Here is a 461,373-nt window from a genome sequence, read left to right on the forward strand (position 1 = left end):
GCCCAAGGATTACGATGGTAATAAAGAGTACCCCTTAGTGGTAAACCTGCATCATGGGGGTGGAATGGGGAGCGACAATCTAATTCAATTGGACGCAGCCGATCCGTCCAAGCTATTATCGACCCCTGAAAACAGGGAAAAATATCCGGCTTTTATTTTAGTGCCCCAATGTCCCAAGAACTCTAGTTTTAGGGTGCTTCCAGAGCATCAGGGCATTGCTGGGCCAATTTTTGAGGCTATGGAGTCCTTGGAGGAGGAGTATAATATAGACGAAAAGCGCCGCTACGTTATGGGGGTTTCCCTTGGAGGTTATGGTACCTGGCATTTTATTGGTTCCCGACCAGACCTGTTTGCAGCGGCCATACCCATCTGCGGGGGAGGTGATGCGGATATGGCCGGTAATATGGTCAATGTACCTATTTGGGCATTTCATGGTGAAAATGACAAAACTGTTCCTGTACACTTGACAAGGGACGTGATCAAGGCTGTTAGGGCTGCTGGGGGAAGTCCCAAGTACACCGAGTATTCCGCGGGCCATGATATTTGGAACAGGGTGCATACCACTCCTGGATTGCTGGAGTGGCTTTTTGCGCAAAAAAAGGATTGAGGACTTATGTCCCTTAGTGAAAGTGTTTAGAATAAATGGTTAACAAACAGGTATAAATAAAATTAAGATAAACGCATAATTCTTATAATCTCTTTAATTTTATATTAGCCTATAGATAGTCAAACCTGTGTTGATTTACTTCTTGGACAAATATCCCAGATTTAGGATCCAACTTTTACCTCAGCTACAGGATGGTTCAATAAAAAAGCCAATCCACTGCCTCCTTTTCCCCTTCTTCAATAAATCCAACATCGCGGGAGGTAATAATTTGTCCTGCATCGATAAAGCCCAATAGTAAGACCCTTCCTTTTTCCAAAGAGAACAAATGCTCCCCAATACCGAATTCGTAGGTATGGATATTGACCCTTGGTAAGTTTGTCAATTTCATGGCATTGGCCAATACTACTTCGGCTTCACCCTGCATATTACCCGCGGCATTGGTTTCAAGGCTTGGGGGCAATAAAAATCGCTTCAGATCAGTGTTAAAATAGCCGACCACGAGTTTGACAGGCTTGGTGGTTTTGAAACGGAGTTGTGTTCCGTTTTCGATCTGTTCCTTGGCCATGAACCCCAAACCTGTTAAATTCTTGAGTTCAGGAGCCAATTTATGTATTTGGGAAATTTCGTCAACATAGGCACTTTTACCGGACTGTACCTTAAATGATTTGGGTTTTGTTCCCAAAAATTCAACAGTGGCAGTCTGCCACGGGGTAACGATTTCTTTTTTTACCTGTCCATTATCAGAGGCCTTCAGACGATTTAAATTGCGTTTAAAATTTGATAGCTCACGCTGGTAATGGGGCAACATTTCTTCCCACGTTTTGTTCTTGCCATTATCCCCTCCTATAGGGATCCTTCGCTGGGCGGTCTGCATACTGTTCGCATATAGGTAATGGTCTTTTGTCAACTCTACAAGTTCTTCGTAATGTTCTATACTTTTTATTAAATGGGGTAAGGCAGTGTCCAGGTCGGTAAGTTTATTTGAATAACTATAGCGCAACACCGAAATAGCTGCTTTTACTTTTTCCGAGAAGAAATTTGCAAATGCGCGGTAGGCGTAAATATCATTTTTTAAGCGCTCGAATTCCTTTAGGTTCAAAGATACATGGGATGAGGCCTTTTCGATGGCTTGGACAGCAATTTCCCCATGCTTCGTGATTTCGTTGATTATTTGTAGAGGAGTTTCTCCTTCATGGGGTAGACCCTTCCATTCTTTTTCGGCATACTGCAAGAGGATTTCCCCTACAGGTCCACAGGACTCATAAAACCCAGGATAAACCCTCCATTTATATGGATTTACCAATTGACTTTCGAACATGCCCAATAAGAGGGTTTGTCTATTGCCCTCGGTGATTCCGAATCGCCGTAGGGTTTTTGGTGCTATCTCTCCCGATTCCTCGTAGGCAGTGACTATCTGGCCCCCCGCATCCAAGTCGCTTCCATATTTATATGCCAATTGTTGGGCCCAATATTCGGTCTCCTTTTGTTTGTCCCTATCGGCTTTCCAGGCGTACCGTGCCCAAGCCTTGTACCAAATCCAATCCCGATCTATCTGTAAAAGTCGGGGTTCTGTTTTATCTGCCGTATAAGGCCAGTCCCAATATGATGCCTGAGGATACAAGTGTAAAGCGTTGGCACCATGAACGTTGTGCATGGCCTGAACACTTTTCTGTATAAAATCGGGAGAACCATATCTAAAAGGCTCCAAATTGGCCAGAATATGCACATTTGAAATATGAATGGATCCCAAAGAACTTAAATTTTTATGTATTTCAGACCAAGGGCCTCTTGGTTCATAAGTTGTTAACGATTCCCCATTGTATTTATGTGTGGTATATAGATTTTTATATATTGGAAGAGCATGCTCCATGACCAAAGGGGCATCTGTATCATGGGCACGTAAAATAATAGGGGGTTCGTCCGTTCTTCCCGAAGCCTTTAACCCGTCTTTGACTCCAGGTATAATGGTCTGGGTGAACCATTCTATGTCGTTTTCCTTACCGCTCATTGCCTCTCCCAAAGCTACCAAGAGACCTACATTTGGATATTTCTCAATAAAAGCTGCTACAGATTTCCGGGTATAATCTGCTATAACTGGAATTATTGGCCGTTGCCTATCTTGTGTCTTAATTTGATGATGTTCCGCAAAGGGCTTGGAAACAATAATATTATAAAACATCTGAATGACCCATATACCCCTTTTGTCAGCCTCTTCGGACAGGAATCGAAATATCTCTTCGTTCTTTTTAAAGGTTTCGTCACTTACTTCCACGGCATAGGGATAATCTTCCAGTTTTACCAGTGATGCAAAAGGATGTCCATTCCATAAATAAAGGGAATTTAGGCGGTTTTCTACCATCATATCCAAATAGTCCACCCATAATTCCTTGTCATAAAACCAAGGAAAATTTTCAGGTGTATAGGGATATTCGTAGACCGTCCTACCAGGTAGGTATTCGGGTTTTTGAAGACCTATACAGGTACCCCTTAGTACCATTTCTGGCCTGTCCGAAAAATCAATGCCAGTGGGAATTGTTTCTTCCTCTTCTATACGGGAAATTAGTTCTAGAATACCGTACAAGGCGCCAGACGAATCAGTACCTTCAATATAAATTCTATTATCTTTTGAGCTTATCCTGAAACCTTCCTTTATCGATTTTTTTTCGGGAGCTTCTTCGTTCCGTGGATTGTTGCCATTTCTTTCCTCCTTGATAATAATGACCTGGTTGGTTACGTCATCCGCTATAGACTTTGATTCGGTAACGATGTAATCGTTTGCCTTTAGGAATGTTACAAGTTTGGTGGTTCCCCAAACAATTCGAGGAGAGGTTGACTCGCTAACCACTGTTATTCTCTTTTCGTTTGAACAGGACGCTAAAAGACAAAGCGCCGATAAAATAAGGTATCTCATATTTTTATTCATTTTCTGTAATCTCCATTTTTTCATTTATCATTCCAAGCTTATATTATAAATGGGCCTCCCTTAAATACCTCATCAAGTTAGTTTTAAAGGGCTATTTTTTTGCACGTTCCCAACATTCCTGTACTATTTCCTTATACAGCAAAGCCTGTTGCCAACGATCTCCTTCCTCTATTAATTTCCCATGGTGTTCAACGGTTCTGGCATAAAAAATATCGGAACGAAGTAATTCCACGGCAAAACATAAATAGTCTCCCGGGCCAGCCGATTTTAGAAAACCTTGAAAAGAACGCATCCACATTTCCTTAAAATGAGCTACAAAACTTTGGTTTTTATAAGGATCAATATTTACTTGTATACTACCGGGATTTCCTATCCGACCATGAAGAAATCTGACGCGTTCAAATACAGGTGATATAAATGATAGCTTCTCCTCGAAATTGCCATAAACCATTTCTTGACCGGTATACCAATGTGAAAAATCGCCATTAAACCTGATTTCGGGAAAACGCTTTACCAACTCAACAGTTCTGAACATATCTTGGGTAACTGTTGCCCGATGTGTTTCAATATAAATAGGAAAATTGAACTTTTGGGAACTATTTAAAATATACTCTACCAATAAATCAGTCTGTTTGTCCGACTCCAATCCCCAACCTAAATGTATAGTCGCACAATTATAGTCCTGACTTTTCCATTGTGGTATTAAATGATCTAGACCCCCAACCTCATTTACCCTTGCGTGGGCGGTTAAACCCAGGCCAAGTTCTTGGCAAAGTTCGGGTACACCATCTTGAATGCCCTGGAAGCCAGCTTTGGCAATGGCTTCATGTTTCTGCCGGTCTCCACCCCGAGGTCCTGTTGAAAATTCTGGGAGACCATCACAGTTCCCATAGTTAATATCTATTCGTAAGGCCGGAGCATTTGCAGTACCGTCATTGGTATTCATTATCATATATAGGTTCGTTTTAAATTTAAAATAAATACTAATCTGTTGTATTAATTTTAGTCGCTTGGACTATGATTAAATTCCTTAATAAACTATGGTGCATTGTTTCTAAATGAAAAGTATATGTTCTATTTTTTTCAACAATTCAATTTGCCATTACTTTACCGAAAAATCAAAATACAGCACCATATGTTTACTACGAAGGCGCCAGTCATCAAAAGTTCCATAGTCAAAGAAAATGTTTTTCTGGCCTGATGGGCCCAAGCGTTCCGGTTGGTTTGTTTTGCTGCCAATGGCCGGAATAGCCTGCATGAATGAAATATCTCCCTCTGGAAATGAAGGTGATGTACGGGCTTCATATACGCTTTGCGGGTATTGGGGTGTAAACAAACGTAGAAAAACGTCTTCTGTGGATGTGGCAACTAAAAAGTCCTGTTCTTTAGTTTTGATTTTTGCCCAATATAAATTTGAATGATACCCTTTAAACTCAGGATAGATTAGAGGCGAAACTCCTGTTATGGTATTATTGTAGTCTTTTTGATGCCAGCCAAAAGATGCACCCTGCAATCGGTTTTTCCAAACTCTATAGGGCCCTTTACCTACCCACTCTACACCCGTCACTAGATTTTCAGGGTAATCGAAATCAACACCCATGAAATCGAAATCAACATCATATTCTTCAGGTTTGTAATATAGCTCAAGCTTTGCCCAACCTGATGGAAAGAAGGTCCATGTAAATTCTTTCATTCTGGATCCTTTTTCAAAAGAAGCGACCAATTTTATATTCCCATCTTGTTTTATTGTTTCCAAGGACTTAAAAATCACTTTTCCAGCACTTAGATGAGGTCCATTATTAAAAGGGATTTCCCCTATTGTATTCCTTACTTCCCTGAGTAATCCGTCTTTCTTTCCAATTTGATATTTAATACCTCCGGCTTCGATAGTGATAATTTCTTCAGTTTCAGATAAGGCCATCGTTCCGGTCTTCCCAGGATTGGCCATCAATTCGGCAATGGTTTCCTCCGGAATTTTAATTGGCCAACTCCAAGTATAAACTTCTGTGCCAAATTTATCTTTTGCCGTGATATACAAAGCGTCATTTTGAAACCAATTAGGAGGAAGTTCCAGCTGTAATTCTCCAATGCGCCCTGGTTCTATATCTGGAGAAACGGCCGTTCCGGTGATAGTATTCAAGCCTGTATTCTTATTGGGCAGGGGTAATTGGACTAGTTTCCAGGAAAAAGTTAATTCGTTCAAGTTGGTATAAAAATATTGGTTTTCAACCTGAAAGCTTCCATTGAAAGTTTCGGTTATATCCAGATCCTGAAATTGAATAGGTGCCCAAATCTCCTTTATGGCAAAATAACTGCCTTCCTTCTCATGAAACGGTCCTAGAATTCCATCGGCAGCCGAACCCTTGTATGTGTCAAGTTCCCCGGTATCGGTACGTTTAACACCTTCGTCTGCAAACACCCAAAGAAATCCCCCTGAAGCCTGTGGTTTTTCCCAGATCAAATCCCAGAAATCACGTAATCCAGCTCCGCTTCCACCATCGTACATTCCATGTAGAAATTCTGTGGGAAAAACTACTTCATGGCCTTGCCAGTATGTTCCCACGCCATAATTATAAGGACGGTAGTGTTCATTGGACATCCCGTTGAAGGTTTGCCAAGGGTGCACCACCTTGCGTTTTTGGATATCGTATTTGGGAAAAATTGTGTCCAACTCGTAATTATGACCGCCTTCGTTACCATTGTTCCATAATATTATAGATGGATGGTTTACATCTCGAGTGACCATGGCCTTGACCAATTTATGTCCTATGTCCGTATCATAGGAATTGTGCCAGCCGGCCAATTCATTTAGCACAAACAAGCCAAGGGAATCAGCAACATCCAAAAAGTGGGTATCTGGAGGGTAATGCGACATTCGAACCGCATTCATATTCATACTTTTAATTAATTTTACATCTTCAATACTTCGTTTTTTGCTCGAGGTCCTGCCTGCCGTAGGCCAAAAGGTATGTCTATTGACCCCTTTGAACTTAATTTTTACCCCATTTACATATATGCCGTCGCGCTCACGAAGTTCAACAGTTCGGAAGCCGAACCGTTCGAAGACTTCATGGACTACTTTTTTGTTCGATAATAGTTGAAATCTTACTTTATACAATTGCGGTTGCTCTGGATTCCAAGGCTTGATTTCAGTAAAGGTTGAATGGACCTGTACTTTGTTTTTCCCTTTGTTAATTTTTGCAGAAAACGGTTTCCCAATTTTCTTATTGGATAACGTAAACACTTGTGCCTCAACACTTAGTTGGGGTTTTGGCCCGTCTAAATAAATTTCCGCGGTAAAACTACCATTTGCCTTTGCATTAACGGAGGTTCTGTTTATGTTGGTCACCGGCTTCATTTGCAAATAAACTGGTCGGAAAATCCCTCCAAAAATCCAAAAGTCGGCATATCGTTCTGCACGGTTAACAGATTCATTTTCGGAATGCTTTGCTACCTTAACTTCCAGTAAATTATATTCTTCCCCAAAATTCAGCTGATCCGAAATATCATATGAAAACCTATAAAAAGCACCTTGATGAATTGGACCGGCGAGTTTGTTGTTAATTTTAACCTGGGTATCGGTCATGGAACCTTCAAAGACAATTTCTACTTTTTGATTTTGCCATGAGGAAGGAACTTTAAATTCATATTTGTAAAAGCCAATTTCCTTACCTCTTTCCTCGTCCTTGGCATGACCATAATTATAGCTACCAAATCCAAATTGCTCCCAATTGGAAGGGACAGGTATTGTAGTCCATTCCCCACTATTTCTTCCCTCGGAGACTTGAAACTGCCAGGTCTTTTCGTCCTGGTAGCCTTTTCCAGATAGGTATATTCTTTCTGTTTCTGCGGTTTGGCAGAAAACAATTGAATTGAAAAAAACTAAAATAATAGTTAAGTAAATGGTAATACGCATATTATTTAAATGCTTTATACTTGATTTGATAATCATAACCCGGATCTATATCTATTTGATATTTATACTTATCCAAATACTTTATTTTACCGCGGTTAGTTGATGGTGTGACCCTACTGCGAAATATCAAATTTCCCCGACCTTCAACTGAGCTTACCCTAATCTCCCGCTCGGTACAGCTTACAGAAATTTCTCCTTTTGGAGTTGGCACCTTGCCCTCTATCCACTTTAAACCACCCAAGTGTGGTTCTATCACATACTTATTGTATCCGGGAGCGGTGGGTTTCACACCGAGATAGTATTTTCCAAAAAGATAGATGGGACTTGCGCCCCAGGCATGACAAAGGCTCTTACCATAAGGTCTGCCGTACATCGCCAGATGTTCGGAACCTTGTTCCGAGGGATCATATTTTTCCCAAAATGAAGTGGCCCCTAATTTAAGCATATCGCCCCAATAGGAACGAACCTCATCGAGCACCAATTTATGTTCGCCCATGGCACAAAGAGCCTCCAGTTCATAAAACCGCATATATGGGGTAGTTATTTGCTGAATATCGTCATTTAACAACACCTCTTCCTTTACACCCTTTTTTTGGGCCTCCGTAAAATAATCGAAGAAAATTCCGAACATATTGGCGTAGCGTGTAACATTGTCCAAAACTTTGCCGGCTACCCTTTGGTGCATCAGGGCTTTTTTTTCGTCCGACCAAAAAACATCAAAAAGTTTCGTTCGTAATTCTTCGGCCAAGGCAGTATACTCTTTTTCACCAGCTTGGTCACCTGCAATTCCTGCACATAGGGCTATGGCTTCCAAACTTCTGGCGAAGAGCAATTGCTCAAAACTTACCTCGCCAGTTTTGCCCAGGCCATCGGCCCAATCAATAAAGACCCAATCCCCGGGAAGTGGTGACAGCATACCATTTTCATTGCGGCGTTCAAGGCAGAAATCCATGAGGCTTTGCATTCGTGGATAAAAATTCTTAATAAAATCCTCATCACCTGTGTAGAGGTAATAATCGTAGATTCCCACAAACCAATAAAGGGAATAATCCATAATGGTATTAATGTGGGCCGTAACGGGTTCCTTCCCACGAAGGGCCAAAAGAGTTCTCCGTACAGTTGGGGAATCGAAGAATAAATAATAGTTCATAAGATAACTTTGGTGAGCGTCCCCTGACCAGACCCAACGGTCACGCTTAATGCCATCCAAAAAAAATTCACGAGTATTCAAATGCAGGGTATATGCCGAAACTTCCCATATTTTATTCAGCAGTGTGTCCGATGATTTGAATTCTCCCCTATAGTCAACGGGTAAATATTCGTAAAGCATTGAAATGGAATCGTACCGTACGGTGGCATCGGACTGTACTTGTACATAGCGAAAGGCCTTTGAACCCTCAACGGTGTATTCGGAGGTTTGTCTACCATCAAGTTTTAGATAATCGAGCGTTTCACATTTTAAGGAATCTATGGCCTCTTCTTTGGATTCACCATAATACAAAGCTACTTTTCCTTTTCCCTGTAGTCCATGAAATCTTATATAACCAAAGGTTTCCTTGCCAAAATCGAACAAATGTCCTGTTCCTACGGATTCCGATTTTTTGGCATACCAAGGTTCTGTAGGAAGTTTAAATTCCGACGGTTTGTTAGGGGGAGCATTAAAGTTCCAAATTCCTACCGGAATCCAAGGTGTTCCCGATTGGTGGGGCATTCCATTTTCGTCGATCCATAGTTTGTCTTCGTGGGTGGCCATCCAAGTGTTGTCCGATTTTAAATAAGTACCGTTGACAAAAATGGACGGAACCGTTTCTTGATTAAATACCCTAAAGACAATTTTGTGTTTACCTGCAGCAAGGGTGAACCTTTGTGGTTGGCCTTGTACTAGAACATCATCTATCAATAGCATAAATGAACCTTCTGTATAAACACTTACCTCATCGGCCTCTGGCAATTCCAATTCTTTTTGAAAGGTGACCAAGGGGTATGGACTGTAATATTGCCATAGGGGTGGGAGTACAGCTTCACGTTCGGTACGTCTGGCCTGCATTTTATTGCTTAGCCATATTTCATAATCACCAGGATACCATATCCAAGTAGCCTCATGTTTTTTTTCTTGGGCAACCAAATTGTAAGAACCCAAAAATCCAGAGCTGATCAATGAAATTAAAAGGATGATATAAATTTTATAATGCATTGGGTGCCACATTTATATGGGGTATTTTCCAGTATGTTTAAGACATGTTTTTAATTTCCTCATTCTTTCAGAGGCTGTTTTATAACTAAATTTTTGTTTTATTCAATAATCTAATGACCATTGAAAATAATGTACATCGCAACCATCACGATAATCAACATGATCCATAGAATTTTAACTTTTCTCTTCATTTTGGGCAAAACCCCATAATCCAAGGTATTCGATTTTAAAGAACTTGATTTATCAAGAAGGGAAATAACTACGATAAGTATGGATAGGAACACAAAAATATAAAAAGACAGTAGTAGGAAATGTGGCCAAAAACCGTACACTTCGTTGGGGAATACCCAAAGGTACAACCCACCTATTCCTAGACTTAATATTGTTCCGAACAATAATATGGCATTGGCTGCACGGGTGGTCGTCTTTGGCCATAATACCCCAAACAGGAATACTACGGACATTGGTGGGGCTATAAACCCAAGGACCGATTGAAAAACATCGAACAGGTTGAGGCCCTTGATACTGTTGATTGCCATGGTAATACCAATAGCTATTACGGCTCCTGAAATCGTTGCTAGTCGGCCAATTGAAACAATCTTCTTTTGTGTGGCCTGTGGCCTGAATTTTTTCACATAAATATCCATAGTAAATACGGTACTCAGTGCATTAAGGGCCGAATCTATAGTACTCACCAAGGCGGCTATAAGTATGGCCATGACCAGACCGATCATCCCGGTTGGGAACAAATTGGTGACCATGGTCATATAGGCCTCATCGGGGTCAGTCAAATCAGGGAAAAGAATCAGGCACATGATTCCGGGCAAAATGAAAAGTACGACATCCAATATTTTTAACCATCCCGTGAAATTAGCTCCCAATTGGCCTTCACTAATATTTTTTGCGCCCAAGACGGATTGAACCATTGATTGATCCGTACACCAAAACCAAACGCCCATGACGGGATATCCCAATACAATGGCTATCCAAGGATAATTGGCATCATCAGCGGGTAGCAATAGGTTCCAAAACCCGGCTGGTGTTTTGTCTATTAAAACTCCTACTCCACCAACAGCGTTAAGACCTACCAAAGTTAGGGCAAGTGATACTGCAATTAGCAATACCATTTGAAATACATTGGTATAAGCTATAGCTTTTAGCCCCCCAGCAATGGTAAAAAAGCTTGCGATAATCAGGAGGACAATTACAGAGAAGACCATGGGCAGATCCAAAATCTGTTGGATCAATATACCTCCTGCAAATAATGTAAGGGACAACCAACTTATTAGAATAGTTACTATAGTGTACCACGCCAGAATGTTTTGTGTACTGTCACCAAATCGCTTTCCCATGAACTCAGGTAAGGTCTGTACCTTTGACCCCATATACCTTGGAGCAAAAACCACTGCCAACAAGAAAATAAAGATAAAGGCATACCATGCAAAATTGCCGGCCACAATCCCTGTTGTATAACCAATACTGGCGGAGGCAATCAACATGGAAGGGCCAACATTGGTTCCCCACATTGTAAATCCTATGCTGGGCCAACCCAATGAATTACCCGCTAAAAACAAGTTTTCATCAACAGCCCTTTTTTTTCTAAAACTTACCCAATATCCAATACCAATTAAAGTAAATAGATAAAGTCCTACAACCATAAAATCTAATGGCTTGAGTAATTCGTGAATCTCCATGTAATTTGCATTTTTTAATAGCCGTAGGGGACGAAAGATTTAAAAATTGTACCCTGCCAATAAATTAAACCGATAATTCCTTATTTCTTTCACCATCTTCCACAAAAGGTTCTGCCCAATATAAGGGTGATCCGTCTTTCTTTAAAATAGGTTCGGGAGAATATTGTAGCAACAAAACCCGTCTTGCCTTGTTGGTACGGTTTGGACCGCTTTTATGAAAACAAGTGCTTGAAAATAGTGCCACATCTCCTGCATTTAGAATGGCCGGCACCCCTGGATTATCCCCAAAGTAACCTACTTTGTCGTTCGTTTCCGTATCGAGTTTATGATCTATACGGTCTTTAACTCCAGCGTCTTTGTATGGTAACAGGTATACCGTACCATTCTCTTCGGTTACATCGTCTAAGGGACACCAAATGGAAAGGTATTGACAATGGTCGAAATCAAGGTAGCCTGAATCTTGGTGCCAGGAGAATCTAGTTCTCTTGTCCGCACCCTTAACTACAAATTGCTCCAAGAAGAGATATACATTATCACCTAATATTTTTCTTGTAATTTCCTCTAATGTCTCACTAAATATGAGGTCTTGCATGGCCTGACTTTCCTTATACCGAAGGGCGATGAAATACCGCCTACCTTTGTGGTTTATCTCATCCATTTCAACCCCCTTGCGTCCCATTTCTTCATCTTTTTCGAGCATGAATTTTTGGCAATCTTTTCGCAAACGTTCAATTAGTGCCTGAGGAATTATATTCTTTAAGATACAGAACCCATCTTCCTTGTAATTTTTTAATTGTTCCTCTGATAATATTGTTTTCATTTTTTTGAATTTTAATAATTGATTTAATGTTTGATTATTTAATTTATGCTACTTTACTTATTTCCGAATTTCAGGATTCCAAATGTCCCATATCCCATTAAAACCATCATTTATGGTAATCTTAATGGACTTGGCCATATCCATTTCCCCAGTGTGGGCTATGGAGAATGGATACCATGGTAGTACTGTCCCCTTTTTGACCCATACCGGCATTTCTTCCAAGGGAATTTGGATATCTTTTAACCAACACGGACCTGTTTTGTTTTCACCAGTGAAAAAATTGACCCAATCCCCATCGGGTAAGTAAATATCCCTCTGGTTGCTGGATGCCATAACCGGGGCGACCAGGAAACTGTCTCCAAAATAGTATTGGTCATCTATATGCCAACACATTTTATCCTGTGGATGGTGTAAGGTCAGGGCCCGCAAAACTGGAAATCCGGTCGAGGTTGTTTTTTTGCTTTGTTCCCATATATAGGGTATTAAGGCATATCTCAATTTCCACCATTTCTTAATGGCGCCCGCGATATTTGGGTAGTGGTATGGTTCGCGTTTAGAGGTGCCATGATATCTTATATGGGAGGTAAAAACACCAAATTGTGTCCATCGTAAATATAAGTCGTCCGGCACTATAGAGTTCATGAAGTTGGGCACCCCATGAAAACCTGGCACATCATGGCTCCAAAAACCAAATCCTGAAAGTCCAAGATGGAGCCCCCCCTTCAAAGACCCGGCCATACCGTCCCATGAGGCTGCAGCATCACCACCCCAGTGTATAGGATAGCGCTGGCAACCCGCCCAACCTGCTCTGGCCCAAATTAGGGCCTCGCCTGTCATTTCTTCTGTTACTTCAAAAGCAGCCCTTTGATACAAAAGAGCGTAAAGATTGACCAAATTCTCTGAGGACAGCCCCTTATACTTTGCTTCCATGTGGATTTCTTCCCCAAAATCAGTCTTTATGCATGCAACCCCTAATTTCAAGAGGTCTCTCAATAGATTTTTGTACCATTCAACTGCTTCGGGATTGGTGAAATCGATAGTGCCAGCATAATCCAATGTGCTGAAATTGGAACCACTCTGTCGCTCGGACTTTGGCATGACGGCCATAAATAGATTATCCTTGGCTTCCTTGAACTGTTCGGCTTCGGCACCGATGTAGGGCATTTGCCACAGGCTTAACTTGAACCCCTTATCTGCAAGATTTTTAACGAATCTTTTTGGATTTGGAAAACGTTCTTGATTGAATTTCCATTCGCAAAGCCAGTCGGTTTTGAACCATCCCGTATCTAGATGTATTACATCACAGGGATAATCTTCGGTCCTTAATCGATCTGTTATACTGGTTACCTCTTCCTCTGAAAAATAAGTCATCCGGCTCATCCATACACCAAAGCTCCATAGCGGAGGCAGACTAGGAAAGCCTGTAAGACAACGATATTGATATAAAATTCGTTCGGGACTTTTGTCGGCCATTAGGAAAAGATCTAAGGTGTCTGACTTTATACAACCCATTACCGATCTACTGGAGAAGTCGGCAACCGAAAGTTTAGTATGGGAAGAGGTGTGCATGAATAAGCCGTAACCCTTACTGGAAAGGTAAAAGGGGACATTTTTGTAGGCTCTTCTATTGTTCACACCTTGTCCATCCCGATTTCTTAATTCAATGGTTTGTCCGGCAAGATCCAATTTCCGGAAGCGCTCCCCTGTACCGGTAAACTTTTCATCGGCCGCAGCCTGAACAGAGAATACTACCTTTTCGGGACGTTCCTGTTTCTCTATTAGAGCAAGACCCAACGCATCCATTCTACCTGGAAAGAACTGATCAAAGGCACTAAGTTCAATTTTCGTTTCACCATCTGGATAAAAAAGAATCTGAAAACTATTTTGGGGTGGTGGAAGTAGGTCGCTCCAATAATCTATTTCGGGATCCTGTAGCAAAATCACAGCTCTAACGCTATCTTGACTATCGCGTATTATCCAACGATCTGTTAACACTTCGTATTTCAAAGAGGAAGCTGTGACTGAATCGTCAAAATACAGCATTGGGGAATTCAAAAATACACCTTCTCCAAAATCGAGCCCCATTCTTAAAATACCGCTATTATAGCATCTGAGAATCAGTTTGTGGTTTTTGAGGCTTACGTTCATTTCCGGTTCCATTTCCATTATTGGCTTTTGAAGCCTAAATGGAAGTGTTAAGACAATGTCCGTTCCTGATTGTTCAATATGTACAGGTCGCTCTGCCCTCCATAGTCTTTGAGCATTATCGGAACTCCCGTTTGTTGGATCGAAATCCAAGAAATCATAAAGATGAAAATCAGTTCTATTCATAATATTCGGATGCATTATATATCTTGAAAGGGTTTAGCTCTTATAAGCGCTCTTCTTGCTTTTCGGTTATTTTATTGAAAAACACCCATGTTTCGTTACGTTTGGTACCTTTAATCCCTGTCTGATATTTAGCCATCAACGCATTCCATTCGTCCATCCTTGGATTATTCTCACTTGTTTTGGGGTTCAATTCTTTCAGGTTTTTTCCCTTGGGAATACTGATTGCCAAAAGCAATTGTTTTCCATTTCTAAATACCAGAAGTTGTTGAAAATCGGCATTACAAAAACCATTGGCTACTTCTGGCCATTTTTCAAATTGTGTGCTGTGGTACTTCATATATTCTTCTTGTAATATAGGATCCTGCACCAATTGTGCAGTGAGTAGAATATGCTCCCATTCCGTGGCCAACACAGTGTCCGGACAGTTTTTAGATTTCATGAAACTGTAGAAAGGAGTTTCATAAACTTTTAATCGAGCTTTTGGATAGGCCTGGAACAACTGTGCTTTTAGATCTTCCACATTACTAATTTGGCCATATATTACCCAATGTTTTTTCCATTTGTAAACCTCTACCTTATTGGTACCGGTCTTATTTATAATAAATTGAATTTTTTCGATATCGAAGGAGCGACCCATTAATTCGATAGCAGAAAATTTGGCGGCATTCTTCTGTATATTGTTTATAATGTTCTGATCTTTAAATATGGAACCCACGGTGTTTTGTAAATATATTTGGGAAGGTTTGTTTTTTTCATGTGCACCAAAAAGGGACATTGACCATATGATTAAGTAGGCGGATAAAAGCAATTTTATTTTAACAATATGTTTTTTCATATGGGATTTTGGTAATTAACTAGAAAATAGACAGTTGTGTACTTTTCTTTTCTGTTATACTAATTTTTTCTTATAAGTTTAAACTTTAGCTTTGGCGCATATTTGTACTGTGACCGATTTTGTCATTTCCGATCTCTATAATCAGAGTATAAGATTGAATATTGGGAATAATTTTTGTATCAATGAAATATATCCCTCTCTTTAAATTCTTTAGGGTGAATGTAGATTCTTTCAGGTTCCGTAATTGGAATAATATCTGCAAATTCCTTCTCAATGCCTGAATTATTGATAATCTCCAATGCTTCTCCCGAGAAATCATCTTCTCTAAAGGAGTGGGTGGCTTCAATGATATTATTGGTACCATTATTCATTAGCAAATTATTTTTTACATAGTTCTGCCGGGCAATAATGTCATGGCACCTTTTTGTCCAAAGATGCAACCACATCCATTTGTAGCTAGGATTGCTCACCACGTTTCGGGTAATGGTCCAATAGGCAGATCCATCATCAGGGTAAATACTGCGGGGCCCGTTGAAAATGTAATTGCCTTCAATGGTCGAATTTGGTTGTTCCCCTAGTACATAAATAATGCCTCCATCGTCCAATACCTGATGCGTGTTTCCAGCTTTATTGAACCTTATGTGATTGTTTCCGGCAACGGTAGAGGGAGGAATTTCTGCATTGCCCCACCACCAACCACAAGTAATGGCGCCATATGGGGTAAAGGCAATGTCATTATGCTCAATGTTCACATTAGAAACGAAAAATGAGGTAATGCTCTCAACTTGCCTAAAATCTAGACTAACGTTTCTGATGTAATTATTGGAAACTGAAATCTTTTCACAAAGTCCCTCTATCCCTGGCCCATAGAGGTCTCCATCCCCTATCTTATAATGTTGTGGATGACCAATGTTAACAGCATTTCCCAACATATTATTAAAGTAGTTCCCTATCACTTCACTGTTTTTCACATCGTTGACCAGGTTAATGGCTATGGCAGAACCAATATTTTCAAATCTATTTCGAAAGAATCCGATATGCTCGGCATTTTTAACTTCCACGGCCCCAGTGGGCACGTCGGTGCTATTGTATTCGGTAGGATGCCAGTTGCCTCCGGGAACATATTTTACGGCCAGCCCTAGACTTTGGATTCCGGCAAAACCATGGGAACCTGCTACCGTCATCAATGGCCAGTCGTCATGCGAAAAGGTAATTCCTTCGAACCTAATATTTTTGGCTTTAGATTTTGTAGAAGACCCCTTTATTTTTATTAGCCCTTCCGATGTCGGTGCAATTACCTCAACTTTTGACATGTCTTCGCCAGAGTTGTAATAGTATAGTGTTTTGGAAGTCTTGTCAAAGTAAAATTCCCCAGGGTTATCCAATAACTCCATGGCATTTCTGATGATAAAATTCTTTTTATAGTTGATTTTTCCGGCCCAGGCCATATTAGTGGCAATGGCTCCATATGGTTGTTGTAATTTGATTACCGTGGTATCTCCAAATTTTTCTATTTCCCTTGCACAGAGTATTTTCTCTGTCCATATATTAAATTGTACAAGTTCAATGTCATCGGGATTATTATAGTTGCCCACGGCGGAGGAAGCAAATTTTATACCGTCTATGCCCAATCCGGAACCAAAGGTCCAATCCTCATTTCCGGTTATCCCAAAAGTTCCCCAATCACCTAAGCCAGGAAGTGGAACCTCTGTTCCGGCCATTCGCATACGTACTCCGTTAACAAAAAGGGAGCGTAATTTGGTTGTGCGATCTAAAGGGGCTTTATATAAATTTCCATCTACTTTTTCCCAGCCCGTCACCTTGGTTCCCCCGCTTAATAGGGGTGTGGTATTCTTATAAGCCCTGAAAATAACGTTGAATCCATTTTTCCCTGAATGTTTTTCAGTCAAAAGGATTGGATCCGAAATTCGATGGGTACCGTTATGTAGATACACTATAATATCAGACTTCATCTTTTTACTGATTTTGGTCACCGCATCAACTCCTTGCTGCAGTGTTTTAAAAGGTTTTTCAAGGGAACCATCACCCTTATCGGTAACTGACGGATTTACGTGTATTTCCTGTTGTGATCGCACTGTGAAAACAACGGAAATCAGTAATAAAGTCAATAAAAGAGTGTTTTTCATTTCTTACATTTTAAATGTTCCTATTCCTATTTTTTTATTTACAGCAGGCATTGGGATTATTGAGCAACGCCCAATAATCGAACAAAATCATTGTTAGCAGCTATCAAAAGGCCTTTCTTGGGGTTTTTGTTTTTTCCTATGATAATCGATTTCATTTTTTTTACATCACCGGGAATATGTAATCCTGAAGTATAATTCTTTATGGGTTCGAAATTCCCAGATCCATCTCCTTTCAAAAACAAGCCAGTTCCTGCATCATTGCGCGGAGTTTCCACTTCGGAATTAAATAGGTTTCCTGCTATCACCAGGTCATTTAATCCATCTCCATCAAAGTCGTCATAAAGGGAGCCAAAAACTGAAGACACCTGAGCCTCCAAGGGCATTTTTTTAAGTTCAAAACCATCACTTTTGTTTATAAGAATACTGTTTGAAAATGTATGGGCAAGGTAATGTGTTGCTTTCTCCAACGATTGTCTATCGTATACGTCTTCTAAGGTCGCCGCGGCAAAGGAAGTGTAATCTTTGAATTTTTTCTTTAAGGAAGGTATTTGCTGGGTAGAACATTCCTTGCCCCTTAAAGGGAAAAGTGTATCATTTTGATAAAAACTTAGCACTATGTCAAGCTCCCCATTGTTATCGAAATCACTGGAATATAGATTGAATGGAGCCCTTGGCTTTGCTTTGTATTTATAATTTTCCCCTAGGTTGCCCAAAACATAGTCCAATACCCCATCATTGTTTATATCGGCCTCTGAAATGGAAAACCACCAACCATTGCTTTTTTCCAGAATTGGGTCACCTTCTACTTTAACAAGTTTGCCCGCCTTGTTCTGAAATACAGTAATAGGCATCCATTCTCCTACGAGAATCAAATCCTGCGTTCCGTCATTATTCTGATCGGACCACAAAGCGTCTGTAACCATACCTGGATATTCCAGCTCAGGTCCATGGGTAGATGTTATATCCTTAAAATTACCATTTACATTTTCGAGCAAGTAACTACGTCCAGACCGTGGATATTGCCCTGGTAGCAAACGGCCTCCAACAAATAGGTCCAAATCGCCATCTTTATCAAAATCATTGGCTTTTACGACACCTCCACTGGAAGTCATAATGGGCAATGCCGTTTTTGACCTACTTAACTGGCCCTTCCCGTCATTGAGATACAACCGATCTTGGTAATACATATCGCCTATGGGCATTTCATTGCCACCACTTACCACATAGAGATCTTGGTCGCCATCGTTGTCGGCATCAAAAAAAAGGGCATCTATATCCTCTTGAAATTTGTCATCAACCATTGCTTTTTGGTACAACTTGCTAAAGGTCTCATCGTTGTTTTGAAGATATATGGCCCCTTCATAACCCTTGGCACCGCCTATAAAGAAATCTTGTAATCCATCATTATTAATATCACCTACGGCTAGGGCGGGTCCAAAAGTGGACATTTTGTGCGGTAGAAGAACTTCTCTTTCAAAATCATCAAATCCGTTTTCCATATGCTCATGTACTATTCCGCTTTCCACAGTTCTATCAAAAAAGATAGTATTGTTATCTGTTGTTTGTTTGGGAGTGGGCATTATTGCATCTTGGTAATCCAAAACTACCAACTGGTCTGATTCAAGGTTCCTTAGTTCTGATATTTTGCCATCTGGCCAATTCACCTGTAAAAGATCTATTTTGGCATTTTTGCCCAGTCCAAAATGTAGATTGTGATCAATACTCGATTGATAGCCACGAGTAACCTGTTGCTCCAAGAATTGTTTACCGTCAGCCGATTGTAGCATTACTTTTGCACCAATAGCATTTAGATTTTGGTGTTTGCCTTTCAATTGGACCGTTAAATATCGATTATCGGTCAATTTAGAAGCATTATTTTTGTAAATATGAGCCACCTCGTCAATATTATTGACAATTAAATCCATATCGCCGTCATTGTCCAAATCGGCATAGGCGGCCCCATTGGAATAGGAGGGTAACTGTACGCCCCACAGGTCGTTCATCTTTTCAAAATGTAGACCATTGGTATTTTTATAAACTGGGTTTACCGCTATTTCCGGTGGTATGAAGCCAAGGATTTCCTTGACCAAGGTTGGTATGTCTGGCTGAATTTTATTCATTTCAGTTTGAATCCTTTCCCTTCTATAGTTGTCGTAATCCTTATTGTTTGTATTTTTTCTTATACCGTTGGTTACAAATAAGTCCTTATATCCATCATTATCGAGATCAACAAATAGGGGTGCCCAACTCCAATCGGTACTTGACAAACCTGCCATTGGTGCAATATCCGAAAAGGTTCCGTTGCCATTGTTGAGCTGAAGTGTATTGCGCATGTACTGATAATGTCCTCCTACCCTGGTCAATACTTCAAAGGCTTTTGGGTTCATGGAGGCCATATTCGTTTTGCTACCAAAATTGGTTGAAGATTTCATATCTACCACAAAAAGGTCTTGCCACCCGTCATTGTCTATATCAGCCATATCCACGCCCATTGAAGAGGAGGAGATATGGTTCATGGCTTGTAATGCATCTTCTTTTAACTTGCCATCGCCCAAATTTCGATATAAAAAATCGCGACCCAAAAAATCGTTGCATACGTAAATATCGGGTATTCCATTATTGCTCAAATCACCAATGGCAATACCAAGGCCATCTCCCAACACGGACTGATCGATGCCTAGGGATGCTCCTATCTCCGTATAATATCCATCATCATTTCTATACAGCTTGTCCGCAGTGTCAGTATCGTTTTCATACGCAGCTATCGGTTTGGAAAGTTCCCTAACAGGGTCCACTGCATGATTAAGCAAGTACATATCAAGGTCACCATCCTGATCGTAATCAAAAAATGAGGACTGAATGGAGTTGGCACTATCATTTAATCCATATTCCTTGGCTTTCTCTGTAAATGTATGGTCACCATTGTTTACATATAAAAGGTTGGTTCTAAGTTGCGGTTGCAACCTTCCCGATCGGCATAGGTAGATATCTAAAAATCCATCTTGATTTATATCAACCATGGTAACACCCGTTTTCCAACCTGGAATAGAATCCAATCCTGAGCCATTGGTGATGTCCTTAAATTTAAAATTCCCTTGATTTAAATATAATTTGCCAGATTTTTGATTCGAACTTAAATAGATATCAATAAGTCCATCGTTATCAATATCACCAACTGCCACTCCACCACCATTATAAAAATTAGTATAAGTAAGAACATTATCGTGATCGCTATACCCTTCTTTTATATCGTTTGAAAAGAAAATGCCCGTTTCGTTCGCATCAATCAGTTCAAGTAAAGTAGTTGCACCTTGATTAGGGCCACTGCAGGCATTGATTAATAATATGCTTGGCACCAAAAGGTAAAGAACTAAATTTTTATTTGATCTAATTATCATAGCAATCATTCAATTTTACTAGTCGTTACAAGCGGAAAACTAAGTGTGGATTTTTAATAATCCATTAGTGTTTTACGCTTTTCTTGTAAAAGGAGGGCATACAACTTTATTAGGGCATCCCCTCCAACTAAAACCAAATAGACTGTTTAATTATCCGGATATCCAGGGTTTTGCTCTAAATTTGGATTAAGCGCAACTTGCAAAGCTGGAATTGGATACACCCATCTATAGTCTTCGGACACAGCTTTTTTCTCGGTCCAAGTCCCGCTTAGGAACGTACCAAAACGTATTTGGTCTGTTCTTCTAATGGCATCCCATTGCATTTCACGTCCCCTTTCAGCTAAAATATCATCTAAAGTTATCGATACTAGTGGCGTGGCATTTCGCTTATCCCTTAATTCGTTGATAATATCCAAAGCCGAATCGCTACTGGACCCTCCCCTTAAGATAGCTTCTGCTTTCATTAAGACAACATCGCCTAGACGCAGAAAAACAAACTTGGTGTCCGCATCAGGGGAATTTTTCATCATTTTAAAGCCTTCGTTGGGGTCTGCACCAAGCAATTTTACATTTTTCTGGTAATCGATCCCTGATAGTTCTTCTCCATTTTTTTTGTACTGTTTTCCAACTAAAATACCCTGAGGAATTAGAACCGACTCATCCGCGGGGTCAAAGTCTGCCTCATTGAATACATATCCACTGGTACCAGGACCTTTACCCAATCTATCATCATCCGACTCATATAAATCGTACAATTCAGGGGTAATGGAAAACCCGTTCCAGCCACCTTGGTTAGATGACAAATAGGGTTGCCACAATTTTGACATATTATCTATTGAAACGAAAATATTCTCCGTACCCTCTCCACGCCAATTGACAAAGTAATCATCGTCTAGTGCATAACCTGAGTTTATAATTTTATCGGCATTGGCTATTACGTTGTTCATATCTTCAACATTGAACGAAAAAGTACCAGGTCCTTCAGACTCATAGACCGCTTTGTTTAAAGCAATTCGTGCCTGCAACGCATATACGGCTTCTTTAGTTGCGAAGTCGTGATTTGATGGTCCCAAACTTGGCAAATCGGCAACAGCTTCGTTCAAGTCTTGGATTACGAATTGCAAGGCTTCTTTTCTTGTATAAACTTTTGGGTCAATGGTAACGGGTTCATCAACCTGTCTTACGGGCACCACTCCAAAAAAGTCTAACAATTGCCACATGGCGAAAGCCCTAAGAAATTTTGCTTCCGCTACCTGAAGGTTGGAACCGCCATAAAAAATTACTTCAGAGGCGTTGAAAATATTTCGGTTCAGGCGTGACCAAACCGAATTTAGGTCTTCTTGGTTTGGAGTCCATTCATGTGTGTGAATTTGAATAAACCTACCGCCATTTGCCCAGTCGCCAGTGGTTCTTATGGGAGTAATCATCAAATCGGATGGCATATTCTGCAAACCGCTAGATTGCTCATAGGTATTGTAGTTCCCGGCAAAGCTCCTATATAGGGCATTTAATATTTCTGTAGGATTGCCACCTTCCTCTTCGGGTATAATGGAATCAACATTATCAATCTCTAGATTGGTACAGCCAATAAAAAAGATACTGGCCACTATAGATGTGCTTAAAAATAATCCTGTTTTTATATTTAGAATTTTCATACAATTTTTGTTTGGGTTAGAAACTTACATTAACACCTAAAAGAAAGGTCCTGGCTCTGGGATAAGAAGTATAGTCGATGCCCGCAGATGGCACCCCGTTATCGCTTCTGTTTGTATTTACTTCAGGATCTTGTCCGCTATAACCGGTAATTACGAATAAATTCTGTCCGGTGAGCGATAATCTTACGGCCGAGAACGGTGAATTCTCATTGATATTAACTTTATAACCTAAGGTAACATCCTGTAATCGGACAAAATCGGCCTTTTCCAAGTATCTTGTAGAGACATTTACGGAACTAGTATTTCGTTCTTCACCAGTAAGTACTTCCAGAGGGGCGTTTCTACCACTTGATACGGCCGGGGCATGAAAGAAACTATTGGCTGTATTGCTATAAATAGAATGTCCAAATTGTCCGGCAAAAAAGATGTTAAGGTCAAAGTTTTTATAACGCAAAGTATTTGTCAGGGCCGCCGTGGCAGTGGGTAAGGGTTTATCACCCGTGAAACCGGTATCTCCATAAATAGCATTGCCATCTGAGTCGAAGCCTTCAAAACTTGGTAGGTAAAAGGCATAGAGCGGATGTCCGTTCTGGATTCTTTCTACATTTATCCCTGATAAACCTTGACCTTTAATGCTGCCGGTCTCTAAAAATCCAAAATCAAAGTTTTCAACGGTATTTTCGTTAAAGGAGGCGTTACCGGCAATGGTCCAACCAAAATCATCATTCTGGATAGCGTCATAGGTCAAATCAAATTCAATTCCCTTATTTATAACATCGGCGTCGAGATTTCTCCAAACAAATGCTTGAGGGGCCGGTTCGGCAGCACTCAACTGGACAAGCATATCCGTTGTGGTCTTATTGTAATAATCAATACTCCCTCTCAGGCGGTTGTCCAGAAATCCAAATTCCAAACCAATGCTTGTTTGTTGGGTCTCCTCCCATTTAAGACCTTGGTTCTCAAAAGTTACTGTGGCCAAGCCGCCAGGGATAACTACTCCGTCTTGAACATTAAACGAAGGGGAACCATACCTTTGTCGCCTTGTGTAAAGGTCATGGGCAATATCTTGGTTTCCAGTATTTCCCCATCCTGCCCTTAGGCTCAGATTTGAGAAAAAATCCGGGATAAAATCCTCTTGTGAAAGTTTCCATTTAAAAGCTAGGGAAGGAAAAGTACCATAGGCATAATCGCTACCAAATCTTGTGGACCCATCAATTCTTACTGTAGAAGTAAGGTAGTATTTTTGTTTATATGTTAAATTAATTCTTGTGAAATAGGATTGAAGTTCGTCAATCGTTTTGAAAGTGTTGGAAACCGCGGTTAAATTGGCAGCTGTCATATTGTTAAGCATTAAATCTAGATCTGTTACCCTGAAATCTGCAGCGGCCATTGAATTTCCGGATGATTGAAACTTCTGATAGGAATATCCCAATACTGCATTAAGGTCAAGACCTATATCTTTAAAATCATGTTTTACCGTAAAGTAGTTTTCCCATAATAGGTTGTCTATTTCAATACTATTTATCGCAGCTCTACCATTATCTTCCTCCGCATTGACAACCGCAGCCACCAATTCACTTGAAAAGGCCGACTTTCTTGTGGACATGGACCTATCGATACCATATACGGTTTTGAATGAAAGCCACTCAAATAATTCTGCATCCGCACTAAAACTTCCCAAGAACTTTAAAGTATTGGAGAAATCTCTGGATAATTCAAGAAAAGCAACAGGATTTGGATTGTCCCGGGAAGGTTGATAAAGGGTGCCATCGGGATTATAAACCGGTCTGGTCGGATTGGTTTTCAAAGCACCCGCCAATAAGTCTCCTTGGTGATCTGCACTATCGGTTATTGGCACATTATCGTCATGAATGTTGGAAATAGTCAGCTGTGTGGATATTTCCAAGCGATCGTTCAAAATCTTTTTATTGCCATTAAACCTTCCTGTCATTCTTTCAAGGCCATTTTCTTTAATTATGCCTTGCTGATCCGAATGACTAAAAGAAAAACGATAGTTGCCAGATTGGTTGCCTCCACCATAGGACAATTCATGGTTCTGTGATATGGCCGTTCTTAAGATTTCATCTTGCCAATCGGTTTCGGCACCTTGATCAATATTTGGATCCGAACCACCTACCAATGAATAACCGGTTAAAAATTCTTGTGCATTTCCCACATCATATTTCTTGGTAATTTCACTCATTCCGATCGAATAGGCATAGTTCAAACTACCTTTTCCACTTCCCTTTTTCGTGGTTATTATTACAACTCCGTTTGCACCCCTAGATCCATATATAGCCGTAGCCGAGGCATCTTTCAAAATATCGATACTCGCAATATCATTCGGATTCATAAAATTCAAAGGGTTTTTTGGAGCCGTGCCCCCGGTACCTGGTACGTTTCCTCCATCAGATATATTGTCCCCTGAAATGGGAACCCCATCTATAACGAATAAAGGTTGGTTACCACTTCTTATAGAACCTGTACCCCTTACCCGTATATTTATACCGCTGCCGGGTTCACCACTACTACTGGTAATTTGCACACCGGCCGATTTACCTTGAATTAATTGTTCCGGGGAGGAAATTACCCCCCCATTAAAGTCTTCTGCCTTAATAGAGGAAACCGCTCCAGTTGCATCACTTGCCTTAACTCCGCCATAACCAATGAGCACTACCTCGTCCAATCCGGTAGCATTTTCTTGAAGTACTACGTTTATGGTACTTTGCCCATTAAGTGGCACTTCCTTACTGTCGAAGCCAATATAGGAAATTGCTAAAATTGCATTTTTATCCAAAATGGTAATAGAAAAGTTACCGTTAAAATCGGAGGTTACTCCGTTGGTGCTACCTTTTTCAATAATACTGGCTCCAGGGAGGGGAACTCCGGTTTCGTCCACAATTGTACCAGTAACGGTAAATCCTTGTTCAAAAACCGATTCTTTGAGATCGAATTTAGGGTGTGCGGCCGAAATCGATTGGATGGCAAGCACTGTGCCCATGAAAAGACTGTAAAGGAATTTCATTTTCATCTAGTTTGTTATTTGGTTAATTGGTTATTATTTTTACCGATTCGTGACGGCTTTCCGCAGACAATTACATGATGTAAGTGTTACGGTTTAAACATATGGTTAAAATTACGAACTCAGCAAAATAAAGGTTGTATTTTTAAACATTGGTCGATTCTATAAACATTTTTTTGACTATTTTTAGCTTTGGCAATGACTTTGGTAACTCAAGGCATGCGATTTCAAACGTACTCATTATGGAAAAAGCAGAATTGCAAAGGACAGTGAATACCAAAAGTAAAACTGGAAATTTTGGAGTTTGGTGGCACAAGGCCAATCCTGGCCCATTAAAAAATATTCCATATATAAATCAATTTGGAAGCATGAGATTCACCAAGGTTCAAATGGATGAAAATATGAAACCCCATTTGAACGATGGTATCGAAATACATTATGTAACAAGTGGAAAATACGATTGGGTAGTAGAGAGAAACAATATTGAACTATTACCTGACGATTTATCGATTACGGCACCTTGGCATTGGAATGGTAGTCCTACTGGAAAAATGGTTATTGGACACTTCAATTGGCTTATCATAAAACCTTTGGAGTTTAGTCCGGACAAACAATTGAATTTGGGCTCATGGACAAAATTGTCCAAGAGTTTTCAGAAAAGCCTAGGTAAGTTGATAGCGGACGAACACAACGTTGTTCTTCACAAGGCAAAGGACTTTAGGAAATATTTCGAGGCCCTTAACGCTGAGCTTTCCACCCAAAAGGAAGGATATACAATTATGGTTGGAAATATTGTTGAGAACCTGCTAATTGACCTGCATCGTCATTTGTCCCTAAGAAGTCAGAAAATTGAGGAAGATGATAATTTTATATCACAGCTGATACAAAAGGTAATGGATGATCTAAACAAAAAGTGGATAATTGAAGACCTTGCCCATCATTTTGGTATGGGTAAAACTAAATTTACCTATAAGGTCAAGCGCCTTACCGGATATCCCCCAAACAGCTTTATAATCAATCTGAAAATAGAGAAGGCCATTAAACTTATTACGGAGGCAAATGGTATGTCTCTTACCAATATTGCTTATACCTGTGGTTTCTCCTCGCTGCAACATTTCACTTCTTCTTTTACCCAGCGTACAGGAATGTGTCCAAGCAAATTTAACGACTATGAATTTACCTAAAATTTCATTGGAATGAAATGCTACTAGTTCAAAATTCCACCTATACTTGTACCCAAGGATTACGATGGTAATAAAGAGTACCCCTTAGTGGTAAACCTGCATCATGGGGGTGGAATGGGGAGCGACAATCTAATTCAATTGGACGCAGCCGATCCGTCCAAGCTATTATCGACCCCTGAAAACAGGGAAAAATATCCGGCTTTTATTTTAGAGCCCGAATATCCCCAGAACTCTAGTTTTAGGGTACTTCCAGAGCATCAGGGCATTGCTGGGCTAATTTCTAGTTGCGCTGTTGTAAAAGGGAGATGAAAATAAAAATGATGAAAGGCCAATTCACTCTAAGAATATACAGGGAATTGCAATTAAAGGATAATCCTCCCTAGGTTAATCTTCCCATCGATATTAGGTTGGCACTGCTCGCCAAAAAGGAAACCCCAATTAAGGATGAGGTTGCAAAAGGCTCCATGCGAGATGAAGTAATTGCATAAAAATAATATACTTGAAGTTCATTTAAGTTTTGCACTTGGTTGTAAAAACGATAACTGTAATAAGCTTACAAACAAAAAAAAGTAGATTTGAGTTTTGGCCTAAGATGAAAATAGGTGAGGTTTGTATGAATAAATACTATTATAAAGTTAATATGGGCAATTTAATAATAGGTGGTTTAAAGGTGGGCAGCATTAAACATGCGCAAAAAAACCAATATCCCCTTTCCATAAATCTTGAAATGTATGAGGACGGTTCGGTATCTCCAGTGTCGAGGTTATTATTGCGAAAAATTCGTTAGCGTATTCGTGGCAAATAGATTTTATAAAATTTAATTTAATAGAGAGTATGCATTTATTCAAACAGATCCTTAGTGTTTTATTGCTATTGTTTTCAATACCAACTTGGTCACAAAATTTACAGAATCCAAATATAATCATCATTTACACCGATGACCAAGGTTATGGTGATGTGGGGGCACTTAACCCTAATGCTAAATTTAGAACTCCCAATATGGATAAATTGGCCAATGGGGGAATTGTTTTTACAGACGGACATAGTAGTGATGCGGTCTGTACCCCCTCCAGATATTCCTTGTTAACAGGGCGATACAGTTGGAGGACATCTCTAAAAAAAGGCGTTCTTGGTGCTGACGGCCCTTGTTTGATAGAAAAGAATAGGATGACCATTGCCTCCTTATTAAGGGATAATGGATATAAGACCGCTATGATAGGAAAGTGGCATCTACAGATGGAATTTCAAGGCAGTTTGGGCAAGGATCGTGATTGGTCGGAACCCTTCACGGATGGACCCATTGATAAGGGGTTTGATTATTTTTTCGGGATTCCCGCTTCCATGAATTACGGTATTCTTACCTATTTGGAAAATGACAGGGTTTTGGATCCTCCGGTGTTATGGACTAAAAAGAAAGATGATGATAAGCCAAGGTCTTACGGGAACCGGATAAAACCGGCAGCCTACAGAATGACGCCCCCTTATGAAAAAGAGGGAGGTAAGGGCTGGGTAGAGGTAGCACCATCCTTCAATGATGAGTTGGTACTTGAAACTCTGGCCAACAAGGCCGTGGAGTATATTGACGAATCCTCCAAGGAAGCAAAAAACGGGAAGCCTTTCTTTTTATATCTGCCATTGACCAGTCCACATTTACCACACAGTACCCACCCCGATTTTCAAGGTCGTAGTAACTGTGGTAATTATGGAGATTTTATGGAGGAAACGGATTTTCGGGTTGGACAAGTATTGTCAGCCTTAAAAAGCAATGGTATTGAAGACAATACTTTGGTTATCTTTTCTTCGGATAATGGCGCGGAAACCAATTACGTTATTCAACGGGATGACTATGACCACTTTAGTAGCCTAAATTTTAAGGGCGGAAAACGCGACATTTATGAAGGTGGTCATCGCGTACCTTTCCTAATGCGTTGGCCCAATGTAATCAAAGCAGGGATAAAGGTAGGTGTGCCAGTGTGCCAGACCGATTATTTGGCTACTATTGCCGATATCATTGGTGTAAATCTGCCGGAGAATGCAGGTGAGGATAGTTATAGCCTGTTGCCGATTTTAAAAGGGGAGACGTATAATGAAAAAGTTAGAGGGCCGGTAATCCATCATTCCGTAACGGGCGACTTTGCCATTCGGGATGGAAAATGGAAATTGAACATGCTACTTGGTTCAGGAGGATCCTTGGAACCTAGATTTATTCAACCCAAAGTTGGTGAGGCTGTATTTGAACTTTATAATATGGAGGAAGATGAGGGTGAAACCACCAACCTCTATTTTGAACATCCCGATGTGGTGAAAAGACTTAGCAAGAAAATAATAAAGATCATTGAGGCCGGAAGAACAACTGCCGGGAAACCCCAGGCTTATGTTAAAGAGAATTGGGAGCTGCCCATTTGGATCAAATCGTAGGTCTAATCCAAACGGAATACTGCGAAAACCCAATCCCCTTCAATATTGATCGATATGAGCGGAAAAAGGGCAAACTGATTAATCACAGAACCATTTAGTATTGGTTTGGATTGGGAGGAGTAGAACGATATCTCTGTAGAAAATCCGGGGAAGCTATAGGAACCATTGAAAAAACTTGAGGCTTTTCAGGAAACCCTTCCCATATACCCCTAGCGGAAAATAGTTTTTCAAAAGAGAGAAAAATTGCCTGATTTTTGAAATTAGGGAAAAATTGAAAGAAGCAGTTGACCTGTAGGATTTCTCTATGATGAGTTCTTTTTGGTGGAATAAATGAATGTAAGCCTTAACCGCTCCCTTTTGTTGTTATCTCCTGAAATTGGAAGAATGAATATCCGTATAGGAATTCGAAGAAACCTCTATTCTGGAATACCCTGGAAGGATTGAAAATGGTGGCAAATCTATATTTTCACATTTTTTAACTTTTAGTATTTTCTTCGAATTTTTATTTTTATTCAAAATTTGAAATAGCAATATCATGCAATTTATTAAACGAGATGAGGATTTTTCGCCTACGTTTTCTGTTTGGTCAATTGAAAGAACAACCAAAAATCTATTGTCAAATTACACAAAAAGTTGGCATCTTTTGGAAACGTTCCCATCGGGAATGTTGTTCCAATATCTACTCCCTATTTTTCCTTTGGGGAATGGGCTTTTTGAATACAAGTTTTACAGATGAGGGCATAGTGGCCCTGGTTTCCCATGGAGACCGCTCCGAATACCTTTTAGCCCATATAGGCTAATTGGAAATTCTTTTTAAAGCTTAAAAAATCATTTTTCGTTCTGTTTCTTTAGACGGGTACTTATTAACAATAAAGTATAATTTAAAAAAATAGTTATGGAAGCAATAAAGACAATTAAGAAAAAAAATTATCGACAAAGACTAAATTCCCTACCTCCATTGAAATTCAAGAAATTCCGAATGAATATGGACCAAACTGGGGTCAATATCCTGATTTCGGCAAGTTTTCTGAAAAAGGGCAACCATTCCTTACGGATACAAAATGGGATTCTACATCTAAAAATAAAACAATCCACAGGTCCGTTTGGGCATGCCAACGGTTCCACGTCCCATGAGGCCCATAAAAAGGATATGGATTTTCAGATTAGGTTGCCCCACAAAAAGTACAGGCATATAAACTCCGTTCGTTTTCAAAACGGTTCCCTGCAAATTCGTCTTAGTGAGCGGCAAGTAACAGGACGTGGTTTCAGTTATTTGGAACCATCTAGAATGCCCAATCAAATAACCTCAACTATACGGCATTAAGGGTTTATGGGCCGTCTTGGGATATAAAGGGCCCATGCCTCCGTACGACTTTAAATTGTTGTTTAACCAAATTAAATAGTGATGTATCGTATATGGATATACAAATTGAAAAACTGACCAAAACGTATGGCCCCCAAACGGCAGTAAACAACATCAGCTTTGATGTTAAGACCGGGGAGGTACTGGGATTTCTTGGGCCCAACGGGGCCGGGAAATCCACTACCATGAAAATGCTTACAGGGTATATCGGCATTGAAAAAGGCGATATCAGAATAGGTGGTAAAAGTGTAAGGGATACCGATGGTGCTTTTAAGCAGCACATTGGTTATCTACCGGAAAACAATCCTCTGTATTTGGATATGCCCGTTATGGATTACTTGGAGTTCTGTGCTTCGCTTCAGGGGGTGGAGAAGGCCAAGATCGGTTCCAGGATCAGGGAGATGATCGGGATTTGCGGCCTAAATCGGGAAAAGCATAAAAAGATAGGGGAATTGTCCAAAGGGTACAGGCAGCGCGTAGGTTTGGCCCAGGCCATGATCCATGACCCGGAGATATTGGTGCTGGATGAGCCTACCACAGGCCTCGACCCCAACCAGATTATAGAGATCAGAAAACTGATCCGCGACCTGGGGAAGGAAAAGACGGTTATTCTCAGCACTCATATTCTACCGGAGGTGGAGGCCACCTGCGATAGAATACTTATCATCAATAGAGGCAGTATTGTAGCCAATGGAACGCCAGAAACCCTTAGAAAACAAGCCCAGGGCAATGAAGTGCTGAAGCTGCGCATCGAGGATGGGGACGCACAGACTATTTTAAAAGCCTTGAACGCCTTGGATACGGTGCGGGAGGTAGATTTGATACAGCAGGACACAAACCTTTTTGAAGTCCAAAGTATGGCCAATACCTCTTCCAAGCGAAACATCTTTCAGCTTTGCGTGGAGCACAAATGGGTGTTGACGGAACTGACCCCCTTGGAAACCAAACTAGAGGACATTTTTAGAAACTTAACGGTAAATTAAATATGCATACAATTTTTACTATTGCAAAGCGGGAACTGGCCACTTTTTTCGATTCGCTCATCGCTTATATAATTCTGGGCCTTTTTTTGGGATTCAGTGGTTTCTTTACCTGGCTATATGGCAACGATATCTTTTTGGTGGGCCAAGCCAATCTTAGGGTATTTTTTAATATTGCCTCTTGGAGCCTCTTTTTCTTTATTCCGGCCATTACCATGAAAATGTTGGCCGAGGAGCGTAAGACCGGTACTTTGGAACTGCTGCTCACCAAATCGGTTTCGGACCGCCAACTTATACTGGGCAAGTTTTTGGGATCTATCCTTTTGGTCTGCATTGCGCTGCTGGCCACCTTGCCTTATGTGCTTACCGTTGCCAATATTGGTAATTTGGACAATGGCGGTACCCTATGTGGATATCTAGGCCTTTTACTTCTAAGTCTTGCTTATACGGCCATAGGCATTTTTGCCAGTAGCATTACAACGAACCAGATCGTTGCATTCATGACCGCCCTGTTTATAGGGTTGTTTTTTCAGATAATTTTTGGGGTACTGGCCCAGAACTTTACGGGTAATATGGGGCGCATCTTTGATGCCCTGGACCTTCAATCGCATTTTGAATCCATTTCCAGGGGGGTCATCGACTCCAAGGACCTGGTTTATTTCCTATCCATAACAGTCTTGGGACTATACCTAGGAGAATGGTTCCTATCCAAAAGACATATATCTTAAACGCTTGTATATCAGATGAAAAAGACGAACATTACCATTCTATTGATTGTCGGAATTTTGGTGTTTGCCAATTTGGTGTCGGAACAGTACTTTTTTCGGCTAGACCTTACCGAAGACAACCAATATACCTTAAGTGAGGCCACTGAAAAAATTATGGAATCCCTGGAGGATCCCATTACGGTGAAGGCCTATTTTTCCGAGAATCTTCCACCGCACATAGCAAAGACCAAGAACGATTTTGAAGAATATTTAATTGAGTATGCCAGACATTCCGATGACAATTTGGTCTATACCTTTATCAATCCCAATGAAAGTGAGGACTTGGAACGCGAAGCCATGGAAGCGGGGATCAACCCGGTGATGATCAACGTTCGCGAAAAGGATCAGATGAAACAGCAAAAGGCATTTTTAGGGGCTGTTTTCCAACTACAGGATCGGAAGGAAATTATACCGTTCATGCAACCGGGAGCACCTATGGAATACCTATTGTCCTCTTCCATAAAAAAGTTAGCGGTAACCCATAAACCAGAGGTGGGCCTTATGCAAGGACATGGACAGCCATCCATTGCGGAGCTATCACAGGTGAAATCGGCGCTGGATGTATTGTACAATTTTAGGGCGGCCCAAGTCAACGATAGCCTACCCGTTCCGGAAGGAATAAAGACTTTGGCCTTGGTGCGTCCTACCGATACCATCGCGGAAGCCACCCTAGGGCAACTGGACAGCTTTTTGGAAAATGGTGGCAACCTATTTGTTGCCCTGAACCGGGTAGAGGGAGACCTGAATAGCTCTTACGGTAGCGGCATAAGTACCGGGGTGGAAAAATGGTTGGGGAAAAAGGGGTTGGAAATCCGGGAGGATTTCGTAATCGATGCACAATGTGCCACTATTTCCGTACAACAGCGTCAAGGGTTTTTTAATTTCACCTCCAATGTGGCCTTTCCATATGCCCCAATCATAAGTAAATTTGCGGACCATCCGGTAACCAAAGGCTTAGAAGCCGTAGTGATGCAGTTTGCCAGTTCCCTAAATTTTACGCCCAAAGATTCCTTGACCACTTTTACCCCATTGGCTTTTTCTTCCGAAACGTCGGCCCGTAAGCAGGCCCCACAGTTTTTCGACATTCAGAAGGAGTGGACGGAAAGCGATTTTACTTCGGCACATCAGGTTATTGCAGGTGTTTTGGAACAAAGGCACCCCAACGGCAACAGATCCAGAATTTTTGTAGTGGCCGATGGGGATTTCCCGATCAGTGCCGGACAACAACCTGTACAGGGCGACAATGTTAACCTGATGGTAAATGCCATTGATTGGTTGAGCGATGATACCGGTTTGATAGAACTTAGGACCAAGGGAATACACTATAGACCAATAGCCAAATTGGAGGAGGGTACCAAAACAACATTGAAATACGCCAACTTCCTAGTGCCCATTCTTCTGGTGTTGGTTTACGGTATAGTGCGCATGCAGATAAATAAAAATAAGCGCATCCGTAGAATGGAAGAAAATTACGAATGATAGCAACACACCATAAACGATAAACCATGAAGAAAAATACTTTTTTGATCGCCGTATTGGTCATATTGGTACTATTATACCTGTCTACCAATTATTTTAAAAAGAACAGCAGTACTAGTTTTGATCCCGAAATCGTAAAATTGGATTCTTCCCGGATAGGGAAAATTACGATATATCCTCCTGCCAAAGAAAAGCAAGAGCCCATTATTCTGGACAGGTCCTCTGGTCAATGGGAAGCGGCACAAGGCGGGATTGTGTCCAAGGCCGACCCTTCCAAATTACGATCGGCATTGGGGCAATTGTTAGGTTTGGAGGCCCAACGCCTGGTGGCCAAAACCAAGGACAAGTGGGCAACCTATGAACTTGGGGATTCTTTGGCGAGAAAAGTGGTCATCGAGGAGAAAGGCAGTGGAGCAACAACAGTACTGTATTTTGGTAAAACATCCTATGGTCTAGCTGCAACCACATCATATGGTAGGGGTGCACCATCCGGGTCTACTTATTTCCGGGTAAATGAAGATCCCCAAACCTATGCATTGGACATAGGACTTCCCAATACGTTTAGTAGCCCTTTCAACAGTTGGAGAAATCCACAATTCCTCAAAGTAGATAAGGATCAGGTAATGGAATTGGAATTTGAATACGAAGATCGGCCAGGCTTTGTGCTCAAAAAAGTAGATTCCCTTTGGTCTATTTCCGGTTCTGAACCCGATGCATCAAAAGTATCCCAATATCTCAATTCTTTGGGGAGTCAGAGGAGTTCACAGTTTGTGGATGGTTTTAACCCAACGGATAAATCCCTACATACCCTCACTATTAAGGGCCAACCTATGGAGGAGGTAGTACTTAGGGCCTATGCCCAGCCGGAAGAAAATAAATTCGTCCTTAATTCTTCCCAACATCCAGAGGTTTTTGTGGAGAGCGATTCCGTAGGACTGTTTAAACGCCTTTTCGTGGACAGGGAATATTTTCAACCCGATAAAGATGAATAATTTAACGTACCGGCCATTGGATGGTCTAAACTTTTTAACCTTTTATAAATTATAAACCATTTTTTATGAAATCCAATAACCCTTATTTAAAAAGCGTATTCTTTTTGTTTGCCTTGTTATTCTTTTATAGTCAGGGCGCCGTGGCCGGCAATGGCATAATACTGTATACCCCCTATACCCACATTACCGTACCCCCGGGAGAATCCATTGACTATTCCATTGAGGTCAAGAATTATGGAGGTCAATTGAAGGATGTGGAAATTGACGTGGCCGGGCTACCAGACGGTTGGGATTCTACCTTAATGGCCGGGGGTTACTCCATTAAGAGGATAGCAGTGCTGCCCGGAGAGAAAAAAACAGTATCCCTGACCCTAAATGTACCCTTGAAGGTTGAAAAGGGAAAATATAATATTAGGCTCGTCGCCAAGAATTATGATGTGTTGCCCATTGTGGTAAACGTATCGGAAGAGGGAAGTTTTAAGACAGAATTTAGCTCGGACCAGATCAATATGGAAGGGCATTCAAAATCCAACTTCAACTTTTCCACAAAATTAAAGAATCATACAGGTGAAAAGCAGTTGTATTCTTTGTTGGCACTGCCTCCACGGGGTTGGAACGTAGCGTTTAAGCCCAATGGCAGGCAGGCTACAGCGGTGGAGATCGAAGCGGGCAAAACTACCAACATTACTGTTGATGTTCAGCCTTCCCCACAAGTAAAATCCGGATCTTTTAAAATTCCGGTAAAAGCTACCAACAAGTATAGCACAGCGGAATTGGAATTGGAAGTGGTGATTAAAGGATCCTATGATTTGGAGCTCACCACGCCAACAGGACTATTGAGTACCAATATTACCGCGGGAAGGGAAAAGAAATTGGAATTGTTGCTGAGAAATACCGGATCTAGCGAATTGAGAAATGTCAACTTTAGCTCTTCAAAACCTAAAGATTGGGAGATTTCTATTGAACCGGATACGGTTCCCGTTATTGAGGCCGGTGCCAGTACAAAGGTGCAGGCCATTATTAAGTCGGCCGATAAAGCTATTCCAGGCGACTACCTTCCCAAAATTACGGCCAAGACCCCAGAGGCCTCATCTACAGCTTCCATTAGGATCCAGGTAAAGACGCCCTTATTGTGGGGTTGGCTTGGAATCCTTATCATCTTGGGAACCTTAGGGGGAATTTATTATCTGTTTAGAAAATACGGCAGGAGGTAATGGAGGAAAAGAGTATAGAGATAAAGGGATTGACCAAAAAGTACGGTGGGCGTATAGCGGTGGACAATTTAAACCTGACTATAGATAAGGGTGAAATTTTTGGGCTATTGGGACCCAACGGTGCGGGGAAATCAACAACAATTCTTATGATCCTAGGACTGACCGAGGTAGATTCCGGGAGTGTAAAGGTATGTAGAATAGATAGTAGCAGGTATCCGCTTGAAGTGAAGAAAAAGGTAGGGTACTTACCGGAAGATGTTGGTTTTTACAATGATTATTCCGGCTTACAGAACCTTATGTATATTGCTCGCTTAAACGACATCCCGGAAGAAGGAGCCAAGAAGGCTGCCTTGGACATATTGGCAGAGGTGGGCTTGGACGATGTTATGCATAATAAGGTAGCCAGTTATTCCCGTGGAATGCGTCAACGCCTTGGTCTGGCAGATGTACTTATAAAAAATCCGGAAGTTATTATTTTGGACGAGCCAACCCTGGGCTTGGACCCGGAAGGTGTAAAAAAGTTTCTTCAACTTATTGTTCGCCTTAGCAGAAAAAAAGGAATCACGGTTTTGTTCTCTTCCCATCATTTGCATCAAATTCAACAGGTATGTGATCGGGTTGGGATATTCGTTAAAGGTAAAATGTTGGCTGAGGGGAAGATAAGTTCCTTGGCCCAACAGTTGTTTTCCAAAAATGCCTTTACCCTAGAGGGGGTGGTATCCACTGTAGGACAGGAAGACAATTCTACACTGTCATTAAAGGAGTTGGTCCAAAAAATGAACTCGATACCGGAAGTAGTACATGTAGAAATGAAGGATAGTCGCTTTGTAGTGGAATCACATAAGGATGTAAGCGCTGAATTGTCCAGAATGGTGGTGCAGTCGGGATACGGCCTAAATTTTCTGAGCAAAAAGGAATATGGTTTGGACGATATTTATCATCAATATTTTCAAGAAGACAACAACACATGAAAAATAAAGTTTTAAGAACGGAGATATTAAAATTAAAGGAATTAAAACTTCGCGATTGGGCCAGGCAGCTGCATTCCTTTGTCTTTACGGGGGAAGACGCGAAAACTGATAAGGGCACCTTTCCTTGGGCTCCTTTTAAAGCGATGGTGCAAAAGGAAATTTCCGACCATTTTAGGAACTGGCGTTTTATAATTCTGTTTGTCATTATTTCATTGGCTTGTATGGGTACATTATTTGCCACTTTATCCGATGGTATGAAGGCCATTGCTGTTGATAGCTCAGGAAATAACTTTTTTTTCCTGAACTTATTTACAAAGTCAAATGGTACCCTGCCGCCTTTTTTTGGATTTGTGGGATTCCTTGGTCCTTTGTTCGGAATAAGTTTGGGCTTCGATGCCATTAGTTCGGAACAGCACAGGGGAACCTTGAGCAGGGTTATGGCCCAGCCTGTCCCTAGGGATAGTATACTTAATGCTAAATTCCTTGCTGGTATTATTGTGATCAGTGTGATGTTTTTTACATTGAGTTTTCTAGTTTTGGGTGCCGGGCTTATAGCCATAGGAATACCGCCCACTGCGGAAGAATTTATGCGGATAATGGTGTATACCGTTCTAAGTATTGTCTATGTCTCCTTTTGGTTGAACCTTGCCATATTGTTTTCGGTCCGTTTTAAACAATCTGCCACTTCCGCATTATTGGGCATAGCGGTATGGTTGTTTTTTACCATTTTTTATCCTCTGATCGCCAACATAATCATAAAGGCCTATGAACCATCAAAATTTGCTTCTCCCAGAGCTATTTACTTTTATGAAAAATTGAAATTTTATTTGGTACAGCTTATGCCCAATGAGCTTTTTGATGGGATTACCTCCGCCATTTTAGTACCCTCCGTACGTAGTTTGGGACCACTAAGTATGGAGCAGTTGCAAGGGGCCATTCCCAGTTCCCTGCCGTTGGGGCAGAGTATTTTGTTGGTTTGGCCACAGTTTACGGGATTATTGGCGCTTACGCTACTTTGTTTTCTGCTTTCATATGTAGTTTTTATGAGGAGGGAAATACGTTCTAGGGGCTAGGTTCCCTAACCTAGCACTAATACATATGCTTATGATCAATGCTTTCCCTAGGTGTTATTAAAACTATTGTAGAGCCTATAATTTCGTAAAATTTACATTGATATAACTTGGAAGTTGCCATAAGATTTTTTGTATATCGACTAAGCCCGGAAAAATAAATTTTACATGAATCAGATCCTTTGTTATTTAGGCATAGGGGATTGTCTATGCAGTGGCAAAAAACTGCCCATTATAATATTTGAATGCTATAAGCGGTTTCCTTCCGATGTCCATAGTTTTGGGTTGAGGTCATTGACTATTTTTTAACGTTTTTTATTGGCATACCAGTTTTGAACGGATTTTTTGTGATTCGCATTCTGAACCTGTTCTTAAAGAGGGTCTGCTTGGTAAGCAAGCAGTATCTATATATTAGGTTTTTCGGAATGGATTTTGCCCAAAGAAAAATTCCACTTTCGCTTTGTTACTTTAATATGTATATTTAAAAGTAAAATTTCCCATGGTCATCGTTGGCCTGGCTTTCCCGTCGTTGGATGACCAAAGTTTGTCGCTACATCAGCACTATATCCATATGAAGGAGGATTTGGTGTCCGGGAATAATTAATTAATAACAGTCATCCTTTGTCCACATGAAAATGAATAATAAGTTAAGTTCTTTAATAAAATGTCAACTAGTCGCCTTTTGTTTGGTATTGTTCCTTGTAGGGTGTAAAGAAAAACGGGAAAACCCTGTAAAAAAGGTATCCGGGGATATTGCTGTTGAGCAAAAACGGAAATTGTACCAAAGTAGCGAATTTACCAAACCCTCCCTATTTCCGTCGGGAATAGAAGGCCCTGCAGTGGATGCCAATGGAATCTTATATGCCGTTAATTTTGAAAGTACGGGAACCATAGGACAGGTAGATCCCAATGGTAAAGCCTCTCTATTTGTTGAGCTTCCCGAAGGCAGTATTGGGAATGGAATTCGTTTTAACAGCAAGGGCCAAATGTTTATCGCGGATTATACCAAGCACAATATCCTAAAGGTGGACATGGGGACCAAAGAGATTACTGTTTTTGCCCATAATGATGCCATGAACCAGCCCAATGATATTGCAATTATGGACAACGATATACTTTTTGCTAGTGATCCCGACTGGAAAAATTCAAAGGGGCAAATATGGAAAATAGATCCCGATGGAACTGTGACCCTGCTGGAAGGGGATATGGGAACAACCAATGGCATAGAGGTTAGCCCGGACAATAAAATACTTTATGTAAACGAATCCGTTCAGCGTAATGTTTGGGCATATGACCTCTCCCCAAGTGGGGAAATAAGCAATAAACGTCTGCTTATTAAATTTGAAGATTTTGGAATGGACGGCATGCGTACCGATATTAAGGGAAACCTTTATATCACCCGTCATGGTAAGGGTACTGTAGTGATAGTTTCGCCCGATGGTAAAATGCTAAAGGAAATAGATTTAAAGGGAAAAACCCCGTCCAATATAGCCTTTGGAGGTAATGATGGCACTAAGGCCTTTGTAACGCTGCAGGACAACGGTAATTTTGAAACCTTTGAAACGGAACATCCTGGAAGGGAATTTGTAATGAAATAGTAGTTGTATCTATCCAACCCCAAGAATATGGTACCTATGTATTGTTGTGTTCTAAGTAGTACTTGGCAATTGTAAAACCAAACAGCCCATAAAACAATATTACGGGAGAATATTTCAAGATGGAGAATATTTCATATATTCATAATGTGAACAATAGCAGGTTCAAAGACAGGGATTTATAGGTTTTAGGGTGTTAAGGCCCAATCAATTTTTTCACATAATACAATTAAACATAATTCAATGGGTATGGAAAACAAAACAACAAGAAGGGCATCATTTAAGAAACTTGGAATGGGGTTGGCGGCCGTGTTTGGTATAGGTGCCGCTGCCAAGGCAATGGACGGTGGGTCAAAACCCAAAAAAGAAGTTGTAGGAGACATTGTCATGGACCAGGATATTCCATTATTTTCAGGGGGTGTGAAACATGGGAATACCCTTTATATTGCAGGAAAGGGGGCTCATGTGGAACCTTACGAGATCAAGGCACATACCGAAATTGTTTTGCAAGAGCTGGAGAAGGAGTTGAAAAGGCATGGTTCCTCTATGGAAAAGGTGCTCAAGGTAAATGTTTATTTGGCCGATTTGGCGGATTACAAAGGTATGAACGAAGTGTTCAGGGGCCGTTTTGGTCCTAACCCTCCCGTAAGGACTACTGTAGCTACTTATGGGGGTGTTCCTGGGAATTCGCTGGTGGAAATGGACTGTATAGCCGCTTTGGACTAGATAACCGATCAACATCTTATAAACCCTTTTGCACAATGAAGTTTAATATAATCGTACTATTTCTTTTCTCAATTTTATCCACTTTCAATGTATTGGGACAGACGATTCCCAAGGAGGAACTTATTTTTTTAACTTCCGAATGGAAAGGGGAAAGGTTTGATAATGGGCGACCAAAAGTTCCGGACGATCTGTTGGAACGTGCAAAAAAAATTGGCATCGATGATGCTTGGACGGTCCTTGAAAATGAAGGATATAAGAATCAATTTGAAGGCAATTGGAAAATGGTACATCAGGACGTTCCTGTTGTGGGGAGGGCTCTTACGGCATTGTTTATGCCCAGTCGGCCTGATGTGGAGAGCAACATCAAAGCAAGGGGCATAAATTCGCAGGGCAGGAAGGGCAATACCAATTCTTGGCCCATTGAGGTGCTCACTACGGGGGACGTATATGTGGCGGATAGTTTCGGCAAGATCGATGCCGGCACCCTCATGGGAGCCACCCTGGCCACTTCTATTTACAGTAAATCCGGGAACGGGGTAGTTTTTAATGGCAGTGCAAGGGATCTGGAAAGTATAAGCAAGATAAAAGGATTTAATGCCTTTGTAAGGGATTTTCACCCGTCCTTTCTGGAGGAAGAAGTACTAATGGGGCTCAACACCCCAATACGGATAGGCCAAGTAATGGTGTTACCCGGAGATCTTGTACTTGCCAAACGGGAAGGGGTGCTTTTTATTCCTCCACATTTGGCCGAAAAAGTAGTGGGCACTGCAGAGTTTGTAGCGCTTAAGGATCAGTTTGGTTTTGAAATGGTAAAGACCAAGAAATATTCTACGGGAGAAATAGACAGTCAGTGGACCGAACCGTTAAAAAAGGAATTTATGGTTTGGTTGGACATGCATCCGGAACTGATAAAGATGTCCAAAGAGACTTTGGATACGCTTTTAAGCAAAAGAACATGGTAGTTGAACAACAGGAACTAATGAAAATTAAGGATCAAAAAGATGATTTCAAAATAAAAAGCAGATGGGTCAGTGTTTTGTTAGTCCTGTTCATATTGATAGGGTGTAAGCAAAATACAGATCATAGCCAGTCTGAAACTTCCACAAATACTACCCTGGTAGCGCAAGATCCACCTACAATCGATGAAGTTCAAGAGGTAGTGGCAGCTTTCAATAATGTTATGGTAAATCCCACCGCGGAACTCATGGAAACTCTTTGTGCAGAGGAACTTACCTATGGACATTCGAGCGGACATGTTCAGGACAAAGACGAGTTTATAGATGATTTGGTGAACGGCCCCTTCAATTTTTTGTCTTTGGAAGCTGATGACCAAACGATCCATATTTCAGGGAATACAGCAATTGTTAGACACATTTTTTTGGCCAAGGGCACTAATGCCGGGGAAGCAGTGGACGTACGTATCGGGAATATGCAGGTATACCAAAAAGGGAAGGACGGCAAGCTCAGACTTTTGGCCAGACAGGCCTATAAATTGCCCAACTAAAACCAAAATAACCTAAACCAAACTATTTTGAAAAAATTGAATGTTTACTCCATTGGTCTTGGCGTGGCCGCCATATTGCTGTTGGTAATTATGGGCATGATCTTTACCAAGAATATTGAACAGGCCGGACTTCTGATAATGGTCTTTTTTGCCCTTTTGGCTTTTGGATTCAGTGGCTATAAGTCCCTAAACAGTTATGTTTTTACAGCCTCCATATTTGCGGGGGTAGCCTTGGCGCTATATTACCCCCAGTACTTTTTACAGATTGGCGATTTTAAACTTACCGCATTGATCATTCCCTTGATACAACTGATAATGTTCGGCATGGGAACTTCCATGAAACTTGGCGATTTCGCGGAAGTTATCAAGTCGCCCAAAGGGGTTGTGGTCGGGGTCACGGCACAGTTGGGCATAATGCCCATCATGGGCTTTGTTCTGGCTAAGTATAGCAATTTTCCGCCAGAGATTGCGGCAGGAATTGTGCTGATAGGATGTTCTCCGAGCGGGGTGGCATCCAATGTTATGGCTTATTTGGCGAAGGCCAATCTGGCACTTTCCATTACCATTACTTCCATCTCCACGATCCTTGCACCCTTTGTAACACCAATCCTTATGAAGTTTTTGGCTGGGGAATTTATAGAGATTGATGTATTGGATATGATGTGGAGTATTGTAAAGATGATTATTTTACCCCTGGGCGTTGGTCTGCTCTTTAACCGTTTGAGAGGAGATAGGGCAAAATGGATGGACAAGGCGTTGCCGGTAATTTCTATGTTGGGCATTGGTCTAATAATTGTTGTTATAACGGCAGCCGGAAGGGATAGTCTATTGGATATTGGAGGAATACTTATGTTGTTGGTACTTGTCCATAACTTATTTGGGTACATGCTGGGCTATTGGTATGCCCGTTTATTGCGATTAAATGAACAGGATGCCCGTACCATTGCCTTGGAGGTCGGGATGCAGAACGGTGGCCTCGCCTCGGGGATAGCCAATTCATTGGGCAAGATAGCCACTATGGGTCTGGCACCGGCCGTTTTTGGACCTTTGATGAACATAACGGGTTCTATTCTCGCTTCTTATTGGCATAAAAGACCTCCAAAAGACGGTAATTAATGCATATTAAAAGTTAAATTTGACCAAACCGAAATACCAAAACATTAATATGTTGATTATAAGTAGATTAAAGATGGCCCTGCTTCTACTGGTCGTTGCAAGTTGTGGAAAAAAGGAATACAAGGATAAAATTTATGAAAAACCGGAAATTGTAAGGGAAGCGCCGTCGGATTTTCTTTCACCCGAAGAAAGTCTTAAAAAGTTTTATTTGCCCGAAGGATACAAAATAGAATTGGTTGCAAGTGAACCCATGGTCAACGAGCCGGTTGCCATAGCATGGGACGGCAATGGCAAGATGTATGTAGCGCAAATGGAGACCTATATGCAAAATGTGGATGCAGTAGGGGAAGACGAACCTCTTAGTCAGATTAAACTCTTGGTAGATTTGGATGGGGATGGAAAAATGGACAAGAGTACCGTGTTTATTGATAGCCTTCTACTTCCTAGGATGATTCTGCCCTTGGATGACCGACTTATTGTGAATGAAACCTATTCCTACGACCTATGGAGTTATAGGGATACCGATAACGATGGTGTGGCCGATGAAAAGATTAGGATTTATGAAAATCCGAAAAGGAGGGGTGGTAACCTGGAGCACCAACAGAGTGGTCTAATTTGGAACTTGGATAATTGGGTATATACCACCTACAATCCTTTACGGTTTAGGTTTAATAAGGACGGAATACAAGTAGATTCCCTGATAGATGGTTCCAGCGGACAATGGGGACTAACCCAGGACGATTTAGGCAATATGTATTATTCATCTGCCGGAGGGGAAACCGCGGCCTATGGTTTTCAAGTTCCTGCAATATATGGGGAAGTAGATCTGGAAGGACAGATCTCGGAAGGTTTTATGGAACCCTGGCCTATAGTTGGCACCCCTGATGTGCAGGGAGGTGCGGAATTAAGATTAAAGGCAGATGGTACCCTGAATAAATTTACCGGGGTAGCCGGACAAGAGATATTTAGGGGCGATAAATTGCCCCCATCCACCTATGGGGACCTTTTTATTCCGGAACCTGTGGGCCGATTGATACGTAGGGCGAAAATAAAAAATGAGAACGGAAAAAAAGTGCTGTACAATGCCTATGATCAAGCTGAGTTTTTAGCGTCCACGGATTTGAACTTTAGACCTGTGCAGGCAAAAACAGGACCAGATGGAAGTCTTTATATCGTGGATATGTACCGGGGTATAATCCAGGAGGGTAATTGGACCAGGGAAGGAAGTCATTTAAGACCGGTTATTCTCCGTAAAGATTTGGACAAGAATATTGGTAGAGGTAGGATATATCGTATAGTCCATGAAGAGATTAAACCGGGAGGAAAACCCAACCTTTTGGATAAGTCGGCCAAGGAACTCGTGGATTATTTGGGACACCCCAACGGTTGGTACAGGAATACGGCCCAAAAACTGATCATCTTAAAAGGGGATATGGGAATTGTTCCTAAACTCAAGGAAATTGCCATCGACAATGAGTCCTTTTGGACAGATAACTTTGGGGAAAAGGATTATGCCCGTGAAAGAGTTCATGCCCTTTGGACCTTGGAGGGTCTAGGCGTTGTGGATAAATCACTACTTCAAGAAAAGCTAAATGATGAAGATCCCAGGGTTCGTATTACAGCCATAAGGTTAAGTGAGGAATTTTTAAAGAAGGAAGATCAGGATATCATACAGGCCTTGGTGAAATTGCAAAACGATACTGATATTAATGTGGTAAATCAATTGGTACTGAGTCTACGTTATTCCAAAAGTGAAGAAAGCTCGGACCTTTTAGCCTCCATCTCGGAACAATATGGGGACAATGATCTGGTAGCAGCTTCCGTTGAACTGGGCTTAAAGGCAAAGGATTCAGATTTGCAACAATTAAAGCATAGGCTGGCCAATAAAAGCAATGGTCATAAATGGAGGGCTTTGGACGGTTATGATATTTACAAACAGACGTGTGTTACCTGTCATGGCCCAGATTTAAAAGGGGTTCCCAATGGAGAAAATTCCTTGATAGCACCTTCATTAATTGGTTCCCCACGGGTTATGGGCGATAAGGAAGTGCTTGTGAAAATCCTACTAAATGGACTTACCGGACCAATAGACGGAAAGGAGTATGGTATTATGTTGCCCATGGGCTCCAATGATGATGAATGGATTGGTCATGTGGCTACTTACATCCGATCCATGAACGATACTACCATGGTCCATGAAAATGAGGTTAGGGATATCCGAGCTAAAAACCCGGATAGGAAAAGCTACTGGACTTTAAAGGAATTATTGAAATAGTATATAAAGGGATAACAGGATAATTACAGTTGTATACGTTGTCCCTTTAAATTACTTTCCTCCAATTTTTCAATAACGATCATGTTTTTTACGGCATCCTCCAGGGGTGTAGGTACAGGGGTATTATTCTTTATGGCCATGGCAAAAAGATCTGCCTGTATGGTATATTGATTACAGATATCAAATTCTAAGGTTTGGCACTCATCGTCTATAGTGACCCATATTTTTGCATGTCTATCTATAGGTGGGTTGAAGGGCAATTCAAATTTTATGTTTCCTTTGGTCCCAAAAATTTGTGCCTGTTGATTGTCCGCTAATTGTGTTGAGCTGAAGAACACCGAAGTTCCGGTTTCAAACTCCAATATTCCTGAGGCCAAAATATCCACTTTAAAATCTGGGTGATATTCTATGACAGCGGAAATACTTTTAGGTTCCGAATTGAATAAAAACCGGGAGAGGGAAATAGGATAGCAGCCTATATCCATTAAACTTCCACCACCAAAATCTTTTTTATTTACAATACTGTTGGAATCATCTTCATAAAATGAGAAGGAAGATTGAATGGTTTTGATATCTCCAATTACTTTCTGGTCTACCAATTCCTTGGCCTTGATCCATTGAGGGTGATGCCTGTACATAAAGGCTTCCATCACTTTTAAATGGGGATATTTTTGGGAGGCCATCAACAACTTTTCGGCTTCCTTACTGGATAGTCCTACCGGTTTTTCAACCAAAACATGTTTGTCCGCTTCCAAGGCCTTTATGGCCCATGCTACGTGAAGATGGTTGGGAAGCGGTATATAGACAGCTTCTACTTCCTTATCGGCCAGTAATTCCTCGTAGGAACCATAAAATTTCGGAATATTAAATTGCTGGGATATATTCTTTGCCTTGTCCAAATTTCTTGAGGCAATAGCGTTAACATTACCATGTAGGCAGTTGAGCATAGCTGGAATTACATGTTCCGTAGCAATATGGGCAGTGCCCAAAATACCCCAATTTAGTTTTTTATCCATGGTTATATTTAAATGACTTTTGAACCTTCGAACTGGTCTAAAAATTGTTTTACCCTTTCCCGTTCCGTATTTTCAAATTTTCGCAAAGGTAATGCCATATGGTCCTCACAAATTTCCATTACGGATAAGGCACATTTGATACCCTTTGTTATTCTGGAGGCATTTTTACCAACGCAATAAATTGTATTGTTTACAAAAGCAACCTTGCTACGCAATATTTTAATATCTTCTATATTATTTGCCACCGAGGCGTTGTAAAGATCGACAAATAATTCTGGCAAGAAATTTGCTCCACCGGCAACTGCCCCATGTCCACCATACAACATGGTCTCTGGTAAAAACATTTCGGTTCCCACAATAATGGAGAATTCCGGAGACTCTTTAAACGCTTCAATTAGCGAATACAAATAGGACATATCCCCTGAACTGTCCTTTATGCCTATGGCGCCTAATTCCTTGGCTTTTATTACGGTCTCCAGGGAAAGGTGTAGTTTGGTACAGCTGGGCATATTGTACATCATTACCGGTAAGGGCAATTGTGGAATTAAGCGCTCCAAATAGTCTGTCATTTCCTCTTGGGAAATTGGAAGATAATATGGAGGGGCAACCACTACGGCATCTGCACCGGCTTCTTTGGAATGGGCTGCCATGTCCAATGAACCGTTAAAGGAGGTATCGGTTATCCCGACTAGTACGGGAACCCTTCCATTTATAAACTTACAAGCTTTTGTAATAAGCTCCTTTCGCAATGCATAGCTAAGACTTGGGGCTTCCCCATTGGTGCCTAAAAGGAAAATTCCGTGTACGCCACCTATAATGAGATGTTCAATCAGTTTTTCCAATCCTTTTTCATCCAGACCACCGTCTGCGGTTAGAGGGGTGACCATTGGGGGGATAATCCCCTTTAATTCTAATGCCATATATTTTCTTTAGTTAGGGCAAAGTAAATTTAAAAGGCAAGGGCGTACCACAACTATATTATTTAAAATAGATAATATATTGACCATTGCAACCTCAGATTCCATTGGACCTCTCCTCCTTTAATTCGTTTTCAAGCTGTAGTATCCTGTCTATGTGTCTGTCTGCCAATTTTTGATGCAAGGCATCAAAGGGCATAATAGGCCTACGGACCTTGGGGGTGTTATAAATTCCTTGGCGATACAATAATCGCTTAAAAAAATGTATGGAGATGTCTAAATGTTGATTGGAAAACGCCAATACGGGTACTATTTTCTCGAACAGGGCTTCTGCCTCAACCATCCTCCCTTCTTCAAATAGTCGATATATGGTGGTGTAAATAAAATGCATCCCTGTTGGCATAAAGGCGTGTATGCCCCTTTGCAGCCCTTCCATCATTTGGGTAACGGCCCAACCTCCACTGAGGTTCAATTTGCCTTGGGTCAGCTTTAAAATACGTGAATATTTTGGGCCGGCCGGAACGGTTTCGATTTTTAAACATTTGAATGCAGCCACTTTTTCAAATAAATCAACTATAAGTTCATCCGATAGACCATAACCAGTAGCATCCCAATCCTGTAACATGATCATTTCCGGATCAAGTGCGGCCAGTTCCATAAAGTGATTGCGAAATTGGCTATCGTTGGCAAAGGGGATTTGAAACAATGTGTTCTTACAACCAATATCCAAATAGGCCTTTAGGAGCTCTTTACTTTTGGATAGGTCCTGTTCCCCTGCACCACCTATAACAGGAACCTTATCGCCTACGGTTTCCAAGACTAAACTTAGCATTCTAAGTCGCTCCGTTTGCGATAGTTTATAAACTTCCGCAGCCATAGCGGGTACCAAAATACCAGCAACCCCAGCCTCTACCGCCTGCAACACATTATTTTTTAATGCTATTGGGTCTATGGTGTCCAATGCTGTAAAAGGAGTGTTAAGTACGGTAACAATTCCTTTTAGGGGGTAAAGTTCTTTTTCGGCCAACATATTATTGTTGTTTAATAAGCCAAACATCGGTTACCCTGGATTGCTTTCTCCAGTTCAGGTGTTCTTCATCGGGTTTGTCAAAGCTAATCTTTAGATTGCCGTCCTTGATCAAATTTTTAGGTAGGGGAAATTCTTTAAATTCTTCAAAATCTTTTTCGTATTTGGTAGGTTTTAACCTTTTACCGTTTGCTCTTAAAAGTGCTTCGCCATAACCGGAAACTCGGAGAAGGTAATTGGAGTCCGTATCCAGTTCATGGTACTCCAAGGTGGGGGTAAATTGGAATAGTTGGGTAGAGAGTCGCTTTCTGCTTAAACCATCATTTTCCCACAGAAAGTCTATGGCATCATCGGTTTTGGAGGTTACATGTTGTGCATCGGCACTGGAAATATTGTCGTAAAAGCTTCCTGCACCTGGTGTTTCGTAATTTCTGATAAATTCCAGCCGTTCCAATTTTTGTTTTTCAGACTTGTAAGCGCCAATTTTTTTAAATTCGTCGACCAACCACCATCTATTGTTCAGGGGGTAATCTATAAAATCCAATATTGCACCTCTTTCCGCACTCCTTGCCTGATATTTTTCTACGCTGGTCTGTGCGCCAATGGATTGAAATAGCTTCTCGCCATATTCAAAAACCTTTTCCTTCAGGTCTTGGGAAACCAATTCGGTATCTGCCTTATTAATGTGTTGAAGCGCAGCGTTCATCGCCTTATCCGCCCCAATGGTATTGGCCTTGGCCAAAATTTCATAAGCTTCTTCTTCCAAGCCTTTTTCGTAGGCAAGACGGTCTTGAATATAGGCGTCATAATAGGCGCGCATTATTAATTGTTGCCATCTCCAATTATTTGCCAGATCGGGGTTGTTTTCTTCCAAGCCTTTCCACAATGCCAAAGTTTCTTTTATTCCATTGTTTTCCAAAATGGGTCCATCCCAATTCTCTTCTAGGGCGAATATGCCTTTGGCCGCTTTATCCGCCACCTCTGGCCCAAAGAAAAACTGCGTGTATTCATGGATTATAGTTTTGGGGTCTTTCTTGGAATCCCAACCCAATTGGCTCCAAAGAACTTTGTTTACATCATCATGGGAACCATCGGAATAGGTAATAAAGCCATCCGTATATGGGGTATCCCTATTGAAAAGTTGGGTGTACATGAGGGGCTGTGGATTGATAGGCTCCCTTCCCAGGGTCAATGCATATGCCTGATCCCAATTCTCCACGGGATAATGACATCTAACGGTGTGGGTTATATCGGGATAAAATCGGTGCAAATATTTTTTCGGTAACATTTCCCGTTCCAAATCTATAGGTGGACTGCTGGGACCATAGACAATGCCTTTTAGCCAATCGGGACTGTCGGTTTCCAGGTAATCAAAGAAGTATTCCACTTTTTCCTTGTTAAAACCTTGTAAGGAAACCCATATTCCTGCATTGGGGTGGTATTGGTGCAATATCTTGGACAGGTCATTTAGATAGGGTATAAGCTGGGCAGGATGGTTTTCACCGGGGTCGCCCCCCGGAACGAATACACCATCCAATCTAGGACATTTTGCGTAAAATGCCTCTTGCTCCTCAAGTCCATCCTCATGGGCATTTTTAATGCTCAGGTCATGCGGTGCTGGGGTCCAGACCCAATACTCGGCATCGTATTTTTCACATATCTTGCTTAGTTCCACTTCCATGATTTGCGGATCTACCTTAAAGTGGGGACTTGAACTGGCTTCCTGAAATGGAATGTTTTCAAAACTATTTGCCCCAAAAAGAACCTGTTCCCTAAAATGTTGATCAAACTGTTCTACGGTCCAAGCGTCCCAGGAGTTGGCGGTATTCCGATACCCAAATTGATGTCCGCGAAGGGGGTATTCCGGTGCTTCTGAAAAATCAATATTGGGGCTCAATGTTATTCGGTTTTTACCCATTTTAGCGGTTCTCAGTAGTTTGCCAAGGCCATAAAGAATACCCCGTTCATCTGCCCCAATGACCCAAAGCGTATTCTTATCGCCATTATATTGGTGGAAAATGCGATATCCTTCCTTTTTTAATTCTGGGGTATTTTCATTATCCCGGGCCGGAACTTTTGTTCCGAACAATTCGTTTTCATTAGCCAAGGCCAAGGCAATGGTCGTCTTGGAATTCCAATTATTGTTTGATCCGAGTCTTAGATCGGTTCTTTTATTGATTTCCTCCACTAGAATGTTAACGGCCGTTTCCTGGATAGGCGCTTTAATCTTGGCCGATATTACAATGTTTGCCTGGGAAAGGTCCAAGGTTTTTTGTTGTTCCTTTTCACAAGACAGTATACACGAAATACTAAGAAATACCAGCCAAAATTTTAATTGTCTTTTCATTATGTTGGACATTTTTATTAATATTTTTTTATGAGCACTATGTTCTAATCTATGTCCTTTACACATCGGATTCCAACAGGGTAAACGTGTATTTTTTCCGGCAACACATAATATCGTTGTGAGGTACGGATAAAGGAGTGGTTGTTAAAATTGGATCCGCCCCGCATTACTTTATAGGTTTCGCCATATTGTTCCATTGGAACGGTATTGCCAGGGTAGGGTTTATACCAGTCCGATGTCCATTCCCATACACTCCCGGCCATATCATAACAACCATAAGGACTTGCTGGTTTGGCAATGGAAGTACCGCGGGTTTTTTTCTGGTCCCAGACTACATAGGTGTTGTCATAGGTATTTCCCCAGGGGAAAACACGGCCATCTATACCCCTTGCCGCTTTTTCCCATTCTTTCTCGCTGGGCAAACGTTTACCGGCCCATTGAGCATAAGCATTGGCCTTTGACCAGGTGACAATTACGGCATTGTTCTTTTTTTCAGGAGGGAACTTAAAAGTTGGGTCATATTTGGCAAATTCGGCATTACTAACTTCGTATTTATCTATAAAGAATGCTTTGGTGCTCGCAATTTGTTGAGGTTTCTCATCCGGATCGCCATAGGTACTTCCCATGATAAACTCTCCAGCGGGAACATAAACCATTCCTTCGGGAGGAGTTGGCGTTTCTTGCCCTACCAGATAAAGTATAGGTACTAAGAAAGTTAGGAGTGTTAAACAAGATTTCATACGTTTCCTATTATTTGTGATTACCATTTTTCATCAATTATACCGTAATACCTGCCAAACCAATAATTACGGATCATGGCAGCTGCGGTGCGTTCTTCCTCCGAACGTACCATTTTAAAACTACCATCTTTTTGTGGAATTTTAAATTCTTTTGTGTTCCGGTCAAATCCCCACATATCCTTTATGCCCTGCTTTTTCTCTTCGGTAAAAACATCCTCCCCTGTAAGTACTTTATAGACCATTAAAAACCAGATGTTGCTTTCCCAAGTAAATTCCAAATCCTTCCAATCGTACCAATGTCGGTTTAAATTCATTCGGTATTTATTGAGTAGATTGGGATCGGTCTCTAAACGCATAATCATATAGAGGGAACGGGCTGCGTGGTAGTCGTCCCCTACATTTCGCCATTCTTCAGGGAATAATATTTTGGAATTAATTTGGTGGTCGTCATAATGGTAGCGATCTATAAGCATGTGGTAAGCGGCATTGTAGCGTTCCTTTCCGGTAATATGATAGGTTACCTTAAGGGCAGCCAACATTTCCAAGGAGTTGAGTTCTTGGTGCGGAAGATTGGGACAAAAGTTGCCCCACAAGGTCATTTTTCCGTCTAGATCCGTAAGTTTAAAATTGTTGTCCACTACCCGTCCTATAAATCGGTCCAGCAATCCTGCCGCTTTCTTTTTGTACACGTCATCGGCACATAGTTCCCAGAAAGTTCCCACACCATAGAAAATCGAAGTGAATTTATCGGCACTTAAATCGCCCAACCATCTATAACCTGGCAGGGAGGTTGACTGGTGCCATTCGTGATACCACATAACTTCTTCGTGCCAAAGGGGTTCGTTGGTCCTATTGAAACTACGCGCAACCAATCCTTCTACACCTGTTACTTTTTCGAGTTTTAATACGGCTTCGAATATGTCATTGGCTATTTTCCGGTCTTTAGGGTCTTTTGTAATGGCATATTTATGTGAATATGCGGCCAACATTTCGGAGGTGGGATCAAGACAATCGGCTTGGGAACCCACAATGGGACGATCCAGTCCGGCCGGAGGAAAGATGACATGTTGCATTATGGCCCCTTCGTTCCAATGATTGCCCAGCATTAATTTATCAAACATTTCAACCTTTTTATAAAGGGGGTCCGTTCTTTTGGGGAACTCATTCACTTTTTGGGCGAATATGCTATGGGTTCCAAAAAGGATGCAAACCGTAACCAAGGGCAATAAAGGATATTTAAACATGACTATTTCCTATTTGTGGGCATTTGAAGTTTTGGTCGAAATGATTTTATCTTTAATTCCAGATTACATTCTATATTAGGTTGTTCTATAACATGGATTATTAAGCGCGTTTATTCTTCCTTCATTTCATTAATGAAATAATATTAACTCATTTTAATCAATAAAACCAATTAAATATTAGTTTGGGGCAATATATAATGTACAATAAGTAATATATATTATATGGTCATTGTAAAGTGTACGTCTTATTGAGCTAGAATTAGGTGACAAAAGCAATTTCGACTCCTATATGGAGTTTACATTTTATATCCTATTGTTGGTTACAGGGGCTTATTTGCTATACTCTGGAATCCTATCTATTCTATTGGGAAGTGTAAATTTTTTTATGTGATAAAGACGGAGTGTAACAAAAGTTGCTGTGGACAATATATGTCCGTACTATCTTTACAGTATAAATGTTTTGGTTGGTTGTTTAAGGAAACGGTCATTGTAAAAGGTGGCGGTTTCCTTTTTTAAACAACTGTGGTATAACTCATTAAAGGAAAAAATATGTCTATTTTTGGTACACTTTTCGGAACAAGCAAAGAGAAATCGGATAAAATTGAAATATTGGATCAGGCTGAATTTTCAGCGGCCATAGCGGGTAAAAAAGTACAACTTATAGATGTTCGTACGCCCAATGAATATGGTAGCGGACACATTAAGAATGCCGTAAATGTTGATCTATTCAATGCCACAGGCTTTGAAAAGTACTGTAAAAAAATGTCCAAGGACGAACCTGTTTATCTGTATTGCCGTTCGGGTGCCAGGAGTCAGAGAGCTGCACATAAGTTGGTAGGCATGGGTTTTGAAAAAATATATGACCTGAAGGGTGGATATATGAGATGGAGGTAATATCCACTTTGCCTATATAATTAGAAAAAATTGGTTAAATTGAATATATGAAATTGTCACTCAGTGTTCAAAATATAAAATGTGGCGGTTGTGCTAAAACGATAACCACCAAATTGTCGCAATTGGACGATATTTCAGAGGTTATGGTGGATGTTAATTCCGGCACTGTATCTTTTGAATCCAACAACGTTATGGCTACCCAAGAACTAAGGGATGTACTTAAGGCTTTGGGCTATCCCTCTGTTGGTGTCAAAAATGGCTTGGGAGATAAGGCCAAATCCTTACTTAGTTGTGCCTCCGGAAGGATGATGAAGGAATAAATCCAAAAATATTAGCTTTATGAAGTATCTATCTTTCTTTACAATCCTTTTAATGACCCTGGTAAGCTGTAAGGAGGCTAAAAAAACGGAAAACAAACTTTTAGAAAGCAAGGTAGCGAGCTCATCGGCCGACCAGGAAAAGATACATCCAGGTAAAAAGATTATTGAAACAGAGTGCTATTTATGCCACAATCCTAAAGCATCCGAAGTCAGCATGATTGCGCCTCCCATGGTGGCCATTAAGAAGCACTATATTGATTCAACAACGACCAAGGAACAGTTTATAGAAGCTATTGTGGGCTGGATTAATGATCCACAGGAGGAAAAATCCAAAATGCCCGGTGCACTAAATCGATTTGGGATAATGCCCTATCAACCCTATCCTGAAGAAACCATTAGCCTGATTGCTGAATACATGTATGACTATGAAATTGCACAACCTGAATGGTTCGATGACCATTTTCAGAGGGAGCATGGTAGAAGAATGGGCAAAGGCAAAGGTATGGGAAATGGAATGGGCCCAGGTTCCAAACATGGGTTACAAACGGACTATGGCGATATAGGACTTGGTTATGCCCTGGCCACAAAAGCTGCGCTGGGAAAAAATCTAATGAAGGCCATACAGGAAAAAGGTACGGAGGGGGCGGTAGCATTTTGTAACCTTAGGGCCATAGAATTAACAGATAGTATTTCTGTTATGAACAATGCCCAGATAAAAAGGGTTTCCGATAAACCTAGAAATCCACTTAACAAGGCCAACAAAGAGGAGCTGGGGTATATCGCTACTTTTAAAGAGCAGGTTGCCGCTGGTATCGAAGTAGATCCGGTAGTAGTTCCTGGAAACGAAGAAGTAACGGTCTATTATCCCATAACTACCAATACCATGTGTCTCCAATGCCATGGAAAACCCAACGAACAGGTGAAGCCTGCTACTATGGCCACTTTAAGAAAATTATACCCGGAAGATATGGCCGTTGGCTATAATGTAAATGAGGTCCGCGGAATATGGAGTGTGGTTTTTGACAAAAATAAGTAGACCTATTCGGTTCTGAAGTTCTATAGGTTGTAAGTCCCTATTCCTGGAAAAGGAAATTTACCAATAGTGATATCGGGCAGAGAAATCTTTAGGAATATATGCAATTTGATGCCCAAAAATCTTTTTAAAATAGATTTCATAAATGTATGAATTTGAGCTAAACAACTAAAATTTGGAGGCCCTGTCCTTGTGGGGTCAAAAAAATTTGTACATTTGTTAACCATTTGGTTAAACTATTTAGTTAATGAAAGATCAAAGTACAGAAGAAAATATATTAAAGGCCGCTATTAGCATCTTCCAAAAGAAAGGTATGGCAGGTGCGCGTATGCAGGAAATTGCGGATGAGGCAAAAATTAACAAGGCCATGCTGCACTACTATTACAAGAGCAAGCAAAAATTGTTCGAGGCGGTTTTTAGGCAGGCCTTTGAAAAGTTTGCTCCCCATATCAATCAGGTCTTCAATTCCGATAAAACTGTTTTTGAAAAAATCAGGGATTTTACGGATAGCTATATCTCCTTCGTATTGGAAAATCCATACCTACCCAACTTTCTTATCCAGGAAATAAACAATAACCCGGAGTTTACCAACTTATTTTTTGGCTCCGAGATAGCCCCCAACCCTATACTCTTTGAAAAGCAGATAGCGGAGGAAGTTGAAAAGGGAATAATAAAGCCTATAGATCCCAAACAATTGTTGTTAAACCTTTTTTCCTTGACCGCCTTTTCATTTGTAGGGACAGGCCTGGTCCGTGGAATATTGAACTTGGATGAAGAAAAATTCAAGTCCATGATGCAGGAACGTAAGATTTTGATTCCAGAGCTTTTAATTAATTCTATTAAAAAATGAAACATTCATACTCAATTTTAAACGAACGGGGAAAATGACTATTTGAATGTTGCATGTGACCACTGAAAATTAATAAACAAAAACACATGAAAAGACTTTTTTTAATATATATATTCACTATACCTCTTGTTGTTGAGGCCCAGCAGACCCTTAGGTTGGAGGAGTGTTTTGAACTTGTTGCCGAGAGCTATCCGTTGGCCAAACAATCTGGCTTATTGGAAAAGCAGGTACAACTGGATATTGACGCCCTTAGAACGGGGTTTTTGCCCAAACTTGATTTAAATGCCCAGGCCACATACCAGTCCGACGTAACAAGTTTGCCGATACAGCTTCCGAATGTATCGGTGGAACCTCCCAATAAGGACCAATATCGCGCCACTTTGGATGTAAACCAAATGATTTACAATGGGGGTTTGATCAATGCCTCCTCCAAGGTTAAGGTGGCTGCCTCTAAAGTAAACCAACAACAGTTGGAGGTGAGTCTGTACGGTTTAAAAAGCCAGGTGAATTCTATCTACCTTTCGGTCTTATTGCTTCAGGAAAACCAGGCTTTACTCCAAGCCAAAGAAGAGCAATTAAAAGCTCGAATAGCCGATGTGAGAGCCGGTGTAAAGTACGGCACCTTGTTGACGTCTTCAGAAAAGACACTTGAAGCAGAACTCCTTAAATTAAAACAACAATACATAGAGTTGAGCTATAATAAATCGGATTTGTTACAACGGCTGTCCTTGCTAATTGGCAGGGAATTATCTTCCGCTGTGAACCTTTTACGTCCGGAGGTTTTTATGTCGGAGGATAAACCTAAACGACCCGAGATTCAGCTTTTCGACCTTCAAAAGGAACAGATCGATTACTCCTTAAAACTGATTTCAAAATCAAACCTTCCAAAGGTAAATGCCTTTGCACAAGGAGGTTATGGAAATCCTGGGTTAAATATGTTGGATAATTCTTTTAATACTTTCTATATGGCAGGTCTAAAACTCAATATGAACATTTTTGATTGGAACAAGACCAAGACCGAGAAACAATCCCTTGAAATAAACAAGGAAATAATAGATACCCAAAAAGAGACCTTTGAATTGAACAACAATTTGGAATTGGTAACACTCAAGTCCGAAATTGATAAGATCGATGCTCTGATTTCCACGGATAATGAGATTATAGCGTTACGAGAAGATATTTTGAAAACGGCGGAATCACAATTGAACAACGGTGTAATTACGGCATCGGCCTATATTATCGAATTCACGAATTTATATGAGGCAAAAAGCAATCTAAACCTACATGAAACTCAATTGCTATTGCACCAAATTCAATATGAAATTACTAAAGGAAGCTATTACAATAACTGATATATAACAATACCTGAATAAAATGAAACATCCATATTTAATATTGACAAGCCTTCTCATAAGCCTTTTGGGTTCATGCTCCGGCAACGGGGACAAGGCAGATGGTTACGGTAATTTTGAAGCTACGGAAATAACTATTTCCGCCGAGGCCAATGGAAAAATTTTGTTCCTGGATGCGGAGGAAGGCACTGTGCTGGGCCAAAATAAGGTTGTTGGGGTTATAGACACCGTTCAGCTCTCCCTAAAGCGCGACCAATTGTTGGCTTTCAAAAACACTATTTTTTCAAAATCCAGAAACGTGCTATCACAACGCGAAGTTCTTAAGGAGCAATTAAAAGTGGCCCAAAATGATAAATCTAGGATAGAGAACCTATTGCAGGCAAAAGCCGCAACTACCAAACAATTGGATGATATCAATGGACAGATGAACATTATAAAAGAGCAGATCAAAAGTGTGGAGACTCAAAATTCGCCCATTATTAATGAGGTAAAAAGTATTGAAATACAAATACGTCAAATTGAGGATCAGATCTATAAAAGCATCATTCAAAACCCTGTAAAGGGCACGGTCCTGGTAAAATATGCCGAACCTAATGAAATTACTGCCTTTGGAAAGCCCTTATATAAAATTGCCAATCTGGAAGATATGATCTTAAGGGTGTATATCAGTGAAAACCAGTTGGCAAACCTACATATTGGGCAGGAGGTAAGCGTAAAAATCGATGCAGGAGAGGAGATGAAATCATACCCCGGTGAGATTAGCTGGATTTCGGAATCAGCAGAATTTACCCCCAAGATCATACAGACCAAGGAAGAGCGTGTAAACCTAGTGTATGCGGTAAAGGTCAAGGTTAAAAATGACGGTAGTCTGAAAATAGGGATGCCTGCGGAAATGTGGATTTCCAGTACGGAACAATAAAATAAGCAAGCTAAAACAAGGCCTAAACAATTTTTGAATATCGCAAGATACAATGGGGATCATACTAAACAATATCAGTAAATCTTACGCCAATGTACCAGCTTTGGACGATATTTCCTTTGAGGTTGCACCTGGGGAACTGTTTGGTTTGATCGGTCCGGATGGTGCCGGAAAGACCACCCTCTTTCGAATCTTGACCACCTTACTGATCCAAGATAGGGGAAATGCTGCCGTTGCCGGGTATGATGTGCTAAAACAGTACAAGGATATTAGAAATCATGTGGGCTATATGCCGGGTAGGTTTTCTTTGTATCAAGATCTTACTGTTGAGGAAAATCTTACTTTTTTCGCTACTATTTTTGGAACTACTATAGAGGAGAATTATGATTTGATCAAGGACATTTATATCCAAATAGAACCTTTTAAAGACCGTAGGGCAGGAAAATTATCGGGCGGCATGAAACAAAAACTGGCCCTTTGCTGCGCTTTGATCCATAAACCCAAGGTGTTGTTCTTGGATGAACCTACCACAGGGGTAGATCCCGTTTCCCGTAAAGAGTTTTGGGAGATGTTAAAACGCCTACAGCAAAAAAACATCACTATTTTGGTATCTACGCCCTATATGGACGAAGCCGAACTTTGTGATAGGATTGCTCTGATTACCAATGGAAAAATACTGCAGATCAACACACCCGAGGCAATTATTGCTTCGTTCCCAAAGAAAATTTATAAGGTACGTAGTTCCAACACCTATCAATTAATACAAGACTTAAGAATTTATCCAGACACCCATAGCGCCTATCCCTTTGGAGAATACCTACATTTTACGCCTAAGTCCGAAGCTTTTGGGCCAATGGATCTAAGCAAGTATTTGGAGGAAAGACATCATAAGGGGATTGAGGTTAAAGAGACCGTTGCAACTATTGAGGATACTTTTATGGATCTATCAAAAGCACAAGAATAGATGGCAAAAGATAATATGATACAGGTTGAGAACTTGACCAAAATGTTTGGGGATTTCACCGCAGTCAATAACATCTCTTTTGAGGTGGGAAAAGGAGAGGTTTTTGGGTTTTTGGGAGCCAATGGTGCAGGAAAGACAACGGCTATGAAAATGTTGATCGGTATTTCCAAACCTACACATGGTGCCGCCACCGTGGCCGGATATAACGTGCTTACAGAGGCCGAACTGGTAAAAAGGAATATTGGGTATATGAGCCAACGTTTCTCCCTGTACAATGATTTGACCATCAAGGAAAATATAGTCTTCTTTGGCGGTATTTATGGCTTGTCATCTAAGGATATCAAAGAAAAATCCCAGACTATGATAAATGAATTGGGATTGCACGATATGACCAACTCCCTAGTAGGTTCCCTCCCCTTGGGATGGAAGCAAAAAGTAGCCTTTTCAGTTGCCCTGCTCCACAATCCAAAAATTGTTTTTCTGGATGAACCCACGGGCGGAGTCGATCCCATTACCAGGCGCCAATTTTGGGAAATGATCTATAGGGAGGCCAATAGGGGGGTGACCATCTTTGTAACTACCCATTATATGGACGAGGCCGAATATTGTGATCGGGTATCCATTATGGTGGCGGGGAAAATTGAAGCTTTGGACACACCAAAGAATCTTAAAAGTCAATTTCGAGTGGATTCCATGAACCAGGTATTCCTAAAATTGGCGAGGAACATAGAATAATAAGGGTGAAATGAACAGATTTATAGGATTCATCAAAAAGGAATTTTACCATATTTTAAGGGACAGGCGTTCCCTGTTTATCTTGTTCGGCATGCCCATAGTGCAGGTGATGCTTTTTGGTTTTGCCATAACCAACGAGATCAATAATGTGGATATCGCCATTTTGGATCATTCCAAAGATGTAAATACCAAAGAGATCATAAATAAAATAGCGACTTCAAAATATTTTAGCATTAAGGGGTTTATAGACCATGAAGATGAGATTGAATCTACCTTTAAAAAAGGAAAGATAAAAGCGGTACTCAATTTTGAAAAGGATTTTAGCAAGAACCTGGTCACCCAAAAAAAAGCTACCGTTCAAATTGTTACCGATGCTACGGACCCCAATACGGCGAATACCATTAGCAATTATGTAGGGTCTATTTTAAAGAATTACCAACAGGAATTAAATCAAGGTCTAAATCTTCCTTACCAAATAGTGCCACAAACAAGAATGGTGTTTAATCCAGAACTAAAAAGTGTATATATGTTTGTGCCGGGGGTTATGACTATAATATTAATGTTGGTATCGGCCATGATGACCTCAATATCCATTACCAAGGAGAAAGAATTGGGAACTATGGAGATTTTGTTGGTGTCTCCATTAAACCCAATTCAAGTTATTGTGGGAAAGGTGGTTCCCTATATTTTGCTTTCCATCATAAACGCTGCAGTTATTATTCTTTTGAGCATTTTTGTTTTTAAAATGCCAGTGCAGGGCAGTCTGTTTTTATTGGGGGCGGAGAGTACCTTATTTATAGTAAATGCCCTGTCGCTCGGGATTTTGATTTCCACAATATCCTCCACACAACAAACGGCCATGATGATTTCTTTAATGGGTCTCATGCTGCCGGTAATATTATTGTCGGGATTTATTTTTCCTATCTCCAGTATGCCCTTGCCTTTGCAATTGATCAGTAATATAATTCCTGCCAAATGGTTTATAATGATTTTAAAAGGAATTATGCTTAAAGGAGTGGGGCTGGCCTATGTCTGGAAAGAAACCTTAATATTGATTGGGATGACCATATTTTTTATTGTCTTGAGCGTAAAAAAATATAAAATAAGATTGGAGTGAAAGAAATTTGGCCGGTAGTTAAGGCCTTAAACAACCCACTTTTTTAAATACGTATTACACAACAGAATATGAACATCATCCGCTATATCATCCAAAAGGAATTTAAACAGATCTTTAGAAATAAGGCGATGCTCCCTATTATTTTTGTTTTGCCATTGATCCAACTGATCATTCTATCCAATGCGGCAACTTTTGAAGTGAAAAATATAAAGTTTGCCTATGTTGATAATGATAATACTTCTTTTTCTAGGGGGTTGGTGGAAAAATTTGAAGCCTCCTCCTATTTCAATGTGGTGTCCCAATTTCCATCGGAAAAACTAGCGAGTAAGGCAATGTTGCAAGGGAAGGTGGATGTGATTTTAGAGATTCCGTCCTATTTTGAAAAGCAATTGCTTAAGAATAAAAAAGCGGATCTGTCCGTTATAATCAATGCCATAGATGGTGCCGCTGCCGGAGTAGAAAATGTATATATCAATCAAATTGTACAACAGTTCAATAAAAAGGCACAAGTGGAATTATTCCTGTTTAACAATTTGGGAAACCAGCCGCAGGATATTGAAACCATTCCTTCCTTTTGGTATAATGAGACCTTAAATTATAAAACTTTTATGGTGCCCGGAATACTGGTTCTCTTGGTGACCATGATTACCCTCTTCCTATCTGGAATGAACATTGTTCGGGAGAAGGAAATAGGTACTTTGGAGCAAATTAATGTTACCCCGATAAAAAAACACCAGTTTATTATTGGTAAATTATTTCCTTTTTTGGTTTTGGGTATGGTCTTGTTGACGGTGGGCCTGATTATCTCCAAACTGTTGTTCCACATTCCAATAGTTGGAAGCCTAAGCTTAATGTATCTCTATACCATTATTTACATTTTGGTGATTTTGGGGATGGGCCTCTTTATTTCCAATTTTACCGATACCCAACAGCAGGCCATGTTTATAGCTTGGTTCTTTATGGTTATTTTTATCCTTATGAGCGGGTTGTTTACCCCTATAGAAAGTATGCCGCAATGGGCACAACTCTTAACGGAATTCAACCCTATAAAATATTTTGTACAGGTAATGAGAATGGTGATGTTAAAAGGTGCCGGACTTTCAGATATTTACCCGCAAGTTATCAAAACATTCGTATTTGCCATTGCCATGAATACTTTGGCGGTAATCAGTTATAAAAAAACAAGTTAATGGAAAACAACCACAACAACCGTTTACAACCAGAAGAATCACGCTTTTTATCCGGACCACGCTCCAGGTTTAAAGAATTGCTTTTCACCTTTAGGGTTCAATACAGCTTTATCAGGGCTTTTAGGAAAATGCACTTTATAGGCCCCTGTGTAACGGTTTTTGGATCTGCCAGGTTTGACAATACCAATCCTTTCTACAAAAAGGCAGAAGAGGTGGGTGCCGCTTTGGCCAATATGGGATTTACGGTAATGACCGGAGGGGGGCCTGGTATTATGGAAGCTGCAAACAAAGGGGCCTATGAAGCGGGAGGATATTCCGTAGGCTGTAATATAATTTTGCCCTTTGAACAGAAACCGAACCCCTATCTACACAAATGGATCAACATTAGGTATTTTTTTGTACGGAAGTTTTTGTTGATCAAGTATTCCTATGCCTTTGTAGTTATGCCTGGGGGCATGGGGACATTGGACGAACTCTTCGAATCCATAACCCTGATCCAAACCAAGATGATCCAAAATTTCCCCGTGGTCATTTTTGGATCCGAATATCATAAAGAACTCTGCGAACATATACGGATCATGGCCGAGAATGAAAGTATAAGTCCAAAGGATATGGAGTTGTTGTTCGTAACCGACTCGGTGGAGGAAATGGCAGAACACATTAAGATCCACGCTATTGAAAGGTTTAAATTAGTTAAAAAACCGCAAAGACCTAAATGGTGGTTTGGAGAGGAATAAGCATTGTAGGGATTGATTTTTTTCAGAAACCATTTGTTGAAATGGAGTGCTAATTTCTCTGTAACAAATGTTGCTGTGGAAATCATATTAAAGTCTCAAATTTATATTCGTAATAATATTTAATATGCTGATAATAATCATGTTAAGTATTTGAGCGAAGTATTAAATTTATCTTTAATAAATCCAATCGCAATGTCGAAAATAGTCATTTTGGGTGCTGGAATCTCTGGCCATGTGGCCGCAGCGCACCTCCGTAGAAAACTTCCCAAAGAACACGAAGTTTTAGTGGTCTCTCCCAATAGCAATTACCAATGGATCCCTTCCAATATTTGGATAGGAATTGGAAGAATGGAACCGAAGGATATTATCTTTCCCTTGGCCCCTCTTTACAAAAAGAAAAAAATAGGATTTAAACAGGCAAAGGTGGTCACCTTTCATCCCGAAGGGGATACCGAAGTGGAAAGACCTTTTGTTATGGTGGAATATGTTACGGAAGATCAAAAAGGGATACAGGAAAAAGTTACCTATGATTATTTGATCAATGCAACAGGACCCAAACTGGCCTTCGATATGACGGAGGGTCTAGTGCCCGGCACCAACAAGGCCTATTCCGTTTGTACCTACCATCACGCCAACCAGGCTTGGAAGGCTCTTGACGATTTAATACAACAGATGAAGCAGGGTAAAAGGGCCAAAATACTGATTGGAACCGGCCATGCAAAGTCTACTTGCCAAGGTGCTGCCTTTGAGTATATTTTAAATGTAGAGCAGGAACTAAGGCGACATAAAGTTCGGGAAAATGCAGAATTGATCTGGATTGCCAACGAGCCACAACTGGGAGACTTTGGAATGGATGGGATGCTTTTGAGCTATGGCAACAATATTATGAAGTCGAGCGAAATGGTAGAAATGGTTTTTGAAGATCGCGGCATAAAATGGATCATTGGTGCCGGGGTAAATAAAATTGAAGATGGGGTGGCACATTATGAAACCTTGGATGGTGAGTATCACACGGAAACTTACGATTTTGCCATGCTCATCCCGGCTTTTGCGGGCCATGGTTTTAAGGCCTATGATAAGGGCAACCAAGATATTACGGAAAAATTGTTTAGAGGTTTTATGATCGTAGATGCCGATTACAGCCCTAAACCTTATGAGGAATGGTCTGTTCAGGATTGGCCCGAGACCTATCAGAATCCTTCCTATCCCAATATTTTTGCCCCGGGCATCGCTTTTGCTCCTCCACATGCTATATCAAAACCCAGACTAAGTAAAAATGGTACGGCTATTTCCCCATCACCTCCGCGGACTGGGATGCCGTCTGGCATAACCGCAAAGTTGGTAGCCGATAATATTATAGATACCATAAGGAATGGCAAGCCCTCCCTGCATCATCGGGGATCTATGGGTAATATGGGTGCCGCATGTATAGCCTCTGCAGGTTATGGAATGACCAAGGGCAGTGGTATAAGTATAACTACTTTCCCAATAGTTCCCGATTATAATAAGTATCCGGATACCCAAGGTCGGCAATTGGGGAAAACATTTGGAGAAATTGGTTTGGCCGGCCATTGGCTTAAATTGGCCTTGCACTATGCCTTTTTGTACAAGGCCAAGATGAAACCTTTCTGGTGGTTGATCCCGGAATAAAGGTTATTGCCAATCAACGATAGGGACGCCTTAGGGCAATTACAAATACCCATTAACCCAAAAATTTTAAAGATGACACGTAGAATATCAAAATCCAAGCGCTTTTATATGATGAACCCAATAATCCAATTCTTTAAATTCATTTGGTTGGGCATAAAAATTATGTTGATCGTAGCAGGGGGGCATGGAGGCACCAGAAAGGTGAATTGAATTATCCCGGACCAAAAAAAATTTTTCACAGAACAGTAAAAAGCAATCTAACCTGGGCAAAGGAAAATTGTCACCTTGTAATTTATCTTTTCCCCTGTTGAAATTTAGAACCTTCTCCAAATAAATTTGGACTTTCTATAAGTTTTATAATACATGGCCTGTGTAACTTAAGTAGCTGTGCATCTGTTTAATATGTTGGATATTGCTTATGAACGTAAAACTGGGGCAATGAAACTTTTTAAACAAATAGGAACCTATCTATCCATTTTTGGTTTGCCGTTCCTTTTGGTGCTGTTCTCTTGTAACAATGATGATACCTTGGCAGGAGATCTGGAAAATACAGAATTCACTAATGCAGATAGCGCTGCATTACTGTTTATGTTGGAAGAGGAAAAGTTGGCAAGGGATACCTACACCTATTTGGAGAATTTATGGGAAATAAATCAATTCTCGAATATCAAGAAAAGTGAACAAAGCCATATGAATGCCGTTAGAGGCCTTTTGGACCAAAACAATATTTCCTATACCCTTTTGGCATATGGGGAATTTAATAACCCGGACATTCAAGAACTTTATGATCAGTTTGTTGATTACGGCAGTGAAAATAGGGAAAATGCCTTGGAGGTGGGTGCCAACATCGAAGATTTGGACATTGTGGATTTGGCCAACTTTATCGATGCCACAACCAACAGTGCCATGATAAAAGTATTTGAAAGTCTGCAATGCGGTTCCCGTAACCATCTCTGGAGTTTTGTCAACGCCATTGAACTTTCGGGGAATACTTATGAGCCCAAGTATTTAACCCAGGCAGACTATACTCTAATAATCAATGATAGTCTGGAACAATGTGGTAGATAAACCTCGTGTTTTGAATTATAGTAGCCTTTTTTCTCGGTAACATTAGTTACTGTGCAATCCTTTTACTCCGCCTAATTTTGTCCTAAATAAATTGAAACATGAAGAATATCATATACATACTATCATTTTTGGGAACCTTGTCCTTTATGCATGCTCAGGAAAGTGTGTTGATCAGCAAGGAGGAAGTGTTGACCAGAGTGAGGGAAAACAACAATACCCTAAGAATATCCCAACAGGATGTGTTGGCCGCCAAAGGAGATTTTAATCAGTCCAATGCGGTGATTTTGCCCAATATAAGTGTTTCCCATACGGCTATTGCCACCACTAATCCTTTGATGGCATTTGGTTCTAAATTGAATCAGGAAATTTTGACCCAGGCCGATTTTAACCCACTTTTATTGAATAATCCGAATCAGATCGAGGATTATGCAACCCGTATCCAAGTACAGCAGCCTTTGATAAACCTAGATGGCATTTTTCAGCGGAAGGCCGCCAAGGCCAAATTGAATGCTGTTGAGCTAAAAGCCGATAGGACCAATGATTATATAGACTTGGAGGTTGAAAAGGCGTATATGCAGTTACAATTGGCCTACAAGTCCGTAAAGGTTTTGGAAGAGGCGAAAAAAGCAGCTTTGGAAAATAAACGTTTGGCCGATAATAGTTTTAAGCAGGGATACCTTCAAAAATCCGATGTTTTGGCAGTTGAAGTTAGGGTTACCGAAATAGAAAATCAGTTGCAGTATGCCAAGAGCAATGTCCATAATGTCTCCAATTACCTATCCGTCTTGATGAACGATGACAGTTATGCTGTTTTGCAACCAACGGATTCCTTGACCCTAATGGTCAGTGATATTTACACGGAAGGATTGCCCGAGAATAGAAAAGACCTACAAGCCATGTCCTTATCCAGTGAGGCATACCAACAAATGTACAGGGCAGATAAAATGAGTTTCCTTCCTAGCTTAAATGCCTTTGGAACCTATGAATTGCACGATGATCAAGTCTTTCAGGGCGATGCGAACGGCTATCTTATCGGGGCAGAATTAAAATGGAATCTTTTTGAAGGGAGCAAACGTTTTGGAAAGGTTCAAAAAAGTAGGGCCCAATTTGAAAAATCCAAATTGGAACTACATCAATATAAGGCAGAGAGTCAGGTAGAGTTGAATAAAGCCATGCGAATGCTTCAAGATGCCAAAAACAATTTGGAGCTTACATCCTTGGCATTGCAACAGTCGGAAGAATCCCTCCGCATACGTACCAATAGGTTTAAACAAGGCTTGGAGAAAACGACCGACCTATTAAATACCGAAACCCAATTTTCCCAGAAGAAATTGGAATATTACACCACTATTTTCAATTATAATTACGCCTTGGCCTATGTAAAGTTTTTAACCAAGGAATAATAGCCTACAGTTCAGCAATAGAAGAAACCATAAACCAGGAATACTTGCATTCAACATTAAATAATTAAAGGAAAATCATGAAATGGGCATAACCAAAAACTGGTCGCAAAGACGATTGAAGGTATGCGAATTACATATGACCGTTCAAAAACAATAAATAACTACATATGAAAACAAAATTATACATAGTAGCACTCTTCATCCTCTCCATAACGATTGGTAGTTGTGGGAGCGATGATAAAAAAAATGAGGTAGACAATTCTCCTGCCGTGGCCGTTAAAGTGAGCACAGTTTCCGAAGGGAATGGCAGTCCGTTCCTATCTGTTAGCGGAAAGATAGAGGCGGTGAACAGTGCCAATATCAGTACCCGAATGATGGGGTATGTAGATAAAATTTACGTGCAGGTTGGGGATAAAGTTAAGAAGGGGCAGCAATTGATAAGTATTAACAATGCAGATATATCCGCCAAATTGGCCCAGGTAAATGCCGGTATTACTGAAGCGACCGCTGCTTTTAACAATGCTGAAAAGGATTATAAAAGGTATACAGCCTTGTTTAGCGAAAACAGTGCTTCCCAAAAGGAACTGGACGATATTACGGCCAACTATAACATGGCCAAGGCCAGATTGGAAGGGGCCAAACAAATGAAAAACGAGGTGAACGCCCAATTTTCCTATAGCAATATACGTGCCCCCTTTAACGGAGTGGTCACCAACAAATTTATAAAGGTTGGGGATATGGCAAATCCAGGGATGCCTTTGGTAGAAGTAGAAAGCCCGGGCAATTTTCAGGTATTGGCAATGGTACCGGAATCGGAAATCCTACAGATCAAATCGGGTTCGGAAGTGGACGTATTGATAAAGACCCTGAACGAATCCATTAAGGGAACAGTAGCGGAAGTGAGTACATCAGCCAAAAACACCGGTGGTCAATATATGGTCAAGGTAATGTTGAAAGAGTCCACCTCCAATTTACTTTCTGGAATGTACGCTACTGTACAATTTCCAACAGCTAAAAAAGCGAACACCAATAGAGTGCTTATTCCTTTAGAGGCAGTAGTGCAAAACGGACAATTATCCGGGGTGTATACGGTAAGTGAAAGCAAAACGGCACTTTTACGCTGGTTGCGGTTGGGGAGGACTTATGGCGATAACGTAGAGGTTTTGTCGGGACTTTCCGCCGAGGAAGATTACATAATATCGGCAGAGGGGAAGTTGTACAATGGAGCCAAAATAAGTATCCAATAACTGAAGATTGATAAAAATAGGTATGCGTTAGGGATTGCAGCGTTTACCCCAGGCCTTTTGTGGATTTGCGCAATCAAGGACTGGAGTAAAAGCGAAAAGCCCGGCCTGAGCATTCCTGCGAGGTCTCCAAGACCTTGTAGGCATATGAAAGGACCATGCTGGCATGAACTTCATGCGAAGGTAACGCCCAAATAAAAAACAAAAGATAAAGATGAAAGAAGGATTAGCAGGCAAAATTGCCAAAGCATTTATAGGATCCAAGTTAACGGTCCTTCTAATGATCGTGTTCATGGTCATTGGGGTATACAGTTCGTTCTTGATACCAAGGGAGGAGGAGCCACAGATAGATGTGCCCATGGCCGATATTTTTGTGGGCTACCCAGGTGCGAGTCCCACCGAAGTGGAGAGCAGGGTAACAAAACCCCTTGAAAAGTTAATTTCCAATATTAAGGGGGTAGAATACGTGTATTCCACTTCCATGGAAGAGCAGGGGATGGTCATAGTACAGTTTTATGTAGGAGAGGATATTGAGCGTTCGTTTGTTAAACTCCAGAATGAGATCAACAAACATATGGATGAAATGCCGCAAGGCGTTACCTTCCCTTTAATTAAAACCAGGGCTATTGATGATGTTCCCATGTTGGGACTTACCTTATGGAGTGAAAATTACGACGATTATCAACTTAAGCAAATTGCCCAGGAGCTTACGGATGAAATTGAAAAAGTAAACGATGTGTCCGCCACCCAGAGAATTGGTGGGCGAAACCGTCAATTAAGGGTGGTACTGGACAAGGATAAATTGGCGCAGAGCGGATTGGATTTTTTGTCCGTAGCCCAAATGATCAAAGCCAATAACCAACAAATTAGCGGAGGTACTTTTGATAAGAATGATACCGAATTTATGGTAACCACTGGTAAATTCCTTGAAACTGCTACCGATGTGGAAAATTTGGTGGTAGGCGTACAACAAAACCGTCCCATTTATTTGAAGCAAATTGCCAGTATACAGGATGGCCCCGAAATTCCCAAGGAATACGTTTCATTAGGTTTTGGCAAGGGAAGTGAAAAAGGGGAAACCTATAAGTCCGAATATCCTGCCGTTACCATTTCCATAGCGAAGCGCAAAGGTGCTGACGCAATGAATATTTCGGATATTATTTTGGAGAAAGTAGATCATTTAAAAAAGAATCTAATTCCAGATGATGTGCATGTGGAGGTGACCCGAAACTATGGGGAAACGGCTTCCCATAAGGTATCTGAATTGTTGATGCACCTTATTGGTGCCATAATAGCGGTAACTTTTGTAGTAATGTTGGCCATGGGGTGGCGTGGTGGATTGGTGGTTTTTCTTTCGGTACCCATCACCTTTGCCTTGACCTTGTTGAGCTATTATTTGTTGGACTATACCCTGAACCGTATCACCTTGTTCGCATTAGTTTTTGTAACAGGTATTGTGGTGGACGACTCCATTATTATTGCGGAAAACATGCACCGGCATTTTAAAATGAAACGCTTGCCGTTTAAACAGGCTGCGTTGTATGCCATTAATGAAGTGGGCAACCCAACTATATTGGCCACTTTTACAGTTATTGCTTCCGTATTGCCCATGGCTTTTGTCTCCGGCCTCATGGGGCCCTATATGTCGCCGATGCCCATTGGCGCTTCCATTGCCATGTTGTTGTCCCTTTTTGTGGCCTTGACGATTACGCCATACCTAGGGTATATATTTCTTAGGGAGAAGGATAAAAAAGGTGAGGAAAAGGTAGAGAAACCTTTGGAGGAAACTTTTATCTATAGGATGTACCATAAATTTGAAAATCCTTTGATAGAAAACAAAAAGAAACGCTGGTTGTTTTTGGGAATTACCTTCTTGTTGCTATTGGGTTCCATAGGCATGTTCTTTACCAAATCGGTGGCGGTAAAAATGTTGCCGTTCGACAATAAGAACGAATTTCAGGTGGTCATAGACATGCCCGAAGGTACTACTTTGGAACGTACCGGAGTGGTGGCCAGGGAGATTGCCCAATATTTGAACACCCGTCCGGAAGTGGTAAATTACCAAAGTTATGTTGGTACTTCCGCACCAATAACCTTCAACGGTCTTGTACGTCATTACGATATCCGGGGAGGAAGTAATATGGCCGATATTCAGGTGAATTTATTGGATAAGGGAGACCGAACAGCCCAAAGTCATGAGATAGCCAGTTTATTACGTCCAGAGATTCAACGTATTGGGGAGAAGTTCAATGCCAATGTCAAGATTGTTGAGGTACCGCCTGGACCTCCGGTTTTATCTACCATTGTTGGGGAAATATATGGCCCTGATTACGATACACAGATCGATATTGCGGATCAAGTTCAGCAAATTTTGAAAAATACCCCGGATGTAGTGGATGTAGATTGGATGGTAGAAGCCGACCAGGTGGAATATGAGCTTATCATAGACAAGGAAAAGGCAATGTTATATGGGGTGGCACCCGCGCAAATTGCCCAAACTATGAATATGGCCCTATCAGAGAGGGCGGTGACCAATCTATATGATGAAAATGCTTCCAACCAAATAGGCCTGATATTGGCCTTGGAGGAAAAGGAAAAATCCACTATCCAGGATATTGCCCAACTGAAGGTGAAATCCCAACAAGGAAATGGCAATATGGTGCCAATTGCAGATTTGGTAACTATAGAGCAAACTACCAGGGCCAAGAGCATTTATAGAAAAAACCAAAAGAGGGTGGTCTATGTCCTTGCCGATATGGCCGGGGAACTGGAAAGTCCGGTGTATGCTATTCTAGGGATGACCGATAAATTAAAGGCCATGAATTTGCCAAAGGGATACTCCGTTGATGAACTCTACATAAAGCAACCCGATTTTGAGGATAATTACACCGTAAAATGGGATGGGGAATGGCAGATTACCCTGGAGGTATTCCGGGATCTTGGATTGGCCTTTCTAGGAGTAATTTTCATCATTTATATATTGATTGTGGGGTGGTTCCAGAATTTTAAGGCCCCGGTAGTCATGATGGTGGCCATTCCGCTTTCCTTGATCGGGATTGTATTGGGGCATTGGTTGTTGGATGCATTTTTTACAGCAACTTCCTTTATAGGAATGATTGCCTTGGCGGGAATTATGGTCCGGAATTCGGTGTTGTTGATCGACTTTATCAATCTTAGATTGGCGGAGGGTATTCCCTTAAAGTTGGCGGTAATAGAAGCTGGTGCCGTGAGGACCACTCCTATTTTGTTAACAGCAGGAACCGTGGTAATCGGGGCGTTCGTAATTTTATTCGACCCTATTTTCCAAGGCTTGGCCATTTCTTTGATGGGAGGTACCATTGTCTCCACGGTACTCACATTGTTGGTAGTGCCTTTGGTGTATTATATGATAGAAAGGAAGAACTATAAATAAGGAGGGTTCTTAGAATGTAGCCGAAGAGGTTCCTGTTAAGGAATAAGGGAAACTATGGCTCAACGGGGTATAAAGGGAAAATTACAATTGAAACTAAAAATATAGAGTTATGAAATTACTCATAGTAACTGTTGTGGAGGAGTACGATAAGGAAATTCTACAACTCTTTAAAAAAGCCAATATTGAAAGCTTCAGTGGTTCTGATATTGATGGGTATAAAAACCCTGCTTCGATGTTAATGGCGTCAAATTGGTTCCCAAGCGAAAAAGGAGGCGTGGGGTCAACCATGTTTTTCTCCTTTACTACAGAAGAAAATATTGAAACGCTTTTTCAACTTATCTCTGAATTCAACAATGGTTTGGAAACCAACAACCCCATAAGGGCTGCAGTGGTTCCCATAGAAAAGTATATTTAATAACCTTTAAAAATAGTATTATGATCAACAGATATATTAGGGCAATTGCCGGGGCTTTTATAGTTATTAGTGTTGTATTGGCCGTTTACGTAAACATCAACTGGTTGTGGTTTACCGTCTTTGTTGGGGTAAACCTTTTTCAATCCGCATTTACCCAATGGTGCCTTATGGAAAAGATTTTGTTCAAATTGGGGGTAAAAAAAGAAGGGGATAGCTGTACCGTTTAATGGCCCAAATTCCAGGCATTTGGTTGGTGTCCAGGAGGGGAGTGTTGTTGTATGTTTTTGGAATTGTAATTGATGGATGACCTTGGTATCAAGTATCGTTTCTTGTAAAATTTTTGATAGGCAAGGGATATAACAAAAAATGCCCCGGTTTTCCCAGGGCATTTTAAACTAACTCTAAACTCAATAAAAAAACTCAATTCTATTTGTAATTCCCTCTACAAAGGCAATTGCCTTTGTAGAGGCCTGGGTTTACCAAGGTTTTGTAACTCCCTGTAGAATCCATGGTTTGGACCAAGGTGTATCATTTTCGAATTTTCCGGGCACATCGTTTGTGTGGCTGGTTGTTTCCAATGAAGATAGTGCTGCCTTGTAATTAGCTTCATTAATATTTCTTTCTTCATCAGGATACTGAAAACGAACCGGGATTACGGACGACAGGGCAAAAGGTCCTGTCTGAAGATTGGGAAGGCCAGTACGTCTCCAATCCAAATAGGATTCAGAAGCGGTAGCAAAGTTGGCAATCCATTTTTGTTCCATGATTTGCTCCAAAGTACCATTAAAGGCTACATCGGGATTGGTTATATAAGTATCATATTCTCCACCAATTCCCCATGTCTCCATAGATGCTTGTACTCCTTTGTTGTAATTTCCTTCCGCATCCGAGCCCCAGCCTTTTAGAGCAGCTTCAGCTTTTAAGAAACAAACTTCTGCATAGGACAAAACCCTAGCTTTTAAGAATTCACCACTAGCTTCTCTAAACTGATCGTTCATTAAGGAAACATGTACGTTGCCTCCACCTTGTACCGGGTTGGGGTTCAAGTTATAAGTATATGGCTCTGATCCTTGATATGATACCGGGATACCCACATAGGTACTACTGGTATCTACCAAACTTAATCCGGCCAAACGATCGGCTTTCCAGGTAGTTTTATCATATATTTTTAAACCATTTTCTGCAAGGGTTTCTTCATTGATATATCGCACTCCATCTACAACTACATCATCTTCTCCACCAGGTACTTCTGCGGCAGGTACAACTTTAATTGGAATTGCAACAGGTGCAAACCAAATGCTGGCCCTTGGGTCATTAAGTTCCTGTAATCTATCGGTAAAAGTAGTACAAGGCTTAACACGATTGAAGCTCGATGCACCTCCTGTTGAGCTGTTACTTGGCTGAGCAGTTGAACCAGATGTACCGGTATAGGCCAATGCACACTCTTCATCCACACTGCTGATCAAGGGTTTCGCCAATGTGGCCGTTACGCCTGCTTGCGCATAAGATGGGTCTTTCTCTGATAATCGCATGTAATATCGTAGGGCCAAAGAGTTGGCATATTTCATCCATTTTTCGGCATCGCCTCCAAAGAAAATATCTTGGCTGGCACCAAAGGCCTCCAGGTTACCCATATTGCTGGATATTGAAGCTGCAGCAGCCACAAAATCAGCAATAGCTCCTTTATAAACTGCTTCTTGGGAATCGTAAGTTGGTAAAATAACATCCTCGTCAGCTTGTACCGCATCAGAATAAGGTACGTCTCCGTAGTAATCTGCCAAAGTAACAAAGTTCTGCGCCATTAAAATTTGGGCAATGGCCGTATGTAAGGTATAACCTAATTCTTGAGACCGCTGAAGCGCTAATTTGGCACTACGCAAGTTATCATAGTAGGTGTTCCATCCACTACCATCCCAATCGTAATTGTTGTTGCCCCAAGAATCTTTTTGAGTGTATTGCACAAAGGCAGATAGTTCTCCACTATAACCTTTATTACCAACGTCCAGAGCAGTATTCACCATCACTTGCGTTAAAAGAAAACTTGGATTGCCTTGGCTGGGATCTACCCCGTTAGGGTTTTGGTTAATTTCTGTAAGGTCATTGTCACATGAAGTAACGGACAGTAGACTAACTACGAGAAATAGTTTAAATATCTTATTTATTATACTCATGATTTTTTGTTTTTTGTTTAAAGTGCCTATTTAGAAACTTACGTTAAGTTTGAAACCTATTGGAATGGTAAATGGACTTACGTTAAAGCGCTCAATACCTTGCTTAAATTGAATACCACTACTTCCTTGTGTGCTTGATTCGTGCTGGAAAGCCATCTCGGGGTCGATTCCTATATCGGCCTTGGTCCAAAGGATAATATTTCGGCTAAATAAAGATACATTTAGATTTTGAAGTCCAACTTGCTTAATAAGTTTATTGGGCACAGAATAAGTAAGTGAAATTTCTCTCAATTTTAGGAAATCAGAATCAAAAGTTGCATTTCTAGTAAAATCCCATCCGTAGTGATCTTGGTATCTTGTAATTACAGTTCCAGGGCCACCTAGGTTTTCCGCTGTTGCCACAAAATTTCCATTTGAATCGTAATCCCCCTGAACACCCGGCATAAATACACCATCGTTCAATGTAATGCCACCTTCAGTTAATGGATATCCACCATCACTTGCTGTAGGGCCACCTACCAATACATAGAATTCACCATCTTCTGATAAGAATTGGTCTGCATTGTCTCTTAAATAGGCAGGTACATCGGTAATGTCATTAAAATTGTGAAGTTTATCAATCCATCGTTGGGTATGTAAATCAGATTCACCGTACCTGTGAGTTTGCGATACAAACTGTCCGCCCTTTCTCCAGTCAAAATTCATGGAGATGCTCCAGTTCTTGTAGGAGGCCGATGTGGTCATCCCTAAGGTGAAATCTGGGTTAAAGTTTCCAATAATTGGAGCAACCCTGTTTCCGTCTGCATCCTCCCTAGTACGGTCACTGTTTTCAAAACCGGAATCGTCAATAATAGGCCAACCATGGTAGGGAGAGTTAGGATCATCAACACGCACTAGGGCAGCGTCAAAAATATTTCCTATTTCTTCACCAACCCAGGTTATGGCACCACCACGGGCATCGGTCCAAAACGTAATGGAATTCATACCTTCAGCCAATTCAATTACTTTGGTTCGGTTCCTGTTAAATACGAAGCCCATATCCCAACGCCAATCATTAGAGTTTATAATGTTGGCATTTAAACCAGCCTCTACACCAGTACTTCTCAATAGACCGGCATTGGTGTTTTTGGAGCTATATCCTGAGGAGATAGGAAGAGCAATTCCAAAAATTTGATTTTCGTTATCGGCAGTGTAATAGGTAAAATCCATACTTAGCCTATTGTTAAAGAAGGCCAAATCAGCCCCTGCTTCCCACGATTTAATACTTTCTGGTTTTAAATCTGGGTTAAGTAGCGTAGAACCTACGGATAACAGAGATCCTGATCCCCATGAGGTACCACCACTTAAGGTAGGTTGTAGTCTGTATGGATCAGTGTCGTTACCTACTTCAGCATAACCTGCACGAAGCTTAAATAAGGATACCCCATTGCCAAAACCAAGAAGCCTATTTACCAATAAACTAGTAGATACGGAGGGGTAAAAATAGGAGTTGTTATTATCTGGCAAGGTACTGGACCAATCATTTCTTGCGGTAACGTCTATGTAGAACATATCTTTAATACCAATACTGGCCAATCCATAGACACTGTTCACTTGTTTTTCGTAACTCCTATAAGAGTATACTAAATTGTCGTTGGCAATATTGGATAAGGTGAACAAACCTGGTGTTAAAAGTCCAGATCCTTCTTCTATTGTGGAATTTAGCAAATCGTTTCCTTTTACTACCCTTTTGTTACCACCTCCGGATATTGAGAAATCCCATCCTTCCAGTCTTTTGGCATAAGTTAATAAGAAATCGATATTGGTTTCATTAGTGAAAATTTTGTTGATACCGTAGGCCCCATTCATGTCTCCAGTATATCCTTTAGACAATTTGGTTTCTCGTACTTCGTTAATCTCATCCATGTTGTAACGAACCATCCCCGTTAGATCATCGGTGATTTTCCAATCTCCCTTTACATTGCCATAAAACCTGTTTCTTTCAAAACCGTTGTTATTCTCATAGGCTAAGAAATAAGGATTGTTCCATTCAGTTTCCGTTGGATCGTCCCCAAAATTATAAGGTGAATTTTGGTAGATGCCTTCGTATCCTGGCAACCAATAGTCCTTCATTTGGCGCACATCAATATGTGGGTTCAATTCGTAAACTGCCTGCATTGCGTTGGCACCACGGTTACCAACAGGTCTGTTGTCTGCACCGGATTTTGTATAGTTAAGACTAGTACTAACCGTAAATTTATCGTTTAATTTTAATGATGAATTTAAACTGATGCTATGTTTGCTTAAATCGGTATTAGGGATATTTCCCTTGTTCTTTAAATCCGAATAGGACAACCTATAACTAATTCTTTCCGTATTGTCCTGGATAGATATGTTATTGGTTGTTGTAATGGCCGTTTGAAAGAAATTCTTTGGATTGTTGTACGACTTCAATTCCCTTGGAATAGGGACTCCACTAGCAATTTCAGAAGCACTGTAAGGCCATTGAATTGCCATGATGCCTTTGTCCAGTTCAGGACCGGCCCAGGCTGAAGAAGTTTCGCCAATGACAATTGCACCATAGGAATTTGCCGGGAAATTATCTTCGGTATAAGGTCTGGAACCTGTCGCAAACCTAGTATGGGTATCTAAGAAACGACTAGGAATATCAAAAACAGTACTGGAATTAATAGTTACTCCCAATCCTTTTTTTGATTTCCCAGACTTGGTTGTAATTAATATAACCCCGTTTCCTGCCCTAGAACCATAAAGTGCCGCTGCACTGGCACCTTTTAGAACAGTAACACTGGCAATATCGTCTGCATTGATATCAGAAATAGCATTACCGTAATCCACTTTGTTATCATTACCTATCTCAGTAATGTTGTTAGCTGTATTAATTACAGGAGAACCATCAATAACAAATAATGGTTGGTTGTCACTGGATAATGAAGCAGCACCCCTAACATTTATGTTTACAGTAGAACCTGCACCACCGGTAGAGTTGATATTCACCCCGGACACTTTGCCCGAAAGAGCGTTTAAAACATTCTCTTGTGGCACATTGTCCAAAGCATCACCACCTACTTCGCTAACGGAATACCCCAGTGATTTCTTTTCCCTGGTAATACCAAGTGCCGTTACGACTACTTCATCCAATTGTTCTGATGAAGTTGCCAAAGTAACATTGAGGGTCGTTTGGTTACCTACTATTACTTCCTTTGTTTCCATTCCCAAATAGGAGAATACCAAAACAGCGCTACTGTTAGGTACTGTAATATTGTAAATACCATCAAAATCAGAGGTAACACCATTGGTAGTTCCTTTAACCACCACGGATACCCCTGGGAGCAATTCGCCATCATCACTGCTGACGACTCCGGTTACACCTTGTTGTGCCAACATGATTCCAGAAATCATGCTGAACATAAGGAAAGTCAAAAATTTCAAGCTGCTTTTTTTCATATTCATTTGTATTAATTGGTTGAGTAATTAGCATTTCGTTAACAAAACTATTGTAAAATAATCGACAAAAAGCATAGTATATTATTAGATACCTATGGAATTTTAACTCTATTAGTGTCAATATTATGATATTGAAAATTTTAGGTTAAGATATGTTTGATTTTGAGCAAGAATATTTCTTTAACGTAAACGGTACCATTTTGGAGAGTTGATATGGCAGACCGTTTTATAGGTATAATTGGTAGCAATATTCTATAGCAGTATTATTACATATAAGATAGGGACAAGTTATATCAATATTGATGGAGGGATATATCATTACTTGCAGAAACTGCTATAATTTTAACTTAATTATCAATAAATAAGTCAAAAAACTAGGTCTTATGTCAATATACCATGCAAATGCAATAAGATTTACTTATTCAATCATCTCTATTTGAATTTAATTTGTAGGTAATTAACCAAAATGCCAAACAATGTTAGCAGGGATAGATTATTTTATAGTAATAGCTTATATAATAGGAATGTTATTGTTAGGGCTATATTTCAAAAAATTTGTCAATAGTTCCGAAGACTATTTTCTTGGAGGTAAAAGCTTGCCTTTTTGGGCTATTGGTATGTCTATCGTTGTATCGGACATAGGGGCATTGGATTTTGTTGGGGTGTCCGGTCAGGCATATAGATATGGTATTTCCGTTGGCAACTTCGATTGGGTAGGTTCTGTTCCGGCCATGTTATTGGCGGCATTTATTTTTATTCCTTATTTCTGGCGGGGGGGCATGTACACTATACCGGAATACCTGGGAAGAAGGTATAACCAAAAGGTAAGGACTATAGCCTCGGTAACCTGGATCCTGTTTTTTGCCTTGGATTTGGGAGTTCTTTTTTGGGCTAGTGCGGTGCTATTAAATGTTCTTATGGGGTGGCCCATTTGGATTTCAATCGTGGCTACCGCGGGGGTGGTTGGTCTATATACTTATTTTGGAGGGATTACCGCTGTAATTATGACCGATGTAGTACAGTTCGTTATAATGTTCATAGGAGGTTTTGCCCTAGTTTTTCTTAGTCTTTACGAAGTTGGTGGTTGGGATAATATGGTAGATAAAATCGCAACAATGGGACCAGAGTATCGCAATCACTTCGATATTATTCAACCGCAGGATACAAAATCGCCCTTTCCCTGGACGGGTATATTGTTCGGCCTAACCTTTGTAATGGCCAATGCATACATGATTGGAAACCAGTCTATTGTACAGCGATGTCTTACTGCCAAGAATGAATGGCACGCAAAGGCCAGTATGATCTTTGGATCTGCCCTTAAAATGTTCATCCCCATTTTGGTTTTGTTTCCAGGGCTTATGGCAGTCGTAGTCCATCCCGGATTGGCCGATGGGGACCAAGCACTTCCAATGATGATCAAATCCATTCTGCCACCTGGTTTGGTAGGACTAATGTTCGCCGCATTTTTTGCGGGGCTTATGTCCAGCGTGGATTCGTTGCTGAATTCAACGGCCACTTTGTTTACAAAAGATATATACGAGCCGTTTATCAAAAAAGGGGCGGATGACAAACATTATTTAAAGGTAGGGCAGATCACGACCTTGGTGCTGTTACTTATTGGAGTGGCAACCTCACCAATTAGCAGTGATTTCCCTGGAATTTACGTGGCCATTCAAACCTTTATGTCTTATTTCCAAGGACCAATATTCGCCATTCTCCTATTGGGTATATTCTGGAAACGAACAACAGAATGGGGAGGACTTTCGGCATTGGTCATAGGTATTGGATTTGCCATTTACCTAAATGTATTTAAGGAGCAATTCTTCACCATTGAAGATCCTTTTCTATATATTTCCTGGTGGTCCTTTCTGTTAGGGTTTATAATTAATGTAGTAGTTAGTTTGCTTACCAAGAAGCATTCCGAGGAACGACTTAAAGGCTTGGTGTTTAGTTCTAAAATTTTAGTGGAAAATAAAAAACTGTAATATGTTCAATTTTGACTGGCTTTCCGGTGTTTCGCAAGAAACTGCAAAAATGATATTTCTTTCTTTGTATGCGCTAATAGGTCTATTGGTGTTGTTATTGCCTACAGAGTATGTTTACCAGGGCGTTGCCAAGGAAGATCGTCACTGGTGGAACAATTTAAAACTATGGTCTATTGCCGTACTTTGTATTTTGGCATCGATCTATAATCATTTTTAACCCCTTAATAATAAAAATATGGAGACAAATGAAATCAATGCGGGATTAAAGGCCGCTCAAATTAACAATGCTCTTGGATTTTTCATTATGGCTTTTGGGGTTATTGTGCTTTTTGCAATGATCTATACGGAAACCTTTATAGAACATATGACCGATATGGTTGCTGGTTTAATACTAATATCTATTGGCGGAGGAATGATGTGGAAGGCAAAAAGTACCATAAAAAAATTAAAATCCAAGAAGGAACAATAAAATATAGATAATGCAAAAGTCCTTCCAGATAAAGTTATCGGACAATTGGAGAATCCAAAGTTCAAAAAAAGTTTCGGAAAAGGGGAGTGAAATCTCGACCAAAGCCATAATTTCTGAAAAATGGTTTCCGGCCGTAGTTCCTTCAACGGTTTTGAGCACTTTGGTGGCCAATAAGGTTTACGAGAATCCCTATTTTGGGGAGAATTTAAAGACCATCCCAACAGACTTGTTTAAAGTATCCTGGTGGTACACTACCAGTTTTGAACTTACAAAGGAGCAATCCGATGGGTTTGCCAGCTTAAAATTTGATGGGATAAACTATAAGGCCAATGTTTGGCTAAACGGACAACTCATTGCCGATGCCACTGCTATAGATGGGGCATTCCGCATTACCTCTTTTGATGTAAGTACACATATCAAAGGTGGGTCCAATATTTTGGCCATTGAGGTAATTCCACCCCAACCCGGCGATTTTAGCATAGGCTTTGTGGATTGGAATCCTGCCCCGCCAGATGGCGATATGGGAGTTTTTAGGCCTGTGACCCTGCATCTACATGGCGGGGTACAAATTGAAAAACCCTTTGTGCAGACCAAGGTTGACTTGGAAACCTTGAAAGAGGCCGATATTACCGTTTCGGCAGAACTGATGAACCATTCCAATACTGAAATTTCCGGGAAATTGGTAGGGACCATTGGCGCTTTGGTATTCCAGAAAAATATAAGCTTGGCTCCAAAGAATAAAGAGCTGATCATTTTTGACAGTGAGGAGTTTGTAGGACTTAATCTTAAGGAACCAAAACTTTGGTGGCCTATTAATTTGGGGAATCCTGATCTCTACGATTTGGATTTAAAATTTGTTGCCAAGGAGGAGGTTTTGGATGAAACCAATCTGAGGTTTGGTATTCGCGATATACAGGACTACTGGTTAAATGATATACACCGCGGTTATAAGGTTAATGGACAAAAGGTCTTGATCAAAGGCGGTGGATGGACAGATGATATGCTTTTGATGGATACGGATGAAAGCATCGAGGCACAAGTGAAGTACGTAAAACAAATGAATCTAAACTGCATTCGTTTGGAAGGATTCTGGGGCAAGGACCACAAATTATACGACCTCTGCGATGAACATGGTTTATTGTTAATGGTAGGTTGGAGCTGTCATTGGGAGCATGAGATCCATATGGGGGTGCCCGTCAATGAGCGTTTTGGAGGCGTTTATAAGCCAGAGCATATATCCCATGTTGCCCAGGCCTGGGAGGATCAGGTGATATGGCTGAGAAACCATCCCAGTATCTTTGTGTGGACTGTTGCCAGTGACAAGGTACCGATTACGGAATTGGAACAAAGATATATAGACACTTTCGCCAAATATGACCCCACGAGGCCATATTTAAATTCTACAGGTGGAGTGGGAAGCGACCAACATGTTATTGGTAGTGAAGATGTTATTAGTGAGATCAGTGGCTCGTCTGGAGTAAAAATGTTGGGCCCCTATGCCTATACAGCTCCGGTATACTGGTTTACGGACACCAAGTTTGGTGGCGCTTATGGATTTAATACTGAAACGGGTCCAGGAGCCCAAATACCCCAATTGGAAAGTCTAAAAAAAATGATTCCCTCGGAGCAATTATGGCCCATAGGGGAGGCTTGGAATTTCCATTGTGGACGCTATGAGTTTGCCGATCTCAGTAGGTTTACAAAGGCTATTGAAGAAAAATATGGGGCTCCAAGCTCCTTGGAGGAGTTCGACAAAAAGGCCCAAGCCATGAATTATGAGCTTATGCGGCCTATGTTCGAGGCCTTTCAGGTACATAAAAAGAAATCCACAGGGATAATCCAATGGATGCTCAATGCGGCCTGGCCTAAGATGTATTGGCAATTGTACGACTACTACCTGAACCCAACAGCTGCGTTTTACGCAACCCAAAAGGCATGTTTGCCCTTAGGACTTATATATAATTATGGGGATAAACAAATTTATGCCGTTAATGATCACCTTAGGCCGGTAGAAAATTTATCAGCCCATGTTAGAGTATATTCCATTGGGTCGGAAATTTTGTTTGAAAATAAGGTCCAATTTACAATGGATCCAGATTCCTCAAAATCCATTTTGGCATTAGGAGATCTGAAAGGGCTTACAACTACTTATTTTGTAGATCTTCGTTTGTTGGATGAACAAGGTTCAGAAATTGGAAATAATTTTTATTGGCTCTCCAAAAAAGAAGAGGTCTTGGACTATGAGGCCGATTTGGGTCCCTTTGCGTTTCATACTCCCAGTAAGGTATATGCAGACTTTACACCTTTGAATGGGCTGCCAGAAGTACAGTTGGAGCAGTTACATTATTTTGAGCAGGACGGAGATCAACAAAATATTAAGGTAGAACTTAAGAACAACAGTGATCATATTGCATTTTTGGTCAATCTAAAAGTATTGGATAAAAAGAGTGGGGAACTTATACTGCCCATTTTCTGGGAAGATAATTTTATAAACCTATTACCAGGGGAAGAGCGTACGGTTTGTGCCAATTTTATAGGGACGGCCGAAGCAACCTTGAAGGTGGAGGGGTGGAATTTAAAATAATCGCAAGAACTATATCCCTTACTAATTTTGATTTGCTGAGGTTTAATAACTGTTATGATGTCAATTTGTACGAAATATTTGCTTGCCCTAGTACTTCTTATAACCACTGTATCCTGTAAGGAAAAGGGGAGGGAAAATGTACCGGATACCCCCGGAAAGCATCCTGCCATTACCTTGGAAGAGTACATTTACCCCATTGGCCAAGGGCTAACCCCCCAATGTCACGCCCCAACCATCGACATCAGCAATGGAACACTCGTGGCCTCCTGGTTCGGGGGAACAGAAGAAAAAAACAATGACGTAGGTATTTGGGTTTCTAGAAAAATTAAGGATAAATGGACCACCCCGGTTGAAGTGGCCAATGGCGAGGAGGAAGATGGGATTAGATATCCTTGTTGGAACCCTGTTCTCTTTAAACCCCAAAATAAGCCTTTGATACTCTTTTACAAAGTAGGTCCAGACCCCTTATATTGGTGGGGAATGTATAAAACATCCGGGGACGACGGTCTTAGTTGGTCTGCCCCTATTAAATTGGCCGAAGGTATTTTGGGACCTATAAAGAATAGACCTGTTACCATGTCCAATGGGGATATTTTATCTCCGTCAAGTACAGAAAGTGAAACAGAAGGGCATAAAATTTATTTGGAAAGGAGTACTGATTTTGGGAAAACATGGACTAAATCGGCCCCTTTAAACGATGGGAAAACATTTAAGGCCATACAACCGGCAATCCTTGATCACGGTAACGATACCATCCAATTATTAAGTAGAACATACCAGGGGGCAATAGGGCAAAACTGGTCCTATGACGGGGGATTTGGCTGGACAGAAATGACTGCTACGGATCTTCCCAATCCTGACTCAGGAATTGATGCCATAACATTAAGGGATGGACGGCATATTTTGATCTACAATCCTACCACCATAGAATCCGAGGATAGGGTTCCCTTGAGTGTAGGCATTTCCAAAGACGGGAAAAGCTGGGAAAGGGTGTTGGATTTGGAACCATTAACGGCAACAACCGATAAAAAGGGAGAGGAATATTCCTATCCTACCCTGATTCAAACTCCCGATGGAATGGTACATGTAGTGTACACATGGAATAGGAAGACAGTGAAACACCTAGTATTGGACCCTAAAAAATTATAAACGAAAACATTCAATAACAACCATTGACTATGAAAAAACTAGCAATAAATGGCGGTAACCCGTGTCGTGATACCAATAAAAGTCCTTGGCCTAAATGGCCCGTTTGGGGGAAAGAAGAGGAAGTTGCCCTAATAGAGGTCCTGAATAGTGGAGTTTGGTCCTATAATGGGCCAAAGGAAATGGAGTTCAATAGACTTTTTGCAGAATATACAGGGGTAAAACATGCTATTTGTACTGTAAACGGTACTGTAACCATGCAAATTGCGCTGGAAGCCTTGGGTGTCGGCGTGGGTGATGAGGTAATTGTACCGGGCCTAACGTGGCAAGCTACTGCTGCCACCGTAATAGACGTAAATGCCACTCCCATATTGGTCGATATTTGTGAGGATACCTGGTGTATAGATCCAAAAGAAATTGAAAAGGCCATTACCCCTAGAACAAAGGCCATTATTCCAGTACACCTGTATGGTGCCTTTGCGGATATGGATGCGATAATGGCCATTGCCAAAAAACATAATCTTTATGTTATTGAGGATTGTGCCCATAAACATGGAGGTGAATGGAAAGGTAAAAAGGCTGGAAGTATTGGGAACGTAGGTAGTTTCAGCTTTCAATTATCGAAACATTTAACCGCTGGTGAAGGAGGATCCGTTACCACGGATGATACTGATTTAGCTGAAAAATTGGATGCCCTAAGAAATGTTGGCCGTAGACCGGAGGGAGATTCGCTTATTGGGGCAGATAAAGGGATAGGGGATTATGGTGATGACGGTAATTTTATACAGTCCGGTAACTACAGGATTACCGAATTTCAAGCAGCTATTCTAGTGGAAGGCTTAAAAAGATTGCCAGAACAAAATGCCAATAGAGACGCGAATGGGGCATATTTAAATACGCTTCTAAAAGAAATAGAAGGGGTGACACCCTTAAAAAGAGATGAAAGGGAATCCAAAAAGGCTTATTTCAATTTTGCTTTTCGGTACAATACCAGCAAGTTCAAGAATTTGCCTGTAGAGAAGTTTAGATCTGCTTTGGAGGCGGAATTGGGTATAGTAGTGGATGCCTGTTATGAGCCTTTAAATAATTGTTCACTATACGTGCCGCATACAAAACCTTCCAGACATAAATTGAATGAAGCCTATTGGAAGGCTATTGATCCCAAAAGGTTTTCGTTACCGGTCTGTGAACGTATTTTTAAGGAGGAATCGGTTTGTCTGCACCATAAGGTGTTAATGGGAACAAAGGCTGATATGGATTTGGTGGCTAGGGCTATAAAAAAGATTTATACCCATGCCGAGGAATTGATGGGTTAAGGAAATAGGCTTGTCGTCCGAAAGACAATTTCCTATAATATGAAATATATTACATCGATGAAATTAGTAATGGGTCTTTTTCTTCTGTGTTCTTGGGCAACCCCTGTTTTTTCTCAGGATGCACTGTTTGTTCCAGAAAATATTAGCATGCCGCAAAAGGGTATTTGTGCCCACAGGGGTGCCAATGAAACGCATCCCGAGAATACCCTGGCAGCATTTGCGGAAGCAATTCGATTGGGCGCGCAGATGATAGAATTGGATGTTCAAATGACCAAGGACGATCAATTGGTTATTATGCACGATGATAAGGTAAACAGGACCACCAATGGTCGTGGTCTGGTAAGGAAACTTAGGCTGAGAAAAATAAAAAAACTCGATGCGGGCAAGTGGAAATCCAAAGAGTTTAAGAATGAAAGGGTTCCTACCTTAAAAGAGGCCTTGGAAATAATGCCAAGGAATATTTGGCTTAATATCCATCTAAAAGGGGATGAACGCTTAGGTGCGGCAACAGCGGAGGCCGTGATTGCTGCAGACAGAATCCATCAGGCTGTCATTGCCTGTGGAAAGGAGGCGGCAAGAGGGGTAAGGCGGATAAATCCAAATATTATGATATGCAATATGGAACGCTTGTCCACTCGTGCCGAATATATTGAAGAAACCATAGAGCAAGGCTTCACATTTCTCCAAATAAAAAGTAGTAGGGACGATGAAAATATATTGGCGGATATTAAAAGGCTGAAGGAAAATGGGATACGCATCAATTATTTTCATTCGGAAGAGAAAGGTCGTGTTAAGGAATTGTTGGATGCCGGGGTAGATTTTATTTTGACAGATCATTTGGCCATCATGCTGGATGCTTTATCAAAAGCGAACTAGTCACCAAGTTAAATATCATAAACACTGATCAATTAATATTGAAGAATCCAAATAAATATTGTAATCCAATGAGAAGATATTTAATTCTGTCCGCTATTTTTTTATGTTTTTCCTGCTCCGAAACCAAAAAGGAAGAACAACAGAGCCAGACCTCTGTAAAAGACGTAATGGATAAGGTAATCACCAGATTGTATGAAAATGTGGACCCCAAGGACTACGATGCCATTGACGATACTTTTATGCTTAAATTTTTGACCGATAGCGAGAAAACAACATTGGCTTCCCGTTACCAATATTTTAAGGTAAACGTACCGGTAACGGTTTCCTTGATGAGACATCTTGATCATGAAGCACCTTTTTGGCTTAAGGAAAGCGGTTTTGTAAAGACCGATGAAATCGTAAAAAATGAGGTCTACGATTATGAAGTATGGCAAAAGGATTTTGACGCAGGTTGGGTTAATTTGGGAATCCCAGGGTTCGACATGGATAGGGTCGTCTATTTTATTTCCGTAGGGCCAAGGAATGGCAATGAGGAACTTGTAATTAGTGAACGCTATCCAGAAGAATATTCTTTGGAAATCTTTAAAAAGGGAGCATTTACCTACCATGACTGGTCCGACCTTAAAATTACTGCCCTGCCCAAAGAACTGGAAGGTCAGGTATTGTTCACTACGGTTAGGGGAAGAGCCCGGGAAGCACATGTAGAAGGAGCATTTCGAAAAACAATTTTCCCATCTTCGAAACAGCCAGATCAGATCACGCTTACCTGGAGCGGGGACCCTAGCAACTCTATTGATGTGCAATGGAGAACCAATACCAATGTGGAAGATGGCAGTGTACAGTATTGGAAGAAAAATACATCCGACACCCTTTCCTTAAAGGCTTCGGTAGCGGGTATGGAAGATAGAATGTTGTTCAATGATCGATATATAAATCGATTTACAGCCAATATGAATAATTTGGAAGCTGGAGCTACCTATGAATATCGTGTAGGTTCAGTAGAAGCGCAGTCATGGTCTTCCGTTAGAAACTTTAAGACGGAAGCCAAGGATGCGGGGGAGTTTTCATTTATATGGTTTGGTGATACCCATAGGGATCCCAAATGGGCACAAATGCTCAATGATGCGGACCTCCGACATCCGAAAACGGCATTTTATTCAATTGCAGGCGATATTGTGACTACCGGACTTTACCGTAGTGAATGGGACATGTTTTTTGGATATTCCAAAGAAGTGTTCTCCAATAAGCCCTTAATGCCCGTTCCCGGGAATCACGACAGGCAGGATGGTTTGGGAGCCTGGATGTATTATGAATTATTTAGTTTGCCCAAAAATGGACCTGAAAAAGTGGATCCTGAAAGCACTTACGCTTTTGAATATGGCAATGCTTTATTTTTGATGATCGATTCAACCCAGCCTAATGAGGTCCAAACCCAATGGATAGAGGAACAATTGAAGAATTCCAATGCCATTTGGAAATTCGTCATGTTTCATTTCCCCCCCTTTAATTTTGAAGAACCTTATTTGGATATTCAACAAGAATGGGGAGGTCTTTTTGATACCTACCATGTTGACATGGTAATGGGTGGCCATATCCATTATTATATGCGTTCAAAGCCAATAAATAATGGCAAGGTTGTGGATTCGTTTAAAGATGGAACCGTATATGCCGTATCTATCGGGACCAATGGTAATCATGATGATATTGGGGAAGAGCCTTATGCTGAAAAGAGGTTCAAGGAAGGCCAATTTTATCAATATATGACATTGACCGATAAAACTTTGAAATACACGACCTATAACCAGAACGGAGAGATTGTTGATGAACTTTTAATAAAAAAGTAATAATGCAATGGGCATAAACTTTTTTAAACATATCATACCGATATTATTTAAATAAGCTTATGTGAAACCGAAGTAGTTACAGCTGTTAGTGTATTTTGTAATTACTTCTTATTTAATCAATTATAAAATTTTATACAGATGAAAACCAGAATAGCCCTTATTGGTGCAGGATTTATATCGGATTATCACGCTCGTGGACTACAAACCTTAGCCGATGTTGAAATTGTGGCAGTAGTGTCCAAAAATCTTGAAAATGCCCAAAAGTTCGCCCTGAAGTACAATATAGAAGAGGCGTTTAATGATATTTCATCCCTTGTGAAAAGGGATGATCTGGATGCTGTAATTATAAGCACTCCCAATCAATTTCATGCACCCTATGCCATAGATTTTTTACAAAATGGCAAGGATGTGTTTTTAGAAAAACCTATGGGGATTAGTGGGGATGAAGGCAGGAAAATAGCGGAGGTGGCCAAAAAACATAACCAATTGGTGATGGTAGGGCATATGTGGCGTTTTGATACCGATACCCGTTATATCAGGGATACCGTGGATTCGGGAACCATAGGAAGAGTGTTTAAGACCAAAGGCTATGGAATACATGAAAATTGGGGCCCTTCCGGCTGGTTTACCAAAAAAGAATTGGCAGGGGGCGGTGCCTTGGCAGACATGGGGGTACATGCCATTGATGCCGTCAGGTATATTTTGGGCGATCCCAAACCAGCTAAGGTCTATGCCAGAATTTCAACGGAATTTGGAGATTACGATGTGGACGATACGGGTATTTTGGTCATTACTTGGGACAATGGTACTGAAAGTATAATAGAAAGTGGATGGTGGCATCCCCATATGGACGGACCGGAAGCAAGTACCAGCCTGTTCGGTACCAAGGGATATGCCAATCTGTTTCCCACATTTTTAAAAATGAAGGATGGGGAAGGTACGGTAACAACAGTGCCAGAGCTTCCTAAAAGGGAAGATCACTGCGACCAAATTATCTATACCCGTCAAATGGAGTATTTTGTGGATTGTATAAAAACTAGGCAACAACCGGTTCCTGGACTTGTGGAAGGACAAATGGTGCTGGACATTGTGGATGCGGCCTATAAATCGGCCAAGACGGGCCAGGTAGTTAATTTAATCTAGTACCCATAGTATTCAAAACTTTTAAAAATGGCGCTGAGTGAATTAAGGGATAATATTGAAAACATCATTTTTGACCTGGATGGTACCCTTTGGGACCCTATGCCAATGAGTATCAAGGCATGGCATACGGCCCTGAATGGTTTCGATTGTATTAAAAATCCTATTTCAGAGGAAGATATACAAGGAATTCTTGGAATGCAGCACGACTTGGTAGGAAAGAAACTGTTTCCATACCTTTCCAAAGAACAGCAAGACGAGGTCATGAACAGCTGTTATATACAGGAGGTGAACGACATAAAGAAATCTGGAGGAGTCCTGTACCAAGGATTGGAAGAAATTTTGAAGGTCTTGGAGAGTAAGTACGAACTGTATATTGTGAGTAATTGCCAGGCTGGATATATCGAGGCATTTTATGAATTCCATGGACTAGGGGACTATTTTAAGGATTTTGAATGTTCGGGCAATACAGGTTTGTCCAAGGCCGAAAATATAAAAATGGTCATTGAAAGAAATACACTGGCCAAACCCATATATATTGGGGACACTTTGGGGGATTATACCGCTGCCGAAGGGAACCGAATACCTTTTGTTTTTGCCACATACGGATTTGGCGATGTACCCAATCCCGATCATAGTATTAATAAAATTACAGATTTAAAGGATTTGCTTTAATCCAAATATGGTTGGATGTACCTGTTGAATCCGCTTTAACCTTCCAACGTGTAAGGTGCGGTCACCATGATGGAACCCTCTATTGGGAGGGGTTGGGCAGGCAACGTTTTTATATAAGTTTCATCAGTTTTATTATGAGCAAGGACGTTGTATGCCCAATTAATGTATTGGCTTAGCTAGTTGTGTGATTTCTCCCTATCGGTCGAAATGACTAGCTTAGTCACTTGGACAGAGTCCCTTTTCAGGGACGAGGAGAAGTAGCTCAAAGGCACAGGGGAAAAGAGATAATCCAGTAGCTATAATGGGCGGACAATGACGACAGCAGGGGCTCCTTCCCTTGGATAAGGGAAGGTGGATCTTCCGCTGGCTGCGCAGGATACGGAAGGGATTGATAGCCCAGGTCTTTGGGAGGGGACAATAGATAAGGTATGGGTTTACGGCTCGAGATTTCAAACTCCCCTTTCTTTCCCCTCTTCGTTCCAAGAGGGGAGCCATTAGCCTTTTTAGGGTACATTTAATATCTGCCCCTGCAATTTAAATAGTTGATTCTAATACTTTGGATCCGTATATTTGAATTTCCCTCTAAAATTTTGACAATGTTTTTTAGCAGAATAACGGTTCTGGTTTTAATTTGTACGCTGGGCAACTTATGTATTTCCTGTGACAGATCGCAACAGGTCTCCGAACCTCTGCCTAAAGTGGTGGATTTTAATTTTCATGTAAAGCCTATATTGGTGCAGAATTGTTATTTGTGCCATGGTCCCGACCCAAGTAGCAGAAAGGCGGAATTGCGATTGGATACTTATGAGGGAGCCACCGCAGCCTTAAAAGAAGGAGGTCATGCCATTGTGCCAGGAAAGACGTCCAAAAGCCAATTGGTACAGCGGATTTATAATGAAGACCCAGCCATAGTAATGCCGCCACCGGAGACCAATCTAAAACTTACCGACAGGGAGAAGGCTCTTTTGAACAAGTGGATAGATCAGGGGGCCGAATGGAAAGATCATTGGTCTTTCATTAGACCTGAGACGAAAATTGCCTTATCGGATTCTAAGGCCATTGATTTTTAAATAGAAAAGAAACTGGATGAAAAAGGGTTGGAAAAAGTACCCCCTGCTACTAAAAACTCACTTATAAGAAGGGTATCCTATTTACTTACCGGCTTACCCCCTAACCCTAAAGAGGTTAAAAATTTTCTTTTGGATACGAGTAGTGTGTCATACGAAAAAATGGTGGATCGTTATTTAAATTCACCGGCCTATGGGGAAAGATGGGCAAGACATTGGATGGATTTGGTGAGGTATGCAGAAACAAAGGGTCACGAGTTTGATTATGCCATAACAGGTGCGTGGAAATATAGGGACTACTTGATCAGGGCTTTTAATGAAGATGTGCCCTACGATCAATTTTTAAAGGAACACATAGCAGGGGATTTATTGCAAACGACTAGGGAAAATAAGGAAACTGGAGTTTCGGAATCTAGGCTGGGCACTACCTTTTATGTTATGGGTGAAGGCACCCATAGTCCAGTGGATGTACGCCAGGATGAGGCAGATCGTATTGATAATATGATCGACGTTACTACCAAGACTTTTCAGGGGTTGACGGTTTCCTGTGCAAAATGTCACGACCATAAATTTGACCCCATAACTGCGGCGGATTATTATGCCCTATATGGGGTAATGGAAAGTACCAGGTTTTCCCCCGTCCCTGCCGATCTAAGTAAAGATAAAAAGTTGGCCGCCCAGGAAATAGAAAATCTGAATTCCTACATGCGGAAGTTGGTGGCCGGAAAATGGGACAGGGCCAAAAACAGCTATATTAATACTGAATATGCCCAGAACACAACGATAAATACCAGTGCAATGTCCTATACTGTCATTGGCGATTTTAGAGGCCGGGACTTTGATGGTTGGACGAGTGATGGCTTTGCTTTTGGGCAGAAGTCGACCCTAGGGAATCCCATCGTGGATCCGGCCACAGGAAAATTGCTTGGCTTGGACGAAGGTAAAGCTTCTAGCAGGTCAATGGGGATGGGTATTTTTGGGGCTTTACGATCCCCCAATTTTATTTTGGAAAAAGACTTTATAGGAGTTAGGGCACTTGGTAAAAACAGTAGTATCAGAATTATAATAGACAATTTTCAATTGATCCAGAATCCAATTTATGGTGGAATGGACCAAAGGGTGAATACAGAGGAATGGAATAATTTTATATTTAATGTACGGGCTTGGAAGGGTAGAAAAGCATACATTGAAATTTTACCCGGAACCCATGACCGCCACAGGTATAATTTGACGGAGGATGCTTTTATTGAAGCTCAATACGCAGTGACTTATGACGGGGAATGGCCGTTGGATTTGGAAAAGAATATTACAAAACAACCATCACAGGATAATTGGGCGTCCCTGGAGATATCTCCCTTCAAGGTAATAAGGATTAATGATGATTTGAAGAAGGGAAAGTTGACTTCTAATTTTCCTGAACTGAAAGCGGTTGTAGATAGTAGCCGGCTATTGGCCAAAAGTCTAAAAAACGTATCCTTTGTTAATGGGATATACGATGGTTACGGGATAAATAGTCCTATTTTTAATAGAGGTAACTATAAGGAGCCCTCGGAAGAACATGTTCCAAGAAGATTTTTATCGGTATTGTCTTTGGGCGATTCTGTGTTTAAATCCGAAGGAAGTGGCCGTTTGGAGCTGGCAGAGGTAATGTTGGACAAGGATAATCCATTGACTTCCCGCGTAATGGTGAACCGGATTTGGCACCATCTGTTCGGTAAGGGTATTGTAGAGACCGTTGATAATTTTGGTCTACAGGGAAAATTACCTTCACACCCGGAACTGTTGGATTACCTTGCTGTTAAGTTTCAACAAGAAGGATGGTCCGTTAAAAAATTGATTAGGGCTATTGTTACCTCAGAGACTTTTAAGAGAAGTGATGCGCTTGCAAATACGGATCCCAACAATATTTATTTGGCCTCTTTTCCGGTAAGAAGATTGGAGGCAGAAGCCATTCGAGATGGAATATTGGCTGTTTCCGAAAGCTTGGATTCCACTATGTACGGAACTCCTGTGCCCACCCATTTAACGGCCTTTATGCAGGGACGGGGTAGGCCGGGGAAATCGGGGCCCATAGATGGGGAAGGGAGAAGGAGCATATATTTGGAGGTAAGGAGAAATTTCTTGGAGCCTATGATGACGACCTTCGATCGACCTATTCCCTTTAGTACTTTTGGCAGAAGGAACGTCACCAATGTGCCTTCGCAATCCTTGATTTTAATGAACGATCCATTGGTTGCACAACAGGCCGAAATTATGGCGGGGAAATTGATGGAAAAGGGGCTGGCCAATTTTGAGGAAAAAGTACAGTGGATCTATATGCAGGCTTTTTCTCGACTGGCAAGCAGGGAGGAGTTAAAAAAAGCCTCCAATTTTTTTGGGATGTTGCAGGAGATGGAAGAAAAAATGGATGGTAAGGAAAAACCAGAAATGGAACTATGGAAAGAGTATTGCCATAGCATTTTTAATTTAAAAGAATTTATATATCTTATTTAATGGGCCATCATCACAATACTAAACCAAGAGTTATTTCCCGTCGGGAAATGTTGGGACTATCAGCTGGGGGCTTCGGTTCATTGGCATTAATGAGTTTATTCGGCACTATGTCATTGGGCTGCAAAAGATCCGGATCTCATGAAACAACTTCCAATCTTTATTTGGGACCACATTATTTGCCCAAGGCGAAAAATGTTATCTTTCTCTATATGGATGGGGGTGTATCACAAGTAGATTCCTTTGACCCCAAACCCCGATTAGCCAAGGAGAATGGGGAGGATCCAAGAAAGAAATTTAAGGTAGATGCCACCCAGTTCGACAATGTGGGCAAGATATTAAAAAGCCCTTGGGATTTTAAACAATATGGAGAATGTGGTATGCCTGTGAGCGATCTGTTTCCACATATTGCTACCTGCGTAGACGACATTGCTTTAATTAGATCTATGGTTTCCAATTTCCCTGAACATACCAATGCCAATTATTTCTTACATACCGGCAGTGGTTTGCAGGGACGTCCAAGTATGGGAGCTTGGATGAACTATGGCCTGGGAAGTGAGAACAAGAATATTCCAGGTTACGTGGTCTTGGACGGAGGTCTAATTCCCCCAGGTGGATTGGATAATTTTAAGAATGGATTCTTACCTGCTTCGTACCAAGCCTCTGTTTTTAAGGCAGGTCCGGAACCTGTGGCAAATATCAATCCTAGGGAAAGCATCAATAACCTTCAAGAGGAAAAACTACAGTTTATAAAGCAAATGGACGATAGCTTGATTGGAAAGATAGGAGAAGCCGATGCAGTGGAATCTGCTATTTCCAATTATGAACTAGCCTATAAAATGCAATCTTCCATTCCTGAGCTCACCGAGTTCAAAGAGGAGACGGAAGCTACCAAAAAATTATATGGCATGGATTCGGATGACCCACATCTTAGGGGATATGCCTCCCAATGTATTTTGGCCCGTAGGTTGATAGAACGTGGCGTTAGATTTGTAGAACTTACATGCCCCAATGTTGGAGCCGATAGGTGGGATCAGCACAGCAACTTAAAAGTAGGCCATGAAAGAAATGCCCATGCGGTAGACCAGCCCATAGCCGGACTTCTTAAAGATCTTAAATCAAGAGGATTGTTAGAGGAAACATTGGTAGTCTGGACGGGAGAGTTTGGCCGTACCCCTTTTGCACAGGGGTCTGATGGGCGCGACCATAATCCGTCCGCTTTCAGTATGTGGATGGCTGGAGCAGGAGTAAAGGGAGGAACTATTTTTGGCAAGACCGATGAATATGGTTATCGGGTAATAGAAAACGCAGTTACAGTGCATGACCTACATGCTACCATTATGCATTTGCTGGGATTGGACCACAAACAATTGACCTTTCGTTTTGGTGGCCGTGATATGAGGTTGACCGATGTTCACGGTAACGTAGTAAAGGATATATTGACCTAAATGAAGTTTTAATTGGATTTGTACATATGAATATTTTTAGCAAGGGAATACTGTGTTTAATGATTTCGCCACTATTTTTGGCAGGTCAGGCTACTGTACATACACCCCAACACCAGTCAATAAATGAAAATGAAATTAAGCATTCATTTTTTATAGCGGGACCAAATTTTACTGGGATTATCGGTGAAAATGGAGAGGAAATCTGGGATTCCGGGAAAAAGAGTGCTAGGGATGGCTATGTCTTAGGCAATGGCAATATCCTTATTTGTTGGGCAGATGAAGTACGTGAGTACAACAAGAAAAAAAAGGTGATCTTTACCTATACCAGAGCGGAGAAATCCATGGAATTGGGAACCGCGCTGCGTTTATCCAATGGCAATACCATGATTACCGAATCCGGATCGGATCCAAGAATAATAGAGGTTAATAAAAAGGGTAAAGTGGTAAATAGCGTACCACTTAAACCCGAAACGGATAATGTACATATGCAGACTAGAATGGCCAGGAAATTATCCAATGGCAATTATTTAGTGCCTCATTTATTGGCCTTTGCCGTTAAGGAATACCAACCTGATGGGAAAGTGGTAAATGTCTTTAATACAGATTTGGAAGATTTGGGCGGAAGGGAAGCTGAAAATTGGCCTTTTACAGCCATTCGCTTGGATAATGGAAATACCCTGGTTACATTGACCCATGGGAACAAGGTGGTGGAGTTTGATTCCAATGGCAAGGTAGTCTGGAAAGTAACCAATTCCGATTTACAAGAAGCACCTTTTGTTGACCCTTGCGGGGCACAAAGATTACCCAATGGCAATACAGTGATTGCGAGTTATGGGGCTCAAAAAGGAATTAAATTATTTGAGTTGGCACCGGATAAGTCTATGGTTTGGAATTACAAAGGACATAGGGTACATCATTTTCAAATATTGACCACTAATGGAAGGCCCATAAATGGTACTCCACTTAAATAGTATAAATGGGATTTATCTTCTTGCTGAATGGGGGTATTTTGGATAGCCCACCAGATGTTGTTTTGTTTTTTGGACGGTTTCATCCTGTAGTTGTGCATCTCCCCATAGGTTTTCTAATCATGGCCATTATGGCGCAACTGGCTACATACTGGCCTAAATTCAGGCCTTTGGGAATTTATCTTCCGTTGATGTGGCTTATGGGAGCATTTAGTGCATTCTTAGCTGTGATTTTTGGTTATTTCCTGTCCCTAAGTGGTGGTTATGATGAGGATACCCTTTTATGGCATCAGTGGGGGGGATTGCCGTAATGTTATTGTCCTTTGGATGTTACTTTATCAATAAGAAATGGAGTAATTCACTCGCCATTCCAAAATGGATAATGGTCTCTATGGTTGGGCTTTTACTATTGTTAACTGGGCACTTGGGTGGGAACCTGACCCATGGTTCTACCTATTTATTGGAATATGCACCCAACCCAGTTAGGAATCTGGCCGGATTGCCTTCAAAGGTGGAGCCTCGTGAAAAAGTCACGGTATTGGATTCTTCAGATGTGTTTCTTGATTTGGTGCTGCCAATGATGCAATCTAAATGTGTTGGCTGCCATAACGAGGGAAAAAATAAGGGAGGTCTTGTGCTTACCTCTTATGTGAAAATGATGGTGGGAGGTGAAAGTGAAAATACCATTGTCCCAGGTGATGCCTTGGAGAGTGAACTGGTTAGAAGAATTACCCTCCCATCGGAACACGACGATTTTATGCCATCTGAAGGAAAGTTACCGCTTACGGATCAGGAAGTAGTACTCATAAAATGGTGGATTAAAATAGGAGCCCCGCAGAATGGTTTTGTAACCGAATTGGATACGGAAAACGCAGTAAGTTCTTTGGTGAGTAATTATTTAGGGTTGGATAAGAACAATCTTTTCAATAAAAAGGTTTCCCCGCCCAATCGCTCTATCGTTGATTCTTTGGTTCGTCATGGTTTTGTAATCAATCCTTTGATGAAGGACAATTATTTTTTGGAGGCCAATTTTAGTTTAAGTGAATATGATCTTAAAGCTTCCGATATGGACAGCCTATTGGAATTGAAGGAGCATTTGGTTTGGCTTAACCTAGGCAATTCGCAGGTGAAAGACGCATACCTGGAAAAAATAGGATTGTTGCAAAATCTGGTAAAGTTGGACCTTAGGGGTAATGAAATAACCGATAAGGGGATAAAACACTTATCTAAATTGGAGAATTTGGAATCGCTTAACCTTTATGGGACAAAAGTTTCCAAAGGTGTCCTGGACCTTGTGCCTAAATTATCCAGATTAAAGAAATTATACCTCTGGCAGTCCGAAGTATCCAATGAAACCATAACGCTATTAAAAGATCAAAATCCCGGTCTCACCGTAATTTTTGAGCGGGAGTGAATTTTAATAATAATTATATATTGTTATCATAAGGGTAATAATGGGGAAGTGAACAAATTACGTCTGGTAAAGTAGTTGGGAAATACCATATTTTCATCAGTTATACATAATGATATTGGTATGGGGCCATGTTAAAAATAAGATGAGGTCGTTACCGTTTTTGGCCTCCCTTATTTTTATGAAGGCTATGCGCATTTGTGATTCTACAGTTTTAATGGATATTCCTTTGATTGATGCTATTTCCTTGTATTTAAACCCGTACATTTTATTCAGAATGATGATTTCCCTGCACTTAGGGGGTAAGGATTCAATTATTTTTTTCATTCTTTTGACACGTCTTTCCATAGCTTCGGAATCTTCTTCAATGCAGTTTGTTAGTGCTTGCTCCCAAACATCCCTTAGAATTTTTTCCTGTTTTTTAGTCTTCTTAACAGTATCAATATATCGATTATAAGCTATGGCATATAGGTAGTTTTTTGGGCATTTGGTTTCATCCAATTTGCTTTTGTTGTTCCAAAAATCAATAAATGCCTCTTGTACAATGTCTTCAGACTGTATCCTGTTCTGTGTGTAAGTGGTAATATAGGCCAAAAGGCGATCGTAGTAGGCATTAAAGAGATACCTAAATGCGCCCCTGTCCCCATTTTTTAAAGCAATTACCGCATTATTTTCGTTCATTTCGCCCTGTGGTAAAATATTAGTATTTAGCCTATTTCGGTGCGAATATCAAAAAAAAAAACATTTTTTTTAAGGGTTTTGTAAATATTGATAGTATTAATTGGGTAAAGCATACCTCGGCCTAACTGAACCGTTTTATTATGTGCCAAAAAATTGGAGGAATTAAATGAAGAAAAAAATTTCCAAACTTCTTGTCGGAACTATTACTGAAAAGGAGGTTGATCAACTTCGGGATTGGGTGAATGATCCCAACAATAAATCCATTCTGGAGGCCTACGTTCGCGATTATCACGATTTAAACCTTATTTCACTCAAAAGTAATATTGACGAGGCTTATAACAAGGTGATCAAGGAAATCGAAACTAGGGAGAAGCCCACAAGAAAGCTTGGGGTCATTTGGATGAAGTACGCTGCCGTAATCGCTATAATACTTGGTGTTGGATATTTATTCGAGTATAATTCTTTTTTCTTGACAAAGGAAGCTGTAGTTGTGCCCAAGAACGAATCTATAACCCTTGAAATAGGGAATGGCACTGTTCAATCTATAGATATTAATGCTACAGCAGAGGTAAAAACTGTGGATGGCAATGTTGTGGGAATCCAAAAGCAGGATCAAATTAGTTATACCAATTTGGACCACGCCAAAAATTTAGTGTACAACACAATCAATATTCCCAATGGGAAATCCTTTAAATTATTACTTGCTGATGGAACTTTGGTGTTCCTAAATGCCGGTAGTTCCCTGAGGTATCCTGTAAATTTCTCCACTGATGGTGATAGGGAGGTCTTTTTAACAGGAGAGGCCTATTTTAATGTTAAAAGCGATATGGAAAGACCGTTTATTGTTAATGTCGATGGGCTGGATGTAAAAGTATTGGGAACGGAATTTAATATCTCTGCCTATCATGAGGACCTGAATATTGAGGTAGTCCTTGTCCATGGACAGGTAAGCCTAAAGAAGGAGGAGAGACCCGATCACGGTGCTGTGGACCTCACCCCGGGCCAAAAAGGGTCCTTCCATTTTGCTTCCGAGAATATAAGTGTTGAAGAGGTAAATACGTCCTTGTACACCTATTGGATGCAGGGCCATTTGGTCTTTAGGGAGCTCACTTTCGATAAAATATTAAAAAAACTGGAACGCCATTATAATGTGGAAATCATCAATTTGAACAAAGAATTGGGGAATGAGGTATTCAATGCAAGTTTTGAGAAGGTAGATATAGGAGAAGTTCTTGGATACTTTAATGAAACCCACAAGATTGAATATAGTATAGTAGATAATAAAGTAATTATAAAATAGTAACAATAGAGAATCAACCTAAAATCAAATATCAATGCCTATGAAGTAAAATTATAAATCCCGGCACTTTTATATAAAACAAAAAACCGGAAAATGTTAGAGCATTTCCCGGCATTCATATGTGATCGTGCCATTATTAGCCAACCACTATAAAAACAATTAAAATTATGAAAAAACTTTTTAACCGACTTAGGTTGGGATTGACTTTGTTGAAATTCGACTTAAGAATGAAACTCACCGCATTATTATTAATTACTACATTCTTGGGATTACACGCTAATGATAGCTATGCCCAAAAGACCAAAGTAAGTTTGGATGTAGAGAATACAGCTATCAAAGAGGTTATAGATAATATTGAGTTTAGTACGAAGTTCAAGTTTGTATATAAAACCAGACATGTGGACCTTCAACGAAAAGTGTCTTTGAAAATTACCAAAGGCCATATAGATCGAGTGCTAAAATTAATGTTTGGGAATACAAACACTTCTTACAAACTTCGGGGGACACAAATTATATTGTGGCAAGATTCCACGAAAAGTGTTCCCGAGGAACAACCGAAAGCAAATACTATTGTTCCATTACAAGAACAACTTACAGGACAGATTTCAGATTTGGATGGGAATGTTCTGCCTGGAGCCACCGTTATTATAGAAGGAACATCTGCAGGGGTTATAGCGGATTTTGACGGAAGATATTCCATTGCCGTAAAGCCAGATCAAATGCTCGCTTTCTCCTATATTGGAATGGAAACGCAATTGATTAAATATGTAGGGCAAAAAACATTGGATGTTTTTTTGGAATCTAAGTTGGATGAATTGGAAGAGGTAACCGTAGTGGCTTTTGGCAAGCAAAAGAAAGAAAGTGTTATTGCTTCGGTTTCCACAATAAATCCAAGCGAATTAAAAATACCGAGTAGCAATTTAACTACCGCCTTGGCGGGTCGTATGGCCGGTATAATCTCTTACCAGAGAAGTGGGGAGCCCGGTCGTGACAATGCCGAATTTTTTATCCGGGGGGTTACTACATTTGGATATAAAAAGTCGCCCCTAATACTAATCGATGGGATTGAACTGACCGCCACGGATTTGGCGCGATTGCAACCAGATGATATTGCCAGTTTTTCCATTATGAAGGATGCCACGGCCACGGCCCTATATGGAGCAAGGGGTGCCAATGGTGTTATTTTGGTAAATACCAAAGAAGGAAAAGAAGGCCCTGCCAAGTTGAATTTTAGGTATGAGAGGACCTTGTCCACCCCCACAAGGGCCTTGGAATTGGCAGACCCGGTTACTTATATGAAACTGCACAACGAAGCCATTAGGACAAGGGATCCATTGGGGGGGCGTGCCTATTCCTTGGAAAAAATAAGACAAACGGAGCAGCTAAACAGAAATGAAATGGTATATCCTGCCGTAGATTGGTTCGATGAAATGTTCGAGGAAAGTACGTTTAATGATCGCTTTAATTTTAACGTTAGTGGTGGAGGTAAGATAGCTCGTTACTATCTGGCCGCAACATTAAATACGGACAATGGAATTCTTAAGGTCGATAAGCGAAACAACTTTAATAATAATGTCAATGTTAAAAATGTTTCACTACGCTCCAATGTAAATATAGATATTACCAAGACCACGGAGGTAGGGGTTCGGTTCAGTGCAAATTTTGATGATTATAACGGTCCGATCGATGGGGGCGAAACCTTATTTAGAAAGGCTTTGCAAACCAATCCGGTACTTTATCCAAAGTACTACGAACCGGATGCGCAATATGCCAATACACAACATATTCTTTTTGGTAATGACGGACAAAATGGTGATTACCTGAATGCCTATGCCGATATGGTTAGGGGCTACAAAGAAGAGAATAGAAGTAAAATACTGGCTTCAGTGGAAATCAAACAGGATTTGGAATTTATAACCGAGGGCCTGTCCGCCCGCGCTATGGGGAATACTACCCGCGAATCCTTCTTCAATGTTAGTCGTGGCTATAGGCCTTTTTATTACAGTCTAGCGAGTTATGATGCACAAATAGACGAATATTCATTATTTGCCTTGAACCCAAATGACGGATCGGAATTCTTGGAATACGATGAAGGTAATAAGGACGTAGCTACTGCCTTCTATGCGGAAGCAGCCATAAACTATAACCGGACCTTTAATCAGAAACACACCACAACAGCAATGTTGGTAGGGATTATGAGGGAACAAAAAATTGCCAACGCAGGAAATCTACAAAAATCTTTGCCCTATAGAAATATGGGTGTTTCCGGAAGGCTTACCTATGCTTATGATAGTCGGTTGTTTACGGAATTTAATTTCGGATATAATGGTTCCGAACGTTTTGCAAAGCAAGAACGATATGGGTTTTTCCCATCAATGGGTCTAGGATGGGTCGTCTCCAATGAAAAGGCATGGAAATCTGTCAAAGAGGTGGTCAATAAACTAAAACTAAAGGCTACCTATGGCCTAGTGGGGAACGATGCCATAGGAAATGAAAATGACAGGTTCTTCTATATCTCACAAGTGAATATGAACGATGGAGGTAGGGGCGTAAGTTTTGGTCAGGACTATTTTTACCAACGAAATGGGATAAGCATAAATAGATATAGCAATAACCAGATTTCTTGGGAAACAGCCAAAATGACAAATATTGGATTTGAATTGGGATTGTTCAACAAGTTGGATTTTCAATGGGATTATTTTAGGGAAAAGAGGACCAATGTACTTATGGACCGTTCCCAAGTGCCATCCTCTATGGGTCTCCAAGCACCCTTAAGGGCCAACATTGGGGAAGCCTCTTCGGATGGTTTTGAAGGAACCCTGGATTATCAGGAAAGCTTTGCAAATGGGCTTTGGCTTTCCGCAAGGGGCAATTTCACCTATGCTACCAGTAAGTTCGATGTTTATGAAGAACTTGATTATGTTGGGGCCGGCCTTCCTTGGAAATCGAGGATAGGAAACTCCCTAAATCAACCATATGGGTATATAGCGGAAAGATTATTCGTAGATGAGGCGGATATAGTAAATTCTCCTTTTCAAACTTTTGGCGAATATATGCCAGGCGACATTAAATATAAGGATATTAATGAAGATGGGGTGATAGATAGCAATGATGAGGTGCCAATTGGATTTCCCGATTCACCTGAAATTATTTATGGTTTTGGAGCATCTGTAGGATATAAGAATGTGGATTTTTCTTTCTTCTTTCAGGGTTCTGCGCGTTCTTCCTTCTTTATAGACGGTTACAAAACAGCACCTTTTATAGATATAAACGATTCCAATAACCAAGATTCCAATTGGAACTCCAAAAATGGAAACAATGCCTTGTTGCAGGTTTGGGCAGACGACCATTGGTCGGAAGACGATAGGGATATTTATGCAGCATGGCCAAGATTGTCAGATCAGGTGGTGGACAACAATAATAGAAGAAGTACCTGGTTTCTTAAAAATGGCGATTTTTTAAGGTTGAAGTCGGTAGAACTGGGTTATACCTTTAATAAGGACACCTTTATTTCGAAAGCTAAAATTGCATCCATGAGGATATATTTAAGTGGGACCAACTTGTTGACCTTTAGCCATTTTAAACTTTGGGATGTGGAAATGGGCGGAAATGGATTGGGATATCCCATTCAAAAAGTATTTAACCTAGGGGTCAATTTAAATTTCTAAACAAATATTATGACATCTGCCGCAACTGTTTGGAGATTATCACCAATGGATTTGGCAAACTTCGCCTGTGTCAACACAGGAAGATATGACCATAAAAACAAATAAAAAGAAACAAATGAAAAAATATATAGTATTGATATGGGTTTTCCTATCATTAAGCTGTGACGATTATTTAGATATAGTCCCAGACAATTTGGCTACCATAGAGATAGCCTTCAATAATAGAATTTCAGCAGAACAGTTTTTGTTCACTTGCTATAGTTATGTTCCCAATCATGCAGATACCCAACAAAATTTTGCTTTGTTGGCAGGGGATGAAGTGTGGTATTACGGAGAACAGGATTTTTATGTTAACAATGTTACCAGTGCACGTTTGGCAAAAGGGCTGCAAAACGGAACGGAGCCTTACCTCAATTATTGGGAAGGAGGAAGAGGTGGGTACAACATGTTTGTGGCCATTCGCGATTGCAATATATTTTTGGAGAACTTGAAGGACGTCCCTGGTTTAAATGTGGCGGAAAAAAACAGGTGGATAGCAGAAGCCAAAACCTTAAAGGCATTTTTCCATTTCTGGCTAATGCGAATGTATGGGCCTATTCCCATTGTTGATGAAAATATACCGGTAGATGCCACAACGGAAGAAACCCAGGTAAAACGTAATTCGGTAGACGAAGTAACCGCCTATATTGTGGGACTTTTGGATGAGGTCATTGAAAGTGGGGACCTGCTTGAAAAAATCACACAAATACATACCGAAAACGGCAGACTTACCAATCCAGCTGCAAGGGCTATTAAGGCCAAGGTATTAATGCTGGCGGCAAGTCCGTTGTTCAATGGCAATTCTGACTTTAGCGGTTTTGTGGATGAAAATGGAAATAATTTGGTCAACCCGGTTTATGATGAACAAAAATGGGTAGCGGCAAAAGAAGCCTGTTTAGAGGCCATTGAATCGGCAGAAGCCGCAGGACATGCATTATATGAATTTACCGATTTGCTGCCTATTGGGCAGATCAGTCCGGAATTAAGGGAAGAGCTAACCTTAAGGACCACTATAACCGATAGATTTAATTCAGAATTGATTTGGGGAGTGGATAAACATTCAATTGGTTCCTTACAAAGGTGGTGCCAACCGCGTTGGACCGGGGATCATAATGCAAAATTTGGGGACACCAAAAAATCCCATGCTCCTACACTAAATATGGTTGAGGATTTTTATACGGTAAACGGTGTGCCCATAGAAGAGGACAATGATTGGGATTTTGCCGATAGGTACAACACTATTACTATTCAGGATCAACTGGTGGAAGACCATAAATATACCTTACAGGACAATTATACTACAGCAAAATTGCATACCTACAGGGAACCTAGGTTTTATGCTTATGTGGGCTTTGATGGGGGTAAATGGTTTTCAATGGAGACGGAGGATCCTGAAGATTTACCGCACCTGAACGCCAAGTTAGGGCAGTTTTCTGGGAAAAATGGTTTTGAAATCTATTCCATTACCGGGTATTTTACAAAGAAACTAGTTGGTTATGAGACTATTGTAACCAAAAATGTAACCACTTTTGTAGATTATACATTTCCCATAATCCGTTTAGCCGATTTATATCTAATGTATGCAGAAGCAGCCAATGAAGTTAAGCCAGCTCCGGATGGGGAGGTATATGAATATATACAAAGGGTAAGGACCAAGGCGGGCTTGGACAAAGGTTCAGATCTTGTGACTACGTGGGCACAACACTCCAATAAACCCAATAAGCCAACAACAAAGGACGGTATGCGGGAAATCATTCAACAAGAAAGAAGAATAGAACTAGCATTTGAAGGTCAACGCTATTGGGATTTACGTCGATGGAAACTTGCAGAAGATTATTTTGCCAAGCCAATTAGGGGATGGAATATTAATTCTGCGAGTATTGATGGATTTTATCAAGTAAAGAACATCTTTTTCAGAGATTTCTTAACAAAGGACTATTTATGGCCAATTAGCCAAAGCGAATTACTTAGAAATCCAAACTTGGTTCAAAGTCCAGGCTGGTAAAAAAATAATTATAAAGGTTAAAAATAATTTAAAGGACATGAAAAAGTATATAGATTTAATGATTTGCTTTATAGGGGTTGTACTATTTTTTGGGTGTCAGGAAGAAGATAAACAACACCCTTACGGAACAGACACCAAAGCGCCGGATAAGGTTGTAATAGATAATGTTATAAACCACCCAGGTGGGGCGGTTGTTTATTTTACTGCGCCAAGCGATGAGGATGTGTTGTATGTACGGGCCAATTTTAAGGACGATAGGGGCAATAAAAGGGAAGTAAAGGTTTCAGCTGTAATGGATTCCTTGGTAATCCAGGGCTTCGGAAAGGTTGGAAATTATGATGTAGATGTTTTTGCCGTAGACAGGAGTGAAAATTTATCCGAAGTTGTCAATATTAGTATTGCTCCTTTAGACCCACCTGTCCAGTCTATTTTGCCCTCCCTTGTTGGAGAAGTGGATTACGGCGGTGTAAAGGTGAGCTATGAAAACCCTACCAGGGCTGAGGTTTCCTTGAATGTCGTAAAATTCAATGAACAATTGGGCGATTATGAATACAGGGAATCCTTTTTTACCAGTCAACCCGAAGGACAATATAGCTTTAGGGGGTACGAAAGTGTAAAATCGAAATTTGGGGTTTATGTTGAGGATAAGTGGGGAAACATATCGGATACCGTTTATTTTGAAGTAACCCCCATTCCCGATGAATTCTTGGACAAGGAAAAGTTTTCAATATTTAAAATCCAGGGCGATAAAAGTTTTAGTGAGTATGGCTTTAATGCAAGCCAAATGTGGGACAAGCGTTGGAGCGATCAATGGAATTGCGGGCATACCAACTTTGAACCCTTGCCCCATTACCTTACCATCGATCTTGGGACTACGGTTAAATTAAGTAGGTTTAAACTATACCAACGAGGCGGTAGTGAACTTTATAAGCATGGTAACCCCAAGCATTTTAAAATCTACGGGACTAAGGATATCAATAATTTGCCTCCATATGATGCAGCCGATCCAACCGCAGGTTGGACATTGCTTAAAGAATGTTTTTCCTTTAAACCATCCGGTCTGCCCATTGGGCAAGTTACCTCCGAAGATATAGAATTTCAGAACAAAGGGGAGGATTTCGAATTTGACGTGGAAAATTTAGTGGAGGTGCGCTATATACGAATAGAGAATATTGCTACTTGGGGCGATCAAATAGTATCAGTAATTGGTGAACTCTCTTTTTGGGGAGAAATTACTGAATAATACATATAATTTTAAAAGATAAACGTTATGCGGACAAAATTAATAAAATTAGGGTCTTTAGTGTTTTTACTGGGACTTACGTTAATGGCATGTGGAGGGGATATGGAGTCTATTCACGAGGAATATCTTCAGGGCGAAAAAATATATGCTGGTAAATTGGATTCTTTACGTACGGAAATAGGCTATAAGCGTATTAAAATAATTGGTGACACTAGATTTTTGGGAAATTCCAAAGAGGTTACCGTACAATGGGAAGATCAATCCAGGGTATTTAAAATTGAAGGGGATCTTAAAGAGGAGTTTGAAATAATTGTGGATGGTCTTGCCGAACATAGTTATGAGTTTAAAGTCTTTACCAAGGATCCCTTGGGAAATAAATCTGTTGACCAAATCATAAAGGGGTCCACGGTAGGTGATTTATTTAGGTCCAGCCAAATACCCAGAAGGTTGACCGGGTTTGATGTTGCCGAGGAAACCTATGCCAATTGGGCGAGCAAGGCAGAATCCGAATTCGTTATTTTCACCCAAATAGCCTATGATAATAATGCTGGTGGAATAACTAAGGATACTGTTTATCCAGACGATTCTTCAATATTATTAACAGATTGGAAGCCTTTGGGAAAATTTGAAATAATTTCCGCGGTCTCTTCCGGGCTTATGGGATTTGATACCATTTATTTGGACAAAATAGAAAAGACCTTGCCCGAACCTCCATATGACCAATTGGAAAGTAGTTATTTTTCCATGGTAGGAATGCCCAGCGATAATCCGGGGACCTCCTATGGAGGAAACCCTAAACAATACTTGTTCGATGGGGATGGTAGCTGGAGTGGAAGTGATTCCCACGGCTATCATTCAGGGGAAAATGCAATACCCCATCATTTTACGGTAGACTTAGGGGTAACTACTAGGGTGCGAAAGGCTAGGTTAGATCTTAGGGACCCCAATAATTATGCAGGAAACAACCCTACGCATGTTGAAATTTGGGGGATAGACGATATTACTGGAGCGGAAACCGCCTCTAGTGATGCCGCAGAATTTGAGGCCAAAGGATGGCAATTGCTACATAGTACTCCTGTAGATGGCCAGAACCAACAAAGTGTAGAGTTCAACATTCCTTTCGGGCCAATGGTGCGCTATATAAGATATAGGGTTACCAGTACGGTCGGAGGCAGTGGGGCTCAATTGACCGAACTAACTTTTTGGGGACAGGATACACAGGCCCTGGAGTTGGATAAAAGTTCCATAATTATGGTCGGGATGCCCAGCGATAATCCAGGAACATCCTATGGCGGCAATCCCGTTCAATACTTATTTGATGGGGATGAGAGCTGGAGCGGTAGCGATTCTCAAGGATATCATTCCGGTGAAAATTCGATACCACATCATTTTACCTTGGATCTTGGGGTAACCGCAGAGATTAGAAAATGTAGGTTAGGATTACGTGACCCCAACAATTATGCAGGTAACAATCCTACCATGGTAGAGCTTTGGGGCATTAACGATATCTCAGGTGCGGAAACGGCTTCTAGCGATGCTGCGGAATTTGAGGCCAAAGGATGGCAATTGATGTATAGGGGAGCAATTGATGGAGAGAACAATCAAATTGTTGAATTTGATGTGGCATCAGGACCCTCTTTTCGCTATGTGAGATATAGGGTTACAGGTACTGTGGCCGGTTCTGGAGCACAATTAACGGAAATGACCTTTTTCGGGGTAGGAATAAAGCCTTTGCCTTAGATTTTTAAGAGATTGATGTTAAGTTAGTTAGTAGTGTTAGAGGTAAGGGGTATTAAACTCCTTACCTCTTTTTTTTGTCCATGAATGGAAATAAATACCCATTAATGTGGTATTTATGGAAAGGGAACCAATTGTTGGAAAAGAAATGGTAAAGAGCTCTTCACCTAAAATAATTAGGTTGAACCAAGCTTTGATAAATGGTAAGTGGCTAAAAGACAATTATGATATGAAACTAAAGACATTGAAATTCACCCAATAATTGGTGGGCTAGGTTCAAAATAACGCCCTTGGAAATTAGGTAGGGGCACTTGATTTTTAATCGTTTATACAATAGTTGGCCCCACAAATTTATTTTACTTTAAGTTATTCTATTGTTTTTCGACTAATACTCTTACTATCTCAATACAAGACAGACGGAATGGAAGGGAAAATAGATACAGATTTAGGCAATATAAAATTTTCAGTTTTGGACTTGGTACCCGTAGCTCAAGGTGCAACACCCTTACAGTCTATTCACAAGAGCCTGGAATTGGCTCAACATGCGGAAACTTTAGGCTTTGAGCGGTTTTGGATATCCGAACACCACAATATGGAAAGTTTGGTGAGTTCCGCCACGCCAATTTTAATAGGACATATTGCCCAGGGAACCAAAACCATCAGGGTAGGCTCCGGTGGAGTTATGTTACCCAATCACGCACCCCTAATTGTAGCGGAACAATTTGGTACCTTGGAGACACTTTATCCAGGAAGAATTGATCTAGGCTTGGGAAGGGCGCCAGGAACAGATCAACTAACGGCTAAAGCTTTAAGAAGAAATAGAACAGAGAACGTGCACGATTTTCCAAATGATATAGCCGAATTACAGACTTATTTTTCCAAGGAGAATAAAAATGCTGCGGTGAGGGCCATTCCCGGGGAGGGATTAAATGTGCCCTTGTATTTACTGGGCTCTAGTACTTTTAGTGCTCAATTGGCCGGATCCAAAGGGTTGCCATATGCTTTTGCGAGTCATTTTGCCCCTACACATTTACATGAGGCCTTAAGATTATACCATTACAATTTTGAACCTTCGGCACAATGTATTGCACCCTACACTATTGCCTGTGTTAACGTTATTGCCGCAGAAACCGATGAAAAGGCCAAACATTTGGAGACAAGCCTTCAGCAATTGGCTTTGGGAATTATTAGGAATACCAGAAAACCATTGCCGCCACCGGTAAGGAGTATGGATGGTTTATGGCATGAGGTAGAAAAGGCCCAAATACAAATGATGATGTACTATAGTTTTGTAGGATCCAAGAAAACCATAAAAGCACAACTTTCAGATTTTATAGCAAATACCCAGGTCAATGAAATAATGGCGGTATCCCATATTTTTGATCATCAGGACCGCCTAAGGTCCTATGAAATTTTGAGTAGCCTTCTTAAAGATGAGTGAATTTGGTTTTGTAAAAGCCATATTTTTGGTATCATGAAGTCTGGATGACAAATTTTAACTAATTTGTGGTTCTATTACATAAGTTATAAATGTGGAAGAGGTTACATTTAATAATATGGTTGATGGGGCTTATATTGGCCTGCAAATCTGAAATACACAGTCAGGACAAAGTGCTCAAGGTCAAGGAAATTGAATATAACGGACAAGTTGGTTTGGAAAAGGTGTCCCAACTCTTGGAACAGTATGCCGCGTTGGAGCATGTGGATTTAATTAACTGGGATAAGTTTTCATACCACCCCGATGTAGATTTTAGGATAGCCCATAGCAATAATGCCATTTGGCTAAAATACTATGTTAGGGAAAAAAACATTTTGGCCAATGTTGAAGAGACCAATGGTCCTGTGGCCCGTGACAGTTGTGTGGAATTTTTCTTTGACCCCTTAGGGAATGGAAATTACTACAATTTTGAGTTTAATTGTATAGGTACGGTTCATCTGGCTTATGGTCCCGGTAGAGGAAAGCGTCAATTTGTGGACCCCAAGACCATTGGGAATCTAATCCAAGTAGAAAGTTCTTTGGGAACCCAAACCTTTGCAGAAAAAACGGGCGACTTCACTTGGGAAATGACCATTATCATACCTGCTGAGATCCTGAACCATAATCCTGAAATTAAATTAAAGGGCTTACAGAGTACTGCAAATTTTTATAAGTGTGGCGATGCTACTTCCCAACGCCATTATTTAACATGGAATCCGGTTGGAACTGAAAAGCCGGATTATCACAGGCCAGAATTTTTTGGCCAATTAATTTTTCAATAAGCAATATCCGGGTGATTGTAGGTCACTTTGGGGAACAGCATATTTTGGAGAGATATTTTTTAAACTTTCAACAGAAACCGCACTTTTTTTTGATTTAGGCAATATAATTGTTAAATATTGGAAATAAAAAGGGAAATTTATCCAAAGTATTATTAAATTTAAGATGTGTACGAACACATCCTAAAGAGTTAACGGCAGGATCTACATGCAGGCCGAGGATGTTATTATAGGGTAAAACAAGAGTTCCCGTCCATACATAGGGATTAATAGGGATTTTGCAAAATTGCCCATTTTGGAGAGTCAATCACTGGTTTATAAATTACATAATCAATGCCCATTTCCCCGCGAATCAAAAAATTAATTTTTTGTGTTGTGCCTATTTTGACTTTGGTGCAATGTGAATTACAACCATCCCGTGGGGGCCTTTTTTTACCTGAAGGCTTTAAAGCGGTTGTGGTCGTAGACAGTATAGAGGAAAGGGTGAGGCATATTGCGGTATCAGATGAGGGGCTACTATATGGTAAACTAAGAAATTCCAATGAAAAGGGAGGTATAGTTGTAATTCAGGATAAAAATAATGATGGCAGGGCAGATGTGATAGAAAAATTTGGGGCATATCGTTCGCTACAAAAACGGAGTTATTCCACGGCTATGAGGATTTATAATGGCTACCTATATTTTAGTTCGGAATTGGTCATTTATCGCTATAAATTAAAACCGGGAACATTAATACCTGAAGGGGAAATGGAAATTGTAATGACCGATGATCATGGACATGGCAAGCACGAGCATATAGGAAAGCCCATTGCTTTTGATAATGAGGGCCATATGTATGTGCCTTTTGGAGCTCCATCCAACGCTTGTCAAAACCCTAAAAGAACCCCTAGGGCTCCAGGTATGGACCCATGCCCACAACTGGAGGATCATGGAGGTGTTTGGCGTTTCGATGCCAACAAGTTGGGCCAGACCCAAAAGGATGGATACAAATATGCCACAGGGATACGCAGTGTAGTGGCAATGGATTGGAATTCGGAGGATGGTAACCTATATATAGTGATGCACGGTCGGGACGATTTAAATAGACTGTTTTCAAATATTTATTCCGGTTGGGATAGCGCCATGCTCCCTTCCGAAGAATTTATAAGAGTAACGGAAGGTTCAGACTTTGGCTGGCCTTATTGTTATTATGATCAAATACAGGAAAAGAAAGTACTGTCGCCCGAATATGGAGGCGATGGCAAAATAGTTGGAAGATGTAAGGACTTTGATGATCCCATAATGGGCTTTCCAGGGCACTGGGCACCCAACGATTTGGTTTTTTATGATGGGGATAAGTTGCCAAACCGGTATAAAAATGGAGCTTTTATAGCCTTTCATGGATCTACCAATAGGGCGCCTTACCCCCAATCTGGATATTTTGTTGGATTTGTTCCGTTCAAAGACGGTAAGCCTTCAGGCGATTGGGAAGTTTTTGCGGATGGTTTCGCCGTAGTTGATACCATCGCCAGCGTTAACGATGCCAAATACAGGCCTATGGGTATTGCTTTTGGGGAAGACGGTAGTATGTATATTTCAGATTCGGTTAAAGGTAAGATATGGAAGATCGTTTTTGAGGGTGATAAAGATAATTTCGGTCAGGAGCAATTAGCGGAAATGGAAAAAAGAAAATTATTATCCCACATTAGAACACCGGATGAAATTAAGGATAACCTTATGCCCAAACAATTCACTGGTGCACAAAAGACCTATTACACCTATTGCAGTCCCTGCCATCAAAAGGATGGTAAAGGGGCAACAGGTAGGTTTCCAACACTCAACGGAACAGATTGGGTAACCGGGGATAAGGAAAGGCTAATAAATATTGTTTTAAAAGGTATGGAAGGTTCCATTGTAGTAAATGATGAGGTCTTTAATGGGGTAATGCCACAGCATAGTTTTTTGAGTGATGCGGAGATAGCGGATCTGCTTACTTATTTAAGATCAAATTTTGGAAATGATGCCGATGCGGTTACCGAAAAAGAAGTCTCAAACTTAAGAATGGGCTTATAGGATTTCGCACCATTAATATCAAAGATTAAATAATAATTGAAAAAATGAAAAATATGCTAAAAAAACAGATTTGGGCCATTGTTTTATTGTTGTTGACAACTATTTCGCTTAGGGCGCAGGATTACGACATCTTGGTTAAAGGTGGGCATGTGGTAGACACAAAGAACAATTTGGACCACGTAATGGATGTAGCCATAAAAGATGGAAAAATTGCAAAAGTCCATTCCAAAATTCCCGAAAACCAAGCCAGATCGGTGATTGATGCCCAAGGGTTAATTGTTGCTCCCGGACTCTTGGATATTCACGGACACAATTTTTTTGGGACCGAGGAGGATGCGTACTTGAGCAATAGTTTTAGTGCTTTGCCCCCTGATGGATTTACCTTTAGGAGTGGCGTTACCACTATTGTTGATGTAGGTGGTGCCGGTTGGAAGAATTTTAAAACTTTTAAGGCACAGACGATAGATAACTCAAAAACACGGGTATTGTCTTTCTTAAATATTATAGGATCGGGCATGAAGGGAGGTGCCATTGAGCAAAATATAGAGGATATGAATCCTAAAATGACGGCCTTTGTTGCCTCCCAGCACAAGGGGACCATAGTGGGGGTAAAATTGGCCCATTATAGTGGTTTTGATTGGGAACCTGTACATAGGGTGGTGGCAGCGGGTACCATGGCCGATATCCCGGTTATGATCGATTTTGGAGGTAGTGAACCGGAGTTGTCCTTGGAAACATTGCTCATGGAAAAACTTCGCCCAGGAGATATTTTTACCCATGCCTATGCCCATGTACAAGGTAGGACCCCTGTGGTGGATGAAAATGGCAAGGTAAGGAAGTATGTCTTTGAGGCTCAAAAACGAGGGGTCATATTTGATGTTGGCCATGGTGGTGGCAGCTTTGTGTTTGAGCAAGCCGTACCAGCCGTTAAGCAAGGTTTTTTACCTAATTCGATAAGCACGGACCTTCATACCGGAAGTATGAACGGGGGAATGAAGGATATCCTCAATATAATGTCGAAATTTCTCAATATGGGCATGCCGGTAAAGCAGGTAATTGAATGTGCAACCTGGAATCCGGCACAGTATATTAAACGCACGGATTTGGGACATTTGACAGTTGGGGCCGTGGCAGACCTAACAATTCTAAACCTGCGAAAAGGGAATTTTGGGTTTATTGATACACAGGGGAAAAAAATAATGGGCAATCAAAAATTGGAATGTGAGCTGACCCTAAGGGAGGGGGATGTGGTTTGGGATCTTAATGGTATTTCCAGACCAATGTGGAATGCGAAGTAAGCCCAGATATGGGAAATGCATTTAATTGGATTAATCTATAAAAAAATAAGTTATGCTTAGTAGGAGAAAATTATTAAAAACGCTATCCAGTGTTCCTGTGATGGGAGGATTGGTAGGTACTGGAATGTTAACACCACAATTGCTCGGCGCCTCAGTTACCCAACCGGCGAAACGGAATTTTTTCAAGGAGCTGGGGATACGTACATTTATCAATGCAGCCGGAACCTATACTTCCATGACCGGATCCCTAATGTCCGAAGAGGTTACATCGGCCATCGTATTTGGCGCAACGGAATATGTAGATTTGGATGAGCTACAGGACAAGGTGGGTGAAAGAATAGCGGAATTGTTACAGTGCGAATATGCCACGGTATCCTCTGGAGCCTTCGGTGCCATGTCCATTGGGCTGGCAGGGGTAATCTCTGGAACGGACTCCGAAATCGCCGCCCAACTCCCGGATACTACAGGACTAAAACACGAGGTAATAATACAGGAAGGCCATAATATTGGTTATACCCATGCCCTTTTAAACGTTGGCGCCAAAATAGTCGTTGTTAAATCGAAAAAGGAAATGGAGAAGGCCATTAACAAAAATACGGCAATGCTCTGGTTTTTGAATGCCAATACCGACAATGGGGAAATTAAGTATGAGGAGTTCATAGCTATTGGAAAAAGGCACAACATTCCAACCTTTATTGATTGTGCCGCAGACGTACCCCCAGTGGAGAACTTATTCAAGTTTACCAAGATGGGGTTCGATTTAGTGGCATTTTCAGGAGGAAAAGGAATTAGAGGGCCTCAGAGTGCCGGATTATTGTTGGGAAAAAGAGATCTCATTAAAGCGGCAAGAATACATACCCCTCCACGTGGAAGTACTATTGGCAGGGGGATGAAAGTAAATAAGGAAGAAGTTCTAGGGATGCTGGTAGCCTTGGAAATGTATTTGGCCAAGGATCATCAAAAGGAATGGGAACTTTGGGAAAATCAAATTAGATTAATTAGCGACAGCGCCCTATCCGTAAAAGGTGTGCAGACAGAAATACACGTGCCACCTTATGCGAATCATGTTCCTTCCCTACGAATTAAATGGGATAGCAATTTAGTTAAGATTAGTCCGGAGGAAGCCCGAAAAAAGCTAATGGAAGGGCACCCTGCCATAGCAACGGTGGGCGACAAGGAAACTATAGGCATAACTACCTGGATGATGGATCCGGGCCAGGAAAGAATAGTAGCCAAGCGCCTTAAGGAGGTGTTGGTAAAAGTATAATAAATAGAAATTATTTTTAAGGAAAGCGTATGAATTACAAGTATTTTTTAGTCCCATTAATGGCTCTAATGTGCCTTTCGTGTAACACAAAAAATGAAAATGAAGTGACATCGGTTGAAGTGGAAACACCAGCAATTCCAGTGGACTATAACCCAGAGGAGAAACTTAAGGAACTGGGTATAACCTTAATGGAGGCCAGTGCACCAGTAGCCAATTATGTAAATGCCGTTCGCTCTGGAAATCTAATTTTTCTTTCGGGAAAGGGGCCCTTGCAAAGTAATGGGGAAAATATTCAGGGCAAGGTAGGGACAGACTTGACCATAGAGGAAGGTTATGAGGCCGCTCGTATTACGGGGATTAATCAATTGTCCGTGTTAAAATCAGAATTGGGAAACTTAAATAAGGTAGTTAGGGTGGTCAAGGTCTTAGGTATGGTAAATGCAGGGCCGGATTTTGCAGACCATCCCAAAGTCATCAATGGATATTCAGATTTAATGGTGGCTGTATTTGGAGATAAGGGAAAGCACGCCCGTGCCGCTGTAGGTATGGGATCCCTTCCCGGGAATATTGCCGTGGAGATCGAAATGATCGTAGAGGTAATGCCCGACTGACAATGATACCAAAATTCAGTATTTCTTGTTTTCAATCATCACAATGCAATCTGCCTTGGATGCCTATTGAGATATTTAGGAACCGGAAGTAACTACCTTTTGTAGCAAAAACTCTAGGAATGCTTGTGAATTCCCCTTTTCAGCTGTGGAAGGGGAAAATTGTTATATTTATATATGATAGTTTTGTGGTAAAGTCAGCAACCAAAAGGTTGTGCTAAACCCAAATTTCAAATCTTTGACAGATGAAAAAACTTCTAATCAAAAATATGGTTTGCGATAGATGTAAAACCCTTTTGGCACAGGAGTTCTCCAAGGTAGGGATTACCATTTTATCTATAAAATTAGTAGAGATCGTTTATGAGGAAAACGCAAATATTAATGATGCCTTAATAGAAGGTATACTAAATAACAATGGCTTCGAATTGGTTAAGGATACATCGGATATGATCCTTGAAAACATTAAAATCGAATTAATTAATACGATCAATAACGGAGAAAATGATATAGCAGAAAACATGTCCACCTACTTGTCCAAAAAATTAAACAAGGATTACTCTATCCTTAGTAAAATGTTCAGTAAAAAGGAAGGTGTAACCATTGAGAAATATTATATCGATCTAAAAATTGAAAGGGCAAAGGAACTCATCCAAATGAATGAACTCAATTTTTCAGAAATAGGGTACACCTTGAATTATAGGAACAGTAGCCATTTGGCCTCACAGTTTAAGTCGGTCACCGGCATGTCTATGGGAGCGTATAAAAAATTACAACAATGGGATAGAAAACCGCTGGACAAAATTATGTAAGGAATCTCCATAATTCTAAAAAGTGTTCCGTGTCAATATGACTATTTTTACTTAAGAATTAAAATGTATGGAGATGAGACACACCTATAAGATACATGGGATGACTTGCAATGGTTGCAGGTCGCATGTAGAGAACACCTTAAATACAGTGAATGGCGTTACTCGGGCAACTGTAGATTTGGAAAAGGCCGAAGCTGTAATTGAAATGGACGGGCATATACCCTTGTCTACCTTTAAAAAGGCTCTGGAAGATGATGGTGGTGCCTATGGTATCTCTATGCCCAGGGAGGAACATGAACATCATGGGTCCACAAAAAAAACACCTAATGTTAAGGGTACTGGGACCTTTTATTGCCCTATGCATTGTGAGGGCGATAAGACCTATGACCAGCCGGGGGATTGCTCCGTTTGTGGAATGGATCTGGTGGAAGAGTTAAAGACGAGTATTGGGGCCGTTACCCAATATACCTGTCCAATGCATCCTGAGATAATCGAGGATGAACCAGGTTCCTGTCCGATTTGTGGAATGGACTTGGTGCCCCTAAAGGCAGATGTTTCGGCAGAGGAGAAAAACTATAAAAAATTATTGAAGAAATTTTGGATAGCCCTTGCTTTTACCTTGCCCATATTTCTTATTGCCATGTCCGAGATGGTCCCCAATAACCCATTGTATGCTTATGTGGACATGAAAATTTGGAATTGGATACAGTTCGGACTTTCCCTTCCTGTCGTATTCTACGCCACTTGGATGTTTTTTGAAAGAGCGTACCGATCAATAAAGACATGGAATTTAAATATGTTTACCCTTATTGGCATCGGATCGGGGGTTGCTTGGTTATTTAGTGTGTTTGGGATGCTTTTTCCCGATATTTTCCCTTCCCAATTTAAAACCCATCATGGCACGGTACATGTATATTTTGAGGCTGCCACGGTAATTTTGACTTTGGTATTGTTAGGGCAACTTTTGGAGGCAAGGGCCCATAGTAAGACCAACAATGCAGTAAAAGAGTTATTAAAATTGGCACCTAACAAAGCCATCAAGGTAGTAGATGGAAAAGAAGAAGTCATTGCTATTGATAAAATTAATATAGGTGATTTTCTCAGGGTTAAACCAGGAGATAAAATTCCTGTAGATGGCGTCATACATGAGGGTATGGGCTCAGTGGACGAATCCATGATTACCGGAGAACCCATTCCAGCAGATAAAAAGGAAGGTGATCCAGTTAGTTCCGGAACTATAAATGGAAATCAATCCTTTGTTATGAAGGCAGAGAAAGTAGGTTCGGACACTTTATTGGCACAAATTATAGACATGGTCAATAAGGCCAGTCGTAGTCAGGCTCCCATTCAAAAATTGGCAGATAGGATATCGGGATATTTTGTTCCCGTGGTGGTATTGGTTTCTGTAATTACTTTTATTATTTGGGCAATTTTTGGTCCTGAACCCAAATATGTCTATGCCTTGGTAAATGCCATTGCCGTATTGATCATAGCCTGTCCCTGTGCTTTGGGCTTGGCCACCCCCATGTCTGTCATGGTGGGAATAGGTAAAGGGGCTCAATCCGGGGTATTGGTCAAAAATGCAGAGGCTCTGGAGAAGATGAACAAAATTGATACGCTAATAGTTGATAAGACAGGAACAATTACAGCTGGAAAGCCATCCGTGGAAAGTGTAGTGGTCACTTCCAAGGAATACAAAGAGGGGGAAGTGCTGCAATATGTTATATCACTCAATCAAATGAGCAAACATCCCTTGGCAGAAGCAACGGTTGCATACGGGAAGGAACAAGGAGCGGAAATATTGAAGGTGTCAGAATTTAATTCGGTCACAGGGAAAGGTGTCACCGGAATAATCAATGCCAAGAAGGTGGCATTGGGGAACGAAAAAATGATGGAAGAGGTCAATGCCACAATGTCTGAAGAGCTAATGAATAAGGTGAAAATGCAGCAGCGGCTTGGCAAAACGGTTTCCATGATTTCTGTGGATAATAGTACGGTTGGATTTATTGTGATTAGAGATAGAATTAAAGAAACCAGTAAAAGGGCCATTTCTGAATTGCAATCCCTAGGAATATCCGTATTGATGTTGACAGGGGATAATTATGATACAGCCAAGGCTGTAGCAGAGGAACTTGATCTTTCCGATTTTAAAGCAGGGATGCTACCTCAAGACAAGCTTAATGAGGTGGAACGCTTACAACATCAAGGTAGAAAAGTGGCCATGGCCGGCGATGGTATAAACGATGCTCCTGCCTTGGCGAAGAGCGAAGTTGGTATTGCCATGGGAACCGGTACCGATGTGGCCATTGAAAGTGCCTCCATTACTTTGGTTAAAGGAGATTTACAGGGAATTGTAAAAGCTAGGAACCTGAGTGCAAAAGTGATGGGGAATATTAAGCAAAACCTATTTTTTGCCTTGGTATATAATACACTTGGCGTACCTATTGCGGCGGGGGTGCTATATCCATTTTTCGGGCTACTTTTATCTCCCATGATCGCAGCTTTGGCCATGAGTTTTAGTTCGGTTTCCGTAATCGCCAATGCCCTTAGATTGAGAAATGCCGATATTTCTTGATCCGGCCTATTGCTAAAAATGGATAAAATATACCGCGGTTTATTATTTTAATCATGGCATAAGCTTCCAATAACCATAAAAAATTCATTTAAACTTAAAAAGAGGGAAAAATTGCCTTTTAATATTTATCTTTTGAAAAATTTTACAACCAACCGCCAACATTTTTGAAGCTAGTAAAAAAAGATATTTCGTTTTTACTTTATGGGGCCTTTGCCTCCTTTGGTACATATTTCTGCATGTATGCTTTTCGCAAGCCATTTACCGTGGCCACCTTTGAAGACCTGTCCTTTGCCGGAGTGGATTACAAGATAATTTTGATCATTGCCCAAGTGTTGGGATACATGCTTTCCAAATTTATCGGGATCAAAGTAATTTCTGAGCTACAGGCCAATAAGAGAATATACTATCTTTTGGGCCTTATTCTTGCAGCTGAGGCAAGTCTTTTATTGTTCGCCATAACTCCGCCCCCTTATAATTTTATATTTATGTTATTGAATGGTCTTCCCTTGGGAATGGTATGGGGAATTGTATTTTCATATCTGGAAGGCAGAAAGTTTACTGAATTTTTGGGAGTGATTTTATGTTCCAGTTTTATAGTATCCAGCGGAGCGGTAAAGTCGGTTGGTCTTTTGGTTATGGAAAATTGGCAGGTTTCCCAATTTTGGATGCCATTTGTTACAGGGGGCATTTTTTTGGCTCCATTTGTATTTTTTGCATGGTTGTTGAATAAAATCCCCCAACCTACAGAGGAGGATAAGGAACTTAGAACAGAACGTAAACCTATGACAGGAAAGGACAGAAGGAAAGTTTTTCTTGCGTTCCTGTTCCCGATTATAATTTTGGTATTTTTCTACACTTTTTTAACGGCATTGCGCGATTTTAGGGATAATTTTTCAAGGGAGATCTGGGATGCTTTGGGGTATGAGGGAGACGCAGCCATATATACCATATCCGAACTGCCCATTGCCATATTGGTCTTGGTAATCATAGGTTCTTTGGGCGTTATCAAAAACAATTATAAGGCCTTTGTTTCCTATCATTACTTATTGCTTTTTGGTACTATAGCCATTGGTCTTTCAGCCTTATTGTTTCAAATGGCCTTAATTTCACCTATTCTTTGGATGATCAGTGTAGGCTTTGGGCTCTATATATGTTATGTACCTTTTAACTGTATCTTTTTCGATCGTATGATTGCCACTTTTCGGATAAAGGGCAATGCGGGTTATCTTATATATATTGCGGATGCCTTTGGTTATTTAGGTAGCATGGGGGTACTACTGTACAAGAATTTTGGTCAAAGTAAGCTTTCTTGGCTCAATTTTTTCATGACCAGCACTTATCTAATCGCCGTTTTGGGGACTATTATTACCCTGGTTTCACTTTTCTACTTTAAAAGGAAATACAAGAATAATTTATTGGTGGAAAAGTCGGAAGTTCTATTGGCAGAAGTATAAGTTTACTCCTGTTAATTTACCATCAGTCTTTTTGTTATCGCTACGGATCAATTTCTCTAGACCCATCCTAAGTACTTTTTCATTCATTTTCTTGTCCTAAGTTATACGGTTAACATTCATTTAACAATTAGTGGTATTTCATTGCAATCTTTTAATATTTATTGAGGGTTTAGTTAACCTACGCCTAGGATATTTGCGCTCACTAAATAATTAAAAATCACAAACTAAAAAGAATGAACAAAACAAGTATTGTTATGGTATTTGCCTTTTTTGCATGTATCATAGGCCATTCCCAAGGAATATTTACGGGAAAGGTTTTGGATGAAAACAGTGCGCCTTTACCAGGGGCATCGGTAGTCATTAAAGGTAGTTCCAAAGGTGTAGCTACAGATTTTGATGGAAATTTTCAAATTGGATTAAATTCGGAAAATGATGTTCTGCTGGTTTCCTATATAGGATATATTCCAACTGAATTCCCCACTTCTGGAAAAACATCGGCGGAAATAGTACTTCTTCCCGATTCTGAAAAATTGAATGAGGTGGTTGTAACGGCATTGGGGATTACCAGGGCAGAGAAGAAGATTGGTTATGCCACCCAAAAAATGGATGTGGAGATTATAGAGGAAATAAATGCTCCCAATGTGGGGAATTTGTTTACTGGCCAGGTAGCAGGACTAAGCGTAAGCAATCCCACAGGGTTATTTCAAAAGCCATCATTTTCCTTAAGGGGTAAATCGCCCTTGATCGTAATTGATGGGATACCGGTTGAAACCGACTTTTACGATGTTTCCGCCAATAACATAGCCAATGTAAATGTGCTCAAGGGAACAACAGCTTCTGCACTTTATGGATCAAGGGGTAGAAATGGCGCTATTTTGATCACTACCAAAAATGCCAAGGTAGACGGATTGGAAATAACTGTTTCACATAATACCATGATATCTGCCGGCTTCACTGTTTTTCCGGAAACCCAAACAGAGTATGGGAATGGGTCTAACGGTAAATATGAATTCTGGGATGGTAAGGACGGAGGTATTTCGGATGGGGATATGATCTGGGGACCTAAATTTGAACCTGGAGTTTTGGTCTCCCAATGGAACAGTCCTATATTGGATAATGTTACTGGGGAAACCATTCCTTGGTGGGGTGATGTTTATGGTACCCAATATGACGATAAATCCCGTTATTCCAGAGTGCCAACCCCTTGGGAATATCACGATAACTTAAAGGATTTTATGGGAACCGGTTATATTTCCAGTACGGATTTTGCAATCGCGAGCAAATCCGAAAAGGGGTCGTTCCGCTTGTCCGGTAATTACTCGGATCAAAAGGATAGGGTTCCCAACTCCGGTCTTAAAACGGGAGGGCTGACTTTTAAATCTACCACCAACCTTTCCAAATCACTTACCTTGGACAGTAAGTTGTCCTATAATAAGGTGTATTCCCCCAACTATCCAAGACATGGGTATGGACCAAAGAACCATATGTATACCATTCTTATTTGGATGGGCGATGATGTCAACGGTCAAGAATTAAAGGAGCATATGTATGTTCCCGGGCAGGAAGGCTATAGACAGGCCAACTTTAACTATGCCTGGTACAATAACGTGTATTTCGCGGCCAATGAACTGAACCAGAAATACGATGCCGATCTGATCAATGCACAGATGGTGCTGAAGTACAATATAGCCGAAGGCTTAAACCTGCAAGGAAGAGGTTCAGCTGTAATACAGGATATTTTTGAGGACAGACAAAGTCCCAAGACCTATTTAAATTATGGTGATGCCAGGGAAGGTGACTATAAGACGTGGAACTCCAAAAGACTTACCGTAGACTATGATGTTTTGGCTTCCTACAACAAATCTTTGACCGAGGATATCTCCTTCGACGTCAACGCAGGTGCTTCTACCTTTTATAGAAAATATCAACAGGAATATAACTCAACCGATGGCCTTGTAGTTCCTTTTGTTTATAGCCTCAACAATACCAGTGGCAATGTGGCGGCGACTACTTACGTAGAGGAAAGGGCGACCAATAGTGTCTATGCCACTTTGGGACTGGATCTTTACAATGCAGTGTTTTTAACAGCTGCGGCAAGAAACGACTGGTCTTCTACCCTACCTAAGGAAAATCGCTCTTACTTCTATCCATCCGTGTCCTTAAGTACGGTGGTGTCCAATTTTGTCAGCATGCCCAAGGCCGTGGATTATTTAAAGCTCTATGGCTCATGGGCACAGGTTTCCAGTGACTTGGATCCTTATAGTACAGAATCATATTATACCAATAGTGGTGTTTTTGGAGGAAATATAAAATTGCAATACCCTAATGGTTTGGTGAATTCCAATATAGAGCCCGAAAGTTCAAACTCCTTCGAACTTGGTCTAAGTGCTGCTTTTTTAAAGAACAGGCTGGCATTGGATCTTACCTATTATAACGTGGTGGACACCAACCAGATCATAGACTTGCCAATTTCAAACACATCGGGTTTTGAAAACAGAAAGGTAAATGGCAATGAATATACTACCAATGGTCTGGAAGTGGTGCTTAATGCCAAACCAATCCTTACGGATAACTTTAGTTGGAATATAACCGCGAACTGGAGTAGAAAGGTTCAGAAAATCACGGAAATATACGGGGATAATACCACGTATAATAATCTAAGACTGAACGATAGGGCGGACAGCTATTACGCAACCGTGTGGCAGAAGTCAGCGGATGGGGATTTGATTTTGGGCGCCAATGGATTGCCGGTCAAGGATAATTTTCCACAACTGTTGGGACATAACGATCAGGATTGGACCCTAGGGCTTCAGAATAGTTTTAAGTACAAGAACCTGACCGTTAATGTTGGTATAGACGGTGGATGGGGAGGTTTAATCCGTTCCTTGACCGTAGAAAAGATGTGGTGGGGCGGCAAGCACCCCAATTCTACCGAATATAGGGATGCAGAATACGCGGCCGGAGTACCGGTTTATGTTCCGAACGGGGTACAGGTTACAGGAGGGGACTTGGTGCAGGACGTAAATGGGGATGTTATTTCCGATACTAGGACCTATGCCCAGAATACCACTGCGGTGAGCTGGCAGACCTGGTCACAGAACTATCCGTATAGGGCAGCTGTGACCTACAAGGAAAACGAAAAATTTGCCAATATTTTCGATCGGAGCTTTTTTAAACTAAGAACCCTTTCCTTTAAATATGATATCACGGAATTGGCCAATATACACGGCGTAAAAAATCTTGATGTAACCCTTAGCGGCTATAACTTATTGGTATGGAAGAAGGCAGATATCATTGATCCGGATTTTGGGAACGACAACAATCTACAGGATCCTTCCACTAGATATATTGGTATAGGCGTTAATGTTAAATTTTAGTAAAAGACACACAATGAAAAAAATAGGAATTTTATTCGGATTAACAGTATTGATGTCTCTGGGCGGATGTCAGGACCTTACGGACTTAAACGACAACCCAAATAATGTTAGTGAAACACACCCACAATTGTTATTGACCAATATTGCAAGTAATGCATTTGAGGTTGATGGTACCGGAGCTTTATATGCCTCCCGTATTTTGGTGCAGACCGATGGTGAAAACAACAACCAATACTATAACTGGGACCGCGCTGGTTTTGATGATTATAATATGTTGGGGGAGGCTACCAAAATGATGCAGGAGGCAGAGCGTATTGAAAGCGACGAGTATATAGCCTTGTCCAAATTTTTTAGGGCATATTACTTCTATAACCTAACCCTTACATTTGGCGATATTCCCTATAGCGAAGCCCTTAAAGGAGAAATCGAAGAGCAGTATTTGCCCAAGTATGACACCCAAAAAGAAGTTTTTGTGGGGATATTAAAGGAATTGTCGGAAGCCAATGATCTTTTGGAAGGAAATACCAACATTATTGCGGGTGATATTATTTTTGGCGGAAATACTACCAAATGGCAAAAATTGGTCAATTCCTTTAGATTAAAGGTACTTATGACCCTTTCCAAAAAGGTGGGCGACGCAGACTTGAACATAATAAGTTCCTTTGCCAGTATCTACAATAATGAGCCTATAATGATGTCTAATGAGGACAACGGCCAGTTGGTGTTTTTGGACGAGGAAGGGAGTAGGTATACAGAATTTAACTCTAGTGGTTATGGATCGGGTATGTACATGTCCGCTACCTTTATCGAAAGGCTTCAGGACAGACAGGACCCAAGGTTGTTCATTTATTGCGGACAGACCAAAAATGCCAAGGAGGCAGGATTGGCCATTGATGATTTTATGGCCTATGAAGGCGGCGATCCCTTAGCTCCCTATGCAGAAGTAAACGACAAGGCGGCTGCAGGAGACGTCTCCAAGGTAAACTTGAGATACACCACAGACCCCACCACTGAGCCGCATAACCTTATGGGGTATTGGGAATTGGAATTTATATTGGCAGAAGCATCCGTGCGTGGTTGGATCGCTACCGATGCCAAGGAACATTATGAAAATGGGGTAAAATCATCTTTCGATTTTTATAATACCTATGCCAAGAATTTTGAAACTTATGTGGAGCCAACGGATGCCGACACCTATCTTATGGGGGCTGAGGTAGCATTTGACAATGGACTTACCACTGACGAAAAGTTGGAACTTATCTTGACCCAGAAGTATTTTACGTCATTTTTGCAAACGGGCTGGAGAGCTTATTTTGATCATTTAAGAACAGGATTCCCTGCCTTTGCACAACTGCCGGGAGCCACGCCTCCAACCCGATGGATCTACCCTAATTCTGAGTACAACAATAATACGGCAAATGTTGCTGCTGCCATTGAAAGACAGTTTGGGGCTGGGAACGATAAGATTCGTGAAATTACTTGGTGGTTGAAATAATTTCAGAAACCAAATGGATTTTATGGCTTTCTGCGGATAATGATCAGCATTACAACAGCTTAGTCCATGTATAACTGGTTCAAGGCCATAGCGGATTTTCGCTATGGCCTTGACTCTTATGTGGACCAGGAACCGGCATTTATGACGAGAAGAAAATGTATTTGGTATGGGATCGAGAATTTTATGTTTTATATAAAAATTGTAGTTATAGTTACAAAAATTTAATATTATTAACTTTTTGACTTAACTTAGTCACATGATATTTACACTTTTTCATTAATCAAAATCTAAAACCAATCAAAATGAGCGAAGCCAGTATTGTACTAAAAAGCACCTTGTTTTCGGCTATTTCGGGCAACTTGCATAGCGTTTTTACCAAGGAATTATTGCTTAAAACAATAGTATTTGTGATCATATCGGGTTCATTTTGGTCCTGTGCCAAAAAAGACCGTGAAAATTCCCCCTTAGTAAAGCATGTTGTAGTTATTGGTTTTGACGGACTAAGTCCCGATGGATTGAATAAAGCAACTACTCCAACCTTTGATGGGATAATAAGTGAAGGGGCATCCAGCATGCACGCCAGGGCGGTGTTGCCAACCAGCTCCAGCACCAACTGGGCTTCCATGATTATGGGTGCGGGTCCGGAGCAGCATGGGATTACTTCCAATAGCTGGGAGAAAAACAATTTTATACTGCCGGCAATTACCCAAAGTGAAGACTTCCTTTTCCCTACTATTTTTCAATTGATCAACGACAATCGGGAAGATGCAGAAATTGGAGCTATTTATCATTGGACCGGATTTGGGCGCTTATTTGAAAAAGGGGCTGTGGATTATGACATAAACCCTGAAAATGAAGATAAAACTGCAGCCTTGGCCAGTGCCTATATTAAGGATAAAAAACCAACCTTCACATTTATCCACTTTGATCATGTGGATCATGGTGGACACGAATATGGCCATGGAAGTCCTGAATATTACAAATCCGTGGAAAAAGCGGATGAATTGCTTGCTGAAGTAATGGAAGCTATAAAGGCATCTGGAATGGCAGATGAAACCTTGGTTATCATAAGTGCAGATCACGGAGGATTAGGGAAAGGCCATGGAGGCGAATCTTTGGGGGAAATAGAAATCCCTTTTATCCTATGGGGGAAATCGGTCAAGAAGAACCATGTACTTAAATACCCGGTCTACCAATATGACAATGCTGCAACGGTCGCATTTGCTTTGGGGATAAAAAGGCCTATGGCCTGGATAGGCAAACCCGTAAAGAATGCTTTTGAGGGATATGATCTTAGAGATGATTATCCAATTACGGAAAGGATCATGAAACCAACGATACTACCTCCTGCCGATTTCTATAAACGGGCTGGGGGTTTGTTTGATGATTCTACAAGTATTATTATGAAAAATCCAAATACCATAGGAGAAATAAGGTACACTTTAGATGGTTCCATGCCCAACCTTAATTCCGCCTTATATACCGAGCCTGTCAAGACTTCTGAAAATGTGGTGGTTAAAAGCGCTATTTTTATGAATGGGAAAATTGTCAGTACCGTTTCTGAAGCCTTTTTTAGAATAAAAAATAGGACAAGGGCAGCACCCATTTCCTATGAGGTGTTTTATTTGGAAAACTTAACGAGTATCCCCACTTTGGAAAATAAAAAACCGGATGCCAGAGGAAGCTGTTTTGAAATTACCTCGGATGAGGTAAAGGAGGAAATCCGTGACAACACTGTAGTGAGATTCACTACAAATATTCAAATTGAAAAAGAAGACACTTATGTGTTCTACACCAATTCCGATGATGGTAGTAAATTATGGGTAAATAATCAATTGATCGTGGACAATGATGGGGATCATGGGGTGATCGAAAAGAATGGCAGTATTTCCTTAAAGCCTGGAAACTACCCCCTACAAGTGGTATGGTTTAATGGAGGCGGTAGTGGATGGTTGAACGTGGATTATCAAACTAAGACCATTCCTAAACAAGTGCTATCAACATCAATACTAAAGTAATTGGAAATAACGGTAAAAGGTTTATCAATGAAGGTCATATTCCTTCTTTTGCCCATGATACTGGTAACGGCCCAAGACAAAGGAGGGCAATTACCCGCGTGGGAAGAGGGGATGATGGATATTCATCATATAAATACAGGTAGGGGGGATGCCGCTTTTTTTGTTTTTCCAGATGCGACCACGCTCTTAGTGGATGCAGGCGACATGTCCGAAACCCATGCTAGAACTTTATCTGCCAGAAATGCGGTACAAAAACCCGATAATTCCAAAACTGCACCACAATGGATTGTGGATTATATTCATCAGTTTTTTCCAAAAAATAAAACCTTGCAACTGGATTACGGACTAATAACACATTACCATGACGATCATTTCGGGGAGATGGATGTTAAAAGGAAACGGCACCCGAAAGGAAAGTATGGCTTAACAGGAATGATGGAAGTAGGGAGTTTATTGCCTATTAAAACCCATTTGGACCGCGGAAGTAATTATCCAATCGATTTAAAGAATACAGCGGTACAAAAGAAAATAAAAGCGAACGATTCTTATAGTATTATAGAAACATTGCAGGAGTATTGGAATTATATGGATTATCACATCAAGGAAGATGGGATGATTTACGAAGCCTTAAAGCCTGGGGCTATCAATCAAATCCATCTAAAACAATCCCCCAATAAATATCCCCATTTTGAAATTCGTAATATTGCCGTTAATGGCGATATATGGACTGGTGAAAATGAGGATTATTATTCTTTGTTTACCAAAGGGGATTATCCCGGTGAAAATCCTTTAAGCACATGTCTAAAAATTACCTATGGCCGGTTCAATTATTTTACCGGGGGAGATATTAGCGGTATCGATGCCTTGGGACAAACGGACTTAAATTCCTTGGAATCGCACGTGGCACCAGTGATTGGTCCTGTGGATGTTGCTACCTTGAACCATCATGGCAACAGGGATTCCCAAAATGTATTCTTTGTAAGAACACTTAGACCAAGGGTATGGATCCAACAAAATTGGTCATCGGACCATCCGGGAGAGGAGGTGCTAAGAAGAATAACTTCCAAGGCCTTATATCCTGGAGAGCGGGATTTGTTTTCAACGGTTATGTTACAACCTCTTAAAGATGTGATAGGAGATAAGTTGGATCAATATAAAAGTCAGAACGGTCATATTGTGGTCCGGGTGTATAACCAAGGAAGACAATATGATATCTATATCCTGAACGACAATACAAAAGAACGAGAAATAATAGCAAAATACGGACCTTATGAAGCAAGATAATTCGGGAATGGTTGCCCAGAACAAAAAAACAGAAGGGGATATCAATTTTACTCCGGCACGTGCCGCCTGGATGGACTCCCAGATAAGTGTGGAGACCAAGGAAATTTTGGAACGGGATGCCCGATATTTTTTGCACCAATCCATGTCCACTCCATGTTTGGATGTCTTACAAAGTTGTGAGGGGCCCTATATTGAGAATATCTCGGGAAAAAAATATCTCGATTTTCATGGCAATAATGTGCATCAAGTGGGCTACGCCAATCCACAACTCATTGAAAAAATAGTTGATCAATTAAGGGTTTTGCCTTTTTCCCCAAGACGTTATACGAATATTCCTGCCATTGATTTTGCCGAGAAATTGGCCTCTCTTATGCCCTCCGATCTTAACAGGGTGCTTCTAACACCTAATGGAAGTTCCTCTATTGGGATAGCGTTAAAATTGGCGAGGGCCGTCACTGGCAGGTTTAAGGTGGTGTCTTTTTGGGATTCTTTTCATGGGGCTTCCTTAGACGCTATCAGCGTTGGAGGGGAAGCGGTCTTCAGGGAATCTATGGGGCCTTTAATGCCAGGAGTGGAACGTATTCCACCACCTGTTACTTACCGTGGAATTTTTGAGGACAACGAGGATAAATGTTTGGAATATTTGGAATATGTGTTTTCCAAGGAAGGCGATATTGGCGCTTTTATTGCCGAAACTATAAGGAACACGGATGTTCAATTGCCATCCAAAGCATTTTGGAAGAAGGCTAGGGAGCTATGCACCAAATATGGGGTATTACTTATTTTGGATGAAATTCCAATAGCACTTGGCAGAACTGGTAAAATGTTTGTTTTTGAACATTATGAAATTGAACCTGATATATTGTGTATTGGCAAAGGATTGGGAGGAGGTATTTTTCCACAGGCCGCTATTATCACTAGGGACGAATACAACAAGTTTGGCGATATATCCCTAGGGCACTATACCCATGAAAAAAGTCCGTTGGGTGCTGTGGCAGCCCTTGGTACCATTACCTTTTTGGAAAATGAAAAAATATTGGACAAGGTCAAGGCAGATGAGAACTACCTTAAAACATCCCTAGCAGCATTACAATTAAAATATCCCCTTATCGGTGATATCAGAGGTATGGGATTGTTGTGGGGGGTAGAATTGGTGAAGGACAAGAAAACCAAGGAAAAGGCAATAAATGAGGCCGAAGTGGTCATGTACGAATGTTTAAAACGAGGTTTAAGCTTTAAGGTTTCTGCCGGCAATGTTTTACAATTGTCACCGGCACTTACCATAAGTAGAAAAGAACTGGATGCTGCTTTAAATATTCTCGACGAAAGCTTGGCGTTGGTGCATGCGTAATAGAAATAACCGCTCTACTACGTCTTTTGAATACGATTGTTTTAGTTATTAACTATTGGAATATAAATTAACAAATGAACATTAAGAGTACTGCAATACTGTTTTTTGCCATGGCATTTCATTTCTTTGGAGATGCCCAAAATGTAAATGGAGAATTTTTGGTTCAACCTTACTTGCAGGATGCCGAGCCCAATTCCATTAAAATTATGTGGGAAACTTCCATGGACGAAGAAAGTGTGGTTGAATGGGGTTTAACACCCAAGCTGGGCAAAAAGACCAAAGGTATAGCCTACGATATCAATTTTAGTGAATCCCGTATTCATGAGGTCAAATTGGAGGGACTGCAACGCTTTACAGAATACTACTACCGTGTAAAAACAGCTAAAATGGTTTCGGATATTTTTCAATTTAAAACCCCTCCCTTTGCCAGTGACCATGAATCCTTCAAAATCGTAGCTATGAGCGATATGCAAATAGACCATAACAACCCCAATAAATTTTCCGAGGTCGTAAATGATGGCATATTGCAATATTTTCAAAAGGAGTATGGGGGCAAGCTTCCCAATAATTTGGCCATGGTGATGATACCTGGCGATTTGGTGGAGAATGGCACCAAATATTACCAATGGAAGGAGCATTTTTTTAATCCAGCCGAAAAGTTGTTTTCAGAAGTTCCAGTGTATCCAGTTTTGGGGAATCATGAAAAAAATTCGGTATTCTATTTTAAATACTTCAGCTTGCCTGAAAACGGTACGCCTGCCTATGCGGAGCATTGGTGGTTTAAGGACTATGGCAATACCAGGATTATTGGGCTCAATTCCAATGACGGTTACAACAATAGTAGGGATCAGTATGAGTGGTTGCAGAAGTTGTTGGACGAAACGGCTAAGAACGAAGAGGTGGATTTCGTTTTTGCTCAGTTGCACCATCCCCATAAATCGGAACTGTGGATTCCGGGAGAAGAAGATTTTACAGGAAAAGTAATTGCACTTTTGGAGGCGTTTACCACCAAGACAGGGAAGCCCAGTATCCACTTTTTTGGGCATACCCACGGTTATTCAAGAGGACAGTCCAAAGATCATAAACACTTATGGATCAACGTTGCTTCCGCAGGTGGCGCCATTGATAATTGGGGAGAATTTGAAGGAAGGGATTACGATGAATTTACAGTAACCCAGGACGAGTATGGTTTTGTGATGGTGGAAGTTGATGCCAGTCAGGAAGACCCTAAGTTTACCATAAAGAGAATTAGCCAGGGGAATGAAGAGTTGGAGCGTAAAAATGAACTTAGGGATAGCCTAGTCATTTATAAAAAAGAAAGAAAGCCTGGGGCGCCCAGTGTTATCTCGCCCAATAACGAAACGGTTAATTTTACCGGAACCACCCTGAAAGCCGGAGATTTCACTAGCAGCTTCGGCAATGCATTCCATGCAGCCTCACATTGGCAGGTTGCAGAGAGCAATGACTTTGAAAAGCCCATTTTTGACAGCTGGAAGCAATTTGAAAATTGGTACTACAAGGAAAATAGGCAAAAGGATGACGACCTTACCGATGAAAAAACTAATAGGTTAAAACCGAACACCACCTATTATTGGAGGGTCCGTTACCGGGACCAAAATTTAAATTGGAGCGACTGGTCCCAAACAGCTACTTTTAAGACCAATAAATAATTTATCTAGGGTTCATAGACTACAAAGGCACCCTATGAAGTTCAAGTTATAACTAGAACCGATTAGGATTGAAGGAGCTATTTAGGGCGCCGATTTCATTTTGTCGACAAATAATGCTAGGATTGTTACACCTCCGATAAAGAAAGAGCCTCAATCTCCATTTTAAAACCTTCCAGTGTTTTTAATCCCTGGGCCAATGCCGCTTGAACCCCATCTTTTTCATTTTCAAATGTTCCTTTTAAGCTTTCAAATAGTTCTTGGTAATAGGTGATGCCCTCATATAAATTTTGGGTAAATGTCAATAGGTATTTCTCTTGTTTCTTATTCATGGATTCTCGGGATTCCTCGATTTTATTTTTAAGATAATCAAGGTAAATCCCCAATTCCTTAATAAACATATGGGGCCTATCAGTTCTGGAAATAACATTGTCACGGCCGTAAATGTGATCCACCATTTCCTTTAAAGTCATTATTTTGGAATAATAGGCCATATTGGGTCCTGGGCAGATAGATACGCCCGGTCCTTCGGTTTTGGTATCCAAACCATAGGCCAAAAGGGCAGAAGTGCCAAGGCCTACACAGGTACATGATTTCTCTGTTATTTTATTAAATTTTTCAGTGTATTCCTTTTCGGACAAACCTAGTTCGTCCAGTTCCTTAATTTTGATATGTTGGTACTGTCGTGAGGCGGTACAGAGACCCTTGTCGGAGTAATCCTTGTTCAAGGCTACAAATTTTTTGGGACAGGAACTTCCTGGTCTATTCTTATCTATGTTTTTAAACTTTTCCAAATCCTTGGTATTTCCACGTAGGTTGTGGAAGGGTATTCCCAATGGGGAAATATCACTTAAGTACAAATCTTCCTCTTTGGCAACAACCAATTTATCTAGGGTCACCTTGTCTACTGTTGTGGCCTCCGGAACCAATAAAAAGGGGGTCCCCCAACCTACGGAATCAACCTTGTAATGATCCAGTAGAAATTGGTGTTCCTCAGCGGTACCTACACCTCCTTGGGCGGTTATTTTTAAGGATAGATTCTGTTTGGGTACTTCACGGCCCTTGCTGCTAAGTGCAGAAATTAAAATGACATGTATTTCGTCTATATAAGCCTGTTTGTTATCCCTGAACTGGGCCATAATAGGCCCCATTAGATAACCATCCGTTGCAAAGGCATGTCCACCACAATTTAAACCGGATTCTATCCTAAACTCCGACACCCAAATTCCTTTTTTGGCCAAGAACTTACCCTGGATCAAGGCAGACCTATAATCGCTTACCTTTAAGACTATTTTCTTTTTAATATTACCGTTTTCATCAGGAAAAAAATCATCAAAATTTTCTAAATAACTGTATAATCGAGGGTTCATCCCTGCAGAAAGAATTACGGACGAATTTAGTTTGCTGCAGGCATATCCGCGTAACGCTGCATGGGCATCATTATATTCTGTGGACAGTTTGTCATTTTTAATAAAGTTGTCCTTGTCCACCTTGGTCATAATATTTACATCGACGCTACCCATGGTTAAATTCTCTTTCAACCATTTTTTAATCTCAGCGGCATTGAATTCGTTGGAAGTAAGCTTTTCAAACTCTTCCTTTAGTTGGGAAGCATTTGGCAGAAGAGCTACGTATTCTTTTATTTCTTTACCAGTGCTATGGGCCGAATTAATTAGGTCTGCAAATTTTTTATGCGCCGCATCATTGATCAAGTTGAGATAACTGGTGATTCTCTTGGCTCTAAAATCTTCCAATTTATCTGAAATTTCCTGATAAGAGAGTTCAAATTTTTCACAGTACATTTTCCTTAATTTCTCTATCAGGATGTCATCTACCAAAGAAATAACCGAATCTATACCAAGGTGGGAAACTTTTAGAGGTGTGTCTATGGTAAACCCAATTCCCATAACTGGAATATGAAAGTTATGTTTTATCATACGTTTAAATGTTTTTTATTTTCTGTTGCACCGTTCCTATGTCAGCAATGATAACGCGTCAGAGGTTTTACACATGGGGTGCCTTCCCGTAGCAGTGCAGTCCAAATGTGAATCGACAAATTTTATACGAAATAGGTTCTTAGAATATGATAATTATCAGGAAATGGATAAAATATACAACGGGTACTAAGGGTGTTGGATAATACTCTTATAGTCGGGATGGTGGAGGCTTTTATTTTTAGTAATGTTAGCTTGAAGTTTAGTTAACTTCTAGATGGGTTTTTAATACGAATTTTGTCTTGAAAAGTTTGAGTTAGTATTAGTTTGAGTTAGTCTAGTTGAGGAGCTGGTGCACTGCACCAGCTTTTTTCTTTACCGGAAGAGAATGAGAAATGCGCCGATTGCGGTAAGGATCAAAATCATCTTGCGATAGAATTGTTCTTTAATAATTTTTACCAATCGTACCCCTACTATAATTCCGAGAACAATTCCAGGAACCAATTTAAGATTAATTAATAGGGTCTCAGGGGTAATGGTTTTCCAGATAAAAATATGAAAGGGCAGTTTAAAAATATTTACTATAAAAAAGAGCCAGGCCGCGGTTCCAATGAATTCGTTCTTTGGTAGCCTCATGGCCAAAAAATAAATGTTGGAAAAGGCTCCTGCCAAATTGCCTATCATGGTCGTAATGCCCGCCATGGTTCCTATAAATCCTGCAAATGCCCAATGGGTTGGAACGTTTTTGGATTTTTTTCTATCCCACCAATACATCATTATAACCGTTCCCAATATAATAACGGACATGCTGATCTTAAAGGTGGTTTCCGGCAAATCCTTTCCTACGACCGTGCCAATAAGGATGCCCAAAATCATCCAAGGCAAAAAGGCTACAATATACTTCCACTGTGCATGCCTGTTGTAGTACATAACGGCAAAGGCATCTCCCAAAACTAGTAAAGGCACAATTAATCCAGTAGATTCCTTGGCTCCGAAGGCCAATGCCATTAGAGTAACATTAATGATAGCGATTCCCTTGATACCGGCTTTCGAAATTCCTATCACAAATGCGGCGGTTAAGGCAAGTACCCATGCTGTTGTGGTTATATCTGATGTTGTTAAGAGAATCATATGTGACATTTGGCGAACAAAGGGCAAAAGTATCCCAAAAAAATTTATCTTTAGATCTTAATTCTCAAACCTAAGCCAAACCGATGGAATTAAGTACCCTAGATTACACTTTTATTGTTGTTTTTTTCTCAATTGTTTTATTTATCGGAATCTATGTCTCCAAGAAATCGGGGGCCAGTTCTTCGGAATATTTTCTTTCCGGTAGAACCATGCCTTGGTGGCTGTTGGGCCTCTCTATGGTGGCCACAACCTTTTCTACGGATACGCCCAACTTGGTGACCGATATTGTTCGTACCAACGGAGTTTCCGGAAACTGGGTTTGGTGGGCTTTTCTGCTGACCGGCCTACTCACCGTTTTTGTCTACGCCAAACTTTGGAGGAAATCCAATGTAAATACGGATTTGGAATTTTATGAATTGCGTTATGGTGGTAAACCGGCAAGCTTTTTAAGAAAATTCAGGGCGGTTTATTTAGGAGTTATATTTAATGTGATTACCATGTCTGCCGTTACCTTGGCAGCAATTAAGATAGGGGGTATTATGTTGGGCTTGGAGCCTTGGGTAACCGTGGTGAGCGCAGGGTTGATAACCGTGACTTTTAGTGCCTTAGGTGGCTTTAAAGGGGTGGTGTATACCGATTTTCTATTGTTCTTTGTAGCTATGGGCGGTGCAATTGGAGCAGCCTATTATTTGGTGAACATCCCAGAAGTTGGGGGTATTACAGCATTAATGGCGAATGAGCATGTAGCAGATAAACTTGCTATAGTACCCGATTTTAGTAATACCAACGCCTTAATTACTTTATTTATAATACCCTTGGCGGTACAATGGTGGAGTTCGTGGTATCCTGGTGCGGAACCAGGAGGTGGTGGATACATAGCCCAACGTATGTTGGCGGCCAAAAACGAAAACCATGCCATAGGTGCTACTTTCTTCTTCAATATTATGCATTATGCCTTACGTCCATGGCCATGGATTTTGGTAGCTTTGGCATCCTTGGTAGTCTACCCGGACATTGCTAGTATCCATGAGGCTTTCCCCAATGTTGCAGTAGATAAATTAGGACATGATTTGGCTTATTCCGCCATGTTGACCAAATTGCCCAGTGGATTATTGGGCTTGGTTTTGGCCTCTTTGATAGCCGCTTATATGAGTACCATTTCTACCCAATTGAACTGGGGATCGTCCTATATTGTTTATGACTTCTACAAACAGCAGATAAATCCCAATGCCTCCGAGAAAAGATTGGTGGCTGTTGGAAGAATATCCACCGTTATATTAATGGTCTTCAGCGCTGCTTTGGCCCTACTCTTACAAAACGCCTTACAGTTGTTTGAAGTGTTGTTGGTGTTTGGTGCTGGTACCGGACTTATCTTTATTTTAAGATGGTTCTGGTGGAGGATCAACGCTTGGAGTGAGATAACGGCCATGTTTGCATCGGGAATCATCTCCATTATATTAAAATTAACGGCTGTTGGACCTTTCTTATTTGCCGCAGAAACAGGTGTTTTCCCAGATTGGGCAGAATATCCTTTTGTGGTTGTTGTTACTACGGTTATTTGGTTGGCAGCAACGTATATGACACAGCCAGAATCCAAACAGGTATTGCAGGATTTTTACAAAAAAATTCAGCCAGGAGGGCCGGGTTGGTCCAAAGTGATCAAGGATGCGAAGGACGAAAACGTAGAGATTGTGAACACTAAGGAAAAATGGAGTGTTCCAGCTGGTATTACTGCCATGTTGCTAGGTTGTGTATTAATCTACTCCTGCATGTTTGCCACTGGGTATTGGATATATGGAAAAACCACCAGTGCCCTTATTTTGACCGGTGTGGCCGTGGTGTCCGGATTTTTGCTGGCACGGGCTTGGAACAAAATGAAGGATCATATTCTATAGAATATATAATAAATAACTGGTTTGTTGCCAGGCAGGAATGAATATACAGAATAGAATAATTTCCGTGGATATCTTTAGGGGACTTACCATTGTCCTTATGATTTTAGTAAATAATCCCGGTACCTGGTCCCATGTGTACGCTCCTTTTATGCATGCTCCATGGCACGGATATACTCCTACGGATCTGGTCTTTCCATTCTTTTTGTTTATCGTAGGCTGTTCCATTGTTTTTGCATATCAACACAAAGCGGTAGATTCCAAGACCTATAAAAAAATTACGATTAGAGCCCTGAAACTAGTTGGATTGGGGTTGTTCTTAGGGGCTTTTACCATACACTTTCCTTTCTTTAAGGATTTCGAAAACATTCGATTTCCAGGAGTGTTGCAACGTATTGGTGTTGTGTTCTTCTTTGCCTCGATTTTATTTATCAATTTTAGTTGGAAAACACTGGTTGGTATTTGTGCCTTTCTTTTAATTGGGTATTGGTTGTTAATGGGTTTTGTTCCTGTCAATGGAATGGCACCCACCTTTGAACGTGCCCCGAACAATTTGGCCAATTATTTGGATGTCCTTGTTTTTGGGAGCCACAGCTATAAAGCGGATTACGATCCCGAGGGATTGTTAAGTACTTTGCCTTCCATAGCTACCGCTATACTGGGGATCTTTACAGGTCTAATGTTGCGCACCAAGTGGGCTAAAAAGGAAATGCTCCTGTTCGGTATTGGATTGGCAATGTTGTTGGTGGGTTATGTGTGGGATTTGTTTTTCCCCATAAACAAGGCCCTGTGGAGCAGTAGCTTTGTGATGGTAACAGCTGGTTGGGCCAATATAATTTTGGCTATAATATATTACTTCTCCGATGTTAAGGGGATTAAGTTTGGCAGTATATTTAAATATGCCGGAGCCAATGCCATTGTTCTGTATTTTCTTTCCAGTTTCACAAGTAAAATTATGGGTTTGGTAAAAGTGAATGGGGACACTTCCCTAAAAGGCTGGCTTTTTAATACCGTATATGTTCAGGATTTTTGGTCAATGGAAACTTCTTCATTTCTGTATGGGCTTTCATTGGTCTCTTTGTATGTGTTATTGGGATATATTCTCTACAGAAAAAAAATATTTATAAAAGTCTAACTAGATGCAGTAACTTGGGGATGGCCAAGTCTCTGGAATGTTTTTAACAAGATAGGTGTTCCTATTTATCCCACCTTGGGAGAGTCCGTCTCTGGCTGGCAGGGTGGCTGTTCTTTTTAGTTGTCGAACTCCCATAAAGTAGATTTTGGGCGACTTCCATTGCCATAAACACTTCCTTTTAAACTAATTTAATAACGGGTAAACCGCATAAACAAAACCTCAAATCCTGTACGATTTTCATTCTTTAAAATAATATGGTCTTCAACACACATATTTAGCCACGCCAATAATGATGCAATCATCTTGGGTAAAGAAATCCAATCTTATTCAATCTGTTCCGGAAATACTTTTTTTAGTTCATTATAAATTTGAGTGCTCGTATTTTCCTTTGCGGAAAAGTAAATTTTCCCTCCATTTGTTTTTGTAAACAACAGATATGTTTTGCTGTCGGAATTCAATATCAATTTCACTTCCTCTCCAACACCAGTCTTAAAATATCCTTTCCTGATGCTTCCAAGGGCAAATCCGTTGGTTTTTGAGGTAATTTCAGGTAAATGGTCCACAAGGGTCACGGATGCTATATCCGACACATTTAGAGTTTCCCCGTAACTGCCCTGAAATTGGATAGCATCCGGTTCAATGATTAGTTTATTTTCCTTAAAACCCATGGCAAGGAGCCCTACTACAAGAATCAGGGTTGCCGCTAGGACATAAAGGCCAATTTTATTCCATTTGTTGCTGGACCCTTTCCAGTATTTATTGCTTTCCCTCATGAAGTAGAGATAGGCAAGTATGGGATAAACACCTATAAATATTCCACTGGCACTTTCTCCAATGGCATAGTGCAATATGAGACCGATAATAATAAACGAGGACCCCAACAACAAATGAAACTTTTTAAAATATGGGATGTACGATTTTATATCCACCTGTGTTCTTTCTTCCTCGCTCATGGTGTTATAGCCAGAGAGGAGATATTTCGAATTGTTTTCCGTAACAAGAAATGCCATGCCAATAAAAAGAAGGCCAATTCCAATTAGTATATAAAGCATAAGTATTAAACCTTAAGGTGTTGTAGGGGAGTAAATTAGTATAAATTTTTTTAAAATCAATCTTGTTAAATTGAAAACTTTACTATAATCCTTTGGTTTTTATCCTCTGAGTTCCAATAATCTGGATACATATTTTCCTATTACGTCAAACTCCAGATTGACCCTTGTTCCTATAGTATAACTTCCAAATCGGGTATGCTCATAAGTATAAGGGATTATGGCAACGCTAAAGCTGTTTTTCTGGGATCCAACTACGGTTAAACTGGTTCCGTCTATGGTTATGGATCCCTTTTCAATGGTGACATTATTCTGTAGGGAATTATAACTGAAGGTGAAAATCCAGCTGCCATCCTTTTCTTTAATATCAATACATTCCCCGGTTTGGTCCACATGTCCCTGTACAATATGTCCGTCCAATCTGGCCCCTAGTACCATGGCACGTTCCAGGTTTACAAGGTCTCCTTCACGAAGATCGTTCAAGTTGGTTTTTTCCAAGGTCTCCTCAATGGCGGTTACGGTATATTGATCAGCTGCAATTTTTACGACGGTAAGGCATACTCCGTTATGCGCAACACTTTGGTCAATTTTTAGTTCTTGGGTAATCTTAGATCTTAAGGTAATATGAAGATTGCTTCCCTCTTTTTCCAATTTTATTACTTCTCCCAAAGTTTCAATAATCCCAGTAAACATGTGTCGTTTTAATTAAGTAGTTTTGTGTTGTAAATTTAAGGGTTTATTTCATATTAAACGAAGAGACGAAATGCAGGAAACTGGAAAAATAAAATTGGGGATATCCATTGGGGATTTAAATGGGATTGGGTGCGAAGTGGTACTTAAGACATTTGAAGATTCCCGGATGTTGGACTTCTGCACACCGGTTATTTTTGCATCCAATAAAACCATCTCCCACCAAAAATCGGAGTTGGGACTGGAAATTAATTATAATGGCATACAGGATGCTTCCAAAGCAATTGATGGAAAGATAAATGTGGTGAACGTATGGAAGGAAACTCCGGTCGTAAGTTTTGGGGTGCCAACCCCTGAAAGTGGAAAATATGCCATACAGTCTTTAAGGGCGGCAATAGCGGCCCTAAAGAATAACGATATAGATGTTCTGGTTACGGCACCTATTAATAAGAACAATATACAGGCCGAGGATTTTAAATTTCCAGGGCATACCGACTATTTGGCCAAGGAATTGGAAGGAGAAAGCTTAATGTTCATGGTAGCCGATGGTTTAAGGGTGGGCTTGCTTACCGATCATGTTGCCGTAAAGGATGTTGCAGCCAGCATTACACCGCAATTGATACGCTCTAAAATTGCCACCATTTCCAATTCCCTTAAGATGGATTTTGGAATTAGGAAACCTAAGATCGCATTGTTGGGGATTAATCCCCATAGCGGAGATAACGGTGTAATAGGTAAGGAAGATGATGAGGTTATGAGACCGGTCATCAAAGAGATGTCGGAAAAGGGGCATTTGGTCTTTGGGCCTTACTCCGCTGATAGCTTTTTTGGATCTGACAATTATAAAAATTTTGATGCTATTCTAGCCGCTTATCACGACCAGGGACTAATACCCTTTAAAACCTTGTCTTTTGGGAAAGGGGTAAACTATACCGCAGGCCTTAATAGAGTGAGAACCTCCCCAGACCACGGAACAGCCTATGAAATTGCAGGTAAAGGTGTTGCCGACAATAGCTCTTTCAAGGAAGCAGTATTTGCGGCCCTCCATATATTTAAAAATAGACAGGAATATAAGGAATTAACTGGGAATCCTTTAAAGAAACATAAATTAAAAAGACAGGGATAGGCTTACCTAAATATGGGGGCGCTACTCGGCGTGATATCATTGAATTATGGAAATTTAATCGGAATATATTTATTTCGGTCTATTTGTTGGCTTTTTACAAAATAATAGTATCTTTGCACCCGCCTTTATTGCGGCGGGTACGTTAAAACCAGTGTGGATCATGATGCAGCATAAGGAGTTTATTATTCCTTTTTCGGGACTGAAACAGGGAAAACACGAGTTTGAGTACACTATAGAGAATACGTTCTTTGAGTCTTTTGAGTATGATGAATTCAATGCTGCGGATATTAAATTAGACGTTACCTTGAATAAAATGAGTACCATGATGGAGTTGGAAATGGAGGCACGGGGAACAGTAAATGTTAATTGTGATCTAACTAGCGAACCTTATGATCAAAAAATCAAGGCCGATTTGGAATTGGTTGTTAAGTTTGGTGATGAGTACAACAATGACAATGATGAAATATTGATTATTCCACATAGTGAATACCAAATCAATATTGCACAATATGTTTATGAAATGTTGGTATTGTCGGTTCCGCTCAAAAAGGTTCATCCTGGGGTTTTGGACGGCACTTTACAATCAGAAGTGTTGGACAGGCTGGAAGAACTCCAACCAAAAGATACAAAGGAAAACAAAGAAGATATCGATCCCCGGTGGGACGCTTTAAAAAAATTATTAACGGATAAATAAGTTTCATAATGGCACATCCTAAAAGAAAAATTTCCAAAACCAGAAGAGACAAGAGAAGAACGCACTATAAGGCGGTAGCTCCTACTGTAGCACAAGATCCAACTACTGGAGAAATGCATTTGTTTCACAGAGCTCATTGGCATGAAGGTAAATTATACTACCGTGGGGAGGTTTTGATCGACAAAACTGAGGAAGCAGTAGCATAATTCACCTAGGCACAATATAATTTGGACTCCCACTTCTTAAGAGTGGGAGTTTTTTTATGAGGGTGAGGTAAAATTCAAAAACAAGGTGTTTTTAAACTTAAAGTCACAGAAAATCACTAATTTTCACAAATTTTCAATTGTTTTTGAAGATTTATTGATAAAAATCAAATTTAGATGAGCAAAATAACAGCTGCTATTACTGCTGTAGGGTCTTATGTGCCAGACTTTGTAATGACGAATAAGATTTTGGAAACTTTGGTGGATACCAATGATGAATGGATTACGACAAGAACCGGTATCAAGGAAAGGAGAATCTTAAAGGGGGAGGGGCTAGGTACATCCTATCTTGCCATAAAAGCGGCGGAGCAACTTCTGGAAAAGCAAAAATTGGATCCCAAGGAGATCGAACTAATTATTGTTGCAACTGCAACTCCAGATATGATGGTTGCTGCAACTGCTGCCTATGTGGCTTCGGAAATTGGAGCCACTAATGCCTTCGCTTATGATTTGCAAGCTGCTTGTTCCAGCTTTTTATACGGAATGTCCACGGCTGCCAGTTACATAGAATCTGGACGATATAAAAAGGTATTGCTTATTGGTGCGGATAAAATGTCCTCTATTATTGACTATACCGATAGAACTACCTGTATAATTTTTGGGGATGGTGCCGGTGCAGCACTTTTTGAACCAAATAACGAAGGTCTAGGTCTTCAGGATGAATATTTAAGGTCGGATGGCGTTGGAAGAAATTTTCTTAAAATGGATGCAGGTGGCTCCTTGCTTCCTGCCTCGGAGGAAACCGTTAAAAACCGACAACATTTTATTTACCAAGATGGGAAGTCGGTCTTTAAATTTGCCGTGACCAATATGGCCGATTCCGCCGCAAAGATTATGGAACGAAATAATTTGTCGCACGAGGATGTTGATTGGTTGGTGCCCCACCAAGCCAACAAAAGAATTATAGACGCCACTTCCAACAGAATGGGATTGGAAGATTCCAAGGTAATGATGAATATACAGAGGTACGGAAATACCACTTCCGCAACCTTGCCACTTTTATTGAGCGATTATGAAAGACAGCTCAAGAAAGGTGATAATTTGGTTTTTGCAGCCTTTGGTGGTGGTTTTACCTGGGGCTCCATTTATTTAAAATGGGCATACAATTCATAAATCTGTCGCAACCTATAAACTAATACGAACTCTATGGATATTAAAGAAATTCAAAGCTTAATTAAATTTGTCGCCAAATCTGGGGCTAGTGAAGTAAAATTGGAGATGGAAGATATAAAGATCACCATCCGAACCGGGGCAGCTGGTCATACCACAGAACCAACTTATGTACAGCAAATTCCTATGGGGGGCCATATGCCACAGCAAATGGCTGCCGCTCCTGCCGCTTCTCCTTCTGTTGAAGTAGAGGTGAAAAAGGAAGCTGATGAAAATTCAAAATATATTACCATAAAATCGCCTATAATCGGTACTTTTTATAGAAAACCTTCACCTGATAAACCTTCTTTTGTTGAGGTAGGCGATACCATTGGTAAAGGGGATGTGCTTTGTGTTATAGAAGCCATGAAACTATTCAATGATATTGAATCCGAAGTGTCCGGGACCATTGTGAAAGTTCTTGTAGATGATAGTTCACCTGTAGAATTTGATCAGCCTTTATTTTTGGTAGATCCATCATAAGAAGTTTTAAATGTTAAATGTCGGATGACAATTTTCTCTGGTCAGTCCGAACCATTTAAAATTTAGATTACAAAATTTAAAATTTCAAAAGATGTTTAAAAAAATACTTATTGCAAATAGGGGGGAAATAGCGCTACGGATTATTAGGACCTGTAAGGAAATGGGTATTAAAACGGTTGCGGTATATTCTAAGGCCGATGAAGAGAGCCTGCATGTTCGTTTTGCGGATGAGGCGGTTTGTATTGGTCCTGCCCCAAGTAGTGAATCTTATTTGAAGATTCCCAATATTATAGCTGCGGCAGAAATTACCAATGCAGATGCTATTCATCCGGGATATGGTTTTCTTTCGGAGAACTCCAAATTTTCCAGAATATGTGCTGAGCACGATATCAAATTTATTGGAGCTACAGGTGATCACATAGACAAGATGGGAGATAAGGCCACGGCAAAGGAAACCATGAAGAAGGCTGGTGTACCTTGTGTACCAGGTTCTGATGGTCTGCTAAAAGATGTAGCCGATGCCAAAAAGGTAGCTAAAAAGATGGGATATCCCGTTATGATCAAAGCTACTGCTGGTGGTGGAGGTAAGGGAATGCGTGCCGTAATGTCCGAAGAGAAGATGGAGGATCTTTTTGACAGTGCCGTAAAGGAAGCTACAGCGGCCTTTGGCAATGGTGGAATGTATATGGAAAAGTTGATCGAGGAACCACGTCATATAGAAATTCAGATTGTAGGGGACCAGTATGGAAAGGCTTGCCACCTTTCGGAAAGGGACTGTTCCATACAGCGTCGTCATCAAAAATTAACGGAAGAGACTCCTTCCCCCTTTATGACGGATAAGCTGAGGGACGATATGGGGAAAGCGGCTGTAAAAGCAGCAGAATATATTAAGTACGAAGGAGCTGGCACCATAGAATTCTTAGTGGACAAACACCGGAATTTCTATTTTATGGAAATGAATACCAGGATACAGGTAGAACATCCCATAACAGAACAGGTAATAGATTATGACCTTATTAGGGAACAAATTTTGGTGGCAGGTGGAGTCCCCATCTCAGGGAAAAATTATCTTCCAAAACTTCACTCCATTGAATGTAGAATAAATGCCGAGGATCCGTATAACGGATTTAGACCTTCTCCAGGAAAGATTACCACCCTGCACACTCCAGGGGGACACGGGATTAGATTGGATACACATGTTTATAGTGGATATACCATACCGCCCAATTATGATTCCATGATTGCAAAGTTGATTACCACGGCCCAAACCAGGGAGGAGGCCATCAATAAGATGAAGCGTGCGCTGGATGAGTTTGTAATAGAAGGAATTAAGACCACCATTCCATTCCATAGACAGCTCATGGATCACCCGGACTACTTGGCCGGGAATTATACCACAAAGTTTATGGAAGACTTTGTAATGGCACCACAACCGGCGGAATAATCAGCTTTTAACAACACAATTATTTCTTGGAAGAGGCGGATTAAACTGGGGGGCAACCAACAGTTTAATCCGCTTTTTTAGTTTAAAGGATTATTGAATGGACCCTTCACCATTAATTATTCGTATCTAAATTAATAATACCTTTATCGCACTTTTGTTACCTTGATCATAAATGCACCTACCCTATATGAACCTAAGTTATTGGGAATATAAAACTTGGTTGTCCAATATAGACTACACTATTATAGGCAGCGGAATAGTGGGGCTTAATTGTGCTGTGTATTTAAAGGAGCAATTCCCTAAAGCTAAGATTTTAGTCTTGGAAAGAGGACTGCTGCCACAAGGAGCCAGTACTAAAAATGCTGGATTTGCCTGTTTTGGCAGTATTTCGGAGGTTTTATCGGATTTAAAAATGCATTCGGAGGAGGAAGTCCGGCAATTGGTGCAAAAGCGCTTGGAGGGGATACAGTTACTTAGGGAGAACCTTGGTGATGAACAAATAGATTATCAGAACCACGGAGGGCATGAAGTTTATTTCCAGGAACAGGAAGAGCTATTTGAAGATTGCCTGGGCAATTTGGAATGGGTGAATTCCTTATTGAATCCGGTATTTAAGACAGACTCTTTTCAAGTACATCCCAATAGTTTTAATTTTGAGGGGATCCAGAAGTATTATATCACAAACCCGTTTGAAGGGCAGATCAACACCGGTAAAATGATGAAGGCTTTACTGGATAAAGTGCAGAATTTGGGTGTTACGGTCTTAAATGCCATTGGGGTGGAAGGCTATGTAGAGAATATGGATCACGTTGCTGTTAAAACCGATCATTTCGAATTTAAGACCCACAAACTATTCATTGCAACCAATGGTTTTGCCTCCCAATTAATTGGGGAAACGGTACGCCCGGCCCGAGCTCAGGTACTGATTACCAAACCTATAAACAACCTGAATATTAAAGGAACTTTTCATTTGGAGGAAGGGTATTATTATTTTAGGAATATAGACAATCGAATTTTATTGGGAGGGGGGAGAAATCTCGATTTTAAGGGTGAGGAAACTAGCTCCTTTGGCGAGACCGCCCTGATCCAGAATAGGCTGGAGCATATACTACATAAAGTCATTTTGCCCAATACCTCCTTTGACATAGACCTAAGATGGAGCGGTATTATGGGAATGGGCAAACAAAAGAAGCCTATTGTAAAGCAATTGGGCAAAAATGTATATTGCGGGGTGCGAATGGGAGGGATGGGAATTGCCATTGGTAGTTTGGTTGGTAAGGAATTGGCTAATTTGATGAAGTAGTTTTAAAGTTTCAATGGGCTAAAATCCGCCATAATTTAAAAAATTTTATTCTGAATGGATTCTTCGGTAAAACAACAATTATATGCGTTTTGTAAAGTATTTATAGGGAAGAGGTTGGAGCGTATCAATAGCAACATCGATTCCCTACAGGAAGCTTTGACCTCCGAGACCAAAAGTAGTGCCGGGGATAAGCATGAAACGGGAAGGGCTATGATTCAATTGGAACGCGAAAAGTTGGGCAATCAACTGGCGGAAGCACAATTGTTGCAGGAGTTGTTTAAAAAGATACCGCTACAAGCGAGTTTGTCAAAAGTGGGATTGGGCAGTGTGGTGTTTACCGATCAACAAAATTATTATATAGGGATAAGTGCGGGGGAGTTGAAGATAAATGGGGTGTCCTATTTTGCCATTGCACCAAATACCCCCATAGGGAAATTGTTATTGGGGAAAACTGTGGGCGATATGGTTGTTTTTAATACTAGGCAAATGGTAATACAGCAGCTCGGGTAGTTGCTGGAGCTGCAGAGGGAAGTATTTGGTTTTAAAAGTATTATTTTCTCATTATGGTTGAAATTATTGATCTAAGTCAGGAAATATTTTCTGGAATGGCGGTGTATAAGAGCCTTCCCGAGGTTAAGATGGAGATGTATGCTTCCCATGAACAATGGGACGGGATTACCGATGCCAACACGGTATCCCCAAGTGTCTACAAGTTGGATATGAGCGAACATACTGGCACCCACGTGGATTCCCTTAGCCATATGGCACGTGAATTTAGGGGGCAGTCCATAGACACCATGCCGCTCACTATGTTCTATACGGAGGGAATTTGTTTGGACTTGTCCCACAAGGGCCTAATGCAATTAATAGAACCGGCAGATTTGCTATCGGCTTGTTCCAAAGGCAACACGGAAATAAAAAAAGGTGATACGGTTTTGATCTATACCGATCATTATAGACGAACTTATGGAAGTGCCAACTGGGGCCGTGGTCCGGGACTAAGTGCTTCTGCGGTACGTTGGTTGGGAGAGCATGGCATTTCTGCATTTGGCGTGGAAATGATGTCTCCTGGTATTCCAGGGGTATCCAATAAAGAGGTACATCATATTTGCGGACAAATGGGCTTTACGCATTATGAAAATATGATCAATTTGCAGCTCCTGATTGGTCGAGGGCGCTTTAGATTTATAGGTTTGCCTTTGAAAATCAGGGGCGGTACCGGATCCCCTGTCCGGGCCGTAGCTGTTTTTGGGGAGGGGTAGCATTAGGTTGTTACCCGGGGACTAATCCAGCTTGGGTTTGCTCCTGTTTATTTTTTTTAGGGCCGCTTTTTTTTTGCCTTTTAATCGTTTTTCGATGGCCGATCTGCTGGGTTTGGTCTTTCTTCGTCTTTTTGGAACTTCCAGGTTGGTTTCGAGGGTTTCCAGGAATTTTTTGATGACCAGTTCCTTGTTTTTATGCTGACTACGGGTTTCCTCACATTGCATTAAAAGAATGTTTTCCTTACTCAGTTTGGACGACAGTTTTTTGAGAAGTCTGTTTTTTTCCGTTTCGGTCAGGGAATTGGAATTTTCCAGATCAAAGGTCAGTTCCACTTTGGAGGAAACCTTGTTTACATGTTGTCCTCCGGCACCACTGCTCCGCACTGCTTTAAATGTTAGTTCCTGTATGATTCCTTCCCTATTCAATGGTATGTTATGGTTTTAGACGTTGGCTAATGGTTTCCAAGGCAATATTTAGGAATACCTTTTTACCGATGGTTAGCGCTTCTTCGGAATTGAACCGTATTCTTTGCGCTCCTGATATGGCTTCAATTAAAAAATGACTGCCCATAAAATAGCATCTTTCAACAATGGTTGGAATTCCAGATTTATTTGAGACCCTAAATTCATGGGCGTATACAATGATTTTTCGCTCCAAATCTCCATAAGATTTTATTATATTTATGGGTATTAGGTTGGCTTCCCCGAACAAACTGGCGGTATAAATATTTTTCGGGTTGTTATACAGATCTCGGGTATTGGCATTCGCCATTATTGTCTGATCCTTGATTACTATGATTCTTTTGGCATAGGGCAAAATGTCTTGGTGGTCATGGGTAGCGGTGATACAGCTAATCCCCTCTTTATTTAAATATTCAAAGAGATTTCTTCTAAGTTGATTTTTTCTAAAATTGTCAATATGCCCGAAGGGTTCGTCCAACAAAAGTAATTCAGGTTTTTGCGCCAAAACCCTGGCCAAAGCAACCCTTTGCTGTTGCCCTCCACTCAGGTTTTTTACCTTGACCTTTGCAAAGGGGACCATGTCTATCATTTCCAATAATTCAGTGGTTCTTGCCTTTAATTCTTCTGGATAAAAAACAGATAAAAACTGACTTACGTTTTCAGCCACGGTGGTGAAGGGCATTAAATCAAAATCTTGGGAAAGGTATTTCATGAAGGATTCCCCGGGTACTAAATTAAAATCGGGGCCCATCACCTGCTTTTCTCCCCAGAATATGTTGCCTTGCAGGGGCTGCAAAAGACCGTAAATAATTTTGAGCAAGGTGCTTTTACCACAACCGCTTTCACCTACAATGGAAATATGTTCTCCCTTACCTACCTTAAAACTGATATTGGTAAGTATCGGTTTTTTATCATAGGCAAACGAAAGGGAATTGACTTGTAACATGGGCTAAAACTATAAATGCACTTAGAGGGTATAAAAAAAGTCCATTTCTAAAAGAAACGGACTCTAGAACAAAATTATCGATTTTTTTTAAACTAATCCTTAAAATCTTTTAAAACTCCCTTGTTCGGGAGTTCTCTAAAGCCCATATTGAACAAGGTAAATCCAAAAATATCCACATTTTGCTCAATGGTCTTGCTAATAGGAGTGCCTGCACCATGGCCGGCATTTACTTCTATTCGTATTAGGGTAGGGTTGTCCCCTGTCTGCTTATCCTGCAGTTCCGCAGCGAACTTAAAACTATGGGCTGGTACCACCCTGTCATCATGATCGCCCGTGGTAATCAAGGTAGCCGGATATGCTACCCCTTTCCGAACATTGTGCAGAGGGGAATAGCCTTTCAGATAATTAAACATTTCCAAGTTGTCTTCAGCTGTCCCATAATCATAAGCCCAGCCGGCACCAGCGGTAAATGTGTGATACCGTAGCATATCCAGAACGCCTACAGCGGGAAGGGCCACCTTCATTAAATCCGGTCTTTGGGTCATGGTGGCACCCACTAAGAGCCCACCATTGGAACCTCCCTTAATGGCCAAATAGTCCGATGATGTATATTTTTCGGCTATTAAATATTCGGCGGCAGCAATAAAATCGTCAAAGACGTTCTGTTTACGGGTTTTAATACCGGCATCATGCCATTGTTTGCCATATTCACCTCCACCTCTTAGGTTGGGCACAGCATAGATGCCGCCTTGCTCCATCCACACGGCATTTATAACACTAAAAGTCGGCGTAAGGCTTATGTTAAAGCCCCCGTAACCATATAAAATGGTAGGATTTTGGCTATTTAACCGCAATCCTTTTTTATGGGTAATCATCATTGGTATCTTAGTTCCGTCCCTGGAAGGGTAAAATACTTGTGTGGATACATAGTCCTCTGGGTTGAAGTCTATTTCAGGTTTCCAATAAACGGTGTAATTACCGGTTTTTATATCCAATTTATAAATGGTTTCCGGGCTATTGTAATTGGTAAAGGTGAAATAAAGATCGGTTGCCTTCTTTTTTCCTCCAAAACCACCGGCACTTCCTAGTCCTGGAAGTGCAATTTCGCGTATCATTGTGCCTTGGTCATCGTATTGATATACTTTTGAAATGGCATCTACCATGTACTCTGCAAAGAAATAACCTCCACCAGTGCCCACAGAAAGAACATTTTGTGTTTCTGGAATTAGATCCTTCCAATTTTCAGGTGTTGGATTATCTGCTTCCACGGTTACTACTTTTTTATTGGGCGCGTTTCTATTGGTCAATATGAATAATTTGGATCCCACATTGTCTATGATATGGCTATCACTATCCGTAGAATCCAATATGGTCCTCAGTTGGCTCTCCGGTTGCGTCAAGTCTTTTATGAACAATTTGTTCCCAGAAGTAGAAACAGCGGCCGAAATTATTAGATACCTATTGTCTTCGGTAACGTAACCTCCAACATATCTATGTTTTTCCGATAAAATACCGCCAAAGACCACCTCATCGCTCTTTTGGGGAGTCCCAAGTTTGTGATAGTAAAGTTTATGTTGGTCGGTTTTGGCAGATAGTTCACTTCCTTTGGGTTTGTCATAACTGGAGTAAAAGAAGCCTTCGTTTCCCTTCCAGGAAACACCACTAAACTTAATGTCAACTAGGGTGTCCTCAACAATGGACTTGTCTTCCGCATTGATGACAATTACTTTTCGCCAATCACTTCCACCCTCGGATATGGAGTAGGCAGCTATGGAACCATCCTTTGAAAAATTTATACCCGCCAAGGAGGTGGTGGCATCTTCGGAAAAGGTATTCGGATCCAGAAAAACTTCTACCTGTCCCTCATCTCCTTTTTTACGGTACAATACACTCTGATTTTGTAAACCATCGTTCTTAAAAAAATAGATGTAATCGCCTTCTTTGAACGGAGATCCCAACTTTTCAAAATTCCATAATTGCTCCAAACGTTTTTTTAGTTCTCTTCTATAGGGAATTTTGTCCAAATAGTTAAAAGTGGTCTCGTTTTGTAATTGGACCCAATTTTCTGTTTCGGGGCTTCGGTCGTCTTCCAACCAACGGAATGGGTCCGGTACTTTTGTTCCGAAATAGGTATCTACGGAATCGGTTTTTTTTGTGTTTGGATATTTCAAAATGACAGTATCTTTTTTTTGGGCAGGTTCACAGGCTAGCATCAGTATTCCAGCCAGTGGGATCAATATGAATGTTTTCATTTAAGGCTGTTCAGAAACCAAAAATAGCATAAAAAAACCTTTGCAAATGGTAGTTACAAAGGTTTTAACATCTTCATTTACCCTTTAGGGATTGAAGGGTTTTGGTATATGGATTCTATTAAACTAGTTGGTTTTGGACCAAATACTCGGCAATTTGTACCGCATTGGTGGCTGCACCCTTTCTTAAGTTATCCGCAACGATCCACATGTTCAAGGTATTGGCCTGTGTTTCGTCCCTTCTAATACGGCCTACAAATACATCATCCTTTCCATGTGCATATATGGGCATAGGGTAGGTATTGGTATCGGTATTGTCCTGGACAACGATTCCTGGTGTTTCGCTCAACAACCTTCTTACTTCCGAAAGGTCAAAATCGTTTTCAAATTCAACGTTGACCGACTCTGAATGACCTCCGGCCGTTGGGATACGAACAGCCGTAGCAGTTACGGAAAATGTTCTGTCGTTGAATATTTTTTGAGGCTCCCTGGCCAATTTCATTTCTTCCTTGGTATATCCATTATCCAGGAATACATCGCAATGGGGCAATGCATTTTTCCCAATGGGATAAGGATACGCCATTTCCCCTTGTATTCCTGCAATTTCGTTTTCCAATTGCCGTACTGCTTTTACCCCGGTTCCGGAAACCGATTGGTAAGTGGAGACGACCACCCTTTTCATCTTGTATTTTTTATGAAGGGGGGAAAGTGCCAATACCATCTGTATTGTGGAACAGTTTGGATTTGCTATAATCTTATCTTCTTTGGTCAATTCGGAGGCGTTTATTTCCGGAACCACCAGTTTTTTGGTGGGATCCATACGCCAGGCTGAGGAATTGTCTATTACCGTGGTACCTACAGCGGCAAATTTTGGCGCCCATTCCAAGGAAGTATCCCCTCCGGCTGAAAAAATGGCAATGTCCGGTTTGGCGGCAACCGCAGTTTCCAGCCCAATTAAGGTATACTCCTTGTCTTGGAAGCTTAACTTTTTACCTACAGATCTTTCCGAGGCCACTACCAATAATTCCGTTACTGGAAAATTACGTTCTGCCAATACTTTTAGCATTACCTCCCCGACCATTCCCGTTGCACCAACTACAGCTACTTTCATTACTATTATGATTAAAATTTCAGTGGGCAAATGTACTGAATATAGGCTATTAAACAATACATAAATAGGAATATATTAAAAATATAACAAATTGTTACAAAAATAACTTTGTAAAATAAAAGAACCGTCAACTTGGATAGCGAATCCTAGCTGACGGTTTTTGTTGGTTAGTTGGTTGTGTAGCGGTTGTACTTCTATCTCAAGTCCAAGTACACAATGCTTTTATAAAAAATTATTTTTTCAGTAAATCCCTGATCTGTGTTAAAAGTTCCTCCTGACTTGGACCTTTTGGTGCCGGTGGTGCCGGTGGGGTTTTGGTTTTATTGTAGGCCTTTACGATCAAGAATAAAACAAAACCAACAATAATTAAATTGATTATAGAATTGATCCAAGCTCCATAACGAATGGCACTTGCTGGTTTTTCAACCGTTCCGTCCGCGGCGACGACAGCTTCGGAAAGAACATATTGCATGTCGGAGAAATCCACACCTCCCGTAAAAAAGCCTACAATTGGCATCATGATATCGTTGACAAATCCACTGACGACCAAGCCTGCAGCCCCGGCGAGCAATACAGCAACTGCCAAATCAATGACATTGCCTGTCATAATAAAATCCTTAAATTCTTTTAACATAATTAGTGTTTTATTTGATTAATACTATCTGCAATTTAACCCAAATAGACGTCTTAACAAAATGTTAAATAAAAATGTTGGGTACAGTGAACATATCTTTTTAATTCTAGTTTTAACCTCTGGTATAAACCTGAACCCTTAAATTCTAATCAATGTAAAGGCGTTTCACTCGCTGCGAAATACCGGTGAGAAGCTCATAGGTGATGGTTTTGGCGGAAGATGCTAGGTTTTCTGCACTGTGATCCGGGCCAAAAACAATGACCTCGTCGCCCTCTTTGCAATCAATCCCCGTTATATCTACCATAATCATATCCATACAAACATTGCCAATAATTGGAGCGGGTTTTCCCTGTATATATACCTTACCTATACGGTTACCATATTGTCTGCCTATTCCGTCCGCATGGCCTAGGGGTAATGTTGCGGTTACCTTGGAAGTATTGGAAATAAATGCCCTGTTATAGCCAACACTTTCATGGGGTGCAATCGTGTGGATTTGAGATATTATTGTTTTAAGAGTGGCAACAGGAATTAACTTTTCATCTTCTGAGGCCTCGTTTCCATACCCATAAAGTCCAATACCGCTTCTTACCATGTCGTACTGTGCTTCAGGGTAATTTATTATTCCAGAGGTATTCAACATGTGCCTAGTGGGCCTGTACTTTAATTTAGAAATTATTGCGGAACTTATTTTTTCGAATTGGCTAATCTGGGAGCGTGTAAAATCTTTTTCATTGATATCCTCGGAAGCGGCCAAATGTGAAAAAAGGGAGCTGATTTTTACCTGATCTGCTCCTTCCAGCGACCTTATGATAAAATCCATATCCCTCTCCCCTAGTCCCAATCTGTTAAGACCGGTGTTGAATTTTAAATGTACGGGGTAGTCCCTTTGGCCCAACTCTTTGGCAATTTTTAAAAAGGAGGAGAAAATGGATTTTGAATATAGACTGGGCTCCAAACAATTTTCTATCATTTTGGTAAAACTTACCTCTTGCGCGTGAAGTACCAGGATAGGTAATTCAATTCCTGCATTTCTTAAAGCTATCCCTTCCGAAGTATAGGCTACGGCCAGGTAATCTGCACCAAGGGATTCCAATTTTTTGGCAATGGCAATTGAATCGCTTCCATAGGCAAAGGCCTTTACCACTCCAAGGAATTTGGTGTCCTGATTTATCTTGGTTCTTAAATAGTGATAATTGTGCTCCAGGGACCTGAGGTCAATTTCCAGAACGGTTTCTCCGACCTTAGTCATTCGATGTTTTTTGAGGAGGCACTACTTCCTCCGAAGTAACTTCCAAGGCACTCACTTTTTCTTTTAACATAGCTTTGTAGTATGCAGCCCTACTAAGGGGTTCATATTCTTCGGTTTCTCCAAGAAAAACCAATTTGGTGTTATTGGCCTTTCTAAAACTATAATTGGCGAGGTTACCGGTGCGAGTGCAAATGGCATGAACTTTTGTGACATATTCGGCTGTGGCCATTAAAGCCGGCATAGGCCCAAACGGATTGCCTTTGAAATCCATGTCCAATCCAGCTACCACTACTCTTATGCCCTTGTTGGCCAGATCATTGCATACGGTAATAATTTCGTCATCGAAGAATTGGGCTTCATCAATCCCTACTACATCACAGTCATCCGCCAAAAGTCGAATATTGGCCGCTGCAGGTACAGGGGTAGATCTTATTTCATTGGCATCGTGTGAGACTACCATCTCCTCATGGTATCTTTTGTCCACCATGGGCTTGAAAATTTCCACTTTTTGTTTGGCAAATTTGGCCCTTTTCAACCTTCGGATCAGTTCCTCGGTCTTACCAGAGAACATGGAACCGCAGATTACTTCGATCCAACCGAATTGTTCTTTAGGGTTAACAGTATTTTCGAGAAACATTTTGTAATTTTAGACGAAAGTAATTTGTTTTCCGTTTTTTATTAGGAGGCATAAAATTATAAAAAAAATAATCCTTCTGGTATAAATGTTGGTAGAAGTTGGTAATCTTGATTACTCGTTTTTTAACCATCCATTTATTACCTGTAAGGAATTGCTATATTGTTGTCCCAATCGGGGCCCTACTAATTATAAAATATATTCAGATGAAAAAGAGACTAAAAGAGGAATTGAGAAAATTATCAACTGAAATAATAACTTCGAGAAACTTAAGCGATTACTCGGCCTTATATGATACGGCCAAGGAATTATATGAAAAGTTGGCAGTCCTTAAATATATTGAGGAACAATTGAATGAGGTAGAGATAGATGTCTCCAAGAATGCCATTGCGGCAAAATTTGAAACCATGGCCAACTCCGTGCTGAATGCAAATTCTTCGGTACCGGAAAGTAACCCGCATAAGGAGGATATAATTATTCCAGGTATAGATACCATAAAGGATATGGTCTCGGAGATGCCCGGAGCCACCACTATCGATGAGGTATTATCCCAATTTACCAACAAACCGGATCTTATCAAAAATGATAAGGATCTATTTACGCCCAAGGAGGTGAAAACAGTGAAAGCGGTAGGCACCGCCCAACCTGTGGAAAATAGTGCTAAAAAGGTATTGAAAGTGGATTTGAACGATCGCTTGGCATTTGTAAAGCATCTCTTCAATAATAATATGGAAGATTACAACAGGGTTTTGTCCCAGTTGAGCACCATTGACAGTGAAGAGAGATCTATTTCCTTCATTACAAACATGGTAAAGCCGGACTATAATAATTGGGAAGGAAAGGAAGAATATGAACAGCGGTTTATGAACGTAATTGCCCGTAAATTTGCGTAAGAATTTTTAGGGACAATAATGGAAATCGTTAATATGGATTTTCAGTACTTTTGTCACTTGCCACCAGCCGTTGTTTACAAAGCCGGTGTTTAATAGAATTAATGGGGAAATTATATATTGTACCTACTCCTATAGGTAATTTGGAAGATATTACATTGCGCGCTATCAGGGTGCTAAAGGAAGTGGATCTTATTTTGGCCGAGGATACCCGTACCAGTGGAAAATTATTGCACCATTACAACATCGATACCCCTATGCAAAGTCACCATATGCACAATGAGCACAAAACGGTGGAAGGTATTGTAAGGCGCTTGCAGTCTGGAGAAAATCTCGCATTGATATCGGATGCGGGCACTCCTGCCATTTCAGATCCCGGTTTTTTGCTTACCCGTGCCTGTGTGGAAAATAAGATAGAAGTGGACTGCCTGCCCGGTGCTACCGCTTTTGTGCCTGCTCTGGTAAATAGCGGATTGCCGAACGATAAATTTGTTTTTGAGGGTTTCTTGCCCGTTAAAAAGGGGAGGCAAACCAGATTGACCTTATTGGCCGAAGAGCCTAGAACAATTATTTTTTACGAATCGCCCCATAAATTGGCAAAGACCTTGTTACACTTTGAAACTTATTTTGGACCGGATAGATTGGTATCCGTTTCGCGGGAGTTGTCAAAAATGTATGAGGAGACCATAAGGGGTACGGTGAAGGAGGTTTTGCAGCATTATACGGACCATCCACCCAAAGGAGAGATCGTTATTGTGGTGGCAGGCAAAAAATAATGGAAGAACTATTATCTGAAATAAGAAGTTGCCAGGTATGTAAGTCCCATTTACCGTTGGGACCTAGACCTGTGGTTGCAGCGCATCCCGATGCCAAGCTTATTATCATTGGCCAAGCACCGGGTATCAAGGTACACCAAACTGGAATACCTTGGGATGACCCTAGCGGTCGGCAGTTGAGGAAATGGCTCAATATTACGGATACCGTTTTTTATGATGAAAGCAAAATAGCACTGGTACCTATGGGATTTTGCTATCCCGGCAGAGGTAAAGGAGGGGACTTGCCCCCTAGACCGGAATGTGCCCCATTGTGGCACAGCGCCTTACTGAAAAGTATGCCGAACGTGCAACTTATTATTTTAATTGGGACCTATTCCCAAGGTTATTATCTTGGGAAGACTGCTAAAGGAACCTTGACAGAAACCGTAAAAGGCTATCGCGAATTTTTACCGAAATACTTTCCCTTGCCACACCCTTCTCCCAGGAATAGGTTTTGGCAATCAAAAAATCCGTGGTTCGAGCAGGAGGTGATACCCATACTTCGGGAAAGGGTTAAAAGAATCCTTGATCATTACTGATTATCTTCAAGTGTATATTTCATTTGTTCAGAATTTCTTCTCTGGAATACTATCCCAAAAGTATTTTAACCTATAATTGGGGCGTTTATCTAAAACCTTTTTTACGCCACTTCATTTGGTTTACTTTTGGAGGACCATAGCATAAGTAGGTTAAGTTCATGGTAAGATTTGGGGAAAAAAGGCGGAGCTTTGCTTCGCCTTTTTTATTGCTGAAAATCAGTATTTTAACTGTTTTTTAGCTCCTTTTAACGATAATTCTTTACCATCATAGAAAAAAATCGTCGATAAAAAGTCATAATTATTTTTGTTATTTCTCACAATACCAGTATTTTAGTATCGCCATAGCATAAGTAGGTTAAGTTTATGGTAAGATTTGGGACGAAAAGGGTGGAGGCTTCTCCACCCTTTTCTATTTTTAGGATACAAAAAAAGTCCGCTCGTCCAATTTTGGACGAGCGGACTTTAAATTTATTCCATCGACTGCTTTGAAAAAAGCACCCGAAAATAATCACTAAGGCCAAATGTAGCCTTTGCTTATTCCGTAATGGTTATTGGTAACCCTTACTTGTTGGCCTTGTAGGCAGCGGCTACTTTATCCCAATTGACTACGTTAAAAAAGGCGTTGATGTAGTCTGGCCTTCTATTTTGATAATTGAGGTAATAGGCATGTTCCCATACATCCAAGCCCAAAATTGGAAATCCGTCACAACCGGTTCCGGGCATAATTGGATTGTCCTGATTTGGAGTAGAGCATATTTCCAGTTTTCCTCCTTTATGAACACATAACCAAGCCCATCCAGAACCAAATCTGGTGGCTGCGGCTTTGGAAAAGGCATCCTTAAATGATTCGAAAGAACCAAAAGCCGAGTTTATTGCATCAGCAAGCTCCCCTGAAGGTTGCCCACCACCATTTGGAGACATTATTTCCCAAAACAATGAGTGGTTATAGAATCCTCCTCCGTTGTTTCTTACAGCGGCATTGGACATGTCCAAGTTGGACAAAATATCCAAAATGGATTTTTTTGCCAAATCTGTTCCCTCAATAGCATTATTTAAATTGGTAGTATACCCGTTGTGATGCTTGGTATGGTGTATTTCCATGGTTCTGGCATCAATATGTGGTTCCAAAGCGTCATACGCATAAGGTAATTTAGGTAATTCAAAAGCCATAATGTTTTCGTTTTTATGTTAAAAAATGTTGTTTCCCAAAATTACGGTTTTATGACATAAATTCAACTAATAATTTGTTAAGAACTGTTTAATATTGCTTATTTTGCGACTAAAATACCGTGCAGGACGCCCCTTACAAAATATATAACGCCTCCGCTGGGTCTGGCAAGACCTATACGCTTGCAAAAGAGTATTTGAAAATCATCCTTTCTTCGGATTTTAATAGAAACTACCGCAGTATTCTGGCCATTACGTTTACCAACAAGGCGGTAAACGAAATGAAACAGCGAATTTTGGGCAGTCTATTTGCTTTTGGCACAACCTCCGATGAATTTGAGATTCCTTCCATGCTGGCCGATATCTCCCAAGAATTGGGAATTGATACAAGAACGCTGCGAAATAGGTCCAAAAGAGTTCTGAAGGAAATACTGCATAATTATGCCTTTTTTGATGTTTCCACCATTGATAAATTTACCCATAGGCTTATAAGGACTTTTGCGAAAGATTTAAAATTGCCCCAAAACTTTGAGGTGGTTCTGGACACCAAATTATTACTGGATGAAGCCATTGCCAAACTTATCAATAAGGCGGGTTCCGATACGCAATTGACCAAAGTGTTGATAGATTTTGCCTTGGAAAAAATTGATGACGATAAAAGCTGGGATATAGCTATCGACCTACAAAAGATAGGGGTTTTATTGTTCAATGAAAATCAGGCTCCCCACCTTAAAAAACTTGAAGACAAGGGTATTGATGACTTTTTGGGTTTAAAAAAGGAATTGTTGCTTCAAATACAGTCCCATGAGACAAAAATAGTGGCGTGGGCCACGGAGACCCTTGCCATAATAGAGGATAACAATTTGGAATTCAATAATTTTAAATCGGGCTATTTCCCAAAATTTATAGCCAAAATTGCCTCGGGAGATCTAAAAATGGATTTCAATGCCGGTTGGAAACAAAAATTTGAAACCGATCCCCTTTACGCCAAGACCTGTCCACAAGGCATTAAAGATATTCTGGATAAACTTCACCCAAGGTTTATTTCGCTGTTCAACGAGATTAAGGATCATTATAATGCCTTGTCCTTGGTTAAGAACGGATATAATAATATAGTGCCCCTTACGGTCCTCAGTGCCATTCAACATGAAATAAAAACTCTGGAAAGGGAGCGTGACCTATTGCCCATCTCCTCTTTTAATAGTATTATTTCCAAAGAAATAAAAGACCAGCCGGCACCTTTTATTTATGAACGTATAGGGGAGAAGTATCGTCATTATTTTGTGGATGAATTTCAGGATACATCCGAAATGCAATGGAACAACCTAATTCCTTTAATAGGTAATGCATTGGAGAGTCAGGACGATCAAGGTAAAATAGGTTCCTTGCTTTTGGTAGGCGATGCCAAACAGGCCATATACCGTTGGAGAGGGGGCAAGGCGGAACAGTTTCTGAACCTGATAAACCTAAAGGAAAATCCGTTTGTATTTCCGCCATCCACGGAAAATCTTCCCGCAAATTACAGGAGTCATGAAGAGGTAATAAAATTCAACAATGATTTTTTTACGATTACCAGCCCCTTTTTGGAGAATACCGTATATAACAAATTGTTTGTAGAGGGCAATAGGCAAAAGTACAATAGCAAAAAAGGAGGTTTGGTACAACTTTCCTTTATTGATACCGAGGAATCCCAAGAGGAAGATGGGGAATACTGTAATTTGGTAATGAAAACCTTGGAAGAGGTTTTGCAAAAGAACTATTCCCTAAAGGATGTTTGTATCCTTACCCGTAAGAAGAAACATGGAATCTTGTTGGCAGATTTTCTAATGCAGGGCAATATCCCTATCATTTCGTCCGAAACTTTGTTGTTAAATAGCAATCCAAAGGTTAGGTTCCTGATTAATTTATTGCATTTTAGTCTACAGCCAAAGGAGATGGAAAGGTGTTATGAAATACTGAGCTTTCTTTCTGAAGAGCTTGAAAATAGACATCAATTTATAAACGCCAATATTAATAATGTACCCCAGTTACTCTTGGGAACTTACGGCTTTAATATAGATATTATAGGTCAATCCTCGGTTTATGATGGCTTGGAATATGCCATTAAAAAGTTTGGATTGGCAAACAGCTCGGACGCCTATATAACCTACTTTCTGGACGTTGTTTTGGAAGTGGAACAAAAGGAGGGGGCAAATACCCAAGTCTTTTTGGCGTATTGGGAGAAGAAAAAGGACAGTTTAAGCATCACCGCTCCCGAAAATGTGGATGCCGTTCAAATAATGACCGTTCATAAATCCAAGGGATTGGAGTTTCCTATTGTAATCTTTCCATTTGCCAATACCAATATATATGAAGAAAGGGATGCAAAATTATGGCTGCCCGTAAACCCGATCTCGTTTAAAGGTTTTGAGGAAATACTAATCAACAAAAAACAGGAGGTTATAGGTTATGGTCCTCTTGCGGAAACAATTTATAACGAAGAACAGCATAAATTGGAATTGGACGCCTTTAATCTATTGTATGTAGCACTGACCAGGGCGGTTAAGGGTCTTTATGTTATTTCCAAGAAAGATCTGACCCAAAAGGGAGAACATAAACCAAATTATTATTCCGGATTGTTTATACATTATTTAAAGGAGAAGGGGCTTTGGGAAGAGGCCAAGACCTCTTATCGATTCGGAGACCTTGAAATGCAAGACGATTCCTCCGGCCAAGGGGAACATCAGGAAAAGATAATCCATTTATACACTTATAAGGAGCGACCCGGATTTAGAATTTTGACCAAAGCGGGCGCACTTTGGGATACGGAGCGGGGAACAGCACTTAGCAAGGGAAATTTGCTCCATCATATAATGGGATTAATTGAGACCAATGAAGATATTGAAGGAGCTGTTGACACGCTAATTAGAAACGGCGATCTTTCCCATGGAGACAGTCTTGTGATGAAACAAAGGATTAAGTCCATTGTTGACCACCCAAAGTTATGCGGCTATTTTCTTAAGGGAAACCTTATAAAGAATGAACAGGACATCCTAACCAAAAATGGAAAGGTACTTCGCCCGGACAGGCTGGTCATTAAGGAAAACAAGGCTACCATTATAGATTATAAGACAGGGAAAAGGAATCCGGCATACCATGAGCAAATCTATTCCTATGCAGACGCTCTGGAAGCAATGGGATATGAAATTGAAAACAAAATCCTTATCTATATCAATGATGATATTACCCTAGACTTTATCTAGTGGGTGCTAAAGGCGTGATTGGAGAAGTTTAAATAGGACGTTTTTGGTCTTTAATGCGCTCACTGCGGTATAATAGATCGGGACTCCTTTTATTTATTGGCCCAAAATTATGTTAGATGGTATCCAATTATGGTGGAAATTCATCAATATGATGCCATAATAAATTATTTATCTTATCGGATTATTCTTTCCATGTTGTTTAAAGATAAAGCAAGAAGTTGCCTACAAGGTCTTATAGCTAATGGTTTTTTGGACTTGGATTGAACAATAACTATTTTTGCCAAGGTGGGGATAGTATGAAATATCGATTAAATGCGTCTTTTTTGGTATGAAATACGTTAAAAAAATTAAGAGAATGATTTTGTTAATAATTTTTAACAACTTACATTTGCAGCTAATAAACACTTAAACTTAAAAAATTGAACATGAAACATCTTAGCAAATTATTGGTTGTTGCCTTACTTTTTGTAGGTTTTAACAACGTACAAGCGCAAGACGAGAATAACCCATGGCAAGTAAGTTTCGGAGCTAACGCAATCGACGTTTACCCTACCGAAGATTATAGTAGCTTTGGGAATGAATTCTTTAATGCAACAGACCACTGGAACATACTTCCATCAATTTCCTATGTTGGAGTTTCCAAGTACGTAGGTAGCGGCTTCTCAATTGGGGCAAGAGGTTCCTTGAACCGAATTGACAAATTGGGGGATACAAGCGTTGACGATTTGTCTCACTATGCTGTTGATGGTACAATAAAATATAATTTCTTAAAAAGTACAGTAATCGATCCATTTATCGAAATAGGTGGTGGATATACTTGGATAGACGAAGTAGGTGCTGGTACAGTAAATGGTGGTGTTGGACTTAACATCTGGTTTACTGAGAATATAGGTCTTACATTACAGTCTAGTTACAAGCATGCTTTCGAAGATTACTTGGCCAAACATTTCCAACATATGGCAGGTATTGCTATCAAATTTGGTGGAACTGATACCGATGGTGACGGAATCTACGACAAGGATGATGCTTGTCCAGAAGTTGCTGGTCTTGAAATTTTCAACGGATGTCCAGATGCTGATGGTGATGGCATAGAGGATAGCAAAGATGCTTGTCCTAACGAAGCTGGTTCCAAAGAAATGAACGGATGTCCAGATGCTGACGGTGACGGTGTTGCCGATAAGGATGATGCTTGTCCTAACGAAGCTGGTCTTGCTGCTTTAGCTGGTTGTCCAGATGCTGATGGTGACGGTGTTGCCGATAAGGATGATGCTTGTCCTAACGAAGCTGGTCCTGCTGCTAACAAAGGATGTCCTTACCAAGATAAAGATGGTGACGGTGTATTGGATAAAGATGACAAATGTCCAGATGTTGCTGGAACTGTAGCTAACCAAGGTTGTCCTGAAGTTACTGAAGAAGTTCAGAAGCAATTGAACGAATATGCTAGAACAATCTTGTTCGATACTGGTAAATCTTCCATCAAAGCAGAATCTACTTCTGTAATGGTTGATATTATCACTATCCTTAAAGAGTATCCAACTGCTAAATTTACTGTAGAAGGTCATACTGACAGTGTAGGTAGTGCTTCCTTGAACCAAAAATTATCTGAGTCAAGAGCACTTTCAGTTAAATCTTTCTTGGTAGAAAAAGGTATTGAAGAGTTTAGATTATCTGCTGTAGGTTACGGTGAGGATAAGCCAATCGCTACTAACAATACTAAAGCTGGAAGAACACAAAACAGAAGGGTTGAAATCAACTTGGTAAAGTAATTTCCAAGTAGTTTTAAAACTATAACGAAAAGCCCCGCTATTTAGCGGGGCTTTTTTTGTTTTTAAAAGTTCAAGGATAAATGGCTAAAATTATTATCCCAACCTAAAATTATTATATTTTTAATGTTAGTACGGACTGCATGCCTCGGTTCTATTTTTTATAATTAAATTACCCTGTAATTGCAGACAACTGTATTGCAGCAGGTGCCATAGAAAACGGGAAACCTGTTGGTAACTGTGGGGATTTTGGCCACGACAATTATAACTGCCTGCCCCTAAAGGGTCTGCCTATTAATTTAAAATAAAATAGAATCAGTTGAAAAGCTTTCTCCAACAGGTAGTTGATGATTTATTACAATCCTATGACTCCTTAGACGACCTGATCTTAATACTTCCCAGTAAAAGGGCAGGAACTATTTTAAGGACAACATTGGCCGATACAGCCGATAAAACTATTTTCTCGCCAAAAATATACAGTATTGAAGGCTTTGTGGAACAAATATCCAATCTACAGACGGCTTCCAGTATGGAGCAACTTTTTACCCTTTATAAGGCTTATTCGTCCATGGAATACGCAGAAAAGGATAACTTTTATACCTTTTCCAAATGGGGACAGACCTTGTTACAGGATTTTAATGAAATAGATAGATATTTAGTAGATACCAAGGATATATTTTCTTATTTGGCCAATATCCAAGAAATCAATCATTGGTCATTACAAAAAGAAAAATCGGAGATAATAACGAATTACATTGAATTCTGGAATAATCTTGAACCACTTTATAACGCTTTCAACGATTTGCTAAAAGCCCAAAACTTGGGACATCAGGGTCTAATTTATCGGACGGCCTGTGAACAGCTGAAGGATTATTTAGGCAATAACCAGAACAACACACATATTTTCATTGGTTTTAATGCGTTAAATACCGCGGAATCGTATATTATTCAGCAAATTCTTGACAAGACCAAAGCGGATATTTATTGGGATGGGGACAGCTATTTTGTGGAGGATCCCATACATGACGCCGGGTACTTTATTAGGCAACATTTAAATACCTGGCCCTGGCTTAAAGGAAAGACGCTAAAGGGCGTGGAAAGCAATTATTTATCCGAAAAGGATATTAAAATTATAGGGGTGCCTAAAAACGTTTCCCAGGCCAAGTACGTAGGTAACCTTTTGTTACAACTTAAGAAACAGGATAACAACCTACTTAAAAACACTGCAATAGTTTTAGGGGATGAAACTTTGTTGAATCCTGTTTTAAATTCCATCCCCTCGGAATTGGATACGGTAAACATTACCATGGGATATCCCTTGAAGAATACTCCTTTGGCCAGTTTGTTTTCCCAATACCTTTCCATACATATAAAAAAGGATTCCCAGGGCTGGTATTTTCAGCAGGTGTTGGATTTTTTATCTCATCCTTACATCCAGATTTTATGTACTGAAAATCAGCAAAATAAGGCTAACCTGATAAGTGAAGCTATTAGAACAAAGAATTGGGCATTTATAACGACTGATAATTTACGGTCCTTAGGGGAAGGAAATGAGGATTTGCTAAGTTTACTTTTTTTTCGCGAGGAGGTCCCAGGAACTGTTTTTTTACATAAATGCCATCAAATTATCCAAATTCTTAGGGAAAGGTTTACCCAAAGCAAAGACTCCCTCGGATTGGAGTATTTGTATAAATTTTACTCCCTGTTCAACCAGCTTCAGGACATGGTAGAGCAATATTCATTTGTCAATGACCTAAAATCCTTGGAAAGCCTTTATTTGGAAATTGTAAGGAACGAAACCTTGGACTTTCAAGGAGAGCCCTTGGAAGGCTTACAGATAATGGGAATGTTGGAAAGTAGGGTGCTCGATTTTGAAACCGTTATTCTTACTTCTGTCAATGAAGGAATACTTCCTTCCGGTAAGTCCAATAATTCCTTTATCCCCTTCGATCTAAAAAAGTATTACAAACTTCCTACCTATAAGGAAAAGGACGCCGTTTACACCTATCACTTTTATCGCTTATTGCAACGGGCAAAAAACATCTACTTGTTGTACAATACGGAACCAGATGTTTTGGAAGGCGGGGAAAAGAGTAGGTTGTTGACCCAATTGTTAACGGATGAAAATAAATTGGCGGATATCACCGAGATCATCGCGGCACCTGAAATTGCCCCTTCTCTTAAAGTCTTACAAACTATATCCAAGGATAAAAGCCTTATGGATTTGATCAAGACGCACGCTGCAAAAGGATTTTCTCCTACCTCCCTGAGCAACTATATTAGGAATCCAATAGATTTTTATAAGAGGAACCTATTGGGAATAGACGATGTTCTTGAGGTAGAGGAAACCGTTGCCAACAATACCTTTGGTACAATTGTTCACGATACCTTGGAAGATCTCTATAGGCCCTATATAAATACCTATTTGAAGGAATCCATGCTTTTGGAAATGAAAAAGAAGGTAAGGCCTCTAGTGATTGGCCATTTTGCCAAAAGCTTTGCCGATGGCGATATTTCCAGAGGAAAAAATCTAATAGCATATAATGTAGTAGTGCGGTATGTGGAAAATTTTCTTAAACTGGAAATGGCAGAAGTGGCGCAACATCAAATTAGGATATTGGGGGTTGAAGAAAAACTGCGAATGGATATTAATGTTCCAGGCTTGGATTTCCCTGTAGCCCTAAAAGGAAAATTGGATCGGATAGATGAAAAGGATGGGGTCATTAGAATTATCGACTATAAAACAGGAACTGTCACCAGTTCCCAAGTTGAAATTGTTGCATGGGAAGACGCTATTGAGGATTACAACTATAGCAAGGCCTTTCAATTGCTGTGTTATGCTATAATGTACAACAACATGAAGCCTATTGATGCTATTGAGGCAGGGATTATATCTTTTAAAAATTTAAGTTCGGGTCTTCTCAAATTTGCCGTAAAGGAAAAAAAGGGCAGTAGAAACAAGGATAATTCCATTACCCAAGAAACTATTGCCCATTTTATGGAATCCTTAAAAACTTTAATATTTGAAATTGGCAATCCTGTTGTGCCGTTTACCGAAAAAGAAGTGTAGCCCTATTTTTTATCTGGTCGTGTAGGTCTAACCTCTATCTTGCTGGGCAAGGTCCTTGGATTCATTTGTAAAAGATCCAAAACCAATTCGCCAATATCTTCTGGTTGTATCTTCCATGCATCCTCTTTTGAAGGTTCATGTCCATTAAAATTAGTTGCTACGGAACCTGGCATTATGGTGGAGACCTTAATGTCATAGGGTCTTAAATCCAACATAGCGGCCTGAGTAAAGCCTACTACCCCAAATTTGGTGGCATTATAACCAGCGCCATTCGCAAAAAAATTGGTACCGGCCAAACTTGCCACAGTAATATAATACCCTTTGGATTTCTTTAGTGCCTCAACGGAAGCCTTGAGAGAGTGGTATACGCCGTTTAGGTTGGTGTTTACCATTTCGTGCCATTGAGTGTCGGAAATTTGATCTATGGGAGCAAAATGTCCAACTCCTGCGTTGGCCACCATTACATCCAATTTTCCCCACTTATCCAAGATCTTTTTAATCGCTGCCTTTTCATCACCTATATTTGTTACATCCGAGGCTATGGCAAGTACCATGTCTTCAGGGCCAAGTTCTTTGGCCGCTTTTTCGGCATTTTCCAACTGCCTGCTACTAATGGCCACTTTCATTCCTGCTTTCAATAATTTGGATGCTATTCCAAATCCTATTCCTTTGGAGCCCCCTGTAATATAGGCTACTTTATTTTTTAAATCATTCATGCTGTTTAGTTTTAGGTGAAATTAAAATTATAAGGGGAGAAAATAAAAAAGTAAGCGTTATTGTTTTCTTAAACCGGGTGCTTCATAACAAAACGTCATACTAAATTAATGGATAAGTGGGCTTAGGCAGGTAGTAGCAACCTCTGGGCCGTGTAATACTGTAGATGTCTCTTTACGGACGTTTTGTATTTAACGAAATCATTTTGGTGGTAACCCTTATAAATTGGGCTCGTTAAAACTCAATAAAGGGATGCCTATATGTTCCTCCATTTTTGCCACTAAGCTAATATGGAATATTTTTTGAAAAAAGCCTTTTTCCTCCCGCTCCAACAGTACTAGTAGGTCGGCCCCAATAGTCTTGGCATGTACTTTAAGTTTATCCTGTATATTGTCAGAGAAAATCAACTCAAATTCTATGCTGCTATCGTCAACCACTTGTTTTAGCATATCCTTAAACCATTCCATCTGCTCTTTTCCTGCATATTCTTTTTCAGTGGATATATGAACTACATGTATTTTAGCGGCAAGTAATTTTGCCATTGGGACCAATTTTTTTAGCGCCAAAATATCCGCTTCCTCAAAGTCCGTTGCGTACAAAATAGTCTTTAATGGCTTGTCTGGGGTATCATTGGGGATAATTAGTAGGGGGCATGGTACTTTTTCCTGAAGTCTCTTTCCAATATTGCCCACAAAAAGACCTCGATCTGTATGTTTGTCCTTTCTGCCTATAATTATCATATCGGTTGCAACATCCTTGGTTTTTTCCAGAATCCCATTGGTTACCGAATCGTTGTGGATGACTTCCGCTTGTAGATCCTTATTATCCACGGGAACGCCTAAATGCTTGGAACAATAGGACGATAAAATCTCTGTCTGCTCTTTGATTACGTGGTATTCAATTTGGGCTGCCGGACGTGAAACGGAAACGCGTAAAGGTTCCATTTCGTGAACATAAAGTACCAATAAGGTGGCATTTAATTTTCGGCTTATCTGGTAGGCGTATTTTAAAGCAGGCACGGCATATTCACTTCGATCAGTAGCATAGAGTATCGTCTTCATTGTATCTTTATTTAAAAGCTAAATCTAAAGGCTATTGTTGATAATAAATATGATATTGGTCATAAGTAATGGAGTGCTTAGCTGTTGTGCAATTGGTGATTTGATTGTAATGTTGGTGATAAATGGAATTTTTGGTGAAACCCCAAGGCTATATGTAACCAAAAATATAGGTTAACTGATATGTATCATTTCGAGGGATAATTTGCAATTGTATATTAGTAGTCATTGGGATCTATAAAACCATACCTTCATGAAAGCTATAGCAAAAATTGGCAGCCTAATCACTAATAGGGACAAGATGATGATTCTCCGCAACCTTAGCCGAATTATGGATATTAGGGTAATTGACCTTGATATTGACACGGGAAAGCTCATTATTCTTTATTATAGTCCTATTGCTTTGGAACAGGTAAAGCAAGAACTTTGGAGGATTGGATATCCAATCGGACAGTTTAAATTTCTATCCAGGTTAAGCCCCAACTTACATAGTGAGGGTAGTACTGAGACCGCCATTGCCTAAGCATTCCTTAAAATATAACATGGCTTATGTCTACATAAAATATATAAAAGTTTGAAAATTAGGTATCCACCATTTGTTTTGGCCAGACACTTACTTATACCGCATCATTTCAGTAACTTTTTACTTTAAATAAATATTTTAAAATTACTTTGAATGAAATCAAAAACACAACTGTTCATTGAATTATGGGAAGAAGCCCGGACCCGGTTTTCCAACCAATTATCAAACCTAACGGAAGATGATCTAAGTAAAAGGTTATTGCCTGCGCCCAATAGTATTGGTTTTCTTATAAGGCATATTGGGGATGTTGAATTGCTTTTTGCCAAGAACGTATTTGGGGCACAGGAGGTAAAGGTAATTGCAAAAACGGTCATTGCCCAAAAGGATACAGGAGAGTGGACCAATAGGACCGAATTATTGGAATATGTGGAATATTCTTATCAAATGCTTAAATCGGTGTTGGAAAAACAACAGGAGGAGGATTGGGAGACCACAGTTACCACCAAGGAGTTTGGGACCAAGACAAAGGCGGAGGCTTTTGGGAGGATTGTATCCCACACCATACACCATTCCGGTCAAATGGTCCTCCTTAAAAAATATGGATCTTAGTATTCAATGGATCTTTTCTACCACCCTTTTTAATTTCTTCCCCACTTCATCCGCAATATCCATTAAATCCAGGTTAATTACCGCCTGCATGGACGCCATGGGGTTTACCGCTGCAATTTCAACAAGTCCAGGTTCCTTTTCCATAACAATTACATTACAGGGCAACATAGTGCCAATTTTATCTTCGGCCTGTAAAGCTTTATGGGCAAATGGGGCGTTACAAGCACCCAGAACGATATAATTATAGAAATCTACGTCCAATTTTTTCTTTAGGGTAGCTTTCATATCTATTTCCGTCAGTACCCCAAAACCCTCCTCTTGTAGGGCCAATTTGGTTTTTTCGATGGCTTGGGCGAAGGGTATATTTCCAATTGTTTTATTAAAATAATATTCCATAATAAAATTATTAATGTGTTTTTATCTAGTATTTAAGGTAGTGATTTTTAAGCCATTTAAATGGGTCTATGCCGTAAAAAAGGTATAGTAGGCCCTTTATTACTTGGACTTTATAAAAAAAAGGATTGGCATATCCATATATCCCAATCCTTTATGTCCGGACCTTGGTAGCACTTTTGCACCTACCCAATCCCGATGGGGAAATTTACACTTGTAATATCCTTACAAGGGGATGGGTAATAAGGCTCAAGAAGTTACTTTAGCTCCGGAGTATGGTCGCTAAGGCATTACTGCTTAGAAACTTTATTTTTATTTCTTTCAATGAACGAATGCTTTTTTACTAGTACTAAAATATCGTTATCGAATTAAAAAAGAAATGACATAGATCAGTTCGATGCTTTTTTCTTGTTTTTTTGATAAAGGAATCGGGATTACTACTTTTTATTAAGTCTTTTATTCATTTCCCTATCCCTCGATATTTGTGGTTGGGGGTTCCAGCAATTCAAAGAATTGATCTAGTTTGGGTAAAATGATAATTTCTGTCCTGCGGTTGATTGCCCTGCCTTCTGCCGTTGCATTGGTAGTCTTTGGAACGTATTCAGACCTGCCCCCAGCGGTCATTCTTATAGGTTGTACCGCAAATTTAGTTTGCATTAACCGAACAATGGAGGTCGCCCTTTTAACACTTAAATCCCAGTTGTCGGTCATACAGTCTGTGGAAATGGGAACATTATCCGTATGCCCTTCCACTAAAATATCAAGTTCTTTATGGTCATTGATAATCTTGGCAATTTTGCCTATCACTTCCTCTGCCCTGTTACTTATGTTATAGCTTCCGGAACGGAAAAGCATTTTGTCCGAAATTGAGACGTAGACCACTCCTTTTTTTACCTCAATATTAATGTCCTCATCCTCAAAATTGTCCAAGGATCTTTTTAAGTTCATCACCAACACCAAATTAATGGAATCTTTTCGCTGCATGCTACTGGTAAGGTTCTTTATGTATTTATTCTGTTCGTTTAGGGCTTCCAAAGATTTTTTAATGCTTTCTGCCCCTGATTTGCTCACAACGGAAAGATCGGATAGTCGGGCCAATAGATCTGTATTGGTACTTTTGAAGTATTCCATTTGTTGCTCCAAGGATTTGGATTTGTTTTTTTCGTTGGCCAATCCGGCTTCCAGTAAATTGTTTTGGTTCATACTGGTATTTAATTCATTTTCACAATTTAGTGCCCGGTCTTGCATGGCGGTATATTTTTTTTGACTTACACAGGAGGTAAAAAGGGTAAGCGCCAATATATAGAGATGTAGTGTTTTCATAGTCATAAGTTTTATGGATAATAGTTGTTCCATAAAGAAAGACACAATTTAAAAGGTGTCCAATGATATATGTCATGTAGGGCAATGGCCCTTTATTTTTTGGTTACGGTATTCTTTCTTCACAATGCTTCGTCATAGTGGTTCCTTGAACCGGAACTGCCTCTTACTAAACTTATGGTATGCTTTGCATGCATAACTGACAATGGTCATAGGGTGGTGCAGGCTTAAGGCATAGCTTTATGATCCTTAGCAGGGATTATAGGCTGCTGCCTATAATACTATTTAGAAGGATTAAGAATCGGCTTTACTTTTTTCTCAATTATGGCCGGGATATTAAAAGAAAGAATTCTATGAAAAATATTAGAAAAATACTTCTTGTATTATTATCGATTGCTTTGGTCTTTTTGGTGTTTATGTTTTGGTATCAAAATGAATACGCTATGGATCATGTACAGGAATACGAGGTAAATTCTCCCAGGGAAAATTCCAAATTGCTTTTGGCCACTCAGGGAAGTGAATTTAAAAATGCGATTACTACCTCCATTGTGGATTATTATAAAACGAAGTCGGTATATATAAAGGTTATGGATGTCTCCGCATTGGTAGGTGTAAATCCTAGTAACTATGATGCCCTATTATTGATCCACAGCTGGGAGAATTGGAAGCCACCCTCAGCGGTTAAATCATTTATGGACAGAACCATGAATTACAGGGATAAGATGGTTGTCCTAACCACCTCGGGCAAAGGCTCCTACAAAATGGAAGGGGTTGATGCCTTTACGGGAGAATCTATTTTGGATGAAACTCCCATGTACGTGGGTGAAATTATTGAAAAATTAAATCCGTTATTAAAGTTGTAAATATTGCAATAGGGTTTCTGATTTCTGGATATCAAAAACGCATGAATAATTATGTATAATTTTAAAGACTTCAATATAGCCGACTGGTTTTCCTTTTATCGAATTATGGCCGTACCCCTATTACTAGGCCTTATTTTGGTTGGCGAACGTGAATGGTTTAGTTGGATGTTGCTTATAAGTTACAGTACGGATGCCATTGATGGCTTTTTGGCCAGGAAGTTGAAAATAACAAGTGCCAGGGGCTCACAACTCGATTCTCTTGGAGATCAAGTGACCCTTATTATTGGGTTGGTAGGATTGTACTTTTTTGAAAATACGTTTATCATGGAAAATTATCTACTTATAATTATTGTATTTGTACCATACCTGATTCAGATGGCCATTGCCTTTGCGAAATACGGCAAAGCCACCGCCTTTCATACGTATTTGGCCAAGTTATCTGCCATTACCCAAGGGGTATTTATTTTATGGCTGTTGTTCCTTGGACCCGTATATTGGTTATTTTATACCATGATTGTTGTGGGAGTATTGGAAACTGTTGAGGAAATTACACTTATCTTTATGTATGATAACTGGGTAGAGGATGTAAAAGGTTATTTCTGGGCGTTGAAGGATAAAAGACGGCTTGTGAATAACAATAACCAATAGTAAAACCCCTATTAATGCGATCCTACACTTTTTTTGCCATAGTCCTTTTGTGTTTTGCCATTTTATTGATCGATGCCTTGGCTTTCTACTGGCTTAAATCTATCATGGAGCCTATTGAATCTTCTACCATTAAGAACACTATTTATATCGCCTTTTGGTTTTTTACCATTGGGCTCATTATTTCTATTTTGGTGTTGAAAATTAGATTGGAAAGTATATCCCCTTATAGAAAACAACTGCTTATTTCATCCTTATATGGATTAACGGTTTCGTCCTTTATTCCCAAGTTGATCTTTGTAGTTGTTATTTCCATACTTTATTTCTCAAATTTTTTGATCACAGGGGAGAAATCCTTGCTGATCATTCCTTTAGTGGGCGTTTTTTTTGGTTTTTTGCCATTCTTCGTTATTGTATATGCCGTCTTCAGGGCGGTATACAGGTTTAAGGTACACAAGGTGGTTATTAAATCCGATTTGCTTCCTTCAAGCTTTAGTGGATTGCGTATAGTTCAAATATCAGATCTTCACTTGGGCAGTTTCAATTATCGTTATCATATACTGGACCGCGCCATTACAACCATAAACCAATTAAATCCGGATTTCATTTTTTTTACGGGCGATTTGGTAAACAACTATGCCTGGGAATTAAATGGTTGGGAGAAAGTTTTAGGGCAGCTCTCCGCCAAAATGGGTAAATATTCGGTGCTTGGAAATCACGACTATGGGGATTATAGCAAATGGGAATCTGAGGAAGAGCGGAAAAGCAATTTTGAGGATATCAAAGATTTTCATTCCAAAATTGGTTTTAAACTTTTACTGAATGAAGCCGAATGTATTGAAAGTGAGGGGGAGAAAATTGCGATCGTGGGCGTCGAAAATTGGGGGAACCCACCTTTTAAGCAATATGGGGACCTACAAAAGGCCCTTCGGAAAGTGAATGGTATCGACTATAAGATTTTATTGTCCCATGACCCATCGCATTGGAGAGGGGAAGTGTTGGATAAGACCAATATAGCCCTTACGCTTTCAGGGCATACCCATGGAATGCAAGCAGGGATCAATATTAAAAATAGGGAATGGAGTCCTATAAAATACAAATACAAACATTGGGCAGGGCTGTATGACTTGGGCCCTCAATTTCTATACGTAAGTCGAGGACTTGGCTGGATGGGTTTTCCAGGCCGATTGGGGATGCGTCCGGAAATTACATTTATAGAGCTTGATAACGAAGGGTGAAACGGCCTTTTAGCTTTAATTGACCAGGACTATAAGGGTATTTTGGAGACTTATCTGTTATTTTTCTCCTTCTTTTCTTTTTTTTTGAAGTAGCCGCGAGTGAGAAAATTGTGTTTTAAGGCTTCCGTAACTTCATTGAAGTTTTTCACTCCTTCCGTAACGTTTTCCATACTGGTTTCCAGTTGTCGTACCAATACGGTGTCTGTGGCCAAATAATTAATGGCCCCTTTTCCAGTCTTAATATCCCCGATGACCGAATTTAAGTTCTTGGACATATTTTCGATCTCTAGGCTGGAATTTTCCAGATGCGAAATTACATTCCTCATTTTATTGCCGGAAATGGAATCCTTTAGGAGAACCCCTGCAGCGCTATTCTCAAAATCGAGCTGCTTTACCATTTGGTTCATTTCCCGGATCATTTTGTTGGCTTCATTACTGCTCAGTTTTAAATTGGTTATGGTTTGGTGTAGATCCTTGGCCATTAGGGAATCGTTGAGCAACCTAGCAAAGGTGCCTTTGCCTTGCGTTAATGACCTAGTGACCTTTAGGAGATCCTGTGTTAATAAAGCTGCATTTTCATTGGTCTGGTTCAAGGTGTTTAGCATGTCTTGGGTGGCCACCCTGCTATAGGACTGCAATTCATCCCCCGGGCCAATATGGGTTGTCTTTCCTTCCCCCGGTACAATATTGATGAGCATACTACCCACAAGTCCATCGGAACCAATGGTAGCTACGGCATCTTTTTTAATATGATTTTGCATTTTTTCCTCAATGATCATATGCACTCGAATGGTGGTATCGTTGATCATCTCAATTTTGTTCACCGTACCTACATTTATTCCGGAAAAACGTACATTATTCCCATTTTGAAGTCCGTTGGCATTTTTAAAAATGGCACTTACGGGAATGGTCTTTCCAAACATATTCTGTCTGTTCCCAATTAAATAGGCAGCAACGACTAGTAGTGCCGTGCCGAAGACTACAAATACTCCGAGTTTCAAATTTTCTAATTTAGTCTTTGCCATATGCTTATTTTTTAAAAAACGCATCCACTTTTGGATCGGTAGATTGCGATAATTGTGAATAGGTACCTTCCGCATAATTTATACCATCTACCAGAAGTATCATCCGCTCAGAAATTACACGGGCACAGTCCACATCATGGGTAATGATCAGGGAAGAAGTACCGTATTTCTTTTGAATGGAACGCATAAGTTCTATAATCTCCTTGGAGGTAATGGGATCCAAACCACTGGTAGGCTCATCATAGAGGATAACTTTTGGTTTAAGTATCAGGGTACGTGCCAGGGCTACCCTTCTTTTCATACCTCCCGATAACTCTACGGGCATTAAATCCATGGTATGAGCCAATCCAACATTTTCCAGGGCTTCCCGCACCAGGGGTTCGGTATCCGTAACCGCTCCCAATTTTTCTTTGTGCCTACGCATGGGAAATTCCAAATTTTCACGGACCGTCATGGAATCGTAAAGGGCACTCCCCTGAAAAAGAAATCCGATATCCGAACGCAATTCGTCCAAGGTTTTCTGGTCCAATGCATTTATTTCCTTGCCCAAAACCTTGACCGTTCCTCTATCGGGTTTTACCAGCCCTACGAGGCATTTGATCATGACCGATTTACCGGAGCCCGATTTACCCATGACCACTAGGTTTTCCCCTTCCATAAGGGTCATGTTAAATCCGTTCAGGACGTGATTGTTCCCAAAACTCTTATATAGGTCTTTGATCTCAATAACCGCTTTTCCCCGAGGGAGGGTTTCGTTTGAAGTTATTATTTGGTTTGGGTCTGTCATATTAAAGTTCATAAAAAATATCGGAAATAAATACCGCAATAAAATCGATCACAAACAAAAGTAGGGATGCCATTACTACAGCCGTATTGGCTGCTACCCCAACGCCTGCCGTTCCCTTCTTGGAATAATAGCCTTTAAAACATCCAACCAATCCTATTGCAAATCCAAAAAAGAACGATTTTATGGTGGCCGGTACCAGGTCACTAAAGGACAAAGCATCGAAAACCGTATTAAAATAGAGTTGAAAGGAAACATCACCCTTTAAATTCTCTACTAGTGCCGATCCATATAGGGCTACCAAATCCCCGTATATGACTAAAATGGGTATCATTAGAGTTGTGGCCATTATCCGCGTTATTACCAAATATTTAAATGGGTTGGTTCCCGATACTTCCATGGCATCAATTTGCTCGGTTACCCGCATAGAACCTAATTCTGCCCCTATCCCTGAGGCTATTCGGCCAGCGCAGATCAGGGCGGTAATAACGGGCCCTATCTCCCTTACTATGGAGATCCCTACCATGTTGGGCATCCATGAAACGGCTCCGAATTGAATCAAAGTGGGTCTGGATTGTAAGGTAAGTACCAGACCGATGATAAAGCCTGTAATCGTTACCAGGACCAGGGATCTATTTCCCATTTGATAGCATTGCCGCATTAATTCCTTAAACTCGAAAGGAGGTTTTAGTACTTCCTTAAAAAACCGGGTGGCAAAATTGGAGAGATCCCCAATCTCTATGAAAAATTCTTTTAGCCCTTTAAATAATGTAGATGTGTTGCCCATACCCAAATCCCTTTGTAAGGGTCTATTTCATCAAAGATAGCATGAAAGCCAGGGGCTTAAAATGAGGAATGTCATATACCGGGGGAAAGGGTGTGACCATTATCATTTTATAATCCCATGAGGCGTATTAGCTTTGATTTAATCCGAATCAAACTTTACCCATATGATTAAAGCCAATATTATCTTTCTATATGTATTAGCTCTTTTGATAGTTTCATGTAATGTCAATCGACCTATTTCACCAAAGAATACTTCCATTGAAAAGTCCAACACCCCAGCAAAAAGGGTAGAGGCGCAGAATAATATTCCAGAGAAAGCCAAACCTCTTCTGGCTTATGTTACCAAGGATATTACAGTGGGCCATTATTTTAAGTTTATGGATTCTTTGGCGAATAGGTACGACTCCTTGGTGCCCTATGCTTTGTCCGAGCATGTCTTGGTACATGCCAATCCGTGGATAATGGATACCTTGGCCAATACGGATTATTACCGGCAGATGGCGTTGGATTCCTTTGTTTATGATCAAAGTAAAATGATTGTACTCAAGGCTCACGACACCTTGTTGATTCCGAATGATACTGAAGGACAGGGGATTATAAGAGATTTGGAACATACTTGGATAGACGTAAACATTCCAGAGTTTAAGCTTCGCATTTATCAAGATTCCCTACTGTTATATATCTTCCCAGTACGGGTAGGACAGCACAGAAAAAGATATTTGGCCATGGGAGACCGAATAACCGATTTAAGGACCAAAACCGGAAAAGGAAAAATAGTAAGACTGGAACGAAATCCTCATTTTTATAATCCGGTGACCGGCAAGCGATTTTATGTAACTAAAAGAGATGATAAAAAAACTACCATAATGCCTATTATCCCATGGATTGAAACAGAAATAAATGGTATTCGCAATGGGCAAATGATACATCCCACCACCAATCCAGAAACCCTGGGAAGGGCATATTCCAACGGTTGTATAGGTGTAGCCGAATCCGATGCATGGATTATTTATTACCACGCCCCCTTAAATACCCCGATCCAAATACGATACGATTTAACTATTTTGGATGATAAGGGTGAAAAAAGGGAACTAGAGGATATTTATAAGTAGTCTTCCCAAATTATTGGTAAATTACGATATATAGTTGTAGGCTGATCATACTTTTTATTAGTTTGCACTTCAAACAATATGTTATGGGTGAATTACAAGATTTCCAAAAGTTGGTCATTGCCAATGCCGCTGAAGTAAAAGGACTTTCTGTGGGAGATAGGGCGCCCGATTTTAACTTGCCCAATGCTTTTGGTAAAAAAGTATCACTATATGAAGCGTTAAAATCAGGAATTGTAATTATAAAGTTCTATCGAGGGGAGTGGTGTCCTATTTGCAATCTGGATCTTAGGGAAATACAGAATTATTTACCTCGGATTAAGTCGCTTGGGGCCACCTTATTGGCCATTAGTCCCCAAAGGCCAGATGATGCATTGACGGCCATACAAAAAAACGAACTTGAATTCGAAGTACTTAGTGACGCTGATCAGGATGTGATAAAAGCGTACAACCTTCAGTTTGATCCGGGAGAGGATTACCACCAGCGTCGGGATTTAACGGTATTGAATGGTGAGGGTTTAAAAACCTTACCGGTTCCGGCTACTTTCATAATCAATACTAACCAAATCATTGAAGCAGCGCATGTTGAGGCAAATTATACTCAACGAATGGGGCCCTTGGAAATTATCCATGTACTTGAAAGGATGGTAAAAAGGGAAAAATAGTTTGCCAAGGAATCGATGATCCTTTGGGTTAGAGGGAAGAAGGGACCATTATCTAAAGAATATGAGTTGTAACTTTCACTAAACTTTATGAGCTGGGTATTCTATTTTGGCTTCCTTTAATTAAGGACCAATTCCCATTTGTTCACCAAGTTCATGGCAGCCCGGTAATTGTATTTGTTACGATCCGCAGTCTTCATTCTCTGTAGTGTTCCCAATACCTCATTCTTTAGCAATTGGCTGTTGTCATCTATCAAATAAATTGAATTCATCGCTTGGGTTTGGGCAAATTCACGGTCGGTTTTCAAAGCCCTTATAAAAGCCTTGTAAGCTTCTTGTTTCTCTCCAAGTTTGTACAGCGATTCTGCAGCTACCACTGCTACACTCACCGAAGGGTCATCAACGGCTTTTTTTAAAGCGGTAATTTCAGATTTTCCTTTTTCCCCAAGGAGGAGCAAACCCGTTGCTCCCCAGTAGCGGATTGCAGATTCTTTGGATTTAAGGAATTCTACCATCTTTTGTTTATTTTCAACCTTGCCCAAGGAGGCCAGCTCAGCCGCTTCAATAATTTCTTTTATGGGTACCCCACCACTTTGAAAGAAATCGAAAATAGCCTGATCTTTTGCTTCTATGGTGCGTTCATCCTCGGGCATAAACCCGGTATCTTTAATTTTTATTATCCACTTGCGGTTGGCTGTACGCATTTCCTCTAAAATATCGGCGTATTTTGGGCTGTTGGCCAGGTTGTTTATTTCCCATGGATCGTTTTCTGTGTCATATAATTCTTCCACTGGCTTCGAATTCCAAAAGGCACTCTGAATTTCGTTGCATTCACCATTGTCATAGGCTGTTTGCCATGATTGCAAGGACTTGGCCCTGAACAAATACTCTATTGGCAAAGCATACATTCTGTGTGGCATGTAATTGTGGATGTAGCGGTATTTTTTACTTCTAACCGCCCTGCTCATATCGTACCACTCGTCCATACGGTCACGGAACATATATGCATATTTTGGATCGGGGCTTATGTTTTCACCTAAGAAGGCTTCTCCTTGTAACTGTTCCGGAATTTGCGCTCCCACCAAACTTAGTAAGGTAGGATACAGATCAACAAAGCTGATCAAACGGTCTATTCTTGAATTAGGCTCCTTGGCAGGCCATAAATTTTTATATTTTTCAGGGATGCGCACAATAAAAGGTACCCTTGTACCAGTCTCGTACACATATCTTTTGCTTCTTGCCAATACGCCGCCATGGTCACCGTAATAAACAACAATGGTATTATCGGCCATTCCAGAGTCTTCCAATTCTTTTAATCGTTCGCCTACAAAAGCATCCATTTGTTGAACACGGTCATAGTATTGTGCCCAGTCGCGTTCCATATCCGGGGTACGCGGATGGTAAGGGGCAATAGGGACTTTTTTGGGGTCATGACCCAACTCACTTAGAGGTAACTGCTCGTGAATTTTACTTTCATGGGTAATGGTGGTATTAAATATGGCAAACCAAGGCTTTCCTTCTGGCGCATTCTTATAGTGGGCATCCGAACTGCATTCATCCCATACTTCCTTATCAACATTGGTGTTGTAGTCGGTTTTAACCGAATTGGTGCAATAATATCCCAATTCCCGCATGGCTTCCACATGGAATTTCACATGCTTACCCCTAGGATAATTACTTCTCATATTGGAGTGCCCGCCAGAATTGGCATAGATGCCCGAAATAATGGTGTTACGGGCAGGAGCACAAACCGGAGCATTGGCATAGGCATGTGTGTACAAAAAACCTTCACTTGCCAATTTGTCAAGATTGGGGGTATTGGCAAATTCGTCACCATAACAACCCAGAAAAACACTGTTGTCCTCACTGGTAATCCACAGAATATTAGGTCTTTCCTGAGCTTGTACTAGACTTAAACAAGCCAACATTAAAATCAATGCCACAATTCTGGGACTAGGATATTTTGTCATTTTTGGGTCTGGATTAATTGCCTTTGTATCAGGACCTTAAATTAACGAATATTATAGACTTTCCAGGGCCATCGATAAACATCGTTTATACCTGCCCAGAAAATAATTTTGATCTATAATCGATTTTTCCACAAATTGGTTCTTTTTAGCTGTTGTTTGTAGCGTCTTAAAACTGGCAGAAACTACTCTTTGCTTAGTTCATATTTCCCACCTCCCTGTTTCAATAACATTTTATGGTCTAATGGACTAAATTCCAATACTAATCCGGCCTGCTCAAACTTAAACTTGTCAGTTTCATAGGCTTCTAAGGGAAATGAAGGTTGATTGGTAGCCTGACCTATAAGTATATTATCTTTTTTGGTTATGGTTATTTTTAAAGGAAAACCTGGACTCGAATACACACCGAGATATTTATCCAAATCTTCCGACTTTAGGTCCAAGGCCTTTGTTTCCTTAAACTCAGGCAGACTGTATTCTTTTCCAAAATAGATGCTCAATACCCCGATCATGATATCATTTATGGGCATGGCCAGGCCATTGGCCGTAAATGCCACAGACACGTTTTCTACTGGAAAATAGTAGGCATTGGCTTGAAAACCGTCTATTGCTCCGTTGTGTCCATAAGCCTTTTTATCATAGAATGGGACTTGAAACATCCCTAGGCCATAGCCATCTTCGATTTCCATCATTGCTTGCACCGTTTTCTCCGAAACAATTTTATTGTTGAAAAGGCAGTTTAAGAATTTGTTTAGTTCCTGAGGGGTGGAAACAACGGCACCGGCACCTTGGGGAATGGACATATCGGATTCAGGGGCCAATTGCCATTCGCTGGATTTAATATAGGACTTCGCTTCATTATTTTTTGTTGAAATTTTAGAGCCATAATAGGTGTTTTCCAAGGCGCAGGGCATACACACCATCTCTTTTATCAGCTGTGCCAAGGCCTTATTTTCTACTTTTTCCGCAATGAAGGAAAGCAGCACATAATTGGAGTTGGAATATTCAAATTTGGCATTGGGCTCAAATACACTCCCATTTGCTGCTATTTTTTTAACCAAATCTGCTTTTGATATAGGCTGTTCCATCCAGGATGTAAAATCTTCGGCATTGGTAAAATTGAATATACCGCTCCGATGTTTTAACAATTGTGCTATAGTTATTTCTTTGGAATTCTCGATTTCCGGATAGTATTCCGAAAGCTTGGTGGTCAAACTTAATTTGCCTTCCTCGATCAATTTCATGATAATGGAGGCGGTAAACGTTTTGGAAATGGAGCCGATACGGTATTTGGTTTTATCTGTGGCCTTTATATTCCCTTCTTTGCTGGCATAGCCGAACGAATGCTGGTAGGCTTCCCTTCCTTCTTCAAAAATGGAAATACTCCCCATGCCTTTTTGATTGGATTCGATAAGGGTGAAAAGACTGTCCATTTTTTGCCTTTCGAAATCCTGGGCGGACAAGTTTGTGCTTAGTACAATGGTGATCAATAGTAGTAAATTTTTCATCTTCTTTAATTTAGTAGTCGTTACTCTTCCATTACTTGAATAAGTTCGTCAATTTTTTTCAATCTAGGGGTTATTTGTTTTTTAACCACTCTTTTGTTCAAATAATAAACAATTATCCCTAGCCCGATTAGGAGGGTAAGCTTTAAAAACAACTCTTGCATGTCTGTAATTGATCCTACAAAGAATAGTACTACCCCAATTGCAATAGGTGAAAAATACCAGAACAAAACGGTGTCCAATAGCTTTTTTTGTATGTTGAGATACGCCTTTGTTTTATATAAATAGTCATGGTATGTTTCGGTAAAGGCACTTGGTTTATGTCTTTTTGTAATTTGCAACCTAATAATGATATAAATAATGCTAAGTATAATCCAAATTACGCCAATTTTTGAAAGCGTAAAGGGAATAGTGTAAGCAATACGGACCAAGAATGGAATTATAAAAATTGCGGGGATTGTTTCCATTATATCCCTATATTTTATTGATTTATGAAAGTGGTCTAAGCTCGACTGTACATCCAGCATCAATCTTGATTTCTCAAATTTTATCTTCTCCTGATTTGGGGAGGTCTGCCAAATCTTTATCAATTCATCGTCCATCATGACACTTGGTTTATACAGTTCAACAATTTTTTTTTAATTCTTTTTACCTTAACTGCTACTGAATTTTCCGTGAGACCAAGTATCCCTGAAATTTCCTTGTAGGGGAGCTCTTCAAGATAGAGTGTAATCACGGCCTTGTCGGCTTCGTTTAGTACTTTAATACAATTTCTTAGTTGTACCAGTTGCGTTGGCTGTTCATTATATTCCCTCTCGGATGGAAGGTTTGCCATGGCAATGCTATCCATATGAAGGAAACGTTTTTGTTTCTTGCTTTTCTTGGAACGAAAACGAAGACAAACATTCAAGGTGATGCGAAACATCCAGGTAGATAGTAAGGAGTTGGACTTAAAATTGGGCATTGATTGCCAAATATGGATCAGTACCTCTTGAAGAAGGTCTTTGGTATCTTCGGCATCCTTGGCGTAAACGGAACAAATTCTAAGTAACTTTTGTTGATTTTGTTCCAATGCCTCCAGAAAAGTGTTTTCAAGTTCTTTGCCCATTCTTATATCTTGTCTCTACTACTTTAGTTACAGGAGTCTTAAAAATATGACAACTTATCCATTAAATGTTTCAGACATATTCCAATTTGAAGTCAGATCGTCCATGACAACTATTATTGCCAGCTTGCCCAAACTCCATTTTTTACCGGTGGCAATATAAATTGGTTACCTAAGTATATCCTTCATGAATTAAAGGTGTTCGGTATTTGGATAGTAGTGGTCATAAGACCGGTGTAAGAGGTCCATTACTTGTAAGAATTTATAATTTTTTAAGCGGCTTCAAAGGGGGTTAATGCAGAACTTTGGGTTAGTTGTCTTATAGTTGCTCCTCAATTTTTTTTTAAAATTGCTTAACTTGTACTACTTCCCCTAAAGAAATTGAATATATAAATGAGTTCGGACAATAATTTGGACAAAGAATTCCAAGAAAAATCAATGGGAGGTACTTTGGTTGAGAAACTTACCAAAGAAATTGAGGCGCATTTAAATAACGATCAATTCGGCGTGGATAGTCTTGCCCAAGCGGTGGGAATGAGTCGTTCCAGTCTACATCGCAAACTGCACAAAATGGTTGGGGTCTCTACAAGCCAGTTCATCAGGGAATACAGATTAAAGAGGGCTTTGGAACTGTTAAGGGAAGGGAATATTACGGCCTCAGAAGTTGCTTATCGGGTGGGGTTCAGCAGTGCCACCTACTTTAGCACTTCTTTCCATAAGTTTTACGGGTATACCCCGGGGGAGGTTAAATCCAGAGATGCCAATGAACTTGTTGAGGGGAGGGAACCATCCATTTTAGAAATAAACCAAGGAATGCCCTCCCACGTTGCCCTATCAAAAAGACAAAAGGGAAACTATAATAAATCATTGATCTTGTCTGTTTTGCTAATTGCAGTAGTATCAACGGCCTTTTTTCTTTATAGTACTACTTCAAAGAAAAATGTTGAAACCAAAGGAATGGAAAACCTAATTGAGGAAAAATCCATTGCCGTACTGCCCTTTAAAAATTGGACGGGAGATCCAAATCTGGAATATATTAGTGATGGAATGACAGATGCCGTTATCTCTAGACTCACCAAAATTAATTCCATTGATAAAGTTATTCCCTTTACATCTACTATAAAATACAAGGAAACGAATAGGACTACCCAAGAAATTGCGACCGAATTGGGGGTGACCAACCTCTTGCAGGGCAATCTTCAGATTTCAGGAGAACAAATCAAAATAAACCTGCAAATGATAGACAGTAGAACCAACGACCACTTATGGTCGGAAGAATACGTAAGGGAATGGAGAAGTGACGAAATTTTTAAAATGCAGACCGAAGTGGTAGAAGGTATTGCCGCCAACATGAATGCTGTTATTGCCGACAATGAGCTTGATAATATTCAAAAAGTGCCCACAAAAAGTAAACAGGCCTATTCCTATTACCTTCAAGCCGAGTTTCAAAAGAATAAGGCCAATGAACTATCGTACTCCAATGCTATTGCCTTATATGAAAAGGCTATCGCTATAGACCCGAATTTTATAGATGCCTATAGAGGCCAGGCTACGGTATGGAGCTTCGGAGGATTGGTCTGGGGCATATATGATGAACAAGAAGCTTGGAGAAATGCAAAAAAATTACTGGAGAAGGCACTGAAATTAGATCCGACCAATAAGGAAGTAGAAGAAGAATTATACAGTGGGTATTTTTTTTACGATTGGCGTTTTGAAGAGGTAGAGAAGTATTATCAAAGAATTTTGAAGGATTCCTTCATAGACAATACACCCTCTATCAATGCAGATTATGCCATAAAAACAGGAAGGTATCAAAATGCCCTCAATGCAATGAATGAAGTTATTTTGACCGATTCATCAAGTGGCTTTCTTTTCTTCTTCAAGGCCGAAGCCTTGTTTTTTCTTGGAAAAACTGAAGAAGCTTTGGAGCTCTTAAACAATACCTATTCTTTGCATAGTGATAATTGGTTTTACCTAAGGGAGTCCGCTAAACTGAATTACTATCTAAAGGAATATCAAAAATCAAAAAAACAACTTCATAAATTACTGACCCAATTTCCGGACTATCCACCAATTTTGATGTGGCTTAATGCCGTCTATGCCCAAATGGATGGCGATACTGTAGATGCTTCTAAATATTTGGTGGAGTTGGAAAGCAAGTATGAAAATCGCTCTTCCGGTAGTCCGGCATGGTTTATAGCACTCTTTTATAGTACTCAAAAAAATTATGAGAAGACCTTTGAATGGCTACAAAGGTCGTACGAGAGGCATGAGGTTGAAATGACCTGGTTAAGGGAGGAGCCACTTCTTGCCCCGCTTAGAAATGATCCACGATACATAAGTCTTTATGATAAAGTTGGATTTTCAAGTATAGGGATACCTATAAAAACTTCTTCAGAAATTAATAGCTCCAACTAGGATTTTCAACATTTTTTAAAGGTTGCGCACCATAAGTTGAAGGCCTGTACAAAAATTTAACAAGTTTGCAACATAGCTGTTAAGCAGCACTTTACGTTTATATCCATCTTTGACCACATCAATTTTTAAGTAGAGGATTAATTGTGGGATCAGTGGAAATATTCCTTCTTTTTAGTGTAAAAGCGAAAGTCCGTTCCGCAGAAATTATCCTAATCTTAAGAGTCAATTAATCCAAATAAAACCCCGTTAGCATCGGGCGAGAATTTGGATAAGAATCCTACTTAAGCGTTGGAGTGTTGGAGTAAAAAATAGTTCCCCTTCATAAATAATAGTAATTGTTCACTTAAAATTAGAACTATGGAATTAAATGAAGCAAAATTAAACGAGTTACTGGGAAAAGTAGTTACCGAAATGGGAGCTGCTGCCAATGGACCCTTAATCTTATTGGGGGATAAATTGGGACTTTTCAAATCTTTGGCGGCATTGGGGCCGATGAATTCGACCGAATTGGCCGATGAAACAAATACGGCGGAAAGATATGTCCGCGAATGGCTATCGGCCCAGGCGGCATCGGGGTATGTAAGCTATGATGCCACTACCAATAGTTTTTCAATGACCCCTGAACAGGCCGCTGTTTTTGGCGATGAAGAAAGTCCTGTTTTCATGACCGGAGCATTTTATGCCATTACATCGGTCTACAACGATACCCCCAAGATGGAAAAAGCGTTTAAATCGGGTGAAGGCGTTGCTTGGGGAGATCACAGTACCTGTTTGTTCTGCGGTACCGAAAAATTCTTCAGTCCATCCTATGAGAATAATTTGGTGAATCACTGGATTCCATCTTTGGACGGTGTTGAGGCCAAATTAAAGAGTGGGGCCAAGGTAGCGGATATTGGCTGTGGCCATGCAGCGTCTACTATTATTATGGCCAAGGCCTATCCCAACTCCACTTTTATAGGGTATGACTATCATCCTAAATCTATAGAACATGCTAGGGAAAGTGCCGCCGCCGCTGGTTTGGACAATATTTCTTTTGAAGTGGCCCTGGCCAAGGATTTTCCTGGAAGCGATTACGACTTTATTGCCTTCTTCGATTGCCTGCATGATATGGGCGACCCCGTTGGCGCCTGTGCCCATGTAAAAAAAGCCTTAAAACCGGACGGTACCTGTATGATCGTGGAACCTTTTGCAAATGATACTTTGGAGGAAAACCTTAACCCTGTCGGGAGAGCTTTTTATGCATTTTCCACTACACTATGTACACCCTGTTCCTTAAACCAGGAGGTAGGTCTTGCCCTAGGTGCCCAGGCAGGGGAAAAACGCTTACGGGAAGTTGCTACCGCAGGAGGGTTTACTAGGTTTAAAAGAGCTACGGAAACACCGTTTAATCTGATTTTGGAGGCAAGGGCCTAGATCTTTTTATTCTTGCCAGGAGATACAACCATTTTGATTTTATGCCAATAAGGATTAAAACAATCCTTACTGGCAAATATCGGACACATAAAAAATAAACTATTAACCATATAAATATAATATTATGAATACTAAGATGTCACTTGCAATAATTATGATTTTCGGAATTATAATTTCAGGATATGCACAACGAGCAGAAGTAGATAGGATCGATTTGATAAATGATGAGTTTCCGGAGGCGAAACAAGAAGTGATGGAGACTTTTGGTGCAATTGCACAAAGTATTAAAGATGGGGATATGGATAAATTAATTTCCTTCCACGCCTATAGTCCCAAGTTTACGGAATTCAAAAATGGAGAACCAAGAAATGGGAGTGCTGCCAATGAAGCTCATGAACGAAGTGTTTTTGGTGCTGTTTCCGAGGTAGTAAAGTTCGATGCCAAGGATTTACAAATTGCCGTTTATGGCGATGTGGCCAATTTAACCTTTCACTCGGATTTTCACTTGAAATTTGGAGAGGAACTAGTGGTGGTTAATGACCAAATAACATTGTTGTTCGTAAAGACTAACAATGGATGGAAAATGGTTCACGAACATCATTCACCCTTGGCAAAAATAGATAGTTAAAAGTGCTCCACAACAATGAATATTGGCAAGAGCTTGCTTGGATTACGGTTTACACCCATTTAATAAACCATCTGTACAAACATTGATTCATAAAGGAGGGAGTGATATATTTTCATTTCCCCACCTACGATCATAGTGTTTTAGGATCCATAGCACTTCCCCAAAGTCTATACCTAAGGGTAGAGCCATCTGTCGATAGACAGGCGCCGGAGCATTCAAATTTCACTTAATGGATAAAAAATGAAAATTATACACACAATGCGTCAACTCAACAATTATGGTTTAGTGTTGGTCCTTCTGCTTATGGGAGCAGGAGAGGTCTTAAATGCACAGAACGCTTCGCTGACAGGCAAAGTTCATGATGAGAATGAGGAAGCTATGCCCTTTGCACATGTACTTCTTTTGCAAGAACGGGATTCTGTATTGGTGAAGGGGGTTACTACCGATACAGAGGGTCGTTTCGCGGTGGAAGGATTGGCAGTTGGCAATTATTTACTCAATATTTCCCTCCTGGGATATGATCCTTACTACAGATCTATAGCACTGACCGATTTAAAAGAGCATTCTACGGAAAATATCCAATTATCGCCTATGAGCCAACAGTTGCAAGGCGTTCAGGTGGTTGGGCGTAAGGCCTTATTCCAACAAATGAGCGATAGGTTGATATTGAATGTTGGGTCCCTGCCTACTTTTAGTGGTAACAATGCCCTGCAAGTGCTTCAAAAGGCACCTGGGGTAATGGTACAGGAGAATTCGAACAGCATCAGTCTAAACAATAAGGGGGAGGTGCTGATTATGATAAACGACAGGGTATCACGCGTACCCAAGAGCAACTTGATACAGCAGTTAAAAGGTATGCGTGCAGAAAGCATTGATCGTATAGAACTTATACATCAGCCCTCGGCCAAATATGATGCTGATAATGCCGCCGGTATTATCCACATTGTCATGAAGGAAAATAATCTTTATGGTTTTAACGGTAACGCTAGTTTTACCGCTGGTATTGGACAAAGGGAAAAATTAAACGGAAGTACCGACTTTAATTATCGCAACAACAGTTTGAACATTTATGGCAATGCCACTGGCTTTCATAGCAGATCTCCCCAGTTATTGATAAATCATTTTAGGGAATATGATTATGAGGGAGATTACTACTATTACGAGAACAAGTTGAAATTTGAAAATCCTAGCAGTAATTCATTGGGCTTTACATTGGGGGCCGATTTTGAAATTGATAAAAACAACATTGTAGGGGGGCTTTTTGGGTATTCCAAAAATAATGAACTGGGTCATGATTATACTAGTAGGTCAAGTGGTTCAATAAATTCGGTGCCCAATACCGATTCGGAATTCCTCCTTGATGTTGACAATCCTAACAGCAACACCTTTATAAATCTAAACTATTTTCGAAAAATAGGAGCTAATGCTTCTTTAAATATCGATGTGGATAGGGTGACACTGGATGTGCAAAATTCTTCCGTACTTTCCAATCTTGATTCTGCGGAAGCTATTGAAAGAACAGAAGTAGGTCGTGAATCACAATTTGAAATCAAAACGGCAAAGGCCGATTTTGAATGGGAGTCCGAAGCGGGCAACAAATGGGAAACAGGTCTCAAAGGCACGTTTAATAACTCCAACACCGAATCACAGATCCGGAACAGAACATCGGGTGTTTGGGAAGTGGACGAAGCATTCACAATGAACGATGATATTGCGGAAAAGGTTTTGGCTGCCTATGCTTCATTTCATAAACAATGGAACGGGAAATGGGAAAGTAATCTGGGCCTTAGACTGGAGCACTATAATTATGAACTTGACGATACCGTTGGAGAAAACGACTTTAGCGTTACTTACAATAATATTTTTCCGGTCGTCAGGACCAGCTATGCTATTGATTCGACCAATTCGCTGACTTTATCCTTTAACCGCCGTATTGAGCGTCCGTCTTTTTTTAGTTTGGCGGGTTACTACGTTTTAATAGACCCGTCATTGTTCGCCACTTCAAACACGCGGATTAGGCCATCGTTTACCAATGCGGTAAGGCTGGCATACAACCAGGGTTCTTTTTTGATCTCGATGGAAATAAACAGGACCAAGGGTGCCATCGCTTTCTATAACACGGTGGATAAGGAAAAGAACCTGCAGACAAGTATCCCCATTAATTTTGATCGGATGGACGGGTTCCTACTAAATATGAGCTTCCCCATAAAAATTAGTAAGATGTGGAAAATGAATTGGAATTTGGACGGTGCCTATAAGAAAGTAAAGGATGCCTCCAACCGTCCCCTACCTTTTGAAAAAGGGTTATTTACCGTTACGGCCCAATTGGCCAACGTTTTTGAACTGGGGAATTCATGGACCGCCAACATAGATGGCAGGTATATGAGTCCGTACATATCCGGAGACCAAGAGCAGTACTTGCGTCATTACATTAACTTTGGGATCAGCAAGAAATTTAGGAACGAGAGTTCCCTTACCTTCAGTATACAGGATATCACTGCCACTAGCGGTATCATAGAATGGGAATACGACCAGCCCGAATTGGGCATAAAGACCTATGGTAATAACGATTGGTCCGAAAGGGTATTTCAGCTAACCTATTCTTTTCCCTTCGGGAATAAAAAAGTAAAGGAAACTAGAAAACGGGAAACGGGATCCCAAGAGGAACGCAATAGGATGTAAGCGCGCAAATTGCATGCAAATAAAAAAAGCTTCAAGAGTTAAAAACTCTTGAAGCTTCGTGTTTATTGGTGGAGAATACCGGAGTCGAACCGGTGACCTCTTGCCTGCCAGGCAAGCGCTCTAGCCAGCTGAGCTAATCCCCCAAATTTGGCTGCCGCAAAGAAAATACTTTTTCCAACATAATCAAAGCACAATTTCAGCTAATTCCAAATTTCTTAGTCTTTCTTTACACTTAGGACCAAAACAGGTACCGGGGCATAAAATTCCGATTTAAGAATAGTGTTCCGTTCCCATAATTTTTTAAAGAATCCCCTTTTTCTCCTAAATACACATAATAAGTCCGGATGTTTGGCTTCAAAATGCTGTAATACCCCCAAATAGGTAGATGGGTTTTCAGATTGGGTAAGTTCAGAACTCAGACCCATTAAAGACATGTTTATTTTAAGATCATCCTTGGTATAGCCCGGGGTCTTTACAAATAAAAGACTCACTTTGGATTCGAATTTTTTCTTAATTTCAACCAAGGGGTTTAAAATACTCTTCTGCTTTAATACTCCCGATTTAAAGGCTGTCAATATTGTTTTAAACGGTTTAAAAACAGTCCCTTTTGGTACAATAAGGGTAGGTATATCTGTTTGTTTTACAATTTTTCCGGAGGTGTTTCCTAGATAATATTCTTCTTGGATGTCATTACTTCTTGGTGCCAAAATGATCAGATCAATCCCTAAATCCCTATCAATATCTTTAAGTCCATCAACAATGTCACCGTTGTAGGTAGCTATCTTTATATTAATATTCCTCGCATTCACCTTGTCAATAACCCCTTTCATGTGCTCCTTGGTACGTTCATCAAGTTTTTCCCTAATATTGGCCAAACTGCTGGCACTGGAACTTACACTAAATACTTCCATTACATAAATATTGGCGTTAAATTCGGTAGCGAAATCAACCGCATACTGTAAGGTTTCATGGGCATTTTCAGAGGTTCCAATTGGAACTAGGATATTTTTCATCGGTTTAAATTTGTTTAATTATTGGTCATCCCTATAACTATCGGGAATAATTGGCCATATCAATCATTTCGGTAAGCATCCAAAACTGTCATGGCCCATTTCATAAGTTCAGTATTAATTGTTTTAAACGCCTCTATTTGTTTGTTGGTCAGACATGGCGAAATTCAACATTTTGGTTATCGTAAATAGGGTAATTCTTTCCCTATTAATAATTCAATTGTTCATGAATAGCATAAATTTACAAATTAAATTGAACCGTGCATGATTCGATTGGCAAAGTTATTGGAAATTCCCGATATTCTTACTATTACACAGGCCTGCTCAAAAAGCATGATTGATCAGGGCATTTATCAATGGAACGAGTTTTATCCTTCAAGGGAAGCCTTTGAAAAGGATGTTGCCCGCAAGGAACTTTATGTTTTGGAGGAAAATGATAAAATAATTGGAACAATCGTAGTGTCTACGCACATGGATAAAGAATATGATTCAATTAGCTGGTTAACGCCCAATAAAAACAATATTTATATTCACCGTTTGGCAGTGGATCCGCAAGAACAAAAAAAGGGTTATGCCAAGGAATTAATGGATTTCGCAGAGGATTATGCCCGTAAAGGTGGGTTTATTTCTGTTAGGCTTGATACTTTCAGTAAAAATGGCCGCAATAATAAATTATATCGGGCACGGGGTTACAAGGCTGTTGGGGATATCTATTTCACCAAACAAAGTAGGTTTCCCTTTTACTGTTATGAATTAATTTTATAAAATATTCTGTTTTTGAAGACCCCAATAAATTTTAAAACGATTAATAACCTGGCCATTCCCGCTACTATTGCTGGTATAGCCGAACCAATTCTTTCCATAACCGATACGGCCATTGTAGGCAACATACCCCAAGATGGGATGGAATCCTTGGCGGCAGCCGGAATAGTAGGTTCATTTTTGTCCATGTTGATTTGGATATTAGGTCAGACGCGTAGTGCCATCTCTGCTATAATTGCCCAATATTTGGGTGCTGGGAAGTTGGAAAGGGTCAAAACGCTGCCGGCACAAGCCATATTCTTAAACATTCTGCTAAGTATTGTGATCCTCCTTTCCACGGTTTTTGTAGTGGAGGAAATATTTGTTTTGCTCAACGCCTCCGGCAAAATTCTGGAACTCTGTATTTCTTATTATTCCATACGGGTCTGGGGTTTTCCGCTAACCCTATTTGTATTTGCTGTTATGGGCATTTTTAGAGGTTTACAGAATACCTATTACCCTATGTTGATCGCCATTACGGGGGCTGTTTTAAATATAGTATTGGATTTTATTTTGGTTTATGGCGTGGAAGGGGTAATTACCCCTATGTATTTGGAAGGGGCGGCTTGGGCCAGTTTAATTGCCCAAGGTATTATGGCTTTAATGGCATTTGTACTGCTGATTGCGAAAACAGATATCAGTTTGGCCCTTACATTTCCCCTTCATCCGGAATTGGGTAGGTTGGTGGTCATGAGTTTGAATCTCTTTGTAAGGGCACTGGCCTTAAACATTGCCCTGATTTTGGCGGTAAGGGAGGCAACCGCTTTGGGGGACAGATATATTGGGGCACATACCATTGCTATAAACCTTTGGCTTTTTTCTGCTTTTTTTATTGATGGCTATGGTGCCGCCGGGAATATTATGGGCGGTAAGCTATTGGGGGCCAAAAATTACGACGGACTCTGGGAATTGGCAAAAAAGATAATGTTGTACGGTTTTGTGATTAGTTTGATACTTGCTTCTATGGGTTTCCTGTTCTATAGGCCTATAGGGCGTATATTTTCAAATGACATAACGGTATTGCAAGCTTTCTATTCCATATTTTTTATCCTTATTCTTGGAATTCCAATGAATATGGTGGCCTTTGTGTTCGACGGACTTTTTAAAGGTTTGGGAGAAATGAAATACCTTAGAAATGTCTTATTGACGGCTACTTTCCTTGGTTTTGTTCCTGTGCTTTTCCTTGGTAAGTTCCTGGGATGGGGCCTTTATGGAATCTGGATTGCTTTTACCCTTTGGATGATAATAAGGGGTGGGGCTTTGGTATGGAAATTTAGGCGAAAGTTTCGCCCGCTTCTTCAAAACGTGTAAATTTGAAATACTACCCTAAGATTTGTATTTTACAAAGGGTAAAAAGCTGAGGTACAGATAGACTTTGTATTTGGGGCATCTAGTCTTTTAGTCCATAGATGTGGAACACGGGAAAAAAATTTGGGAATAATAACAACAAACTAAAACAAAATGGGCACTACCCGATCAAATGGAAGTTTATATACCAATATTGTAAATAGGGTTGCTACGGTAGAATTTGGACACCCTGCCAGTAATTCATTTGTATTGGAACTATTGGAAAGACTCACAGATACTTTGTTGGAATTATCCAATAATACGGAGGTATCTGTAATTGTATTGAAATCTGAAGGGGATAGGGCTTTCTGTGCCGGGGCTTCCTTTGATGAATTAATGGAAGTGGACAATTTGTCCAAGGGGAAAATATTCTTCAGCGGATTTGCACACCTTATCAATGCCATGCGGACCTGTAAAAAGCTTATCGTGGGAAGGGTGCAGGGTAAGGCCGTTGGTGGCGGGGTTGGAATTATTTCTGCCTGCGATTATGTATTTGCCGTTGAGGCCGCCTCTATGCGCTTATCCGAACTAAGCATAGGCATTGCACCCTTGGTGATTGCACCAGCGGTTCAACGAAAAATTGGGGTTGCTGCACTGTCCGAACTCTCGCTTTCTCCCAATGAATGGAAAACTGCGTATTGGGCACAGGAAAAGGGGTTGTTTTCCAAGGTGTTTGATAAACAGGAAGCAATGGATAGGGAGCTGGAAATATTTACTGAAAAATTGGCCAAGTATAATCCGGAGGCTTTGGAGGAATGGAAAAAAGTACTTTGGGAAGGGACCGGACATTGGGAGACCTTACTAACCAACCGGGCAGAAATTACAGGGCGTTTGGCAATCTCTGAAGAAACTAAGAAAGCATTGGATAAATTTAAAAATAAATAGATTATGAGCAAGTTCCGTATTGAAATTAAATGGGCCATTATTTTTGCATTGGCTACCCTACTTTGGATGGTCTTTGAGAAATCTATGGGGTGGCACGATGTACTAATTGAAAAGCACGCCATTTATACCAATTTTTTTGCCGCTATAGCCATTGCAGTATATGTATTGGCCTTATTGGACAAAAGAAAAGTGGATTATAATGGAAAAATGAATTGGAAACAGGGATTTATCAGTGGTATTATTTTAAGTGTGATCATCGCCTTGATAAGTCCGCTAACCCAATATATTACCAATACCTACATTACTCCGGAATATTTTACAAATATCATTAATTTTGTGGTGGATTCGGGAAAAATGGATCAAGAGGCCGCGGAGAGCTATTTTAATTTGAAAAGCTATATACTTCAAAGTCTTTTTGGTGCATTGACCATGGGAATCGTTACATCGGCGATCGTGGCGTTTTTTGTAAAGAAGCAATAACTGGTAAGGTTCACCGTTTTATTTTTTTAAACTTTTGCAATGGATATTTTATCGTTTTTAAACGGGAACTTTGTTTTCCCCTTACTAGCCTTGGTTTTATTGGTGGTATATTTCGTAAATCGAATTAGAAACAATAGAAGATATAAAAGATAAGTTGGTTACCTGGTCTTTAACCAGCCAGTAATACTCAGGCGTTCGCGATGGGCAGGTTTTACCTCGTGCTCCAATTCCTGACTTTCAAAAATAACCACCCTTCCAGGAAAGGGGGTAATATGTTTTGCCTCTTCACCATTTTCCCTAGGTAAGTATAGGACCAATTCCCCTCCATCTTTTTCCGGCTTCCAGTCTGGTTCATTTAGATAACACACCATGGAGAGTTTACGCCTATCGTCATTTTGAAAGGTATCCAAATGTCTTTTGTAAAAAGTACCTTCAGGATAGATGGCATAGTGGAATTCTTTGAACAGGATTCCCATAAAACAGGTCTTGTTCAGATAATTGGCCAATTCATTAATCTTTAGAAAAAATTGTTGTTCCAGGACATCCTTACTGCTTTCATCCATCCATAGGATAAAATCACCGCGGATGGCCTTTATAATCAATGAGTTGCCACGATTCCCGATCGCTGCTTTTTTAAACTGGTCCTCTTCATATTTGGTCAGTAGGGAATCCCGCAATTGGGCTACATCTTCCTGCGAGAAAAATTCGTCCACAATACTGTATTTCTGCAACAGGATATCCTCTATCACTTTTTCAAAAAGTGGATTCTCCTTAAACTCCAGTTGTTCAAATAGTTCGGCCAAGTTGGTTTGAATTTAAAAATCGGACAAAAATAGACCAAAATGCAATTGGTTTCACACAGTGTGTAAAGTGGATCTTAATTGTCCCGAACCGAAATATTATATAATTGTCATATTTATTGTTGATTATTGACTTAATCCCTGATTTTTAATACATTTTCAGTAACTTTTGTGCTTTAATTTCCAAACAAACCTAAAAATGAGACATATTTTACCTTGTATTGTATTGATTTTAACCTTTTTGATCGGAAGCTGCGGTGATAAAAATAAAAGTACCAAAGAAGCTACAAATAAAAAATGGTATAAAGGGAATTTACATACCCATTCCTTTTGGAGCGATGGGGATGAGTTTCCTGAGACTATTTTGGATTGGTACAGGTCCAACGATTACCAATTTATAGCCTTATCGGACCATAATACTATTTCTATGGAAGAAAAATGGATACAGGTTAGGGAAGATTCTATTTATCAGAATAGCTTTAAGAACTATTTGGCAACCTATGGGGAGGATTGGGTAGATTATAAAACGGACTCTGGAAAAGTACATGTAAAGTTAAAGACCTATGCCGAGTATAGGGATCTTTTTGAAAAACCCGAGGAATTTTTGGTTATTCATTCGGAAGAAATAACGGATAGGTTCGAGGGTAAGCATGTACATATGAACGCTACAAATATTCAGGAAAAAATAGACCCCCAGGGAGGGAATAGTATTTCTGAAGTAATGCAAAACAACTTGGATGCAGTACTTAAACAAAGGAAAGAAACGGGAGTTCCTATTATGCCGCACATTAATCACCCCAATTTTTATTACAGCATAAGCCTTGAAGATATGATATCGTTGAAGGGAGAGCGCTTTTTTGAAGTGTACAACGGACATCCCGCGGTGCACAATATGGGAGATTCCACCCATATTTCTACTGAGGAAATGTGGGATCAGATCAACATATCCTATATAGCGGCCAAAAAGCCCCTTATGTATGGATTGGCGACCGATGATTCCCATAGTTACCATAAATGGGGCAGAAAATGGAGCAATTCCGGAAGGGGATGGGTAGTGGTGAAGTCCGATACCTTATCGGCTCCGGCATTGATAGAGGCCATGGAAAGGGGCGATTTTTATTCCACCACAGGGGTTACCCTTAAAACCTTGGACATTGACGATAAGAATATAAAGGTGGAAGTTGAACCGGAAGCAGGGGTCAACTATACCATAACCTTTCTTGGCTGTCTAAAAGGGGAGACGGAGGTCAAGGAATTAAAGACTGTGGAAGGCAGTGCCACCAATTTTGAGATTACGGATGACATACTCTTTGTAAGGAGCAAAATTACTTCTACCAAGCTTCAGGAAAACCCTATAGAGGATATAAAATACGAAACTGCTTGGACCCAGCCTTGTCTAAACGATTAGTTTCGTAGAATAAATTACCTTTGCAGTCCAAATAAATAATATGGGCAACATTCGTATTACCAAACAGTTTAATTTTGAAACTGGACATGCCTTGTTCGGTTATGATGGTAAATGTAGAAATGTACATGGCCATAGTTATAAGCTTTCCGTAACGGTAATTGGGAGGCCTATTACCGATACTGCCCACGTAAAACTGGGAATGGTTATCGATTTTGGCGATTTAAAGAAAATTGTGAAGGAGGAGATTGTGGACCAATTTGATCACGCTACGGTTTTTAATAAAAATACCCCGCATGTGGAATTGGCCCAGGAACTAACGGATAGGGGGCACAATGTAATACTGGCCGACTATCAACCTACCAGTGAAAATATGGTTTTGGATTTTGCAGATAGAATTAGGGCCAGGTTGCCAAAAAATATCAGCCTACATTCTTTAAAGCTTCAAGAAACCGACTCTTCTTTTGCGGAATGGTATGCTTCAGATAATTAAAAAGGCCCTGGATGAAAACTATTGATGTTCCCGCGGGCAAAAAAATCTACTTCTCCAGTGATAATCATTTGGGGGCTCCTAGCAAGGAGCTTAGTTTTCCAAGGGAAAAGAAGTTTGTAGCGTGGTTGGATACTATTAAAGAAGATGCTGCCGCTATTTTTCTCCTAGGGGATCTATTTGATTTTTGGTTCGAATACAAAACGGTAGTGCCCAAAGGCTTTACCCGTACCTTTGGGAAATTGGCGGAAATCACAGATTCGGGCATTCCGGTGTACTATTTTGTGGGGAACCATGATTTATGGATGAACGGCTATTTTGAAGAGGAGCTGAATATTCCTGTTTATCACCAACCTCAATCCTTTCTTCTCAACGGAAAGTTGTTTTTAATTGGGCATGGGGATGGTCTAGGACCTGGGGACAAGGGATACAAACGGATGAAAAAGGTATTCACCAACCCAGTATCCAAATGGCTTTACAATTGGTTGCATCCAGATTTTGGGGTAAAATTGGCCCAGTATCTTTCAGTGAAGAACAAAATGATTTCCGGCGATGAGGATATAAAATTTTTGGGTGAGGAGAACGAATGGCTAGTATTGTACTGCAGGAGAAAACTGGAGCAGCAGCACTATGATTATTTTGTTTTTGGACATCGGCACCTGCCATTGGAAATACCTTTAAACGAAAAATCTACCTACGTAAATTTGGGGGATTGGATTTCCTATTTCACCTATGGCGAGTTTGACGGTTCTAGCTTGTCCCTTAAAAAATTTGATCCTTCCCAGAGCTGAAACGGAACGGATTATATAAAACACCCCAGAAAGATCGCAATATTTTTAACCTATCTTACTGCACGCTCAAAAAGTAAGGAATGGGCTACTTTATTTTGTAGTTTGGGCCTGTTAAAGTTGTTTTTTGTTGATGCCCAACAGGCATCAATAAATTAAATATGATAACTATTGTGTTCTTTTAGGTCCTTTAACTTCATTTGAAGGGCTATTTTACCTTGCCATTCGTTTTCATCCAATGTAAAAACAGCACTAACGGTCTTACTTGATACTGTAGGTAAATGTTTGCCCAAATTAAATCCGATCGCGTCAATTGCCGACCTCTTGGAGCCATTATTCTTGTCAAAAAGTTTACATTTTAAATGTTTTCCTTCTTGGCCAACTACTTTTGCATAACCAGTATCGTTTAGATTTTCTGTCATGAAGACAGGGGTCATATTTCCTGGACCAAAAGGAGCAAATTGTTTAATGATGCGCATTAATTTCGGAGTAATTTGATCCAAGCCGATAATTGCATCCACCATAATTTCTGGAGACATCAGCTTTGGATCCATGGTGTTGGCAACCACCTCCTCAAATTTGGATTTAAAGGCTTCGTAATTTTCTTCAAGTAAGGTGAGTCCGGCAGCATACATATGCCCGCCAAACTGTTCAATGATATCCGAACAACCTTCCAAGGCTTCATAAACGTCGAAACCTTTAATAGATCTGGCAGAGGCCGCTAATTTATTGCCGCTCTTTGTAAAGACCAAAGTGGGCCTGTAATAGGTTTCAATGAGGCGCGAGGCTACAATTCCTATCACCCCTTTATGCCAGGTTTCATTATATACGACCGAAGTAAAACCTTCTTCTTCTTTGTTTTCTTGGATCTGTAGCAGTGCCTCTTGGGCAATGATCTGGTCCAGGTTTCTTCGGTCTGTGTTGTATTTCTCTATTTCGGCGGCAAAAAATTCGGCACGTTCCAAATCGGTTTCCTTTAGCAGATTAACGGCGTGTTGCCCGTGCTCCATTCTTCCTGCTGCATTAATACGTGGTGCAATTATAAAAACTACATCGGTAATGGTAAGTACCTGTTTTTTTATCTGATTGATGATAGCCTTGAATCCGGCTCTAGGGTCTTGATTGATTACTTGAAGTCCCCAATAGGCCAACACCCTATTTTCTCCGGTAATAGGGACAATATCCGCACCTATGGCTGTGGCCACCAAATCGAGATAGGGAACTAAATCCTCAATAGTTTCCCCTTTTCTGCTTCCCAATGCCTGAATCAATTTAAACCCCACCCCGCAACCGCACAATTCATCATAAGGATAGGAGCAATCAGCTCTTTTGGCATCCAATACAGCTACCGCATCGGGTAATGTATTTCCAGGTCTATGGTGGTCACATATAATAAAATCGATGCCTTTTTCTTTGGCATATTCAACCTTGTCAATGGCCTTAACACCGCAATCCAGAGCAATTATTAAGGAAAACCCATTGTCCTCGGCAAAATCAATACCTTTAAGGGAGACTCCATAGCCCTCACTGTAGCGATCCGGAATATAGGTGGCTATGTTGGAATACGAACTTTCCAAGTAGGAGGATACCAGGGCTACCGCTGTAGTTCCATCCACGTCATAGTCCCCATAAATCAAAATATTTTCCTCTTGGGCTATAGCCTTTTCGATCCGTTCCACAGCCTTGTCCATATCCTTCATTAGGAAGGGATCATGAAGATGGGAAAGCTGGGGCCTGAAAAACCTTTTGGCATCAGCGTAGTTGGCTATACCCCGCTGCAATAATAGTTGCGCAACCAAATCCTCCACATTTAACACAGTTGCCAAAGCATCTATTTGTGCTTGTTCGGGTTTTGGTTTAATGGTCCATCGCATGGTAATTACTCCTTTAGCCTAATTCTATTTTTGAATACTTCTTGGCCATCAACAACAACTTTGAGATAGTAGCGCATTTTGGGCAAATAAGAGAGGTCGTAAGTGAAAATACCTTTTTTAAAACCTAAATAAGTATGGGTCTCCACTATTTTGCTCTCATCCTCTTGCTGGGTAATAATGACCTGTACATCTTTTTCGTGGTTGGCAAAATAATCCAACGTTACCGGGCCCTGGGTTCTTGCCGGGAACATGTTAATGGACGGTTCGTTGTCCAAATGATAGCCAACACCGGGTTTTACCCTAAAGTTATAAATTATATGGCTCCCGAAGTCGGAATTGAAATGTTTTATGGCCTGCCCTAAGGTATCCAAAAGTTTAACGCTTCCATTACCATCTTTTGCCTTGAACCAAAACTCAAGTCCATCTCCTCCCTTGTCGGTTACCTTAAATGTATAGTTACCCTCCTGTAGCGTTAGGGTGTCCAAATACACGGTATTTGGTTTAAGTTCCAAACTATCCCTTTTAAACACCTCTTTTCCAAAGCTATTGGAAACGGAATAGGAATTCTGTCCCGGTTTGTTGTTGGTCTTAAAATAAATAATAGAGGATTCCGGTAAAATATTGGGTCTGGTGTAGACCGAACTCTTGGTGTTATCCGCTATAAATCCATCCCTTTTGCCATTCGGCCTTTTTAATTCCACAAAAAAGCGGGCCGATTCTTTATCACCGACTATTTCTTCAGGTAATGTTAGTAAGGCAGTTTCCCCAAATGGGACATTGCCATTCCAATTATATTTTTTAGGCTTTTGCCCTTCCAAGTAATACTTGACCACAAAGGATTTCAAATTGTCCTTGCCATTATTTTTTATCCGGATAACCGCTAAAGCTCCCGTTTCATTTTTTCTACTATGGATTTTCTCATTGGAAGGAGATATTATATCCACTAAACTAACGTCATTTTCTGCATTTATTTCTCCATATTCCAATACATAGGCAACTAAAAGCTCCTTGGCACTGGGCTTTTCCGTTTCATAGGGCTCCATATTGAGATCAATGGTATATTCCTTACCCGCATTTAGCTTAAATTCCACTTCATCTGGCTGTAGTAAATAACCGGGGCACCAATTGGCGCGGTCAAAGATCCAGGTTCCGGCTTGTGGATATAAAGGATTATCTCCACATTCCATCCATAATTGTTTTCTATCGATCACATTGCCGTTGTTCAGAATTTCCCGGTATTTGTCACAAAATTCCCCACAACCATTGGCATCCATTCCGTGTCCTGTCTGATGAATTTTTACTTTACCGAAAGTGGATTTGGTGTGGGCCTTTAGGGATATGGGTTGCAGGTGATTTTCTATAGGGTTGCTTTTATCCCCATAGCTGTAATTGCCATCGTAGATTTTATGTAAGGCCAGTTGCTCGGCAACAGGTGTTCCGTAGGTAATTTCAAAATCTACGGTAACTTTCCATCCGCGGCTTTTATTGTCTTCGTAGCCTGTATGTATATAATCTACTTCTAGGCTATCCCTTAAAATGGGGCTAAAATCGGTAATGTCCACCTTCCAGTCAAATCGCCAATCTTCTTGAAATCTTCCTCCATATGGGGTCAGCATTCTGGCAATCTCATAACTGATCGTGTCATTTTTTGGTCTCACTTTAATGTGGTCCACATAATCCCAATCCGCGCAGCGCATATTGTCCGGGCACTCAAAAGTAAGATTTAGCCAAATTTGTCTTATTTCCTTATCCTTGGAAGGAAAGGTAGTCCATCGCTTATAACTGTTTTCCCCCTTTGAGGGATCGGTAACAATGGTTTCCTGATTGTGGGAAATAATGTTTTCCGTATTTTGGGCTTGAACATTTTGAAGGGGCCATAAGAAACCACTTAATAGGAATAGTACTTTTTTGGTCATGGGAAAATGGTAAGCGTAATTATTCTTTATTGAAATATGTTTTGATCTCCAATTTTGAGAAGTGTCGGAACATTTCCATTACTCCACAATATTTTTCAACGGAAAGGTCAACTGCACGCTGCAATTTTTTTTCATTCAGGTTGATGCCTTTAAAATGATATTCTATTGACACCTTATCATAGTATTTGGGGTCCTCCTCCGTTAGGTTGGCAATAGTTTCAATTTTAAACTCTTCAACCTCCAATTTCATTTTTTTAATAAGGGAGGCCACATCCAGTCCCGAACAACCGGCTAGAGCGGTCAGCATGAGTGCTTTTGGTCTATAGCCCATACCTTCTCCCCCATTTTCAGGTGCTACATCTATAACTAGGTTGTTCCCTGAGGGATTATTGCTTTCAAAGGCCATATTACCAAGCCATTTGGTAGTGATTTGATTTGTCATGGAGGTGTTTTTTTCGTTACTTTTATAGGCCAAAAATACACATAATTCACGAACCATGTCCCTTGTAGCTCCCTTAGATTCCGAACATGATGCCGATACTAAAAAGTTGGCCGAATTTTTTAATGAAACGTTGGGTTTCTGTCCCAATTCTGTATTGACGATGCAACATCGGCCTGCTATTTCCAAGGCTTTTATAAATTTGAATATGGCGGTGATGACAAATGAAGGGAGGGTTAGTTCCGCATTGAAAAGAATGATGGCCTGGGTAAGCAGTAACGCCACCGGTTGTCGTTATTGTCAAGCACATGCTATACGTGCTGCAGAACGATATGGGGCGGAACAGGAACAACTGGACAATATATGGGAATACAGGACACATTCTGCATTCTCAGAGGCAGAACGGACAGCGCTAGACTTTGCATTGGCGGCTTCCCAAATACCTAATACCATGAATCCGAAAATTGAGAAGGCTCTGCATAAGTATTGGGACGAAGGAGAGATTGTGGAAATGCTGGGGGTTATTTCCTTGTTCGGCTTTTTAAATCGTTGGAACGATACCATGGCTACCAGTTTGGAGGAGGGTGCAATAGAGAGTGGTGAGCAGTATCTTGAAAAATATGGATGGGAAAAGGGAAAGCACATTTAGGGGAAATATTATTTGTTGCGATGTAGATGGCTTTATATCAATTCCAAATCGACTTTCGAAGGTCCGGGCTGGCTATTTTACGGAATAGTTAGTACACTTTTATGGCGCTATGTGAGGCTATTGGAATCCACAAATAAGGTATTGGAAATTACAGTTGATCTTTACAGATTTGTCCAAAAATAAAAAGGTAGAGCATAGCTCTACCTTTTTCCCCAAATCTTACCATGAACTTAACCTACTTATGCTATGGTCCTCCAAAAGTATAGTAATATAAGCTTCGGGAAAAAGGTTTTAGATGAATGTCTCTTTAATAAGTTGAAATACGTCCTATTCGATAAACAGTAATTTATATAGGATGTAATACGGAGGGGGCTGTATGTAGGATTGGTACCAATAAAAAAGGTGGAGAAGTCTCCACCTTTTTTGCCCCAAATCTTACCATGAACTTAACCTACTTATGCTATGGCACTACTAATGTACATGTGCACAGCAGGTTTTTGATCAAAAAGACGTTAAAGAGTGTATTTCATCGATGAAGTGCATAAAAACCTACCCTTCATCGATGAAATGCTTAGTATGCCCGTTCGTTCTTACCTTCGAAAAAGTTAATAAATGCCCGGTTTACTACCCTGTTACCCCCAGGAGTAGGATAATTGCCGGTAAAGTACCAATCTCCCAAATTTTTAGGACAGGCCTCATGTAAGTTTTCAATATTTTGATAAATGACCTGAACTTGCGCTTTGATATCGGGCGGACTTAATAATTGCCCAATTTTATCGGAAATTTCATCTGCTGTAAAAGGGGAATAAAATTCCTTAACGTAATTTACAACCTCAGAATCCTGTGAGTTGGTTTGTTGCAAACATTTTTTGTAGATTTCCTCCACAAGGTGCATTGAGTTCCTTTCTTCATGAAGGGCCAAAGCCGCTTTAAATGCTACAAAATCCTCCAGTTTTGCCATATCTATTCCGTAACAATCAGGATAACGGATTTGTGGTGCGGAAGAGACCACTATAATTTTCTTAGGTAATAGTCGGTCCAAAATTCTAAGGATACTCTTTTGAAGGGTTGTTCCTCTAACGATGCTATCGTCTATGATTACCAAATTGTCATTTTCCTTCACAGATCCGTAGGAGATATCATAGACATGTGCAACCAAATCATCCCTACTGCTATCCTGGGTTATAAAGGTCCGCAATTTGGCATCTTTTATGGCCACTTTCTCTATCCTAGGCCTAACTTCCAAAATCTCGTGTAATTCTTCCCGTGTAATTTTTCTGCCAATAGAAAGAATCTGCTCTTCCTTCTTCTTGTTCATATAATTCTGTGCCGCGATTACCATTCCGAAAAAGGAGGTTTCTGCAGTATTGGGAATATATGAGAATACGGTATTTTTAATGTCGTTGTCTATTGATTTCAGGATCAGTGGGAAAAGTAGTTTCCCCAACATTTTTCTTTCCTGATAAATTTCCTTATCACTTCCTCTGGAGAAATAAATACGTTCAAAAGAACAGGCTTTTCTTTCGGTAGGTTCTAAAATTTTCTTGATTTTGACCTTGCCATTTTTTTTGATGATGATGGCGTGCCCGGGATCCAATTCCTTAACGTCTTCAAAGTTAACGTTGAAGACAGTCTGAATTGCCGGCCTTTCGGACGCCACCACTGCTATTTCATCGTCCTTGTAGTAATATGCAGGCCTAATTCCAGCAGGGTCCCTTAGAACAAAGGAATCACCGTGTCCCAAAAGACCGGCCATGGCATAACCTCCGTCAAAGTTTTTGGCTGCCCTTCTTAATATCTTGGCAACATTTAGTCTTTCGGCGATCAATGGAGAGGCCTCTCTCTTGTTAAAGCCTTCTTTTTTAATATCCTTATAGAGCTGTGCAACGGCATCGTCCAGAAAATGTCCAATTTTCTCCATGACCGTTACGGTATCGGCCTTTTCCTTGGGATGTTGCCCAATTTGTACAAGGTTGTCAAAAAGTTCGTTGACATTGGTCATGTTAAAATTTCCGGCAACGATCAAGTTTCGGTGCATCCAATTGTTTTGTCTTAAAAAGGGATGTACACTCTCAATGCTATTTTTGCCAAAGGTTCCGTATCGCACGTGACCCAAAAGTACTTCCCCTATATAAGGAATATGCTTTTTTTGTTTGGCTACATCATTGATATATTCCGGATTTTCCTTGAATGAAGTATTGATACGGTCATTTATTTGGGCAAAGATGTCCTGTATGGGTTGTTGGTCTATGGATCGTACACGGCTCATATACCGTTCGCCCGCCTCCATATCCAACTTAATACTGGCAAACCCGGCACCGTCTTGGCCACGGTTATGCTGTTTTTCCATCATCAAGTACATTTTGTTTACCCCGTAAAAGGCAGAACCGTACTTTTCTTGATAATATTCCAACGGCTTCAATAACCGAATCAGGGAAATTCCACATTCATGCTTAATAGCGTCGCTCATGGTAGCTCTAAATTAAAAATGCCCTGTAAAATTAGGGCATATATTTATTGTAATTCAATATCAAATTGGGTAAGCTCCTTAAACTGGAGCAACCTGTTGTTGACCTCTTTCTTATCTAATTGTTCCATTCTTTCGGTTCCAAAACGTTCAACACAGAAGGAAGCCAAATTGGAACCGTGTATAACCGCACTCTTCAAGTTGTTGAAACTTAAGTTTTTGGATTCCGCCAGATATCCGGCAAAACCTCCTGCAAAAGTATCTCCCGCACCTGTTGGATCAAAAACTTCCTCCAATGGCAATGCTGGTGCAAAAAATACCTGGGATTTATGAAATAGCAGAGCTCCGTGCTCCCCTTTTTTAATCACCACAAATCTAGGGCCCATTAATTGTATTTTTTCAGCCGCTTTTACCAAGGAGTGCTCTCCGGTCAGCTGTCTGGCTTCCTCATCGTTAATGGTGATTACATCTATATGTTTTACAACTTCCTTCAACTCTTCAAGGGCATGGTCCATCCAAAAGTTCATGGTATCCAATACTATCAACTTTGGTCGTTCTGCCATCTGATTAATTACACTCAGCTGGGTGTCTGGATGCAAATTCCCCAACATCAACACCTCCGCGTCCTTAAAATTGTCGGGAACTACAGGGGCAAAGTCGGCAAGTACGTTCAGTTCGGTAGATAAGGTATCCCTGGAATTAAGATCGTTGTGATATTTGCCGCTCCAAAAGAAGGTTTTGCCACCTTTAATGACTTGTAAGCCGGAGATATCTATATTTTTTTTGGTTAAAAGATCCAAATAATCTTGCGGAAAATCTTCACCTACCACAGAAACAATGGCCGATTTCACCTTAAATTGGGAAGCGGCCAAACCAATAAAGGTGGCTGCCCCTCCCAAAATTTTATCGGTCTTGCCGAAAGGGGTTTCTATAGCGTCAAATGCAACGGTTCCTACGATTAAAAGTTTGCCCATTAAATTTCGAAATTTGCAGCAAAGATATGTTTTTGAACTGCCAATTCCACAGCATTGGAAATCAAATTTTAAAAAATGATGATATTCCTATTTTCTTCCGAAATCGGCAGGAATTTCACCCCAGGCCTTGGTTTCCCATTTAACTATGGTTGTGCTGTAAGTGTTTTTTTCGAGCCAGGAAATGGCGCGCCTAACCAAATCGAATACCACTTTGTTTTCGGGGGTCTCGGGTAATTTGGAGTTGCAGCTTTTTTTTCGGACCCAGCTCATGGCCGTTTTGGAATCCGTATAAATTATTTTATCGCTATTCTGTTGCTTCAAAAAAGCCAGTCCATGTACCAGGGCCAAAAACTCGCCTATATTATTGGTGCCTTGCTTAAACGGCCCTTGCTTAAAGAGCTCTTTTTTGGTTTTGGTATCTACCCCTCGGTATTCCATAATACCTGGATTACCACTTGAGGCGGCATCTACCGATATGGAATGGTAATTGGGCTTACCTATTTTATCAATTTGTTCCTTGCTGAGCGTGGAGGAAGTAATTTTTTTGCCCTTATAATCTTCATACTTGCCGTTGTAGGCCTTTTTTGCAGCCTCAAATGTTGGGAACGATTTGTACTGTGCCCCCTTGTAGTTGGTGATGGCCGCTTTGCAGTCTTTCCAGCTAGTGTATATTCCCGGTCGACTTCCTTTCCAAACGGTGTAGAATTTATCTTTTTTGGCCATTATGTTTCCATTAAAACCTGTTCTATCACCTTAGGGAAATGCTCATATTCCAAACGATGCACCTTTTCGGCTATCATCGCCGGACTGTCGGTAGGGTCCAAACCAACCTTGGCCTGTTTAATGATGGCTCCTTCGTCATAATTCCCGTTTACATAATGAATGGTTATGCCCGTTTCCGTTTCATTATTGTTTTTTACCGCTTCATGTACATGCATACCGTACATTCCTTTACCGCCATATTTGGGAAGTAATGCGGGGTGAATGTTAATAATTTTATTGGGAAAACTGCTTATAAGATTATCTGGAATTTTCCACAGAAATCCTGCCAGAACAATAAGGTCTGGGTTTAGGGATTTAAGGATGTTTGGAACGCAGTCCGAACCATAAAAGGAATGCCTGTTGAAGTACAAGGCGCTCAAATTTAATCGGTTACACCTTTCAAAAACTTTGGCATCCTTTTTATTGGATAGCACACAGCTTATGGATACCTCAGGGTTTTTACGAAAATACTGCTCTATATTTTCAACGTTGGAACCAGATCCGGAAGCAAATAGGACAATCCTTTTCATGTATTATTTTGGGGTTATGGCAGAAAATTATTTTGGGCTAAAATAGTACTCTTGTATTTAATTTTATTAAATTACATCACATTTTAACGACAAATAGTGTTATTAAACCAAAGTTTTTTATTTTTGCCTTCAATTTAAATTTTTAAAACCGATATTATTATGTCAGACATTGCATCAAGAGTAAAAGCTATCATCGTAGATAAATTAGGTGTTGATGAGAACGAAGTTGTAACCGAGGCTAGCTTTACCAACGACCTAGGGGCAGATTCATTGGATACTGTTGAGTTGATAATGGAGTTCGAAAAAGAATTTGATATTCAAATTCCGGACGATCAAGCAGAAAACATTGCTACAGTTGGTCAAGCTATAAGTTATATAGAAGAAGCCAAGTAATTTTATGATTTCTTGAACAAGTTTCAAAATTATCCATGTGGTAAAGACGCTGCATGGATAATTTTTTTTAATTTACACCTAACTTAAGAAGTTAAACAAAATTTTAGTTCAATGCAATTAAAGCGAGTTGTAGTTACTGGTCTAGGTGCTTTGACACCTATTGGCAATAATATAGAAGAGTATTGGGAAGGCCTGAAGAGCGGAAAAAGTGGTTCGGCCCCTATTACTTATTATGATACAGAGAAGTTTAAAGTAAAATTTGCATGCGAATTAAAGAACTATAATGCCGAAGATTATTTTGATAGAAAAGAGGCCCGTAAGTTGGATAGGTTTGCCCAATATGCGCTTATTTCTTCCGATGAGGCCATAAAGGACTCAGGATTGGATCTTGACAAGATAGATAAGTTTCGGACGGGAGTAATCTGGGGAGCAGGTATTGGGGGATTGGAAACCTTTCAGAACGAAGTTCTAAATTTTGCGGCGGGTGACGGTACACCACGGTTTAACCCGTTCTTTATCCCAAAAATGATTGCGGATATTGCCCCTGGACATATTTCTATAAAACATGGTTTTATGGGTCCCAATTACACTACAGTATCGGCTTGTGCATCCTCTGCCAACGCTATTATCGATGCCTTGAACACTATTCGCTTGGGGTATTGTGATGTGGTGGTCACCGGGGGAAGTGAGGCAGCGGTAACCATTGCCGGAATGGGAGGTTTTGGTGCAATGCATGCACTTTCCACTCGTAATGAAAGCCCTGAAACGGCTTCCAGACCTTTTGATGCCACAAGGGACGGTTTTGTTCTTGGGGAAGGAGCGGGAGCTTTGATACTTGAAGAATATGAGCATGCCAAGGCAAGAGGAGCTAAAATATACGCCGAAGTTGCTGGTGGTGGACTGTCCAGTGATGCATATCATATGACGGCACCGCATCCGGATGGAATTGGGGTGGTACGTGTAATGGAGAATTGTTTAAAGGATGCAGGGTTAAAACCAGAGGATGTGGATAGTATAAATACCCATGGAACCTCTACACCTTTAGGTGATGTAGCCGAATTAAAGGCCATATCCAAAGTTTTTGGAAAGCATGCGCCCGACATTAATATAAATTCTACCAAATCTATGACAGGGCATCTTTTAGGTGCTGCAGGCGCCATTGAGGCCATTGCCTCCATTTTGGCCATGGAACATGGTTTGGTACCCCCAACCATTAACCATTCTACGGTAGATGAGAATATCGACCCTAAATTAAACCTTACCCTTAACAAGGCACAAAAAAGAGAGGTAAATGTTGCACTGAGCAATACTTTCGGATTTGGGGGGCATAATGCATGTGTAATTTTTAAAAAAATTAGCTAATTCATATTATGAACGCTCTTTCCAATTTATTTAATTCCCATTCAAAAAAGGATGGGGATTTTTTTTTGGGAATGAAAAAAATTTTAGGTTTTAAGCCCAAAAACCTAGAGGTTTATCAAAAAGCGTTCGTACATCGTTCCGCCAACAGGAAGGATAAAGCGGGTTTCCCAATGAATTATGAGCGTCTGGAATTTTTAGGGGATGCCATGTTGGGAACCATAATCTCCAAACATTTATACAGTATTGTTCCGGACGGGGACGAGGGATACCTCACCAAAATGAGATCTAAAATTGTAAGTAGGGAGCACCTCAATGAACTGGGGAAGGATCTTAGACTAATCGATTTTGTGGAGAGTAGAATTCCTAAATCGCGCTTTGGCGACAATATCCACGGAAATGTTTTTGAAGCTTTGGTAGGGGCCATTTATTTGGATAGAGGGTATAAATACTGCGAAAAGTTTATAAACAAAAGAATTATAGACCCTTATGTGGACATTGAACAATTGGAGGGTAAGGTTATAAGCTATAAAAGCTTGGTAATAGAATGGTGCCAAAAACAAAAAAAATCCTTTAATTACGATATTTACGAGGACACGGGAAATGATGTTGTTAAACATTTTGCCGTTAAATTGTCCATTGGGGGCAAAATTGTGGCCAAAGCTAGGGCAACCTCCAAAAAAAAGGCAGAAGAACGGGCTTCCAAAAGAGCTTATTTTGCCTTACAGGATAAAATGGACAAATCCAATGAGTGAAAAACCGGAAATTAACGGATCAATGTTAAAATTTGGATAGAAAACCGGACAATTGGCTTAGGGTTCTAATATTTTATTAAACTCCAACGTTTTCGTAGTCTGAACAACGTTTTATACTTGGAATGGATAGGCTAGTTTCGTTATTAATCCTATATTTACGGCTTTCACGGAAAGTATGGCAGCGATACACAAAATTTCGGAAGATTTTTATGAAGAAACCTTTACTTTAATCGCTTTGCACAGCAGTATAGAAGATTTTATGCTGGTATACGCACTTAATTCTTGTCTTAAAACGAAGTTGAAGAGGTCTGTGAACGATTTGGATTTATCGCAAAGTGGCTCTTTCCCAATTTTTGATTGGAGAGACGAAGTAAATGATCGCAATTACACATTTGTCAGTAATAATGATGTAAAGGAAGAAGTGTCTAGTGTAGGAAACCTATTTCAGGATCAGCCAACATTCACAAAATATCATTTGGTTCCTGAATATAAGGATGTGGACTATTTTTTAAAAATAGAACACGACGAATTGGATGTGGAAGAAACAATTTTAAAGTCTGTACTAACTATCCCGAAGGTCATCACGGCCTATTTAGTGGATGCAAGTAAACTAAAATCTAAAAATAATTTAATATTTTAAAATAATGCCAATAAATAAAAAGACAAAAATAGTAGCAACCCTAGGACCAGCTACTAGTACGAAGAGTGTTCTTAAGGACATGATTGAGGCTGGAGTGGATGTCTTTAGGATAAACTTTTCCCATGCCGATTATAAGGACGTTACAGAACGTATACAGATGATCCGGGAGTTGAACGAGGAATTGGGTACTTATACTTCTATTCTGGCCGATTTACAAGGACCAAAATTAAGGGTTGGGGTAATGGCCAGTGAAGTGGTAGTTGCCCCAGGGGACGAAATAACTTTTGTTACAGGGAAACCTTTTGAAGGAAATGCGGAGAAGGTGTATATGAACTACACCAATTTTCCAAAAGATGTTAAAGCGGGTGAACGAATCTTATTGGATGACGGAAAGTTAATGTTCCAAGTAATTTCAACCAATTCCAAAGATGAAGTTAGGGCTAAAGTGATCCAAGGTGGGCCTTTGAAGTCCAAAAAGGGGGTGAACCTACCCAACACCAACATCTCTTTACCGGCACTAACGGAAAAGGATATTAAGGATGCTATTTTTGCGGTATCACAAGATGTGGATTGGATAGCACTTTCCTTTGTAAGGTTTAGTCAGGATTTAATAGACCTACAGAATATTATCAAGGAACATTCTGAGCACAAAATTCCAATTATTGCAAAAATTGAAAAGCCGGAAGCAGTAGAGAACATTGATAAGATTGTTGCCTATTGTGATGGATTGATGGTTGCTAGAGGAGATTTGGGTGTGGAGGTTCCGGCTCAGGAGGTGCCCCTAATTCAAAAACAATTGGTGTTAAGAGCCAAAAAAGCGAGAATACCGGTAATTATTGCCACCCAGATGATGGAAACAATGATTACAAGTCTTACCCCTACCCGTGCGGAGGTGAATGATGTTGCCAACTCGGTAATGGATGGTGCAGATGCCGTAATGCTTTCCGGGGAGACTTCCGTTGGAAATTATCCTGTTCAGGTTATACAAAAAATGTCCAGCATCCTGGAAAGTGTGGAAAATTCAGAATTGATTAAGGTACCACATGAGCCACCACAGGTTAGAACCAATAGATATATTACCAAATCCATTTGTTACCATGCCGCCAATATGGCCAATGAAATTAAGGCCAAGGCAATATCTACCTTGACCAATAGTGGTTATACCGCTTTTCAAATATCGGCGTGGAGACCTAAGGCCCATATATTGGTATTTACTTCCAATAAGAGGATCCTTACGCAACTTAACCTGTTGTGGGGAGTAAAGGCCTTTTATTATGATAAATACGTGTCTACGGACGAAACAATTGAGGATGTCAATAAGATGGCATGTCAGAAAGGGTTTTTAGAGGTAGGGGATATGCTGATAAGTTTGGCGGCCATGCCTATAAAGGATAAAGGTATGGTAAATACCCTACGTGTATCACAAATAGAAAGCTGCGATTTTTAGAACTTAATTCCGACCATATTTTATAGGGCCTGTCTGTTTTTTAACCGGACAGGTCTTTTTTTATCGCTATAAGTCGAATTTTAGTTGTACGGTAAGTTCTTTTTGTTCCAAGGGTTCATTTTTTTCCGTATTTAAATTGGACAGGGAAATTCCTAATAGACGCACGGAATTTTCCAATTTTTCTTGATAGAGCAATTCTTGGGTAGTTTCCAATATCAAGGATTTATCAGCAATATAATAGGGAAGGGTCTTACTCCGTGTTTGAAGGGTGAAATCGCTATATTTTATCTTTAAGGTAACCGTTTTTCCTGATAACTTTGATTTCTTTAGGCGCTTTTCCAATTCTGTGACTATATTCTCCAACCGCTGGAGCATAAAGACCTCACTACTCAGGTTTTCCTCGAATGTACGTTCCGCACCCACCGATTTCGGGATTCTATTGGGTTTTACCTCACTATTGTGTATTCCTCTAACTACATGGTAATAGTAATCCCCGCTTTTGCCAAAATTCTCCTTTAGAAATTCCACAGACTTCAGCTTAAGATCCTTCCCTGTAAAAATACCGAGATGATACATTTTATCGGCCGTGACTTTCCCTACACCATAAAATTTTCTAATTTCCAAGTCTTCCAAAAAAGATATAACTTCTTCTGGATTCACCGTTTTTTGACCATTGGGCTTGTTGTAATCACTGGCAACTTTGGCCAGGAATTTATTGATGGATATTCCTGCCGATGCGGTAAGGCCCACTTCGTCAAAAATGCGCTGTCTTATTTCCATTGCTATAAGCGAAGCCGAGGGATTGCCTTTTTTATTGGTGGTTACGTCCAAATAGGCCTCATCCAAGGAAAGGGGTTCCACCAAATCTGTATAATCGAAAAAAATAGTTCTAATTTTAAGGGAAATCTCTTTATAACGTTCAAAACGAGGTGGTACAAATATTAGGTCAGGACAGTTCCTTTTGGCCAAATAACCACTCATGGCGCTGCGCACCCCAAATTTCCTGGCCTCGTAACTGGCGGCCGAAACCACCCCCCTTTTTTCGGCCCCGCCAACTGCCACAGGCTTTCCCTTTAAAGCAGGGTTGTCCATTTGTTCCACGGAGGCGTAAAACGCATCCATATCCACATGGATTATTTTTCGTTGTGGGAAATCCAATTTCATAACGTAAATTTATAACAAGTTGGCGCTATATGGCCCCAACTAAAATGTTAAACATCCTATATGGGCAAGGAACAATTTGGATTAAAGGAGAAAACCGCCATTATATTGGGCGCTACTGGCTTAACAGGAGGGTTTTTGTTGCAGATGTTGCTCAAGGATGAACGCTATATAAGAATAAAACTATTTACCAGAAGCAGTATTGGATTTTCCCATCCAAAATTGGAGGAGCATATAGTAGACCTTCTTACATTGGAAAGTTATAAGAATGATTTTCTAGCGGATGAGGTCTTTTGTTGTATTGGTACTACCAAAGCAAAAACCCCCGATACCGAAATGTACAGGAGAATAGATTTTGGGATACCTGTTACGGCAGCCAAAATTTGTAGGGATAAAGGTATTAATACATTTTTGGTCATCTCTGCTATGGGAGCCAATTCCAAAAGCGGTGTTAACTACAATAGGATAAAAGGGGAAATGGAAGAGGCTGTTTTAAAGTGTGGCATCCCCAACACCTATATTTTACAGCCATCGTTGATAGGTGGCAAGCGGGACGAGAAACGGATAGGGGAATGGATTGCCAAACGGTTTATGAAAGTTCTTGATTATATACTTGTAGGACCTTTGGAAAAATATAGATCCATAGATCCAGAAGTTATTGCTACTGCCATGGTTTGGTTGGCCAACAATAACTATGAAAAAACAAGAATCCAGTCCGATGAAATTAGGAATATTTATCAGGAACTTTCTAAGTGAGCTAGTTAACCAATTTTTATAAATGATAGAAATAGAGCGAAAATTTTTAGTGAAGTCGGAAGATTTCAAATCGGACGCTATTAAAAATGAAAGAATTGTTCAAGGGTTTTTAAATACGGACCCCCTAAGAACTGTAAGGGTCAGAATCAAGGGAGACAAGGGGTTTATTACAGTGAAGGGAAAGGGCAACCAAAGTGGAACCACGCGTTTTGAATGGGAAAAGGAAATAGCTGTCAAAGAAGCCGATGCCTTGATACAATTATCGGAACCTGGGGTCATAGATAAGGTGAGGTACTATATTGAAGTAGGGAGGCACATTTATGAAGTGGATGAATTCCTAGGGGACAATTCGGGATTGATAGTTGCGGAAATTGAATTGGAAGACGAGGCTGAGGACTTTTTAAAGCCAAGTTGGCTAGGACAGGAGGTTACGGCAGATATCAAATATTACAATTCACAGTTGAGCAAAAACCCTTTTAAGACATGGAAAAAATAAGGTTCTTATGTGTTATTTTGTTATTGGGACTGTTATTTTCCTGTAAAGACTCGGGAGAGGTGGCAAGTGTAAAAATAGACCAGCAACTTGCTGAATCAGAGCTTCCCGTGGCCCAATTGAAGAAGCGTTTGGAAGCACAAGGGTTTCAGACTTTCAATTATATAGATGAAAAAACCATGGACACCATCTTGATGCAGCAATATTTTATTGCCTTTTTAAAGAGTGGTCCAAATCGCTCCCAATCCAAGGCAGAGGCAGATAGTCTACAGGCCTTGCATTTAGCCCATTTGGGAAGTATGTACGAGCAGGGCTATGCCGATATTTCCGGTCCTTTTGGTGATAATGGGGATATACGTGGTATTACCATCTACAATGTGCCGACCCAAGAAATGGCAGATAGTCTGGCCAAAATGGACCCCATAGTCAAGTCAGGACGCTTGGCGATAGAAATACACCCATGGTGGGCAGCAAAGGGATATAAACTAAGATAGTTTGGAGGCATAAGCTTGGGTTGCTATACCTCTAAGATTGTTAATGACAAGATGTTCCAAAAGTTCCGTACTGCTGTACTTGTCAAAGAGATTGTTGCTTGAAAAAAGCACGTATTCCAGTCGGTTTAAATATAATAGGGAAGTTAGTTCCAAATTGACGTTCATTCTTATTTGCCCCTTAATTTGAGCCTGTTGTAACAGATCAAAAACGCAATCATGTATTTCCTTTGCCCTAAATTCATTGAATAGTTCATTGGCCCGTGGATAGTATTTTTGTAAACCCAATAAAAATGACGGACTGAACTTTTTAAGATTATTCAACCCTATCCGGTAAATTGAAATAACACCTTGGATAGGGTTGTTTTTTTCTCTTTTTCTTACCTCTGTTATCTCAGTCTGTACACCTGTCAATAGGTATTTGAGACTTTCCTGAACAATTTCTTCCTTGCTCGAAAAATACCTATAGATCGTTTTTTTTGAGATGCCCATTTCATGGGCCAGGTCATCCAGGGTAAATCGTTTGCTTCCAAATTTTAAAAATTTGGAAATGGCAAATTCTAAAAATTCTTCCTGATTCTCCATGGCCTGTAAATTTGCCTTCTATTTCCAGCCACCACCCAAGGCGCGATACAATTCTACTGTAGCCGATAATTGGGATAGTTTATTGGTAATAAGATTTAATTCGGCACTCAATGCACTTTGTCTAGCTGTTAACAGATCCAAATAGTTGGCGTAACCATTTTTTAACAACTCTTCAGAATTACTTTCTGCTTTGCGCAAGGCTTCCACTTCATTTTTTCTAAACTCGAATTTCTTGGTTTCAGCTTCATACGAAAACAACGCATTGGACACTTCGCTACCTGCTACCAATAAGGTTTTCTTAAAATTTAAGAAGGAACTTTCTTGATTCGCAAGAGCCACTTCTTTTTGTGTCTTTAGTTTTCTTTGGTTTAAAAGTGGTTGTGTTAATCCGCCAACTACTGTTGCAAATAGTGAGTTTGCATTAAGTAGATTGTCTAACTCCAAACTTTGCAAACCCCCTGAAGCAGTTAGGGTCAGGGAAGGATAGAAGCTACTTTTGGCCACATTGGTCAACTCAAAATCTTTAATTAGGGCATATTCTGCAGCCATAACGTCCGGCCTGTTTCTTAGTAATCTCGCAGGTACACCCAGCTCTATTTCCTGATCAATACTTTGATTGTCCAATCTACTTCTTTCAAACTCTTGGGGTGCTTTACCAAGTAAAATGCTCAATGTATTTTCAGCTTTGAAAATAGCGGCCTCAATATCTATTTGTAGGGCTCTGGCGCTATTGTACTGCGCTATGTTTTGGTCTACTGCCACCTGGGTTACTTGTCCGGCTTCTTTTAAGGCTTTAATAGTTTCAACACCACTTTTCCTGGTTGCTATGGTTTGCTTTGTTACCTCCAACTGTGCATCCAAAGCCAATAGGTTGTAATAGGTATTTGCAATGTTGGAAATCAATTGTGTTTTTACAGCTTGATGTCCAGCAACACTTTGTAGATAATCTGCCTGTGATGCTCTTTTATTGCTTCTTATTTTTCCCCAAATATCGGCTTCCCAAGATAAGTTGGCAGTAATATCGTAAGTGTCCAAACCTCCACTAAATATAGAACCGAACTGACTGTTCTCTGAATATTCCTGATGGGTATAGTTGGGACCCGCACTCAATGTTGGCAAATAACCTGCTTTCCCTTGTTTTGCGTAGGCTTCGGCAGCTATCATTTGCTGAATAGCGATTCGAATGTCCATATTGTTTTGCAGACCCTCCTCTATATATTGTTCAAGATATTGATCTTTGAACAAATCTTTCCAAGATAGGTCTGCTATGGAAACACTATCTGTTGGAAGGTTTTCGGTTCTAAAAAGCGCTTTGGTTTCTATCTCCGGCCTTACATAATCCCGTGCAACAAAACAACTTTGTAATGTGATGGCAACTAATAGTAAAAGTGTGCCTTTACCTAAATTTTTATGTGATATAATTGATTTCATTGTTCTTAATCTTCTAAAGTTTGTACTGCGGGTTTACTAGAAACTTTTTCTTGTAGCCACTGAAATAATATAAATAGTATTGGGATTACAAAGACACCTAAAATGGTTCCTATTAGCATGCCTCCTGCAGCACCGGTACCAATGGAATTGTTTCCTTCTGCCCCTACGCCATTTGCCAATACTAATGGCATTAATCCTAAGATAAAGGCAAATGAGGTCATTAATATTGGACGTAAACGGGCCTTGGCTCCGTGGATAGCGGCATCAACAATACTCTCGCCATTTTTTCGTCTTTGTAATGCAAACTCTACAATTAGGATGGCGTTTTTAGCCAGCAATCCTATTAGCATGATTAAGGCAATTTGAAAGTAAATATTATTTTCAAGTCCAAAAAACTTCGTGCTTATATAGGCGCCAAATACACCGAACGGTAATGATAAAACTACTGCAAATGGTAATAAGTAGCTTTCGTACTGTGCACTCAATAAGAAATACACAAATAGAATACTTAATATAAAAATAAAGGTGGTTTGGTTTCCTGCATTCACCTCTTCGCGTGTTAAACCGGAATAGGCAACGGTATAATTACTGGGAAGTTTTGCAACCTCCTCCTCAATAACCCTAATGGCATCACCAGTACTAAATCCGGGGTTTGTTGCACCTGTGATACTTGTGGAATTAAATAAGTTGAAACGCGTTACCGATTGGGGTCCATAAACACGTTTTAGATTTACAAACTGTGTAATTGGTGTCATTTCCCCCGTGTTGGTTCTCACGTACATACTGTTCAAGGCACTTTTATCTGCCCTGTCTTCTGGTAAGGCCTGTATGTAGACCCTAAATTGTTTTCCGAATCGTGAAAAATCCGACGCATAAATTCCTCCAATGTATCCTTGAAGCGTGGAAAAGATGCTGGTTATGGAAACTCCCTTTTCTTTTGCTAAAGGTACATTCACCTCCATTTCGTATTGGGGGTAATTGGTATTAAATGCTGAGGTTGCGTATTTTATTTCCGGCCGTTGCATTAAGGCCATGGTAAAATCATTTTTAACCTTATCCAAATCCGAAAACTCTCCTCCAAACTTATCCAATAAATTTATTTCGAAACCTGCGGAGTTACCAAAACCGCGGATACTAGGTGGTGAAAAGAAAATAATATTGGCATCAGGAATAGTGGCTGCTATACCAAATAATTTTCCTGTAATGGCCTGTGCAGATAAGGCTTCATCCTTACGTTCGCCCCAATCCTTAAGTTTTATAATCCCAAACCCAAAGTTACTTCCCGATCCACTAATTATACTTCTACCTTTAATAAAGTTAACGGCTACAATACCATCCATACCGTCTATTCTGTCGAATAATTTTCTTGCAACGGCATCTGTTCTATCCAAAGAAGCCCCTGGTGGTAATTCAATATTTGCGAAAATAATCCCTCTATCCTCATTAGGGACAAAACCTGTTGGAGTTGTTGTTGATGCCCAATAAATACCAACAACCGCGATGATCAATAGTAAAACAGAAACAAATTTTCTTTTGTATAAAAACTGAAGTGATTTACCATATCTATCTACTGTGGCATTAAAGCCACGATTGAATAAAGTGTAAAAGCGTTTTAAAGGACTTTTTCCCTTTAATTCTTCGTCCCCCTTGTGTCCTTTTAGTAATAGGGCACACAATGCCGGGCTTAATGTTAAAGCATTTACTGCAGAAATAAGGATGGCAATAATTAAGGTAACACCAAATTGCTCATAAAATACACCTGTTGGCCCCGTTACAAATGTCACCGGAATAAATACCGCAGCCATTACAAGTGTAATTGAAATAATAGCTCCTGAAATTTCGTTCATGGCTGTTAGGGTCGCTTTTTTGGGATTGTGTTCCCCGTTGTCCATCTTGGCATGAACAGCTTCAACAACAACAATGGCATCATCTACCACTATACCAATGGCAAGTACCAAGGCGAATAGTGTTAATAAGTTGATGGAATAACCAAAAACATTCAAGAAGAAGAAGGTACCAATAATGGAAACCGGTACTGCAATTGCTGGAATTAGCGTAGAACGAAAATCTTGTAAGAAGATAAATACCACTAAGAAAACCAATAAAAAGGCTTCCAATAAGGTGGTTACTACCTTATCAATAGACGCATTTAAGAATAAACTTGTGTCGTAGGGTACAAAAATGTCCAAGCCTTCAGGAAGGTCACTTTTAACCGATTCCAAAGTAACTTTAATATTCTCAATAATTTCTTGGGCGTTGGAACCCTTTGTTTGAAAGATTCCCATGAACACGGCTGGATGGCCCTTGCTCATCGCATTCGCCGCGTAGGATTGTGCATCCAGTTCAATGGTAGCAACATCTTTTAGACGTAAAAACTCCCCGTCTCCCAATGCTTTGATTACAATATCGCTGTATTGGCTTTCGTCCTTAAAACGTCCGCTATAGGTTAATGTATATGAAAACGATTCGCCATTATTCTGACCTAAGGAACCAGCGGCCGCTTCTAAATTTTGCTCTGCCAATGCTGCAGAAATATCTGAAGGAATTAAACCATAAGATGCCAACTTTTCTGGATTTAGCCAGATTCGCATGGCATAGTCCTGTTGTGAGAACACACTAACATCTCCAACACCACTAATACGCTGCATTGCCGGAATAACGTTAATTTTAAGGTAATTCTGAATAAAGGTAGCATCATAATCTTCGCTTTCAGAATACATGGAAATAAACATTAATGCACTCGTTTCTTGCTTTTGTGTTGTTACCCCGGTTTGGGTTACCTCTTGAGGTAATAAAGGGGTTGCCCTTGCTACACGGTTTTGCACATTGACGGCTGCAATATCTGCATCAATTTCTTGATTGAAATAAACGGTAATTTCTGCAGCACCTGTATTGGATGCGGTAGAGGTTAGGTAGGTCATACCTTCCACACCATTAATCTGTTCTTCAATTGGAATAATGACACTTTCCAAAACGGTCTCGGCATTGGCTCCAGTATAATTGGCAGTAACTTTAATAGTTGGTGGCGCAATATCCGGGTATTCCTCTATGGGTAAGCTAGTAATACTTATAATTCCTAGTAAAACTATGATAATAGAGATTACCGTTGAAAGAACGGGTCTTTCAATAAATGTTTTTAACATGGCTACTATTTTTGTGAGTTGGGGACTAGTTTTTAAATAATGTTGCTACGGGTTGAATGGCATCTTCAAAAGAAGTTTCTTGAGGGATAATGGCCATTCCGTTTCTTAGTTTGCCTACACCCGATACTATAATTTTGTCATTGTCATCTACACCAGAGTCAACAACATATAAGTTACCTACCGTTCCCTTTATTTTTACAATGGAAGTTTCTACCTTGTTGTCGGCCCCAAGCTTAAATATCATTATGTTTCCTTGTTGCTCAAAAGTGGCTGATTGAGGTACTACTATAGCGTCTTTATATTCTATAGGGAATCTTATTTTACCGCTATTTCCATTGGTTAAGATTTCGTTTGGATTGTTAAAAGCGGCTCTAATTTTTATGGTTCCGGTACTTTGATTTACTTGGCCTGTACTGGTTTGAATACGTCCTTTTTCCGAATAAATTTTACCGTTGGCCAAAACCAGACTTAAATCTGGGGAATTTTTAATACGTTCTGCTTTACTTTTTCCTTCGGAATTTTGTAAATGGTCTATGTATTGTGCTTCATTGAAACTAAAAAATGCATATACCTGGTCAATTTCACTAACTGTTGTTAGCGGGGTAGCGTCATTTGGACTTATTAAGGCACCTTCTCTAAAGTTTATGGCACCAACATAACCATCAATAGGACTTTTAATGGTGGCATAGCCAATGTTTGCTGAAACTCCGCTATAACTGGCCTTGGCCTGTGCTAAATTGGCTTTGGCGGTTTCCAACTGAACTGGACTAATAATGTTTTTTTCTACAAGGGGGATCAATTTGTCTACCTCCACTTGTGCTACATTAACACGTGCTTTTGCCGCAACCGCATCTTGATTTAAAGCTTGTGTTTCCAATTTAAAAAGCACTTGTCCCTTTTTTACTTTTTGACCTTCATCTACGTATACTTTTTCAATATATCCCGAGGTTTTGGCCCTTACATCACTGTTTACCCTACCCTCAATGGTTGCGGGATAATCTATATATCCTGTTACGGTCTTATGTTCCACTTGTGATACCGGAAAAGGTAGTAATGGCGGGGCTTGTTGTGCCGCAGCAGCGTTTTCTTGTTTGCTGCCACAGCTCACAATAACTAAGAATAAACTTAGTCCTAGAATGGTATATAATTTATTATTCTTCATTTTTAAGTTGAGTTTAGATATGGAATTTGTTGCTAATTAATTTTTCTCTTAATTCTTTAACTGAAGATGTAGCTTCATCTACAAACTTGACGTAATCATTATGAAAGCTTAAATCGAACTTTTCGTCGTCATTTTCAATTTTTAATTTGTTTTGGTTTTCTTTATATGCTTTAATTTCTAAATGGATGGCCCTTTCTGCATTCCAATGGCTGATCATTCTATCTACATGCTGAATAATTGTATTTTTATTGATTATAAAGTACTTTTTACGGTCTCCTGTCTTTGTGTAATACTCAATTTTATTTAAATCTTGTAAATGATTAAGATGTGTGGAAATTGTACTTTTACTTGCACATAGTATAGTTACCATATCTTCAAAAGTGGATCCTTTCTTTCCAGTTAGGATTATATATGCCATAATACGTGCAGCAACAGGAGCCAATTGCTCTCTGCCCTCTAAATGAACGCCCAGTTTTTCAACCAGGGCCATTTTCTGTTTGCAGATGTTGTTTTTCATTTTGAATAGCTTTATTACTGTTTTTGGAACAAAAATTATTTGTATTCAGTAAAATAAGGCGCAAATATACTTATTGGTTCTGAACAAACCGAACTAAACGAAATTAAAGTTTTGTTAAATTGATAAGAGACCTTAAGGGCTTATTCGGAGCCCGGGAGTTCTGTAGTAATTATTAGTGGTCTATTTGGCCAATATTCCCTCCAATTCCATAACCGGAATAGGCCCTAGTTTGGATTCACTTATAGAATTCTTTTCGAAAAGGAAGCGCTTTTCGTATAGTTTGTCATCGGCGAAAAAAGTAACAAAGAATTCATTGTTGAAGGCCAATAAATCTTCCTGGAGTATTTCAATTTTTCGAAAGTTTTTGGCCTGAATATCGCCTAGTCCATGTCTCATGGTAGAAGTTTTACGGTCTCCTTCGTAACCATTTGAAACAGCTATGACAGCTTCAATCTTGCTGTCCCTATCGTTGATGAGGTAGGCATTCCAATTTTTTTCCAGGAATTCATCGTTCCATTCAGGGACAATGGCAACATGAACGTTTTTCGCGATCGGAATTTCTATATCTTTTTTCAATTGTACAGAAAATAATTCAGCATCCTTCCAACTAGAGTAGTTGATGAAATTTTATTAATACTAAGTTTTAAAGGTAGGCACCTTTCCAAAAAAGGGTGCTCTATATGTAGGATTGTCCCATTGGCCGGTATGCCGTGATTTCATTTAAAAAGCACTTTTAAACTGCTCCAAAAAGCGTACATCATTTTCGCTCAATAGTCGAATATCCGAAATTTGATGGAGTAATAGCGCAATTCTATCTATGCCCATGCCAAAAGCGAAACCGGAATATTCATTGGCGTCGATACCACAATTGGTAAGTACATTGGGATCTACCATACCACAACCCATGATTTCCAACCATCCGGTACCCTTGGTCATTTTGTAATCCGTTTCGGTTTCCAGTCCCCAGTAAACGTCTACCTCGGCACTGGGCTCGGTAAATGGGAAGTAGGACGGCCTTAGCCTTATTTTGGATTTTCCGAATAGTTCGGTCGTAAAAAATTGTAAGGTTTGCTTTAAATCTGCAAAAGACACATCCTTGTCTATGTAGAGTCCCTCTACCTGATGAAAAAAGCAATGGGAGCGAGCGGATATAGCTTCGTTCCTGTAAACCCTGCCCGGGGAAATAGTCCTTATGGGAGGTTTGTTATTTTCCATATAGCGCACTTGAACCGATGAGGTATGGGTACGCAACAAAATATCAGGATCGGTTTGTATAAAAAACGTATCCTGCATATCCCTTGCCGGATGGTATTCCGGAAGGTTTAGAGCGGTAAAATTATGCCAATCATCTTCTATTTCCGGTCCTTCGGAAACATTGAACCCAATTCGGGAAAAGATGTCGGTGATCTGATTTTTAACGATCGAGATCGGATGGCGCGTTCCAAGTCCCAAGGGCTCTCCCGGTCTGGTTAAGTCCCCATAAATTCCTTTTTCCTCTTTCTTGTTTTCAAGGGCTTCCTTTAAAGCATTTACTTTTTCGGTAGCAGCGGTTTTTAGTAGGTTTACGGTTTGTCCAAACTCTTTCTTCTGCTCGTTGGGAACATTTTTAAAATCAGAAAAAAATTGATTGAACAACCCTTTTTTTCCCAGGTACTTTATTCGGAATGCCTCTATGGCCTCCATATCGGTAGAAGAAAAATTTTCTACCTCGGTTATATGCTTTTTTATGGTATCGATCATGTTATTCGGCTAATGCCGCAAATTTAAGATAATTACGGCATTACCGACTACATATTTCGTCATAAATTGGATAAGAACCTAAGCCAAAGCCTCCACCTTTTGTTCAACTGGCATTTTGTTTAAGTACGCAATACATTCATCAAAAGTGTTGAATATGTGTTCCTTTGGTATTAAATCAGGTATTAGATCTACGCGCTCCATCATGTAACGTGGTTGATCCAGAACATCTACCAATAATACTTCGATCTTGGAATTAAGTAAATCTATAAGTACATCCTCCAAGGTGTAGAGACCGGATTGGTCCATATACTGCATTCGGTCCATACGAATTATAACCGTCTGTGCCGTTCTTGGAATTTGGTTTGCCAAAGCCTGAAATTCACTTGTGGAACCAAAGAATAGAGGACCTTTAATATGTTTTATAAAAACCTTTTCTTTCAAATGTTTCGGGAAATTGGCTTCATCTGCCCATCCTTTTTCATGTTCCAAGGTTTTTACATCGGACCTTTCTGCGGTAAGATCCCCCATTTTTTTCATAAACATCAAAGAGGCAATTACTAGACCAACGCCTACGGCATATACCAAATTCCATACGGAGGAAAGAACAAGTACCACAAGCATTATAATAACTTCAGAACTTAACTTAATGGGACCCAGGCTCATGTCCTTAGGTAAACTTGGTATGGCTTTTAAACCTTTATAATCCATTACACCTATACCAACGGTCACCAATATTCCTGCAAGTACGGCGGCTGGTATTTGCGACGCCACTGGTCCCAAAGCTAAGAGAATGATCAATAACAGTACACCTGCAACCATACCCGATAATTTGGTTTTCCCCCCAGCATTTATATTTACCACTGTACGAATGGTGGCTCCGGCTCCGGGGATTCCTCCAAAAATAGCGGCTATACTATTGCCAATACCCTGACCTACCAGTTCCTTATTGGGTTGATGTTTTGTTTTGGTCATGTTATCCGCTACTACAGACGTCAAAAGCGAATCTATGGCCCCCAATAAGGCCAATGTTAGGGCTGTAAAGATATATGGCGTTACCGATCCGAGTTCAAATGCGGTGAATATTTCAAGGTTGGGCACTGGGAAACCACTAGGTATTTCTTCAATAGGACGATAGTTGAGTCCAAAGCCGTATGCCACTCCCGAAACAACGATAAGGGCTACCAATGCGCTTGGGATGGCAGTGGTAATTCTTTTAAAGCCGTATATAATTGCAATTGTTGATAGGGCCAGGATAAGTTCCAGCCAATTGATGTTTTGCATGGCCCTGGGAAGGACTTTTATAGTGCCGAAAACCCCTGATGCCTCAGTTTTTGCCAAGGTGCTGGCTTCTTTGTTTATATCATCTTGGGTAATTTCTTCTGAACGTGTTATGGTTTCCTCAAAATCTTCCAAAACCAGAATGCCTTCCCCTGCCTCTTCCTTGAGAATGTTTTCTAAGATAATTTCTTCAGCCAGGGGTTTGTATTGTGACACAAACTCGGCGTCCTCTTTTGGGTAATACCCTATGGACGGTAAAATTTGGGTAACCAAAATGATGACCCCAATTGCCGTCATAAAACCGGAAACTACAGGATAGGGGATGTAGCGAATGTACTTACCTATCCCCATAAGCCCAAGACCAATTTGCATAAGGCCGGCCAATAAAAACACAATAAGAATGGCGGGAAGTGCCTTTTCTATGCTACCGTCATTAAGTGCCACAATACCTGCAATAACCACCATACTTACAGCGGTCATTGGAGCTGTGGGGCCAGATATTTGAGTGTTGGTTCCTCCAAAAAGTGCTGCAAAAAAACTGATGAATATTGCTCCGTACAGTCCGGCACTTGGTCCAAGTCCGGAACTTACACCGAAGGCCAAAGCCAATGGAAGAGCTACAATACCTGCTGTAATGCCACCAAAAAGGTCTCCTCTAAAATTTGAAAAAAGATTTTTCATAATATTGAATTTAATGCTAGGTTAGTTTAAGCAATAGTTGCAAAAGATTGAAACCAACCTTTGGTTTCAATAGGAAGAAGGCCAATTTGATAACATTGGCCTTCTTTGTCATTGGGGTATTATTCGTAAAAAACAACTTCACCATTGGAAACATCATACATGGCGCCAACAACTTTTATTTCGCCATTTTCTTCCATTTCAGTTAGAACAGGGCTGTGCTTACGTATATTGTCCATAGTTAAATGCACATTCTTTTCAGCCACTTTGTCTACAAAATCAAGGTTTTTGGAATTTCTTAAATTCTCATCGGAAGGCTCTGTAACTGCCTCCACTGCAGGTTCTATCTTATTGATCAATGCGGTAAGATTACCCAATCTTGCATGATCACAAGCTCCTTTTATAGCACCACAGCTTGTGTGGCCCAAAACAACGATCAGTTTGGTTCCTGCTAGTTTACAGGCAAACTCCATACTCCCTAAAATATCTTCGTTGACAAAGTTACCGGCTATTCGAATGCTAAAAATATCACCAAGACCTTGGTCAAAGACCAATTCGGCAGAAACCCTGGAATCGATACAACTCAAAATGGTTGCAAAAGGAAATTGACCTTCACTTGTATCGTTAACCTGTTCCAGTAGGTTTCTATTGGCTTTTAAATTACCTTGAAATCTTTGGTTGCCCTCTTTCAAATATTGCAACGCCTTGTTCGGTGTCATTGTTGCTTGGGTTTCTCTTGTATGTGCTTTCATATTTATCTATTTTAATTATGCGATTTTTAGTGTTGTGTTAAAACTGTAATGGGTGTGTTTTTCCCCGGTTACCAAAAGGTTAATATCTGATTTTCTTACCATATCATATATATTCAACAGTCTGGAAAGATTTTCTTTTTCCTTATTTACTCCATCCAAAAACAAGAGATCGATATTACTTTTGGATAAATAGACAGGAAGATTATTTACTGTATTTTCATTCTGATCAAAGACGTATTGAATGGTCTTGAGCCCTAATGAATTTTCAGTTTGTGGTAGATCGTTTGAAGATTCAACTATGTTAAACGATTTCATAGCACCTTTTGCATGTAAAAAGAGTTCTTCTGTAAAAGGCCCATTAAATAATGTTTCGGAACAATTTATGGAGCCTATGCCTATCTTCATACCTGGTTCCAGGCCTTTGTCATGTGGAACGATCAAGACAGTGCCCTTAAAAACACTTAGGACAAAGTTTATGGTTCTATTTTCAGCCGTATTAAAATGTTTGCTCTTGTGCCTTCCCAAAACTATTACGTCAGGGTTATTTTCGTGTAGATACCTATCAATCTCATTTCTAATATTGCCAAAGGTACTGGAATAATTAACAGGTACCCCGTAATTTTTAATTATGGGCGATAATATGTCCTTCATACGTTTATTGGCCAGCATATATTCACGATTTAAGGAGCGCATGGCCGATAATTGATTTTCTTTCTCCATAACCGCCGTGGGCTTTGTTACGGTAAACACTTCAATTTCCCCATTGATCATGTGGGCTAAACTAATGGCACTCTTTAATAGGCAGGATATATCTTCTTGTAAATCCGTGAATAAAGCTATTTTGTGTTTGTTTGTTTTCGTGTCCATTAGCTTAAACTTAAATTAGATTTGGGTCTTGTTTTAAAGAACTCTGTAAAACTTAGCGGGTTTTCAACTACCCCGCGCTTGGAGATGAGTTGAATGTCTATATTGCGCTCTTTCGCCTTAACCGAAAAATCGTCTAGAATTTCAATAATATCAAGATCTAGATATCTTGTCTTTAGGAGATTTATCTCTAGATAGGTGTCCCTTGGCAGGCTATCCAATTCTTTAAGAATGGCACCTTTATTAAAAAAGGTTACTTCTTCTGCAAGGGTCATTTTTATCCTGTGCTTTCCATTACTTACATCTTCCATATGAAGAAAATGGGAGTTCTGATAGCTTTTCAATAGGATAACCACAATGCCTACCACAAGGCCAAGACTTATGCCAACAAGTAAATCTGTAAAAATGATACCAAATACGGTAACCGAAAATGGCACAAACTGCTTCCAACCCAATTTGTACATTTTCGTAAAAAGTGCCGGTTTGGCCAATTTAAAGCCCACGACAAAGAGTATGGCCGCCAAAACCGAGAGGGGTATCATATTCAATAATTTTGGAATAAGAATAACCGAAATAAGTAATAGGAAGCCGTGAAATATAGCGGATAGTTTTGATTTTCCACCTGATTGGATGTTGGCAGAACTTCTAACGATTACTTGGGTAATGGGCAGGCCTCCAATTAATCCGGATATAATATTCCCCGTACCTTGTGCAAGCAGTTCGCGGTTGGCCGGTGTAACATTTTTTTCAGGATCCAACTTATCGGTGGCCTCAACACATAATAGTGTCTCAAGGCTGGCAACCAGAGCAATGGTAAATGCGGTTATCCATACGTCAGGGTTCGTTACTGCCGCGAAATTTGGAAAACTGAACTGCCCGAAAAAAGAAGCGGCATCTTCTGGGATTGGTACACTTACCAAGTGATCGGAAGAAATTGCCAAATAGGTACTGTTTTGCGTTAAAACAAAAAATATGATGCCTACTGCAACGGCAACCAAAGGCCCTTGGATAAGCTGGAAAATCTTTCCTTTTTTGGAAAGTACCTTATCCCATAACAATAATATGGATAAACCAACAATGGCTACCAGCGTTGCTCCGGGGCTAATATTGTTTACGGTATTTAGGATTTCTGAAAAGGTGTTCTCTCCATCTACTTGAAAAAAGGCCCAATCCCCTTCGGGGTCCGGATCGTAACCAAAAAAATGAGGAATTTGTTTTAGTATTATAATAATACCTATACCTGTCAGCATACCTTTAATTACAGATGAAGGAAAATAATATCCAATAATTCCAGCTTTTAGAATTCCGAATACCAACTGAATAATTCCACCCAGTACCACCGCGACCAAGAAGTTTTCAAAACCTCCCAATGCACCAATGGCCGTTAATACTATGGCGGCCAGACCAGCGGCTGGTCCACTAACACCAATTTTGGAGCCACTTAGCGCTCCAACCACAATACCGCCGATTATACCGGCAATTAAACCTGAAAATAAAGGGGCCCCACTGGCTAGGGCAATACCCAAACAAAGGGGTAACGCAACAAAGAATACAACGACACTTGCGGGAAGGTCGCTTTTAAAATTTTTGAACATATATAAAAAAATAATTTGGTCCTTAATGGAAATCAAGGACACGTTTTAATTAATCGAAAAAGTTTAACTTAACTGATAGGATTAACTAATATGTTCAGGGGGTGGTAGTAGAATTTTTTGGGTGAAGTTAATATGTCCCATGGGGCAATATATACCCATTGTAGATTTTTGGGACAGGGCTATTAAAGAAAAATCTGTGGAACTATCGTTAACGAATTTCTCCTGTAAGGGAGATTTCTTACCCGTTTCCTGCTGTTCCTCTTCGTTAAGGTTGGTAACAATAACGGGATTGTCAACATCTAGTAAAGTGATTGCGCTCGGAGCCACTATGGCAAATAGCCAAAGGGATAGTAAAAGTATACGGGCAAAAACTTTCATAGAATTACAACTTATGGCAAATATAACACCAACGGTTTTATTAGACGTTAAAGAAATACTAAAAATCCTTAAGGATTTTTATATCCTCTGCTGGAATCCAACCCGTGGTGCCATCGGAAATTTCAATTTTTTTCCAGTCATTTAATTGTTCCAGTACATTTACCTTGGTACCGGCGTGTAAATTAAAAATGGCCTGACTTCTATCGTTGGGCTCGGATTTAATGCCAACTTCTTCCGAAAAAACTATGGCAGGTTGTTCCGATTGAAAATTAGAGAATTGTAAATAGGCCACTATTACTGCCAGCACTGTCAACAGAAGAAAAATAAGGCTGCATATAAAGGCTATTCTTTTTTGGGAAGAAAATGTGAAATAATAAAAGGCGATATAACAGCATACAAAGAGCATCATAAAGCCAACTGCCACATAGGCCCATTGGTCAAATGAGAGATATGTAATAAATTTTTTGTACAATTTGGAAATTGCGGTCTGGGGAAGGGGCTCAATGGCATCCAAAGTCATATTTTGTGCATAGGCCAAATTATTCTTAATGTCGCTATCATTTGGTTTTAATAATAGCGCCTTCTCGTAGTAATAGATACTGGGGGCAATTTTGTTAAGTTTGTAATAGGTATTTCCCAAATTGAAATAGAGTTCTGCCGAATGCTCCCCATTTTCCAATATCTTTAAATAATTGTTAGCAGCTTTTGTATATTCTCCTTGGTTGTAAAATGTAGTAGCGTCGTTAAACAGTTGTTCGTTTTGGGAAAATCCCAAGGTACATACCAAATAGGTTAAAATAGTTAATACACGTACCATTTCTTAAATTTGTTTATCGAGTTGTGAAATAACCTCGCTCGCTTTATTGTAATCCTGTTGCATTTGGACATCAGAGAATGGGCTATATCTAGCCATTTCGCAATTTTGTAATAAGCCTAAGAAACCCTCCCTGGTAGTTTCGTCCACATTTTTTTCATTTAATAAAGAGGCTATTTTATCCTTGCTGAATTCTGATGTCTCTATTTTAAGTTTGGCCTTCAAATAATTGTGCAGCGCCTTTTCCAAGGCCACATAAAATGATTCTTTGGATCCTAAGGCTTTTTTGGCTGCGGAAAGGTATTTCTTTGCCAGTTTATTGGCACGTTTAATTTTGTTTCCTTCCACATCACTGGCAATGGCCTCTCTTTTTTTACCAAGGAAGATTGCCAGGGGAATTAATAAAACCGGAAGCAGCAACCAAAGAAAAAAGCTGGTAGACCCAAAAAAGTTTTGATTGTTGATGGCTGATAGATTTGGTTTTATCTTATTGAATACAAATTGATCTCCCGTAGCCACAACCCTTTGTTTATTATGGGAAATAGGACCATTGTTGTCTGCGGCTGCGCTAGTGGGGCCTTCCAGAACATTGATCATAATTTCTCCGGAGCTTAGGGTTTGATATTTTTCAGTCTTTGGGTTGAAAAAGCTAAAGGCTATACTGGGAATGGGATATTTGCCCTTAAATGTAGGAACAACCGTATAGCTATTGCTTACATTTCCCTCCATACCAGATAGGGTAGTACGAACACTTTCATTGAACTCCGGGTCATATACTTCCAAGGAACTTGGGAGATTCAAACTTGGAATTTCGAAAAGTTTTAAATTTCCCTTACCACTTATGGCTACTTTGGCCTGAAGGGATTCGGATGCGTTAAGATGCGTTTTACTGGTGGTCACCGAAAATTGGAATTCTCCTACTGCACCACTAAAATCGGCAGGTTTGCCTTGTGTAGGCAAAGGTTTCACATTAATGGTCCTATTGCCTGCGGATACGGTCTTGTTGGTTTGGGCAAATATTCTTCCTCCAAAGAAATCCCGTTTGTTGGTAGGGACCTGAAGACTTACATCCAGGGAAAGCGGTTCAATTTCCAATTCTCCCGTTCTCTGTGGATATAAAACTACCCTTTTCAAGATTACGGATCTATAGGATTTGCCGTCATAGGTAGTATTCTGTACATCGTATTTGGTGACCGGAATATCCTGGCTCCAAAAATTGTTGTATTTTGGGTTGTCCAGCGCCCTAAAGTTGGTTACGTCTATGGAAGGACTTGCGTATAGTTTATATACCACGGTAACCGCTTCATTTAAATATGGGCTGGTTTTGGATATTTCGGCTACTAGATGTAAACTTTCATCGGCAACATCATCCACCGTTTTTTCACCGTCCGGTCTTTCAACGGCAGCGGTAACCTCTACCTCCTTGGGGAGCGATTTGTAGGTTTCCCCCTTGATGACAATGGTGGCCTGCTTTATAGTGAATTTCCCCCTTGCCGTAGGTGCCAAGGTATAGGTGTATGTTTTGGAAAAGCTCCTTACTCCGTTTACCCAGGAGGAACTAATGGACTGTGATGGTCCCATAAGTACCCTGAACCCCTCAAAATCGGGAGGAACAAAATTATCCCCATCCCTGTTCATGGTAAAGTCTACCCTGAGACGTTCGTTAATGCCCAACACATCCTTGCTGAGATTCATTTCGAAGGTAACGGTTTCATTATTCTGGGCATGCAAGAACAGGCCGAGGAACAACAATGAAAATAACGATATGTATCTTTTAATGTTCACGTGTATTACCAGTCTTTTTCATTTTGAATTTTTGCACCCTTTACTTTTTGTGCATCAATTTTTTCCTGTACTTTTTTCTCTTCGTTCTGCATGGCCTCCAACAAATTTTTCACTTGTTGGGGAGATAATTGGTTAGGCCTTGGTTGTTGTTGCTTCTGCTCTTCTGCCTTATAAGGCTCGTCGTTTTTCTCTTCATCCTCTCCTTCACCTTCTTTATTGTCTTCTTTCTCTTCTTCTCCCTTATCACCTTCCTCTTTATTCTTGTCGTCCTGGTCCTCTTTTTGGTCTCCTTTATTGTCTTCGTTCTGGTCCCCTTCCTTTTTATCCTCGTTCTGGTCCTTCTGATCTTTTTGGTCTTCCTGGTTCTGGTCGTCCTTATTCTGGTCGTTTTTTTGTTCTTCTTCCTGCTGTTTTTTCAGCATTTCCTTGGCCAAAGCCAAATTGTAACGGGTCTCCTCATCCGTAGGGTCATTTCTCAAAGCTTCCTTATAGGCATCTACCGCTTTTTGGTACTCTTTGTTCTTCATAAAGACATTGCCCATGTTATGGTAGGCCCTGTGCTTGTCTTTTTTGTTGGTGGCATTTTCTCCTGCCTGCTTAAACCTGCCAAAGGCTTCGCTATAGGTTTCGTTTTCATAATAGGCATTTCCCAAATTATAGGGTGCAATACTACTTTCCGCATTCTTGGAGATGGCCCTCCTATAATTGGCTTCGGCATTTACAAAATCACTTTCGGAAAGGTCTTTGTTTCCTTCCCAAGTAAAATTGTTGGCAATTTTAAGGGATTTCTCTTTTTCCTTATCCACTTCCTGAGCTTGGACAAGGCCTCCGATCAATATAATGATAAATGCTATCTTTTTCATAATCCTTCTACGCTTATCGCTCGTTAAACAGATTCAATTTTTTAAGCCATTTGGTTTTCCTGTCCAGGACAAAAATGTCTAAAAATAAGAATAAAAGCCCTGCGGCCAAAAACCATTGGAACTGATCTTTGTATTCGGCAAATTGTTTGGCCTCAAATTCTTTCTTGTCCATCTGGTTCAATTGCTCCTTGATGAAGGCAACCGCTTCTTCCGTGTATTCCCCGTTTATGTATTCCCCATTGCCCTCGTCGGCGATTTCTTGAAGTACCTCTTCATTTAATTTTGTAATGACCACTTCACCTTGGCTGTCTTTTTTTAGGCTTTCAACAATACCGTTTCTTTTAAGGGGTATGGGAGCTCCCTTTGTTTTTCCTACCCCAATGGTAAAAACCCTTATTCCTTCATTGGTAGCATCTTCAACAGCATTGGTCACATTGCCTTCGGAATGGTCTTCTCCGTCCGAGATAATGAAAAGCACACGGTTGGTTTGTTCCTCATCGTCATAATAGGTCGATGCCAATTCGATTGCTTGGTCAATGGCCGTTCCTTGGGAGGAAAGCATATCGGTATTCATGTTTTGCAAAAACATTTTGGCAGCCCCGTAATCGGTTGTTATGGGAAGTTGGGGAAATGCCTGTCCGGCATACGCTATAATTCCAATTCTGTCACTCGCCAATTGATTGATGATTTCGGAGACCAAACGTTTTGCTTTTTCCAATCTATTGGGGGCTATATCCTCGGCCAACATACTTTTGGAAACGTCTACGGCAAATACAATATCGACCCCCTCCCTCTTAACCGTTTCCAATTTGGTTCCGATCTTTGGGTTGACCAAGGCCATGGTTAAAGAGGCTAATCCCAATAAAATAAAAATTAATTTTAAGGTGGATTTAAAGTTGGATCTATCCGGAGTCAATCGCTTTAAAAGAGAAAGATCGGCAAATTTTCTTTGTGTACTTTTTTTCCAAATTTGAAGGAGTACAAAGAGAACTACCATCACTGGAATGATGGATAACAGATATAAATATGATTTTTCGTCTAACTGAATCATTTTGTATTCTTCCTTTTTAAATCAATTCCCCGGAAACCTAGTTCCTTGTTATTAGATAAAACTCCTGAACAGGGTGTTCCTTGCCAGCCATTCCAACAAGAGCAAAACCCCTGCCAAATAGACCCAAGGTCTAAATTTTTCTTCGTATTTGTAGTATTTAAACTCTTCTACCTCAGTTTTTTCCAACTTGTTTATCTCTTCGTAAATAGCCTCTAGTTTTTTGTTGTCGGTAGCCCTAAAATACTGCCCGCCGGTTGTTTCGGCAATAGATTTCAAAAGGCTTTCGTCTATTTCCACTTCCCGCATTCCATATCGGAAAGATCCGTCGGCATTATATGCTATGGGAGACATGGCGTTTCCATTGGTCCCAAGACCAATGGTGTAGGTTTTGATGCCGAATTCCACTGCCAAATCTGCGGCAGTTTGGGGCTCTATAAACCCCGAATTGTTTACTCCGTCCGTGAGTAGTATTATTACTTTGCTCAAGGCTTTACTTTCCTTCAGTCTATTTACCGAGGTGGCAAGTCCCATCCCAATAGCTGTTCCATCATTTAATTGCCCATAAGTTATTTCGTCCAAAGCCCTTAAAACTATGGATTTATCACTAGTAATAGGCGTTTTGGTATAGCTTTCGCCTGCATAAGCCACCAAGCCGATCCTATCGTTTGGTCTTTCGTTAATAAAATCGGCCGCTACTTTTTTAAGCGCTGCCAATCTATACGGCTTTAGATCTTTTGCCAACATACTTGAGGAAACATCGATGGCCATAACAATATCGATTCCTTTTGTAGTTTTGGTCCTGGTGGAGATATCCTCGGTCTGTGGTCTCGCCATGGCAACTATGATCGCCGCCAATGCCAACAAGCGCATAACAAACAACGCCGGTTTTAATTTGGGCAATATGCTGCCTTTGGGAAAGCCCTTGATGCTCGACATTTTTAAAGAAGCGGTCTGTTCCTTTCTTTTAAAGAAATACCAAAGCATTGCCACTGGAAGTAATAATAACAACCAGAAAAACTGTGGGTTCGCAAAGGAAATATTCTCAAACATCTATAAGCTCGTTTTTACTTCTACTGAGTTCAAAATTCGGTCTACTATCTGGTCTGCATAATTGTCATCTGCCAACCATGTCAAGATTATATTTTGCTGAAAACCTTTACCGCCAAAAAATAGGACCACATAGTTCCCGGAGATCAATTCCTTGGATTCGGGCACGGCAAATTTTCCACTTCCGTACAGTTTAACCCCTTTAACCCCTGAGAGGGTAGAAAAAGCTTCTTGCTTGGTAGTGATGTTCTTGGCGCCCTGATTTTCAAAATTTTTCAATATCTGTTCGGAGGCCTTTTCAAAATCAGGTTCCTCCGGTTGTGCCAGGGTAATGGAGGTGGCACCAATGGTAAACAGTCCAATGGAGCTCCTATAGGCAAATCCCTGCATTTCCTTGATAGAAGCTTTGACTTCTGGTGGGAGTTTTACGGCTTGTCTCAACAGGACTTTTGGGGTGTATAGACTAATGGGTGGGTAACCGTAATCGCTTTGTACCCATTCCCCTTCCAATAATTCTTTGGTCGGGTGTCCCAAAACCGTATCTTTTACCTGTCCAAATCCGTAGTAACCTATTGCCGCTACAGTTGAAAATAACAGCACAAGGACCGTAGTGACAGCAATGATCACCAATTTTTTCTTGTGTTTCTTGCGTTCCAACTCTTCCAAATATTCTTCCTGTTGCAACAATTCCTCTTCAGTGGGCTCCGGAATGGCCTCTTTGGTCTTGATTACAATCTGCTCCACAGATTTTCTATCCTGTTCGGCTACGGAGGACTCCGGCTTGGATTTTGCAAATTTCACCAAATCGGAGGTCTGTAAAACTTTTTTGAACTGTTGTATGGTCTCCTGGTCCAGTTTCAATTGACCAGCATCCTTCATCATCTCCAATTTATCTATCAATTGGTCCGTAGTGCTTTCCAATGCAGTGACATGAACATCTTCTTCCAGATAGGAACGAACAATGTCCGTTAATTCGGAATAATAGGATTTATAATCGTCCTGGATTAAATATTTTGATTTTTCCAATTGTTTTAAACCAAGGATAGCACGGTCAAAAGGAGGCAATAGGGCTACTTTTTCCTCTTCGCTCAATGGCTTTTTCCTGAAAACGAACCAATATAAGGCCGCCCCGGCCAGTATCAAAAAACCTAGTACCCAAAGGAGAATTCTCCAAAGTGCCCCGTTGGATTTTTCCACATTGATAATGGGCTTTATATCGTACATCTTCTGTGCCAAGGTATCTACCGGTACTGTAGCAACATCAATTTTTATGGAATCCGTGAAAAACGGTTTTCCGTTTATCATAATCTGTTGTCTTGGCAGGGTGTAGGAGCCTGAATCAAATTGGGTAAGGGCATAGATCTTCTGTAAGGTCATCCTATCCAATTTTTTAACGGTATCGGTCTTTAGGGCCTCTACGGTTTCCAGAGGGGAAAAGGTTTGGCCTTCCGGGAAGATTACCTGGGCGGTTGAATCTGTTTCCACGGTGACCTTAAAATTAATCTGCTCACCAATCTTTATATAGGTCGTATCCACCCCGGACACAATGGTGGGGGTGTTCTGGGAAAATCCATGTGTCGAAGCAAATAGCAGACACAATGCAATATATCGCAAAAAATACGAATAACTATTTATAATGCTCAAATTTAAGTTCCTCATTTAAATCAACCTCTTCTCTTAAAATAGCCCAATAATTTCTTTACATAACTTTCATCTACCCTACAGCTCAATACGCCACAACCTGATTTGGTAAAAGTTTCCTGAAAATAGGCAACACGCTCACTATAGTGTTTGCCATAGGCCAACCTTACCTTTTTGGATTGGGTATTTACCAATTGAATTGCTCCCGTTTCGGCATCCTGCATTTGCACCATGCCTATATTGGGAATGTTTTCCTCTCTTTCATCAAAGACCCTAATTCCGGTAAGATCGTGCTTTTTACCAGTAATACGCAAGGTTTGTAGGTAATCATCGGTAATAAAATCCGAGAGTACAAAAACAATGGCTTTCTTCTTCATTACGTTGGTCAGGAATTTAAGCGCAGCGCCCAAATTGGTCTTAGTACTCTTGGGCGTAAACTCCAGTAATTCCCGTATTATTCTAAGGGCGTGACTTTTTCCTTTTTTAGGGGGAATGTAAAGTTCCACTTCATTCGTAAACAAAAGGAGTCCAACTTTATCGTTGTTCTGAAGTGCCGAAAATGCCAGCGTAGCGGAAATTTCTGTAATGACTTCCTTTTTAAATTGATTGCTGGTGCCAAAAAGTTCTGAACCACTCACATCTACCATTAACATCATGGTAAGTTCCCTTTCCTCCTCGAATACTTTTACATAGGGTTCGTTATAGCGTGCGGTTACGTTCCAATCTATGGACCTAACATCATCGCCAAATTGATATTGGCGTACTTCGCTAAAAGTCATACCCCTACCCTTAAAAGTCGAATGGTATTCCCCTCCAAAAATATGGTCGGAAAGACGCCTCGTCTTTATCTCGATCTTGCGAACTTTTTTTAATAATTCCTTGGTATCCATTTTCAGTTTGCAGTTTGCAGTAAAAAGTATTCAGGTACAGTTTTAAGGATTAAAGTCCATAAGCTGTAGTCGGATAACTGTAGACTGATTAAGGTACTTCAATTTCGTTTACGATCTTGTTTATTATTTCTTCCGAAGTAATGTTTTCTGCCTCGGCCTCATAGGTAATACCGATCCTATGGCGCAAAACGTCATGGATTACTGCCCTTACATCTTCCGGAACAACGTAGCCCCTTCTTTTTATAAAGGCGTAGCATTTGGCAGCTACGGCTAAATTGATGCTACCCCTTGGCGAGGCTCCGAAACTAATCAAAGGTTTAAGGCTTTCTAAATTATATTTTTCCGGGTATCGGGTGGCAAAAACAATATCGAGAATATATTTTTCAATTTTCTCGTCCATATACACATCCCTTACCGCCTTCTGGGCACTGAGAATCTGTTTAACGCTAACAACGGGTTTTACCTCTTCATATGCGCCCTTAAGGTTTTGTCTGATAATTAATTGCTCCTCGCTAAGTTTAGGGTAATCTATAACTGTCTTTAGCATAAATCGATCCACTTGCGCCTCCGGTAAGGGGTAAGTTCCTTCTTGTTCCACCGGGTTTTGTGTAGCCATAACCAAGAAAGGCTTGTCCAGCACAAAAGTTTCATCACCTATGGTAACCTGCTTTTCCTGCATGGCTTCCAAAAGGGCCGATTGCACTTTGGCAGGGGCACGGTTAATTTCATCGGCCAAAACAAAATTGGCGAATATGGGCCCTTTCTTAATGGAAAAATCGTTCAATTTCATATTGTAGATCATGGTACCAACAACATCTGCCGGCAGAAGATCTGGTGTAAATTGAATTCTGCTAAAGCTTCCTTGTACTGCTTTCGCCAAGGTGTTTATCGCCAAGGTTTTTGCCAAACCTGGAACACCTTCCAATAGAATATGGCCTTGCCCTAAAAGTCCAATAAGCAATCGCTCCACCATATGTTTTTGTCCTACGATTACTTTGTTCATTTCTAAAATAAGTAGGTCGATAAAAGCACTCTCTTGGGCAATTTTCTCGTTCACGGCACTGATATCTACCGAAGTATTTTCTTCCATATAATCCTTTGTTTTGTTTTGTTTACAATGGTTAACACCAAAAGTGGATGCAAATTGAAAATTTATTTAGTTATTGGCTGTTAATGTATGGTTAAAAGTTAAGCAATGGGTCCAGTTTTATGAACTATTTAAGGGAATTATTCATAATTTCACAAACATATGAAAAATAAAACATCTTATTTTAAATTCCTTATAGGTACAATTACGTGTGGCAATTGAGGTAGCGGGCTTGCTGCAGGGAAAGGATCTATATTAACTGGTCGTTCAAAGGTACAGAGGAATACCACTGCCAATTAAGCTGATATTTATGGCTCACTTGGCAATTTATCGGTTTATGAAAACACCTCTTATTCTGCAGAAATAGTTCATGGACAATTTGGCCTTAAATTGCCTCCTTTTCCAATCTGACGGATGCGGTAATGAAGGCCTTGGTTATAGCCCATTTTTGGGGGAATTGTTTTTTTCAATTGGCTAGGGGAGTAAGGCAATAGGACGTTTTAAATGCGGACCAACCGCATTGACGGAAATAAAATAAAGAGCTAATTTTATGATTATTACCAGTAATGAGAAACCAACAGCATTTATAACGGGGGCTACAAGCGGAATAGGACTTGCAACCGCCAAACTTTTTGCCTCCAATAGGATTAATTTAGTTATTTGCGGCAGGCGGGAAAAGCGCCTGAGCGAGCTTAAAAAGGAACTGTCCAGACATACGAAGGTTTTTACTTTGGAATTTGATGTACAGGATAAAAAAGCAGTTTTTGAAGCAATAGCTTCCCTTCCGGAAGAGTTTTCCGATATTGATATTCTAATCAATAATGCAGGCAATGCCCATGGCCTGGATTCCATAGAGGAAGGAAGTGTGGATGATTGGGAGGCAATGATCGATATTAACGTCAAGGGCCTTTTATATGTTTCCAAGGCCATAATGCCGAAAATGATCCAGAAGAAGTCGGGCCATATTATAAATATTGGCTCCATTGCGGGAAAGGAAGTGTATCCCATGGGCAATGTGTATTGCGCCAGTAAATACGCTGTGGATGCCTTGAACCAGGGGATGAGAATAGATTTAAACAAATACGGTATTAGGGTTGGGGCCATTCATCCGGGATTGGTGGAAACGGAATTCAGTAAGGTCCGGTTTAAGGGCGATAATGGCAGGGCCTCGGCAACTTATAAGGGTTATGAGCCGTTGCAACCTGAAGATATTGCGGATGTTATCCATTTTATGGTTACTAGGCCTTCCCATGTAAATATTGCAGATTTATTAATTTTGCCTACGGCACAAGCGAGTGCTACTATTGTCAATAAGAAATTATGATCAATAAACGCCTGCTCGTAAAAAACCTATTGGCCCATAATGATGAGAATAGCTTTTATGATAAAAAGCGTTTTATAGATATAGGACAAAGGGAGGGGAAGGCCAAATTTTTGAAACATGTCTGTGCTCTTGCCAATAGCAACCCTCAGAATAATTCCTTTATCGTAATTGGGGTAGAGGATGTAGACAATGAAATTGTGGGGGTCGATTTTTTTGATGACAGCAAGATCCAGAACCTAGTAAACGCCTACTTGGACAATCCCCCACGGATTACTTATGAAAATATTCCATTTCCGCATTTGCCTATGGGCAAAGTGGTTGGCTTGGTAACTATCAGGTCGAATGGGAAAGTTTGTTCATTGCGAAAAAATATCTGGAAGTATTATGGGGGATCGGTATTTTTTAGGGACGGCAGCATAAGTATGCCAAAGGCTTATGGGATTGAGTTGACGGATGTAAATGCAGATGTTGTGGCAACCATTGAAAAGCATGCCAAAAACAATATTGAACTTACCTTGGATGGCGTAATCGATTTTTTAAACGAAAGGCATAAGGATCTGACCAGTAATTATAAGGTTTTTAAGGAGCAATTTGTAGTTTGTTGGGCGGGGCATCAGAAAAAAGTAAAGGATGAAACCTATTATTCCCGTGTGGATATTGAATTGATCAATGAACAGGTGAAGTTGTTTTTTTCGGAGTTTGATGAAATTACGATAACTTATGATGAAAATTCCTTTACTACCATAGAATATGTGCAGCTGGGGTTAAGCAGCCAACAAAAATATTATCCGTTGGAAAAAGTGGTAATAACCTTTTCTGATAATGGCACCTATACCATTCAAAGCGATTTGATATTTGAACCTCCCTTATACGATAAAAAAACGCTACATCATATATATAACACCAATGTGGCAATCCTTAAGAAAATTGAAAAGAAAGTTCCTTTGACCCCAAATGAGGAAAAGGACTTGGACTTGTTGTCCGATACGTTTTTAATTTGCTATGTCAATGGCTTTGAGGAAGCCAAGGATATTATGGAAGATGCCAAGCCGGTAATGAAAAAGTACGATCTTCCGGTGTATCAATCCATAAAAGAATCCCTTCGCATCATTAGGAAGATGAAGTATAATTAGGGGTTATCGGCCATAATATTTATAACTGGTCCAATTGCTGCTGCGTGGGCAGAGGTTCTATGGCCCCGTAATTTGTGGTCGTAATTGCACCGGCCTTATTGGCTAGTTGTACCATGTTTTCCAAAGGTCCGGAATTGGACAAAAGGGTGTCCAAGTTGGTGGCCAGGGCAAGTTGTTTCAACAAGCATCCAATAAATGCATCGCCTGCACCCGTGGTGTCGACGGGACTTACCTTAATGCTCGGAATTATTTTTTGAATTGAAGGCGTGCTTAAATAGGTACCCTCACCACCTAGTGTAACCGTAATGATTTTGGTGCCCAGTTGATGCAAAAAAGAACATGCTTCCTCTATGTTTTGCTTTCCGGAAAGTAATTGTGCCTCTTCCAAACTAAATTTACAGAGATGGGATTTTTCAATAAAAGGGATACATTTTTGTACAAAAATGTTTTCTGTTCCTTTCCAAAGATCTGCCCTAAAATTAGGATCGAAGGATATAAAGCTATTGTTGGTTGTGGCTTCTTGAAGATAACGCAAATAAGCATCCTCCAGACTGCCCCCCAAAAAGGAGGTGGCGGCCCCAAAATGCACAATCTGATCCTTGAATAGTTTGCTAAGGCGGCGATCGTATGTTAATTCTTTGTCCGCTCCACGGCTAAAAACAAAATCGCGCTCGCCATCTTCTGCTAGCGAAACAAAGGCCAGGGTAGTAAAAGTATCGGACCGCTGTGCCAGGGAAACGTCCACCTGTCCTTTTGTTAAGGTATTGATTAAAAAAGTGCCAAAGGGATCTTTGCCAACACATCCAATGAAATAACTTTTGCCTCCAAGTTTGGATATTGCCGAGGCCACATTTGCCGGGGCACCACCAGCTTTTTTTGTAAAATTGTTGGCTTTTGCCAGGTCGTTACCTTGCTTTTCCGCTACAAAATCTATTAATAATTCCCCTATACAGAAAACGTTTTTCATCCTTTGGTTTTAATTGATCTATCTAAAATAGATAGAAAAATGCAGTAATACTAAAAACGTCCCCAAATGCATGAATTTGGGGACGTAACTTTTAGAATTTAACTGGTGTTTGCAATGGCTTACCCGCATTTGGACGAACCACAGTCCTTACATGTAAGACATCCCTCTTGGTAAATCAGATTCTTTGAATTACAGGAATCACATTTTTGACCCTTGGCCTCCGTGCCATCGGCTACATATCTTTTGAGCGCTCTTGCAACGCCATTTTTCCAAGTGTTGATAGATTCACTATCCAGTTGTAGGCTATTGATAAGGTCTACCACTTTTTCTATTGGCATGCCATGACGTAGCGTACTGGAAATCAATTTGGCATAGTTCCAATATTCGGGATTAAATTTATGGGATAGTCCTTCTATGGTTGTTTTGTAACCTCTTTTGTTCTTGTACTGAAAATCATATCGGGAGGAGCCGTCTTCGTTTCTACTTTTTATAATTACACCGTTGTTTACCCATCTAGGAATTAAAATACCGTCCTCATCATCGGCCATACCGGTAAAAATTTCATAGGGCTGGTCGTTGATCAGGCCAATAAAGGCGATCCACTTTTCTTTGTTGTTTTGTAGTCGCACTACATCGGCTTCTAAAATTTGGGGGCGTTTTGTGGGGAAATGGGTAAGGGATTCCTCATTATCCGATTTTTTTGATTCATTGGAGATCAGTACACCGGATCTGGAACCATCCCGGTAAACGGTTACACCCTTACACCCGGCTTTCCAAGCTTCCAGATAGAGTTTGCCGACCAATTCTTCCGATACCTCGTTCGGAAGGTTTATGGTGACGCTTATGGAATGGTCAACCCATTTTTGAACGGCACCTTGTAAACGGACTTTGCTCAACCAATCCACATCATTGGAGGTAGCTTTGTAGTACGGGGAATTTTCTACAATTTTTTGTAATTCCTCTTGGGAATAATTTTTTTCGGTATCAATTCCTTTGACGGACATCCATTGTTTAAATTTATGATGGAAAACCAAATACTCTTCCCAAGAATCCCCTACTTCATCCACAAAATCAATGCGGACATCCTTGTCATTGGGATTAACTTTTCTACGGCGTTTGTATACTGGTAGGAAAACCGGTTCAATGCCGGAGGTGGTTTGGGTCATCAAACTTGTGGTACCGGTAGGTGCAATAGTCAATAACGCAATATTTCTTCGGCCGTATTCCAACATTTCATAGTACAGTTTATCATCGGCTTCCTTTAGTCTTAGGATAAAGGGGTTGTTCTTTTCCCTTTCGGCATCAAAAATTTCAAAGGCTCCTCTGTCTTTGGCCGTATGTACAGAGGCCCTATAGGCTTCCAGGGCAATGGTCTTGTGTACTTCAATTGAAAATTTGTTGGCATCTTCACTTCCATAACGCAAGCCAAGTGCCGCCAACATATCTCCTTCGGCAGTAATGCCTATTCCTGTTCGTCTTCCCTGCTGGGCCTTTTCTTTGATGTTGGTCCATAAATTATATTCCACTGCTTTTGTGTCATCCATTTCCGGATCGGCTTTTATTTTCTCCAGGATCACATCTACCTTTTCCAATTCAAGGTCTATAATATCGTCCATAATACGCTGGGCTGCCGCAATATGTTCTTTAAATAGTTTAAAATTAAATGTCGCCTTGTCTGTAAATGGTTGATCCACATAAGAGAAGAGGTTAATGGCCAACAAGCGACAGGAGTCATAAGGACATAGTGGAATTTCGCCACAGGGATTGGTGGACACTGTCTTGTAACCCAGATCTGAATAACAGTCCGGTACGGATTCCTTTATAATGGTGTCCCAAAACAAAATACCGGGCTCTGCCGATTGCCAGGCGTTGTGGACTATTTTGCCCCAAAGTTTTTGGGCATCTATAGTTTTGGAAACTCTGGGGTTGGGGCTTTGGACAGGAAATTTTTGGGTGTAAGGGCTTCCACTCTCAACAGCTTTCATGAAATCATCGTCCATTCTAACGGAGACATTGGCTCCCGTTACTTTACCCTGTTCCATTTTGGCATCTATAAAATCTTCCGCATCAGGATGATTTATGGAGACCGATAACATTAAGGCCCCCCTTCTGCCATCTTGGGCCACTTCCCTGGTTGTATTGGAATATCTTTCCATAAACGGTACAAGGCCGGTCGAGGTCAGGGCCGAGTTTTTTACGGGCGACCCCTTGGGCCGTATATGGGATAGATCGTGGCCAACTCCACCGCGGCGTTTCATAAGCTGTACCTGTTCCTGGTCTATTTTCAAGATTCCCCCATAGGAATCGGACTGGCCGTCATTGCCTATAACAAAGCAATTGGACAGGGATGCAATTTGAAAAGGATTGCCAATACCCGCCATTGGGCTACCCTGGGGGACTATATATTTAAAGTTTTTTATCAGGCTAAAAACTTGCTCTTCATTAAGGGGGTTTGGATATTTTTGTTCAATTCTGGAAATCTCCTTGGCTATCCTGTGGTGCATATCATCAGGGGTGAGCTCATAAATATTCCCTTCGGAATCTTTTAGGGCATATTTGTTTACCCATACCCTGGCCGCAAGGTCATCACCTTTAAAATATTCTAAAGAAGCATTAAAGGCTTCTTCCTGACTGTAGGTCTTTTGTGGCCCTTGGGCGATTTTAGTTGGCATATAATGTTTTTTAAGGGTTGTTGTAACAATTGGAATAAAGAACAAAAGTATTAAAAAAAATGGAAGGAAAAACATGATAATTATCATGAAAGTTTACAAGAAAATGGAGTTAAAATACTTAAAATCAATAAAATATGTAATTATTAACAGTAAAAAGTTAACAAATAAATTATACTTTTTTTTAATTTAATTTTATTAACCTATCATTTTAAAGGGATTCTGGATCTGGAAACGGGAAGGATTTAAATTTTGGACGAGATGTTTCTACCTGGTTGATTTTTGATCAAAGCGCTTCCAATTGGTATGGGGTTACAATGGATCCGGATTAGTACTTAAATTATCCTGGTTAATCTAAATTTTAGTTCTTTTTACCATGGATATTAGAGGGGTATTTGCGATTTTTGTAAAATGAGAACATTGGTAATCGGAGATCTTCATTCTGGGTTAAAGGCTTTGGAGCAGGTATTGGAAAGGGCAAAAGTGAGTCCTAGTGACCACCTTATATTTCTGGGGGACTATGTGGATGGGTGGAGTGATGCTGTGAATACGGTAAATTTTTTAATGGAGCTTAGGCAGACCCACAAATGCTCGTTTATCAGGGGAAATCACGATGAACTTTGCAATGATTGGTTGAAAAGTGGAGAGAATAATACACTTTGGTTGCAACATGGAGGGAGTGCTACCCAAAATTCTTATCGGTTGGTGGACGATAAAATAAAGGAAGCCCACATACAATTTTTCGATAATTTGGAGAATTATATTCTGGACACTGAAAATCGCTTGTATATCCACGCGGGATTTACTAACTTAAGGGGTGTGGGCCACGAGTATTTTTCCAAAACCTATTATTGGGATAGAACACTTTGGGAAATGGCCTTGTCATTGGATCCATTACTGACTGAAGAGGATAAATTTTATCCTCAAAGGTTAACACATTATAGGGAGATTTTTATTGGCCATACGCCGGTGACAAGGATTGGGAGGACAACTCCGAAGAATGCTGCCAATATTTGGAATGTAGATACAGGGGCGGCCTTCAGAGGTCCTTTGACTATTATGGATGTTGGATCTAAGGAATACTGGCAAAGTGATCCGGTGTATTTGTTTTATCCCTCCGAAATGGGAAGAAACTAAATTTTACAGTCCGTAGGGACGGATTATCAAGATTATTAAGGATATTTACATAAAATTTGAAGAATGTCTAATAAGAACGTTAGAATAGAAGTAATGAAGTCCATTGAGGATAAGGTGGATGGTTTTATAGACCAGTACCTTATACCTATACAGGACATTTGGCAACCCACAGATTTTTTACCGGATACACAAAGTGAAGGCTTTATGGATCACGTAAATCAGATACGTGAGGAAGCCAAGGAACTGGGATATGATCTATGGGTTACCTTAGTGGCGGATACGATTACGGAGGAGGCACTCCCTACTTACGAATCTTGGCTAATGGATGTTGAAGGAATAGATCAGCACGGAGAAAACAAGAATGGTTGGTCCAAATGGGTACGTCATTGGACGGCTGAGGAAAATAGGCATGGCGATGTGCTGAATAAATACCTTTATTTGGCCGGAAGGGTCAATATGAGGGAGGTGGAAATTACTACCCAGTATTTGATTGCCGATGGTTTTGATATTGGAACCGATAGAGATCCCTATAAGAATTTTGTTTATACCTCTTTTCAGGAGTTGGCCACCAATATATCACACAAAAGGGTGGGTCAAATGTGCAAAAAGGGTGGTAATTCGCTTCTTGGGAAAATGTGTACCATTATTGCGGGAGATGAAATGCGCCATCATTTGGCCTATAGGGAATTTGTTAAGGTGATTTTTGAAAACGACCCAAGCCAGATGATGTTGGCCTTTGCCGATATGATGAAGAAAAAGATTGTTATGCCTGCCCATTTTCTAAGAGAGTCTGGTGGAAGCATAGGGACCGCTTTTGAAAATTTCTCCAACTGTGCCCAAAGATTAGGGGTTTATACTGCCCAGGACTATATAGATATATTGAAAAAACTCAATAGCTATTGGGAATTGGATAGTATTCGAAGTCTTAATGACGACGCGGAAAGGGCAAGGGACTATTTAATGAAATTGCCGGATAGGTTGGAGCGAATTGCTGGCCGGATGAAATTCCCAGAAGACAACTACAGGTTCAAGTGGGTTGAGGCCAATGGAAGAATGGTTTAGCAAAAAAATTTCTAGAAGATAAAAAGACCCCACTTAAGGTTATAAGTGGGGTCTTTTAATTGTTTTTGTCAGCAATGGTCAGTTGATTAAAAGGTGTATTTAATAAAGGTATAGGGGTGCTTTTTTAATTCAACTTGATTAAATTATATGGAAGTCCCTTTAAATTATAGTTTTCCTCTTTTGTGTTCTTCCTGCCATTTGTGCAATTCTTTCCATTTGCCTTCATAGGCCATTTTTGCTTGCATAGGCCATGAGGCGGGATCGTGAATCTTATAACGGGTTCCTCCACTGCCCAATATCTCCTGACATTTGTCAACGGAGGTTTCGGACAGATCTTTCCATGTTTTAATATTAAATGAATTGAAAAGTTGCTGAATTTTAGGGCCTATCCCTTCCACTATTTTTAAATCGTTCTGTTTTATGGTCTTGCCAAAGACAGATTTTGCAGCCTGTGCGCTGAATGGAAGCACTGTTTCTGCAGTAACTATGGGAGGAACAGCCTTTGTAGGGGCAACACGCTCTGACTCTTGGGATAGTTGTTTGTTACACGCAGCCAAATCGGTTTCCAGTTTTGCATTTTTGTCCTTTAGGATATTCAATTCTGAAGAGTGGTCTATTTGGGAATTACCGCCTTTTCCAATTAGATACCCAAATAGTGCGCAGACTATACCTACAATGGCCGGAATTAACCAGCACCAGATATTCATGTTTTCCATATACTTTATAGATTTTGGTTAGTTGTTTTAATTAGGGTTGTTTATGTGGTTTTTCTTTATAACCGGACTATTTTTAACAATGACTTCAGAATTTTCAACAGCAGATGGGTCGCCTTCTGAACGAGAGCAGTTATTGCACAGCATAATGTTAAAATAGGTGCCGGCAAGAATGGCGATTACTATCCCCAATATATTGGTTGTTCTTTTGGTCATTATGTACTGCTATGTGGGTTTAGCTTAAATATATTAAAAATTTCCCTTAAATGTTAAGAAAAATCACATTAAATATTACCTATCAGTGAGTTAGCAGGAATTTAGGACGTATTTTTCTTCAAAATATTTTCTTATGCGTCTATCGTAGTTTTAGCAGAGAACGCATCACGAGGATTTAGTGCAATGGCCTAAAAACATACCGATTATACAAATTTTGGCACCATCCATATAAATTTGCTTTTAATCATGGGCAGAAATATGGACTTTAGCGTAAATAATAGAATTATAAAGACCTTATTTCTCCCGACTAGGTTCCGGCATTGAAATAGGTCTTTTTTCACCATAATTATTTGAGTTAGTTTGGTTAAACCCGCAGCTATTTCTAATGGACCTATTCGGGGGGAGGGGAAATTTTCAAGTGGCTACGGGTTTATTTTATTCTAAATATTGAAGTAAAAATTTTTTGTCTTGAAGTATTGAGCTATTCTTCAGGATGTAATTTGGTTGGTTAGTTTAAAACCCGCTATGTACTGGAACAAAGCAGTACATAGCGGGTTTTTTTATAAGTTTAATTCTAGAGATCAAATTTTATTCCTTGTGCTAATGGCAATTCTGTGGTGTAGTTAATGGTATTGGTCTGTCTTCTCATATAGATTTTCCAGGCATCCGAACCAGATTCACGTCCACCACCTGTTTCTTTTTCCCCTCCAAAAGCTCCACCGATCTCCGCACCTGAGGTTCCAATGTTAACATTGGCTATTCCGCAATCGCTGCCTTGAACTGATAGAAATTGCTCTGCTTCCCGCAGATTATTTGTCATTATGGCGGAAGATAGCCCTTGGACCACTCCGTTTTGTATGGAAATGGCGTTCTCAACATCTCCAGAATACTTTAATAGATATAGTATGGGAGCAAAGGTTTCGTGCTGTACAATCTCATAGGCATTACTTGCTTCGGCTATGGCGGGTTTTACATAGCAGCCACTTTCAAATCCTTTCCCTTGCAAGACGCCCCCTTCAACAATAAGCTTGCCTCCTTCTTCTACAACCTTGCGAAGCGCCTCTTGGTACATCTTTACGGCATCGGTATCAATCAATGGGCCCACATGGTTTTTTTGATCCAAAGGGTTCCCAATCCGCAATTGTTTATAGGCGGTAACAATTGCATCTTTTACCTTCTCATAAATAGAATCGTGTATGATTAATCTTCGTGTGGAGGTACAACGTTGGCCTGCCGTGCCTACGGCCCCAAATACGGCTCCAATAACGGTCATTTTTATGTCTGCATCAGGGGTAACTATTATGGCATTGTTTCCTCCCAGTTCCAAGAGGGATTTCCCCAATCGGGCGGCTACTGCCTGGGCAACGATTTTTCCCATGCGTATAGATCCGGTGGCGGATATCAAAGGCACTCTCTTATCATGGGTCATAAACTCGCCTACTTTGTAATCGCCATTGATTAAACAGGAAATACCTTCTGGAAGATTATTTTCCTTAAATACGGCAGCTGCAATGTTTTGACATGCAACTCCGCATAGCGGCGTTTTTTCACTTGGTTTCCAAACACAGACATCTCCTGAAATCCATGCCAGGGCTGTATTCCATGCCCATACGGCTACCGGGAAATTGAACGCGGAGATGATGCCAACTACCCCTAAAGGATGATATTGCTCGTACATCCTATGTCCTGGTCTTTCGGAGTGCATGGTGAGTCCGTGCAATTGTCTGGACAGACCTAAGGCGAAATCGCAGATATCGATCATTTCCTGCACCTCTCCCAAACCCTCTTGATATGATTTTCCCATTTCATAGGAAACCAGTTTTCCCAAAGGTTCTTTTAGTTCACGAAGTTTATCGCCAAACTGTCGTACTATTTCCCCCCTTTGGGGTGCGGGTTTTGTTCTCCATGTTTTAAATGCATTCGTAGCCGAATCCATCACTTTTTCGTAGTCTTCCCTGGAGGTGGTCTTTACTTTACCAATCAGAATACCATCCACTGGAGAATATGAGCTTAATTCTTCTCCCGAAGAAAAAGTATCCGAACCTGTTGAGGTTCCGTTATTTATAGCTTTTACGCCCAATGCTTTCAAAGCTTCATGGATTCCAAATTCCTGTGCAATTTTTGACATTTATAACTATTTTATCGTTAAATGTTATATTTTTTCAAATTTACAAATTAATGTGTAGTCTAGGGTATCAGCAGTCATAAATGTTTTAATACCCGATTTATGGCTCTAATGCAACTTAGGTTAAAGAAAATAATATTTACCAAGGGTATATATTATTCGTCCTCCTTGGCAATAAACCGTTCATCAACGGGCATTATAGTCCCACAATTACTGCAGGTTCTAAGTTTTTCCGAACCATAAAAGGTTTTAAAATGTCCTAAAAAGTCCTTTTCAATATTATTTAAGGTGAAGTATACTTCATAAAGTTTATGGTTACAGTTGTCGCAAAACCACAGCAAACCATCATCAACGTTCATCCCGGCCCGTTTGCGTTCTATGACCAAACCTATGGATCCTTCTTTTCTAACAGGGGAATGAGGTATTTTAGCTGGGTGCAGGTACATGTCCCCTGGTCCCAATTGCATCGTCTTTTTTTGGCCGTTTTCCTGGATGTGAACTTCAATATTTCCTTCCAATTGATAAAACAGTTCCTCGGTTTCATTGTAATGATAATCTTTTCTGGCGTTGGGGCCGGCAACGACCATAACAATATAGTCTCCCGATTCCGTGTAAAGGTTTTTGTTTCCTACGGGAGGTTTTAAAGTATCCCTATTTTCGGAAATCCATTTATTTAGATTGAATGGTTGTTTTATGGACATAGTGCATCTTATAGAAGTTAATATTTTTCTGCCGCCATTTAATATTGACATTAACGGTTATGCTATCCAATATTAAAAAGCGGATTCACATCAAAAATAATAAAACTAAACTGCTTTAAAGAAGACTATCGGTAGAAGAGTTGTGTAAAATATAGTTTGCCATCGGTGTTCCTCTTTACGCTTACCGCAGTATGTGTAAATTCGCCTTCCATAGTTTTCCTATGGTCGGAACTGGCCAGCCATTTTTGAAAGGCCTCAAGGGCAGAATCGTAGTCCTTCGCCACATTTTCGGAGACGAATGAGGCATTAACTGCCTGGGAAATATCCGATGCACGTGCGCTAAAATTGTCGTGGTTTATAGAGCCTTTGGCAATCATATAGTCTGTATGCTTGTTCGCATACTCATAAGCCACTGAGCTAAAATCCAAATCGTTATAGCCCAAGCCAATACGATGTTCATTGACGATTCCAAGTAATTCCTGTTCTACTTCAACCGCATTTTCTACTTCTGGACTTATTGCCGGCTCTATTGACTCTGTGCTGCAAGAGACTACTACAAATGCGAACAAAAGCATTACAAAATAATGCATTTTCATTTTCATATAATGTTCTATTTGTAAGTAGGAAGAAAGGGAAGAATGGGGAATTCTTGTGTTCTTATAATTGGCTTCTCGTAACCAACGATGGTAATATTAAAAAATTAATTTATCACGAACTGGAATAAAATAGGTTATTCGACGAAATGCATATTTCGCCATACATCCTGTAATCCAAGGGCTGCCAATACGCTGAACCCAACACTGGATTTCCAATAACAATTTGGTATTTGGATTTTCCATGCCTAGGCCGTAATTCACATGTCAGCATTATATTGGGGCCGAGCTTAATTGGAGCAAAAAATACTCCATAAAGGGGAAAACATTTTATCTTTACTGTACTAAAATGGTTCATACATGAAATTAATTGTCCATGCCCTAATATTTCTTTTCATCCTTGGATGCGGCCCGAAAAAAGAAACGGAAAAAATTCCGTTAGACAACCTACATCTTTATCATGAATATATTACGGAAGTGTCCCATGGATTAATTTCGGCAAGAGCGGATGTTCGGGTAGTGTTGAACCGCCCTGTAGATTCATGGGAAAGCGGCAAGGAATTGGATGAGGATATATTGGTGGTATTGCCCAAGACAAGGGGTAAGGTAATTGCTTTGGATAGTAGGACCATTGCTTTTGTACCCGAGGCCGGGTTTCATCAGAATAGCACCTATGGGTTTACATTGAATTTGGGGTCTATTATTTCCGGAGTTCCAAAGGAATTGCACAAGTTCAATTTCGAGGTAAAGACATTGAAACAACAGTTTAATGTGTATACCCAGGCCCTTCAATCCTATTCCAAGGATTATCAATATTTGGAGGGACAATTGAAAAGTGCCGATCAATTAAGTTTGGCCAATGCCAAGCAGTTGTTGGAGGTGAAACAGAATGGGAAAAATGTCCCTGTTAAATTTGATTCATCCATAGCTGAAGGAACCCAATTTTATTTTAAGATCGATAGTATTCAGCGATTCGCCGAGGATACGGACTTGGAGGTTAGGTGGGACGGTGGTGTTTTGGACATTGAAAGTGTTGGGAAAAATAGTATAAAAATACCGGGCAAGAGTAATTTTACCATTCTTGATGTTGGCTTGGAAACAGGGGAAAATCAAATCATAAATATCAATTTTTCGGATCCCTTAAAAAAAGGTCAAAACTTTAAGGGCTTGGTGGTTTTGGAAGGGGATGGCAAGCTGAAATTTGATGTGGTGGGGAATACCCTAAAGGTATATCCTTCCAAAGAGATGAGCACAACCTTAAGGCTCGAGGTTTTTGAGGGTATTGAAAGCGTTGATGGGTACAAACTTAAAACAAGGCTTACAGAGCGGGTTGCGTTCGAACAAATAAAACCCGAGGTCCGCCTGTTATCAAATGGAACAATTTTACCCTCTTCCAATAATCTGAAAATCAATTTTGAAGCGGTAAATCTGAAGTCGGTAAACCTAACCGTCTATAAAATTTTCGAGAGCAATATTCTACAGTTCTTGCAAGGCAATGATCTTAACGGGAGTTACAATCTAAAAACGGTGGCAAGGCCCATAGCCAAAAAGAAATTGGAATTGGAAACCGGCCTTGGCAATACCAATGGTAAATGGTCGGCACATGCCATCGATTTAAGAACGCTCATTACTCCTGAAATAGGGGCTATTTATAGAGTTGAATTTAGTTTTAAACCTTCGTATAGCCTATTTAAATGTGACAGTACCAATTTTGATAATGAAGTCTTGTCAGAGGATGATTTTGATCAAGAAACAGAAAACAGTTCATGGGACGGGGTGGAATCCTATTATGAAGATTATTACTTTAACTATGACTGGAATCAACGTGATAACCCTTGCCATACTTCTTATTTCTATGACAAAACGGTAGGCACCAATGTCTTGGCCTCCGATCTAGGGATAACCGTAAAACAAGGGGTGAACAAGAGTTATTTTGTTGCGGTCAATAATATTGTAAGTACTGAACCCATTGCAGGGGCCAAGGTAACTTTCTATAATTACCAACAACAGCCCATTGGTCAGGTAATAACAGCGATGGATGGAACCTCTCTCTTTGATACCGATCATATGGCGTATTTTGCCGTAGCGGAGAGCAATGGTCAAAAGACCTATGTTAAATTAAATGACGGAAATGCCCTTTCCGTTAGTAAGTTTAATGTTGATGGGGTTGCACTACAAAAGGGAATAAAAGGTTATATTTTTGGGGAAAGGGGTGTATGGCGACCTGGTGACAAACTTTTTCTTTCGTTTATGTTAAACGATAAGGCCAATAAACTCCCGGTAGGGCATCCGGTAAAACTGGAATTGATAGACCCCTATAACAAGGTGGTCCTTAGGGAAGTAAGGACAAATTCACTTAACAATTTTTATAGTTTTGTTGTAAGTACAGATGAGAATGCACCTACGGGCAATTGGTTGGCGAAAGTTTCTGTAGGAGGGGCAAGCTTCACAAAGACCATTAAAATTGAAACGATCAAGCCAAATAGATTAAAGATTAAAACAGCGTTTGAGAATGAGGTGTTATCGGGAGGTAAACCCATTAAAGGGATGCTGGAGGCCACTTGGCTTCACGGTGCGGTTGCAAAAAACCTGAAAGCGGATATCACTGCCAGGTTCAATGTACAGACTACAACCTTTAAGAACTTTCCGGCGTATGTTTTTGATGATCCCACAAGGGCGTTTACAGCAGAGGACCAAATTGTTTTCAATAGTACCATCAATGCCGAAGGTAAAGCAGCCTTTTCATTAAATCCACAAATTAACAGTCAGGCTCCGGGAATGCTTACGGCAGCATTTATTACCAAGGTTTATGAAAATGGGGGCGATTTTAGTACGGATGTTTTTACAAAGCAATATTCCCCATTTGACACCTATGTAGGCCTTAATGTACCTAAAGGCGATAAAACTAGGGGAATGTTGCTCACAGATGAGACCCATAGCTTTGAAGTGGTAACGGTAGATGAAATGGGCAATGCCAAAGCCACCAGTAATTTAAAAGTTGCTATTTATAAAGTAGGTTGGAGATGGTGGTGGGAGACTTCTGCCGATAATCTTTCCAACTTTAGCAGCAGTGAGTATCAAGAAAAAGTACTGGAAAAAACCATAAGCACTAATTCCAGTGGGAAGGCATCATTTAATTTTGAGCTAAAATATCCCGAATGGGGCCGATATTTGGTTAGAGTGGAAGATCCGAAGGGAGGCCATGCAACAGGTAAAACCATATATGTAGATTGGCCTGGATGGGCGGGAAAATCGATGAAAAACGACCCTTCTGCCGCCACCATGTTAATGTTTTCCACGGATAAGGAAGTCTATAATGTAGGGGAAACGGCCACCGTTACCTTTCCTGGTTCGGAAGGCGGTAGGGCATTGGTTACCGTTGAAAATGGAAGTGAAGTACTGCATTCACAATGGGTGGAATCAGAAAAAGGGGAAACAAAATTTGAAATCCCTATATCGGAATTGTATACGCCCAATGTTTACATCAATATTAGTTTGCTGCAGCCACATGCCACTACCTTAAACGATTCCCCCATACGAATGTACGGGGTAGTTCCTATATCGGTTGAAGATCCTTTTACAAAATTACAACCGGAAATTGTCATGCCAAATGTCTTAAGGCCCGAGGAAAGTATAACTCTCAAAGTAAAAGAGAAACAAGGTAGGGCCATGACCTATAGCATTGCCATGGTGGATGAAGGGTTGCTGGACCTAACGCGTTATAAGACCCCAAACCCGTGGAATACTTTTTATGCCCGGGAAGCATTGGGGGTCAAGAGTTGGGATGTATACGATGATGTAATCGGGGCCTTTGGCGGGAGAATAAATCAGGTCTTCGCCATTGGTGGTGACGGGGAATTGGCAGGGGCCAAAAATAAAAAGGCCAATCGCTTTGAACCCATGGTGGTTTATCTGGGTCCTTTTAGCCTGAATAAAGGAGAGACAATATCACACAAAATAAACATCCCCAAATATGTTGGTTCCGTACGGACCATGGTCATAGCCGGAAATTCTGGGGAAGCCGCATATGGTATGGCAGAGAAAACCACCCCTGTAAGAAAACCACTTATGGTATTGGCTTCCTTGCCAAGGAAAATTACCCCAGGGGAAACGGTGACTTTACCGGTTACGGTTTTTGCTATGGAGGACAAAGTAAAGGAGGTGACCCTAAAAATTAAACCGGACCCTGCCTTTAGTATTGAAGGTAAGACCGTGCAAAACGTTTCTTTTACCGAACCTGATGAAAAAATGGCCTATTTTCAATTGAAAGTGGCCGATTTTAAAGGTATTGGTAAAGTAGTGGTAGAGGCTTCAGGCAATGGGGAAAGGGCCTCTTTTGAGGTGCCGATTGATGTGGTGAATCCCAATCCATTGACGACGGTTACAGAAAATATTGTCTTGGAGGCCGCCAGTAGTAGTAAAATTGATCTTGAAACTTTTGGCATCCCCGGCAGTAATAATGCAGAGGTGGAATTTTCTACCCTTCCTCCAATGAACTTTAATGGAAGAATGCAATATCTGATCCAATATCCGCACGGGTGTTTGGAGCAGACCACCTCCAGTGCATTTCCACAATTATATATTTCGGATATCTTCGATATTAATGCAGCAAAGAAAAGAGAGATACAGCAAAATGTTGAAAGTGCCATCAAAAGGGTTGGCGGCTATCAAACACCGAGTGGTGGTTTCGCCTATTGGCCAGGACAAAATTATGCAGATGATTGGAGTTCATCCTATGTAGGACACTTTTTATTGGAGGCCGAGAAAAAGGGATATGTTTTGCCTCTAGGATTTAGGTCTTCCTGGCTTAATTACCAACAGAATATAGCCAGACAATGGAGACCCGGCACAGGGCATTCGGATTTGGCCCAGGCATATAGACTATACACCTTGGCACTCTCGGGAAATGCGGATATTGCTTCAATGAACAGGTTAAGGGAGATGCCCAATTTGTCCAACGAGGGTAAATTCCGCCTGGCGGCTGCCTATGGACTTGTTGGCCAGGAACCTGTGGCCCAACAAATAATTAAATCTGTTAATTACGATTTTTCCGGAGGTAAAAATTACCATCAAACCTACGGGTCTTCCGATCGCAATAGGGCTATGGCTCTGGAAACCTATGTGCTTTTTAATGATAAGGCAAAAGCGCAGGAAATGGCTCGAAACTTAGCACAGCGTTTAAGTTCCGATGAATGGATGAGTACCCAAAGTACCGCCTATTGCCTGCTGGCAATGGCAAAATTTGCCGATATGATAGGGGGTAAGGGAATTAAGGCCAACATCACTGTTAATGGAGATAATATTGCAATAAATACCGATAAAACCTTGGCCAATACGGGACTGGCCATTGGAACAGGGACCAATACCATCAATATAGAAAATACGGGTGATAATTTGCTTTATGTGAGCATTGTCAACAGTGGAATTTTACCGGTGGGGGAGGAAAGGGAATTGCAACGCAATTTAGTGGCCAATATCATCTTTAAGGGAAGGAACGGTATTAAATTGGATCCATCTTCCATAATGCAAGGCGCGGATTTTGTTGCAGAAGTATCGCTTACCAATACCAAGTCAGAAGTAATTAAAAATGTAGCATTGTCAGAAATATTCCCTAGTGGATGGGAAATAGTAAATACCAGGTTCACGGAATTTGGTGATTTTGCTGAAAACGAGGTTACTTATACCGATATAAGGGATGATAGGGCCAATTTTTATTTTGACCTGAAGAAGAACGAAACAAAAACATTTAGAGTACTGTTGAATGCCTCGTATTTGGGAAAATATTATTTGCCAGGTATACAGGCAGAGGCTATGTATAACAATGATTATGCCGTGCGTACCAAAGGCCAATGGGTAGAAGTTGTGAGGTAATGGCTCCTGTTGGGCCTAAAAAATGTACCTCGTTTAACGCAACCATTTTGTGTTTTTCGCATTTATAAATAAAAATATAAATAGCATCACATGAAAAAAACAATTTGGTTTGGGCTTTTTGGGGCCATTGCATTTAGCATCCTATTGGTAGGTTGTAGTACGGATAATACCGTTGAATGCCCTGCGGATTACGAGGGGGCACTCGTTGAGGAGGAAAATGGGTTGCTCGGAACTTGGGAATTGTCGGCAATATTGGCGGAAAAAGAAGTAGATCTTACAAAAGACGACGAGCAGAATCCCAAAAAGGATATTTATGCACAATATACGGACTGTGAAAAGGATGGCGAGTATACCTTCGGACCAGGTCGAACCTACAAATTTGCCCAAGGGCAGCATGCTTCAAACTGTAGTAATAAGCTTAAGATTGAGGGAAGCTGGAAACTATCCAGTGACATATTGGGTTTAATTGGTAATTGTTCAAGTCAAAATTTGAAAATTGTTTTCAATGAGGACAAATCTGAATTTAGCACTACTTCCAATTATAACATAACAGATGTAAACGGGGCAACCATTCAAACAGACGTAAAATTTACTTATACAAAAGTGGAAGCCACCGAATAAACGGCATTGCGGTGTAAAATAATATCATCCCATGGTGGCTAATTTTTTTGGTGCCATGGGATATTATAATTAGCCACTTACCTTAATGAAGGTATTTTTTTCATTTTCGTTTTGGGGAGGTTCCTTCTCCAAGGCTTTATTCTCCTTTAATACCTTACTAAAAACAAGGGCCCCTATTTCCTTCACAGGGGTATATAGTTTGGATTCGTCGATTGCTTCCTGCTTAACAAATCCAAGTTGATTATTGGTCTTGTCGAAAAATATCAATAGGGCCCCTAGGATTACGGCAACCTTCAGTAAGCCAAAGATTCCTCCTGCTATTTTATTTAGTAACCCCAGCATAGCAAAATCGGCAATCTTGGTCAACAAACGTCCAGCCATATTAACTACGAGGACAATAATTATAAAGGTAAGCAAGAAGGAGGCGGTGTTCATATATCGTTCGTTCCATTCCATATTTTTGGAAAGATATTCCCCAACAATGTAGGAGAAGTGAATGGCCCCGTACAAACCTGCCACAAGGGCGACCAAGGAGGCCAATTCTACAAAGAGACCATTTTTAACTCCTTTGTAAAGGCCATAAAGTAATAGCAGTCCAATAATAATATCCAATATACCCATACAGAAGTCTTTTGACAAATATAAAACTTTGATTTGTACCTTTGAACAATTCTATTCTGTTTGGATGGTAAATCCAACATTAGATATAAATTAGGATAAATTACAATGTCTAGAGATACACAATTAAAAGATAGATGGGAGATTTTGGTAAAAAAGCTATCTTCCCAATTTGCGGACAACGACCCCATGGAATTGGATGCCATCATATATTTGGTAGGAGTCCAGGAACTGGGACAAATTCATAAAACCTTTAAGAAGGATGAAAAATTAAATCTTATGCATATAGCCATCTGCAGGCTGTTGGAGCCTTATGGGTATTATGAGTTCGATTTTTTTGATGAAGATGGGTGGCCACATTATAATATTAAGGAAGAGTTGCCCCCATTAAAAGCCGGTGAACAATCTGTATTGATGAAGGAAGCCTTGGTGAGCTACTTCTTGGAAAAGAAATACATTATATAGATATGGAACCTAAAAAACCCTATTACGCCGTAATATTTACTTCTATAACAGCGGAAGATATTAATGGGTATAAGGAAATGGCCGAATGGATGGAGGCTTTGGCCCGGAGACAGAAAGGTTTTTTGGGCTTTGAAAGTGCAAGGGATCAAATAGGGATCAGTGTAAGTTATTGGGATAGTCTGGGTGCCATAGCGGATTGGAAAATGCAGGCCGATCATTTGTTTGCCCAAAAAAAAGGTAAGGAAGAATGGTACAAATGGTATAAGGTCCGTGTTTGCATGGTGGAAAGGGAATATGAATTTGGGAAAGGATAAGGGTCCAGGCAAGGGAGTAAAAACCTATCAACGGTTGTGGGGGCTAGTTCAAAGGCATCCTAAGAAGATTCTTATTCTTGTTTTACTGTTGGTAGCCTATTATTTTTGTTTGCCCAATCAACTATTCCATACCCCTCATGCTACCGTGGTTGAGAGTAAATCGGGCAAGCTTTTGGGAGCCGTTATTGCCGAGGATGGTCAATGGAGATTCCCTATGGTGGATAGTGTGCCCTACAAATTTGAGGCATGTATATTAAATTTTGAGGATGCCCATTTTTATCAACATCCCGGTTTTAATCCAGTTTCCATAAGCAAAGCCTTTATAGCAAATATTTTGGCAGGGAAAACGGTTAGGGGAGGTAGTACCCTAACCCAACAAGTGATACGTTTATCCCGTAATAACAAAAGGCGTACTTATTGGGAAAAAGTAAGGGAACTGGTTTTGGCTACGAGATTGGAGCTGAAATTTTCCAAGAAATATATATTAAAATTATATGCCAGTCATGCTCCCTTTGGTGGAAACGTGGTAGGATTGGAGGCGGCGGCTTGGCGTTACTTCGGGATGCAGCCCAGTCAATTGTCATGGGCCGAAGCAGCTACTTTGGCCGTATTGCCCAATGCTCCAAGTTTAATATACCCTGGAAAGAATGCAACGAAACTGCTGAACAAGAGAAATAGGTTACTTCATAAATTATGGAATAATAACCATATAGATAGTACTACCTACCAGCTTTCACTTTTGGAAGAATTGCCCCAAAAACCTTTTCAACTTCCGGATACAGCACCACATTTGGTACAATATTTGGCCAAAAAATATAAGGGGAAGAGAATCTTGACCCATGTGGACCAAAATCTACAAGCCAATATAAATAGCATTGTAAATACACATTATAAAAACTTAAGGCAGAATCAGGTGTATAATGCGGCAGTATTGTTGATGGATGTTAAAACACGTAAAGTACTATCATATGTGGGCAATACGCCAACGGACAATGAACACGAAAAGGATGTGGATATGGTACAGGCCAATCGCAGTACAGGAAGTGTTCTAAAGCCTTTATTGTATACCGCCATGATGAATGCGGGCGAATTGTTGCCTGGGATGCTAATACCGGATGTTCCAACCCAGATAGCAGGTTATACACCCGAGAATTTCAACGAAAGCTATAGTGGCGCGGTAGAGGCCGATAAGGCCTTGGCCAAGTCCTTAAATATTCCTGCAGTACGGTTGTTGCGTTCCTATGGCTTGGAAAAATTTCGGGATCAACTGGATTTGTTTAACCTAAGGGGCCTTGATAAACCGGCCGATCATTATGGCCTAACATTAATTCTTGGCGGGGCAGAAAGTAATCTATGGGATTTGTGCAAGACCTATGCCTCCCTAGCATCAACCGTAAACCATTTTAACGCCACCTCAAGTGAGTACTATACCAAGGAATTCGTAGAGCCAAACCTTACAGTGGATACTAGGGTAGATTTTGGTGCTAAGTCTACCGAGCCGACTATTTTTGATGCCGCGAGCATCTATCTTGCCTTTGAGGCCATGAAGAAAGTAAACCGTCCCGAGGGAAGCGAATCCTGGGAGTTTTTTGATTCTTCCAAACAGATAGCATGGAAGACGGGAACCAGTTTTGGCAATAAGGATGCCTGGGCCATTGGTATTACCAAAGATTACGTAGTTGGGGTTTGGACGGGTAATGCCGATGGTGAAGGACGGCCAAATGTAACCGGACTCACTAGTGCGGCACCAATTTTATTTAATGTGTTCGATGTTTTGCCCAGGTCTTCGTGGTTTCAAAAACCAGAGGATGAGTTTACGGAAATAAAAGTATGTTCGGAAAGTGGTTACCTGGCTACTGAAATTTGTCCCAAAAAAATAATATCCATCCCCAAAAAACAAAATTTTATAAAGCCATGTGGGTATCACCAATGGGTGCATTTAGACTCTCAAAAGCAATTTAGGGTCAATTCCTCCTGTGCAGATTTGTCACGGACAGTGAGCCAATCTTGGTTTGTATTGCCCCCTTTAATGGAATACTATTATAAAAAGGGACATCCCTCCTATAAAACATTACCACCTTTAATGGAAAATTGTAAGGAAACCAATGTGGCGGCAATGGAGTTTATATACCCAAGCAACGGAAGTAGAATAACCTTGGCAAGAAATTTTGAAGGTAAAAAGAATGAGTTGATAATTAAGTTGGCCCATGTTAAACCCGCAACACCGGTTTATTGGTATTTGGACGGGAAATTTATGGGACAAACCACGGACTACCATGAAATGGGATTGATGCCCCGGCCCGGAAAGCATGGAATTACGGCAGTTGATGCCCTAGGTAACGAAGTTGCCCTAATGATAACGATAGAGTAACAATTACCTTTTTGATTTGGGCCTATAATCAGTTACCTTTAATGACGGTCAAAGTAAAATATATTCGGCCACAATAAACGGATACCCTTTAAAAAGATGACAAAAAATATTCGATTTTCAAATTTGGATAGAAAAAAAACAATTGCCAAACTAAGGGAGGAGACCTTTGATCTGGTGGTTATTGGCGGCGGTATTACAGGGGGTGGAATTGCCTTGGATGCTGCATCCAGAGGTTTGAAGGTAGCCTTGGTGGAAAAAAATGATTTTGCGTCTGGAACCAGTAGCAAATCAACGAAATTGATCCATGGTGGACTGAGATATCTAAAACAATTTGATTTCTGGCTGGTAAAGGAAGTGGGTTCGGAAAGGGCCATAGTACATAATTTGGCGCCACATTTAGTGTTGCCGGAGAAAATGTTGTTGCCGTTGATAGAAAATGGGTCTTATGGCAAATGGCTTACTTCCATAGGGTTAAAGGTTTATGATATTTTGGCCCAGGTGGCAGGAGATGATAAACGTAAAATGTTGGAGAAGAAAGAGGCTCTTAAATTGGAACCTTTGCTGCCCAAAAAGATATTGAAAGGAGCAGGATATTATGCAGAGTACAGGACAGATGATGCCAGGCTCACTATGGAGACTATAAAGACCAGTCTGCAATATGGCGCCATGCCTATCAACTATACTATGGTAACCGATTTTATTTACGAAGAGGATATGGTTGCTGGGGTCATAGTAAAGGATATGGTCTTGGATACCAACTTCCATATAAAGTCCAAATATGTAATAAGCGCTGCAGGACCTTGGGTAGATGAACTTAGGGGCATCAACAATTCCAAAAAAGGAAAGCGATTGCACTTAACGAAAGGGGTACATTTGGTTTTCCCTTTTGAAAAATTACCTATAAAGCAATCCGTTTATTTTGATATTCCGGATGGGCGCATGATGTTTGCGATTCCAAGGGGCAAGATTACGTATGTTGGAACTACGGACACAAATTTTAATGAGAATAAGGATAGCGTTAAAACGGATGTGGCCGATGCTATTTATTTAATATCTGCCGTAAATAATATGTTTCCCAAGATTAATTTGGAAATGGAAGATATAATCTCCTCATGGGCAGGATTGCGCCCGCTTATACACGAAGAAGGTAAGTCTGCCTCTGAATTATCGCGAAAAGATGAAATTTTCACTTCAGATACCGGCCTCATAAGTATTGCAGGTGGAAAGCTAACGGGCTATCGTAAAATGGCAGAACGCGTAGTAAACAGAGTAGCCAAAAAAATGGAGGAGGATTATGGAATTAGTGTAAAAAATTCTGATACTGAGCATATTCCCTTATGTGGAAACGATTTTAAAAAGTATAAATACGTAAAGAAATATATTACTGAAATCCATGAAAGATTGACCCCTGAGGGATTTTCGAAATATGAAGCCTGGTATTTGGTAACCAATTATGGAAAGCAAACCGAAACAATATTGCAGTACTATGCAAAACAGAAGGAAGATGATCACGTGTTGGGCATGGCAAAGGCCGAGTTAAAATTTACTATTGAAAATGAAATGGTACAAACTCCCATGGATTTTTTTATACGTAGAACTGGAAGATTGTACTTCGATATAGATAGTGTAAGAAAATTGATGGAACCCATCTTGGCCGAGTTCAAAACTATTTACAAATTGGATGATGGGATTATCGGCTCCTATCGGAAAACCCTGAAAGAAGAAATAGAAGAGCATTCCAATTTTTCACTGGACCGAATTTAAGGATAGTGGCAAAAGTGGTGTTGTGAGGCCCCAAGGAGTTAAACCTTAGGGTTAATCCAGCTTTTCTGTCAGCTCCTTAAAGACTTTTTTTGGATTTTTATTTTCATAAAGTACTTCGTAAACGGCATTTAGAATTGGAGTTTTTGATTTCTTCTTGTGTTTTGAAACAATAAGATGGGCACTATTGGTGGCATAATATCCCTCCGCTACCATTTTCATTTCCATCATAGCGCTTTTTACAGTATAACCTTTACCGATCATATTCCCAAACATACGGTTACGACTAAAAACAGAGTAGCCGGTTACCAGAAGGTCTCCTAAATAGGCTGAATCGTTGATGTTGCGCTTCATTTTATGTACCCGTTTTATAAACCGTTTCATCTCTCTTATGGAATTGCTCATCAATACGCTTTGAAAGTTGTCGCCATAGCCCAAACCATGTGCAATACCGGCAGCAATGGCATAAATATTCTTTAGCATAGCCGCATATTCCGTCCCGATAATATCGTCTGATATTTTGGTTTTTATATAGTCGCTACTAAGGTGTTTGGCCACTATTTTGGCTTTTTCGGTGTCCGCACAGGCTATGGTTAAATAGGACAATCGTTCCAATGCTACTTCCTCGGCATGGCATGGTCCTGTAATGACCCCAATATTTTCAAAGGGAACTTTATAGTTGACGTGAAAATGTTCCCCGACTATCAAACTGGATTCTGGCACAATACCTTTAATGGCCGAAAAAATGATTTTATTCTTTATATCTACGGTCAATTGTTTCAATTCGTTCTCTAAAAAAGCGGAGGGAATTGCAAAAATAAGGATATCGGCATCAGCAACAGCCACGTTGATATTGTCCGTCAGGTTTAATTGTTCTGTATTAAACTCTACCGAACTTAGGTAATTGGGGTTGTGTTTCTGTGTTCTAATGTGTTCTATAGCATCCGTATTTCTCATGTACCAATTAACCACATCGGCATTCTCTGTCAACATTTTTACAATGGCAGTTGCCCAGCTACCCCCTCCCAACATGGCAAATTTCATTTTGTTTTTCATCTATTCAAAATTTCTTGTTGTACGGCCAATACCCAATGTTTAGGATATTGGCTTTAAAAAACGTCAATGGCCAATAAATTGTCCAATATCAATTTAGAAGAGCACATTGTTTAATAAAATCCATGGCAATGTAGGACTGTTTTTTGGAGATTCAAAACAAGAATTATATACCAACGGTAATAGGTTTTGACCTAATCATATAGCCATATTTTTCACTGTAAAGGTGTTGTTTATCTATAATGGCAGGTAATAAATTAATTATCAGTAGTTTATAGTGCTTATATAATGATTGTATTTACATGAATTAGTAATCTCTGAACCATAGGATATGAGAGTTGTTAAATTGCTAATGGCGGGATATATATTAACAATGAGGTGGACGGCTAATTGAGCTTGGAAGTATTCATTGTGGACAAGATCACTATTGAGTTATATGATTCCGATAGGCAAACCTCATATTTTTGGAGGGATATGAATGAAATAACTTTGATTATGACATGGTATCTTAGGACAATATTGAAGACTTGCTGTAGGGATATGAAGTTTGGGAAAAGATTACAAAGAGTGGGGAGGGAGTGGTAAACCATTTCGCTTCCGAAAATTACCTGCAGTTCTAATATGATGGTAACATATCTATCTTTAATTCCTCGGTAGACCCCAGTGGGATGCATTTCAACGATGTTTTATGGGATAATTGGGGGAAATATTCCCTATTTGATGTTTATAACGATGAAACGCTCAAAACTTTAACACTGGATTAGGACTTCACGGGCAATGATTACTTTGAATTGTACGTTATTAATGATAGTAGCACAGAGTTGTATCATTGCAAAAGTGGAACGTTTTACAGGTTTGGGGTAAGGGATTTATTATCTATTTGAAATCTGTTAAACTGCAATGGGACCGGAAGAGAGTAAAAACCGAATACGGCTCCGTGAAGTTGGTCAATAAAAGAAAGTTGTAATTATTGCCGTAAGGTTTTGCGGTATCAATATAAAGAAGTTTTTGGTTGGTTATTTAGTTAAAGACCGTCTTGGAGTAATTACCTAAGGCGGTTTTTTAATTACCTTCATTATATTATTTTCAAAGAGGGATATGTCATTTCCTGCATATTGCCCAAGATTATTCCATTTCAATGAGTTCCATAGATCCATTGTATATCTAAGCCTAATAGATATAGGGGATGGATGTTGCACAGTATATCAATATGTCCCTTAATAATTTGGGTATCAGCAATTAATATTGCGCGTATTGGAATAATTTGGGGACGAAACTATTGGTTCTTTTAAGCGGGTATTTTGTTGTAAATGTCACATTTAGGCATAACATGATCCTTAAAACAAGAAAATCCACTACTTTTGCCCCCTCAAAAACAAAGACGTGAAGAAGTATTTAAATCTATTCGATTTTAAACAAAAAGTAGATTATAAGACCGAGATATTATCAGGCTTAACAGTTGCCCTAGCTTTGGTTCCTGAAGCAATAGCCTTTGCCTTGATCCCAGGGTTTTCACCCTTAACAGGATTATATGCGGCCTTCGTATTGGCCTTGGTGACTTCTATTTTAGGAGGTAGGCCGGGAATGATTTCCGGTGCTACAGGGGCAGTGGCCGTTATATTTATTGGGTTAATTTTGGAATTGAAGAATACGTTTCCCGGGATTAGTCCGGAAACTATTTTAAATTATGTATTTGCCACCGTTATTATTGCCGGGCTTTTACAAATAATGGCAGGAGTTTTACGGTTGGGGAAATTCATACGCTTGGTACCCCACCCTGTAATGTTTGGATTTGTAAATGGCTTGGCCATTATTATTTTTATGGCCCAGTTCCCTAATTTCTATGTGAAGGGCACCACGGATCTGTTGTCGGGTCCGGCATTTTGGACTATGTTGGGGTTAACGCTTTTAACTATGTTTATCATTTGGGGCCTGCCTAAATTAACCAAAGCGGTTCCTTCTTCCTTATTGGCCATTGTAGTAGTGTCGGCAATAGTTTTGGGTTTTGGAATAGACACACTTACAGTGGCAGATACCATGGCCGAAGGGCAGAGTATTAGTGGGGGCTTTCCACCTTTGTCCATTCCAAACATCCCTTTAACGCTGGAAACATTTAAAATAATCTTTCCTTTTGCGGCCATTGTCGCAGGGGTTGGATTAATAGAGAGTTTACTTACCTTAAATATAATAGATGAAATTACCGATACTCGAGGTAGTGGAAATAAAGAATGTATAGCACAGGGAACAGCTAATATTTTCTCGGGATTCCTATCAGGGATGGGCGGTTGTGCCATGATCGGACAAAGTTTGATCAATACTTCGGCTGGTGCCAGGGCCCGATTATCGGGAATAACCGCTGCCGTAATGTTGTTGGTATTTATAATGTTCGGTTCCAATTTAATAGAACAGTTACCGATGGCCGCTTTGGTTGGACTTATGTTCATGGTGGCAATTGGTACATTTGAATGGGCCAGTTTTAAGACGTTTAGAAAAATGCCTTCTTCCGATGTGGTTGTTATGGTTTTGGTTACATTAATAACGGCCATTACCCATAATTTGGCCGTTGCCGTTTTGTTTGGGGTAGTTATTTCTGCCTTGGCCTATTCATGGGAAAATGCCAAGCGTATTAGGGCCAGAAAGACTGTCGATGAAAATGGGGTAAAACATTATGAAATATACGGACCATTGTTTTTTGGGTCTACTACGGCTTTTGCTGAAAAGTTTGATATACAGAACGATCCCAAGGAAGTGATTATCGACTTTAAGGAAAGTAGGGTTGCAGATATGTCGGGAATTGAGGCACTAAACAAATTAACGGAACGCTACGCCAAGGTGGGTAAAAAAGTGCATCTAAAGCATTTAAGTCGCGACTGTATAAGGTTATTGGAGAATGCCGACGAAATTATAGATGTAAATGTAATCGAGGACCCAACCTATAAAGTGGTTGTAGATAAGGTTTAGTATTAAGGTATTTACAAATAATAAAAAAGGAAAAGCGTTTGAATCAACCCTAAAGTTGCTTCAAACGCTTTTTTGTATTTGTTGTTGGGATACTATAAAGTTCTTAAATACTCGGCCACCGCACGGGCGTCATCTTCTGAAAGATTCTGGTTTAGCATAACCGCATTGTTGTATTCCTTTAGCAAGGCCTTCGCTATTGGATCTTCCTTAAGCATACCATCTGGGTTCAGGATCATGTTCATAACCCATTCCGGACTTCTTCTTTCAAAAACACCTTTTAATGCCGGCCCAATTAAACGTTGCTCTGCCATATGGCAGGCCACACAAATGGTACTGAATGTTTTTTGTCCTTTGGCAGCCAGCTCGGTATCTATTTCATCCGCAAAGGTTACAGATTCAATAGGGCCAACGCCTTTATTGTTCATGTCTACCGGCACACCTTCGCTTACAGGTTCTGCTTTCACTTCTTTTTTGGTACGGTTCATTTCAAAACCTTCCTTCTTTTCTTCTTTTTTTTCGCCACAGCTAACAATCAAAGCAACTAGGGCCAAAGGCATAAATAATTTTCTCATCGTTTTTTTAAATTATTGCACTAAGATAGCAAATAGATTATTTTATTAAAGTTCTTCAACGAATTTTAATGCCCTTTTTTCTGTATAGGTAATATTTTTTTCGTCATAAAAGCCTACATGGCCCCCGTACAATGGCTGTTCAAATTGTACGTAACTATTTTCCCCAGCTTCTTTGGATGGATAACATTGTTCCCCTAAAAAGGAATCATTTTGTGCATTTATTATTAGGGTGGGGGTTTTAATGGAATGGATGAATTGTTGGGAGCTGGATTTCTGGTAATAATCCAAGGCATCCCTAAATCCATGGGCCCGGCTGGTATAAATGTCATCAAAATCCTTTAGGGTTTTTATCTTTGAAATTTCCAAATTACTTATCTTCTCTGGAAAAAGATCCTGTTTTGTCCGCAGTTTTGCTATTAGATGTTTCTTAAATCGTGTGGCGTACAATGTGTTCTTAGGTTTTAGAAGTTCCAAGAGTGAACTGTATAAGTTGCATGGAACCGATACTGCGACCGCTCCCTTAATTTCTTTAGGAACCGACCTGTCTTCTCCCAAATATTTTAGGGTCATATTACCGCCTAGGCTAAATCCCTTTATGTAGATATTGGTATATTTTTTTTCGGTGAGCAGGTGGTTAATTACGGCTGCCAAATCTTCCGTGGCCCCGGAATGATAAGATCGGTAAAGTCTATTGGGTTCACCACTGCACCCTCTATAATTTACGGCACAGGCGTCAATGCCATGGATGTTGAACTGTTTTGCACTGCCAGTTATATAAGGTCTTTGGGCATTGCCTTCCAGCCCGTGTAAAAGGATTACCACTGAGGTGGTAGGGTGGGTGGCATAACTCCAATCCAAATCCAAAAAATCCCCATCGTTCAGCTCTATACGTTCCCTTGTTTGGTCCAGTCCATCCACCTTTCTAATCAATCCGGCATAGATAGTTGAGAAATGTCCATTTTTAAAGGGGAATGGAGGATTGTATCTTGAAGGTATTAAGGACATTGGGAATTTTCTAAAGGGGTTGTAGCATTAAAAGCATTTGGCAGCAAGATAAGCTTATCCTATAATTTTTCAAAGATCGGTTGCCTCTGTGTAAAAGGAGGGGAACATAGGTATTTTATTTTTTTTGGAATATGGCATAAAATTGTTGAAAATTTTAGTTAATTAGTGCTAGAGGCAAATTAAATATATTGATTTGTTAATCATTATGGTGTTGTTTCAACATATTTTTATATTTTCGTTAACGTTAACGAAAATTAATTTTTAAATGTTATGATCAATAGAAAATTAACCAAGTCAATCTTGGTATTACTGCTTCATTTTGCTATTTGCAACTCTTTTGCCCAAGAAGGATGGGAATCACTTTTAAATGGTAAGGATTTTTCCAATTTTGAACAACTGAACGGAAACGCAAAGTATAAAATTGAAAAAGGGGAAATGATCGGAACCTCTAGGCTGAATACCCCCAATAGTTTTATGGCCACTAAAAAGGCCTATGGCGATTTTATTTTGGAGTTTGATGTATTTGTTGAAAATGGACTTAATTCCGGAGTTCAATTTCGAAGCTTGAGCCTTCCCGAGTATATGGATGGTAGGGTGCATGGATATCAATGTGAAATTGAAACCAGTGATAGAAAATGGGCCGGTGGAATATATGATGAGGCAAGAAGGGGATGGTTATATCCTTTGTCCAGAAATACCAAAGGACAAAATGCTTTTAAACCTGGGGAATGGAACCATTATAGAATTGAGGCCATAGGCAATAATATTAGAACTTGGATAAACGGGATACAATGTGCCAATCTGGTAGATGATGCTACGGCAAAAGGATTTATTGCTTTTCAGGTTCATTCCATACACGACCCTAGTTTGGAAGGCAAAATAGTGAAATGGAAGAATATTAGAATAAAAACATCCGACTTGGAAAAGGAACGGAGGCCGGTGGCGTTATATGCCCCCGAAATAAGTTATCTGCAAAATCGGTTGACCCCAAATGAAGTTAGGAAAGGCTGGCGATTATTGTGGGATGGAGCCACTTCTGAAGGTTGGCGCGGTGCCAAACTAAGTGCGTTTCCAGATAAAGGTTGGATTATGGAAGACGGTGTACTAAGTGTTCTGTCGTCCGGAGGTGCGGAATCTAGAAATGGTGGGGATATTGTGACAACGGAGGCTTTTAGCAATTTTGAATTAAGTATAGACTTTAAATTGACCAAAGGGGCCAATAGCGGCATTAAATATTTTGTTGATCCCAATCTTAACATGGGTGAAGGTTCTGCCATTGGTCTGGAGTTTCAGGTGTTGGACGATAAGGAACATCCGGATGCCAAAAAAGGAAAAAATGGCAATAGGACCGTGGGATCCCTATACGATCTGATCCGCGCAGAAAATTTTGAAAATTCAAGAGGCAAGAACTTTAATGGGGTAGGTAAATGGAACAATGCCCGGATTGTTGTTAAGGGTGGACATGTTGAACATTGGCTCAATAATGTAAAGGTGGTGGAATACGACCGGTTTAGCCAGATGTTTAAGGCATTGGTGGAAAAAAGTAAGTATGAAAAATGGGAAAACTTTGGAACGATCCCATCAGGGAGGATCCTATTGCAGGATCACGGGGACCATGTTTCCTTTAGAAGTATAAAAATTCGTGAGTTTTAAAATAGGTTCAATTCAAAACACTAAGATTATGGGTGAAGGACGTAGAAATTTTATTAAAAAAACAGCATTGGCCTCAGGGGGAATAGCTTTGGGGGTCAACTCTATGAGTGCTAAAAGTTACAGTAAGATCATTGGAGCCAATGACCGTGTAAGGGTAGGGATTGCGGGATTTTCCAATAGGGCCAAAGGGGCCTTGATTCCGGCATTTTTGGGGCATCACAAAAAACAGAATTTTGAAATTGTGGGGGTTTCCGATATTTGGAACCGAAGAAGGGATGAAGGAGCGGCCTTCCTGAAGGAGAAAACTGGGGAAAAGATGAAGGTTTGGAGAAACCATGATGAAATGTATGATGAAAATAAAATTGATGCCGTTATAATTTCCACGCCAGATTTTCAACATGCCCTGCATACCGTGCAAGCGGCCAATGCCAAAAAGGATGTTTATGTAGAAAAACCCTTTGCCGAAACAATGGATGATGCAAGGGTTGGTAAAAAGGCGGTCCAGGATTCCGGAATTGTGTTTCAAATTGGTTCGCAAAGACGAAGTGGAAAGAATTACCACGCAGCCAACGATTATATTAAGTCCGGTAAATTTGGAGATATCGTAATGGTTGAAATGAGTTGGAATGTTAATCAACCGGACAGATGGCGCTTGCCAGAATTGACCGGTCAAATTAAGGAATCGGATACCGATTGGAAGCGTTATTTAATGAACAGGCCTTATGAGCCATGGGATCCCCGAAAGTACTTGGAGTATAGATTGTTTTGGCCATTTTCTTCCGGAATCCCCGGACAGTGGATGTCCCACCAGATTGATACCGTACATTGGTTTACGGGACTGAACCATCCAAGAAGTGTTGCTGCCAATGGAGGAATCTATCTTTGGAAAGATGGAAGAAAGAATTACGATACCATGACAGCTGTATTCGATTATGGCCCATTGGATGACCTTTCCAAAGGTTTCCAGGTAGTATATTCTTCCAGGTTTACCAATTCTGCAGGGGGTATCAAGGAAATTTATTATTCCAATGGAGGGGAATTAAACCTAGACACCAATAAAGTGAGCCCCAATGGTGGGTTAAAAGCTTCCCATGCCAATAAAATGGGTATGCAGGAAAATCAATTGTCAGAATTTGATCTATCGGACAGTGCCGTTCAGGTGGTTACCTCTGCCGATACCGGTGCCGATAATATGACCTCAATGCATATGTTGAATTGGATGGAATGCGTGAGGAGCAGAAAGGAAACAAATGGTCCAATAGATGCAGCCTACAATCATTCCATTGCCAATATAATGACCACCGCAGCCCTTAGGACGGGATTAAAATCCACTTTCGATGAGAAGGCTCAAGATGTTTTGGCGGGGGATAAGGTTTTCACGTATTAATTTTAAAATCGATAATGATATGAATAAAATAAATTTCAGTTATATACTCATTCTTATGGTGATTTCCTCCTGTAAGGATAAGGTGGAAAAGGGGAATGTTGCAGAACCTTCGCCAAAGATGGATCAGGTTACCTTTGTAACGGACGAAAAGAACAAAAAGGTAGATGTGTTAATAGATGGAGATTTGTTTACCAGTTATGTCTACGATGGTAAAACCCCCAAACCCGTTCTTTATCCGGTAATTACTAAAAGTGGTAATAAAATAACCAGGGGATTTCCCATAGAACCTGTAAAGGGGGAAAGGGTGGATCATCCTCACCATGTTGGGATATGGTTTAATTATGGAGACGTAAACGGCTTGGATTTTTGGAACAATTCCTATGCCATAAAGGCGGAGGATAAACATAAATACGGAACCATAAACCATCGGCAAATTGTAGAAGCCAATGCGGAAAAGGGCACCCTAATTGCCAAGGCTAGTTGGGATACATCGGACAATAAAAATCTATTGGAGGAAACAACGGAATTTGCCTTTAGCCAAGATGGGAATACTAGGAAAATTGTAAGAACCACTACCTTAAAAGCCTTGGAAGATGTATCCTTTAAGGATAATAAAGAAGGAATGATCGCTATTCGGGTAACAAGGGGGCTGGAGCTTCCTTCCGATAAACCATCTATATTTATGGATGCCAACGGGATACCTACCGAAGTCGAGGCCTTGAACAATGAGGGTGTTAATGGGAATTATTTAACCAGTGAAGGAAAGACTGGTGAGGAAGCCTGGGGAACCCGGGCCAAATGGACTACTCTATACGGTAAGGTAGATGAGGAGCCCGTTTCGGTGACCATAATGGATCATCCCAATAATGTTGGTTATCCTACCTATTGGCATGCCCGTGGTTACGGACTTTTTGCAGCTAATCCATTGGGACAAGAGGTGTTTTCGGAAGGAAAGGAAAAATTGAATTTCACTTTGGCCAAAGGGGAGTCCGTAACCTTCAAATATTCCATCCTGGTTCACAACGGTGACCAATTGACACCAGATTCACTGAACGGATATTTTTCCGATTTTAGCGAAAATTAATACAGCGGCTATGAAACATGCTATGGTTTTATTACTTTTTCTAACTTTTGGCACAAGTGGAATGTCCCAGGTTTTGGATAGGACAACCATGTACACCTTGTTTGATGGAAAAGCATTGGAGTCTTGGAAAATACCGGATGGAGGGGAATGGACAGTAAAAAAGGGTAAAATAATAGCCAAGAATAATCCTGGTAAAAAAGGTTCCATACTTTGGACCAATGAAAGTTATAATGACTTTGTGGTACAGTTGGATTTTAAAATGATAAAGGGGAATATAGATTCTGGCATATTTATGCGGGGAGAGGATAAAAACAACCCACAGATCCAAATTGGAGTATCGGGCTCCCTTAAAAGGGATATGACCGGATCGCCTTACGTACCTGGTGCCGGTTATCCCGTGGAAGCGAAGAATATAAACAGATTACTCCGTTTAAAGGGGTGGAATACTATCAGGGCCCGTGCAGTGAACAATAAATACACCGTTTGGCTAAATGGAGAGGAAGTAATGAACTATACTTTGGATAATGCCAATTTGCAAGGCCCGATCGGAATCCAATTGCATCCGGGGAGGGAAATGGAAATACATTTTAAAAAAGTAGTTATAGGCAAGCTTTAAACGGAATCAAGTTGTAATTTTAGCACCTTTTTGTAATGCCCTTACAATGTTAATCTAAGGAAGCTGGTCTATGGACAATACTATTGGAATCAAACAAATTGCCAGACTTGCCAATGTCTCCATTGGTACGGTAGATAGGGTGTTGCATAATAGGCCTGGGGTGTCCAAAGCCACAAGGGACAAGATAAAGACTATCATCAAAGAGACCGGATATAAAAAGAACACGGTGGCCAGTCGCCTTAATTTGGCAGGACGGAAGAAATTGAAAATAGCCGTGCTTATACCGGAGGTGTCCAGTAATTGGAGTTATTGGGAACTTCCTAAAAAAGGTATCGAGAAGGCTGTGGAGGAATTAAGTGAGATGGGCATTGTTGTTTCCTATTACTATTTTACAGATCCCTTCTCCTTTATAGAAATGGGCGATGTTGTTTTGAATAAAAAATATGATGCCTTGGTGACGGTCCCATTTTTTATGGTGGAATGTAACAATCTTTTAAGTAAGGCCAAGGCCGAAAAAATGCCAGTGGTCTTTATGGATACAGAGATCAAATTGGACTATCCTTCTTATTTTATTCGCCAGAATTCACATAATGCCGGAAAGGTTGCCGGAAGGCTTTTACACGGGTTGGTAGGAACCGAAGGGCTCTATTCTGTTATCAATATAGTAACGGAAAGGGGATTACATGCCAATAATCAACAAAGGGAAAATGGCTTTAGGGAATTCTTTGCAACGAATTTCAAGGGTAAGCCAATCTCCATCATGACCATTAATCACCCAATAGATAGGCCTTTTGAAATTAATCCTGAAATAGAAGAATGGTTTAAGGATCCCAGACGAAAGGGAATTTTTGTTACCAATGCAAGATCTTATTTAATTCCAGGGATACTGAAAACCTATAACGTTTCCAATGTCTCAGTGGTGGGGTTTGATCTACACCATGATAATCTTGAATGTCTAAAAAAGCAGGAAATTAACTTTCTTATCAATCAAAAGCCGGAATATCAAGGATATACCGCTATTAAGGGCATGTTCAAATATCTTACGGAACAGGACCCCTCAGATTTAAATATGGATGTCCCTGTAGAAATAATTGTACAGGAAAATTGCGAGTCTTTTTAAGTTCCAAGTTGGGAATAGGATTCAATTATTGCAATCCCACCTGCCCCCACTTCCATTAAAAAAAGGCCTCCATTAAATTTGGAGGCCTCTAAACAAACTAAAATTAATTAACTAAAAATTATTGTGGATAGCCTGGGTTTTGGGGATAACCTCCCAAAGTCCGGTCTATTTGTTCCTGTGGAATGGGCCTTAACACATGGTAATCCTGAATATTGGGCGCCGCAGTAGGATTATATAACCTAGTGCGCTCTACCAATTTTCCGGTTCTGGTCAAATCCCACCAGCGCCATCCTTCACCTATTAATTCACGTGCACGCTCATCTAAAATAAAATCTATATCAACATCACCAGCAGTAATTTCAATTGTAGCCTCTTGTCCGGGAACTGCCGATCTTATCCGTACAACATTAATGTCATCGGCGGCACCGGGAGCATTATTTTGCTTTAACCTTGCTTCGGCACGCAATAAGTAGGCATCGGCCAAGCGCATTAAAATAAAATCGCGTTGCCCTTGTTCTTTCTGGCGATCGGGTCTAGTAGGGTCGATCCATTTGTTCATGGAAGGGAACAAACGTTCTGAATATTCGTCGTTTGTTATAGTAATATAGGGCTTCGTGTCCTGTCTAGATTGTGGCCAATCGATGTCTTTTCCAGGGCCAGGAATAAAAATAGCAGTATCGCCAATGGCCAATGCCGCCCTTGCCGGTTCACCATTCTCCGGGTTTGCCGGTGTGGCAGGTTCATTTTTATTGGCATACCATACATGTTTAAATGATTTATCGTAACGCGTATCTATATCCCTATCCCATAAACCTAGTGTAAAATCGGTAGGTCTAAATCTTTTCCAAGGTCTTCCATTCTCCGTATCTCGGGTCATTCCACGACGTACATCGTATTCCTGTAGGAAATAAAGGTGCCCTCTATGTCCGTAGGGGTCAATTCCACTATCAACTTGTGACTTTGCATTAGTAACAACAAAGACCATTTCACTGTTTTCTTGGTTGTTAATATCCCATAAATCAGCAAAATCGTCCAAAAGTGAAAAACCATAATTGTTGATTACATTACTGAACAATGTTTCGGATCTTGAAGCGTCACTTCCTTCAGCAAATGATTTGTAGCTGCGGGTTAATAGCACTTTACCCAATAAAAACTCTGCCGCAGCCTTTGTAGCACGACCATAATCGGATTGCGAGTTGGGTAAGGTGGCTATAGCAAACTCGAGATCAGGAATGATGGCCTGGTTATAAATTTCTGCCTGAGGAGTTTTATTCGCTTCCACTTCTATCCCTTCTGTTTCCTCTAGACTAAGATGTGCATCCCCATAAGTGGTCACAATATTAAAGTAATAAAGAGCCCTTAGGAAACGCACCTCCGCTATACGCGAAGTTTTTTCCGCTTCATCCATTTCTATTCCGGCCGAACGGTTGATAACGCCATTGGCTTGGTTGATACCTCTGTACCAAGTGGCCCAGGCATCTCTTACCATTGAAGATGATGCGTTCAAACTGGTGTCATAGAAATTAAAAAATTTATGGCTACCATCCGCCCCATTATTATAAGTGTCCGTTCCGAAGACTGTCATTGTAAAGCCAATTTCCTGTCCATAAAAAGGTTTTAAGAGTGAATAAGTGGCATTCACGGCATCCTGAAAACCTTTTTCAGTTGTGTAATATGAAGCAGCCGAAACGTCTGTCACAAGCTCTTCTTCCAAAGATTTATCGCATGAATTGATTATGAACCCCAAGGTCAAAAACCAAATACAATATATTTTTCTTTTCATAATATTTTCAATTATCATTTTAATCTGATTTTTAAACTCCTTAAAACTTAGCACTCAAGCTCAATGAATACATTTTATTGCTTGGTACTATACCAGACCCCAAAGAGCCTGCATCTTCGGAAACTTCAGGGTCAAAAGTATCATAATTGGTAATGAACCACAGATTTTGACCGGCTATTGAAAGTTTTAGTTCTTCCATACCCAGTTTGTCAACAAATGAATCTGGAAGTTTATAACTCAAAGACACGTTTCTTAATTTAATAAAACTGCCATCAAAATATCGCAACGTAGATCCGTTTCTAGGACTCTCTTGATTTTCGTTGGGCCTAGGATTGGCATTGGTAGGATTATCTATGGTCCAGTAATCAACATCAAGGTTGTTGTATCTGGCAAACAAAGAGTTATTGCCCCCATGGAAGTCGGATTGTATGGTTTGTCCTTGTCGGAAGTAAAAGAAAACACCCAATTCCAAACCTTTATAAGAGAATTTGTTGGTTAAACCACCATAATAATCAGGTGTGTCCGTTCCCAGTACCTTACGATCCTCTGGGGTAATAAGTCCATCCCCATCCAAATCATTAAGTCGAATCTCTCCGGGCACCTTTTGTTCCTGGGAAGTAGCCAAGGCCACTTCGTCCGCTTGGTAAATACCTATTTTTTCATAGTCATAGAAAACTTTGATCGGCTGACCAATAAACCAATTGTTACCAATATCATCTATTGGATTGCCATTTTCGTCTTTTAAGGCCAGTTCAACAATCTCCTCAGTATAACCTGCTATGTTGAAATCCATTTTCCATGAAAATGCGTTTGGGTTGTCAAAAATTTTGGTACTGATGGCAAATTCAAGTCCCTTAGTACGTGTGGCACCAATATTCTGCAAAATACTACTGTATCCCGATGTAAATGGGAGACTTCTATCTAGCAGGATGTCTACCGTATTGGTCTTAAACCAATCGATTGCACCATTGACACGACCATTGAATAAACCATAATCAACACCAATGTCCAAGGTTTTGGAAACTTCCCAGCCCAAATCTGGATTTGGAATTTCAGAAAGTGCCCTTCCAAGAGCATTGCCTTCGCCCCAAGCATAAACCGATGGGGCCAACCTACCTGCAGTTTGATAGGGCGCAACAGAGGTATTGCCCACTTCTCCATAGGATGCCCTCAACATTAACTGTGAGACAGACGATTCTTTCAAGAAAGCCTCTTCGGACAATCTCCAACCTAGGGAAGCCCCTGGAAAATAATTCCATTTGTTTCCTTCGGCCAATCTTGACGAGCCATCGGCCCTTAAGGAGGCTTGGAACAAATATTTGCCCGCAATATCATAATTTATTCTACCCATAAATGAGTTCAATGTCCATTCTGTCAATCTAGATTGAGCTAGGCTATTGTCTGCAGAACCTAAATTATAAAAGGATTGCGACTCATATGGAATCCCTGTCACCGATGCAAGGGAATATTCGGTTTTGGAACTCTGGGTACTTTGTAGCAAGGTTACCTTCAAATTATGTTTATCGGCAATAGCCTTATCGTAGGTCAATAAGTTTTCAATGGTATATGCAAAGTTATCGGAATGTTCTATAGATGCATCACCTGGGCCACCACGGTTGTCATTGGTTAAACTACCTCTAAATTGACCTCTTCTGCCCAATCGGATATCAGGACCGAACAAAGTTCTCCACTGAAGACCTTCGGCAATATCTATATCTAAAAAAATGGGCGCAAAAATACGGGTCCACTTTCTTTCATCAATATAAGCTCCGTCTACCAGCTCGTTTAGCGGATTTGTTCGAATTCCATCATTGGTAGGTAAAAATAATAGCTCACCATCAACATCATAGGGAACTCCTAACGGATTATTCGCCAATGCTTCACCAATAGTTGCATTAGATCCCCAATTTTGTACGGAATTGGAAACCATAAAAGAGGCCCCTATTTTAAAAGTTTTGTTGATACGATGATCAATATTTAGCCTACCGGTAAATCTTTCATAGTCTTGATTTTTGATTATTCCTTGTTCTTTAAAATAACCTATGGAAGAATTAAAGGTTGTATTTTCAGATCCCCCACTCACTCCTAACTGATGGTTGGTCTGGTATCCATTGCCTACCACTAAATCTAGGTAATCCGTTGAACGGCCCATAGCCAAAGATTCTAGTTCTACAGGGTCAAAAAATACGGCGGCATCATCAGGTATCGTACCGTTCCATGAAGAACGTCTGGCCTCTCTCTTAAGAGCTGCATACTCTGCGCCGTTCATCATATCTACCAATTGTGCTGCGGATGTTAACCCGACTTGGCTACTGTATCGTACTTGGGTCTTTCCGACTTTACCACGGTTCGTGGTAACCAAAACCACCCCATTGGCTCCACGAGATCCGTAAACAGCCGTTGCTGCTGCATCTTTTAATATTTGCATGGATGCAATGTCCTGTGGATTGATATCGGACATGGATTCCGAACCGTCAATTAGTGGAATTCCATCCACCACATACAGTGGGTCATTTGATGCAGTAATAGAACGTCTTCCCCTAATCCGCACGGTTGAGGTTTGTCCCGGTCTTCCACCCGAAGCTTGGATGTCTACCCCGGAAATTTGCCCTTTAACGGCATCTATACTGCTCGAAGTCTGGACAATACCTAGTTGTTCGGCATCTACAGATGCAATGGCGGCAGTAACCTCTCCCTTCTTTTGAGTACCGTAACCTACAACGACCACTTCGTCCAATAAGCTGGAATCGATTTCAAGGGAAGCGTTAACGGTAGTTTTGCCGTTTACGGCAATTTCTTTTGGTGTAAAACCAACATAACTGAATACCAATACACCATTTGAGGCAACATTTATTGTGTATTTGCCATCGAAATCTGCTACGGTACCTGTTGTAGTTCCCTTTACAACAATACTGGCACCTGGTAAGGGCACACCGGAATCATCGGTCACCGTACCACTTACCTGCTGTTGTACAGTTAAGCCGGAATCCGCTTTGGCATGGGATGCGGTGAACATCCCCAGGCAGGACACCAAGCATAGTTGCAGGAAGATTTTCTTCCAAACAGGAACACCCTGAGGTGAATGAATTGCTTCATTAAATTGTTTTTTCATAATTAGAGTTTTGAGAGTTAGTTAAACATAAAACGTAACGTATTATTCGTTAACGTTAACGAATATAGTAATATATTCTATACATGTTATGATTTTTGTAAATTTTTCATGTTAAATATTGTAATTGCCCAATATATATGGGACTTTAATGAATAATTACTATTTATTAACATAAATTAACTTAAATTTTTAATTCGTAAAAAAGCAGGTAGTTTTGGGTGGAATGTATAGTGTTTACAGGCCCTGCGTAAGAAATGACATGTAGGAATAGTATGAATTTTATGGCACGTTGGCTATGCCATAAATATAATTGGGCAAGGTTTTGTCTAAAAGCGGTATTTTTAGTTATATTCTGGGAATGAGGCGGTTAGAAGAGTTATTATAAATAATAATTTGTTGCCTATTTTGAAAAGGTACTCCTAAAAATTATTAGCTGGAGGAAAGTAATTATTTGGGATAGGTTTCCAATACTTTTATCTGTTCTTCAATGGCCAATTTAAATTCGGCTTTTAGGTTCGATATCAATTCTGAAACGGATTCCACATTGTCTATAGTGGTGACCCCCTGGCCAGCAGACCAAATGGTTTTCCATGCTTTGGCCTCCGTATTCAGTTCTTTCCCAAAATCTATCTTTCTGTCTTTTTTTAAATCTTCTTCCGTAATTCCGGCCGCCTTTAGGCTGGCTCCCAAAAAATTGGCATGTACACCGGATATTGCCGCAGTGTAGACCACATCGCTAGCCCCGGAGCTTATTATCATTTTTCGATATTCCTCGGGGGCCATGCTTTCTTGGGTATTAATAAACCTAGTGCCCATATAGGCCAAGTCCGCTCCCATTTGTAAAGCCGATGCTATATCCCTTCCGGTACTGATGCAGCCGGAAAGTAAAATGGTTTTGTTGTAGAATTTCTTGATTTCCGCCACCAAGGACATTGGGTTTATGGTACCTGCATGGCCTCCCGCACCCGCAGAGACCAGGATTAATCCGTCTACCCCTGCTTCCGCAGCTTTTTCGGCGTGTCTTTTTTTAATAATATCATGAAAGACCAGGCCGCCATAACTATGTATTGTGTTCACTACCTGGGCTACGGCACCTAAAGAGGTAATTATTAGAGGTACTTTATGTTTTATACAAACCTTTAAATCGGCTTCCAATCTTGGATTGGTAGGATGCACAATTAGATTCACGCCATAGGGGGCTGCTTTCTTACCAGTCTCTTTTTCAAATTTTTTTAATTCGGTTTCAATTTCTACCAACCAGTCCTCAAAACCTTCAGTGGTACGCTGATTAAGGGCAGGGAAGGTTCCCACTATGCCATTTTTACAACATTCAATGACCAATTTAGGGCCGGATATTAAAAACATGGGTGCTGCCATCACGGGCAGTGCTAGATCTTTTATAAAAGTGGCTTTTTTGCTCATTTTGACATTGGGTTTTAACGATTGGAAATATTTGGACAACCTAAAAGTATATAACTAAAATATTTAAATTTTTATAAAAAATAGTACATTTGAATTATTATGCATGCATAATAATTCAAATGTACTAAATAAAAGGGATGTATTTAAAAGAATTCGAGATTCGATGGAGCGATGTGGATGCCAATCGCCATATGGCCAATTCCGCCTATTTAAACTTTATGAGCCACACAAGGATGTCCTTCTTGATGGAAATCGGCTTTAACCAAAAGACTATGTCAAGGAACAATATCGGTCCCGTGGTTTTCCATGAGCATGTCTATTATTTTAGGGAAGCATTTTTAGGGAAACCTGTAAGGGTTTCCTTGGAATTGGTGGGGCTTAGTGAGGACGGGATGTTCTTTGAGTTTCATCATAATTTTTATGATGGAAATGGAAAGAATTTTGCCCATTGTCAGATTATGGGTGCATGGATAGACCTAAAAGCAAGAACCCTGACCGGTTTGGGCAAGGAGTTTTTAGAAGCATTTAACAAGGTGCCAAAAGGAGATGGATTTAAGGTACTTACCAAAGAGGATACAAGAAAGTTTTCGGTACGGCCTAAGGACTTGGTCTAACTTTTTTGCTTACCAGATATACACCGATCAGTACCAGGACTATTGCAAAAAACTTGACCAAAGTAAGATGGTCCTTGCCGGCTGCTATGGCAAATATAATTCCTATCAAGGGTTGCAGGTACATAAAAACACCTACAGTGGAAGCTTTTAATTGGGTAAGGGCAAATACATTGAACAAATAGGTCAAAAAGGTAGTCCCAATGATTACAAAAGCAATGGATCCAAGAGCTTCCACGGGAAGATGGTGCCATTGTATTTCTGCAAATTCTGGATATGTTATGGGAAGTGTAAGGATAAATCCAATTCCGAACATCCATTTCATGAGGGTAAAGGGATGGTATTTTTCGAGGAGTTTTTTCACTAGTATTAGGTAGAGTCCATAAGAAGTAGCGTTTACTATAAATAGAAGGTTCCCCAGTGGTATGTTGGTGGCATCCCGTCTAATTTCGGCACCAAATAAAACTAATGCAAGTGCTCCTATCAGGCCCAAAAAAACTCCAATGCCCCGCTGAAGGGTAATTTTTTCTTTGATAAATAATGCAGATAATATTACCACAAGGATTGGGGTAATGGTAATGAGCACAGCACTGTTGATTGGGGTGGAAAGGTCCAGCCCCTTAAAGAACGATAGCATATTGATTCCCATTCCAAAGAAGGCACATACAAGTAACCTGCCCCAATCCCGCCGTTCCAGCTTTTCTTTTGGACCGAAAAAAGAAATGCCCCAGAATAGCAGGGTTGCGCCAAAAAGTCGCAGGAAAATAAACCCAAATGGCTTTACATAGGTGGGCATCACCCCTTTGGCGATGGTGTGGTTAATGCCATAAATGGTTGTTGCCCCCAAGGCGGCCAAGATGGCAAGGGTTCTTCTACTCACGAATTTATTCTTGCTTTGGCTGTAGCCACAACAGCTTTGCTATTTCCCACAAAAATGTCGTTGTCAATAATGATAACTGGGCGTTTTAAGAAAGTATAGTGTTCAAGGATAAGTGCCTTATAATCTGCTTCGGATAATTTTTGTTCTTTTAAATTTCGCTCTTTATACAGTCGCGCCCGCTTGCTGAACAAGCTCTCGTAGCTTCCTGACAATCGGGCCATGCTTTCCAATTGGTCCAGCGTAATGGCCTCGGCCTTTATATCTTGAAGCTTAAAATCCGAGGGTGGTTCCAGCTCTTTCAAAATTCTTTGGCAAGTATCACAAGTGCTCAGATAAAATATCTTTTTCATGTGTATTTTGTATTGTTTATGGAGATCATATGTAATTTTTTATGCATAGATATTTACAAAATGTCCAACGAAATGGTTAATGTAATCATGTTGGTTACATTTTGTATATATGTTCCTCCAAATATTTTCGCTTTGCAAAGAAACCCAATTACATTGAATTGTACTATTTTTAGCGGCAATTGTAAAAAATATCAACCCAAAAATATGTCAACTTTGGAAAACGCATTCGATGTAACGCTTCAAAACAGGAAAAAGCTTTATAAACTTTTAAAGGAGACTCCTAAGGAGGTTCTTCTACAAATCCCCCAGGGCTTTCGTAACAATATTTGGTGGAATATTGCCCATGTGGTAGTTACCCAACAACTTTTGGTGTACAAATTTAGTGGACAGCCCATTCGGATAAACGAGGTTCTGGTAGAGAAATTTAAAAAGGGTACCATACCCGATGGTACCGGTACGGAAGAGGAAATCAGTCAAGTGGCGGATTTATTATTATCCACTGTTCAATGGATGCAGGAAGACTATGGGAATGGGCTATTTGATAGCTATACGGAATATACTACTAGTGCCAATGTAACTTTAAGTTCTGTGGAAGATGCCATTATTTTCAATGTGTATCACGAAGGACTTCATCTTGGGGCTATTTTATCCTTGCTAAAGGTGGTATCCCAGGTGCGGCAGCTATAATTCCTGCTTAAATTTTAAGTAGGGTTCCAATTCCTTATATGATAAGGTTAAAACAATTGGGCCGTCCGCGTAGGACGCAATCTCATATTGCTCGTAGAACAGTTGTAGGCCTTCTTGGGTAAACCCTATGTTTTTAGGAAGATAAAATTCATCGCCCTCAAACATAAACCCAGTGGCATTTAAGGAGCCGCTTGCTGGAATTTTCTCTTGGTCCCTAAATTTGCGCTCAGCAAAACTCTGGAATTCCAAGGGGTCCTTGAATATTTCCATGGGTTCCATTTCCACCTCTTTTATCTTATCAAAATTTAAAAATCGGGTAGAGGAAAAACCGTGGGCCCCACCGGTAAAGGAATAGGAATTGACCTGAATGGTCAGTATGTTTTTATCCTCATAGGTTACTTTGCCGTCAACATCGGCCTCCCAGCCAACCGGCTCATCGGGATACATTTTTTTTAATTCCAAATATCCATTTTTAAAGGATTGGATGGCCTCCTCCATGTTGCTAGCTTCCACTTCATCATCATAAATAAGCAAGGATATTACTTCTTCCTGTACCGAGGTGTTTATGATGTGGCTAATGGGTGTATCATCCAAGGCCTTGGGAATGTGGATAGTAACTTTTGGGCAATTGATGCAATTTTCCGATATAAGCTCAAAGGGTTCAAAAGTGAGCCGATTGTCCTTTTCACAATTCCATAAAAGTAAAGCAATCAATAAATAGGCGAATCCAATCTTCATAAAAGTAATTACTTAAGATAAGTGCAAAGCTACAATATCATTGTATTCCCAAAAAGATAAAGGTACTTTTGTGTATAGAAATTTAGATATGGGTAAAAAACAATTAAAATTCAATAGCAGGACAATTCATGGAGGACAGGCTCCAGATGCGGCCTATGGTGCGGTTATGCCTCCCATCTATCAAACCTCTACCTATGCCCAAAGTACTCCGGGAGGCCATAAGGGATATGAATATTCCAGAAGTGCCAACCCAACAAGGACGGCTTTGGAGAGTTCCTTGGCCAGTATAGAGAACGGGAATTATGGTTTGGCTTTTGGTAGTGGATTGGCCGCCATTGATGCGGTTATTAAATTATTGAGTCCTGGGGATGAGGTTATTTCCACCAGTGACCTGTACGGAGGTAGTTATCGGATTTTTAAAACGATTTTTGAAAAATACGGAATCGTTTTCCACTTTGTGGGGATGCAGGATACTGTAGAAATAGCCAAACACATTAGCGTAAAAACCAAGCTTATTTGGGTGGAGACCCCCACGAACCCAATGATGAATATTATTGATATTAAGTCGGTTTCCCAATTGGCAAGAAAACACAAAATCCTACTTGCAGTGGACAATACTTTTGCGACGCCCTATCTGCAGCTGCCTTTGGATTTAGGGGCCGATATTGTAATGCACTCCGCCACCAAATATCTTGGGGGTCATAGTGATGTAGTCTTGGGGGCATTGGTGGTCAGGGATAAGGAACTGGCAGAACAATTGTATTTTATTCAAAATGCAAGTGGGGCCGTGTGTGGGCCGATGGATAGTTTTTTGGTGCTTCGTGGAATAAAAACCCTGCACGTAAGGATGCAGAGGCATTGCGAAAATGCGAGGGCAATAGCGGAATTTTTGGCAAATCATCCAAAAATTGAAAACGTATTTTGGCCAGGGTTTCCAGATCATCCCAATCATGAAGTGGCAAAAAGGCAAATGAAGGATTTTGGGGGCATGATCTCCTTTGTTCCAAAAGGGGGGCATTATCAAGAAGCCATTAAAATTGTTGAAAAACTACAGCTATTTACCCTTGCGGAATCCTTAGGCGGGGTGGAAAGTTTGGCAGGTCATCCGGCTAGTATGACACATGCCAGCATTCCGAAGGAGGTAAGGGAAAAAAGTGGGGTGGTAGATGCCTTGATAAGACTTAGTGTGGGTATAGAGGATAAGGAAGATTTAATTGAGGACCTGCGCCAAGCTATAGAATAAATATGTTGTCAAATTTTAAAAAAAACAGGGGTTACATTATAGAAATAATATAATTTTGCCCTTAAACTCAATATTTATCAACAATTAGCAATAAATCAGATTTTATGGAAGACAAGATAAATGCCTTTATGGAGGAGGTAAAAGGGCGTAATAGTCATGAGCCGGAATTCATACAAGCTGTGCAAGAAGTTGCAGAAACCGTTATTCCCTACATTAGTAATAATGAAATTTACAATGGCAAGAATATACTTTTAAGAATGGTGGAGCCGGAAAGGTTAATATCCTTTAGGGTTTCCTGGGTGGATGATGGTGGTCAAATACATGTAAATAGAGGCTATAGGATTCAAATGAATTCCGCGATTGGTCCATATAAAGGCGGGCTTAGGTTTCATCCTACCGTAAATGCAAGTGTTCTAAAATTCCTGGCCTTTGAGCAAGTTTTTAAAAATAGCCTAACTACCCTGCCTATGGGGGGAGGGAAAGGAGGGTCTGATTTTGATCCAAAAGGAAAATCGGATGATGAGGTAATGCGGTTTTGCCATGCGTTTATGACGGAACTTTCTAGGCACATTGGGCCCAATACGGACGTTCCTGCGGGGGATATAGGTGTTGGCGCAAGGGAAATAGGATTCTTGTTCGGAATGTATAAAAAGATCAGAAATGAATTTACCGGGGTTTTAACTGGGAAGGGTCTTTCTTGGGGAGGATCTAAAATACGTCCAGAAGCAACAGGTTATGGTGCCGTTTATTTCGCGCAAAATATGTTGCAATCCAAAAATGATGATGTTAAGGGCAAGACCGTAGTAATTTCCGGTTCTGGAAATGTAGCGCAATATGCCGCTGAAAAAGTAATTCAATTGGGGGGCAAGGTAGTTACCCTTTCGGATTCTGGAGGCTATATCTACGATAAGGATGGTATTGATGAGGAAAAACTGGCCTTTATTATGGATATTAAAAACAGAAAACGCGGAAGGATATCCGATTATCTGGAAAAATATACATCCGCAGAATTCCATAAAGGCAAAACACCATGGGAGGTGCCATGTAAAATAGCCTTACCCTGTGCAACCCAAAATGAATTGGATGGGAAGGATGCCAAGACCTTGCTGAAAAATGGATGTATCTGTGTGGCCGAAGGAGCCAATATGCCATCTACCCCAGAGGCGATACATGCCTTTCATGAAGCTAGAGTACTATTTGCCCCTGGAAAGGCGTCCAATGCCGGTGGGGTGGCCACCTCAGGTTTGGAAATGTCACAGAACTCCTTGCGGATTAGTTGGACCCGGGAAGAAGTGGATGAGCGGCTTCAAAAAATAATGAAGGATATTCACGATTCCTGTATAGAATATGGAATGGACGACGATGGATATTGCAACTATGTAAAGGGAGCTAATATTGCCGGGTTCGTAAAAGTTGCCGACGCCATGTTGGCACAGGGAGTAATTTAAGACTTGTATGTCGATATAAATGGAACTTGGGAATTAACGTATAAATGTTTTTCGGGACCCTTATGGTTTTCATGGCCTTAAGGGTCTCTTTGTGTTATCTTTGTTCCAAGATATAAATGTAATGCAGGTTGCTACCAAAGGAATTGTTTTAACATCCATTAAATATGGGGATACTAGTTTAATAGTCCGGATATTTACGTTTTCTGATGGAATGAAGTCTTATCTGTTGAGAGGGATTCTTGCTTCAAAAAAAGGCAAGTTAAAAACAGCCTACTTTCAACCTTTGCTTCAATTGGATCTGATTGCCTCCCATAAGAATAAGGGAACTTTGGAAAGCATTACCGAAGCCAAGGTGGGTTATCATTACCAGTCACTACATACGGATATTGCCAAGAATGCCCTAACATTTTTTTTGGCAGAAATGTTGGGCAACAGTATACACGAGGAAGAGGCCAATGAAAGTCTGTTCCACTTTATTGAAGCGGCCCTTCAGTGGTTGGATGCCCATAACGAATTTGCTAATTTTCATCTCTATTTTGTACTGTCATTGACCAAGTATTTTGGTTTTTACCCGGACACCAATAATATGGATAATTTGTACTTTGACCTTTTGGAGGGGGAGTTTGTAAAATCGCCATCCTTAAACCCTATTCTGGATGGGGAGAATTTAAAACACTTTAAAGAGCTTTTGGGCATAAATTTTGATACACTACATACTATTAAACTTAACAAAAAGAACCGTCAGGAACTCTTGAAAAATCTTGTCCTATATTTTGAATTACATTTGCAGGGATTTAGAAAACCAAAGTCATTGGCCGTGTTAAATGAAGTTTTTAGCTGATATGCAAAAGATTGTTCTCATAGTTGTCCTCCTATTATTTAAAGGTGTATTGGGGCAGGAAATTGTAATTATGGACGAGGAGGACCATCAGCCGATACCCAACGTAATTGTTTATAATTTGGATAAATCCAAAACGGCCCTTTCCGATTTTGACGGCATATGCGATCTTTCTAATTTTGATCATAACGAAAGGATTACCTTCACACATATTGGCTATCAGAGCTATAAAGGCACCAAGTCCCAATTGCTTAGAAAAGGAAAACTTTACCTTGCATTGATTGCGGAACAGTTGGATGAGGTGGTGATGTCTATCTCAAAATGGGAGCAGCAAAAAAAGGACATTCCTCAGAAAATATCCCTAATGAACGCCAAAACCATAGAATTTACAGCCTCCCAAACCTCGGCAGACCTCCTTCAAAATAGTGGAAAAGTCTTTGTACAGAAAAGTCAGCTTGGGGGCGGAAGTCCTATGATAAGAGGTTTTGCAACCAATAGATTATTGCTTTCCGTAGACGGCGTTCGCATGAACAATGCCATTTTTAGGGGGGGTAATATTCAAAATGTGATTTCAATTGATCCCTTTACCATTAAAAGTACCGAGATTATTTTTGGTCCTGGCTCAGTAATTTATGGTTCCGATGCTATTGGGGGGGTCATGAATTTTTACACCAACAATCCTCAATTTTCCAAGACCGATAGCATACAGTTCTCGGGGAAATCAAATTACAGATACTCCTCGGCCAATAACGAAAATACCGTTCATGTGGATTTCAATTTTGGCAAAAGGGAATGGGCGTTTTTGAGCAGTCTTACCTATAACAACTTTGGAGATCTAAAAATGGGGACCCATGGGCCAACTTCCTATTTAAGGAAAAGTTACGTTGTTACCGAAAATGGACAGGATGGGCTAAGGGAAAATAAAAACCCTAAAAACCAGGTACCCTCGGGTTATGATCAAATTAATATAATGCAAAAAGTGCTCTTTAGGCCCAATAGCAATTGGAATATAAATCTAAGCGCATATTATTCCGAAACTTCCGATTATTCCAGATATGATAGGCTTATTAGACCATCCAAGGACGGGCTTGGCCTGCGTTCCGCTGAATGGTACTATGGCCCGCAGAAATGGTTTATGGGGAACCTGCAATTCTATAAAAATGGCAAGGGAAAGTTTTATGACGGATTAAAAATAAACACTGCCTATCAGAATTTTGGGGAAAGTAGGAACGACAGGGGTTTTGGCGAGGTCATTAGGTATGGGACCAAGGAGAATGTGGATGCTATTTCCACGAACGTGGATTTTGAGAATAAGCGCATTGGTAATCTTAGGCTTTACTATGGGGGGGAATACATATATAATAAAATTGGTTCCACAGCTAATGAGTATAACATAGAGACCAGGGTTACTTTACCTGGCGCATCCAGATATCCTGACAATTCCACCTGGCAAACTCTTGCTGGTTATGTTAGTGGTGAACTACGGGCCAAACCCAATTTTACTTTTCTATCCGGGTTGAGATATAGCCATGTGTGGATAGATGCAGTTTTTGATCAAACTTTTTATTCTTTTCCCTTTAATGATGCCGATCTCAGTACTGGCGCCTTAACCGGAAGCTTGGGAATTAGTTGGTTCCCTAAAGCGGATCTGCAATTGACCTTTAATGGATCAACAGGATTTAGGGCCCCGAACGTAGATGATGTTGGTAAGATATTTGATTCTGAGCCAGGGTCCGTAGTAGTTCCCAACCCAGATTTGGAGCCGGAGTATGCCTATAACTTAGAAGTTGGGATCCAGAAAAACTTTAATGATAGATGGATGTTAAAAGCGGCCTCCTTCTATACTTATTTGGTAGATGCCCTTGTTCGTCGGGACTTTCAATTTAATGGGAATAGCCAAATAGTTTACAATGGGGAATTGCATAATGTCCAGGCAATACAGAATGCGGCAAAGGCCTATGTTTATGGTTTTGAGTTTGGTGTGGACGCCTTTTTAACCGAAAGCCTATCGGTGAATGCCAACCTTACCCTCACCCAAGGGATAGAGGAAGAGCAGGATGGTACCGATACCCCGGGAAGACATGTGGCCCCAACTTTTGGCGATTTTCACATAGTCTGGAAGGGTCAAAAATTGAAAACCGATCTCTTTGCCAACTTCAATGGGGAAATAAGCTATGAGGATATGTCAATGTCCGAAAAAACAAAGGACTATATATATGCAGTAGATTCAGACGGCAATCCTTACTCACCATCCTGGTATACCTTAAATCTTAGATCGCAATACCAATTCTCCAACGCTTTTAAGCTTACCGCGAATTTGGAAAATATCACGGACCAGAGGTACCGTTCCTATTCCTCCGGAATAGTGGCGCCCGGAATTAATTTAATTTTGGGAGTAGGCTATTCGTTTTAAAAAAAAAGTCCGATATTCATATATCGAACTTTTTTTTCAATGAAAGTAGGGAAGATTATTCCTGTACTTTCTCTTTTGCTTCCTTGGCAGCTGCCTTGGTCTTCTCTGCAGCTTTGGTTGCGGCATCTTTTACCTCGTCACCTACCTCCTTGGCAGCAGTTTTGGTTTTGTCTACTGCATTGGTAGCGGCACCCTTAATATCCTCACCTACTTCCTTGGCAGCATCACCGGCCTTATCCATAGCTTCGCTTCCGGCCTCTTTCATGTCATCGCCCATTTCTTTTGCACTGTCCATGGCTTCTGAGGCAGCTCCTTTAACCTCTTCCCCAACTTTTTTCATATCGTCACCAACTTCCTTTAGAGCTTCATTGGTTTCTTCCATGGCATCCTTGGCCTTGTCCTTTGTTTCCCTACAGGATACAAACGAAACGCTGAGGGCAATCATCAAAATTGAACTTAAAATTACTTTTTTCATGTTGTTAGTTTTAGAAATTAATTTGAATCTGATACCAGTATATACGGATGAATTGGGCATAAAGACCATATTTATCGCCCAAAGGCTAAAAATATATAAGAAAATCAATCATTTAGGATTCTGTAAATCAGGATTATAGGCAAGAATTCAATTTTAGGACGATTTTGTAAGTTGGGGAAGACTGAACTTGATGGCCTCCTCCAACAAGAACACTTTTCATGATACCTTTAAAGGGTTGGCCAATGCCAACAATACATTGGACGGGATTATTGTATAAGCCTGTGGAAAAGGAACCTTTAATGCCGATCTTGAAACACAGGAAAAAGGGGAGGGCGAAGTTGTCTTTGCCAATGCCCTAAGCAGTGCGGAAGTAAAAGGCCTAAGTGGATCCTATTAGTCTGGATTTTTTGGAGGAAGGGGAATACGAATTGATTTTTGCTTCCTATAAAGAAGATGACAACAGCGAGTTCTACTTCAATGCTTTGTTGAATGTGGAGTCTACCACAGGGCTTAATTTAGGGGCTATAGAGGTAAGATCGGCCCTCCAAATAAGCGCAAATGTTACCGTAACCGGGACAAAATAATTTCAACAACATACAAAAATTTTAAAAAGCTCCTTTTCGAAGGGGCTTTTTGCTTTTAACAGAATCATTTTACGCTAAAAATCATTAGTTTTGCAAACTTAAAATGTAGCATTAGAAGCTGTTATTATGAAGTTTGCAGAATACAAGGGTTTAGATTTACCGAAAGTCGCTGAGGAAGTATTGCGCTATTGGAAGGAGAACAATGTTTTTGAGAAAAGTGTTACAAGCAGGGAAGGCAGGGATAGTTTTGTTTTCTTTGAAGGGCCACCTTCTGCAAACGGATTGCCCGGTATTCACCATGTAATGGCCAGGACCATTAAGGATATTTTTCCGCGTTATAAGACCATGAAGGGGTTTCAGGTAAAACGCAAGGCCGGATGGGATACCCACGGACTCCCTATAGAGTTGGGTGTGGAGAAGGAATTGGGAATCACCAAGGAAGATATCGGCACCAAAATATCCGTTGAAGAATACAATGCAGCCTGTAAGAAGGCCGTGATGCGGTATACGGATGTGTGGAACTCCATGACCGAAAGAGTTGGCTATTGGGTGGATATGGAGGACCCATACATTACCTACAAATCCAAATACATGGAATCTGTTTGGTGGCTGCTTAAGCAGATTTACGACAAAGGACTTATTTATAAAGGATACACCATACAACCTTATTCGCCAAAAGCAGGGACCGGATTAAGTTCCCATGAGCTAAATCAGCCAGGAACCTATCAAGACGTTACCGATACAACTGTGGTGGCCCAATTTAGGACGATCAAGGAAACACTACCACCAAACTTTAGGGAGGTGCCAGGAGAGATGTTCTTTTTGGCATGGACGACCACGCCTTGGACATTGCCATCCAATACGGCATTGACCGTAGGCCCCAAGATTGAGTATGTTGTTGTTAAAACCTTCAATCAATATACCTTTGAACCCATACATGTTGTTTTGGCCAAATCCCTGGTAGGAAAGCAATTTGGGGGTAAATTTTATGAAGCGGAAAGCGATGCCGATTTTGAAAAATACTCCTCTGCAGATAAGAAAATACCCTATAAAATTATAGAAAGTGCCACGGGCCAGGAACTTGTTGGAATAAAATATGAGCAATTGTTGGAGTATGCGCTGCCATATCAAAATCCAGAGAATGCCTTTAGGGTAATTGCAGGTGATTTTGTTACCACAGAAGACGGTACGGGTATTGTACATACGGCGCCAACTTTTGGAGCGGATGATGCCCTGGTGGCAAAATTGGCAGAACCGGAAATACCGCCTATGTTGGTTTTGGATGAAAATAACAATCCAGTTCCTTTGGTAGACCTACAAGGGAGGTTTAGACCCGAAATGGGAGAGTATGCCGGCAAGTATGTTAAAAATGAATACTATGATGATGGTGAGGCTCCGGAACGGTCGGTAGATGTAGAGATCGCCATTAAACTTAAAGAAGAAAACAGGGCCTTTAAGGTGGAAAAATACGTTCACAGTTATCCCAACTGCTGGCGTACGGATAAACCAATCCTTTACTATCCCTTGGATTCTTGGTTTATAAAGGTCACCGATGTCAAGGATAGGATGTTCAATCTTAACCAAACCATTAATTGGAAACCCAAGGCTACAGGAGAAGGAAGATTTGGAAATTGGCTGGCCAATGCCAATGATTGGAACTTGTCCCGTTCCCGTTATTGGGGCATTCCCTTGCCTATTTGGCGTACGGAAGATGGCAAGGAAGAACTGATGATCGGTTCTGTGTCCGAACTCAAGAAAGAAATGCAAAAAGCCTTAACAGCAGGAGTTCTTGAAAAAGACATTTTTGACGATTTTGTTGTAGGTGAAATGAGCGAGGCCAATTATGATAAAATTGACCTTCATAAGAATATTGTGGATCAGATAATCTTGGTGTCTGCCACGGGAAAACCAATGAGGAGGGAAAGTGACTTGATAGATGTTTGGTTCGATAGTGGTTCTATGCCCTATGCCCAATGGCACTACCCATTTGAAAATAAGGACTTAATAGATGAAGGAAAGACTTTTCCGGCCGATTTTATAGCGGAAGGTGTCGATCAGACCCGTGGTTGGTTTTACACCCTACATGCTATTGCCACGATGGTTTTTGATTCTGTGGCCTATAAAAATGTGGTTTCCAATGGTCTGGTGTTGGACAAGGAAGGTAAGAAAATGTCCAAGCGTCTGGGCAATGCAGTAGACCCATTTGAAACCATGGATGAGTTTGGGGCCGATGCCACTCGATGGTATATGATATCCAATGCAAATCCATGGGATAATTTAAAGTTCGATGTGGAGGGTATTGCAGAGGTGAAACGCAAGTTTTTTGGCACCTTGTACAATACCTACTCTTTCTTTGCCCTGTATACCAACATTGATGGTTTTGATTATTCGGAAGCGGATATACCATTACATGAAAGACCAGAAATAGATCAATGGATTATTTCGGAATTGCACTCCCTTATCCAAACTGTGGACGAGGCTTATGAAGATTACGAACCTACCAAGGCAACTAGGGCCATATCGGACTATGTGCAGGAAAACTTAAGTAATTGGTATGTGCGCTTGAGCAGAAGGCGTTTTTGGAAGGGCGACTATCAGAAAGATAAGATATCGGCTTACCAAACACTGTATACCTGTTTAACCACCGTGGCAAAACTTTCTGCACCGGTAGCGCCGTTTTACATGGACAGATTATACAAGGATTTAACCAATACGACACGTAAGGAGCCTTTTGAAAGTGTACATTTGGCCGATTTCCCTGAATATGATGCCGCATTGGTGAATAAGCAATTGGAAAGTAAAATGGCCAAGGCGCAGACCATATCATCCTTGGTTCTATCCATTCGCCAGAAAGAGAAGATCAAGGTACGTCAGCCCTTGCAAAAGATTATGATTCCCGTATTGGATGAAAAACAGAGGTTGGAAATTGAAGCGGTTGCAGAGTTGATAAAGTCCGAAGTGAATGTGAAAGAGATAGAATTGTTGGATGATGCTTCCGGAATACTTGTAAAACAAATTAAGCCAAACTTTAAAACCTTAGGGCCTAAGTTTGGGAAGGATATGAAGTTGATTGCCAGTGCTGTAGCGCAATTGCAACAGGATGATATCCAAAAAATTGAACAGGAAGGCGAAATTTTGCTGCATTTGGATAATAAAAGTATTACTTTACAGTTACAGGATGTAGAAATTTCCTCCCAAGATATAGAAGGTTGGTTGGTAGCAAGTTCAGGTCCAATAACAGTGGCCTTGGATGTTTCTATCAATGAGGACCTTAGAAAGGAAGGTATTGCTAGGGAACTAGTCAATAGAATTCAGAACCTGAGAAAGGAATCCGGTTTTGAAGTGACAGATAAAATAGATATTAAATTATTGAAAAATGGATTTGTCCAGGACGCGGTAGAAAGTAATATGGCATATATTAAAACCGAGACCCTGGCAGCAGAACTTAATTTTGAAGAGAGCTTGGACATGGGAATAGAAATAGCTTTCGATGAAGTTAATACCAGATTGTTTATAGTAAAACACTAAGATTATGGCTGAAGAATTAAAAGTAAGGTATGCCGATAAGGATTTAAACGAGTTTAAAGTCCTGATCGAGGAGAAAATTGAAAAAGCAAAAAGTCACTTGGAACTATTAAAGAGTTCTTATATGAATGATGGCAATAATGGCACGGACGATACATCGCCGACATTTAAGGCTTTTGAAGAAGGCTCTGAAACAATGAGCAAGGAAGCAAATACCCAATTGGCCATTCGTCAGGAGAAATTTATCAGGGATCTAAAGAATGCATTGTTGCGTATAGAGAACAAGACCTATGGCATTTGCAGGGTTACGGGAAAGCTGATCAGTAAAGAGCGACTAAAACTTGTGCCGCACGCAACGCTGAGTATTGAAGCGAAAAATATGCAGTCGTAAAAATAAAACGCCTTTAAGGCGTTTTTTTATTCAATGAGACTTGTTGTCGTTGTTATCTTCCTTATGGGCAGTTGTATTTTACAGGCTCAAAAAATGGTTGTCAAAACCATAGAAAATCCAGATGTATCCTTTGTTCAGATCAATGGCAATAATTGTTATGCCCTGGCTTTGGAGACCGTGGATATTCCGAGGATAACTGTTGCGGCATCAATAGACGGCGAGTATTTTCAGGAATTATTGGTGAATGTAAATCAAGAAGGGGCAACCGTATGGGTCAATACCGGTTTTCAACCCAATTTTATAATTCCAAATGATAAATTAAGCGCTCACAAGGTTATTTCCATTTCCTTAAAAATATCGATTCCCAAAAATCTTAATGTTACTGTTTACGGCACAAGCACCAATGTTGGGGTTAAAGGGCAATATGCCAACCTTAAAATCAGTTTGTCCGATGGTACATGCACCTTAAACGGAAGGGGCGAGAATGTAGTTGTCAATACCCAGAGTGGAAATATAGAGGTATTTGCAACAAAGGCACAAATTTTGGCTTCTACAAAATACGGCAAAATTAAACGGGAGTCATTTGCCACCGGGGATGATCATTTTACGCTTAATTCCGTCACTGGAAATATCAACATCAGGAAAACCGAATAATATGTTTATTTTTGCCGAATCTATTTTTGAATAATGAGTTTAAAGAAATCCCTAGTAATCGTTATCCTAATCCTGGCAATAGACCAGATAAGCAAAGTATATATAAAGACTAATTTTGTATTGGGCGAGTCCGTGGATGTCTTTAGTTGGTTCAAGATTCTGTTTATAGAAAACGAAGGTGCTGCTTGGGGAACCAAACTAAGTGATTTACTCCCTATATCCGATGAAATAGGGAAATTGGTGCTTACCATATTCAGATTGTTTGCGATAATTGGGATAGGTTATTGGTTGTTCGATACCATAAAAAAGAATTCTTCCAAGACCTTGATATTGGCGGTATCCCTCATATTCGCGGGGGCACTGGGAAATATTTTGGATTCGGTTTTTTACGGAATGATCTTCAACGATAGCTATTCACAAGTAGCTACTGCATTTTCCTCGGAGCCTTATGGTAGCCTTTTTCATGGAAAGGTGGTGGATATGCTCTACTTTCCTATGATAGATTCCGTATGGCCAGATTGGGTGCCAGTGGTTGGGGGGAACAATTTTCGTTTTTTCGAACCCGTTTTTAATATTGCCGATACGGCGATTAGTACTGGTGTAGGGATACTAATTGTATTTAATAAAAAGGCTTTTGGGGAAAGTTCGGAAGAAGTTAAAACGAATATATCCGATCAGGGGTAACGCAAAAGTTCATGGGAACATCGTGCTTATCTATGTCCTCAATTTTTTTTTCTGCCTTAAAAAATGAGAGACCTACTTTAATAACATCGGGCCTGCACTTGTTAAGTAGTACATCATAAAACCCTTTGCCGTAACCAACTCTGTGGCCTTCTTCGTCAAAAGCCATTAATGGTAGAAAAACAACATCTATTTTTTCAGGAGACACTTCTATTCCATCTACCGGTTCGGGGATGTTCCAGCTATTTTTTTTTATGGGCGTACTATCGGTAAGCAAATAATTGACAAGATTTTGATCGTCCAACATTTTTGGAAGAAGGATATTTTTGTCCTTGCCCTGTAAAATGGACATGATAAAACTGGTGTCTACTTCCATTTTTTTCGTAATGGAAAGGAATAGATGATAATAAGAATAACTCCAAATGGGCAATTGAAGCAGTTGGTTGGCTATCAGTAAACTTGAATCTGATAGAATTTGTGAAGTAAGATTTTTTCGACGTTCAGAGTAGATTAAACGCAAATCTTTTTTCAACATAAGGATGGGCTGAATCGGGGCTTTTGGGGGCAGGGTTTAATAGGAGAACTATTCCTTGGAGGCCACTGCATAATAAATTTTGAAAAAAAGCATAAGAATTAAATATGTTCCCAAGGTTATTATATAGTTGTCCATGTGTTAAATAAATTTTAATTTTCTAAATATAAATAAAAAAATATGAAATGCTCCACAAAGGGTATCGTTTTATCGACGAAATACATCATTTTTAACAAATATTTTGGATTTTGATTTATTTGTTGATTTTGAATTCATGTTAATTTCATATAAAATGTTGTTTATCAGTAAATTGCAAAATAGCGATGGCTAACGTTAATTTTTGGGAATCGGGTATTTAATCGATGTTTTTTTTGGACATATCGAATTTTATTGGATTGAATGTTAATTTTAACCTAGGGGCCGGGTTTGTTTTTGGCAATGGAGGTACAATTTCCAAATGATACATTTACAAAAACTTTATAGCGGTGAAACTGGTCTGGGAGTTAAAAAACTATAATCTTTATGTCCTTTGGGAAAAACACAGTAATTTTCCTTAGTAAAGTAAAATTTGACCAAATACATGTCCCATATACCAATTGAAGTACAATTAAGTTCGCTTCCTACTACACCCGGGGTATACCAATTTTATGATTTGGAGGACAAGATATTATATGTTGGAAAGGCGAAAAATTTAAAAAAAAGGGTTAGCTCCTATTTCAATAAAATTCATGAGCAAGGTAAGACCCGTGTACTGGTAAAGAAAATTAGAAGTATTAGGCATATAGTTGTGCCTACCGAATCCGATGCGCTGCTGTTGGAGAATAATCTAATTAAAAAATACCGTCCCAGGTACAATGTTTTGCTCAAGGATGACAAGACATTTCCGTGGATTTGTATAAAAAACGAAAAGTTCCCGAGAATTTTTCCTACCAGGAAATTTATTAAGGATGGGTCCGAATATTTTGGACCGTATACCAGTATGAAAACCATTCATACCTTACTGGACCTGATTAAGAGTGTTTACCCTCTGCGCACCTGTAATTATGATCTTGCCCAAGATAAAGTGGCCACCGGGAAATACAAGGTTTGCTTGGAATACCATTTGGGAAATTGTAAGGGTCCTTGTGAAGGATATCAACTGGAGGAGGAATATAATCGTCAAATACAGGAAATAAGGGAAATTATAAAAGGTAATTTTAAGTCCTCCCTCCAATACTTTAAAAGTAGGATGAAACTCTTGGCCCAGGAGATGAAATTTGAAGAGGCACAGCTTATAAAGGAAAAGATAGATGTCCTGGAAAATTATCAGGTTAAGACCACTATTGTAAATCCCAAGATCAATAATGTGGATGTGTTTACCATAATTTCCGATGAGGTTTTTGCTTATGTTAATTTTCTGCAATTGTCCCATGGCTCCATTATACGCTCCCATACCATGGAAATCAAGAAAAAATTGGATGAAACGGATGAGGATTTGCTTCAATTGGCTATAATTGAAATAAGACAGCGCTTCAATTCCCGTTCAACGGAGATCTACGTGCCGTTTGAGGTTACTTTGGAACAGCACCTTAAGGTAGTAGTGCCTAAATTGGGGGATAAAAAAAAGATACTGGAACTATCGGAACGCAACGCTAAATTCTTTAGACAGGATAGGTTTAAACAAATAAAGATTATTGATCCGGACAGGCATACCAATAGGATAATGGGACAAATGAAAAAGGATTTGCGACTTTCCATGGAGCCGAGGCATATTGAGTGTTTTGATAATTCCAATATTCAAGGTACCTACCCTGTGGCGGCGTGTGTGGTGTTTAAGGATGGAAAACCTTCAAAAAAGGAGTACCGACATTACAATATTAAGACCGTAGAGGGTCCGGATGACTTTGCCTCCATGGAGGAAGTTGTTTTTAGACGGTATAGGAGACTTTTGGACGAGGGGCGGTCATTGCCCCAACTTATTGTTATTGATGGAGGTAAGGGCCAGCTGTCATCCGCCCTTAAAAGTTTGGATGCCCTTGGGTTAAGGAGAAAGATAGCCATTATAGGCATTGCCAAAAGATTGGAGGAAATTTACTTCCCCGAAGATCCTATTCCTTTATATTTGGATAAAAAGTCCGAATCTTTGAAAATAATTCAACAATTGCGAAATGAAGCCCATAGATTTGGGATCAGCTTTCACAGAAACAAGAGAAGTAAGGCCGCCATTAATTCGGAATTGGAAAGTATTGAAGGGATAGGGGGTAAAACCGTGGAAGAGTTGTTGAAAAACTTTAAATCCGTAAAAAGGATAAAAGAAGCCAGTTTGGAGAATTTGGCCCAAGCCATTGGAATGTCTAAAGCCAAGAAGATTTATGGAACCTTTCATTAAACAGTTGTAATAACCTTATGTTAAAGTCGCTTCTTATATATTGTGCGTTGATCTTTCCCCTGCTGATCCTTTCCCAGGAACGGTTGGCCAATGAGGATGTAAAAGTTGGACTGGTCTTGAGTGGGGGCGGTGCCAAAGGATTGGCACATATTGGTGCCCTAAAGGTAATTGAAGAGGCTGGGGTAAAAATAGATTACATAACAGGAACCAGTATGGGTGCTATTGTCGGGGCACTTTACGCCTCGGGTTATTCTGCAAAAGAGCTGGATTCTATTTTTAAAAATACGGATTTTGAGTCATTGATTCAAGATAATGTACCCAGGAGTGCCAAAACTTTTTATGAGAAGGAAGATTCTGAAAGATATGCCCTGACACTTCCTTTCAACAAGTTTAAAATTTCAATTCCCCAGGCCATATCGGGAGGACAAAGTATTTACAACGAGTTTGTTAGGCTGTTGTACCATGTTAAGGATGTTAATGATTTTAGTAAACTTCCAATCCCTTTTTTGTGTGTTGCCACTGATGTAGAGACAGGTGATCAGATATTGTTGGATAAAGGCTATTTGCCCGAGGCAATTTTAGCCAGTGGTACCTTTCCCTCACTTTTTAGACCTGTGGAGATTAATGGACGAGTGTTGATAGACGGCGGTGTGGTAAATAATTATCCCATAGGTGAATTGAAGAAGATGGGGGCCGATGTAGTTATTGGGGTAGATGTACAGCATGGGCTGTCCGATAGGGAATCTTTGTTGAGCGCAACGGAAATACTTCTGCAGATCAATAATTATAGGACGGTTAGGGATATGCAAAAGAAATCGGCCCTTACAGATATTTATATTACCCCGGATATCAAGGATTACTCGGTAATCGATTTTGATATGGGAAGTGCAATTATAGACAAGGGAGAGGAAGCGGCTAGATTGCGTATGGACGAATTGTTGAAAATTTCCAAAGACCCCAATCTTAGGAGACCTCAAATTATTGCTGCGGGGATAAAGGATACGCTGTTGATCAATGAATTAACAATCCAAGGGAATTATAATTATTCCAGGGCCTATATAAAGGGTAAATTGAGATTTAATGTAGATGATAAAATAACCTTTAAAAAATTACAGCAGGGAATCAACAATTTGTCCGCTACCGGAAACTTTAGATCCATTAAGTACGAATTGCTCGATAATGGCGAAGGCGTAGGGTTATTGTTGAACGTTAAGGAAAATCCGGATAAAATGTTCATACGCCTTGGGGTTCACTTTGATGATCTCTACAAAAGTGCGGGAATTGTAAACCTTACCAGGAAGAATGTTTTAATGGATGATGATGTAGCCTCGGTAGATTTTGTTATTGGGGACAACCTAAGGTATAATTTGGAATATTATGTGGATAAAGGTTTTTATTGGAGTTTTGGAATAAATTCAAGGTTCGACGATTTTAATAAGGAAATAAATTTTGATCTGATAAAATCCAATTTTGATGTTGATAATAGTTCCAATATTAGAAAAATAAACCTAAGCGCTTCAGATCTGACCAATCAGGTGTATTTACAGACCGTAATAGAGGAAGAGTTTGCCTTTACCATTGGGCTGGAACATAAACTACAGAAATTAAGCACCAAAACATTAGGCCAGCTAGACACCATTAGTGCACCTATCTCGGCAAATAAGAGAACCTATTTTGAAAATAGTAATTATTACAGTACCTACGGACAGCTTACCTTTGATACCTATGATGATATCTATTTCCCCACCAAAGGATTATTCTTTGACGGGGACTTTCATTTTTACGTGCTATCATCCGATTTTAACGATAATTTCAAGGAATTTTCTATAGGTAAGGCCAAGATGGGCGGAGCATTTTCTTTGACTAAAAACCTATATCTTAACCTGGAAACAGAAGGAGGGTTTAAGTGGGGCATATCGCCCATTACCTCCCTCGATTTTGTGTTGGGAGGCTTTGGGAACCATTTAATAAATAATTTTGTGCCCTTTTATGGATACGATTTTTTAAGCTTGGTAGGGAATAGTTATGTTAAGGCCTATGGCAGACTGGATTTTGAGTTTGTCCCTAAGAACCATATGTTGTTCGCGGCAAATTTTGCCAATGTGGGCGATGACCTTTTTAGAACGGCAGATTGGTTCAAAGCGCCCCAGTTTTCCGGTTATGCACTTGGTTATGGGTTCGAATCCTTTATTGGACCGATTCAGGTGATATATTCCTATTCCCCTGAAATTAAGGAAAACCACTTCTTTTTTAGTATTGGCTATTGGTTTTAATATCGTCTTTGGGTTTTTTTGTAATCAAAGCGATAATTCTTAACACTTTAAGCCAAGATTTATTCCGATATTTGTTATACAGGATTTTGATCATGCTACAATTTAGAATAGATATTATGGCCCATCTCAGGGCTATGTGGTAATTAAACGGTATTTGGATGTAGCCCAGGTTGTTTTGAAGCTTTTGGGCTACTTTCCACTATTGGCCAAGGATTTGGCTACTTATGTATTATATCAATTCAAAAATCTATTTCTATGGCAACTACCGATAAAACATCGTTAAAATTAACAAAGGAAAATCTGGATGCCCAGGATTTTCTGCCACTTCTTGGCACCGACTATGTAGAATTATATGTAGGCAATGCAAAACAGGCTGCATATTACTATATGGCCGCATGGGGTTTTCAGCCCTTGGCATATTCTGGATTGGAAACAGGAATAAAGGATAGGGTTTCCTATGTGGTACAACAGGACAAGATTAGACTGGTCTTGACTTCACCATTAAAATCTGGTGGGGATATCAATAGGCATATAGATGCCCATGGTGATGGGGTAAAGGTAATTGCATTGTGGGTAGATGATGCCAGGGAGAGTTATGTGGAAACAATGAAACGTGGGGCCGAAAGTTATTTTGAGCCCAGGGCCAAAAGGGATAAGGATGGGGAAGTGGTTGTATCCGGGATCCATACCTATGGGGAAACGGTGCATGTCTTCGTGGAGCGCAAAAACTACAAAGGAGCGTTTATGCCGGGGTTTAGGCCTTGGAATCCTTTTTATAGACCAACGGATGTTGGATTGAAATATATAGACCACATGGTAGGGAATGTAGGTTGGAACGAAATGAACAAATGGTGCCAGTTCTACGCTAAAGTGATGGGGTTTGCCCAATTGGTCTCTTTTGATGACAAAGATATTTCAACGGAATACACCGCCTTAATGAGCAAGGTAATGAGCAATGGGAACGGTAGGATTAAATTTCCTATAAATGAGCCTGCGGATGGAAAAAAGAAATCCCAAATTGAGGAGTATATAGAATTTTATAACGGTGCGGGGGTACAACATATGGCATTGGCAACCGACAATATTATTGAAACGGTGACCGCCCTAAAAAATAGGGGAGTCGAGTTCCTAAACGTACCTTCAAGTTATTATGAGGACGTGCTGGATAGAGTTGGTGCAATAGACGAGGATTTGGCGCCTTTAAGGGAGCTGGGGATACTAATAGATCGGGATGATGAGGGGTATTTGCTCCAAATTTTCACCAAGCCAATTTTAGACAGGCCAACCATGTTTATTGAAATAATCCAGAGGAAAGGTGCAAGATCTTTTGGGAAGGGAAATTTTAGGGCATTGTTTGAAGCAATAGAGAGGGAACAAGAGTCCCGAGGAACGTTATAAACGGCCCCTTTTCTTAACTTTTTGCCAATTTTGACTATCTAATTATTAAATAGTGTTAACAGAATCGTTAAAGTAAGTTAAATCTTATTTTTAAAGCGAATCTTGTATTAAATTTGTACTCGTAAGGGGTGGTTCCCTTACAACTTTAAGTATTGGTTTTTCATAATTTAAAGTTTGGTTGGTTATTTAGGAAAAGCCCAGTTTTGCGACTGGGCTTTTTTTGTGAGCTAATTTTTGGAACAAATTTTGTTTTAGTAATATCAAATAAACGAAAAGTAAAATCGTTTTTATTAATTTTACAGTAGTAATAAGGTGTTACATAGGCTATTGCCATTTATGGCATAGCCATCAAAATCAAGATCGCCTATGCATTTGATAGGCAGTAAGTACATCAATGCCTACGGTAATCAGATGAATTTATACAGATGAAAAAGATTTGCATTGTACTGGTTTTAATTTTTGGTTTTACTATCAATTCCCAGGTTCAACAGCTGGAAAATGAAGGGGAGGTCCACTTGCCTGAAAATAACGAAAACACATCTGCCTTTAAAATAGGGGAATGGTTAAAGTTTAGGATACATTATGGATTTCTAAATGCCAGTTACGCTACGCTTCAAGTAAAATCCCATGAATTGGACGGTGTTCCTGTCTATCACGTAGTAGGGAATGGTAAAACAACCGGTTTTGCCAGTATATTTTTTAAGGTAGATGACACCTATGAAAGCTATTTTGATAAAAAGGATGGCAAGCCCTATAAATTTATAAGAAAGATAGATGAAGGTGGATATACCAAGGATATTGAGGTAAATTTTGACCACGAGAAGGATATTGCGGTATTAAACGATAAAAAAAAGGATAAAAAGTTTAATTTTACCATTCAAGAGGGTATTCAGGATTTGGTTTCGGCCTTTTATTTTCTCCGTAACAACTATAAAGTTGAAGAACTGGTTGAAGGGGAGTCCATAGAATTAAATCTTTTGTATGATGATGATGGGGTTTTTAAGTTTAAACTTAAATACTTGGGCAAGGAGGTTTTAAGGACCAAGTACGGGAAGGTGGAATGTTTAAAGTTCAGGCCTTATGTGCAATCCGGAAGGGTGTTCAAGGAACAGGAAAGTTTGTCCCTTTGGGTCTCCAACGACGATAATAGAATTCCCATTAGGATACAGGCAGAATTGAGTGTTGGCTCCATAAAGGCGGATTTGGACGGATATAACGGACTTAAACATCAATTTAAAATAATAATGGATTAAAATGAATAAAGAGCATATTGATTCCCAGATTTCCAAACTAGAAGAAAAATATAAGGATTCTGGACAGGACTTAAGCTCTTATTTGGACGGTCTTTTATATCAGCGCTATCTTACTTATTGGGATTACATCCATCTAGATACCCTTCTCAGTATCCAAGTGCCCAGGACCCATTTTCCTGACGAGGAAATCTTCATAATGTACCATCAGATTACTGAATTGTATTTTAAGCTTATCCTGCACGAGCAAAAGCAAATTGTGGACGATAAGACCCAGGATGTGGATTTCTTTATAGAGAAGGCAGAGAGGATCAATAGTTACTACAAAGTTTTGATATCTTCATTTAGTGTGATGATCAAGGGCATGCAGCGGGAACAATTTATGCAGTACAGAATGGCACTGCTTCCGGCCAGTGGATTCCAATCTGCCCAATATAGAATGATCGAGCTTTATGCGACCCCCATGGAGAACCTTGCACATTTTTCGGAAAGGGGTAAATTATCCTCAAAGAATTCAATTGAGGAATTGTACGAGCATATATATTGGAAAAAAGGGGCTACGGATGTGGTTACAGGGGAGAAAACATTAACCTTAAAGCAGTTCGAATATCGTTACACGCCCAGGTTGATACGTATCGCCAATGAGGTTCAGAACAGTACCATATACCATAAATACCAACAATTGCCTCAAAAAAGTAAGGATAATAAAACCTTGGTTGAAGCGTTAAAGGCATTGGACGTTAATGCCAACATAAATTGGCCCTTGATGCACATGGGGTCGGCATATCGCTATTTGACGAAAGACGATGCACAAATTGATGCTACTGGAGGAACAAATTGGAAGGAATATTTGCCTCCAAGTTTTCAGAAAGTTGTATTTTTTCCAGAATTGTATACAAAACAAGAGTTAAATAATTGGGGAAAACAATGGGTAGACCATATCTTTAACCCAGAAAAAGTTTAGAATAACCATGCAAAAATATTGGGGCCTATTTTTTAGTTTATTATTTATTGTTTCATGTAAGGAGGATAAGACGGTTACAGAGGAAATTGCAGAGGTGGTAACCATAGAAAAACCTGTTGTGGTAAAAGAGTTCGGATTTAATCTGGATGATTTTGAGGTCTTACGGGACACCGTCAAAAACGGGGACAGCTTTGGTGAGCTAATGTTGAGAAATAGTGTGGAATACCCAAAAATTGCGAGAGTATCGGAACACTTCCGGGATACTTTTGATGTTAGGAAAATAGTTGTTGGCAAGCCTTACCTTATTTTGAAGTCCAAGGACACCATTAATAATGCACAGGTTTTTATATATCAAAATGATCCCATTAACTATACGGTGGTCGATTTTAGGGACAGTGTCTTGGCCTATAAGAAAAAACAGAAGGTAAAATATGTGGAACGGGAAGCTTCCGGGATTATTGAATCCTCGTTGTCCGAAGCAATATTAAAACAGGGTATTGATTACAACGTCACCAATAGTCTTTCTGAAATTTACGCATGGACCATAGATTTCTTTAGACTTCAGAAGGGTGACAGGTTCAAGGTCATCTATAAGGAAAAGTATATAAACGATACTATATATGCTGGTGCAAGTGGTATAGAGGCGGCTTATTTTGAGCACAATGGTGAGCCATTTTACGCCTTTAATTTTGTGTCGGATTCCACAAAGAATATCAATGATTATTACGATGATCAGGCCAAAAACCTGAGACGTACATTTCTACAGTCGCCTGTTCAGTTCAGTAGAATATCTTCCAGGTATAATTTAAACAGAAGGATAGCCTACTATGGATATAAGGTAAGGCCCCATAAAGGAACGGATTATGCAGCTCCCATTGGGACCCCCATCCTAGCTACCGCCAATGGTACCGTTATAGAATCTACCAGAAGAGGCGGCAATGGTAAATATGTTAAGATTCAGCACAATGGCACCTATAGCACCCAGTATCTCCATATGAAGAACCAGAAGGTGAAGAAAGGGGATTTTGTGAAACAGGGCGATGTTATAGGTTGGATCGGAATGACCGGTAATACTGGAGGTCCGCACGTATGTTATCGTTTCTGGAAAAATGGGCGACAGGTAGATCCGTTAAGGGAAAAATTACCGGCTGCCGAACCCATAGCCGATAGCCTTAAAACAGCTTACTTGGATTTTGTTGGGCCTAAGAAAAGTCAATTGGATTGTATTGAATACATAGAATTACCGGAAGAAGATTTGCTAACACTCAACGAATAACATGGCTTTACAGAATACCGACCCGACCAAAACAGAGGCTTGGAATAAACTTTCACAACATTTTAAAGAGAATAAGAATATTTCCATAAAGGACTTATTTGCAAAGGATTCCGAGAGGGCTAAGAAACACAGCATTCGCTGGAATGATTTTTTTGTAGATTTCTCAAAGAATAGGATTACCCAAGAAACCCTTGAACTACTTCTACAATTGGCAAGTGAGGTTGGTTTGAAGGATGCTATCAAGAAACAGTTTGAAGGCGATATTATAAATAAAACGGAGGGAAGGGCTGTTCTTCATACGGCCTTGAGAGCTAAGAAATCGGATATCATCAAAGTAGACGGGGTAAATATCGTCCCAGAAGTTTACGAGGTTAAAAAGAAGATAAAATCCTTTACGGACTCCGTAATTTCCGGATCAAAAAAAGGGTTTACAGGCAAGGCCTTTACCGATGTGGTCAATATTGGTATTGGAGGTTCGGATCTCGGTCCTGCCATGGTAGTGGAAGCCTTAAAATTTTACGGCAACCATTTAAAAATGCATTTTGTAAGCAATGTGGATGGCGATCATGTTTATGAAACACTTAAGGGTTTAAATCCGGAAACAACATTGTTCGTGGTGGTATCCAAAACATTTACTACCCAAGAAACCCTTAGTAATGCTACTACCATAAAGAAATGGTTTCTAAAGCACGCTAAGCAAGCGGATGTGTCCAAGCACTTTGCCGCCGTCTCTACCAATGCCGAGAAAATTTCGGAATTTGGAATTGATGCAGATAATGTATTCCCTATGTGGGATTGGGTTGGAGGAAGATTTTCACTGTGGAGTGCCGTTGGGCTGTCCATTGGCTTGGCAGTAGGATACGATAATTTTGAGGCCATGCTAACTGGTGCCAATGAAATGGACCACCATTTTGCAACTGCTGATTTTGAGGGGAACATCCCGGTAATTCTAGCACTTATCAGTGTTTGGTATAATAATTTTTACGGTGCCGAGACAGAAGCCATTATACCCTATACCCAATACTTAAGTAGGTTTTCTGCCTATCTGCAGCAAGGGATCATGGAAAGTAATGGAAAAAGTGTGGACAGGAAAGGCAATAGGGTTTCCTATGAAACAGGAACCATAATCTGGGGAGAGCCCGGTACCAATTCCCAGCATGCCTTTTTTCAATTGATCCATCAAGGGACTAAATTGATCCCTACCGATTTTATTGGGTTTAAGGAATCCTTACATGGGGACAAGGACCATCACAATAAATTAATGGCCAATTTCTTTGCCCAGACCGAGGCTTTAATGAATGGAAAGTCTGCTGAAGAGGTTAAAAAGGAATTGGAGAATAAAAATATTTCAGAAAAAGAGATTGCCCAAATCATGCCATTTAAGGTTTTTGAAGGGAACAAACCTACCAACACCTTGTTTATAGACAAGCTGACTCCCAGGAGTTTGGGATCCCTTATAGCCATGTACGAACATAAAATATTTGTACAGGGCATAGTTTGGAATATTTACAGTTATGATCAATGGGGTGTGGAATTGGGCAAGCAGTTGGCTACTGCCATATTAAACGATATTGAAGGGCCTGCCATTGCGAATCATGATGCTTCTACGTTAAATCTATTAAATTTATTTAAGAAATAATTGGCAATTTTGCTAAATCCTAATAAACGACATTAACTTATTGTCTTTCAGGAGTTATTAAGGTTTTTAGTGTTAAATTTGCATATGCTAATTTAACATTATAGTAATGTATTGTTGTAAAAATATACTCACTTTTGCGGCGATTATTTGTAACTAATTAACTCTTAGAAAAATGAAAAAAATGTACTTCGTTATTGCCGCATTTTTGTTAACGGCAACAGGATTTTCTCAAGGAACTATTACTGGTTCCGTAGTAGATGGCGATTTTGGCGATCCCTTGCCGGGGGCGAATATTACGGTTCAGGGCACTACAAACGGGGTTGCCGCAGATTTTGATGGAAACTTTACCATCGAGGTATCCCAAAGTTCAGGAACTTTGGTAATTTCCTATATCGGATTTATAAGTAAGAAAGTAAATTTCACGGCAGCCGGCAATATTGCTGCTATAACCCTTCAACCGGACGCACAGGAGTTGGAAGGGGTGGTTATTGTAGGTTCCGGAATTATAGATTTGGCCGAGGACAGACAAACGCCCATAGCAGTGTCTACCATAAAAGCAAGGGAAATAAGGGAGAAAACAGGAAATTGGGATTTACCCGAATTGTTAAAGTCAACCCCTTCCGTACAGAACGTCAAGGGAGGTGCCTTTGGGGATGGTCAAATGTTCTTGAGGGGATTTGACCAGACCAATACGGCATTCCTGCTAAACGGACAGCCCATCAACGGAATGGAAGATGGGAAAATGTACTGGTCCAACTGGTCCGGGGTATTGGATATTGCCAATGCGGTTCAGGTACAGAGAGGATTGGGATCTTCCAAATTGGCCATTTCATCTGTTGGAGGTACCGTAAACATTGTGACCAAAACCTTGGACAAACGTGAAGGAGGCTTTTTTCAAACGATGCTTGGCAATGACAATTATATTAAGACTACCGGATATTACTCTACCGGTTTAATGGATAACGGCCTGTCCGTTGCTGCAATGTTGGGTCATTGGCAAGGAGATGGTTATGTGAATAATACCGGAGGTCAAGGTCAAACCTATTTCTTGTCCTTTGGGTATGTGCCCAATGAAAATAACATTTTCAACTTTATTCTTACTGGTGCTCCACAATGGCATGCTGCTGCTGGATCTGATGATCTTAGGACATTTTTGGACAATGGTAGAAAGTACAATTCCTGGAATACAGCAAACGTTAACAGCCCAAATACGTTAAATGGAGGCGCTTACCCTGGTGGTAGAAATATTTACCACAAACCGGTAGCCAACTTGAGCTGGGACTTGACTTTTAACGATACGGCCTCTTTGTCTACCGTATTGTACGGTTCAATAGGTAGGGGAAGTTTTGCACAGTTGATAACGAGCTCTGGTGAGGCCCTTTATGCCAGAGGTTCCAACAACAACCATAACTGGGGAGGTTTGGTAACCAACTTCAATAAGCAGATCAATGAAAACCTTAATTTCAATTTCGGGGCAGATGTTCGTTTGTACAACGGAATCCACTTTAGGGATGTACGTGAGTTTATTGGGGTTAATTCTGTTTCCAATACCAGTAATTACAACGGTGGAGCCTATGAACTTACCAATGCGTATGGTGGCATTAATCCTTGGAATATAACCTTTAACCCTAATGATGACCACTCCCAGAGATTTGGTTATGATTACGAGGAAAGAATAAACTACGCGGGGGTATTTGGCCAATTGGAATATTCCAAGGGTGCTTTTTCTACCTTCTTTCAAGGGTCGGCTTCTACACAATCACATATCAGGGAGGAATTTTTGAGTGCGGCCAATGAAGGGCAATCGGAAGAATCGGAAAAAGTAAACAACCCAGGTTTTAATGTTAAGGCAGGGGTGGCCTATAACCTATCCGAGCAAAACACAGTATTTGCAAATGCAGGTTACTACTCAAGGCAGCCCTATCACAGTGATTTGTATGTAGACGATAGAAATTCAAATGAATTGAATCCTTTGGCTACCGAAAATCAGAAGATTACAGGATTGGAAGGTGGATATAAGTTTATGGGCGATATTTTATCGGCCAACCTAAATGTGTACTACACTATTTGGGATAACCGTATACAATATAGCTCCGATGATACCAATGATGATAATATTGTAGACGAGTACACCCAAACGAGCCCATTAAAACAGGTACATTCCGGAGTGGAATTGGAGTTGTTTGTACGCCCAACGGACGGGTTGAATTTTCAGGGCTTCGTATCTATTGGTAATTGGGAATATGATGGTAATGTTACTACCACTACCTCTGATGACAATGGAAATATACTGTCTACAGGAGACCCAAGTTATATAGATGGTGTGAAAATAGGTCAGGCTGCACAGTTTACTGCCGGTATTAGTGGGGACTACGAAATATTACCCAGATTTAAAGTGGATGCCAACTGGAATCTATATGATAATTTATATGGTTCCACCCAATTTGGGGATTCCGAATTTTCAACGGCCAATAATAGGGGAGCTATTAAATTGCCTTCCTATGACACCATGGATGCCGGACTCTCTTACCGTATGTTGGTCGGGAAGGAGAACAATAGATCCCTACAATTCCGTTTAAACATTAATAATGTCTTTGACGAGGTTTACTTGGAAAGCTCTAGTGATAACACACATGTTGAGCCTGGAGATGACGTATGGAACGGTGTAAATACCGATAACCGGGTTAGGTTTGGTTATGGTAGGACCTGGAACATTAACATGCGGTATAACTTCTAAGTACTATTGGAAGTAAAAAATAATGACCCCGCTAAATTGCGGGGTTTTTTTATTCCCAAAAATCCTTACATTTATAAATTAAAATAAAAACTATGGAAGATTACGGATTAGCACATCAATGGATTCTCGCCTTACATTCTTATTTTGCCTATGTGGTATTGGCTGTATTGTTTTTAGCCGTGGCCAATGGTATTTTGGGGTGGACAGGAAAAAAGGATTTCACTCTGAAAAAGGATTTTAGAATTAGCCTATTTGCGCTTATTTTATCGCATTTACAGCTGTTGGTGGGGCTAGTACTCTATTTTGTGTCTTCCAACGGTCTAAACGCCATAAAAACAGTAGGTATGGGCGGGTTAAACTCGGCATCCCGTTTGTTGGCAGTGGAACATCCGTTTATCAATATAATCGCAATTGTCTTTATTACTGTGGGCTGGTCCAAACACAAGAAAGTATTGGAAGGTAAAAGGAAGTTTAAGACCATTACCATTTTTTACGGTTTGGGATTGATCCTTATCCTTAGCAGAATTCCATGGGCACAATGGCTCAATTAAGGAATTGTCTTTGGGGATGTCAAGGTTTATCTGTTTGCCACTATTATGATCTTAACAGATTTAATTAAAAAAAGTCATTAATCAAATTTATGTACCATATGAAAAATTTAGTTATTGTTGTTCTGGCGCTTATGGCCATACCCGGAATATCCCAGGAAATATCCTTGTTTAATGGCAAAGATCTGTCGGGTTGGACCATCTACGGCACCGAAAAATGGTATGTGGAAGATGGACTGCTTGTTTCGGAAAGTGGACCGGACAAACAATATGGTTATTTGGCCACGGATAAATATTATGATGATTTTGAACTTACCTTGGAGTTTAAACAGGAAGCCAATGGAAACAGTGGGGTGTTTGTTCGGTCTACTGTAGATGGCACCAAAGTTAGTGGCTGGCAAGTGGAGGTTGCACCTCCGGGCCATAATACGGGAGGTGTTTATGAATCCTATGGCAGGGGTTGGCTAATTAAGCCCGATCCCGAAAAGGATAAGGTACTCAAGGTAGGGGAGTGGAATACGATGAAAATTAAGCTGTCCGGCAATAAGTTGACCTCTTGGCTCAATGGCACGGAAATGGTTAGCATTACCGACGATAAAATTGGAGCCGGTAAAGGTGCCATTGCCCTTCAAATACACGACGGTGGCGGAATAAAGGTAAAGTGGAGAAATATCAATATTGTACTTCCGCAATAAGTATTTAGTCTATGGCCTTAATTAGGTGGATATATACCGGGAAATGGTCGCTGTAGCCCGCAGTATAGCTTCCACCTGCATAAGTGCGTAAGGGATATCCTTTATATTGGCCCTTTTTATCAATAAGGTAAGGCGGATTATATACTCCCGCCTTCCAGAAATGATATTGGCCTGGCAATTTGCGTGTAATATTGGCGGTGAAAAAGATTTGATCAAATAGGTTCCATTGATCCCTATAGGCCAAGGAGCCGATTCCTTTTTTATAAAGTTGTTCCATAGGATTATAAAGATCGCTATTCTCCAAATTGAATAGCTTTCCCCTGGTCTTCAATATTTTTTTTAAACTATCGTCTATTGGATCGTCATTAAAATCGCCCATACTGATGATTTTGACCTCTGGGCCCAACTTTGAAATGGAATCTATAATTCGCTTGTTGAGTCGGGCCGCCTCTAGTCTATAGGGTTTGCTCCTGGCTTCCCCTCCGCTTCTGGAAGGCCAGTGGTTTACGATGAAGTGCATCTCCTCTCCATCCAAAAGACCGCTTACAACCAGTTGATCCCTAGTGTAATCCCTATAATCTTCTTCATTACTGAGCAAAAGTCGACGACTGATAAATGAAGTGGGCAGGAAAGCAGTTTTTTTATATAAAAGGGCCACATCGATACCTCGCTCATCAGGGGAGTCAAAATGTACTATTCCATAGCCTTTATCTCTAAGGTGGGGATGGTTGGTCAGATCTTCAACTACCTGTCTATTTTCCAATTCGCACAGCCCAATAATATCTGGGGAGGATGGGGCATCGGGACTTCCTATTTCCGACAAGACTTTGGACAAATTGTGTATTTTTTGGTTATATCGCTCTAAGGTCCAGTTGTCTTTTCCAGTTGGTGTGCGGTCGTCATCATAAGTTAGGGAGTCGTTGAAGGTATCAAATAAGTTTTCCAAATTGTAAAAGGCCACGGTCCTTATTTGGTATGTTTTACTTTCCTGTGCCATGGTAATGTTCAGGATAAATAGGAGTATAAAAAATGTGAAGCCAATACCCATAGATTATATGATTGATTTAACTAATGCAGTATTTATATTAATTTTCCTGGAATAAATTAAGAATAATCTGTCAAATTTTATATATTAATGGTCGTTTTGTTAAAGTATTCCATCTTCATCAATGAGAATTGGTTTAGCAATATCCTATTTCATACTGCATAGCATCTGGAGTTATGCACAGGAAATCTACTATGTTAAGGGTTTTGTTAAGGATATAGCAACCCGTGATCCCATTGAATTTGCCAAAATTGAAATTTCGGGGTCTGTGTTTGTGGAATCTGATCCCGTGAATGGAAAATTTGTGCTTTCCCTAAAAAAACCTGGAGATTTTATTCTATCAATTTCCGCCCAAGATTATCTGTCTAAAAGAATCCCTATTTCCATAGGGGATGGAGATCTGGATTTGGGAATTATTTTTTTGGACCGGGATATTGTTCAGGATAAAACAGACAATTTAATTACTTTAACGGATTCCGATTTGTTGGAAGATGGGAGCATTTCAATGAGCGTGGGCATGCTACAGGCCACCAAGGATATTTTTTTAAATAGGGCGGCATTCGATTTTGGCCAGGCATTTTTTCGTGTAAGGGGCTATGGATCGGAAAATGGCATTATACTTCTAAATGGAATTCCAATGAACAAATTGATGGACGGACGCCCTCAATGGAATAACTGGGGAGGCCTTAACGATGTAACACGAAATCAGGAATTTACCCATGGGTTACAGGCATCGGATTACTCCTTTGGTGGTGTTTTGGGAGTTACCAATATTAGTACTAGGCCATCTTCTTTAAGGAAAGGATTGCGTTTTTCTACCTCGGCATCCAATAGAACTTATACAGGCCGATTTATGGCAACCTATACCTCGGATCTGCCACAGAAAGGTATAAGTTATAGTATCTCCGCATCCAGAAGGTGGGCCAAAGAGGGTTATATAGATGGAACCTTGTACGATGCCAATTCTTTTTTTGGTGCTTTTGAATTTAAATTGGATGACAGAAATAGTGTAAATCTAACGAGCATATGGGCCTCCAATCGCCGAGGAAGTTCTTCAGCGATCACCGAGGAAGTTTTTCAGTTGGCCGGGAACAAATACAACCCTTATTGGGGTACCCAAAATGGTGAAATTAGAAACTCGAGGGAAAGAAAAATTGTGGAGCCTATATTTATGTTCAACCACTATTTCAGTTCTAAAAGGTTCTATCTAAACACTGGAATTTCCTATCAATTTGGAACAATTTCCAAAGGAAGGATAGGATACTATAATGCCCCCAATCCGGATAAAACTTATTATAGATATTTGCCTAGTTATTATATCAATAGTCCTATAGGAGCCAATTTTATAGCTGCCAATATGGCCAAGGACGGATTCTTGAAAAATCCACAGTTAAATTGGGACCAACTATACGGGGCAAATTCCAGTTTGTCTGTACAAGGAAAAGCCGCCTATATTTCCTACGAGGATATCAATGAAAATCAACAATTTAATGTAACTACCATTGGTAATTACGCTCTAAACGACCACTTCAAAATTGATTTTGGAGGGCATTATTCCAATTTGGACTCGGACAACTATGCAGAAATCAGCGATTTGTTGGGAGCGGATTATCACGAGGATATAGACCCGTTTTCCAATACAAAAAATGATTTGGACGGAAATATCAACAAGACAACATCCAATCTATTCAACTATTATTACAATATTAAGGCTGAAGTCTATGATGCCTTTGTCCAAATCGGTATAAGATATCCGAAATGGGACGGGTTCTTGGCCGCAAATTATGTCTCTACCAATTATCAAAGGGACGGTAAGTTTAGGAACGAACGATTTGCGAATTCTTCCTTTGGTAAGGGCGTAAAAGTTGGGTTTTCCAATTTTGGAGCCAAAGCGGGTTTAACCTATAAATTTAATGGGAGGCATTGGGTTGCCTTAAATGGGGCTTTTTTGACCAAGCCACCGGTTTATCAAAATGTTTTTATTAACCCAAGGGAGAATAATCAGGTGGTAAATAATCTTCAAAGTGAAATAATAACATCCACAGACCTTAATTATTATCTTAGACTACCAAATGTAACCGGACGCTTGTCTGGCTATTATACGCGATTTCAGAATACTACCGATATCAATTTTTTCTTTGTGGATGCAGGGGTGGGCAGCGATTTTGTGCAGGAAGTACTTACGGATTTGGACAAGCTTCATTTGGGAACGGAATTAGGGTTGGAGTATCAACTTTCATCGGCTGTGAAAATATCCTTGGTGGCGGCCTTGGGCAAATTTTTGTATGCCAGTGATCCATATGTAACCATAAATTTTGATACGGCCGGAGCAGAGGAAGATATTTTAAGTCCAGAAGGCAATATAGAATTAGGGGCTGCAAAGTTGAAGGATTACAAATTGTCCCAAGGACCTCAAAAAGCATTTGCCTTGGGGATGGAATACAGAGACCCCAAATATTGGTGGGTAGGGGCTACTGCCAATTATTTAGGGAACAATTACCCCGGTATTTCTACTATAACAAGGACACAGAGCTTTTATTTGGATCCCGATACCGGGATGGCATTTCCCAATGCTACCGATGAAAATGTAGCACGCTTACTGTCCCAAAATAAATTGGACAACTTTTATTTACTGAATATTGTGGGGGGCAAATCATGGTTGAAAAAGGGTAAGTATATAAGCGTTTTTGCGAGTATTAACAATGTTTTTGATTCAGTTTTTAGAACGGGTGGATACGAACAAAGTAGGAACGGTAATTTTGGTCAGTTGCATCAGGACAATTTAAGTGGTAACCCCTCTTTTGCCCCGAAATATTGGTATGGCTATGGACGAACCTATTTTATAAATTTTGCTATTGGTTTTTAATATTCCCATTTGTAAACGGATTGGAGAGAAATAATGGAACAATGAATTTCAGGATCAACAATTTTGGATGCATTACCACGCTTCTGGGTCTATACCTTGTAATAGCCTGTGTTAATGACAATAATTTTGAAACTCCCAATGCCATTTGTGAATCGGATCTTTCGGCCAATTTTACCATAGGGGAGTTAAAAGCACTTTATGTTGATGAATTGATACAGATTCAGGAAGATTACGTTTTAGAGGGGTATGTAGTATCATCCGATATAGCGGGCAATTTTTTTGGCACCCTTCACATACAGGATAAACTTGCCAATCCTACCCAGGGTCTTCAATTGGAAATTGACCTCAGGGATTCACATTTGTTTTATGAAGTGGGAACAAAAATCTTTATAAGAGCTAAGGGGCTCTATTTGGGTAAGAGTAAGGGAGCAATTGTACTTGGCGGTGTTTTTAGTGCTTTCGGAAACCTCTCTGTGGGGCGTTTGCCTGCTGCGATAGTTCCGCAGCATTTATATAAGGCCTGTGATCCATTGGGAATACTCCAGCCCAAATCGGTTGGTATTAATGAGTTGGACGATTCCATGTTAAGCACCTTGGTTCAATTTAGCAATATGGAAATTTTACTGGACGAATTGGGACAAACCTTTGCCGAAAAAGAGAAAGAAACCATAAGGACTTTGACCAATTGTGAGGATTTGGAACTAGAACTGTTGAACAGTGGGTATTCCGATTTTCAGGCTAGTTTTTTGCCGGAAGGCAATGGATCCATAACCGGGGTATTGGTAAAGGACAATAAGACTTATCAGTTGGTAATAAGGGATACCACGGATATTGCTTTTACGAATATACGTTGTGAGGATTTGGTGGATGAATTTACCTCCACGAAAGTTTTTATTTCGGAGTTGGCGGATCCGGATAACAATGCAGGCGCTAGGTTTGTAGAGCTTTATAATTCAGATTCGGAACAGTTGAATTTAAAGGGATGGACTTTAAGAAGGTACACTAATGGCAATACTGAAGTTGGTTCTACCATTGACTTGTCCGGATATGTCATTGAGGGCAATACTACCTTTGTTATTTCCCCGAATGCTTTGGAGTTTGAAGCGGTATATGGCTTTCCGCCCAACCACAGCGTTTCCACCAATAGTCCTGCAGATTCCAACGGGGATGATAATTTGGAATTGGTAGATCCTTTTGGGACCGTTATAGATAGTTTTGGGGTCATTGGAGAGGATGGCTCCGGTACCAACCATGAATTTGAGGATGGCAGGGCCTTAAGGAATGAAAACGTCTCTGAAGCAAATCCACATTTTACGCCCAGTGAATGGACCATTTACAATGATTCCGGAGAAGGGGGTACCATTAATGAACCTCAAAATGCTCCGGACGATTTTGATCCTGGTATTCGGTAATTTTAAGCGTTGCTCCTATTGGTTATTAATTTAAGAAGATCTGCCGATTTGATGGGTTTTAAAATGTAATTGCTTACCAAACTATAATCTTTTGCCTTAATTACGTCTCGTGGATCTATGGAGGAACTGATGATATAAATGGTTACCTCCTTGGTACTGCTATTTGGCATTTTAATAAAATCGTCCAGAAACTCCCATCCATCCATAATGGGCATATTCAGGTCCAATAAAATAATGGAGGGAAGTGCTATGCACTCAGTAACCATATTGTTCAATCCATCTATAGCATCCTGTCCGTTTTGATAGACCAATATGGTATTACAGAAATCGATTTCCTTCATCGATTTTTTAATTCCATATATGGCAATGGGGTCGTCATCTATGATACAACTACTTTCAATTTTTTCCATGGTTCTTTAATTTTATGCAGCGACCAAGGTGATTTTAAAAAGTGTTCCCTGGTCAACAGCACTCTCCACTTCAATTTTTCCATTCATCGCCTCTATTTGGTTTTTGGTAATAAAAAGCCCTATGCCCTTGGAATCCTCATGATCGTGAAATGTTTTGTACATTCCAAAGAGCTTTTTGCCATGTCGCTCAAGATTGATTCCCAAGCCATTATCCCTGAAATTCAAAACGATGTTATTTTCTGTTTTGGTGGCCTGTATGGTAATCTTTGGAATTCTATTGGGACTACTGTATTTAATACTGTTGGTGAAAAGATTTAGAAGAACACTATCCAGATAGGCGTGTATACCTTTGACCTTAATGGATTGGTCTATGGAAATATGGCATTCTACATTTTTTTGTTGTAGGAGGGCACTAATATTTTTTTCTACGTTTTTAACTATTTTATTTAAATTAACATCCTGTAATTGGCTTTTGGCATCAGTAGTGATCTGAACAACTTCGTTTAGATGCATAACCGTTTCGTTTAAACTTTCGGATGCATGTATTATCATTGTTTCAATTTCCTTTTTTTCGCTTTCCCCCTGTTCCTCTTGTAAATAATTGGATAACATGGAAAGATTGGAAGAATGTGAGCGGAGATTGTGGGAAACAATATGGGCAAAATTTAATAAGCTATTATTCTGACTTTTAGTTAATTCCAAAAACTCCTCAGATTTCTTTTGGGCTTCTATTTTAGCGGTAATATCCAACACTTGGGAAATAAAATGCGAAATATTGCCTTCTATATCCTTAACGGCAGTAACAGTGAGCACAACATATACGATCTGTCCCTGTTTGTGGAAGTATCTTTTTTCCAACTGGTAACTATTGCTGTTCCCTTCCAATAGTGCTTGTAATTGGCTTAAATCCTTATTAAGATCTTCAGGATGTGTAATATCTTGAAAGGAAAGCTGTAATAGTTCTTTTCTTGAATACCCTAGGCTAAGACAAAGGTTGTCATTTACGTCCAACCACGAGCCATCGGTTGCAACCAACGCCATACCAACAGCCGAAGATTTAAAGGATCCCTTAAAGGATTCTTCGTTCTTATTTAATTTTAATTGGGTGTTCACTAATTTTGTGATGTCCCAATTGGTCCCGACCATTTTAATTATTTTTCCCTCATTGTCCTTAAAAATTCCGGCATTGGCCTTAATGTGTTTTATAGTGCCGTCTGGATGAATAATTCGAAACTCGGTCTTAAAATCTTGAATTCCGGCCAATGCCATGTCAAATTCCTTTAGGCATCGCTCTAGGTCATCCGGATGTACGGTAGCTTTCCAAGATTCGAAAGTGCCTTTAAAGTCTTTAGGTTTTACTCCAAATAAAGGAAACATTTCGTCGTTCCACTCAAGCTCATCTTCCAGTACATTGTATTCCCAAATTCCTATATTGGCTACTTCCGTAGCCAAATCGAGCCTTTCCTTAATTTGGGCATTTTTGATTTCGGCCTTTTTCTTTTTGTCTATATCTTGAAATATTCCGTATAGCCTAACACATTTTCCATTGACCAACTCGGGCATTCCCTTGGCCCGTACCCACTTCTCTTTGCCTTTGGCCGTAACGATCTGTAATTCGGTATCCCATTCTTCTCCTTTGGTTATGGCCTTTTGGATCAATTTGACAATTTTTTCCTTATGTTCCCCTTCCTTATAGAAATTTATTCCTGTCTCCAGACGAGGAACATAATCCATAGGCACTTCATGTATCTCCTTTGTAATTCTGGACCAATGAATGGTGTTGGTTATTATATCCATATCCCAGCCTCCCATTTTAGCTACATTTTCAGCCGCAATCAAAAGATCTTTAGCGCGCTTCACTTTGGTAATGTTGGTGCTGGTTATTATAAGGCCACCTATGGTGCCGTCCATATCTTTCCAAGGTTTAATGCTCCATTGATACCAATGGTTGCTGCCATCTGGCATAATATGTTTTTGTTCTTCAACAATACTATCCTCAATGGAAAAACTATTTTCGAGGACTTTTCGAAATGCCGGAGGAGTATTGGGAACTATCTCAAAAAAGGATTTTCCAAAGATTTCTTTATCCTGGCTTACAAATTCTTGTTGCCAAGAGTTGGAACAATTTATAAAACAAAGATTGGTATCCAAGGTTGCAATGGCAATAGGGGCTTCTTCTATTGTTATCGTTCGTGTTAAGGTATCCAAAATCATACAGGGTTTTAGGGGAATTAGACAAGTAATTATATAAACGTAGGAATATGGCTATAAATTGTGAAGGGCAATTAAATTACCAAAAGATGTTGGATTTTAGACATTTTAAAGGGTAATTATTCCATGAAACACCATTTTAAACGAGGCGGCACTTTCATTAAGGACATATTTGATTTTTAGAATGAATGACCTTGAACCATTATGGAGATACAACTATAGGTTAGGGAATTTTTTAGCGCATGACCCGTATTTTTTTGGGTCAATGGGAATAAATTTTTTAATCTATATATTCGGTTTACTAAAGTGAATGTTTTTTTATACATTTAACTAATGGCATATAATTATGAACGAGTTTTTCTTTAACGAAATTAGGAATGGGAACTTTGATGAGGTAAGGGCCATGTTGAAGAAAAACCCCCTGTTGTTGGACAGCAAGGACCAACGCGGATCTACTCCCCTTATTCTTTCTACCTATTACGACCAAGAGGAAATTACCGATCTTTTGTTGCAAAATGGAGCCAAAATTGACGCCAAAGATGCCACTGGCAATACAGCCCTAATGGGTGTCTGCTTTAAAGGGTATTCGGATGTGGCCAAAAAGTTGCTAGATAATGGGGCCAGTGTTAACGAACGAAATACTATGGGGGCAACCTGCCTTATTTATGCCGCAACATTCAATAGGGAAGAGATCGTGAAAATGCTTTTGGCCAAAGGCGCCGATACCTCGATCAAAGATATACGCGGCCTTTCGGCTTTGGATCATGCAAAAGAACAGGGTACGCCATCACTTATAGCACTGCTGGAAAATGCCTAAAATGAATTCATGGATTTGTGGGCAAGGTCATTCTTGTCAAAAGAATCAAGCATTTGTACAAACAGACCCTCTAGAATTATCCGTTAGTATATTTTGATTGGAGCAATAGCATATGGAAATGGAACTCAAAGTAGCAATTATACAATCCCCCCTAGCTTGGGAAAATCCGGAAAAGAACAGGGAACACTTTTCCAAGAAACTCAATGCCATAAGTGAAGAGGTAGACCTAGTGATTCTTCCCGAAATGTTTACCACGGGTTTTACCATGACTCCTTGGAATATTGCCAAGGAGGAAGGGGGTGAGACGGTTAAATGGATGCAAATGGAGGCCAAGAGAAAAAAGGTGGCCTTAACAGGCAGTATGGTCTATTTTGCAGAAGGGCATTATTATAACCGACTTTGGTTTGTGGAACCCGATGGAAAATCGAGTTTTTATGACAAGCGACATACCTTCACGTTGGCCGGTGAGGATAAGATATATAACAGAGGGGAAAAAAGGATCTTGATCAATTTTAAGGGTTTTAGGATCTGTCCGCTTATTTGTTATGATCTACGTTTTCCTGTTTGGGCCAGGAATACGGAGAACTATGATGTGTTAATTTATGTTGCCAATTGGCCTAGACCAAGAATTAATGCCTGGGATGCCCTTTTAAAGGCGCGTGCCATTGAAAATATGGCTTATGTAATAGGCGTAAATAGGACAGGAACGGATAATACCGGACATAATTATCCCGGCCATTCCACCGTAAACGATGTCTTTGGCCAACCAATAGTGTTTTCCAAAGAGGAACAGGTTCTATATGCCACCTTGTATAAAAAAAGTATTTCCGACGCTAGGGAAAAATTAAGGTTTTTGGAAGATCGGGACCATTTTAATCTGAAAGGGTAAAAGTTTGTTCCAATTCCCAATTGGCCCTTACTTCCAATACCTTAGGGTAGTAGGTTACTTTTTCCGGTTGAATTCTTTGAAGGTAATTTCCAGTATCCCATTTTTGATTACCGTTACTATCGAAAATGATCCGAATCAGGTATTTGGCCGGCTTAATATGGGTGAATTCAAAGACCTGCTGTTCATTGGCGAACAATTCCTTTACGGTAACCCCTTTTTCGTCTGTCAATTGCACGATCAATGGGTAGGTAACCGTACCATCCAAAGTAAGTCTTAAATTTCCAAAATCTGCATAACTTTTGGTAGTTAGCTTTATGGATATGGTATCATTTTCGGTATCAAAAAAGTCTACTATCGCCCCTGGCAGTAGATCCAAAGTATAACTCTCGTTGGGTTCTACTTCAAAATCAAAATCAATTTTATTGCCTATGGTATCCAATGAGGTGATGAAGTTTACCAGTGTTGAATCCTTGCGTTCCATCCGGATCTTTGAACTGTCCATACGCGATATGGGAGTATTGGTACCAATATAAAAGGGGTTTCCAAAATCTAGGGACCCTCTTTGGTTTGGCTGTACAATAAGGGTGTCCACGCCAACTTTCTTTGTTTTAACGGTAAAGGTATCTATTAGCCTTTCTTTCTCGTTGGCCACTGTAAAAACCAGTGAATCCGCATTAAAAGGGGTAAACCAGAAGTTTAGGGTATCCTTTTCCCGCTCTTTGGTAATCTTGGTCTTAACCGTATCGGGAATGTTGCTCAGGGTACTAATTGAAATCTCCTTGGCATTGCCCTGATACCCGAAAATAATCTTGTTTTTCGCGGCAAAATTGGGAACGGAAATACTATAGTCCGGTAGTTCCTTAAACATGGTCAATAAATAAACGGAATCCGTCGGCAGGGTAATGGTGTCCTTTATAAAAGCAATTTTATCTACCTTTTGGTTGAAGATATTGTTTTTGGCCTCATCTTTTAGCCCGAACATGGCATATTGTCCCTCCTTTAGATTTTTTAAATGAAAAATGGGGGTACTATCCAGCGTATTGGTTATGTAATTTGGCGGTTGCCGATAGATGGTGGAATCGGTATAGGTACTATCGATCTCATAAAGCATAATGCTAATAAAAGTGTCTGCATTTTTATTGAATGCATCCTTGACCACGCCGGAGACCTTTAGGGAATCTATATAGTCTCCAGTAGAAAACACATAGGTAAAATAGCTAAAGGGGTTGCCCTCGTTATTGTCTATGATACTTTGGCCGAAATTAAAAGTATAGGTAGTATTTTCTTTTAGCGTATCCTTTAGGATTATCTCTACATATTTGTTGGCCGAACCCTGTGGGGATATTAAGGGAGTATACTTTAAAGGGGGGGAAACAATAAGTTGTTTTTCAATATCCTTAAGCTTTACGTATTCGTCAAAATACAATCGGATCTTATTGGTATTAAAGTTTATGGACATGTTTTCGGGCTCTGCCTTTACCAATTTCGGTGGTGTAACATCCTTATCGCCTCCACTGGGCGCACCTCTACGTGCGCACTGTACAAGGGCCGATACGGTTAAAAGGAGAAATAAAAACCCTAAAATGCGTTGGATCATAGCAGTTCTGAAAATGTTCAACAAAGAAACAACTAATTTGTAGAATTGTAAAATTAAGGTACTATGGCCATAGACGCAACATATAAATTGATTCCCTTTGCTGCGGACAAGGCCGTAGCACAGGCCTCCATGGTAGCCCCTGTAGTAATGACATCGTCCAATAAGAGCACATTTTTATTTTTTAATATTTCTTGTTCCGTTAAAACATAAAGGGCCTGTTTATGCTGCCACCTTAATATTCTGGATTTTTTGGTTTGGGTCTTTGTATTGGCGGTTTTAATAAGGACACCTTCTAGATAATGGGCACCAATGTGTTCCGCTATTGATTTGGCAAAAAGGGATACTTGGTTATAGCCTCTTTTTTTTAATTTTTTTCGGTGAAGGGGAACGGGCACCACGTAATCAATGTTGTTAAGAAAATTGTTTTCCTTCAAGATATGGCCATACCAATTCCCTAAAAATGCACCTATTTGCTCCTGGTTTTTGTATTTTAGGTAGTGAATTATACTTTTTACTATTCCCTTTTCAGTAAAAAATAGAAAAGAACTTGCCTTTATAATGTTAATTCTTCCAAAAAATATACGGTCAACAGGGTTTAGAGCGTTAAAAGTATACTCGGTGAGTGGTAATTGATTTCGACAAACGGTACATATATGTTCTTCTCCTCTATATAATAGGGCATTACATCCAAAACATAGCCTAGGTACAAGGACCGTGTTGATATCGTTTAGTATATTTGAAATCTTGGAATACACAAATCTTGATTACTATTAACCTACTTAATACGCATGCTTTTAGATGGATACTGAAGATAATAAATTTAATTATAAGATAATACTTGCCGCTCTGGCAGCTATTATACTAGGCATACTTATTGCCTTTTATTATAGTTACGCCCAATCCAAAAGTCGCATAAATTTTTTGGAGCAAGAGAAAGAATTGCTTGTTAAGGACCTTACATTGATGAAATCTGATGTAGATAGGCTTTCTGCACTTAATGAGGTAAATGAAATAGAATTACAGGATTCAAAATATAGGGTGCAACAGTTGTTGGATTCCGTGGGACGCTTGAATTTTACGGTCGAAAAATTAAAGGAATACAAAACCGAACTTAGAAAGCTCGAGGCCAAAAATGATAGCCTTAAACTTAAGAACAATTTCCTTAAGTATAACAATATGCTCCTTGGGGACAAATATGAGGAAACCAAGAAGATAATCGAGGAACTAAGGGGAAAGAGCAGTTCGTTGGCGGAGGCCGAAGCTTTGCTTAGAAGAAAGAACAGGGAACTTAGTCAGGAGCTCAAGACCAAAAGCTATCTAAAATTGGAAAATTCCGAGGGTAGTGGTTTTAGGTTTAGAAGCGGCAAACACATTAAAACCAATAAGGCGAATATCATATCCAAATTAAGGGGATGTGTTACCGTAATGGGAAATCCCAATTCCAAAAATGAGGAGCGTGTTATCTACCTGCAATTCCTAGGCCCAAATATGGGAGTTATAGAGGATAATGCCAGTACCATTTCTGTAAATGGCAATGTTTACAGCAAACGCGTAGAACTGGTCTTTATGGGACAGGAATTTAGTGTTTGTGATGCTATTTCGGTACCTGAAGGTTCTTTGGAGGAGGGAATCTATACCCTAAATGTTTTCGAGAATGAAAAATTATTGGCGACTTCAGAATTTCAATTGAAATAAATCTCTTCATTTTCCACTAATATTATATTTTTGCCAAATGGTGAAACAAGAAGACGATTTTAAAAAAGTAATTTCGCATGCAAAAGAGTATGGATATGTTTTCCAATCCAGCGAAATTTACGACGGACTAAGTGCGGTATACGACTATGCCCAAAATGGGGCCGAGTTAAAAAAGAATATCCGTGAATATTGGTGGAAGGCCATGGTTCAGATGAACGATAATATTGTTGGACTGGATTCCGCAATATTTATGCACCCAACCGTTTGGAAGGCATCCGGGCACGTAGATGCTTTTAACGATCCATTGATAGATAACAAAGATTCCAAAAAAAGATATCGTGCCGATGTTTTGGTAGAGGATTATACCGCTAAAATTGAAGCTAAAATAAACAAGGAAGTAGCCAAGGCAGAAAAACGTTTTGGAGAGGCTTTCGATAAAAAGCAATTTTTGGAAACCAATCCAAGAGTGGTGGGTTACCAAGAACAGATAACGACCATTTTGAAGCGATTGGGCAAATCCTTGGAGAACGAGGATTTGGTAGATGTAAAAAATTTAATTGAGGAACTTGAAATTGCCTGTCCTTTGTCCGGGTCAAGGAATTGGACAGACGTAAAGCAATTTAATCTAATGTTCGGTACCAAACTGGGAGCCTCTGCCGATAGCGCCATGGATCTCTATCTTAGGCCCGAAACTGCACAGGGTATTTTTGTAAACTTCCTGAACGTACAAAAAACCGGGAGAATGAAGATTCCTTTCGGGATAGCACAAGTGGGCAAGGCCTTTAGGAACGAAATCGTTGCAAGGCAGTTTATCTTTCGCCAAAGGGAGTTTGAACAAATGGAAATGCAATTTTTTATTCGTCCCGGATCCCAAAAGGAATGGTACGAGACCTGGAAGGAAAAAAGGATGGCCTGGCATTTGTCATTGGGTATGGGCGCTGAGAACTACAGATTTCACGATCACGAAAAATTGGCGCATTACGCAGATGCCGCTGCCGATATAGAATTTAAATTTCCTTTTGGATTTAAGGAATTGGAAGGGATACATTCCAGAACCGATTTCGATCTGGGTAGCCACGAAAAATACTCGGGTAAAAAATTACAATATTTTGATCCTGAACTGAATGAAAGTTATGTTCCCTACGTGGTTGAAACTTCCATAGGTTTGGATCGTATGTTCTTGGCCGTTTTTTCGAATTCCCTGGTAGAAGAGGAATTGGAGAACAACACTACTAGGACCGTACTTAAATTACCGGCTGTTTTGGCACCTATGAAGGCGGCAGTACTGCCCTTGGTAAAAAAGGATGGTTTACCGGAATTGGCCCAGGAAATCATAGATGACCTTAAATGGGATTTTAATGTGGTTTATGATGAAAAGGATGCCGTAGGCCGTCGTTATAGGAGACAGGATGCCAACGGTACGCCATTTTGCATTACCGTGGATCACCAGTCATTGGAAGATAAAACGGTTACCATACGTCATAGGGATACCATGGAACAACAACGCGTTGCCATTGCAGAGGTAAAGGCAATTATCCATAAGGAGGTAGACATGAAGAGCTGGTTGAAGCGCATGGTGTAATTTCAAAAAAATAGGATTTTAAAGGTCTAAAAGGTAGGTGTATTTGCAAGGGCGAATACAATTACTTTTTAGACCTTTTCTTTTACAAGCTATACCCCAACCTCAGGCTCCCATAATAATTCCTGCCGTTTCCGGGGTAGTAGTACCTAGGCTCGGCCCCACCGAATCCTGTGGTATTTATGAGTACGGATTGTGCATAGTTTTGGTCGAAGATATTATTGATGCCAAAGGCCAAATCCAGGGATAGCTTTTTCCCCAATTGGTTCTTATACCCTACCTTGGTATTGATTACATTAAAGGCATCACTGTAGAGCCCATTGGCGTCTGTCATGGGAATTTCACCTACATACTGATGGGTGGTATACCAATAAAACTTATTGTTCAGTTGGGCTTGTAATCCAGAGTTTAATCTGTGTTTGGGAACCCCTGTCAATGCATTTCCCGAATAATTGTTGTCGCCGTCCACAAAGGTCACAAAGCTGTGATCGTTAAAAGTATAACTAATGAAAGGGGCAACCCTAAGGTTGGAGGTAATGTCCAAATTATATTCCATATCCAACTCCAACCCTTGATGTTGGGTCTTGCCTGCATTTTTGCCAATATATTGATCCTCGCCAACTCTTTGGGCAACCAGTAGATTTTTGATGTCCATTTTGTATAAGGCAAGGTTTATGTGTAAACTCCTATCCAGTAGCAGTAACCTAGTGCCTATTTCATAGTTTACACCCGTTTCTTGGGCAATATCGGGATTGATAACCCCGTCCGGAGTGAGGGTTTCCTCTACCGTAGGATTGGAAAAACCTCTACTTATATTGGCATAGATTGAATTTGCCGCAGATAAATTATAGTTGAGGTTTAGGCTGGGCAGGACTATGGCGTCAAAATCCCTTTCTGCGCTCCTATTGTCGGCCCCTTGGTTAAATCTATCCCTAAAATCGTAATAAGTCTTGTTCACGCTTAACCCAAGTTGGGCGGAAAAGGCCTGCCCAAAGGGAATAAGTAGATTTCCAAAAGCATTGAACTGTCGCCTAAACTCCTTGTTTTCTGCAAATTGATCGCCCGCTAAACTACCCTGTCCATTATTATCTTCGTATAGATTTTCAAATTCGCTCCATTGGTATTCGTCCTTGTATAATTCTGCTCCAAAATTATAGTCAATTTTGGAGCTGTTGGTAGCCCATGTACCGGCGAACTTGGTCCGAAAACCATAGCCGTTGGTGTATTCCTCCAAAATTCCAAATGGTCTGGGTTCATAATGGTCCAGATAGGAATAAAAAATACTAGTGGTGTTGTTTATTTTGTTTGAAAAAGCGTGATTTAGGGCCAAGCCGGCCAGACTATATTTGTTGTCCTCGTATCCTTGGGCAGATTTCCATGTAAATGCAGCCTTGGTAGGGTTTTCCTTAAAATCGGTCGCACCCAAAGAACTGGGTATCTGGGCGTTGTAATCTACATGATTGAAGAGAAGTCCAATGTTGGTTTTGGGATTAATTTGGTAATTTACATCCAGGAGAACACCTTCGCGTTTAAACCTGTTGTTTTCCCTATAGCCATCGGTCTCCAAAAATCCGTAATGAAAGTTTAGTGCTAACTTATTTTCTTTAAGGCTAAATTGTAGATTGTTCTTAACCAAACTGTAGGAGCCTATTGTAAAGTTATTTCTGAAATAGGTAGACTCGTTGGTGGGCTGTTTGGAATTCAACAAAATTGCCCCGCCTAAATTAGCGCCATAATTAGTCGCCTTTGGTCCCTTGATGACTTCTACCGAACTTAGATTTTCCAAATCGAAAGACTCAATGGTAGAGAAACCCGAACCGTTCGTTATTGGGATATCGTTGTAGTAAAGGCGCAGTTTGTCCGTCCCGAACAATGTTCTTGCACCTACCCCCCTGATGGTGATCCTATTGGTGTTTAGTGCCCCGGACAATATATATACCCCGGATACTTGGTTGATTGCCGAAACCATATCTACGGGACTATAGTTCTGAAACACCTTGGTGCCAATTATTTTAGTGGATATAATACCGTTATCCGCGGCCGATTGTAGGGAATCCAATAGGATTACCTCGTCCAATTCAGTGATACTGTCTCTTTGGATGGGTTCCTGGGCATTGGATACCAATAGGGAAATAAGGGCAATTAGAAAATGAAAGGAGGATTTCATGTATTTAATTTAAGGCTCAAACTTAAGGATTAATATCTAATATTTTTATACTGAAATTCAAAAGGTCCGTTGCTTGGAACTTTTAAAACGGGTATAATTATCAACTATTTTGCTCTTACTTTTTGGTTACAAAAAACATTGGCTATTTTTAGCCATATTTTGGTAAAAGCCGATATTGAAGTGAATTGGAACACATATGCCTACCCCTTGGATTTAAGGCGGGTAGTTGTGATAAAATAAATATAGATGAAAATTGTTTCTTATAACGTAAATGGAATCAGGGCTGCGGTGAACAAAGGATTTTTGGATTGGCTAAAAACGGTAAATCCGGATGTGGTGTGCTTGCAGGAAATCAAGGCCAATCGGGATCAGTTGGATCTTACGGTCTTTGAGGCCTTGGGTTACCACTATCATTATTGGTACAGTGCCCAAAAGAAGGGATATAGCGGAGTGGCCATTCTTGCCAAAATACAACCGGACCATGTGGAGTATGGAACGGGAATAGACTATATGGATTTTGAGGGAAGAAACCTAAGGGCCGATTTTAATGGAGTTTCTGTCATGAGCCTTTATTTACCTTCAGGCACCAATATAGCCAGATTGGATCATAAATTACAATATATGGCCGATTTTCAGGACTATATCGACGATTTAAAAAAAGAAAAACCGAATCTTATTATTTGCGGGGATTATAACATATGTCACGAGGCAATAGATATTCATGACCCGGTTAGAAACAAAAATGTTTCCGGATTTTTACCTGTGGAAAGGGAGTGGATCGGCAATTTTATGGATAGTGGGTTTATAGATAGCTTTAGGCATTTTAATAAGGAGCCAGATAATTATACCTGGTGGAGCTATAGGGCAAACTCCAGAGCCAATAACAAGGGATGGAGATTGGATTATGGATTGGTCAGCAGGCCATTGGAGAGCCGTCTAAAACGTTCCGTTATTTTGTCGCAGGCCGTTCATAGCGATCATTGTCCCATACTGGTTGAATTGGACTAGTGCCGATGGTCTTTCCCTACATTGAATTTATAATAATAAAGTGATAATAGAATATGAAGTATACCAATCTCCCCCGAACCGATATTGAAGTAAGCAAAATATGTCTGGGAACCATGACCTGGGGCCGGCAAAATACAGAAGAAGAGGGTCACGAGCAGATGGATTATGCCCTGGAACAGGGAGTTAATTTTTTTGATACGGCGGAGTTGTACCCCATTCCCGCAACCAAGGAGCGATATGCGGATACCGAAAGAATTATAGGTAGTTGGTTTAAGAAGAAAAGAAACCGTGATAAGGTTATTTTGGCTTCCAAAATTGCTGGTAAGGCGGAAATGTCCAAGTTTATTAGAACTACAGGGTTTAACCGCGAAACCATAAAATCGGCCGTGGAAGGAAGTCTTATGCGTTTGCAGACAGATTACCTAGATCTATATCAATTGCACTGGCCGGACCGGACAACAAATTATTTCGGAAAAAGAGGTTATAAGTATAGTATCAATGACCATTGGGAAGACAATATCCATCAGATCTTGGAAGCGTTGAGAGACTTGGTTCGGGAAGGTAAAATTAGACATGTGGGCATTTCCAATGAGACTCCTTGGGGAGCCATGAGGTATTTGGAGGAAAGCAAGGTACATGCTAGTTTGCCCAGAATGATCACCATTCAGAATCCATATAGCCTTTTAAACCGTCTTTTTGAGGTTGGATTGGCAGAAATCTCACATCGTGAAGATTTGGGCCTGTTGGCTTATTCGCCTTTGGGTTTTGGCACCTTGAGCGGAAAGTACCTTGGAGGAAGAAAGCCTGAGAATTCTAGGATTGCCCTTTTTCCAAATTACAATAGGTATAGTAGTGATATGGCCATTAAGGCAACCCAAAAATATTATGAATTGGCCCAGGCCAACGATTTGTCATTGGCGCAAATGGCACTTGCCTTTGTAAATTCAAGACCCTTTTTAACCTCCAATATAATTGGTGCTACCAGTATGAACCAGTTGAAGGAAAATATTGGCAGTATAGAGGTAGAATTGAGCGAGGAACTGCTTAAAGATATTGAAGCGATCCATAATGAAATTCCAAATCCAGCTCCTTAACCCTATGATGGCATTGTATTTTTTAAAAGTAGGTTTTTGGCAACTGGGATTAATTGTTGTGGTTGTGGTACTGATGTTGGTTCTGGCAAGGATATTTAATTCAAAAAATTAATACTTGAACACTTGCTTAGGCAGGCGCTAAGAGAACAGACTATTGGCCACATCCTCGATTTTGGTAGCCAATTGTATTCTGATTTGTGTGTTTTTTAAGGTTATCTTGTTGTTTTTGGAAACATAGATAGTACTGAAACCCAATTTTTCTGCTTCCAAGATACGCTGATCTATACGTTGTACAGGCCTTATTTCACCGGCAAGACCTACCTCGGCAGCAAAACACACCCCTTTTTCTATGGGGATGTCCTCGTTACTGGAGAGGATGGCCGCAATAACGGCAAGATCAATGGCCGGATCGTCTACAGATATTCCCCCGGTAATATTGAGAAAGACATCTTTGGCCGCCAACTTAAATCCGGCCCTTTTTTCCAGGACGGCCAGAAGCATATTTAAACGCTTGGCATTGTAACCGGTAGTGGAGCGCTGTGGCGTTCCGTAAACCGCTGTGCTTACCAAGGCTTGTATTTCAATCATCAATGGGCGCATACCTTCCACGGTAGATGCTATGGATGTACCGCTTAAGCCTTCATCGTTCTTGGAAATCAGAATCTCGGACGGATTGTTGACCTCCCTCAAACCGCTGCCCTGCATTTCATATATTCCCAATTCGGAAGTAGATCCAAAACGGTTTTTAAGTGACCTTAGGATGCGGTATACATAATTTCTATCGCCCTCAAATTGCAGTACGGTATCTACCATATGCTCCAATATTTTGGGACCGGCAATGGTACCGTCTTTGGTGATATGACCAATGAGGATAACCGGTGTGTTGGTTTCCTTGGCGAATTTTATAAGTTCCGCGGTGCATTCGCGTATCTGGGAAATACTACCGGCCGTAGACTCAATGTAATCTGTATGTAGGGTTTGTATGGAATCTATGACCACAATATCCGGCTCAGTGGCTTCGATCTGTTGAAAGATATTCTGTGTTTTGGTTTCGGTTAGGATAAAACAAGTTTCGCTATTGGGGTGAATGCGATCGGCGCGCATTTTAATTTGCTTTTGACTCTCCTCACCTGAAACATATAAAGTTTTATAGGGAAGTTTAAGGGCTATTTGTAGTAACAATGTACTTTTCCCCACTCCCGGTTCCCCGCCCAAAAGGGTTAGGGAGCCAGGAACCAACCCTCCACCAAGAACCCTGTTGAATTCCAAATCGTAGGTGTTGAGCCTTACCTCCTTATCGATGCTAATTTCATTGACCCTTAATGGCCTTGCAATTTTTTTGGAGGGTTGGGAAGAACTTTTCCAGGATACTTTTTCCTCTTTCTGAATCACCTCTTCCACAACGGAGTTCCATTGCTTGCAAGCTCCACATTGTCCTACCCACTTGGCATATTGTGTTCCACAGTTCTGACAAAAAAAAGCGGTTTTTGTTTTGGCCATTATTCTAATTACGGTTTGCGCTAAGGTAGTAAGAAGTTTGAAAAGGACATACGGTTTTAAACACTTGGCTTAAATTGATACCAAGTGCATATAGGGTTTAACGGTAAGGATATTTGTCGCAACCTAGCAGCCCCAACAGGTAGCTATAGGGGTGTTCATCAAAGATTAAGAGGTAAAATTCGGATTCCAAGACTTTATTAAGTGGCCTTGGGCATTTTTTGGAAAAGTTTTTTAATATCCAAAATCCGCTTTGAGGGCATCAATTTTTTCCAAGGCCATTTCTTTGGTAAGAAAATCTATTTCTTCCATGCCAAAAGCTTTTTCAAATGTCCTAAGGGCCTTTTTGGGTTCGCCCAATTGCTCGTAATATTCAGCTTCAAAATAAAAGCCCAACATGGTATTGGGATACTCCTTTTTACAAAGGTCCGACAAGGGTTTTAGTGATTCAAAATCTTCCTTTTTTCTGGAGGCGGCGTAAATGGCCATGATGTCGTTTAGACTAGTCGTTTTTCTAAAGCCAAATAGATTTTCTATAGAAGTTTGTTTGTCCGCCAAATAATCAAAAACAGGTCCAACTTGGGTTAAGATCTTTTCTTTGTATTCTTTTGGACTTATAGGCTTGAACATTCCGAAGATATTGTCGAAAGCTTTCCCAATGCCGTAAGTGGCTACGGAAATATGGTCGGCGTTTTCGTATTTATCGAAGAAATAGTGCAAATTATCACTATCCATCCCTTTTAAGTTTTGATCCAATGTCAAGATCCTATTGCTATTTTCACTTTTTTCACCCTCCAAGATCAATTGGTAAAATATTTTCTTTTTCATCACCGATAATCTGGCAGGCACCCTAGTTTCCATTTCTGTGGCCAAATAGGGGGAAATACTTATATAGGCGTTAAATAGGGAATCGTCCTTAAAGAGGTAAAAATTTCCAAAATTGGCAGTAATATCATAACCTACGAACATCTTAAAGGGGGCCGTGCTGAATTTGGTTTCCAAATAGGGAATAAGTTCCATTCCCAAAAACTCGAAGAACAATTTGCCTTTTTCGGTGGGCAGGCCACTATCGGGCTCAAAGCCACAGTCCTGTTCCCTTAGGTTGTTTTTTGATTGATGAACACCAACTATAATAGCTTCGGGCATGCCGTGGAAGTTGCTGTAAAATTTTGCATTGGCCACCACTTGGTCAAATAGATATTCCCCATCCAGAACTACAATCACCGGATATTTTTTTTCTGCAGTGTAGCTTTCAGGGAAGTAGTATTGTACATCCCTCCGTTCCTGTAACTTGAAGGATTCGAAAATTTCTTGGGTTACCTGTGCATTGCTACCAAAGTAGACAAATAAGGCCAATAGGGTGAAAAAACGTTGCATAGAACAGAATTTGGGCAATAGAAGACTATTTGTTTCTGTTCCATAACGGTAAAATCAGAAAAGATATTGCGCCAAAAACCACTACCATTAAAGTTTGTGAAATCCACATAATCCATCCAAAAGCATCTCCTGATACCTTGCTGATGCCAAAAATTGCCAAAGCATGACTAATTACAATGGGGTAAATACCTACTCCGCCATTGGTAGTTGCCATTGCAAAAGCCCCCACAACAAATGCTACCATTAACTGACTTAAGGTTAAATTCAATGTTTCTGGGACAGTGTATTTAATGGCCCATAACATAGCAATATAGCAGCCCCAAATAAATAGAGTGTGAATTACAAAGGCCCATTTGTTTTTCATTTTAAATATGCTGAAAAGGCCATCCATAAGCCCTTTCAAAAAGTTCTTAATTTTTAAGGCGATTTTTTGTTGTGAATTTTTGATGACCAATAAAAAGAACACTAGGGCCAGAAGTCCAGCACCCATTAACAATAATAGGCCTCCAAAGTTAAATCCTTTTTCTAGAAGGAAGTCCATAATAATTTCGGTCTGTAATAAAAAAGTTATTGCAATAATGATCAATAACATAATTACATCAACCACTCTTTCGGTAACTATTGTTCCGAAACCTCTTTCAAAGGGGACTTCTTCATAAGTGGTCAAGGCTGTTGCCCGTAGAATGTCACCTGCCCTTGGAAAACCCAAGTTAGCAAAATAGGCCATCAGTATAATCAGTATATTGTTCCTGATTTTAGGTTTATAACCTAGTGGTGCCAATAAATAATTCCATCTTATGGCCCGGGAAACATGTCCAAGAATTCCAAGGACTATGGAAACCCCTACCCAAAAAGGATTGGCATTTGTAATATAAAAAAGAATCTGTTTCCTGTCTTCGGGCCCAGTTGACTGGTACCAGTACCATACTAAAAAAATACCCAATAAAATGGGCAGATACGTTTTTAAGGTTTTCTTTATGGAAGACTTCAAAACTAGGTCAAGAGATTGGTTTCCTCATTGGGGAAAACCAAGGATGGGTTAAATTTTTTGGCCAGTTCAATATCCATGGTGGCGTAGGTTATCAAAATCAAAACATCGCCTACTGCTACCTTTCTGGCGGCAGCACCATTCAATGTTATCTCACCACTGCCTCTGGTTCCAGGAATGGCATAGGTTTCTAGCCTTTCACCATTGTCGTTATTTACAATTTGCACCTTTTCACCTCTAATAATATTGGCCGCATCCATCAAATCTTCATCAATGGTAATACTGCCTATATAGTTAAGGTCAGCACCCGTCACTTTTACGCGGTGTATTTTAGATTTTACTACTTCTATTTGCATGGGACAAAGTTAATCATTTATGCCAATTGGATTTCCAATTTCAGTATGGTCTACATTTTGGAATTGGTTTTCAACTTTAAAGGGCAATGTTATCTATAAGCCTAACATCTCCCGCATATACGGCAATAAAGGCTCTGTATTTTGTTTTTTTATTTTTTCTTTTAACCGGTTTCAACTGGTCTTCATCTGCAATTTTAACATATTCCAGTTTTAATTTTGGATGGGCATTAAACTGTTTCTTTACCCAATCTACTGTAAAATTAGCACTTTTCGTGCCAAATTTTTGTTTGGCAGCTTTTAGGGTTTTGTATATAAAAGAAGCTTCTTGTCTTAATTGAGGGTCCAATCGTTCGTTTCTGGAACTCATGGCCAGCCCGTTGGCTTCCCGGACTATGGGGCAACCAATGATTTCTATAGGTAGATTGGTGATTTTTACCAGTTTTTTGATAATCTGGAGTTGTTGAAAATCCTTTTCCCCAAAGTAGGCCCTTGTTGGTGAGATTAAGCGCAATAGCTTTTCTACAATAGTTCCTACACCGTCAAAATGTCCTTCCCTGAATTCCCCTTCCATAACATTTTCCAATCCTTCAAAATTGTACGATTTGGAGCTAATGTCTCCAGAATACATTTCCCTGGCGGAAGGGGCAAAAACCACCATCCTATCGGTAACTCCTTTTAATATGGCTAAATCGGCTTCCAAAGTGTTTGGATACTTCTCTAAATCTTCCTTGTTGTTAAATTGGGTGGGGTTGACAAAAATGCTCACAACGGTGATGTCATTTTCCCCGACCGATCTTTGGACCAAGGACATATGTCCCATATGCAATGCCCCCATGGTTGGGACCAAACCAATCGATTTGGTTTTTTGTATGGAGTTTAGATAAGACTTAAGTTCCTTTTGTGAGTTAATTAGCTGCATTCGTTTTACTTAAAAGAGAGCAAACTTACTATAATTACTGCTAATCTGCATAATTTTTGTAATTTTGCACTTTCTCTTACTCTATTAATAAAATATTGCTTTTATGAATGGCAAAAAGATATTGTTTGTATCTTCAGAATTAGTACCCTATCTTCCAGAGAACGAAGTTTCCTTAATGTCTTACGAAACCCCAAGAATGGTCAATAGTAATGGTGGCCAGATAAGGATTTTTATGCCAAGGTTTGGGAATATCAATGAACGTAGGCATCAATTGCATGAGGTTATTAGGTTATCCGGGATGAATTTGGTGATTAATGATATGGATATGCCATTGATCATAAAAGTGGCCTCGATTCCCAGAGAGCGTATTCAGGTTTATTTCATTGATAATGATGAGTACTTTAAAAGAAAGGCCACCTTTACCGATGAGGACGGAAAGTTATTTCCGGATAATGACGAAAGGGCTATTTTCTTTGCCAAGGGTGTGGTAGAGACCGTCAAGAAATTGAATTGGTCTCCAGACATTATTCACGTCCATGGTTGGATGGCATCATTGTTGCCGCTCTATCTTAAAAAATTCTATGCGGACGAGCCTTTATTTGCCGAAAGCAAGATTATCATGTCTGTTTATGGGCAAGGATTTGATGGTACCTTGGATAAAGACCTAATTAAAAAGATTGCCTTCGACGGTGTTCCGGAAGAAAGTATAAAATCGCTTGAAGAGCCCAATTATAATAATTTGTTAAAAGTTGCTGTGGATTATGCCGATGCTGTTATTTTAGCTGCGGAAGATATTCCATCAGAATTGGAAGACTACATATCCAAGCTCGAAAAACCTGTTTTGCCGTTTGTGCCATTACAGGAGTTTGAGGAAGCTTACATGAATTTTTATAACACCAAAGTATTAAAATAATCTAAATGAATTTACTGAACAGATTAAAATTACCTACCGTGGTAGGTATATTGCTTGTTGTAGTCTTGTGGTCCTGTGAGGAGGATTTGACTACCGTTGGTAGTGGTGTGGTAGGTGGTGAACCATTTACAGCTGGCAAGGCGGTTTACGATGTTTTTGCCTACAATAAAAAGATAGAGGCGGTAAGGACCAATAAGTTACCGGTTTATCAAATAGGAAATTATACAGACCCAATTTATGGGAAAACCGAAGCCAGTATAACTACCCAGGTACAATTGTCCGCGGCAAACCCCACTTTTGGGAGTTATTCCGCACAAGTTGAAGAAACGGCCGATACGGATTCCAGTACGCTGACCATTAAAGAGAATGAGACGGTGAAGGAAGTTTTTCTGTTTATTCCTTTTTTAACCAATCCCAAGGGCGATAGGGATTTGGACGGTGTAGCGGATGAGTATGATGCCGACCCCGAGGATGCCAACAGCGATAGTGACGGGGATACCTTAACCGATATCCAGGAAAAGGCTCTGGGTACCGATCCCCTGAATAGGGATACGGATGGAGATGGTACCAATGATAACTTGGACGATGATACGGCGGTAAATAGGTTTCCGATAAAATATGATCTGGATAGTATTTTTGATGCCAATGGAGCTATTCCGGAATCCTTTAATCTTAAGGTGGAACGATCTACTTATTTCTTGAGGGATTTGGATCCCAATACCAATTTTCAGGAGGCCCAGCAGTATTATTCTTCCCAACAATTTTCTCCCGGCTTTGTGTCCGACCTTCTGTATGAAGGACCGGTCGAAATAAGCAATGTGGAAGAGTTGATTTTTAAGGAAGACGATCCGGAAACGGAAGATGTGGACGAATCCGAGGAAGCCCCTGTTAGAATTGCCCCTGGAATTAGGGTGCAACTGAATTCTTCATTTTTTCAGCAAAATATTTTGGATAAGGAAGGTTCTTCCGAGTTATTGAGCCAGGCTAATTTTGCTGAGTTTTTTAGAGGTGTCCATATGTCCATTCCGGACGATGTTTTGGTGATGTTGGACTTAACACAAGGGAATATTACTATAAAATACGAATATGATAGCGTAACCAGTTCAACAGATGCTACCGTAATCCAAAATGAGCGGGAATTTGTCCTAAACTTTATCAGGCGCGATACCAGCACTGGAGCAGTAATTGGGAATGCAGTGAATACCTTTATCAATGAGGCATACCCTACCGAAATATCCAATGGGTTGGACAATAGTGAAAATGCTTCAAAGATTTATTTGAAAGGTGGGGCCGGAAGTTATGCCCAGATCAAGCTTTTTGATGAAGTAAATGGTAGTGAAATCATTAACCAGATCAAGAATCGGAATTGGATAATAAATGAGGCCAATTTGGTGTTTTATGTTGACAGAAATTCTTTGGATGCAGCTGGGGGCACTATTGAACCTTCAAAATTATATTTGTACAAGGACAATACAAATGGACCGGTCTACAATCAATTCCTGGAATCTGAGGAGGATTTCAACGACGGTAATATTACCAACTATGACGGAAGTCTAAAAAAGGAAGGCGGCAAAGGCCAGAGTTATAAAATTAAGATTACCAATTATATTAACGATCTTATAGTAAGGGACTCTACCAATGCCACCCTGAATTTGGCATTGACTTCGGATATTAGGATTACAGCCACCGGAAAGGCCATGTTGGCGAATAGTACGGAGGGGGAAGTACCGGTAATGTCCTCTGTAAACCCTTTTGGGACCGTCCTTTACGGCAGTGATAATTTACCTAGTGGACAGGAAGGAAAAAAATTAAAACTCGAAATTTTCTACACCAAAGCAAATTAAAGGCAAAAAAAATACCACTTATAGTATTTTTACGTTAATTAACTAAAAGATAAAAGGTTTTAAATAACAAGCAGTTAAATTTGTTATGTAAAACCTTTTGTTAATTACTAACCATTAAATTTTGAATTATGTGTGGAATCGTAGGATATATAGGCCATAGGGATGCTTATCCCATTATTGTAAAAGGACTTCAACGTTTGGAGTACAGAGGTTATGATAGTGCCGGTATCGCATTATATGATGGAAGCGAAATAAATTTATCCAAGACGAAGGGGAAGGTAGAGGATCTAAAAAATAAGGCTAAAAGCACCATTTCCCTAGAAGGTAAACTGGGAATAGGCCATACAAGATGGGCTACGCATGGTGTCCCCAATGATGTTAATTCCCACCCGCATTATTCCAATTCTGGAGATTTGGTAATAATTCATAATGGTATAATTGAAAATTATGATTCCATAAAGAAGGAGTTGACAAAAAGGGGCTACACCTTTTCTTCAGAAACCGATACGGAAGTATTGGTAAATCTTATAGAAGAGGTTAAGCGCAAGGAAGGGGTAAAACTGGGTAAGGCTGTGCAAATTGCATTGAATGAGGTTGTTGGGGCGTATGCCATTGCAGTTTTTGACAAGCAAAAACCAGATGAAATAGTGGTGGCCAAATTGGGCAGTCCGTTAGCTATAGGTGTCGGGGAGAACGAATTTTTTATAGCATCCGATGCATCACCTTTTATAGAATTTACCAACAATGCCATTTATTTGGAAGATGAGGAAATGGCTGTCATTAGATTGGGCAAGGAAATTAAATTGAGGAAAATTAAGAACGATGCCATAGCCTACCCTTCAATTCAAGAATTGGCACTTAATCTTGAGGAAATTGAAAAGGGCGGTTTTGATCACTTTATGTTAAAGGAGATCTACGAACAGCCGAGGGCTATTTTGGATACCTATCGTGGACGTCTTTTGGCCAAGGAAGGGATAATTAAAATGGCAGGTATAGATGATAACCTGGAAAAATTCCTGAACGCCAATCGGATTATCATTGTTGCTTGTGGAACTTCTTGGCATGCCGGTTTGGTGGCCGAGTATATTTTTGAAGATTTGGCCAGAATACCTGTAGAGGTGGAATACGCCTCTGAATTCAGATATAGAAACCCGGTAATCACGGATAAGGATGTGCTGATTGCCATTTCACAATCGGGGGAAACGGCAGATACACTGGCCGCTATTAAATTGGCCAAGGAAAAAGGAGCCTTTGTGTTTGGAGTGTGTAATGTGGTTGGTTCTTCCATAGCTAGGGAAACCGATGCAGGTGCCTATACCCATGCCGGTCCGGAAATTGGAGTGGCTTCGACCAAGGCATTTACCACACAAATTACGGTACTGACCTTATTGGCGTTAAAATTGGCCAAGGAAAAAGGGATTTTCAATACTAGGCGTTTCCATGAGTATTTAACCGAATTGGAAAATATTCCCGGTAAAGTGGAGAAGGCACTGCTTTCAAATCCATTGGTCGAAATAATATCCAATGTCTATAAGGATTCTACCAATTGCCTTTATTTGGGAAGGGGATATAACTTTCCGGTAGCTTTGGAAGGTGCATTGAAATTGAAGGAGATTAGTTACATACATGCCGAGGGCTATCCCGCGGCAGAAATGAAGCACGGCCCAATTGCCCTTATAGATGAACATATGCCCGTAGTGGTAATTGCAACGAATAAGGGGCATTACGAAAAAGTAGTGAGCAATATTCAGGAAATAAAATCCCGTAAGGGTAAAATCATAGCGGTGGTTACGGAAGGGGATGTGCAGGTTAAGGAATTGGCAGACCATGTTATAGAAATTCCTGAGACCTTGGAGAGTTTAACTCCTTTGTTGACTACTATTCCGCTTCAATTGTTGTCATATCACATTGCGGTTATGAGAGGTTGCAATGTTGACCAGCCCCGTAACTTGGCCAAGTCGGTTACAGTGGAATAATTCTACCAAATAGATACTATATTGACATCCATAAATGATGGTCCAAAAGGGTCATTATATATGGATGTCATTTTTTTACAACCTATTTTTTGTCAAATATTCACTAATAAATGTTAAATTTTGAACAAAAAATACTATGCATGCATAATTTATTTGATTTTTTGTATTGTTAATTTGAAAATTAATGTATATTGCTAATTAGATGATTTCTTACCAATATCTAATACTAATTTAACTCAAATATCTTATGAGATCAATTCTTCTATTATCCTTTTTCATGTTTGGAATGTTGGCGTATTCACAAACGACAATTAAAGGGAATGTGGTGGACCAAAATAATGATCCAGTTCCTGGTGCCAATATTGTAATTGTAGGCAAAGCCATTGGTACGGTAACAGATTTTGATGGAAATTTCTTATTGAACACAAGTGAGAATCCCCCATTTACCTTAAACATTACCAGTATTGGATTTGTGGCTTCCACAGCCAACATCACTCAAAGCAATCAAACTATTTCGGTCACCTTAAATGAAGCGCAAACAAGTTTGGACGAGGTGGTTATTTCTGCTTCTAGAACGCCTGAGCGTATTTTTGAATCTCCCGTTACCGTGGAAAGATTTGGACTAAGGGATATTCAGAGTACAGCCTCGGCCGATTTCTATGATGGCTTGGAGAATTTGAAGGGAGTGGACATCAATACCAATAGTTTAACATTTAAGGCTATTAATACAAGGGGTTTTGCCACTTTTGCCAACACTCGTTTTATGCAGTTGGTAGATGGTATGGACAACTCAACCCCAGCCCTTAACTTCCCAATGGGTAATCTTATAGGGATGATAGAAACGGATGTGCTCAGTGTTGAATTGCTTCCAGGAGCTTCCTCTGCCCTATATGGGGCAAATGCCTTTAACGGAATACTGTTTATGCGAAGTAAAAGTCCTTTTGATTACACAGGGATAAGTGCCTATGCCAAAAAGGGGATTACCTCGCAGGAAGCGGCGGGTGATAATGCTTATACCGATTTTGGTATTAGAGCTGCCCATAAGTTTAGTGATAAGTTTGCGGGAAAAGTCAATTTCTCCTATTTAAGAGGAACGGATTGGGCTGCAAATAATGAAATGGGAAAAGCCGGTGGCGGAGCCACTAGGGCTTCAACCGACTATGATGGTATAAATGTCTATGGGGATGAGGTTTCCGAAAATATGCAGGTGGTGGCCGCCAAATTAGTTGAAGCGGGTCTTTTAAATCCGGCTGCAGTGCCGTTGATTCCTTCACAAGTAATAAGTAGGACTGGATATAATGAAGGCGATCTTACCGATTATAAGGCGGAAAGTGTAAAAGCGGATTGGGGTCTTTATTATCGTCCTTTTGAGGATGATTTTGAAATAGCCTATGTGGGAAAGGTAGGAAAGGGAAATACCATTTATCAAGGTACCAATAGGTATAATATTGATGGCTTTTTTATGCAGCAGCATAAATTGGAAATTAAAAATGACAACTTCTTTGTGAGGGGATATTTTAATGAAGATAAGGCCGGGGATTCCTATGACATGGTTTTTACCGGGGTAAATATCAATGAAATTTGGAAGGATAGAAGTACTTGGTTTGGTCAGTATGTGGGTACCTATGTAGGAGCCGTTTCCCAAAATGTTCCTGCCGAACAGGCGCATATACTAGCCAGGCAAGCTGCCGATACAGGACGTTTCCTTCCGGGGACACCAGAATTTGAGAGTGCTTTTAATAGGGTAATCAATGACCCGGACCTAACTACAGGGTCTAAGTTTCAGGATAATTCCAAATTTTATCATGCCGATGCCAATTACAATTTTAGCCATTTAATAGATTTTGCCGAAATCCAGTTAGGTGGGGCCTATAGGCAATACAAATTAAATTCTTCCGGAACTATTTATACGGATGCCGACGGACCTATTACCTATTCTGAGTATGGACTTTATACGCAAGTGCAAAAGAAGTTTATGGAGGATGACCGTCTTAAGTTAACAGCTTCCTTACGTTATGACAAATCCGAACTGTTCGATGGGTTTTTCTCTCCAAGAGTGTCTTTGGGGTATACGGCCGGTGAAAGCGGTAATCACAATTTAAGGGCATCCTATCAGACCGGGTTCAGAAACCCCACCACCCAGGATTTATATATTGGATTGAATGCAGGTAGAGGTATATTGGTAGGTAGTGCCCCGGACAATCCTGCCAGGGACGTTAGGACTTTTGATTTGAGTCCGACAGGAACGGCCATAATAGGAAGTCCAACCCTCGACTTTAGTGGGGAAGGGATTTATAACAACTCTTTTACGGCAAGTTCAGCTGTGGCATTTGCGGCAAGTAGAAATCCGGCTGACTTGGTCATAGCAAATCCGGATTTTGTAAAACCGGAACAGGTTACCTCCTATGAGGTGGGATATCGCGGAAAATTAAATAAGGTTACCTTGGATGTTAGCGCCTATTACAGCGCCTATAAGGACTTCCTTTCAGGACAAAACGTGGTAGTGCCCTTTTATGGAGACGTGCAACTTACCCAAACGGTGCCTACTCCAGGTGGGCCATTACCTGCTGCCATAGTAGCATTGGGAAGTGGCGATTTTCAAGGATATCAATCCTACACCAATACGGACGCCAAAGTAAATTCTTATGGTGCCGCTCTTGGAGTTGATGTGAAAATTTGGGGCAATTATGACCTTGGAATGAACTATACCTATGCTAAATTGGATTTTGACCAAGAGGATGACCCTGATTTCATGACCAGTTTTAATACTCCCGAACATAAGGTGAAGGCTTCTTTCGGAAATACGGCCATAGTTAAAAATTTTGGATTCAATGTGGCTTGGAGATGGAGCGACACCTATTTATGGGAAGCTACCTTTGGTAACGGACAAATTCCGGCCTACCATGTAGTGGATGCGCAAATAAGTTATAACGCACCAAGTATAAAATCGGCATTTAAACTGGGTGCTTCCAATGTATTGGGAGATGAATATTACACAGCCTTTGGAACAGGATATATTGGATCCCAGTATTACGTTTCCTGGACCATTAATCCATAACATATTGTAATATAAAGGATATAATTTAAAGAAAAATGGCGTCAAATTATTTGACGCCATTTTTCTTGGTAAAAAAAGGATAAAAGTAGTTTCCATTTTAAGAAGGAAAACATATCTTTGCAGCCTTAAAAACAAAGCGGTAAGTCGCGCTGTTTTTATTTTAAAGATAACAGTAAAACGTAAATACTCAAGTAATGTCTAAAGTTACAGGTAAAGTTTCTCAAATCATCGGCCCGGTAGTTGATGTTGAATTTCAGTCCGGAACGGACCTTCCCAGAATTTATGATTCTTTGGAAATTGTCAACAAGGATGGTTCCAAGTTGATTTTGGAAGTACAGTCACATGTTGGTGAAAATACGGTCAGGACTATTTCTATGGATTCAACAGATGGTCTAAGTAGGGGAGTCGGTGTAGAGGCAACAGGAAGCGCAATCCAGATGCCGATAGGCGATGCTGTTTACGGGCGTCTATTTAATGTAATTGGCGACGCTATAGATGGTCTTGGAGATTTGCCAAAAGCCGGTAAAGACGGTCTTCCAATCCACAGGGATGCGCCTAAATTTGAGGATTTATCTACTTCTACGGAAGTTTTGTTTACTGGAATTAAAGTAATTGATTTGATCGAGCCTTATGCAAAGGGTGGTAAGATTGGTTTATTCGGTGGTGCGGGTGTTGGTAAAACAGTACTTATCCAGGAATTGATCAACAACATTGCAAAAGGTCATGGTGGACTTTCTGTTTTCGCCGGGGTAGGTGAGCGTACTCGTGAGGGGAACGATTTACTTCGTGAAATGTTGGAGTCCGGAATTATAAAATATGGTGATGATTTCTTGCATTCTATGGAAGAAGGCGGATGGGATCTATCCAAAGTTGATAAAAAAGTAATGAAGGATTCCAAAGCGACATTCGTTTTTGGACAAATGAACGAACCTCCTGGTGCCCGTGCCCGTGTAGCCTTGTCCGGATTGACCATTGCAGAATATTTCCGTGATGGTGCAGGTGAAGGTCAGGGAAAAGACGTTCTTTTCTTCGTAGATAATATATTCCGTTTTACGCAAGCCGGTTCGGAAGTATCGGCCCTATTGGGACGTATGCCGTCAGCGGTAGGTTACCAACCAACTTTGGCAACGGAGATGGGTGCTATGCAAGAGCGTATTACATCAACCAAAAGAGGCTCCATTACATCGGTACAGGCGGTTTACGTACCTGCGGATGATTTAACGGATCCAGCTCCGGCAACAACATTTGCCCATTTGGATGCTACTACGGTATTATCCCGTAAAATTGCGGAATTGGGAATTTACCCTGCGGTGGATCCATTGGATTCAACTTCAAGGATTTTGACTGCCGAGATATTGGGGAAAGATCATTATGCCTGTGCCCAAAGGGTAAAGGAGTTATTGCAACGATATAAGGAACTTCAGGATATTATTGCCATCCTAGGTATGGAGGAATTATCCGAAGAGGATAAATTGGCCGTAGGTAGGGCAAGACGTGTACAGCGTTTCCTATCCCAGCCGTTCCACGTAGCTGAGCAATTTACCGGTATCCCAGGAGTTTTGGTAGATATTAAGGAGACTATTAAAGGGTTTAATATGATTATGGATGGGGAATTGGATCATCTTCCAGAATCTGCATTTAACCTTAAAGGTACCATTGAAGAGGCTATTGAAGCTGGAGAGAAAATGCTTGCTGAAGCGTAAATGAGTAGGTAGTAATCAGTGATCGATTGACAGGATCCGATTGAATACTGAGTGCTGAATACTGAATACTAAAATAATATGTATCTAGAAATTGTATCGCCAGAGGCTACTTTGTTTGCCGGAGAAGTTACTGCAGTAACCGTTCCTGGAATTGATGGTGAATTTCAAATGTTGAACAACCACGCCCCTATCGTTTCCCTATTGCAGGAAGGAAAGGTAAGGATAAAAGGAAATGTTGTGCTGGAAGAGGCTTATGAGAACAAGTTCTCCAAAGCTCCCAATGGGGATACTATCCTGGCCATAAACAGTGGTACTGTTGAAATGAAGAACAATAAAGTTATTGTATTGGCAGATTAAGAAAATTTGATGCCAATAAAAAATAAGCAAAAAGCCATACGTTTCGTATGGCTTTTGTCGTTTTAAAGCAGATGGCTAAAGGCAAAATTATTATATCGGAAGGTGTTAGGCCCCTGTGGCAAACCCTAGTGGCCGCGGCCTTTTATACGGTGACCTTTATTTTACTGGCCATGTTCTTTTTTGGTTATGGGATATTTCCGGAGAATGGAATGGATAACAGGTGGAATTTTGGGGTGTTCTATCTTGCCGTAGCCTGCGCGTCCCAAGGCATTTTATTTTCGAGTGTAAAAAGTATTTTTTTCGATCTGGAGAATCGCAATTATAAGGAAGAATATCGTGTGGGTCCCTGTGCTGTTGGTAGATGGAAAGCCCTTCCCGCCATAGAATATGTATCCGTCTTTAGACAGTTAAAGGCAAATGGCACCTATACTTATGAGGTAAATTTGTGGGTAAAAGGGAATAAAAGCTTTACCATTTATGAAACGAATGATATGGCCATTACATTTGCCATGGGCGAAAGCACCGCAAAGGCATTAAAAGTAAATCTATTGGATGCAACGGTGCCCAATAACTACAAGTGGATCAATTTTTAGAGGCCTTGTTAAAGGACTAGTTTTTAAACTGGATGGTGCGTTGCGATTTAGAACTTTGAACGGCTGCTTCCAGAATTTCCATGGTAATCATATTGTTTTCCAAGGAATAGGGATCGTAAGAACCAAGGGTAGTTTCCCCTCTTATCACCGAGGCAAACAAGGCAAAGGGTTCATCATATGGGGCCTCCCTTTCCGCAAGTTTAAAAGCCTCTTCCTTATAGCCGCCATAGCCTTCAGCAATCCTAACTCTCAGATCATGGCGGTTATCGGCATAAATAGCACCTTTTACTCCATAGATCTCCATATCCTTACGGCCAATGGGCCAATTCCATGAAGGTTCCAAAATGGCCATGGCACTGTCATAGGTAAGTATTATGGTTGCATCATCATCTACTTTGGGGTTGTTTTCGGGTTGTAACTGTTGGGTCACTGCGGTAACCGAATTGGGCCTTTTACCCTGTTGTAACCAGGTCATGAGGTTGGCACCGTAGCATCCGAAATCCATGATGGCCCCACCCCCATTGAGTTTGGGGTCGGTTAGGAATTTCAAAAATTCGGCACTTACCCCAATATTTTTGGGCCCTTTATGTCCATCGCGTACAATTACTTTTCTAAGTTCGCCTACTGTGCCTTCTTGCAGAAGTTCATAGGCCTTTAGATTGGTAGGATACCAGGAGGTCTCATAATTGGTGAGCAGTTGAATCTTATGTTTTTTGGCCAGCGCTTCCATTTTTTTGGCATGTTCCAAGTTAACAGCCAAAGGTTTTTCCACCATAACGTGGATACCTTTTGGGGCACAGGTTTCTACGATGGACAAATGATCGTATATATTTCCAAAGCCTGCCACGGCTTCGGGTTTTACGGCGGCAATCATCTCTTCCATGGTATTGAACACCATTTCCATGGGAAAGCCGTGACTCTTGGAAAGTCGCTGTGCCAGATCGCGATCGGTCTCTACGATGCCTACCATAATCACATCATCCTTAGCCTCCCTGCTTAATATCCAGCCAACATGCCCATGGGAAAGGCCTACAACTCCCAATTTTATTGGTTTTTCCTGCGCAAAAACGTTTGTAAGCGTCAAAAAAATAACACAAAAGGAAAGTATAAACGTGTTTTTCATGATTATTCAACTATTAAGGGACCGCAGTAAATAGGAGTGCAGTGGTCTTTGAAAGATACTATATTTTTAAATACAAGATGTTCAGCCCACTGGAGATAGCTCATTAATAATAACCTCCACTATGGTTCCTTCCGTAGCTTTTCTGTGCGCTGCAATATGTTCACTGGCATTGTGGTTTAGCCACAATTCCCTACTTGCCCAATTTTCATAAAAGAAAAAACGGTCGGGATTTTCATTGTCCTGGTGCAGATCGTAGTTTAGACAGCCATCTTCTTTTAAAGTAGGTGGAATAAGTTTTAATAAGGCTTGTTTTACAAATTCCCTTTTATCCGGTTTGGCCAAAATACTGGCGGTAATGGTCAATTGCTTGTTGCTCATTTTTAATTTGAATTTAATTCTTTAAATATATGGAACTTCTAGGGGAGGCGAAAGTCAATTCGTATTCTTTGGTAGTCAATGCTTGAATTGTCCATAGGACATTTAGGCATTTATGTCCCTTACCCATTCGGGGTGTAGGGCCATGGCCAAGGACCTAGTCTAAAATGCCCCTTTTGCGTTATTTTGTGTGGCATTTAACTTTTCGCCGGGCATTTCGCCCCTTACATTATGATATTCCGTTTTTATTAATCCCGCTTCCTTAAGATACCAATCCTTGGTTAGGTTTTCAGGGATGTTGTCGCCTGTTTCCATCATCCATTCTTTCAAAACCCTTCTCAAATCCATGAGATTCCGATTGTATTCTGGCGTAGATGCCACATTGAGCAATTGCAAGGGATCCCGACGGTAATCATATAGCTCTTCATTTGGCCTCGGTACTATAAACACATCGGCTTGTGCCGAAGAAAGTCCTCCTTGGTCCCTGAGCATTTCCAAATCCTTAAAGGACGGACTGCCAACGGCATCAGCTGGCCCGTTTTGTGGCTTCAAGGGTCTCGAGTTTAATATGTACATATAATCTTTATTTCTTACCATACGTTCGTGAGCTTCATAATCGTGCCAATTATGCTCGGCAAAGACATAGTTGCGAAAGGGCTGGTCAGGTTTTGTTAAAAGACGGTCGAAACTATGGCCCTGAAATTGTTCGGGAATAGTAACGCCTGCCAATGTCAATAGTGTTGGGGCAATATCTACGGCACTTATGAGGCTTTTGTTGCTGGCATTTTTATTTTTTATTGCCTTGGGCCAATGCATAACGAAGGGAGTTTTCATACCCCGATCATTGACCCTGGTTTTGCTGTGTGGAAATGGCCGTCCATTATCGGACATAATAATCAAAAGGGTATTGTTTAGTTGTTTTTGTGTTTTTAGTTCCTTGACAACCTCTCCAATGTAAAAATCGAATCTTTTAATTTCGTCATAATATTTGGCCAAATCAGATTTGGTTTCGGCTCCATTGGACAGATAAAATGGGGCTTCCAGATCATCGGGGCGGTGTGTACCACTAAATTCATTGGGTCCCCAATCCCTGTGGGCATCATGGGATGCGAACCACATAAAAAAAGGTTTGTTCTTTGGTCTTTTCTTTAAGGAGTTTACCCAACTTTCTTCGCCTCCATCCCCATTTTCATTACGATGCTCGTACATCATATCAAATCCACGTCGGGCATAAGGTCCCATATGGAACTTGCCGGCCAGGACGGAATAATAGTTATTGTTCCTCAATAATTCAGGAAAGGATAACATATCCAAAGGGGGAGTGGTGTGTAATTCGGCAGCTCCCGTATTATGGGGATATCGGCCGGTAATTATGGAATTTCTACTTGGGCTGCACGAGCTTGCCGTTAAATAGAAATTATCAAACTTTAATCCGTCTTTTGCCAGTTGATCAATATTGGGAGTCTTAACCTGTGTGTTCCCGTAACAACCAAAGTCGTCCCAGCTAACATCATCGGCTATAAACACAATGATATTCGGTTTTGCATTTTGTGCATCCACTGTACTGTAACAGAACAGAAGTAAGGAGATTAGAAAAAATAATTGTTTCATTTTAAGAAGGATGGTTTAAGGGACAGGTTAAAGGAAGCTATTCCATAGAATAATCAACGTTCGGGTTAAAAATATATAAAAACGATCAATTAGGATAAATTCAGTTATCTTTTAGTAGGAACGTACATAGAGTTTGTATTAGTTGTGGCCAGTGGAGTCTATATTTTTAAGTGTTTCCATTAAGCGAACGCCAAGGTTATCGATATTCATGTTGTTTTTGTGAAATGCAGATAGGTTGGAAAGAATAATTACCCCATTTTTGTTCGCAATATCCAGTAGTATATTGGATCTATAGCCCCCTGTTCCGCCGCTATGCATGATCCATTCCTTCCCTATATTATTTTCAATGGCCCAACCCAATCCCATTGCGGCCTTGTTTTCCTGTAGGGCAAAGGTGGGTTTTCTGGTCAAGGCCAAGGCTTGGTCGGACCCATTGAATTGTGCTTGCGCAAATTTTGATAGGTCGGCTACCGATGATAAAATTCCACCGGCTCCTACCAAGACATTCAAATCCCAGTTTGGGGTTTCTTGGCCATTTGCATCAAGACCTTTGATCAACTGTCCCCTGATACGGGTTCTGTTTGTTGTAGTATGGCCCATATGGTATTTTGTGCAGATTTTGGTCTGGAGTAGGTTCTCGTAGGAGGTGCTATCTATTTTACTTAGAATATAGCCTAATAAACCTACCCCTAGGTTTGAATATTCGGATTTTTCTCCTGGATTTTGGTTCAGTTGTAGCTCTTTGGTTAAATATTGTTTTAACTTGTTTTCGTCATAATCCTTGTATGGATTCTGTAGGTCTACGGAATCCAACTGCAGGTTGGAGGGTAACCTAGGCAGCCCTGAGGTATGATTGGATAACTGTTTAAAGCTTATTTCCACATCATCCTTTAAGGGCCATTCCAAATAATCGTTGATATTATCATCCAGCCCCAGTTGTCCGTTCACGACCAAATGGGCCAAAAGGGTGGCTGTAAATACTTTGGAAATGGAGCCAATTTCAAAAACGCCATCATGATTGTCAATAGAGAAAATGGTATCGTTTTTACGCTTAATTCCATAAAATTTAGTAGTCCCGCCCTTTATGATGGCAAAGGATAGCTGGGTGTTGTTTGGAAAATCTTTGGATTCGGAATAAATATGTTTCGATTGTATTTCCGAAATACTGTGTTCAAAATCTTTTTGACCATTAAAAGCTGCTTTTTCGTGGCTACATCCATAAGTTATAATGATTGGTAAAATTAGCCTAAGATATTTTTTCATTATTATCATTTTTATGGATTAGTGTGGTGGCCCAAAATCTGGACGGGTTGGGATCAAGTTTTTTGGTTCTTAATACTATTGGTAGTTCAGTCGGCTGCTATTTTATTGGCACCGCCAAAGGGTATACTACCCCGAGGCTTGCCTCAAAATTAAAGGTCGTTTCCTACGAATGCCTCGCGGGCCTGCCCCGAGGTAGTTTACTTGTTCTTATGGCCGTTAAATAGACCCAGGCTATAAAAAATATTTGTAGTGGAATTCGGAACCAAAGATAGTTAATACCATTTCCGTTAAGTTCCCCGGTCTGGTAGTTGATGTTTTCCATGGCGGCTTTTATGTTGGCGGGAAGAACAAGAATAAAGAAGATGAGCAGCAACCAAGCCGTACGGACCTTAAGTTTTGGAATCAGTAATCCTATCGCAAATAGAATTTCCATGACTCCGGTGATATATACCATTTCATTTTTCATGGGTATAAATTCCGGCATCATGGCGCCCATACCTTGGGGAAACATAAAATGTCCCAAGGAAGTAAACAACAACATTATGGCCATGGCAATTTGTCCGGCCAATGGCCATTGTATTTTTTTCGACCTAAGATATAGGATAGATAGGGTTGCAACAAACGAGACAAGAAGTACTAATAAAGGCTTCATGGTTGGTGAATATAATTAGGTTAGGAATGAATCCCACAACGGTAGATCAAGATAGGGAACATTCTCAAAATACCCTATTTTCAATTTACAGGTGTTGGTCTATTAAAATTTGGTTGCCATCGGGATCGGTCAGCATAATACTTGCGGGTCCGGATGTTTTTATGTCCGCCTCTTGGTCCAGCCTTAGGTTGTTGCTTTTTAAATGTGCCTGAATTTTTCTCACATCATCAAAGGAGGTTAGTGCAGTGGCATTTTCGTCCCAGCCAGGGTTAAAGGTGAGGATGTTATTAGGGAACATACCTTGGAACAGACCAAGAACTGCGTTGCCATTTTTCATGATCAGATAATTCATTGTTGGGTCGCCTGCAAACACGGTAAATCCAAGTTTTTCGTAAAATTCTTTGGAAATGGATAGGTCCTTTACGGCCAGACTGATTGAAAATGCTCCTAGTTTCATATGGGTTTTTTTATGTTGTTAATTGTTTGTTTACGTTTTTTAGGGGGGTGTGAAAATAAATTGTACTACAATACAAAATTATCCTATCAGAAAATTCTCAACTAAGATATATTATTGACTTGTTAATTTTGAGGATAATATTTATTGTTTTAGTAGTTTTTAACATAAAATTTGATTTAATTTAAGAAAATTTTATACATTTAGCCAGTAAGTGTTAATCTTACATTTATTGCTGGTTTAGATAACTTTTAAGTGGGAGCGGAATTATTTCGATTTGGACACACAGTTTTTAATTGAAAATTTTCACAAATATTTTTTAAAAAACCATTAGATGACATTCGATTTGATCTTGGTTTTTTTTTGGTTTTTGTTGTACCATACTAGAATCTGATTATGACAATAATTGTTTGAACAATGCTTTTAACTCAACTAACTTAACATTTAAAATTATGGAGAAAAAAAACTGGTTTTCTATTCCAAAAGAAATCATTCAAAAAAGGAAGCCTAAGAAGAAACTTATGGTTTTTATGATTGTGATGGCTCTGTGCGGTGTGCAGGCGTTCGCAAATCTTACAAGCATGGATGCCAATCCAGTCCTAGTTCAGCAAACTATTTCGGGAGTGGTATCTGATGCAAACGGACCATTACCTGGTGCCAGTATTGTAGTCAAAGGGACTACCAATGGAACGCAGACCGATTTTGATGGTAATTATTCCTTGTCCGGTGTATCTGATGATGCAGTACTAATATTCAGTTATATTGGTTATAAAACAGAGGAAATACCTTTAAACGGCCAATCTACTATTAATATTACCATGGAGGAAGATGCAAGTAAATTGGAGGAAGTGGTAGTTGTAGGGTATGGTACCCAAAAGAGGGCTACCGTTACAGGTTCTGTTTCGTCCGTAAAAGGGGAGGAATTGGTAAAATCTCCAGCGGTAAACCTTACCAATACCTTGTCCGGTAGGGTGGCTGGATTGTTTGTTCAGCAATCGAGCGCGGAGCCTGGTTATGATAACGCCGCAATTAGGATTCGTGGAACAAATACCTATAATAATACTGGTGCTTTGGTTGTGGTTGATGGTATTCCCGATAGGGATGGGGGTCTAAGTAGAATAAACCCTGCCGATATTGAAAATATATCAGTACTAAAGGATGCTTCTGCCGCCATTTATGGAGCAAGGGCTGCAAACGGGGTTATTTTAATTACAACAAAGAGAGGAAAGACGGGGAAACCACAAATCACCTATTCTTCTAACCAAGGTTGGGCCAAACCTACTGTTATTCCCGATATGGCCAACGCTCAGCAGTATGCGGAATTGAGAAATGAATTGGAAATTTATAACCTTCCTGTAAATGAATGGGCTGGGGCAACTGCTGGGTTTAACTCTACAGGGACCTATACTAGGCCGGATGGTTCAACTAGAAATGCCATTTATTCTCCCGAGGATATTGCGCTTTTTGGAAATGGACAAGATCCTTGGGGCCACCCGAATACGGATTGGTTTGACGAGACTTTCAAAACAGCGGCCTCCCAAGAAAAACATACTATGCAACTTACGGGAGGAAGTGAAAATTTTAATTATTTTACTTCATTGGGATATTTAAAGCAGGATGCCTATTACAAGAATGCGGCCACTGGATATGAGCAATATGATATTCGTATAAATTTGGACGCTAAAATTAGTGAAGGTATCAAACTAAGTCTAGGGGTGTTGGCTAGGGAAGAATATCGATATTTTCCAACTGAAAGTGCGGGAGCTATTTTCAGAATGTTGACAAGGGGTAGGCCTACCGAGCCTGCATATTGGCCGAATGGTTTGCCAGGACCGGATATAGAAAACGGACAAAACCCGGTTGTCATAGCTACGAATGATACAGGTTATGATAAGGATAAAAGGGATTACTTTCAGTCCAATGCTACCTTGGATATTAAAATTCCATGGGTAGACGGATTGTCGGTACAGACAACTGCTGCCATTGATAAAAGTTTTTCAAATAGAAAGGTTTGGAGGACTCCTTGGTATCTATATACTTGGGACGGAAATACGATGGGAGCGGATGGCCTACCAGATTTGGTAAGGGGTCAAAGGGGACCGGCAGAGCCAAACTTAAATCAATATACAGGTAATACCCTGAATATTTTATTGGGAGCCAATGCCACTTATCAACGCTCATTGGAAAACCATAATTTTCTAATTTTGGCCGGGATAAGTAAAGAGACTGTGGAATACGAGGGCTTTAATGCTTATCGACGATATTTTATCTCACCTGCTATAGATGATTTGTTTGCTGGTGGTGACCTTCAAAAGGATAATGGTGGTTCTTCAGATAAATCTGCAAGGTTAAATTACTATGGTCGTGTATCATATGATTTTAAAGAAAAATATTTATTGGAGTTTTTATGGAGATATGACGGATCTTATTTGTTCCCAGAAGATACGAGATATGGGTTTTTTCCTGGTTTCTCTGCAGGATGGGTTGTTACCAAGGAAAATTTCTTGAGTGATTTGAACAATGATTCTTTTTTAAATTTCCTGAAATTCAGAGGTTCCTGGGGTCAATTGGGTAATGATAAATTTGACGATTCCGATTTCCCTGCCAATCAATATCTCGCTACCTACGGTTTTGGGAATTATGTTATTAATAATGGTGAAGTTACTACGATAAGTGAATCAAAGGTGCCCAATCCTGCTATAACATGGGAGGTGGCAACCAATATTAACGTTGGTCTGGATGCACGATTTTTACAAAATAGAATGAATCTAGAATTTGATTGGTTCCTTAATAAAAGAACGGATATTTTAACTACACCTTCCGCTTCCCTACCGGCCCTTTCAGGGATAACCCCTCCAAGACAGAATTTTGGGGAGGTTGAAAATAAAGGTTTTGATTTTATCTTGGGATATAATGGAAATGCAGGAGACTTTACTTATGGAATAAGTATAAACGGTGGTTATGCCAAAAACAAGATAATTTTTAACGATGAGGCCGAAGGCGCACCGGAATGGCAATTGGCAACAGGAAGGTCTATTCGCTCCAATTTGGTCTATGGTTATGATGGGGTATTTGCCACCCAAGCTGATATAGATGCTGAAACCTTGGACTATACAGCATTGGTCAATGTACTTAGACCAGGGGATATGAAACTGGTAGATTATAATGATGATGGTAAAATTACACCCGATGATCGTTATAGAACTGATAAAAATTCAGATCCAACCTTTCAGGGAGGTATCAATTTAACGGCTAGTTATAAGAATTTCGATTTCAGTTTACTTTTTCAAGGAGCCACGGGAGGGGAAGTATTCCTGAACTTTGGGGAGTCCGGTACTATAGGGAATTACACAACAAGTGTATACAATAATAGATGGACGGTGAATAATCCGAGTAGTGTTGACCCGAGGATTACCAACAGAGCTGATCAATATTACAGTAATGGTAATACCTATTGGAGACAAAACACCAATTATATGCGGGTGAAAAACCTTGAATTTGGGTATAATTTTCCAAAGGAAATGATTGGTCAAATTGGGTTGGAAAGATTTAGGTTCTATATAAACGGATCTAACCTGTTTACATTTACTAACTCATTGTTCGATCCAGAAGGACTTAGTTCTAGCGGTAGGGATTATCCTAATTCCAAAATACTAAGTGCAGGATTTTCCGTAACATTTTAAAATTATCAAAGTTAAAACTATGAAACAAAGAAATATATTATACGTATTGGCGATTACAACAATTGCTTTTGTGACTGGATGCAACGATGATTTCGTTAGCATTACTCCTCTAAGTGAGGTGTCCGAAGGGAGTGTTTGGACCGATGAAGGATTGGCCACAGCCGCAGTAACCGGGGTCTATAATGGGCTAGGCGCTGGTGGTTTGGATGAACAAATGTTGGCTTCTTTAACGGATGAAGCCCTATTTACCCATACTGGAAGGTCAATTAATACGGTAAATGAATCCCGTACCAATTCAAATGATACCGGTTGGATCAATAATACCCATGAATGGAACAATATGTACCGGTATATCAGGGCTGCCAATCTTGCTATTCAAAAACTGAATGAAGGAGGTTTGGAAAACACCGATTTAAGAGATCGTTTGTTAGGGGAAGCCCTGTATCTTAGAGCTTATTACTATCATCAATTGGTAAGATTTTACGGTGGGGTACCAATTTCCGAGGAACCTTTTGAGTTGGATTCGGATTTTAATATCCCAAGAAACACTTTTGAGGAATGCGTTAATTTTATAGTGTCCGATTGTGAAATGGCGTTTGGATTACTCAATGGAAAAAGTATGGATTCAGGAAGGGCTAATGCTGCTACGGCACTTGCTCTTAAAGCTCGTATCCTATTATATGCAGCAAGTGATTTATACGATAACTCCACGGCCTCTGGGAATTCCTCTTTAATTGGGAGTTATTCCAATCCTGAGTTAATTGGTTATACTTCTGGAAGTCAACAGGATAGATGGACAAAGGCCAAAAATGCAGCCAAAGCGGCCATGGATTATTCCAATGCCGGCTATAAGTTTGGGTTGACCGCCCCCGTTTCGTTGGAGGAGGGAGAACAAAATTACCTGGATATTTCATTGGCTAGAAATGGAGGTGAATCCGATATTATTTGGGAAAGACAATATGTGGAAGCTAGGGGCCCTGGACGTAGAATAGGTCTTTTTAATGGCCCTAATGGCTACCATAACTGGGCAGGGAACGCCCCTTTACAAAATTTGATAGATGCTTACGGAATGAGTGATGGCTCTGAATTTGACTGGGATAACCCCGATCATAGCAGTATGCCTTACACCGATCGTGAACCTAGGTTTTATGCTACCATTCTTTACGATGGTGCTGATTGGAAACCGAGACCGTCAGATGTTGCGGATCGCGACCCGGCCAATCAGATACAAACCGGGCAATACGAAATTATTGGAACCGATGGTGAGGTTACTACCCACTTTGGCCTAGATACACGCCAAGGTCCAATTGAAGATTGGAACGGAACACGTACCGGATATTATTTCAAGAAATTTGTGGAACCAGATCCAGGATTTGTGGACCAAACAGATTTTCAAACCATTCCTTGGCCGTTTTTTAGGTATACCGAACTTGTGCTGAATTATGTTGAAGCCGTCTTAGAAGCCGATGGTGATGAGGCAGAAGCCAAAGCTTGGTTGAACCAAATACGCTATAGGGTAGGATTGCCTGCTATTACGGCTTCTGGAGAGGATTTAATGGAAGCCTATAGGAATGAAAGGAGGTTGGAACTCGCCTATGAGGAGCATCGATATCACGACGCTAGACGATGGATGATTGCGCCTACAACCCTAGGAGCTCCGGCCGGGATTATTCAGATTACCGGAACATTGAAACCTGGAGCCAATGTAACAAAATATAAATATGACCCGGATAATTATGATTATTCCTATATACCCGGAGTGGTAGATCCCGGTTTTGAAAACCGACTATGGTTGGATAAAAACTATTTTAGGCCAATCAGGGAAAATGAATTGAACGCGAATACTAGTTTGGTTCAAAATCCCGGTTATGAATAAATTAAAGTAGTAATATTAAAAGGCCCAACGTTGGTTGTTCGACATTGGGTCTTTTTTTATTTCAAAAATTAACCTATTTTAAAGAATTGTATGGCAGTTATTGGCCAATAAGTCCATTTAACTGTTTGGTACACCGACACAGGCATACACAGATCACAATAAAATTGTATAAAATGAATAAATTTCTACGGGCAAGTTTATTACTCACACTAGTGCTTACTAGTTGTACCGAGGACTACAAGTTGTCCGGACTAAATTCTGAACAACAGTCAATTTTTACGAAGTTGACAAAAACGGATACTGGTATAGACTTTACCAATGAATTAATTGAAAACATGAAGTTTAATGGTTTGCAATATGAATACTATTATAATGGAAGTGGACTGGCAGTAGCAGATTTTAATAATGACGGATTGAAGGATGTATTCTTTGTATCCACATTGCAACAACATAAATTGTTTTTAAATGAGGGTAATTTAAAGTTTAAGGATGTTTCCAATATGACGGGCATACTGTTGCGTCAAAGATTTTCTGGAGGAATTACCATAGTGGATATAAATGGTGATGGATGGATGGATATCTATATTTCCAATTCGGGGAAATACAATGATGAAGAAAAAAGGAAAAATAAACTCTATATAAATATGGGGGCAAAAAATAAGGAGAGGATCCCCACTTTTAGTGAACAAGCTGATAAATATGGGTTGGATTTAACAGATTGTTCAACGCAGGCGGTATTTTTCGACTATGATAGGGATGGGGACCTGGACATGTACCAATTGAACCATTCTCCAACGACATATCCGGAAAATATAACAATTGCCGCCTTGGCCAATATGGATGGCGGTGTTGCCAATGATAGATTATTGAGAAACGACAATAATTTTTTTAAGGATGTAAGCAAGGAGGCAGGAATTGTTCATAGTCGCCTGGATTACGGACTGGGAGTGGCAGTGGGTGATATTAACAATGACGGTTGGCCAGATCTTTATGTGTCCAACGACTATTCCGGAAAAGACCATATGTATATAAACAATGCCAATGGTACTTTCTCGGATAGGATTCTGGAAGCAACCAATCATATCTCGTTTTTCGCCATGGGCAATGACATGGCCGATATTAATAACGATGGTTGGATGGATATAATGACTGTGGATATGATGGGCGAAAGTAGCTATGATATAAAGACCAGTATGAGTGGAATGAATCCAAAAAAGTTTTATGAGGCCTTGGATGCAGGACTACATCACCAATATATGTACAATACGCTTCAAATTAATTCAGGGTATTTAAATGAAAACAACGTTCCCATTTTTTCAGACATAGCGCAACTTGCCGGGGTATCCAAAACAGATTGGAGCTGGGCACCCCTATTTTTTGACATGGATAATGACGGACTTAAAGACCTATTTGTGTCCAATGGGATCAAACGGGATTTTCGGAACAATGACTTTGTAAATTATGTCAACAAAAAACAGGATTCAATTATAAATAATCAGGCTTTTGATCCGCAAAAATATATTACGGATATTTTGGATAAAATGCCTGTAAGGAAAAAGGAGAACTATTTTTTTAGGAATAAGGGCGATTTTGAATTTGCCAAGATGAATGGGACTTGGGGAGATGGAACTATGACCAGTTCCAATGGAGCTGTCTATGCCGACCTCGATAATGATGGTGATCTAGAGATTGTTGTAAATAATACCGATGACGAAGCCTTTATATTAAAGAACAATTCCAGGGAAATGGGATTGGGACATTATTTGTCATTTAAGCTTAAGGGTCCATTAGGGAATAGGGATGGTATTGGAACTAAAATTGTGGTTAGTGCTGGGGATAGCAGGCAGGTCCAGGAACTTTATTTCACACGGGGTTTTATGTCCTCAATGGCCAGGGAATTACATTTTGGATTAGGAAATTCCCCAGAAGCCAATGTGGAAATTATATGGCCTGACGGAAGGCAACAGCTATTGAACAATGTGGACACCGATCAACTTCTTGTGTTGGATTATGCCAATTCCAAGTCCAGTACAGTAAAGGAGGACGCCAATATGAACCAGCCTATTTTTAGTAAAAACACAGAGGATCCATTGCCCTTTCTCCATGTGGAAAATGAATTTGACGATTATGGGAGGGAGAGCTTACTTCCCCATAAAATGTCGCAGGAAGGACCCTCCCTAGCGGTAGGGGACATAAATGGGGATGGTTTGGACGATGTACATATTGGAGGTGCCACTGGCTTTCCGGGCGTTTTGTTTGTACAAAACGAGGATGGAAGTTTTACTAAAACCAATGTGGACCTGCTAAATCGGGATTCAGGATTTGAGGACGTTGCTTCAGAATTTTTGGATGTGGATGGCGATAATGACTTGGATTTGTATGTGGTTAGCGGGGGTAATGAATATGATCAGGGAAATCCGTTGTTACAGGATAGGTTGTATATAAACAATGGCATGGGGCAGTTTAATAATTTGGTAGACGGTCTCCCCAAAAATGCAATAAGCGGCTCTTGCATCAAGGCAGTGGATTATGATAATGATGGGGATTTGGATATGTTTGTTGGAGGTCGGCAGGTCCCTGGGAAGTATCCAGCACCTGCAAAAAGTTACCTATTGCAAAACAATAGTAAAGAGGGAAAAATTGTCTTTGATGAGGTACCTATTCTAGATGGCCAAAATTTAGGGATGGTCACGGCAGCCGTATGGGTAGATATTAACAATGATTCGTACATGGACCTGTTGGTAACGGGAGAATGGATGCCTGTTAGGATTTTTGAGAATGTGGAAGGCAAGCGTTTTGTGGAGAATACAAAAAAATATGGATTGGAAAACACCAATGGCTGGTGGTATAGTTTGGCCGTCGGGGATTTTGATAGCGATGGGGATATGGATATTATAGGAGGTAATTTGGGGCTAAATTACAAATATCGTGCTGCAGCGGATGCCCCTTTTGAGGTGTTTGCAGATGACTTTGATCAGTCTGGCAGTAATGATATAGTTCTAGGCTATTATGATGAAGATAAATTGGTGCCTTTAAGAGGCCGACAGTGTTCTTCGGAGCAGTTACCATTTATAAAGGAAAAATTTCCAACCTATGATTCCTTTGGCAAGGCAGCCATAGGGGATATTTTTGAAGAGGAGCAGTTGGAAAAGTCGACCCATTTAAGGGCATATACTTTTGCAACCACTTATTTTGAAAACCAGGGAGGTACATTTGTAATGAAGAAGTTGGAAAATGCGGCACAAATGTCGGCGGTAAAGGATATACTAATACAAGATTTTGACAAGGATGGTTTAGAGGATGTACTTCTGGTAGGCAATTTATATACCTCTGAGGTGGAAACTCCGAGAAATGATGCGGCTTACGGCCTTGTTTTAAAGGGTGATGGGCAAGGCAATTTTAGAGCCATGCCGGCAAGGGAAAGCGGTCTCATGGTACGGGGCGAGGTTAAAAATGCAAAAATGCTTACTATAAAAGGAAGCAAAAATGTAATTTTTGCCAAAAACGATGAGGCATTGGAGGTGTTTAGCGTGGGCAGTAGGTAAATGGCAGAGGTGATGGCTATAGTTTTTAAAGGATTGTAGTTTTATTATAGGCCTACGTCCATATACACTTTACTTATGGATTATTTTTCTTAAAGAATTTCCAAAAGGGGTTTCCAGGACAACGGCGTATACCCCAGAGGGCAGGCCGGAGATATTGAAGGGAAGGGTATAGGCGGATGCTCCTCTATCTTTTTTGGACGCCATAAGGGCGTTGTTGGCAAAGTTGAAGATTTTGATATTGATATTTCCTCGTTCGGAAAGGGTTATGTCGACAATGAAATCTCGACTATTCGGATTGGGTTACATAATAATATTCACCCTTTACGGTTTCCCGCAAAGTTATGACCTCTTAATACTATTTCTTTGTGAAGGCATGTACACACTTTTAGAGCATATACAATTCCAAATAAAATGGTGGTAAAGGTCAAAGTTTATAACAATTTATTTCAACAAAAAGATTTAGTAAATTAGACCTAATAAAAGAATATAAACAGTAGTTATTCTATTCATATGTTGTGCGGCATACAAAAAAAGTGCCCACGCACAAATAGCACATTTGGTTTTTGCCAACACACAGGCTAACCCTGAAAAACCAAAAGAGCTATTTTTTAGCCATCGCTAAACTCAGAACAAAGAATCTAATATATGTGAAATATGAACTTAAAAACAGCCCACATAAAGAATTTCAAATGCTACAAAGGTTCTTTTAAAATTGATTTTTCACAAGGCGTAAATATTTTAGTTGGAGAAAATGAAACAGGAAAATCAACAATCCTTGAAGCTATACATTTGGCTTTGTCAGGTGTGTTGAATGGTCATTATTTACGAAATGAATTATCTCAATATCTGTTCAACAATGAGGTTGTAGAAAGCTTCTTATCAAATCTAAAGAATGGTAAAAACCCTGAATTACCTTGTATACATATCGAATTGTTTTTTGATGGTCATACAACTTCAGATTTTGCAAAACTGCAAGGAGACAATAACAGTATGAAAACTGATGCTGTTGGTGTATCTTTTAAAGTAGAATATGACGAAAGCTTTAATGATGAATATGAAGCATTGCTTGCTGAGAAAAATGAATTACAAACTTTGCCAATTGAATTTTATAAGATTACTTGGAAGTCCTTTGCTAGAGATTCATCCATAACAACAAGGAGTATTCCTATAAAGTCCGTGTTGATTGACTCTTCTAATCAAAGGTACAAAAACGGGTCAGATGTTTATATCTCTCGTATTATTAAAAATAATCTTAACCTAAAAGAAAAAGCTGGCGTCTCTCAAGCTTTTAGGCAGGTTAAAGAGAGTTTTATGAGCAATCCATCTATTGAAGCCATAAATAAACAAGTAAAAAAGAACTCTCATATTTCGACAAATAAAAACATTGAAATATCCGTTGATTTATCTACTCAAAATGCGTGGGAAACCACATTGATGACATATTTGGATAATGTTCCATTTCACCAAATAGGGAAAGGTGAACAATGTATAATAAAAACAAACCTGTCACTATCACATAAGAAAAGTGAAAAAGCTGATTTAATACTACTAGAAGAACCAGAAAATCATTTAACACATTCAAAATTAAATGAGTTTATAAAATCAGTTACTATTAACTGTAAAAACAAACAAATAATAATTTCGACTCATAGCAGTTTTGTGGCTAACAAATTAGGGCTTGAGAATTTAATATTATTAAGTAAATCTAAAGTCGGAAGAAAGAAAACATATATAAACGAATTGCCAACAGACACTCAGAACTATTTTAAGAAATTATCTGGTTATGATACACTAAGATTTATACTTTGTAAAAAAGCAATACTCGTAGAAGGTGATTCTGACGAACTAGTCGTACAAAAAGCATATATGGATAAGCACGATGGATGCTTACCTATTGAAAATAGAATTGATGTAATTTCTGTTCGGAGTTTAGCTTTTAAAAGATTTCTTGATATTGCTAAAATCATAGAGCATCCAGTAGCTATAGTCACTGATAATGATGGAAAATTCAAAGAAAAGATTATTGATAAATATGAAGATTATGAAGGTGTTGAAAGTATCAAAATTTTTGCTGATGAGAGGGAGGAGTTAAACACGTTAGAGCCACAAATAGTAGATGCTAACAAAAAGCAACTAGATATTCTTAGAAAAGCTTTAGGAATTAAAAAGAGCAAGTATAATTCTGAAAAAAGCATTGTAAATTATATGGTTAGTCATAAGACGGATTCAGCATTAAAATTATTTGAAACGGCTGAAGAGATTAAGTATCCTCGTTACATTAAAAAAGTAATAAAATGGTGCGATGACGAATAACAAACTAATCATAGCTGCTGCTGGTTCTGGTAAAACAACTTTAATTGTCAAAGAAGCATTAAAAATTGACAAAAGTGAGAAGGTGCTTATAACAACCTACACCATTGAGAACGAAAGGGAAATAAGAAGCAAAATACTAAGAGAACGGAAATCTATACCAGCAAATATTACAATTCAAACCTGGTTTTCATTTTTAATGCAACACGGCGTAAAACCATATCAAGGTTCTATGAATGATATGCTTTTTGAAAATGACATAAAAGGAATGCTCTTAAGTAATGAAAAATCCGCACCCAAATTTGACGAAAGAGGTCGCCCATTGTTCATACGAGGTGGAGGAAGGCAGTATTATGGAGAGAAAGACTTTAAAGAATTCTATTTCACGTCTAATTGGAGAATTTTTTCAGATAAAATATCAAAATTTGTTATTGGCTGTAATGAAAAAACTAAAGGGAAGATTTTTACAAGATTATCTAAAATCTATTCAACGATATATATCGATGAAGTTCAAGATTTAGCTGGATTTGACTTCGAAATTATTAAAATGCTGTTTAAATCAAATATAAATATCTCCCTAGTTGGCGATCCAAGACAAGTGACATATGCTACAAATCATTATCACAAGTATCCTAAATATAAGAATGGAAAAATAAAAGAATTTGTTAACTCTGAATTAGGTAAACGAATTGGTTGTACGATTGATGAAAGTAGTCTTAAAAAATCACATCGTAATAATCAAAAGATATGTGATTATTCATCAAGGTTATACCCTGATTTTGAAAAAACAGAACCTTGTGAATGTGTTAATTGTAGGAAGACTACAGCGCATGATGGAATTTTTGTTGTGCGGGAAAATGATGTGGCAGAATATTTAAAAACGTTTAATTCGACTCAATTAAGATATAGTAAGGCAACTAAAGTTGATTTAGCTTATGATGTCTGCAACTTTGGAGAGGTAAAAGGTAAAACTATTAATCGTGTAATTATTTATCCTACTAGTGATATTAAAAAATGGATAAAAAGCAACGATGCCGAATTAAAAGACGGAACTAAAGCTCGATTTTATGTTGCGTTAACTCGTGCTAAATATAGTGTTGCAATAGTTTATAATTATTCAGACAATGAAGAAATTAATGGCGTTGAGAAATGGAAAGGATAAATATAAATAATCCAACGCACAAGCCATACACATTTGCAATTCGCACGAGCCAACGCTTCAACCAAAAATTGCAAAAGAGTATGTCTTGCCGCACCTGATTGAAGAAAAAGTACGACTGCACAACAATAAATATAGGTCATTTGGCGGTTAGTGATAAATTTGAAATGAGTACAATTAATAAAATATATAGCGGTTTGAAACGATGGAGCTTTGAAATGCCAAACGTCCCATATTCTCAACGTTAATTTTATGGCAGGCTTGCAGTTGTGTGAAATTATATGCCATTATTGGCTGAATGTGAATTATACAGCTCTAAACATAGTTTTTGGTTTATGGTTGTAAAAGCGCAAAGGCAGGAGACTTTGCGCAACTAGTATAGTAATTAATTATTATTGATGAAATGTGGGGATCATAATTCTATTATGGGCTGAATATGAGTTTTTGCTGCTCTAAACATAGTTTTTTCCCAATTATGATAGTTTTTAGTTGTAAAGGCGCAAAGGCAGGAGACTTTGCGCAACAGGTTCTATTGTCGAATTAGCAGTTCTCTACTTCAATAAAGGTTCTAAAAATGCATTATTTGTTTAAATAGATGGTTTTAAATCTGTTTATTTTGCATATATTTGTTGTATTAAGATAAAAACATGGCAATACTAAACCTTATTCCGACAGAAAAGATTATTGAACGCCTTCGATATGAAAATCCATGGTGGATAACTAAAGAGATCCCGAATACATATAGCTCAATGTCAAAGAGACTATATTTTGACCTCTTTTATCCATTCGTTCTTGAAAGGAGTATTAAAAGGGCGTTAGTTCTCATGGGCCCTAGAAGGGTTGGTAAAACAGTAATGCTATTTCATTGCATTGAAAACTTATTGAAAGAAGGAACAAACCCTCATAAACTATTCTTTATCGGAATTGACAACCCGATTTACGTCAATTTAAGCTTAGAGGACGTTTTAACTCTATGCAAAGATTCTTTAACTCTTGAAAATCTTAATGGTTGTTATGTCTTTTTTGATGAAATACAATACTTGAAAGACTGGGAAAGACATTTAAAAATATTGGTTGACTCATACCCTGAAACTAAATTCATTGTTTCTGGCTCAGCAGCCGCAGCTTTGAAATGGCACAGTACGGAGAGCGGAGCGGGCAGATTTACTGATTTTCTATTACCTCCATTAACATTTCAAGAATATATCCATTTGAAGAAATTAGACCATTTAATTTTTGAAGGTGATATTCAATATGGAAACAAGGATATAAAGTATTGCTTAACTCATGATTCAAAAGCATTAAATAAAGAATTTCTCCATTATTTAAATTTTGGAGGATACCCAGAGGTTGTATTATCTGAAAAAATACAAGGAGATATGGGTCGATACGTTAAAAACGACATTGTAGACAAAGTTCTTCTTAGAGATTTGCCAAGCTTGTATGGAATCAAACATGTTCAAGAATTAAACAGATTTTTTACATACATAGCGTATAATACAGGAAACGAATTCTCATATGAGACAATGTCTCGGGAAAGTGGAATTCAAAAAGATACATTAAAAAAATATTTAGAATATTTAGAAGCAGCATTCCTAATTAAAGTATTAAATAAGGTTGGAGTCAATGCAAAAAGATTAAAAAGAATAACAAGCTTCAAAGTATATCTCACCAACCCATCCCTTCGCACTGCATTATTTTCCCCTATAAGTGAAACAGACCAAGAAATGGGAAACATGGTAGAAACAGCAATTCTTTCACAATGGATGCACAGGGAGCAACTAGACATAACCTATGCTAGGTGGAAAGAAGGCAGAAACGAAGGTGAAGTTGACCTTGTCTTGGTAGATGATAAAAGTTATAAGCCAGTTTGGGGAGTTGAAATTAAATGGAGTAATAGATATTTCGACAAACCTCAAGAATTAAAAAGTTTAATTAAATTTTGTGAAACAAATAAATTTGAATCGGCAGTTGTTACTTCAATTGATCAATTAGGAATGAAGGAAATACAAGGGCTAAAATTCACTTTTCTACCTGCTTCCATATATGCATACAATATTGGAGAGATTACATTAAAAATGAGAAATAAAAATTAAAAAATGAAAGCACAACACTATGTATAGTGCATAGCACCCTTCGGGATGCTACGACACCATACACAAACCGTTAATTTTATTCCAAGCTAGCTGTTGTGTGAAATTATATGCCAATATGGGCAGAACGTGATTCTTTTGCTGCTCTAAACATAGTTTTTCCCAATTATGATAGTTTTTGGTTTATGGTGGTAAAAGTGCAAAGGCAGGAGACTTTGCGCAACTAGTATAGACGCTGTGTATGTGGCTCTGACAGTATTTACTACAAGGTAAAGATAGCCTAGTTGAAATTATGGCAATCGTTGGAAAACAGGATTTAAAAAATATCCTATAAACTATCGCGCAGAAGTATTGCTCCCATCACTTCTTGTCATATCTGTCCCACCGTTGCTTCCAATCATTCATTACACTATAGCGCCATTTCCCTATAGTCATTTGGCAGTCTGCTGGAGATTTGTCAAGATCAATATAATAATTGGGGTAGGTACTTTTATCGAAATGCCTAAACTGTCCGCCCCAACTTTCTTGGGTGGGGTCATCTACGTTTCCCGTACCACCAATTACCGGAGAAATCAAATATAACAATGAAGGACTATCTCCTTCCTTTAAACTGTTTTTGGGATAATTGGCCACAGGAAAGACATCGCCACATTTTTCTTGAAACAGGCCATCGTGGTTTGAACCGTGATTCCTAATATTGATATCGGTGAATTTGGTATAGGACCATTCTCCATCCTGAATTCCGGACTGATAAACACCGCGGAATGTTTCATGTTTGCCCCTTGGAAGAATCCCGTTTTCAATCCACCATAATTCAGGGTATTTCTTTTCCATGAAATTGTATACATAATCCCTGCTTATGGGATCATGCAGGGTATTTGAAGAACTGATATAGTAAATCCTTATTTTGTCGGCAATGTCTGGGGCATCGTAAAGTGCCTGGGCAGTTGTTGTTAAACTACCCCAGACCAATATCCAAAGTGGATTATCCTTCGTATAATCCCGAGCTGTTTTAATGATCCATTCGGAACCTTCTGTACTATTATTGTCCGAAGGGCCTTTTGGTTTTTTTGCACCGGATTTTATGATGCTGAGCAAATCTTTTTCCGGCATTAATTGGCTGTAACCGTTTTTACGTATATGCTCAACGTCTATCCTTTTTATCCAATTCTCAATGAGCCCCGTATGTTCTATGGTGTCCCAAGGGTGATGATCAATATCCGAATTGGGCGTTGCTATAATACCTTTTATCTTAATTATATCAGAATAATGCACAGCTCTGTACAATGATTGAATGTCATCGGGGTCGCCTCCCAGGTCGGTATCAATGATGACATCAAAGGTTCCATTTTGGGCTGTATTTTGATTGCAGGCAAACAAGATGGTTGTTAACAATAGTAGGCTATATACCTTATAATATCCCTTATCCAAATATATCCCAATCATTTTCATCTGTTTTATGAGGCCTGTGCACTCGTCCATTATGGTCCAATTTTTAGTAGTAGTTGCCTTTAGGTTCCAGCCTTTGGGCTTTTAAGATAAGAATTTAATTGTAACTGTTTATACCAACTCTTTTATAGGTCCAATCCAGTTATTTCTTTGCCATGTATACCCAATGTCCATCATACTCCTCTACCGCATAAGGTATATTTTAAGGGTAGGGGCATTACCATGGGTCAGCGGCTAGCCTTTGCTTTGAATCCCATCACGGTAAAAAGGATTTTCATGTAGAACCCTTAATAGGTGTGCACCTTCACGTCCTTGAACATAAACGGATTTTTACTTATTATCAAGTCCTTGCCGCTTGTGCAGGTTACATCCTTAAGGATAATCTCATTGGTCCTGATGTAGGGAAATTTTTCCTGATATGAATCGTCCGTCATTTCTTCATTGAAATCTTTAAAAATGGCAGGCCCTTCATATCCCTCCAGATAGTTGCTGTCATCTATGTGTAGGTTTTCAATGGTAATTCTTTCGGGCATATAACAGGTGTAGCCAAAATTATGCTGCCCAGAGTACGAACCTCCAATTATATTGACACTGGAGCGCTTATCTCCCTTGGGTACAAAAATACAGTTTCGGATCACTATTTCCCCCTGCCATGTACTGCCATAATCCGAGCGTAAATTAATCAGGGTATTACCTCGGATAGTGCTGTTTTCCACAGTCAAGACACCGCTGCCAATGGCATTGATTCCCATATGTCCTAGGGTGGAGTTTAGGATTGTGGCATTGGCAACTCCCTTATGGGCGTCGAAGCGGGAAAGAATACAATGGTCATAGACCAAGTTCTTGGAATAGTTGGAGCTCATTATACCCCAAAAGGTGTTGTCATTAATATCATTGGTCTGTCGGCAGTTTTCAAATGATACATTGAGGCCACGGTTTACCAGAAGGTCATACGAGCCCATGGATACCGGTTTTCCTGCCGAGCCAATAGTACGATAGGTTTTACGTCCGGTAAGAAGGGTGTTCTTTACCTTTACATAGGCACAGTCACGGATATTGATAAAGCCGCCATAGGGCGCGCCATGTTCCCCTTCCCCAATAACATGGTGCTCTAGCCCGTCGATTACTACATTGGAACGGGTGACCAATATGTTCCTGCTATAATAATTGTACTTGGATTCGGCCTTGTTGGCAATGGTGGTGAATAGGCCGCCCCTAATATACAGTGTTGTGGTGTCCAAAGGTATGGCGGTCACATTTGTAATCTGGTCGAAATCCCAAATAATCGGGGCATCCAAATCAACATTTCCGTTTTTGTCAACAACAAAGATATCCGTTTGTTGGGAGCCATTGTCTTGGTTCAGCCCATAACGGATATAATGCCTTACATTGGAATTCGTAACCGTGATAAGACAGGATTGGGGCAAAAGGACGTCAATTTTTTGCTGGTTTCTTTTAAGTGATGTTATTCCGTCGGGTTTAAAGGGCTGCAGGTTGGAAGCTACCTTAAAAACAGAGGCCTTGTGGTTTTGGACTTGGGTATCATCAATGATAAAGGCTGCTGTTCCAAAATCTGTGTTGGTTCGGATTTCTGCAGTACGTTCCTTTCCTCCTATATAGTAGGTGAAACCTTGGTCTGCTTTCACCATAAGGTTGTGTAGATTGGCAAAGGCATGAGTGGCGGCAATGGCGTCCATATCATCCGTTTTGCCATCACCAGTGGCACCAAAATCGCTATAGCGCACCCATCCAAGCCCTTTAAATTTAAGGACATTTTTTGGGGATACATTTACATGCAATTGCCCATTTTTATCGGTTTTTACTTGCGTTTTTTTCTTTATGGAGGTGATAACTACATTTTTAAAGGGGTTTTCTACCTGCCCATATGTCAACATTGAACATGAAAAAAAAAGGAACAATAACACGGAATATTTCATCATGGGAACATGCTTTGGGTCATTAAGTTGAAAAAAATCCAGCTGACCTTATAAATATATAAAAACTTGGCATTAATCAGCGAGGTGTGCATTGTCGAGGAGATTTAGTTGTTCCCCTGTTTCTTGGAATACCGGTTAAGTAATTTGAGTTACTATTTAATAATGGTGGACATATGAGCCTGACGATTTGGACAGGGTTGAGTTTGAGGTGCGAAAACTATTTAATCCGCGCTAACGGAGGTTAGAGTGGCATATTGTTCAAATCTTGCCTTCCAATAATGGCCATGATTTCAACAGTGTCATCATTTACTCTGAAATAAATACTATCTGAACGGTAAACACAGCGTCTATAGCCTTCTTTGATAAAATCAACTGCTTCAAATGAAAAAGGTAGTTGGGCAATAATGTCAAAATACTCGAAAAATGAATAGTAGTATTGGTCAGCTTGTTCAACACCAAATTTTCTCACTCCGTATTGATGAATTCGTATTAAATCCTCTCTGGCAGAGTTGCTTAATTTATAATTGGCCACGAAGTAGGGACTTTGATTCCTCCAGTATTTGCTCCTTACTATCTTCAGTAAATCCGCTGTTCTCAGCTTTTTCTAATTTAGTTCTGATCCAGTCTATTTGGACATGTTGTTTTCGGGCTTGTCTGATCAAATCATTGACCAGTTCACTTTTGCTAGAGTACTCCTTATTGTCTACTTGTTTTTTTAACCATTCATCGTTAGGTTCTGTGAATGTAATACTTTGTCTAGACATAGTTTTTATTTTGGTGTAAAAATACACCAAAAACGAATCAAATACAAGTTTCTAAATTATCACGCCTAGCTTAGGACATGAACCTTAACTCAGGCGAGGGCGTTATCCTTGCCTGACGGTTAGGCAGGCTAGTGCCCAAGTCATTTTATTCCGCAAAATCTTACCCTAAAACAATCAATTTCCAATCCTGCCCTCCGGCATGGTAGGTTTTTAGTTCCTCAAATCCCACCGCGTAATGGGCTTCCAATGAACGGAGGTTGGTGGCATCTACCTCGGTAACGATACTGGTAAATTCTGGTTGCAGGGAGTTCTTCATGGTTTCGTACAACTTTCTAAAAATACCCTTTCGCCGGTATTCCTTGTCTATACAGATTTGCCCCATGACCATAAAAGGTTCCGCCTTGGGTATTACGGAGTTTATTTCCTTAAACATTGGTTTTAGGACCTCTATGTCGTTACCAAACCGGGGATGCATGCAAAGCGCATAGCCCACCACCTTATCTTGGTCCTTGGCTATGATATGGGGACAGGCAGCATTCATTTCGGTGAGGAGTTCCAAAGTATGTGACACGGTAACAAAGCCTTCTTTTTGCTTCTCATCTACATTTATATTTTGTAAATGGTTCTTTTGTTGCAGGTTCAGGATTTGCCGCAATTCGGTTTTTGTACTGCAGCGTTTGAATATTATGTCCATTTAATCCAATTTTAGCCAATCCTTTCTATTTTTTAACACTTGTTTACTGGGTTTGCCTCCATCCTTCTCCGTTAACTGTATGGTATAGGTTGGGTTTGCAGAAAGAACAACAGTGGTAGATTTTGGACTTCCAAATCGGGTGTAGGCTATTTTTATACTGTCCCCTACCTTATATTGTGCCATTAGCTCCCCAAAATTCTGGTTGGACGTCAGGGGAGTATTGTTTACGGCGGTAATTACGTCTCCAAAATCCAACCCGGCCCTGTAAGCCGGACTCCCTATTGGAGTGTTCCTTTGAACTATGCCTGCACCAAATTGGTTGATACCCACACTGGCCCCAAAATAGGGTTTGTCAGTAGCTCGTTTTAGCACTACGCCAACTGTGTTGAACAACTCTTCATAATTGGGCATTTCACTGTTATGGATATATCGATCAAAAAAACGATTGCCAAATTCCTTACCGGCGTACTGTACCAAGGTTTCACGTAGGTCTTGCAGTGTGTAGGGAACCTCCTTTTTACCATAGGTATGCCACACTAATTTCATAAAATCATCCAAGTTCAGTTTGTTTTGTCGCAACGATAGGTCAAGGGCCAATCCCAAAACACTGCCATAGGAATAATAGGAAATAAAGGTATTTTCCCTGTTCACGGGGTCAACAGAGGTGGCAGCGTCCACAAAGGGTGCCTGATAACTCATTTCTATCGGGTTAAAGAACTTCCTGGCCGGAGAGTTCCAAACATAATTGAAAGTGCCTGTAAGTCCCTCAATATACTCTTCAGGGGTGATGATTCCGGCACGACAAAGGATAAAATTGGTATAATAACTGGTGAAACCTTCCGCAAACCAGAGCTCACCGCTCATGTTGGCCTGCCCAAAATTGAAGGGCTCCAGGGACTTGGGGCGTATGCGTTCCACGTTCCAACAGTGAAAGAATTCATGGGCAACGGTGCCTATATTGTTCTTCATACCCCCTTCGGCCAAACCTTCAGTATCGGTAAGAATGGTAGAATTTCTATGTTCCATTCCATCGCCGGAAGCATGGGGGATATAGCAGGCCAAGAAAGTATAAGTATCGAAATCGTAGTTGGGTAGCTCGCCAAACACCTCCTTTTCGGCCAAAACCACTTTTTTAACCTGTTCAAAATAGGTGTCCAGCTCCGCCTCCGTACCGTTGTGGTGCAAGACAAATGCTATGGTTTGTTGATGGCCATTATTGTCCACGGTAAATTGCCGCATGTCGAAATCACTAATTTCAGTGGGGCTGTCCATAAAGTACTGTAGGTTGGGCGCCATATAGATATTGCCGGTAACCTTGGGCATTTGGGTAGCTACCTTCCAGTTTAGGTCCTCCCGTATCCTAAAGTCCACCTCTATTTTACGATCGCTTAAACTGGGCACATACACAAAGGTGGCCGGGATATTTAAATGGGCATGGGTCTCGTCTATTTGTGCATAGGTGCCGTCGCCACGATTGGCAAAAAGGGTATAACTTATCTTTACCTCCCCGTCATGGCCGCTGATTTCCCATTGGTAGGGATTGGGTCTATGGATGTCCAAGGGCTTTCCTTGGCTGTCCGTTGCCTTAAAATTATATACATTTTTTGCAAATTCGTGTAAGGCATAGCGTCCAGGGGAAGAGCGGCCCATATGTACGGAAAGTGGGCCGGGATCCAGGGAAGGAAATGTGGCCGTAATTTCAGCTTCGTGATGAACGGCATTTTCAAAGGAAATGGAGTAGCTGTTGCTCTGACCTTGCAGGCTTATACAACAGCTTAGAATAAGAAGGCTTAGAATATTGATTTTCATACAATCTGATTTCGGTACATTTTTATTGATGTGGAACCTGGCCAAGGACAAGATTCCGTATTATTATATTTATAGGGCTTTGTATAAACGAATATACTATATAAATACAGGATATGCTACATTTGTATTATGACGGAATTACCAAATAAATTAACAGCTAAACTCGCCAAAAGACAGGCCGGTAACGCCCTTAGGAAATTGCCCTTGCCAAATGGTTTGATCGATTTTTCCTCCAATGATTATTTGGGGTTTGCCCAAAACGAGACCATTTTTAAAAATGCCTCCAGTATATTGGAAAAGAGAGGAATCACAGCCAATGGGGCTACAGGATCCAGGCTGTTAACGGGTAATAAAGGGCTTTATGGTGAGTTGGAAGTTTTGTTGGCGGATTTTTTTGGTTCCGATTCGGCATTGGTCTTCAATTCCGGATATGATGCCAACATAGGATTCTTTAGTGCCGTGCCACAGCGTACAGACATTGTTTTTTATGACGAGCTCTCCCATGCCAGTATCCGCGATGGTATTGGGATGGGCCTTGCCAAAAGCTACAAGTTTAAGCACAACCACCTGGAAGTTCTTGGTAGCCATATAGACCGAGTGCAGGAAAGAAATGTAGATTCCGATATTTATGTGGTTACGGAATCTGTTTTTTCCATGGATGGGGATACTCCGGATTTAAAGTCATTGGCCGAATTGTGTGCTTCCAAAGGGGTCTATTTGGTGGTGGATGAAGCCCATGCTGTTGGGGTATTTGGCAAAAGGGGGGAGGGCTTGTTAAATGAGCTGGCATTGCAGGATAAAGTATTTGCCAGGATCGTCACCTTTGGCAAGGCCATGGGCTGTCATGGCGCAGCAATATTGGGAAGCCATGCCCTTAAAAGTTATTTGGTGAATTTTGCACGTAGCTTTATTTATACCACTGGAATGCCCCCACATTCGTTGGCGACGATATTAGCGGCTTGCGAACATTTGCCCATGTCAGGTGGGAGGCAAATGCAACTTAGACAGAATATCAACTTTTTTAAGGATCAATTGAAGCAGCATGACCTAAAACCCTTTTTTATTCCCAGTAATTCGGCGGTGCATTGTTGTTTGGTGGAAGGTAATGAAAAGGTAAAAAAATGGTCGCTACGGTTGCAGGAAAAGGGTTATGATGTAAAACCCATTCTTTCCCCTACCGTACCAAAAGGTCAGGAGCGATTGCGATTTTGTTTGCACAGTTTTAATACCGAAAATGAAATTGAGGACGTACTTTTAATATTGGCCAATTTATTTGATTAGCACATGACCCCAGAATTTTATACCATAGCTGCCTTTGAGTTTGTAGCCGATGTTCAAATACTAAAAGGACGGTTGGAGTCCGATGGTATCCCTGTATTTCTAAGGGATGAGAACACCCTCAATTCCGACCCCCTCATCAGCAATGCCATAGGCGGAGTGAAGCTACAGGTGTATTATTGAGATAAGGAAAAGGCTACGGAAATCTATAATGAAGTTAGGGCCTATGCTATGGATGACCAAGGAAATTTAAGGAGTTGTCCCAATTGCAATGCTCAGAGAATGGAGATTTATTAGTGAAACTCAATTTTGAGAAGGCGGTAGGACGCACTTAAAATTGCAAGTTGAACTAATCCCGCCCTTTTCGGCGGGATCTGGGTTCAGGGCCTGCCCTGAGGTTTAATACCTTTTATTATAACAGGAAAGGGATTTTTTATAAACTTTTTCCATTTTTTGAAAAAAGAAAGTATAAATGTCTAAATTGTGAGTTTATAACAGAACCAAGCTAGAATGAAACAATTTTTTGTAACAGGAATATCAACAGATGTAGGAAAGACAATCGCCTCGGCAGTTATGGCCGAAGCCTTGCAGGCAGATTACTGGAAACCCGTTCAGACTGGGGACGATTCTGATAGCGAAACAATTTCCAAATTAATTTCAAATACCAAAACGGTAATACATAAAAGCAATTACTCCCTAAAAGCGCCCATTAGTCCACATGCGGCCGCTGCTTTGGAAGGGGTTTATATAGACCACAATAAAATAACGGAGCCCAAAACGGAGAACCATTTGGTAATAGAAGGTGCAGGTGGGGTATTGGTTCCCCTAAATGATTCCGATACCATATTGGATATTATTATGCCAACGTATCATGTTATAGTTGTGGTGAAGCATTATTTGGGAAGCATTAATCATTCCCTTCTGACCATTAAATGGCTCTTGCTAAAGGGCTATGATGTTGCCGTACTTTTTAATGGGGAGCCCAACACCGCCTCTGAGGATATTATTACTAAAATTACAGGAGTCCCTGTCTTGGGGAGAATTGGTCAGGAAGCTTCCTTGACCAAGGAGGTTGTTAGGAAATACGCAGAAGAACTGCGTCCTGCCTTAATGGCTTTGTAATATCGTTGGACGATAAAATATTTTCTAATTTCCAATAGGGATTATGGTCTGATTATCCCCCCAAAATGAATTGGGATCGGGATAGTGTTTTTAGTCATTATTCCCCATCTTTGTACTTCTATTTAAAAAGGATATCCAAGTGAAAAGTCTTTCGGAAAGAGATCAAAAGCACCTTTGGCACCCGCTTACACAACATAAACTGCACCCCAAAATGCTTGGCATTGTTAAAGCGAAAGGGGCAGTATTGTACGATGAGCAGGGCAAGGAATATATAGATGGAATTTCCTCGTGGTACACCTGTATGTACGGACATTGTAATGATGCCATAATAGCTAAGGTCTACCAACAAATGCAACAACTTGATCAGGTGGTCTTTAGTGGATTTACCCATGAACCGGCCATTGCGCTTTCGGAGGCGTTGATCACTTTGCTCCCTTCCAATCAGGAAAAATTGTTTTTTTCCGATAACGGTTCCACATCAACCGAAATTGGGATAAAAATGGCCTTACAGTATCATCATAATAAAGGGCAAAAGCGTGCTGTTCTTTTGGCTTTTGACGATGGTTTTCACGGGGATACTTTCGGGGCGATGTCCGTCTCCAGTTTGTCCGTATATAACGGCCCTTTTGAGGATTATTTTATTGATGTAAAACGGATTCCTGTTCCAACGGATGACAATATTGGGAATCTATTGCAGGAATTGGAAAATACCCTAAATCTGGATGCCATTGCCGGATTTATCTACGAACCCTTGGTGCAGGGTGCGGCAGCCATGAAAATGCACAAGGCAGAACATTTGGAGAAAATTCTGAAAGTGATAAAATCCCATAACGTATTGGCTATTGCCGATGAGGTGATGACTGGCTTCGGGAAGACCGGAAAACATTTTGCCTCCGATTATATGGAGGTGAAGCCAGATATCATATGTATGTCCAAGGCTCTTACGGCGGGAATGCTGCCCATGGCGGTGACCAGTTGTACCCAGGAGGTGTACGATGCCTTTTATAGCGATGATATTGCAAAGGGGCTATTTCACGGCCATACCTATACCGCTAATCCCTTGGCCTGTGCCGCGGCCTTGGCGGGTATTGAATTGCTGACCTCGGATGGGATTCAAAAAAACATTGGTAAAATAATACAATGGCATCAAGGGTTCGATGCCGAAATAAAGGATCATCCCAAGATAGCAGCTACCAGGCAAACAGGGATAATCTATGCGCTGGACCTCAATATTACCATGGAACGCTATGGCAATGTTAGGGATAAACTGTTTAAGCATTTTATGGATTCGGGTGTTTTTCTTCGACCTCTAGGCAACACTATTTACATTTTGGCGCCCTATATCACCACTAGGGAGCAAATGCAAAAAATCTACAACAGTATAAAGGAAGTTCTTAATTCTTTTTAACCCATGCAGAACCAACCTATTTATATTACGGCCTTATCGTCTATCTCCCCTTTGGGCACTTCCTTGAAGGAGGCCTGGGAAAATTATAAACGTCCAGACCATTTTTTACAACAGAAAAACTATGGCACGGTAGCGGCTTGGGGATCAGCCTTAACGGAGGATGCACAAATAAAGATTTTAGATTTAAAAAATTCGGATTCCAAGTATAAAAACTTGGATCCTTCTGTACTATATGCCATATATGCCTCTAGGGAAGCTATAGCCCAAGCGGGTTGGAAGGATGGCAATTTTGGAGTAAACATTGGATCTTCGAGGGGTGCTACGGGACTTTTTGAACAATACCATAGCGAATTTATCCAAAATGGAGAGGCTTCTACCTTGTCCTCGCCTACTACGACTTTAGGAAATATTTCTTCCTGGGTGGCCCATGATTTACAGACACAGGGCCCGGAAATATCACATTCCATTACTTGTTCCACTGCCCTGCATTCCCTGCTGAACGGGGTGGCATGGCTGAAAAGTGGCATGGCCAATAAATTTTTGGTGGGAGGTAGCGAGGCGCCCTTAACACCCTTTACCATTGCACAGATGAAGGCCTTAAAGGTGTATTCCAGGTATGATCCGAGCGAATCGGAAGGGTTTCCCTGTAAAGCTTTGGACCTGGACAAGAAACAGAACAGCATGGTTTTGGGCGAAGCGGCCTCCATGGCCTGTTTGGAGAAAGGCAATATCCAAAATGCCCTTGCCCGTATTGAAGGCTTGGGATACGCTACCGAAATATTGGAACACAATATTAGCATTTCCTCCGATGCGGTCTGTTTTCAAAGATCTATGAAAATGGCTTTGGAGGGGATAGATCCCAAGGAGGTGGATGTGGTGGTATTGCATGCTCCCGGAACCATAAAAGGCGATTTGTCCGAAGTAGCGGCCATTAAAAAAATATTTGGAAAAGACATGCCGGCTTTGACCACTAATAAATGGAAGCTTGGACATTCTTTTGGTGCCTCGGGAATGTTGAGTTTGGAATTGGCAGTGTTGATGTTGCAGTACCAAGAGTTTATAGGAGTGCCATATGTGAAGCACGATGCCGTTCCAAAACAGATCAATAGGATAATGGTAAACGCAGTGGGCTTTGGTGGGAATGCGGTGAGTGTCCTTTTGGGTAAGATTTAATTGTGGAAGCAAACAGAAGGAATAAAAATCTGTTGTGACAAACCCTTAGGAGAAGTATTCATTATAAATTCTACGGATGACTATGAATTGGCACGCAACTAGAATTATTTCTTCTTTTTCTTGGGATTTTGCCAAGTATTGAAGATTGAATAAACTATCACTTTATTATTAATGATTTCATATATAACTAAGAAGGGAAAGCGTTTTAAAAATGCTTCTCTGTATGGTTTACGTTTTTGGGGAAAGCTTTTAGGGTTGGCTATAATTCGTTCAAAATAGAAATCCGAATGTTCCAAGAATTCCTCGCCTAAACCAATTCTTTTTTCCTCGTAATAGGGATAGGCTTCAATAATTTCTAGGTTGGCATCGTTTATAACCTCTAAACTATATGCCATTACTGTGCAGCATTTCTGGCATTTTGTTTAACTTGTTCCCAAGTTAATGTATTACTTTCTTCATTGACATGGGCTTCCTTACGCTTATCGATCATTTGATATTGTTCTTCGCTTAAAGTTAGCTCCTGCTCGTCATTTTGATAGCTTTCCGCCATTGCTTTAATCATTTTTAAAGCCTTATGTCTGCCTTATCTATATACTCCCGGACCGTATTTCTTAAATCGATGCTTGCCATAATAATTTCTTATTGCTTAAAGTAAAGATACAATATAAGTTCCAAAAGTTTCTTTCCATTGAGATAAACAAAGTAATGGAGAATGCAGTTGACTTTAGGGTAAAGCGGTGCGTATTATTATAGGAAGACCATAATTCCTTTTATTAAGGGATAGAATAGTTTGTCAACTACCTGGATAGTCCGTTTATAACTTATCAAAGTTTTTTTTAGCCCTTATTAAATAGCATTATCTATGAATTTAGGAATGGAATTTTGCAATTTCTGCAGATTATAGGTTATTTTTGACGCTTAAATCGATGTTGGCTTAGGGATTGCAGCGGCATCCTTTTTGTGTTTACCGAGCCTGGCGAGGGTAAACTGAAAAAGATATAGCGAAAAGCCCGACCCCGACTTCCTTTAACACCTACAAGAAGGACCTGCAAGGTCTTGACGACCTTGTAGGTCTACACCTTGCAGGAGAAGGAAGTCGGGGAAGCCCCAAGAACTAAAAAGTATGAGCGAAGTAAGACATAACTGGACCAAACAGGAAATACTGGATATTTACAATAAACCGTTTATGGAGCTGCTCTATGAGGCGGCCACCGTGCACAGGGAAAACCATGATCCCAATACGGTACAGGTATCTACCTTGCTGTCCATTAAAACGGGGGGCTGCCCTGAGGATTGTGGATATTGTCCGCAGGCCGCTCGTTATCATACGAAGGTGGAGGGCAATGATCTTATGAGCGTTTCCCAAGTGAAGGCCCAAGCCTTGCGTGCCAAAACAGCCGGAAGTTCACGGGTGTGTATGGGGGCTGCATGGAGAAATGTTAAGGACGGACCCGAGTTTGACCAGGTGTTGGAGATGGTGCGTACCATTAACAAGCTGGACATGGAAGTTTGCTGTACCTTGGGAATGATTACCGAGAACCAGGCGCATCGCTTGGCTGAAGCCGGACTCTATGCCTATAACCATAATTTGGATACTTCAGAGGACTACTATAAAGATGTGATCTCTACCCGTGCTTTTAAAGACCGTTTGGATACTATAGACAATGTACGTAAGAGTAATGTTACCGTTTGCAGCGGAGGTATTATTGGTATGGGCGAAGCTTTGGAGGATAGGGCAGGTATGCTGGTGGCTCTTTCCACTTTGGATCCGCAACCAGAATCCGTGCCGATCAATGCTTTGGTGGCAGTTGAAGGTACCCCTATGGCAGACCTACCTCCCATACCTATTTGGGACATGGTACGTATGGTAGCCACTACTAGAATTATTATGCCGGAAACCCAGGTCCGTTTGTCCGCAGGGCGTACGCAAATGAGCAGGGAAGGTCAGGCTATGTGTTTCTTTGCAGGTGCCAACTCTATTTTTGCCGGGGATAAATTGTTGACAACCCCTAATCCGGACGTTAACGAGGATATGGCTATGTTTAAACTTTTGGGGCTAAACCCACAAAAAGCTTTCACCAAGGTTTCCCAGCCAAAAACCGTGGAAGCCGAGGATTCCCGGTACGAAGCCAAAGGCGAAAAGCCAAAATGGACCAGGCCAGGCCATATTATAGACAGGAACGAGGCCGCTAAAAAGAAGGCCAATCTTACAGAGTAATCCTTTGTTGGAAAAAATTGTAAGGTAACTTATTTTAGGTTTTTTAACTTTGTTAGCTTAAACAACCAGACTAGATTGAACTTAAAGGAGATTCCAAGGGTAGCTAATATTTCCAAAGAAGAGTTTCTCAATGACTATTTTAGACCACAGAGACCAGTGGTACTGGAAAAGTGCATTGAAGAATGGCCAGCCTATTCCAAATGGAATTTTGAATATATGAGGCAGGTGGCCGGCAACAAAATTGTTCCACTTTATGATGACCGGCCGGTACATCATGAGGACGGATTTAACGAGCCCCATGCTACCATGAAAATGTCCGATTACCTGGACCTCTTGCAAAGGGAGCCTACAAAATATCGCATTTTTTTATGGAATATTCTTAAGGAGGTTCCAGAGCTTCAAAAGGATTACACGTTCCCTGATTTTGGTCTTAACCTAATGAAGGGGTTGCCCATGCTTTTTTTTGGTGGTGCCGATTCCCATACCTTTATGCACTACGATATTGATCTTGCCAATATCTTCCATTTCCATTTCGCAGGAATAAAGGAGATTATTCTATTCCCCCAGTCCGAAAACAAGTACCTGTATAAGGTGCCACATTCGTTGATTACCCATGAGAGCATAGATTTTTCCAATCCCGATTATGAAAAGTGGCCCGCATTAAAACATGCCTCAGGGTATAAAACCCGTTTGGAACATGGGGAGGTGTTGTATATGCCCGAAGGGTATTGGCATTACATGAAATATATAAGCCCGGGTTTTTCTATGAGCTTAAGGGCAATGGCAAGAAATCCGGTGAATTTGGGAAGGGCGTTCTACAATGTATTGGTGATGCGTTATTACGATAATATTATGCGAAAATTAAAAGGTCAGGAGTGGATAGACTGGAAAAATGAACAGGCCATAGAAAGGACAAATAAACAGTTGTCCTAAGCGTATTATCTAAGGAAAGGAATATCTTTGTCCCCTTTAAATAAAATCTATTATGAAGTTAATTATGAGAAAATTATTGCTTGGGTTGGTATTTGTTTTGGCCGTGTCCTCTGTTAGTGCACAGGCTTTTGAGGGTAAGGAAGATATGAAATTTCAGATAGGGACCAATTTTCAGGAAAATGGTACCGGAATTGTATTGACGTATGATTACGGTTTGGGCGAGAACTTTTCAATTGGCCTGGCGTCTTCCTATGTATTGGGGGTGGTAGAATTGATCGATGCCGATTTTGGGGACAGAATAGACCTAAAGGCAAGATTCAATGCCAATTTGGGCAGTGTTTTTCAATTGGGGGACAATGTGGATATTTATCCGGGGTTGGACTTAAGTCTTAAAAATTTTGGAGGTCATTTGGGTATCCGCTACTTTTTTAGCGATGGCTTTGGTGTATTTTCCGAATTAAACGCCCCACTGGCAAAGTATAATACGGATACCCTAACACCGGCTGAAAAACTGCACAATCAGTTTGTATTCACCATTGGGGCCTCTTTTAATCTTAATTAAAATATAAGATCCTTGGCCCTTTCCTAAAGGAGGGGGCCGAAGGTCTATTTTTATTAGTGAAACTCAATTTTGGGAAGTCGGTAGGACGCACTTAAAATTGCAAGTTGAACTAATCCCGCCCTTTTCGGCGGGATAAAGGTTCAGGGCCTGCCTATGTCAGCCACAGACAGGCCTGCCTTGAGTTTGAATACCTTTTATGTATTGGGAACCAGTTCATATACTTTTTCGTACACCATGCCACTTTCCCACCCGCGGTACAAAAGATAGTCGGCCAGTTTTTTTCTCCGTTTTTGCAGGTCTTTTTCCCTTATTTCTGCCAAGCGTTTTTTGGCAAGGGCATTAAAGGTTTTTAAATATTCTTTGGAGTCTATTTCCTCCATGGCCAACCTTATATTATATTTGGAGACTTCCCTGTACTTCAATTCATTTTCAATTCTATTTTTCCCCCACTTTTTTATATTGAACTTACCCCGGGCAAAGCTTCGGGCAAAGCGTTCCTCGTTGAGGTAATTTTCTCTAATAAGATGTCCTACAACCACGTCTATGGCTTCGGGAATCATATTCATTTCCCGTAACTTGGAAATCACCTCTTTATGGCAACGATCCTGATAGGCGCAATATCCTTCCAATTTCTTGGTGGCTTCGTCTACGGTATAGGAATTTTTTGGAATTATCATTGGGTAAATAACAATCTGGATGTATTATTGCTCCTGCCAATTCGGTGGATAATTACTGTAAATATACGTTGGTTTGTGGAATTGGTAAATCAAGGCCGTTATTTTATTGAAAACCTTAAAGCCCCAAGGCTATAAGTGGTATTATTTTAGGATTGTTAATTGGTGAAGTAGGTATATTGTAATTATATTTACAACTCATAAAACAATCTCTAAAATGAATAATAAATTTAAGATGTGTGTGGTAGCCTTAAGCCTACTACTGGCTTGTACTACTTTGTCCATGGCCCAGCAAATTAACCCCATAGAGGGGCGTTGGGATATGGTTATTTCCCAGGAAGGGGAAGAGCTTCCTTCATGGTTGGAAATCCGTCATTCCGGTTCCCGAACCTTGGTAGGTAGGTTTGTTTATGCCATGGGTAGTGCCAGGCCAATTTCTGAGGTAAAAATGCAGGATGGAAAATTTAGTTTTGCCATTCCCCCGCAATGGGAAGACGGTAATAGTTATATGGAGTTTGAAGGAAGCATGACCGGTGATGTCCTAAAGGGCACCATGTTATACACCAACGGAAAAACTTATAATTGGGTGGCTACTCGCGCCCCTAAATTGGAGTACACCAAAAATCCTAAGTGGGGCAAGCCCATTAAGTTGTTCAACGGCAAGGATCTGTCTGGGTGGCAGGCCATGGGGGAAAACCAGTGGATAGTGGAATCAGGGGTGTTAAAAAGTCCTAGATCTGGGTCCAATTTGGTTTCGGAACAAAAGTTCCGCGATTTTAAATTGCATTTGGAGTTCAAGTATCCCAAGGGAAGTAATAGTGGGGTTTATTTAAGAGGACGCTATGAGGTGCAGATTACAGACAGTAAGGGGGCAGAGCCTTCGGATGTGGAATACAGTGGCGTATATGGCTTCCTTACCCCTAATGAGGTAGTGGCCAAAGCAGCTGGTGAATGGCAGGAATACGATATTACCTTGATCGGGAGAAGGGTAACTGTGGTAGCCAATGGAACAACGGTGATCAGTGATCAAATTATCCCTGGTATAACCGGAGGGGCTTTGGACAGTAAGGAAGGGGAACCGGGACCTTTGTACTTTCAGGGGGATCACGGTCCTATAGAATTTAGGAATATAATTGTTACTCCCAGGATAGACTAATTCTGTAGAGTGATTTAATGCGCTAAAACAAAAAAAGCGACTCCGTTTTGGAAGTCGCTTTTTGTTTAGTATATGGTTTTACCGTCTTTGTTCTTAAAACGATACTCAAGATACGTATAGGCATCCCTGGGTTGAATCTTAATCCATCTTTTGTGTTCCAAAAACCATTTGGAACGAATGGATGGAAACCCTTTGGTTATATAGGCGGCAATAAATGGATGGATGTTTAAAATAATCCCATTGTCCTTTGCCGGACCTTTTAAGAGTTTTTCCAGATCTGCATTTATCTTGTCGATCAAAACAATTGGGGCCTCTACCTCCTGACCGGAGCCATTGGGGTTCTCCTCACTTGTTTTAATGTTCATTTCGGGCCTGACCCGTTGTCTTGTAATTTGTATAAGTCCAAACTTACTTGGGGGTAGTATTTTGTGTTTGGCCCTGTCGTCTTTCATCTCATCCCTGAGGTGGTCAAAAAGGCGTCTTCTGTGTTCGCCTTTACCCATATCGATAAAGTCTACCACGATGATTCCTCCCATATCCCTGAGGCGTAATTGCCTTGCGATTTCAGAGGCGGCCAATAAATTTACTTCTAGGGCTGTGTCTTCCTGATTCTTGGCCTTATTGGAACGGTTACCGCTGTTAACGTCTATGACGTGAAGTGCTTCGGTGTGTTCAATAATTAAATAGGCACCTTTGCTCATGGAAGCTGTACGGCCGAATGAAGTTTTAATTTGTCTTTCTATCCCAAATTTTTCAAAGATGGGAACATTGGAACTATACAATTTTACAATAGATTCTTTTTCCGGTGCAATCTCATGCACATAATCTTTTACTTGCTCAAAAAGCGTTTCGTCATCTACATGGATTCCTGTAAAGGAGTCGTTAAAAACATCCCTAAGAATGGAAGAAGCCCTTGTAAGCTCTACCAAAACTTTGGATGGATGCGGTGCTCTTTGGATCTTATTGCACATTACTGACCATTTGTTCAGTAAATTCTGCAAGTCTTTGTCTAGTTCTGCTACTTTTTTGCCTTCTGCTACTGTTCGGATAATAACGCCAAACCCTTTTGGTTTAATACTCCTTACGAGTCTTTTTAACCTATCTTTTTCTTCTTTGCTTTCAATTTTTTGAGAAACTGAAACGCGGTCGGAAAAAGGGACCATGACCAAGTAACGGCCAGCTATGGAAAGTTCAGAGCTTATTCGTGGTCCTTTTGTGGAAATGGGTTCCTTTACTATTTGTACGAGTAAGGATTGATTGGCTTTAATAACATCGGTGATGCTACCATTTTTGTCAATATCTTCTTCAAACTGAAAATTACTTAAAGAGTAGTCCTTAAGTTTTCCAGTGCTAACTTTTTTAATGAATTTCAACATAGAAGCTAGTTGCGGCCCCAAATCGTGGTAATGTAGAAAGGCATCTTTCTCATACCCTACATTTACGAAGGCTGCGTTTAGTCCAGTTACCGGTTTTCTTACCTTGGCAATTAAAATATCGCCAACGGCAAAGTCGTTACTGTCTTCTTCTTTGTGTAATTCAGTGAGTTTTCCATCCTTTAGCAAGGCAAAATCAACGGCATTGGAACTAGATCTTACGATTAATTCTCTATTCACCTGAATTAATTTATATTCATCCCGCCACTCTTTATAACAAGTGGGGACAAATGATTAAACAATAATTTGTACAGGTTGTATAAACCCGTCGAAATTCTTTTGTGAATTTCTATGTCAAGGAACGTATAAAAGGAAAAAGTAGTCGTTACAACTACTTTTTCTTGTGTCGGTTAGCTCTCCGGCGTTTTTTACGCTTGTGGGTAGCTACCTTATGTCTTTTTCTTTTTTTACCACTAGGCATAGAGGTCTACTTTTTAAGATTAATAATATTTTATTTGACTTGTACATTACTTTTTACACCTTCTACAAAAACCTTGGCCGGTTTAAAGGCTGGGATGTTGTGTGCGGGGATTTTAATGGTAGTATTTTTGGATATGTTCCTACCTGTTTTTTCAGCTCTTGTTTTAATGATAAAACTGCCGAAACCTCTTAAGTATACGTTGTCTCCGCTTTCTAAAGATGTTTTAACCTCATCCATGAAAGATTCCACAGTTGCTTGTACATCTCCTTTTTCAATTCCCAGTTTTTCTGAGATTTTCGTTACAATTTCCGCTTTCGTCATTTTAACTAAATAAATTTCTAAAGAATTTTTTTTCGGGATGCAAATATATGAATTAAATTCAATCTTTCATTGCTAAGGAACTTAATTTTAAGTTGGTAAACCATTACTTTTGTAAATTAGGCCCAAGTAAATGAACTTTTCCAGAATTATTTTAGAGTGGTACGAACTAAATAAAAGGATTCTTCCTTGGCGTAGTACCAATGAGCCCTACCGTATTTGGCTGTCGGAAATTATGCTTCAACAGACCCGCGTAGCCCAAGGTATACCTTATTATTTGAAGTTTGTGGAGGTTTTTCCCCAAGTACAGGATTTGGCCGCGGCACCCGAAGAGCAGGTGCTTAAGTTGTGGCAAGGTTTGGGGTATTATTCCAGGGCCAGAAACTTACATGCCACCGCAAAAATAATTACGGAAAAATATAATGGAAAATTTCCAAACACTTATAAGGAGCTGTTGCAATTGAAAGGTATTGGCGATTATACGGCCTCGGCAATAGCCTCTATTTGTTTTGATAGACCAGAGGCAGTGGTGGATGGAAATGTCCATAGGGTCTTGGCCAGATATTTTGGTATAGACTTGCCCATAAACAGTTCGGAAGGCATTTTGTACTTCAAGGAATTGGCCAAAAAAATTATGGACCCCAATAACATAAGGGACTACAATCAGGGTATTATGGAATTTGGGGCCCTGCAATGCACTCCGCAGAGTCCGGATTGTGGCCAATGTCCCTTGCAAAGTGGCTGTGTTGCCTTTGCGGCCAATAAAGTAGGTGTACTGCCGGTAAAAATAAAAAAGAACAAGATCCGCAAACGTTATTTTAATTACCTGGTATTGGTAGACGAAGACGGGCAGACTTTATTGCAGCAGCGCAAAGGAAAGGGAATTTGGCAAAATTTATATGAATTTCCTTTAATGGAAACCGAAAAGTATATTGGCCAGGGAGAAGTTGAAGGGAATTTAAAGGAATTGGTAGCCTTGGAGGAGCCCTCGGAAATTTACCTTTATAATAAAAGTGAAATAGTTCATAAACTTTCACACCAACATTTGCATACTAGGTTTTGGATCATCACCTTTGAATCCAAACTTGAGAATGGCATACAAATAGCTGAACTTCATAAATATCCTGTTCCAGTTTTAATTGCAGATTTTATAAAAACGTTTAAAATTTAGTACTTTTGAACTTTACTTTGAGTTATGAGCGGAACACTAAATAAGGTAATGCTGATCGGGCATTTGGGAGATGAGGTTAAAATTCACTTTTTTGAAGGTGGTAACTGTATAGGGAGATTCCCATTGGCTACCAATGAGACCTATACCAATAAGCAGACTGGGGAAAGGGTAACCAACACGGATTGGCATAATATTGTGGTGCGGAACAAGGCCGCTGAAATCTGCGAAAAATACCTGAGTAAAGGGGATAAGATTTATGTGGAGGGCCGACTTAAAAACCGTCAATGGCAAGGGGAAGATGGCAATACCAGGTATACAACCGAGGTGCATGTTCAGGATTTTACTTTCTTGACCACGAAAAAAGAAAGTATGGCCAACGCCCAATCAAGTAGCCAAAATCAACCACAGCAGGGTGCATCTGCCACAACAAATAAGGCCAATGAGCCGTTAAGTAACAACGGAGCTGAAGAGGAAGATGATTTACCATTCTAATCTAATTAAATTTAAAAACTGACTATTGGACCCAGACCCCCTTAGTTTATTATTGAATTTTATTGCAATCGATAGCGGTTTTGCTTTTAAAATCGCATTCCTTTTTATTTTGTTGTCTTTTTCCGCCCTTATTTCCGGGGCCGAAGTCGCTTTTTTTGGACTATCCCAAACCGATGTCAACGGGATAGGGGAAAAAAAGACGGCCAAAGGGAAAATCATAGTTACACTTCTGGATCGTCCCAAAAAACTCTTGGCAACTATTTTAATTGCAAACAATGCCATAAATATTGGCGTGGTATTGTTGTTCAATAATATTGGCGACACCATTTTCTCTAACATTACCTATGTTATCTTGGGACTTGTTCCGGTACGCTTTCTCTTGGAGGTAGTAGTGGTTACCTTCTTAATATTGATGTTTGGGGAGATTTTACCCAAAGTATACGCAAACCGCAATAGATTTACCTTTGCCTTTTTTATGGCTTTTCCATTAAAGGTCTTGGATTTTCTATTTTCGCCTTTAAGTTTACCGATGAGGTCGGCAACCATATACCTTTACAATAAATTGGGCAAACAGAAATCCAATCTTAACGTAGGCCATTTGTCCCAGGCCTTGGAACTCACTTCGGAGGGCGACACCACGGTAGAAGAACAAAAAATACTGGAGGGGATCGTTTCCTTTGGAAATACGGATACCAAACAGGTGATGCGCCCAAGAATCGATATTTTTGCCCTTAATGAGGAAATGAAATTTACGGAAGTCTTGGCGGAGATAAAAACCCATGGGTATTCCAGAATACCGGTTTTTTCCCAAAATATGGACAACGTGTTGGGCGTACTTTATGTTAAGGACCTCCTGCCTTACATCGATCGAAAAACCTTTAATTGGATGTCCCTGATCAGGGAGCCCTATTTTGTTCCCGAGAACAAAAAATTGGACAATTTGTTGCTGGATTTCCAGTCTAAAAAAAATCATTTGGCCATTGTGGTGGATGAATATGGCGGCACTTCCGGAATAGTGACCCTTGAAGACATTATAGAGGAAATAGTAGGGGATATTAGTGATGAGTTTGACGATGAGGACCTAATTTTCTCTAAGCTGGACGATTTTAACTATGTCTTTGATGGCAAAACAGCTTTGAAGGATTTTTATAGGGTAGCCAAGATTGAGGATGAGGATGATTTTGAGGAGAAAAAAGGGGAATCTGAAACGGTTGCAGGTTTTGTCCTGGAAATAGCCGGAAGCTTTCCCAAAAGAGGCGAAGTGGTAAGGTTTAAGGATTATCAGTTTGTTGTGGAGAGCCTGGATAAAAAACGTTTGAAACAAATAAAAATTACATTGCCACATGAAGCATAATCCCGTACTTCTTATTTTTTTGCTATGTCTTGTGTCGGCCTGTAAGGACGATGTTTTGCCCAAACCAAAGGCTATGCTTAGATTGGAATATCCTTCAGGAAAGGAAGGGATGTTGGAAACAGAACACTTTTCTGTCAAGTACAATGAAATGGCCAGATTAAAATCCGAGTCCAATACTTCCTTTACATTGGACTACCCCCTTATGAAAGGCTCTATTTTTATTAATTATAAGGCAGTGAAGGGCAATTTGGACAAACTGCTTACCGATGCCCAAAAACTGAGCTACGAGCATGTTGTAAAGGCCGACGGCATTTATGAGGAACCTGTGGTCAATGAACCCCATAAGGTTTATGGAATGTATTACGAAGTAAAGGGTAATGCAGCCTCCCAATCCCAGTTTTATGTAACGGATAGTACAAAACACTTTGTAACCGGGTCATTGTATTTTTATGCCAAGCCGAATTATGACTCTATTTTGCCTGCAGCAGTACACCTTCAAAAGGATATTCGCAAAATTATTGAATCATTACGTTGGAAGGGATAGCAATCCCCTAATTGTCTTTCAATAATTCTTCTGCCTGCCCAATGCTGGAATTTATTTGATCCTTAAGGGCTTTCACCTTTGACTCTTCCTCATCCAGCCATTTTTGTTTTTCTTCCGTCAATGCTTTTCCGTTGAGTATTTCGTCGCCATCAAAACGATCGCCAAAACCCTTCATCCAGTCCATCATAGCTTTGTGTGCCACCTTTAATTCCTCCCTGGCAGCTACATAGTCGTCAGAAGAGGCATCATTAGTAATTTTTTCGTCCAATTGCGACACTAATTTACCTATGGTCCCCATTTTGGGCATTACCTCATCATGAATGGCCATTACGTTTTTCATCTGTGAATTATCATTGTTTTGATCTTTACAGGAGTAGGCTACCGCAATTAGAACGGATAGCATAAGGATTAATTTTTTTTTTGTCATCGGGTAAGGTTTATTGCTGTTACAGCTGGCCAAAGAAGCCTGTTAAGTTAATATTTAATGGGGCCAATTGTTTTTCACATGGTCCAGATCAGTACATTTTAGGTTGCCAAAGATACTGAATTATGAACGTTTTATAAACGATTTAAATACCATTCCCATGAAAATTGAAGGGGTTTGTGTTGCATACTGTATCTGTTGCTATGTAATGGATCCAATAACCGTCCATATTCCTATTGATCCCAAATTTATTAGTGAAACTCAATTTTGAGAAGTCTGTAAGGCGCACTTAAAATTGCAAGTTGAACTAATCCCGCCCTTTTCGGCGGGATCCAGGTCCACTACCTCGACCTTGGGGTCGATTCCTTTTATTAGTGAAACTCAATTTTGAGAAGTCTGTAAGGCGCACTTAAAATTGTAAGTTGAACTAATCCCGCCCTTTTCGGCGGGATCCAGGTCCACTACCTCGACCTTGGGGTCGATTCCTTTTATTAGTGAAACTCAATTTTGAGAAGTCTGTAAGGCGCACTTAAAATTGTAAGTTGAACTAATCCCGCCCTTTTCGGCGGGATCCAGGTCCACTACCTCGACCTTGGGGTCGATTCCTTTTATTAGTGAAACTCAATTTTGAGAAGTCTGTAAGGCGCACTTAAAATTGTAAGTTGAACTAATCCCGCCCTTTTCGGCGGGATCCAGGTCCACTACCTCGACCTTGGGGTCGATTCCTTTTATTAGTGAAACTCAATTTTGGGAAGTCTGTAAGGCGCACTTAAAATTGCAAGTTGAACTAATCCCGCCCTTTTCGGCGGAATCCGGGAAATTTGGGTACTATTATCCGTCTTTGCGATTGGTTTCATAGGCAAATGTGGGCATTCAAATAATTCCATGTTAATTTTCGTGTATAAATCATTAAAATTCTGTAAATTAAATCCATAACCTAAAAATTCTATACAATGAAACAATTTGCACTTCCTATTAGGTTTGGCATAGCTGTTAGCGGCTCATTAATTGCCTATTTCTTGTTACTGTCCCTTTTTAACCTCCACACCAATATTTTTTATAGTCTTTTTAATGGTGTAATAACGGGATTCGGAATATATGAGGCCATTAAATACTTTAGGGTCAAGGAAGGGCCTTCCTTTAATTATGGCACAGGTTTTACTGCGGGGATTGTTACCGGGTTTGTGGGTACATTGATTTTCACCATTTTTTTTGCCTTTTATGCTACGGAGATAAATCTGGGGTTTTTGGAGGAGCTCTCCACGGTTTGGTTCAGGGATTATAATACTTCAGAGGGCATTGTGTTCTTTACTGTTGCCATTATGGGCTTTGCAACTTCCTTGGTATTGACCCTTTCATTTATGCAATTATTCAAGACCTCCAACAACCTCAAAAGGAAATCGGTTTAAAAATCTTAAAAATCACTTGTGGATTAAGGATTTAGGAGTATATTTGCACCCGCCTAAGTAAATATTAGGCTTGTTCTTAAATTTTATAAATAACACAAGCTATGTACGCAATTGTAGAGATAGCAGGGCAGCAATTTAAAGTTGCGAAAGACCAAAAAGTGTATGTTCACCGTTTGCAAGACGAAGAAGGTAGCAAAGTAACCTTTGATAACGTTCTTTTGTTGGAAGATGGTAGTAACATTACAATTGGCGCCCCAGCTATAGACGGAGCCGCTGTTGAGGCTAAAGTCATTAAGCACCTAAAAGGTGATAAGGTAATTGTCTTTAAAAAGAAAAGACGTAAGGGTTACAAAAAGAAAAACGGTCACCGTCAATATTTGACCGAATTGGTAATAGAAGGTATCATTACCTCTGGAGCCAAAAAATCCGAGAAGAAGGCGCAACCAAAAAAAGAAGCCAAGCCTGCCGCTAAAAAAGCAGCGGTAAAGGCGGAAGCTCCAAAGAAGGTGGAAGCTAAAGCTACCGAGGATTTGAGTAAAAACACGGTTGCTGAGTTAAGGGAATTGGCAAAAGCTAAGGGAGTTGAAGGTTATTCTTCAATGAAAAAAGCAGAATTAATTGCCGCTTTAAGTTAATAACAAGAATAAAAACTATATATCATGGCACATAAGAAAGGTGTAGGTAGTTCTAAAAACGGTAGGGAATCAGAATCAAAACGCTTGGGCGTTAAGATTTATGGTGGACAAGCTGCCATTGCAGGAAACATCATTGTAAGACAACGTGGTACCAGGCATAACCCAGGTGAGAATGTTTACGCTGGAAAAGATCATACTTTGCATGCAAAGGTAGATGGTCTTGTAAAGTTCCAAAAGAAAGCTGGAGGTAAATCTTATGTTTCTATTGAACCATTTGAAGCCTAAAAAGAAAATCTTTTAAGATTTAGGAACCCTCTTTGGAAACAAAGAGGGTTTTTTGTTTTACTTATTTAAAGATATTTTTTAGTCTTTGCTGGATGTGCAATTATGATTTATTACGGATCAAGAACAATTTTTGTGTTTATGAAAAAAAGGGATTAATTTGATCAGTCGTGTTTTTTTGATAAATAGTTTTTATTAATAGGAGCAATTTAGTAAAACCAATGATTAAATTATTTCCAAGGCTTCAATAATTCTTAACGGCCATGCCATCTCCACGACGGAAGAAGAACGACCAAACGATAGACCTTGAGGGCAATACCCAAAGGTTTTTAATAACGGAAATGACTTATCTCACAGGAGGGTTGACGCAACGTAAGGACCGGCCTATTTTCAATTTACTTAAGTGGTTATTATGACCTGCCTTCGGCAGACAGGTTTTTTATAGGTTTTCGTGAATCTTCGATTTCGTCTTAAATCAAGTGGTTTTTACATTGGAAGGCGGAAGGCGTCCATAGAGCATTTCACCCAAGTGAAAGCGGCCTGGACGCCGGGGCCATGGAAAGTGCGTAGATTTAAAGAAATTTAAAATCAGCTTGGCCATGGCTACAGCTGGCTCCTCCTAACCACAAGGTACCCCGTACCTTGGTTAGTAGGCCCTGGTCGTTTTTTATTCATCGGCTGGTCTATTGATTTTTAAAGGTATTCATGAATGCTGCGCATTTGGGCGATGCAAAAAATGAACAGGACACAAAAATTAGATAGTAAATTATTTCTTTTTCTAATTTACACACAACTTTTGGGATTGATCCCTTTGCTGGATGTGCAATTATGATTTATTACGTCCCATGGCGACTTTTTGCATTTTTAATCGTCCCTAGGCTGTTAAATCCTACCAGGGCTGGCTCCGAAAGTTGTTCAGCTTTGCATATGATACGGTTTCCGATAAATAATCCACAAGGTTGTAGTTGGGGATGGGTAAAATACTTTCCAAAAGGCGCGTATCCCATTCATTGGGTTTAGAGGTCATATAAGGGTGTAAGTGCAGCCCAATGGTCTTGTAGTAATACTCTTCCAATTTTGAGGAAAATCCTGTTGAGGTATTAATTTGATTCTCGGTAAAACTAAAATTAGAGAAACCTACGACCTTTAAAATTTTGGAAATGCCTTTTTTCATATTCGTCTCTTTGGAGTTAACAATGTTCAATTGTTGAATTTCAGTAGAAATTACCATGGCTATTACCTGGGCAGCATAGTCTGTAGGAATAATATTTAAGCCTGTAGCCGTATTGGTGGTAATACGTATGGCATCCATGGAATTGCTATTGTGAAAAAACTTGGCAAAAAGGTAAAAAACCATGTATTTTGATATAAAATAATGTGGGCTCTCATTAATATTTCCTCCCAGAACGCTGGGCCGCAATATTTGAATGGGAATATTGTTTTCTTCCCCGGCTTTTAATAGGAATTTCTCAGAAGCGTGTTTGGAGGCTTCGTAATGGTTGCGATAGTCGCCATTTTTTATTTGGGTATAATCATTGTGCATTATTCCGGCCATATTTCCTGCCGCAAATGCAGTACTAATAAAAACGAATTTTACAATGCTACTGCGGTATGCATTGAATATTTCTTTGGTAAACTCTAAATTTTGACTGAATATTTCCTCTTTGGCGGCGGGATCCGTAGATAAATTGACGAGCCCGGCCGAGTGTATAAAATAATCCAATTTGGTGTTTCCTAGAAAGGACGTAGGATTTAATAATTCTTCCGCATCTACCGTGACTATTTTTTTTAAGACATCGGCAAGGTTCTTCTTTACAAAATCTGTTGCGAATTCACTGGTTACTACATTTTTGATACGTTGTTCAGGGCTAACCGTAGTTTTCCTGCGAACAGGAAGATAAATGGTTTCAATACTTTGAAAGCGAAGCTCCAAAATAGAAAATAATACTCTAGAACCTAAGGTTCCGGTTGCTCCGGTTATGAGTATGTTCATTAGGTTGGTGTAGGAATTAAAAAATCAAAATCCTTATCTCTTTGACTGTGATAAGGATTTTGGTTTTGTATTAAAATAGTTTTTGGAATCTTCCAAATGGGATTGCAATTAGTACCTGTAATAGTCGGGCTTAAATGGTCCCTGAACGGTTACCCCAATATATTCAGCCTGTTCCGGTCTTAAAGTTTCCAATTCTACTCCCAATCGGGATAGGTGCAACGCTGCTACTTTTTCATCCAAATGTTTTGGAAGCATATACACATCATTCTTGTATTTGTCACTATGGTTCCAAAGTTCCATTTGAGCTAAGGTTTGGTTGGTGAACGAGTTGCTCATTACAAAACTTGGATGTCCGGTAGCACATCCCAAGTTTACCAATCTACCTTCGGCCAAAACAATTATATCCTTTCCGTCAAGCGTGTATTTATCTACTTGTGGTTTTATTTCATCCTTGGTATGTCCGTAATTTTTGTTCAACCAAGCCATGTCTATTTCATTGTCGAAATGGCCAATATTACAAACGATGATTTTGTCCTTCATCGCTTTAAAATGCTGCGACTGTATAATATCCTTATTTCCAGTAGTGGTTATTACGATATCTGCATTTCCAATGACAGTATCCATTCTCTTTACCTCAAATCCGTCCATTGCTGCCTGAAGGGCACAAATAGGATCAATTTCGGTAACCGTAACAATGGAACCTGCGCCTTTGAAAGAAGCTGCCGTGCCCTTCCCTACATCGCCATAACCTGCAACTACAACCCTTTTGCCCGCAAGCATGGTATCTGTAGCCCTTCTAATAGCGTCTACTGCACTTTCCCTACAACCGTATTTGTTGTCGAATTTGGATTTGGTAACAGAATCGTTGACATTAATGGCCGGCATTGGTAAGGTTCCCTTTTTTACCCTCTCATATAATCTATGGACACCAGTGGTAGTCTCTTCGGAAAGGCCCTTGATACCTGAAGCCAATTCTGGGTATTTGTCCAATACCATATTGGTAAGGTCGCCGCCGTCATCCAAGATCATGTTTAAGGGTTGGCGATCTTCACCGAAAAATAAGGTCTGTTCAATGGCCCAATTAAATTCTTCTTCGCTCATTCCCTTCCAGGCATAAACGGGTACTCCGGCTGCCGCAATAGCAGCAGCCGCCTGATCTTGGGTAGAGAAAATATTACAGGAACTCCAAGTTACATCTGCGCCCAAAGCTACTAAAGTCTCAATAAGCACCGCTGTTTGTATGGTCATATGCAAACACCCGGCTATACGGGCGCCTTTAAGGGGCTGTTCTTTTCCGTATTCTTCCCTTAAGGACATTAGGCCTGGCATTTCGGCTTCCGCAAGTTCAATTTCTTTTCTTCCCCATTTGGCTAAGCCAATATCTTTTACCTTATAGGGTATGTATGGAATGGTTTTAGTACTCATAAACTTTTTTGTTATTGTTAATTGTTCGTATTCGTCTTCAAATAAACTGGAGGATTGGATTAAAAATAATATAAATGAAGAATATCTTCGATTAGCCTATTCCTTCTCCTTTTTTATTTTTATTTTAGTAATAGAACAATTTTCTTATAATTTGCATTTGCAAAGGTAGTAATAACTTAAATAATCTAATGCCTCTTTATAAAACAATAACCGTTGGAGACAACTCCAAGCTCTTGATTTGGAAGGTTGAAGAAACGGAAACCCAGCTTTCTGAAGGAATTGTACTAACGCCCCATTGCCAAAAACGTATGATGGGAATGAAGTCCGAATTGCACAGAAGGGGGTTTTTGAGCATTAGACATTTAATGGGGGTAGAGGGCTATGTGGATCATGATCTATTTTACGATGATGCCGGCAAACCCCATTTAACCGATGGCAAGTTCATCTCCATTACACATTCGCACGAATTCACTGGAATTATAATTTCGGATACCAAAGAGGTGGGAATCGATATTGAAATGCAACGTGAAAAAATTCTAAGGATAGCCAACAAGTATACTCCTTTGGAGGAGTATAAAACTGTTGCAAATGCAGAAGCCTTAATTAGAAAGCTTACCATTGTTTGGGGTGCCAAGGAATCCTTGTACAAGATATATGCACAACATGGACTTAGTTTTTTGCACCATATTGATATTACGGATTTTTCATTGTCGGACACGGAGACTACGGGCACCATTCTTTATAAGGGAAAAACCTCCCATTACGATATTAAATTTTTGGAATTCGAAGGTTATACCTGTGTGTACGCCGTTAAAAATTAGGGGCCTTTAAAATGCGCTGTTGGCGCTGTTTCCCAATCCAATATTGCAGCTTCTTTTTCATGGGTTTGGTCAATTGTCCTATTTGGTAATCAATGTAATACATCTGCCAATTCGGAAATATTTTTTCTAGATAAATTCCAAGTCTTTTAATGGAAAAGTTAATTTTGTAAAAACTTGAAATCTGGACCTTATATTATGGCAAGTACTTTGGGCGTAAAGACTTATAGGCAATACGATCAGCTATAAGAGCCGTTTTAACTGGAAATGGATCCTCATTGGAGTGGTTGGAAAAGAGTTGTATAATGTTGAAAATTGTTAAATCTGACCCTAGTAATTATGAGCCCCATTTTTGATTGGATTTTTGCCCAGTACCAGGACACTTCCACCCATTTGATAATTTTGGAAATGGTAGGGGTGTTTTTCGGATTTTTAAGTGTTTGGTACTCCATGCGCGAGAATATTTTGGTTTTCCCTACAGGAATCCTAAGCACAGGGCTGTTCGTTTATATTCTTTTGGTTTTTGGGTTATTGGGAGATATGTTGATCAATGCCTATTATTTTGCCATGAGTGTCTACGGATGGTATATTTGGACTAGAAAGATAGATGAGACCCATTTTATTCCCATAACAACAACGACTGCCCTGGAGAAAAAATGGTCAGCTGTTTTATTCGGGTCTACCGTTATATTCGTTGTTTTGGTATACGTAGTATTTGATAGGTTGGATAATTGGACAGCTTATGTGGATACCTTTACGACGGCTATATTCTTTGTAGGAATGTGGCTTATGGCTAAGAAAAAACTTGAAAATTGGGTATATTGGATCATTGGCGATGTAATATCGGTTCCATTATATCTTTATAAAGGACTTATATTTACATCTCTGCAATATTTATTGTTCACTATTATTGCGATTTTCGGATACCTTGCATGGAAGAAAAGTTTAAACAAGAGCCCTCAAGTATTGTTAAAGTAGTTTTATTTGGTCCCGAATCTACCGGGAAGACCACCTTGTCCCAAGAGTTGGCCACTCATTACAATACTGTTTGGGTACCTGAATATGCACGCGATTACCTTCAGAAAAAATGGGATAATGAGAAGAAAACCTGTGAACCCAAGGATTTATTGCCCATTGCAGAGGGCCAGATAAAATTGGAAAATTCCTTGACCAAAAAAGCAAATGAATTATTAATATGCGACACCGATCTTTTGGAGACCAAGGTATATTCCGAAGCTTATTATTTGGGGTACTGTGATCCAATTTTGGAAACTTACGCGCTACAGAATAGTTACGATATTTATTTTCTGACCTATATAGACATTCCGTGGGAAAAGGATGACTTAAGGGATAAACCCAATGATCGTGAACGAATGTTTCTATATTTCAAGGATACTTTGGAAAAATATAACAGGAATTTTATTATCTTAAAGGGTGATAAAAAAACAAGGCTTAGAACGGCCCGGAACTATATTAATCAATTACTGAGAAAATAATGGAATTAACGGAAGCAGACAAAAAACAATTAGAAAAAAAAGGTATTTCTAAGGAAAAAGTTCTTGGTCAAATTGAAACATTTAAAGAGGGTATTCCTTTTGTGAGATTGGAAAAGGCCGCAGTGGTATCCGATGGAATTTCTAAATTTTCGGAGGCTGAGGAGCAAAAGTTTATAAAGAAATTTGAGGAGGCAAAAAAGAAGAAATCCCTTCTGAAATTTGTGCCGGCTTCAGGTGCTGCATCCCGAATGTTCAAGGCTATGTTCAATTTTTTGGACACTTATGATCCCAAAGCTGAAAAATTTGACGCCTATTTGGACAGGACCAAGGATAAGGATGTTAAAGCCTTTTTTGATGGGTACAAAAAATTCGCATTTTATTCCCTTATTCAAAATCGTATAGCTGGTAGAACAAGCTCCAAGGATGAGGAAAAGTACTTTTTTGTGCAGGAGATGCTATTGTCGGAAGGCTTGAATTTCGGATTTTACCCAAAAGGACTTTTACCCTTTCATGACTATGGACAATATACAGCTACGCCTTTCGAAGAACATTTAAAAGAGGCAGTTGCCTATGCACAGGTGAATAACGAGGCAAATCTACATTTTACCATTTCTGAGCAGCATGGAGAAATGTTTAACAAGGAATTTAAGACTGCCGGAGAGCGGGTGTCCAAGGATACCAAAACCTCCTTTACCGTAAATTACTCTTTCCAGAAACCCTCAACAGACACTATCGCGGTTACATTGGACAATAAGCCGTTCAGGAATTCCGATGGTTCACTGTTGTTTAGACCAGCTGGTCATGGCTCATTGATAGAGAACCTTAACGAGCAGGATGCGGATATTATTTTTATTAAGAATATCGATAATGTGGTGGTTCCCAGATTCTCCAACGAGGTTGCCAAAAGTAAAAAGATATTGGCCGGACTGCTTTTGGAATTACAGGGCAAAGCTTTTGAATATGCCAAAATATTGGATGGGGACAATTTAACTTCCGAAATTTTGGAAACTATAAAATTGTTTTTGGAACGGGATTTAAATGTTCGTTTTTCAGATAAATTCGGGGGGTTTAGTATTGGGCAGCAAATAGAAATTTTAAAGGATAAAATCAATCGTCCCATTCGCATTTGCGGTATGGTCAAGAATGAAGGCGAGCCAGGGGGCGGTCCATTTTGGATAAAGGATGCCCATGATCATATTTCACTACAAATCATTGAATCTGCACAAGTAGATATGGATAATCCTGAACAGGTTGAAATCCTAAAGAATTCTACCCATTTTAACCCGGTAGATTTGGTCTGTGGGGTCAGAAATTATAAGGGAGAGAAATATAATTTGCTCAATTTTGTAGATGCCAAGCAAGGATTCATTACGCAAAAAACCAAGGAGGGCAAGGACCTAAAGGCTTTGGAGCTTCCAGGTCTGTGGAACGGTGCCATGGCCTTTTGGAATACTATTTTTGTTGAGGTCCCCTTGGTGACCTTCAATCCTGTAAAAACGGTAAACGACCTTCAGAAACCTGCCCACCAGGTAAAATAGATTTGCGGTCAACATTTTGGATCATCATCCACTTTTTGTCTAGCTGGTTTTCCATTGTAAACATATATCAGGTATTGTACCCAAAAAGTGTATAATTTTTATACACTTTTTGGGATGCTATACATAATTATACATTCCCCATAGATGGCAACAATGCCGTAAACATCTGATTTTAAACATATTGAAAATGTAATTGTTTAAATATATAAGTTGGCACAATTTTCCTTCTTTGTTCTGTGAGAAAAAAATTAGTATTTACACAAAACACAAGAGATATGAAAAACGATATGAAAAGCCTGGTTTTCGCCACAGCGTTGGCAATGGGAAGTCTAAGTCCAGTTTTGGCATCCCCTCCAATATTTCACGATGGGATTATGGAAGTAATAATTGCTCAAGAATTTACTGAAATAGACCTTGATCAATTGCCGGATACCATCAGAAAAGCCTTGGAAAAAGATCATGCAGGTGCTGTGATAAACAAGGCATATGTAAATGAGGAAGCTGAATATAAATTGGAGGTTACTTTTTCGGACGGAACCAATTCCGAATTATACGCTGATGCCGAAGGTAACTGGATTGATATGTAAGACGTTGAAAAAGAGAATTGTATAATTATGTTGGATTAAAAGGGCTACCGTAAGGTGGCCCTTTTGCGTTTATAAGGGAACCAGCGCCTCCAAACTCTTTAGTTTTATAGAGGAAGAAGGGTGTTACTGCTGCCAATTATAGTTTCCATTATAGTGATAACCTATGCTATATTAAGCTTATTGTGTTTTTAGGCCTATAAGGTTCTTTTTAAGTATTTTCAGGGTACTGCCCTCTCATTTACCCAATAGCGTAGGTGTGTATTTTTAACACAATTGAAAGGCTGTATACCCAGTATTACACAGTATCATTACTATAGTATTACTTCTTTAAGTTGTTGATAATGAGTTAAATGAAATGTTGTATTGATTTTGGTATCGTTTTTTCATTTGGTAATGGTATAATTATAAAATTGGAATCATGAGAAAGCTATTTTTTGGAATTGCATTATCAATAACAAGTTTAACCGCCTGTGCGCAGGAGAACAAAGTAGTAAAGGGGGCTGTTATGGAAATGAGCGTAGCCCAAGATAAGTTCTCCGAAATAAGTAGGGCAGAACTGCCAGAAGCAGTAATAAAGGCAATAGATACTTATTATCCTTCTGCTGTAATAGGTAGGGCCTACGTGAATAACTCCCAACAATTTAGGTTGGATATAACTTTGAAGGAAGGCAAGAGTGGTACTATATATGCAGATAAGGATGGGGATTGGATTGAAAGATAGTAAAGGTTTGTATAGATATTATTGGTATGACCAATGAAAAAAATGGGATCGTCTGAACGATTCCATTTTTTGTTTCGGGAACCTTAAAAGGCCAATTCCCATATTCAAATTAGCTCTATTTATTTGATTGACGGCTTTACGAAGGGGGTCACAGGCTTAAGAATTCTCTTTGTGGATTTAAACAGGATGTGGAAGACGGAGTGTTTAGTTTTTACCCAATAAAAAAGAACGATATACAAAATTACACAGGTCTTAATTTCTAGTGTATTTTGTAATCATTTAAAAAACAGTTGTTTGTGTTTAAATCTAGCGCGAATTTTATTTTGGTATCATATTTTCAATAGGTATAACAAGTTTAACTATTAAAATGAAAATCATGAAAAAATTATTTTTTGTAGCAGTATTATCATTCGGAAGTCTAACCGCATTTGCCAATGGCGGAGGGAACGTAGCTCTTGAAGCAACACAGACCGCAATAGCTCAGGACGACTTCTCTGAAATAGAGGCAAGTGATTTACCTGAAGCGGTTACAACAGCTGTTTCCAAGGAATATCCTTCTGGGACCATCAGTAAGGCTTATGTGAACAAGCAGGAGCAATATAAGTTGGAAGTAACCTTGGAAGACGGTACTACAGGAACCTTGTATGCAGATAAAGATGGTAACTGGATAGAACTATAGTAAAACCTGAATTATTTGTTTTGTATCAAGTAGGTTTGGTAAGAGGGGGATTGTTTTAAACAATCCCCCTTCTTTTTTATGAAAATTTTTAAAGGCAACTAACTTTCTTATGGTATTTTTACTATCCAATGTAAATTGTAAAAGAAAGGTATGCCCAAACTCCTTATCATTGAAGATGACGCCGCTTTTTGTCAAATGCTTCAAAAATTCCTGATTAGAAACGGATACGATGTAGACGTTAGTTTTACGGCACAGGATGCCAAAACCAAATTCAAGGCAAGCGCCTATAACCTAGTGCTGACAGATTTACGGCTCCCCAATTATGACGGGCTGCAATTGTTGTCCGATATCAAGGAGGTAAATCCAAAGACACAGGTTATTGTAATGACGGGTTATGCGGAGGTAGGTTCTGCCGTGGAGGCCATGAAAAAAGGGGCCTACGACTATATTTCGAAACCCTTTACTCCTGAGGAAATTTTAATGCAGATTAAAAGCGCCTTAAGCCAAGAGACCAAGCTGCAGCTGGATAATACCCCAAAAGAAAGCCTTAAGGTTGAAAGTGGGGAAGATGGGACCCAGGACCATAGGGTTGTCGTTGGCATAAGTGAGGCTTCCAAAAAATTGCACGAGTACATTAAGTTGGTGGCCCCAACGGACATGTCCGTTCTAATTACAGGGGAAAGTGGAACTGGAAAGGAAGTTACGGCAAGGGCCATTCACGACAATAGCAAACGGACGGCACACAATTTTGTGGCGGTAGACTGTGGAGCCATTCCCAAAGAAATAGCGACCAGTGAATTTTTTGGGCATGTTAAAGGTAGCTTTACCGGAGCCGTGGAGGATAAGAAGGGGCATTTTGAAGCCGCCAACGGTGGTACTTTGTTTTTGGATGAAATAGGGAATCTCTCTTATGAAAACCAAATACAGTTGTTAAGGGCCTTACAGGAAAGAAAAATTAAAAGAGTAGGCAGCAACAAGGAGATAGAGGTAGATATCCGAATTGTGACGGCCACTAACGAAGACTTGACAGAGGCTGTTGAAAACGGTAGTTTTAGGGAAGATCTTTTTCACAGGATCAACGAATTTTCTGTGGAAATACCTTCTTTGGAGGAACGTTATGAGGACCTGCCACTTTTCGCAGATTTCTTTTTGAGAAAGGCCAACCAATCCCTAGGAAAAAAGGTAAAAGGTTTTTCTGAGGATGTGGAGGATATATTTAAGCAATATCATTGGCCCGGAAATCTACGGGAATTACAGAATGTGATAAAAAGGGCGGTTTTGTTGACAAGCGGGGATTTGGTGGAGAAAGGTGCCCTGCCTAAAGAAGTATATCGGAGCAAGGAAAACAATGTCAAAGTTGATAACTTTTCCAAGGCGGATTATGAGAAGGAACAAATAGTAAAGGCCTTAAAGCAATCAAATTTCAATAAGTCCAAAGCGGCCAAATTGCTCCAGATTACGAGAAAAACGCTCTATAATAAAATTAATCACTACAATTTGGACTTGTAGTCAAATACGATTTAATGGCCAGGATCAATACGGTGGACTTATTAAGAAGGTCCCTGTAGGTCTGCTTTAGCACTTTAGGTGGTATTTGGCCTATTTCCAAAATTTCCAGTTGTTCCAAGATGGGAATAATTTCGGTACTATTCAATTGGCGGAACATAGGTAGCATTCGATGTGATATATTGTTGATCTGCCCGTAGTCCATAGCCTCTACCGCCCATTTCAATTTTTCCATATTGGTTTCGGTGTCGGTAATAAAGGTCCGTAAAACATCGGCTATTCCCTCCTCATCATCACCTAAAAAGGAGGAGATGACCCCCAAATGGAATAAGATGGAGCCGGAGGTAATATTCGGTTTGATCTTTTTCTCGGTATTTTGCTGAATCACCTTGGGAAACAAGGCGGAAATTACCTTTACCAAAGCTTCCTTGGTAAAGGGCTTTTGTAGTATATCCGTAAAACCTGCTTTATGATACTCCTCCTTGCCCAAATCCTTTCTGCCGGTCATGGCTACTACAGGTTGTCCGGCATAATGTGAATAGGTGCCGTTTTGTAACTCTCCCAAGACTTCAAAACCCGTAATGTTCGGCATTTGTATATCGGTCAAAACCATGTCGTAGGGCAGCTCCCCGCGTTTTGAAATTTCATAAAAATTATTGTAGATATGGGTTGCGAAACCCAAATGTTGACAGACTTCCTTGAGCAGTTTAAGCATAGCAGGGTCGTCATCAATGATAAGGAGGGCTAACTTGACCCTTGGGTTTATTTCAATTTTCGTGGGAGTATTCAAAGGTTTTGTTGATATTTCCAGTGGAATTTCAACCGAAAATGTACTTCCTTTATTCTCCTCGCTCTGAAGACTTATTGCTCCTCCCAAAAGTTCGGTGAGTTTCTTTGAGATAGTGAGTCCTAGTCCATAGCCACCATATTTCTTATCCATGTGGTCCTCCGCTTGGGTGAACTCTTTAAAAATGTGTTCTTGTTTCTCTTTTTTAATACCTATGCCGGAATCTGCAACCTGAATTAAGATGTGGTAGTTCCCGTTTGCCTCGCTTATTACCTTAGCATCAATTTTTACGAAACCTTCATTGGTAAATTTATAGGCATTGCCGATAAGGTTGGTCAATATTTGTCTTATCCGAAAAGGATCCCCCAAAACGGGATTGTTCAATTTACCATCTATATTTACAATGAGTTCCAAGGGTTTCTTTAAATGAATTTCCTTGAGGTTTTCGGAAGTTTCACGGATAAGGTCCGAGAGTATAAATGCCGTCTTCTCTATTTTAATTTTTCCTGCCTCCAATTTGGAAAAATCCAATAGATCGTTTACTAAGCTATCCACATATTTTGATGCGGATTTTACATTCTTTAAATAAGAAACCTGTTTGCCGGTAAGACCGGTACTTTCCATAAGTTCGGAATAACCGGTAATGGTATTTAAGGGGGTGCGAAGGTCATGGCTGACCGTAGAAATCAATTGCTCCCGACTCTTTAAAAGGGATTCTGAAAATTTCTTTTCCTTTTCCAATTGTTGCCTATATAACTGTACTTTCCAATAATCTTTGGTGATCAAAAAAGTAAAAAGTCCCACAATCGCTAAACCAAGTAAGCTTGCAAAACCTGCCACACGTAGGCTTCTTTTTAGGGCAGTTTGTTTTTTGAGGTTGTCATTATAGGATTTGGTGATTACTTCCTGTTCAAAGGCAGAAATAATACTTCTAAGCTGTTGTGAAATTTCCAGATCGGCCCTGCTTAATTGATATTCTTTCTGCGCTACCGAGCGGAGGTTTTTGGTGTTGCTCTGTTTGGCCTCGGCCAAAAGCGACTTGGATACTGTTAATACTGAATCTACCTGCTGTGAAACTTGAACGTTATTGGTGTCTTTTGGGACATTTTCACTAAGGTATTCGGCCCATTTTTTTATTGTATTCTGTGCATCCGGGGGCAGGTCCAAATAGTTGGGATTAAGGCTCTCCGGAGTTATTTTTCCAAGAGACTCCTCTATTTTACTGAATTCCTTTAAGGCATTGTCTATAGAATTGTTGGCTTCACTTTTTCTTTTTAATCTTAGGAGTTCGTTGCTGTTGAATACCTTTTTTTTAAGAAGTCCTTGAACACTATCCAGCATTCCTTTTTGATAGTCACTATCCGTTAGGAGTTTTAGCGAGTCTATGGTGACAAAAATGGAATCTATTTTTTGGGCATAGGCCGTAAAGCTTTTTGGGGTCTTTTTTTGGAGGGCCAATTTAGAGAGACTCTCCGCCTCATATAGGTCTGTAAGAAGGGAACCGGTTTTAAGTAATTTGGCATCGTTTTCCGTGGCGGTGTCCGTAGATACAAATACCTTTATTTCAGAAAATATAAAATAGGCCACTACAAGGGTCAAAATCCCGAGCATTAGGTAGCTGAACATGATTTTAAAGGTAAATTTGTTCTTTGTTTTATTCATTAATAATACCAGTTTTTACAGCTGTTATCCTAATGTACGGATTTCAAGTCCGGTTGGTCTATAAATAATAGTTAATTATTTATCTCTTTTTATTATGAAATTAGATTGGTGGTATGTAAATTTGCGCCCGTCTCAAAGGGGTGCTTGTTAGGTCAGGCTGAGATTATACCCAAGGAACCTGGGCAGGTAATGCTGCCAAGGGATGCGAAAATCGCGTTTTGGAATTTCCAACGTTTTATTTTCGATGCAATTTTGTAATCGGAAAAAAACAAAAATCAATTTTTAACAAGAATAATAGCCCCTTTTATTCGTAACAAATGTATTACGGATGAAAACTATGTTCACAACGGTCGCTATGGTAGCGACAACGCTTTTGGCTATTGGCCAAGAGAAACCCAAAGATTCTTTGGAAGGAAAAGAAATTACCTTGGATGAGGTATTGGTATCCGCAGTTAGGGTAACCAAGCAATCTCCGGTAACCTTCACCAACTTGACCAAGGAACAGATCAAACCCAGAAACTTAGGACAGGATATTCCTATTCTAATGAATTTTCTTCCAGCTGTGGTTACCACTTCGGATGCTGGGGCAGGTGTGGGATACACAGGTATCCGGGTTCGCGGTAGTGATGGTACACGTGTTAATGTTACCATTAATGGAATTCCTTACAACGATGCGGAATCCCATGGTTCTTTTTGGGTAAACATGCCCGATTTTGCCTCTTCCACAGAAAGCTTGCAACTGCAGCGTGGGGTAGGGACGTCAACTAATGGATCGGGAGCCTTTGGCGCCAGTTTAAATTTACTTACCGATGCCGTTTCCAATGAAGCTTTTGGTCAGATTTCTTCTTCCTTAGGTAGTTTTGGAACCCTTAGGAATAATTTGAAGTTTAGTACCGGTTTATTGAACGATCATGTGGAAATTGCCGGTCGTTTGTCCAGGATAACTTCCGATGGTTACATTGATAGGGCTTCCTCCGAATTGGATTCCTACTTCTTACAAGGGTCATATATTGATGACAATACCTTGGTGAAGGCATTGCTGTTCGGTGGCCATGAGATTACTTATCAAGCTTGGAACGGGATAGATGCTGCTACATTGGAGTCTGACAGAACATTTAATTCTGCAGGAATCTATACCGATGAAAACGGAAACACCCAGTTTTATAAGAACGAAGTGGATAATTATAGGCAAAACCATTTTCAATTGCATTGGAACGAACAAATTTCAAATTACTGGAATACCAATCTGGCCTTCCATTTTACCAAGGGGAGGGGGTATTTTGAGCAATATAAGGAAGAAGATGACTTTAGTACCTATGGAATTGAACCTATAACGGTTGATGGGGAAGAAGTGGATAAGACCGATCTAATACGAAGACGCTGGCTGGTCAATGATTTTTACGGCACCACTTTTTCTGCAAATTATGATAAAGAAAGTTTGAATTTAATTCTTGGCGGAGGTTGGAACAAATATGAAGGAAGTCATTTTGGGGAAATTATTTGGGCCCGTTTTTCCAACAATAAGAATTTTGAAGATAGGTATTATGATAACAGTTCCACCAAAACAGATTTAAATCTTTTTGCCAAGGCCAATTACAAGTTTAGCGACCAATGGAGTGCTTATGGAGATTTGCAATATAGGACAATAGGTTATAAGGCCAATGGGGAAGACACAGGCCTTGTTGATGATACCTTTGATTTTTTCAATCCCAAGCTTGGGATTACCTACGATCTAAACATGAACAATAATTTCTACCTCTCATATGCCAGGGCCAATCGTGAACCCAATAGAAACGATTATGAAAGTGGTAGTCCCAAGCCTGAGAAGTTGAACGATTATGAGCTGGGTTGGCGCTATATTACTCCAGATGTACAGTTGAACACCAATGTGTACTTTATGGGGTATAAGGATCAGTTGGTGCTAACCGGCGAGTTAAATGATGTTGGGGCTCCTTTACGGGCCAATGTAGGGGATAGTTATCGCTTAGGCTTGGAGGTAGATGCTACCATAGCCTTGGGGAATCAATTTAAAATACGTCCCAATGTGGCATTGAGTAAAAATAGGAACAGGGATTTTGTGTTTCAACGGGATGGGGAGCTTCAAGAACTGGGGGATACCCATATTTCCTTTTCGCCAGATATTATTGTAGGGAACGTTTTAACCTATCAGCCTAAGGAAAATGTCCAATTAAGCTTGTTGACCAAGTTTGTAGGAGAGCAGTATATGGGCAATATAGATTCCGAAGGGTCTAAGTTGGATTCATATTCGCAAACCGATTTCAATGTGCAGTATGAAATCAACACCAACGGTTTTGTTAAGAGCATAGTCCTGTCTGGATTGGTCAATAATATATTTGATTCCTTATATGTGTCCAATGGATACTTCTATACTTTTGACGATGATTATACAGTGCCTGGAACCGTTACCACTTATGAAGGTGCTGGATACTATCCGCAGGCAGGGATTAATTTCCTTTTTGGGGCATCCATAAGCTTCTAGGTACGGGCTACTGTTTTTTCGGCAACTTAAAAACCCCTATGTTGGCTTGTTCAGCTAACATAGGGGTTTGTTTATATATTTCTTTTAATTGTAAATAGTCTTTTATATAAGGAATAACTATGATTATTGCAGAATCCAAAAATTATACATTTTCCGGTACTATATATGGATACCTGTACTTTCTGGTAAGCATGAGGTCAGCTTCCTCATTATTTATAAATTTTTCGAATTCCCCATTAAATTTTAAAGTATCCCCAAGCCGATATGCTATATTGGCGATCAACGGTAGAACTGTGGACATATGCCCAGTTTCAATATCGCAATTTAAAATATGACGGTTTCCTGAACGGACTCCATCAATAAAGTTACCATAATGCCCTTTGCTATCAGGGGCGGTCAAAAAAGAGGTGTCGCCACCAACGGCAGCGCTACCGGCCATTTCCGAACCTGCAAAAGGCTCAGTTTCCTTGCCTCTGTATGCTTTCCAGGTAGAACCATTTACTTCCATCCAGCCTTCCGTGCCGTAAAACAAATTACCGATTTTGACGCCCAAATTGGCTTCATGATTGGTATATCTGCCCCTGGTTTCAAATTCCAATATTTTTCCATCTTCATATTCAAATACAGAAGTTTGGGTGTTTGGCGTTTCTTGGGAACATTCCTGAGGTGTAAATCCAAAAATACCTCCCATGGACTGAACTTTAACAGGGTGCACTTTTTTATTGAGACCCCATCGGGCTATATCAAACTGATGTGGCCCTTGGTTGCCTGTGTCACCATTGCCGGTGTCCCAGTGCCAATGCCAATTATAGTGCCCCTTTTTTTCATTGTAAGGTCTATAGGTGGCCGGTCCCAGCCAAAGATCATAATTCAAGGTGGATGGGGATACACTATCTGGGGAAATACCGAAGGAATCCCTAGGTTTAAAACAGGTGCCTCGGGATAAAAATACGTCCCCAATGCCACCGCGATGCAGGAAGTCCATGGCCTGCATTACATTGCTTATGGACCTGTTTTGGAACCCTACCTGTACTACCCTATTATATTTTCGTGCGGCCTCTACCATTTTTCTCCCTTCCCATACATTATGGGAGCTAGGTTTTTCAACATACACATGTTTTCCGGCCTGGCAGGCCCAGATGGTGGCCAGGGCATGCCAATGATTGGGGACTGCTACTACTACGGCATCTATTTCCTTGTCGTCAAAAACACGTCGCATATCCTCTTCGGTACCGGGTTTATTGCCTTTTTGATTCTTGGTAGCCGTTTTTACATTGTCGCCCAAAACGGCTGAATCTACATCACAAACGGTTTTAATTCGCACTCCATCATCGTACATCTCCGAAAAATTTTCCAACAAATTACTTCCACGACCCCTTACGCCAATTGATCCCAGGACCACGCGGTCATTGGCACCCAGAATATTTCCGTAAGATTTTGCGGAAAAGGCAGATGCACCAACAACAACGCCGGTACTGGCAAGGGTAGTTTTTTTAATAAAGTCTCTTCTGTTGTCCATAATTATATTTTATAAATAGTATTGATGATTGTTTTTTTTATTTTTTGATAAGCCAAATGGCGAACTATTGATTTGAAAATTTGTCAAATTCGGAATCCAATTGGGTCTTTTCCAAATTTTTACTGGCAACAATAATTCGATGTTTAAAGGTTATATCCTCCCCTTGATCCAGACTTAGGTTTAACGCTTCCTTGCCATCACTAAAGACTTCCTGTCCTAGGGGATTGGCAGCAAAAAGGCCATAACCACGCGTATGCCAATAGGTAGGATAACCGGCATTGGAAGTGTGGTCCAATATTGCCAGGGATATTTTTTCATCGCCAATATTGGATCTTAAATTTACCCAATTGGATCTTTTTCCCCAACAGTCGTTCCCTTCAATATTCTCGCTGTTAATGTAATTCCCATTTACACCTTCATTGTTTAGGACGGGGACACCGGTGGGGATTCCATTGGAATCGGTAAAAATATCTGGCTTGTCCGAGGGGTGCTCCAATTCGCGTGTTACCCTTATGCCCAAGACTCCTTCCTTATTGTCCTTAAATATTACTTTTTCATTGGGAGCACTAAGGTTGGTGATACGATCTATGGAGTATTCGTCGTGGTCACCTCTAAAAATAAAAGTGGTATTTTCTTTGAGCAAAACCTTTCCTTCGTTAGAAACCCAATCCATGGCCACCTTTAGGCTCGCTTCCTCGTTCCCGTCTTCAGTGCCCAGTATTTCCTTGTGAAGAATGGTGCCGTAACTTCCTCTTTTTTCAACCTTTATGGAATCTGAATTGTTCCAAAAGTCCAATCCGTTCACATCGCCGTAATTAAACCACACTCCTACGTGATGGGGATGGTCCACCCTTTCTCCCACAGACGGCTCCAAGGGATATTTTCTGGTAATCTTGGTGCCCTTGGGGGTAATTAGGGGATATAGTACCGGTTTTTTAATGTTGGTAGGATAGATATAGGAGGTAAATAGATTGCCATCAATAAAGACATCCACCTTTTTTTCTTGGTCGTTTCGAACCAGTTTTATTCTTTTTTCCGCCTTGGTTTGTAAATCGCTATCGGTCGTTTTATTGGACTTGGCCTGCTTACAGGAAACCATAAAGAGTAGGGCCATAACACTGTATAAGCCCGATTTAAGTAGTAGTGTTGGTGTGTTCATACTTGTTGATCGGTATTGGATTAATTAGTTTCAGGTGGTGATAATTCCACTACATTTTTCCAATTTTGATGTTTCGGAAACTGGTGGTCATCTCTGTGTTGGGGTGTAATTGCAATCCTATGGGGCCGGTTTTAACATAATTGTCAGAGGTGTAGCTCATTACGTGTTTGTTATTGAGCCATACTTCATAATATCCCGCAATGGCTATCACTTTTATGGTGTTCCAGTCGTTGGGCTTTAGGATTTCCTTGACATTTTGGGCCTCTATGGGATATCCTTTTCCCGCAATATAGGGAGAGCCGGTCATATCGCGCTTTAAAGAGCCCGAAATGCCCATCTGTATTTGTTGCGAATCGTTCCTGATGAAGATTCCAGTATCTACCGTTCCTTCCTCGTATCTAAAATCGGTTTCTAACACAAAATCGGTATATTCCTTGTCCGTCCACAATATGGATCCCTTTTTGTCAGGACCACTTTTGGCCCGTAATACTCCGTTTTCCACGGACCACCATATGTTGTTTTCCGGAACAACCCACCCTTTGAGATTTTTTCCGTTAAAAGCACTTTTAAGAACCGGGTCCTGTGCGAACATGTTTAACGTAATAAAACTGACTATAAGAAACGTATAAATAATTTTTGTTTTCATTTAATTATGGTTTTAACGGTGATTCTATAAATTGGAATGCGGTCAATGACTACCTAAAAGAGTTCTTAATTTATTGAGCATTACATTAAACTATCGTTAATGTGGCAGCGTTTTTTTATAAAACTATTTAAAAACTATGTCAAATTCCAATTTTAACTGCCAAAATTTATAGGAAACCTAAGTAATGGTAAAATACCATTAAGTAGAGTTAAGAATTGTGAAGTTAAGCATCGTCTTAGTAGAAAAGAACCTAAGGCCTTGTCTTTTATCCTGGACAATTAAACCGGTATTCCATAAGATACCATTGGGAAATTATCAATTGGATTTGGTTTTTAAAATATTGGGTGATTTTTAAGGCATTACGGCAATTCTTATATTGGGGTTGTTTCATTCGTTTTTTAACTGTTATTTTTGTGAATACAGTAAGTAACCATAACCTATAATTTTTAGACAATGAGCAAAAGCAAGTATACGAAGCCTCTTCGTTGGGGTATAATTGGTTGCGGAGCTGTTACCGAGGTAAAAAGCGGGCCACCTTATCAACAGACCAAAGATTTTCAATTGATAGCCGTAATGCGCAGGGATGAGGAAAAGGCGAAGGACTATGCCAAGAGACATGGTGTCCCAAAATTTTATGCCAAGGCGGAGGATTTGATTCTGGATTCAGAGGTAGATGCTGTGTACATTGCAACGCCCCCGGACACCCATAAACATTATGCCTTAATGGTAGCCAAAGCCGGCAAGCCATGTTGTGTGGAGAAACCCATGGCGCCCAGTTATGCGGATAGCTTAGAGATGTACAATGTTTTCAGGGAAAGGGAATTGCCTCTTTTTGTGGCTTATTATAGGCGTTCCTTGCCAAGGTTTTTAAAAATTAAGGAATGGATAAGCAATGGTGCGATTGGAGCTGTAAGACATATCCGTTGGCACCTTTCCAAGCCTCCGAGTAAGGAAGATCTGGCAAAAACATACAATTGGAGAACCGATGGTGAAATTGCGCCCGGGGGCTATTTTGATGATCTGGCCAGCCACGGGTTGGACTTGTTTTCCTATTATCTTGGGGATATTGAAAATGTCTTTGGGGTAAGCACCAACCAACAAGGTCTATATACCGCAAAAGATGCCATCGCGGCTTGTTGGATATATAAAAATGGAGTTACAGGGGAAGGCAGTTGGAATTTTGGTACCTCCGATAGGGAGGATAAAGTGGAGATTATTGGCAGCGAGGGTAAAATAGTATTCTCCGTATTTAATGAAGAGGATATTATCTTGACCAATGCAAACGGAACAATAAATCTCTTTATAGATCATCCTAAGCATGTGCAACAGTTTCATGTGGAAAATATACGGATGCATTTGCTGGAAAACGGGGAACATCCTTCTACAGGACTATCTGGGTTGCACACCAGTTGGGTAATGGACAAAATCTTAGGGCAGCTCTAAAGGAGTCAATTGGAGATGATCACTGAATTACCGCTATAGGTGGCACGGTAAAATAGCAGGTCGTGATAAGTCTTGCCATCGTCCGGCCTGTTCATTAATTGTCCGGTAAACAAATTGTATTCATAACCTTCACAGGAGCAGGTCACCAATTGGCCCTCCAATGACATTGTGGAACAGTCGTTCGGGGCATGGTTGGGACAGCTGGCCTCCCAGGCCATGAAGGAATTAAATCCGGTATTGATAACAAATGCACCTCTGGTGCCCACTGCTGCGTTACTCACATAGATGGCACTACCCGTATTGGTCAAGGCGCTGTAAGAAGGTAGGTTCAAATTAAGATCAAACCTAAAGCTAATCTCCTGTAGGTACGGATTTCTATTGGTAGAGTTCTTGTCGCAGGACAAGAAAAAAAAGAAAAGTAATATTCCCAATATGCGTTTCATATGGCTGTGCCTATTTAAATAACTTGAACAAAATTGAACAAAATTTATGTATATTTGTCTTAAATCCTCTTTAAAAAAAGAGGATTTTCCTATTTATTTAATGTAGAACTTATGAGTAAGGTATCTTATTATACAGCAGAAGGGCTAAAAAAATTGAGAGAGGAACTTAATTATCTAAAGGATGTTGAGCGCCCAAAGGCTTCCCAGGCAATTGGTGAGGCCAGGGATAAGGGGGATCTATCCGAAAATGCCGAATATGATGCCGCCAAGGAGGCACAAGGTTTGTTGGAGATGAAAATCTCCAAGATGGAAGAGACTTTGGCCAATGCAAGGTTAATAGATGAATCACAACTTGATACCTCCAAGGTGCTGGTACTCTCTACCGTTAAATTGAAGAATTTGAATAACGGAATGGAAATGAAATATACTCTTGTAGCAGAAAGTGAAGCAGATCTCAAGACGTCAAAAATTTCTGTGAGTTCGCCAATAGGTAAGGGGCTACTGGGTAAAAAAGTAGGAGATACAGCGGAAATTACCGTTCCCAATGGGACATTGAAATTTGAAATTTTGGAAATTTCCAGATAGATGATTTTAAATAACAAAGAAGGGGCCTCAGTTGATTTATTTAATTGAGGCCTTGTGTTTTATGACTTTTGTCTGTGGCTACATTAGCAGCAGTAAAGTTGGTCAAGGAAGGCAAAGAACAGGTTAGGGTACATATTTTAAAATATTTGCCTATCTTTTAAGTTGATTTTATTAGTGAAACCCAATTTTGGGAAGTCGGTAAGACGCACTTAAAATTGCAAGTTGAACTAATCCCGCCTTTTTCGGCGGGATCTAGGTTCAATACCTCGACCCTAGGGTCGATTCCTGTTATTGGGTTCGGGGCCTGCCTTTGACGGCAGGCAGGCTTGTCTGCCGACAAAGGCAGGCCTGCCCTTAGGTTTAATACCTTTTATTTCAGAAATATGTCATCAATATTTACCAAAATTATCAACGGAGAGATTCCGTCCTATAAAATTGCCGAGGACGACAATTATTATGCCTTTTTGGATATTAATCCCAATGCGCCGGGGCACACTTTATGCGTCCCCAAAAAAGAGGTGGACAAACTTTTGGACCTGGATGAGCAAACCTATTTGGGGCTCATGGCCTTTTCCCGGAAAATAGGCTTGGCCATTGAAGCCAGTGTTCCTTGTAACAGGGTTGGTTTAACCGTAATTGGCTTGGAAGTTCCCCATGTACACGTACATTTAATTCCTTTAAATGGAATGCGCGATGCTACTTTTCAGCACAAGGCCTCGCTGACCCCCAAGGATTTTACGGAGATAGCGGAAAAAATCAAGTCCAATATTAAATAATCCCTTCCAGGGCAATATAAATACCGGCAGCAACGACCACTATAAGTAGCAGGGTTAGCACATAAAACAAGGTGGTGAAGCGTATGGAGGCACGGTCTGGTGCAATCATTTTTTGGTAGTAATCATATACCCGTTCTATGTCCTCTGTCCAGGCAACCGGATAGATCATGGAATTGCATTTTTTGCATTTTATTTCGTGGGTGATGTCCTTGGTGGTCCGGTCATATAGTCGGCCATAGGTATGCTTTTGATAAAAGGTCAATTTTAACTCTTGGTTAAAACATTCGGGACAATTGTTCGTTAAATCCGCTTCCTTAATTACAACTAATTTCTCCTTTGCCATCACCTTAATTTTTAACTTTAAATGTAATTTGCATTATAGTGCCCTCCTTAGTGGAGGTCAGTACTTTAATTTTCCCTTTATGGTATTCTTCCACAATTCTTTTTACCAAGGAGAGCCCTAGGCCCCACCCCCTTTTTTTTGAGGTCACCCCTGGATTAAATATAGTCTGAAAATTCTTTTTTGGTATACCACTGCCCGTATCTGAAATTAAGACCTTGACCCAGTTGCCGTTAGGAACTATCTCAATGGCAATATTACCCTTTCCCCTCATGGCATCAATACCATTTTTTACCAAGTTTTCAATGGTCCAATTGTATAAAGCCTTGTTCAAGAGCACTGGTACACGGTCCACTTGTGAATTGAACGAAAACCGGATGAGTTTGGAACTTCTTAATTTTAAATAATCAAATGCATTTTTAGTTTCTTCAACAATATCGTGCTCATTCAGTATGGGTAGGGATCCAATTTTTGAAAAACGTTCCGTTATGGTTTCCAATCGGCTAATATCCTTTTCAATTTCCTTGGTAATTTCCGGGTTAATATTTTCGGATCTCAATAATTCGTTCCATCCCAAGAGTGAGGAAAGGGGGGTACCAATCTGGTGTGCTGTTTCTTTGGCCATACCGGCCCAAAGTTTATTTTGTTCGGAAGTTTTATTGGTCCTGAACAAAAAATAGATTACTGTGCCAAAAAGGAAGATGATCAATAAAAGGGCAATTGGGTAATATTTTAACTTGGTAAGCACTTCGGAATTGCCGTAATATAAGGTGGCCAAGTTTTCTCCCTTGTACTCGATGGAGATAGGTTTGTTTTCCGCTTTGAATCTATTTATTTTTCCGTGGATGAAAGTAGTATCGGTTTTCTGGACCCCGGGCATATTGTTCACTTTTATGGTACTGTCCTTGTTTACCAGTATCATGGGGGTGGAGGTATTGTTCTGAAATATTTTGATGTGAAGATTCCCTGGATCGGCGTCAACGGGAAGGGACAGAAATTCAGATTGTGCCGTAGCCCAAATTTCCATTTTATGACGTTCCTCTTCCTTAAACTTCTTAAAAAAACTGTTGGTGTTCCACAGTATTAAGCTCACAATAGCAAAGGAGGCTATTAATAGCAGAAGGTTCGAAGTTTTCTTTTTAGGACTAAAATCCATCCATCTATAAAATTATACTTAAATATAACGTAATTTGGACAAAGATATTCTATTTTGATATCTCCCTCTTTATTTCATTTTGCCTACATTTTATGTACCTTTGCATGCTATGAAAAAAATGGTTTCCATCACGGTTTCAGAAGTATCCACAGTTAGATTGCATGGGTATTTATTGGGTAGTGTTGGGCCAAGGCCTATTGCTTTTGCCAGTACCGTTGATGGTAAAGGGAGACCTAATTTATCCCCCTTTAGTTTTTTTAATGTCTTTGGTTCCAATCCGCCTATTTTGATTTTTTCTCCCTCCCGAAGGGTCAGGGACAATAGCACTAAACATACCTTGGAGAATGTGTTGAACAATATGGAGGTGGTCATAAATGTAGTGAACTATGACATGGTGCAACAAATGTCTCTGGCAAGTACGGAGTACAAGGAGGGCGAGAACGAATTTATCAAGTCCGGTCTAAGCATGTTGCCTTCAGATTTGGTAAAACCTTTTAGGGTGGCTGAATCACCAGTGCAGTTTGAGTGCAAGGTAATTAAAGTGGAACCTCTGGGAAACGAGGGCGGTGCAGGTAATCTAATTTTTTCGGAAGTGCTAAAAATACATATAGATGCCGATATCTTGGATGAAAATGGGGTCATTGATCAATATAAGATAGATCAAGTAGCCCGGATGGGGGGCAATTGGTACAGCAGGGCCAATATGGGGTTGTTTGAAGTGCCCAAACCAGTTTCCAACTTGGGAATTGGCGTTGACCAAATCCCTGAACATATTCGGTTGAGCAATGTACTTACTGGCAATGATTTGGGAATGTTGGGCAATATAGAAAAATTACCATCCCGGGAGGAGGTGGGACAGTACGTTGATAATAACGTGAATTTAAGGTCTATTCTGAGTTCGGGTAATATAAGGTTGCTCCATACAAAGGCCCAAGAGCTGTTAAAGGCTAAGGATGTGCTTTCTGCATGGAAGGTTTTATTGGCGGAGATACCCTCATAGTAGAATTAATATTGGATTTTTATCATTTATTTGTTTTATTGAAGTAATTGTGGGAAGCAAAGTAGATTGAGGACAAGTAATATTTTAAGAGCATAACCGCTAATAACGAAGATGTGATATTTTGTTTTAGGTGTTCCTGATCAAAATGCTTAATATTGACAAGAAAAGAATTGAAAGTAGAATTATATAAATAGCAAAATGGAAGTACAAGGGAAAATTAAAATGGTAGGTGAGACCCAAACCTTTGGGAGCAACGGATTTAGAAAGAGGGAAGTAGTGGTGACTACGGAGGAGCAGTATCCACAACATATAATGGTGGAGTTTGTACAGGATAAATGCGACCTTTTAAATAATTATGCAGCTGGCCAAGCGGTAAAAATAAGTATTAATCTGAGAGGTCGGGAATGGGTGAACCCACAGGGGGAGACCAAATATTTCAATTCCATACAAGGTTGGAGAATAGAAAGTTTACAGGATGAAGCAAATGCTCCTGGAATGCCTCCTGTGCCGCCAATGGAAGCTTTTGAACCAGCGGATGATGTAAATAACGATGATCATGACGATTTGCCTTTCTAATTAGGGCCTAAAAATTATGTGCAGCAGAAATGCACCCTTTTTTTGGAGGGTGTATTTTCAATATAAGGAAAACCTATTCAGTTTGTAACCGAATGGGTTTTCTTAATTTTAGGGCTATAAATCAATTTCAAAATGTTTTTCCTTAATCATCGCTTACTGTTTCCCGATGTAGAAAATGCCGATGATGACGGATTGTTGGCAGTGGGGGGCGATTTGTCCCCGGAGCGATTGCTCTTGGCATATCGGAATGGGATATTTCCATGGTTCAATGAAGATTCCATGATTCTTTGGTGGAGTCCAGATCCTCGGATGGTACTTTTTCCAAACGAAATTAGGATTTCTAAAAGTATGCGGCAGGTTATAAAATCCAATAGATTTACAATTTCATGGAATACCCAATTTGAAAAGGTTATTGATTCCTGCTCTGCTATAAAACGCAAAGGTCAGGAAGGAACTTGGATAACCCCGGAAATGAAAAGCGCATACTTGCGCTTATATCAAATGGGAATTGCAAAGTCTATGGAAGTATGGGAAAACGATCTTTTGGTAGGAGGGCTTTATGGAATAGACCTTGGAAACGTATTTTGTGGGGAAAGTATGTTCAGCAAAACCAGTAACGCTTCCAAATACGCTTTTATATGTCTGGCCAAAGAGTTGCAGCAAAAGGAGTATAGGTTAATCGACTGTCAGGTGTACACTACCCATTTGGAAAGTCTTGGCGCAAAAGAAATCCCTAGAAAGCAATTCATCAAAATTTTAAAAGGTTAGTCTGTAAATTACTTTTTACGCTTTCAATATAAAACGCGGTCATAGTTGGCAGGTAAGGCAACTGCAATATTTGTTAAATTTCCCTCGGCATCGAAAATTGCTATAAAGTCTTCTTTTTTATCCACTTTTTTTCCACGAAACATAAGTCTATAAGTGTTGCTGGGCAATATCAAGTTTTGAAAAGTATTTTTCAGTATATTTTTTGAGGTTCCCGGGTAACGTTGTTGGATATATTTAATTCTAATGTTTTTAAAATTCTCCCTTAAATATGAGTCTATATGGGCATATGTATCCGTTGGGATATCAACTTCCTTAACTGTGAACCCCGTATTTTGAATGGCTCCCTTTTCGTTGAAATCGATATGATAGTTCATTTTTTTTATCCTAAATTTTAGGATATAGGTAATCTTGGAAGAATCAACTTCTCGATAGTACCTTATGTATCTGGCACTCTCCATGGGTAGGTTGTCCTTGTTTATGGAAGGAAATTGTGATTTTTTTATGCGATGCTCCCGTTCCAATTTTGTTTGGGAAAAACATGTTGGGCCGAGCATCATTAACAACACCAAGGCAATATAGCTATACTTCATTATATCTAAAACAATTTATCTCATGGTCATTTACCATACCGGTGGCCTGCATATGGGCATAAATTACGGTACTCCCAACAAATTTGAAACCGCGTTTTTTTAAATCTTTACTTATGGCATCGGACAAAGGGGTATTGGCCGGGGCATTTTTATAGTCCCTATGACTGTTCTTAATGGGTTGGCCGTTGACAAATCCCCAGATATAATTACTAAAACTACCAAATTCCTTTTGAAGGGCTATATATGCCTGGGCGTTGGTAATAGTGGCCTTTATCTTCAGCTTGTTCCTGATTATCCCGGTATCCTGCAACAAGGAGTCAATTTTGGATTCCCCGTATTTAGCTATTTTTTTGTAATCAAAATGATCAAACGCCTGTCTGAAATTTTCCCTTTTTCTCAAAATGGTAATCCAGCTTAATCCTGCCTGGAAGGTTTCCAAGATCAAAAATTCAAATAACAGTTCATCATCCTTTATAGGGACTCCCCATTCTTCGTCGTGGTACTTTTCGTATAGGGCATCGCCCTTACACCAGCCACATCTATGTTTTTCCATTTTTAATATTCAAACTTTTTTTTAAAGATAAAGAAACCTTGATTTTAATAATGGGATTTACCTACTTTTTGTTTTTGGATTTTTTTACTGGGTTTCTTGGCAAAACCTCTTCCGGGAAGGGAAATAGGATGGTGGAATTCTTTTCTGCCGCTATATTGGAAAGGGTTTGGTATAACCTTAGCTTTATGGCGGAAGGCGATTGATCGATCAATTTACCTGCTTCCAATAATTTGCCCGCTGCCTGTTCCTCGGCAAGGGCCAGGATAATTCGCGCCCTACGGGACCTTTCGGCTTCTGCTTGGTTGGCCATCATACGCTTCATGTTTTCCGGTAGTTGAATGTCCTTGATTTTAACATCGATAATTTCAATGCCCCATTCCTTAGTCTCCAATTCAACAATGGCCTTGATGTTTTTTCCCATTTCCTCACGTTTGGAAAGGATAGTGTCCAGTTCAACCTTACCACAAACATCCCTTAAGGCGGCTTGGGCCAATTGGGTAATGGCAAAGCGGTATTCCTCCACTTCCAAAACAGCTTTTTCAGGATTTTTTATTTTAAAGAAAACAACTCCATCTATGCTACAGGGAACATTGTCCTCGGTCATTACTTCCTGGGAAACAATATTGATCGTGATTACCCGTATATCCACAACCTGTATGGTCTCCACTATGGGAATAATCCACCTGAAACCAGGTTGTAAGGTCTTTACATATTTGCCAAACCTAAATTTTAATGCTCTTTTGTATTCGAAGACTACCCGTATGCCGGCCAATAGGAATAGTACGGTAATAATACTGAGAATGAAAGGTGGTGCCATGATTATCGTGGATTAAAATTTGTAATTAACTCTTAAAAAAAGTATTCGGACGGAATGGAAAATTAGTTGCTTATTTCTCGGTCCATTGTCAACATCAGAAAAAGATTATAAAACTCCAATTCTGTAAGGGGCAGATTTACTGAAAGTTACGAAAATTACGGGGCAGGTGAAAATAATAGTTTCCTAAAATTGATTTGCAAATAAAGGTTGTACCTAGTTCTTCTTTTTTGGAACATTATTTATAGTGCTCAGGTATACTTGAAACTACGATATTGCCTTCTATCTTCTGGTAAGCCCCGTTGTTTTAGGTAATACGGGTAGTCTTGTACGGGTTACCGGGATTGCTTTTGGAAATGACAGCAGTTAAATGTTCACAAAACCTATCAAAAGGAACAAAATTCTTTAGTTTTTCGGATTTGTACAATACCTATTCTATAGGATTTTTGTATAAGTTTTAATTAATTATCAAAAAGGACATTAATTTTTTTGGATGATATAGTATATTTAGGAATTGTATACAATTAACCGCCAAACCATTACTATGCCTTTACTTATAGTTGTACTCGGATTAATACTCCTCTTTTTACTCATTGCCAAATTTAAACTGAATGCCTTTATAGCATTTATAATTGTATCTCTTGCCGTGGGAATGGCGGAAGGAATGGATTTGGACCAGGTGGTAAAATCCATTGAACATGGAATAGGCAATACCCTTGGTTTCTTGGTAATGATTTTGGGGTTGGGAGCCATGTTGGGCAAGCTGGTGGCAGATAGCGGGGCAGCCCAACAGATAACGACCAAATTGGTGGCCAAATTTGGGATTAAAAATATTCAATGGGCTTTGGTGCTTACCGGATTTATTGTGGGTATTCCATTGTTCTATGAGGTTGGCTTTGTGATATTGATCCCTTTGATTTTTACGATTACGGCCTCTACTGGATTGCCACTTTTGTATGTGGGCCTACCAATGATAGCTTCCTTGTCCGTAACACATGGCTATCTCCCGCCACACCCTGCCCCAACGGCCATAACCGCTATGTTCAATGCCGATTTGGGAAAAACACTTTTATACGGTATTATCATTGCTATCCCGGCCATTACGGTTGCCGGACCATGGTTTTCGCGTACCATTAAAAATGTCAAGGCCACTCCCTTAAAGGATTTTGTTAACCCCACAGTTTTAACTGAAGAGGAAATGCCAGGGATAAACATCAGTATTTTTACGGCCTTGCTCCCCATTATTTTAATAATGTTTTCCACCATAGCAGATCTATTATTTCCTAAGGATTATGGATTTATGCCTTTTGTAAACTTTTTGGGAAATCCTGTAATAGCAATGTTGATTTCCGTATTGGTGGCAATTTATACCTTGGGCTTGGCCAGGGGCAAACGGATGGCCGACATTATGGGGTCTATGTCCAGCTCTATTTCTGGAATTACCATGGTACTTCTAATAATCGCAGGAGCAGGAGCGCTAAAGGAGGTTTTAATAGACAGTGGTGTAAGTTTATATATAGCAGAAAGTTTAAAGGACTCCAGTGTATCGCCACTCTTGTTGGCCTGGTTTGTGGCCACCGTTATTAGGGTATGTGTGGGTTCGGCAACCGTTGCCGGATTAACCACTGCAGGTATAGTAATGCCACTGATAAGCACTACAGGGGTAAGTCCGGAATTAATGGTGCTCGCCATTGGGTCCGGGAGTTTAATGCTTTCCCATGTAAATGATGGGGGATTCTGGTTGTTCAAGGAATATTTTAACCTATCCATAAAGGACACCCTAAAAACATGGACGGTTATGGAAACCACTGTGGGAGTAATGGGGTTGATAGGCGTGATGATTTTAAGTTTGTTTGTTTAATCCAAAAATTATTTATGAGTAGTACAACCACAGAAAGAATTAAGGAATTGGGATTGGTTTTTCCTCCAGCCCCGAAACCGGCCGGAGTATATAGACCTATTTTGGTGGTAGATAAGTTTTTATATGTTTCGGGACAGGGCCCAATACAAAATGATGGTTCCTTAATGATCGGGGTAGCTGGTTTTGATATGAATGCCGATGAGGCAAAACTGGCTGCGAGGCAGGTAGGCCTTACTATGCTCTCAACGATTATGACACATTTTGGCAGTTTGGACAAAATAAAACGGGTAGTAAAGGTATTGGGAATGGTAAATTCAACCCCGGATTTTGCAAAACAACCCTTTGTAATAAATGGCTTTAGTGAATTGATGGCCGATGTTTTCGGGAAGGAAAATGGCATTGGCGTGCGCAGTGCTGTCGGGATGATGCTACCCGATAATATACCCGTAGAGGTTGAGGCTATGTTTGAGCTTCATTGATGTTAAATACAATGCTGGTATGAACAAGGAATGGTATAGAATTACGGACCCGGCGGATATAGTTACCCCTGCCCTTTTGGTTTATCCGGATCGGATAGAAAAAAATATAAAGACCATGATAGCCATGGCCGGTGGTACCCGCAACCTAAGACCACATATAAAAACACATAAAACGGCAGAGATCGTTCAGCTACAGTTAAAGCATGGCATTAAAAAATTTAAATGTGCTACTATTGCCGAGGCCGAACTCTTGGGACATTGTGGTGCAGCGGACGTACTACTTGCTTTACAACCGGTAGGTCCCAATATAAACCGATTTTTTAGCCTAATGTCGGAATTTCCCAACAGTACTTTTTCTGCAATTGTCGATAATGCCCAAATGGTTGAAAAAATTGCTGAAACCGCCAGGGCCAAAGGTATCCGGGTTTCACTTTGGTTGGATATAAACAATGGAATGAACAGATCGGGTATTCCGCCCAATGCGGATGCTGTGGAATTGTATAAAAAAATTTATGACGAACCAAACTTGCAGGCCTTGGGATTACATGTATACGATGGGCATATCCTCAATAAAGACCTGCTTGAAAGGGAGAAGAAATGCAATGAAGACTTCGAAGTGGTTTTTGATTTGAAAAGTTCTTTGGAGGCACAAGGTTACTCCATTCCTACCATTGTGGCCGGTGGTACGCCAACCTTTCCCATTCATTTAAAACGAGAAGGGGTGGAAACTAGCCCGGGAACTACACTTTTATGGGATGCTGGGTATAATGCCTCCTATAAGGACATGAAGTTTCTTCCGGCCGCTGTTTTAATCACGAGGGTTATCAGCAAGCCAAACATTAAATTAGTCTGTTTCGATTTGGGACATAAACACCTGGCTTCAGAGATGAATTTTCCAAGGGTGCTGTTATTGGAAGGGGAAGGTTGTACCCAGATAGGGCAGAGCGAAGAGCATTTGATCGTACAGTGCCCCAATGATGAAATTTTTAAAGTAGGGGGTGTCACCTATGCTATACCGGTACATATTTGTCCAACCGTAGCTAAATATAAGGAAGTGCTGACCGTTGTTGAAGGAAGCATAACCGGTGCCTGGCAGATCGCCGCAAGAAATCTTAGAATTAATATATAAACCGCTCCTATAAAAGGCCCAATAATTATAGGTTGGGCCTACAGTTGGGATAAATTTTAAAATATGTTCGTATTTGATGCCCATTTGGATCTGGCTATGAACGCCCTTGAATGGAACAGGGATCTAACAAATAGTGTAGCCGATATTAGGGAGAGTGAAAAGGGCATGACCGATAAACCGGACAGAGCGAAAAATACAGTGTCTTTAGATGCTATGCGCAATGGAAATATTGGATTGTGCGTGGCCACCCAAATAGCAAGATATGTAAAGAAGGAAAACTCCATGCCCGGATGGAACTCTCCCCATCAGGCCTGGGCACAGACCCAGGGACAGTTGGCTTGGTACAGGGCTATGGAGGAAGTAGGGGAAATGGTCCAAATTAGGAATTTGGCCGAGCTGGAGGCGCATTTGGATTTATGGAAGACGGACAAAGGCAAAAATCCCATTGGCTATATACTTAGTTTGGAAGGAGCCGATTCCATAATTACCTTGGACCATTTGGAACGTTCCTACGAACAGGGACTCAGGGCTATTGGCCCCGCACATTATGGACCGGGGACCTATGCCCATGGTACCGATTCGGTAGGGGGCATTGGACATAAAGGTAAGGCGCTATTAAAAGAAATAGAGCGATTGAACCTAATTTTGGATGCTACCCATTTATGCGATCTTAGTTTTTGGGAAACAATGAAGGTTTACAATGGTCCGGTATGGGCAAGCCACAACAATTGCAGAAAATTTGTAGACCATAACAGACAATTTTCAGATGAACAATTAATGGAACTTATTGGTAGGGAAGGCGTTATTGGAATGGCCCTGGATGCCTGGATGATGGTCCCCAATTGGGTGAGGGGTATTTCCACCCCAAAAGAAATGGGTGTTACTTTGGATCAAATGGTCAACAACATAGACCATATTTGTCAGTTGGCCGGTAATTCCCTGCACGTTGGTATTGGGACAGATCTGGATGGAGGCTTTGGAAAAGAGCAATGTCCTACCGACCTAAATACCATCGCAGACCTTCAGAAGATCCCTGGACTACTATTGGGAAAGGGGTATTCGGAAATGGATATTGAAAATATAATGAGCAATAATTTTATTCGGTTTTTAAGAAAGGTGTGGGGCTGATTAACTGGTGGTTTTGTTAAGTTTAATAGCTCTTTTTTCGAACCACATTGGCCTGATATTCACCTGGGGACACATTTTTTTTTCTCTTAAATACGCGGTTAAAATATGATCTACTTTCAAAGCCGCACTCCAAGAATACTTCTTTTATAGTGCGTTTTGGATCCTGTAAAAGGCTAACCGCCAGTTTAATTCGTTCATTATTAATAAATTCTACAGGGGAAATGCCAAGTTCATTTTTAAAGACCCTGTAAAAATGCGACTCGCTCATATGGGCCTTTTTGCTCAATGTTTCAATACTTAGGGGCTGGTATATGTTTTCCCTTATAAAGGAGACTATATATCCTAACCTACTATTGTTGCTGATCTCCAGTGTTTGTTCCGTGTAAATTTTGCGCTCATTGCTCTGTAATATCCGCACGATCAATTCACTTAGCATATTGTCCACAAAAAGGTCTTTGGACGGATGGTTCTCTGTAAATAGAAAGAGCAACCGCTGTAAAATTTGATAGAGGCCTATATCATTGGTGAAATGAAAATTATAATCCATCAAAGCCCATTCCTTGCCATCCATTTTGGGCATGGTTTCATTCATTACCCTCAGCATCTGCATAATTTTATCTTCAGAAATGGCCATGGCGAGACAACGGGTAGGGTTCGTAGCCTTTGCTTCGGGAAAGTCAATGCACATTACTTCTTTGGAAGGGAGTATAAGCGACTCACCGGGTAAGAAGTTAAATGACTCATGGTCCCTGAGGTGCATAATTTTCTTGCCGCTTAACATACTTGCCAAGACGGGCTGGTCAAACTGGAGCAATACCTGTTCCGCCTGCTGATGGGTTTCAAAAACGTGCATGGCAGCATTGTTCAAGGTATAAGTGGTTTGATTCTCGACCAAAGTTTCCAATCTCCTATTATTAAAGTACGCGTTGGACAGCTGCATTCCTGACTTGTTTAAATTGTCATTAATTGTGATTCAATGAGGCTATTTTAATAAAAATACAAAATTAATCCCACCAAATTGGGATATAGTCAATTATTGATAGGATAGTTCATGATATTGATAGAATGGTTCAGGATTTTAACAAAAGCGCTTCATACATTTGAAAACAAGCCACTTAGCTCAAAATATGGCACTGCCAACAACGATTGGCGAAATAATAATCATTGTTAATTAAAAATATTATCATGGGAAATGTAAAGACCACAACACAGAATAGGGTTGAAAGACCAGTATTTAAAAGTCAGTATGAAAACTTCATTGGGGGTAAATGGGTGTCGCCCACCAAAGGGGAGTATTTTGATAATATTTCACCTGTGGATGGCAATAGTTTTACGAAAATAGCACGATCCACTGCAGAGGATATTGAACTGGCATTGGATGCAGCATGGGCTATAGCCCCGGAATGGAACAACTCCTCAGCGGCGTCCAGGAGCAATTTGTTATTGAAGATTGCGGATATTATGGAGCAAAATTTGGAAGTTTTGGCACGGGCCGAAACCTGGGATAATGGTAAGCCCATCAGGGAAACCATGGCAGCCGATCTACCTTTGGCCATAGATCATTTCAGATATTTTGCAGGGGTCATAAGAGCGGAGGAAGGTACTGCCAGTGAGCTGGATGCCAATACGGTTTCGCTAAACATTCCGGAGCCTTTAGGGGTAGTTGGGCAAATTATACCTTGGAACTTTCCACTACTTATGGCCGCTTGGAAGGTGGCACCTGCACTGGCAGCAGGAAACTGTGTAGTTTTGAAACCGGCAGAACAAACCCCAGTGGGTATTTTAGTGTTAATGGAGCTAATAGAAAATGTATTGCCGGCAGGTGTTCTTAATGTGGTAAACGGATTTGGAATTGAGGCGGGAAAACCCTTGGCTTCCAACCCTAGAATTAATAAGATTGCTTTTACAGGCGAGACAACGACTGGGCAACTTATTATGCAGTATGCCTCCAAAAACATAATCCCTGTTACTTTGGAATTGGGGGGTAAATCGCCCAATGTGTTTTTTGAAAGTATTATGGAGGCAGATGATGAATTCTTCGATAAATGTTTGGAGGGAGCCGCAATGTTTGCCTTCAATCAAGGTGAAGTGTGTACCTCACCATCACGTATATTGGTACAGGAAAGTATTTATGATAAATTTATTGAGCGGGTTGTGGCACGGACCAACAAAATAAGGTTGGGACATCCGCTAGATCCTGAAACCATGATGGGGGCCCAAGCTTCCAATGATCAATATGAAAAAATTCTGAATTATATCAAAATTGGAAAAGAGGAGGGTTGTGAAGTACTTACAGGGGGTAATGCGGCCTATAATGAAGGTTTGGAAGGGGGTTACTACATTCAACCTACCATTTTAAAGGGAAACAATAAAATGAGGGTCTTTCAGGAAGAGATCTTTGGTCCTGTGGTGTGCCTAACAACCTTTAAGGATGAGGCCGAGGCCATTGAGATAGCCAATGACACCTTATATGGACTGGGAGCTGGCGTATGGACAAGGGACACCCACCAAGCTTATAAGGTAGCAAGAGCCATCAAAGCCGGAAGGGTATGGGTAAATAGCTATCATACCTATCCAGCACATGCCCCTTTTGGTGGTTATAAGAAATCGGGAATTGGTCGGGAAACCCATAAAATGATGTTGAACCACTACAGGCAGACCAAAAACATGCTTATTTCATACGATAAAAAAGCACTTGGATTCTTTTAAGAAATTAGTAGAAGGATATGGTAAATAGGGTATCGATTTCAGATAGGGCAAGGCAGGTATTGGAGCAACTAAAGTCCCAACATGGTGAGCTCATGTTCCATCAAAGTGGAGGTTGTTGCGATGGGTCATCGCCCATGTGTTTTTCAAAAGGGGAATTAATGCTAAATGAAACCGATGTTTGTTTGGGGGCTATTGCAAACTGTCCTTTTTATATGTCCAAGGATCAATTTGAATATTGGAAACATACCCAATTGACGATAGATGTCACCAAGGGCCGTGGCTCAAGTTTTTCCTTGGAAATACCGCTGGGATTGCGATTCGTTACGATGTCCCGTTTATTTACGGAGGACGAGCTTGCCCAATTGGAGTCAGTAGATACGGTTGCCAATTAGGGATAACTTCCAAAAAATGTAAATGCCGGTTTAAGGGTTACTTAAACCGGTTTTTTATTATACTATGAATTTAACAGCAATTTAGTGACACATGGCAAGGTATTTGATATTTTTGTAACTGATAAGTACCTTAAATCGTTATATGAGAATAGTATATATATATTGCATTCTATTTTTAATTTCGCAGTTGGGTATGTCCCAAACAGATCTTCCCACCACCAATCCACTTAAAATAGAAGGGGACAAAGGGGTTAGGGAAAATCCAAATCAGGGGACAGCTTTGAAAATGCCGTCCATTATTACCTTAAAGCCCACTACCAATCTCAGGGACTCCCTTACCGCTAGAAATATTAAGATGCTCCCGGATCGGGAACTGGTACAGGCTGGTTATGGTCTAAAAATAGATCCCAAAATTGGTGAAAAGGAAAAGGAAGGCTCTTCTACGTTTTTTGGGAATATGTATTTGGGGGATATTAAAAGCAATGGCAAGTTCGTAGGTATTGTTTGCCGGGACCATGAATATGTTGATGGTGATAGGGTAAGAATATTGCTCAACGATAAGGTGGTGGAACCCAATATTTTTTTAACCGGATCCTTTAAAGGAATTAATCTCGATTTACAGAAGGGTTTTAATAGAATAGATTTCGAGGCATTGAACCAAGGTACTTCAGGACCCAATACGGCGCAAGTTAATGTATATGATGATGAAGGTAAAATGATACATTCCAATATGTGGAATTTATCTACTGGGTCCAAAGCCACCATAATAATCATAAAGGAATAACCCATAGGATTATCAAACACTGGCCCATATGAAAGGATATTACTATTTGTTGATTATTAACCTCTTGCTTATTTTAATCCCGTATACCTTAAGGATGCTTAGGGATTATAAACGGAACAAGAACTGATTCCACCGTTTTAAATTGGTATTTTATTAGTGAAACTCAATTTTGTGAAGTCGGTAAGACGCACTTAAAATTGCAAATTGAACTAATCCCGCCTTTTTTGGCGGGATCTATGTTCCATACCTCGACCCTAGGGTCGATTCCCATTATTGGGTTCAGGGCCTGCCTTTGTCGGCAGACAGGCCTGCCTTTGTCGGCAGACAGGCTTGCCCAGAGGTTTAATACCTTTTATTGACCTTCCAACTTAATGGTCCGGTGACTTTACTGCATCTACCCTTTTAAACCCATTCCAGTTTTTTTGGGATGGAGGCCGCGGGATTATAACGAATTTGGGTTGTTCGAATTACTGAAAACCTCAGTGCCATTTTTTTTCTAAACAATGTAAAAACTGAATGATGTGGTTGACTTTATTGGCACCGCCAAAGGGTATAATACCCCGAGGCTTGCCTGGAAAATTAAAGATCGTTTCCTACGAATGCCTCGCGGGCTTGCCCCGAGGTAGTTTACTATTTTTATTTGCCATAATTTTCTTCAGTTGTTCCCAAGAAAGGGACATGCCTACCGATGGGCCCTCCATAGACCTGCTAATGGAACCTGGGTCCTCTGTTGCCGTCCCTGATGATATGCCTGGACCTCATTTAAATAAATGGGACATTTATAACTATTTGGCCTTGGGAGATAGCTATACCATTGGCGCAAGTGTAGAAAGTGCTGTAAGCTTCCCCATTCAGTTAAAGACTAGATTGGAGGAGGGACTTAAGGTTAAGGTCAATACAGAGATTATTGCCGTCACCGGATGGCGCACGGATAATTTACTGGATGCAGTTAAGAAGGGAGCCCAAATGCCTTCCTATGATTTGGTAACCCTTTTAATTGGGGTCAATAACCAATATCAAGGCAAGCCATTTAGGGTATATACCCAAGAGTTTCCTTTATTATTGGAAGCTGCAATGGCTTTGGCCTATGGCAATCCAAAAAATGTTGTAGTTGTCTCCGTTCCGGATTATGCCTATACCCCTTTTGGGGAAGGCAGAAATACTGACAAAATTTCCAAAGAAATTGATGAATACAATGCCTTTGCGGAAGCAACGGCCCTTCAAATGGGGGTGTCATTTATTAATATTACGGATATAACACGAAATGGATTGTCCAATCCCAATTTAGTAGCAGGGGATGGCCTGCATCCATCAGGCGAAACTTATAAGCGATTTGTGGATAAACTATACCCAGTTGTACTTCCTATCTTTGATTAATGATAATTCCCAACCATTGGGATTTGCAATCATATCCTGGGTTATTCGTTCTTTTGTGATGTTATCTGTGTACCATAATTATGTAATAACATGGAAAGTTTCATGGTTCGCCTACCAATAACTTTAATTACATTTATACCTTATAATTCCCAAAATCAAAATAAACTATATAATGCCCAATAAAAAAGTTAGTATTCTTACCGCCTTTAAAACAATAATTTGGCCACGTCGCAATTTGGTACTTATTGGTCTGCTGTTGATCGTAATAAGTAATGCTGCAAATTTTGTAGGTCCTATTTCCCTAAAATATTTTATGGACGATGTTATTCCAAACAAGGATATGGATATGCTCAAAATATTGGTAGGGTTGGTAATACTATCTATTTTGGTGCGGGCCGTAACTTCATTTTTGTTGACAAAAATATTGAGTGTGCAAGCACAATACCTTATCTCGGAGCTTAGGGCACAGGTGCAAAAAAAAGTGCTTTCACTCCCGATCCGTTTTTTTGATAATACCAAATCGGGGGCTTTGGTCTCTCGTATAATGTCCGACGTGGAAGGGGTTCGAAACCTTATTGGGACAGGATTGGTCCAATTGGTAGGGGGGAGTATTACGGCCATAGGTGCCTTGGTCTACATGTTATGGATTAGTCCGTCAATGACCTTCTTTACCTTTATTCCATTGGCCATTTTTGCCTTCATTGCTTTAAAGGCATTCAAGATTATAAGACCTATTTTTAGAAATCGGGGAAAAATAAATGCTGAGGTTACGGGTAGGCTTACCGAAACACTCGGAGGTATAAGGGTAATCAAAGGCTTTAATGCGGAGGAGCAGGAGACCAAGGTCTTCGAGAATGGAGTGGAACTGTTGTTCCAAAATGTAAAAAAGAGCCTTACGGCAACTGCTTTTATGACCAGTTCGGCAACTTTTTTAATCGGGATTGCTACCACAGGAATTATGGGGATCGGGGGTTATAAAATTATGTATGAAGGATTGAGTCTTGGAGAATTCCTGTCCTTCACCTTTGTTTTGGGTATCATGATCGCCCCCATTGTACAAATGAGCAATATAGGGAGTCAGCTTACCGAAGCGCTTGCAGGTCTAGACCGTACGGAAGAATTAATGAATATGATACCGGAAGCCAATGAAGGGGAAAGAACAATTGTTCTTGAAGAAATAAAGGGGGATATAGCCTTTAAGGAGGTTTCCTTCGCCTATGAGGAGGATAATGAAGTATTGCATAGCGTTAGTTTTGAGGTTAAGTCCGGTGATGTGGTTGCGCTGGTGGGTAGTTCCGGTTCCGGGAAATCCACTATAGCCGGTTTGGCGGCAACCTTTTTAAATCCCTTATCAGGAACCATTACAGTGGATAATCAAGATCTTTCCAAAGTTGATCTGAGAAGTTATCGCCAGAATTTGGGGGTTGTACTACAAGATGAATTTTTGTTTGAAGGTACCATTAGGGAAAATATAATGTTCCCAAGGCCCAATGCATCGGAGGAAGAAGTTATTATGGCCGTGAAAGCAGCCTATGTGGACGAATTTACAGATAGGTTTGATAAGGGATTGGACACGCTGATCGGGGAACGGGGAGTGAAACTTTCCGGCGGACAGCGGCAACGTATTGCAATAGCCAGGGCGGTCTTGGCCAATCCTAAAATTTTGATTTTGGACGAAGCTACTTCCAATCTGGATACGGAAAGTGAAGCCCTTATTCAAAAAAGTTTGGCCACCCTGACCGAGGGAAGGACAACCTTTGTCATCGCCCATAGATTGAGTACCATAAGGAAAGCCGATCAAATTCTCGTCATAGAAAATGGTCGTATTGCTGAAAAGGGAACCCACGATGAGCTTATTGCAAAAGAAGGTAGATATTACAACCTATTTACTTACCAAGCGAGGATTTAGTAAAAAATGGTCCAGGCGATGAGAAGGTGCTTGTTTTCTTTATTTTTAACCGGAGGTATTCTGGTTGGCAATGGTCAAGGACTGAAATCGGAAAAATATTCTTATATAGATGGGGCCTTGGTAAGGGGGGATAGTACACATCCGGCCTTATCCCTAGTATTTACAGGGGATCAATTTGGAGATGGTGCCAAGCACATACGAAGGATCCTTAAAAAGGAACAGGTATTGGCCTCTTTCTTTTTTACAGGAAACTTTTATAGTAATCCAAAATTTACCCGAACGATCAAAAAGTTATATAGTGATGGACATTATTTGGGCGCACATTCCAATAAACATCTTTTGTATTGTGATTGGACACAACGGGACAGCCTATTGGTTTCACAAGAGGAATTTAAACAGGATCTACTGGCTAATTATGGGAAGATGAAAGCATTTGGTATAGGGAAAGAGAATGCCCGCTATTTTCTTCCACCTTATGAGTGGTACAACGATAGCATTGCCAAATGGACAGGGAATATGGGGCTTATATTGGTAAATATGACCCATGGAACCCTGTCACATGCAGATTATACTACCCCTGAAATGAAAAATTATAGATCCAGTACAGAAATTATCCAAAATATAGTACAATATGAAGAACAAAACAGTACTGGTCTAAATGGATTTTTGCTCTTGATGCATATCGGTACGGATACCTCCCGTACGGACAAGCTTTATCATTATTTGGAACCCTTGATCAAACATTTGAAAAAAAGGGGCTATCAATTGCAGCGGATTGAGCGTTTACTTGATGGTAATTAAGAATCTATTTTTTTATCTTTAAGTTTTATAATCTTCCTATTCTATGAAACAATTCATCTTTTTGTTATTGTCCATAGGGCAATTCCTTATGGGAAACGAAATTCCCCAAGGCCCGTTTATTAGAATAAATCAGTTGGGGTATTTATTGGATGAACACAAAAAGGCAATTGTTTTTTCAAATACCAGGGTAAACGAAGTGTTCCAGTTGATAGATGATAAGAACAAGGTGGTGGCTACATTAAGGCCAATTAAATCCAAACAGAAGGGTTGGGGGACTTTTAAGAATTATTATGAACTGGATTTTTCACATGTAACCGTCAAGGGGACTTACTTTATAAAGGCAAAAAAATCCAATTCTCGATCAAAACTTTTTAAGATAGGGAATGATGTTTATAAGCAAAAATCTGAGGTATTGTTAGGGTTTATGCGTCAACAACGTTGCGGCTATAATCCTTATTTTGATATGGTATGCCATCAAAGGGACGGGCGTTCGGCCTATGGCCCTATGCCCGAAGGAACCTTTGTGGATGCTTCCGGAGGTTGGCATGATGCAGGAGATCAGCTTAAATATCTAATAACCGGAAGTTATGCCACGGCCCATATGTTGATGGCCTATGAATTATACCCCGATACTTTTGAAGACCGGGTAAACGCCTTAGGTCAACCACGGCCCAATGGTATTGCGGATGTTTTGGATGAGGCCAAGTGGGGTTTGGATTGGATTTTAAAATTGCACCCCGATACCGATCAATTGATACATCAAATTGCAGATGATCGCGATCATATTGGGTGGAAAATGCCTGATGAGGACAGCTCGGACTACGGCTGGGGCAAAAATAGTTATAGGGTGGCATATTTTGCGACTGGGGAACCACAAGGTCTTAACAAATATAAAAGTGAGGCCAGTGGTGTTTCTAATTTGGCAGGACGCTCAGCCGCGGCGCTGGCCTTGGCCTCAAGAATTTGGTTACGGGATGTAAAGGATTCCGTTTTTGCGCAAAACTGTTTGGAGGCTGCCAAATCCTTATATCGTTTGGGAAAGGAGAAGGAAGGTTTTCAACAGGGGAACTCCTATGGCGCCCCGTATAGATATTCAGAGAAGACCTGGGCGGACGATATGGAATGGGGAGCTGCAGAGCTTTACAAAAGTACGGGAAACAGTAGCTATTTGAAAGAGGCCAAGGAGTATGCCCTAAAGGCGAATACGATATCGTGGATGCCCAAGGATTCGGTGGGGCATTATGAATATTATCCATTTGTTAATTTGGGCCATTTTGCCCTACATGATCTGGTGGATGAAAATTTTCAAAATACGTTGGCTGCCTACTACAAAAGTGGTTTGGAGGATAATTTGAAGAGGGCTTCCAAAAATGCCTATAATATTGGGGTCCCATTTATCTGGTGCTCCAATAATTTGCTCAGCAGTTTAATTACCCAGGGGATTCTCTATGAAAAAATGACCGGGGATAAAAGTTACCATCAATTTTTGGTGGAACAAAGGGATTGGCTTTTTGGTAGAAATCCATGGGGAACTTCTATGTTTACCAAGATGCCGGAAACTGGGGAGTATCCTATGGATGTGCATACCAGTACATGGGCACTGACCGGAAAGGAACTTGCTGGAGGCTTGGTGGACGGTCCGGTCTATGCCTCGATTTTTAATTCCTTAAAGGGCTTACGTATGGATAATCCGGATGAATTTGAAGCCTTTCAAAATGAGTTTGTGGTGTACCATGATGATATTGGTGACTATTCTACCAATGAACCTACCATGGATGGTACTGCCGGCTCTATAATTATGATGGCCCATTGGGCGGACCAAAACAAAAATTAGTCTTAGGTTTTAGGGAAAAAGGTGGTTCAATCAAAAGCAGGTGATTGCCTTTTAGCTCTCAGGGGCCAATTCCACTTCCAGGCCTTCCAAATCTTCTGTAATATGGATCTGGCAACCCAAACGGCTGTTATTCTTTACGTTAAAAGCTTCGGCAAGCATGGCGTCCTCATCATCGGACATTTCGGGCAATTGGTGGTCAGACTCTATATAGCACTGGCAGGATGCGCACATGGCCATACCCCCACATATACCAATGGTTCCCTCTGGGGCAAGTTCGTAGGAACGTACTATTTCCATTAGATTCATATTCATGTCCGTGGGTGCGTCTACCTCGTGAACAACCCCATCCCTGTCCTTAATTTTTATTTTAACATCGCTCATGCCAGAAATATTCTTTTTTGCTAATAGCCAGCAAATTTAAGGGATTTACTTTAGGATTTGGTTGTTTTTTTTAATCAATGGCCTTTACTACTGCCTTAGGGGCTTCTTTTTTGCTGCCATCAAAACCGGATACACCGCCAACGGTGGTATATTTCATAACATATTTTTTGTCCGGGAAAATACGCTGATAGGCACTCTGGCACATTAGGGTTGCCTCGTGAAAGCCGCAAAGGATCAATTTTAGTTTTCCGGGATACGTATTTACGTCCCCAATGGCATATATACCTGGAATGTTGGTCTGATAATCGAAGGTGTCCACTTTTATGGCATTCTTTTCAATTTCCAATCCCCAATCGGCAATGGGCCCCAGTTTGGGCGACAGTCCGAACAAAGGGATAAAATGATCTATTTCTTTGGTGATTTCTTCATCTTCATCCCCCGATTTGTTGATTACCACGGCCTCTAATTTTCCGGATCCCTTAAGGCCTACCACTTCTGCAGGGGTAATAAGGTTTATTTTTCCAAGATTTTTTAAGGACTGTACCTTCTCTACAGAATCCAAAGCACCTCTAAACTCATTTCTTCTGTGTACCAAGGTTACTTCCGAAGCTACATCGGCCAAAAAGATACTCCAGTCCAGGGCAGAATCTCCGCCCCCGGCAATAAGCACCTTCTTGTTACGATATACTTCCGGGTCTTTTATAAAATAGGCAACCCCCTTGTCCTCATAATCCTTTATTTTATCTATCAGGGGTTTTCTGGGCTCAAAACTACCAAGACCTCCGGCAATTGCCACGATGGGGGCATTGTGCTTGGTACCCTTGTTGGTGGTAACCAAAAAAGTGCCATCTTCCAATTTTTCAATGGTATTGGCCCGTTCCCCCAAAGTAAATCCAGGTTGGAACGCTTTTATCTGTTCCATAAGGTTGTTTACCAGATCGCCTGCCAACACTTCTGGGAATCCTGGGATATCGTAAATAGGCTTCTTAGGGTAAATTTCGGAACACTGCCCACCAGCCTGTGGCAATGCGTCAATTAAATGACATTTAAGCTGTAATAGGCCTGCTTCAAAAACTGCAAAAAGACCGGTTGGGCCGGCACCTATAATCAGAATATCTGTTTTAATCATGGAAGAAAAACTTAAAATAGCTACAAAGCTAAAAAAGGAATTGGTATTGGATTATGATAAAAGTCAGCTTATTGCACCACATTAATGACCTCCTGTATTTGTGGGGCATATTTTTTTATGGTCATTTCCACACCGCTTTTTAGGGTCATTTGGTTAACCGAACAGCCAACACAGGCCCCTTCCAATTTTACCTTAACCGAGTTGTCGTTGTCTATGGAAATTAGGGAAATGTCCCCACCATCACTTTGCAAAAAAGGACGGATTTCCTCCAAGGCTTTTTCAACATTATTTTTAAGTTCAATCGATGTCATAATTACTTCTTTTTAACAGCCGAACAACCTGCCATTGTAGTTATTTTAATAGCCTCCGTTGGAGGTAAACTTTTGTTTCTATCCACCACTTCCCGAACTACATTTTTTGTAATTTCCTCAAAAGCGGTTTCAATTGAGGTTGCCGTTTGAAGTGCCGCCGGCCTTCCTACATCACCTGCCTCCCTAATACTTTGTACCAAGGGAATCTCCCCTAAAAAAGGAACGTTTAAGTCGTCGGACAAATGCTTGGCACCTTCTTTGCCAAAAATATAATATTTGTTGTTGGGTAATTCCTCTGGTGTAAAATACGCCATATTTTCTACGATTCCCAATACCGGTACATTTATGGAATCTTGTTGGAACATGGCCACTCCCTTTCGAGCATCGGCCAAGGCCACTTCCTGCGGGGTACTTACGACCACTGCCCCTGTTATTGGTAAGGATTGCATAATGCTTAAATGTATATCCCCTGTCCCTGGAGGAAGATCCAGCAACATAAAATCCAATTCCCCCCAATGGGCATCAAAAATCATTTGATTGAGTGCCTTGGCGGCCATAGGGCCTCTCCAGATTACTGCCTGATTCGGTTGGGTGAAAAAACCAATGGACAAGAGTTTTACGCCATAATTTTCTATCGGCTTCATTTTGGATTTCCCTTCAATATTTACGGCCAAAGGTTTTTCTTGGGCAACATCGAACATGATGGGCATGGATGGACCATAAATGTCCGCATCCAATAGGCCCACCTTAAATCCCATTTTAGCTAGGGTTACTGCCAAATTTGCGGTGACCGTGGATTTTCCTACCCCTCCTTTTCCTGAAGCAACAGCAATAATATTTTTGATCCCTGGGACGGGTTTCCCCTTTATTTCATTAACCTTAGGCTTGGCAGCGGGGGCATCCACCTTTACATTGACGGTAATTTTGGCCTTGTTGTACACCTTCTCATGTATCACCTTGAGAATTTCAACTTCGGTTTTCTTTCGCGCCTGTAAGCTCGGGTTGGAAATGGTAATATCTACAACTACCTCATCCCCAAAAACCATAATATTTTTAACGGCACCACTTTCCACCATATTTTGTCCTTCTCCGGGGACAGTGATGTTCTCAAGGGCCTTAAGTATGTCTTTCTTGTCTAATTTCATCCTAAACCATTCTTATTCAGTCATTATTAAAACTGATTCTAAATTACAAAGATAGGGCTTAGGAGCGAGATTAGGAAGGAAGGGAATTGAAAAGTAAAATAAGGCAATAAGTATATTCTATATAATGGGATTAAGGCAAAAATACGGGCAATTTCAATCAGGAAAATTGTTTTAGTTCCTGCCAGGGATCCCAGAAATGGACTTCGAAATTCACGATTTGGTTATCCACCACTTTTATCCCCTCATTTTCCAATAACTGCTGCATTAGATTGGTGCCTTCAAAATGATGTTTCCCGGTCAATAACCCTTTTCTGTTAACAACCCTATGGGCTGGGATATCCCCAATTTTGTGGGCGCCGTTCATGGCCCATCCCACCATCCTAGCGCTTCTTGCAGTTCCTAAATATTTGGCAATGGCACCATAGGAAGTAACCCGCCCAAATGGTATTTGCCTGGCCACTGTGTACACTTTTTCAAAAAAGTTCTCATTTTCAGGTTTCATCAGGTATAAAATATTCGAATTAGCGTAATCACTAAAAGTAACAACATTAGGGCACTTAAGATGTAATTGGAATTTTTTGAAAACCGATTGTTCTTGGTTTCCAATTTTGTAAAATAGACCGTGTACAAATAGAGTACCGTAAAGGTACCGCATCCCGCAGCAAGAATAAAGGTAGCTATATCCCGGAATTGAAATTGTATCCATCCCGAGGCGTTCCACATGGCATTCAGTCCACTGTAGTACGGAATGGTCAAAAGGTTTACCGCTGCCAGCAATATTCCTTTAAAGAAGCTATTTTTCTTACTTACCTTGACTATTTTGGGCCTTTGTAGTTTTTTTTTCTTGGCTTTGACAAAGAAGTAAACGGCAAAAAAAGCGAAGACAATAAGGGCTATTTTTAAAAGCAGGTCTATGATCTCCGGGTTTTTGAATAGAAATTTGGAAATCAGCACAGAAATATAGGCCTGAATAATGATCATAGTAGAAACTCCCAGACTAAAAATAATACCATTGGTCTTACCTTTCTCCACACTGATCTTGGCGGCGTTCATATTTAATAGGCCTGGGGGGACTGTGGCCATGAAGGCAGCTGAAAAAGTGGCAAAAAAAAGGGTAAGTAAATGCTCCATGGTTTACCTTATTCTAAATTTGATATAGGTGATCGGTTTTCCTTTTTCAAGATACTGTTTTTCATAGAAAGTTTGTATTTCCAACACTTCTTTGGGGCTCCCTTCATTTTTGTAGATGTCGTGATTGGCATAGAGCACTTCATAACCTTTGCCATGTAATAGGCCTAGGGTATAGCCGTGCATAAATTCACTATCGGTCTTGAGATTCATTACACCATCTTCCTTTAGAATTAATTTATACTTATCCAAGAAAACTTCGTTGGTAAGTCGGTGCTTGGTACGTTTATATTTTATTTGGGGGTCTGGAAAGGTAATCCAGATTTCAGAAACTTCTTCAGGAGCAAAAAGCCCGTCGATCAATTCTATTTGGGTTCTTAAAAAGGCGGCGTTGGATACATTCTCTTCAATGGCAGTTTTGGCACCACGCCAAAAGCGGGCTCCCTTGATATCTATTCCAATGAAGTTTTTGTTTTTATTTTGTCTGGCCATTCCAATGGTATACTCGCCTTTGCCACAGCCCAATTCCAAAACCAAAGGATTGTCATTGCCGAAAAATTCATTCCATTTTCCCTTTAAAGAAAACGAACCTTTGGTAATTTCTTCCCTAGAGGGTTGAATTACATTCTTGAAAGTTTCATTCTCTTTGAATCGCTTCAGCTTATTCTTACTTCCCACGGTAGTTTTAAAATTTAAATTTTGGCAAAGCTAATGAAATCTAAATTTGTTTCTTAGGAACGGACCGTTCGTTGTTCAATGTTATCGGAATTAAAAGGGAGACTTAAAATGTGTTGGCAGTACCCACATATTTAGTACGGATTCACCTGCTATTTTTTATTATGAGCCTGAAAAGGATTAATTTAGAGCTATAATCAAATTGTAAATGCAAAAATTAGGTCTTCTTTTCTTATTGTTATTGCAACTTGGCTGTAGTGGCCAGGCAATGGAGAAATTCAATGGCGTGAGTTTTGTAGCCTCTAGAGATATGGTAGCCCAAGAACACGTGGATGCCGTTAGGAATGTAAATGCCAAATGTGCGGCAGTTATGCCCTTTGGCTTTATCAGGGATGCGGATTCCCCAGAAATAATTTTCGATACCTCAAGGCAATGGTTCGGGGAAACAAGGACCGGAGCCAGACAATACATAGACATCTTACATCAGAATGGTTTAAAAGTAATGTTGAAACCCCAGATTTGGATTTCCAGAGGAGCATTTACGGGTAATTTAAAAATGGATTCGGAAGAAAATTGGCAACTTCTGGAGGAGTCTTATGAGAAATTCATAATGGCATATGTTTCCCTGGCCCAGGAAACAAATGCCGATGCGTTTTGTATTGGGACGGAGTTGGAGCAATTTGTAAGTCACAGACCTGGGTATTGGACCCAACTGATCAAAAAAATAAGGAGTGTTTATAAAGGAAAACTTACCTATGCGGCCAATTGGGACGAATATGGCAGAACCCCTTTTTGGGAGGACCTGGATTTTATCGGGATAGATGCCTACTTCCCGTTGAGTGATGAAAAAACCCCAACAGTGGAACAATTAAGAAAGGGGTGGCAACCGCACAAAGAGAAAATAAGATCTTTGTCCGTGGCAAAGAACAAACCCATTATCTTCACTGAATACGGTTATAGGAGCAATAATTATACCGCCAAAAAACCTTGGTTGGTAGACCATAGTCAGGACGATGTAAACCTTGAGGCCCAAACCAACGCAACCAAGGCTATTTTTGAAGAATTTTGGAAAGAAGATTGGTTTGCAGGCGGATTTGTTTGGAAATGGTTCATTGATCATGAAAAGGCGGGAGGGGTAAATGACAATCGATTTACTCCTCAGAATAAACCGGCACAAGAGGTGATTAAGAGTTTTTACAAGATTCATTAAGCCCCATACCTATTTTAATAGGTCTTCATTTTGTTGTTGTGTTGCATTGTAGTGGCCTAAATTCCTGGTTTGCACAATACAAGTATTCCATCATTATGGATTGTTTTTGGAATATGGCAGTATTTTTGATGATATTTGTACAAAATATGTACCGTGTCTGCCAAAAGAACTTTTATTTTATCGTGGATGGTGGGGTTAATAGGACTCCCTTTAATTGCCCAAACGGCGGTTAAAACCGTAATTGCTGAAAAGGGGGATGGTATTTATTCCATTCTTAGGAAGCAAGGGATGAATCCGGTGAGGCACTACGGGCATTTTGTAGACCTTAATCAAGATAATTTAAGGGATAGTATTCATTTGTACGAAGGAAGGGAGTATATTATACCCCCTGTGCCCGTAGATACAGTGCCCATAGAGGAAACCGTTGCAAAAAAGGCTACTGAAATCAAGGCCGTTTCCAATATCCTCAACGATGATATTTTTGGTAAGGATTATGCCGCCACGGAAATAAAAAGTAATAAGTTACAGGGTGCCGTATATTATTTGATATCTGGTCATGGCGGGCCGGATCCCGGAGCTGTTGAAAAATATGATGGCAAAATTATTGCAGAGGACGAATATGCCTACGATATTACGCTTCGTTTGGCCAAGGAGCTTATATCCCATGGGGCCAAGACCTACATTATAGTGCGGGATTCCAATGATGGAATAAGGGATCAGCGGATCTTGGAAATAGATAGGGACGAGGTGGTATATCCTAACGAGGAAATTCCATTGAACCAATTAATGCGTTTAAAACAGCGTGTTGATGTGGTGAACAAACTCTATTTGGAAAATATGGGAAAATACCAGCGGCTAATAGTGACCCATGTAGATAGCCGAAGCAGGGGACAGAATATAGACGTGTTTTTCTATCATCATGAGAACAGTAAGAACGGTAAACGTTTGGCGGAAAGCATCCATGAAACTTTTTTAAAAAAATACAGACAATATCAGCCTAACAGGAATTATGAGGGAACCTTTGCCGATCGTAGTGGATTGTATTTGGTGAAGAATACCTTACCTGCCATGGCCTATATAGAGGTTGGGAATATTAAGAGCAAAAAGGACCAAAGGCGCATCCTGGATCCGGACAATAGACAAGCCCTGGCCAAATGGATATCGGAAGGGGTGTTGTTGGATTTTGACAATAAAAATTAAGAGGTAATATTTTTCTTGTAATATCGGTACAATTGTTCGGGACCAACCCCCAGTAAATTCTTGAGGTGGATTATCCCAAAGTGATACTGTAATTTTAAGGTGCCAATCTGTTCATATTTTCTGGCCGAAGTTACCACATGTTGTGGTAATACCTGGAATTTTGATATTTTGTATAGGCGGCTAATAAATTCCGTATCCTCGTAGATGATATACTCTTCATTAAAGCCACCCGACCTATGGAATAGGGTCTTGGAAATAAATAAGGACTGATCACCTCCCCTACATAGCCGGCTATTTATCCTGCTGAACCAGGCGAAGAACCGTAAAAAATTTTTAGAGGTATCGAACTTCATCCTAAAACAACCGGAAGACATATTGCGGTGTATTGCCTTTAGGATGTAAAGGTCAAAATTTTTGGGCGGGTAGGTGTCGGCATGTAGAAAGTAAAGTACATGGCCCGTGGCCAATTCCGCACCTTTGTTCATTTGTTTGGCACGCCCCCTCTCTGAGGTTATTGTCTTGGCACCCAAAGTTTTTGCCAATCTCGGGGTGCCGTCCGTACTGCCACCATCCACTACAATTATTTCCTTGATATTTCCAGGGCTACTATTCGCTTTTAAATACGCCAACAAATTACCAATTTGGGCGGCTTCATTTAAGGTTGGAATTATTATGCTAAGGTTTGTGGAATTACTCAATTTCATTTAATCCCCAATTGTAGTTCAAATAACTTATTTTGGTATTGGATGTCAATTTTTGGGCGGCATACTTGTTCAGATAATCTATCAAGGAACCATTTTTGGTAAAATCTTTTTTGTACCAGTTAAAAATTTGCGACAGGGAGGCTTTTTCTTTTGTTAGCACATTCCTTTGTGGATCATTGATAAAATCCTTGGCCGTCCGTTCCAGCAAAATTTCAAGGTTGTTGGCAGTAAAGGCTTTGTTCAATAATTTGGGGCAGGAATAAGAGGCACAATTAATGGCAAAATGAATTCGCGGTTCATCCATTTTGCGCAATATTTTGTGTTCCAGATCGCCCAAGGAAACTTTTTCACCTCCCATTTGCACAATATCCTTTCCCCATGGATTTTTGATGTCCTTAATACTTTTGGTAGGATAATTATCCAATATCAGCTTCACCGTAGCGGCATTGTAGAGGTTAATGTAATAAGCCAGCTTTTCTGGTTTGGGAGCCATATCCATTGGACGGTTCTTGGCTAAATGATCCAAGTAATTTTGCAGCTCCGAAATATCCTTGGCAAAGCTGTTGTAGTCAACATTCCCCCTATCGTCTACATACTTTTTGAGTAATCCATCCCATTTGGAATGATCTAGTTGTGGAACAATATCTACGGCAATATTTTCCACATACCTTGGGGTAGGCACAAAATTAACAACACTTTCCGTTAGAAACAGGATCAGTAATAATGTTGATTTAAGGTGCATGGTTTTTTATTTACCTCTAATTAGTGCGCTTAGCTGTATAAACCTTACAAGATGGGTATAATTAGCAGCAACCACCGCCATTATAATGCCAAGTACTGTTGCTTATATGGATTTCGGTGTTGCTTTTTTTGAGTGCGGCTGCGGTTTTGTCACATACCGCCAAGGGTTGGTTTTGCATTAGCACATGGCCGTTTTTATCATCAAAATATTCTTCATTCCCGTAATAAATGGCTGTTTTTCCTGTAAAAACACAGGGGCCATCTTGGGGCATGGGATCTTTTATCGCAGCTATTTCAATAGATTCAATAAAGATCAACTCATCCGTAGGATAGTGATTGGGAGAGAGAACGCGGTATGATTTTCGCGCCCTTATTTCAATGGTTCCGAAACCGGCATCCGTTAATACCTTTATATACTCTTTCAACGGGATACTTCCACTTAAGCACAGGGCCCTTAATCGGTCATCGTTGCGCAGGGTTTCGTTCATAGGCTGTTCACATATGGGATCGCTCATAACCAATCTGCCATGTGGTTTTAAAACGCGATACATCTCAGAAACAGCCTTCTTCAGGTCTTCTGTCTTAAAGATGTTAAATAGGCAGTTCTGTGCCGCAACATCTATACTTTTGTCCTCAATGGGTAGGTGGAGGGCATCCCCTTTCACAAGGTTTACAAACTCGCTCTTAAACCATGGGTTCTCCTGTTCGGCAATTTTGAAATTTTCTTTTGAGGCTTCCAACATTTCATCTACAACATCTACTCCGGTTACGCCGCCCGTTTGTCTGGAGAAATATGAAAACTGCAACAGCTCCATTCCGCCTCCAACGCCCACATATAGTACCTTTGGATTGTTTACCAAATCCTGGGCAGAAACCGTACTTCCACACCCGTAATTCATCTCTTGCATAATTTTTGGGACGGACAAGCCAGGGAATTGCCAAATAGGATTAGTGGTGCAGCACAATCCAACATCGGGGGTCAATGCGGCATTCTTATATAATTCATTGGTTGCTTCTAAATAACTCATGTGTATATGCTTAAAAGTTGGTCTTCGGGTTTGTAATTTCACTACCCACTACTTCAAAAATTATATTGCTTTGATTAATTCCCTAAATAATTTTATCATTTTTGGTTCTGTTTTCCCTGCAATAGCAATTATTTCGGAAATGTTGACAGGTTTAAGATTGTCCGGGTCGCACTCGTCCGTTAGCACCGATACTGCCACTACAGGTAATTTCAGGTGGTTGGCAACGATTACCTCTGGCACAGTGCTCATTCCTACGGCATCGGCACCGATAATTTTCAGCATTCGGTATTCCGCCTTCGTTTCCAGTTGAGGTCCTACAACGGAGGCGTAAACTCCCTTCTGTAGGTTTATATTTTCCTTTTCGGCTATTTTTTCCAAACTTTGGCGCATTGGAATGTCGTATGGTTCGCTCATATCCGTAAAACGATCCCCAAATTGGCTTACGTTTTTAAATGCTAGGGGAGACCCTCCTTGAAGGTTAATATGGTCCTCGATTAGCATGAGGTCCCCTTTTTTAAAATCGGGATTTATGGCTCCTGCAGCATTGGATATAAATAAGTTTTTTATCCCTAACATATGCATTACGCGAATAGGGTAGGTAACGTCCAAAAGATCGTATCCTTCGTAAAAGTGAAACCTTCCCTGCATCACTACAACTTTTTTGCCTTCCAAGGTTCCATAGATCAATTTGCCGGAATGGAATTCTACGGTAGCCAGAGGAAAATAGGGTATATGGTTGTAATGCGCTTCTATGGGATTTTCAATTTCATCTGCCAGTTTGCCCAAACCTGTACCGAGTACAATGCCAATTTCAGGGGCTTCAAATCCTTTGCCCAATAGATAATCAGTAGATTCCTTAAGTAGTTTACCCGTCATATAATTTCAATTTTTTAAAAAGGTTTGGAAGATCTCAATGTCCTTGATATCCTCAAAATAGTCTATATCATTTTTAGGCGCCAAAAGGCTGTAGTTTTCATTGTGCAAATCCTGCAAGGTGGCCTTCAATACTGTGTCGGTGCCCCATGTTTTATCTTTAAATAGTGAGGGGTTCAAGACTTTCATCCCCAACAGGTAATAGCCGCCATCAATGGCCGGACCTATTACATACCCATGATGGTCCAAGATTTGAAAAGCTTCCAACAAATCGTTTTCGCTTAGATCGTACATATCACTGCCGATAATAACAATTTTTTCATGGCCTGCATTAAATCCATCTTTAAAGGCATTGGACATACGCTCGCCCAAGTCCTTACCGGATTGTACTTTTTTTTCATAAATGGAGGTATCCCAAATATCATTTTCCCAAATGTTATCGGAATAGTACACCCACTTGGCCATATTTAAGCCCTTGGTCATATTCTTGGTATGGTCAAGTAAAAATTTATAAATGTTAAGGGCAGTTTCGTCGCCCACCGTTGCCGCCAATCTGGTTTTGCACCGGCCAAGTTCAGGATTACGTGTAAATATGATAAGTAAGGGTTTGGGGTGGTTCATTTTGGCTTTTAAATATCTTTCTAATTTGATGGACTTGGTCTTATGGTCGTTATAGCTTTGTATTCATTACGTAATTGTAGGTAAGAAATTGATAAATGGGTGGAACTCCATGTCCTTATCCAACCCATTAAAACAGATTGGTTTATTGGCAATATCAGCCTTTAGCTTTCATTTTTTTTGTTTGTATACTTTTGTGGCATTGTTCAACATCCTGCCCCATTGCTTGTTATATGCATGTACTCTATCCGTTTCTTGACCAATGGTATCATAAACAGGAAAGCCCATGTTTTTCCATTGGAAAATACCGCCATAAAGGTTGTAGACTTCTGTATAGCCTTTTTTTAAAAGCTTTTCCCCAAAAACTTCAGAGCGAATTCCTATGGAGCAATAAACTACGATGGGTCTATTCTTGTTGGGAATGATGGCAGAAATTTTGTCCCCATCAAAAATCTTATCGCCTACCCAGATTGCATTTGCTATATGGCTTATCTCAAATTCCACTTTTTCCCTAGCGTCCAAAAGGAGAAACTCCTTGTTCCCCAGTAATCTTTCTGCCCCAATATAGGGCACACTATTATTATTCAACCTCTTCAATGTCAGGTCTATGTCACTTTGCCCCCTCAGTCCGTAAAGGCAAAAAAGGCTTATGATAATATGGATTGGATATTTCATTGGCAGACATAAATAACAGGGTAAAGATAGTGTATTGGTGTCATAACCTTTAGCCACCATAGCCAATGGACAACAAATTTTGTTTCATTTATGACCGAAGGGATCTCCATTATTAAAATTTGATTATTTAATTTCACGGTTCCTTAATTGCGCAAGTTGTTCTCTATTATACTTGGAAAATATTTTTTGGCAGCCGCTTTTATAGGCTGTCTATGCAATTAGTAAATCTTATTTTAATATTAAAATATGCCCGATAAAAAGAAAAAGAGTCATGATTTTAGATCCAATATGTATTTTTATTGGAAAAAATCCAGAAGGTTTAGGGTTGGGATTTTTGCAGATATACGTGATGCCCTGTTTATAATAGCCGGGATATTTTCTGCAGCTTTTGGCTTGGAGAGTTTTTTGTTGCCCAATAGCTTTATTGATGGTGGGGCGACGGGAATTTCACTTTTGATCTCGGAAATCTCGTCTATGCCCTTATATATATTGATTATTCTTGTAAATATTCCATTTATATTCCTTGGTTTTAAGGTAATAGGCAAACAATTTGCCATGAAAGCCTCATTTGCGATTATTGGCTTGGCCATAGTTTTGGCCACGGTACACTTCCCAGAAGTCACCGAGGACAAACTCTTGGTAGCAGTTTTTGGCGGATTCTTCCTGGGGGCCGGAATAGGTCTTTCCATTAGGGGAGGCGGTGTTTTGGATGGCACCGAGGTACTCGCTATTTACCTGAGTAGGAAATTGAGAACCAAAATTGGGGATAATATCATTGTAATAAATATAATAATATTCTTGGCAGCTGCTTATTTCCTCTCCTTGGAGACTGCTCTTTATTCTATGTTGACCTATTTATCGGCCTCTAAAACTTTGGATTTTGTGGTGGATGGGATCGAGGAATATACGGGGGTTACCATTATTTCTGCCCGTAGTGAGGAGATTAGACTTATGATTACTGAAAAATTGGGTAGGGGGCTTACCATATACAAAGGTCATGGCGGATATGGTAAAAGTGGCGCACACAATGAGTACGACATTATTTATGCGGTAATTACCAGATTGGAGATTAGTAAATTGAATACGGAACTGGAAAAGATAGACCCTAATGCCTTTGTTGTTATGAATAGTATAAATGATACCAAAGGGGGGATGATCAAAAAACGGGCTTTGAACCACTAAAATCTTTCATTGAACAACAGATTTGTAAGTATTGCGAAAGTAATACTACCAATGTAACTATTGTTACCGATTGCTGCCCTAAGAAGGGCTAATTTTGGGGATAAATAGTGTAAATGTTTATGGAACAAACAATACGGAAAACGAAAGAGGAATTGGTTCAGGGTGGTTTAAAGACTGCTATGGGTTATGGGGATTACAGACAAATGGTTGCCAAATTAGCCCTAGAAGGAAAATCTACGGGACCCGTACAAAGTGAAGAACTTGTTAACTATACACGTCTTAACGATCAAAGGATGAAACGTTTGGACAAGACCATTAAGATCGATGCTGTTTCCGAAGCCAAAATTAAAGCGATTGATAAAAAAATTACCTGGTTGGTGCTTACTGAAAGTTGGTGTGGCGATGCCGCCCAAACACTCCCTGTAATGAATAAGATGGCGGTTTTAAATAGGAATATATCTTTAAGGCTACTATTACGTGATGAAAATCCGGCACTAATGGAGCAGTTTTTGACCAATGGGGCCATGGCCATTCCTAAATTGATTTCCATTGCGGACACTACGGGAAAGGTTATTGGGGAATGGGGTTCCCGACCCTCCATTGCCAAAGGAATGGTGCAGGATTACAAACATACCCATGGGAAGTTGACGGCAGAATTTAAACAGGATCTACAACTTTGGTATAATAAGGATAAAGGGCAAAATACGGTGAGCGACCTATTATCGTTGCTTTCCTTGGAATAGATAGGTAATGGTGCCCATTTGTTCTGCTTTTACTCCGGTATTAAATTTGGACTTTAAGGCATATTCAATGGCATTTTCCACTAGACAACCATTGAGGGTACTGGAACTTTTTTTGTTTACGTCGGCCTCTATCACTTTTCCCAATGGGTCTACCTTAATATTAATGACTACCTTACCTCCTTCTATACAGGTGTAAATAGGTATGGGAAGGCTGGAATGTCTTCTGTCTACCAAGGAGTAGGATATGGAAGTCTTTCTCTTTGCCAAATTGTTGGTCATTACTTCCTTACTAGCTTCCTTTTCTCCCAATAATTCTTGTTTTTCCCTTCTTCTCTTGGCCAATTCTTTTACCCTTGCGGCGTATTCGGAGTCGGAACTTAGATAGTCCGTAGGATCGTCACTATCAGAGGATAACTCCTGTTCTTCCATTATTTCCTCCAATGTTTTGAGCGGCTCAGGATTTCCAAAACTTGGTTTATTGGCTTCGTTATAGGCCATATGACTTTTAACGGGATCGGCCTTGGCCATTTCCTCCATTTCTTTTAAATCTTCCTCAATTTGCTTTTCCAGATCTTCCTCTTCCAACAAACTTAATTCAATAACATATTCTTCCTTTTCTTCCTGCCCCAGGTGGATGTTGTACAAACCTAGTACCACCAAGGCCATGGAAAAGAATGTTATTAAAAAAGAAAGTTGCTTACGGTTCAGATGCATAGTGATATAACCACGTTTTATCAAAAATATTTCAAATTATCGACGAACGGTTGGGTTACCACTTTTAATATCGAAGTTTAACGGTCGATTTGCAGTAAGTTACCAAATTCCTCGGGGGTTATGGCTTTATTTACGTTGTAATCCCCTATTTTGGTTCTTTTCAAGGAGGATAAATGTGCTCCGGATTGCAAGGCTTTTCCAAAATCATGTGCCAATGACCTAATATATGTCCCTTTACTACAGACCACTCTGAAGTGTACCGTTGGTAGCTCAATAGAGGTAATTTCAAATTCGGTAATTGTGACCCCTCTTTTTTTAATCTCTACTTCCTTCCCTTCCCTTGCGTATTCATATAGTCTTTTCCCATCTTTTTTTAGCGCAGAGAAAACGGGCGGAATTTGTTCTATATCCCCAATAAATTGGGCAGTGGTACTGTGGATCAATTCCTTGGTAATATGATCTATGGGGAAGTGTTCGTCTATCTCCGTTTCCAAATCATAGGATGGGGTTGTTCCACCCAAGGTTATAGTACCGGTATACTCTTTTTCCTGGCCCTGAAGTTCGTTAATGGTTTTAGTGGATTTTCCCGTACAGACAAGTAATAATCCTGTCGCCAACGGGTCTAGGGTGCCAGCGTGGCCTATCTTAATTTTTTTTAGCTGAAATTTCTTTCTTATTTTCCATTTTAAGGAATTAACTGCTTGAAAGGATGACCAACCAAGCGGTTTGTCTATCAGCAATACCTGCCCCTCTAAAAAGTCTTCCTTAGTCATTACATTACCGTTAGCGGACTAATAAAATAATGTATGATAATAATGGCGATACCCACTACTATTCTGTAGTAGCCAAAAACCTTAAAGCCATGTTTGCTCAAATACCCAATAAAGGTCTTAATGGCGAAAAGTGCCACAACAAACCCTACTACATTGCCTATAATCAATAAATTTATTTGTTCGGAGGTTAGGGTAAAGCCTGCCTGGTAATAGTCATAACTCTTTTTAAGGGTAGCACCAAGCATGGTAGGCAAGGCCAGAAAGAAAGAGAATTCTGCTGCCGCTGTCCTGGATAATTTTTGGGTCATACCCCCAACAATGCTGGCGCCACTTCTAGAGACTCCTGGAATCATTGCCAAACACTGAAAGAGTCCAATCTTAAAGGCCGTGGCATATGAAATGTCGGTGTTCTCCGAATTTCCGAACCAGTCATCCACCTTTAACAGGATGAACCCTCCTATAACCAAGGAAACGGCTACTACAATGGGACTTTCCAGTAAGGCGTCTATGACATCACTTAAAAGTAAACCTAATACCACTGCTGGAATAAAGGCGACTAAAAGTTTATAATAAAAATCAATGCTTTGAAAGAATCTTTTAAAGTATAGAACCACTACAGAAAGTATAGTGCCCAATTGAATAACGATAGTAAACAATTTGGTGAAATCTTCCTGGGCAATACCAAAAAAGGAAGATGTAATGATCATGTGTCCAGTTGAGGAAACCGGTAAATACTCGGTTATACCTTCAATAATGGCAAGAATAATAGCCTCAAATATGTCCAAAATTTATCTTTTCTTATGCGGATTCAACAGAATGGCGTAAACTTCTATCCCTAGCCCGATCAATACCAATGTTGGGGCCAAGCGTATTCTTCTGAAATTATAAATTTCAGGATTAAACACATTGGGATCGTCACTTCCTCCACCGCTCATGAGGATAAATCCTAGGCTAATAAAGGCCAAACCAACAAACATAAATAGGTAATTTTTTTTCTGGAAAATAAATTCCTGTCTAGGCTTTTGTGCTTGATTATTGTTTTGTTTTTTACTCATGCCGCAAAGTTAATAATATAAATCGTCTGTTCTAAGATTTAAGAAACGTTGTGTTGCAAAAAATGTACTTATATAAGAAATCAAAACTCCTAAAAGAAAGACACTTGCAAAAAGGAATATGAGAATTGTCGGGTCTTGAAAAAGGTTGAGTTCCGGGAAATTGATATTTACATAGTAGATGACAAAGCCCAAAGCAATTAATGCCAGCACCGCTCCAAGGACCCCCAATTTTATGTTGGTCCAAATAAAAGGTTTACGGATAAACGTTTTAGTGGCCCCAACCATCTGCATGGTCTTTATGATAAATCGCTTGGAGTAAATGGAAAGTCTAATGGAACTGTTTATCAATAACACGGCGATAAAGGTAAAAACACCACTGGCGACCAATATCCAGAAGCTTATTTTTTTTACATTATCGTTTAAAAGGGAAATCAAAGGTTTGTCGTAGCTTACTTCTTCAATATAGTCCCTGCTTGAAATTTCCTCTGCTATTTCGGCAATCTTTTCCGTAGACACATAATCGGCCTTAAGTTGCACGTCAATGGAATTTTTAAGGGGGTTATACCCCAAGAAATCCAAAAAATTCTCTCCAATTTCCTGACTGTGTTGTTCTGCCGCCTCTTCTTTGGAAACATAGGTGGCCCTTTTGGTATATTCGGCCATGGCCAAACTTTTTTGCAATTGGTCAACCTCCACTTCTTTGGCATTGTCCTTAAGAAAGACCGATATGGTGATCTGCTCCTTAAAATGATCGGCCAGTTTTTTGGTGTTCAAAACCAAAAGCCCCAATATGCCCAATAAAAAAAGGACTAGGCCAATACTTAGGACTACTGAGAAATAAGAGGAAATAAGCTTTCTTTTTTGAAAACGTTCAAAAGATGTACTCATAGTTGAAAATCAATATGTAAAAATAGGAAAGTAAATTGAATTAGAAATAAAAGAGCCCTCTTTCCTCCTTTATTTAGGTACAGTTGAAAGTTAAGTGATGCTTTGGCCACCAAGGTCTTCATTTTGCATAATGGATTATCTTTTTAATGTAAAATGCCCTTTTTTAATGGTGTCGTTTATTGTAATTTGGAACCAATAGTCGGATGCCGGCAAGGATTTTCCATTAAAGGTTCCGTCCCATTCAAACGGACTGTTTAGAGAGGTTTTTATGAGGTTGCCATAGCGATCGAACAAGCTCATTTTTGAAAGATTAAATTTTTCCAGGCCGTTAATTTTAAAAAGGTCATTGATGCCATCCCCATTGGGCGTAAAGAATTTGGGTATCACCAGGTGTATATAGGCCAAGGTGGCAATGCCACAATTGTTCCGTTCCCGTACATATAGCGTATACAATCCCCCTTCCGTATTATTAAATACGTTTGCGTTTTGGTAGTTAAAACCATCCAATGAAAATTCAAATTCCCCACTGTTTTCGGTCAATATGGAGATGGTGTACTCCTCGGAAACAGCGGTTTGGATTTTTGGGGCATCAATCTGTTGCAGGCTAATTGTTTTTATACTGGAGCATCCGTTGGCATTGGTTACTTTGACAGTATAAATTCCGGGAGCGGTTACATTGATACTTTCGGTTGTTTCACCTGTATTCCATTCATAGGCCATATTGCTGATTTTGGCAGAAAGGGTGATGGTGGTATTTTCACAGAAACTAAGGGTCTCATCGCTTACTTCTGGCAAGTCGAATAAAGTCATGTTGATAGCTGTTCTCTGGTCTGCATAACAATTTGCCAAGGTAGATACAGCCTCGGCATAATAGGTGCCGGACACTTGGGGGGTGTAGGTGTTGCTATTGGATAGCAAAAGATTACCTCCAATGGGAGCGTCGTACCAGTCTACTTGAATATATTCCGGGACGGAGACCGATAATGCCCTGTTCTGGTCCACACAGCTTAGAATGTCGCCATCACTTTGTGGGGGATCGGGTTGGGGAACTATTAGAACCTCGTAAACATCCGAAATGGTACTGCATAGGGAATTGGCCAAGTTAATGGCATCTTCGGCCATTTTAACTCTAAAATAGGTGGAGCTGGTCAGAAGTGCCGAGGTGTAGGTGGCACTGTTTTCCCCTGAAAGGTCCGTCCAATTAACCCTGTCCGAGCTCTGTTGCCATTGGTAGGCATGAGTGTTGTAAATGGAAAAGTCAGGGGTGGCGGTAAGTTGTATGTTAGTGGCAGGCGCTGTTTCACATTGTGTAAGATAGTCCTTGTTCTGGGCATCCGTAAGCTCAATATAATCGCCACAAGATTTAAAAACAATGTCGTCTATGGCAAGATCGTTTCCACAACCGCCAACGCCGTTGTTCAGCATTTTTAGTACTACCGATGTCTGTGAGGGCAAAGTTTGAAATACCAGACCGTATTGGCGCCATATGGGGGTCCCTGTTCCATGTATGTTTCCAGTGTCTCCCGAGGCCAACAAGTTGGTTTCCGTGTCATCCCAAATTTGAAATTTCACATTTATTGGGATTCCGTTCCCGTTGCATCCGGAGGCAGGTAATAAATTAATAAGCCATGAGGAGAATTCGTAGGAGGTGTTTTCACAGAGTCCTGCTACCTTTCGTTTAAAGAATTCCCCTGGGGTGTAATCGGCATTAACCACAAAAGACTTTCCATTGGTATCGTTCGGGGTGTGGTCACTAATATTGTGCCAATTGTAAAAAGGGGTGGCATTGGAGATCGTATAACTACCGTCTATTGGGGAACCGCCAACATATTGGTAGGAAGTACTTCCGTTTGCCAAAGGTGGTCCGTAAAAAAGCCCTTCACCAAAAGTTTCCGTAAAGATAGGGTCACCGGTGTTTCCGGTACAAAATCCAAATTGGGCCTTTGCGGTAGCGGAACAAAGGAGGTATAATAGAAGAATGCGCGAACCAAGGCGCCATAATATTTTAATCACGTTTTAAAGATATATATTTTGAAGTAACCTTTTGCGATGGTAGGTGTATTTGTAAATAATGGTAAAGGGGAATACTGTGTTGTGGTTAGTTACCATAGTAGGTAAGTAGATAATATCTTTTTGCTTTCATAGATTAAACTTATTTTTGCCGAGCATAAAATTAATGGAGCGTGTACCCTTGGTGCGCTGGATATTAAGACAAACAAGATAGAATGACTTACGATTTCAGGAAAATTGAAGAAAAGTGGCAAAAATTTTGGGCGGAAAACCAAACCTTTAAAGCAGAAAACGATTCCCAAAAGGAAAAGTTTTATGTGCTGGATATGTTTCCCTATCCTTCCGGTGCCGGTTTACATGTAGGACATCCTTTGGGCTATATCGCCAGCGATATTTATGCGCGCTACAAAAGGCACAAAGGTTTTAATGTATTGCATCCTATGGGGTATGATTCCTTTGGCTTGCCTGCGGAGCAATATGCCATTCAGACAGGGCAGCATCCTGCCATAACAACGGAGACCAATATCAACAGATATAGGGAGCAGTTGGATAAAATTGGTTTTTCTTTCGATTGGAGCCGGGAAGTTCGTACCTCCGATCCCAATTATTACAAATGGACACAGTGGATCTTTATCCAACTTTTTAATTCCTGGTACAACAAGGATGCCGATAGGGCGGAAGATATTTCCAGTCTCATCGCTATTTTTGAAAAAGAGGGAAACCAAAGTGTAAATGCTGTTTGTGATGACGATGTTGCAGTATTTTCAGCAGCCGATTGGAAGGCCTTTACGGCAAAGGAACAACAGGAAGTTTTATTGCAATATAGGTTGACATATTTGGCGGAGACCGAGGTTAATTGGTGTCCGGCCTTGGGAACGGTTTTGGCAAATGACGAGATGGTCAACGGGGTTTCGGAACGTGGCGGACATCCGGTTGTCCGCAAAAAAATGACGCAGTGGAGCATGCGCATCTCTGCCTATGCCCAGCGGTTGTTGGACGATTTGGCTATGGTAGATTGGCCCCAACCCCTAAAGGACTCACAAACCAATTGGATCGGTAGGTCCGAGGGAGCGGAAGTTACGTTTAGGGTCCTCCCCCCTGCCCCCTCCCAAGGAGGGGGGGCGGATACGTCTTCACCAAAATTTCATACGGCCGATTCTGACATTTACGGAGTTTTATTGGAAAGGGCTCAAGAAATGCGTAAGAATCCCACAAAGGCTGAAGCTTTACTATGGGAAGCTCTAAGAAATAGAAATTTGAATTCGAAATTTAGGAGGCAGCATCCAATTTCTAGATATATAGTTGATTTCGTTTGCCTTGAAAAGGAATTGATCGTGGAGGTTGATGGAGAAATTCACCAATATCAGTTGAACAAGGATGCCGAAAGGCAATTGTTGTTGGAGCAGAAAAAAGGCTACACCGTAATAAGATTTACTAATTATGAAGTCCTCAATAATATTGATGAAGTAATTTTAAAAATCGAGAAGTCACTTAGCTCCCCCTCCTTGGGAGGGGGCAGGGGGGAGGTCAATACGAAAGATATGGAAATTTCGGTTTTCACCACCAGACCAGATACCATTTTTGGGGTGAGTTTTATGACCCTGGCTCCAGAGCACGAATTGGTTGCCAAAATAACCACCTCTGAGCAAAAGGAGGAAGTAGAGGCCTATATAGCGGCTACGGCCAAACGCAGTGAGCGCGATCGTATGGCCGATGTAAAGACCATTACGGGAGCTTTTACAGGAGCTTATGCAGAACACCCATTTAGCAAAGAGCCTATTCCTATTTGGATAGGCGACTATGTTTTGGCAGGCTACGGTACCGGGGCGGTAATGTCCGTTCCCTGTGGAGATCAGCGCGATTACGATTTTGCAAAGCATTTCAAGATTCCCATTCCAAATATTTTTGAGGGTGTGGACATTTCCGAAGAGGCCTTTGCCGATAAGGAAAAGACGGTTATTGCCAATTCCGATTTTTTAAATGGACTCCCCTATAAAAAGGCCGTTAAACGCGTTATTTTTGAATTGGAGAAATTGGAACAGGGGAAAGGAAAGATCAACTATAGGTTGCGCGATGCCGTGTTTAGTCGGCAACGCTATTGGGGAGAGCCCTTTCCGGTATATTATGTGGACGGGATGCCCCAAATGATCGGTGCCGAGCATTTACCTATAGTGTTGCCCGAAGTTGAAAAATACCTGCCAACTGAAACCGGTGAACCGCCTTTGGGGAATGCTATGGTTTGGGCCTGGGACATAAAGAAGTCGGCAGTTGTTGGCAATGAACTAATAGATCATAAAACCGTATTCCCATTGGAGCTGAATACCATGCCGGGTTGGGCGGGAAGCTCGTATTATTTTAACCGATATATGGATCCGCATAATAAGGAGGAAGTCTTTTCGCACGAAGCCATTAATTACTGGCAGGATGTGGATTTATATATAGGAGGAAGCGAGCATGCCACGGGACATTTGCTGTACAGCCGATTTTGGCAAAAGTTTTTGTTTGATAAGGGGATAGTGCCAAAGCCGGAATTTGCCAAAAAACTGATCAATCAGGGGATGATTACGGGCACGAGTGCTTTTATATATAGATTGGAAGGAGAAAATACCCTAGTTTCTAAAAATTTAATAGGAACGGATGGTGGAAAGGTACAGCCACTTCATGTAGATGTATCATTGGTGAATCCATCCGATGAGTTGGATTTGATAAGATTCAAGGAAAATCCTCTTTATGCCGATTTTAAGGATGCAGAGTTTATTTTGGAGGACGGGAAGTACATTGTAGGTCGGGAGGTAGAAAAAATGTCCAAATCCAAATACAATGTGGTGAGTCCGGATAGCATCTGCCAGGAGTACGGGGCGGATTCCCTGCGTCTGTACGAGATGTTCCTAGGCCCTTTGGAGCAATCCAAGCCTTGGAATACCGCAGGTATTACCGGGGTTCACAGTTTTCTTAAGAAAATGTGGCGTTTGTTCCACGGGGGAAGTGACGGGGCTTTTTTAGTTACCAATGCCCAACCTACCGCAGATAATTTAAAGACGTTGCACAAGACCATCAAGAAGGTGGAAGAGGACATAGAGCATTTTTCTTTTAACACCTCTGTTTCTACCTTTATGATCGCCGTGAACGAATTGTCTGCCCAAAAATGCAATAGTAGGGAGATATTGGAACCATTGGCCATTTTGGTTTCTCCCTATGCGCCCCATATAGCGGAAGAGCTTTGGAGTAAATTGGGATACACTACCTCTATTGCCACTGCACCCTTTCCTAAATTTGAAGGGAAGTATTTGGTGGAAAGCAGTAAGGAATACCCTATTTCGTTTAATGGGAAAATGCGCTTTAAATTGGAGTTGCCTGCAGATCTCTCCAAAGAGGATATAGAGGCAGCAGTTATGGCCCACGATAAGACCCAGGAACAACTACAGGGCCGTACCCCTAAAAAGGTGATCGTGGTACCGGGTAAAATTGTCAATATAGTGGGATAAGTGGATTGTTCCAAAGGTTAAGTTTGTTTTGGGAATATTTTGGACTTAATTTCACTATGTGGGGCTGTCCATAAAATTGTATCTAGCGGAATGGAAAACATCGAAATCATGGGTTTGGTAGCGGCCGTGCTTACTACCTATTCCATTGTACCACAGGTACAAAAGACCTGGGCCAATAAATCTACCAAAGATATTTCACTTACCATGTACATGGCTATGTTCCTTGGGGTGGTCCTTTGGTTGATATATGGTATTTACCATGAAAGTGTGCCCATGATCTTGGCCAATTTCATTACCGCGGTGTTACTGTTTATTATGATAGTCCTTAAGTTGAAATATAAGTAGGTAGGGACAAATTGTCAGATAAATATGCCTTTGTGCTGTCCTGTTAAGGTGTGTGTAATTTGGCCGGGTTTTTGATTATTTAGAAAAGAATGGATTACTGTATATTAAGAAATAAAAACTTTAGTATATTGGATTAATTTAAAAGAGAATTGTTATGATGATGTATTATATATTACTGGGAGCCATAGCTCTGGTAAGTTGGTTGGTTAGTAATAAGCTAAAAAGTAAATTTAAGTTCTATTCCAAAGTGCATCTGCGCAATGGTATGAGCGGTGCCGAGATTGCGGAAAAAATGTTGGCGGACCATGGAATAACCGATGTGAAGGTAATTTCTACCCCGGGAATGTTAACAGACCATTACAATCCGGTAAACAAAACGGTGAATTTAAGTGAAGGGGTCTATAGCCAAAGAAATGCTTCGGCAGCAGCGGTTGCGGCCCACGAATGTGGACATGCGGTTCAACATGCTACGGCGTATGAATGGTTGACCCTGCGATCCAAATTGGTACCGGTGGTAAGTGTTACCTCGGGAATGTCCATGTGGGTGGTTTTTGGTGGAATTATGTTGGGAGCTGCAGCGGGAGTTGGCCTTGGATATTGGGTAGCCGTGGCAGGTCTAATAATGATGGGACTCGCAACCTTGTTCAGCTTTATTACCTTACCTGTTGAATACGATGCCAGTAACCGCGCCCTTGCTTGGTTAAAGAACAAGAATATGGTAACCCAGGAGGAATACAAAGGATCTGAGGATGCCTTAAAATGGGCTGCCAGGACCTACTTGGTTGCAGCTATAGGATCTTTGGCCACTTTGGTGTATTGGGCCATGCAGGTTCTGGGAAGTAGGGACTAGGACTTGTGATTAATCAATAAAAAGGGCATCTTTTGATGTCCTTTTTTTATATCGTTATTTGTCGGTCTATTTGTTGGTCCAAAGAAATGAAGGTCTCTGTTCTGGAAACCCCTTCAATCTGTTGTATATCCCTATTGAGTACATGCATAAGATGTTCGTTGTCCCTACATAGTACCTTTATTAGAATGGACCAGTTTCCGGTAGTATAATGGCATTCCAAAACCTCGGGGATTTTTTCAAGTTCCTTTACGGCCAATGGATTGCTCATGGCCTTGTCCAAATAAATACCAATATAGGCCATGGTGGTGTATCCCAAAACTTTGGGGTTAATAATAAATTTAGAGCCTGCTATAAGGCCTGAAGCTTCCAATTTTCGTAACCTCTGATGAATGGCGGCACCTGAAATTCCAATTTTTCTGGCAATTTCCAGAACTGGTTTTCTGGCATCGGACATTAAAAATCTAAGTATCTTTTTGTCGATACCATCAATTTTTATGTTTTCGTTATTGGATTTCATGGTCTATACTTCAAATTCAATATAAAGATACCAAAATGGTTTTACATCTTAACTAGCAACAGAATCTGGATTATAACCCAGGTAAGGGACTTGGTACTCTTTAAAGTGGATTCCGTAGCTTTTAAGTTGCTTTAATATAGGTTCGTAGACCTCCTGTCTTAATGGTAATTGTACCCCAGGGGTAGTGATTTTTTTGTTTAATATCAACAAGGTGGCCATGGCTACCGGTAACCCAACGGTTTTGGCCATTGCAGTATAGGTCCTGTCTTCCCCGATAACCACTGTATTGGAATCTATCTGTTCTTTTTTTCCATGAAGCTCGTACCCAAATTTATGGTACATAACAATCATATCCTTGTCCGTATGGCCCAAGGTCCAGCTGTCCTCCAAAATTTTTTGTAAAATTTGTGCGGGGGTAGCGTTTTTTAATTCAATTTTCCTATTCGAATCAAATAAGCGCAATTCCATTAATTTTTCCCACATTATATCGTCCTGATCTATTTTAAGATAATGCCTCAGTTTTAGTTCTACCGTATTGGTAGGGGAATAGGGTAGAAATAGGTTCACAAATTCGCGGTAAGACATTCCTTCTGAATTCTCAATGGTATAGCTGTCATCGGTCATGCCCAATTGGACGAACATATTCCACGCCTTGGAAAAGCCCACCCTTCTCATAGTACCCCTATAGAGGGTTAGCACATTGTCCAGGCCATAGGCTTCCCTGTATTTTAGAGAGTCCCTATTGGCGTACACTTCAAACTTCCCGTAACCCTCTACATCCAGGAATTCGGTCCTTCTAAATAGCTTGTGATAGGGAATGTATTTGTAGGTGCCTTCCTGAATAAATTTTGCCGCACCCCCCTGGCCGGCCAGTACAACATTTCTGGGGTTCCAAGTAAATTTATAGTTCCACAGGTTGTTGTCGCTTTCCGGGGCTACCAATCCTCCTGTGAAAGATTCGAAGAGAATTATTTTACCGCCGCGTTTCCTAATATTATCTATTACCTGCATGGCACTCATGTGGTCTATACCGGGATCCAAACCAATTTCATTCATAAAAACTAGGCCTTTTTCCTTGGCCTGTTGGTCCAACGCCAATATGTCATCGCTGATATAGGAGGCAGTAACCAAATGTTTTGAAAATTGAATGCAATCCACGGCTACCTTGATATGAAAGCGGGCAGGGAGCATGGATATGACAATATCCGACTGCTCTATGACCTTACTTCTTTCCCTATCATTGAAGATATCCAATTTAAATACTGTGCAGGAGGGGTCTAATTTTATTCTCTCAGGAAGGGCTTCCGGATTTATGTCGCATATAGTAATATGTAAATTTTCAGCCTCCGCTTTTTGCAATAAATAATCCAACAAATATGCAGTGGATTTTCCGCTGCCCACAACAAGTATTTTTCGACGCATTGGTTTTTTGCTTTTCAATTTTACGGTTACTAAGGTATCAAATTGTTATATTTGTAAGAAATAAGACCTTTAAAGTTATGAACAAAACAATTTTCGGTACAGGTGTATTTTTTGGTCTAACAGCCGTTCTTTTAGGGGCTTTTGGGGCACATGGTTTGGAAAAAATGATTGACGCCAAAGCCATAGAAACCTTTGAAACCGGAGTCAGATACCAGATGTACCATGCCTTGTTCCTTATGATTTTGGGCGGTTGCAACGTATTGATAAACGAACGCAAAAAGACAGTTTATTATTTTATCGTGGCTGGAGTGGTATGTTTCTCTTTTTCAATTTACTTATTGGCCCTTAATGAATTGTTTAGTTTTGACTTCAAGAAATTGGCGTTATTGACTCCGCTCGGAGGTGTCCTCCTAGTGACGGGATGGCTACTTTTGGGCATAAGGGTTTTAAATCAAAAGCCATCAAATTGAAACTAACAAGCTCATAGAGCACTTATATTTTTCTAATAAAACTTAACTATTATGAATTCATCAACACCCTCAACTAAATCGATTGCGCTGGAGACGTATGGTATAGCCAATACAAAAATCCATTATCAATTATCACCTTCAAGACTACATGAAATTACCGTGGAAAAAGGAATGGGCACCACCTCGTCTACAGGAGCTTTGGCTATTGATACGGGAGAATTTACAGGCAGGTCCCCAATGGACAGGTTTATTGTTAAGGATGATATTACGGCCGATAAAATTTGGTGGGGAAATGTGAATATACCCTTTGAAAGTGAAAAGTTTGATGCCCTTTACAACAAGGTTATCAACTATCTTAATAAAAGGGAGCTTTATGTAAGGGATTGCTTTGCCTGTGCCGACGATGATTATAGGATGAACATTAGGGTCATCACAGAATACCCATGGTCCAATATGTTTGCCTATAATATGTTCTTAAGGCCTACGGAAGAGGAGTTGATCGATTTTGATCCGGAATGGACGGTAATCAATGCACCCGGGTTTATGGCCAATGCCAAGGAGGACGGGACAAGACAGCATAATTTTGCTATTTTGAATTTTACTCGAAAAATTGTATTGATAGGAGGAACCGGATATACCGGGGAAATTAAAAAGGGAATATTCTCGGCATTGAATTTTATACTTCCAGTATTTAAGAATTGCCTTCCCATGCATTGTTCGGCCAATGTAGGCGAGGATGGGGACACTGCTATCTTTTTCGGACTTTCAGGTACTGGTAAGACTACCTTATCTGCGGATCCACATAGAAAATTGATAGGGGATGATGAACATGGATGGACCAAGGAGAATACCGTTTTTAATTTTGAGGGAGGGTGTTACGCCAAAGTCATTAATCTTTCGGAAGAAAATGAGCCCGAAATTTACGGAGCTATAAAGAAAGGGGCGCTCTTGGAGAATGTGATCCTGGATGCCAATGGGGTTGTAGACTTTGCAAATACCTCCATTACCCAAAATACCAGGGTAAGTTATCCCATTTATAATATAGACAATATACAGGTGCCGTCCATTGGTAAGAATCCGAGGAATATTTTCTTTTTAACTGCGGATGCCTTTGGGGTATTGCCCCCTATTTCCAAACTGACCCCCAGTCAGGCTGCCTATCATTTTATTTCCGGATATACGGCCAAGGTGGCCGGTACCGAGGCAGGGGTGGTGGAGCCAGTACCCAGTTTTTCTGCTTGTTTTGGTGCACCGTTCATGCCATTGCACCCTACGAAATACGCAGAAATGCTCAGTAAAAAAATGTTGGATGCAGGGGTAAACGTTTGGTTGGTAAATACTGGCTGGACCGGTGGCCCTTATGGGGTGGGTACCAGAATGAAATTGAAATATACCAGGGCGATGATCCATGCGGCCTTAAGTGGCGAATTGGGATTGTACAGTTATGATAAATACCACATCCACTCCGTTTTTGGTGTGGCACAGCCTAGGGAATGCCCAGGAGTCCCCACCAGTGTGTTAAGTCCACGGGCAACCTGGAATAATGACGAGGCCTATTACAAAACGGCCTTTAAATTAACCAATGCCTTTCGGGAAAACTTTAAAAAATTTGAGGCCTA

The 461,373-nt window shown here is 40.2% G+C and carries 382 protein-coding genes, 1 tRNA gene, 1 pseudogene and 1 riboswitch (1 of these 385 only partly in view); of the genes and pseudogenes, 226 read left to right on the forward strand and 158 right to left on the reverse strand.

Annotated elements, in window-relative coordinates; translation table 11 throughout:
• Window positions 1–607, forward strand: a 607-nt coding sequence (locus C7972_RS00290) for a prolyl oligopeptidase family serine peptidase (RefSeq protein ID WP_146216252.1), incomplete at its 5' end; no start/stop codon positions are given.
• A 196-nt stretch (window positions 608–803) separates the two neighbouring features.
• On the opposite strand, the gene C7972_RS00295 is transcribed toward C7972_RS00290, so the two are convergent.
• From C7972_RS00295 to C7972_RS00350, 12 genes are all read right to left on the reverse strand, one after another.
• Complete coding sequence (locus C7972_RS00295) at window positions 804–3,518, reverse strand: hypothetical protein (protein ID WP_110354759.1); 2,715 nt, start codon at window positions 3,516–3,518, stop codon at window positions 804–806.
• 103 nt (window positions 3,519–3,621) lie between these two features.
• On the reverse strand, window positions 3,622–4,482 hold the full coding sequence (locus tag C7972_RS00300; protein WP_110354223.1) for a hypothetical protein: 861 nt from the start codon (window positions 4,480–4,482) through the stop codon (window positions 3,622–3,624).
• Between the two features lie 150 nt (window positions 4,483–4,632).
• Window positions 4,633–7,482, reverse strand: coding sequence for a glycoside hydrolase family 2 TIM barrel-domain containing protein (locus C7972_RS00305; protein WP_220020838.1), 2,850 nt, complete (start codon window positions 7,480–7,482; stop codon window positions 4,633–4,635).
• A complete protein-coding gene (locus C7972_RS00310) occupies window positions 7,448–9,640 on the reverse strand; it encodes an alpha-L-rhamnosidase C-terminal domain-containing protein (protein ID WP_110354224.1) in 2,193 nt (730 codons plus the stop codon). Before C7972_RS00310 ends, C7972_RS00305 begins: the two co-directional genes overlap by 35 nt.
• Before the next feature lie 110 nt (window positions 9,641–9,750).
• On the reverse strand, window positions 9,751–11,334 hold the full coding sequence (locus C7972_RS00315; RefSeq protein WP_110354225.1) for a sodium:solute symporter: 1,584 nt from the start codon (window positions 11,332–11,334) through the stop codon (window positions 9,751–9,753).
• A gap of 64 nt (window positions 11,335–11,398) precedes the next feature.
• Window positions 11,399–12,154: a phytanoyl-CoA dioxygenase family protein gene (locus tag C7972_RS00320; protein ID WP_110354226.1), complete on the reverse strand. Its 756-nt coding sequence runs from the start codon at window positions 12,152–12,154 to the stop codon at window positions 11,399–11,401.
• Window positions 12,155–12,211: 57 nt separating this feature from the next.
• Window positions 12,212–14,485 (reverse strand): alpha-xylosidase, encoded by a 2,274-nt coding sequence (locus tag C7972_RS00325; RefSeq protein ID WP_110354227.1) that lies wholly within the window; start codon window positions 14,483–14,485, stop codon window positions 12,212–12,214.
• A gap of 40 nt (window positions 14,486–14,525) precedes the next feature.
• On the reverse strand, window positions 14,526–15,320 hold the full coding sequence (locus C7972_RS00330) for an L-rhamnose mutarotase (protein WP_220020839.1): 795 nt from the start codon (window positions 15,318–15,320) through the stop codon (window positions 14,526–14,528).
• Window positions 15,321–15,499: 179 nt separating this feature from the next.
• Window positions 15,500–17,467: a hypothetical protein gene (locus C7972_RS00335; RefSeq protein ID WP_110354228.1), complete on the reverse strand. Its 1,968-nt coding sequence runs from the start codon at window positions 17,465–17,467 to the stop codon at window positions 15,500–15,502.
• A gap of 56 nt (window positions 17,468–17,523) precedes the next feature.
• Window positions 17,524–20,865, reverse strand: a complete 3,342-nt coding sequence (locus C7972_RS00340; protein WP_181422785.1) for a VCBS repeat-containing protein — start codon at window positions 20,863–20,865, stop codon at window positions 17,524–17,526.
• 146 nt (window positions 20,866–21,011) lie between these two features.
• On the reverse strand, window positions 21,012–22,520 hold the full coding sequence (locus tag C7972_RS00345; RefSeq protein WP_110354230.1) for a RagB/SusD family nutrient uptake outer membrane protein: 1,509 nt from the start codon (window positions 22,518–22,520) through the stop codon (window positions 21,012–21,014).
• Between the two features lie 16 nt (window positions 22,521–22,536).
• Window positions 22,537–25,551 (reverse strand): SusC/RagA family TonB-linked outer membrane protein, encoded by a 3,015-nt coding sequence (locus C7972_RS00350; RefSeq protein ID WP_110354231.1) that lies wholly within the window; start codon window positions 25,549–25,551, stop codon window positions 22,537–22,539.
• 233 nt (window positions 25,552–25,784) lie between these two features.
• Here C7972_RS00350 and C7972_RS00355 point away from each other — a divergent pair, with 233 nt between their 5' ends.
• From C7972_RS00355 to C7972_RS00445, 17 genes are all read left to right on the forward strand, one after another.
• Entirely contained in the window at window positions 25,785–26,726 is a 942-nt protein-coding gene (locus C7972_RS00355) for an AraC family transcriptional regulator (protein WP_110354762.1), read from the forward strand.
• An 87-nt stretch (window positions 26,727–26,813) separates the two neighbouring features.
• The gene (locus C7972_RS00360) at window positions 26,814–27,035 is read left to right on the forward strand and encodes a hypothetical protein (RefSeq protein ID WP_146216253.1); all 222 of its coding nucleotides are present in this window, start codon (window positions 26,814–26,816) and stop codon (window positions 27,033–27,035) included.
• Window positions 27,036–27,560: 525 nt separating this feature from the next.
• Window positions 27,561–29,144 (forward strand): arylsulfatase, encoded by a 1,584-nt coding sequence (locus tag C7972_RS00370; RefSeq protein ID WP_110354234.1) that lies wholly within the window; start codon window positions 27,561–27,563, stop codon window positions 29,142–29,144.
• 895 nt (window positions 29,145–30,039) lie between these two features.
• Window positions 30,040–30,468 (forward strand): hypothetical protein, encoded by a 429-nt coding sequence (locus C7972_RS00380; protein WP_110354236.1) that lies wholly within the window; start codon window positions 30,040–30,042, stop codon window positions 30,466–30,468.
• 92 nt (window positions 30,469–30,560) lie between these two features.
• Window positions 30,561–31,490: an ATP-binding cassette domain-containing protein gene (locus tag C7972_RS00385; protein ID WP_110354237.1), complete on the forward strand. Its 930-nt coding sequence runs from the start codon at window positions 30,561–30,563 to the stop codon at window positions 31,488–31,490.
• Window positions 31,491–31,492: 2 nt separating this feature from the next.
• Window positions 31,493–32,215 carry an ABC transporter permease subunit gene (locus tag C7972_RS00390; RefSeq protein WP_110354238.1) on the forward strand — a complete coding sequence of 241 codons (723 nt, stop codon included), beginning with the start codon at window positions 31,493–31,495 and terminating at the stop codon, window positions 32,213–32,215.
• Window positions 32,216–32,230: 15 nt separating this feature from the next.
• Window positions 32,231–33,733 carry a Gldg family protein gene (locus tag C7972_RS00395; RefSeq protein ID WP_110354239.1) on the forward strand — a complete coding sequence of 501 codons (1,503 nt, stop codon included), beginning with the start codon at window positions 32,231–32,233 and terminating at the stop codon, window positions 33,731–33,733.
• 26 nt (window positions 33,734–33,759) lie between these two features.
• Window positions 33,760–34,725 carry a DUF4340 domain-containing protein gene (locus C7972_RS00400; RefSeq protein WP_110354240.1) on the forward strand — a complete coding sequence of 322 codons (966 nt, stop codon included), beginning with the start codon at window positions 33,760–33,762 and terminating at the stop codon, window positions 34,723–34,725.
• 65 nt (window positions 34,726–34,790) lie between these two features.
• On the forward strand, window positions 34,791–35,939 hold the full coding sequence (locus C7972_RS00405) for an NEW3 domain-containing protein (protein WP_110354241.1): 1,149 nt from the start codon (window positions 34,791–34,793) through the stop codon (window positions 35,937–35,939).
• Window positions 35,939–36,910, forward strand: coding sequence for an ABC transporter ATP-binding protein (locus tag C7972_RS00410; protein ID WP_110354242.1), 972 nt, complete (start codon window positions 35,939–35,941; stop codon window positions 36,908–36,910). Before C7972_RS00405 ends, C7972_RS00410 begins: the two co-directional genes overlap by 1 nt.
• A complete protein-coding gene (locus C7972_RS00415) occupies window positions 36,907–37,983 on the forward strand; it encodes an ABC transporter permease (protein WP_110354243.1) in 1,077 nt (358 codons plus the stop codon). The genes C7972_RS00410 and C7972_RS00415 overlap by 4 nt, the downstream gene beginning before the upstream one ends.
• 632 nt (window positions 37,984–38,615) lie before the next feature.
• Window positions 38,616–39,578, forward strand: coding sequence for an SMP-30/gluconolactonase/LRE family protein (locus C7972_RS00420; RefSeq protein ID WP_110354763.1), 963 nt, complete (start codon window positions 38,616–38,618; stop codon window positions 39,576–39,578).
• Between the two features lie 246 nt (window positions 39,579–39,824).
• Window positions 39,825–40,301, forward strand: coding sequence for a RidA family protein (locus C7972_RS00425; protein ID WP_110354764.1), 477 nt, complete (start codon window positions 39,825–39,827; stop codon window positions 40,299–40,301).
• Between the two features lie 35 nt (window positions 40,302–40,336).
• The gene (locus tag C7972_RS00430) at window positions 40,337–41,263 is read left to right on the forward strand and encodes an RraA family protein (RefSeq protein WP_110354244.1); all 927 of its coding nucleotides are present in this window, start codon (window positions 40,337–40,339) and stop codon (window positions 41,261–41,263) included.
• A 17-nt stretch (window positions 41,264–41,280) separates the two neighbouring features.
• A complete protein-coding gene (locus tag C7972_RS00435; protein ID WP_181422786.1) occupies window positions 41,281–41,805 on the forward strand; it encodes a nuclear transport factor 2 family protein in 525 nt (174 codons plus the stop codon).
• Window positions 41,806–41,832: 27 nt separating this feature from the next.
• Window positions 41,833–42,921: a bile acid:sodium symporter family protein gene (locus tag C7972_RS00440; protein ID WP_258364741.1), complete on the forward strand. Its 1,089-nt coding sequence runs from the start codon at window positions 41,833–41,835 to the stop codon at window positions 42,919–42,921.
• A gap of 49 nt (window positions 42,922–42,970) precedes the next feature.
• Window positions 42,971–45,196 (forward strand): c-type cytochrome, encoded by a 2,226-nt coding sequence (locus C7972_RS00445; protein ID WP_110354247.1) that lies wholly within the window; start codon window positions 42,971–42,973, stop codon window positions 45,194–45,196.
• A 23-nt stretch (window positions 45,197–45,219) separates the two neighbouring features.
• Here C7972_RS00445 and C7972_RS00450 read toward each other — a convergent pair whose 3' ends face one another.
• The 6 genes from C7972_RS00450 to C7972_RS00475 all read right to left on the reverse strand — a co-directional run bounded on the left by C7972_RS00450 (window position 45,220) and on the right by C7972_RS00475 (window position 52,487).
• Complete coding sequence (locus C7972_RS00450; RefSeq protein ID WP_110354248.1) at window positions 45,220–46,212, reverse strand: Gfo/Idh/MocA family protein; 993 nt, start codon at window positions 46,210–46,212, stop codon at window positions 45,220–45,222.
• An 8-nt stretch (window positions 46,213–46,220) separates the two neighbouring features.
• Window positions 46,221–47,132, reverse strand: a complete 912-nt coding sequence (locus tag C7972_RS00455; RefSeq protein ID WP_110354249.1) for a dihydrodipicolinate synthase family protein — start codon at window positions 47,130–47,132, stop codon at window positions 46,221–46,223.
• 94 nt (window positions 47,133–47,226) lie between these two features.
• The gene (locus C7972_RS00460) at window positions 47,227–48,159 is read right to left on the reverse strand and encodes a dihydrodipicolinate synthase family protein (protein ID WP_181422787.1); all 933 of its coding nucleotides are present in this window, start codon (window positions 48,157–48,159) and stop codon (window positions 47,227–47,229) included.
• Between the two features lies 1 nt (window position 48,160).
• Window positions 48,161–50,503: an alpha-glucuronidase family glycosyl hydrolase gene (locus C7972_RS00465; RefSeq protein ID WP_110354765.1), complete on the reverse strand. Its 2,343-nt coding sequence runs from the start codon at window positions 50,501–50,503 to the stop codon at window positions 48,161–48,163.
• 44 nt (window positions 50,504–50,547) lie between these two features.
• Complete coding sequence (locus tag C7972_RS00470; protein ID WP_181422788.1) at window positions 50,548–51,243, reverse strand: SUMF1/EgtB/PvdO family nonheme iron enzyme; 696 nt, start codon at window positions 51,241–51,243, stop codon at window positions 50,548–50,550.
• Between the two features lie 20 nt (window positions 51,244–51,263).
• On the reverse strand, window positions 51,264–52,487 hold the full coding sequence (locus tag C7972_RS00475) for a hypothetical protein (RefSeq protein WP_110354252.1): 1,224 nt from the start codon (window positions 52,485–52,487) through the stop codon (window positions 51,264–51,266).
• 549 nt (window positions 52,488–53,036) lie between these two features.
• Between C7972_RS00475 and C7972_RS00480 the strand changes: the two genes are divergently transcribed.
• The 19 genes from C7972_RS00480 (at window position 53,037) to C7972_RS00570 (ending at window position 72,017) form a co-directional block, all read left to right on the forward strand.
• Window positions 53,037–53,381, forward strand: a complete 345-nt coding sequence (locus tag C7972_RS00480) for a rhodanese-like domain-containing protein (RefSeq protein ID WP_110354253.1) — start codon at window positions 53,037–53,039, stop codon at window positions 53,379–53,381.
• A 47-nt stretch (window positions 53,382–53,428) separates the two neighbouring features.
• The gene (locus C7972_RS00485) at window positions 53,429–53,701 is read left to right on the forward strand and encodes a heavy-metal-associated domain-containing protein (protein WP_110354254.1); all 273 of its coding nucleotides are present in this window, start codon (window positions 53,429–53,431) and stop codon (window positions 53,699–53,701) included.
• A gap of 19 nt (window positions 53,702–53,720) precedes the next feature.
• Entirely contained in the window at window positions 53,721–54,737 is a 1,017-nt protein-coding gene (locus C7972_RS00490) for a DUF3365 domain-containing protein (RefSeq protein WP_110354255.1), read from the forward strand.
• Between the two features lie 244 nt (window positions 54,738–54,981).
• Window positions 54,982–55,584, forward strand: a complete 603-nt coding sequence (locus C7972_RS00500) for a TetR/AcrR family transcriptional regulator (RefSeq protein ID WP_110354257.1) — start codon at window positions 54,982–54,984, stop codon at window positions 55,582–55,584.
• Window positions 55,585–55,670: 86 nt separating this feature from the next.
• A complete protein-coding gene (locus tag C7972_RS00505) occupies window positions 55,671–56,936 on the forward strand; it encodes a TolC family protein (RefSeq protein WP_110354258.1) in 1,266 nt (421 codons plus the stop codon).
• Window positions 56,937–56,958: 22 nt separating this feature from the next.
• Complete coding sequence (locus C7972_RS00510; protein WP_110354259.1) at window positions 56,959–57,855, forward strand: HlyD family secretion protein; 897 nt, start codon at window positions 56,959–56,961, stop codon at window positions 57,853–57,855.
• A gap of 52 nt (window positions 57,856–57,907) precedes the next feature.
• Window positions 57,908–58,819: an ABC transporter ATP-binding protein gene (locus tag C7972_RS00515; protein ID WP_110354260.1), complete on the forward strand. Its 912-nt coding sequence runs from the start codon at window positions 57,908–57,910 to the stop codon at window positions 58,817–58,819.
• Window positions 58,820–59,554, forward strand: coding sequence for an ABC transporter ATP-binding protein (locus C7972_RS00520; RefSeq protein ID WP_110354261.1), 735 nt, complete (start codon window positions 58,820–58,822; stop codon window positions 59,552–59,554).
• A gap of 10 nt (window positions 59,555–59,564) precedes the next feature.
• Window positions 59,565–60,671, forward strand: coding sequence for an ABC transporter permease (locus C7972_RS00525; RefSeq protein WP_110354262.1), 1,107 nt, complete (start codon window positions 59,565–59,567; stop codon window positions 60,669–60,671).
• A gap of 68 nt (window positions 60,672–60,739) precedes the next feature.
• Window positions 60,740–61,861 carry an ABC transporter permease gene (locus tag C7972_RS00530; RefSeq protein ID WP_110354263.1) on the forward strand — a complete coding sequence of 374 codons (1,122 nt, stop codon included), beginning with the start codon at window positions 60,740–60,742 and terminating at the stop codon, window positions 61,859–61,861.
• A complete protein-coding gene (locus C7972_RS00535; RefSeq protein ID WP_110354264.1) occupies window positions 61,861–62,598 on the forward strand; it encodes a TIGR00730 family Rossman fold protein in 738 nt (245 codons plus the stop codon). Before C7972_RS00530 ends, C7972_RS00535 begins: the two co-directional genes overlap by 1 nt.
• Window positions 62,599–62,790: 192 nt before the next feature.
• Entirely contained in the window at window positions 62,791–64,248 is a 1,458-nt protein-coding gene (locus C7972_RS00540) for an NAD(P)/FAD-dependent oxidoreductase (RefSeq protein WP_110354265.1), read from the forward strand.
• A gap of 72 nt (window positions 64,249–64,320) precedes the next feature.
• Entirely contained in the window at window positions 64,321–64,458 is a 138-nt protein-coding gene (locus tag C7972_RS23720) for a hypothetical protein (protein WP_181422789.1), read from the forward strand.
• A 228-nt stretch (window positions 64,459–64,686) separates the two neighbouring features.
• Window positions 64,687–65,316 (forward strand): DUF2202 domain-containing protein, encoded by a 630-nt coding sequence (locus C7972_RS00545; protein ID WP_110354766.1) that lies wholly within the window; start codon window positions 64,687–64,689, stop codon window positions 65,314–65,316.
• Between the two features lie 98 nt (window positions 65,317–65,414).
• Window positions 65,415–66,719: a TolC family protein gene (locus C7972_RS00550; RefSeq protein ID WP_110354266.1), complete on the forward strand. Its 1,305-nt coding sequence runs from the start codon at window positions 65,415–65,417 to the stop codon at window positions 66,717–66,719.
• Window positions 66,720–66,886: 167 nt separating this feature from the next.
• A complete protein-coding gene (locus C7972_RS00555; RefSeq protein ID WP_110354267.1) occupies window positions 66,887–67,966 on the forward strand; it encodes an efflux RND transporter periplasmic adaptor subunit in 1,080 nt (359 codons plus the stop codon).
• A 211-nt stretch (window positions 67,967–68,177) separates the two neighbouring features.
• Complete coding sequence (locus C7972_RS00560; protein WP_110354268.1) at window positions 68,178–71,375, forward strand: efflux RND transporter permease subunit; 3,198 nt, start codon at window positions 68,178–68,180, stop codon at window positions 71,373–71,375.
• A gap of 109 nt (window positions 71,376–71,484) precedes the next feature.
• Window positions 71,485–71,790 carry a hypothetical protein gene (locus tag C7972_RS00565; protein ID WP_110354269.1) on the forward strand — a complete coding sequence of 102 codons (306 nt, stop codon included), beginning with the start codon at window positions 71,485–71,487 and terminating at the stop codon, window positions 71,788–71,790.
• A 20-nt stretch (window positions 71,791–71,810) separates the two neighbouring features.
• Window positions 71,811–72,017 carry a DUF2892 domain-containing protein gene (locus C7972_RS00570; RefSeq protein WP_110354270.1) on the forward strand — a complete coding sequence of 69 codons (207 nt, stop codon included), beginning with the start codon at window positions 71,811–71,813 and terminating at the stop codon, window positions 72,015–72,017.
• Between the two features lie 249 nt (window positions 72,018–72,266).
• On the opposite strand, the gene C7972_RS00580 is transcribed toward C7972_RS00570, so the two are convergent.
• Together C7972_RS00580 and C7972_RS00585 are read right to left on the reverse strand one after the other, a co-directional pair.
• Complete coding sequence (locus C7972_RS00580; RefSeq protein ID WP_110354272.1) at window positions 72,267–73,961, reverse strand: SusD/RagB family nutrient-binding outer membrane lipoprotein; 1,695 nt, start codon at window positions 73,959–73,961, stop codon at window positions 72,267–72,269.
• A 30-nt stretch (window positions 73,962–73,991) separates the two neighbouring features.
• Window positions 73,992–77,405: a SusC/RagA family TonB-linked outer membrane protein gene (locus C7972_RS00585; protein ID WP_110354767.1), complete on the reverse strand. Its 3,414-nt coding sequence runs from the start codon at window positions 77,403–77,405 to the stop codon at window positions 73,992–73,994.
• A gap of 476 nt (window positions 77,406–77,881) precedes the next feature.
• Here C7972_RS00585 and C7972_RS00590 point away from each other — a divergent pair, with 476 nt between their 5' ends.
• The 16 genes from C7972_RS00590 to C7972_RS00670 all read left to right on the forward strand — a co-directional run bounded on the left by C7972_RS00590 (window position 77,882) and on the right by C7972_RS00670 (window position 96,827).
• On the forward strand, window positions 77,882–79,390 hold the full coding sequence (locus C7972_RS00590) for a sodium:solute symporter family protein (RefSeq protein ID WP_110354273.1): 1,509 nt from the start codon (window positions 77,882–77,884) through the stop codon (window positions 79,388–79,390).
• Window position 79,391: 1 nt separating this feature from the next.
• On the forward strand, window positions 79,392–79,607 hold the full coding sequence (locus tag C7972_RS00595) for a hypothetical protein (RefSeq protein WP_110354274.1): 216 nt from the start codon (window positions 79,392–79,394) through the stop codon (window positions 79,605–79,607).
• Window positions 79,608–79,625: 18 nt separating this feature from the next.
• Window positions 79,626–79,859: a hypothetical protein gene (locus C7972_RS00600; RefSeq protein WP_110354275.1), complete on the forward strand. Its 234-nt coding sequence runs from the start codon at window positions 79,626–79,628 to the stop codon at window positions 79,857–79,859.
• A 10-nt stretch (window positions 79,860–79,869) separates the two neighbouring features.
• A complete protein-coding gene (locus C7972_RS00605; protein ID WP_110354276.1) occupies window positions 79,870–82,443 on the forward strand; it encodes a glycoside hydrolase family 2 TIM barrel-domain containing protein in 2,574 nt (857 codons plus the stop codon).
• Between the two features lie 54 nt (window positions 82,444–82,497).
• On the forward strand, window positions 82,498–83,592 hold the full coding sequence (locus C7972_RS00610; protein ID WP_110354277.1) for an exo-alpha-sialidase: 1,095 nt from the start codon (window positions 82,498–82,500) through the stop codon (window positions 83,590–83,592).
• A 29-nt stretch (window positions 83,593–83,621) separates the two neighbouring features.
• On the forward strand, window positions 83,622–84,905 hold the full coding sequence (locus C7972_RS00615) for a DegT/DnrJ/EryC1/StrS aminotransferase family protein (protein WP_110354278.1): 1,284 nt from the start codon (window positions 83,622–83,624) through the stop codon (window positions 84,903–84,905).
• Between the two features lie 57 nt (window positions 84,906–84,962).
• Entirely contained in the window at window positions 84,963–85,781 is an 819-nt protein-coding gene (locus C7972_RS00620; protein WP_181422790.1) for a glycerophosphodiester phosphodiesterase family protein, read from the forward strand.
• Between the two features lie 68 nt (window positions 85,782–85,849).
• Window positions 85,850–87,625 carry a metallophosphoesterase family protein gene (locus C7972_RS00625; protein WP_110354280.1) on the forward strand — a complete coding sequence of 592 codons (1,776 nt, stop codon included), beginning with the start codon at window positions 85,850–85,852 and terminating at the stop codon, window positions 87,623–87,625.
• Window positions 87,626–87,763: 138 nt separating this feature from the next.
• A complete protein-coding gene (locus C7972_RS00630) occupies window positions 87,764–88,768 on the forward strand; it encodes a Gfo/Idh/MocA family protein (RefSeq protein ID WP_110354281.1) in 1,005 nt (334 codons plus the stop codon).
• 27 nt (window positions 88,769–88,795) lie between these two features.
• Window positions 88,796–89,440, forward strand: coding sequence for an HAD family hydrolase (locus C7972_RS00635; RefSeq protein ID WP_220020840.1), 645 nt, complete (start codon window positions 88,796–88,798; stop codon window positions 89,438–89,440).
• A gap of 596 nt (window positions 89,441–90,036) precedes the next feature.
• Window positions 90,037–90,510: a c-type cytochrome domain-containing protein gene (locus C7972_RS00645; protein ID WP_110354283.1), complete on the forward strand. Its 474-nt coding sequence runs from the start codon at window positions 90,037–90,039 to the stop codon at window positions 90,508–90,510.
• A 12-nt stretch (window positions 90,511–90,522) separates the two neighbouring features.
• Window positions 90,523–93,000: a DUF1549 and DUF1553 domain-containing protein gene (locus C7972_RS00650; protein WP_258364760.1), complete on the forward strand. Its 2,478-nt coding sequence runs from the start codon at window positions 90,523–90,525 to the stop codon at window positions 92,998–93,000.
• The gene (locus C7972_RS00655) at window positions 93,000–94,445 is read left to right on the forward strand and encodes a DUF1501 domain-containing protein (RefSeq protein WP_258364742.1); all 1,446 of its coding nucleotides are present in this window, start codon (window positions 93,000–93,002) and stop codon (window positions 94,443–94,445) included. The genes C7972_RS00650 and C7972_RS00655 overlap by 1 nt, the downstream gene beginning before the upstream one ends.
• A gap of 26 nt (window positions 94,446–94,471) precedes the next feature.
• Window positions 94,472–95,416, forward strand: a complete 945-nt coding sequence (locus C7972_RS00660; RefSeq protein WP_110354285.1) for a hypothetical protein — start codon at window positions 94,472–94,474, stop codon at window positions 95,414–95,416.
• A gap of 5 nt (window positions 95,417–95,421) precedes the next feature.
• Complete coding sequence (locus tag C7972_RS00665) at window positions 95,422–95,724, forward strand: DUF2231 domain-containing protein (protein ID WP_110354286.1); 303 nt, start codon at window positions 95,422–95,424, stop codon at window positions 95,722–95,724.
• On the forward strand, window positions 95,697–96,827 hold the full coding sequence (locus C7972_RS00670) for a c-type cytochrome domain-containing protein (protein ID WP_110354287.1): 1,131 nt from the start codon (window positions 95,697–95,699) through the stop codon (window positions 96,825–96,827). The genes C7972_RS00665 and C7972_RS00670 overlap by 28 nt, the downstream gene beginning before the upstream one ends.
• Before the next feature lie 96 nt (window positions 96,828–96,923).
• Here the strand turns inward: C7972_RS00670 and C7972_RS00675 are convergent, their stop codons facing one another.
• Window positions 96,924–97,505: an RNA polymerase sigma factor gene (locus tag C7972_RS00675; protein WP_110354288.1), complete on the reverse strand. Its 582-nt coding sequence runs from the start codon at window positions 97,503–97,505 to the stop codon at window positions 96,924–96,926.
• A gap of 166 nt (window positions 97,506–97,671) precedes the next feature.
• Between C7972_RS00675 and C7972_RS00680 the strand changes: the two genes are divergently transcribed.
• The 20 genes from C7972_RS00680 to C7972_RS00775 all read left to right on the forward strand — a co-directional run bounded on the left by C7972_RS00680 (window position 97,672) and on the right by C7972_RS00775 (window position 131,011).
• Window positions 97,672–98,805, forward strand: coding sequence for a FecR family protein (locus C7972_RS00680; protein WP_110354289.1), 1,134 nt, complete (start codon window positions 97,672–97,674; stop codon window positions 98,803–98,805).
• A 167-nt stretch (window positions 98,806–98,972) separates the two neighbouring features.
• The gene (locus C7972_RS00685) at window positions 98,973–102,473 is read left to right on the forward strand and encodes a TonB-dependent receptor (protein WP_220020841.1); all 3,501 of its coding nucleotides are present in this window, start codon (window positions 98,973–98,975) and stop codon (window positions 102,471–102,473) included.
• 115 nt (window positions 102,474–102,588) lie between these two features.
• Window positions 102,589–104,517 (forward strand): RagB/SusD family nutrient uptake outer membrane protein, encoded by a 1,929-nt coding sequence (locus C7972_RS00690; protein ID WP_110354771.1) that lies wholly within the window; start codon window positions 102,589–102,591, stop codon window positions 104,515–104,517.
• Between the two features lie 37 nt (window positions 104,518–104,554).
• Complete coding sequence (locus C7972_RS00695) at window positions 104,555–105,760, forward strand: DUF5000 domain-containing lipoprotein (RefSeq protein WP_110354290.1); 1,206 nt, start codon at window positions 104,555–104,557, stop codon at window positions 105,758–105,760.
• Between the two features lie 27 nt (window positions 105,761–105,787).
• Window positions 105,788–107,500, forward strand: a complete 1,713-nt coding sequence (locus tag C7972_RS00700) for a DUF4998 domain-containing protein (protein ID WP_110354291.1) — start codon at window positions 105,788–105,790, stop codon at window positions 107,498–107,500.
• A 418-nt stretch (window positions 107,501–107,918) separates the two neighbouring features.
• The gene (locus tag C7972_RS00705) at window positions 107,919–108,938 is read left to right on the forward strand and encodes an LLM class flavin-dependent oxidoreductase (protein ID WP_110354292.1); all 1,020 of its coding nucleotides are present in this window, start codon (window positions 107,919–107,921) and stop codon (window positions 108,936–108,938) included.
• 122 nt (window positions 108,939–109,060) lie between these two features.
• Window positions 109,061–109,756, forward strand: coding sequence for a carbohydrate-binding family 9-like protein (locus C7972_RS00710; protein WP_181422792.1), 696 nt, complete (start codon window positions 109,061–109,063; stop codon window positions 109,754–109,756).
• Window positions 109,757–110,128: 372 nt separating this feature from the next.
• The gene (locus tag C7972_RS00715; protein ID WP_220020842.1) at window positions 110,129–111,805 is read left to right on the forward strand and encodes a PQQ-dependent sugar dehydrogenase; all 1,677 of its coding nucleotides are present in this window, start codon (window positions 110,129–110,131) and stop codon (window positions 111,803–111,805) included.
• 44 nt (window positions 111,806–111,849) lie between these two features.
• Window positions 111,850–113,103 carry an amidohydrolase/deacetylase family metallohydrolase gene (locus tag C7972_RS00720; protein ID WP_258364743.1) on the forward strand — a complete coding sequence of 418 codons (1,254 nt, stop codon included), beginning with the start codon at window positions 111,850–111,852 and terminating at the stop codon, window positions 113,101–113,103.
• A 52-nt stretch (window positions 113,104–113,155) separates the two neighbouring features.
• Window positions 113,156–114,370, forward strand: a complete 1,215-nt coding sequence (locus C7972_RS00725) for a selenocysteine synthase (RefSeq protein ID WP_110354295.1) — start codon at window positions 113,156–113,158, stop codon at window positions 114,368–114,370.
• A gap of 29 nt (window positions 114,371–114,399) precedes the next feature.
• Window positions 114,400–114,981 carry a RidA family protein gene (locus C7972_RS00730; protein ID WP_220020843.1) on the forward strand — a complete coding sequence of 194 codons (582 nt, stop codon included), beginning with the start codon at window positions 114,400–114,402 and terminating at the stop codon, window positions 114,979–114,981.
• Window positions 114,982–115,223: 242 nt separating this feature from the next.
• The gene (locus C7972_RS00735) at window positions 115,224–115,787 is read left to right on the forward strand and encodes an AraC family transcriptional regulator (protein WP_110354297.1); all 564 of its coding nucleotides are present in this window, start codon (window positions 115,224–115,226) and stop codon (window positions 115,785–115,787) included.
• Window positions 115,788–115,860: 73 nt separating this feature from the next.
• The gene (locus C7972_RS00740; RefSeq protein ID WP_110354773.1) at window positions 115,861–118,362 is read left to right on the forward strand and encodes a heavy metal translocating P-type ATPase; all 2,502 of its coding nucleotides are present in this window, start codon (window positions 115,861–115,863) and stop codon (window positions 118,360–118,362) included.
• Window positions 118,363–118,526: 164 nt separating this feature from the next.
• The gene (locus C7972_RS00745; protein WP_110354298.1) at window positions 118,527–119,816 is read left to right on the forward strand and encodes a DUF5690 family protein; all 1,290 of its coding nucleotides are present in this window, start codon (window positions 118,527–118,529) and stop codon (window positions 119,814–119,816) included.
• A gap of 233 nt (window positions 119,817–120,049) precedes the next feature.
• The gene (locus C7972_RS00750; RefSeq protein WP_110354299.1) at window positions 120,050–123,193 is read left to right on the forward strand and encodes a SusC/RagA family TonB-linked outer membrane protein; all 3,144 of its coding nucleotides are present in this window, start codon (window positions 120,050–120,052) and stop codon (window positions 123,191–123,193) included.
• A 13-nt stretch (window positions 123,194–123,206) separates the two neighbouring features.
• Window positions 123,207–124,688, forward strand: coding sequence for a SusD/RagB family nutrient-binding outer membrane lipoprotein (locus C7972_RS00755; RefSeq protein WP_110354774.1), 1,482 nt, complete (start codon window positions 123,207–123,209; stop codon window positions 124,686–124,688).
• Window positions 124,689–124,990: 302 nt separating this feature from the next.
• Entirely contained in the window at window positions 124,991–126,706 is a 1,716-nt protein-coding gene (locus tag C7972_RS00760; RefSeq protein ID WP_110354300.1) for an alkaline phosphatase family protein, read from the forward strand.
• Between the two features lie 27 nt (window positions 126,707–126,733).
• Window positions 126,734–127,990: a hypothetical protein gene (locus C7972_RS00765; RefSeq protein ID WP_258364744.1), complete on the forward strand. Its 1,257-nt coding sequence runs from the start codon at window positions 126,734–126,736 to the stop codon at window positions 127,988–127,990.
• Window positions 127,977–129,341 carry an aspartate aminotransferase family protein gene (locus C7972_RS00770; protein WP_110354302.1) on the forward strand — a complete coding sequence of 455 codons (1,365 nt, stop codon included), beginning with the start codon at window positions 127,977–127,979 and terminating at the stop codon, window positions 129,339–129,341. The genes C7972_RS00765 and C7972_RS00770 overlap by 14 nt, the downstream gene beginning before the upstream one ends.
• A 74-nt stretch (window positions 129,342–129,415) precedes the next feature.
• Window positions 129,416–131,011 carry a fibronectin type III domain-containing protein gene (locus C7972_RS00775; protein WP_258364745.1) on the forward strand — a complete coding sequence of 532 codons (1,596 nt, stop codon included), beginning with the start codon at window positions 129,416–129,418 and terminating at the stop codon, window positions 131,009–131,011.
• Between the two features lie 125 nt (window positions 131,012–131,136).
• Here the strand turns inward: C7972_RS00775 and C7972_RS00780 are convergent, their stop codons facing one another.
• Both C7972_RS00780 and C7972_RS00785 read right to left on the reverse strand, forming a co-directional pair.
• On the reverse strand, window positions 131,137–132,945 hold the full coding sequence (locus C7972_RS00780; protein ID WP_110354303.1) for a hypothetical protein: 1,809 nt from the start codon (window positions 132,943–132,945) through the stop codon (window positions 131,137–131,139).
• Window positions 132,946–133,317: 372 nt separating this feature from the next.
• Complete coding sequence (locus C7972_RS00785) at window positions 133,318–134,073, reverse strand: sulfite exporter TauE/SafE family protein (RefSeq protein ID WP_110354304.1); 756 nt, start codon at window positions 134,071–134,073, stop codon at window positions 133,318–133,320.
• Between the two features lie 83 nt (window positions 134,074–134,156).
• Here C7972_RS00785 and C7972_RS00790 point away from each other — a divergent pair, with 83 nt between their 5' ends.
• Both C7972_RS00790 and C7972_RS00795 read left to right on the forward strand, forming a co-directional pair.
• On the forward strand, window positions 134,157–135,968 hold the full coding sequence (locus C7972_RS00790; RefSeq protein ID WP_110354305.1) for a sodium:solute symporter family protein: 1,812 nt from the start codon (window positions 134,157–134,159) through the stop codon (window positions 135,966–135,968).
• A 37-nt stretch (window positions 135,969–136,005) separates the two neighbouring features.
• Window positions 136,006–137,100, forward strand: coding sequence for an acyltransferase family protein (locus C7972_RS00795; RefSeq protein ID WP_110354306.1), 1,095 nt, complete (start codon window positions 136,006–136,008; stop codon window positions 137,098–137,100).
• A gap of 323 nt (window positions 137,101–137,423) precedes the next feature.
• Here C7972_RS00795 and C7972_RS00800 read toward each other — a convergent pair whose 3' ends face one another.
• Both C7972_RS00800 and C7972_RS00805 read right to left on the reverse strand, forming a co-directional pair.
• Entirely contained in the window at window positions 137,424–138,152 is a 729-nt protein-coding gene (locus tag C7972_RS00800) for a DUF3784 domain-containing protein (RefSeq protein WP_110354307.1), read from the reverse strand.
• 99 nt (window positions 138,153–138,251) lie between these two features.
• Window positions 138,252–138,842, reverse strand: a complete 591-nt coding sequence (locus C7972_RS00805; protein WP_110354308.1) for a riboflavin synthase — start codon at window positions 138,840–138,842, stop codon at window positions 138,252–138,254.
• Between the two features lie 70 nt (window positions 138,843–138,912).
• On the opposite strand from C7972_RS00805, the gene pdxA reads away from it, so the two are divergent.
• The 9 genes from pdxA to C7972_RS00850 all read left to right on the forward strand — a co-directional run bounded on the left by pdxA (window position 138,913) and on the right by C7972_RS00850 (window position 146,563).
• Window positions 138,913–139,965, forward strand: a complete 1,053-nt coding sequence (gene pdxA / locus C7972_RS00810; RefSeq protein WP_110354309.1) for a 4-hydroxythreonine-4-phosphate dehydrogenase PdxA — start codon at window positions 138,913–138,915, stop codon at window positions 139,963–139,965.
• 160 nt (window positions 139,966–140,125) lie between these two features.
• The gene (locus C7972_RS00815; protein ID WP_110354310.1) at window positions 140,126–140,659 is read left to right on the forward strand and encodes a DUF177 domain-containing protein; all 534 of its coding nucleotides are present in this window, start codon (window positions 140,126–140,128) and stop codon (window positions 140,657–140,659) included.
• 8 nt (window positions 140,660–140,667) lie between these two features.
• Window positions 140,668–140,865, forward strand: coding sequence for a 50S ribosomal protein L32 (gene rpmF, locus C7972_RS00820; protein WP_031445940.1), 198 nt, complete (start codon window positions 140,668–140,670; stop codon window positions 140,863–140,865).
• A 174-nt stretch (window positions 140,866–141,039) separates the two neighbouring features.
• Window positions 141,040–142,035, forward strand: coding sequence for a beta-ketoacyl-ACP synthase III (locus C7972_RS00825; RefSeq protein ID WP_110354311.1), 996 nt, complete (start codon window positions 141,040–141,042; stop codon window positions 142,033–142,035).
• A gap of 33 nt (window positions 142,036–142,068) precedes the next feature.
• Window positions 142,069–142,554: an acetyl-CoA carboxylase biotin carboxyl carrier protein gene (accB, locus tag C7972_RS00830; RefSeq protein ID WP_110354312.1), complete on the forward strand. Its 486-nt coding sequence runs from the start codon at window positions 142,069–142,071 to the stop codon at window positions 142,552–142,554.
• A gap of 91 nt (window positions 142,555–142,645) precedes the next feature.
• Window positions 142,646–143,998: an acetyl-CoA carboxylase biotin carboxylase subunit gene (accC, locus tag C7972_RS00835; RefSeq protein ID WP_110354313.1), complete on the forward strand. Its 1,353-nt coding sequence runs from the start codon at window positions 142,646–142,648 to the stop codon at window positions 143,996–143,998.
• Window positions 143,999–144,185: 187 nt separating this feature from the next.
• Complete coding sequence (locus tag C7972_RS00840; RefSeq protein ID WP_110354314.1) at window positions 144,186–145,301, forward strand: FAD-binding oxidoreductase; 1,116 nt, start codon at window positions 144,186–144,188, stop codon at window positions 145,299–145,301.
• Window positions 145,302–145,355: 54 nt separating this feature from the next.
• Entirely contained in the window at window positions 145,356–145,811 is a 456-nt protein-coding gene (locus C7972_RS00845) for a 3-oxoacyl-ACP synthase (protein ID WP_110354315.1), read from the forward strand.
• Window positions 145,812–145,864: 53 nt separating this feature from the next.
• A complete protein-coding gene (locus C7972_RS00850) occupies window positions 145,865–146,563 on the forward strand; it encodes a cyclase family protein (RefSeq protein WP_110354316.1) in 699 nt (232 codons plus the stop codon).
• Between the two features lie 21 nt (window positions 146,564–146,584).
• Here the strand turns inward: C7972_RS00850 and arfB are convergent, their stop codons facing one another.
• The 7 genes from arfB to C7972_RS00885 all read right to left on the reverse strand — a co-directional run bounded on the left by arfB (window position 146,585) and on the right by C7972_RS00885 (window position 153,854).
• Window positions 146,585–146,989, reverse strand: coding sequence for an alternative ribosome rescue aminoacyl-tRNA hydrolase ArfB (arfB, locus tag C7972_RS00855; RefSeq protein ID WP_110354317.1), 405 nt, complete (start codon window positions 146,987–146,989; stop codon window positions 146,585–146,587).
• A 7-nt stretch (window positions 146,990–146,996) separates the two neighbouring features.
• On the reverse strand, window positions 146,997–147,971 hold the full coding sequence (locus C7972_RS00860) for an ABC transporter ATP-binding protein (RefSeq protein ID WP_110354318.1): 975 nt from the start codon (window positions 147,969–147,971) through the stop codon (window positions 146,997–146,999).
• A gap of 92 nt (window positions 147,972–148,063) precedes the next feature.
• Complete coding sequence (locus C7972_RS00865; protein WP_110354319.1) at window positions 148,064–150,223, reverse strand: prolyl oligopeptidase family protein; 2,160 nt, start codon at window positions 150,221–150,223, stop codon at window positions 148,064–148,066.
• Window positions 150,224–150,341: 118 nt separating this feature from the next.
• Window positions 150,342–151,331, reverse strand: coding sequence for an aspartate-semialdehyde dehydrogenase (locus C7972_RS00870; RefSeq protein WP_110354320.1), 990 nt, complete (start codon window positions 151,329–151,331; stop codon window positions 150,342–150,344).
• A gap of 232 nt (window positions 151,332–151,563) precedes the next feature.
• Window positions 151,564–151,965 (reverse strand): large conductance mechanosensitive channel protein MscL, encoded by a 402-nt coding sequence (gene mscL / locus C7972_RS00875; protein ID WP_110354321.1) that lies wholly within the window; start codon window positions 151,963–151,965, stop codon window positions 151,564–151,566.
• Between the two features lie 145 nt (window positions 151,966–152,110).
• Window positions 152,111–153,217, reverse strand: coding sequence for an alanine racemase (gene alr, locus C7972_RS00880; RefSeq protein WP_110354322.1), 1,107 nt, complete (start codon window positions 153,215–153,217; stop codon window positions 152,111–152,113).
• Entirely contained in the window at window positions 153,210–153,854 is a 645-nt protein-coding gene (locus C7972_RS00885) for a thymidine kinase (protein WP_110354323.1), read from the reverse strand. Before C7972_RS00885 ends, alr begins: the two co-directional genes overlap by 8 nt.
• A gap of 203 nt (window positions 153,855–154,057) precedes the next feature.
• On the opposite strand from C7972_RS00885, the gene C7972_RS00890 reads away from it, so the two are divergent.
• The 3 genes from C7972_RS00890 (at window position 154,058) to C7972_RS00900 (ending at window position 156,095) form a co-directional block, all read left to right on the forward strand.
• Window positions 154,058–154,744, forward strand: coding sequence for a hypothetical protein (locus tag C7972_RS00890; protein ID WP_110354324.1), 687 nt, complete (start codon window positions 154,058–154,060; stop codon window positions 154,742–154,744).
• Between the two features lie 101 nt (window positions 154,745–154,845).
• Window positions 154,846–155,517 (forward strand): 16S rRNA (cytidine(1402)-2'-O)-methyltransferase, encoded by a 672-nt coding sequence (rsmI, locus tag C7972_RS00895; protein ID WP_110354325.1) that lies wholly within the window; start codon window positions 154,846–154,848, stop codon window positions 155,515–155,517.
• A complete protein-coding gene (locus tag C7972_RS00900; protein WP_110354326.1) occupies window positions 155,517–156,095 on the forward strand; it encodes a uracil-DNA glycosylase family protein in 579 nt (192 codons plus the stop codon). The genes rsmI and C7972_RS00900 overlap by 1 nt, the downstream gene beginning before the upstream one ends.
• A 561-nt stretch (window positions 156,096–156,656) precedes the next feature.
• Here the strand turns inward: C7972_RS00900 and C7972_RS00905 are convergent.
• Window positions 156,657–157,265 (reverse strand): superoxide dismutase, encoded by a 609-nt coding sequence (locus C7972_RS00905; RefSeq protein ID WP_110354327.1) that lies wholly within the window; start codon window positions 157,263–157,265, stop codon window positions 156,657–156,659.
• A 119-nt stretch (window positions 157,266–157,384) separates the two neighbouring features.
• Here C7972_RS00905 and C7972_RS00910 point away from each other — a divergent pair, with 119 nt between their 5' ends.
• The 3 genes from C7972_RS00910 to C7972_RS00920 all read left to right on the forward strand — a co-directional run bounded on the left by C7972_RS00910 (window position 157,385) and on the right by C7972_RS00920 (window position 165,337).
• Window positions 157,385–160,504 carry an exodeoxyribonuclease V subunit beta gene (locus C7972_RS00910; RefSeq protein WP_110354328.1) on the forward strand — a complete coding sequence of 1,040 codons (3,120 nt, stop codon included), beginning with the start codon at window positions 157,385–157,387 and terminating at the stop codon, window positions 160,502–160,504.
• Window positions 160,505–160,929: 425 nt separating this feature from the next.
• Window positions 160,930–162,270 carry an OmpA family protein gene (locus C7972_RS00915; RefSeq protein WP_110354329.1) on the forward strand — a complete coding sequence of 447 codons (1,341 nt, stop codon included), beginning with the start codon at window positions 160,930–160,932 and terminating at the stop codon, window positions 162,268–162,270.
• Window positions 162,271–162,586: 316 nt separating this feature from the next.
• Window positions 162,587–165,337 carry a PD-(D/E)XK nuclease family protein gene (locus tag C7972_RS00920; protein WP_110354330.1) on the forward strand — a complete coding sequence of 917 codons (2,751 nt, stop codon included), beginning with the start codon at window positions 162,587–162,589 and terminating at the stop codon, window positions 165,335–165,337.
• 2 nt (window positions 165,338–165,339) lie between these two features.
• On the opposite strand, the gene C7972_RS00925 is transcribed toward C7972_RS00920, so the two are convergent.
• Window positions 165,340–166,053: an SDR family oxidoreductase gene (locus tag C7972_RS00925; RefSeq protein ID WP_110354331.1), complete on the reverse strand. Its 714-nt coding sequence runs from the start codon at window positions 166,051–166,053 to the stop codon at window positions 165,340–165,342.
• 216 nt (window positions 166,054–166,269) lie between these two features.
• Window positions 166,270–167,112, reverse strand: coding sequence for a universal stress protein (locus tag C7972_RS00930; RefSeq protein ID WP_110354332.1), 843 nt, complete (start codon window positions 167,110–167,112; stop codon window positions 166,270–166,272).
• A 250-nt stretch (window positions 167,113–167,362) separates the two neighbouring features.
• On the opposite strand from C7972_RS00930, the gene C7972_RS00935 reads away from it, so the two are divergent.
• Window positions 167,363–167,632 carry a hypothetical protein gene (locus C7972_RS00935; RefSeq protein WP_110354333.1) on the forward strand — a complete coding sequence of 90 codons (270 nt, stop codon included), beginning with the start codon at window positions 167,363–167,365 and terminating at the stop codon, window positions 167,630–167,632.
• Between the two features lie 153 nt (window positions 167,633–167,785).
• The gene (locus C7972_RS00940) at window positions 167,786–168,241 is read left to right on the forward strand and encodes a DinB family protein (protein WP_110354334.1); all 456 of its coding nucleotides are present in this window, start codon (window positions 167,786–167,788) and stop codon (window positions 168,239–168,241) included.
• Between the two features lie 3 nt (window positions 168,242–168,244).
• Here C7972_RS00940 and C7972_RS00945 read toward each other — a convergent pair whose 3' ends face one another.
• Window positions 168,245–168,637 (reverse strand): DUF302 domain-containing protein, encoded by a 393-nt coding sequence (locus C7972_RS00945; RefSeq protein ID WP_110354335.1) that lies wholly within the window; start codon window positions 168,635–168,637, stop codon window positions 168,245–168,247.
• A gap of 465 nt (window positions 168,638–169,102) precedes the next feature.
• The gene (locus C7972_RS00950; protein WP_110354776.1) at window positions 169,103–169,957 is read right to left on the reverse strand and encodes an OmpA family protein; all 855 of its coding nucleotides are present in this window, start codon (window positions 169,955–169,957) and stop codon (window positions 169,103–169,105) included.
• Window positions 169,958–170,307: 350 nt separating this feature from the next.
• Between C7972_RS00950 and C7972_RS00955 the strand changes: the two genes are divergently transcribed.
• The 3 genes from C7972_RS00955 to C7972_RS00965 are packed head-to-tail and all read left to right on the forward strand — an operon-like array spanning window position 170,308 to window position 172,700.
• Window positions 170,308–170,817 carry a hypothetical protein gene (locus C7972_RS00955; protein WP_110354336.1) on the forward strand — a complete coding sequence of 170 codons (510 nt, stop codon included), beginning with the start codon at window positions 170,308–170,310 and terminating at the stop codon, window positions 170,815–170,817.
• A gap of 51 nt (window positions 170,818–170,868) precedes the next feature.
• Window positions 170,869–171,465: a CDP-alcohol phosphatidyltransferase family protein gene (locus C7972_RS00960; RefSeq protein WP_110354337.1), complete on the forward strand. Its 597-nt coding sequence runs from the start codon at window positions 170,869–170,871 to the stop codon at window positions 171,463–171,465.
• A gap of 14 nt (window positions 171,466–171,479) precedes the next feature.
• On the forward strand, window positions 171,480–172,700 hold the full coding sequence (locus C7972_RS00965; protein ID WP_110354338.1) for a metallophosphoesterase: 1,221 nt from the start codon (window positions 171,480–171,482) through the stop codon (window positions 172,698–172,700).
• Between the two features lie 50 nt (window positions 172,701–172,750).
• Here C7972_RS00965 and C7972_RS00970 read toward each other — a convergent pair whose 3' ends face one another.
• The 3 genes from C7972_RS00970 to C7972_RS00980 are packed head-to-tail and all read right to left on the reverse strand — an operon-like array spanning window position 172,751 to window position 175,296.
• Window positions 172,751–173,725 carry an MlaD family protein gene (locus C7972_RS00970; protein ID WP_110354777.1) on the reverse strand — a complete coding sequence of 325 codons (975 nt, stop codon included), beginning with the start codon at window positions 173,723–173,725 and terminating at the stop codon, window positions 172,751–172,753.
• Between the two features lie 4 nt (window positions 173,726–173,729).
• Window positions 173,730–174,512 carry an ABC transporter ATP-binding protein gene (locus C7972_RS00975; RefSeq protein WP_110354778.1) on the reverse strand — a complete coding sequence of 261 codons (783 nt, stop codon included), beginning with the start codon at window positions 174,510–174,512 and terminating at the stop codon, window positions 173,730–173,732.
• Between the two features lies 1 nt (window position 174,513).
• The gene (locus C7972_RS00980) at window positions 174,514–175,296 is read right to left on the reverse strand and encodes an ABC transporter permease (protein ID WP_110354339.1); all 783 of its coding nucleotides are present in this window, start codon (window positions 175,294–175,296) and stop codon (window positions 174,514–174,516) included.
• A gap of 163 nt (window positions 175,297–175,459) precedes the next feature.
• Between C7972_RS00980 and C7972_RS00985 the strand changes: the two genes are divergently transcribed.
• Complete coding sequence (locus C7972_RS00985; RefSeq protein ID WP_110354340.1) at window positions 175,460–176,407, forward strand: L,D-transpeptidase; 948 nt, start codon at window positions 175,460–175,462, stop codon at window positions 176,405–176,407.
• Window positions 176,408–176,490: 83 nt separating this feature from the next.
• Window positions 176,491–177,069, forward strand: a complete 579-nt coding sequence (locus C7972_RS00990; RefSeq protein WP_110354341.1) for a peroxiredoxin-like family protein — start codon at window positions 176,491–176,493, stop codon at window positions 177,067–177,069.
• A gap of 116 nt (window positions 177,070–177,185) precedes the next feature.
• On the opposite strand, the gene C7972_RS00995 is transcribed toward C7972_RS00990, so the two are convergent.
• From C7972_RS00995 to C7972_RS01010, 4 genes are all read right to left on the reverse strand, one after another.
• Window positions 177,186–179,036 (reverse strand): sulfatase, encoded by a 1,851-nt coding sequence (locus tag C7972_RS00995; RefSeq protein WP_110354342.1) that lies wholly within the window; start codon window positions 179,034–179,036, stop codon window positions 177,186–177,188.
• A gap of 182 nt (window positions 179,037–179,218) precedes the next feature.
• On the reverse strand, window positions 179,219–180,541 hold the full coding sequence (locus tag C7972_RS01000) for a serine hydrolase (RefSeq protein ID WP_110354343.1): 1,323 nt from the start codon (window positions 180,539–180,541) through the stop codon (window positions 179,219–179,221).
• A 20-nt stretch (window positions 180,542–180,561) separates the two neighbouring features.
• Window positions 180,562–181,143, reverse strand: a complete 582-nt coding sequence (locus C7972_RS01005) for a hypothetical protein (RefSeq protein WP_110354344.1) — start codon at window positions 181,141–181,143, stop codon at window positions 180,562–180,564.
• A complete protein-coding gene (locus tag C7972_RS01010; protein ID WP_110354345.1) occupies window positions 181,140–181,646 on the reverse strand; it encodes an RNA polymerase sigma factor in 507 nt (168 codons plus the stop codon). Before C7972_RS01010 ends, C7972_RS01005 begins: the two co-directional genes overlap by 4 nt.
• 390 nt (window positions 181,647–182,036) lie before the next feature.
• On the opposite strand from C7972_RS01010, the gene C7972_RS01015 reads away from it, so the two are divergent.
• From C7972_RS01015 to C7972_RS01030, 4 genes are all read left to right on the forward strand, one after another.
• The gene (locus C7972_RS01015) at window positions 182,037–184,061 is read left to right on the forward strand and encodes a helix-turn-helix domain-containing protein (protein WP_110354346.1); all 2,025 of its coding nucleotides are present in this window, start codon (window positions 182,037–182,039) and stop codon (window positions 184,059–184,061) included.
• 357 nt (window positions 184,062–184,418) lie between these two features.
• Complete coding sequence (locus tag C7972_RS01020; protein ID WP_110354347.1) at window positions 184,419–185,474, forward strand: class I SAM-dependent methyltransferase; 1,056 nt, start codon at window positions 184,419–184,421, stop codon at window positions 185,472–185,474.
• A 124-nt stretch (window positions 185,475–185,598) separates the two neighbouring features.
• Complete coding sequence (locus tag C7972_RS01025) at window positions 185,599–186,102, forward strand: nuclear transport factor 2 family protein (protein WP_110354348.1); 504 nt, start codon at window positions 185,599–185,601, stop codon at window positions 186,100–186,102.
• Window positions 186,103–186,342: 240 nt separating this feature from the next.
• Complete coding sequence (locus C7972_RS01030; protein ID WP_110354349.1) at window positions 186,343–188,784, forward strand: outer membrane beta-barrel family protein; 2,442 nt, start codon at window positions 186,343–186,345, stop codon at window positions 188,782–188,784.
• Window positions 188,785–188,850: 66 nt separating this feature from the next.
• Here the strand turns inward: C7972_RS01030 and C7972_RS01035 are convergent.
• Window positions 188,851–188,927, reverse strand: a tRNA-Ala gene (locus C7972_RS01035).
• 72 nt (window positions 188,928–188,999) lie between these two features.
• Window positions 189,000–189,797, reverse strand: coding sequence for a universal stress protein (locus C7972_RS01040; protein ID WP_110354350.1), 798 nt, complete (start codon window positions 189,795–189,797; stop codon window positions 189,000–189,002).
• Window positions 189,798–190,058: 261 nt separating this feature from the next.
• On the opposite strand from C7972_RS01040, the gene C7972_RS01045 reads away from it, so the two are divergent.
• The 4 genes from C7972_RS01045 (at window position 190,059) to C7972_RS01060 (ending at window position 193,307) form a co-directional block, all read left to right on the forward strand.
• Window positions 190,059–190,559: a GNAT family N-acetyltransferase gene (locus C7972_RS01045; RefSeq protein WP_110354351.1), complete on the forward strand. Its 501-nt coding sequence runs from the start codon at window positions 190,059–190,061 to the stop codon at window positions 190,557–190,559.
• Window positions 190,560–190,571: 12 nt separating this feature from the next.
• Window positions 190,572–191,906 (forward strand): MATE family efflux transporter, encoded by a 1,335-nt coding sequence (locus C7972_RS01050; RefSeq protein WP_110354352.1) that lies wholly within the window; start codon window positions 190,572–190,574, stop codon window positions 191,904–191,906.
• Between the two features lie 150 nt (window positions 191,907–192,056).
• Entirely contained in the window at window positions 192,057–192,827 is a 771-nt protein-coding gene (locus C7972_RS01055; RefSeq protein ID WP_110354353.1) for an enoyl-CoA hydratase/isomerase family protein, read from the forward strand.
• 3 nt (window positions 192,828–192,830) lie between these two features.
• Window positions 192,831–193,307 carry a DUF4199 domain-containing protein gene (locus tag C7972_RS01060; RefSeq protein WP_110354354.1) on the forward strand — a complete coding sequence of 159 codons (477 nt, stop codon included), beginning with the start codon at window positions 192,831–192,833 and terminating at the stop codon, window positions 193,305–193,307.
• A 158-nt stretch (window positions 193,308–193,465) separates the two neighbouring features.
• Here C7972_RS01060 and C7972_RS01065 read toward each other — a convergent pair whose 3' ends face one another.
• A complete protein-coding gene (locus tag C7972_RS01065) occupies window positions 193,466–194,110 on the reverse strand; it encodes a 2OG-Fe(II) oxygenase (RefSeq protein ID WP_110354355.1) in 645 nt (214 codons plus the stop codon).
• A gap of 196 nt (window positions 194,111–194,306) precedes the next feature.
• Here C7972_RS01065 and C7972_RS01070 point away from each other — a divergent pair, with 196 nt between their 5' ends.
• The 3 genes from C7972_RS01070 to C7972_RS01080 are packed head-to-tail and all read left to right on the forward strand — an operon-like array spanning window position 194,307 to window position 196,793.
• Complete coding sequence (locus tag C7972_RS01070) at window positions 194,307–195,515, forward strand: histidinol-phosphatase (protein ID WP_110354356.1); 1,209 nt, start codon at window positions 194,307–194,309, stop codon at window positions 195,513–195,515.
• A gap of 40 nt (window positions 195,516–195,555) precedes the next feature.
• Window positions 195,556–196,005: a 6-carboxytetrahydropterin synthase gene (locus tag C7972_RS01075; protein WP_110354357.1), complete on the forward strand. Its 450-nt coding sequence runs from the start codon at window positions 195,556–195,558 to the stop codon at window positions 196,003–196,005.
• 11 nt (window positions 196,006–196,016) lie between these two features.
• A complete protein-coding gene (locus C7972_RS01080; protein ID WP_181422793.1) occupies window positions 196,017–196,793 on the forward strand; it encodes a UDP-2,3-diacylglucosamine diphosphatase in 777 nt (258 codons plus the stop codon).
• A gap of 152 nt (window positions 196,794–196,945) precedes the next feature.
• Here the strand turns inward: C7972_RS01080 and recJ are convergent, their stop codons facing one another.
• Genes recJ through C7972_RS01095 form a run of 3 tightly spaced genes read right to left on the reverse strand, consistent with a single transcriptional unit; the run spans window position 196,946 to window position 201,022 of the window.
• Window positions 196,946–198,664 (reverse strand): single-stranded-DNA-specific exonuclease RecJ, encoded by a 1,719-nt coding sequence (gene recJ, locus C7972_RS01085; RefSeq protein ID WP_110354358.1) that lies wholly within the window; start codon window positions 198,662–198,664, stop codon window positions 196,946–196,948.
• Window positions 198,665–198,669: 5 nt separating this feature from the next.
• Window positions 198,670–200,580, reverse strand: a complete 1,911-nt coding sequence (locus C7972_RS01090; RefSeq protein ID WP_110354359.1) for a peptide-N-glycosidase F-related protein — start codon at window positions 200,578–200,580, stop codon at window positions 198,670–198,672.
• 19 nt (window positions 200,581–200,599) lie between these two features.
• On the reverse strand, window positions 200,600–201,022 hold the full coding sequence (locus C7972_RS01095) for an OsmC family protein (RefSeq protein WP_110354780.1): 423 nt from the start codon (window positions 201,020–201,022) through the stop codon (window positions 200,600–200,602).
• Between the two features lie 55 nt (window positions 201,023–201,077).
• Here C7972_RS01095 and C7972_RS01100 point away from each other — a divergent pair, with 55 nt between their 5' ends.
• A complete protein-coding gene (locus tag C7972_RS01100) occupies window positions 201,078–201,668 on the forward strand; it encodes a carboxymuconolactone decarboxylase family protein (protein ID WP_110354360.1) in 591 nt (196 codons plus the stop codon).
• Window positions 201,669–202,239: 571 nt separating this feature from the next.
• Here C7972_RS01100 and C7972_RS01105 read toward each other — a convergent pair.
• From C7972_RS01105 to C7972_RS01120, 4 genes are all read right to left on the reverse strand, one after another.
• Window positions 202,240–204,138 carry an amidophosphoribosyltransferase gene (locus tag C7972_RS01105; RefSeq protein ID WP_110354361.1) on the reverse strand — a complete coding sequence of 633 codons (1,899 nt, stop codon included), beginning with the start codon at window positions 204,136–204,138 and terminating at the stop codon, window positions 202,240–202,242.
• Between the two features lie 44 nt (window positions 204,139–204,182).
• Complete coding sequence (locus C7972_RS01110; protein WP_110354362.1) at window positions 204,183–205,109, reverse strand: PfkB family carbohydrate kinase; 927 nt, start codon at window positions 205,107–205,109, stop codon at window positions 204,183–204,185.
• 87 nt (window positions 205,110–205,196) lie between these two features.
• Window positions 205,197–205,832 carry a viroplasmin family protein gene (locus C7972_RS01115; RefSeq protein WP_110354363.1) on the reverse strand — a complete coding sequence of 212 codons (636 nt, stop codon included), beginning with the start codon at window positions 205,830–205,832 and terminating at the stop codon, window positions 205,197–205,199.
• The gene (locus tag C7972_RS01120; protein WP_110354364.1) at window positions 205,832–206,401 is read right to left on the reverse strand and encodes a phosphoribosylglycinamide formyltransferase; all 570 of its coding nucleotides are present in this window, start codon (window positions 206,399–206,401) and stop codon (window positions 205,832–205,834) included. Before C7972_RS01120 ends, C7972_RS01115 begins: the two co-directional genes overlap by 1 nt.
• Window positions 206,402–206,560: 159 nt before the next feature.
• Here C7972_RS01120 and C7972_RS01125 point away from each other — a divergent pair, with 159 nt between their 5' ends.
• The 5 genes from C7972_RS01125 (at window position 206,561) to pyk (ending at window position 210,995) form a co-directional block, all read left to right on the forward strand.
• Entirely contained in the window at window positions 206,561–206,794 is a 234-nt protein-coding gene (locus C7972_RS01125) for an acyl carrier protein (protein WP_008269813.1), read from the forward strand.
• Between the two features lie 111 nt (window positions 206,795–206,905).
• The gene (fabF, locus tag C7972_RS01130) at window positions 206,906–208,156 is read left to right on the forward strand and encodes a beta-ketoacyl-ACP synthase II (RefSeq protein ID WP_110354365.1); all 1,251 of its coding nucleotides are present in this window, start codon (window positions 206,906–206,908) and stop codon (window positions 208,154–208,156) included.
• An 8-nt stretch (window positions 208,157–208,164) separates the two neighbouring features.
• Window positions 208,165–208,908, forward strand: coding sequence for a ribonuclease III (gene rnc / locus C7972_RS01135; protein WP_110354366.1), 744 nt, complete (start codon window positions 208,165–208,167; stop codon window positions 208,906–208,908).
• 175 nt (window positions 208,909–209,083) lie between these two features.
• Window positions 209,084–209,548, forward strand: coding sequence for an IPExxxVDY family protein (locus tag C7972_RS01140; protein ID WP_110354367.1), 465 nt, complete (start codon window positions 209,084–209,086; stop codon window positions 209,546–209,548).
• 4 nt (window positions 209,549–209,552) lie between these two features.
• Window positions 209,553–210,995 (forward strand): pyruvate kinase, encoded by a 1,443-nt coding sequence (pyk, locus tag C7972_RS01145; RefSeq protein WP_110354368.1) that lies wholly within the window; start codon window positions 209,553–209,555, stop codon window positions 210,993–210,995.
• Window positions 210,996–211,061: 66 nt separating this feature from the next.
• Here pyk and dinB read toward each other — a convergent pair whose 3' ends face one another.
• Window positions 211,062–212,159 carry a DNA polymerase IV gene (gene dinB, locus C7972_RS01150; protein WP_110354369.1) on the reverse strand — a complete coding sequence of 366 codons (1,098 nt, stop codon included), beginning with the start codon at window positions 212,157–212,159 and terminating at the stop codon, window positions 211,062–211,064.
• A gap of 60 nt (window positions 212,160–212,219) precedes the next feature.
• On the opposite strand from dinB, the gene C7972_RS01155 reads away from it, so the two are divergent.
• Genes C7972_RS01155 through C7972_RS01165 form a run of 3 tightly spaced genes read left to right on the forward strand, consistent with a single transcriptional unit; the run spans window position 212,220 to window position 213,899 of the window.
• Window positions 212,220–212,912, forward strand: coding sequence for a nucleoside-diphosphate sugar epimerase (locus C7972_RS01155; protein WP_110354370.1), 693 nt, complete (start codon window positions 212,220–212,222; stop codon window positions 212,910–212,912).
• A 22-nt stretch (window positions 212,913–212,934) separates the two neighbouring features.
• Window positions 212,935–213,408 (forward strand): CYTH domain-containing protein, encoded by a 474-nt coding sequence (locus C7972_RS01160; protein WP_110354371.1) that lies wholly within the window; start codon window positions 212,935–212,937, stop codon window positions 213,406–213,408.
• Window positions 213,396–213,899, forward strand: coding sequence for a YciI family protein (locus C7972_RS01165; protein WP_110354372.1), 504 nt, complete (start codon window positions 213,396–213,398; stop codon window positions 213,897–213,899). Before C7972_RS01160 ends, C7972_RS01165 begins: the two co-directional genes overlap by 13 nt.
• On the opposite strand, the gene C7972_RS01170 is transcribed toward C7972_RS01165, so the two are convergent.
• The 20 genes from C7972_RS01170 to C7972_RS01265 form a co-directional block, all read right to left on the reverse strand.
• Entirely contained in the window at window positions 213,891–214,481 is a 591-nt protein-coding gene (locus tag C7972_RS01170; protein ID WP_110354373.1) for a TetR/AcrR family transcriptional regulator, read from the reverse strand. The two genes, C7972_RS01165 and C7972_RS01170, sit on opposite strands and share 9 nt — an antisense overlap.
• Before the next feature lie 18 nt (window positions 214,482–214,499).
• A complete protein-coding gene (locus C7972_RS01175) occupies window positions 214,500–215,912 on the reverse strand; it encodes an efflux transporter outer membrane subunit (protein WP_110354374.1) in 1,413 nt (470 codons plus the stop codon).
• A gap of 5 nt (window positions 215,913–215,917) precedes the next feature.
• On the reverse strand, window positions 215,918–219,055 hold the full coding sequence (locus tag C7972_RS01180) for an efflux RND transporter permease subunit (protein WP_110354375.1): 3,138 nt from the start codon (window positions 219,053–219,055) through the stop codon (window positions 215,918–215,920).
• A gap of 25 nt (window positions 219,056–219,080) precedes the next feature.
• Window positions 219,081–220,217, reverse strand: a complete 1,137-nt coding sequence (locus C7972_RS01185) for an efflux RND transporter periplasmic adaptor subunit (protein ID WP_110354376.1) — start codon at window positions 220,215–220,217, stop codon at window positions 219,081–219,083.
• 13 nt (window positions 220,218–220,230) lie between these two features.
• Window positions 220,231–220,734, reverse strand: a complete 504-nt coding sequence (locus C7972_RS01190) for a GbsR/MarR family transcriptional regulator (RefSeq protein ID WP_110354377.1) — start codon at window positions 220,732–220,734, stop codon at window positions 220,231–220,233.
• A 180-nt stretch (window positions 220,735–220,914) separates the two neighbouring features.
• A complete protein-coding gene (locus tag C7972_RS01195) occupies window positions 220,915–221,310 on the reverse strand; it encodes a hypothetical protein (RefSeq protein WP_110354378.1) in 396 nt (131 codons plus the stop codon).
• 144 nt (window positions 221,311–221,454) lie between these two features.
• Complete coding sequence (pheS, locus tag C7972_RS01200; protein WP_110354379.1) at window positions 221,455–222,474, reverse strand: phenylalanine--tRNA ligase subunit alpha; 1,020 nt, start codon at window positions 222,472–222,474, stop codon at window positions 221,455–221,457.
• Window positions 222,475–222,552: 78 nt separating this feature from the next.
• A complete protein-coding gene (locus C7972_RS01205) occupies window positions 222,553–224,433 on the reverse strand; it encodes a SulP family inorganic anion transporter (protein WP_110354380.1) in 1,881 nt (626 codons plus the stop codon).
• A gap of 119 nt (window positions 224,434–224,552) precedes the next feature.
• Window positions 224,553–225,182 (reverse strand): carbonic anhydrase family protein, encoded by a 630-nt coding sequence (locus tag C7972_RS01210; RefSeq protein ID WP_110354381.1) that lies wholly within the window; start codon window positions 225,180–225,182, stop codon window positions 224,553–224,555.
• A 15-nt stretch (window positions 225,183–225,197) separates the two neighbouring features.
• Window positions 225,198–226,049: a universal stress protein gene (locus C7972_RS01215; RefSeq protein ID WP_110354382.1), complete on the reverse strand. Its 852-nt coding sequence runs from the start codon at window positions 226,047–226,049 to the stop codon at window positions 225,198–225,200.
• Window positions 226,049–227,641: a SulP family inorganic anion transporter gene (locus tag C7972_RS01220; RefSeq protein WP_110354781.1), complete on the reverse strand. Its 1,593-nt coding sequence runs from the start codon at window positions 227,639–227,641 to the stop codon at window positions 226,049–226,051. Before C7972_RS01220 ends, C7972_RS01215 begins: the two co-directional genes overlap by 1 nt.
• An 81-nt stretch (window positions 227,642–227,722) precedes the next feature.
• Entirely contained in the window at window positions 227,723–228,019 is a 297-nt protein-coding gene (locus C7972_RS01225; RefSeq protein WP_110354383.1) for a hypothetical protein, read from the reverse strand.
• Window positions 228,020–228,077: 58 nt separating this feature from the next.
• Window positions 228,078–228,836, reverse strand: a complete 759-nt coding sequence (locus tag C7972_RS01230; protein ID WP_110354384.1) for a tetratricopeptide repeat protein — start codon at window positions 228,834–228,836, stop codon at window positions 228,078–228,080.
• Between the two features lie 3 nt (window positions 228,837–228,839).
• The gene (locus C7972_RS01235; protein WP_110354385.1) at window positions 228,840–230,618 is read right to left on the reverse strand and encodes a BatD family protein; all 1,779 of its coding nucleotides are present in this window, start codon (window positions 230,616–230,618) and stop codon (window positions 228,840–228,842) included.
• Window positions 230,619–230,623: 5 nt separating this feature from the next.
• A complete protein-coding gene (locus C7972_RS01240) occupies window positions 230,624–231,481 on the reverse strand; it encodes a tetratricopeptide repeat protein (protein WP_110354386.1) in 858 nt (285 codons plus the stop codon).
• A gap of 13 nt (window positions 231,482–231,494) precedes the next feature.
• Window positions 231,495–232,532 (reverse strand): VWA domain-containing protein, encoded by a 1,038-nt coding sequence (locus tag C7972_RS01245; protein ID WP_110354387.1) that lies wholly within the window; start codon window positions 232,530–232,532, stop codon window positions 231,495–231,497.
• Between the two features lie 51 nt (window positions 232,533–232,583).
• Window positions 232,584–233,582, reverse strand: coding sequence for a VWA domain-containing protein (locus C7972_RS01250; protein WP_110354388.1), 999 nt, complete (start codon window positions 233,580–233,582; stop codon window positions 232,584–232,586).
• Complete coding sequence (locus C7972_RS01255; protein ID WP_110354389.1) at window positions 233,583–235,238, reverse strand: hypothetical protein; 1,656 nt, start codon at window positions 235,236–235,238, stop codon at window positions 233,583–233,585.
• A gap of 5 nt (window positions 235,239–235,243) precedes the next feature.
• Window positions 235,244–236,110 carry a DUF58 domain-containing protein gene (locus tag C7972_RS01260; RefSeq protein ID WP_110354390.1) on the reverse strand — a complete coding sequence of 289 codons (867 nt, stop codon included), beginning with the start codon at window positions 236,108–236,110 and terminating at the stop codon, window positions 235,244–235,246.
• An 88-nt stretch (window positions 236,111–236,198) separates the two neighbouring features.
• Window positions 236,199–237,200 (reverse strand): MoxR family ATPase, encoded by a 1,002-nt coding sequence (locus C7972_RS01265; protein WP_110354391.1) that lies wholly within the window; start codon window positions 237,198–237,200, stop codon window positions 236,199–236,201.
• 547 nt (window positions 237,201–237,747) lie between these two features.
• Here C7972_RS01265 and C7972_RS01270 point away from each other — a divergent pair.
• Together C7972_RS01270 and C7972_RS01275 are read left to right on the forward strand one after the other, a co-directional pair.
• Window positions 237,748–238,521 (forward strand): SDR family NAD(P)-dependent oxidoreductase, encoded by a 774-nt coding sequence (locus C7972_RS01270; protein WP_110354392.1) that lies wholly within the window; start codon window positions 237,748–237,750, stop codon window positions 238,519–238,521.
• Window positions 238,518–239,654, forward strand: a complete 1,137-nt coding sequence (locus C7972_RS01275; RefSeq protein WP_110354393.1) for an ATP-binding protein — start codon at window positions 238,518–238,520, stop codon at window positions 239,652–239,654. Before C7972_RS01270 ends, C7972_RS01275 begins: the two co-directional genes overlap by 4 nt.
• Before the next feature lie 19 nt (window positions 239,655–239,673).
• Here the strand turns inward: C7972_RS01275 and C7972_RS01280 are convergent, their stop codons facing one another.
• On the reverse strand, window positions 239,674–240,621 hold the full coding sequence (locus C7972_RS01280; RefSeq protein WP_110354394.1) for a carbohydrate kinase: 948 nt from the start codon (window positions 240,619–240,621) through the stop codon (window positions 239,674–239,676).
• 119 nt (window positions 240,622–240,740) lie between these two features.
• Window positions 240,741–243,293 carry an adenosylcobalamin-dependent ribonucleoside-diphosphate reductase gene (locus tag C7972_RS01285; protein ID WP_110354782.1) on the reverse strand — a complete coding sequence of 851 codons (2,553 nt, stop codon included), beginning with the start codon at window positions 243,291–243,293 and terminating at the stop codon, window positions 240,741–240,743.
• A 408-nt stretch (window positions 243,294–243,701) separates the two neighbouring features.
• On the opposite strand from C7972_RS01285, the gene C7972_RS01290 reads away from it, so the two are divergent.
• A complete protein-coding gene (locus C7972_RS01290; RefSeq protein WP_110354395.1) occupies window positions 243,702–244,427 on the forward strand; it encodes a metallophosphoesterase in 726 nt (241 codons plus the stop codon).
• Window positions 244,428–244,490: 63 nt separating this feature from the next.
• Window positions 244,491–245,489, forward strand: a complete 999-nt coding sequence (locus C7972_RS01295) for an acyl-ACP desaturase (protein ID WP_110354396.1) — start codon at window positions 244,491–244,493, stop codon at window positions 245,487–245,489.
• A gap of 164 nt (window positions 245,490–245,653) precedes the next feature.
• Here the strand turns inward: C7972_RS01295 and C7972_RS01300 are convergent, their stop codons facing one another.
• The 5 genes from C7972_RS01300 to C7972_RS01320 all read right to left on the reverse strand — a co-directional run bounded on the left by C7972_RS01300 (window position 245,654) and on the right by C7972_RS01320 (window position 249,846).
• A complete protein-coding gene (locus C7972_RS01300) occupies window positions 245,654–246,205 on the reverse strand; it encodes a hypothetical protein (protein WP_110354397.1) in 552 nt (183 codons plus the stop codon).
• A 27-nt stretch (window positions 246,206–246,232) separates the two neighbouring features.
• Window positions 246,233–246,418, reverse strand: a complete 186-nt coding sequence (locus C7972_RS01305) for a hypothetical protein (RefSeq protein ID WP_110354398.1) — start codon at window positions 246,416–246,418, stop codon at window positions 246,233–246,235.
• A 574-nt stretch (window positions 246,419–246,992) separates the two neighbouring features.
• Window positions 246,993–248,546, reverse strand: coding sequence for an aldehyde dehydrogenase family protein (locus C7972_RS01310; protein WP_110354399.1), 1,554 nt, complete (start codon window positions 248,544–248,546; stop codon window positions 246,993–246,995).
• Window positions 248,547–248,698: 152 nt separating this feature from the next.
• Window positions 248,699–249,244, reverse strand: a complete 546-nt coding sequence (locus C7972_RS01315; protein ID WP_110354400.1) for a 3-hydroxyanthranilate 3,4-dioxygenase — start codon at window positions 249,242–249,244, stop codon at window positions 248,699–248,701.
• 125 nt (window positions 249,245–249,369) lie between these two features.
• Complete coding sequence (locus tag C7972_RS01320; protein ID WP_110354401.1) at window positions 249,370–249,846, reverse strand: CAP domain-containing protein; 477 nt, start codon at window positions 249,844–249,846, stop codon at window positions 249,370–249,372.
• Between the two features lie 351 nt (window positions 249,847–250,197).
• On the opposite strand from C7972_RS01320, the gene C7972_RS01330 reads away from it, so the two are divergent.
• Together C7972_RS01330 and C7972_RS01335 are read left to right on the forward strand one after the other, a co-directional pair.
• A complete protein-coding gene (locus C7972_RS01330) occupies window positions 250,198–255,708 on the forward strand; it encodes an alpha-2-macroglobulin (protein ID WP_110354403.1) in 5,511 nt (1,836 codons plus the stop codon).
• Window positions 255,709–255,798: 90 nt separating this feature from the next.
• Window positions 255,799–256,329 carry a DUF5004 domain-containing protein gene (locus tag C7972_RS01335; protein ID WP_110354404.1) on the forward strand — a complete coding sequence of 177 codons (531 nt, stop codon included), beginning with the start codon at window positions 255,799–255,801 and terminating at the stop codon, window positions 256,327–256,329.
• A gap of 69 nt (window positions 256,330–256,398) precedes the next feature.
• On the opposite strand, the gene C7972_RS01340 is transcribed toward C7972_RS01335, so the two are convergent.
• Window positions 256,399–256,950, reverse strand: coding sequence for a CvpA family protein (locus C7972_RS01340; protein WP_110354405.1), 552 nt, complete (start codon window positions 256,948–256,950; stop codon window positions 256,399–256,401).
• A 105-nt stretch (window positions 256,951–257,055) separates the two neighbouring features.
• On the opposite strand from C7972_RS01340, the gene C7972_RS01345 reads away from it, so the two are divergent.
• From C7972_RS01345 to C7972_RS01360, 4 genes are all read left to right on the forward strand, one after another.
• Window positions 257,056–257,412: a hypothetical protein gene (locus C7972_RS01345; RefSeq protein WP_110354406.1), complete on the forward strand. Its 357-nt coding sequence runs from the start codon at window positions 257,056–257,058 to the stop codon at window positions 257,410–257,412.
• A gap of 2 nt (window positions 257,413–257,414) precedes the next feature.
• A complete protein-coding gene (locus tag C7972_RS01350; protein WP_110354407.1) occupies window positions 257,415–257,726 on the forward strand; it encodes an antibiotic biosynthesis monooxygenase in 312 nt (103 codons plus the stop codon).
• Window positions 257,707–260,097 carry a penicillin-binding protein 1C gene (pbpC, locus tag C7972_RS01355; RefSeq protein ID WP_110354408.1) on the forward strand — a complete coding sequence of 797 codons (2,391 nt, stop codon included), beginning with the start codon at window positions 257,707–257,709 and terminating at the stop codon, window positions 260,095–260,097. The genes C7972_RS01350 and pbpC overlap by 20 nt, the downstream gene beginning before the upstream one ends.
• Window positions 260,098–260,193: 96 nt before the next feature.
• A complete protein-coding gene (locus tag C7972_RS01360) occupies window positions 260,194–261,861 on the forward strand; it encodes a glycerol-3-phosphate dehydrogenase/oxidase (protein ID WP_110354409.1) in 1,668 nt (555 codons plus the stop codon).
• A 51-nt stretch (window positions 261,862–261,912) separates the two neighbouring features.
• On the opposite strand, the gene C7972_RS01365 is transcribed toward C7972_RS01360, so the two are convergent.
• On the reverse strand, window positions 261,913–262,914 hold the full coding sequence (locus C7972_RS01365; protein ID WP_110354410.1) for an NAD(P)H-dependent glycerol-3-phosphate dehydrogenase: 1,002 nt from the start codon (window positions 262,912–262,914) through the stop codon (window positions 261,913–261,915).
• Between the two features lie 1,380 nt (window positions 262,915–264,294).
• Here C7972_RS01365 and C7972_RS01370 point away from each other — a divergent pair.
• Window positions 264,295–265,872 (forward strand): SulP family inorganic anion transporter, encoded by a 1,578-nt coding sequence (locus C7972_RS01370; RefSeq protein WP_110354411.1) that lies wholly within the window; start codon window positions 264,295–264,297, stop codon window positions 265,870–265,872.
• A 92-nt stretch (window positions 265,873–265,964) separates the two neighbouring features.
• On the opposite strand, the gene C7972_RS01375 is transcribed toward C7972_RS01370, so the two are convergent.
• Together C7972_RS01375 and C7972_RS01380 are read right to left on the reverse strand one after the other, a co-directional pair.
• Window positions 265,965–266,444 carry a cytochrome c gene (locus C7972_RS01375; protein WP_110354412.1) on the reverse strand — a complete coding sequence of 160 codons (480 nt, stop codon included), beginning with the start codon at window positions 266,442–266,444 and terminating at the stop codon, window positions 265,965–265,967.
• 45 nt (window positions 266,445–266,489) lie between these two features.
• A complete protein-coding gene (locus C7972_RS01380) occupies window positions 266,490–267,449 on the reverse strand; it encodes a YheT family hydrolase (protein ID WP_110354413.1) in 960 nt (319 codons plus the stop codon).
• Window positions 267,450–267,719: 270 nt separating this feature from the next.
• Here C7972_RS01380 and C7972_RS01385 point away from each other — a divergent pair, with 270 nt between their 5' ends.
• The 5 genes from C7972_RS01385 to C7972_RS01405 all read left to right on the forward strand — a co-directional run bounded on the left by C7972_RS01385 (window position 267,720) and on the right by C7972_RS01405 (window position 273,309).
• A complete protein-coding gene (locus C7972_RS01385) occupies window positions 267,720–269,102 on the forward strand; it encodes a DUF1080 domain-containing protein (RefSeq protein ID WP_110354414.1) in 1,383 nt (460 codons plus the stop codon).
• 28 nt (window positions 269,103–269,130) lie between these two features.
• Complete coding sequence (locus C7972_RS01390) at window positions 269,131–270,489, forward strand: Gfo/Idh/MocA family protein (protein WP_110354783.1); 1,359 nt, start codon at window positions 269,131–269,133, stop codon at window positions 270,487–270,489.
• A gap of 19 nt (window positions 270,490–270,508) precedes the next feature.
• Entirely contained in the window at window positions 270,509–271,573 is a 1,065-nt protein-coding gene (locus C7972_RS01395; protein WP_220020844.1) for a PmoA family protein, read from the forward strand.
• A 10-nt stretch (window positions 271,574–271,583) separates the two neighbouring features.
• Entirely contained in the window at window positions 271,584–272,189 is a 606-nt protein-coding gene (locus C7972_RS01400) for a DUF1080 domain-containing protein (protein ID WP_110354415.1), read from the forward strand.
• A 70-nt stretch (window positions 272,190–272,259) separates the two neighbouring features.
• Window positions 272,260–273,309 carry a LacI family DNA-binding transcriptional regulator gene (locus C7972_RS01405; protein ID WP_110354416.1) on the forward strand — a complete coding sequence of 350 codons (1,050 nt, stop codon included), beginning with the start codon at window positions 272,260–272,262 and terminating at the stop codon, window positions 273,307–273,309.
• Between the two features lie 118 nt (window positions 273,310–273,427).
• Here the strand turns inward: C7972_RS01405 and C7972_RS01410 are convergent, their stop codons facing one another.
• The 3 genes from C7972_RS01410 to C7972_RS01420 all read right to left on the reverse strand — a co-directional run bounded on the left by C7972_RS01410 (window position 273,428) and on the right by C7972_RS01420 (window position 279,626).
• Window positions 273,428–275,092: a RagB/SusD family nutrient uptake outer membrane protein gene (locus C7972_RS01410; protein WP_110354785.1), complete on the reverse strand. Its 1,665-nt coding sequence runs from the start codon at window positions 275,090–275,092 to the stop codon at window positions 273,428–273,430.
• A 40-nt stretch (window positions 275,093–275,132) separates the two neighbouring features.
• Window positions 275,133–278,204 (reverse strand): TonB-dependent receptor, encoded by a 3,072-nt coding sequence (locus tag C7972_RS01415; RefSeq protein ID WP_110354417.1) that lies wholly within the window; start codon window positions 278,202–278,204, stop codon window positions 275,133–275,135.
• Window positions 278,205–278,651: 447 nt separating this feature from the next.
• Window positions 278,652–279,626, reverse strand: a complete 975-nt coding sequence (locus C7972_RS01420) for a nitronate monooxygenase family protein (RefSeq protein WP_110354418.1) — start codon at window positions 279,624–279,626, stop codon at window positions 278,652–278,654.
• 137 nt (window positions 279,627–279,763) lie between these two features.
• Between C7972_RS01420 and C7972_RS01425 the strand changes: the two genes are divergently transcribed.
• A complete protein-coding gene (locus C7972_RS01425) occupies window positions 279,764–280,240 on the forward strand; it encodes a thioesterase family protein (RefSeq protein ID WP_110354419.1) in 477 nt (158 codons plus the stop codon).
• Here the strand turns inward: C7972_RS01425 and C7972_RS01430 are convergent.
• Both C7972_RS01430 and C7972_RS01435 read right to left on the reverse strand, forming a co-directional pair.
• The gene (locus C7972_RS01430) at window positions 280,224–281,117 is read right to left on the reverse strand and encodes a DMT family transporter (RefSeq protein ID WP_110354420.1); all 894 of its coding nucleotides are present in this window, start codon (window positions 281,115–281,117) and stop codon (window positions 280,224–280,226) included. The two genes, C7972_RS01425 and C7972_RS01430, sit on opposite strands and share 17 nt — an antisense overlap.
• Window positions 281,114–281,467 carry an arsenate reductase family protein gene (locus tag C7972_RS01435; protein ID WP_110354421.1) on the reverse strand — a complete coding sequence of 118 codons (354 nt, stop codon included), beginning with the start codon at window positions 281,465–281,467 and terminating at the stop codon, window positions 281,114–281,116. Before C7972_RS01435 ends, C7972_RS01430 begins: the two co-directional genes overlap by 4 nt.
• Window positions 281,468–281,671: 204 nt before the next feature.
• Here C7972_RS01435 and C7972_RS01440 point away from each other — a divergent pair, with 204 nt between their 5' ends.
• Complete coding sequence (locus C7972_RS01440) at window positions 281,672–282,154, forward strand: DinB family protein (protein ID WP_258364746.1); 483 nt, start codon at window positions 281,672–281,674, stop codon at window positions 282,152–282,154.
• On the opposite strand, the gene C7972_RS01445 is transcribed toward C7972_RS01440, so the two are convergent.
• The gene (locus C7972_RS01445) at window positions 282,149–282,892 is read right to left on the reverse strand and encodes a DUF3298 and DUF4163 domain-containing protein (protein WP_110354422.1); all 744 of its coding nucleotides are present in this window, start codon (window positions 282,890–282,892) and stop codon (window positions 282,149–282,151) included. The genes C7972_RS01440 and C7972_RS01445 overlap by 6 nt on opposite strands.
• 88 nt (window positions 282,893–282,980) lie before the next feature.
• On the opposite strand from C7972_RS01445, the gene C7972_RS01450 reads away from it, so the two are divergent.
• The 4 genes from C7972_RS01450 (at window position 282,981) to C7972_RS01465 (ending at window position 288,834) form a co-directional block, all read left to right on the forward strand.
• Window positions 282,981–284,135, forward strand: a complete 1,155-nt coding sequence (locus tag C7972_RS01450; RefSeq protein ID WP_110354787.1) for a cystathionine gamma-synthase — start codon at window positions 282,981–282,983, stop codon at window positions 284,133–284,135.
• 104 nt (window positions 284,136–284,239) lie between these two features.
• Entirely contained in the window at window positions 284,240–285,583 is a 1,344-nt protein-coding gene (gdhA, locus tag C7972_RS01455) for an NADP-specific glutamate dehydrogenase (protein WP_110354423.1), read from the forward strand.
• A 121-nt stretch (window positions 285,584–285,704) separates the two neighbouring features.
• Window positions 285,705–286,424 carry a DNA repair protein RecO gene (recO, locus tag C7972_RS01460; RefSeq protein WP_110354424.1) on the forward strand — a complete coding sequence of 240 codons (720 nt, stop codon included), beginning with the start codon at window positions 285,705–285,707 and terminating at the stop codon, window positions 286,422–286,424.
• Between the two features lies 1 nt (window position 286,425).
• Window positions 286,426–288,834, forward strand: coding sequence for a TonB-dependent receptor (locus C7972_RS01465; RefSeq protein WP_110354788.1), 2,409 nt, complete (start codon window positions 286,426–286,428; stop codon window positions 288,832–288,834).
• A 55-nt stretch (window positions 288,835–288,889) separates the two neighbouring features.
• On the opposite strand, the gene C7972_RS01470 is transcribed toward C7972_RS01465, so the two are convergent.
• Window positions 288,890–289,309, reverse strand: coding sequence for a hypothetical protein (locus C7972_RS01470; protein WP_110354425.1), 420 nt, complete (start codon window positions 289,307–289,309; stop codon window positions 288,890–288,892).
• A gap of 383 nt (window positions 289,310–289,692) precedes the next feature.
• On the opposite strand from C7972_RS01470, the gene C7972_RS01475 reads away from it, so the two are divergent.
• From C7972_RS01475 to C7972_RS01495, 5 genes are all read left to right on the forward strand, one after another.
• A complete protein-coding gene (locus tag C7972_RS01475; protein WP_110354426.1) occupies window positions 289,693–289,893 on the forward strand; it encodes a hypothetical protein in 201 nt (66 codons plus the stop codon).
• Window positions 289,894–290,019: 126 nt separating this feature from the next.
• Window positions 290,020–293,421, forward strand: coding sequence for an isoleucine--tRNA ligase (gene ileS, locus C7972_RS01480; protein ID WP_110354427.1), 3,402 nt, complete (start codon window positions 290,020–290,022; stop codon window positions 293,419–293,421).
• 4 nt (window positions 293,422–293,425) lie between these two features.
• A complete protein-coding gene (locus tag C7972_RS01485; protein ID WP_031445713.1) occupies window positions 293,426–293,809 on the forward strand; it encodes a TraR/DksA C4-type zinc finger protein in 384 nt (127 codons plus the stop codon).
• Between the two features lie 93 nt (window positions 293,810–293,902).
• Window positions 293,903–294,463 carry a hypothetical protein gene (locus C7972_RS01490; protein ID WP_181422794.1) on the forward strand — a complete coding sequence of 187 codons (561 nt, stop codon included), beginning with the start codon at window positions 293,903–293,905 and terminating at the stop codon, window positions 294,461–294,463.
• A 33-nt stretch (window positions 294,464–294,496) separates the two neighbouring features.
• Window positions 294,497–295,147: a lipoprotein signal peptidase gene (locus C7972_RS01495; protein ID WP_110354429.1), complete on the forward strand. Its 651-nt coding sequence runs from the start codon at window positions 294,497–294,499 to the stop codon at window positions 295,145–295,147.
• On the opposite strand, the gene C7972_RS01500 is transcribed toward C7972_RS01495, so the two are convergent.
• The gene (locus C7972_RS01500) at window positions 295,119–295,679 is read right to left on the reverse strand and encodes a 5-formyltetrahydrofolate cyclo-ligase (protein ID WP_110354430.1); all 561 of its coding nucleotides are present in this window, start codon (window positions 295,677–295,679) and stop codon (window positions 295,119–295,121) included. The genes C7972_RS01495 and C7972_RS01500 overlap by 29 nt on opposite strands.
• Before the next feature lie 577 nt (window positions 295,680–296,256).
• On the opposite strand from C7972_RS01500, the gene uvrC reads away from it, so the two are divergent.
• From uvrC to C7972_RS01550, 10 genes are all read left to right on the forward strand, one after another.
• On the forward strand, window positions 296,257–298,044 hold the full coding sequence (uvrC, locus tag C7972_RS01505; protein ID WP_110354431.1) for an excinuclease ABC subunit UvrC: 1,788 nt from the start codon (window positions 296,257–296,259) through the stop codon (window positions 298,042–298,044).
• Between the two features lie 17 nt (window positions 298,045–298,061).
• A complete protein-coding gene (locus C7972_RS01510) occupies window positions 298,062–300,317 on the forward strand; it encodes a patatin-like phospholipase family protein (RefSeq protein WP_110354432.1) in 2,256 nt (751 codons plus the stop codon).
• Between the two features lie 255 nt (window positions 300,318–300,572).
• Complete coding sequence (gene hppD, locus C7972_RS01515; RefSeq protein ID WP_110354433.1) at window positions 300,573–301,715, forward strand: 4-hydroxyphenylpyruvate dioxygenase; 1,143 nt, start codon at window positions 300,573–300,575, stop codon at window positions 301,713–301,715.
• A gap of 425 nt (window positions 301,716–302,140) precedes the next feature.
• Window positions 302,141–302,968, forward strand: a complete 828-nt coding sequence (locus C7972_RS01520) for a DUF3108 domain-containing protein (RefSeq protein WP_110354434.1) — start codon at window positions 302,141–302,143, stop codon at window positions 302,966–302,968.
• Window position 302,969: 1 nt separating this feature from the next.
• Window positions 302,970–303,929, forward strand: coding sequence for a tryptophan 2,3-dioxygenase family protein (locus C7972_RS01525; RefSeq protein WP_110354435.1), 960 nt, complete (start codon window positions 302,970–302,972; stop codon window positions 303,927–303,929).
• Window positions 303,930–303,936: 7 nt separating this feature from the next.
• Window positions 303,937–305,205, forward strand: a complete 1,269-nt coding sequence (locus C7972_RS01530; protein WP_110354436.1) for a peptidoglycan DD-metalloendopeptidase family protein — start codon at window positions 303,937–303,939, stop codon at window positions 305,203–305,205.
• Window position 305,206: 1 nt separating this feature from the next.
• Window positions 305,207–306,844 (forward strand): glucose-6-phosphate isomerase, encoded by a 1,638-nt coding sequence (pgi, locus tag C7972_RS01535; RefSeq protein WP_110354437.1) that lies wholly within the window; start codon window positions 305,207–305,209, stop codon window positions 306,842–306,844.
• Window positions 306,845–307,016: 172 nt separating this feature from the next.
• On the forward strand, window positions 307,017–309,581 hold the full coding sequence (locus C7972_RS01540; RefSeq protein ID WP_110354438.1) for a TonB-dependent receptor: 2,565 nt from the start codon (window positions 307,017–307,019) through the stop codon (window positions 309,579–309,581).
• Between the two features lie 92 nt (window positions 309,582–309,673).
• A complete protein-coding gene (locus C7972_RS01545; RefSeq protein WP_110354439.1) occupies window positions 309,674–310,132 on the forward strand; it encodes a hypothetical protein in 459 nt (152 codons plus the stop codon).
• 98 nt (window positions 310,133–310,230) lie between these two features.
• On the forward strand, window positions 310,231–310,824 hold the full coding sequence (locus C7972_RS01550) for a DUF1080 domain-containing protein (protein WP_110354789.1): 594 nt from the start codon (window positions 310,231–310,233) through the stop codon (window positions 310,822–310,824).
• Between the two features lie 4 nt (window positions 310,825–310,828).
• On the opposite strand, the gene C7972_RS01555 is transcribed toward C7972_RS01550, so the two are convergent.
• Window positions 310,829–311,872, reverse strand: a complete 1,044-nt coding sequence (locus C7972_RS01555) for an endonuclease/exonuclease/phosphatase family protein (RefSeq protein WP_110354440.1) — start codon at window positions 311,870–311,872, stop codon at window positions 310,829–310,831.
• A gap of 121 nt (window positions 311,873–311,993) precedes the next feature.
• Here C7972_RS01555 and C7972_RS01560 point away from each other — a divergent pair, with 121 nt between their 5' ends.
• Both C7972_RS01560 and C7972_RS01565 read left to right on the forward strand, forming a co-directional pair.
• Complete coding sequence (locus C7972_RS01560) at window positions 311,994–314,735, forward strand: TonB-dependent receptor (protein WP_110354441.1); 2,742 nt, start codon at window positions 311,994–311,996, stop codon at window positions 314,733–314,735.
• Between the two features lie 41 nt (window positions 314,736–314,776).
• The gene (locus tag C7972_RS01565; RefSeq protein ID WP_110354442.1) at window positions 314,777–316,147 is read left to right on the forward strand and encodes a DUF5689 domain-containing protein; all 1,371 of its coding nucleotides are present in this window, start codon (window positions 314,777–314,779) and stop codon (window positions 316,145–316,147) included.
• Window positions 316,148–316,149: 2 nt separating this feature from the next.
• Here C7972_RS01565 and C7972_RS01570 read toward each other — a convergent pair whose 3' ends face one another.
• Window positions 316,150–316,557: a response regulator gene (locus C7972_RS01570; RefSeq protein WP_110354443.1), complete on the reverse strand. Its 408-nt coding sequence runs from the start codon at window positions 316,555–316,557 to the stop codon at window positions 316,150–316,152.
• Between the two features lie 12 nt (window positions 316,558–316,569).
• Complete coding sequence (locus C7972_RS01575; RefSeq protein ID WP_110354444.1) at window positions 316,570–318,771, reverse strand: PAS domain-containing protein; 2,202 nt, start codon at window positions 318,769–318,771, stop codon at window positions 316,570–316,572.
• 343 nt (window positions 318,772–319,114) lie between these two features.
• On the opposite strand from C7972_RS01575, the gene C7972_RS01580 reads away from it, so the two are divergent.
• Both C7972_RS01580 and C7972_RS01585 read left to right on the forward strand, forming a co-directional pair.
• Complete coding sequence (locus tag C7972_RS01580) at window positions 319,115–319,585, forward strand: ankyrin repeat domain-containing protein (RefSeq protein WP_110354445.1); 471 nt, start codon at window positions 319,115–319,117, stop codon at window positions 319,583–319,585.
• A 118-nt stretch (window positions 319,586–319,703) separates the two neighbouring features.
• The gene (locus tag C7972_RS01585; RefSeq protein WP_309148901.1) at window positions 319,704–320,474 is read left to right on the forward strand and encodes an amidohydrolase; all 771 of its coding nucleotides are present in this window, start codon (window positions 319,704–319,706) and stop codon (window positions 320,472–320,474) included.
• Here C7972_RS01585 and C7972_RS01590 read toward each other — a convergent pair.
• Window positions 320,458–322,095, reverse strand: coding sequence for an Ig-like domain-containing protein (locus tag C7972_RS01590; protein WP_309148902.1), 1,638 nt, complete (start codon window positions 322,093–322,095; stop codon window positions 320,458–320,460). The two genes, C7972_RS01585 and C7972_RS01590, sit on opposite strands and share 17 nt — an antisense overlap.
• A gap of 29 nt (window positions 322,096–322,124) precedes the next feature.
• Window positions 322,125–322,826 (reverse strand): ComF family protein, encoded by a 702-nt coding sequence (locus tag C7972_RS01595; RefSeq protein WP_110354448.1) that lies wholly within the window; start codon window positions 322,824–322,826, stop codon window positions 322,125–322,127.
• A 43-nt stretch (window positions 322,827–322,869) separates the two neighbouring features.
• Between C7972_RS01595 and C7972_RS01600 the strand changes: the two genes are divergently transcribed.
• Together C7972_RS01600 and C7972_RS01605 are read left to right on the forward strand one after the other, a co-directional pair.
• Complete coding sequence (locus C7972_RS01600) at window positions 322,870–323,766, forward strand: hypothetical protein (protein ID WP_110354449.1); 897 nt, start codon at window positions 322,870–322,872, stop codon at window positions 323,764–323,766.
• 37 nt (window positions 323,767–323,803) lie between these two features.
• On the forward strand, window positions 323,804–325,348 hold the full coding sequence (locus tag C7972_RS01605) for a glycine--tRNA ligase (protein ID WP_110354450.1): 1,545 nt from the start codon (window positions 323,804–323,806) through the stop codon (window positions 325,346–325,348).
• An 82-nt stretch (window positions 325,349–325,430) separates the two neighbouring features.
• On the opposite strand, the gene C7972_RS01610 is transcribed toward C7972_RS01605, so the two are convergent.
• Window positions 325,431–327,512 (reverse strand): TonB-dependent receptor domain-containing protein, encoded by a 2,082-nt coding sequence (locus tag C7972_RS01610; RefSeq protein ID WP_110354451.1) that lies wholly within the window; start codon window positions 327,510–327,512, stop codon window positions 325,431–325,433.
• Window positions 327,513–327,758: 246 nt separating this feature from the next.
• Between C7972_RS01610 and C7972_RS01615 the strand changes: the two genes are divergently transcribed.
• Window positions 327,759–328,520, forward strand: a complete 762-nt coding sequence (locus C7972_RS01615; protein WP_110354452.1) for an exodeoxyribonuclease III — start codon at window positions 327,759–327,761, stop codon at window positions 328,518–328,520.
• Between the two features lie 53 nt (window positions 328,521–328,573).
• Window positions 328,574–329,614, forward strand: coding sequence for an NADP(H)-dependent aldo-keto reductase (locus tag C7972_RS01620; protein WP_110354453.1), 1,041 nt, complete (start codon window positions 328,574–328,576; stop codon window positions 329,612–329,614).
• Window positions 329,615–329,752: 138 nt separating this feature from the next.
• Here C7972_RS01620 and radA read toward each other — a convergent pair whose 3' ends face one another.
• The 5 genes from radA to panC form a co-directional block, all read right to left on the reverse strand.
• Window positions 329,753–331,114 carry a DNA repair protein RadA gene (gene radA, locus C7972_RS01625; RefSeq protein WP_110354454.1) on the reverse strand — a complete coding sequence of 454 codons (1,362 nt, stop codon included), beginning with the start codon at window positions 331,112–331,114 and terminating at the stop codon, window positions 329,753–329,755.
• Between the two features lie 231 nt (window positions 331,115–331,345).
• The gene (locus tag C7972_RS01630) at window positions 331,346–332,488 is read right to left on the reverse strand and encodes an alpha/beta hydrolase (RefSeq protein ID WP_110354455.1); all 1,143 of its coding nucleotides are present in this window, start codon (window positions 332,486–332,488) and stop codon (window positions 331,346–331,348) included.
• 25 nt (window positions 332,489–332,513) lie between these two features.
• On the reverse strand, window positions 332,514–333,479 hold the full coding sequence (locus tag C7972_RS01635; RefSeq protein ID WP_110354456.1) for a lysylphosphatidylglycerol synthase transmembrane domain-containing protein: 966 nt from the start codon (window positions 333,477–333,479) through the stop codon (window positions 332,514–332,516).
• Window positions 333,480–333,481: 2 nt separating this feature from the next.
• On the reverse strand, window positions 333,482–333,832 hold the full coding sequence (gene panD / locus C7972_RS01640; RefSeq protein WP_110354457.1) for an aspartate 1-decarboxylase: 351 nt from the start codon (window positions 333,830–333,832) through the stop codon (window positions 333,482–333,484).
• Between the two features lie 76 nt (window positions 333,833–333,908).
• Window positions 333,909–334,751: a pantoate--beta-alanine ligase gene (panC, locus tag C7972_RS01645; protein WP_110354458.1), complete on the reverse strand. Its 843-nt coding sequence runs from the start codon at window positions 334,749–334,751 to the stop codon at window positions 333,909–333,911.
• Window positions 334,752–334,854: 103 nt separating this feature from the next.
• Between panC and C7972_RS01650 the strand changes: the two genes are divergently transcribed.
• From C7972_RS01650 to C7972_RS01680, 7 genes are all read left to right on the forward strand, one after another.
• On the forward strand, window positions 334,855–335,664 hold the full coding sequence (locus C7972_RS01650) for a glycogen/starch synthase (RefSeq protein WP_110354459.1): 810 nt from the start codon (window positions 334,855–334,857) through the stop codon (window positions 335,662–335,664).
• Window positions 335,665–335,669: 5 nt separating this feature from the next.
• Window positions 335,670–337,508, forward strand: coding sequence for a DUF4270 domain-containing protein (locus tag C7972_RS01655; protein WP_110354460.1), 1,839 nt, complete (start codon window positions 335,670–335,672; stop codon window positions 337,506–337,508).
• 128 nt (window positions 337,509–337,636) lie between these two features.
• Window positions 337,637–339,484, forward strand: a complete 1,848-nt coding sequence (gene glmS, locus C7972_RS01660; RefSeq protein WP_110354461.1) for a glutamine--fructose-6-phosphate transaminase (isomerizing) — start codon at window positions 337,637–337,639, stop codon at window positions 339,482–339,484.
• Between the two features lie 247 nt (window positions 339,485–339,731).
• Complete coding sequence (locus tag C7972_RS01665; RefSeq protein ID WP_110354462.1) at window positions 339,732–342,542, forward strand: TonB-dependent receptor domain-containing protein; 2,811 nt, start codon at window positions 339,732–339,734, stop codon at window positions 342,540–342,542.
• Window positions 342,543–342,736: 194 nt separating this feature from the next.
• Entirely contained in the window at window positions 342,737–344,245 is a 1,509-nt protein-coding gene (atpD, locus tag C7972_RS01670; RefSeq protein WP_110354463.1) for a F0F1 ATP synthase subunit beta, read from the forward strand.
• Window positions 344,246–344,323: 78 nt separating this feature from the next.
• Complete coding sequence (locus tag C7972_RS01675) at window positions 344,324–344,602, forward strand: F0F1 ATP synthase subunit epsilon (protein ID WP_110354464.1); 279 nt, start codon at window positions 344,324–344,326, stop codon at window positions 344,600–344,602.
• Window positions 344,603–344,649: 47 nt separating this feature from the next.
• Window positions 344,650–345,195: a hypothetical protein gene (locus C7972_RS01680; protein WP_146216254.1), complete on the forward strand. Its 546-nt coding sequence runs from the start codon at window positions 344,650–344,652 to the stop codon at window positions 345,193–345,195.
• 16 nt (window positions 345,196–345,211) lie between these two features.
• Here C7972_RS01680 and C7972_RS01685 read toward each other — a convergent pair whose 3' ends face one another.
• The 6 genes from C7972_RS01685 to C7972_RS01710 form a co-directional block, all read right to left on the reverse strand.
• Window positions 345,212–346,318 (reverse strand): Gfo/Idh/MocA family protein, encoded by a 1,107-nt coding sequence (locus C7972_RS01685; protein ID WP_110354466.1) that lies wholly within the window; start codon window positions 346,316–346,318, stop codon window positions 345,212–345,214.
• An 81-nt stretch (window positions 346,319–346,399) separates the two neighbouring features.
• On the reverse strand, window positions 346,400–346,696 hold the full coding sequence (locus C7972_RS01690; RefSeq protein WP_110354467.1) for a putative quinol monooxygenase: 297 nt from the start codon (window positions 346,694–346,696) through the stop codon (window positions 346,400–346,402).
• A 159-nt stretch (window positions 346,697–346,855) separates the two neighbouring features.
• Complete coding sequence (locus tag C7972_RS01695; RefSeq protein ID WP_110354468.1) at window positions 346,856–348,304, reverse strand: sulfatase; 1,449 nt, start codon at window positions 348,302–348,304, stop codon at window positions 346,856–346,858.
• Window positions 348,305–348,442: 138 nt separating this feature from the next.
• Complete coding sequence (locus tag C7972_RS01700; protein WP_181422795.1) at window positions 348,443–349,567, reverse strand: serine hydrolase; 1,125 nt, start codon at window positions 349,565–349,567, stop codon at window positions 348,443–348,445.
• 163 nt (window positions 349,568–349,730) lie between these two features.
• Complete coding sequence (locus tag C7972_RS01705; RefSeq protein WP_110354470.1) at window positions 349,731–350,219, reverse strand: DoxX family protein; 489 nt, start codon at window positions 350,217–350,219, stop codon at window positions 349,731–349,733.
• An 85-nt stretch (window positions 350,220–350,304) separates the two neighbouring features.
• On the reverse strand, window positions 350,305–350,676 hold the full coding sequence (locus C7972_RS01710; protein ID WP_110354471.1) for a VOC family protein: 372 nt from the start codon (window positions 350,674–350,676) through the stop codon (window positions 350,305–350,307).
• A 449-nt stretch (window positions 350,677–351,125) separates the two neighbouring features.
• On the opposite strand from C7972_RS01710, the gene C7972_RS01715 reads away from it, so the two are divergent.
• From C7972_RS01715 to C7972_RS01725, 3 genes are all read left to right on the forward strand, one after another.
• Window positions 351,126–354,356 carry a TonB-dependent receptor gene (locus tag C7972_RS01715; protein WP_258364747.1) on the forward strand — a complete coding sequence of 1,077 codons (3,231 nt, stop codon included), beginning with the start codon at window positions 351,126–351,128 and terminating at the stop codon, window positions 354,354–354,356.
• Window positions 354,357–354,375: 19 nt separating this feature from the next.
• Window positions 354,376–356,232: a RagB/SusD family nutrient uptake outer membrane protein gene (locus C7972_RS01720; protein ID WP_110354472.1), complete on the forward strand. Its 1,857-nt coding sequence runs from the start codon at window positions 354,376–354,378 to the stop codon at window positions 356,230–356,232.
• 173 nt (window positions 356,233–356,405) lie between these two features.
• Entirely contained in the window at window positions 356,406–359,777 is a 3,372-nt protein-coding gene (locus C7972_RS01725; RefSeq protein ID WP_110354473.1) for a VCBS repeat-containing protein, read from the forward strand.
• A 69-nt stretch (window positions 359,778–359,846) separates the two neighbouring features.
• Here the strand turns inward: C7972_RS01725 and C7972_RS01730 are convergent.
• Window positions 359,847–360,065 (reverse strand): annotated as a pseudogene (locus C7972_RS01730) (hypothetical protein); the annotation flags it as partial.
• 366 nt (window positions 360,066–360,431) lie between these two features.
• Here C7972_RS01730 and C7972_RS01735 point away from each other — a divergent pair.
• From C7972_RS01735 to C7972_RS01745, 3 genes are all read left to right on the forward strand, one after another.
• Window positions 360,432–362,090: an ATP-dependent endonuclease gene (locus C7972_RS01735; RefSeq protein WP_110354475.1), complete on the forward strand. Its 1,659-nt coding sequence runs from the start codon at window positions 360,432–360,434 to the stop codon at window positions 362,088–362,090.
• Entirely contained in the window at window positions 362,080–363,249 is a 1,170-nt protein-coding gene (locus C7972_RS01740; protein WP_110354476.1) for a UvrD-helicase domain-containing protein, read from the forward strand. The genes C7972_RS01735 and C7972_RS01740 overlap by 11 nt, the downstream gene beginning before the upstream one ends.
• 644 nt (window positions 363,250–363,893) lie before the next feature.
• Window positions 363,894–365,342: an ATP-binding protein gene (locus C7972_RS01745; protein WP_110354477.1), complete on the forward strand. Its 1,449-nt coding sequence runs from the start codon at window positions 363,894–363,896 to the stop codon at window positions 365,340–365,342.
• A 357-nt stretch (window positions 365,343–365,699) separates the two neighbouring features.
• Here the strand turns inward: C7972_RS01745 and C7972_RS01750 are convergent, their stop codons facing one another.
• The 6 genes from C7972_RS01750 to C7972_RS01775 form a co-directional block, all read right to left on the reverse strand.
• Window positions 365,700–366,785, reverse strand: coding sequence for a nucleoside hydrolase-like domain-containing protein (locus C7972_RS01750; RefSeq protein ID WP_110354791.1), 1,086 nt, complete (start codon window positions 366,783–366,785; stop codon window positions 365,700–365,702).
• A gap of 290 nt (window positions 366,786–367,075) precedes the next feature.
• Window positions 367,076–368,728 (reverse strand): hypothetical protein, encoded by a 1,653-nt coding sequence (locus C7972_RS01755; protein ID WP_220020845.1) that lies wholly within the window; start codon window positions 368,726–368,728, stop codon window positions 367,076–367,078.
• 238 nt (window positions 368,729–368,966) lie between these two features.
• Window positions 368,967–369,257, reverse strand: a complete 291-nt coding sequence (locus tag C7972_RS01760) for a type II toxin-antitoxin system RelE/ParE family toxin (RefSeq protein WP_110354479.1) — start codon at window positions 369,255–369,257, stop codon at window positions 368,967–368,969.
• On the reverse strand, window positions 369,244–369,489 hold the full coding sequence (locus tag C7972_RS01765; protein ID WP_110354480.1) for a type II toxin-antitoxin system ParD family antitoxin: 246 nt from the start codon (window positions 369,487–369,489) through the stop codon (window positions 369,244–369,246). The genes C7972_RS01760 and C7972_RS01765 overlap by 14 nt, the downstream gene beginning before the upstream one ends.
• A gap of 160 nt (window positions 369,490–369,649) precedes the next feature.
• Window positions 369,650–370,183, reverse strand: a complete 534-nt coding sequence (locus tag C7972_RS01770) for a GNAT family N-acetyltransferase (RefSeq protein WP_110354481.1) — start codon at window positions 370,181–370,183, stop codon at window positions 369,650–369,652.
• Complete coding sequence (locus tag C7972_RS01775; RefSeq protein WP_110354482.1) at window positions 370,184–371,992, reverse strand: M61 family metallopeptidase; 1,809 nt, start codon at window positions 371,990–371,992, stop codon at window positions 370,184–370,186.
• Between the two features lie 129 nt (window positions 371,993–372,121).
• Between C7972_RS01775 and C7972_RS01780 the strand changes: the two genes are divergently transcribed.
• From C7972_RS01780 to C7972_RS01800, 5 genes are all read left to right on the forward strand, one after another.
• The gene (locus tag C7972_RS01780) at window positions 372,122–373,273 is read left to right on the forward strand and encodes an 8-amino-7-oxononanoate synthase (protein WP_110354483.1); all 1,152 of its coding nucleotides are present in this window, start codon (window positions 372,122–372,124) and stop codon (window positions 373,271–373,273) included.
• A gap of 3 nt (window positions 373,274–373,276) precedes the next feature.
• The gene (locus C7972_RS23725; RefSeq protein ID WP_181422796.1) at window positions 373,277–373,453 is read left to right on the forward strand and encodes a hypothetical protein; all 177 of its coding nucleotides are present in this window, start codon (window positions 373,277–373,279) and stop codon (window positions 373,451–373,453) included.
• Between the two features lie 327 nt (window positions 373,454–373,780).
• A complete protein-coding gene (gene bioD / locus C7972_RS01790; RefSeq protein ID WP_110354484.1) occupies window positions 373,781–374,392 on the forward strand; it encodes a dethiobiotin synthase in 612 nt (203 codons plus the stop codon).
• A gap of 139 nt (window positions 374,393–374,531) precedes the next feature.
• Window positions 374,532–375,800: an adenosylmethionine--8-amino-7-oxononanoate transaminase gene (gene bioA, locus C7972_RS01795; protein WP_110354485.1), complete on the forward strand. Its 1,269-nt coding sequence runs from the start codon at window positions 374,532–374,534 to the stop codon at window positions 375,798–375,800.
• Between the two features lie 3 nt (window positions 375,801–375,803).
• Window positions 375,804–376,973: a beta-ketoacyl synthase N-terminal-like domain-containing protein gene (locus tag C7972_RS01800; protein WP_110354486.1), complete on the forward strand. Its 1,170-nt coding sequence runs from the start codon at window positions 375,804–375,806 to the stop codon at window positions 376,971–376,973.
• Window positions 376,974–377,077: 104 nt separating this feature from the next.
• Here C7972_RS01800 and C7972_RS01805 read toward each other — a convergent pair whose 3' ends face one another.
• Together C7972_RS01805 and C7972_RS23730 are read right to left on the reverse strand one after the other, a co-directional pair.
• Window positions 377,078–377,368 (reverse strand): type II toxin-antitoxin system RelE/ParE family toxin, encoded by a 291-nt coding sequence (locus C7972_RS01805; protein WP_110354487.1) that lies wholly within the window; start codon window positions 377,366–377,368, stop codon window positions 377,078–377,080.
• Entirely contained in the window at window positions 377,368–377,535 is a 168-nt protein-coding gene (locus C7972_RS23730) for a hypothetical protein (protein WP_181422797.1), read from the reverse strand. Before C7972_RS23730 ends, C7972_RS01805 begins: the two co-directional genes overlap by 1 nt.
• Window positions 377,536–378,096: 561 nt before the next feature.
• Between C7972_RS23730 and bioB the strand changes: the two genes are divergently transcribed.
• The 3 genes from bioB (at window position 378,097) to C7972_RS01820 (ending at window position 380,686) form a co-directional block, all read left to right on the forward strand.
• Window positions 378,097–379,191 (forward strand): biotin synthase BioB, encoded by a 1,095-nt coding sequence (bioB, locus tag C7972_RS01810; RefSeq protein ID WP_110354488.1) that lies wholly within the window; start codon window positions 378,097–378,099, stop codon window positions 379,189–379,191.
• Between the two features lie 75 nt (window positions 379,192–379,266).
• Window positions 379,267–380,124 carry a cupin-like domain-containing protein gene (locus C7972_RS01815; protein WP_110354489.1) on the forward strand — a complete coding sequence of 286 codons (858 nt, stop codon included), beginning with the start codon at window positions 379,267–379,269 and terminating at the stop codon, window positions 380,122–380,124.
• 52 nt (window positions 380,125–380,176) lie between these two features.
• Entirely contained in the window at window positions 380,177–380,686 is a 510-nt protein-coding gene (locus tag C7972_RS01820; protein WP_309148903.1) for a DUF6646 family protein, read from the forward strand.
• 194 nt (window positions 380,687–380,880) lie between these two features.
• Here C7972_RS01820 and C7972_RS01825 read toward each other — a convergent pair whose 3' ends face one another.
• Window positions 380,881–381,363, reverse strand: a complete 483-nt coding sequence (locus C7972_RS01825; RefSeq protein WP_110354491.1) for a regulatory protein RecX — start codon at window positions 381,361–381,363, stop codon at window positions 380,881–380,883.
• A gap of 214 nt (window positions 381,364–381,577) precedes the next feature.
• On the opposite strand from C7972_RS01825, the gene C7972_RS01830 reads away from it, so the two are divergent.
• Window positions 381,578–382,516 carry a DUF1080 domain-containing protein gene (locus C7972_RS01830; protein WP_110354492.1) on the forward strand — a complete coding sequence of 313 codons (939 nt, stop codon included), beginning with the start codon at window positions 381,578–381,580 and terminating at the stop codon, window positions 382,514–382,516.
• A 65-nt stretch (window positions 382,517–382,581) separates the two neighbouring features.
• Here C7972_RS01830 and C7972_RS01835 read toward each other — a convergent pair whose 3' ends face one another.
• Both C7972_RS01835 and C7972_RS01840 read right to left on the reverse strand, forming a co-directional pair.
• On the reverse strand, window positions 382,582–384,129 hold the full coding sequence (locus C7972_RS01835; RefSeq protein ID WP_110354493.1) for a ribonuclease E/G: 1,548 nt from the start codon (window positions 384,127–384,129) through the stop codon (window positions 382,582–382,584).
• A 271-nt stretch (window positions 384,130–384,400) separates the two neighbouring features.
• The gene (locus C7972_RS01840) at window positions 384,401–384,691 is read right to left on the reverse strand and encodes an HU family DNA-binding protein (protein WP_031445631.1); all 291 of its coding nucleotides are present in this window, start codon (window positions 384,689–384,691) and stop codon (window positions 384,401–384,403) included.
• Between the two features lie 130 nt (window positions 384,692–384,821).
• On the opposite strand from C7972_RS01840, the gene mutY reads away from it, so the two are divergent.
• Genes mutY through gldD form a run of 4 tightly spaced genes read left to right on the forward strand, consistent with a single transcriptional unit; the run spans window position 384,822 to window position 388,249 of the window.
• Window positions 384,822–385,859 carry an A/G-specific adenine glycosylase gene (gene mutY / locus C7972_RS01845; protein ID WP_110354494.1) on the forward strand — a complete coding sequence of 346 codons (1,038 nt, stop codon included), beginning with the start codon at window positions 384,822–384,824 and terminating at the stop codon, window positions 385,857–385,859.
• Between the two features lie 24 nt (window positions 385,860–385,883).
• Complete coding sequence (locus C7972_RS01850; protein WP_110354495.1) at window positions 385,884–386,351, forward strand: single-stranded DNA-binding protein; 468 nt, start codon at window positions 385,884–385,886, stop codon at window positions 386,349–386,351.
• A gap of 25 nt (window positions 386,352–386,376) precedes the next feature.
• The gene (locus C7972_RS01855) at window positions 386,377–387,705 is read left to right on the forward strand and encodes a gliding motility-associated protein GldE (protein ID WP_110354496.1); all 1,329 of its coding nucleotides are present in this window, start codon (window positions 386,377–386,379) and stop codon (window positions 387,703–387,705) included.
• Complete coding sequence (gene gldD, locus C7972_RS01860) at window positions 387,695–388,249, forward strand: gliding motility lipoprotein GldD (RefSeq protein ID WP_110354497.1); 555 nt, start codon at window positions 387,695–387,697, stop codon at window positions 388,247–388,249. Before C7972_RS01855 ends, gldD begins: the two co-directional genes overlap by 11 nt.
• 7 nt (window positions 388,250–388,256) lie before the next feature.
• Here the strand turns inward: gldD and C7972_RS01865 are convergent, their stop codons facing one another.
• On the reverse strand, window positions 388,257–388,676 hold the full coding sequence (locus tag C7972_RS01865) for a hypothetical protein (protein WP_258364748.1): 420 nt from the start codon (window positions 388,674–388,676) through the stop codon (window positions 388,257–388,259).
• A 950-nt stretch (window positions 388,677–389,626) separates the two neighbouring features.
• Between C7972_RS01865 and C7972_RS01870 the strand changes: the two genes are divergently transcribed.
• From C7972_RS01870 to rpmA, 3 genes are all read left to right on the forward strand, one after another.
• A complete protein-coding gene (locus C7972_RS01870) occupies window positions 389,627–390,082 on the forward strand; it encodes a DUF4199 domain-containing protein (protein WP_110354498.1) in 456 nt (151 codons plus the stop codon).
• 101 nt (window positions 390,083–390,183) lie between these two features.
• Window positions 390,184–390,717 (forward strand): 50S ribosomal protein L21, encoded by a 534-nt coding sequence (gene rplU / locus C7972_RS01875; RefSeq protein WP_110354499.1) that lies wholly within the window; start codon window positions 390,184–390,186, stop codon window positions 390,715–390,717.
• Window positions 390,718–390,741: 24 nt separating this feature from the next.
• Window positions 390,742–391,002: a 50S ribosomal protein L27 gene (rpmA, locus tag C7972_RS01880; RefSeq protein WP_110354500.1), complete on the forward strand. Its 261-nt coding sequence runs from the start codon at window positions 390,742–390,744 to the stop codon at window positions 391,000–391,002.
• Window positions 391,003–391,888: 886 nt separating this feature from the next.
• On the opposite strand, the gene C7972_RS01885 is transcribed toward rpmA, so the two are convergent.
• The gene (locus C7972_RS01885; RefSeq protein ID WP_110354501.1) at window positions 391,889–392,992 is read right to left on the reverse strand and encodes an SDR family oxidoreductase; all 1,104 of its coding nucleotides are present in this window, start codon (window positions 392,990–392,992) and stop codon (window positions 391,889–391,891) included.
• Between the two features lie 108 nt (window positions 392,993–393,100).
• Window positions 393,101–394,417, reverse strand: a complete 1,317-nt coding sequence (ahcY, locus tag C7972_RS01890) for an adenosylhomocysteinase (protein ID WP_110354502.1) — start codon at window positions 394,415–394,417, stop codon at window positions 393,101–393,103.
• Window positions 394,418–394,605: 188 nt separating this feature from the next.
• On the opposite strand from ahcY, the gene C7972_RS01900 reads away from it, so the two are divergent.
• The 8 genes from C7972_RS01900 to C7972_RS01935 all read left to right on the forward strand — a co-directional run bounded on the left by C7972_RS01900 (window position 394,606) and on the right by C7972_RS01935 (window position 401,765).
• Window positions 394,606–395,238, forward strand: a complete 633-nt coding sequence (locus C7972_RS01900) for a 4'-phosphopantetheinyl transferase superfamily protein (RefSeq protein ID WP_110354504.1) — start codon at window positions 394,606–394,608, stop codon at window positions 395,236–395,238.
• Between the two features lie 336 nt (window positions 395,239–395,574).
• A complete protein-coding gene (gene pnuC / locus C7972_RS01905) occupies window positions 395,575–396,213 on the forward strand; it encodes a nicotinamide riboside transporter PnuC (RefSeq protein WP_110354505.1) in 639 nt (212 codons plus the stop codon).
• Window positions 396,168–396,731, forward strand: a complete 564-nt coding sequence (locus tag C7972_RS01910) for an AAA family ATPase (protein WP_110354506.1) — start codon at window positions 396,168–396,170, stop codon at window positions 396,729–396,731. Before pnuC ends, C7972_RS01910 begins: the two co-directional genes overlap by 46 nt.
• Entirely contained in the window at window positions 396,731–398,269 is a 1,539-nt protein-coding gene (locus C7972_RS01915; protein WP_110354507.1) for a DUF4301 family protein, read from the forward strand. Before C7972_RS01910 ends, C7972_RS01915 begins: the two co-directional genes overlap by 1 nt.
• Window positions 398,270–398,544: 275 nt before the next feature.
• Window positions 398,545–398,856: a hypothetical protein gene (locus C7972_RS01920; RefSeq protein ID WP_258364749.1), complete on the forward strand. Its 312-nt coding sequence runs from the start codon at window positions 398,545–398,547 to the stop codon at window positions 398,854–398,856.
• Between the two features lie 418 nt (window positions 398,857–399,274).
• Window positions 399,275–399,577, forward strand: coding sequence for a hypothetical protein (locus tag C7972_RS01925; protein ID WP_110354508.1), 303 nt, complete (start codon window positions 399,275–399,277; stop codon window positions 399,575–399,577).
• Between the two features lie 376 nt (window positions 399,578–399,953).
• Complete coding sequence (locus C7972_RS01930; RefSeq protein WP_110354794.1) at window positions 399,954–400,256, forward strand: hypothetical protein; 303 nt, start codon at window positions 399,954–399,956, stop codon at window positions 400,254–400,256.
• Between the two features lie 150 nt (window positions 400,257–400,406).
• Entirely contained in the window at window positions 400,407–401,765 is a 1,359-nt protein-coding gene (locus C7972_RS01935) for a sigma-54 dependent transcriptional regulator (RefSeq protein ID WP_110354509.1), read from the forward strand.
• On the opposite strand, the gene C7972_RS01940 is transcribed toward C7972_RS01935, so the two are convergent.
• Window positions 401,740–404,211, reverse strand: a complete 2,472-nt coding sequence (locus tag C7972_RS01940) for an ATP-binding protein (protein WP_110354510.1) — start codon at window positions 404,209–404,211, stop codon at window positions 401,740–401,742. The genes C7972_RS01935 and C7972_RS01940 overlap by 26 nt on opposite strands.
• Window positions 404,212–404,336: 125 nt before the next feature.
• A riboswitch (TPP riboswitch) is annotated at window positions 404,337–404,431 on the forward strand.
• Window positions 404,432–404,539: 108 nt separating this feature from the next.
• On the opposite strand from C7972_RS01940, the gene C7972_RS01945 reads away from it, so the two are divergent.
• Window positions 404,540–406,711 carry a TonB-dependent receptor gene (locus tag C7972_RS01945; RefSeq protein WP_110354511.1) on the forward strand — a complete coding sequence of 724 codons (2,172 nt, stop codon included), beginning with the start codon at window positions 404,540–404,542 and terminating at the stop codon, window positions 406,709–406,711.
• A 142-nt stretch (window positions 406,712–406,853) separates the two neighbouring features.
• Here the strand turns inward: C7972_RS01945 and C7972_RS01950 are convergent, their stop codons facing one another.
• The 3 genes from C7972_RS01950 to C7972_RS01960 form a co-directional block, all read right to left on the reverse strand.
• Complete coding sequence (locus C7972_RS01950) at window positions 406,854–408,230, reverse strand: Gfo/Idh/MocA family protein (RefSeq protein WP_110354512.1); 1,377 nt, start codon at window positions 408,228–408,230, stop codon at window positions 406,854–406,856.
• Between the two features lie 64 nt (window positions 408,231–408,294).
• Window positions 408,295–409,389 (reverse strand): PmoA family protein, encoded by a 1,095-nt coding sequence (locus C7972_RS01955; protein WP_220020846.1) that lies wholly within the window; start codon window positions 409,387–409,389, stop codon window positions 408,295–408,297.
• 49 nt (window positions 409,390–409,438) lie between these two features.
• Window positions 409,439–410,035: a DUF1080 domain-containing protein gene (locus C7972_RS01960; protein ID WP_110354513.1), complete on the reverse strand. Its 597-nt coding sequence runs from the start codon at window positions 410,033–410,035 to the stop codon at window positions 409,439–409,441.
• Between the two features lie 453 nt (window positions 410,036–410,488).
• On the opposite strand from C7972_RS01960, the gene C7972_RS01965 reads away from it, so the two are divergent.
• Window positions 410,489–411,478 carry a Gfo/Idh/MocA family protein gene (locus C7972_RS01965; RefSeq protein ID WP_110354514.1) on the forward strand — a complete coding sequence of 330 codons (990 nt, stop codon included), beginning with the start codon at window positions 410,489–410,491 and terminating at the stop codon, window positions 411,476–411,478.
• A 5-nt stretch (window positions 411,479–411,483) separates the two neighbouring features.
• Here the strand turns inward: C7972_RS01965 and C7972_RS01970 are convergent, their stop codons facing one another.
• Window positions 411,484–411,921 carry a hypothetical protein gene (locus C7972_RS01970; protein ID WP_110354515.1) on the reverse strand — a complete coding sequence of 146 codons (438 nt, stop codon included), beginning with the start codon at window positions 411,919–411,921 and terminating at the stop codon, window positions 411,484–411,486.
• Window positions 411,922–412,032: 111 nt separating this feature from the next.
• On the opposite strand from C7972_RS01970, the gene greA reads away from it, so the two are divergent.
• Together greA and C7972_RS01980 are read left to right on the forward strand one after the other, a co-directional pair.
• Complete coding sequence (gene greA, locus C7972_RS01975; RefSeq protein WP_110354516.1) at window positions 412,033–412,506, forward strand: transcription elongation factor GreA; 474 nt, start codon at window positions 412,033–412,035, stop codon at window positions 412,504–412,506.
• 383 nt (window positions 412,507–412,889) lie between these two features.
• On the forward strand, window positions 412,890–413,282 hold the full coding sequence (locus C7972_RS01980) for an HIT family protein (RefSeq protein WP_110354796.1): 393 nt from the start codon (window positions 412,890–412,892) through the stop codon (window positions 413,280–413,282).
• Here the strand turns inward: C7972_RS01980 and C7972_RS01985 are convergent.
• Both C7972_RS01985 and C7972_RS01990 read right to left on the reverse strand, forming a co-directional pair.
• On the reverse strand, window positions 413,275–413,625 hold the full coding sequence (locus C7972_RS01985; RefSeq protein ID WP_110354517.1) for a hypothetical protein: 351 nt from the start codon (window positions 413,623–413,625) through the stop codon (window positions 413,275–413,277). The genes C7972_RS01980 and C7972_RS01985 overlap by 8 nt on opposite strands.
• 4 nt (window positions 413,626–413,629) lie before the next feature.
• Complete coding sequence (locus tag C7972_RS01990) at window positions 413,630–414,778, reverse strand: HAMP domain-containing sensor histidine kinase (RefSeq protein WP_110354518.1); 1,149 nt, start codon at window positions 414,776–414,778, stop codon at window positions 413,630–413,632.
• Window positions 414,779–414,887: 109 nt separating this feature from the next.
• On the opposite strand from C7972_RS01990, the gene C7972_RS01995 reads away from it, so the two are divergent.
• The 3 genes from C7972_RS01995 to aat all read left to right on the forward strand — a co-directional run bounded on the left by C7972_RS01995 (window position 414,888) and on the right by aat (window position 417,122).
• Window positions 414,888–415,778 carry a flavin reductase family protein gene (locus C7972_RS01995; protein WP_375334777.1) on the forward strand — a complete coding sequence of 297 codons (891 nt, stop codon included), beginning with the start codon at window positions 414,888–414,890 and terminating at the stop codon, window positions 415,776–415,778.
• Between the two features lie 198 nt (window positions 415,779–415,976).
• Entirely contained in the window at window positions 415,977–416,354 is a 378-nt protein-coding gene (locus tag C7972_RS02000; protein WP_110354519.1) for a DUF3127 domain-containing protein, read from the forward strand.
• 132 nt (window positions 416,355–416,486) lie between these two features.
• Window positions 416,487–417,122, forward strand: a complete 636-nt coding sequence (gene aat, locus C7972_RS02005) for a leucyl/phenylalanyl-tRNA--protein transferase (protein ID WP_110354520.1) — start codon at window positions 416,487–416,489, stop codon at window positions 417,120–417,122.
• A gap of 23 nt (window positions 417,123–417,145) precedes the next feature.
• Here the strand turns inward: aat and C7972_RS02010 are convergent, their stop codons facing one another.
• The 3 genes from C7972_RS02010 to C7972_RS02020 all read right to left on the reverse strand — a co-directional run bounded on the left by C7972_RS02010 (window position 417,146) and on the right by C7972_RS02020 (window position 419,082).
• Window positions 417,146–417,712 (reverse strand): hypothetical protein, encoded by a 567-nt coding sequence (locus C7972_RS02010; RefSeq protein WP_110354521.1) that lies wholly within the window; start codon window positions 417,710–417,712, stop codon window positions 417,146–417,148.
• Window positions 417,702–418,265 (reverse strand): DNA-3-methyladenine glycosylase I, encoded by a 564-nt coding sequence (locus tag C7972_RS02015; RefSeq protein WP_110354522.1) that lies wholly within the window; start codon window positions 418,263–418,265, stop codon window positions 417,702–417,704. The genes C7972_RS02010 and C7972_RS02015 overlap by 11 nt, the downstream gene beginning before the upstream one ends.
• Window positions 418,266–418,326: 61 nt before the next feature.
• On the reverse strand, window positions 418,327–419,082 hold the full coding sequence (locus tag C7972_RS02020; RefSeq protein WP_110354523.1) for a slipin family protein: 756 nt from the start codon (window positions 419,080–419,082) through the stop codon (window positions 418,327–418,329).
• A gap of 541 nt (window positions 419,083–419,623) precedes the next feature.
• Here C7972_RS02020 and C7972_RS02025 point away from each other — a divergent pair.
• The 4 genes from C7972_RS02025 to C7972_RS02040 all read left to right on the forward strand — a co-directional run bounded on the left by C7972_RS02025 (window position 419,624) and on the right by C7972_RS02040 (window position 423,676).
• Entirely contained in the window at window positions 419,624–420,940 is a 1,317-nt protein-coding gene (locus C7972_RS02025) for a gluconate:H+ symporter (RefSeq protein ID WP_110354524.1), read from the forward strand.
• 14 nt (window positions 420,941–420,954) lie between these two features.
• Window positions 420,955–421,419: a RidA family protein gene (locus C7972_RS02030; RefSeq protein ID WP_110354525.1), complete on the forward strand. Its 465-nt coding sequence runs from the start codon at window positions 420,955–420,957 to the stop codon at window positions 421,417–421,419.
• A 19-nt stretch (window positions 421,420–421,438) separates the two neighbouring features.
• Window positions 421,439–422,548 (forward strand): D-TA family PLP-dependent enzyme, encoded by a 1,110-nt coding sequence (locus C7972_RS02035; RefSeq protein WP_110354526.1) that lies wholly within the window; start codon window positions 421,439–421,441, stop codon window positions 422,546–422,548.
• A 63-nt stretch (window positions 422,549–422,611) separates the two neighbouring features.
• Entirely contained in the window at window positions 422,612–423,676 is a 1,065-nt protein-coding gene (locus C7972_RS02040; protein WP_110354527.1) for a dipeptidase, read from the forward strand.
• Between the two features lie 22 nt (window positions 423,677–423,698).
• Here C7972_RS02040 and C7972_RS02045 read toward each other — a convergent pair whose 3' ends face one another.
• Window positions 423,699–424,616 (reverse strand): AraC family transcriptional regulator, encoded by a 918-nt coding sequence (locus tag C7972_RS02045; RefSeq protein WP_110354528.1) that lies wholly within the window; start codon window positions 424,614–424,616, stop codon window positions 423,699–423,701.
• A 245-nt stretch (window positions 424,617–424,861) separates the two neighbouring features.
• On the opposite strand from C7972_RS02045, the gene C7972_RS02050 reads away from it, so the two are divergent.
• The 7 genes from C7972_RS02050 to C7972_RS02080 all read left to right on the forward strand — a co-directional run bounded on the left by C7972_RS02050 (window position 424,862) and on the right by C7972_RS02080 (window position 433,482).
• A complete protein-coding gene (locus tag C7972_RS02050; RefSeq protein ID WP_110354529.1) occupies window positions 424,862–426,385 on the forward strand; it encodes an aldehyde dehydrogenase family protein in 1,524 nt (507 codons plus the stop codon).
• 17 nt (window positions 426,386–426,402) lie between these two features.
• Window positions 426,403–426,777 carry a DUF779 domain-containing protein gene (locus C7972_RS02055; RefSeq protein WP_110354530.1) on the forward strand — a complete coding sequence of 125 codons (375 nt, stop codon included), beginning with the start codon at window positions 426,403–426,405 and terminating at the stop codon, window positions 426,775–426,777.
• A gap of 142 nt (window positions 426,778–426,919) precedes the next feature.
• On the forward strand, window positions 426,920–427,561 hold the full coding sequence (locus tag C7972_RS02060) for a hypothetical protein (protein ID WP_110354531.1): 642 nt from the start codon (window positions 426,920–426,922) through the stop codon (window positions 427,559–427,561).
• A 516-nt stretch (window positions 427,562–428,077) separates the two neighbouring features.
• Window positions 428,078–428,938, forward strand: coding sequence for an SGNH/GDSL hydrolase family protein (locus C7972_RS02065; protein WP_110354532.1), 861 nt, complete (start codon window positions 428,078–428,080; stop codon window positions 428,936–428,938).
• Between the two features lie 172 nt (window positions 428,939–429,110).
• Window positions 429,111–430,847 (forward strand): ABC transporter ATP-binding protein, encoded by a 1,737-nt coding sequence (locus tag C7972_RS02070; protein WP_110354533.1) that lies wholly within the window; start codon window positions 429,111–429,113, stop codon window positions 430,845–430,847.
• Window positions 430,848–430,865: 18 nt separating this feature from the next.
• Complete coding sequence (locus C7972_RS02075) at window positions 430,866–431,648, forward strand: polysaccharide deacetylase family protein (protein WP_181422798.1); 783 nt, start codon at window positions 430,866–430,868, stop codon at window positions 431,646–431,648.
• A 43-nt stretch (window positions 431,649–431,691) separates the two neighbouring features.
• Window positions 431,692–433,482 carry a glycoside hydrolase family 9 protein gene (locus tag C7972_RS02080; RefSeq protein WP_110354535.1) on the forward strand — a complete coding sequence of 597 codons (1,791 nt, stop codon included), beginning with the start codon at window positions 431,692–431,694 and terminating at the stop codon, window positions 433,480–433,482.
• Between the two features lie 51 nt (window positions 433,483–433,533).
• Here C7972_RS02080 and C7972_RS02085 read toward each other — a convergent pair whose 3' ends face one another.
• From C7972_RS02085 to trmB, 7 genes are all read right to left on the reverse strand, one after another.
• Window positions 433,534–433,863, reverse strand: a complete 330-nt coding sequence (locus tag C7972_RS02085; RefSeq protein WP_110354536.1) for a 2Fe-2S iron-sulfur cluster-binding protein — start codon at window positions 433,861–433,863, stop codon at window positions 433,534–433,536.
• A gap of 70 nt (window positions 433,864–433,933) precedes the next feature.
• Entirely contained in the window at window positions 433,934–434,992 is a 1,059-nt protein-coding gene (locus C7972_RS02090) for an NAD(P)/FAD-dependent oxidoreductase (RefSeq protein WP_110354537.1), read from the reverse strand.
• A 68-nt stretch (window positions 434,993–435,060) separates the two neighbouring features.
• A complete protein-coding gene (locus C7972_RS02095; RefSeq protein WP_072860500.1) occupies window positions 435,061–435,303 on the reverse strand; it encodes a NifU family protein in 243 nt (80 codons plus the stop codon).
• A 2-nt stretch (window positions 435,304–435,305) separates the two neighbouring features.
• Window positions 435,306–436,448, reverse strand: coding sequence for an Mrp/NBP35 family ATP-binding protein (locus tag C7972_RS02100; protein WP_110354538.1), 1,143 nt, complete (start codon window positions 436,446–436,448; stop codon window positions 435,306–435,308).
• Between the two features lie 157 nt (window positions 436,449–436,605).
• Window positions 436,606–436,950 (reverse strand): MGMT family protein, encoded by a 345-nt coding sequence (locus C7972_RS02105; RefSeq protein WP_110354539.1) that lies wholly within the window; start codon window positions 436,948–436,950, stop codon window positions 436,606–436,608.
• A complete protein-coding gene (locus C7972_RS02110; RefSeq protein ID WP_110354540.1) occupies window positions 436,950–437,579 on the reverse strand; it encodes a LysE family transporter in 630 nt (209 codons plus the stop codon). The genes C7972_RS02105 and C7972_RS02110 overlap by 1 nt, the downstream gene beginning before the upstream one ends.
• 3 nt (window positions 437,580–437,582) lie before the next feature.
• Window positions 437,583–438,254: a tRNA (guanosine(46)-N7)-methyltransferase TrmB gene (gene trmB, locus C7972_RS02115; protein WP_110354541.1), complete on the reverse strand. Its 672-nt coding sequence runs from the start codon at window positions 438,252–438,254 to the stop codon at window positions 437,583–437,585.
• Window positions 438,255–438,459: 205 nt separating this feature from the next.
• On the opposite strand from trmB, the gene C7972_RS02120 reads away from it, so the two are divergent.
• Window positions 438,460–439,461, forward strand: a complete 1,002-nt coding sequence (locus tag C7972_RS02120) for a glycoside hydrolase TIM-barrel-like domain-containing protein (RefSeq protein WP_110354542.1) — start codon at window positions 438,460–438,462, stop codon at window positions 439,459–439,461.
• 153 nt (window positions 439,462–439,614) lie between these two features.
• Complete coding sequence (locus C7972_RS02125) at window positions 439,615–440,661, forward strand: N-acetylmuramoyl-L-alanine amidase (protein ID WP_309148904.1); 1,047 nt, start codon at window positions 439,615–439,617, stop codon at window positions 440,659–440,661.
• Here C7972_RS02125 and C7972_RS02130 read toward each other — a convergent pair.
• The 6 genes from C7972_RS02130 to C7972_RS02155 form a co-directional block, all read right to left on the reverse strand.
• Window positions 440,658–441,365 carry a TIGR04283 family arsenosugar biosynthesis glycosyltransferase gene (locus C7972_RS02130; RefSeq protein ID WP_110354544.1) on the reverse strand — a complete coding sequence of 236 codons (708 nt, stop codon included), beginning with the start codon at window positions 441,363–441,365 and terminating at the stop codon, window positions 440,658–440,660. The two genes, C7972_RS02125 and C7972_RS02130, sit on opposite strands and share 4 nt — an antisense overlap.
• Window positions 441,352–442,107, reverse strand: a complete 756-nt coding sequence (locus C7972_RS02135; protein ID WP_110354545.1) for a DUF547 domain-containing protein — start codon at window positions 442,105–442,107, stop codon at window positions 441,352–441,354. Before C7972_RS02135 ends, C7972_RS02130 begins: the two co-directional genes overlap by 14 nt.
• Before the next feature lie 61 nt (window positions 442,108–442,168).
• On the reverse strand, window positions 442,169–443,134 hold the full coding sequence (arsM, locus tag C7972_RS02140) for an arsenosugar biosynthesis arsenite methyltransferase ArsM (RefSeq protein WP_110354546.1): 966 nt from the start codon (window positions 443,132–443,134) through the stop codon (window positions 442,169–442,171).
• Window positions 443,135–443,194: 60 nt separating this feature from the next.
• Window positions 443,195–444,010, reverse strand: a complete 816-nt coding sequence (locus C7972_RS02145; protein WP_110354547.1) for a purine-nucleoside phosphorylase — start codon at window positions 444,008–444,010, stop codon at window positions 443,195–443,197.
• 6 nt (window positions 444,011–444,016) lie between these two features.
• Window positions 444,017–444,628 carry a TIGR04282 family arsenosugar biosynthesis glycosyltransferase gene (locus tag C7972_RS02150; RefSeq protein WP_110354548.1) on the reverse strand — a complete coding sequence of 204 codons (612 nt, stop codon included), beginning with the start codon at window positions 444,626–444,628 and terminating at the stop codon, window positions 444,017–444,019.
• Between the two features lie 168 nt (window positions 444,629–444,796).
• On the reverse strand, window positions 444,797–445,300 hold the full coding sequence (locus C7972_RS02155) for a rhodanese-like domain-containing protein (RefSeq protein WP_110354798.1): 504 nt from the start codon (window positions 445,298–445,300) through the stop codon (window positions 444,797–444,799).
• Between the two features lie 246 nt (window positions 445,301–445,546).
• Here C7972_RS02155 and C7972_RS02160 point away from each other — a divergent pair, with 246 nt between their 5' ends.
• Both C7972_RS02160 and C7972_RS02165 read left to right on the forward strand, forming a co-directional pair.
• Complete coding sequence (locus tag C7972_RS02160) at window positions 445,547–446,482, forward strand: YitT family protein (protein ID WP_110354549.1); 936 nt, start codon at window positions 445,547–445,549, stop codon at window positions 446,480–446,482.
• 119 nt (window positions 446,483–446,601) lie between these two features.
• The gene (locus C7972_RS02165) at window positions 446,602–447,225 is read left to right on the forward strand and encodes a thioredoxin family protein (protein ID WP_110354799.1); all 624 of its coding nucleotides are present in this window, start codon (window positions 446,602–446,604) and stop codon (window positions 447,223–447,225) included.
• On the opposite strand, the gene C7972_RS02170 is transcribed toward C7972_RS02165, so the two are convergent.
• The 6 genes from C7972_RS02170 to C7972_RS02195 all read right to left on the reverse strand — a co-directional run bounded on the left by C7972_RS02170 (window position 447,202) and on the right by C7972_RS02195 (window position 452,668).
• Window positions 447,202–447,939, reverse strand: coding sequence for a hypothetical protein (locus C7972_RS02170; RefSeq protein WP_110354550.1), 738 nt, complete (start codon window positions 447,937–447,939; stop codon window positions 447,202–447,204). The genes C7972_RS02165 and C7972_RS02170 overlap by 24 nt on opposite strands.
• A 77-nt stretch (window positions 447,940–448,016) precedes the next feature.
• Window positions 448,017–448,712 (reverse strand): tRNA pseudouridine(55) synthase TruB, encoded by a 696-nt coding sequence (gene truB, locus C7972_RS02175; RefSeq protein WP_110354551.1) that lies wholly within the window; start codon window positions 448,710–448,712, stop codon window positions 448,017–448,019.
• Window positions 448,712–449,497, reverse strand: a complete 786-nt coding sequence (locus tag C7972_RS02180) for an undecaprenyl-diphosphate phosphatase (protein ID WP_110354552.1) — start codon at window positions 449,495–449,497, stop codon at window positions 448,712–448,714. The genes truB and C7972_RS02180 overlap by 1 nt, the downstream gene beginning before the upstream one ends.
• Before the next feature lie 3 nt (window positions 449,498–449,500).
• Window positions 449,501–449,767 (reverse strand): DUF3098 domain-containing protein, encoded by a 267-nt coding sequence (locus C7972_RS02185; RefSeq protein ID WP_110354553.1) that lies wholly within the window; start codon window positions 449,765–449,767, stop codon window positions 449,501–449,503.
• 9 nt (window positions 449,768–449,776) lie between these two features.
• Window positions 449,777–450,655, reverse strand: coding sequence for an ABC transporter permease (locus C7972_RS02190; protein ID WP_110354554.1), 879 nt, complete (start codon window positions 450,653–450,655; stop codon window positions 449,777–449,779).
• A 135-nt stretch (window positions 450,656–450,790) separates the two neighbouring features.
• Window positions 450,791–452,668, reverse strand: a complete 1,878-nt coding sequence (locus C7972_RS02195) for a T9SS type B sorting domain-containing protein (protein ID WP_110354555.1) — start codon at window positions 452,666–452,668, stop codon at window positions 450,791–450,793.
• 212 nt (window positions 452,669–452,880) lie between these two features.
• Between C7972_RS02195 and leuS the strand changes: the two genes are divergently transcribed.
• From leuS to C7972_RS02210, 3 genes are all read left to right on the forward strand, one after another.
• Window positions 452,881–456,150 (forward strand): leucine--tRNA ligase, encoded by a 3,270-nt coding sequence (leuS, locus tag C7972_RS02200; RefSeq protein WP_110354556.1) that lies wholly within the window; start codon window positions 452,881–452,883, stop codon window positions 456,148–456,150.
• 90 nt (window positions 456,151–456,240) lie between these two features.
• Window positions 456,241–456,495 (forward strand): SemiSWEET family sugar transporter, encoded by a 255-nt coding sequence (locus tag C7972_RS02205; RefSeq protein WP_110354557.1) that lies wholly within the window; start codon window positions 456,241–456,243, stop codon window positions 456,493–456,495.
• Between the two features lie 154 nt (window positions 456,496–456,649).
• Complete coding sequence (locus C7972_RS02210) at window positions 456,650–457,345, forward strand: zinc metallopeptidase (protein WP_110354558.1); 696 nt, start codon at window positions 456,650–456,652, stop codon at window positions 457,343–457,345.
• Window positions 457,346–457,391: 46 nt separating this feature from the next.
• Here C7972_RS02210 and C7972_RS02215 read toward each other — a convergent pair whose 3' ends face one another.
• Window positions 457,392–457,862, reverse strand: coding sequence for an Lrp/AsnC ligand binding domain-containing protein (locus C7972_RS02215; protein ID WP_110354559.1), 471 nt, complete (start codon window positions 457,860–457,862; stop codon window positions 457,392–457,394).
• 48 nt (window positions 457,863–457,910) lie between these two features.
• Window positions 457,911–459,284, reverse strand: coding sequence for a saccharopine dehydrogenase family protein (locus C7972_RS02220; protein ID WP_110354560.1), 1,374 nt, complete (start codon window positions 459,282–459,284; stop codon window positions 457,911–457,913).
• Window positions 459,285–459,361: 77 nt separating this feature from the next.
• On the opposite strand from C7972_RS02220, the gene C7972_RS02225 reads away from it, so the two are divergent.
• Window positions 459,362–459,754 carry a DUF423 domain-containing protein gene (locus tag C7972_RS02225; RefSeq protein ID WP_110354561.1) on the forward strand — a complete coding sequence of 131 codons (393 nt, stop codon included), beginning with the start codon at window positions 459,362–459,364 and terminating at the stop codon, window positions 459,752–459,754.
• 51 nt (window positions 459,755–459,805) lie between these two features.
• Window positions 459,806–461,373, forward strand: the 5' portion of a protein-coding gene (gene pckA, locus C7972_RS02230; RefSeq protein WP_110354562.1) for a phosphoenolpyruvate carboxykinase (ATP). 49 nt of this gene lie beyond the right edge of the window; the window shows 1,568 of its 1,617 coding nt (coding positions 1–1,568); it begins with the start codon at window positions 459,806–459,808; its stop codon lies beyond the right edge, outside the window.

It is taken from the genome of Arenibacter sp. ARW7G5Y1 (assembly GCF_003201775.1).
GTDB lineage: Bacteria > Bacteroidota > Bacteroidia > Flavobacteriales > Flavobacteriaceae > Arenibacter.

Coding starts and splice junctions, on each gene's coding strand:
- C7972_RS00295 (WP_110354759.1), bottom strand. CDS start 3,518: ATGAGATACCTTATTTTATCGGCGCTTTGTCTTTTAGCGTCCTGTTCA.
- C7972_RS00300 (WP_110354223.1), bottom strand. CDS start 4,482: ATGATAATGAATACCAATGACGGTACTGCAAATGCTCCGGCCTTACGA.
- C7972_RS00305 (WP_220020838.1), bottom strand. CDS start 7,482: ATGATTATCAAATCAAGTATAAAGCATTTAAATAATATGCGTATTACC.
- C7972_RS00310 (WP_110354224.1), bottom strand. CDS start 9,640: ATGCATTATAAAATTTATATCATCCTTTTAATTTCATTGATCAGCTCT.
- C7972_RS00315 (WP_110354225.1), bottom strand. CDS start 11,334: ATGGAGATTCACGAATTACTCAAGCCATTAGATTTTATGGTTGTAGGA.
- C7972_RS00320 (WP_110354226.1), bottom strand. CDS start 12,154: ATGAAAACAATATTATCAGAGGAACAATTAAAAAATTACAAGGAAGAT.
- C7972_RS00325 (WP_110354227.1), bottom strand. CDS start 14,485: ATGAATAGAACTGATTTTCATCTTTATGATTTCTTGGATTTCGATCCA.
- C7972_RS00330 (WP_220020839.1), bottom strand. CDS start 15,320: ATGAAAAAACATATTGTTAAAATAAAATTGCTTTTATCCGCCTACTTA.
- C7972_RS00335 (WP_110354228.1), bottom strand. CDS start 17,467: ATGAAAAACACTCTTTTATTGACTTTATTACTGATTTCCGTTGTTTTC.
- C7972_RS00340 (WP_181422785.1), bottom strand. CDS start 20,865: ATGATAATTAGATCAAATAAAAATTTAGTTCTTTACCTTTTGGTGCCA.
- C7972_RS00345 (WP_110354230.1), bottom strand. CDS start 22,520: ATGAAAATTCTAAATATAAAAACAGGATTATTTTTAAGCACATCTATA.
- C7972_RS00350 (WP_110354231.1), bottom strand. CDS start 25,551: ATGAAAATGAAATTCCTTTACAGTCTTTTCATGGGCACAGTGCTTGCC.
- C7972_RS00355 (WP_110354762.1), top strand. CDS start 25,785: ATGGAAAAAGCAGAATTGCAAAGGACAGTGAATACCAAAAGTAAAACT.
- C7972_RS00370 (WP_110354234.1), top strand. CDS start 27,561: ATGCATTTATTCAAACAGATCCTTAGTGTTTTATTGCTATTGTTTTCA.
- C7972_RS00380 (WP_110354236.1), top strand. CDS start 30,040: ATGGAAGCAATAAAGACAATTAAGAAAAAAAATTATCGACAAAGACTA.
- C7972_RS00385 (WP_110354237.1), top strand. CDS start 30,561: ATGGATATACAAATTGAAAAACTGACCAAAACGTATGGCCCCCAAACG.
- C7972_RS00390 (WP_110354238.1), top strand. CDS start 31,493: ATGCATACAATTTTTACTATTGCAAAGCGGGAACTGGCCACTTTTTTC.
- C7972_RS00395 (WP_110354239.1), top strand. CDS start 32,231: ATGAAAAAGACGAACATTACCATTCTATTGATTGTCGGAATTTTGGTG.
- C7972_RS00400 (WP_110354240.1), top strand. CDS start 33,760: ATGAAGAAAAATACTTTTTTGATCGCCGTATTGGTCATATTGGTACTA.
- C7972_RS00405 (WP_110354241.1), top strand. CDS start 34,791: ATGAAATCCAATAACCCTTATTTAAAAAGCGTATTCTTTTTGTTTGCC.
- C7972_RS00410 (WP_110354242.1), top strand. CDS start 35,939: ATGGAGGAAAAGAGTATAGAGATAAAGGGATTGACCAAAAAGTACGGT.
- C7972_RS00415 (WP_110354243.1), top strand. CDS start 36,907: ATGAAAAATAAAGTTTTAAGAACGGAGATATTAAAATTAAAGGAATTA.
- C7972_RS00420 (WP_110354763.1), top strand. CDS start 38,616: ATGAATAATAAGTTAAGTTCTTTAATAAAATGTCAACTAGTCGCCTTT.
- C7972_RS00425 (WP_110354764.1), top strand. CDS start 39,825: ATGGAAAACAAAACAACAAGAAGGGCATCATTTAAGAAACTTGGAATG.
- C7972_RS00430 (WP_110354244.1), top strand. CDS start 40,337: ATGAAGTTTAATATAATCGTACTATTTCTTTTCTCAATTTTATCCACT.
- C7972_RS00435 (WP_181422786.1), top strand. CDS start 41,281: ATGAAAATTAAGGATCAAAAAGATGATTTCAAAATAAAAAGCAGATGG.
- C7972_RS00445 (WP_110354247.1), top strand. CDS start 42,971: ATGTTGATTATAAGTAGATTAAAGATGGCCCTGCTTCTACTGGTCGTT.
- C7972_RS00450 (WP_110354248.1), bottom strand. CDS start 46,212: ATGGATAAAAAACTAAATTGGGGTATTTTGGGCACTGCCCATATTGCT.
- C7972_RS00455 (WP_110354249.1), bottom strand. CDS start 47,132: ATGGCATTAGAATTAAAGGGGATTATCCCCCCAATGGTCACCCCTCTA.
- C7972_RS00460 (WP_181422787.1), bottom strand. CDS start 48,159: ATGTTGGCCGAAAAAGAACTTTACCCCCTAAAAGGAATTGTTACCGTA.
- C7972_RS00465 (WP_110354765.1), bottom strand. CDS start 50,503: ATGAAAAGACAATTAAAATTTTGGCTGGTATTTCTTAGTATTTCGTGT.
- C7972_RS00470 (WP_181422788.1), bottom strand. CDS start 51,243: ATGAAATCTTGTTTAACACTCCTAACTTTCTTAGTACCTATACTTTAT.
- C7972_RS00475 (WP_110354252.1), bottom strand. CDS start 52,487: ATGTTTAAATATCCTTTATTGCCCTTGGTTACGGTTTGCATCCTTTTT.
- C7972_RS00480 (WP_110354253.1), top strand. CDS start 53,037: ATGTCTATTTTTGGTACACTTTTCGGAACAAGCAAAGAGAAATCGGAT.
- C7972_RS00485 (WP_110354254.1), top strand. CDS start 53,429: ATGAAATTGTCACTCAGTGTTCAAAATATAAAATGTGGCGGTTGTGCT.
- C7972_RS00490 (WP_110354255.1), top strand. CDS start 53,721: ATGAAGTATCTATCTTTCTTTACAATCCTTTTAATGACCCTGGTAAGC.
- C7972_RS00500 (WP_110354257.1), top strand. CDS start 54,982: ATGAAAGATCAAAGTACAGAAGAAAATATATTAAAGGCCGCTATTAGC.
- C7972_RS00505 (WP_110354258.1), top strand. CDS start 55,671: ATGAAAAGACTTTTTTTAATATATATATTCACTATACCTCTTGTTGTT.
- C7972_RS00510 (WP_110354259.1), top strand. CDS start 56,959: ATGAAACATCCATATTTAATATTGACAAGCCTTCTCATAAGCCTTTTG.
- C7972_RS00515 (WP_110354260.1), top strand. CDS start 57,908: ATGGGGATCATACTAAACAATATCAGTAAATCTTACGCCAATGTACCA.
- C7972_RS00520 (WP_110354261.1), top strand. CDS start 58,820: ATGGCAAAAGATAATATGATACAGGTTGAGAACTTGACCAAAATGTTT.
- C7972_RS00525 (WP_110354262.1), top strand. CDS start 59,565: ATGAACAGATTTATAGGATTCATCAAAAAGGAATTTTACCATATTTTA.
- C7972_RS00530 (WP_110354263.1), top strand. CDS start 60,740: ATGAACATCATCCGCTATATCATCCAAAAGGAATTTAAACAGATCTTT.
- C7972_RS00535 (WP_110354264.1), top strand. CDS start 61,861: ATGGAAAACAACCACAACAACCGTTTACAACCAGAAGAATCACGCTTT.
- C7972_RS00540 (WP_110354265.1), top strand. CDS start 62,791: ATGTCGAAAATAGTCATTTTGGGTGCTGGAATCTCTGGCCATGTGGCC.
- C7972_RS23720 (WP_181422789.1), top strand. CDS start 64,321: ATGACACGTAGAATATCAAAATCCAAGCGCTTTTATATGATGAACCCA.
- C7972_RS00545 (WP_110354766.1), top strand. CDS start 64,687: ATGAAACTTTTTAAACAAATAGGAACCTATCTATCCATTTTTGGTTTG.
- C7972_RS00550 (WP_110354266.1), top strand. CDS start 65,415: ATGAAGAATATCATATACATACTATCATTTTTGGGAACCTTGTCCTTT.
- C7972_RS00555 (WP_110354267.1), top strand. CDS start 66,887: ATGAAAACAAAATTATACATAGTAGCACTCTTCATCCTCTCCATAACG.
- C7972_RS00560 (WP_110354268.1), top strand. CDS start 68,178: ATGAAAGAAGGATTAGCAGGCAAAATTGCCAAAGCATTTATAGGATCC.
- C7972_RS00565 (WP_110354269.1), top strand. CDS start 71,485: ATGAAATTACTCATAGTAACTGTTGTGGAGGAGTACGATAAGGAAATT.
- C7972_RS00570 (WP_110354270.1), top strand. CDS start 71,811: ATGATCAACAGATATATTAGGGCAATTGCCGGGGCTTTTATAGTTATT.
- C7972_RS00580 (WP_110354272.1), bottom strand. CDS start 73,961: ATGAGTATAATAAATAAGATATTTAAACTATTTCTCGTAGTTAGTCTA.
- C7972_RS00585 (WP_110354767.1), bottom strand. CDS start 77,405: ATGAAAAAAAGCAGCTTGAAATTTTTGACTTTCCTTATGTTCAGCATG.
- C7972_RS00590 (WP_110354273.1), top strand. CDS start 77,882: ATGTTAGCAGGGATAGATTATTTTATAGTAATAGCTTATATAATAGGA.
- C7972_RS00595 (WP_110354274.1), top strand. CDS start 79,392: ATGTTCAATTTTGACTGGCTTTCCGGTGTTTCGCAAGAAACTGCAAAA.
- C7972_RS00600 (WP_110354275.1), top strand. CDS start 79,626: ATGGAGACAAATGAAATCAATGCGGGATTAAAGGCCGCTCAAATTAAC.
- C7972_RS00605 (WP_110354276.1), top strand. CDS start 79,870: ATGCAAAAGTCCTTCCAGATAAAGTTATCGGACAATTGGAGAATCCAA.
- C7972_RS00610 (WP_110354277.1), top strand. CDS start 82,498: ATGATGTCAATTTGTACGAAATATTTGCTTGCCCTAGTACTTCTTATA.
- C7972_RS00615 (WP_110354278.1), top strand. CDS start 83,622: ATGAAAAAACTAGCAATAAATGGCGGTAACCCGTGTCGTGATACCAAT.
- C7972_RS00620 (WP_181422790.1), top strand. CDS start 84,963: ATGAAATTAGTAATGGGTCTTTTTCTTCTGTGTTCTTGGGCAACCCCT.
- C7972_RS00625 (WP_110354280.1), top strand. CDS start 85,850: ATGAGAAGATATTTAATTCTGTCCGCTATTTTTTTATGTTTTTCCTGC.
- C7972_RS00630 (WP_110354281.1), top strand. CDS start 87,764: ATGAAAACCAGAATAGCCCTTATTGGTGCAGGATTTATATCGGATTAT.
- C7972_RS00635 (WP_220020840.1), top strand. CDS start 88,796: ATGGCGCTGAGTGAATTAAGGGATAATATTGAAAACATCATTTTTGAC.
- C7972_RS00645 (WP_110354283.1), top strand. CDS start 90,037: ATGTTTTTTAGCAGAATAACGGTTCTGGTTTTAATTTGTACGCTGGGC.
- C7972_RS00655 (WP_258364742.1), top strand. CDS start 93,000: ATGGGCCATCATCACAATACTAAACCAAGAGTTATTTCCCGTCGGGAA.
- C7972_RS00660 (WP_110354285.1), top strand. CDS start 94,472: ATGAATATTTTTAGCAAGGGAATACTGTGTTTAATGATTTCGCCACTA.
- C7972_RS00665 (WP_110354286.1), top strand. CDS start 95,422: ATGGGATTTATCTTCTTGCTGAATGGGGGTATTTTGGATAGCCCACCA.
- C7972_RS00670 (WP_110354287.1), top strand. CDS start 95,697: ATGGCATCAGTGGGGGGGATTGCCGTAATGTTATTGTCCTTTGGATGT.
- C7972_RS00675 (WP_110354288.1), bottom strand. CDS start 97,505: ATGAACGAAAATAATGCGGTAATTGCTTTAAAAAATGGGGACAGGGGC.
- C7972_RS00680 (WP_110354289.1), top strand. CDS start 97,672: ATGAAGAAAAAAATTTCCAAACTTCTTGTCGGAACTATTACTGAAAAG.
- C7972_RS00685 (WP_220020841.1), top strand. CDS start 98,973: ATGAAAAAACTTTTTAACCGACTTAGGTTGGGATTGACTTTGTTGAAA.
- C7972_RS00690 (WP_110354771.1), top strand. CDS start 102,589: ATGAAAAAATATATAGTATTGATATGGGTTTTCCTATCATTAAGCTGT.
- C7972_RS00695 (WP_110354290.1), top strand. CDS start 104,555: ATGAAAAAGTATATAGATTTAATGATTTGCTTTATAGGGGTTGTACTA.
- C7972_RS00700 (WP_110354291.1), top strand. CDS start 105,788: ATGCGGACAAAATTAATAAAATTAGGGTCTTTAGTGTTTTTACTGGGA.
- C7972_RS00705 (WP_110354292.1), top strand. CDS start 107,919: ATGGAAGGGAAAATAGATACAGATTTAGGCAATATAAAATTTTCAGTT.
- C7972_RS00710 (WP_181422792.1), top strand. CDS start 109,061: ATGGGGCTTATATTGGCCTGCAAATCTGAAATACACAGTCAGGACAAA.
- C7972_RS00720 (WP_258364743.1), top strand. CDS start 111,850: ATGAAAAATATGCTAAAAAAACAGATTTGGGCCATTGTTTTATTGTTG.
- C7972_RS00725 (WP_110354295.1), top strand. CDS start 113,156: ATGCTTAGTAGGAGAAAATTATTAAAAACGCTATCCAGTGTTCCTGTG.
- C7972_RS00730 (WP_220020843.1), top strand. CDS start 114,400: ATGAATTACAAGTATTTTTTAGTCCCATTAATGGCTCTAATGTGCCTT.
- C7972_RS00735 (WP_110354297.1), top strand. CDS start 115,224: ATGAAAAAACTTCTAATCAAAAATATGGTTTGCGATAGATGTAAAACC.
- C7972_RS00740 (WP_110354773.1), top strand. CDS start 115,861: ATGAGACACACCTATAAGATACATGGGATGACTTGCAATGGTTGCAGG.
- C7972_RS00750 (WP_110354299.1), top strand. CDS start 120,050: ATGAACAAAACAAGTATTGTTATGGTATTTGCCTTTTTTGCATGTATC.
- C7972_RS00755 (WP_110354774.1), top strand. CDS start 123,207: ATGAAAAAAATAGGAATTTTATTCGGATTAACAGTATTGATGTCTCTG.
- C7972_RS00760 (WP_110354300.1), top strand. CDS start 124,991: ATGAGCGAAGCCAGTATTGTACTAAAAAGCACCTTGTTTTCGGCTATT.
- C7972_RS00765 (WP_258364744.1), top strand. CDS start 126,734: ATGAAGGTCATATTCCTTCTTTTGCCCATGATACTGGTAACGGCCCAA.
- C7972_RS00770 (WP_110354302.1), top strand. CDS start 127,977: ATGAAGCAAGATAATTCGGGAATGGTTGCCCAGAACAAAAAAACAGAA.
- C7972_RS00775 (WP_258364745.1), top strand. CDS start 129,416: ATGAACATTAAGAGTACTGCAATACTGTTTTTTGCCATGGCATTTCAT.
- C7972_RS00780 (WP_110354303.1), bottom strand. CDS start 132,945: ATGATAAAACATAACTTTCATATTCCAGTTATGGGAATTGGGTTTACC.
- C7972_RS00785 (WP_110354304.1), bottom strand. CDS start 134,073: ATGATTCTCTTAACAACATCAGATATAACCACAACAGCATGGGTACTT.
- C7972_RS00790 (WP_110354305.1), top strand. CDS start 134,157: ATGGAATTAAGTACCCTAGATTACACTTTTATTGTTGTTTTTTTCTCA.
- C7972_RS00795 (WP_110354306.1), top strand. CDS start 136,006: ATGAATATACAGAATAGAATAATTTCCGTGGATATCTTTAGGGGACTT.
- C7972_RS00800 (WP_110354307.1), bottom strand. CDS start 138,152: ATGCTTTATATACTAATTGGAATTGGCCTTCTTTTTATTGGCATGGCA.
- C7972_RS00805 (WP_110354308.1), bottom strand. CDS start 138,842: ATGTTTACTGGGATTATTGAAACTTTGGGAGAAGTAATAAAATTGGAA.
- pdxA (WP_110354309.1), top strand. CDS start 138,913: ATGCAGGAAACTGGAAAAATAAAATTGGGGATATCCATTGGGGATTTA.
- C7972_RS00815 (WP_110354310.1), top strand. CDS start 140,126: ATGATGCAGCATAAGGAGTTTATTATTCCTTTTTCGGGACTGAAACAG.
- rpmF (WP_031445940.1), top strand. CDS start 140,668: ATGGCACATCCTAAAAGAAAAATTTCCAAAACCAGAAGAGACAAGAGA.
- C7972_RS00825 (WP_110354311.1), top strand. CDS start 141,040: ATGAGCAAAATAACAGCTGCTATTACTGCTGTAGGGTCTTATGTGCCA.
- accB (WP_110354312.1), top strand. CDS start 142,069: ATGGATATTAAAGAAATTCAAAGCTTAATTAAATTTGTCGCCAAATCT.
- accC (WP_110354313.1), top strand. CDS start 142,646: ATGTTTAAAAAAATACTTATTGCAAATAGGGGGGAAATAGCGCTACGG.
- C7972_RS00840 (WP_110354314.1), top strand. CDS start 144,186: ATGAACCTAAGTTATTGGGAATATAAAACTTGGTTGTCCAATATAGAC.
- C7972_RS00845 (WP_110354315.1), top strand. CDS start 145,356: ATGGATTCTTCGGTAAAACAACAATTATATGCGTTTTGTAAAGTATTT.
- C7972_RS00850 (WP_110354316.1), top strand. CDS start 145,865: ATGGTTGAAATTATTGATCTAAGTCAGGAAATATTTTCTGGAATGGCG.
- C7972_RS00860 (WP_110354318.1), bottom strand. CDS start 147,971: ATGTTACAAGTCAATTCCCTTTCGTTTGCCTATGATAAAAAACCGATA.
- C7972_RS00865 (WP_110354319.1), bottom strand. CDS start 150,223: ATGAAAACATTCATATTGATCCCACTGGCTGGAATACTGATGCTAGCC.
- C7972_RS00870 (WP_110354320.1), bottom strand. CDS start 151,331: ATGAAAGTAGCTGTAGTTGGTGCAACGGGAATGGTCGGGGAGGTAATG.
- mscL (WP_110354321.1), bottom strand. CDS start 151,965: ATGTTAAAAGAATTTAAGGATTTTATTATGACAGGCAATGTCATTGAT.
- alr (WP_110354322.1), bottom strand. CDS start 153,217: ATGACTAAGGTCGGAGAAACCGTTCTGGAAATTGACCTCAGGTCCCTG.
- C7972_RS00885 (WP_110354323.1), bottom strand. CDS start 153,854: ATGTTTCTCGAAAATACTGTTAACCCTAAAGAACAATTCGGTTGGATC.
- C7972_RS00890 (WP_110354324.1), top strand. CDS start 154,058: ATGAAAAAGAGACTAAAAGAGGAATTGAGAAAATTATCAACTGAAATA.
- rsmI (WP_110354325.1), top strand. CDS start 154,846: ATGGGGAAATTATATATTGTACCTACTCCTATAGGTAATTTGGAAGAT.
- C7972_RS00900 (WP_110354326.1), top strand. CDS start 155,517: ATGGAAGAACTATTATCTGAAATAAGAAGTTGCCAGGTATGTAAGTCC.
- C7972_RS00905 (WP_110354327.1), bottom strand. CDS start 157,265: ATGGCTTTTGAATTACCTAAATTACCTTATGCGTATGACGCTTTGGAA.
- C7972_RS00915 (WP_110354329.1), top strand. CDS start 160,930: ATGAAACATCTTAGCAAATTATTGGTTGTTGCCTTACTTTTTGTAGGT.
- C7972_RS00925 (WP_110354331.1), bottom strand. CDS start 166,053: ATGAATGATTTAAAAAATAAAGTAGCCTATATTACAGGGGGCTCCAAA.
- C7972_RS00930 (WP_110354332.1), bottom strand. CDS start 167,112: ATGAAGACGATACTCTATGCTACTGATCGAAGTGAATATGCCGTGCCT.
- C7972_RS00935 (WP_110354333.1), top strand. CDS start 167,363: ATGAAAGCTATAGCAAAAATTGGCAGCCTAATCACTAATAGGGACAAG.
- C7972_RS00940 (WP_110354334.1), top strand. CDS start 167,786: ATGAAATCAAAAACACAACTGTTCATTGAATTATGGGAAGAAGCCCGG.
- C7972_RS00945 (WP_110354335.1), bottom strand. CDS start 168,637: ATGGAATATTATTTTAATAAAACAATTGGAAATATACCCTTCGCCCAA.
- C7972_RS00950 (WP_110354776.1), bottom strand. CDS start 169,957: ATGAAAACACTACATCTCTATATATTGGCGCTTACCCTTTTTACCTCC.
- C7972_RS00955 (WP_110354336.1), top strand. CDS start 170,308: ATGAAAAATATTAGAAAAATACTTCTTGTATTATTATCGATTGCTTTG.
- C7972_RS00960 (WP_110354337.1), top strand. CDS start 170,869: ATGTATAATTTTAAAGACTTCAATATAGCCGACTGGTTTTCCTTTTAT.
- C7972_RS00965 (WP_110354338.1), top strand. CDS start 171,480: ATGCGATCCTACACTTTTTTTGCCATAGTCCTTTTGTGTTTTGCCATT.
- C7972_RS00970 (WP_110354777.1), bottom strand. CDS start 173,725: ATGGCAAAGACTAAATTAGAAAATTTGAAACTCGGAGTATTTGTAGTC.
- C7972_RS00975 (WP_110354778.1), bottom strand. CDS start 174,512: ATGACAGACCCAAACCAAATAATAACTTCAAACGAAACCCTCCCTCGG.
- C7972_RS00980 (WP_110354339.1), bottom strand. CDS start 175,296: ATGGGCAACACATCTACATTATTTAAAGGGCTAAAAGAATTTTTCATA.
- C7972_RS00985 (WP_110354340.1), top strand. CDS start 175,460: ATGATTAAAGCCAATATTATCTTTCTATATGTATTAGCTCTTTTGATA.
- C7972_RS00990 (WP_110354341.1), top strand. CDS start 176,491: ATGGGTGAATTACAAGATTTCCAAAAGTTGGTCATTGCCAATGCCGCT.
- C7972_RS00995 (WP_110354342.1), bottom strand. CDS start 179,036: ATGACAAAATATCCTAGTCCCAGAATTGTGGCATTGATTTTAATGTTG.
- C7972_RS01000 (WP_110354343.1), bottom strand. CDS start 180,541: ATGAAAAATTTACTACTATTGATCACCATTGTACTAAGCACAAACTTG.
- C7972_RS01005 (WP_110354344.1), bottom strand. CDS start 181,143: ATGATGGACGATGAATTGATAAAGATTTGGCAGACCTCCCCAAATCAG.
- C7972_RS01010 (WP_110354345.1), bottom strand. CDS start 181,646: ATGGGCAAAGAACTTGAAAACACTTTTCTGGAGGCATTGGAACAAAAT.
- C7972_RS01015 (WP_110354346.1), top strand. CDS start 182,037: ATGAGTTCGGACAATAATTTGGACAAAGAATTCCAAGAAAAATCAATG.
- C7972_RS01020 (WP_110354347.1), top strand. CDS start 184,419: ATGGAATTAAATGAAGCAAAATTAAACGAGTTACTGGGAAAAGTAGTT.
- C7972_RS01025 (WP_110354348.1), top strand. CDS start 185,599: ATGAATACTAAGATGTCACTTGCAATAATTATGATTTTCGGAATTATA.
- C7972_RS01030 (WP_110354349.1), top strand. CDS start 186,343: ATGAAAATTATACACACAATGCGTCAACTCAACAATTATGGTTTAGTG.
- C7972_RS01040 (WP_110354350.1), bottom strand. CDS start 189,797: ATGAAAAATATCCTAGTTCCAATTGGAACCTCTGAAAATGCCCATGAA.
- C7972_RS01045 (WP_110354351.1), top strand. CDS start 190,059: ATGATTCGATTGGCAAAGTTATTGGAAATTCCCGATATTCTTACTATT.
- C7972_RS01055 (WP_110354353.1), top strand. CDS start 192,057: ATGGGCACTACCCGATCAAATGGAAGTTTATATACCAATATTGTAAAT.
- C7972_RS01060 (WP_110354354.1), top strand. CDS start 192,831: ATGAGCAAGTTCCGTATTGAAATTAAATGGGCCATTATTTTTGCATTG.
- C7972_RS01070 (WP_110354356.1), top strand. CDS start 194,307: ATGAGACATATTTTACCTTGTATTGTATTGATTTTAACCTTTTTGATC.
- C7972_RS01075 (WP_110354357.1), top strand. CDS start 195,556: ATGGGCAACATTCGTATTACCAAACAGTTTAATTTTGAAACTGGACAT.
- C7972_RS01080 (WP_181422793.1), top strand. CDS start 196,017: ATGAAAACTATTGATGTTCCCGCGGGCAAAAAAATCTACTTCTCCAGT.
- recJ (WP_110354358.1), bottom strand. CDS start 198,664: ATGCGATGGACCATTAAACCAAAACCCGAACAAGCACAAATAGATGCT.
- C7972_RS01090 (WP_110354359.1), bottom strand. CDS start 200,580: ATGACCAAAAAAGTACTATTCCTATTAAGTGGTTTCTTATGGCCCCTT.
- C7972_RS01095 (WP_110354780.1), bottom strand. CDS start 201,022: ATGACAAATCAAATCACTACCAAATGGCTTGGTAATATGGCCTTTGAA.
- C7972_RS01100 (WP_110354360.1), top strand. CDS start 201,078: ATGTCCCTTGTAGCTCCCTTAGATTCCGAACATGATGCCGATACTAAA.
- C7972_RS01105 (WP_110354361.1), bottom strand. CDS start 204,138: ATGAGCGACGCTATTAAGCATGAATGTGGAATTTCCCTGATTCGGTTA.
- C7972_RS01110 (WP_110354362.1), bottom strand. CDS start 205,109: ATGGGCAAACTTTTAATCGTAGGAACCGTTGCATTTGACGCTATAGAA.
- C7972_RS01115 (WP_110354363.1), bottom strand. CDS start 205,832: ATGGCCAAAAAAGATAAATTCTACACCGTTTGGAAAGGAAGTCGACCG.
- C7972_RS01120 (WP_110354364.1), bottom strand. CDS start 206,401: ATGAAAAGGATTGTCCTATTTGCTTCCGGATCTGGTTCCAACGTTGAA.
- C7972_RS01125 (WP_008269813.1), top strand. CDS start 206,561: ATGTCAGACATTGCATCAAGAGTAAAAGCTATCATCGTAGATAAATTA.
- fabF (WP_110354365.1), top strand. CDS start 206,906: ATGCAATTAAAGCGAGTTGTAGTTACTGGTCTAGGTGCTTTGACACCT.
- rnc (WP_110354366.1), top strand. CDS start 208,165: ATGAACGCTCTTTCCAATTTATTTAATTCCCATTCAAAAAAGGATGGG.
- C7972_RS01140 (WP_110354367.1), top strand. CDS start 209,084: ATGGCAGCGATACACAAAATTTCGGAAGATTTTTATGAAGAAACCTTT.
- pyk (WP_110354368.1), top strand. CDS start 209,553: ATGCCAATAAATAAAAAGACAAAAATAGTAGCAACCCTAGGACCAGCT.
- dinB (WP_110354369.1), bottom strand. CDS start 212,159: ATGAAATTGGATTTCCCACAACGAAAAATAATCCATGTGGATATGGAT.
- C7972_RS01155 (WP_110354370.1), top strand. CDS start 212,220: ATGGGCAAGGAACAATTTGGATTAAAGGAGAAAACCGCCATTATATTG.
- C7972_RS01160 (WP_110354371.1), top strand. CDS start 212,935: ATGATAGAAATAGAGCGAAAATTTTTAGTGAAGTCGGAAGATTTCAAA.
- C7972_RS01165 (WP_110354372.1), top strand. CDS start 213,396: ATGGAAAAAATAAGGTTCTTATGTGTTATTTTGTTATTGGGACTGTTA.
- C7972_RS01170 (WP_110354373.1), bottom strand. CDS start 214,481: ATGGAGAATCAGGAAGAATTTTTAGAATTTGCCATTTCCAAATTTTTA.
- C7972_RS01175 (WP_110354374.1), bottom strand. CDS start 215,912: ATGAAATCAATTATATCACATAAAAATTTAGGTAAAGGCACACTTTTA.
- C7972_RS01180 (WP_110354375.1), bottom strand. CDS start 219,055: ATGTTAAAAACATTTATTGAAAGACCCGTTCTTTCAACGGTAATCTCT.
- C7972_RS01185 (WP_110354376.1), bottom strand. CDS start 220,217: ATGAAGAATAATAAATTATATACCATTCTAGGACTAAGTTTATTCTTA.
- C7972_RS01190 (WP_110354377.1), bottom strand. CDS start 220,734: ATGAAAAACAACATCTGCAAACAGAAAATGGCCCTGGTTGAAAAACTG.
- pheS (WP_110354379.1), bottom strand. CDS start 222,474: ATGATCGATACCATAAAAAAGCATATAACCGAGGTAGAAAATTTTTCT.
- C7972_RS01205 (WP_110354380.1), bottom strand. CDS start 224,433: ATGAAAAATCTTTTTTCAAATTTTAGAGGAGACCTTTTTGGTGGCATT.
- C7972_RS01210 (WP_110354381.1), bottom strand. CDS start 225,182: ATGAAAGCACATACAAGAGAAACCCAAGCAACAATGACACCGAACAAG.
- C7972_RS01215 (WP_110354382.1), bottom strand. CDS start 226,049: ATGGACACGAAAACAAACAAACACAAAATAGCTTTATTCACGGATTTA.
- C7972_RS01220 (WP_110354781.1), bottom strand. CDS start 227,641: ATGTTCAAAAATTTTAAAAGCGACCTTCCCGCAAGTGTCGTTGTATTC.
- C7972_RS01225 (WP_110354383.1), bottom strand. CDS start 228,019: ATGAAAGTTTTTGCCCGTATACTTTTACTATCCCTTTGGCTATTTGCC.
- C7972_RS01230 (WP_110354384.1), bottom strand. CDS start 228,836: ATGGTACGTGTATTAACTATTTTAACCTATTTGGTATGTACCTTGGGA.
- C7972_RS01240 (WP_110354386.1), bottom strand. CDS start 231,481: ATGAAAAAGATAGCATTTATCATTATATTGATCGGAGGCCTTGTCCAA.
- C7972_RS01245 (WP_110354387.1), bottom strand. CDS start 232,532: ATGATTCAGTTAGACGAAAAATCATATTTATATCTGTTATCCATCATT.
- C7972_RS01250 (WP_110354388.1), bottom strand. CDS start 233,582: ATGTTTGAGAATATTTCCTTTGCGAACCCACAGTTTTTCTGGTTGTTA.
- C7972_RS01255 (WP_110354389.1), bottom strand. CDS start 235,238: ATGAGGAACTTAAATTTGAGCATTATAAATAGTTATTCGTATTTTTTG.
- C7972_RS01260 (WP_110354390.1), bottom strand. CDS start 236,110: ATGGATACCAAGGAATTATTAAAAAAAGTTCGCAAGATCGAGATAAAG.
- C7972_RS01265 (WP_110354391.1), bottom strand. CDS start 237,200: ATGGAAGAAAATACTTCGGTAGATATCAGTGCCGTGAACGAGAAAATT.
- C7972_RS01270 (WP_110354392.1), top strand. CDS start 237,748: ATGATTATTACCAGTAATGAGAAACCAACAGCATTTATAACGGGGGCT.
- C7972_RS01275 (WP_110354393.1), top strand. CDS start 238,518: ATGATCAATAAACGCCTGCTCGTAAAAAACCTATTGGCCCATAATGAT.
- C7972_RS01280 (WP_110354394.1), bottom strand. CDS start 240,621: ATGAAAAACGTTTTCTGTATAGGGGAATTATTAATAGATTTTGTAGCG.
- C7972_RS01285 (WP_110354782.1), bottom strand. CDS start 243,293: ATGCCAACTAAAATCGCCCAAGGGCCACAAAAGACCTACAGTCAGGAA.
- C7972_RS01290 (WP_110354395.1), top strand. CDS start 243,702: ATGAGAACATTGGTAATCGGAGATCTTCATTCTGGGTTAAAGGCTTTG.
- C7972_RS01295 (WP_110354396.1), top strand. CDS start 244,491: ATGTCTAATAAGAACGTTAGAATAGAAGTAATGAAGTCCATTGAGGAT.
- C7972_RS01300 (WP_110354397.1), bottom strand. CDS start 246,205: ATGGAAAACATGAATATCTGGTGCTGGTTAATTCCGGCCATTGTAGGT.
- C7972_RS01305 (WP_110354398.1), bottom strand. CDS start 246,418: ATGACCAAAAGAACAACCAATATATTGGGGATAGTAATCGCCATTCTT.
- C7972_RS01310 (WP_110354399.1), bottom strand. CDS start 248,546: ATGTCAAAAATTGCACAGGAATTTGGAATCCATGAAGCTTTGAAAGCA.
- C7972_RS01315 (WP_110354400.1), bottom strand. CDS start 249,244: ATGTCCATAAAACAACCATTCAATCTAAATAAATGGATTTCCGAAAAT.
- C7972_RS01320 (WP_110354401.1), bottom strand. CDS start 249,846: ATGAAAATGAAAATGCATTATTTTGTAATGCTTTTGTTCGCATTTGTA.
- C7972_RS01330 (WP_110354403.1), top strand. CDS start 250,198: ATGAAATTAATTGTCCATGCCCTAATATTTCTTTTCATCCTTGGATGC.
- C7972_RS01335 (WP_110354404.1), top strand. CDS start 255,799: ATGAAAAAAACAATTTGGTTTGGGCTTTTTGGGGCCATTGCATTTAGC.
- C7972_RS01340 (WP_110354405.1), bottom strand. CDS start 256,950: ATGGGTATATTGGATATTATTATTGGACTGCTATTACTTTATGGCCTT.
- C7972_RS01345 (WP_110354406.1), top strand. CDS start 257,056: ATGTCTAGAGATACACAATTAAAAGATAGATGGGAGATTTTGGTAAAA.
- C7972_RS01350 (WP_110354407.1), top strand. CDS start 257,415: ATGGAACCTAAAAAACCCTATTACGCCGTAATATTTACTTCTATAACA.
- pbpC (WP_110354408.1), top strand. CDS start 257,707: ATGAATTTGGGAAAGGATAAGGGTCCAGGCAAGGGAGTAAAAACCTAT.
- C7972_RS01360 (WP_110354409.1), top strand. CDS start 260,194: ATGACAAAAAATATTCGATTTTCAAATTTGGATAGAAAAAAAACAATT.
- C7972_RS01365 (WP_110354410.1), bottom strand. CDS start 262,914: ATGAAAAACAAAATGAAATTTGCCATGTTGGGAGGGGGTAGCTGGGCA.
- C7972_RS01375 (WP_110354412.1), bottom strand. CDS start 266,444: ATGAGAAAATTATTTATGCCTTTGGCCCTAGTTGCTTTGATTGTTAGC.
- C7972_RS01380 (WP_110354413.1), bottom strand. CDS start 267,449: ATGTCCTTAATACCTTCAAGATACAATCCTCCATTCCCCTTTAAAAAT.
- C7972_RS01385 (WP_110354414.1), top strand. CDS start 267,720: ATGATCAATAGAAAATTAACCAAGTCAATCTTGGTATTACTGCTTCAT.
- C7972_RS01390 (WP_110354783.1), top strand. CDS start 269,131: ATGGGTGAAGGACGTAGAAATTTTATTAAAAAAACAGCATTGGCCTCA.
- C7972_RS01395 (WP_220020844.1), top strand. CDS start 270,509: ATGAATAAAATAAATTTCAGTTATATACTCATTCTTATGGTGATTTCC.
- C7972_RS01400 (WP_110354415.1), top strand. CDS start 271,584: ATGAAACATGCTATGGTTTTATTACTTTTTCTAACTTTTGGCACAAGT.
- C7972_RS01405 (WP_110354416.1), top strand. CDS start 272,260: ATGGACAATACTATTGGAATCAAACAAATTGCCAGACTTGCCAATGTC.
- C7972_RS01410 (WP_110354785.1), bottom strand. CDS start 275,092: ATGAAAAGAAAAATATATTGTATTTGGTTTTTGACCTTGGGGTTCATA.
- C7972_RS01415 (WP_110354417.1), bottom strand. CDS start 278,204: ATGAAAAAACAATTTAATGAAGCAATTCATTCACCTCAGGGTGTTCCT.
- C7972_RS01420 (WP_110354418.1), bottom strand. CDS start 279,626: ATGAGCAAAAAAGCCACTTTTATAAAAGATCTAGCACTGCCCGTGATG.
- C7972_RS01425 (WP_110354419.1), top strand. CDS start 279,764: ATGTATTTAAAAGAATTCGAGATTCGATGGAGCGATGTGGATGCCAAT.
- C7972_RS01435 (WP_110354421.1), bottom strand. CDS start 281,467: ATGAAAAAGATATTTTATCTGAGCACTTGTGATACTTGCCAAAGAATT.
- C7972_RS01440 (WP_258364746.1), top strand. CDS start 281,672: ATGTCAACTTTGGAAAACGCATTCGATGTAACGCTTCAAAACAGGAAA.
- C7972_RS01445 (WP_110354422.1), bottom strand. CDS start 282,892: ATGAAGATTGGATTCGCCTATTTATTGATTGCTTTACTTTTATGGAAT.
- C7972_RS01450 (WP_110354787.1), top strand. CDS start 282,981: ATGGGTAAAAAACAATTAAAATTCAATAGCAGGACAATTCATGGAGGA.
- gdhA (WP_110354423.1), top strand. CDS start 284,240: ATGGAAGACAAGATAAATGCCTTTATGGAGGAGGTAAAAGGGCGTAAT.
- recO (WP_110354424.1), top strand. CDS start 285,705: ATGCAGGTTGCTACCAAAGGAATTGTTTTAACATCCATTAAATATGGG.
- C7972_RS01465 (WP_110354788.1), top strand. CDS start 286,426: ATGCAAAAGATTGTTCTCATAGTTGTCCTCCTATTATTTAAAGGTGTA.
- C7972_RS01470 (WP_110354425.1), bottom strand. CDS start 289,309: ATGAAAAAAGTAATTTTAAGTTCAATTTTGATGATTGCCCTCAGCGTT.
- ileS (WP_110354427.1), top strand. CDS start 290,020: ATGAAGTTTGCAGAATACAAGGGTTTAGATTTACCGAAAGTCGCTGAG.
- C7972_RS01485 (WP_031445713.1), top strand. CDS start 293,426: ATGGCTGAAGAATTAAAAGTAAGGTATGCCGATAAGGATTTAAACGAG.
- C7972_RS01490 (WP_181422794.1), top strand. CDS start 293,903: ATGGTTGTCAAAACCATAGAAAATCCAGATGTATCCTTTGTTCAGATC.
- C7972_RS01495 (WP_110354429.1), top strand. CDS start 294,497: ATGAGTTTAAAGAAATCCCTAGTAATCGTTATCCTAATCCTGGCAATA.
- C7972_RS01500 (WP_110354430.1), bottom strand. CDS start 295,679: ATGTTGAAAAAAGATTTGCGTTTAATCTACTCTGAACGTCGAAAAAAT.
- uvrC (WP_110354431.1), top strand. CDS start 296,257: ATGTCCCATATACCAATTGAAGTACAATTAAGTTCGCTTCCTACTACA.
- C7972_RS01510 (WP_110354432.1), top strand. CDS start 298,062: ATGTTAAAGTCGCTTCTTATATATTGTGCGTTGATCTTTCCCCTGCTG.
- hppD (WP_110354433.1), top strand. CDS start 300,573: ATGGCAACTACCGATAAAACATCGTTAAAATTAACAAAGGAAAATCTG.
- C7972_RS01520 (WP_110354434.1), top strand. CDS start 302,141: ATGAAAAAGATTTGCATTGTACTGGTTTTAATTTTTGGTTTTACTATC.
- C7972_RS01525 (WP_110354435.1), top strand. CDS start 302,970: ATGAATAAAGAGCATATTGATTCCCAGATTTCCAAACTAGAAGAAAAA.
- C7972_RS01530 (WP_110354436.1), top strand. CDS start 303,937: ATGCAAAAATATTGGGGCCTATTTTTTAGTTTATTATTTATTGTTTCA.
- pgi (WP_110354437.1), top strand. CDS start 305,207: ATGGCTTTACAGAATACCGACCCGACCAAAACAGAGGCTTGGAATAAA.
- C7972_RS01540 (WP_110354438.1), top strand. CDS start 307,017: ATGAAAAAAATGTACTTCGTTATTGCCGCATTTTTGTTAACGGCAACA.
- C7972_RS01545 (WP_110354439.1), top strand. CDS start 309,674: ATGGAAGATTACGGATTAGCACATCAATGGATTCTCGCCTTACATTCT.
- C7972_RS01550 (WP_110354789.1), top strand. CDS start 310,231: ATGAAAAATTTAGTTATTGTTGTTCTGGCGCTTATGGCCATACCCGGA.
- C7972_RS01555 (WP_110354440.1), bottom strand. CDS start 311,872: ATGGGTATTGGCTTCACATTTTTTATACTCCTATTTATCCTGAACATT.
- C7972_RS01560 (WP_110354441.1), top strand. CDS start 311,994: ATGAGAATTGGTTTAGCAATATCCTATTTCATACTGCATAGCATCTGG.
- C7972_RS01565 (WP_110354442.1), top strand. CDS start 314,777: ATGAATTTCAGGATCAACAATTTTGGATGCATTACCACGCTTCTGGGT.
- C7972_RS01570 (WP_110354443.1), bottom strand. CDS start 316,557: ATGGAAAAAATTGAAAGTAGTTGTATCATAGATGACGACCCCATTGCC.
- C7972_RS01575 (WP_110354444.1), bottom strand. CDS start 318,771: ATGATTTTGGATACCTTAACACGAACGATAACAATAGAAGAAGCCCCT.
- C7972_RS01580 (WP_110354445.1), top strand. CDS start 319,115: ATGAACGAGTTTTTCTTTAACGAAATTAGGAATGGGAACTTTGATGAG.
- C7972_RS01585 (WP_309148901.1), top strand. CDS start 319,704: ATGGAACTCAAAGTAGCAATTATACAATCCCCCCTAGCTTGGGAAAAT.
- C7972_RS01600 (WP_110354449.1), top strand. CDS start 322,870: ATGGATACTGAAGATAATAAATTTAATTATAAGATAATACTTGCCGCT.
- C7972_RS01605 (WP_110354450.1), top strand. CDS start 323,804: ATGGTGAAACAAGAAGACGATTTTAAAAAAGTAATTTCGCATGCAAAA.
- C7972_RS01610 (WP_110354451.1), bottom strand. CDS start 327,512: ATGAAATCCTCCTTTCATTTTCTAATTGCCCTTATTTCCCTATTGGTA.
- C7972_RS01615 (WP_110354452.1), top strand. CDS start 327,759: ATGAAAATTGTTTCTTATAACGTAAATGGAATCAGGGCTGCGGTGAAC.
- C7972_RS01620 (WP_110354453.1), top strand. CDS start 328,574: ATGAAGTATACCAATCTCCCCCGAACCGATATTGAAGTAAGCAAAATA.
- radA (WP_110354454.1), bottom strand. CDS start 331,114: ATGGCCAAAACAAAAACCGCTTTTTTTTGTCAGAACTGTGGAACACAA.
- C7972_RS01630 (WP_110354455.1), bottom strand. CDS start 332,488: ATGCAACGTTTTTTCACCCTATTGGCCTTATTTGTCTACTTTGGTAGC.
- panD (WP_110354457.1), bottom strand. CDS start 333,832: ATGCAAATAGAAGTAGTAAAATCTAAAATACACCGCGTAAAAGTGACG.
- panC (WP_110354458.1), bottom strand. CDS start 334,751: ATGCAGCTAATTAACTCACAAAAGGAACTTAAGTCTTATCTAAACTCC.
- C7972_RS01650 (WP_110354459.1), top strand. CDS start 334,855: ATGAATGGCAAAAAGATATTGTTTGTATCTTCAGAATTAGTACCCTAT.
- C7972_RS01655 (WP_110354460.1), top strand. CDS start 335,670: ATGAATTTACTGAACAGATTAAAATTACCTACCGTGGTAGGTATATTG.
- glmS (WP_110354461.1), top strand. CDS start 337,637: ATGTGTGGAATCGTAGGATATATAGGCCATAGGGATGCTTATCCCATT.
- C7972_RS01665 (WP_110354462.1), top strand. CDS start 339,732: ATGAGATCAATTCTTCTATTATCCTTTTTCATGTTTGGAATGTTGGCG.
- atpD (WP_110354463.1), top strand. CDS start 342,737: ATGTCTAAAGTTACAGGTAAAGTTTCTCAAATCATCGGCCCGGTAGTT.
- C7972_RS01675 (WP_110354464.1), top strand. CDS start 344,324: ATGTATCTAGAAATTGTATCGCCAGAGGCTACTTTGTTTGCCGGAGAA.
- C7972_RS01680 (WP_146216254.1), top strand. CDS start 344,650: ATGGCTTTTGTCGTTTTAAAGCAGATGGCTAAAGGCAAAATTATTATA.
- C7972_RS01685 (WP_110354466.1), bottom strand. CDS start 346,318: ATGAAAAACACGTTTATACTTTCCTTTTGTGTTATTTTTTTGACGCTT.
- C7972_RS01690 (WP_110354467.1), bottom strand. CDS start 346,696: ATGAGCAACAAGCAATTGACCATTACCGCCAGTATTTTGGCCAAACCG.
- C7972_RS01695 (WP_110354468.1), bottom strand. CDS start 348,304: ATGAAACAATTATTTTTTCTAATCTCCTTACTTCTGTTCTGTTACAGT.
- C7972_RS01700 (WP_181422795.1), bottom strand. CDS start 349,567: ATGAAAAAATATCTTAGGCTAATTTTACCAATCATTATAACTTATGGA.
- C7972_RS01705 (WP_110354470.1), bottom strand. CDS start 350,219: ATGAAGCCTTTATTAGTACTTCTTGTCTCGTTTGTTGCAACCCTATCT.
- C7972_RS01710 (WP_110354471.1), bottom strand. CDS start 350,676: ATGAAACTAGGAGCATTTTCAATCAGTCTGGCCGTAAAGGACCTATCC.
- C7972_RS01715 (WP_258364747.1), top strand. CDS start 351,126: ATGGAGAAAAAAAACTGGTTTTCTATTCCAAAAGAAATCATTCAAAAA.
- C7972_RS01720 (WP_110354472.1), top strand. CDS start 354,376: ATGAAACAAAGAAATATATTATACGTATTGGCGATTACAACAATTGCT.
- C7972_RS01725 (WP_110354473.1), top strand. CDS start 356,406: ATGAATAAATTTCTACGGGCAAGTTTATTACTCACACTAGTGCTTACT.
- C7972_RS01735 (WP_110354475.1), top strand. CDS start 360,432: ATGAACTTAAAAACAGCCCACATAAAGAATTTCAAATGCTACAAAGGT.
- C7972_RS01740 (WP_110354476.1), top strand. CDS start 362,080: ATGACGAATAACAAACTAATCATAGCTGCTGCTGGTTCTGGTAAAACA.
- C7972_RS01745 (WP_110354477.1), top strand. CDS start 363,894: ATGGCAATACTAAACCTTATTCCGACAGAAAAGATTATTGAACGCCTT.
- C7972_RS01750 (WP_110354791.1), bottom strand. CDS start 366,785: ATGATTGGGATATATTTGGATAAGGGATATTATAAGGTATATAGCCTA.
- C7972_RS01755 (WP_220020845.1), bottom strand. CDS start 368,728: ATGATGAAATATTCCGTGTTATTGTTCCTTTTTTTTTCATGTTCAATG.
- C7972_RS01765 (WP_110354480.1), bottom strand. CDS start 369,489: ATGTCTAGACAAAGTATTACATTCACAGAACCTAACGATGAATGGTTA.
- C7972_RS01770 (WP_110354481.1), bottom strand. CDS start 370,183: ATGGACATAATATTCAAACGCTGCAGTACAAAAACCGAATTGCGGCAA.
- C7972_RS01775 (WP_110354482.1), bottom strand. CDS start 371,992: ATGAAAATCAATATTCTAAGCCTTCTTATTCTAAGCTGTTGTATAAGC.
- C7972_RS01780 (WP_110354483.1), top strand. CDS start 372,122: ATGACGGAATTACCAAATAAATTAACAGCTAAACTCGCCAAAAGACAG.
- C7972_RS23725 (WP_181422796.1), top strand. CDS start 373,277: ATGACCCCAGAATTTTATACCATAGCTGCCTTTGAGTTTGTAGCCGAT.
- bioD (WP_110354484.1), top strand. CDS start 373,781: ATGAAACAATTTTTTGTAACAGGAATATCAACAGATGTAGGAAAGACA.
- C7972_RS01800 (WP_110354486.1), top strand. CDS start 375,804: ATGCAGAACCAACCTATTTATATTACGGCCTTATCGTCTATCTCCCCT.
- C7972_RS01805 (WP_110354487.1), bottom strand. CDS start 377,368: ATGGCATATAGTTTAGAGGTTATAAACGATGCCAACCTAGAAATTATT.
- C7972_RS23730 (WP_181422797.1), bottom strand. CDS start 377,535: ATGATTAAAGCAATGGCGGAAAGCTATCAAAATGACGAGCAGGAGCTA.
- bioB (WP_110354488.1), top strand. CDS start 378,097: ATGAGCGAAGTAAGACATAACTGGACCAAACAGGAAATACTGGATATT.
- C7972_RS01820 (WP_309148903.1), top strand. CDS start 380,177: ATGAAGTTAATTATGAGAAAATTATTGCTTGGGTTGGTATTTGTTTTG.
- C7972_RS01825 (WP_110354491.1), bottom strand. CDS start 381,363: ATGATAATTCCAAAAAATTCCTATACCGTAGACGAAGCCACCAAGAAA.
- C7972_RS01830 (WP_110354492.1), top strand. CDS start 381,578: ATGAATAATAAATTTAAGATGTGTGTGGTAGCCTTAAGCCTACTACTG.
- C7972_RS01840 (WP_031445631.1), bottom strand. CDS start 384,691: ATGACGAAAGCGGAAATTGTAACGAAAATCTCAGAAAAACTGGGAATT.
- mutY (WP_110354494.1), top strand. CDS start 384,822: ATGAACTTTTCCAGAATTATTTTAGAGTGGTACGAACTAAATAAAAGG.
- C7972_RS01850 (WP_110354495.1), top strand. CDS start 385,884: ATGAGCGGAACACTAAATAAGGTAATGCTGATCGGGCATTTGGGAGAT.
- gldD (WP_110354497.1), top strand. CDS start 387,695: ATGAAGCATAATCCCGTACTTCTTATTTTTTTGCTATGTCTTGTGTCG.
- C7972_RS01865 (WP_258364748.1), bottom strand. CDS start 388,676: ATGACAAAAAAAAAATTAATCCTTATGCTATCCGTTCTAATTGCGGTA.
- C7972_RS01870 (WP_110354498.1), top strand. CDS start 389,627: ATGAAACAATTTGCACTTCCTATTAGGTTTGGCATAGCTGTTAGCGGC.
- rplU (WP_110354499.1), top strand. CDS start 390,184: ATGTACGCAATTGTAGAGATAGCAGGGCAGCAATTTAAAGTTGCGAAA.
- rpmA (WP_110354500.1), top strand. CDS start 390,742: ATGGCACATAAGAAAGGTGTAGGTAGTTCTAAAAACGGTAGGGAATCA.
- C7972_RS01885 (WP_110354501.1), bottom strand. CDS start 392,992: ATGAACATACTCATAACCGGAGCAACCGGAACCTTAGGTTCTAGAGTA.
- ahcY (WP_110354502.1), bottom strand. CDS start 394,417: ATGAGTACTAAAACCATTCCATACATACCCTATAAGGTAAAAGATATT.
- C7972_RS01900 (WP_110354504.1), top strand. CDS start 394,606: ATGCCTCTTTATAAAACAATAACCGTTGGAGACAACTCCAAGCTCTTG.
- pnuC (WP_110354505.1), top strand. CDS start 395,575: ATGAGCCCCATTTTTGATTGGATTTTTGCCCAGTACCAGGACACTTCC.
- C7972_RS01910 (WP_110354506.1), top strand. CDS start 396,168: ATGGAAGAAAAGTTTAAACAAGAGCCCTCAAGTATTGTTAAAGTAGTT.
- C7972_RS01915 (WP_110354507.1), top strand. CDS start 396,731: ATGGAATTAACGGAAGCAGACAAAAAACAATTAGAAAAAAAAGGTATT.
- C7972_RS01920 (WP_258364749.1), top strand. CDS start 398,545: ATGAAAAACGATATGAAAAGCCTGGTTTTCGCCACAGCGTTGGCAATG.
- C7972_RS01925 (WP_110354508.1), top strand. CDS start 399,275: ATGAGAAAGCTATTTTTTGGAATTGCATTATCAATAACAAGTTTAACC.
- C7972_RS01930 (WP_110354794.1), top strand. CDS start 399,954: ATGAAAAAATTATTTTTTGTAGCAGTATTATCATTCGGAAGTCTAACC.
- C7972_RS01935 (WP_110354509.1), top strand. CDS start 400,407: ATGCCCAAACTCCTTATCATTGAAGATGACGCCGCTTTTTGTCAAATG.
- C7972_RS01940 (WP_110354510.1), bottom strand. CDS start 404,211: ATGAATAAAACAAAGAACAAATTTACCTTTAAAATCATGTTCAGCTAC.
- C7972_RS01945 (WP_110354511.1), top strand. CDS start 404,540: ATGAAAACTATGTTCACAACGGTCGCTATGGTAGCGACAACGCTTTTG.
- C7972_RS01950 (WP_110354512.1), bottom strand. CDS start 408,230: ATGGACAACAGAAGAGACTTTATTAAAAAAACTACCCTTGCCAGTACC.
- C7972_RS01955 (WP_220020846.1), bottom strand. CDS start 409,389: ATGAACACACCAACACTACTACTTAAATCGGGCTTATACAGTGTTATG.
- C7972_RS01960 (WP_110354513.1), bottom strand. CDS start 410,035: ATGAAAACAAAAATTATTTATACGTTTCTTATAGTCAGTTTTATTACG.
- C7972_RS01965 (WP_110354514.1), top strand. CDS start 410,489: ATGAGCAAAAGCAAGTATACGAAGCCTCTTCGTTGGGGTATAATTGGT.
- C7972_RS01970 (WP_110354515.1), bottom strand. CDS start 411,921: ATGAAACGCATATTGGGAATATTACTTTTCTTTTTTTTCTTGTCCTGC.
- greA (WP_110354516.1), top strand. CDS start 412,033: ATGAGTAAGGTATCTTATTATACAGCAGAAGGGCTAAAAAAATTGAGA.
- C7972_RS01980 (WP_110354796.1), top strand. CDS start 412,890: ATGTCATCAATATTTACCAAAATTATCAACGGAGAGATTCCGTCCTAT.
- C7972_RS01985 (WP_110354517.1), bottom strand. CDS start 413,625: ATGGCAAAGGAGAAATTAGTTGTAATTAAGGAAGCGGATTTAACGAAC.
- C7972_RS01990 (WP_110354518.1), bottom strand. CDS start 414,778: ATGGATTTTAGTCCTAAAAAGAAAACTTCGAACCTTCTGCTATTAATA.
- C7972_RS01995 (WP_375334777.1), top strand. CDS start 414,888: ATGAAAAAAATGGTTTCCATCACGGTTTCAGAAGTATCCACAGTTAGA.
- C7972_RS02000 (WP_110354519.1), top strand. CDS start 415,977: ATGGAAGTACAAGGGAAAATTAAAATGGTAGGTGAGACCCAAACCTTT.
- aat (WP_110354520.1), top strand. CDS start 416,487: ATGTTTTTCCTTAATCATCGCTTACTGTTTCCCGATGTAGAAAATGCC.
- C7972_RS02010 (WP_110354521.1), bottom strand. CDS start 417,712: ATGAAGTATAGCTATATTGCCTTGGTGTTGTTAATGATGCTCGGCCCA.
- C7972_RS02015 (WP_110354522.1), bottom strand. CDS start 418,265: ATGGAAAAACATAGATGTGGCTGGTGTAAGGGCGATGCCCTATACGAA.
- C7972_RS02020 (WP_110354523.1), bottom strand. CDS start 419,082: ATGGCACCACCTTTCATTCTCAGTATTATTACCGTACTATTCCTATTG.
- C7972_RS02025 (WP_110354524.1), top strand. CDS start 419,624: ATGCCTTTACTTATAGTTGTACTCGGATTAATACTCCTCTTTTTACTC.
- C7972_RS02030 (WP_110354525.1), top strand. CDS start 420,955: ATGAGTAGTACAACCACAGAAAGAATTAAGGAATTGGGATTGGTTTTT.
- C7972_RS02035 (WP_110354526.1), top strand. CDS start 421,439: ATGAACAAGGAATGGTATAGAATTACGGACCCGGCGGATATAGTTACC.
- C7972_RS02040 (WP_110354527.1), top strand. CDS start 422,612: ATGTTCGTATTTGATGCCCATTTGGATCTGGCTATGAACGCCCTTGAA.
- C7972_RS02045 (WP_110354528.1), bottom strand. CDS start 424,616: ATGCAGCTGTCCAACGCGTACTTTAATAATAGGAGATTGGAAACTTTG.
- C7972_RS02050 (WP_110354529.1), top strand. CDS start 424,862: ATGGGAAATGTAAAGACCACAACACAGAATAGGGTTGAAAGACCAGTA.
- C7972_RS02055 (WP_110354530.1), top strand. CDS start 426,403: ATGGTAAATAGGGTATCGATTTCAGATAGGGCAAGGCAGGTATTGGAG.
- C7972_RS02060 (WP_110354531.1), top strand. CDS start 426,920: ATGAGAATAGTATATATATATTGCATTCTATTTTTAATTTCGCAGTTG.
- C7972_RS02065 (WP_110354532.1), top strand. CDS start 428,078: ATGATGTGGTTGACTTTATTGGCACCGCCAAAGGGTATAATACCCCGA.
- C7972_RS02070 (WP_110354533.1), top strand. CDS start 429,111: ATGCCCAATAAAAAAGTTAGTATTCTTACCGCCTTTAAAACAATAATT.
- C7972_RS02075 (WP_181422798.1), top strand. CDS start 430,866: ATGAGAAGGTGCTTGTTTTCTTTATTTTTAACCGGAGGTATTCTGGTT.
- C7972_RS02080 (WP_110354535.1), top strand. CDS start 431,692: ATGAAACAATTCATCTTTTTGTTATTGTCCATAGGGCAATTCCTTATG.
- C7972_RS02085 (WP_110354536.1), bottom strand. CDS start 433,863: ATGAGCGATGTTAAAATAAAAATTAAGGACAGGGATGGGGTTGTTCAC.
- C7972_RS02090 (WP_110354537.1), bottom strand. CDS start 434,992: ATGATTAAAACAGATATTCTGATTATAGGTGCCGGCCCAACCGGTCTT.
- C7972_RS02095 (WP_072860500.1), bottom strand. CDS start 435,303: ATGACATCGATTGAACTTAAAAATAATGTTGAAAAAGCCTTGGAGGAA.
- C7972_RS02100 (WP_110354538.1), bottom strand. CDS start 436,448: ATGAAATTAGACAAGAAAGACATACTTAAGGCCCTTGAGAACATCACT.
- C7972_RS02105 (WP_110354539.1), bottom strand. CDS start 436,950: ATGAAACCTGAAAATGAGAACTTTTTTGAAAAAGTGTACACAGTGGCC.
- C7972_RS02110 (WP_110354540.1), bottom strand. CDS start 437,579: ATGGAGCATTTACTTACCCTTTTTTTTGCCACTTTTTCAGCTGCCTTC.
- C7972_RS02120 (WP_110354542.1), top strand. CDS start 438,460: ATGCAAAAATTAGGTCTTCTTTTCTTATTGTTATTGCAACTTGGCTGT.
- C7972_RS02130 (WP_110354544.1), bottom strand. CDS start 441,365: ATGAAATTGAGTAATTCCACAAACCTTAGCATAATAATTCCAACCTTA.
- C7972_RS02135 (WP_110354545.1), bottom strand. CDS start 442,107: ATGCACCTTAAATCAACATTATTACTGATCCTGTTTCTAACGGAAAGT.
- arsM (WP_110354546.1), bottom strand. CDS start 443,134: ATGAGTTATTTAGAAGCAACCAATGAATTATATAAGAATGCCGCATTG.
- C7972_RS02145 (WP_110354547.1), bottom strand. CDS start 444,010: ATGACGGGTAAACTACTTAAGGAATCTACTGATTATCTATTGGGCAAA.
- C7972_RS02150 (WP_110354548.1), bottom strand. CDS start 444,628: ATGAACCACCCCAAACCCTTACTTATCATATTTACACGTAATCCTGAA.
- C7972_RS02155 (WP_110354798.1), bottom strand. CDS start 445,300: ATGAAATATCCAATCCATATTATCATAAGCCTTTTTTGCCTTTACGGA.
- C7972_RS02160 (WP_110354549.1), top strand. CDS start 445,547: ATGCCCGATAAAAAGAAAAAGAGTCATGATTTTAGATCCAATATGTAT.
- C7972_RS02165 (WP_110354799.1), top strand. CDS start 446,602: ATGGAACAAACAATACGGAAAACGAAAGAGGAATTGGTTCAGGGTGGT.
- C7972_RS02170 (WP_110354550.1), bottom strand. CDS start 447,939: ATGCATCTGAACCGTAAGCAACTTTCTTTTTTAATAACATTCTTTTCC.
- truB (WP_110354551.1), bottom strand. CDS start 448,712: ATGACTAAGGAAGACTTTTTAGAGGGGCAGGTATTGCTGATAGACAAA.
- C7972_RS02185 (WP_110354553.1), bottom strand. CDS start 449,767: ATGAGTAAAAAACAAAACAATAATCAAGCACAAAAGCCTAGACAGGAA.
- C7972_RS02190 (WP_110354554.1), bottom strand. CDS start 450,655: ATGAGTACATCTTTTGAACGTTTTCAAAAAAGAAAGCTTATTTCCTCT.
- leuS (WP_110354556.1), top strand. CDS start 452,881: ATGACTTACGATTTCAGGAAAATTGAAGAAAAGTGGCAAAAATTTTGG.
- C7972_RS02205 (WP_110354557.1), top strand. CDS start 456,241: ATGGAAAACATCGAAATCATGGGTTTGGTAGCGGCCGTGCTTACTACC.
- C7972_RS02210 (WP_110354558.1), top strand. CDS start 456,650: ATGATGATGTATTATATATTACTGGGAGCCATAGCTCTGGTAAGTTGG.
- C7972_RS02215 (WP_110354559.1), bottom strand. CDS start 457,862: ATGAAATCCAATAACGAAAACATAAAAATTGATGGTATCGACAAAAAG.
- C7972_RS02220 (WP_110354560.1), bottom strand. CDS start 459,284: ATGCGTCGAAAAATACTTGTTGTGGGCAGCGGAAAATCCACTGCATAT.
- C7972_RS02225 (WP_110354561.1), top strand. CDS start 459,362: ATGAACAAAACAATTTTCGGTACAGGTGTATTTTTTGGTCTAACAGCC.